Raw genomic sequence first — 461,373 nt, forward strand, 5'->3', positions numbered from 1 at the left:
CAAATTATACATTCATCGAGAAACTCCTTGTAAAAAAGAGCGCCTGAAAGGTGCTCTTTTTTATTATTAGTACATTATGTGATGCACAAAATTACATATGAAAAATAAAATAATGAATTAAAGGTGATATTTGTTTATTTCGAATGTACTAGAAAATTTTAATATAGGTGATGGGAAATGAACCTACGCGATTTAGAATTGACAGGGGCATGGTTTCAAGTAGGAGGAAATCTTATAGCAGCTATTGGAACAACTAGAGGGTTTGCAGGAGAAGAAAAGATTGAGTCGGATCTTGTTATTGTAGGGAGTTCATTACAAGCCCTAGGATATATATTACAAATTATAGCAACTATTGATGTGAAAGATGAAGATAAATGTGAGAAGCAAGATGTAACTATAGATAATAAAAATAAAGCGCTAGCGAAAACGGGGATTGAGTTATTAGCTTTAGGTAATATTTCTAATGTAATAGGAACGTATTTTAATCTAAATGAACAAATAAAAGAAAATGATTTCCTTATAATTACTGGAAATAGTTTGCAATCAATTGGAGCTTTTTTAGGAGTAGAAGTAGCATTGAATGAGATAAGTGGAATACAGTGGATTATTGTATTAGGGAATTCAATGCAAAGTTTAGGTGCAGGATTACAAGCATATGAAGGTATTCACAATATATCAAAAGAAGAAAAGGGAAATGAAGACAGTAATATAGATAAAGAAAATCAACGTATAATAGGGCTAATAGGTATTTGGATACAGGCAATAGGTACTGTAATTTCAGCAATTGGATTAACTGAAATAGTAGAGGAACAACGATTGGAATCTAAGAAAAGGCAATGAAATACTCATTTAAATGAAGTTTGGAGTATTTCAATTTTAGAAATAGGACAAGATTGATGTGATAATTCTTTTTGTAGGCTGTTTCATATAGGTGTAGAATATACATATAAACGAACAGGTGAAAATAGCTTGTTAACGTTAGTGAGAGGCTCCTCATTTAGTTATACTATTATATGTGATTTTTGTAATGATGAGTTCTTACATACGCTTTTAGAAATAACATGATTTCATAGGTTTGATAGTGTAGGAGATGAATAGGTAAGAATTGAAAAATAAACAGTAAGGAGTTTTTCAGACATGATGTACTTATTAGCAATTTTACTTCCGCCAGTAGCTGTATTATTTTGCGGAAAGCCGTTTCAAGCGATTATTAATTTCATTTTAACCTTAATTTTTTGGGTTCCAGGAGCGATACACGCAGTTCTTGTCGTACATGACAAAAAAGCCGACAGGCGACTTAAAAGACAAATTCAAGCGTACGATGAAATTAATAAAAGAAGATAGAAGGTAAATTACGAGTGAAAGCATACAAAAAAGAAAGGGAATTTGATTCGCCTTTCTTTTTTTGTATGTCAATCAAGTTTAAATTTTAGTATAGCGGTAAGAATTTTTAATATAAGTATTATGATAATAACTTTTAGAGTGTGCGTTTAATAAACCGGTGTAAATGCTTTCTGGTACATTAAAGAAATCATACATACCATTCTTTAATTGAATACGTAAAATCATCGAAAAAGGATTATAGCCAACAGCAACTATATTTTTTGAGATAACGGGAGAGAGTTTCATCAATACGCAACTCCTTACTTTTCATTTTAGATGGTTTCTTGTAGATAAGGGGATTGTCATGTTGAAATCCTAATAATTAAAGAGGTATTATATTTATATGCAATATATCAAATGTTCTTTATACGTAATTATAAGGAAGTTCACACGAAGTACATATCGTTGTGCTATTTTTATTTCACCTTTGATTTATAAATAAGAAAATATTGACCATTTGAAAAAAAGGTATATTATTTATACGAGGTATTAAAAATTCACTTCTTACATTCTATGCTTTAAGGGGCAGCATTATTAGAAAAAATAGAAGTGAAAATAGTTTGTATAAGAAGTATTCTAAAATTTATAATCTGTGAATTGGGAAAATATTGAATGCTCCAGGTTAATATACTTTCTTGACTAAATGTATTTGTGAAAGTGACCTCAATATTTTTAAGTAAATCAACGGGAGAATTGAAAGGCAGGAGAAAGTAACATGTCAGAAAATTATCGTTCTCGAGAGGAGCGAAGACAAGTTCAAAAGAAAAAACAGCCAGCTTCTAAAAAACAAAAACCAAAAGGTAAAACATCGTTTTTCCGTAAATTTTTAATTAGCTGTTTACTACTTGGTATTGTAGGTTTAGTGGCAGGGGTGGCTACCTTTTTCGTTATGATAAAGGACGCGCCGAAACTTGAGAAAACAAAACTTGTTAATCCGTTATCCTCAAAAATTTATGATAAAGACGGGAATTTGGTATATGAATATGGGAAAGAAAAGCGGACGAATGTTACGTATGATCAAATTCCTAAATTGGTAGAAAATGCATTTTTAGCAACAGAAGATGCACGTTTTTATGAGCATAGCGGAGTAGACTTCAAAGGGACTACACGTGCAGTTTTAGTTAGTCTTAAAGGAGATTATGGCTCTCAAGGTGGAAGTACGATAACGCAGCAAGTTATTAAAAACTACTTCTTATCGATGGAAAAAACGTCAAAGCGTAAGGTTCAGGAAATATATTTAGCGTATAAGCTAGAACAACAGTATTCAAAACATGAAATATTAGAGATGTATTTAAATAAAATTAATTTAGGTAACCGTTCATATGGAATCGCAACAGCAGCACAAAACTACTACGGTAAAGAATTGAATGAGTTAACATTACCAGAAGTTGCGATGCTTGCCGGTTTACCGAAAGCGCCGAATAACTATGACCCAACGAAAAAAGAAAATGTTCAAAGGGCAACAGAAAGAAGAAATACTGTACTAGGGTTAATGAATCGACATGGCTATATAACAAAACAAGAAATGGAAGAAGCATCGAAAGTTGACGTAGAAAAGGGACTTAAGCCTGCAACAGAACTACAAGCGATGCCATATCCTGCATTTATGGATGCGGTTGTGAAAGAAGTAGAAAAAGAACTACCAGATGCTAATATAGGTTCTGACGGTTTAGAAATTTATACAACATTGGATCCTAAAGCACAGAAATTGGCTGATAATATTTTAAATACAAATATTATTAATTATCCAAATGAGAGCTTCCAAGGTGCTTTCACATTTATGGATACGAAAACAGGAGAAGTTCGTGCTATAGGCAGTGGTCGTGGTGAAAATAAAGCTGTATTTAAAGGACATAATATGGCAATTGAATTAGATCGTGCAGCTGGCTCGACAATGAAGCCAATTTTTGACTATGCTCCTGCAATTGAATATTTAAAATGGGCTACTTACCATCAAATTGATGACTCTCCATTTAAGTATTCAACGGGGCAAGAAGTTCGAAATGCAGACAGAAGTTATTCAGGCCCAATTTCAATGCGTGAAGCATTAAAAATGTCGCGTAATATTCCGGCAATTAAAACTGCAAAAGAAGTGGGAATTAGTAAATCGAAAGACTTCTCTGAGAAATTAGGTATTACATTTAATACAGCACCGACAGAATCTACAGCGATTGGTACAAACGAAGTATCACCAACTGAAATAGCGGGTGCTTATGCGGCATTTGGTAATGATGGTAAGTATACGAAGCCGCATTTTGTTAAGAAAGTAGTTTATCCAGATGGCAAGTCACAAAGTTTTGGACAAAAACCAAAACCAGTTATGGCGGATTCTACAGCATATATGATTACTGATATGCTTCGTTCTGTAGTTACATCAGGTACTGGTACATCGGCAAATGTGGCCTCTTTAGATGTAGCTGGTAAAACAGGTACAACAAACTATTCTTCAAAACAAATAGCGCAATATAAACTACCAGAAAGTGCAACTCGTGATAGTTGGTTTGCAGGATATACACCGCAATATACGATGGCAGTATGGACTGGATATATGAAAGATGGAAAAGACGAGTATATTAGTAGTAAAAATACGAAAATTGCACAGTTGATTTTTAAAGAAATGATGAGCGAGATGGCTACAGATAAATCACGCTTTAAAATGCCAAGTAGTGTTATTCAAGAAGGTAGTGAGTTACGTATAAAAGGTGCAAAACGTGATTCATCTCCAAATACGAGCGTGCCGGATACAACTGAACAACCGAAGCAAGATCAACAGCAAAAAACTGAAGAAGAGAAAAAGCAAGAAGAATTAAAGAAACAGGAAGAGCAAAAGAAACAAGAAGAGCAAAAGAAGCAAGATGAACTTAAGAAGCAAGAAGAGCAAAAGAAACAAGATGAACAGAATAAGCAAAATGAACAAAACAATGGAAATGGTCAAGGAACTCCAAATCCACCGAACAATGGAAATGGTCAAGGAACTCCAAATCCACCGAACAACGGAAATGGTCAAGGAACTCCAAATCCACCAACCACTGGAGGTGGCCAAGGAACTCCAAATCCACCAACCACTGGAGTTCCAAATCCGCCAACCACTGGAGGTGGCCAAGAAACTCCAAATCCACCAACCACTGGAGGTGGCCAAGAAACTCCAAATCCACCAACCACTGGAGGTGGCCAAGAGACTCCTGCTCCACCAACTACTGGCGGGAACGCAGGAGAAGTCCCTGCCAATAATGGACAATAAATAATGTATTTGAAGAGCACGTAAGGAATCGCAAAAAGCGCTTCCTTACGTGCTTTTTGTATTTAAAAAGGTCGTGATTTCTTACGATTTTTTTAAATATTAAAAGTACCATAGAAATTTTGAAAGTAAATTGATGGGAAATGATAAAAAATTTGAGTCGGAGGTATTGGATAGCTAGGGCTATAAAAAGTAGTACTACTAGGATGTGTGCCATGGTGCCAATATGAAGGGGTGACTTGGCCGGGCAATTGATATTGTTGCCATGCAGCAGGAAGTTCGATACCAACATCAGAACTTGCTGTATGAACGGCAGGAACATGTATTGAGGGAACTGACGGGACGGCAACGGTTATTCTTGGTGATACCCACATGAAAACAATCACTCCTAAGTTTTAATGATAAAGTAGTATATTCTTTTAACAGCTATAAAGGTACATATGGATAAGACTTTAGAATGAAACATACGTATAAAGTCGTAAGACCAATTTAAATTGATGGTAGACCATTTAGTATGAAAAGATACGTCTATTAGCGGAGGGCAAGGGAACATGAAAAATATACAATTGATGTGTTGATTGCAATATTTTACGTGTTTATGGAGGAATTTTAATGGAACGATTATGGACGAAATCATTTATTCAAATGACTATCGCGATGTTATTTTTATTTACAGGGTTTTATTTACTAGTTCCAACGCTACCGCTCTTTATTAAAGAGATTGGTGGAAATGAATCACAAGTTGGACTGATGATGGGAATGTTTACAATAGCGGCAGTTGTAATACGACCGATTATTGGAGGAATGTTAGATCAATATGGTAGAAGATCTTTTATTATTTTCGGACTCATATTTTTTGGGCTAACGATGTATTCGTATAATTTAGCATCGACTATTGTCCTTTTAGCTGTTTTGCGCGTTATTCACGGAGTGACGTGGGCTGTTTCTACAACAGCAGTTGGAACAGCGATAACTGATATTATTCCAGATTCACGTCGTGGTGAAGGAATGGGCTGGTATGGCATGGCGATGACAATCGCGATGGCAATTGGCCCGATGATTGGATTATGGGTTGTACAAAATTATTCATTTCATGGCCTATTCTTATTAGCAACTCTTTTATCCTTTATGGCAGTCGTATTATCGTTAATAACGAAAATGCCATTTACGCCACAAAAAGAAAAAGGGAAAATCCAGCTATTTGAAAAATCTGTTTTATCAATTACAATTGTTATTTTCTTTTTATCGTTTGCATACGGAGGCATAACAACATTTTTACCGTTATTTGCGTCATCAATTGATGTGAATCCTGGGACGTTCTTTCTTGTATATGCAATTGCTTTAACAATTGTACGTCCGATTTCAGGAAAACTATTAGATAAATACGGAGAAGTATTTATCATACTCCCGGCACTATGTATTACCATTTTAGCTATAGTTGTATTAACTATTTCAAATAGTTTAATGGGTATAATTATCGCAGCGGTATTATACGGTGTTGGATTCGGTTCAGCACAGCCCGCTTTACAAGCAGCGATGCTGACAATTGTTGATCCTAGTAGAAGAGGAGTTGCTAACGCTTCATTCTTTACCGCATTTGATTTAGGTATTGGATTAGGTGCGATTTTACTTGGAGTTGTTTCACAAATGTTTGGTTACCGTATTTTATTTGCTGGTAGTGCAATTTCTGGATTAATAGCTTTAATTCTTTTCGTTGTTTTTGTAAAACAACGATTAGGCAAAAAAGATTTTTCGTAAACAGGAAGAGCGAAGATGAAAATTTCAATTGAACATGATGCTCTACGATGGTTTAAGGAAGAATTGCGTATAAAGTATGATGAATCGATTTGATTTATCCCGCTATTTGTGGGCAGTAAGACTCCCACCTCAAAATTCGGCTGGAGCAAAGAAGTTAGGTAGGAGCCCTGCTGCCCGTAAACGCCCGATTGGTGTGGGCTAATAATCAGTGGGGGATGAAAAAACCCCCCACTGATTAAAGTTTCACTTTATTGTAAGGTACGGAGGAAATAGCGCAATTCATCCAGGATATTCTTTAGGAATTGTTTCTGAGAAACCATTTCGGGAAATAGTGTCAGTTGAGAAAGACGGTATTTTATTTTTATAGATTTTGATAATCTTTGGTACTTTCAAAACTATGATTTAGTTGTAAGTTATCGTAAAGGAACGGAAGAAATTTAATTTAATTATGTAAAATAATAATTTTATTAAAAATAAATAAATTTTATATAAGAATTATATTTTTGGGAATATGAAATAAATATTATAAAAAACGAGCTGTGCATGAATGCAGCTCGTTTTTTTATATTTGTTAAAGAAAAAGAGATTAAAGGTGTATTTAATGGGATTATATGGATAATTGCTATATTTCGTTTTAGAAAATTGTAAAAGGATGTCTGTCCTTTCTTTATAAAAGATGAAAGTTATTTTTGAAAAATTGTATTATTACATCGGTAAAAGTATAGGAAACTTATCATTATAAAATAAATTGAAATCTTCTAAAAACTCTGATACATTGAAATAGAGAAATGTAGTTTCATAGTATTGTAAAGGCTTACAGTTATGTGCACGAAGATCTATTAGGATTGGAGGAAATAATGATGAAAGCTGAAGAAAAATTTTCCCCGGGATTAGATGGTGTAGTAGCAGCGGAGACGAAAATTTCGTTTCTTGACACAGTAAAAGGTGAAATTGTAATTCAAGGGTATGATTTAATCGAACTCTCAAAAACAAAAGAGTATTTAGACATTGTGCATCTTTTATTAGAAGAACAGCTACCGAATGAGGATGAAAAAGCAACAATTGAAAAGAAATTAAAAGAAGAATATGCAGTGCCGGAAGGTGTATTTAATGTGCTAAAGGCATTGCCTAAAGAAACGCATCCTATGGATGGGTTACGTACAGGTGTGTCAGCATTAGCTGGTTACGATAGTGATATCGAAAACCGCTCGTTAGAAGTGAATAAAAGTCGAGGGTACAAGCTTTTAAGTAAAGTGCCAAATATCGTAGCGAATAGCTATCATATTTTAAATAACGAGGAGCCAATTCAGCCCCTTCAGGAATTGTCATATAGTGCGAATTTCTTCTATATGTTAACTGGTAAAAAACCAACTGAACTTGAGGAAAAGATCTTTGATCGTTCCCTTGTATTATATAGTGAACATGAAATGCCAAACTCTACATTTACAGCTCGCGTAATTGCATCAACACAATCGGATTTATACGGCGCTCTAACAGGTGCAGTTGCATCTTTAAAAGGAAGTTTACATGGTGGTGCAAATGAAGCGGTTATGTACATGCTTTTAGAAGCTGGCAATGTTGAGAAATTTGAAGAACTATTACAGAAGAAACTTTATAACAAAGAAAAAATCATGGGCTTTGGACATCGCGTATATATGAAGAAGATAGATCCAAGAGCACTTATGATGAAGGAAGCTTTAAAACAGCTTTGTGATGTAAAAGGCGATTATACACTATATGAAATGTGTGAAGCTGGAGAGAAGATTATGGAGAAGGAAAAAGGCATTTATCCGAATCTTGATTACTATGCTGCTCCAGTATATTGGATGCTTGGTATTCCAATTCAACTTTACACACCAATCTTCTTTAGTTCTAGAACAGTAGGGTTATGTGCACACGTAATTGAGCAACATGCGAACAATCGTTTGTTCCGTCCACGTGTAAATTATATTGGCGAGCGACATGCATTTAGTAAATAAAAACAACTGGGGAGTTGTTAGCGCCGCCCGCCAGATGGGTGTTTGACCGACACCCATCATTAATAATAACGAATTTTCGACAGAAAGGGAAGAATAGTATGATTAAAACAAATGAAATTAAACAAAAAGATGCATTATTAGAAGAAATTACGGATTATGTATTAAATAAAGAGGTTACAAGTGCAGAAGCATTCAGCACTGCTCGCTACGTATTACTTGATACACTTGGATGCGGAATTTTAGCGCTACAATATCCAGAGTGTACAAAATTATTAGGACCAGTTGTACCAGGAACAATCGTGCCAAATGGTACACGCGTACCAGGTACGTCATATGTACTTGATCCAGTAAAAGGCGCATTTAATATCGGATGTATGATCCGTTGGTTAGACTATAACGATACTTGGCTTGCAGCAGAATGGGGACATCCATCTGATAACTTAGGCGGAATTTTAGCAGTAGCAGATTATATTAGCCGTGTTCGTATTTCAGAAGGAAAAGAACCATTAAAAGTACGTGAAGTACTAGAAATGATGATTAAAGCACATGAAATTCAAGGTGTACTTGCTTTAGAAAACAGCTTAAACCGTGTTGGTCTTGACCATGTATTATACGTAAAAGTAGCAACAACTGCGGTAGTTACGAAAATGCTTGGCGGAACGCGTGAAGAAATCTTTAATGCATTATCACATGCGTGGATTGATAATTCTAGTCTTCGTACATATCGTCATGCTCCAAATACTGGTTCACGTAAATCATGGGCAGCAGGAGATGCGACGAGCCGCGGTGTTCATCTTGCAATGACTGCTCTAAAAGGTGAAATGGGTTACCCAACAGCATTATCTGCGCCAGGATGGGGATTCCAAGATGTATTATTTAATAAGCAGGAATTAAAATTAGCAAGACCACTAGAATCGTATGTAATGGAAAATGTATTATTCAAAGTGTCATTCCCAGCAGAGTTCCATGCACAAACAGCTGCAGAATGTGCTGTGAAATTATATCCTGAAATTAAAGAAAGATTAGAAGAAATTGATCGTATTACAATTACAACTCATGAATCAGCAATTCGTATTATCGATAAAGAGGGACCATTAAATAACCCAGCTGATCGCGATCATTGCTTACAATACATTACGGCAATTGGTTTATTAAAAGGAGATATCGTTGCGGATGATTATGAGGATGTAGCAGCGAATGATCCACGTGTAGATGAATTACGTAATAAGATGGTTGTTGTTGAAAACAAACAGTACAGTTTAGATTACCTTGATCCGAACAAGCGCTCAATCGCCAACGCTGTTCAAGTTCATTTTAAAGATGGTACTGTAACAGAAAATGTGGAATGTGAATACCCACTTGGCCACCGTTTCCGTAGAGACGAAGCGATTCCAAAAGTTGTTCAAAAATTCACTGCAAATATGGCAGGTCATTATTCTAGTAAGCAACAAGAAAAAATTCATGAAGTTTGTCTAAATGAAGAAAAACTAGAAAATATGAATGTAAACGAATTTGTAGATCTATTCTTAATTTAATAATAGGGGGAATTTAGAATGGCTTGGGTTGTGAATAAACAGTCAACACAAGAGGAGCTTGCGAATCGCTTCCGAGCTTTAGTAGAAGCAAATGAAATTTTACAAATTCCAGGTGCTCATGATGCAATGGCGGCTCTTGTTGCGAAAAATACAGGTTTTTCAGCTCTTTATTTATCGGGAGCTGCTTATACTGCAAGTAAAGGGCTACCAGATTTAGGAATCGTGACGTCTACTGAAGTAGCAGAGAGAGCAAGGGATCTAGTAAGAGCTACAGATTTACCAGTTCTTGTTGACATTGATACAGGATTTGGTGGAGTACTAAACGTAGCGAGAACAGCTGTAGAAATGGTGGAAGCGAAAGTTGCGGCTGTTCAGATTGAAGATCAACAATTACCAAAGAAATGTGGACATTTAAATGGTAAGAAACTTGTTACTACAGAAGAATTAGTTCAAAAAATTAAAGCGATTAAAGAAGTTGAGCCAAGTTTATATATTGTAGCACGCACAGATGCTCGCGGCGTGGAAGGATTAGATGCAGCGATTGAAAGAGCGAACGCATATGTAAAAGCAGGGGCAGATGCAATATTCCCAGAAGCGCTTCAATCGGAAGAAGAATTCCGTTTATTTACTAGCAAAGTGAATGCACCTTTACTAGCAAATATGACTGAGTTCGGGAAAACACCATATTATAGTGCAGAGGAATTTGCGAATATGGGCTTCCAAATGGTAATTTATCCTGTAACTTCACTTCGTGTTGCTGCAAAAGCATATGAGAATGTGTTTACGCTAATTAAAGAGACAGGTTCTCAAAAAGATGCACTTTCTAATATGCAAACGAGAAGTGAGTTATATGAAACAATTTCATATCATGACTTTGAAGACTTAGATACTGGAATTGCAAAAACAGTATTATCTGAAGATCAATAGGTAGAAGGACTTAGGCGATGAGAATACATCTTTGGCAAAACGAACTGCTTGATGTGAAAAATCATCGCCTTCTGTTTTCAATAGTAAGATATTCCACTCATCGTAGACGAGCATATGTAAAAAGCAATGAAGGCCGAAATGATAGGGGGATTCAGATGGAGAAAACGAAGTTAACATGGGATGAATTTTTTTCACTCAATAAAGATGTGAATAATACTTTCTTTACACCAGAAGATTTTTCAGGGGATGAAGATTTAATTGCAAAAACGACAGAACAATTCGTTAAACAAGAAATTGTCCCACAAATGGAGAATATTGAACAACATAACTATAAAGTTTCTCGTCAATTATTTGAGAAAGCTGGGGAACTTGGATTATTAGGCATTGAGGTACCAGAAGATTATGGTGGATTCGAGTTAGGAAAGGCTGTCTCAGGTCTTGTAGCAGAGAAAATGGGTTACGCTGGTGCATTTAGCGTTTCTTTTAATATACACGCCGGTGTAGGTACATTGCCTTACATATATTACGGAACGAAAGAACAGAAAGAAAAATATTTACCGAAAATCGCATCGGGAGAATGGATTGGGGCTTATGCTTTAACTGAGCCAAATGCTGGTTCTGATGCATTAAGTGCAAAAACGAGTGCAGTATTAAATGAAGATGGTACAGCTTGGAAGTTGAATGGTGAGAAGCAGTGGATTACAAATGCTCATATGGCAGATGTATACGTTGTTTTTGCGAAGACAAATAAAGGAATGACAGCGTTTATTGTCGAAAGAACATGTGAAGGTGTATCAATAGGATTAGAAGAAAAGAAGATGGGGATTAAAGGTTCTTCAACAGCGACGCTTATTTTAGAAGATGTTGTCATCCCCGCTGAAAATGTTTTAGGGGAAGTTGGGAAAGGGCATCACGTAGCTCTTAATATTCTTAACTTCGCGAGACTAAAACTTGCTTTTGGAAATATTGGAACAGCAAAACAAGCAATTGGTTTGTCAGTTCAATATGGAAAGGAACGAAAGCAGTTCCAAACAGAATTAGTAGATTTTACGATGATTCAAGAGAAAATTGCAAATATGATTATTTCTACATATGGAGCAGAAAGTGCAGCTTACCGTACAGCGGGTGTAATTGATGAAGCAATTCATGAGAGTGATGAAGATCTTATGAAAAAAATGTCCCAATTTGCAATTGAATGTGCACTTAATAAAGTAAATGCTTCTGAAACACTTGGCAATATTGTAGATGAGGCTGTACAAATTCATGGTGGATACGGTTATATGCAAGAATACGAAGTAGAACGTTTATATCGTGATGCTAGAATTAGCCGTATTTTTGAAGGAACGAACGAAATTAATAGATTAACAGTTGCTAAAATGTTAATGAAACAATTTGAGCAAATTGAAGATCATGTAGTAGAAAGTGATATATCAAATGTAGAAAGAAACCATCGTTACATTTTATTATCGAAAAAATTGTTGAAACAATCTTTGAAAACGCTCTCTAAAACTCCGGACTTAAAAATTGATCAGGAGCAAGAATATTCACGTGTACTATCAAATATGTTGACGGACGTGTACGTCATGGAATCAGCATTTTTACGTACGAGGAAAGCAGTTAGTAAAAATGGTGAGGAAAAAGAGCGTACGAAGCAAATGATAACAGATGTTATTTGTGAAGAAGGATATCGTAAAGTAGAAGAAGCTTCGATTTCCATTCTTTCAGCAGCTGTCACAGAAGAACAAAATAGACAAGAAATATTAGCTGAAATCCGTCAATTATTAGTGCCTTTATACTCGAACTTATTTACGAAAAAGAGAGACATTGCGAAAGTTATTATAAATCGCGGGAAATATATTGTGTAAATAGGAGGAAAGCGATATGAAAAAGATTGGTTTTATCGGTTTAGGTAACATGGGTCTTCCAATGTCTAAAAATTTAGTTAAATCGGGCTACACAGTATATGGAGTGGACTTGAATAAAGAGGCTGAAGCTTCCTTTGAAAAAGAAGGAGGAATTATCGGCTTATCAATCTCAAAACTAGCAGAGACATGCGATGTGATTTTTACAAGTTTACCTTCACCTCGTGCTGTGGAAGCGGTATATTTTGGGGAAGAAGGATTATTTGAAAATAGCCACTCGAATGTAGCTTTAATTGATACAAGTACAGTATCTCCACAATTAAACAAACAATTAGAGGAATCGGCGAAGGAAAAGAAAGTAGACTTTTTAGCAGCACCTGTTAGTGGCGGGGTAATTGGTGCAGAAAACCGTACATTAACGTTTATGGTTGGTGGATCGAAAGAAGTATATGAGAAAACTGAATCTATCATGGAAGTACTTGGAGCGAATGTTTTCCATGTTAGTGAGCAGATTGATAGCGGTACAACTGTTAAATTAATTAACAATCTATTAATTGGTTTTTATACAGCTGGTGTGAGTGAAGCTTTAACATTAGCGAAAAAGAACAATATGGATTTAGATAAAATGTTTGATATTTTAAATGTAAGTTACGGTCAAAGTAGAATTTATGAGCGTAATTATAAAAGTTTTATTGCATCAGAAAATTATGAGCCTGGCTTTACTGTAAATTTATTGAAGAAAGATTTAGGATTTGCGGTAGAGTTAGCTAAAGAAAGTGAACTTCACTTACCAGTAAGTGAGATGCTATTAAACGTATATGAAGAAGCGAGTGAGGCAGGATATGGTGAAAACGATATGGCTGCTTTATATAAGAAAGTTAGCGAACAATTAATTTCTAATCAAAAATAGTGCACATATAAAAACCATGATAAAAAAGGAGAGAATATAATGATTACAACTGAAATTAAACGAGTGAAAAATCATATTAATGGCGAATGGGTAGAATCTACTGGTACGGAAGTAGAAGCGGTTCCGAATCCGGCAACTGGAAAAATCATCGCTTACGTTCCACTTTCTCCAAAAGAAGATGTTGAAAAAGCTGTTGAAGCGGCAAAAGCGGCATATAAAACATGGTCTAAAGTGCCAGTTCCAAATCGTTCAAGACAACTATACAAATATCTACAACTGTTACAAGAAAATAAAGATGAGCTTGCAAAAATCATTACGCTAGAAAACGGTAAAACGCTAACGGATGCAACTGGTGAAGTACAGCGTGGTATTGAAGCGGTAGAACTTGCAACATCAGCACCAAATTTAATGATGGGACAAGCCCTTCCGAATATTGCTAGTGGAATTGATGGATCGATTTGGCGCTACCCAATCGGAGTTGTTGCTGGTATTACACCGTTTAACTTCCCGATGATGATTCCGTTATGGATGTTCCCACTTGCAATTGCTTGCGGTAATACATTCGTATTAAAAACATCTGAAAGAACACCACTTTTAGCTGAGCGACTTGTAGAGTTATTCTATGAAGCTGGTTTTCCAAAAGGGGTATTAAATTTAGTACAAGGCGGAAAAGATGTTGTAAATAGTATTTTAGAAAATAAAGATATTCAAGCAGTTTCGTTTGTTGGCTCTGAGCCAGTGGCACGCTACGTATATGAAACTGGTACAAAAAATGGTAAACGTGTACAAGCGTTAGCAGGTGCGAAAAACCATGCGGTTGTTATGCCAGATTGCAACCTTGAGAAAACAGTACAAGGTGTAATTGGGTCTGCGTTTGCAAGTAGTGGAGAGCGCTGCATGGCATGTTCAGTAGTAGCAGTAGTTGATGAAATTGCTGATGAATTCATTGATGTATTAGTAGCAGAAACGAAGAAGTTAAAAGTAGGTGACGGTTTCAACGAAGATAATTATGTTGGACCATTAATCCGTGAATCTCATAAAGAACGTGTTTTAGGCTATATTAATAGTGGTGTAGCAGATGGAGCAACTTTACTAGTAGATGGCCGTAAAATCAATGAAGAAGTTGGAGAAGGTTACTTTGTTGGTGCAACAATCTTTGATGGCGTAAATCAAGAAATGAAAATTTGGCAAGATGAAATTTTCGCTCCGGTATTAAGTATTGTAAGAGTAAAAGATTTAGAAGAAGGTATTAAGCTGACAAATCAATCGAAATTTGCGAATGGTGCTGTTATTTATACATCAAATGGTAAACACGCACAAACATTCCGAGACAATATTGATGCTGGTATGATTGGTGTAAACGTTAATGTTCCAGCACCAATGGCATTCTTCGCATTTGCAGGAAACAAAGCTTCATTCTTTGGAGATCTTGGTACAAATGGTACGGATGGCGTTCAATTTTATACACGTAAAAAAGTTGTAACTGAGCGCTGGTTTTAATAAAGTGAAATGATAATGAGTGGGGTGCATTCCCACTCATTATAAAAATAATGCAAACGAAAATACACTACTCATAATGGAGTAGTGTATTTTCGTTTGCATTGTGTTAACTATTTCTTTCAAAGGCTAATTTAATACCAAACCCAATTAAGACGATTCCTGTAATCCCTTGAATATAACGCTGTGTCTTCGGCTTTTTCATAAAAGCACTAATTTTATCAATTAAAAATATATAAAAAGCAAACCAAATGACTGTTAAAATGAGATAAGTAAGTCCCATAACGAGAAGTTGTATAAATGTATTATGATTTGGATTTAAAAACTGCGGTAAAAAAGTTAAAAAGAAGACTGCAACCTTAGGGTTTAGTAAATTTGTAAGAAAACCTTGGCGAAAGCAAGAAGTATGTTTATTGTCATTATTTATTGGAACGTCATTTGTATTTAAGTCTTCTGTGTTTCTTACTGCTAAAAGGGCTTTAATACCAATATAGACTAAATATACAGCACCAACATATTTAAAAATAGAAAATAAAAGAGCAGACTTTACAATAAGTGCTGAAAGACCAATTACAGCAGCTAAAGTGTGAATTAAAAGCGCAACACAAGTACCAAAAACAGTTTTTACGCCGCCGATTTTGCCAGCAACCAATGTGTTTTTCGTAGCCATTGCTGTATCAGGACCGGGTAGAATAATAAGACATATAGACATAATAATAAACAGAAAAAAATTTTCCATAATGTTATCCGCCTTCCTTTGTTGTTTTTAGAAAATTCGATTAACGTTAGTTTAACATACATTTTAGTTAAATAAAATTAAATTATATTTAAAATTATTTAACTAAAAAGAAGAGGCCATATAGAGTAGCTGAGAGTGAGCTACAATATATGCCCTCTTTGTTTAGGCGTTAAGTAAGTTAAAGAATCGATTTACATCTTCTTCTGAAACATCACTTAAGTGTTTATATTTATAATTTGGATTTTGGTCTTTATCAACTACAACGGAGCGTACTCCTTCAAAGAAATCTTCATGTCGCATGAAATTTTTAGCGAGTATAAGATCTGTCGCAAAACATTCTTCAACTGACTTTTCTTGGCCATCGATAAACTGTTTTAATGTTACCTTTAATGAAACAGGGGATTTTGATAATAACTGTTCTTTCGTTGTTTGGGCAAATGGACTTTGATTTTTCTCTAAAGATTGAATGATTCCTTCAATTGTATCGAATGCAAAATGCGAATTAATTTCTTCTAATAAAGAAGAAAGATTGCCATCTAAGTTTGGAGCGGTCGCAAATGTACGAATAACTTCTTTTAAATGAGTATGTACATCTTCTTTTTTCCAATTTACATTTTCAAGTTTGGTAAGGAAATTTGGTAATGAATCTGATGTCATAAAGTAATCAGCAGCGTTAATGTATAATACATCAGGAGCTTTTAAAATGGATGCTGTTAAAGCAACATATCGACCAGTATATCCAGGTGCTTTATTTAAGAAATAAGCAGCACCGACATCAGGGAAGAAACCGATGTTCATTTCAGGCATTGCCCACTTCGTACGCTCTGTTACAATTCGATACGTAGCTCCATTTGTCAGACCGACACCACCGCCCATTACGATTCCATCTAAACAAGCGATAATTGGTTTTTTGTATTGATAAATAAATGTATCAATTTCATATTCTTCTTCAAAAAACTGCTCTGCATGTTGTAATGCAACTTCGTTAGAACGTGCTTCGTATAGCGTTTTAATATCACCACCTGCACAAAAACCTTTCGTCCCAGCTCCTTTTAAAACGATGAGTTCAATACGCTCATCTTGCTCCCATTCTTTAAGTTTTTGCCCAATTGGCTGTAACATGTCATAGGATAAAGAATTGAGTGCTTTTGGACGGTTTAAAGTAATTGATGCAACGCCGTTTTCGCTAACAGAAAATAAAACGTGTTCAGTCATTATAAATCCTCCCTTACTTATCTTCTTATTCTTATTTCTTGATACATGCTGAAATGTCCTCTATAATTTTTGTCTAAATTAGGTGCTTAATGTTATTATTTATTGCATATTTTGACGAGTTATATTTGCAGGATTTCAGAGAATGAAGAGGAATATTACAACATTACTGTAAGTGCTATTATTTGAAAACGTCGTGTTGAAGGCGCTATTATATGTATAACTTAAATTGAGTTAGTATACGTGGTGTAACAATACATTAAAGAGTGGATGTAGAAAAGATTAAAAGGCTGAATTATCTAACTTTTAAAGAGTGTGGGGTTTGTATATAATTAGAAATAGAGAAAGGAGAGATCGGAATGCCAGGACCTTTACTATTGTCGGTTATTATTTTGTCATCTCTTATGGTAGGAATTACACAGTATTTTCATCATACAGATACGACAGAAGAAGTGAAGGATAAGGTACGTCTCGTGTTTCCGATTTTTATAATATCTATTTCCATATGTTTGTTATTAAATAAAGATGGGTATGTTGTGGCCGTATTCGCGTTTTTTGTAGCGATTGTCTTAATAACTGTATTGTACTACGTTATGAAAGAGTACTTACAAAAATAAGGATGCCTGAAAGGGCATTTTTATTTTTGTAGATTGATAATTTCACATACCGTATTTTATACAAAAAAACATAAAATATTTATAATTAAAAAAGTATGTACATCGTGGTGTATTTACTTGTCAATCTTGCATGACCACTATACTATTAAAATGTAGAGATTAGAAAAAAAGGGGTTGTATCGAGCATGAAATTTGAGATGCACACAAAAATTATTTCAAATGAAAAAGAAGTAAGATTACATATAGAAGATAATTTATTTCAATTAATTTTAGATGGTTATCATCTATTTACTATTCAAGAAATATTACCTTTATATAAATCAAACGAAGAAAGAATCGGTAGTGCAATTGTCCAAAAGTTAGAATGGGAGAACGGAAAAACTACACTAAACTATCAGCTTGTTTCACTACAATCAGTAAACTAAAAGGAGAAGGGTAATATGAAGTTTTTTCATACAGCGGATTGGCATTTAGGTAAGCTTGTTCATGGTGTATATATGACTGAAGATCAAAAAATTGTGTTAGATCAGTTTGTACAAGCTGTTGAAGAGGAAAAACCGGATGCTGTAATTATTGCAGGAGATTTATATGACCGAGCAATTCCACCTACAGAAGCAGTAGACTTATTAAATGATATATTACAAAAGATAGTTATTGATTTACAAACACCAGTAATCGCAGTTGCAGGAAACCACGATAGTCCGGACCGCATACATTTTGGTAGTAATTTAATGAAAAAACAAGGATTACATATTGTTGGACAATTCCAGTTTCCATACAATCCTGTTGTTTTAAATGATGAATACGGAGAGGTTCATTTCCATCTCGTTCCGTATGCAGATCCAAGTATTGTTAGACATATATTGAAAAATGAAGATGTTCGTTCTCATGATGATGCGATGCGTATTTTTATGAACGAACTCTCTGAAACGATGGATAAAGAAGCGAGACACATATTTGTAGGACATGCATTTATAACTTCTTCAGGAGAGGCAGAGGAAAATACGAGTGATGCGGAACGACCACTTTCAATTGGTGGTGCTGAATATGTAAATAGCCATTATTTTGATAAGTTTCATTACACTGCGCTTGGCCATTTACATCAAGCGCATTTTGTACGTAATGAGACAATTCGTTATTCAGGTTCGCCACTTGCATATTCTATTTCTGAAGAAAAGCATAAAAAAGGATATTATATTGTGGAACTGGATGAAAAAGGTGAAACAACAATTGAAAAACGTTTACTTACACCGCGTCGTAAAATGCGTACAGTAGAAGCCAAAATAGACGATTTATTGCTTCATCCAGTAAATGAAGATTATGTATTTGTGAAATTATTAGATGAAAATCCTGTCTTGCAGCCAATGGAAAAAATACGTTCTGTATACCCAAATGCAATGCATGTTGAAAGATCTATTCAAAGACGAGAGTTCACAGATGAAAATGAAGTAACTGTTTCAAGACATAAAACGGATGATTTATCTCTTTTAAAAGCATTTTATAAAGAAATGAAAGGGCTAGATTTATCAGAAGAGAAAGAACGTCTATTTTTAGATGTTTTGCAAACAGTGCAAGAACGGGAAGGTGAACGAGGATGAGACCGATTCAGCTTATAATGACCGCATTTGGTCCATATAAACAGAAAGAAGTAATCGATTTTAAAGATCTTGGTGAGCATCGTATTTTCGCTATTTCTGGAAATACAGGAGCCGGAAAGACAACGATTTTTGATGCGATTTGTTATGTATTATATGGAGAGGCTAGTGGAGAAGAGCGCAGTGATACAAACATGCTTCGTAGCCAATTTGCTGATGATAATGTTTATACAAGTGTGGAATTAACTTTTCAATTAAAAGGGAAAAGTTATGAAATAAAACGACAACTGGGCCATAAAAAACAAGGGAATAAAACAATTACAGGACATGCAGTTGAATTATATGAAGTAATTGATGAGGAAAAATTTCCATGCGTCGATCGTTTTCATGTAACAGATGTAAATAAAAAAGTTGAAGATTTAATTGGATTAAGTAAACATCAATTTAGCCAAATTGTCATGTTACCGCAAGGAGAGTTCCGAAAATTATTAACATCTGAAACGGAAAATAAAGAAGAAATACTACGCCGCATTTTTAAAACAGATCGTTATAAATTAATGCGTGAGATATTAGATCAAAAGCGTAAACAATGGAAAGACGTCTTACAAGAAAAACAAAAAGAACGTGAGCTATATTTCCGTAATGTATTTAAATTACCAATACGTAATGGGGCATTATTAGAGACACTAGTGGAGCAAGAGCATGTAAATACACATCAAGTAGTAGAGGCATTAGAACAAGAAACAATTTGGTACAATGCAGAGGTTGAGCAATTACACTTAGAACAAAATGACAAAACGAAACAATTAAAAGAAGCAGAGGCACGTTTTCATGCAGCAAAAGCTGTAAATGAGAAATTCAAAGATTTAGAACAAAAGAATGAGAAGTACAGTACTTTACAAGAAAACCGTGCCGTAATCGAAATGAAAGAAAAATCTTTTAAACATGCGGAACAGGCGAAGCGATTATTACCATTTGAGCAATGGTATGAGGAAGCGATGCAACATGAACAGCAGTCTGAAAGTTTGTTAAAACAGATAATCGCAAAAAAAGAACATATAATGAACAGTTTTGCACTTGCTCAGGAGAAATATGAAGCATTAAAGAATAAGGCATCCGAGCGAGAAAATGCTAAAAAACAAGTTCAAAGACTAGAAGAGTTACAACCAATTATTGCATCATTAGCTGAGAAAAAGTTAAATTTGCAAAATGCTGAGATTCAAATAGGAAAATTAAAAGAAGGTATGCAAAAGTTAGATGAGCAACTAGAAGCGCATACAAATGAAAAACAAAGAATGTCTGGCGAATTACAGCAATTAGAAGTAGCGCTTGAACAATATGTAGCTAAAGTAGAAGAACTAACGAATATGCGAGAAGATGCAAAAGTATTAAAGCAGGCATATGATGTATGGCAAGAAAAACAAAAATACGAGCAAGAAAAAGAAATTGCATTTCATAAGATGCAACTGGCAGTTAGTGCGTATGAAGATATGGAACGCCGCTGGTTAAGTGAGCAAGCTGGTATATTAGCTCTTCATTTACATGATGGTGAATCTTGTCCAGTATGTGGTAGTATGGATCACCCGAAAAAAGCTACAGAGCAAAGTAATGCCATTGATGAAAAAGAGTTAAATGGGCTAAGAGAAAAGAAAAACGTTGCGGAAAAATCACATGTTCAATTAGAAGAAAAGTGGAATTTCTATCGAGTTCAATATGAACAAGTGATAGAAGAAGTGCTAAAGCGAGGGTATCGCGCAGAAGAATTAGTAGAAACATATAGGGCGCTCGTTCAAAAAGGAAAGCAATTAGCAGCAGATGTTAATGCGTTAAAAGCAAGTGAAGAAACGCGTAAGCAAATTGCTGTGAATATAAAAAGCGTAGAAGAAAAAGTAGAAGAACTCCAGAAACAAAAGCGTGAAGTAGAAACAATGCAGCACCGTACTGAAATGGAGTGTATGCAGCTTCGTACGTCATATGAACATGATAAGCAAAATATTCCGGAAAGCTTGCAAACGGTACAAGCTTGGAAAGTACAGTTTGACCAAGCTCTGCAAGAACTCAGGTTCATGGAAGATGAATGGGAGAAAGTACAAGAAGCGTATCAACATTGGCAAAATGAAAATATACGTATTCAAGCAGAACATGATAGTGCTTCTAATCAATTTAATGGTGCAAAAGAGAAGAAAGAAGAGACTTTCACACGCTTTATGAAAGAGCTAGAACAAAGCGGATTTACAGATCAATTAACATATACAGAATCCAAATTAAATGATGCTGAGATGGATAAGTTACAACAAGAAATCCGAAGTTATTACTCATCTCTAGAAGTACTTACAAAACAAATTGAAGAATTAAAGGCAGAATTAAAAGATAAAGAGTATATGGACATTTCTTCATTAGATGAGCAAGTGAAAGAATTGGAAATTCACCTTGATATTATTAAAGAAAAACGACAACGTGCTCAAAATGCCGTATCATATATTACGGATTTACATGAAAATATTAAACGAATTGATGAACAAATTCATGAGGAAGAAAAAGCATTCCAAGAACTTGTTGATTTATATGAAGTAATGAAAGGGGATAACGATAGTCGTATATCCTTTGAACGTTACATCTTAATTGAGTATTTAGAACAAATTGTTCAAATTGCGAACGAACGACTACGTAAATTATCAAATGGACAATTTTATTTAAAACGAAGCGAACGAGTTGAAAAGAGGAATCGACAAAGTGGATTAGGCTTAGATGTATACGATGCATATACAGGTCAAACCCGAGATGTAAAAACATTATCTGGCGGTGAAAAATTTAACGCATCACTTTGCTTAGCGCTTGGAATGGCAGATGTAATTCAAGCGTATGAGGGTGGTATTTCCATCGAAACGATGTTTATCGATGAAGGATTCGGCTCATTAGATGAAGAGTCATTAACGAAAGCAGTTGACGCCCTAATCGACTTGCAAAAATCAGGCCGATTTATCGGCGTAATTTCACACGTTCAAGAACTGAAAAACGCAATGCCAGCTGTATTAGAAGTAACGAAGCAGAAGGATGGCTGTAGTCAGACGCGGTTTGTGGTGAAATAAGCTTGTCAAATTGAAAGTATCTATCATTATTTTGAACATTGTACCAAATCGGTATAACGTTTTTTCAATAAAGTTCAAATGAATTTAATAATGTTTTTATATAAAGCCGTCTCTATAGTAGAGGCGGCATTTGTATTATATAAAGGAATGAACGATGCAATTATGAATCATTTGAAGAAGGTGGCGTATTTGCCAAACGGTTATAACTTTTAAAGGCTGAAATTGCAGATATAACACCACCTGTTAAAAATAAAGCTGAACCACCAACTAAAATAATACGACTGACGTACGTTTCACGAGCTTCTTCAACTTGTTCTTGTGACGGTGTTGGCATATAAATTCCCCCTCAATAATAATGTGTTTTGCAATAGTATATACAAATGCCTAACATGTGTTAAAAAAGCTGGATAGTTATAGGTAGAATCATCTAGTTGTTTTTAGTTTTGTAATAAAAAGTTATAGAAAGTTAAATGAATTCTATAGTATCCAAAAGCGTTTCAATTATTTGAAAAATCTTCATCCTAAATTTACGCTAACTTCACATGCAGCACAAATTGAAATTGTATTATGTATATGTACCAAATAAATAAAATTGTATAGCATTGCTGTTTTTAAATAATTAAAATCCTATTATTTCTATATAAGGGTCTTAATTGTATGTTAGAGATTACATTTTATTTAGAAGCAGATTTTAATAAAAAGGAATTCAAACAAAAGGGGAATGTCTTATGACAACATATACGAGCGAGATAAAAAAAGGTTTAGTTACTGAAGAAGATGTGGACATTTTAAAAATAATGGCGCATCCAATACGATTACAAATTGTAAATGAATTAAGTGTACGCAAAACTTGTAATGTAACGCAATTAACAGAAATATTAAATATTCCTCAATCGACTGTTTCGCAGCATTTATCAAAAATGAAAGGTAAAGTGCTAAGAGCTGAAAGAAGAGGATTAGAAATTTATTATTACATTAATAATTTAAAAGCAAGTAAGATTGTTAGTGTTTTAGGATATGTAAATTAATGAAGTGTTATTATACAAAATAGCCTCCGCTGTTAAGCGGGGGCTATTTTGTATTGTTTTATTTATTTGCATTTAAAATTTTATAGTTTTTATGATTTACAATTGTTCGGTCAAATTCAAAAGTACCACCGCTTACATCTGTAACTTCAACTAAGACTGATTCAGTGTATAGTTTTAGTACAGATGCTGTGATCTTTAAGTTATTTCGTTGAAATAGTATAGTATCGCCTACGTTTGCTTTCATAGTACCTCCTTATAAAAGTCAGAAATGTTTGTTTATTATATATATTAAACCACGTATAGATATATTAGTGAATGTTTAGTTTTTATTTATCAATAAAATATTTGTTGTTTAATAAAAATTAAAGTGCAACATTATGTAAATGAATTATATATTTTCTATGTTTATGTAGAAAATTGTAAAAAAACGTTGTAATTCTGTATGTTTCGTTAGGAAAACAAGATATACGGAAGTGGAAATGTATAAATGATGGAATTTTTGATTACAAGCATTGTAATGAGAAGCCAGATTACAAGACTATTAAATGATTTGTATCAAGAAATACAGACGCAACATGTTATAAACGTTGAAGAGTTAAATAGGAATAGGATAAGCAAAATATTGAAGTCCAGCTATGGATAATTCGATATTTTTTTGGGTAAAAGAGGATGTGAAAGCCTCGTAAGTCGTATTGATGCAAAACATTATAAAAGCTGCTACGTATTTAACAAACAGTTTTTTTGTATTTCACCCTTCGTTTTATGTAACTGGTTCCATATATTTGACGCTCCGCCTTGTAAGTGCTTACATAACAGGTAATATCCTATACAATGAAGTTGTTAAATCGAATGAGGTGGCGAAAATGAAAATGAAAAAAGCATATTTAGCGAATAGCATTGAAATAGAAAGAGGAGGAGAGATGGTATGAAAAAATCATCGGTTAATCCATGGCTTGTTGTCCTTGGAACAGTCATAGTACAAATGGGGCTTGGAACGATATATACATGGAGTTTATTCAATCAGCCCTTAGTGAGTAAATACGGTTGGAGTCTTAACGCTGTTGCTATAACTTTCTCAATTACTAGCCTTTCTTTAGCGTTTTCAACTTTGTTTGCGAGTAAATTGCAAGAAAAATGGGGACTTCGTAAACTTATTATGATAGCTGGACTAGCGTTAGGACTTGGATTAATACTTAGTTCACAAGCTTCCTCATTATTAATGCTTTATGTACTAGCAGGAGTTGTTGTAGGTTACGCAGATGGTACAGCATATATCACTTCACTATCCAATTTAATAAAGTGGTTTCCAGAGCGTAAAGGTTTAATCGCCGGTATATCTGTCTCTGCATATGGTACAGGTAGCCTAATATTTAAATACATAAACGCAATGTTGATTGATTCAGTTGGTGTATCGCAAGCGTTTATATACTGGGGTTTAATTGTTACAGCTATGATCGTGATTGGCGCTTGTTTAATCCATCAAGCTGCTGATCAAGGTGCAGTTCAGGAAACAAAAACTAAAGAATATACAACAAAAGAAATGTTAGGCACAAAACAAGTATACTTATTATTTATTATGTTATTTACATCATGTATGAGTGGCTTATACTTAATTGGCATGGTAAAAGACATCGGTGTTCAACTTGTAGGGCTTAGCGCAGCAACAGCAGCTAATGCGGTGGCTATGGTTGCAATCTTCAATACATTGGGTCGTATCATTCTAGGACCGTTATCAGATAAAATCGGCCGTTTAAAAATCGTTACTGGTACTTTTGTTGCTATGGCGACTTCAGTCTTGGTTCTAAGTTTCGTAGATTTAAATTATGGTATCTACTTCGTCTGTGTAGCAAGTGTAGCGTTTTGCTTTGGTGGAAATATCACTATTTTCCCAGCTATTGTTGGTGATTTCTTCGGTATGAAAAACCATAGTAAGAACTACGGAATTGTGTATCAAGGATTTGGATTTGGAGCGCTTGCAGGTTCCTTTATCGGTGCACTTCTAGGTGGATTCAAACCAACCTTTATGGTGATCGGCGTATTATGTGTCGTGTCATTCATTATCTCAATTTTAATTCAAGCACCTAATCAGAAAAAAGAAAAAGAAGAAGAGTATCGCAGCGTAGCGTAAATATTTAAATTATCTATAACACTATGATAACTAAAAAGTCCCCTATTAAATAGGGGACTTTTTTCTGATACATAATAAAATTAGGAAAGGAAAGTGGATAACGAACCACTTTCTTTTTTTCTTCATGCACTATTTTTAATTGTTTTTCTCTACTCAGCCTTTATGATTTACATAATTTTACTAATGGAAAGGCCAGTGAAGCACCTAATTGGATTATATTGGAATACTATTGAGTGATGCATAATATATGAGAATCTTTGATTATATATAGGATATTCATTGAGAAATGCAAGATGAAAAATAAAATATTTTCAGAAAAATGTTGAGAAAAGAAAAACTTAAATTTTTGATAAAGTATTGTAGGTGAAGAAATCTACAGGTTCTCTTTTGGAATTTCAAAAAAGATGATAAGAAATTATAGATTAAATTTTTATTTAAAGTACTATGTAATGCTTAAAGATGAAGCATTACATGGAAACGTAAAAAAATTTTATCTGAAAAATAAAAAAAGATTGACAAGTATATTGAGAAACATTATCATTTCGATGTAGATACAGAAAATGAAAATCATTATCAATAGATTGGTTTTGTTTCCTTTTCTATAATTAAGTAATAGAAAACACACTTGACCAATTAGTTTAGTAAGTGTATTATTTTTTACAACATAATTGATAATGAAAATCATTATCGTTTATGTTGTTTAATGAGATTAATTTTTATATGAGAGGATAGAGGAAATGAACTTAGGGGAATTTGATGGAAAAACCGTTTTAGTAACAGGTGCCGCTCAAGGTATAGGTAGTGTTGTAGCAAAAATGTTTTTAGAAAGAGGAGCTACAGTTATTGCGGTTGATCAAAATGCAGAAGGGCTTAATATGTTTTTAAATCATTATGCATCAAATGAAAGTCGTATTAAGACGTTTCATTTAGATGTGAGTGATAGTGTCGCTGTTGAAGAGGTAGTAGAACGAATTGAAAATGATATAGCGCCAATAGATATATTAGTAAATGTTGCAGGGGTTCTACGTATGGGAGGGATTCATTCTTTAAGTGACGAAGAATGGAATAAAACATTCTCTGTAAATACTACAGGAGTTTTCTATATGTCCCGAGCAGTAAGTAAACATATGATGTTAAGGAAGTCAGGGGGAATTGTTACAGTTGGTTCAAATGCGGCAAATACTCCGAGAATGGAGATGGCTGCGTATGCTGCATCAAAAGCTGCAACGACGATGTTCATGAAGTGTTTAGGATTAGAACTTGCAGCATACAATATTCGTTGTAACTTAGTTTCTCCGGGTTCTACTGAAACTGAAATGCAAAGATTACTATGGGCTGATGAGAATGGAGCTAAAAATATAATTGCTGGTTCTCAAAATACATATAGACTCGGAATTCCTTTACAAAAAATTGCACAACCTTCAGAAATTGCTGAAGCAGTATTGTTTTTAGCTTCAGATAAAGCAAGTCATATTACAATGCACAATTTATGTGTAGATGGCGGAGCTACATTAGGAGCTTAATAAAAAATTCAGGAGGTTATTATACTATGAATGAACTTACAGCCGTAAAGGAACTGTCAGAAAAACTTTTAGAAGATTATAAGACTGAATCTTCATTCTTTTTTGCTTCACCAAATCGAACGATATTGGCAGAAGGAGAGTTTACTACAGTAAAACATAGTGAAATCGAAAGTTTTCCAGAGCTTGTAAAGGCGGTATTAAGTAATGCCAAACAGGATGGAAATCCAAATCCTATCGTTGTAGGAGCTTTGCCATTTGATCGTAGAAAAGAAGTTCAACTTATTGTACCAGAATATTGCAGAATTACTGAGCGTTTACAGTTAGAAAAAACAAATGAGATAAAACAAAATGAGAAACTGGCATTTGAAATGACACCAGTTCCAGAGCCTGAAGTTTACATGAATGGTGTGAAGCAAGGAATAGCAAAAATTCAGGAAGGAGCTTTAAAGAAAATCGTTCTATCTAGATCGTTGGATGTTAAGTCTTCAGGGATAATTGATAAACAAAAGCTTCTTCGTGAATTAGCAGAGCATAATAAGCACGGCTACACATTTGCTGTTAATTTACCGAAAGATGAAAATGAGAAAAGTAAGACGTTAATTGGAGCAAGCCCTGAATTACTTGTTTCACGTAGTGGTATGCAAGTCATTTCTAATCCGTTAGCTGGTTCAAGACCACGAAGCGAGGATCCAGTAGAAGATAAAAGAAGAGCAGAAGAATTACTTTCTTCACCAAAAGATTTACACGAACATGCGGTAGTAGTTGAAGCGGTTGCCGCTGCACTTCTTCCGTATTGTCATACATTACATGTTCCGGAAAAACCATCAGTTATTCATAGTGAAGCAATGTGGCATTTGTCTACAGAAGTGAAAGGTGAACTTAAGGATCCAAATACTTCTTCTTTAGAATTAGCAATTGCTCTTCATCCTACGCCAGCAGTTTGCGGAACTCCAATGGAAGAAGCGAGAGAGGCTATTCAACAAATTGAGCCATTTGACCGTGAATTCTTTACAGGAATGTTAGGGTGGAGCGATCTAAATGGAGATGGCGAATGGATTGTTACAATTCGATGTGCTGAAGTGCAAGAGAATACACTTCGATTATTTGCAGGAGCTGGAGTTGTTGCTGAATCAAAACCAGAAGAGGAGTTAGCGGAGACATCAGCTAAATTTCAAACAATGTTAAAAGCTTTAGGGTTAAGTGATAATTCATTGAATGAAAAGTAGGGGGAAGAAAGAATGTTAACAGGTTATACGGAATGGCCAAAAGAATTAGTAGACCGTTATCGAGAAGAAGGTTGTTGGCTTGGAGAGACATTTGGTGCGATGTTAAGAGAACGCGCTGAAAAGCATGGAGATGAAATTGCGATTGTAAGTAGTAATACACATATAACGTATAGTGAACTTGATAAAAAGGTAGATCGCTTAGCTGCAGGTTTATTGAATTTAGGAATAAAGCAAGAGGACCGAGTTGTTCTTCAGCTACCCAATGTTATAGAGTTTTTCGAAATATGTTTTTCACTATTTCGAATTGGAGCGCTTCCTGTTTTTGCGCTACCTTCACATCGAAGCAGTGAAATTAGTTATTTTTGTGAGTTTGGTGAGGCGAGCGCTTACGTTATTTCAGATAAGGCACTCGGATTTGATTATCGAAAACTAGCAAGAGAAGTGAAAGAGAAAGTTCCAACCTTACAACATGTAATCGTAGTGGGGGAAGAAGAAGAATTTGTGAACATAAATAATCTTTATATGGATCCGGTTCCATTACCAGAAGTTCAGCCAAGTGATGTTGCGTTTCTCCAATTATCAGGAGGGACAACAGGGCTTTCTAAATTAATTCCTAGAACACATGATGACTATATTTATAGTTTACGTGTTAGCGCTGAAATTTGTAATTTGAATGCAGAAAGCGTCTATATGGCAGTGCTTCCAGTAGCACACAATTACCCGATGAGTTCTCCAGGAACTTTTGGAACGTTCTACGCGGGTGGAAAAGTAGTGTTGGCAACTGGAGGTAGTCCAGACGAGGCATTCGATCTTATAGAAAAAGAAAAGGTTACGATTACAGCTCTAGTTCCACCATTAGCAATGATATGGCTTGATGCTGTAGATTCCCGTAACAAAGATTTATCGAGCCTACAAGTACTTCAAGTAGGAGGTGCGAAGTTTAGCGCTGAAGTGGCGAAACGTATACACCCAACATTCGGTTGTACTTTGCAGCAAGTGTTCGGTATGGCAGAAGGGTTAGTAAATTACACAAGATTAAATGATCCTGAAGAAATCATTATTCATACACAAGGTAGACCGATGTCTACATTCGATGAAGTAAGAGTTGTTGATGAAAATGATAATGATGTTAAGTCTGGTGAAGTAGGCAGTTTATTAACGCGAGGGCCATATACAATTCGTGGCTATTATAAAGCAGCAGAGCATAATGCAAGATCATTTACAGAAGATGGTTTTTATCGCACAGGTGATCTTGTGAAAGTGAATGAACAAGGTTACATCATTGTAGAAGGAAGAGATAAAGATCAAATTAACCGTGGTGGTGAGAAAGTTGCTGCGGAGGAAGTTGAAAATCATCTTTTAGCACACGATGCAGTACATGATGTAGCAATTGTATCTATGCCTGACGATTATTTAGGAGAACGTACTTGTGCTTTTGTTATAGCTCGTGGACAAACTCCAACAGTAAGTGAATTAAAAATATTTTTAAGAGAACGTGGTATAGCGGCGTATAAGATTCCAGATCGAATCGAATTTATTGAATCATTCCCGCAAACAGGTGTTGGAAAAGTAAGCAAAAAAGAATTACGTAAAGTCATTGCTGCAAAACTTATTACAGTAAAACGATAAAAAACTATTAGAATCGGAAGGAAGTGATTAGATGGCTATCCCATCTATTTCAGTATATAAAATGCCAATTGAATCAGAACTACCAAAAAATCAAGTGAATTGGACGCCAGATCCGAAACGTGCGGTTCTTCTAATCCATGACATGCAAGAATATTTTCTTGATGCATATAGCGATAAAGAATCGCCAAAAGTAGAACTAATTTCAAATATTAAGGTGATAAGAGAAAGATGTAAGGAACTAGGTATACCAGTTGTTTATACAGCACAACCTGGTGGACAAACGTTGGAACAACGAGGGTTATTACAAGACTTTTGGGGTGACGGTATTCCTGCTGGACCAGATAAAAAGAAAATTGTCGATGAACTTACTCCAGATGAGGATGATATATTCCTAACAAAATGGAGATATAGTGCATTTAAAAAGACGAATCTATTAGAAATTTTAAATGAACAAGGAAGAGATCAACTTATTATTTGCGGTATTTATGCGCATATTGGCTGCCTTTTAACAGCTTGTGAAGCATTTATGGATGGTATAGAGCCATTTTTTGTAGCAGATGCAGTTGCTGATTTTTCACTAGAGCATCATAAACAAGCATTGCAGTATGCATCTAATAGATGTGCAGTAACGACATCAACCAACTTACTGTTAAAAGATTTACAAAGTTTAAAAGGTGATGACGGTGAAGGGATCACTTTACAGGAAGTGCATGAACTAATTGCACAACTACTCCGTGAGCCAATAGAGAGTATTGAAATTGATGAAGATTTATTAAATAGAGGACTTGATTCGGTCAGAATTATGAGTTTAGTAGAGAAGTGGCGTCGCGAAGGGAAAGAAATCACTTTTGCAGATTTAGCAGAACGTCCAACTGTTGATGATTGGTACCGTTTACTATCTTCACAAACAGCACAGGTGCTGTAACAAATAGACTACATAATAAAGGGGTAGTAAAGAATGCCTAACAGTCAAAAGATTCGTCATTCGTTATCATCTGCGCAGTTTGGTATGTGGTTTGCGCAACAATTAGATCCGCTTAGTCCGATTTATAATACTGGGGAATATATAGAAATAAACGGAAATATTAATCAAGAAATTTTCGAGTTAGCTGTACGTAAAGTTGTAACAGCAGCAGAAGCACTTCATGTTCGTTTCGAAGAGGATGAAATTGGCCCATGGCAAGTTATTGAGGAATCGTCAAAGTTTCATATGCATTTTATTGACGTTCGTAAAGAGGAAAATCCTGAAGAAGCTGCTAAGGTATGGATGAAAAATGATTTATCTATGCCCGTGGATTTAACAGAGGATAAATTATTTACTGAAGCACTTATTCAAATTGAAAATAATCGTTTCTTTTGGTATCAGCGCATCCATCACATAGTGATGGATGGCTATGGATTTTCACTTCTTAGCCAAAAGGTAGCGAATGAGTATACATCACTTATAGAAGAAACAAACAAGAATGAAAAGCCATTTGGCTCTCTTGCAAAAATTGTACAAGAAGATAATGAGTATCGTGAATCTAAACAATTTCAGGAAGATCGTAATTTTTGGTTAGAGAAGTTTGCAGATGAACCGGAAGTTGTAAGTTTAGCAGAACGAGCGCCGAGAACATCAAATGGATTTTCACGAGAAACTGCTTATTTATCAAATTCTAGTACGAAAACATTACTAGAAGGTATCAATATTTCGTTAACGAGTTGGCCCGAATTTGTTGTAGCCGTAACAAGTATTTATATGCATAAATTAACAGGTGCAAATGATATTGTTTTAGGTTTACCGATGATGGGGCGTCTTGGTTCTGTATCTATTTATACACCAAGCATGGTAATGAATTTAGTTCCACTGCGTCTCACTGTAACTCCAAATATAACTCTTGCGGAATTAATACAGCAAGTTTCTAAAGAAATTCGAGACGTACGTCGTCATCATAAATACCGTCATGAGGAATTAAGAAGAGACTTAAAATTACTAGGTGAAAATCAAAGGTTGTTTGGGCCGTTAGTGAATGTTATGCCTTTTGATTACGGGCTTAACTTTGCTGGAAATCGTGGTATTACACATAATTTATCAGCAGGACCCGTCGATGATTTATCGATAAATGTATATAAACGTTTCGATGAAAATGAGTTAATGATTCATTTTGATGCGAATCCGGAAGTATATAGCGATACGGAACTAGCATTGCATAAAGAAAGATTTATGAATCTATTAGAATTAGTGATAAATAATTATCACAAAGACGAGCCGATTGGAAAAATAAACATTACTCTTCCTGAAGAAAATCATAAAGTTTTATTGGAATGGAATGAAACTAAGAAAGCTGAAGAGCTAATTAATCTACCTATATTATTTGAAAAACAAGTACAAAAAAATCCAAATAAAATAGCGGTTATTTGTAACGGGATAAAACTTACGTATAAAGAGCTGAATGAACGAGCGAATGAACTTGCAAACTATTTATTAGAAGAAGGAATACAATCAAATCAGTTTGTAGCCTTAGCATTTCCAAGATCAATAGAAATGGTAGTTAGTATGTTAGCAGTTCTAAAGGCAGGTGCAGCATATTTACCAATAGATCCAGAATACCCAGACGAGCGAATTACTTATATAGTAAATGATGCAAATCCAGTTTGTATCATAACACATTCAGCTGTTTCATCCTCTTTAGTGATAGAAAATGATATTAAAAAAATCGTATTAAATAGCGAAGAAACGAAAATAGCGTTAAAAACATATTCTCATATGAATATACCATTCAGAAATGATGAATCACTTTTAAACCCAGCTTATACAATTTACACTTCAGGATCAACAGGGAAGCCAAAAGGTGTAATTGTTCCTATGAAAGGTTTAAGTAACTTCTTATTATCTATGAAACATACGTTTTCATTAAATGAAAACGATCATTTATTAGCAGTTACAACGTTTGCGTTTGATATTTCTGCTTTAGAAATTTATTTACCTCTTATTAGTGGTGCAAGTATAACAATTGCTCAGAAAGAGGTAATCCAAGAGCCTTCTGCGTTAACGACACTTTTACAAGAAGAAAGAGCGACAATTATGCAAGCTACACCGACGCTCTGGCAGGCGTTAGTAACTGAATATCCAGAGAGGCTACAAGGGCTAAACGTGCTCGTTGGTGGTGAAGCTCTTCCGGCACATTTAGCAAATAAATTAAAAGAATTAGGTTGCTCTATAACAAATTTATATGGACCAACTGAAACGACAATTTGGTCTACCTTCATGAACATTGATGAAATTGAAAGTGGTATACCTCCTATTGGAAAGCCAATTTGGAATACTGAAGTGTATGTGTTAGATGCAGGGTTACAACCAGTTCCACCTGAAGTTATTGGTGAATTATATATTGCGGGTGAAGGACTTGCGAACGGATATTTAGGAAAACCTGAGTTAACAGCTGAACGGTTTGTTGCAAACCCTTATGGAAAAGCTGGAGCACGTATGTACCGCACAGGTGATCTTATGAAATGGCGTACCGATGGTGTGTTAGAGTACATTAGTCGCGCAGATCATCAAATTAAAATTCGTGGTTTCCGAATTGAATTAGCTGAAATTGAAACGGTGTTACAAGGGCATCAAAGTATTCGACAAGCGGTAGTAATAGTACGAGAAGATCATCCAAATGATAAACGAATCATTGCGTATCTCGTTGCAGAAGAGAAGGAACCAATTAAACCTTCAGAAATTCGTGCTTATATTTCAGAAAGTTTAGCGAATTATATGGTACCATCGGCATTTGTTGTGCTAGAAGAATTACCATTAACACCAAATGGTAAGGTTGATAGAAAGAAATTACCTGCTCCTGATTTTAATGGAATGAATAATGAGAGAGTTGCTAGAAATCCGAAAGAAGAAATACTATGTGATTTATTTGCAGAAGTACTTAGTATTTCGCGAATTAGCATTGATGATAATTTCTTTGAAATGGGTGGCCATTCGCTTCTTGCATCTCGTTTAATGGCAAGAATTCGTGAAACGTTAAATGTCGAATTAGGAATCGGGAAACTATTTGAATCACCAACTGTTGCTGAATTAGCGAAACAATTGGATCGTGCAAAAAGCGCGAGACCAGCTATTAAGAAAGTAAGTAGACCAAATGAAATTCCACTTTCATTTGCACAGCGCAGGTTATGGTTCTTAAATTGTTTAGAAGGTCCAAGTCCTACTTATAATATTCCGTTAGTTATTCGTATGTCTGGAAAATTGAATGAGGAAGCATTACAAGGTGCCTTTTATGATGTAGTTGAGAAACATGAAACACTTAGAACAATTTTCCCGAATTCACTTGGCAGTTCATATCAAAGAATTCTAGAAATGGATAAATTGAATTTAAAAATGATTATAACAAATACATGTAAGGATGAATTAGAAAGTACACTGTCTGAAGCTGTAAGATATAGTTTTAATCTTGATATCGAACCAGCAATTCGTTTGCAACTTTTTAAAGTAAGTGAAAACGAACATGTATTACTAATTCTCTTGCACCATATTATAGGAGATGGTTGGTCATTACAACCATTAACGAGAGATTTTACAGCGGCCTATAAAGCACGACATCAAGGGGATAGTGTTAAATTAGAAATACTTCCAGTCCAATATGCAGATTATTCACTATGGCAACAACAGCTACTAGGTGATGAAACGACACCAGATAGTCTTATTTCAACACAATTAGATTTTTGGAAAGAGGAACTAAAAGGTTTACCAGATCAAATGGAGTTACCTACAGATTACCAGCGCCCAATTGAAACTAGTTATCGCGGGGAAACAATTTATTTTCATATAGATGAAGGTATGCATAGTAGGTTAGTAGAGCTCGCTCGTAAAAATGGAGTTAGTTTGTTTATGGTGTTGCAAGCAGGACTAAGTGCGCTATTTACAAGATTAGGTGCTGGTACTGATATACCAATTGGTAGTCCGATTGCTGGAAGAAACGACGATGCACTCTCGGGTATAGTCGGTTTATTTGTAAATACATTAGTGTTACGTACGGATACATCGGGAGATCCAATCTTTAAAGAGTTATTGAATAGAGTGAAGCAGGCAAATCTAGCAGCTTATGAAAATCAAGATGTTCCATTTGAACGACTCGTTGAAGTGTTAAACCCAGTACGTACTCGAAATAGTCACCCGCTGTTTCAAGTTATGTTAGCTTTTCAAAATACGCCAGAAGCAACGTTTGATGTTCCAGATTTAGAAGCGAGCCTTGAAATTCAAAGTGTTGGCTCTGCAAAATTTGATTTAACATTTGAAATTAGCGAGAGTAACGGAGTTGATGGTACTCCAAACGGCTTACACGGATTGTTAGAGTTTAGTACCGATTTATATAAACGTGAAACGGTTCAAAAACTAATAGAACGATTCATTCTGTTATTAGATGATGCGGCAAGACATCCGGATCAATCAATTGGTAGATTAGAAATATTAACTTTAGCAGAGCGAAATACAGTTTTAGAAAAGTGGAATGGTGGTTTTCAAATTGTACCTGAAATGACATTGCCACAATTATTTGAAAAGCAGGCTTATGTAAGTCCAAATTCTATTGCTGTCGTCTTTGAAGATGAAAAGCTAACTTATGAAGAGCTAAATAGAAAAGCGAATAGAATAGCTCGTTTGTTAATAGCGAAAGGAATCGGTCCTGATCAACTCGTTGCTTTAGCGATGCCGAGATCTTTAAATATGGTTGTAAGCTTACTTGCTGTTCTTAAAGCTGGTGCGGGATACCTTCCGTTAGATCCGGATTATCCGTCAGATCGTATCTCATTTATGCTACACGATGCGAAACCATCATGTGTTTTAACAAATTCAGATGTGGAAATTGAATGTGATGAAGCACTAAAGATTTTAGTTGATGATGTGAACGTAATAGAAGAAATTGAGAAATATAGTGAAGACAATATTGATGAAATGGAGCGCATTAAGCCGTTATCTCCTTCACATATTGCTTATGTTATTTATACGTCAGGATCAACAGGTAGACCGAAAGGCGTTATGATACCTCATCAAAATGTAGTAAGACTTTTAGGAGCAACTGATCATTGGTTCCAATTTGACGCAGACGATGTGTGGACGATGTTCCATTCATACGCTTTTGATTTCTCAGTTTGGGAAATTTGGGGACCTTTATTATATGGAGGGCGTCTAGTTGTAGTACCACATACTGTAAGTCGCTCGCCGAAAGAATTTTTACAACTGCTTGTTAAGGAAAAGGTGACTGTTTTAAACCAAACTCCATCAGCGTTCTATCAACTGATGCAAGCAGATCGTGAAAATGAAGAGATTGGTCAAAAATTATCTTTACGATATGTTGTTTTTGGTGGAGAAGCACTTGAACTAAGTCGATTAGAAGATTGGTATAGTCGTCATCCTTATAACGCACCGAAGCTTATTAATATGTACGGAATAACGGAGACGACGGTACATGTTAGTTATATTGAATTAGATGAAAGTATCGTATCTTTACGAGCAAATAGTTTAATCGGGTGCAGTATACCGGATCTTAAAGTATACGTATTAGATAACTATTTACAACCGATGCCACCTGGAGTAGTTGGAGAAATGTATGTTGCAGGTGCAGGGCTCGCTCGTGGATATTTAGGAAGAGCAGGATTAACTGCTGAACGTTTTATTGCAGATCCATTTGGTAAGCCAGGTACAAGAATGTATCGTACAGGAGACTTAGCACGTTGGCGTCAAGATGGGACGTTAGATTATATAGGACGTGCAGATCATCAAATTAAAATTCGTGGATTCCGAATTGAATTAGGGGAAATAGAAGCGGTAATAATGAAACATCCTAAAGTTGAACAAGTAGCTGTTATTGTACGAGAAGATCAACCAGGGGATAAACGATTAGTTTCTTATATCGTCGCATCAAATAATGAAACGATTGATACGAATGAAATGCGTCAGCATGCGGGAGGTAGTTTACCAGATTACATGGTTCCATACGCTTTTGTAGTAGTAAATGAGTTACCTTTAACGCCAAACGGTAAATTAGATAGAAAGGCATTGCCAGCTCCAGAATTTATTGCATCATCTTCTAGCCGCGGACCAAGAACACCGCAAGAAGAAATATTATGTGACTTGTTTACAGAAGTTTTAAGTGTGTCTCAAATTGGAATTGATGATGGATTCTTTGATCTTGGTGGTCATTCACTTCTTGCAGTGCAGCTGATGAGTCGCATTAAAGAGGCACTTGGAGTTGAACTAAATATCGGAACTTTATTTGCAGCACCTACTGTTGCAGGGCTTGCTGAAAGACTTGAAATGGGGAATGGTCAAAGTGCACTTGATGTGTTGCTTCCATTACGAGCAAGCGGAGATCAATTACCACTATTTTGTGTACATCCAGCAGGTGGATTAAGTTGGTGCTATGCAGGACTTATGAAATCTTTAGGAACAGATTATCCAATCTATGGTGTACAAGCACGTGGTATCGCTAAAAATGAAGAACTTCCAAAAAGCTTAGAGGAGATGGCGGCGGATTATTTAAAACACGTTCGTGAAGTACAGCCTCACGGACCGTATCGTTTACTCGGTTGGTCGCTTGGAGGAAATGTTGTTCATGCAATGGCGGCGCAACTACAAAATGAAGGGGAAGAAGTAGAATTACTCGTTATGCTTGATTCTTATCCTGGTCATTTCTTACCAAATACGGAAGCACCTACTGAAGAAGAAGCGTTAATCGCATTACTTGCTTTAGGTGGATATGATCCAGATAACATGGATGGTAAACCACTTACTATGGAAAGTGCGGTTGCAATACTTCGCAAAGATGGAAGTGCATTAGCAAGTCTTGAAGAAGAGACTATTTTGAACTTGAAAGAAACTTATGTAAATTCGGTAGGGTTGTTAGGGAAATACGTACCGAAAGTTTATAACGGGGATATTTTATTCTTTAGATCTACTGTTATACCAGACTGGTTTGATCCTATTTCTCCAAATACGTGGCTAAATTATTTAGACGGGGAAATCGTGCAGCATGATATTGATTGTAGACATAAAGATTTATGTCAACCAGGTCCACTTACAGAAATTGGACAAGTATTAGCGGAATATTTGCAGAATAAGAAAGGGGTAAGTAAAGTATGACGAATCCATTTGAAAATGATAATTACACATATAAAGTATTAATGAATGAGGAGGGCCAGTATTCTCTCTGGCCTGCCTTTCTCGATGTACCTATTGGATGGAATGTTGTACATGAAGAGGCTAGCAGACAAGTTTGCTTAGAATATGTTGAAGTTAACTGGAACGATTTAGATCCGAAAAAAAATCAAATTAGCGAGAAAATATTAGTAGGAAAACAATAATGAAAGCAAACATAAATCCAAAAGTAGTTGTAAGCATCGTTTATATAACAGCGATGTTTATGGCTGCGATGGATGCAACGATTGTGAATGTAGCACTGCAAACGATAAGTAAAGAACTACAAGTACCTCCTTCTGCAATGGGGACAGTAAATATTGGGTATTTAGTTAGCTTGGCTGTTTTTCTTCCGATTTCTGGTTGGTTAGGAGATCGCTTTGGTACGAAAAAAGTATTTTTAACTGCCCTTTTCGTTTTTACAATTGCATCTGCATTATGTGGAATTGCTAATGATATTACTTCATTAAACATTTTTCGTATCATTCAAGGTGCTGGTGGCGGACTTTTAACACCAGTCGGGATGGCGATGTTATTCCGAACATTTTCACCAGAGGAAAGACCAAAAATTTCTCGATTTATTGTACTTCCAATTGCTGTAGCACCAGCGATCGGACCAATTATTGGTGGTTTCTTTGTAGATCAAATGTCTTGGCGCTGGGCATTTTATATTAATCTGCCGTTTGGTATCATTGCGTTGCTATTTGGACTTCTATTTTTAGCAGAGCATATTGAAAAATCGGCTGGTTGTTTTGATTCTATCGGTTTTGTTCTTTCAGCACCAGGTTTTGCGATGCTCATCTATGCACTCAGTCAAGGCCCGTCAAAAGGTTGGATTTCTCCAGAAATAATAAGTACTGGAATAGCTGGGATTGTATTCATTACATTGTTTATAATTGTAGAACTGAAAGTAAAGCAACCGATGTTAGATTTACGCTTATTAAAAGAACCGGTCTTTAGAAAAATGAGTCTTATTTCGTTGTTTTCATCAGCTGGTTTACTAGGAATGTTATTTATTTTTCCGCTTATGTATCAAAATGTAATAGGAGTTTCCGCGCTGGAATCAGGTCTTACGACATTCCCAGAGGCGATTGGATTAATGATTTCTTCACAGTTTGTACCATGGTCGTATAAGAAATTAGGAGCTCGAAAGGTAATCTCTATTGGATTAATAAGTACAGCGGTTATATTTGTTTTATTAAGTTTTGTAAATCATGATACGAATCCATGGCAAATACGGGCACTATTGTTTGGCGTAGGTATTTTCTTAGGTCAATCTGTCGGTGCAGTTCAATTTTCTGCTTTTAACAATATTGCACCATCTTCTATGGGTAGAGCAACTACTATATTCAATGTGCAAAATCGATTAGGATCTGCCATAGGAGTTGCTGTTTTAGCTAGTATACTATCTGGTTTTGGAAGTAATAACGTACAGAATAATGTACAATCAGATTTCTTACCATATCAAGCTGCATTAATTGGATCAGCAATATTTTTACTGGTAGCATTACTATTTTCTTTACGTATTTCCGATAAAGAGGTAATGTCAAAGAAGAATAAAAAGCCGGTATCTGTATTACAAAAAAAGAAAGAAGTCGTAAATGAATGAGTTGCAGCATGCTAATACTCTTTTGAAATAAAGTGATATTGGTATTTAAAAGGAGAGAGTTTACATGATAGAGAGTAAAGTTGTAGATTCTGTACCAACTCTTAATGAGAATAGTTGTCAAATATGGTGGGCGAGAATTTCAGATTTACAATCATGGCATTACAATTTACTAAATGATGTAGAGCGAGAGAAAGCAAATTCATATCATCATTCGGCAGATCGTGCACGTTTTATAATAGGTTGTGTAATTAGTAGGTTAGTTCTTGGAAAGATACTTTCTATGTCGCCAGTTCAAGTACCGATTGATCGAATGTGCCCGGTATGTAAGTTAAAACACGGTAGACCTCAATTACCAGAAGGTATGCCGCAAATATCCGTTTCCCATTCGGGTGAGTGGGTTGTCGTGGCATTTACAGAATCTGCACCTGTTGGTGTTGATGTTGAACAAATGAATCCAAATATAGATGTTATGAAAATGGCAGAGGGCGTATTAACAGACATTGAAATAGCACAAGTTATGAAATTACCTGATGAGCAGCGACTAGAAGGATTTTTAACATATTGGACTCGAAAAGAAGCAGTGCTGAAAGCGACAGGTGAAGGACTATTGATTCCACCAGTAGAAATTACAGTATCAGCTCCAAATGACCCTCCCGAATTGTTAATTTTTAAGGATAGACAAGAGTTAGCAGAAAATACAGTGATGGAAGATGTAAGACCTAGTTTAGATTATATGGCTTCCATTGCAATATTTAGTAAAGAAGTAACTGAAATTACGCAGTTAGAAGCGGTATCGCTATTAAATTATAAATCAATTTAATAAAATATTTTATAGAAGAGGTGTTCCTCATGTTAGTGGCGGAAAATAGAAAAAGCGAATTAATTTATAATGTACAAGCAATTAAAAATATTTTATTTTCTGGAGATAAATCATCTATTCTTGCTTTAGAAAAGCTTTTGAATGATACAGTTCAATTTGATGTTCTAGAACAAGAGGTAATTGATAGACAGTACATTCCGAAAGAAGCAAAAAATTTCTTTGATAAAAACGGAACATTTCTTTACCGCGTATCTAATGTTAGTTATAAAGGTAAGGTGTTATCTGAAAATCTAATTTTTGCAGACACTTCGTTTTTACCACATACTATAAAGCAAGAATTAGAGGATGGAAATATTCCAGTTGAAAAACTTATAGAAAAGATGGAAGTAAGAAGAAACGTATTATATGAAGGATATCAGCCATCTGGAAATATTATTGAATTGTTTGATGGATGTTCTGTTTCAGCGAATGTTTATCCAACTAGAAAATATCAAATTGTAAGGAACTGCAAATGTATATTTTATATTTGTGAAGTGTATCATGCAGAGAATATACAGGAACTGCTTAAATAAGAAATAAACAAGAAACCAGCCTATAAAATGGCTGGTTTCTTGTTTATTTTACAGCTTCTTTTAATTCTTTACCTGCTTTAAATGCTGGAACTTTACCAGCAGCAATCTGAATTTCTTCTCCAGTTTGCGGATTACGCCCTGTACGAGCAGATCTTTCACGCACTTCAAAAGTTCCAAAGCCGATTAGTTGAACTTTATCGCCAGATTGTAATGCAGTAGCAATTGTGTCAAATACGGATTGTACAGCTGCAGAAGCATCCTTTTGAGAAATATCAGCTGATTGTGCCACGTTTTTAATTAATTCTGTTTTGTTCATGTTTTCACCTCATAAAAAATTTTTTAGAATGAATGTTTTAGTATAATGGTTAGTAAAGATAAAGCTAACTTTGTGATTAGAAAGAATGCTGTATATTTATGTTAATTTCGTTGAAAGAAACTGAATCCCTGCAAATTAAAGGGATTTATTAAGAATTGATGCATACGACAAGCTATAATATGAAAATGAGGGGGGAGTATACGGATGATTTTTCGTGAAAAGAATGAGAAAGAAAGTATATTAATTCGTCAACATGATCATGGTTTTTTAGCTGGTGAGATTGCAAGCCATATAAAAGAAGATATTTTTGAAGATAAAACATACTTAAAAGAGACAATTGATGCAATATACGAACATGATAGAGGATGGATAGAGCTTGATAAAGTACCAATTTTGAATGATGCTAAAAATAATCCATATACATTTATGGATTGTCCAAGTTCATTACGCTTTGTTTTTTATACGATTGGTTTGAATGCAATTGAAGAGTCAAATCCATACGGGGCGTTACTTTGTAGTAAACATTTTTTATCGTTTCCATTAAATGAGGAAGACGAAGAGATGATGTCATTTTATACAGGGGAATTGGAACGACAAAAAAGAATATTGAAAACGTTAACAAAAGAACAATTTGCGATGTTCGATAAACATTATAGATTATTAAAGTTTTGTGATGAACTTTCTTTATATGTATGCATGAATAAGCCTGGTGTAAAAAAGAAAAATGAAATTGATTTGTTTAAAGATGGTTTTGAAGGAACAGAAATCTTTAATAGTAAGGATGAGAAACCTATTCGAGCTGATTGGGTGGATGAAGAAACAATTCGAATTACACCGTTTCCATTTAAAACGGAATTTCATACGTACGTAAAATATAAAACTATAAATAAACATGAAATTAATGAAAAAGGGATTGTAAAAGCTGATAGAGAATCGGAAATGAAGAAACAAAACATTCGTTTCATACAATAAGGAGGCGATGTAAATTGAAAGATTACATGTTAAAACAGTTTGATTATCATGTATGGGCTAATACACGCTTATTCAATCGATTAAAAGAGCTACCAAATTATGAGATAATCTTCAACGAAAAGGTTCAGAGTGTATTTCCATCAATTAAGGATACTTTTGCACATATTTATATTACTGATCACGTATGGTTACACATATTACATGGTAAAAGTATGAGTGAGGCAATACAAGATCGTGAAAAACTACAAAAACAAGTCGAAGCAAAGTCGTTACATGAATTAGAAAAAATGTTTATAAATATGGCCAATCAGTATAAAGAATTTCTAAGTACACTAAAAGAAGTAAATGCTGTATTTGTTATTGAGAACCCTTATGTAGGGAAATTAGAAACTTCAATTTTAGAGCTAGTACAACACGTTGTAAATCATGGTACATATCATAGAGGGAATATAACAGCGATGATTCGTCAACTTGGTCATTCCTCGACTATGATGGATTTTGTACTTTATTTACATATGGTTCAGAAGGATGGGGAATAATATAGTTTGAAAAAGGAATGCTCATTATATATGAGTCATTCTTTTTTTGATAGATTAACTGTGGCTTTAAAATAAAGTTATACTGTTTAAAGAAAGCGTTATTTATGTTAATCATGAAGGCATATTCTTAAACTAACAGTTGTGTTTGTTTAAGTGGATAATAATTAAAACCCACATATTTTGAACAATCATGTTTCAAAATGTGTGGGTTTATTCTATATACAATCGATATTTGTAATGAAATTTGAACTGACTTTATTTCAAGCAAACATTAACTTGCCTGTTTTTTATTGCTTTTTTTTAATTTCTCTGCTTGTAAAAACCGATTTGTTTCAGCGACAACTACACCACTTAATCCAATTAGACCAATTAAGTTTGGTATCGCCATAAGTCCATTCGCAATATCGGCAAATGTCCATACAACACCTAATTTTAAATTAGCGCCAATAGCAATCATAACGATAAAGATTGCTTTATAATATCGTACAGCACCTTGTCCAAATAAATAAGCAACACACTTCTCTCCGTAATACGACCAACCTAAAATAGTAGAGTAGGCGAATAATATAATGGCGATACCGAGAATCATACTACCAGCAGTACCGAATACGGATTGGAATGCTAATGTTGTAGCTTCAACACCAGTTTTACCTGATTTCCATGCGCCTGTAGTAATTAATACTAGCCCCGTAATTGTACATACAATAAATGTATCTAGAAAAGTACCAGTCATAGAAACTAAAGCTTGTTTTGCAGGTGAATCTGTTTTGGCAGCAGCCGCAGCAATAGGAGCACTTCCTAAACCAGCCTCGTTCGCAAATACACCACGTGCCATTCCTATTTGAATAGCTGATGCAACTGTTGCTCCGATAAAACCACCAGCAGCTGCAGTACCATTAAATGCACCAGAAAAAATAAGTGAAAATGCTTCTGGAATTTGATCATAGTGATAGAAAATAATAATAAGACCAGCAATTATATAAAAGAAAGCTTTAATAGGAACGATAAATCCCGTCACTTTCCCGATTTTTTTTACACCGCCTAAAATGACAATAGCGATTAAAAAGGACATTAATATACCAGTTAAAGCAGGGGGGAAAGAGAAATTAATTCGCATTGCCTCTGCAACTGAGTTAGATTGCACCATATTACCGATACCGAAAGAAGCAGTTGTACCGAATATAGCGAATAAAACAGCAAGCCATTTCTTACCTAAGCCACGCTCTAAATAATACATTGGTCCACCTGAGTATTCACCATTTTCATTACTAACACGGTATTTCACCGCAAGAATTGCCTCGGCATACTTTGTTGCCATACCGAACAAAGCAGTAATCCACATCCAAAAGATTGCACCAGGACCACCAATAGTAACAGCTGTTGCAACACCTGCTATATTTCCCATACCAATCGTTGCAGCCATAGCTGTCATGAGCGCCTGGAAGTGACTAATATCTCCAGAAGATGATGTATCCTCTGATTTTTTAAATGCTAGTTTGTGAGCGTATATTAGTTTACTAAACTGTAAACCTTTTAAGCGCACTGTGAGAATGATACCAGTTCCGACTAGTAGCAATAAAGTCGGTAATCCCCACACATAATGATTCATTTGTTCTAATACTTTACTTACTGTCTCCATCTTTATTCTCCTTTTTTTAGAAAAAATAAAAACCACTTCAAGGAAATGAAATGGTCTCTGGAGAAACAAGGGATAGAAAAATAAACCGATACAAATCGGCATTTTCTTTCGCTTGTCTCTGTCCTTTTACCTGAGAGATTATCCGCTAGATTAGCGGATTTGCTCCTTCGGTGCTCGTTTTCCTCCGCGCTATACAAAAGCGAGAGGGAGTCTCTCCAGAGATTCGTCCCCATGCAGTTCTACTTGTAACCAAGACCTGAGAGTTTCAAAGTTCGTTTAACAACTTCTTGCCCCGTCGGTAGATCAATAGATCTTCTCCTGAATGGTTCATCCGAATTATAAAATTCAAAACTTAAAAGCATTGATTGTGTATAGAATCAATAAAAACATTATAGATATACAATTAGTGAAATGCAATCATTTTTTATTTTGAAATAGTAAATATGTAAGTGAGTTAAGAGTGAGATGTAATCCGTATAGGATTACACCCCCTTTAAATTCCGAATTATTTGAAATAAAATCAATTTAGTGGTTTGATAGATTTAGAGTGACTAAAAATGGTTATTTGTGTATTGAGTATAACAGCAGATACAATTTGTTTACATAATTTTATTATGTAAACAAATTGTTACAAGAAGGAAATGAACCGTATCATAAGGGGGATTAGAAATGCTATTAAAAACAATATTTTGCAAGGTGGAAGAAGAGAAAAGGGAATTGTTTTCTGATGCACAAGAAAAATGGCGTGATTTACAGTATTTAGACGGATTCCATGGACAATTTGGTGGGTGGAATGAAGAAGAAGCGTGTGTATATACTTTATGGGAAGATAGAAATGCATATCAATCATTCATGAATGATGCTCATGATACAATTTTTTTAAATAGTAATCAAGAAGGCACATATATTTCCTGTAATATTGAAATGTTTCAAACGTTGTATGATATAACAGAAACTCCTTTGAAAGACGTAATTGCACAAGGGTCATTTGTAAGAGTTGCAATTTGCGATGTGAAAGAAGGAAAAGAAAAGCATTTTTTACATACGCAAGAAACAATTTGGAATAAAGGAATGGAAAATGCGAAAGGGATATTAGGTGGAGTTGTTGGGAAGTCTTTAAAGAATGAAAATCGTTACATAGTATTAACGTATTGGCAAGATGAAATAGTACATGAACGTTATATGAACGAAATTTTTCCTGAGTTATATAAGTTAGCAAATGTAAATGAGTATGTTGAAAATATAAATGGAAAGAAAGTTATTAGGAAGGAAGAATGGTCTGTTGCCGCTTCGAAATAAAGTTAGAACTTGTTAAAGTAGCTGGTTTAGATAAAGTTGAAACGGAACGTTTGTTCTTGTATAATTGTTTTGTACAAGAACAAGAGGGGGTATTTAAATGAGTAAAGTTTTAAGATTTGAATTGCAAGTTCCAAACCCTGAAGAAGCTATTCAATTTTATACAAATAGTTTTGGATGGAAGTTTGAAAAAATGCTTGGGCCACATGACTATTGGTTCATAATTACAGGTGAGAGTGATAGACCTGGTATCGATGGTGGATTAATGAAATCACCTGATGGTGCTACTAGGACGACTAATTTGATTGAAGTACCTTCAGTTGATGAGTACATAAATAAAGTTACTGAAAATGGTGGGCAAGTAGTTGTACCTAAAACTGCTATTCCTAATATGGGTTACTTTGCTTATTGTATAGATAATCAAGGGCTTCTTTTTGGAGTATGTGAAGAAAATATTGAAGCATAAAAAATTAGGGGCTTTTGAGATTACTTTGTTTGTTGAACGATATTGAATGATGTTTTCAATTAAAGGTTATAATTATTAAAAACCCTTTTGTATAAAAACTAGTATTATTTTAGCTGAAGAAGGATCCATTTTGATTATTTTCAAAAGGATTCTTTTTTGTTTTTCACATATTGTGAGTTATTTAGGCATTATTAATCAAACTTATATCGGTATATTATCTATGAAAAAAGTAAATAAATGATGTTATATTCAAGGGTTAATCTATTGACTGCTAAACAGTTTGAGGTGAAAAGGAAAAGAGGACCAATTATTTTCGTGTAAACATGTAATTAAGTGAAGACGTCATATACCCTTTCATGTTAATATATTTAAGTTATAATAGGAGGCTTACCCTTTTGTATTGTACGGTAGAAGCAGTGTGAGCTTGAAATTTTTTATGAAAAGGATGTGCCTAACTTGCGTATCAATAAATTTATTAGTGAAGCTGGAAAAGCGTCTCGACGTGGAGCAGATAAGTTAATTAACGAGAGAAAAGTAATTATTAACGGTAAGGTTGCAAAAATTGGTGACCAAGTAAATCCAGGTGATGACGTACGAGTAAATGGAGAGCAACTTCGTATTGCTCGAGACCATGTGTATATCGCTTTAAATAAACCAGTAGGTATTACATGTACAAGTGAAAAAGCAGTAAAAGGTAATATTATCGATTTAGTGAATCATCCTTTACGAATCAATCACATCGGACGTCTCGATAAAGACTCAGACGGTTTAATTTTGTTAACGAATGATGGCGATATCGTTAATGAGATTTTACGTGCTGAAAACAAGCATGAGAAAGAATATATCGTTTCAGTAGATAAGCCGATTACACCGGAGTTTTTAGAGAAAATGGCAGCAGGTGTTAAAATTTTAGATACAAAAACTCTTCCTTGTGAGATTACACAGTTATCAAAATATGAGTTCCAAATTATTTTAACACAAGGATTGAATCGTCAAATTCGCCGTATGTGTGAAACTTTAGGTTATCAAGTATACACGTTAAAACGTACGAGAATTATGAATATTGAGTTGAATAATTTACCAGTCGGACAGTGGAGAGATTTATCGAAAAAAGAGAAAAAACGACTATTTTCAGACTTAAATTACGAACCACAAGATTGGTAAAATAGAGAAAAAGAAACCAAAAAATGTTTTTGGTTTCTTTTTTATTCAACAAAAAATATATTTTTAACACTTGTAAAAACGAATTGAATAGGATATATTAAGTAACAATAAATGGATTTATTATAAAAGCAAAGAAAAGGACACGAGTTATTTTAAACGGTTATACAGAGAAGGAAGTAGAGCTGAGAACTTCCTAACGCAGAAAAATAACTTACCACCTTAGAGCTGCACTGGGGAAATCAAGTATCTAGTGCCGTGTAAGCGACGTTATCGCAAAAGAAGCCATTATGTTTTTTGTGATGGGAATCTGGGTGGAACCACGAATATAAGCATATTCGTCCCTATTTACTAGGGATGAATATGCTTTTTTATATTTTATTTCATAATAAGCGAAGAAAAGGACATGAGTTATTTTAAACGGTTATACAGAGAAGGAAGGAAAGCTGAGAACTTCCTAACGCAGAAAAATAACTTACCACCTTAGAGCTGCACTGGGGAAATCAAGTATCTAGTGCCGTGTAAACGACGTTACCGTAAAAGAAGCCATTACATTTTTGTGATGGGAATCTGGGTGGAACCACGGGTAAAAGCACACTCGTCCCTATTTTAGGGATGAGTGTGCTTTTTATTATGAAATGGAGAGATGAAAAATGAAAGAACAGATGATTGAAATTAAATTTCCAGATGGTAGCGTTAAAGAATTTGTGAAAGGCATTACTTTAGAAGAAATTGCTGGTTCGATTAGTAGTAGCTTGAAAAAGAAAGCAGTCGCAGGAAAAGTTAATGAGCAGTCTTTTGATTTACGACGAAACATTAAAGAGAATGCAGAAGTAGAAATTATTACTATTGACTCAAATGAAGGTGTAGAAATTGCAAGACACTCTGCGGCACATATATTAGCGCAAGCTGTGAAAAGAATTTATGGTGATGCGAAGCTTGGAGTAGGGCCAGTTATTGAGAATGGATTTTATTATGATATGGATCTTCAAAGTAGTGTAAACGTAGAAGATTTACCGAAAATAGAAAAAGAAATGAAAAATATTATAAATGAAAATGTAAAGATAGAACGAGTTGAAATCTCTCGAGAAGAAGCAAAAAAACTGTTTCAAGAAATGAATGATAGTTTGAAATTAGAGCTTTTAGAAGCAATTCCTAATGAGGAAAGTGTAACACTTTATAAACAAGGTGAATTTGTAGATTTATGTAGAGGACCACATTTGCCATCTACTGGTTATCTGAAAGCATTTCAATTAACTCATGTTTCTGGTGCATATTGGCGAGGTGATAGTAACAATCAAGTGCTTCAGCGTATATACGGTGTGGCATTTGCTTCACAAAAAGAATTAGAAAATTATTTGCATTTTGTTGAAGAGGCTGCGAAGAGAAATCATCGGAAATTAGGTAGTGAACTTGAATTGTTTATGTTTTCGGAAGAGGCTCCGGGAATGCCGTTTTACTTGCCAAAAGGACAGATTATTCGCAATGAATTAGAAGCATTTTTAAGAAAAATTCAAAATGAGTACAATTATCAAGAAGTGCGTACTCCATTTATGATGAATCAAGAATTATGGGAGAAGTCAGGACACTGGGGACATTACAAAGACAATATGTATTTCTCAGAAGTGGATAATAAAAGTTTTGCATTAAAACCGATGAACTGCCCAGGCCATATGCTTATGTTTAAAAATAAATTACATTCTTATCGTGAATTACCGATTCGTATGTGTGAGTTCGGTCAAGTGCATCGACATGAATTTAGTGGCGCTTTAAACGGATTATTAAGAGTTCGTACTTTCTGCCAAGATGATGCTCATTTATTTGTAACACCAGAACAAATTGAAGATGAAATCAAATCAGTAATGGCGCAAATTGATTACGTATATAAAACTTTTGGGTTTGAGTATGAAGTAGAGCTTTCTACTCGTCCAGAAGATTCAATGGGTGATGATAAATTATGGGAGCAAGCAGAAGCAGCATTAGCAAATGTATTACAATCATTAAATTATAAATATAGATTAAATGAAGGTGATGGTGCATTTTACGGACCGAAAATTGATTTCCATATTAAAGATGCTTTAAATAGAAGTCATCAGTGCGGAACAATCCAGCTTGATTTCCAAATGCCAGAGAAATTTGATTTAAATTATATAGATGAGAATAATGAAAAGAGAAGACCAGTTGTCATTCACCGAGCAGTTTTAGGATCTTTAGATCGTTTCTTAGCAATATTAATTGAGCACTTTGGAGGCGCGTTCCCAGCGTGGGTGGCACCGGTTCAAGTGAAAGTAATTCCAGTTTCAAATGCAGTGCATGAACAATACGCAAATAGGATTGCAGATAAATTAGCACAAGCTGGAATTCGTGTCGAACGAGATATACGAGATGAAAAGTTAGGATATAAAATTAGAGAAGCGCAAATGCAAAAAGTTCCTTATGTCCTTGTTATTGGGGATAAGGAAATGGAAAGCGAAGCTGTAAATGTACGGAAATATGGTGAAGAGAAGTCAGAAGTTGTTGAACTAGATGCGTTTGTGGAAAGTATGAAAGAGGAAATAAAAAATAGGAAATAGAGATTGATAATAAAACACACCATTAATTATGTAATACTGAAGTTAAAGTAATTAAAGATATATTAAATAACAATAATAAACGCAGAGAAGGGATAGCTTAATTGCTATCCCTTCATTTTAATTTCACTATTTAATCCCATTGGTTGAAGAAAGTTGTTGTCTGTATTTATTGAGTGAATTCGTCGCTTTTGTACTCCAAAATATCACCTGGTTGACAATCTAAAGTCCTACATATCGCTTCTAATGTTGAAAAACGAACCGCTTTTGCTTTTCCATTTTTCAGAATGGAAAGATTCGCCATTGTAATCCCAACCCTCTCCGAAAGCTCCGTTACGCTCATTTTTCGTTTTGCTAACATCACATCAATATTAATAATAATTTTCATATCCTCCACCTCAGACCGTTAAATCATTTTCTGATTTTATATTAATAGCTTCTTGTAAAAGCCTTTGGAGAACAGCAGCAAAAACGGCGATCGCCATAGAGGCGAAAATGATGGTCAATCCGATTGGTATGAAACTTGGAGGATCAATTTTTTTCGCCATGAGATAGTAGAGTGGCATACCTAGCAAGTACAAAGTACTGATCGTGATGGCACAGTATTTTATATTTTTTAAAGCCTTTACTGATAATACCGAGAACGCTTTGTTCTTATCAATATAACTTAAAAGTTTAAAAGCTTGATACAGAGCAAAGTAAAAAGGTATCGCTGCCGCGTACATATCGATTAAAACGAGAGATTTCATATAAGCAATATCTGGATACAATTCCCCAGCAAAATTCCCAATCTTAGGCACCAAAAATATGCACAATGCAAGAACTGGGAATCCTATAAAAATAATAGCTAGCTTTAAAAAGAGTGTCGTAACTTGTTTCATAAAAAGCACCTCGCTTATGTAATAACAACATGATTTTACCATTCGTTTTATCGTTTTGCAATAAAGTTGTATTGTTTTTTATTGTATTATTATTGTTATTGAAATATTTTTTTGATTTTGATGAAAATAAAAAGCATTTCTCATTCCAAAGAAATGCTCTTATGAGGTGGTGTGTTTTATTTTACCTTACAAAAATGTAAGGTAAATGTAAGGTAAATCGAATGAACTGATTTTAGAAAAATGAGAATATTAAGTAGAGAAATCGTTCGTAATTCTTATGTATCTCAATTTGTGTTTGAAAAATTTAAAAATTCTTAAGAATTTTTATGAGAAAAATATAAGAAATATATGGAAAATTAATACTATACAAAAGGGATGGAGTGAATGAGATGTCAACAAATGTAGTTACTGTAGAAAGTGTAGAAAAAACGTATGGGAAAAGAAATGAGAATCAGTCAAAAGCATTAAGGGGTGTTTCGTTAAGTATTAAAGAAGGAGAGTTTGTAGGGATTATGGGTCCTTCTGGATCTGGTAAAACGACATTACTAAATGTGATTAGTACACTTGATCAAGCGACAGGTGGCAGTGTAACAATAGCTGGCACAAATATTACTTCTATGAAGGGGAATGCATTATCAGATTTTCGTTCTCAAAAATTAGGATTTATTTTTCAAGACTTTAATCTACTAGAAAATTTATCAATTTATGAAAATATCGCTTTACCACTTTCCCTGCAAGGCGTACCGTCAAGTGAGATTACTGGAAAAGTAAATGAAGTAGCAAAGAAATTAGGGATTACTGAAATTTTAACAAAATATCCGACTGCTGTTTCTGGTGGACAAAAACAAAGAACAGCGGCAGCACGAGCTTTAGTACATAATCCGGCAATCGTATTAGCAGATGAACCGACAGGAGCACTTGATAGTAAAAATGCAAAAAGTTTATTAGAAGCGATGCAAGATTTACATGAAAATCACAATGTCAGTATTTTGATGGTAACACACGATGCATTTAGTGCGAGTTACTGTGAGCGTATTTTATTTATTCAAGATGGTCTACTTTATAAAGAGTTAAATCGTCAAGGAACACGAGAAAATTTCTATCAAGACATTTTAGGTGTGCTTGCCCAAATGGGCTCAGCAACTGAGTCGAAGTAAGGGGGCGAGACTATGTTATTCAAATTATCACGTCATAGTATGAAAAAAATGTTAAAGGATTATATGGTTTTACTTATTGGTCTAGTCATTAGTATTAGTATTTTTTACATGTTCCAAACGATGGCGATGAATAGTGAATTTACAAAAGATAATAGTCTCATTAGTAGTATTAGGCTCGTCTTCTGGGTTGGTGCAATATTGCTCTCATTCATTACAGTTTTTTACATCATTTATGCCAATTCTTTTTTACTTACATTAAGAAGAAAAGAACTCGGTATGTACATGATGCTTGGAGCGAAAAAGAAAAAAGTAGCGCAATTATTATTTATTGAGACTTTTGGTATGGGTATTGTCAGTATTATTATCGGTATTTTAGTAGGAATCATACTAGCTAGTGTAGCAGGAAATTTTTTAATGAATGGAATGGAAATTTCAGCAAAAGGTAATTACGCATCTGTATACACACCAGCTATATTAGTTACATCTATTTTCTTCTTAATATTATTTTTCATTACTGGTGTAATGAATAGTTTCCGATTATTACGTAAAACAGAATTAGAGTTAATACGTGAAGACGAAACGCAAGATGAAGTGAAGAAAAGTAAAACTCGCACAGTTATTATGACAGTACTAGGTGTATTGCTAGTAAGTACAGGATACTATTTTATGGTAAATATAAAAATGTTTGCTGAACTAGGATTTATAATAGCGACAATTGTTACGACATTAGGAACGTATTTCATTTTTAGCTCGTTACTCCCACTTTTTGTAATGAAAATTAAGGGGAATAAAAAACGAAATGAAACGGGATTAAATAGTTTTACTTATGCACAGTTACGTTTTCGAGTAACTAGTTTATCGAGAGTACTAGGAACTGTAGCGATGTTAATTGCATTAGGTGCAGGTGCGATGACAGCAGGTATGGCGTTTCAAAAGAATGTAGGCATTATGACAGACTTCTCACGTGTATATGATGTCGTAATTCATGATCCAAATGAACAAGATAAAGCAGCATTAAAAGAAATGGAAATTGTTGAAGAAAGCAAGTATAAGTATAAAGTAGATGGAGAAGCGGTTTATTATTTACGTAACGACTTAACTGAAAAACCACCACTTATTTCAGATCATTTTGATACAAAAACTTTAAAAGAACCTGCTCGTAAACGCGTGGCTGAACCTTTAACTGAACCTGTCTATTCTGCTTTGGAAGCTCCTGAAGTAGTGAATAAGCTTCCTCGTATGCCAAAAGATTGGGAGGATGCGGTTGTAAGAGAGATACAAATTACACATAATCAATTTAACGGAAAACCTGTAAGAATTGCAGATGAAGAGTATTATAAAGGAATTCAAGGAACAGAACATACTGTAACATTAGCAAAAGTAGATGATATGAAAAAATATAAACCATTGTTGCTCGATATAGATAAGAGACAAAAAGAATTAATTGAAAAAACAACAGGCGCAAAAGTAGAACTATATACGAAAATGACAATTTATCAGTTCATGAACAGTTTCATGAGCGGAACAATGTTTATGGGGTTTTTCCTTGGAATTGCGTTTTTAGCAATGATGGCGAGTTCTCTTATGTTCAAAATATTAACAGGCGCTTCTCGTGATGTACGCCGTTATGAAATGCTACGAAAAATCGGTGTGAGACGTAGTATGTTAACAAAAAGTATATATAAAGAAATCTCATATTTATTTATATTCCCAGCAATTATTGGAATTTCCCACGTGTTAGTAGGGCTTAACTTATTCAGCTTTATATTAGTTGACCCGTTTGTAAAAGTGTGGATGCCAATAGGAATCTTCATAGTAATTTATTTCATTTATTATTGGATTACTGTCCAACTTTATAAAGGTATGGTAATGCCGAAAGAAGAGATAGCGAAATAGGAAAACAATTGAGTCCTTGTTATGAAAACAAGGGCTTTTTTCTGTGCTTGTGATACATAAATACGTGTATGCGAGATGTTTTCAAGTCTTTCTGTAATGAATATATAGAAAATTAAGGAAATGTTAAGGGTTTATGTAGTGGAAAGTTAAGAAGTGTATGGGAGACTAATAATGTACAAACAAATTTAGATGGAATTGATATTTTTATAAATTTAAAGGAAAGGAAACGTTGTATGAGGAAGATAAAAAAATTAATAAAACTTATCGGAGTCATTACTATACTATTACTAATCATAGCGTTGGTATTTCCTACATGGACCTCACAAATAAAGGTCAAAAACAGTATAAGTACATTAGAACAAGTAGAGATAAATGGAACTGGTCATGAAATTATGATACGAGGCAAAGATAAGAGTAATCCAGTTATTATCTTTGTTCATGGTGGACCAGGTTCTTCGGAAATACCATATGCTCAAAAATACCAAGACTTATTGGAAGAGAAATTCACGGTTGTCAATTACGATCAAAGAGCAAGTGGAAAATCGTATCATTTCTTTGAAGACTATTCTAACCTTTCATCAGATCTACTCGTGGAGGATTTATTAGCTATGACGGATTACGTTTCAAAACGTCTAGGCAAAGAAAAAGTAATTTTAATAGGCCATTCTTATGGTACATATATTGGAATACAGGCTGCCAACAAAGCTCCTGAAAAATATGAAGCATATATTGGTATTGGACAGATGAGTGATACAGTAGAAAGTGAGATGGATAGTTTAAACTATGTTATTGAACAGGCACAAAATGCTGGGAATGCGGATGAGGTTTCACATTTAAAAGGGTTAACTGAACAAATTAAAAATGGCGATACATACACCCCGCGAAATTATGTTGCGAAATACGGTGGAACTTCAAGACTTATTGAAAATCCAGATGGTGATAACATAGGGATGTTATTCAGTAATGAATATAACTTGTTTGACGTAATTCGTTATAACTATGGATTATCCTATTCTCAAACAGTTTTATTAGAAAAAGATTTAAAGAATCCATTACCTACTAAAGTAACTAAGCTGAATCTACCGTTTTATTTTCTTATGGGAAAATACGATTATAATACTTCATTTCTTGCAGCAAGAAAATATTTTGATATGATTGAAGCGGATAAAAAAGAATTTATTACTTTTGAGAAATCAGCTCATTATCCGCAATTTGAAGAGAAGGAAAAGTTTTATAAATGGATGTGCGAAACATTCGTCAAGTAAATCAAATGTATCCGAACTTTAGGAAATTAAAAAAATTGAGAGATTAAGTAGGTATTAGCGAGAATTTTAAAGATTTTAGATAAATATCCACGACAAATTCGTGAAGCGAAGAAAAATGTAAAGACTCTTGTATTTATGAACAAGGGTCTTTTTTTTAGCTTGTTTTTTATAAAGAAGGAAAAGATTGGATAATGGTCGAAAAATATAACAAGACTTCCGATAAATGACTGAAATAATAATATTTTGTCGAGAGAAAGGATATTGAGTATGAAAGAAATGCTACAGTTATTTCGAAAGAAAGTGTATGCACGCTTTTTTCTAGCAAATATTTTAGAGCGACTCGGTTCTATGATTGCCGGAATTTCTTTAATGTTTTACTTGTTAGATCAATACGGTGCAGCAACAGGTATTAATCCAAATGGTAAATAGTTTGTATGCTCTATTTGGTTTATTATTATCTGTTACGTGCCTTTATCAAGCTATATTACCTAGTGGGCAAAAGAGAGTGCAGGGTATAGCTGAAGAGATGTAATATGTCTAGCTTTTTATTTCTGAATATTCTATTAAATGTTAAGGGGAATAGTTATGTTGATGCGAACTGCTAAGTGGTGTGGAATTACTTGTTTACAATTATTTGCTGCAATCTTATGTATAATCTGTCTAGGTGCGCTCCCTCGGTTATTTAAGGGGTTGCAAATTGATTTAATCGGTTTTTGGAATGCAATCATAAATGTAGGAGAGAAATTACTTCATCCAACTGAAATTACATATGGGTTTCAGGTACCGAAAAAATTGTTTCCGCAAATTTGGATTCATTATATTGAAACGATGATAGTATTTCTTTCAGCTTTTTTACTTTCTTTATGTATAGCATATGTACTTGTTGTTTTTGTGCTGCAGCGTTCTCATATGAAACAAAGAATTTGGAATGGGATTTTTCTAACCCTTGAGAGCATACCAGATATTTTACTTATTTTATTATCGCAACTTCTTGTCATACTTATTTTTCAAAAAACAGGATTTATGCCAATCAAACTTGCTGGATTAGGGGAAGAAAGAGTACGTTTGTTACCTATTATATGTCTTACAATACCAACAACGTTATTGTTTATTAAACTTTTGTTATTAAGGTTCAGAGAAGAATTAGAGAAAGATTATAGTATGTTTGCCAAGAGTAAAGGGTTAAGCTTACGACATATTTTGACACATCATATTTCAAGAAATGTTTTATTGACGACAGTTTATTATGCGAAAACAAATATTTTATTTATGCTATCCAATTTATATATTATTGAATGGATTTTTAACACATATGGAATGTTTGTATTCGTAAAAGAACATTCAAGTACAGAAATTTTCACAGTAAGTTTAATTATATTATATGTACCGATCTTTATCTTATTTCGTTTATTACATACGCTTTTACAAAATGTTATAAAGGAGCGTGTATAATATGTGGCAAGTTGTTAAAAGAGATGCAAGATTTTGGTTTGGTGTAACCTTTTTAAGTGTCCTTATGATTGTTAGTATTGGGAATACGTTGTTTTTCGATGGGAATATTCGTGAACTAACGATGATGTATAACGCAAAAGGAGAATTAGAGGTTGCTCCGTTTTCACCATCGAGTAAATTTTGGTTCGGAAGTGATGCGAAAGGCCGCGATCTTTTTCAACTAATAATAGAGGGAGCGAAATGGACGGTTGGTGCGAGTTTAATTATAGCGATTTTACGAGTAATTATTGGAGGGGGCATAGGCTTACTTCTCGGTATGTATAGTCGGCGTTCTTTTCCAATTATTTCGTCCTTTTTTGACCCATTCAGCATTGTACCAATGGTTATGATTTCCTATTTTATATTAAGGGGAGTTTTAATGTTCGACAGTGGAGAGGCAGCTGCTCCGTTTCATTTGCGAGTTGCGTTTCAAATTATAGTTCTTGCATGTCTTGCAGTACCGACAGTTATGTTGTATGTAGCACAAGAAGTCAAGCGTATTAAGAAAGAAGAATTTATGTTGGCGGCAACAGTGCTTGGAGGAAGTAAGTGGCAAAGACTGAAGCGTCATGTATGGCCGCATATGTTACCATCATTTCTTTTATTAGTAGCCCAGCAATTTGTAAGTACTTTATTACTCCTCTTGCATCTTGGTTTGTTGGAATTATTTTTTGGCGGAACAATAATTTTTGGCGGTATAGATGCAGATAGTGTAACAAAAGAATGGACAGGGTTAATTGGTCAAAACTTCCGTCACTTAACTACTCATACATGGATTGTACTTATTCCGATTGCTTTTTATAGTATGACAATTTTGTCAGGAAATCTGATTAGTAATAGTATGCAAGATGCGATTAAGCTAGGAAATGTTAGAAGAGCGAATCGGAAGAAGGAAGAAGTGAAAGTAGAGAAACAAATACAGCCTACCATGAATGATTTTTCATTTCATAGTGAGGTGCAAAAATAAAAAAAGATAGCTGAAGACAAATTGTTTTCAGCTATCTTTTTTGTTTAAAGTGGTGGTAAATCAATCTTACCTTCTTCAAATAATTCTTTTATCATATGTTTCGTATAACCAGCTGCTTGACCAAATGTGATTTTTGCTGGCATTGGTGCTTCATTTACATCTACAACTACATCAATAATGCATGGTTTACTTTGTTTTACCGCATTTTCAAAGGCAGGAAGTAAGTCATCTAACTGTTCGACGCGGTATCCAATACCACCGCACGCCTCAGCATATTTTGCGAAATCAGGATTCGTTAAGTCTGTACCAAATTCAATATTTCCCATAACTTCTTGTTCAAATTTAATCATAGCAATTTTATTATTGTTTAATACAACGACAACGATTGGTAGTTTATATTTAACAGCTGTTACGAAGTCATTCATTGTCATTCCGAATCCGCCGTCACCACAAACTGCAAACACTTGTTTATCCGGGAAAGCAATTTGTCCAGCCAGTGCACCAGGTAAACCGCAGCCAAGTGTTGCAAGCCAACTAGAAATGATAAATTGCTGATTCGTCATACGGAAGTGCCTTGCTGTCCATACTGTTACATTTCCAACATCGACTGAAAGAATTGCGTCATCTTCTGTTACTTGTTGCAGTGCATGCATAACTCGCTGTGGTTTAATTGGAGTAGAAGAATCTTCTTCTTGATTGTGTAATTTTTCTTCCCACTTTTTCATCATTTCTTGATGATGTTCTAAGAAGGAATGGTCCTCGTGTTTTTCTACATTTTCAATTAACCATTTTAATGTTTTATCAGCATCACCAGCTAAGCCGATATCTGTCGTATAACGTTTCCCGATTTGTGCGGGGTCTGTATCAATATGAAGTGTTTTTGCTTTTTCGGGTAAGAAACCAGTGAACGGATAAGAAGTACCAACCATAATTAAAGTATCTGCATGCTTCATTGCTTCATAAGAAGGTTTCGTCCCGATTAATCCTAATCCACCGATACAAAGAGGGTGTTCATCAGGAACAATCCCTTTAGCGGGTAATGTAAGTACGATTGGAGCACCGATATGTTCTGCAAATGCAAGTAAAGACTCTCTCGCATGTTTCGCGCCTTTCCCGGCTAAAATAACAGGTTTTTTCGCTTCATTAAGTGCGAGTTTCGCTACAGTTAAATCTTCTTCTTGCGGAAATATTTCAGGTAATGTAAAGGAAGAGTTCGTAATACGTGCACCATTTTTCACTTCAAATTTCGGAACATCATCTGGAATGGTTAGAACCGATACACCTTTTTTCGTATATGCCATTCGAATCGCTTGATTCACTACAGCAGGTAGTTGTTCAGCTGACATTATTCGTTGGTTATAAACCGCAACGTCATCAAACATTCTTTCTAAGTTTACTTCTTGGAAAAAATCCGTCCCGAGTAAATCGGTTTCTACTTGTCCTGAAATTGCTAATACAGGAGCTTGATCGAGTTTTGCATCGTATAAACCATTTAATAAATGAATAGCTCCAGGTCCTGCAATAGCCATACAAACACCAAGTTTCCCTGTTAATTTCGCATATGCCGCCGCTGCTAACGCGCCAGCTTCTTCATGGCGAACTTGAATAAATTTAATTTTATCTTGTTTTTTTCTTAAAGCTTCAATTATAGAATTGATGGAATCTCCTGGCATACCATATATGTGTTCTACACCCCAGTCAATTAAAAGATCCACTAATGCTTCACCGGCTGTTTTCCCAAACATAATCGTTCCTCCTTATAATAGGTATATACTATTATGTTTTGGAGAAAAAGGAAAAATATACAAATGATATAACTTATTTGTTTTAATGATGTCCAGTGAAAAGAGTGAAGACTATTATTAGTAAAAATCCACTTATAGACCACGATAGAAACGGAAGGAAAGGTAGCTGTTTTTTTGCTTTCCAAAGCATTTCGTGAATTGTGACATAGCCAAGAGAACCAATTGCGCTTCCCATAATAAGCCCTTGTAAATGGAGAGCTTTTCCGTCCATCATAATGCCAAAAACAGTACCGGTACCTAGGATGAGAGAAAGTAATAAAGTTGTTAATAAAAATGAAATATATTTATGTTTTGTAAAAAGAAATGGAATAATTAAAGCTAACCCTTCTGGAATATGGTGAATGACAATCGCAAGTAAGAAAGGAATGGCAGAGTCGTTATGATTCGTAAATGCTGTACCTAAAGCAAACCCACTCGGCATATTATGAATGAATATAGCGAAAGAAAGAAAAAGGAAGGTTTGCCATGCTTGTTGATCTTTCTTATGTATAATCGGATGATGGCAATAGTTATCTAATAAGCTCATAACTAAAATACCGATAGCTATCCCAAGTATAGGACCTATTATTTCATAGCTTGAAAATGTTTCAGGAATAATTTCAAGTGATAATAATCCAAGTAAAATCCCACCACATAATGCGTATAAGCGATGCATCTTTTCTTCAATTAGTTGGCGTGTTGCTACTCCAACAGCACCTCCTAATAGTAATCCACCGAACGAAAAAAACGTAACGATTATTGGAATCCATAGACGTTCCATATTATCACACTCCGATTCTATACCCTTAATTTCAGCTTACTAATGGGGGAGGGAGATTAGTCCAAATAATTATGTTTGATTATAGAGAAAAATCTATCAACTCGTTACACCATTTGGTTAAAAAGGTATCTAGATGAAAGAAATAATGAGGAGCCTTGTTTGTTTATTACGGAAAGAAGGCCAAAAAGACGTATGAGTATTGATAACCTAAGATTTATTATCAAACGTATATCGAATCGTGCCGGGATTAAAAAGAGTATTCATCCTCATCAATTACGTCACAGCTATGCTACACATATGATTAACAACGGTGCGTCACTTGAAGTAATACAAAGCTTACTTGGTCATGAGAAGAGTGAAACCACGAGAATATATGCTCAGCTGAGCGGAAAGCTGAGACGCGATTTTTATATTGAATATTTTTGAAAGCTACTGAAATTAATCTTTAATCAAAATCGAGGCCCGCATATATAAAGACGTATCTTTTTGAATTGGGCCACTTAATGGAATATGCAGGAATTTCTTGAAAAGGTTTCGAAGTAGTTATTATACTGACGTTATTCAAAGGAGCAGGAAAATGCAAGAAAATATATCAATTCTTTTAAGTAATGTAAAATTTAAATAGTTGAGAAAGAGAAAGAAATATCAAAAATACAGAGGTGGCTTGCTTGCTAAGAGAAGAATTAAAGAAACGTGCAATATCGATGGTCAAAATTCCTAGTCATTTTCAACCTCTCATAGAGGAGTATGTTGAGCGAGAGAATGGAGAAGGGGAGGCTATTTTTTCATGGACAAACGAAGAACAAGATGAGGGTATTACTGTTAACCTAGATTTATCTGGTAATTTGACTGGTTTAACAATTGATAATAACGATAAAAATTCAGATGTGATTCCTTTAAATATAGAGGAAAAAAGAGAATATGCCGAACAATTCTTACTTAGCAATTATCCTGAAGCATTAAAAGATTTAACATACTATAAAACAAAAAAAATTACTTGTGCAGACCGTTTTTACTATGAACAAATCGTTATGGACTTACCGTTAGAACATGCTGGTTGTTATATTGATATAGACCTCGCGGGGAATATTGTTAACTTTACATATAAAGGTGTGAAAAGGATTCTTGTTATTCCAAAAATGTTGATTTCAAAAGAAAAACTGGTTGAACACGTACAAAATAGACTTAATTTTCAACTGACAATTGCAAAGTTGTCTACTGCTACTCATGATGTAGCAGTAGATGGACTCCGTCTTGTGTACGAACTTGAGCAATTTTTTATGAAATATAAAGCTGACGTTTTGAAACCAACGTTAACGATTATACATGACGAAGACGCTCCGCAAACATATGTCTTGCTTACTCCTCCTTCGAGTACGACCGTACGAAAAGATTTATCTATTGAAGATATCATTGGTATTACCGAGAGGATGGAAGTCATTCGTGAAGTAGATATGGGAGAAGAAACGGGCATAGTGTGGCGTAATCGGGACTGGGAGATGAAGGAAGGGGATTTATCTATAAATGACTTTTTCAAAAGACAGTCAGAAGATACAGTTAAAGCCTTCATTTCAAAGAAAACTGGTAAAATCAGAAGCTTTATGTGGTTTAATGAACGAAGTGGCGATCTTAGACTTAGTCGTGAGGCATGTTATCAAAAAGCCATTGCGTTTTTACAAATGATTGTTCCAGATTATTATGGGTATTTACAACTGATTGTTCGAGAAAACGAGGAAGAAGAGGATGATTCTTCAATGAAAGAATCATTTACATTCCATATGCATAACGGTCATGGTATACCAATTCAACTTGAATTAGTTATGATTGTTGTTAATCGTCAAACAGGACAGGTTGATCATTATAGTGGACCGCGTTTTGATATGGAACAATTGAGCCAAATCCCTGTTGAACCGGTTATTTCTAAAAAAGAAGCAAGTGAAATATTTATCAATCATTTGGATTTTGAATTAGCTTGGAACAAAAATTATGATAGTGAAACAGAATCCTATATCCTTGTTTATCGAGCGTGTGATCGTCATTCCAGGACCTCCATCCAGTACATTGATGCCATGACTGGAGCAGTTATTTCCAATATAGATAAATAACATGTGATGACGTCAAATTGCACAGGTTCAAAGGGACAAAATTAACTAACCAAACTACAACTATGTTTTCTTATTAAACTAAATCTATAGTTAATTAAGAATTAAGTGATTTTAAGATAGTTATTCCATTAAAGGGCGCGATTGTTGAACAATACAGACAGAAAATGATCAAACTTTTTTATAAAAGCTAAATAATTAATCTCAAAAGTTGAATCCATTTTGATCAATCTTGAACAGCTCCCACCCCAAGGAATGGGTAGGAAATGGACAAATGAGTAGGGGGAGATAAATGGCGGTTAGGCAAAAGCCTAAAGGGTCTTCTTGTTGAAGAATTAGTATAAGGTATCGTAATCAGTTCGTTCTTATAGAAAGAAAATGCTGCGGCTCCGAAGCGTTCTTACATCTACGGAATTGTTCCATTGTAAAAGTTTTATCACCAATGAAAAGTGAAAAATATAGAAAAGATAAAAACTAACACGGTAGCCGAAACTACCGTGTTAGTTTTTATCTTATTATTTGTTCCGTAATAAACGCATACTGTTAAGGATTACAATAAGTGCAGCGCCTGTATCACTTAGGACAGCCATCCAAAGAGTAAGCCAACCTGGGAAGATAAAGGCAAGGGCGATAAATTTAATAATCAATGAGAACCAAATATTTTGTTTTATGATGTGCAATGCTTTCCGACTTAGTTTCATTGTATAAGGAAGTTTTTCAAGATTATCTGCCATTAATACAATATCTGCCGTTTCCATTGCGGTATCAGTTCCTGCACCGCCCATTGCAATCCCTAGGTTTGCAGTAGCGAGGGCAGGGGCATCATTTATGCCGTCCCCAATCATAGCCACTGTTTTTCCTTCAGATTGAAGTTGTTTGACAGAATGAACCTTATCTTCTGGAAGTAAGTTAGCAAAATAGCGATCTACTTTTGCTTTCTGTGCAATGTGTTCTGCGGTTCCTTCATTGTCTCCTGTTAACATAACAGTTTCCCGAATACCTGATTGTTTTAATTCTTGAATTGTTCCATAAGTAGTAGAACGAATGGAATCTGCTACTGAAATCATTCCTAAAATGACTTTGTTCGTTCCAACAAGTATCACGGTTTGACCAATTCTTTGCATCTCCTGAATCGGTTCGTTCCACATTTGAAGTGAAACTCCAAAACCTTCATATAATGCTTTATTTCCAGCGTAGTATGTTTCGCCATCTATAGTTACTTGCGCACCTTTTCCTACAATGGTGCGGAAGTCTGTTCCGCTTTGGATAGAAGTTTGATGCTCTTTCGCATATGCTGTAATTGCTTTGGCAATGGGATGATTAGAGTATTCTTCAATTGTTGCTGCGATGGATAATAACGCATCTTCAGTACAATCTACGCTGCGTACATGCATTACTTTTGGTTTTCCTTCAGTCAATGTTCCTGTTTTATCAAACGCAATAGCATTTAATGAACCTGCGATTTCTAGAGCAGTACCACCTTTAATGAGTACACCGTTTCTTGCTGCATTTCCAATTGCAGATACAATAGCAACAGGAGTTGAGATAACTAAAGCACAAGGACACGCAACAACAAGAAGTTCTAATCCTTTATAAAACCATTCCATCCATTCGCCCATACCAAGAAGGGGAGGGATAATCATGACACCAATTGCTAATACAAAAACGATAGGTGTATAGATTTTTGCAAAACGATCAACAAATGCTTCTGTCGGTGCTTTATTTTCCTGTGCTTCCTCTACAAGGTGAATAATTCGAGATAACGTAGTATCCTCAACAAGTTTAGTGACTGTAATCTCAAGAGAACCTTCATCATTAATCGTTCCTGCATATACGGAATCACCAATTTGTTTATCAATTGGGATAGATTCACCAGTTATCGGCGCTTGGTTTACAGTAGAAGTGCCTCCTATAACTGTGCCGTCTAATGGGATTTTTTCACCTGGCTTTACAACAATCGTTGTATTTACTGCAATATCATCAACGGATTTTTTTATAAGTTCAGTTCCAATTTTTATCCAAGCTTCTGATGGTGCTAAATCAATTAATCCACGAATAGATTCTCGTGTACGTTCAATTGATTTATTTTGTAGCGTTGCCCCTAATGCAAATAACCAAACAACTGTTGCGCCTTCTAGCCATTGACCAATTAATGCAGCGCCAATAGCGGCTGATATCATGAGAACGTTCATATCGAGCGATTTACTTCTAATTGCATAAAAGGCACTTTTAGCAGGTTTATAACCACTAATACCAATGCTCATAGCATAGAGAAGTGTAATAAGAAGAGGGGATATGATTGTAAAACTTCCTCCAAATCCTAAAGCTAAAAATAAACCTGAGAGAATCAAAGTTGTATTTTTTGATTTTGAAACAGGTGTTGCCCCTCTAAGAGCTCCAGCTAGAGACGCTTCAAATCCTGCGTTAGACACTTCTTTTATAATGTCATCCACATTCCGGTCATGACGAATATGCATTTTTCCAGTAGCGAAGTTTACTCGAACTTCTTCCACGCCAGAAACGTTGTGTAGATGCTTTTCGATTGTTAAAGCACATGCTCCACAATCCATACCTTCTACAAGATAAGTTTGTACGCCATCTCCTGATATTTTTTGAGTATTAAGAAGAGGTGATGGGTCACTACAGCAAGAAGATTTTGATGTCACTGGTTCTTTGGGTAGGTCTAATTCAGATGAACAACAGGTTTCAGTTTTAATAGAATTGTTACTACTACAGCAAGAGATTTCCTTAGTAATAGGGATAATTGGAATCTCTTTTTTTGAAGAACAACACGATGCTGTTTCATCTGTAGTTTCTTCGTTTTCAGTTTTAGTTTCACCATTACAACAAGAAGTGTTTTTAGCAACTGGAACAATAGGAATCTCTTTTTTTGAAGAGCAACACGATGAAGTTTCCGTTGCTAATTCTTCTTTTGTGGATGCTATGGAAGAATCTTGACAGCAATTCGCTTGTTTTCCGCTCATCTTTTTATCTGTCATGTCAGTTCTCTCCTTTTTGAGATAAACAACCATCGTTTTTGTCACATGATGCTACTTCATTTTGTACCTCATGAAAGACAACATCGAACATTGTAAGTAACTGTTCAATTTGTGTACTGCGTAAGGAATAGTAGACATATTTTCCTTCTTGTCTACCTAGGATAATGCCGCAGCCCTTTAAACAGTTTAGGTGTTGTGAGATATTTGACTGATTTCCTTTAGTGATTTCTACAATTTCGGATACCGTTTTTTCACCATCTAACATACATTGAAGAATCTGAAGTCTTGTTTTATCAGCAAAGCCTCGAATAAATTTGGCTTTAATATCTAAGTCATTTGAGTTGCACAATCGTATTCACTCCAATCGTATTAGTCATTACTAATGTGTTTATTCTTCATTCATATTAGCATTGGCTAATATGTGTGTCAAAATGTTTTCGAAAAGTCTGATAAAAATTACTGAGCTTTGTTTTTTGCTGTGAGAAGGAATGTAAATAATGAATAAAAAATAATATAGTTAGTGGAAGCGAAGGGTATGTTATAGTTTTTGGTGCACGCATTAAGAGATTTTATGTAACAGGGAAGAGAAGCTTTTTGTTTAAATTTCAGGGTATGCAAAATGTAAACGTTGACTGGGATTTATTTCTCATGCTAACATATAGATAATTTAATCAAGGCGGTGGAAATGTATTGGACTCAGATGTTGACTCGGATAGGTGGCTAAATGACCTCGATTTTCTCAAAGTACCTCTCATCATTTTGAGAATGTAGATTGTATACAATCTCATGTTAATGTGTATGAAATTATAGGTATGGAAAGAGAAAATATATCAGGAGGTGAATCCTTTAGTTTCAAGAAAGCTAAGGGAATTAGTTGGACATATTTAATTTAATCATGGTAGCGGTTTTAATCGCATGTACTGCATTTTTCGTGGCAATTGAGTTTGCTATTGTAAAAGTAAGAGGTTCAAAGATTGATCAATTTGTATTAGAAGGAAAGAAGGGTGCGCTGGCAGCTAAGAAAGTGACATCAAACTTGGATGAATATTTGTCAGCTTGTCAATTAGGGATTACAGTTACAGCAATGGGACTTGGAGCACTAGGTGAACCAACGATTGAGAGACTTTTACATCCTTTATTTGATAAGTGGAACATCAATCCTTCCATTGCAGGTGTATTATCTTTAGGAATTGCTTTTACTATAATGACGTACTTACATGTTGTAGTTGGTGAATTAGCACCAAAAACATTCGCGATTCAAAAGGCTGAGAAGGTTACTTTATTACTTTCGGCTCCGCTTATCTGGTTCTACAAAATCATGTATCCGTTTATTCGCTTGTTAAATGGCTCTGCAAGGATGATAACCGGAATGTTCGGCTTAAAACCTGCATCAGAGCATGATGTAGCACATACAGAAGAAGAATTACGATTGATTCTTTCTGAAAGTTATGAACGTGGAGAAATTAATCAAGCTGAATACAAATATGTAAATAATATTTTTGAATTTGATAATCGTATCGCGAAAGAAATCATGGTCCCTCGTACAGAAATTATAGGGCTACATGTAGATAATTCTTTAGCAGACCATATGAAAATAATCCGTGATGAAAAGTACACACGTTACCCAGTATTTGGGGAAGATAAAGATGAAATCATTGGTATGGTGAATGTGAAAGATTTCTTTATCCGTTATATGAATAAGGAAGCAAAAGAATTCAGTTCTATTCAATCGTATACGCGTCCAGTAATTGAAGTAATTGAGACCATACCGATACATAATCTTTTACTACAAATGCAAAAGAAACGTATTCCGTTGGCTGTATTATATGATGAATACGGCGGTACGGCTGGTATTGTAACCATTGAGGATATTCTGGAAGAGATTGTAGGAGAAATACGTGATGAATACGATGAAGATGAGCGTCCTCCCATCCAACAAATGAAGGAAGGTCATGTTGTCGTAGAAGGTAAAGTATTAATTAGTGAATTAAATGATTTACTAGGATTACATATGAATGATAGTGATGTTGACACGATTGGTGGTTGGATTCTGATGCAGAATTATGATATCCAGGAAGGGCAAACAATAAATAGCGAAGGATATGCATTTAAAATTCTTTCTAAAGACCCTCACCAAATCAAACGTGTTGAAATACAAAAAGAAATGTTGGAAGCAGCAACTGTATAGTTGCTGCTTTTATTCAGCTGATAACATGGTAGCCTTCGTCATTAAATTCATTGATTGATCAACTTTTTATCTGTTAACACATTACCGAAATAGGGAATGATTGTTTCCTTTGCATTCACGGTTCAGCACTCCTTCGATATTGTAAAATGTATCTCATTTATACAAATTGTAATATAATTTAAAGGCAAGTTCGTAGCGTAAAATAGATTAAAGGTAACAAATATCGAGAAAGGATTACCTGTCAAAATTATCATTAGTATTTGTATTTCACTAGATAATAAAAAATGTAGAATGATTTCATTTCTGACATTGTTATTTACTAGTAATCAAAATAAAGAATAAAGAAATTTCTCGGCTGGGAATTTTTACACAGTCATAAAATGGAGGCAATAGTTATGCAGCAAATTAAAAAAATAGGAAACGCATTTTGGTATATGACACCCGTTTCCGAGACTGATAGACCTATCTTAGGAATGGTAGTTGGAAAAGAAAAGACTTTGATGATAGATGCAGGTAATTCAGAAGCACATACACAATTGTTTTTAGAAATGCTAAAAGAGCAAAATATCTCAAATCCTGATTTTGTAGCATTAACGCATTGGCACTGGGATCATATTTTTGGATTGCCTGTATTACAAAATGCATTGTCTATCGCACATTTTGAAACAAAAAAAGAGATGCAGACACTAGTTTCTTATGAGTGGTCGGATGAGGCATTGGACGCACGAGTGAAAGAAGGTACAGAAATTGAATTTTGTGCGGACTGTATAAAAAAAGAGTTCAGTGAACAACCAAGAAATATTCAAATTATTCCGCCGACCTTAACCTTTCAGAAGCAACTTGAATTAGACCTTGGTGATGTGACATGTGTGTTAAAGCATGTGGGAGGAGACCATTCACATGACTCTGTTGTCATTTATATTAAAGAAGAAAAGATATTGTTTTTAGGAGATTGTATTTATGCAGATATTTTTTCTTCTAAGCGGAACTATACGACGAAACGAACGTTTAAATTGATACAAGAATTAGAGGGATTTGATGCTGAGACATATATTCTTTCTCATGGGACAGCTATAAATCGGGATGAGTTTTTACAAGAAATTCATTTGCTAAAAACAGTAGGAGCTTATACGGAAACTCATAAAGGCAATGAAGAGAAGATAAAGGCAGCGTATAAACAAGAACTAGATAGAGAATTAAATGAAGATGAGCTAGAAACGATAGAGTATTTTGTAAATGGTTATGAAATGGTTAATCTGTAAAACCTAACTCTAATTAAATGGATGCTTATTCTGACCAAATGCAATTTAACTGCACAAAAAGAGTATTGAAAATTAATTCAATACTCTTTTTAATAATTAAATATCTAGTCCCAACCAATTTCTAAATTTTTTTGCTGGCTCATCACCTGGGTTTATACGGCTTTCAACACTGGTTGTGATTAGCAGCTTTTTTAGCTAATTCAGTAATATATTCAAAGAATGCATCACGTTTCACATCATAAATGACATTTACTGGTCGCCCATCATTAGTTTCCACTGTACGCCCTTGGCTTGGTCCGTAAGTATGGACAATACTAGTAATCGTTAGAGTTTTTGAAAGGTTAGTGTTTCCGACAAACGCAGTAGTTAGTACATCCCATAAATAGTAAGTAGAGTTCGTTGAAAAGTGAACGAGAGGGGGGACCATTGCATAGCATTGACCAAGGAAATCAACACCAATATATTTACGCTCTTTTGCCCACTGTTCACGTATGTCTATTGTTAACGGAACTTGGTTTGTACTTTCTAGTGTCACTAAGTCGATTTCAATTTTTGCCTCCCATACACGAGCTACTGCTTCAGGGTCCCAAAACGAATTCCACTCAGCCGTTCCATCATGTTCTGGTTCATGTACATTGCCTGCACTACGAAATGTCCCTCCCATCCAAATAAGGCGCTCAATTTTCCCCTCGATTACAGGTGCTTCATATAGTGCACGGGCTAAATCCGTAAGAGGACCTGTAAATAATAATGTTGTTTTCTCTTCAGTTTGTAGTAGGGTTTCAATTAAATGATGATGCGCAGGTTTGGCTGCTGCAGGTGTTACAACTTTTCCAGACTCATTTAAAATTGGTAAAGCATCTACATAAAATGCATGCATCCGCCAGTCTTTTGGAAATGGATTTTTCCCACGAGAGTTTGACGCTGCTACTTCAATATTACTTTTGCCGAGGCGATCGATAATTTTACGACTTGCAGACATTGCGGGTTCTAAATAGCAATCTGCAGGGATAACCGAAACACCTGTAAGTTTGACGTTGTCCATCTGAAGTAATAAAAATAATGAAATTAAATCATCTACACCACCATCATGATTGAAGTACACTTTTTTCATCATTTTAATCTCCATCCTATATTAATTAAATATGAATTGAGGAAAAATCATCAATAATTTCTACCACTTCAATTTTCCCATTAATTAATAGCTCAGGAAGTTCATTTCTAACGTTTCCTTTCCAATACTCTCTAGCCTGTTCAATTTTTTGAGCGAAAGGAATACCATCTTCTTTCGGTAAAAGATTTCCGTCACCTTCAAAAGAACTACCGATCACTCGTAGTTTAACAATCTGCAAAACTTTTCGATTGTAAGAATCAAATAGCGCTTTCCATTTCAAAGCATCTTCATAGCTTTTGGAAGCATATAAGCAAGACAACCTTGAGGGATATTCAGGGAATTCTTGCAGTCTAACCATTTCTACAATCGTTTCTCTAACCGCTCTAATTGTTTGATCTATATAATTTATAACTACTTTAGCACTTTCATTATTTATATGTAATTCCTCATTGAGATAATGACTTTTTAAAATTTGAATGGAGTCTTCATCATTAGAATTTAATTGTTCTCTTTCAAAAAAGAAGTGATAGAGGGTATTAGTTTGATTTTTGTCAAAGTGAATGATTTGTCCGATACTCATTGTTTTCCTTGTAACGATGTGATATGCGTAAAATTCTGCTTTATTCATAGTTATCCTCCTAGTAGTAATTATCATATAATTCAATATTAAATTTAATAATTCAACATTAAAATATATAAAACCTTTGTAAGTAAAAAGTTATAAAGTGGGAGGATTGAAGTGAAGAGTGGAAGAAATGCACGTAAACGCTTTAAAAATGTTCACAAAATTTTCACTTACGAAGGAGTTTCCAATATCGATATAATGACAAAGACTCAAAGAGAAGGGATGATGAAAATTGCCAACAACAAGAAAGGAAAACCTCCAATTTGGTATGATGATGTGCCTCGGGATGGTTATAGTTATGACGTTTTACAATTTAGTAATGAATGGAGCAGGAGGGCCAATTCATATTAAGGAGATCGCATTAGAACTAATAATTGGATTTATTATTGCGCTATTAATTGAAATATGTATCGTTGGACCGTGTGCGAAAAAGATTGTATTTGCATTACCATTTGATAAATCAAAAAAAGTAAAGATGATTATTGCGATGGCAACAACAATGGTAATCGGAATGGTATTCTTTATGTCATTTTACGGAATGGCTATGATGTATTTACATAATGGGTTACATGGTGACTCATTCGTTTCAATTTATTTTTCGGTCTTTATTAAAAATTTTATTATGGCGTATCCATTGCAATTAATTATTATGGGACCACTTGTACGTTTCTTATTTGGAAAGTTTGTTTTGAAGAATAAAGCTGTTAATGTAGTGTAGTTTTAATTGTTATAACATTATATATTGATAAAACATTATAAACACATCTCACATATTTTGAGATGTGTTTTTTCGTGTACATTACTAATTATTTTCATATCGATGTGACATTTGTCCTTTTGTTGTTGTAGTATTGTAGCTTTTAATTAAATCATAGATAGAAGATTAGGAGATGATTTTTTGAAAGGTATTTTATTTGCAGTTTTTGGAGGAGTATTCATTACACTTCAAGGTACGTTTAATGCGAAACTTAGTTCAGATATCGGTATATGGTCGACGAGTATTATGACGCATTTAATTGGGTTTCTTATTGCAACAACTATATTTTTGTTAAAGAAAGAAGAGAAAGTAACGGATTTAAAGGGTGTGAAAAAAGTATATTTAGCAGCTGGCGCACTTGGTGGGTTGATTATTTGTGCGGAAACAATGGCGATATATTCAATGGGAGTTACATTAACAGCTGGAACACTTATGGTTGCTCAATTATTAACAGCTACTGTTATTGAAATGAAAGGATTATTTCATATAAAAAAGAGACAAATGGAGAGATACCATATTGTGGGAACAATAGTAATGATTTTAGGTGTTTTTGTGTTTAATATGTAAGGAAAGAAGGGACTGTAAGTGGATAATAAATCAGACTTAATTATTCAATATTTGAAAGCTTATAATATAATTGAAATTTTTTCAGGAATAAGTACTGACAATTTTCAAGTAAATCATTTTGAAAAAGGCAAGCTTATTTGCGATAAAGATGATGAAATTCATCGTTTATATTTTGTTATTAAAGGAAAAGTAAAAGTTTACACGATTACACCAGAAGGAAAGAAACTGATTCTTCGCTTTATAAATCCGTTGGCGATTGTTGGTGATATTGAACTAATACAAAATAGTAAAGCACATAACGTTGCTGAAGCTTGTTCAGATGTAGTAGCTATCTCCATTTCTAATACGGTTATTAGAAACAAGTTATTACATGATCCTATATTTATGAAATTTTTGCTTGAAAACATTGCGAACACGTTAAAAATATCGACTCGTTTTACAGCTCTAAATTTACTTTATCCGGTAGAAGTACGTGTAGCTAGTTATTTACTTTCAATTTCAACGGATAGTAATGGGAATATGTATAAAGAGGATTTGAATTCAACTTCTGTATCAAGTATTGCAGATTTTATAGGTGTAAGTTATAGGCATGTAATTCGAGTTTTACAAAAATTTTATAATGAAAAATTAATTGAAAAGAATAATGGAGTTATTGTAATTAAAGATTTTTCTAGAATGAAGGAAGTTGCTAAAGATAATATATATGAATAATGAAAGGGAGAGAAGGATTATGATTGGATTTAGTTTAGCTATATTAGCTGGAATATTAATTAGCTTACAATCTGTTTTTAATACGAAAGTGAATGAAAATGTAGGACAGTGGTTAACAACTGCATGCGTTCTTGGAATAGGTCTCATGAGTTCTGTTCTATTTTATATCATAACAGAGAAAAGTATTAGCATTAATTTTTATACTACAAATTATTTGTCTTATATAAGCGGATTGTTTGGCATTGGATTAATTATTTGTATAATGGGTGCAATAAAGAGTTTAGGTCCAGCGTATACGGTGTTAATTAGCCTTATTACTCAATTAGTTGTTGCATTATGTATCGATACATTCGGATTGTTTGGAATGGAGAGCGTTCCAATACAAATAAATAAATTAGTTGGAATAGGTCTATTAATTGTAGGAGTAGGAATTTTTAAAAATCTATTTTCGAATAAGAAAGCTATTCATATAAACAAGGATAGGGTCTAAAGAATTTAAAGGAAAAAGGTGTTAATAATTAGAACATATACATGTAGTTGGTAGTAAATGAGCGATAAGGAGAGAAAATAAGTGATTCAGTACATGTTGGAAGATGGTGTACATTATTGGAAAATCGATGGGATTCAGCATTGGTGTAAAATTGCAGGGACAGCTCATAATACAGTTCCTCTCATTATTGTACATGGAGGTCCAGGTGGTAATCATTATGTATTTGAAAGAACACTTGGAGTGAAGTTAGAGGAATATATAACTGTAGTTTATTATGAACAAAGAGGATGTGGGCGAAGTGATGCACCACAAGATGACGATGAATATTCAATAAATATTCTAGTGGAAGATCTAGAGAAATTAAGAAAGAGATTAAATGTAAAGAAAGTAAATTTGTTAGGTTATTCATTTGGTGGACAACTCTGTTTAGAATATGCTTTGAAATATCCAGAGAATATTAAACAAATGGTATTACAAGCGCCATCGTTAGATGAATATGATGATATGTATAATGTGCAGATAGAAGGTTTTTTACAGGTGACAGAAGGAAACATGAATGAACAAATCTCAATAATAAGTAAGTCAGAAGTTTCTTTAAAAGAAAAATATAATCAAGTTTGGAGTGTAGTTGATACCAAAACTATAGATCGACTATTATTTATAAATGAAGAATTTGCAAAGCTAAATCGAAGTCTTTGGGAGGAAAGTAAGTTAAACAATACAGGGAAGATGAGTAAAGTTATTTTAGAAACAAAATCAGCTTTACCACTTATTGAGCGCATTAAAGATTTAGAAACTGATACGTGTGTCATAGTCGGGGCGCATGACTATAACACGGGTGTGGGAATGAGTAGTAGAATAACGAGACAAGTAAAAAATAGTAAACTTGTTATATTTGAAAATAGTGCACATTTTCCAGATATTGAAGAGACGGATAAAGTATGTGAAACGATTATTGAGTTTTTGGAGATGTAGGGAGGATAGTAAGGTCGAACTATACAAGTATGCTCGTTTATTGGATGATACGAAACGTAAAGAGTTTTAGAAGGTTGTTAAACAAGGTGTTTTAATGGTCAAATCCATCAGGTATCAGAATGTGCGGAAGTTCCGAAAGATATTATGGATATGATGTGTATATTCAAATTGGTGGAGATGAAACAAATCATTTTGCTGCGGCAAGATCTTCTTTTGTAAATCCAGTACCTTTTGCTTTTTCTCCCCCATCCGCTTCAATTACTAGTCGTTTTGTAAAAAATGCTGCAAATACTAAATTATCTATCCCACCCAAAAAATATCTTCTTAAATAATCAGCACTATTTTTACGGACTCGACTAATTTTTTTGATAAGACTTGATTATATAAACGGAAAATCCATTTAGAAAATCTGAAAGAACTTTTTCTATGTTACTAGATACAGTGACTTCTGATAACGAGATTTATGTAAATAAGCCGCCCATATGGACAGCTCATTTACATAATTAGTGTTATATGAAGTTAGCTTTTAATTTAAATTGTTGGAGATGGAAATCTTGTTGCTTCAAAGTGTGTACTGCTAGGATCTGAATCGATTGAACCAGCTATGGTACTTGTTACAAATATTTGTACTTGATCTCCAGCATTTAATTGAATATTAGTAGAAACAGATGCAATATTGTTATTTCCAAGTCTAGTATTAAAAAAATCATTATCAATAGCTACTGCAATATTATTTACGAGGATAGATATTAATACTCTATAATCAGTAGGAGTAGTAGGAGGAGGAGTAACAATAAATTCAACACTTGCAATAATAGAATATATACCTTTTGTTGCTGGAATAAATGTGGAGGTAAGAGTATTATATTCATTTCTTAGATCGTATTGTTCATTTGGATATAAAACCTGTATAGAAGTATTTGCAGGAATAGTTATATTAGGATTAGTTGCATTTCTAACAGCTCTGAATGCTGATTGTATTTCAGGTTTTGGTGGTTCTGGAATAGGAAACGCACAAGGCATCCAACAATGATTGGGGTGTTTGCTAAATTTTGACGACATAAACAATCAAACTCCTTTATTTTTAGCATACTTATTATATGTAATGGAAAATGAGTATGTTTTGCTTGTACGTCTGTCCATGTTGGTTTCATTATTGGTAGTAAAAAACAAAGCTCACTTATTACATTTCATTTTATTTTATAGTTTTCTTTTTAAGTAGGTTGGTTTTGAACAATAAGAAGGGCTCTTATTTACAAATTTATAAAATAAAAAAGCACTCAAAATGAGTGCTTTTTTATTTTAAACTTGTACTTGTTGTACTTGTAAAACTTTTAAAGTAAGATCTAGTACAATTTTTTCACGAAGAGTCTCAAATGGTTCGTTTAGGTCTGTTGGACAAGGTGAAAAGTCTAATTCGAAAAATTGAGCGCTGACTAATTCGCAATACGGTTGTTCATTATAAAAAACTGTATTTTCGAAGAAGTATTTGTCTAAACGTGGTAGATCACCATTTTTAGGATTAATAAAGTGAGAAGTAGTATCTGAGGAAGCCGCTACTAAAGCTTGTGATAGAAAATCTGCTGCTGTTAAATCTGCAAAACCAGAAAATGGAACATTTGCAATACGATCATATAGCACTCCATTACACTCATCATTTGCATATTCGATATTTTTACGAATATATCCTTGTACAAATAATTTTGCTCTTGTAACTCGGCGGTAATTTGTACCTGGTACTGGAGTAAATGCTACAGGAACTAACTTACATTGTGTTAAAAATGCATTTTTTAAGATACGTTTAATTTCAACTGCTGGAGGATCTAATGAAATATCAGATTCTACAACAATTTGAATCGTTCTTTCTGCTAATACAACTGGTATTTTTACAATCGGTGCTCCCGGAGTAAGAATTGGTGTTGCTGCTGCATCACTTAATGGTGTTTGAGTTTGTCCGTCTACCTGACATGGTACATTAATTGGACATTGTTCGCTCATATTATCTAATCTCCTTTTTGAAATTACTTTAGATTTTTAAAACTATTCAATGTCAATATATTCGTTTTTTTTATTTATGTATGAGCATGTACAATAGTTTTTGAAATTTATTTATTAAAGTGTATTAATAAAATACCGACAATAGCCTATAATCATTAGTATTTTATTAATAGGAAATGTTTTTATAAGGTATATCCCTCTATTACATTTGATTATCCTTATATAGAAACTGAAAGAAGTTTTGTGCTAATAAGGTTTATAGAAAGAGAAATATGAGTCTTTCGATTTCTTTTATGATGAAATTAAATCCTAGTATATCTTTGTTATTTTGCAGCGTTTTCAAGTGCAATGAAACTACGATCTTGTTGACGTCCATCGTGCTGCTCAAAAGCCCGTTAGATAGCGTTACCAAATGTAAAATTTCTTACCAATTGTAAAAAAAAAATATTACTAAACATATATAACTAATGAATGCAATGTCTTTTTCAGTTATTATGTTGAAAATCATTTTATGATAAAATCTATTACATAATGAAATAAAGGGGTAGTATTCTATGGGTTATTTCTCAAATAGTTTATTAGTTTTGTTTGTTCTTATCGTATGTAGCTGTATGATTTTTGGTTGATAATATAATGATAGTCTTATATAAAAGAAGTTAACTCAGGTGAGGTAACTTCTTTTTATTTTATGTTGAGAAGGAATTCTATTTTTCTTATTGAAGTTTGTACTAGTTATTTTCACGTCGATCAGAATTTTTTTATAAAGGGTAGTTTTATGAAATATAAACAAGCCAGAGAATAGGGAGTATTACATGGAAAATAGTATACGCTACACAAGTGAACATCCTACAGATTTTAATGAATTATTAGCCTTATACGAATCTTTAGGATGGAATTCTCTTAAATTAACAGTTAATGAATTGGAACAAATGTGTAAACAAAGTTGGTATGCAATATATGCTTTTAAAGAGCAACAATTAATAGGTATGGGGCGCGTTATATCCGATGGTGTAATAACGGGGGTTATTTGCGGTGTATGTGTATTGCCAGAATATCAGTCCATTGGCATTGGAAAAGAAATAGTGGAACGATTAATCCAGCACTGTGAACAAAACAAAGTTATTCCCCAACTTATGTGTGTAGAAAATCTGCAATCTTACTATGAATCTATAGGGTTTGAGGCATTCTCTATTGGGATGACAAAACATATTATAAGATAGCGGCGCTTTATATTTTTGGTGTACTTGTACATATTTTTAAACTTCATTATAAAGGAGAATAAATTTATGGAGATTGCTAAAGGGGTAGAAATGTTACAACTTGAATTTCAAGAATTTATTATTCACCCAATTCTTTTATGGGATGATGAAATGGTAGTATTAATAGATACTGGATTCCCTGGACAAATTGAAGATATACAAGTAGAGATAGAGAGAGTTGGGGTATCTTTTGATAAGCTAAAAGTCGTCATTTTGACGCATCAGGATATAGATCATATAGGTGGTCTTCCAGAGTTGTTGCAGAACCGTGGAAGTAATATTAAAGTTTATGCGCACGAGCTAGATAAGCCATATATTGAAGGGGATTTACCTTTATTGAAAGATGGAAATGTAGAGAATTCACCAAAAGGTAAAGTGAGTGATACTGTGATTGATGGACAAGAACTTCCGTATTGCGGTGGGATACTAATTCTCCATACTCCAGGGCACACTCCGGGTCATATTAGTTTATATTTGAAACAAAGTAAAACTCTTATCGCTGGGGATTCAATGTATAGTGTAAATGGAATGTTAGGAGGAATTCATGCTCCAACTACTTTGGATGTTCAGGAAGCACAACAGTCTTTGAAGAAGTATTTAAATCTAGATATTGAATCCGTAGTTTGTTACCATGGTGGATTAAGTAAGGGGAATATAAATGCACAAATTCAAAAGCTGTAAATAAGAATTTTTTGTTAATCGGTGCTAAAGTATAATCTAATTGCTAGTATATAAATAAAACCCTTAAATTAATAAAGAGCATGTTTGAAGGGATTTCAAACGTGCTCTTTATTAAATATAATCAATTTAATTTTAATGACTTAACCCATTCCAATAAAACGAAACGATTTGTTTTGCTAATTCATCTATATTTGCAAGAGTAGGATTGTGATTCTCATCTTTAAAATTCCCGATTGATAATAAAGCTACGAAAGCATGGGCAGCAAATTTAGGATCTCCTTTAGGTATTTCTCCAAGGGCCGTCGCATTATCGAGTGCTTTTTCCAATACATCATACATGTTATCCTCGGCATTTTTTAATTCCTTCAATTGCTCTTCAGATAAGGATAGTTTTGCATCTTTCATAAAGTTCTTCATATCAATATCCATCGTTGCGTGTAAGTATACTGTAGCAAAGTCCAATAATCTTTCTTCCAAAGTCTTATTTGTAGAGAGGATTTGATCCATATTTTCTCTTATTCGTACCATCATTTGAATCATAGTAGCGGTAAATAAATCCGCTTTTGTTGAATAGTAATAGTAGACGGTTGCTTTTGTAACACCACATTCTTTCGCGACCTCATCCATCGAAACAACTTGATAATTTTGAGTGAGAAATAACCTAGTTGCAACTTCTAAAATGATTGCTTTTGTAGATTTTGTATTTTTATTTTGACGAGGCCTTCCGAGAGGACGTTGTTTTTGATCCAAATACATTCGCTCCTGACATTTATTATTGAGATAATTATAACATAATTTTTTAATCATTCTTGATTAATTAACCGACCAGTATATATAATTAATATTGGTGGGGAAAAGGAAGGTGGGTTTTTATGAAAAAGCACCCGTTAAATATGTTAGGGAAGCTTGTAGCAGGGAAGAATACGCAATGGATAACTTTATCGGTTTGGATTCTTATTACATTGGTACTTTCATTTACGTTGCCACAAGTAAACAGTATGAAAGAACCGAATCCGAAAAATTTACCTGAAACAGCTATGTCACAGCAAGCTGAAGCACTTATGAAAAAAGAATTTCCTAATAATGCAGGAAATCCGTTGTTAGTAGTATGGCATCGAGATGGTGGATTACAGTCAAAGGATTATAAACTCATACAAGATGTTTATAAAGAATTAAAGGCCAGTCCTTTAAAAGAACAATCAACATTACCACCATTTGATACAATTCCAGAGCAAGTATTATCAAAAAGTGCATCAAAAGATGGTACATCATTTGTTACACCAATATTCTTTAATAAATCTGCTGGAACGGATATATTAAAAGGTAATTTAGAAGAGTTACGAAAAATAGTGAATAGTAAAGTGGATGAAGATCCATTCAAACAAAAAATTACCGATTCTGGTTTACATGTTCGATTATCTGGACCGGTAGGTATTCAAACGGATGCGGTAAGTTTATTCAGTCAAGCTGATGTGAAATTATTAGTTGCTACTGTACTTCTCGTATTAGTTTTATTAATTTTACTGTACCGTTCACCAATTTTAGCAATTTTACCTTTAATTGTCGTTGGATTTGCGTACGGTATTACAAGTCCTACACTTGGTTTTTTGGCCGATCATGGATGGATTAAAGTAGATGCACAGGCTATATCGATTATGACTGTTTTACTGTTTGGAGCAGGAACGGATTACTGTTTATTTTTAATTTCAAGATATAGGGAGTATCTGTTAGAAGAAGAAAGTAAATATAAGGCACTGCAACTTGCTATAAAAGCTTCAGGTGGTGCAATTATAATGAGTGCACTAACTGTAGTATTAGGATTAGGAACATTATTGCTTGCACATTATGGAGCCTTTCATCGATTTGCAGTACCATTTAGTGTTGCTGTTTTCATAATGGGAATCGCTGCATTAACAATTCTTCCGGCATTATTATTAATTTTTGGTAGAGTTGCATTCTTCCCATTCATACCGAGAACAACTGCAATGAATGAAGAGTTTGCGAAAAAGAAAGTTTTAAAAGTAAAAACTACAAAGGGGGCCTTTAGTAAAAAGATTGGTGATATTGTTGTACGTAAACCGTGGACAATTATTATGCTAACTGTATTTTTATTAGGAGGATTGGCTTCATTTGTACCACGTATTCAATACACGTACGATTTATTAGAATCATTCCCGAAAGATATGCCATCACGTGAAGGATTTACATTAATCACGGATCATTTTTCAGCTGGAGAATTAGCACCAGTAAAGATTGTAGTTGATTCAAAAGGAAAAGATTTACCTATTAAACAAGAAATAGAGAAATTATCCTTTGTTAATAAAGTGAAAGAACCAATGAGGGGAAAAGAAAATAATCAATTGCAAATGTATGAAGTTTCTTTAGTGGAAAACCCATACTCAATTGAAGCATTAGATCAAATCCCTGAATTGAAAAATAGTGTAAAAAAAGTATTAAAAGACACAGGGATTAGTAATGCAGAAAATCAATTGTGGATTGGCGGAGAAACAGCTTCCTTATATGATACAAAGCAAATTACTGAACGGGATGAAGCGGTTATTATTCCGGTTATGATTAGTATCATCGCTTTACTTTTACTCGTGTATTTACGTTCAATCGTTGCGATGATTTACTTAATTGTAACTGTCGTTTTATCTTTCTTCTCTGCATTAGGAGCAGGCTGGATTTTACTGCATTTCGGTATGGGAGCTCCCGCGATACAAGGTGCGATACCGTTATATGCATTCGTATTTTTAGTTGCTTTAGGAGAGGATTATAATATCTTTATGGTTTCTGAAATATGGAAGAATAAAAAGAAACAAAATCATTTAGAATCAGTTAAAAATGGTGTTATACAAACAGGTAGTGTAATTACATCCGCAGGTTTAATTTTAGCAGGAACATTTGCAGTATTAGGTACATTGCCAATTCAAGTTTTAGTTCAATTCGGTATTGTGACAGCAATCGGTGTATTGCTAGATACATTTATTGTAAGACCACTGCTTGTACCTGCGATTACAGTCGTTTTAGGACGCTTCGCTTTTTGGCCAGGAAAGCTTTGGAAAGAAGAAAAGCAATTACAAAAAGAAGATACTTTATAAAAGAAGGTTGCCGATAAAGTCAGTAAAACTGATTTTTAGGCCACCTTCTTTTTTGTTGGTCTGATATAGAAGTATCATTTTGAATATGCAACGAAAAATATAGATGAAATGTATGATGAAGTTTTCAGTGCATTAAAATTTTTCTTATCAGACATAATAATTCATAAGAAATTCCAATTGAGTGAGGAATTTCTAAAATTATGCATTGTTATAGGATGATAAAAATGTGGGACAAGATTGTTTCGTATGTACCTGAGTGGAAAGTTTTTATACAAGCCTTTATCGTACTATTCATTCCATATATAATTTCAAGATTTTTTAGTTGGATTCGCACATTAGAAAAAGAATAATATAACAAACTATATTCAAGTGAAAACAAATATTGATATGTAAAGAAGAGTGGTATAAGAAGCTTTTTTGGAGAAAGAGTGATGAAGGTGAAAGCGCAGGATTCAATAGTTAATCAAAGCCAAGAACAGGGAAATACATATGAGAATAACGCGACAAAAGTTTCTGAAAACCACTTTACAGGTGATTTCAACTTAGATTTAGAGGTAATAAAAAAAGAGGCTCTTGATAATTCGGACGTTTATTGTCGAGAGTTTAATATCGGCGGGACTAGCATCCGCGCAGTTCTTGTTTTTGTAGAAGGGCTGTCAGATAAAGATCTTATTGATATGCACATTATGAAATCATTAATGTGTAATTTTCCTGATGAGTATAAAGATGAATCATCTAATATGAAAGATAGTGTTTCAAAAGAGTTTATTAAAAACCGAGTTCTTCCTATTAGTGGAGTGGAAGAAGTACAATCTGTGCAAAAAATGATGTCAAAGGTGTTAATGGGTTCAACGGCATTATTAATTGATGGATTATCAGATGTATTAATACTTAATACAAAAAAAGGAAAAACACGTAATATTGAAGAGCCAATATCAGAGGGATCGGTTAGGGGTCCACGGGTAGGTTTCACAGAAGTTTTATCGGACAATACTGCTTTGTTACGGTTACACGGTGAAAATGAAGGATTATCATTAGTGAAATTTCATGTAGGAGAACGGGCTAAGAAAGACTTGGTTGTTGCCTTTATGAAAGAGATTGCTGATCCAGAATTAGTAGAAGAAGTTAAGAAGAGAATTGAGAAAATTAATATTGATAATGTGCCAGAATCAGGTTATATAGAACAACTTATTGAAGATAATTATCTTAGTCCTTTCCCGCAAGTACAGAGTACGGAACGTCCTGATAAAGTTATCGCTGCATTAATGGAAGGAAGGGTTGCAATTTTATTAGATGGAACACCTTTTGTATTAATTGTTCCGGTTACATTTAGTATGATGATGCAATCACCCGAAGATTATTATGAACGCTGGATACCAGGTACGCTGATTCGGTTATTGCGCTTTGGAACGGCTATTATTTCTCTATTTGCTCCCGCTCTGTACATTTCATTTATTTCATTCCATCCTGGATTGATTCCAACTAAGTTAGCCATTTCAATTATAGGAGGGCGAGAAGGCGTCCCGTTTCCTGCAATTATAGAAGGATTATTTATGGAAATTGCAATTGAAATTTTACGAGAAGCAGGGCTACGACTACCTAAGCCTATTGGTTCAGCGATGGGAATTGTAGGAGGATTAATCATTGGGCAATCAGCTGTATCAGCTGGAATTGTGAGTCCAATAATGGTAATTGTTGTGGCGGCCACAGCTATTTCTTCTTTTGCACTTTCTCATTATAGTACAGCAATTCCATTACGTATTCTTCGCTTTGTAGCTATGTTTTTCGCTGCTATATTCGGATTATATGGAGTTATTCTATTTTTCTTATTTATATGCAGTCATATTTCAAGGCTTAAAAGTTTTGGTGTACCTTATGCTAGCCCGGCTGTCTTATATCAATTTACCGATTGGAAGGATTTTATTGTTCGTATGCCAATTCAGATGATGAAGCGACGTCCAAAAATGTTGAATTTAAAAGACTATGTACGGAAAGGAAGTGAAGAGGAATGATTACTAACTCAAAGGATAAAATTCCTACTTCACAAGCAGCTGTTATTCTTATCAATTATATACTTGCTATCGGAATTCTCACTTTACCTAGAACCGCGGCTGAGAAAGTGAATACACCTGATGTTTGGATAACTGTTATTTTAGGTGGATTAATTGCGATGGTTGCGGGTGTAATTATCGTGAAGTTAAGTCAACAATTTCCTGAAAAAACATTTTATCAATATAGCCAAGAACTTGTAGGGAAATGGTTTGGGGTGTTAATTAGTTTATTGATTATCAGTTACTTTTTTACACTTTCGTCATTTGAACTTAGAACGTTGGAAGGTATAACAAGTTTCTTTCTACTAGAAGGTACGCCTGACTGGGCTATTATTATGCCATTCATGTGGATAAGTCTATATTTAAATTTAGGCGGAATAAATGCGATAGCACGTTTATTTGAAATTATTTTTCCAATTACAGTTTTTATTTTCTTAGTGACATCTTTTATGAGTATAGGAATATTTGAACTCGATAATCTTCGTCCTGTATTAGGATTAGGGATTGTTCCGGCATTAAAAGGCCTAAAAACAACAACTATGGCATATTCGGGTGCTGAAATTATGTTGTTACTTTTAGCCTTTATGAAGAAGCCATCTCAAGGTGTAAGGGTTGTAATAATTGGCACTATGATTCCTTTACTTTTTTATGTCATCACAGTTGTAATGGTTATTGGTGCATTTTCTATCGATGGGGTATTGATGAGAACATGGCCTACAATTGATCTTATGAGAAGTTTTGAAATTCAAGGTTTAATTTTTGAACGGTTCGAATCTTTGCTATTAGTGATATGGATTATGCAAATCTTTGCAACATATACAATCTGTTATTATGCAGCTGCTTTAGGGTTAGCACAGCTCTTTAATAAAAATATTCATTCCTTTTTGTATGGATTACTCCCAGTAATTTATATCGTTGCCGCAATTCCGAAAAACATAAATGAGTTATTTGAATTTGGAAATTTGATTAGTAACGCAGCGATAATATTATTTGGTATTCTTCCGATTCTTCTCCTAATGATTTCGAAGGGGAGGAAAAAAAAGCATGAACCAAAATGTTAAAGGTAGAAAAATTATTATAAGAATAACATCAATCGTTTTTCTCTTATTACTTACAGGATGCTGGAGTAGTCATGAAATTGAGGAGTTAGGTTTCGCCGTAGGTATAGCAGTAGATAAAGAAAAAGAAACAAAGATTGAGAAAGAAATTGAAGAAAAGGGCGGCGGATATAAAAAGAAGAATTTAATAACAACCACCTACCAATTTGTTAAAGCACAATCATCATCAGACGGAGGCAAAGGTGGAGTATCACAACAAAAAGCTTATATGAATGTTGCAGAAACAGGAGATTCTCTTCATCAATCAATACGTGAAGTTGCATTAAGAAGGCAAAGGCCTATCATTTTTCATCATACGAAAGTAATAGTTGTTAGTGAAAGTATCGCCCGAACATATAATTTAACGCAGTTATTGGACATCTACGTTCGTGATAATGAGATGAGACCTAGTTGTTTTATTATGGTTAGTAAAGGGCTAGCTAGTGATGCGTTACAATCAAAAGAACCAGGGGAAATTCCAGCATTTCGCTTGATTGATATCGAGGATAATCAATATAGATCCTCACGAATTTTACCACCGATGCCGCTTGCTAAACTACCAGGAAAGGTGAAATCTGGGGCGAGTTTTCTTTTACCAAATGTGATTTCTATAAACGGAGAAGTGAAATATGTAGGTGCTGCTGTAATTAAGGGGCGTACAAAAAAACTTCGTGGTTTTTTAAACGAGAATGAATTAGAAGGCTTAATGTGGATAACTGCAAAAGGGAAAAGTGGCTTGGTGAAAAGTTATGATAAAAAGACAAAAAAATTAGTTATGTATGAAGTGAAATCTATGAAAAGTAAAATTACGCCCCATGTTAAAGGGGATAAAATCTCATTCGATGTCAATGTGCAGTCTGTGGGCCGGTTATCCGAAAACTGGTCTGAGTCAGAGGAAGCTTTTAAAAATACATTTCTCAAAAGGACGGAGCAATCTGCCCAACAAGAAGTGAAGCGATTAGTGAAACATACATTACAAAAAATTCAAAAGGAATATAAAACTGATGTTGCTGGCTTTAATACTCGTTTGAAAATCAAGTATCCAAAAGTATGGAAGAAAGTTGAAAAGGATTGGGATAAAGTATTTAGTAAGACACCAATCAAATATAATGTAAAGCTAACCATTGAAGACTATGGTACGGAAGGTGCATAACGAAGAAACGACAAAAAATATATAAAAGCTCTAAATCGTGGACTTTTATTAATGTTCACGATTTAGAGCTTTTATGTTATGTGGGTCTAATTGTATTGAATCAATTAATAAATAAAGAACATTTTATTTTAATGTTCTTTATTTTATAATTACTTTTAGGCGATATTAAGGGGGATTCGAAATGGCTATGATATTTATTGAAAAAGCTACAATTTTAGATGCTGAAAAGTTAACAGAAATAATGAAAAGGACATTCGATGAAGAAGCAAAACAATGGCTATGTGGCCAAGAGGGTGTAATTGATTATAACATTCAACCACCAGGATATTCTTCAATTGAGATGACTATGTATTCGATTGAAGAATTGGATTCTTTCAAAGTGATAATGGGTGAAGAAATAATTGGTGGAATTATAGTTACGATTACTGGTAAGTCTTACGGTAGAATTGATCGTATATTTGTAGATCCTAAACATCAAGGAATAGGAATTGGAGCACAGGTTATTGATTTTATAGAAGAAGAGTTTCCAAGCGTAAGAATTTGGGATCTTGAGACGTCTAGTAGACAAATTAATAATCACCATTTTTATAAAAAAATGGGCTATGAAACAATTTTTGAAACGGAAGATGAGTATTGTTATGTGAAAAAAATAAAGACAGCTTTAAGCGAAGAAAACTTAGTTAAAAATAAAGATATGAAAAGTGAGCAATACGAAAACTGTAATTTGGCAAATTCAGAGTATTATCAAGTGAATTTAAAAGATAGCTCATTTATTTATAGCAATGTAATGAATATTAATATGAGTAATTGTAATTTAAGTCAATCAAAGTTTAAAAATATAAATTTAAGGAACTCCTCATATGCAGATTTAAATCTTTCGGGCAGTAAATTTAATTTGGTGACTTTAGGTGGAGTTCAATTCAAGAATACAAATCTTGGAGCGGAAAAGGAACCTATTTTATTTGATAGATGTGATTTGGAAGGATGTACAATAAGTAACAGTAATCTTAAAAACGTTGAGATAGAAAATTGTAATATAACTGGTATGAAAATAAACGGTATTCCAGTAGAAGAACTGCTTGAGTTGTATAATCGGGTGAAAAATTAAACAAAAAAACACTTAGTATCTTCTAAGTGTTTTTTTTATTTTGAACGAGAGAATATAAGAGATGATGTTCAAAAAATGAATATTATATCGAAATAATTATATAAAAATAACACAAAGAAATAAGGGTAGGCAGGATTTTAATATTGGATATTAGAATATGATAATTGAATGGAGGGGAGAAAGATGGGGATTAACGTTAGAGCAGTAGAAACACAGGATGCTAGAGCAATTCATCGTATATGCATTCAAGATGATGTTTTACCATATATGGTTTTCCTACCTAGTATGCGTGTAGATGCAATGGAGAATAGAATTCGAAATTTAGCACAGAATCAATTTGAATTTGTAGCAGAATATGATGGAGAAGTTGTTGGATTTGTCGGTTTAACCCAAAGTCCAGGACGAAGATCTCACTCGGGTGATTTATTCATCGGAGTAGATAGTGAATATCACAATAAGGGAATTGGAAAAGCACTTCTTACAAAAATGCTTGATTTAGCTGATAATTGGCTAATGTTAGAGCGAGTGGAGCTTGGTGTATTAGAAACGAATCCTAGAGCCAAAGTATTATATGAAAAATTTGGATTTATCGAAGAGGGTGTAAAGGTTGGGAATTTGAAGGCTCATGGGAAATTTGTTAACGAAATCATGATGAGTCGTTTTAGACCAAATGGTTTGATTGTACATAATAAATAGAGGTGTAAATTGAACGGAAATATCGATTTGTTTTGAAAAAAGTATGGCAAAAGGACGCCATGCTTTTTTAGTTTATTAAAAGTAAAGAGCAATTTTTATTAAACGGATATTTTAACAGATGAAGCATTAGGAATCATCTTGATCCGGAAAGCATATGACTTAATAGAATCTATTTCTATGTGTAAGGGGAATGAACAAAACTTATTAAAGGTGTAGATCAATCTGCGCCAGGCAACAAAAGTATGAGATAGGGAAATGCATATGTGAAAAATTCAAAAACCTTGAAAAAATGATCATAACAATTTATTTATATTTTATTTATTTTCATACATAGCATAATAGCGCATTCAAGGAATAAGGAGTGATTGTAATGTCTACAGACCAGCCTATTCCTGGACATTTTATTATGGACCCACAGCGGGCTATGCTGTTGCCACCGGAATTGAAAGCAGCTCCATCTGAATCATTAACAGAACAATTATTTATTGAACGATCTATAACTGAAAATAGATTTTGGTTACGTATTATGAAAGAGCATGCTTTGTTTCTTGGTGAGGGGTTTAATCGTAACGATAAAAATTTAATTCAGCAGGTAGAGCAATTTTATAATCAGTTTGATAGGCAGCTGCAAAAAGCATTTACTATTCCACAAACTGTTCAAGCGGTAAGGCAATTAAATGAAGAAAGCATTCAGTTAGTGTATGCTTTTCGTAATTATAAAAGAAATTTACTAATTTTAATCATCAATTGTAAAGTGAAAGGGTTTAATTTCCCACTTTTAGTGGATCATGTTGCACGAGAAGCAGAATATTTTATGCGGACACTTCAAAAGTTTAACGAAGGGAAAATGGATCCTATTCAAGATGCGATTATTAGTGAGAATGTTTTCTGGCTGCGTATTATGATGGAACACTCACGTTTTATTGGATCATTACTGGATCAATCGGAAAGAAATCTTGTTCATACAGCGTTGAAATTCGGTGATGATTTCGAAATTCTGCTTAACCAAGCTAGAGATGTTGAATCAATGTTATATCAAAAAGAGCCGACATATCCAATTATAGGGAAAATGAATAAAGATAGTGAAAATGCTACTGTTGAGTTAAGGGATTTTAAAAAGGCAGGATTAGAGTTAATTCAAACATGTCAAATCCGAAATGTCATAAATCCATTGCTTGCTGATCACGTTACAAGAGAAGCAGAGCATTTCCTCTTCATGATTCATGTATTGGAGCAAAGGCTAAAGCAAAAGCAGGTGGAACAATCCCCACAATAATAAATAAACAAGAAAAGCATGGCAAACTAATGCCATGCTTTTCTTGTTTATAAATTGTGATTTGATTGTTTCGGTTGTAATAAAAATAGTGCTAATCCAATGAAAATAAGTAGAATTCCTAGTCCTTGCTGTAAAGAAATTGTTTCATCTAAAATGAAATAGGCTAGCATACAAGTTCCAATTGTTTCTCCCAAAATACTCATCGAGATAACCGTAGCACTCATCCATTTTAATAACCAATTGAAAATTGTTTGTCCTAAAATCGTTGCAATGAATGCAAGACCTATAAAGGACCACCATGTTTGTGCAGTGTAATTGAAGAAAGATGACTGCTGTGTGTAAGCAAATATACCGAGAAAGAGTGAACTACTACCATAACTAATTACCGAGTATGGTATTAGGGATAGGTCTTTACGAACATGTTGACTAATGAAAAAGTAAGCTGTTATGACGCCAGCAGCAATAAAAGCTAAAATATCGCCGTATAAAGCCTCGCCATTAATTTGAAAATCTTGCCACCCAATCACGATACTTCCTGAAATTGCAATAAGGCAGCCTACAATCGCACCTTTCGTAAACCTTTCCTTAAATAAAAAATAACCACCAATCATTGAGAATAAAGGTTGTAACGTTACGATAACTGTAGAGCTTGCTACAGAAGTATATTGTAAGGATTCAAACCATAGTACATAATGAGCTGCTAAAAATAATCCAGATGAGAGTCCAAATCCCCATTGTTTTTTTGATAATGAGCGAAGTTCGCTTCGATTGTTTGTATTAAATATTAGAAATGGTAAAAGAATTGCCGTAGCAAACAATAATCGATAAAAAGCAGTGATTGCTACAGGAGCATCTGCTATTTTTACGAAGATTGCTGAAGTAGATAGGGCGAACACACCGAAAAATAAGGTGAAATATGAAAGAATAGGTGATTTCAAAGTTTGTCCCTCCGTTAGATTGTTTATTATAATAAACTGTATATAATATAATGTACAAAAGTTAGTATATAAGCCTAAGATAAAATAAGGAAGGATTAATTACCACTGTTTAGTATGTCAGTACAAAAGGAACGAAAGATGTATTATGATGGACGAAAGGAAGTTGTAACAATGATTCATTATCGACTAGGTCAAACTGTTTTAAGTTATCGTAAGAAAAATAATATGACAATTCGTGAATTTGCTGATTATGCAGGAATTAGTACTTCACTTATTAGTCAAATTGAAAGAGGATATGCCAACCCTTCTTTAAGTGTATTGGAATTAATAGCGAAAGCATTAAATGTACCGCTATTTACTCTTTTTATTAATGATATTGATACAGACACGCTTATTTCGAAGAAGAAAGATCGGAAAAAAGTATATCGAGAAAATAATGATCATATTGTTTATGATGTGTTAACACCAGACTTTATGAAAGCTCGCATTGAAATGCTAATGATGGATTTAAATGAACACGCAAATACAACAGAAAGTCATTATTCTCACGAAGATAAAGAAGAAATTGCTGTTGTAATGAAGGGTGAAGTGTATGTGGAATTAGAAGGGAATGAATATTTTTTAGAAGAAGGAGATGTTGTGCGTATTCCACCGAATGTGAAGCATAGATTTTTGAATAAGAGTGACGAAATGAATCATATCTTATTTGTGTTAACACCTTCATTAAGCTAAGGTAGTAGCTATCTTAAAATAGAGATACAAACTAAATAAATGGTAACATAATAGAAAATTTGAATTACGTAAAACTTCGCACTTGTAATTAATCAACCTTCCATAAATACATACACATTTGATTTTCACTTTGTACGTTAGAGAAGATAAGAAGTTTGACAAAAGAAAAAAGCAAAAATATGATAGTTCCATGACTATCAAACAAAATGATTTAGGTGAACAAAGAGTGAAAAATTTTAAGGATTTGGCAGAAGTGAAATAAATCGAAATGAATCGTTTCAAGAGTTTTTACCTGGGTTTTTGGCGACTTTGTAGAGGGCGAAAAGCTCTTTTTATTGGGATTTAGAGGAGGGATAGTAATGATTGAAAATATAAGTGTTTTAAAAGATGGACTTTCAATTATCTCTCAATGCAAAAAAGAAACAAATGATATTTGGCATGCGCATTTCGGAGCAGCTGCAATTGCTAGTTATTTTTTTACTAAAAACAATAACATTGATGAAACAACTGCCTGTAACATTTATTCTCAAGCGAAAATGATGCTCCATAAGCAAAGGGTAGGCGAAACAATTGATAATAAACAAGGTGTCAATTATCAAAGTGCTGAAGAAACGATAATCAAATCTTTGGAACAAACGATTGATGAACTCCATTGGGTTGGTCATAATGTAATTTACGCTTCTTTAAGTTTACTAGCCATTAAGGAGTTAAGTCATTGGGGGAGTGAGCAAGATATTAATAATATAGCAAACCTTATATTATCGTTTCAAAAAACAATTCCCGGTAGGTCTTGGATTGGTTTTACAACTAAAGAAGTAAAGCAATTAAGTATAAGTAATGATGAGATTCAAAGTGAAATTAAAAACCCAAAGCAATTATCAAAATTTATTTTAAATGAGTTATCAAAATTTCATGTTATATATAAGGCGGAATCACATCACGATTTAATTGGCCATATGCTTACCTTTTCACATGCGATTAATGTATTATATGACTTAGGGCATATAGAATTATTTCAACGAGGAATAAAACCACTATTAAAGCTAGTTTATGTACTTAGAAAAAGTCGCAATTTAATGCCGAATGCCCAAATAATATTGAATTCTCCTGTAGATCGTTTACCTCTCACAAAAGCAAAACAAGTTGATACACTTCCGCTAGATAATGCATTCTGGCTTAAAGACTACAGTGAATTTAATTGGGATTTTGGGCACATATTTAAATTTTCATATAGTTATTTTGATCACTTAACAAGGGTTCCAGAATATAAAGATAAAACATTTGAGAAATTCTGTTGTATATTAATGAGTAAAAGTCTCTAACTAATAGTAATTGGCACGTATTCATAAGCTTCAGTAACATATTTATAAAAATACGAAAGTTTTTTGTAATAACTTATAATATTTTACGTGAGAGGATGTAGAATATGTTTATTTCTGTTACTAGAATGCGTCTAAAAGGAAAAAGGATGTTACCGTTCTTTTTTATATATACAACGAGAGCTGGATTACAGGCGAATAAAGCGAATGGCTTAATACATTCTTCATTTGCAAAAGAAGGATGGCATACGTTTTGGACGCTAACGGTTTGGGAGAATAAGGAATGTATGAAAGAGTATCGTAGTAATGGAAGCCATTTAAAAGCCATGAAAATAGCAAAAAAGATAGCGAATGAATTAGAATTTACAAATTGGGAAAGTGATACGATTCCAAAGTGGGCTGATTGTAAGGACGTGTTACATAATAAATATGGTAGAAAATTATAATGATCTGTAATAAGGGACTTAGTTTAAGTCTCTTTTTTTGTTAGTAATATATTATTTTTTCAAATATGTAAGATTTTACATTAGTATGAGACTTTTACTTATTATGTAAGTAGGCTATACTAAAGTACATATATTTTAAAATTGGAGCGAATAAAGACGACATGGAGTTAGTAAAGTTAGAAAAAATAATTGAATTGAAAAAAGAAGAATTATTGAATCTAGTCTCAAATTATGGACTTCAACATGAAAAAGTAATAGCACTCAGCCAAGAAATTGACAAATTAATAAACTGGTTTATGTTTTTAAAATAGAAAGAACTATGACGTGAGTTGAATATGTTATAGTTCTTTTTTATTCATATATATTGTCTAATTTCTTACAGAATGCGCAAGCTGCTAGTCGAATATGAGGAATTTTGGGTATAATATAATAGGATTTATTAAATGTATCGGTTAGGAGCGCAGCAAATATGAAAACAGTCGTTGTCATCGGTGGAGGTATTACTGGACTTTCTACTATGTTTTACTTAGAAAAATTAAAGAAGGATTATAATATAGATTTAAATTTAATCCTTATTGAGAAAGAAGAGTATTTAGGTGGTAAAATCCACAGTGTGGAAGAAAATGATTTTATTATGGAATCTGGAGCGGATTCTATCGTAGCTCGTAATGAACATGTTTTGCCGCTTGTAAAAGATTTAAATTTAGAAAATGAAATGGTATATAACGAAACAGGCATTTCTTACATATACTCTGATAATATATTACAACCAATTCCTGCTGACACTATATTTGGGATTCCTATGAGTGTTGAATCATTATTTAGCAGTACGCTAGTCTCAAAAAAAGGGAAAATCGTTGCTTTAAAAGATTTTATTACGAAAAATAAAGAGTTTACACAGGATACATCACTTGCTGTATTTTTAGAAAGCTTTTTAGGGAAAGAGTTAGTGGAAAGACAAATTGCGCCTGTGCTTTCAGGTGTATATTCCGGTAAATTGAATGAGCTTACAATGGCATCTACGTTACCATATTTACTTGAGTATAAAAATAAATACGGAAGTATTATTAAAGGTTTTGAAGAGAATAAAAAACAATTTCAATCAGCAGGAAATAAAAAATTTGTATCATTTAAAAGTGGACTATCTACGATTATTAATCGCTTAGAAGAAGTGCTGACGGAGACTGTAATTAAAAAAGGTGCTGTAACAACATCGATAAGTAAAAAAGGGGATCGGTATGAGGTTTCTTTTGCAAATCATGAGACAATACAAGCTGACTATGTCGTTTTAGCAGCTCCACATGATATCGCACAAGCTTTATTACAGTCTAATGAGTTAAATGAGCAGTTTAATAAGTTTAAAAACTCATCTCTTATTAGTATTTACTTAGGTTTTGACATACTAGATGAACAACTACCGGCTGACGGTACAGGTTTTATCGTAACGGAAAACAGTGATTTACATTGTGATGCTTGCACATGGACAAGCAGGAAGTGGAAACATACATCGGGTAAACAAAAGTTATTAGTAAGAATGTTTTATAAGAGCACTAATCCAGTATATGAAACGATCAAAAGTTATAGTGAAGAGGAATTAGTACGAGTAGCTTTATATGATATTGAAAAGAGTCTTGGAATTCAAGGTGAACCAGAAGTAATTGAAGTTACAAATTGGAAAGATTTAATGCCGAAATATCATTTAGAACATAATCAAGCTGTTCAATCATTACAAGAAAAATTGGCCGCTCTTTATCCTAATGTATACTTAGCTGGAGCTTCATATTACGGTGTAGGAATTGGTGCTTGTATTGGAAACGGAAAGAATACTGCCAATGAAATAATTGCGACATTGAATGAACAGTCAAAATAATAATATTAAATACATATGTAAATAAAGTGTCCCTCCATTATGTTGGAGGGACATTTTATTTGTAATTATTTCACATTAATTGCAATCTTTTTATGAGATGTTTTATTTTCTTTAATAGTTAATATTATTTTTCCAGATTCTTCAAAGGAATACGGTGAGAGTTGATAAAGTTCTTTAATATTATGTTCTTCTTGTAATTTATTTGTAGGTATTATTGTTATATTAGGCTTCCATGTTTTCTGTTTGCCTGAAGGGTAGTCTACTATTATTTCTGGATTATTTAATTGTATTGTTTCCCAAGAGACAAAATACAGTTCAACTTCTGCATCTTTTTTTAGTAATTCTTCTGAGAAATAACCAAACTCACCAACATTACCGAAAACAGTAAAATTTTGATTTTGTAATTTAATATCTAAATATCTAGGTTGATATGTTGCAGCGTGATACATTCCGTATGAAAGAGAGAGTATGGCAGCGATTAATATACCAACTGAAAATGTAGTAAAGCTATTTCCTTTAAAACTAGTCATCATGAATGAGTTTGGTGTGAATTTTTTTGCGAATAAAAAAATGAGTAAAATGAGCAAGAGGGATAAGCCGATGAAAATATACATAGGAATTTTACACCTCCATAATAAAAAAACTTTTTTCTATATTTTAACATGAATGTATGAATTAGGTTGTCGTTTTAGAAGGGAAAGGAGGATATGGTATCGAAATTATAAAATAGCTTAGTACGAGCGGAGTGATAGAAATGAAAAGAATAAAATATATTTTTAAGTGAGGATGAGAAAAGAGTAACAGGAGGGGTGTAATTGTTACAGCCCTTTCCGAACGAGAAAGCCCATTGCCTTTAGGCATGGGATGAAAGTGAGGTTGGATACGGAGTACCATTAAAAATCGCAAGGTTCGTGGTACTTTAAGTATCCAAAGTATAGGTAGTTTCTCTAGGTATTTTTGTTGTGATTTTCTGAGAATAAAAGATATATTGTAACGAGAATAAATGATTATAGAAGAACGGTTCAAAGTGTTTGAGAGAAAAATCTTCTCGTCTCATGCAGTTGCAAAGTTTATGGACACGTTCTCATTTTGTTTCTATTGCAGAAATGTATTAAATGAATGATGTTGAAAATCAAAAAACAAGGGGATGAAACGTATGTCATAGACCCTAACAGTGAAAGTGAAATTGATTCCAACAAAAGAACAAATCCGTTTATTAGAACAAAGTAGTCACGAATATATCAAAGTTATAAATACACTTGTATCGGAAATGGTTAAAGCAAAGAAAAGTACGAAAAAAAGCACAAAAGATATTGAAGCAAATATCCCAAGTGCGGTGAAGAATCAAGCGATTAAAGACGCAAAAAGTTTGTTTGCTACAAAAGTAAAGAAAAGCCATTATAAAATCATTCCGATTCTAAAGAGACCTGTTTGTGTATGGAACAATCAGAATTATTCATTTGACTCTACTCATATTTCAATCCCGTTTAAGAGAAATGGAAAATCGACTCGTGTAAAAATCCGAGCTTTATTAAGCGATAAAAACAATCGCAATCTGAATCTGTTAAAACATAAATTAGGTACACTTCGCATCACAATGAAATCGAATAAGTGGATGGCCCAAATATCTGTCACGCTTCCTACAAATGAAAGGGTAGGAACGAAAATTTTAGGAGTAGACTTAGGTCTTAAGGTCCCCGCGGTAGCAATCACAGATGATGATAAGATTCGTTTTTTTGGAAATGGTAGGCAAAACAAATGTAAGAAGCGTAAGTTTCGGTGTATTCGTAAGAAATTAGGAAAAGCCAAAAAAGTGAATGCGATTCGGCGATTGGATGATAAAGAACAAAGATGGATGCAAGATAAAGATCATAAAATAAGTCGTGAAATCATTAATTTTGCGATTGCAAATCATATTTCTGTCATTCGATTAGAACAATTAACGAATATAAGACAGACGGCAAGAACAAGCCGTAAAAACGAAAAAAACCTACACACTTGGTCATTCTATCGTTTGTCAAAATTTATTGAATATAAAGCGATATTAGCTGATATTCAGGTTGAATATGTGAATCCAGCTTATACAAGTCAAAGCTGTCCGAAATGCGCTGAAAAGAACAGGGCACAAGACAGAAAGTACAAGTGTCAATGTGGGTTTGAGACACACCGTGATATCGTTGGGGCGATGAATATTCGCTACGCAACTGTGATTGATGGTAACAGTCAATCAGCCTAAGCACCTATATGGTCTGGTTTAGGAGGGGCAATGAGATGCCCTCATCTTGAAGGCTGTTCAAAACAGAAATGGACTGCGAACGCTTAGTCATTCAAGAATCCCACCCGTAATTCCGTAAGGATTCGGGCTTGCGACTTTAGTCGTGGGAGTCTCAAGTACTCTTGAAGCGAAAGAAATGATTCAATTAAATAAGAGGCAAAAGATTATTGATATTGGAATTGGAACGGGTGCATTTGCTTCATTAGTAAGTGAAAATGAGGAAAAGCGTCGCTAGAAATGTTTGATTTGTGGGACATTGAGGACTTTCCTAATTATAAATACTTTTTCTGCTATAATAAATTAGTAGAGAGAAAGGAGTGATCCTATGGTTATGGCATTTCCTATATTAGAAACGGAACGCTTGCGCTTAGTTGAAATAGAACAATCTTATTGTCAAAAAATATATGAAATATTCTCATTGGATGAGGTAACGTGTTATTACGGTATGAATTCTTTTACTGAATTTGGACAAGCTTCACGTATGATTGAATCTTTTTCGAAAAATTACTTTGAGAAAAAGGCAATGCGTTGGGGGATTGTATTAAAAGACACAAATACTTTAGTAGGAACAATTGGATTAAATAATTTACAACTTTGGAGTAAACGCTCAGAGATTGGATATGATTTGCATCCTCGTTATTGGGGGAATGGTTATGCTTCTGAAGCTGCTCGAGAAATTATTACGTATGGATTTCGAGATTTAGGTTTATTTAGAATTGGAGCTATTACATATCCTGAAAATATAACTTCGTGTAATATGTTATCTAAATTAGGTTTTCAACAAGAAGGGCTGTTACGCGGATACATTCATCAAGGAAATAAACAACACGATGCATTAATGTATTCTATTGTACGAACAGATGTAGAGGATATTCATTATTAATAAAAAAGCCCCTCTTATTTAAAATAAGAGGGGCTTGTAAAAATTAACCTATTTTAGGTAATAAACGTTCTCCACTTTTCATACTACTTTTACATAAAGGGCATTTAGGCTCTTCTTCAAATGAAAAGTTCTTTCTCATCCATCCTAAACAATCCTCTGATTCACATTCCCAAACAGGGGTTTGTTCTGGTGGTACTTCTGCTACATCGTTCTTTCGATTGCGATACATGTAACCACTCCTTTTATGTAAAAATTTTTAGTTATATATTAAAAAGGTTGTTAACCGAGCTGGTAACAACCTTTTTATTGATTGAATTATAGCTTTACAACGTTTTTAGCTTGAGGTCCACGGTTACCGTCTTCAACTTCGAAGCTAACTTCTTGACCTTCGTCAAGAGATTTGAAGCCGTCGCCAGTGATAGCTGAGAAGTGAACGAACACGTCGCTACCGTCTGCAACTTCGATGAAACCGAAACCTTTTTCGCTGTTAAACCATTTTACTTTACCTGTTAATGTCATGGTAATGCCTCCTAAAATTTAAAAAGATTACAATATGATCGGCCTTATTCGATTGAAAATAAAAGTTCACATATTATCAAAAATCCATAAGGAGTACAAAACATTCCTGATTGATACTTGATAATATGCAAAGAAAGTATAATGTTAAATTGACCTTAATTACTATCTTACAACAAATGGTGGGAAATAGCAAGTGCTGGTAATACCAATAAGTAATATGAGGAGAAATTGGTAAAAGGCACAAAGACATCTCTTTTATTTATATATTATTCCAAATCTGGATTTATTCTAAACCAAGATCATTTATATTAAAAAATAAGTTTAACGGAAAGGCTATATATATTTTAATAATACTGAGGAGTACAATAATTAGGAGGGGATAGAATATTGCAAAATAAACAATTTAAAATAATTGAAGCAGCAAAAGAAGGAAGAAGAAAAGTTCATCCTATTTTAGCTGTACTACTAGCTATTGTATTTTTAACTTTAGGTGAATTTTTTATGTTATTTATGCTGTTTTTACCGAAAGCAGATACATCATTTGTAAAGGCAATTTATAATAATATTGAGATGATATTAGCGTTTGGTGGGGCTATATTTTTTGTTTTTTTATGGATTAGGTTTGTAGAGAAAAGGTTATTTTCATCCATTGGTTTTTGGAAAGTGCAATGGATAAGAAAGTATTTGAGAGGTGCGTTAATAGGATTTGTCTTTATTTCAATACCAGTAATTGTACTTGTGTTAACAGGGATTGTAAAACTACAAATGCAACAAATTACGGCAACCGCCATATTTGGTATTGTAGGATCTTTAATTGCTTTTTTAATACAAGGTGCAACGGAAGAAATTATTGTACGAGGCTGGTTATTTCCAGTTATTTCTGTTAGAAGTCGTATATGGGTTGGGATTATAGTGACGTCCTTTTTATTTGGTTTTCTGCATTTACTTAATCCTGGTATTACAATTCTTTCAATATCGAATATAATATTAGTTGGTGTATTTGCAGCATTTTATGTTTTAAAAGACAGTAGTCTTTGGGGGATATGCGCGTGGCATTCAATTTGGAATTGGGCGCAATATAACGTCTATGGTTTTGCGGTTAGTGGCATGACGATATATTCAACGCCGCTATTTAAACCTGTAACAAATGGGTCAGAAGTACTTCACGGAGGCACATTCGGAATTGAAGGTAGTATTATTACAACAATAATGCTTGCAATTGCTTCAATCGTTTTATGGAAACAGTTATGGGGGCGAAAAGCGAAACAACGAATTATTAGCTAATGAAAGAGGGAGAAAATATGGGGATTATAGCGTTTGAGGGAGCGAGTGCTGTTGGTAAGAGTACAACATGCCGTGAACTAGAAAAAAATTACGGTGCATTTATTATTCCTGAAGTTAACTTTTTATTTGAAAGACCAAAAAAGGCACATAGAACATGGTATTTTGAAAAACAAGTAGAGCGCTGGAATATAGCAGTGCAGAAGTCGCAGCAATATGAGTTAGTAATACTTGATGGCGATATTTATCAGCCACTTAGTTATAATTGGTGTTTCCATTTTGATATATTTAATCAGCCGTTATCTTTAATAGAAAACTTTTATAAAGAAAAGTTGATAAATAGGGAAATTGGTTTTCCTGATCAATATTTTTATTTATACACGGGTGATGAAGAGCTTAGAAAACGGAAAGAATCTGATCAAACGAAAAAAAGAAGAAACTTTGAAAAACATTTACATATATCTAAAGCATTTCAGCGTTATTATGAAAATTTAAATAACGTCACAGACGGGTACTGCAAGTTAATCGGGGCGAAAAATGTAAAGACGAATGAAATGGAGATTATGAAAAGTTTAAAGGATTTGAAAGTGAATGAAGAAATACGGTTTGATGTTTCAAGGTTAGATGCTATAACGTGGTGGTTACAAGAGAATCGTGCATATTAAAAAGAAACGGGTGTCATATAAGGCGCTCGTTTTTTTATTTAAGTGGAATATTTTTTCATCTACTTTATAAGTAGAAATAGTATAAAGTTTCGTAGTTTTAAATGAAATGCTTAGTATATGTAATAAATATTAGAGAAGAAATTTTATAACGTGACAGAATAATCTTTTAATTTATCTGAAAAAGAAATACAATATAAGGAAATGTATGAAAAGTTTTGCTATATAGTTTAAGGAGGAATAGGTGCATCAAAAGTAATGAAAGTATTGATAAATTTATTGAAATAATTCTATTAATGTAAATAATGATAATTTATGAGAGGAGACTTAATTTAAGCATGAAGAAAGTTATTATTTCGGATCTAGATGGGACTCTATTAAGAAGTGATAAAACAATTTCAGAGAAATCTATTGATATTTTGAGGGAATGTAAAAATAAAGGGGATAAATTGATTTTTGCTACGGCAAGACCTCCAAGAGATATAAATTGGTATATTCCCAATGCGTTAAAGAATGACATTATCATTTGTTATAACGGAGCAATTGTTCTTAAAGGTAATGATATTTTATATAAAAAGGAGATTTCTAAGAATAATATTTTAGAAATCATAGAAAAAGCAAAAAAATATAACCTTAATCATATTTGTATTGAAATAAATGATAAGCTGTACTCAAATTTTGATGTTACTGATTACTTTGGTAATGTACATTGTGAAGTTATAGACGTAAAAGAGCTAGAATTCGAAAAAGCTTTTAAAGTGATTATTTGTAATAAGGGTTCAATAGATAAGAATTTAATTAAAGAACCTCCTGTCGAATGTAATGCAGTTATTACGGATGACGGAACATTGTGTCAAATTATGCATGCGGAAGTTTCAAAATGGAATAGTATTCAACATGTTCTTCAGCACATTAATTGTGACGTATCTGACGTAATTGCATTTGGAGATGACTATAATGATATGGAAATGATAGAGAAATGTGGCATTGGTGTTGCAATGAACAATGCTGTTGAGGAATTAAAATCCGTCGCTAAATTTATTGCCAAAAGTAATGATGAGGATGGAGTTGCTACATTTCTGGAAAGTAATAGTTATATTTATGTTAATTAGTATGAAAAAATGAATTGCAGTAAGTTGCGAAAAAAGAGAAGCTACATCTGTTTTTAATAGATAGAAATTATGAAAAGGGCTATGTGGGAGGAAATAGGCGAGATGAAAACATTATTTAAAATAATAGGAATTATAGCTGGTATGGCGGTAATCGGGGTAGGTGTAACGTATGGTATGCTGTATTATCTGAATAATAGTAAACCAGCTGCGAAAAAGGCATCACCAGCCGCTCCAGCAGTAGAAGTGCTAGCTGATAGTAATGTAAAAGCCGAAGATGCAAAGTTGTTAGAAAATGGAAATCATTCATTGCCGAATAGTGGTTTTAATAAAAATTTCAAATGGACAGATGAGAACATACAGACAGCATTACATGAAATGGCACATCAAAAAACAAAAGCTGATCAAAAATGGGGTTATATTTTTATTACACAAGAACGTATTGAAAGTTTACTTGAAATTATAAATAGTAATGATGTTGCACAAAAAAGTACATATGTGGATATTTTAGAACGATGGAAACAAGGAAAATATGAAAAGGTTGATGTGGACCACAACAAGATTTGGAAATTGCAAAGTGGGAATTTAGGAGAAGGGAAAGGAGTAATGTCAGAAAAGGAGCAAAAAGAGTTAATTAATCAAGTTTTTATACAAAAAGGTACATATTCAGGTAGTAAATTAATTGCAGGTGAGGTACAAGCTAATAAATAATATACATATTGATTTTGAAACACCTTTACTGTTATTACTCGCTTACTTTTCTATTCTATTCTCTCTAATAATGTAAGAAACGATTGTAAAACTGGTGATATCCATCTAGATTTATGATAGATTACGTGGCTTTGAATGACGGCTGGAGTTTCGATGGGCTGAAAACAGAGTTGTTCTTTTTGATAACTTTCTTGTACAACGATGTAAGGGAGAATAGAAATTCCTAACTCACACATAACGGATTGTTTAATGACTTCAACATTGGAAGTCTCAAATGTTTTATTAGGATTTCTTCCGCTTTGACGTAAAAAACGATCTACCATTGGTCTATAGCCACAGCTTTGTTCTGTAAATATAAATTGAGTATCTTGTAATAAAAGGAGTGGATCAGTGTTTGAAGGGAAATGAGCAGGGAAAATCCATCCAAATGTTTCATTACATAAATTGCGCGTAATAAAATCATTATGCTCTATACTTTCTCCAATTATGAAGATAACATCGGTTTCTCCTTCATGTAGTTTTTTCAATGCTTGCTCATTGGTATTTGTCTCAAGTACGATATTTACTTTCGAATTTTCCTGTTTGTAAGTACGTAATAATTGTGGTAACCGATACACTGCCAATGATTCATTAGATGTAATAGTCAATGTTCCTTCTAAATGGTCACTGTTTTGAGGGATTTCTTGCGCTTTATCATAAATAGTAAGTAATTCTAATGCGTACGGATGAAATTGATGACCTGCTTTTGTAAGAAGTATTTTTTTTCCTAATCGATCGAATAGAGGAATGTTTAAATCGTTCTCTAATGCTTTAATATGGGCTGTCACAGTAGATTGCGCATAACCTAATGCATGAGCAGCTTTAGAAAAGCTGCCATATTTAACAATGGCACAAAATGTTTTAACATGTCTCATTTCCATAAATGATACCTCTTTTATTATCATGATTTGTGAATGATTATATCATGTATTTCAATTTTTCAAATCATTAAATTTCTTTTGAAATTAAGTTGTGGAGAAATTCATTCAAGTGAAATTGGAGGAGAAAAAATGAGTGAAAAGAGCTATCATGTAGCTGTAGTTGGGGCTACAGGCGCAGTAGGGCAAAAAATCATTGCATTGTTAGAGAGAGTAACGAAATTTAATATAGAAGAAATTACATTACTCTCGTCAAAACGATCTGCTGGTAAGATAGTACAATTTAAAGGACGAGAGATTAAAATACAAGAGGCAAAATCAACTAGTTTTGAAGGTGTAGACATTGCATTTTTTAGTGCTGGAGGAGAAGTTTCTAGACAATATGTAAATCATGCAGTTTCTAGTGGTGCAATCGTAATTGACAACACAAGTGAATACCGAATGGCACACGATGTACCACTCGTTGTTCCAGAAGTAAATGCACATACTTTAAGGGAACATAAAGGGATCATTGCAGTTCCGAATTGCTCAGCACTACAGATGGTAACAGCTCTTCAGCCAATTCGAAAATCATTTGGTTTAGAACGAATTATTGTTTCAACGTATCAAGCCGTATCAGGCTCAGGAATTCATGCGATTCATGAATTAAAAGAACAAGCTAAGTCAATGCTTACAGGTGAAGAAGTGAAGAGTACTATATTACCAGCGAAAAAAGATAAAAAACATTATCCAATTGCATTTAATGTATTGCCGCAAGTGGACATATTTACAGACAATGATTTCACATTCGAAGAAGTAAAGATGATTCAAGAGACGAAGAAAATTTTAGAAGATCCAAATCTAAAAATGGCAGCTACTTGCGTCAGAGTTCCAGTTGTATCGGGGCATTCTGAATCAGTTTATATTGAACTTGAAAAAGAAGCGACCGTTGCAGAAATTAAAGAAGTACTACTGAATGCACCAGGTGTTATTTTACAAGATAATCCTAGTGAACAAATTTATCCAACGCCATTATATGCAGAGGGTAAAAGAGATACATTTGTAGGTAGAATACGTAAAGATCCTGATACATCAAAAGGATTCCATCTTTGGATCGTTTCTGATAATTTATTAAAAGGTGCGGCTTGGAACTCAGTTCAAATCGCAGAGACATTGGTGGAAAAGGGGATTATTTAGTATAAAGTTATATAAATATTGAATATAGAAGGATATTTGGGAAACCGTTAATTATAATGGTTTCCCATTTTTTACTTAATGAGTATTTTACTAACTTCAATTAGAATTTAATTTAAGTTAGTTTTTATAGTGTTTTTATAAATATCAATTTTATCTGCAGAGAATTTTAAAGCTCTAGGTACTCCATTAATTGTGAGATTAATATTAATTGATAAAGGCATTTCGACTTTTTTCACTACATCTTCTATCGCAATATACTCATCTTCTTTTTCGTTATAAAAAACAACGGAACTAATTAATACCTCAGTATTTTCAATATCAATACTACACATCATAGGGAATTTCTCATCATTATGTATTATTAATTCGCCCAGTACTATTGAACCGTTTAACTCTTCTGTAAAATTTATTGTTTCCACTGGTTTTACCCACGTTTCATCGCACTCTTCGTTTTCCTCTTCATCTATTGCCCATTCCCATATTGGGTTTTGTTTCAAGTCTTCAATAGTTAATTCGTCAACTGGTTTGCTTTTATTCATATACAATTTATCCCTTCATTATAATAAATGGATGATTAAAAAATATTCTTTCTTTAACTGAACAATATGGCCATTTGCATCCCTTTGAAATACAACTTTTCGCATTTTCATAATCAGTTGAACGCCAATAAACAGGTTCAATGTAGAGTTTATTCCATTTGATATTATTTTAACTAGTTTCGAAATACTTTACTCATCCTGATAACCTCTCGAATACTTGTTCTTACAGTAATTTTAACAATGTTTTGAGTAGGTATCAAATAGTTATTAACTGACCTGATTGAAAAGAAAAAAGGATTGTTAATGTATGTGGAAAAGAGTGGAAAACATCAAGAATGAACAAAAGGATTTTGGTATGATATGGATATATTCAATGTGAGGGGGAATTTAAGGTGTATCAAATAAAGGGGTATTTTTCGTCACTAAAAGGAAATCATTATGAAATTGGTAAGCAACAAGGGGAATTCGTAAAGAAACACCCGTATCTCATTCCACAATTTATACAGCAAGAAAATTTAATATCGGATAACCATTGGACAGAATCTAGAAATGTACTAAAACAATATTGTCCAGGAATTAATGAAGAAATTGAAGGTTTTTGCGAAGTATTGAAAATTCCTTCAAGGAATATGATGTATTATTATCAGACACTATTAAAAGCAGGTTGTAGTCATTGTGCAGTATTACCTAAAAAAACTGATTTAAAGCATACATATGTATTAAGAAATTTTGATTTATCACCCAAAATAGATGATATGCGTTTTTGTTCGACGCATGTTGAAGGTGCATATGCACATAGTGGCTTTTCTACTCAATATTTTGGCCGAACAGAAGGAGTTAATGAGCATGGGTTATCTATTACATTTTCAGCATGTGGTCAACCTGTAGGGAATATTGAAGGTTTAAGAAAACCGATGGTAAATGGTTTGCAATGTTTTGCTGTAATTCGAGTAATATTGGAGAAATGTAGAAATACGCAGGAAGCTACATCATTAATAAAAGAAATGCCTATAGCAAGTAATATTAATATAATTGTAGCGGATTCTTTAAACGCAGCACATATTGAAATATTTGACGGGCATAAATCAATAACAACAATTAATGAGGAAAGCCAAGCTTTTATCGTATCAACAAACCATGCAGTCAGTTCACCTATTCAGAAATTAAATAATAGGAAATTAGAACAATCTACAAAAAGATATCACATTTTACATGAGCATTTAAATCGAAATGAACAGGTGAGCATGGAATCTTTAAAAGGATTGGTAGAAGAAGAATATCCTATCGGGGTGACGGTGCATAATTATGAAGAGTGGTTTGGGACTTTGCATTCTGTATTATTTGATTTACAGGATCGTACATTGAATATTTGCTTCGGATCGCCACTTTTAAACGAGTGGTACTCATTGAAAGTTGGAGAAATCCTTCCGTTTACCGAAGTGAATGTGAACTTTAAAAATAAAACTTATGCTGACTTTTGGAGAGAAGAGAAAAATGAAATGACTCCTAAAGATTAAAAAGGAATAAGATGGTAAAATGAAGGGGTGGGAATAGACAGGAGGGATTGCCATTGCTACAAGCTATGTTACCAATTGTTCTAATCCTTTTTCTAGTCGCTTCGATGTATATAACTTATCAAAAAAGAAAAAAAGCGGGGATAAAAGGATTAAAAAGTGCATTAACTTCTATTTGTTGCTTTTTAATTGCAATTTTAAATTTGTCTGCATATTGGCTTCATTTTGGCGGTATTTTTACTTGGCTAGTCTCAATCATATTGTTGCTAGTGGGGGCGTATTTTACAAAATATATTCCAATCTCAAAAAAGGTGCACTAAAATTATATGAGTTTATATGTAATGTTTTATTTCAATGTGCTATAGATGCCTTTAAATCAATGCTTTTGAGCATTTCGATATGTGTTTGCAAACATTTTGCAAACATTTTGCAAACACATATCAAAATATACTCTTCGCGAATGTTTTCACTGCATCTTCTTGCATATTGGGTAAGACATGAGAATATACCCTTAAAGTTAAAGAGATATCAAATGCTAATGACAGAATTCATGAAGTTTGTAAAGTGCGAGAACGAAGGTGTTTTTGACATCAAGCAGATGTACAGCGCGGAAAAAGCTTTCAAGAAAATGCAGAACCACCGAAATCTACATTTTGCTTACATGGGTATGCGAGTAAATGTAGCTGGCAAGTGGGGTACGATCGTTGGAAACTGGAAAACTAATTTGTTCGTTTTGTTCGATGGGGAAATAGAAGTGTACAACTGCCACCCTTATTGGGAAATTGCTTAATTCGATGAAGAGGGCAATGTGGTTCATAGCTGTCAAAAGGGAGAGTATGCGATATAAGTAAAAAAGGACGAGCAGTCGTACCTACTGTCCTTTATAGGAGAAAAATTATTCTGGACTAGAACTACGAATAACCAGAAAGCGCGCTTTTAACCAGTGTTGTCAAAGATGTAATAATCTATGCAACAAAAAAGCTTAGTCGGAATTCAAAACACCAAAATGGCTTGCATTGGTAAACAGGCTCAAAAGTAGTATATGCAAAATGGAAAATTCCATACAAAAAGCAGACAACAATTTTGGTTGTCTGCCAGTGAGTCGAATGAGTTAGCTAATTGTGATAAATTGCTTTCCCATTACAAGAAGAGTGAAGCTGCTAGTTCAAACAGCTTGTAGGTAGTCTTTTCGATATTTTAAAAAATATACAGAGAAAGCAGATAAGTGACGAATCTACCTGCTTCTGCTGTAACAAAAGAAAGAAGTATTAGCCGTGGATACGGCGGCTTGAAAATAGTATGTATTGGTTTTGAAAAAATATTCAAGGAGTGAAGGGAAATGGGATCGGGACAAATTTGAGGGCTATTCACTCGAACAGCTTCGTACCCGTCACAGTCGTTATCCTATTGTGACGGGTATCTGACTTATATTATTGAGGGAACGGGACGGAAGGATGCCACTGCAGGAATCCAGACGAACCTGCGCGCTTATCCCAGCATTCGCGAGCTGCGTCACGGCATTCAAGATAGCAGATTTTCTGCCAGATTTGACGGCTACGTTATAGTTCACGACTAGGGGACGAACTGGGTCCTGAGGGGGAAATCGATTGAGAATCGCTTGATGATAGGTTGTTCTTAACGTGACGTTCGCTGTCAGCGTGATACCTTCTATAGTAATGCCAGTCAGCGTTGTCTCGTTAAATGAGGTGAGTTTGACTGTAAGCATGTAACGGTTTTGCATATTTATTTTTCCTTTATTATTAGACTTAATTTATTTTATGCTTGTCTAACAATTTAGTGTAGACACTTGCATCATAATAAGTAGAAAGATATATAAGATTATATTTTGATAAGGCGTGGAGATTAAAAAAAGGCAGTTGAACAAAAACGTTATTTGAATAAAAGCTAGTGGACTAGTTTTTAACACTCACTGAAATTAATACTCATAATATACTTTGTAATAACTTATATGGAAGTGAGTGGAATACTAATGTTTTATTCATATTTTGATACCCGAGATAGAATGCGTCCGTATGGTACGGCGGGTATTACGTATAGCGGAGCACAAAGTACAATTCAAGCTGTTCAACAAGCGTTACAAGCACAGCAGCAAAGGCAACAAATACAGCAAGGCATACAACCGTACTATTCATCTATGGAGTATTATTATCCAATGCATCATATTACACCATACGGAATTTCTGTTTCAACAATTCCATATGGAACTGTATACAACTTATAAAAATATGCGGGGAATAAATTTGAATATTTATATAATGGCGCAAGTACAGAGCGCCCTTATAAGAAATAATTTGTATCTGATGAATTAATATTCAATTAAATGTGTAATTAAGGTTAATATAAAAATTTTATTTTGTATGTATTTGAAACACGAAAAGAGCACTTAATAAAGTGCTCTCATGACGAGATCATTCACTCAAAAGAAAGGAATACACCATATCATACGAAAATCTTTTGAAATGCTCTTGGGTAAATTAATTATTATTTGTAAAAAAAGCAGTTAGCAAAAGCTGACTGCTCATCTCCAAGGGGAATTCGGAGTTTGGTATTTAAATGACGGAATTTTAGATTTTATTCAGAGGGGAAAATAAAAGCTAGGATTTCTCCTAGCACTCAAACATAAGTCATAGGGAAGGGCTTAATGTAGAACGTATGTCGCACTTTTAATATATAACAACTTCGGGATATTTTGAACAACAACGCTAATTTAAACAAAAAAGAACACTGTTTAACAGTGTTCAGTTACTGATATAAATTGTTATATGATACGTGTAATCCATCTTACTCGCTCTGCCTTGTGGCAGGGCTTTTTTATATAATAATATAAATTAAGTAGTTAAAGAGGTGTGTTTAAATGAGCTGGGAAGAATCATATAGAAGAGAGCAACCATGTCCATGTGGTAAGGGAAAATATATTGAAATTATGAAGGTGTATGCAATAGAAGAAATATAAAAAAGTGCTAACACGTATGCGGAATAGACATAAAACATCGCTGATTTGCCATTCATAAAAATAGACTTTTCTTAGCAGAAATCACTAATTATAAATACTTATAAAATTAGCTCTGATATAGCAGATATTGAAGCGAAGAAAAATAAAGATGGGAGTGCATATTGGAAATACGAAGATGACCAAACAAAGTTATGGAATATACGACTATAAAGCTAGAAAATGATGACATAAATCTAGATGTTATTGTTTAAATTTATATTTTATAATTTCCATTTATCCCGCATTAACTGCCCGGAAACGCCAGATTGGTTCAACTAATAATCAGTGGGAAATGAACAAAACCCCTACTGATTAAAGTTTCACTTTATGAAAATATAGTAAAAACAACCTAAAAATAGGCATATGAACAAGGTACATCATCTAGTGATAGGTCATATTTTGTTGGTGTACGTATTGAACTTAGTTTATCCCGCTATTTGCGGGCAGTAAAACTCCCACCTCAAAATTCGACTGGAGCAAAGAAGTTAGGTGGGAGCCCTGCTGCCCGTAGACGCCAGATTGGTTCAACTAATAATCAGTGGGGGATGAACAAAACCCCTACTGATTAAAGTTTCACTTTATAGCGCTATTTCTACTTAGATTTAACGAACAGAAATATAGGAAAGTATCGATGGGGTTGTAGTTTATAAACGGAGGTCATGAAGATGAATAATTTTCAACAAGAACTACAAGCGTTAAGCCTTAATGATTATCAGCCTGGAAATATTGTGTATTGGGACCAGCAAAACCAATATCCATATTACTATATTGAAGATGCTGCTCGTCGTTGTGGTGGTTGTGGTCGCTGTGGTGGTTGTGGCGGTGGTGGTCGTTGTGGTGGATTCCGTTGTTTTGGTTGCTTCGGTTGCTTTAGTTGTTTTGGTTGTGGTGGTTGCTCTAATTGCTCTAATTGTTTTGATGGTTTTAATGGTACTACTGTAACATTTGAATATTGATAAGAGACAAAAGGAATCCATTTTGAAAAAAGATTGATCAAAACGGATTCCTACTTTGTGAAGCATTATACAATTTTTATAAAAAAGTGCTAACAAGTTTTCAAACGAACTTGCTAACACCTATACGAAATAGATATAAAATATCGCTGATATGTCGCTTGATAAAACGATAATAATTAAGCACTTATAATGAATACTAGGTTTTTAGAAAAGAAACCACAAAATGTAATGTTTTATTTCATTATGAAAAGAAATTATTCTAATAGGTCGTTGTGCATCGGCTTCATAGGATAATCTCTTTTATGCTTATTTTTGTAGAGAATGTACTGTTAACTTTAGTTGTTCAATAAATTCTCGGGTAGCAGCGCACATGTATTTATCTTTTCTATAAATAAGTCCTATATCTATTGTTGGAGTGGGGTTTTCAATTTTAATAGATTGAATGTGTTCGCTTTGCAAAAAGTCTATATAAGGTTTTGGTAATACTGTAATTCCCATACCTTTTGAGACCATTTGAATTAAAGATTCCATTGTACTAATCTCTAAAATTGGCTTTGGTTTAAAGTTAAAGTTTTGGCAATGAGATGTAATTAGTTCTGTTAAATGGAAATTTTTAGGTAGAAGAATTAAAGGATAGTCCTGTAATTCTTCAATAGATACATACTTACGTTCAGTTAAAGAATGGCTGGTTGGTACAACTAATGTAAGTTCACTTTTATATAGTGGGATAGAAACAATCTCTTTATCTTGCACTGGGAGAAATGTAATGCCAATATCTAATTCGTTTTGTAATAATTTTTCACGAATTTCTCCTGTACGAAGACCTAATACAGAAAGCTCAATATTAGGATATAAATTATTGAAATTTAAAATGGCTGGTGGTAGTAAATAATTTACGACGGTTAACAATGAGCCGATTGTTAAGGATCCATGCTGTAATCCGTTTAAATCTTGAATGGCAGAACGGGCTTGTTCGACTTCATGAAAGATTGTTTTACTGTGCGATAATAAAACTCTTCCTGCTTCAGTTAAAGATATTTTTTTACCAATTCGATCGAAAAGTGGCATGCCTACTTCATGTTCTAATGCACGTATTTGTTGACTTAGTGAAGGTTGTGAAATGTTTAATTTCTCAGCTGCTTTTGTAAAATGTAACTCTTTCGAAACAGCTAAAAAGTATTCTAGTTGTCGTAATTCGATTGGAATCACCTCAAATTCAATCATAGGATATACCTATCATTATTATATAAATAATTGAATTGAACAATGGTTTTATGAGATTTATAATCACTTTATCAGAAATGGATTGATTATAAAAATTAGATGAGGTGAAGCAGAATTGTTGAAATCGAACGTATTACCAGGAAATTATTCACAAGTACTTCAAAAAAGGTATGAGGCGGCTGTACCGACAGGAATATATCATTTAACGCCTTTATATGTAAAAGAAGCAAGAGGAGCGATAATTACAGATGTAGATGGAAATCAGTTTATTGATTTTGCTGGTGGAATTGGAATGCAAAATGTTGGTCATTGTCATCCGAAAGTTGTAAGAGCGGTACAAAAACAAGCGGAATCATTTATTCACCCATGTTTTCATGTAACTCCATATGAAAATTACATTACTTTAGCAGAGAAAATTAATGAAAAAGTGCCAGGAACAAGTGAGAAAAAAACGATGTTTGCAAATAGTGGTGCGGAAGCGATTGAAAATGCTGTGAAGATCGCACGTAAAGTCACAGGGAGAAGTAAAGTAATCTCGTTTGAACGAGGATTTCATGGGAGAACATTAATGACGATGTCTTTATCGACCAAAGAAAATCCATATAAAGCAGGATTTGGTCCGTTCGTTTCAGACATGCATATATTGCCGTATCCGTACTACTACAGAGCTGAAGAAGGGGCTTCTCCTGAAGAAGTGGATTCTCAAGTCATCTATCAGTTTGACAAGTTTTTAGAAGAAGTATCACCTGAAAAAGTAGCGGCAATCGTAATGGAACCAGTACAAGGAGAAGCTGGATTTATTGTTCCTTCTATTTTATTTGTAAAACGAATCCGGGAGATTTGTGATCAATATGGTATTTTAATGATAATGGATGAGGTGCAAACTGGATTTGGTCGAACTGGGAAATGGTTTGCAACGGAACATTTTCAAATAGAGCCTGACATTATTACATTATCAAAATCAATAGCTGGAGGCTTACCATTAAGTGCAATTGTTGGCCGTGCGGAGTTGATGGATATTCCTGGGAGAGGGCAAATCGGTGGGACCTTTGCGGGAAGTCCATTATCATGTGCAGCCGGTCTTGCTGTATTTGAAATTATGGAAGAAGAAAATCTAGTTGAAAGAGCTCAGCAAGTTGGAAATAGAATAATATCACATTTACATGAAATGCAATTGAAATACGAGGTCATAGGTGATGTTCGCGGAATTGGTGCAATGATTGCAATGGAACTTGTAACGGATCGTATAACAAAAGAACCAGCAAAAGAACTAACATTAAAATTAATTGATGAATTCTGGAAGAATGGGCTTATAAGTATTGGAGCGGGGATATTTGATAATGTACTACGCTTTTTACCACCTCTAGTTATCTCAAACGAAGAAATAGATAGAGGGTTTGAAATAATAAATGAGTCTTTTGAAAAGTTGTGCCGCAAGTAAGAGGAGGGATTTGAATGACTAAAGTATATGAAATCCTATCTTTAAATATAGGATTGCCAAAAGAGGTTATGTATGGTGGGAAGTTAATTCAAACAGGGATAAATAAAAAGCAAGTAAAGGAACCTGTTTTTTTATCATTTTTAAAGTTTAATGGAGATGGACAGGCGGATTTAGTTCATCATGGAGGGGTAGATAAAGCGGTTTGTGTTTATACTGGTGACCACTATCCGTACTGGGAAAAAGAATTGAATCAGGAACTTGTATATGGGGCTTTCGGTGAAAATATAACAGTAAGCGGAATGCGTGAAGAAGATGTTTGTATTGGTGACACGTTTCAACTCGGAGAAGCGATTGTACAAGTAACGCAGCCAAGACAACCTTGTTTTAAATTAGCGAAGAAATATAATATTCCAAAGCTACCATTATATTTTCAAGATACAGGATACACAGGTTTTTATTTTCGAGTATTAAAAGAAGGGTGGATATTACCGGTAGATACTTTGAAATTGTTGAAGCCTGATCCAAAAGGTGTGTCAATTTCGTTTGCGAATCGCATAATGCATAAAGAAAAACAAAACTCTGAAGGATTAAAAAGGATTTTAGAAGTAAATGCACTGTCTACTAGTTGGAGAAAGACGTTTGAAAAGCGTATTAGGGGTGAAGAAATAAGTACGAAGGAGCGACTTGAAGGAACAAAATAATAAGTGAATAATATTTTTATAAATGGTGCATTTCTATTAGTAATAAGTTAATTAGAAAGCACCATTTGTATATAATAAACTTATTAATATTCAAAAATCTTTATATGAGTTTATTTGACTTATTTTTAAATAGTCAAAACAAAAAATAAATTAGACTATTTTTTTATGTTTTATGATAATATATTGATTTGAAAGGCCTATTATTCTAGGAGTAGGTCATATAAGTATATCTAATTTAATGGAATCGACGTATGGAGGGACAATATGGGGAATGTTGATAATTTTGCAAATATTCTATTAGAAGAACCGAAAAGAGAGCAGTTATTTCCTTTATTTGAAGAAGTGTTTGGGATTACAAGTCAAACATTGCATGATTTTTCAGCGAAAGGATATTGGGATTATACATATAAAGCATTATCATTTTTACAAGATGATAAAGCGATTGCAAATGTTGCGGCATTTTCACTTCCGCTTTTAATTAATGGTGAAAAAATAAATGCAGCGGGTATTCAATCAGTAATGACACATCCGAATTATCGTAGACGAGGATTAATGAAACAATTGTTTAGTAAGATGATAGAGGAAATTGATGAGCAATGCGAGTGTGCGGTCTTGTTTACTGAAAATCCGGAACTATATAAACCATTTGGTTTTCAAATTGTGCAAGAATATTTGATGACAGTATCATACGAAAATAAGAGTGATAAAGATTCTCAACTTAAAAAGTTAGATTTTTATAATGAAGAGGATAGACAATTAATACATGAGATTATTGAAAATGGCCAAAGGCTTTCTAATAAATTTTCAACGTTAAATTACCGCTCTTCGTTTTATTTAAATATGTATGATTCAACATGGAATGAAAACCTTTATTATTCAGAGAAATTAGATGCGCTGATTGTTTTTACAGTAGAAAATCAAAAACTAAAATTATTTGGAGTATTTGCGCCGGTAATTCCGATTTTAGATGAATTATGTGAGGAAATCTCTGGGGAATTTACGGAGATTGAATTTTATTTCTACCCAGATCAATTAGGAATTGATGATGTACAATATACAGAATTACAGACTAGTAAGTATTTAATGGTTCGAAGTAATAAAGAATTAGATTTTAAAGGTTATAAATTCCCGGTATTAACTGAGTTTTAAATATTAATTTAAATGCTTTTTTATGGAGGAATTATGAAAACATCATATATACCAAATCATATTGAGCAACTTACTGTAATGAACGCACCTAAATTTTACAAACTTGAAGACAATGATACATTCATTGTCCATTCGAAAGAAGAAACAGATTTTTGGCTGAAAACCCATTATGGTTTTGAAGTAATGAATGGCCATGTATTTTATGATGAGATAATGACAGATTTTCAGGCTGAAGTTCAATTGCGCATGAATCCAAATGCGACATACGATCAAGCGGGTTTATTTGTTATGATTTCTGAGAAGTGTTGGTTAAAAACATCTTTAGAATATATTCCTGAGGGCCCATCACATTTAGGTGCTGTCGTAACGAATAATGGCTATTCTGATTGGTCAACGCAAGACTATCCAAATGAGTTTGCTAAGCAACAATTGAGTTTTCGAATTATTCGAAAACTTGGCGATTATACAATATATGTGAAAACGAGTCAGCGATGGGAACAAATAAGAATCGCTCATTTGATGGAGGACATAGGTAATGAGCCTGTTAAAATTGGTTTTTATACGTGTAGTCCTTCTGAAAATAATGGATTCGAGACCGAGGTTTTCGATTTTAAAATTGAACAAATATAGATGGGAAAACCGCATTCTTACTAAATGAGAATGCGGTTTTTATTAAGTTAAAGAGTATTCACATCAACTGGCAGTGAAAATGCCTGGTAGATTAAAGTTCCATTTTATTGACTAAAAATGATTTAAAACTTATCATTTAATAATGTTAAATATTAATTTACATAATATAATAGGACTAATGAAGAAATTACAGACTATATCACTTAAATAAGGAGGAATATGAATTATTCAATGGTAATTTCATGAAAAAAGGAGATTATGTATGAAATCATTTCGCAAGTTGTTACAGTATTTAAAACCATACATGTTCTTCGCTATTATTGGGCCGTTATTTATGGTACTTGAGGTTGCGATGGACTTAATTCAACCGACAATAATGCAACATATTATTGATGTTGGAATTGCAAACCGGGATTTGAATTATGTAATAAAAATGGGGCTTCTTATGATAGGGGCAGCAGCAATCGGTTTAGTTGGAGGACTTGGTTGTATGATGTATTCTACAAAAGCTGCTGTTAATTTCGCTACAGACATACGAAAAGATGTGTTTGCGAAAATAGAAATATTTTCCAGCAAAAATCGTGATTCATTTGGAACAGGTAAATTATTAACAATCGTGACAAATGATATTACATCTATTCAAGCGGCAATGACGATGACGTTACGTGTACTTGTCCGTGGACCGTTATTATTTATTGGAAGTATCATTATAGTCTTTGTAACAGCGAGAGAACTATTTCCGATTTTACTTGTTGTGGTACCCGTTTTATTAGTTGCAATTGTATGGATTGCAGGTCAAGCGAGCGGTTCATTTAAACGAGTACAAGAAGCATTAGATAAAGTAAACACAAAGCTACAAGAAAATTTATCCGGTGTACGTGTTATAAAAGCATATGTAAGACAAAAATATGAAATCTCACAGTTTGAGAAAGTTAATACAAGTTTAACTGAAATAAATATTCGTGCTATACAAATTATTTCATTGATGATGCCAATTATTATGCTAGTTGTAAATGGCGGGATTGTAGCAACTTTATGGATTGGTGGCGAGAAAGTTTTTAACGGTACACTCCAAGTAGGGGCCATTTTAGCTTTTATTAACTATTTAAATATCATTTTAATGTCACTTATGTCTATTAGTATGGTATTTATTCAAATTGCCCGTGCTTTTCCATCAGCTGATCGTGTACAACAAGTCTTACATACTGAAGTTGATATTACAACTGAAGGCGACGTATATGAACCAAAACAAGTGGGTGGTAATGTAGAGTTTAAAAATGTTAGCTATAGTTATACGAAAAATAATGAATATGTTTTAAAAGATATTTCATTTACTGTACGTAAAGGTGAAAAAATAGGGATGATTGGATCTACTGGGAGTGGTAAATCTACATTAGCAAAACTATTGCCACGACTTTACGATGTTGATCAAGGTGAAGTATGTATAGACGATGTCAATGTGAAAGCATACGATTTACAAAAACTTCGTGCTTCAATTGGCTTCGTTCCACAAAAGGCACTTCTCTTTTCAGGCAGTATAGAAGAGAATTTACGTTATGGTAAAGAAGATGCCACTTATGATGAATTGGAATTAGCATCTTCATCTGCTTGTGCGACTGAGTTTGTAAATAAGCTGGAAGACTCTTATCAATATAACTTAACACAAGGTGCAACCAATCTATCTGGCGGTCAAAAACAACGTATATCTATTGCAAGAGCCCTAGTGAGAAAGCCATCTATTCTTGTATTAGACGATTCTACATCGGCAGTTGATGCGAAGTCAGAAGCTGTAATACAAGAAGCATTAAGGACAAGATATAGTGGCACAACGACATTTTTAATTGCATCAAAAATATCTTCTATTATAGATGCTGATAAAATCCTCGTTTTGAATAACGGTGAATTAGTTGGAAATGGTACGCATGAGGCTTTATTGGCAACTTGTGAAGTGTATCAGGAAATTTATCTTTCCCAAGGTGGTAGCCTGCAGCAAGAAGGAGGGGAAGAGCATGCGTAATTTTCAAGGACAATTTGGAAATAAAGGTGGACGTAACAATCCGAAAACGGGAAAAACAAAGAATACTAAAGGAACTATAATGCGAGTATGGAACTACATGGGGTATCAAAAAGCATCTCTTATGTTCGTTATTATTCTTGTATTTATCACGACATTACTAGGTTTACTTGGGCCATATTATATGGGGGTCATCATTGATGAATACATTGTACCGAAGGATTTAAGCGGGACAGCGAGAATGTGCATGCTGCTCATTGCAATATATGGGATAACCGTATTGTTAACATGGTTACAAACATTTGTAATGATTAATGTTGCATTAAAGACTATACAAAAAATAAGACAAGATATTTTTGAGAAAATCCAAACACTTTCTCTACGATTCTTTGATGTACGTTCTCAAGGTGATTTAATGAGCCGTGTGACAAATGATATTGATAACTTAAATCAAGCTTTGACACAAAGTGTTGTACAAATTATTTCATCAGCGTTAACATTTATAGGTGTAACAATTGCGATGTTTTCATTAGATTGGATTTTAGCAATTGTAACTTTAATTACAGTACCTATTATGTTTTTCGTTACAAAAAAACTAGTTGCTTATAGTGGCAAAAACTTTGCGAAGCGTCAAAAGGATTTAGGGGAATTAAATGGATTTATCGAGGAAGCTATTACAGGTGCAGACGTAACTACGTTATACGGAAAAGAAAAAGAAACCGTACATAACTTTAATGAAATTAACGAACAGCTAAGAATTTCAGCAACGAAGGCTGAAACGTTTTCAGCATTTATTTTTCCAAGTATGAACTTTATTAATAACTTAGGAATGGGGCTTGTAATTGGAACTGGATCGGTAATGGTATTAAACGGAATGACAACAGTAGGTGTCATTGCAGCTTTTATTAATTATTCTCGACAATTTTCAAGACCACTTAGTCAATTTGCAACTTTAATGAATACGATTCAAGCGGCAGTTGCTGGAGGAGAACGTGTTTTTGAAATTATGGATGAAGTACCAGAAATTCAAAATAAAAAAGATGCAGTACTTGTACAAAATTTACAAGGACATGTTAGGCTTGAGAAAGTTTCATTTGGATACGCACAGGACAACATGATTTTAAAAGATGTGAGTCTCGAGGCAAATCCTGGGGAGACCATCGCTTTAGTCGGTCCAACTGGATCAGGAAAAACAACAATTATTAATTTGTTAACTCGCTTTTATGACATTCAAAAAGGGCAAATTAACATTGATGAAAAAGATATAAAGGATTATGATATTAATTCTTTGCGGAGTAAAATAGGGGTTGTTTTACAGGATACGTATTTATTTGCTGGGACGATTATGGATAATATTCGGTATGGGCGTTTGGATGCAAGTGATGAAGAAGTAATGGCCGCTGCTAAAGCTGCATCAGCACATTCTTTTATTAAGCATTTACCGAATCAATATGAAACAGAAATCGCTTCAGAAGGTTCGAATTTAAGTCAGGGACAAAAACAACTTCTTGCGATTGCACGAGCAATTTTAGCAGATGCAGATATATTAATTCTCGACGAAGCCACATCTAATATTGATACGAGAACAGAATTACAAATTCAAGCCGGATTAAATAATTTAATGAGAGGGCGAACGAGCTTTGTAATTGCTCATCGGCTGAAAACGATTGAAAAAGCAGATCAAATACTTGTAATAAAAGATGGAAGTGTTTTAGAGAGAGGAAATCATGAAACTCTCATGGAAGATGGAGGGTTTTACTTTGATTTGTATACGAGTCAGTTTAAAATTTAACAAAAACATTGATGTGGTGAGGTTTCTCTAGAAAAGAGAAACCTCATTTTTTATATTTGCAAACATTACCATCCGAATAGTCTCTCACTAAATGTTTTAACAGCATTCTCTTGCAATCCTGGTAAAACATGCGAATAGCGATTTAAAGTTATGAAAACGTCCGTATGACCCAATCGTTCGCTTACAATATTTGGATGCACTCCTTGTTTTAAAAGAAGCGTTGCATGTGTATGGCGTAAATCATGAAATCTAATGTTGTTTAATTCTGTTTTTTTCAAATAGGCTTTAAATGTATCATGAAAGCCACTTTTGTCTTCTTTTTCCGGTCTCTGGATCAGCTCCGATATCGACAATAATACACCACTTTGTTCCTCTTTTTCGAATATGTCCTTTCACTTAAAACATTCCTTCATTGATTTTTTGAATCATGTTGTATAAGTCTAGTTGTAATTTTACTTCTATGAAAATTACATGTTTGGACATATTAGCGATGGATATATTTTACCATATATAAATTAAATCATTTTGGAGTCTTCTATTTAGTAAATAAATTAAAATTATAAGAAATATGATTTTTAGTATATTTTTATCTGTTGGTGTATATATGTTGTTTTTATTATTTTTGGATTTCAAAAGAAATTTCTTTAGCCGCTTCTAAAGCTATTTTTTTTGCTTCTGTTTTAAAATAGGACGCTGCTAAAACGTATCCATATCGATGTCCCATTGATGTAGGTGGTTTTAGAAAAGTTCCTTTTTTAGGTTTTATATAAACTTTCTCTACACCAGGATATCTAGAACTACGATTTTTCCCTGTAACTCGAATTAGTTTTCCTATAGATTTAACTGTTAGGTAATGAGCATACACATATTTATAATGTTTTTTATTTAGTGAAGGTTTATTTCCTAACATTAATTGAATAGTTTCTTGTACTAAGTTGATTCCATGTCCAATTTCAATTATGTCATTCATTGCTCCACCTGATATTCTGGGGTTTATCTCAATTAATTTCCAAACATCATTTATTCTCCGGAGTTCTAGATGACAAGCTCCATTTTTCATATTAAAAGCCTGAATAACAGAATTAACTGCATTGAAAAGACTATTATATAGTCTTTTGTCTACCTGTCCTAGTAAAGAATAACCAGTAACAATAAAGCGTTCAAAAAGTGTAATTTCTTGTTCAATTACTGCTATAATATGGACTTTTCCATTTTGAACTAAAACTTCGACTAAGTACTGAGGTCCATCTATATATTCTTCAAGTAGAATTTCTTCATTAGGTAGTTTTTTTAAAAGACTTTTCATAGATAAAATTAATTGATCTTTATTTTTTATTAATAATACATCTTTTGAACCTGTGGATTTGGGGGATTTTACAATAAGAGGAAAATTCATATTTTTAGTTTTTTTAAGGAAAGATGATAATGATTCTGTTGGTTTATAAGTTAAATATTTGAGTGAGATTGGTAAATCTTTAAGTACATTACGAGTTAATATTTTGTTTTCCATATGATAGATTGCTTTAGTAGATACAATATTTGAACAGAAATTTTCTGATAAACGTGCAGCTACATAAACAAAAGGATCAATAAAACTAAAGATTCCTTTTATGTTTTTCCCTGATTTTATTATTTTTTCGATTATTGTAATTATATTTTCATAGTCGTTTATATCAGTAAGAATCATTTGATGTACATCGGGGAATATATTTCGTTCTTCAATAAATTTTGTTTTGTTAGTTAACAAAACAGTAAAGAAATTAAGTTTTTCGGCTGCTTTGATTGCTTCCCTACTTGATCCAGATTTATTTGTTTCAATGAAAATAATAGTATCCATTTTATGTCACCTTAACCTTAATCATTTTTTAAAACCTCAGATTTATTATTTCTATAGGTAGAATATTAAAATGAGGTTAAGCTTGTTCTGGATTTTTCGAAAAATGGTTGAATGAGGGAAAACATGAATATATATATAATGAATTTGATATTTGATTTGAAAACAATCTTTAAAAAGAGGAGGAGAGGAACCGATATGACTATAATTGGGATGCTTCATCATAGGAAAGATCCGAATATGGTAAATAGAGCATATGCTTATGCTGCTGTAGCAAAAGCTGAAGGTGTAAATTTTTTTTATTTTACTTTAGGGAAAGTAAATATAGAAACGGAGAAGATTTTAGGTAAAACTTATGAAAATGGTAATTGGGTTGAACAAGAATTTTCTTTTCCTGATGTTATTTATAATGCAAGTGTTCATGTTAGTGATAAAAATCAGCAAATTTTTGATTATCTATATGATAAAGTTCCGTTCACAAGTCATTCAATTGGAGATAAATTAAGTGTATATAACAGAATAAAAAAAGCAGAAAAATTCAAACAATATCTTATTCCTTTTTATGAATTAAATGATGTCAATAAGTTTTTTAGCATGATTAATCGTTATGAGAAAATTATTATTAAACCAATTTCTGGACATCAAGGTAGGGGTATTGTTTTTGTTGAAAAACATGGGATGAATTACAGTATGAATGAGTCAGAACAAATTTCATTTCTTAATAAAAAACAATTACGGAGCTTTATATCTGATAAGATTCAAGAGCAAGGTTACATAGTTCAACAGTTTATTTCATGTCAAATGAAATCTGGTCATGTTTATGATTTTCGATTACATGTTCAAAGAAATGGAGAAGGAAAGTGGGTTATTACTTCAATATTTCCGAGAATAGGTCCATTAGGAAGTGTTGTATCAAATATGGCTAGTGGTGGTTATAGTACTTATTTAGATGTTTTTTTAAAAACGGAGTTTGATAACGAGTGGTATAATATTCAAAGGTATTTAGAGCGATTTGCGGTAAGTTTTTCTAACCATTTTAATTCTTTATATGAGGATGTATTATTTGATGAGTTAGGAATTGATGTTGGGCTTGATAAGGATCAAAAATTGTGGTTATTTGAGGTGAATTGGAGACCAGGGGTACCTAATATATTTAATCTTGAATTAGATGTAGCTAGAAATTTAGTTCACTATGCTAGATATTTGGCTGATAAATATAAATAAGAAAAGGAAAATATAATGAAACCTAGAAACCTTTATATACCAATGTTTCTACTAACCTCTCTTTCTATATCTCCTATAAGGCTTTTCTCCATGCATTCCGAAATTCGTCGGATGCTGGACTGTCGCCAAGCCGACGTACCTAATACGAGGAAAATACCGGAACCTGGTAATACACCCTTCATTGTGGGCGGGGCACATATTTATAAAAAAAATACGCTTGTCCAATCCATTATCATTCTCCAGTCATTTAATACTACAAAGGGGGGAGAACACGGAAAACAATGAAAAAATCACGTTTCGATTTGTGAAAAAAGATGGAGAAGAAATTAATTTGGGAAATCTTGCTGATAAACGAAAAATTGTCATTGTCATTAATAATCAGATTACATTTGCACCGAATACAACACAAATTGCCAGTGGAGCCGGACAAAATAGTGCAGCAGGAAGTAATGCAGCAATCGATTCATCGAATACCCGACAGCAAGAAACGGTGGGCGCTGGAGGCGAAGCCATAAATAAAGGAATTAGTGGGGACCAGATTGAGCCGCATAAAATGAAAAAAGAAACTTCGGATGAAGAGGCAGAATTTGTACTTATCATCAATAATCAAATTAATAAAACCCGTGAGGAACAGGCTGGTGCTACTCAAGTGGCAAGTGGTGGTGGAGAAGACAGTGCAGCGGGAACCAACGCTGCCATCGAAAGTTCTAATACCAAACAGCAACATGCAGTGGGAGGCGGAACGGATAGTTCGGCAGAAAATGCAGGTGAAGAAGGCGACCAAATAGAAAAATGCGATTAAAGAAAAGAGGCTGTAATTATTTCGCAGCCTCTTTTTCTTATTATGGATTAATTGGTCTATTACTTACCCAACCAAATTTGGAATATATTAAATGTCTTGATGCATCATATACTGTCCATAATCCTATCCATTGAGAAGCATTTGGATTTTTATATACTGCGATTGTTCCATAAGATTTTCTATGACTAGCTAAAGTATTGTCAATATATACTGCAAGGTCATAAGGCTGAAGTTGTATTTAATAAAAAGTTGTAGCTTCCGATTTTGATGATGCGAAAAATCAAATTCGTCAACTCGAATTGTCTTTTGCCATAGAAGCATGTGCGTCTATTTTTGAAGAGCTATTAGTATTTGTACGATTTCTAGTAATAAGTTTTGGATTATGCATTCAAAAATAGAAAAAATATATCCAGCTTTATTTAGCAATGAAGCTTAGTAAGAAGCGTGTGGATGTAAAAATTGTTATTGAATAAAAAATCAAAAGAGCACGCCTATAAACGTACTCTTAGAAAGGTAAGAATCTTATGAGTGGAGGGGATCTCCATATAATAACATATGCTTGTCTAGTTTAAATGTGTAAAATTTATAAACAAAAATGCTATTTTATTAAGAAATGAGAAATGAGAAATGATAGATAAGTAAATACATAAATTAACAATCATAATCATTGTCTGCATGGTTACATTCATCGCAAGGGTTGTTCTGGTCATCACAGCAAATACAAAATGTTTTATTAATAAATATATCAATAAAATCAAATGTGTCGGAATTGTTTGTGAGAGTAAGGTTTTGGAAATCTTCTACTTGAAAAATCCTTGTTTCATTAGGAACTAAAGTTGCATTAATTGGTGTGTTAGAAATCCTTGTTCGAATAATTACTTCAATGGGACCGGAATCGTTAGGAACAGATATTTGAAGTAATGTTTTGTTGTGATTAATAGTAAGATCTTCAAATACGGTTCTTGAAGTGTTAGGGGGTACGATAATATCTAGAGGCACATTTCCAGTTGAGGAAGTTCCCGAACCGGCTATGGTATGAGTCTCAATAAAACAGTTACTCTTTTGGTTAAGAGAATGTGATTGTTCTGCATAATAATCATTTTGGTCATCACAGCAGATGCAAAACGTTTTTTGGATAAAAACACCAATGTTGCTACTTGTATTATTATTATTTGTGAGAGTGAGGCTTTCAAAATTTTCCACTTGAAGAATTCTTGTTTCACCTGAAGCGATTGTAGCTGTAATCGGTCTACGAGAATTTCTTGTACGAATAGTTACAACAATTGGTGCAGAAGTACCAGGAACATGAAACTGCAGTAATGTTTTATTGTGATTATTAGTAGCATCTTCAAAAACTATTCTTGAAGTGTTAGCTGGTACAATAATATCTAACGGTATATTTGAGCCAGCAATCGTATGCGTTTTAGTGAAACAGTTCTCTTTTTTATTGTGAGAATATGAATAGTTTTTATAGTACTTTTTACCATGTTTATAAAAATAATCAGCCATTCTTTAATCTCCTATCTTTTATTTGTCTATATATTATATTTAATGAGGATAAGAACTGCTTGTACAAGGTAGAAAAAAGTTCTATTTAGGAGAATAGTAGAAAAAGCTTAAGAAATACGAACTGTAGCGTTTGGTTCAGTTAAACAAAATATAAGAATTAGAATGAGTATAGAACTAGTTAATAATAATTGAAATGGCGCTAAACACTAATAAAACTGCCATAATAATGTTAAATATTCGGTTGTGTTTTAATAAAAGTTTTTGAAACATCGATCCGAATAGACACCAACTAAACGTACTCATTAAACCGACTATGCCTAAAAACAATGAAAAGAAAAGGTAACTAGAATATGAATGGTAGTAAGGGAGAATAAAAGTTGATACTACAGTCAGTGCGAATAAAATTCCCTTCGGGTTAACAAATTGAAGCATAATTCCTACTAAAAATAAGTTTTTATTACTTTTTTCATTTGTATCTGTATTGCCTTTACTAGTGAGTATTTTAAAAGCTAAATACAGCATATAAGCTACACCTAAAATTTTTAAAGGGAATTCAATTAATGGCAGAATATTTATAAGTACAATATTAAAGAAACTACATAATGAAGTGATAATAAAAAAACCGAAAGCCACACCTAGGCAAAATGTAATGCTTCTTTTTAATCCATATTGCTTGGCGTATGTCATAGCTAAAAAATTGTTAGGGCCTGGTGTGAAGCTACTAACAAAGACAAATAATAAAAAAGAAAATATAGGCATTTCAAAAACCTCCTCTTATTCGTGTGTTATAATGACCGAAAAGAACAATATAACGTGTGCTTTTTATTATACATAATGGTCGTTATATTGTATAGGAGTGTTTTTTATGGAGGAAATTCAAATTATCCTTGCAAAAAATTTAAAAGCTATTCGTAAGAAAGAAAAACTGAGTTTGGAAAAGGTTTCACAATTAACAGGTGTGAGTAAAACAATGATTGGACAAATTGAAAGAGGGGAATCTAGTCCTACGATTACAACAATTTGGAAAATCGCTAATGGACTAAAGGTTTCCTTTACTTCTTTAATAAATAATCCACAACCAGATACGACTATAGTTTTACGGAATGATATCCAAATATTGTCTGAGGATAATGGGAGGTATAGAGTATTTCCTTCATTTTCGTTCCAAGAAAATAGACAGTTTGAAATTTATATGATTGAAATTGAAGAAAAGGGAAGTTTGAGTGCGGAAGCTCATAAAGAAGGAACGGAAGAATTTATAACAGTGTTTGATGGAGAATTAACAATTGAAGTAAATGGGTGTAAATATAATTTAAAAAGTGGTGATTCCATTAGATTTAAGGCGGATAGACCACATGTTTATTACAATTTAGGAGAAACATTAACAAGAGTGAGTATGACAATTTATTATCCTGTTTCTTAATATATTATGAAAAAGCTATCTATAATTAGATAGCTTTTTTCGTATAAAAAAGACACATAGTTGAGTGTCAAAGCAGTATTGCATATAGGATTGGAGAATGATTACCTTACGTATTGAGATGGAATAGCAAGGGGGTATTTTCTGTAAATTTAGATTAATGTTGATCCTGTAAGTTATGGAGTTGTTATATTAATTTGATAAGAAATATAATAACGTTCATTAACAGGAGTTGTAAATGTAAATTCGTTTTTTAACATTTAAAAGAAATATACATTTAATAATTATTAAGTGAAAGGGGGTGGTAAATTGAAGAACTATAATGAAACATCAATTTTTGAAAATATTGGACCTACATTTCCACCACTTCCAGTTATTCGAATTCCAACCGGAGCAACAGGTGTAACCGGAACAACAGGTGTAACCGGAGCAACAGGTGTAACCGGAACAACAGGTGTAACCGGAACAACAGGAGCAACCGGAGCAACAGGTGTAACCGGAACAACAGGTGTAACCGGAACAACAGGTGTAACCGGAACAACCGGAACAAGGGGAGAAACGGGAGAAACCGGAACAACCGGAGAAACGGGAGCAACAGGTGTAACCGGAGCAACAGGTGTAACCGGAGCAACCGGAATAACAGGAACAACGGGAGAAACGGGAGCAACAGGTGTAACCGGAGCAACCGGAATAACAGGAACAACCGGAGAAACGGGAGCAACAGGTGTAACCGGAGCAACGGGAACAACCGGAGAAACGGGAGCAACAGGTGTAACCGGAACAACCGGAGAAAACGGAGCAACAGGTGTAACCGGAACAACCGGAGAAAACGGAGCAACAGGTGTAACCGGAGCAACCGGAATAACAGGAACAACGGGAGAAACGGGAGCAACAGGTGTAACCGGAACAACTGGAGAAACGGGAGCAACTGGTCCTATTGGTAATATACAAACATCAAATATACTATATTTTACTTTTTCAGATGGAGAAAAGCTTATTTATACAAATGCTGATGGGATACCTGAATATGGTACAACACAAATACTCTCTCCAGATGACGTTTCATATATTAATTTGTTTATAAATGGAATTCTTCAGCCACAGCCTTTTTACAAAGTTACTGCTGGTCAGTTGATTTTAGTAGATTCTGAACCGCCTTTACTAGGTTCATCAATTATTTTACAATTTATTACTATTCATTAAAAAAGACAGATTCTCATATTTGAGTAATCTGTCTGACTGAAAAAATAGATATTAAGTGATGATAAATTCAACTGTAATCGGAATTCCAGGATCTAATGCATCTCCACCTGGAATGGTAATTGCGCCAGTAGGTCCTGTAGTGACAGTTGAGTTTACACTAGGTTGAATGACTCCGTTGACATAAAGATTGTAGTATGTGTAAGTGGGAAATGCTGTTGCAGTAGTACCAGAGTCGTTTAAGCATGCTGTAGCAGCAATTGCGAAAGCCGCGCCAGTACCAGTACCAGCACCTAAAGTGGACGTGAATCTTCTGGATGCCATAAAAGGTTGAATAATAGGCATGTAATATTTCACCTCTATTTTAAATTTATGGGGCTAGCTAAGATAAAGCTTGTCACATGTTTTATTTTATGAGAATTTTCCTATTAGAGACGCGGCTATATACTTATATAGTCAATATGATTTTTTATGTATTTATTACGTCTCTTATTAATTGTTTAGTTTTGAGAATGGGGTGATGTATTTAAAAGGACATGTGGAACTTTAAAATGTGTTACTGAGTTTAGGTATATAATCTAATCATTAAGTTTTTAGGGGCATATAATTAATATGAGAGTCGTGAAGATAATTAAAACAGCGTTTTTTTTTGTTTAATTATTAGTAGCGCTTTCTTTTCTAAGAGGAAATTATTACTCAAAGCTAATAAAATATAACTATATATTCAATAACTCTTAGAATAAAAAGGTACTCGGAAAATAAATAAGTAAGGAGGAAAAATATGAAACATAATGATTGCTCTGATAATAATCACTGTGATTCAATTATTATTACAGGTGGTTGTTGTGAGCCGAAGGTAGTTTGTCCTAGCAATTCACAATTAAATGAATTGATTAGTTTACTAAATGCTTTAATAATAGCTATACCAACGTTTTTTGCTACTCCAAATGCTGAAAATAAATTGATACTAATCAATTTGTTTAACCAACTCTTAGATTTACTAAATTTATTACTACCAACTACAGAAGGAGATTATTTAAAACAGTTAGTTCAAAGTATTTTAAATGAATTACAATCTCCTAATACAGACTTGGGGCAATTGTCTGTACTATTACAACAATTTTACAGCGCTCTTGCAGATTTCTTCTTCTCTATACAGACTTGTTTTGCTCCATCAACTTTACGACTTTTATTTAATCTATTAACACAATTAATTAGTCTTACTCCAATTCCGCCAGGGGCAACAGGGGCAACAGGAGCAACCGGAGCAACAGGAGCAACCGGAGCAACAGGAGCAACAGGAGCAACAGGAGCAACAGGAGCGACAGGAGCAACAGGAGCGACAGGAGCAACAGGAGCAACAGGACCGTCAGGAGGTCCACCAGGTCCAACAGGAGCAACAGGGGCGACAGGAGCAACAGGAGCGACAGGAGCAACAGGAGCAACAGGAGCAACAGGAGCGACAGGAGCAACAGGAGCGACAGGAGCAACAGGAGCAACAGGAGCAACAGGAGCGACAGGGGCAACAGGAGCAACAGGAGCAACAGGAGCGACAGGAGCAACAGGAGCAACAGGAGCAACAGGAGCAACAGGAGCGACAGGAGCGACAGGAGCAACAGGAGCAACAGGAGCAACAGGAGCAACAGGAGCGACAGGAGCGACAGGAGCAACTGGCGAGGGAGCTATTATTTCATATGCGTCGGGGCTACCGGTTAATTTAACGTCGGCTCTAGATGGTGCAGCTGCCATTGGTGGACTTATCGGATTTGGGAATTCCGCGCCTACTGTATCTGTACTTGGTGGTGGATCAATTGATTTAACAGGTGCATCTGGATTACTTCTTAATATGGCTTTTTCTGTACCACGTAATGGGGAAATTAATTCTATTGCGGCATATTTTAGTACAACGGTTGGATTGAATATTGGATTAGGAACCATAACCATTACGGCGCAGCTATACCAATCTATAGCACCTAATAACAACTTCACGCCGATACCAGGTGCTTTTGTAACGCTTCCACCTATAACGGGTCTTTTTAACGTTGGTACGATTCGCAATGGTATTACAACTGGATTAACGATACCAGTAACTCCACAGACACGTTTGTTAATGGTTTACTCTATAACAACCTCAGGTCCGTCGCTAGGGGCTTCTTTAGAAGGTTATGCGAGTGCAGGGGTAACTATTCTTTAGATACAAAAGGATGTTAGTATGTTGTAAAAAAGGAAAGACGTAATCTCAATGATTGCGTCTTTTCTGTTAAATAAGTGTACTTGGGTACCTACTGGAATTAGATGTAGTAAGGCAGGGCTATATTTTTAGAATATAGATCTAGCATCTAAACAATTTGTACGAAATGAGCATATAAAAAGGAATACTCTTTTTAAAGAGTATTCCTTTTTATATAGCTAAATATAGAATTTTGTAAAGATCTTATTTATTTTTATTACAATTACACCCTTTTTTCTTTACATAACCTTGTTGAGCTAAATCTTTTTGCGATTGAGTATTGGAAGATTGAGAAGAAGTTGAAGAACTACTATTTTTGTTATTAGAATTGTTTTTTCGATAGTTACTATAATTACTCATAGTATCATCACCTCCAATTAAATATATAATTATTATATGTACTAACTCTATTAATCGTTACGATAATGAATAGGAAATTAAGATGCTGATATTAAAAAAATCTCCAAGGAGTTTTCCAAGGAGATGAATTATAGTTTTCTAATAGAAATGACTTAAATCAGTAGCCCCAATATGGAGGGAAATAGTATGAATCTTGGTAATATAAATTTTGTTGTTGAGGTGGGGATTGAGTTGATTGATTCATTGTTCCGCGGTTTTGATTACAGTTTGCTGGAGGACCAATCACTGTAGTGGATTGAATCGGAGATATTGCTTGTTTCCATTGTTGTTCATCGAGACAATAAGTATGAGCCATCATATTGGCTGGAGTCAATCTTAAAATATCAGAACCAAAAATGACTTCTGGGGTTGGGGCATCAAAAATGGCTAATAAATGAGTATTATCTGCTGTAGCAATTTCGTAATGCCACCACGCTTGTGGAATATTAGCAACTTGCCCTGGTTTAATCGGTAAGTTTAATATTTGATTCGTAAATGGATTAAGTAAAGAAACAACAGCGGATCCTGAAATACAGTAAACAAGTTCAGCTGCATTTTGATGAATATGTGGTTCTACAACATTACCTGTGCTTAAATATATATCTAATAAAGAAGTGTTTTCTAATGTGTTTAATTGTTTGATGCCAAGTACGTTTATATAATTTTGAGCATCTTTCTTAAAAAAATTACTTTTATTTAAATCATGAGTGAAATTAGTTGAGGGGGAAGTGTAGTCGATATTAGAAGTCATTTGTATTACCCGCCTTTCTATTAGTAAGTAAGGTTACAAAATTAGGATATGTGTCTAGTGTTTGTTATGTGCAGTTGTCGGTATCATAATAAATTTACCTATTCCATAAAGAACGTAGGTTGTATTTCGTATTTATAATAATGTTAATATGAATATCTATATAAATGACATAATTAAAGTCGGAATTATTGATGTTAGGTTAGGATTGAAAATATAGAAATCTATTTCGTATAATAACAGACCAATACTTTTTAGAGAGGTATTGGTCTGTTATTTAAGATAGTTTTTGATGGATAATTAATTGTGCTTTAGCAGTATTAGCGTAATTTAGCCACTCTAATTCCAAGTTTTGTTTTAAATCAAAATGGATTTCAATGACGTCAAAATGAGATACCTTTGTTTTAAGTGGAACGGGAATGCCATTTACTTTTGCTTTTTTCATGTTATGTACAATTTTTGGGAATGCAGAGAAAGAAAAATCAATAATTGTAGCACCATCTGGTAAATAAATAGGTTGTAAATCTGAAGTATAAGCCGTAATGGTATTTTCGAATAGTTCATACGATACTAGATTATGGAAAGCGATTGGATCTGTAGTTAATAAATTGTTATTCATAATTGTATCATTCATTATTTTATAAGAGATTGCTTGAACATCTACAGTTTTATTATTCAATAAAGAAAAAATACCATTATCTTTTAATGTTTTTGCTGATTGTGTTTGAATGATAATTGTTTGTTCAATATCATTCATATTGACTTTAGTTTTTAAATTGTTATTAAAATGGCTATTTTCAAGTGCTATATTGTCTTCGAAATAGTTTATAGTTGGTTTGTATAATTGATGTATCATTCCTAGAATTTTATAGCAATCTAGTACACTCGTAGTTGTTATACATATTTGTGAAATCCCTGATACGTTTTGTACTTCTTGTAGTTGTGAGTAAGCAGTATAAATTGGAGGGAACTCGTAGCTTATTTCAAATGAAAGGTTAGTATCATAAAAAGAATGTATTCCTTTTCTTAAATCAGTTATATTTTTTTGAAGATGTGGCACATATCCCGTTAAAAATTTAAGTACCTTATTATATCTTTCTTTATGTAGATATTGAAAAGCAAGATTTTCTAATTCATGCTGGATTGTATATAATCCTAATCGCTTTGCAAGTGGCGCAAAAAGTGTTAACGTTTCATTCGCATAAGCTACTTGTTTTGCGGGTTTTTTAACACTTAATGTTTTTATATTATGAAATCGATCTATAACTTTAATAATGCCAACACGTATATTTTGTTGAGAGGCTAATAGCAACTTTTTAAAATTAATTGCTTCGTATAATACTTTCTTTTGATCTTGTTGTTTTTTTTCTTTTGTTAGTCCATTTACAATATATCGAATAGTCGCACCAAAATACGATTCAATTTCTTCTAAAGAATGTTCTGTATCTTCTACAACATCGTGTAATAACGCAGCAATCAATGTTGTAATGTCAGCTTTATAATTTAGTAGTATTTCTGTAATCGCGAAAGGATGAATAATATATGGTTCTCCAGTTTGACGGTATTGTCCATCATGCGCTTGCTCTGCAAATTGTATAGCTTTTTTCAAAAGTTTTAATTCATCAGATTGTAGATAATTTGCCTTTTGTAATAATACCTTGCTCATATAAATCCATCCCTTAAAATTATTTTTAATAATAATTCTATATAGTAGAATAAATACCCTTTGAAACTGTTTTAAATATGTAAAAAAATAAAGGTGTTAAGATTAAACTATATTCGTATCCCCGTTCATACTTTGGATTGATGGAAAAAAGTAATGAAAGTGTTAATTTAAAATTACATCAATCATTTATAAGGAGTGAATGTTCATGTCATATAGTGAAATGATTAGAAATGAAGTGCTCAGCTGGGAAGGTGTTTCTGAAAAAACGCATCGATTTGGTGGTATTGAAATAAATTATGGTAGGAAGGAACTTGGCCATCTCCATGGTGATAAGTTAGTTGATTTACCATTTCCGAAGTTAAAGCGAGATGAATTAGTGAACCAAGGATTAGTGAAACCACATCACGTATTACCTGAATCAGGATGGATAAGTTATTATATAAAGAGTGAAGAGGATATTCCATTTGCAATCGAGTTATTTCGTATGCAATATGATCGAATAAAAAAATAATGAAATAAAGTAGATAAATAAAAATTTATTTTCCTGTCACATCCCTCCTAAATCGTTCGTCTTGTATGTAGAACGATAAGGAGGGATTTTATTATGAATACATTTGATGTAGCAATTGTTGGTGGTGGGCTTGCTGGGTTAACAGCATCTATATATTTAGCGAAGGCGGGAAGAAAAGTGATTGTGTTAGAGAAGTCCAGTCGTTTTGGTGGTCGAGGGATGACTATAAATAAAAATGGTATTTGCATGAACCTTGGTGCACATGCTTTATACAGAGGAGGAGCAGCTTTTTTAACTTTTAATGAGCTAGGTATGAATCTTCCAGGTGGTATCCCATCAACAAAAGCACATGGAATATGGAAAGGTGATATATTCAGTATTCCAACAGATTTTCGCTCCATTTTATCAACACCGTTACTTTCGTGGTCTGCAAAAGTACAATTCTCTCGTCTTATGATTCGTTTAGGGAATTTAAATGTAGGAGAAGTTCCAAAAATGAGTCTCTCTACATGGGCAGAAAATGAAATAAAAGATCCAATGGTTCGTAACATATTTTATGCGCTATGCCGAACAACAACATATACGTTTGCTCCTACAATACAATTAGCATCTTCAGTACTAAAGCAAATACAGTTATCTATGAAAGAAGGGGTACTTTATGTAGATGGTGGTTGGGAGACGATAATAACAAAATTAAGAGATATCGCGAATAATGTTGGTGTGCAATTCTTAGATAATAGGCATGTTTTGGAAATAGAGCATTACGAAGATAAACAAAGAATACATTGTTTTGACGAAGAGGTATTTGAAGCAGGTAAAGTCATCGTGACAACACCACCGAAAGAAGCTTGTAAAATAATAAAAGGCGCAGAAGGAACAAGTTTGTATAGATGGAGTGAACAATCGGTACCGGTTACCGTTGCTGCATTAGATATTGGCTTGAGACGATTACCTAATCCTACACATCAATTTGCATTAGGATTAGATCAACCTATATTTTTCACGAATCAATCAAGAGGAGCTAAATTAAGCGAAGAAGAAGCAAGTGTAGTGAGTTTAATTAAGTACCATAATCCTGTGCTAGAGGTAAATCATTTTCATGATGATAAAGAACAGTTAGAAAATATGATGGAGTTGTTACATCCCAATTGGAAAAATGAAGTTGTTGCACAGCAATATTTACCGAAAATAACAGTAGTATATGATTTTCCTCATATTGACCGAGTTGAAATCCCAGGTCCTAATATCCCAGAAATGTCAGGTGTTTACATTGCAGGTGATTGGACTGGGCATGATGAATTATTAGCTGATGCTGCGGTAGCAAGTGGGAAACGCGCAGCGTTACACATTATAAAGCAATTAGAAAGTGAGGCTGTTCATCATGGAAACGGAGCAATTATATGAAACGTATCAACCATTATTATTTTCATTAGCATATAGAATCCTTGGGAGTGTTATGGACGCTGAGGATATCGTTCATGACGTATTTATTTCGCTGAATAATATAGAAGATGTTCAGTCTATTGAAAATATGAAAGCATATTTGTGTAAAATGGCGACAAATCGCTCAATTGATAAATTACGTTCGGCAGCACATAAACGTAACGTATATGTAGGGATGTGGTTACCAGAGCCACTTGTAGAAGAGAGTGATGAGCCATCAGAGTCATTTGTAATGAAAGAATCCCTTTCCACAGCATATTTATTACTTTTACAACAACTGTCCGAGGTAGAAAGGATTGTTTTCATATTAAGAGAGGTTTTCAGCTATGACTACGAGGAAATCGCTTCAATTATTGATAAGAGTAGTGTGAATTGCCGGAAGATCTTTCAACGCGCACGAAAAAGTATTTTGGAGAAACCAAAGCAATCAAAATTAAGTACGAAGAAAATGGCTGCTTATGTTGAAAAGTTTGTATCATCATTACAGTGTGGGGATGCGCAAGGCATGTTAGAAGTATTAAAAACAGATGCGATATTCAAAGCAGATGGTGGCGGTAAAGTTACAACTGCTATTAATCCGATTTATTCTGCGGATAAAATTATACGTTTGTTCTTTGGAATTGCAAAACGATTGTCAGAAGAGTATATTGTTGATTTCAAAAAGGTAAATGGTGCACCAGGGGTTATAGTTTCAATAAATAATAAAGTGACTTATGTACTTTCATTTGCATTTGAGGATGAGAAAATTTCAAATATTTATATGATGGTTAATCCTGAAAAACTTATGCATTTAAATGTAAAAATATAAAATAAAGACGCATTTCAATAGAAATACGTCTTTATTTTATTACTTTTCTAACATTTCAAGAGGTACATCTTTTTCACCAGCTACCTCGAATTTAATTTCCCCGTCTTCTTCATAAATACGTTTAATAATCGGTATAGTAATCATTAATTTTTTATGCTGTTTTCGCTTTCTAGCAGCATCTAAGCTAATCACGTTCATTTGTAAGCATCCTTTCTTCTAGAAATATATAAACAAAAGAAAATGCGTCCGAAAAGGGCACTTAATTGAATTTGAAATACCGATTCATTTAAATGGGGTTTATATTATTTTATAATTGAAAACTGGTTGTAAAATAATGTGAATGGAATAATTGCACGTAGAAATTAACTTTACCAAAAAACGAAACAATATGCTATAAAAAAATTTAAAACTTTGTCATATAACGAGAAAAAGGTTTTCGTTTCGCATATAATGAAAAGTAGACGGGCAGCAAGAGCTTTTTCATCATATTGCTTTGGAAAGGCGATGAAAAGAATGGATACTTTAGATTCATTATTATCTCAACTTGAACAATATGGAGAAGAGCATGATCGACATAAAAAAACGCGGGAAGAAAAATTACGGAATATTTCTCGTGAGATGGGACAATTTTTATCAATTTTAGTAAAAGGATGTAATGTAAAAAAAATTTTAGAAATTGGAACTTCAAATGGTTATTCTACATTGTGGCTAGCAAATGCGGTAGAAGAAACAAATGGAAATGTTACAACGGTAGAACTTTCTTCAGAACGGGTGGGAGAGGCACTTGGGAATTTTAGGAAGGTAAATTTTACACAGCGAATCGATATTCACAATCAAGAAGCTGGAGCATTTTTAGATTCGCAATTAGATCATTCATTTGATTTTATTTTCCTAGATTCAGAACGAACGCAATATATGTGGTGGTGGGAACATATAAAACGTATTTTAGAGCCAAAAGGATTTCTTGTTATTGATAATGCAACTTCTCATGCGGAGGAATTAGCAGAATTTATAAAGATGATTGAAGAAGATGATACGTTTGAAACGGTGTTATTAGCTTTTCAAAAGGGAGCATTTGTTGCGCGGAAGAATAATTAGAAGTGGGCTTAATGTAATTATCACATTGAAAGATAGTATATGTCAAAAGATAGAGCATTGTATGAATTTAAGAAGGTAACTAAATGGAATTTCAAATTAATATTCAGTGGTGATAAGTAAGGTAATTCGTAAAGAATCCGTCTTCAGCATGTTGTTCTCTAGGTCTTAAGTCTGAGGAAAATAATGACGAGAACAGGTATACTTATACTATGAAACAGGGAATGACTGCATAAGCAGGTATTTCTTGAAAAATCGATTTCAAGCAAGCAAAAATGTATATGAAATACGATATATTAGATGAAATATAGTGCACATAAATTCGCACATATAAATAAAGGAGCGATTTTGTTGACTGAACTCGAGAAAAAAGAACCTGTATCGATTGTGAAAGATAATAATGTAGAAGTAGTAGTGGATACAGTAATAAAAGATGCAGAACTTGAAGAACTGAATAAAGAAGCAGATCTTTATGTACAAAAGTTAAATAGCGAGCAAAATACAGATTTATCAAAAGTATTGTCGCAGCTTGGAGACTTAGGGGATAAAGAGCAGCAAGCGGCAGGACAAACGCTATCAGCTTTAAAACGTCCTGTGACAGCGATGATGAATGGAAAGAATGAAGAAATTCCAAATACATTGTTAGAATTACGAAAAGTGGTATCAGAACTTGATCCAAACTCATTAAAAGCAACTGGTATGAAGAAACTTATGTTTAAAGTGTTTAAGAAAAATCCGCTTGAAAATTACGTGCATAAATATCAATCTATAGATAAGCAAATCGAGGAGATTATAAGATCACTTCTCATTGGCCGTGATAACTTGCAAGAGGATACGGTTGGTCTTGAAATGTTAAAAGAGCAATCACACGATAAAATTCACGCTCTTGATAAACAAGTATACTTAGGAAGAAAACTTGCTGGTATGCTTGAAGCTGAGAAACAAAATCCAGAACGTCAAAGGGATATTCCGTTAATAAATGATGCATTAGAAAAGATACTTGTGCGTACTCGTAATATGCAACAAGCAAAAAGTGTATTATTACAATCTATCGCATCTGTAGACATCATTAAGAAAAATAATGAAAAGCTATCAGAGGCAATTCGTAATGCAATTACGATGACGCAAAACGTTATAACGGTTTCAGCTGCAATTCAGCTCGCATTAACAAATCAACGTAAAACAATTGATGCAGTTAATGCGACAAATGAAGCGATTGAATCAATGGTATTAAGCAATTCTCAAGCATTAAAACAAAATACAGAAGAAACAACAAAACTCCTAGAAAATCCTGCAATTAGCATGGATAAATTACGTGAATCATTCCAAAATGTATTCGCTGCTATTGAAGCATCTGAGAAATCGTCAGAGCGTATTATTGAGTCTAGTAAGAAGTTTGTAATTGAACTTGACACATTTAATGATGAGATGAAGCAGAAACTCATTCAGCGTCCAAGGAAATAACAGACTTTTAGAGGAGGTGAAAAAATGAGTTTCATTCAAGGAGTATTATTACTATTAGGGTCATTACTTTTAATCGCATTTACTGTCGTTGTTTTAGTTGTATACTTCGGACGTAAACTTTATTTTTCATGGACGAAACCATATAAGAGAGCGCAAGATTCTATTGAAAAATTATCGAACAAATCAACACCGTTTTTACAAGAATTTACGCAGCACCCACTCTTTTATCGCTGGATTCGTACAGAAGGGAAAAAAGAACAAAATACATTAAATACACTTTTCTGTTCATCGGGCCAACGTACGAGAGAGCAAGTTTTCTCAATGTTACCGAAAGAAAAGCAGAAAAAAGTGCATGTGATGGCAAAAACAACGAAAAAGCTTACGAATGAAGATATTGATATTGCAACAATGAAAGTGAAAGATTTCTTGAGACAAGAATCACAGCAAACTGTTAAACCGACAGACTTATCGTTTTATAAATTGTATTTCTATGATCGATATCCAGATGCATTAAATACAATTCAAGCATATAAACGCTCGATTAATCCTTCACTACAAAGAACGGTTGATGACATTACAATTTCAGTATTAAATGCACTTCCGTACTATCAAGAACAACGCATGTTTGAACAACAACATAAACTTGAAACGTTCTTAATGAAAGATTTAACAGCGATGTTATCATTAGTGGTACAATTACCACCATCACAACGTCCTGAAAAAGAAGAAGAACTAAAAATATACTTGCAAAATTTCCAAAAGGAAATGGAAGTAGTAGAGCGTGATATTCGTGACTCCATTGATCATGATTTGAATGTGAAGATGAGAGCAGCGACAGAGAAGTTTAAGAACAAATAGAAAAAACCGCCTTAAAAGTTGAATGTTTCGGCTTTAAGGCGGTTTTTTTAATATAAGGGATTCTATTATTATTTTGCTTTAATAGTTGCTTTACTAGAAGAAATACTCTCATTATGAAGTCGATCTAAAGCTGTCACCACATACGTATAAGTCTCCTCAGATAAAGCTGTTTTATCCACAAAAATTTCTGCCCATTGTGTCTTCCTTACAGTAGTAAGTAAATTCTTCGGATCTTGAATATCAACTACATTCTTTCCATTCACACGGTATATCGCATAATAAGCAGAGTCATTATCTCTATCATCAATTATGCCTAAAGCAATACCTTCATCTCTTGGAATGGCACCTTTTAAAGTAGGTTGTTTTGGCGGATCATGATCAAGCCAAGGCATGGGTGGGATTAATGCAGGATGTTTATATATGTCTTTTGAGAGTCTGTTTTTAACTCCTAGTGGATTGTTATTAATATCTTTTAAGCTAAAATGCATACTTCCTTTTATTTCAGGATATTGACGATTTAATGCGATTTGTTTTGGATATTCTTCAGGATCAGACCAAGCAGAGACAGAGTTGTTATTTATTTTATAAGCCGCTTGACCGATGTATAGGTGAATCGGTTTGTTATTTGTTTCTTTTACCCACCAATCTACTAATATGTCATATGCAGCAGGTGTGAAACCAATATTCCAATATATTTGCGGTGTGATGTAGTCAATATAGCCTTTTTGTATCCATTCTCTTGTGTCTGCATATAAATCATCATAGTTTCTTTGTCCGGCAGTTGTGTTAGAGCCGGTGGAATCGTCAGCAATATTTCTCCAAACACCAAATGGACTTATACCAAGCTTTACATATGATTTTTCTTGTTTAATAGCAATGTTTAATCCCCTTACAAGCTCATTTACATTGTTACGTCGCCAATCTTCTATGTTTGAAAACTGACCATTATTATACGTTTTATATGTTTTTTGATCAGGGAATTCTTCGCCAACGACTTTATAAGGATAAAAATAATCATCCATATGAAGGCCGTCAATGTCGTAATTTTGGACGATTTCCAAAGCACCTTCCGTTATAAAGGTTTTTACCTCTGGAATACCAGGATTGTAATATAGCTTTCCACCATAAGGAACAATCCAATCTGGATGCTGCCTTGCAGGATGGGTTTCTGCTAATCGGTTTATATCAGTGTGATTCATTGTAATTCGGTATGGATTAATCCATGCATGAAACTCCAGATTTCTTTTATGGGATTCTTCAATCATAAAAGCGAGTGGATCGTATCCAGGGTCTTTTCCTTGTGTACCTGTAATGTATTCAGACCAAGGACCATATTTGGAAGGATAAAAAGAATCAGCAGTTGGTTTAATTTGTACGACAACTGCGTTCATACCGATGTTTTTAACATCATCTAATAGTTTCGTAAATTCTTGTTTTTGTTTTTCGATAGGTAAGTTAGTTTTTGAGGGCCAATCAATGTTGAGAACAGATGCTATCCATACAGCGCGTAATTCATGTTTTTTGTAAGTAATATTTACTTCAGCATAAGTAGAGTGAGGGGAAATGAAAGAGAAAGGAGTAAACAAGATGACGATACAGCACATCATTACTAAACGTTTCATAATCATTTATACGCCTCCCTATTATACGATTATTTAAAATAATATATGATGTTAGGTTGGCCCTGCAATTGAGAAAAATAAATATTGAAACATTAATTTAATAGGAAAAATATTTTTAGTGAAATTTACTTTCAGTATAACTAAATCGTTTCATTTCTTCATATACTTGTTAGTAAAGTGAAACTTTCTTTCATTTGAAAGAAACAATTTATAAGTATAGGAGGATTCAATAATGAAAGTTTTATTCGTTTGTTCTGGAGGAATGTCCAGCGCAATTGTTGTAAGCGCTTTAAAAAAAGAAGCAGAGAAAAAAGGTATGAACATGGAAGTGCATGCTATTGGAACAAGTGAGGTGGAGGAAGAAGTAAAGAATGGTTGGGATGTTGTAATGGTTGCACCTCAAGTTAGACATCGATTTGACGCTGTAAAAAAACTTACAGAACAAGAATCTATTCCGTGCGGTATTATTCCGCCGCAAGCATACACGCCGCTTGGTGGACCGACTTTATTAAAAACTGTAAATGAATTAATTAGTTAGGGGGAAGCGTTATGAATAAGTTTGTCACGTTTCTTGATAAAAACTTATCTGGACCGATGGCAAGGCTTTCTGAACAGAGGCATTTACAAGCAATCCGTGATGGAGTTATTTCGGCGTTACCATTTATTATCGTAGGGAGTTTCTTTTTAATAGTAGCATTTCCACCATTACCGAAAGATAGTTTCATATCAGTTTGGGCATTGAAAAATCAAACAAGTATATTAATACCATATCGTTTAACGATGTTTATTATGTCTTTATATATAGCATTTGGTATAGGATACAATTTAGCGAAAAGTTATAAGTTAGATGCTTTATCAGGGGCACAGTTAGCAGTATGCTCACTACTTTTAACATTGACGCCCGAATTAATCGATAAAAAAGGATTTATGCTTCCGATGACAAATCTCGGGGGGCATGGATTATTCGTAACGATGATCGTATCTATTTTATCAGTAGAGATTTTAAGATTTTGTAAGACGAAAAATGTAATGATTAAAATGCCAGAACAAGTACCGTCGTCTGTTTCACGTTCGTTTGAAGCACTTATACCTGCTGCATTCGTAATTATTTTAATGAGTTTAGTAACTGTCGTTTTTAGTATTGATTTCCACCATGTTGTTGATAAATTAGCAGCACCGTTAGTAAAAGCTGGTGATAGTTATTTTGGTGTAATCATTCCAGTGTTTTTAATTACATTTTTTTGGTCATTCGGAATCCATGGTGTGTCGGTTGTTGGAACTGTTGCTCGGCCATTATGGGAAGTATACTTAGGGAAAAATGGTGAAGCAGTTGCTAGTGGAGCAAATCAGTTGCCATTCATTTCACCAGAACCATTATACCAATGGTTTATATGGATTGGTGGTTCTGGTGCGACGTTAGGACTTGTATTAGCTATGATTGTATTTGGTCGATCAAAATATTCGAAGGCATTATCAAGAACTTGTATTGTGCCTGGTATCTTTAATATTAATGAACCTGTTATTTTTGGATTGCCAATTGTACTAAACCCAATTTTAATTATCCCATTTATCATTACACCACTAGTAACAGCAACTATTGCATACTCAGCAACTGCGATGGGGTTTGTTACACCAACACATATAATGCCTCCATGGACATTACCAGCTCCAATTGGCGCGTATTTAGCCACAGGTGGAGATTGGCGTGCAGTAGTATTAGTTTTTATAAATATAGCAATATCATTCCTTATTTACCTACCATTCTTTAAAATGTACGACAAAAACATGCTTGAAATTGAGAAAAATGGTGATGGGGAATCTGTTAATCCGTAAGTTTTATATTTTATTTTTGAGTGATAGGCATTTTGTCTATCACTTCTTTCACATTAAGTCCAGAGAGGGTGAAATAGAATGAATATAAAATTTAGCTATAAAGGTGTATTTTTATTGTTATTTGGAGTGATATGTGCAAATTTACTTTTCGTACCTTTATTAAGAATGCTAAATCTATCACAAATGCATAGTATATGGCTCGTTACAAGCTTTGCGGCAAGTATTTTGCTTACGGTAGTTGTTTCTTTCATTGATGGATCGTTTGCATCGAAAGCACAGTTGTTTTTTAGATTTATATTGTGTTCTGTAGGTTGTACGTTGTTTACTTACATAATTGTTTTTTAGTGAATAGGGGGCATGCATATTATGTATATTGCAGGGATAATGTCCGGTACATCGTTAGACGGAATAGATGTAGCGCTCGTTCATGTAGAAGGAAACGGTGTAGATTCTAAAGTCGAACTCATTCATTTTACTACTGTTCCATTTTGTAAGGATATAAAAAATGAGATACTGCAGGCTTTATCAATTGATACATCTAATGTTCAATTGATATGCAGTTTGAACTTTAAGCTTGGTTTATGTTTTGCCAACGCTGTAAAGGAAGTTTGTAAAGAGTCAAATATTTCATTGGAAAAATTAGATTTAATAGGTTCTCACGGACAAACGATTTATCATCAGCCAAAGCAAGCTGCTAATATGATTCCCTCAACATTACAAATTGGAGAGCCAGCAGTTATAGCATATGAAACGAACACTACGGTTATCTCTAATTTTCGAACGATGGATATGGCAGCAGGGGGACAAGGTGCACCACTTGTGCCATATTCAGAGGTCATTTTGTATCGTCATCAAACTAAAAATAGATTACTACAAAATATTGGCGGGATCGGTAATGTTACAGTAATACCAAGTCATCTAAGTGATAAGAGCGTTATTGCTTTTGATACTGGCCCAGGAAATATGGTAATCGATGATGTATGTCAAAGATTATTTCAGTTGCCATATGATCAAAATGGTAGGATTGCAAAACAAGGAGTAGTTGTAGATGAAATTTTGACATATTGTATGAACCATCCATTTTTGAAAATGAATCCACCGAAATCAACTGGTAGAGAACAGTTTGGAGAAGAGTTTGTAAGTGAATTATTGAAGTGGTTTGAAAAGCATGGTAAAGAAAATCTTTTGACGACTGTCACGATGTTTACAGCAAGTTCAATTGTTCATCATTATAAGAAGTTTATTCTGCCGTATTATGAAATCGATGAAGTAATTTTAGGTGGTGGGGGCAGTTATAATCGTACACTTGTTGAAATGATACGAAATGGATTGAAGGAAGAAAAGTGCGCGATATTCATTCAAGAAGATATAGGCTATTCTTCAGAGGCGAAAGAAGCAATCGCCTTTGCGATTTTAGCAAACGAAACGCATCATCGTAATCCGAGTAATGTGCCAAGCGCAACAGGTGCAAAGCAATCTGTAGTTTTAGGGAATATAACATTCCCTCCAATAAGATGATGAAAATGAGGCGAACATATGAAGTATATGATTGGAGTAGATGGTGGGGGCACGAAGACAGAAGCAATTGCATTTGATCAAGACGGAAACGAAGTTGTAAGAGGTACGAGTGGGTTTGGAAATATATTAATAGATTATGAAAAAGCAGTTTCGCATATTATGGAGGCGATCGATCAATGCAAGAAAGCTTTAATAGATGGGCACTGCGTTTGTATTTGTTTAGGGTTAGCGGGTATAAGTGGAGCGAATACAAATGAATTAACATTACGATTAATAAAGAAATATGAAACGAAAATTGAAGTTTTTAATGACGCAATGATTGCACATGCAGCTGCTTTAAAAGGTAAGAATGGAATATTAACTATAGGTGGTACAGGCGCAATTTGTATAGGAAAGAAAGACGAAGTGTACGAGTATAGCGGTGGATGGGGACATATTTTAGGGGATGAGGGAAGCGGTTATTGGATTACGTTACAAGGTTTAAAGAGAATGGCAAATCAATTTGATCAAGGAGTTAGACTTTGTCCATTAAGCTTAAGGATTCAAGACGAGTTTCGACTTTTAACATCATCTCATATAAAAAGACTAGTATATAGTTCTTCAAAAGATAAAGTTGCAGCAATTGCACCATTAATTATAGAGGAAGCGAGGAATGGGAATGATGATGCACATAAAATTATTCTGCAAGCGGCTAAGGAATTAACGATAATTACGGTGAATATTTACAACAAGATGCAGTTTGATTTATCACCTTTAATTGCAGTTAGTGGTAGTATATTGTGTTCAGTACCTGAAATATATGCTGAATTTAAGAAATGCTGTGAGAAAAGTATGGGAGAAGTTATATTCGTATCACCATCAGAAATGGCAGTGAAAGGAACATATCATTTAATGAAGGGTGTATATTTTATAAAATAGAAGTATGAGAATTTTTGTATGATTTGTAAAAATATGATGTTAAAATATACAAAGGGATGTAAAGCAAGAAAAAGTACAATATACATAGTCATTGAATATTGTATAAGTACTCCCATGTAGAAAGTGAATGATTACATGATTAATAGTATGCAATTTTTGTATTTGGTGGCTTCTTATTTATTTGGAAACATATTGACCGCTTATATAGTAACGAAATGGAAACATAATGTTGATATTCGTGAAGAAGGAAGTGGTAATCCTGGCGCAAGAAATATGGGGCGCGTATATGGAAAAGGGTATTTCGTCGCTACATTTTTAGGTGATGCGATCAAAGGGGCAATCGTAGTTTCTATTGCAAAATACCTTTTCGAAGATTCTACATTTGTAATGTTAGCTTTACTGGCTGTTATACTTGGACATATTTACCCAATTTTATTTAAAGGCAAGGGCGGAAAAGGCATTTCAACATTTATTGGAGGGTTAATTGCATTTGATTATTTGATAGCGCTTACTCTTATTGCTGTTTTCATTATATTTTATTTAATCTTTAAAGGATTTACTAAGCCCGGACTAATTACAATCGCTTGTTTACCAGTTTGCATGATTTTGTATTCTTACTCTATTGTTACGACTATTTTAAGTGCACTTATCATTGTACTTATTTTATATGTAAATCGAGAATGAAATGAACTTTTAATAAGTGGAGTTAATCTCCACTTATAATTTTTATTAAATACATAAAGGAGATACAACATGGGGTTAATTTATAAAGTTGCTGATCAAGCTTGGGAATTTGAAAGTATACATAAATTGAATTATAAAACATTTGTAGAAGAAATTCCGCAACATGAAGAAACGAAAGATCGTGTTCGTATAGATCGTTTCCATGAAGAAAATACATATTTAATTTGTTTAGATGACGATAAGTTAGTAGGTATGGTTGCATTGCGAGGAAAACGACCATTCTCGTTAGATTATAAAATTCCAAATCTAGATTTTTATTTGCAAGAACATGGAGAAAATGTATATGAAATTCGTTTACTTTCAGTAGAACGTGAATATCGAAATGGAAGAGCATTGTTAGGTTTAATTCGCTTTTTACATCGTTATTTGCTTCTAAATGGATATGAATTGGCACTCATTTCTGCTACAACACGTGAACTACCTTTATATGAGCAAATGGGATTCAAATCTTTCCATACGTTAGTTGGTACTGAAGAAGCAGCCTTCCAGCCAATGTATGTTACCCCAGCTATGTTTGAAGAGTCGAGTGTTGGGGGTATTATGACGAAAGAATATACGTTTTTACCTGGTCCAGTGGATATTGAAGAAAATGTTCGAAAGGCATTTTCTACTAAGCCTATTTCGCATCGTTCTAAGTCATTTCAAGTGACAATGGAAAATGTAAAAAAACGTTTACTGCAAATGACAAAAGCAAAACGTGTGCAAATAATGTTAGGAACAGGGACGTTAGCGAATGATGCCATTGCTTTACAGTTGAATTCTTTAAAAGGGAAAGGACTAGTTTTAACAAATGGGGAATTTGGGAATAGGTTAGTGGGACATGCAACACGTGCGCAATTACATTATGATACGCATAAAAAAGAAATGGCAGAGCCGTTTCTTTATACAGAATTAGAAAAAATAATGGCAACTGGAAATTATGAATGGCTTTGGTTTGTTCACCATGAAACATCAACTGGAATGTTAAATAATTTAGAAGAACTAAACATTCTTTGTAAAAAATATCAAATGAAACTATGTGTAGATTGTATAAGCTCAATTGGAGCAATACCAATAAATTTGAAGGATGTATATTTTGCAAGTGGTGTTAGCGGAAAAGCGATTAAATCATATACAGGATTATCTTTCGTTTTTCATAACCACATTGTAAAAGTAAACGAGGCAGTACCTGCTTATATGGACATTGGTATGTACGAAGAAAATGAAAGTATCCCATACTCCCATTCATGGAATTTAATTTATGCATTGCAAGAAGCATTAAAAATATTTGAAGATGAAATGGTATTTGAAAAAATAAAAGAGACGTATACATATATTGAACAAGCTATTACTAATATGGGTTTAAATCTTGTTTCACCTAAAGAACATGCCGCGCCAATTATAGTTACCATTCAATTAAATGAAGATCAGTCTTCTAAGGCGCTAGGTGATGCGTTAGCGTTACAAGGATATATTGTTCATTATGAATCAGCGTATTTACAAAAGAATAACTGGATCCAAATTGCATGCCTGAATCATTACAAAGAACGTGATATGAAAAGGATGTTGAATTGTTTACACAGATGTACATTAAAGAATGGCGTACATATATGAGCAATGATTTTTGAACATAGTTGGTTGCGTATAAAGGGATTATTACTTACGAAAACTTAAAAATGAGACAAACAGTAGATTATAAATTATTAGAAGAGGTGTTAGCATGATAACTAAAAAACTACCATTACATATAACAGACATTAAAAAAGCTCAAAACATTTTAGACAGAAATGTTCGTAAAACTCCTTTAGTAAAATCATTTTATTTGACTAGTAAAACAGGCGGAGAAATTCACTTGAAATTAGAAAATATGCAATTAACGGGTTCTTTTAAATTTCGTGGTGCGTTTAATAAAATGTCACAGTTGACAGATCAAGAAAAAGAGCGAGGTGTAATTGCTTGTTCCGCTGGTAATCATGCGCAAGGAGTTGCTTTATCTGCTCATTTACTTGGTATTAAGAGTAAAATTGTGATGCCGATTTCTGCACCGAAGGCGAAAGTTGAAGCAACTAGAGGATACGGATCAGAAGTGATTTTATATGGTGAAACTTTTGATGATGCGAAGGCAAAATGTGAGGAGATTATTAGGAAAACAGGTGAAACATACTTACATCCATATGATGATGTAGAGGTAATGGCTGGTCAAGGTACAATTGGTTTGGACATTCTTGATGATATGTGGGATGTTGATACGGTCATTGTACCAATTGGCGGAGGTGGAATTATTTCTGGAATTGCTGTTGCATTAAAATCTTTTAATCCATCCATTAATATAATTGGTGTACAAGCAGAAAATGTTCATGGGATGAAGGCATCTTATGACAAAGGCACGATTGTAGAACATTATGAGGCACCTACTATAGCAGATGGTTGCGCAGTTAAAATACCAGGCGATCTAACCTTTGAAGTTGTAAAAGAATTAGTAGATGATATTGTAACAGTGTCAGAAGGTGAATTAGAAGTAGCGATGAAAGACTTATTACAGCGTGGTAAAGCCGTTGTAGAAGGTGCAGGTGCATTAGCTACTGCTGCTCTACTTGCAGGGAAAGTGGATACATATATAAAAGGGAAAAAAGTAGTAGCGGTTATATCTGGTGGGAACGTAGACTTGCAACGCATTTCGAGTGTTTGTGAGCAATTTTTTGTAGCTAATGAAGTGAAATAATCTTTAAAAAACATAAATTTTATGAAAGCAGAGCTAAGAAAACTAATCTTAGCTCTGCTTTTTGTCTACTGTATAGTACAAGTTGTAATACACATGCTGTATTTTCCGTATAGTGAATTATTTTATTTAAGCGTCTATTTTCATAGATAACTCAAATAATTATATCAATATTGTCGAAACAGAAACAGAAATTTAATATAATGGTTTTAATGTATGAATGAGCTGTTAGGAGGATAGGCCATGAATAAGGAAGAACAGGTCATGAACGGTTTCAGGGAATTATATAATAAGATGGTTTGGCTAAATAAGGATAAGATGGAAGCAGGTCTGAAGGGTTTTAAGTCTTCTGAAGTACATTGCATTGAATATATTGAAAACAATACAGATTCTAACGTGACACAACTTGCAGAGGCTTTTTATGTGACTCGCGGTGCAATAAGTAGAATGACTAAGAAGCTCATAAAAAAAGGCCTTATCGAAAGTTACCAGAAATCAGAGAATAAAAAAGAGATCTATTTTAGGCTTACTGAACAAGGGAAAGAAATATATAAAATTCACGAAGAGTTGCACAATGAGTTTCAAGAGCGGGATAAAGCTGTATTTGAGCAAGTAACCGAGGAAGAATTCGACAGTATAATTAACTTCGTGGAAAAGTATAGTAGGCATTTGGATGCAGAAATAAAGAAACAAGGTATACATATTAAGTCATAATAAAGTTGAAGCATTCGGGCTTTTATGGATAGTTAATCCCGAAAACTAACTTATTTTCCCGTTCATGCGGGATACATTTAAATAATAAAAAGGTAGCCTGTTCATAGTAAGGCTACCTTTTTATTATTGTATTTTTGTTGACTAATCAACAAAACGGAGTTATCATTTTGTTGACTAAGCAACAAAATGTTTTAAGGGGAGAAGTTAAATGTCTATTTTTAGATCACAAAATGAAAGCGAAACTGAAAAAAACATAGATAAACATGCTTTAATATTCGGCCTTATTTCTGTATTTCTTTGTGGAATAGGTTTCAGTATCATTATGCCTGTAGTGCCATTCTTAGTGCAGCCTTATATAAGTAGTCCGAAAGAACAGGCTCTAGTTGTTACGCTACTGACCTCTGTTTATGCGGTTTGCGTGTTTTTTGCTGCTCCTGCACTCGGGGCTTTGAGCGATAAATATGGCCGTCGTCCATTACTTTTAATATGCCTTTTCGGTTCCGCAATCGGGTACTTAGTTTTTGGTATAGGAGGGGCTTTATGGGTACTATTTGCTGGACGCATAATAGAAGGAATAACAGGCGGGAGTATAAGTACAATTTTTGCATATTTTGCAGATATCATTCCTCCAGAACAGAGAACGAAGTACTTTGGATGGGTGAGTGCAGTGGTAGGTGCAGGAACCATTATTGGACCAACACTTGGGGGATTACTTGCCAAGTTTGGTCATTCTGTACCTTTATATTTTGGAGCGTTCATAACTTTATTAAATGTCTTATATGGGATGAAATATATGCCTGAGAGTCTTGACAAAAATAATAGGTTAAAAGAGATTACTTTTGTAAGGTTAAATCCTTTTGTACAACTTGCAAACATACTTTCCATGAAAAACTTAAAATGGTTACTTGTCTCAGCGTTTTTACTTTGGATGCCTAACGGATCTTTACAAGCAATTTTCACACAATTTACGATGGATACTTTTAGCTGGAAGCCTGCACTAATCGGACTTATGTTTTCAATTATGGGCTTTCAAGACATCATTTCACAAGCTTTTATAATGCCAAAGCTTTTGATCAAGCTTAGTGATAAACAAATAGCTATACTTGGAATGGTTTCGGAGATTATTGGCTACAGTTTTATTGCAGCATCTGCTTTGTTTTCCCTATATCCTCTTCTAATCGTTGGGATGTTACTGTTTGGTTTTGGTGACTCGATTTTCGGACCTTCATTCAATGGGATGCTTTCAAAGTCTGTCGATTCTAGTGAACAAGGGAGGATTCAAGGTGGTAGCCAATCTATTCAAGCTTTGGCAAGAATGATTGGTCCAATTATTGGAGGACAAATCTATGTATCACTTGGTCATGCAGCTCCTGCTTTTATGGGGATGATTCTTATAGTAGTGGCAATAGCAGTTTTGTATAAAGGGACGCATGTAACTGTATAAACTATCTGCACTATTATGGTCTTTCTTTATATAAGGATGTCTCTACGGGAATCTTTCCTGAATGAATTGTATAACAGATAAATATAAGAACAAATAATAGGGTGTCAGAACTTAGGAACAAGTACTGGCCCCTATTTGTTTACAGTTTGAGAGCTAAGAAAAATTAAGAATTTATTCTGTAATGCTCTCATGGTGAAGGTTAAATAGAACTATCAATAATTAAAGTTAGCTTTTTTGAAAGTAAAAAGCTATGTAAATGACTAGATAGTTTAATTATGCTTGTGCTGAAGTAAATAATGACTCCATTTTTACTTTGCTCTTTTCTCGAATTTCACTGTCCGCATGGCGCATTACAAATTTATGCGCTATAGCGATTGCTAAAACATCATCTAATAAGCCGATCCCAATAATAGCAGCTATATCTGGAATGAAGTCGATTGCTAATACGTAATAAGATAAAGCAGCTAATATTATGAATTTCGCTTTAGTAGGTAACCCTTTTTTTCTCATTGTGTAGTATAAAATAATACTTTCATATACGCTTGATTTCCCGAGGTTTGCTGAGCTTTTTTTGAATTTTTTCCAAAGTGTCTGTTTCTCCATATAAACACTCCTTTTACAAAAACATAGATTTTTTAAAAGGATGGACAAAGAAGCGAAAGAATAATCAATTTTATTGTTTTTTCTTATTGTATATTTCGATATTTATAAGCGGATACCTGTTCAAAATAAAACAATGCTTGTTAAGCGGATACGAATATGGAGATGGATGAAGAGAATATCTGTTTTGGAAAGCAAATAAGTTTCCGATAGAGGTTTCAATGAATTATTTGCGTTCTGCAACGAAGGCAGAAAAAACTTTTGATTTCTTAATACCAGCTATCTTGACAATAATTATTAGATTGTTTATAGCGTATATGAATCCGAATACAACAATAATATTGAAAGGAATTAAGGATATAAATAATCAATCACTTACATTCATTCCAATTTTAGCTGGTTTTAATATAGCTAATTACCTCGTTCCTTATGATTCTAGTACTTGCTGGTTCATTTGCTACAAGTATTTTTGCTGATAGAACGTTTTTTATCCCTAATTTACCAAAACAACCATATCGTTTTGGCGTAGGTGTTTATGAGGGCGTAGTAGCTCATAGTACAGCGACTTCTGAAATATTCAAAAGTATGAATCTCGTACATGAAGAAACGCATTTGTTCAATATGCTGTTGATTGAGATGAAACAATCCAAATCGCTAATATAAAATACATTGCATATGGCGGTGGACCTGCTGCTAATAAACGATTTGTACATGTAGAGTTATGTGAAACAGCAGACCATACAAAGCTCGAGCGTTCATATGAAAAATACGTAAAACTTTTAGCGGAAATCTTAAAAGATAACAAGTTATCTGTAGGAAAAGGATTGTGGATTCACTACGATGTGATTAAATATCTTGGCGGTACAGATCATGAAGATCAACTTGATTATTTAAAATCTCATGGGGGATCAGGAGCTCAATCCCGTGCTGATGTACAACGCGCATACAATAATTCTAGTGTGGATGTTTCTGTACCTGAAAGCCACCTAAACCAACAGAAGTACCAACAGCTGTAACCGATGGTATAGCTTATATTGAAGGCTACAACGTTAATTTACGTAAAGGACCAGACACAAGCTATTCTAAGATTCGTCAACTAAATAAATCAGAAGCTTATGTTGAATGGGGCGAAAAGCCTGGTTGGTTAAACCTTGGTGGAGAGCAATGGATTAAGAACAATCCATCCTATGTGAAGTTTAGTAAGAAAAGTACAGTAGATTCTTCTATTGTAGGAAAGCGTGTTGTTTCTAAAGTTAACATTCTACGTTTCTATGATGCTCGATCTTGGCAGGATAAAGACGTGGATGGTTTTGTAGATGTAGGTGAGGTATTTACAATTTTTAGGAAGTTAAATGTGGAAGGTTCAGTACAATTTAAGGTGCACAATAGTATAGGGAAAACATATTATATTACGATCAATGAAGTTTATGTATTTGTAACTGTATTACTACAGTATAGTACACTCATAGGAGGTAGTTATGTGTTTGATAAAAATGAAATACAAAAGATAAATGGGATACTTCAAGCTAATGCATTAAATCCAAATCTAATTGGCCCTACACTTCCCCCAATCCCACCATTTACTTTACCAACAGGTCCAACAGGAGGGACAGGTCCAACGGGAGTAACGGGTCCAACAGGAGTAACGGGTCCAACGGGAGTAACGGGTCCAACAGGAGTAACGGGTCCAACAGGAGTAACGGGTCCAACGGGGGGAACGGGTCCAACAGGAGTAACGGGTCCAACGGGAGTAACGGGTCCAACAGGAGTAACGGGTCCAACAGGAGAGACAGGCCCAACAGGAGGAACTGAAGGTTGTCTTTGTGATTGCTGTGTTTTACCTATGCAAAGCGTTTTACAACAACTTATTGGAGAAACTGTTATTCTTGGCACTATTGCAGACACACCCAACACGCCCCCGCTTTTCTTTCTATTTACTATCACTTCTGTGAATGATTTTTTAGTTACAGTTACAGATGGCACCACAACCTTTGTGGTCAATATATCTGATGTAACAGGGGTAGGTTTTTTACCACCAGGACCACCTATTACATTACTTCCACCTACCGATGTAGGATGTGAGTGTGAATGTCGTGAACGACCAATTAGACAATTACTGGATGCGTTTATCGGATCTACAGTAAGTCTTTTAGCAAGTAATGGTTCTATTGCAGCAGATTTTAGCGTGGAACAAACAGGACTTGGGATAGTACTAGGGACATTACCTATAAATCCAACTACAACCGTTAGGTTTGCAATTTCAACTTGTAAAATTACAGCTGTGAATATAACCCCTATTACGATGTAGTTTATTTCTTTCAGAAGTATCTGTTGCTACTCGATAAGAAAAGCACAGTTTATTTGTCCACCTTGAAAACGTATTGTTTTCAAAGTGGACAATCTACGTTTCTAGGATGCTCCATCTTGGAAATATAAAGATGGAGCTGGTTCTGTAGATGCAGGGATTTATGATTGATGCAAAAGTGAGTGTCAATGGTTCGCCACAGTACAAAGCACACAGCAGTAAAGGGAAAACATACTATGTTATTGCAAATGAAGCCTATTTATTCATCTAACGCACTATACCTTCATGAGTAATTAACCATGCCCCCTTACTCTTTCTATATCCTTCATTTGTAAATTTCTTACTACTATATTATTGGCGTACAATATATGGCTAAATGTATCTAAATGGTTTTCTAAACGCACAAAATTCCCAAATTGATATGGTAAGGCTATAAAAATTATAATGAAAAATAATAAATATCTCTAATGCACTATTAGGATTTTCCCATTTTATATTGCAAACCATCTTTCTGAAAGATAAGCTCATATGCTAAATCAAAATGAAGGTTATATAATGCTTTCGTATTACATATTAAATTGTAGAACTTAGTTCCTTGATGTACATATTGGTGTAATTTATTTTGAATTGGTGAAACAATGATTTTTAAAATTACGTTAATATCTTCATTAAAGAAGTTATAGGAGGGAATAACTTGGGCTCATTATTTGATGTAATAGCAGATGTTATTTTATTTTATCCTCGAAATGACATGAAATTAAAACATTATATCGCAAAATTAAGTGAATTAGAGTGGTTTCGAAATCTACATGAAGATCCGAAGTATACAAGTTTAATTTGGAGTAATAGAAAAATTAAAAAGTATATTTTGACTTCTGCAAATATGGAAGCATTAATAAAATCCGAGAAAAAACAAAAAGAATTTGTTCATCTAGTACAGGATGAATATAAAAAAAGAAGATAAGAATTTTTTTATTTTTCATATTTGGCGAAACAAATGGTACAATGAAAGCTAATGTGAAAAATAAGGAAAAGAAGTGGTCTATTTGAAAAACTTTTTAGAATTAGGAATTAGTGAAACTTTTAATCATACATTACGTGAAAATGGAATTACAGAAGCAACACCGATTCAGGAGAAGGCAATTCCTGTTATTATGTCAGGTAAAGATATTATTGGGCAGGCGAAAACAGGAACGGGTAAAACGTTAGCATTCGTGTTACCGATTTTAGAAAAAATCGATCCAGAGTCTAGTGATGTTCAGGCTTTAATTGTTGCACCAACAAGGGAACTAGCACTGCAAATTACAACTGAAATTAAAAAAATGCTTGTTCAAAGAGAAGATATTAATGTACTAGCGATATATGGCGGACAAGATGTAGCACAACAATTGAGAAAATTAAAAGGTAATACACATATTGTTGTAGCGACACCAGGACGATTATTAGATCATATACGACGTGAAACAATTGATTTAAGTAATCTTTCAACGATTGTACTAGATGAAGCAGATCAAATGCTTTACTTCGGATTCTTATATGATATTGAAGATATTTTAGATGAGACACCTGATAGTAAACAAACGATGTTATTCTCAGCAACGATGCCAAAAGATATTAAAAAATTGGCGAAACGTTATATGGAAGAGCCGCAAATGATTCAAGTACAAAGTGAAGAAGTAACGGTAGATACAATTGAGCAGCGTGTCATTGAGACGACAGATCGTGCAAAGCCAGATGCACTTCGTTTTGTTATGGATCGTGACCAGCCATTTTTAGCAGTTATTTTCTGTCGTACAAAGGTTAGAGTAAGTAAGCTGTATGATAATTTAAAAGGACTAGGTTATAATTGTGCTGAACTTCATGGTGATATACCTCAAGCGAAACGTGAAAGAGTCATGAAGAGTTTCCGCGAAGCTAAAATTCAGTACTTAATTGCGACTGATGTAGCAGCTCGTGGACTTGATGTAGATGGTGTAACGCACGTATTTAATTTTGATATCCCTGAAGATGTAGAAAGTTATATTCACCGCATTGGCCGAACAGGACGTGCAGGTGGATCAGGTCTTGCAATTACGTTCGTTGCAGCGAAAGATGAAAAACATTTAGAAGAAATTGAAAAAACGCTTGGTGCACCAATACAAAGAGAAATAATCGAACAACCGATGATAAAAAATGTAGATGAAAATGGAAAACCGGTACAAAAGCCGGCTCCAAAGAAATCAGGTCAATATCGTCAAAGAGATAGCCGTGAAGGTTCAAGAAGTGATTCAAAAGGTGGACCAAGAAACGATTCAAGAAATAGTTCGAGAAATGATAACAATCGATCATTTAATAAGCCAAGTAATAAGAAAAGTAGTACAAAACAAGGTCAGCAAAGACGTGGCCGTTAAATAGTTATTATTCAAAAAGAGTCGCAAAGTGTTGCGGCTCTTTTTTGTTTTTATACAACGAAGTCGATATAAGTACAAGGGTGATTGCATAGAAACAACCTTTAAAATTTCATTTACCGTATTAAATAATTTAAAATTCATAAAGGAAATATAAAGTAGGTTGTTGTATATATACGATAACAGGAAACTTTTTACATACTAAACATATACTTTAAATAAACCGACAGTCGGTCCGTAGGAAGGAGTACATGAATGAGGATCGTAAAAGAATATGGGGAGCGTAGAAATGAAATTTTAGAAACTGCTGAACGTTTGTTTGTTACAAAAGGGTATACGAAAACTACAGTAAATGACGTTTTAAAAGAGATTGGTATAGCAAAGGGGACGTTTTATCATTATTTTAAGTCGAAAGAAGAAGTAATGGATGAAATTATTATGAGGATTATTAAAGCAGATGTTGCTAAAGCGAAGGCAATTGTCTCTAATCCTAATATCCCAGTTTTAGATAAGTTATTTCGAGTTTTAATGGAACAATCACCAAAATCAGGAGATGTAAAAGATAAAATGATTGAACAATTTCATCAGCCAAATAATGCGGAAATGCATCAAAAAAGTATAGTACAATCAATTATTCATTTATCTCCTGTTTTAGCAGAGATTTTAGAACAAGGAATCGCTGAAGGCATATTTTCTACTCCATACCCACAAGAAACGATTGAATTATTACTCTCTTCAGCACAGGTCATATTTGATGAGGGTTTATTCCAGTGGAAGCCGGAAGAAATGATGAGGAGAGCTAAAGCTTATATCAAAATGATGGAAGCATCTGTTGGAGCGAAAGAGGGAGCCTTTGATTACATGGTGGAGGTTTTAATCAAACAGAAATAGTAATTTTCTGTTTGGATATTATCGACCGACAGTCGGTCTAAATCGAATGAAAGGTGTGATAAGGATGTCAGCTAGTATAAGGTCTTCGATGAAAGATTTTCACTTAATGGTGAGTGGACAAATTATTACTATTTTAGGTTCAACACTTTTACGTTTTGCCCTGTCATTATATGTGCTAGATATAACAGGGCGTGCTGATATATTCGCAGGGTTATATGCGGTAACGAGTATTCCGTTTTTGCTAGCCCCTCTTGGCGGAGCGATAGCAGATCGTTTCAATCGCCGTAATTTAATGGTTATTTTTGACTTTATCAACGCTGCGATTGTATTAAGCTTTATAGTTTTGTTATTTACTGGACCTGTATCTATTATATTGATTGGAACAATTATGTTTTTACTAGCAGTCGTTAGTGCAATGTATTCACCTGTTGTAATGGCGAGTATTCCGCAATTAGTTCCAGAGAATAAGTTAGAGCAAGCGAACGGTATCGTAAATGGTGTGCAAGCATTGTCAAATATAGTTGCTCCTGTATTAGGAGGAATATTGTACGGCATAATTGGTTTGAAAATGCTCGTAATAATAAGTTGTCTTGCTTTCTTTTTATCTGCGATTTTAGAAATATTTATTAAAATACCTTTTATAAAAAGAGCACGAGAAAGCCATATAATACCGACAATTGTAAAGGATATGAAAGAAGGATTTATATATGTTTTAAAACAACCATTTATTTTGAAATCTATGCTTTTAGCTGCATTACTAAATTTAATACTGACACCGCTATTTGTTGTTGGTGCTCCAATTATTATACGAGTAACAATGGAAAGTAGCGACACATTATACGGAATTGGAATGGGATTGATCGATTTTGCTACTATTTTAGGTGCATTATTAATAGGTTTTTTTGCGAAAAAGCTACAGATGAAAACATTGTATTACTGGATGCTTTTAATAGCTTTATTAGTAATACCAATGGCACTTTCAGTTATGCCGGTTATTCTTAATTTAGGATACTATCCACCATTTATCCTCTTTATACTTTCTTCTATTCTAATTGCAATGATCATGACAATTGTATCCATCTATGTGATTACTGTAGTCCAAAAGAAAACACCAAATGAAAACCTAGGGAAAGTAATGGCAATTATAACAGCGGTATCTCAATGTATGGCACCAATTGGGCAAGTCATTTATGGTTTTATGTTTGAAGGATTCAGTATGAAAATTTATTTACCTATATTAGTTATTAGTTTCATAATGATAATAATAGCTATAGTGACGAAGAAAATATTATGGAATGAAGGGAACTAGCTCCATATGATTAGGAGAATGTTAAAAAGAGATTTCTCTCAAAATAAAATGATAATTACCATTCTATTTATGTTTATCATGTTATCCAGTCTTTTAATGGCAAGTGCTTCAAGTAACGTTATAAATCTATTGAACTCAATGGATCAATTGTTTAAAGTATCAAACGCACCGCACTTCGTACAAATGCATGCCGGAGAAATAAACCAAAAGTCAATTGATTCATTTGTAGCGCAAACTCCTTTTGTAAAAAAACAACAAACAGCAGAGATGGTTCAAATAGGCGGATCTAACATTTTTATAAAGAAGAAAAATCAAGCGGAACATAATAGTGTAATGGACATTAGCTTCGTTAAGCAAAATACTATTTTTGACTTTTTATTAGATTTAAATAATGAAGTGATCGATGTTAGGAAAGGGGAAATAGGTGTACCAATTTATTATATGCAAAAATATAATTTGCGTATTGGAGATAAAATATGGGTTGTGAAAAATAATAATGAGCTAGAATTTACTATTTCGGCATTTGTTCGTGATGTTCAAATGAACCCATCACTTGTTAGTTCAAAACGATTTGTAATAAGCGATGAAGACTTCGAAAGAATAAAGGGGAATTTTGGAGAAAGTGAATATCTTATTGAATTCCAGCTAACAGATTTAGATAAAATAAATGAATTTGAAACTTTATACCAGTCATCAAACTTACCTCAAAAAGGTCCCTCTATTACGTATTCACTCTTTAAAACACTCAATTCATTAACAGATGGAATAATAGCTGCAGTACTTATCATAATAAGTGCATTATTAATGCTAATCGCGATTTTATGTATTAGATTTACGATTATGACTTCAATGGAAGAAGATTATCGGGAAATTGGTGTTATGAAAGCTATCGGCATTCAAAGTAAAGATATTCAAAAACTATATGTAACAAAATATGTTGTTATTTCCGCTATCGGATGTATATGTGGATATATCCTTTCGTTATTTGTTACAAAAATATTTATCTCTAACATCGCACTTTATATGGGGACAGCTAATAAAAGTATTTTATATTATGTTGTGCCATTGATAGTCACAACATTGTTATTTCTAGCCGTTATCCTTTTTTGCCGCATCATTTTGCGGAATTTCAGGAGAATTACAGCAATAGACGCTTTACGATCAAGAGATAAACTAGGAAAAAGAAAGATTAGAAGATTTTTTTCTCTCTCTCAAACTAAAATTACAAATATAAATATATTTATTGGTATACAAGATGTAGTAAAACGCTTTAAGTTATATCGCGTATTAAGTATCGTTTTAATCATAGCCGTGTTCATGATTGTTGTACCTGTTAACTTTTTGTATACGATTCAGTCACCGAAGTTTGTAAATTACATGGGAACAGGAAAAAGTGATATTCGAATAGATTTACAGCAATCTGAAAATATAGAGAAACGATTTAAGGACGTAATTTCATATATACGAAATGATGAAGAAGTAGAAAAATATGCAGCATTTGTAACGAGTACATTTAAAATGGTGAAAGCTGATGGTACACATGAAAACTTAAATGTAGAAGTAGGAGATTTCACTCGATTTCCAATAGAATATGTTAAAGGTATGGCACCAAAAAATGAAAATGAGATCGCTCTCTCTTATATGAACGCAAATGAATTAAAAAAGAATGTAAGGGATGAGATCGTTTTATTTGTAGAAGGAAAAGAGAAAGTGCTAATTATTACTGGTATATATCAAGATGTAACAAATGGTGGCAAAACAGCTAAAGCGAGCTTTTCTTATAATAAAGAAAATATATTATGGTACGTAGTAAATGTAGATATGAAACCCAAAATGAATCTGCAAGAAAAAGTGAAGGAGTATAAACAAAATTTTAATTCTGCAAAAATAACAGATACGGATAATTATTTATCTCAAACTTTAGGAGAGACAATTAAACAATTAAGACTCGTGACACAAGTGGCAATTTTGATTGCTATATTGATATCGGTTTTAATAACTGCGATGTTTTTTAAAATGTTATTAGTAAAAGATTCTTCGCAAATATTAATTATGAAAAGTATCGGCTTTTCCTACAAAGATATTCGTATACAATATGTTACTCGTTCTATTGCTATAGTATTAGTAGGTATTTTAACAGGGACATTTATAGCTGCTACGTTTGGAGAAACACTAATAAGCTGGTTAGGTTCATTTATGGGAGCAGCTCACATAAAGTTTGTTGTTAATCCGATCATTTCTTATGTAATATGTCCAGCTATTTTATTTATATCTGTGACCGTAGCAACACTTTGCAGTAGTTTTACAGTGAAACAAACAAATGATTTAAAGCTAAATGGGGAGTAGGAGGTGTGTAATTTGAAAAAAATTTTAGAAGTAAAACAATTAAATAAAAAATACGCAATGGATGGAAATAAAACTTACCATATGTTAAAAAATATAAATTTAGAGATTTATGAGGGAGAGTTTATATCGGTCATGGGACCTTCTGGTTCAGGGAAATCGACGTTACTATATAATATTAGCGGAATGGATCAAATGTCATCAGGAAGTGTGAAAGTTGATAGTAAAGAAATAACATGTATGAAAGAAGAGGTGTTAGCAAAATTACGACTCAGCGAAATGGGATTTATTTTTCAACAGAGCAATCTTCTTAGAAATTTGAATCTTTTTGATAATATAGTTTTGCCTGCGTATTTAGCAAAAGTTGAGAGCAGGAAAATAATAAATAAACGTGCACTTGAATTGATGAAGAAAACGGGAATTAGTCAAATTGCAACTAATAATATAACTGAAGCATCAGGAGGAGAATTACAAAGGGTATCTATTTGTAGAGCACTCATAAATAAACCTAATATTATTTTTGCTGACGAACCAACGGGTGCTTTGAATTTAAAAGCGACAGAAGAGGTAATGGATATTTTAGCAAATATAAACCGTATGGGAACTACAATTATGCTAGTTACTCATGACGTAAAGGTAGCAGCTAAAACAGAAAGAGTTCTTTTTATGGTGGACGGAGAAATTGTTAGCGAAACACAGATGGGTAAGTATAGAAACGATGATTTGAAAGTGCGAGAAGAGAAGTTGTTAAAATGGTTAACCGTACTTGGATTTTAAAGAGATAATATTTTTGACTCCTATTGAATATAGGAGTTTTTTCTTTGTTTGAAAGTTCAAAAAGAGATATAATAATTTTCTGACTATTGATTATGGAGGGGTATAAATGAAAAATGAAACGCTACGTACACAAGAAGATATATTAAAAATGCTTGATTCATTATTAAGATCTGCAGAACCATTTTGGAATGAATTTTATGTGAATAGAGAAAAAGATGTTCCGTTTTTTGAAAATGTTCCAGATGAGAATCTAGTTTCGTATATACAAAAAGAGAGTGTTTCAAAAGGGAAAGTATTAGAACTTGGATGTGGTCCAGGAAGAAATGCAATTTATTTAGCAAATGAGGGATTTGATGTAACAGCAGTAGATTTATCTATAGAAGGTATTAATTGGGCGAAAGAGAGGGCATTAGAAAAAGGAATAGAAATTCACTTTATTTGTGATTCAATTTTTAATTTAGGTGCTCAAAATGAATTTGATTTTGTATACGATTCGGGCTGTTTGCATCACATTCCACCGCATAGAAGAATGAATTATGTCGATTTAATTAAAAACTCATTGAAATCTGGTGGTTATTTCGGATTAACATGTTTTGCAGCTGGCGATTTAGATGAGAGGAATGGATCAGAAATAACGGATTGGGACGTATATAGAGGTTGGAGTTTACAAGGTGGTCTTGCCTATTCGGAAGAAAAATTAAGGGGAATATTTAAAGAGTTTGAAGTGATTGAAATTAGGAAGATGAAACAAATTGAACAACCAAATAATATGTTTGGAGAATCATTTCTTTGGACAGCATTATTTAAGAAGAAATAAAACATAGATAATTGACAAACTCATCGTTTTTATAGACAATACACTTATAAGAATGTACGTTCGGCTTTATTGTCCGATGTATGTTTTGCATAAATACATAACAAGGGGATGTCTCTAAATGAGTAATACAAATCAAAAAATCACTACGTTTTTAATGTTTGAGGGAAAAGCTGAAGAAGCGATGAATTTTTACACGTCGCTATTTGATCAATCAGAAATTGTAAACATCTCTCGTTACGATGAAAAGGGACCTGGTAAAGAGGGAACTGTAATACATGCAACATTCACGTTAAATGGCCAAGAATTCATGTGTATCGATAGTTATGTAAAGCATGATTTTACATTCACTCCATCTATGTCTCTTTATGTAACTTGTGATACGGAAGAGGAAATCGAAACAGTTTTTAATAAACTAGCACAAGATGGAAAAGTTCTTATGCCTTTAGGTTCATATCCGTTTAGTAAAAAGTTTGGCTGGTTAAATGATAAGTATGGCGTATCTTGGCAGTTAACTCTTGCTGGAGATGAATAATTAAAATAATATGGTGACATTAACGTCATAACAAAAGGGATGATTCAAGACTAATATGTATCATCCCTTTTATTTTTTGTTTTACAAACGTCACTGGTTTTTAAAGAACGTTTCATTATTATAACTAAAGAAGAAAGACCATCGTTATTCAATAAGATTAAAATAGATTTAGCTACCCGTTGTATTTATAACAACTTTAGGTTTTTATATAATATAAAACTGCTAATTTAATTTTTCAGCTTATCTAGTAATTGAATTCATTAACTGGAAGAAGTATTCAGGTTTATAAGTCTTATTTAGGTTATACCATGAATGTAACGTATCTGGTGCAAATACATCAATTTTTTTCAATACTTCCATTGCAAATTCCAGAGGAGCTACTCCTGATGCAGTAATCAAATTTTCATCACATACTGCAGGTTCCATCTTATAAAGTTGTTCTCCTTTATAATTAGGACAAACCATTTTAATATATTCTAAATCATTGCTTGTATGTTTTCTAGAATCTAGGTATCCAAAGTTCGCTAACCCCTCAGTTGCACCACAAATGGCAGCAACAATAGTGCCGAGTTTTAACGCTTCACCAATTTTTTTTAAGATAGGGTGATGAATGCTTTCTCCCCAAGTAGTCCCTCCAGGTAAAACTAAAAGATCGTTACTCTCAAGAGTACATGTATCAAGAGAAATATCTGGCTTTATGCTCAGTCCTCCCATCGTAGTAATAATTTCATTATTAGCTCCTACTGTAACTACCTTTAAAGGGGCTAACTCTTTTTTGAAATATCTTCCTGAGTTTAATTCTGCAATTAAATGTCCATATTCCCAGTCTGACATCGTATTAAATACATAAAGATAAACTTTTTTTGTTTGCATACAATAACACTCCAATCACAATTGAGTTTTTCAAAAAAATATTAATAAATAAATTTTACAATATTTATCATTTGAATTTAACCTATTTCTTTAAGAATTCTTTAAAAAGTAATTTGGATACTTTATTTGAAGGTATAGTTTAAGAATTAAACAGCCTTCAAAAAATATAATAGTTGAAATTTGTTGGTTTTAGAATGAAGAAATTAGGCTCAATATACCAACTTAATTATTCATAATTGAGTTGTGGTATAATTTACATACAGGGGGAAAGTAGATGACACAACATAAAGAAGAGCAAATGAATGAGGCATTAGCATTATTTTACTTTGCATATAAAACTTTCACAGAAAAACCAGATGAAATAATAAAAGAATATAGTATACAGCGTGTACATCATAGAATTTTGTTTTTTATCGCTCGTTTTCCAGGGCTTAGTGTAAATGAGTTGCTATCACTTTTAGAAATAAGTAAACAAGCTCTTCACGGACCGTTGCGCCAACTGTTAGATAAAGGACTTATTGAGAGTAATGAAGCTGCACATGATCGTCGTGTGAAACAGCTGTCTTTAACAGAAGAAGGAACAGACTTAGAGAAAAAACTGAGCGATGTTCAAAGAGAGCAAATGGGAGCTATTTTTGAACAGTTTGGCGAATCATGTGAAGAAAATTGGCATCAAGTTATGAATGAAATGGCAAATAGCCGTTCAGGATTTGATGCATGGACGGCTAAGCGTGAAATACCAGTAGAATAAAAGATAGAAATAGTATCTTGTTTTGTAGTTTGAAAAATCATAAATTTTCATCTGTATATTTGGCAACTATGGATAAAAAATTCACATTACCAAAAACTTTATATGTGTACGTATTGAAATTTTAAAATTCATATTTCCGAGAGGGGAATTATAATGATAAAACTTGTACTCATTCGTCACGGACAAAGTTTGTGGAATCTTGAAAATCGATTTACAGGATGGACAGATGTAGATTTATCAAAGAATGGATTAAGTGAAGCGAGAGAAGCAGGAACAATATTAAAAAAGAATGGATATACGTTTGATATTGCCTATACATCAGTATTAAAACGAGCAATTCGTACATTATGGATTGTACTTCATGAAATGGATCTCACTTGGGTCCCTATACATAACTCATGGAAGTTGAATGAACGCCATTATGGTGCACTACAAGGATTGAATAAAGACGAAACTGCAAAAAAATATGGAGATGAAAAAGTTCATATTTGGAGAAGAAGTATAGATGTGAGACCGCCTGCACTTACTGAAGATGATCCCCGATATGAAGCGAATAATCCGAGATACAAAACGTTAAAAAAAGGCGAGTTCCCATTAACTGAATGTTTAGAGGATACGGAGAAAAGAGTACTTGATTATTGGCATGCAAAAATCGCACCGGCATTAAAAAATGGTGAAAAAGTAATTATTTCATCACACGGCAATACGATTCGTTCACTTGTGAAATACTTAGACAATCTCTCAAATGATGGTGTAGTAACATTAAATATACCGACTAGCATTCCGCTTGTTTATGAATTGGACGAAAATTTACATCCGATTCGTCATTATTACTTAAGTATGGACGGGGAAGTACCTGAAGGGGAAATTCCGAAACATATTTATTTTTAACGTGAAAATTTGAAACGCATGCTTGTCTACATATACAATGTAGATTCATGATAAAAGACGTGGCCTGCTTCTAATGTATATGCGATGTAGCTAACTTTAGAAGGTTGTCCACGTCTTTTGTCATAAAGATGGCTCTTTGCGCATGTAATGGTATCGTGAGTAGTTTTGGAATGGAGGGTGATGTGATTGACGATCTCTAACATTCGAATCGGCTTATTTATTTTAGCAATCGTCTTTATTGTTCTTGTTTTCTTTTATTGGAAAAATGAAGAATTGTATGAGGAGAAGAAACAGCGAATTCGAAAAACGTGGTACGGTTTGTTCATAACATCAGTCACAGTTTATTTCACGATAAAAGGAATAGATTTAACCCTCTGGAAAAATCTTTTAATGTTTACTGCGATGGTAATTTTCGTTGATATTGCATTCATTTTGACACCTAACATTTCAGAAATATGGGGTGCAAAATTCAGTGATATCGGAAAGACGGTCCAATCAATTAAACGGTCATTAATTGCTTCAAAAGCAAGAGGAGAAATATATACGACAATTATTCAAAATGTAAATCCAGCAGCATTTGGGACAATGGAATGGCACACGGAAGAAGAATATACAAAAAGTTTAAACGCATTTCTTGATTCGTATGGTGAAAAAGTAGGTGCGAAAATTGTTGTATTTGAAGCAGCGAACGAATTAAATACGAATTTCCGTGGTATTCGCTCTCAATTTAGTATTACAGTACCTCTAGAACATATAGAGCAATGGAATGGCCAGCAAGCGGTTCAAGTAGAAAATGTCGGAATTATACCAGCAAAAATAGTGAATGATGTTTTTATTGTTATTGATGGGAAGAAGAATAACCTTCAAGATCGAGATTTTGAAAATGTATATAATTTAACAATACATCATAGTTATTTTTGTAAGTAGGACAGAATCTTTTTCTGTCCTTTTCATCTATACATAATGTTTAAAAAAATTCGGACACAGTTGTATAAAATAGGACAATCATTCCTACACTAGCACGTAGAGGTGATTGCAGTGATAAAAGAATATGACAATGATTTTTTTAAAGAAGAAAATGAAGATGCAACAGATTTTTCTTTAATAAAAGGAGATACTTTGCAGCAAGTAGAAGAGTTAGAAGAAGAATTAAAAAGAAAGTGATAAGTGTACACGCTGTCTATATTTACTATATAATATAAATAAAAGATTGTATCTTTTGTAAAAGGGGGAGAAGGTATGGCAGAATTAAATGTACAAAAGTCTTCGTTTTTTAAAGATAAAAAGGAAGAATCAAATACAGATTTCTCTCTTGTGAAAGGTGCATTAACGGAAAAAATAGATCACTTAGAGAAACTGATTGATGGGAAAACATCTAAATATATACAACATAAGAAATTGAAGGAGAATACATAAATGTGTTCTCCTTTAATTTTTTGTTTCGTTATTGGTAGGGAATTATTCAGTATAAAAGTAAAATGGTGAATCATGATATAATAGAAGGTGATTTAAGTTATTTACATATGGATTGTATTTGAGAGAGGAGCTTGAAAAATGTATTCTACTTTAGAACAATTAACAAAGCACCCTGTATTTTATCATTTTGCAGAAATTTCAAAGATTCCTAGAGGATCAGGTAATGAAAAAGAAATTAGTGATTACTTAGTGAGTTTCGCAAAGGAACGTAATTTAGAAGTTATTCAAGACGAAGCGTTAAATGTCATTATAAAAAAAGAAGCTACTTCTGGTTATGAGAATGTTCCAGCTATTATCATTCAGGGGCACTCTGATATGGTGTGCGAAAAAAACCAAGCGACAGTTCATGATTTTGAGAAAGATCCAATTGAATTAAGAATTATTGGTGATATGTTATATGCAAGCGAAACTACATTAGGTGCTGATAATGGTATTGCCGTTGCATATGCATTAGCATTATTAGATTCAACAGACATTCCGCATCCAGCTTTAGAAGTTGTTATTACAACTGAAGAAGAAACGACAATGGGCGGTGCATTCGCTGTCGATTCAAATAATTTTGACGGAAAAATATTTATTAATATTGATTCTGAAGAAGATCATAAATTACTAGTGAGTAGCGCAGGTGGTGCGAAAGCAGTTGAAACAATTCCAGTAATTTGGGATGAGGCACCAGTTGATATGGATACATACCGTCTATATGTTGGTGGACTTAAGGGCGGACATTCTGGTATGGAAATTGATAAACAACGTGGGAATGCGAACAAAGTACTAGGACGAGTTTTACGTGATTTATCAATAAATATTCAATTTGATATAAGTGATGCTCACGGCGGATTAAAAACGAATGCAATTCCACGTGAAAGTGTAGCTACAATTTTATTACGTCAAGAAGATGTAGAGCAAGTTGAAGAAAAATTAAAATCATGGACACGAGTATTACAAGAAGAAATGCGTGCTGTTGATCCGGATGTTCATGTTACACTTACAAAATTAGATGAGAAAGTAGAAAAAGTATTTGCTAAAGAAACACAAAAACAGCTTATTTCTTCATTATTCTTAATTCCGAACGGCATTCAAAGTATGAGCATGGATATTAAAGGTCTAGTAGAAAGCTCAACAAATTTAGGCGTTATTGAAACGTTGCAAGATGAAATTAAATTACGTAACGAAGTGAGAAGTTCTGTAAGTAGTTTAAAACAACATGTTGCAGATGAAATTAAATGTATTGCCGAATTAGTTGGTGCAACATTTGAAATAGAGTCAGAGTATCCAGAATGGCCATACAATCCTAATTCGCCTATCCGTAATTTATTCGAAAAAGTGCACCAAGAAAAATACAGCAAAGATGCTGAAATCTTCGCAGTACATGCAGGGATTGAGTGCAGCGTATTTGTTCAAAAAATGCCTGAATTAGATGCAATTTCATTCGGTCCAGATATCTTTAATGTTCACACACCAGATGAGCATATTAGTATTTCTTCTGTTGTGAATAACTGGGGATTCTTTGTTGATGTAATGAAGGGAACGAAAGAATTAGCCTAAGTAATAACCGATGCATTTAAGTGCAGCCCATAAAAATTTATAGGCTGCTTTTTTGTATTGAATTTTTTATAAGTTTTGAGTATGGAAAATATACTGAACTTACATTACGTATATGAAGTAGAAATTTCATATACCGTATTTTATATAAAATATAAATAGTTTCAAAAGAAATAAAGTATAACAAATCCGTATTTATAAAAACAGCTTTATTATACTTTTCTCTATTTGACTTGTATAATTTATTACGTTATGATTTTTCATTATAACTGAAAGGCTTGAAGATAATGATTCGTCGTTTGAAAAAGTTTAAAAATGTCGCTGTCGTATTAAGCTTCTAAGTAAATTGCAAAAATCTACAATACTTAGAAGCGAGGAATATAGTTATGAAGCATCCATTATTTAATCATTGGTCTGAAACAAAGTATTTAAAAGATATAGTAACAAATCCACTTATTGAAGTAGGAGAGTACTCCTATTATTCAGGGTATTATGGAAATCAAAATTTTGAAGATGGTTGTGTAAGGTATTTATGGGGCGATGCTAAGTCCCAAGCACTTTTCAATCCAATTGAACAGATGGGTTGGCACCTTGATAAACTCATTATTGGAAATTATGTTTGTATTGCAAGTGGAGTTGTCATTTTAATGGGTGGGAATCATAACCATCACCCTGAATGGATTACAGTGTATCCATTCGTTGAGCAAATAGAGCAATCATATGAACCGAAGGGTGATACAGTCATTAAAAGCGATGCCTGGATTGGTATGAATGCTATTATAATGCCTGGCGTTACTATTGGTGAAGGTGCAATTATTGCAGCTGGATCTGTCGTATGTAAAGATGTTCCGCCGTATACAATAGTAGGTGGTAATCCTGCTAAAGAAATAAAGAAACGGTTCACTAATATAGAAATTAATATGCTAATGGAAATGCGTTGGTTTGATTGGGATAGAGAATTGATTAAGAAGGCAATTCCTCTTTTATCTAGTCCAGCCATTGAACCATTATTTGCTTTTTATAAAAATGAAGTGAAAAATAAATAAATCAGCTAGAAAAACTACATTCAATATAGGATGTAGTTTTTTTATTACAAAAAACTGTTACCAGTGTGTTTCGATATTCAATCGGGGCACACTGGTTTTATTTTTTATAAATGTGGAACAAATGTATTACTTAGATTGTCTATTAAGTGTAATCCTAGAAAATATGAAAGTACGGATCATTTTGAAAAATACAAGGGTATTAAAAATAGGGATGTGTGTGGGAATACTAAGTGTCAGTGCGCCTAAAAGGGTGGGATGAGATGGTCTATATGAAAGCGATCCTAATGTCTTATGTGTATACAAAATTTGATAACACTGTCTATTTTTGGGGGATTATGTTAGAAAAACGTTTTTTTGAGTACAAAGTTATTGGAGGTAACAGAAGTGAAAGGTATGTTTTGCAAGAGATTCATTGCAATAGTAACAGTGCTTACACTATTTTGTAGCATAGTTGTTACATCTGGGAGTGCATCAGCGGAAACAGTCCCTGCTTTAGACGTAGAAGCAGGATCAGCAATTTTAGTAGAAGCAAATTCCGGAAAAATTTTATATCAAAAAAATGCAGATGAATTATTAGCAATTGCTAGTATGACAAAAATGATGAGTGAATACTTAGTCCATGAAGCGGTGGATAAAGGAAAACTTAAATGGGATCAAAAAGTTAAAATTTCTGAATATGCATATAAGATTTCGCAAGATCGCTCATTATCAAACGTTCCATTAGAAAATGGTGGCTCTTATACGGTCAAAGAGTTATATGAGGCAATGGTAATTTATTCTGCAAACGGTGCAACAATTGCTTTAGCTGAAGAGATTGCTGGAAAAGAAGTCAATTTCGTAAAAATGATGAACGATAAGTCAAAAGAGTTTGGAATGAAAAATTATAAATTTGTAAACTCTACAGGTTTAACAAACCAAGATTTAAAAGGACATCACCCAGAAGGGACAACTCTAGACGAGAAAAATAAAATGTCTGCAAGAGATTGCGCAATTTTAGCACAACGTCTTATTCAAGATTTCCCGAAAATATTAGATACAGCAAAAATCCCTAAAAAAACATTCCAAAAGGGTGGCAAGTATCCGATTGATATGACGAACTTTAACTGGATGTTAAAAGGTTTAATTAAGCAATACGAAGGTGTAGATGGGTTAAAAACAGGAACTACTCCAGAAGCCGGAGATTGTTTTACTGGTACAGTAGAAAGAAACGGTATGCGTCTAATCTCTGTAGTGATAAAAGCAAACTCTCATACAGCACGTTTTGATGAAACAAAGAAATTGTATGATTATGGATTTGCGAATTTTGAAGTGAAGAAGGTCTATGGAAAAGATTCAGTAGTAAAAGGGCATGAAACAGTGCAAGTAGCAAATGCAAAAGACAAAGATGTAGTTGTTCAAACGAAGCAAGCTGTTTTACTTCCAATGCCGAAGGGCAACAAAGACGTATATAAAAAAGAATTTAAAGTATCGAATAAAGAACAAGAAGCGCCTATTAAAAAAGGTGTAACAATTAGTCAAATGATTATATCGCCTAAAGATATTACAGATCCTGGATTTTTATCAGATAAATCATTACAAGTAGACCTTGTAACAAAATCTGATGTAGAACAAGCAAATTGGTTTACACGTTTTATGCGCGAAATCGGATCATTCTTTAGCTGTATGTGGGATAGTGCGGTTGATATAGTAAAAAGCTAACTTTATAGGATAAAACTAAATATTAATCTGAAATAAAAGATTTCAAAGTATTATAGATTCTTATGTGGATAGCTTGGAATGGAAGATTGCATTAATTCTCAAATTTGGTTCTTCGGAACTTTTCGTATTGCTATCAAGCTAAACTAAATTTGTACCTATATGATCAAAAAACGCTATTCTTTTTGTAGAAATATAAAGAAAGGATGGCGTTTATTATGAATATTTCGATTCAAAGGGTTCTGGTGCAAGGTTAGTTTAATAAAGTTACATGATGAAAAAACATATATTATTCCATCAAGTGACAATAAAAATTGATATCTGGTACTTATTTCTGTTATTAAATTTTATAAAAATTTAATAAAATCTTTTCTTTCTATTAAATATTTTATTTTAAATTAATTATATAAAGAAATGGAGGCCAGAAAATGAATTTTTAAATAAATTTAAGTATCTTTTTATAGTGTTTATCCGTATGTATATAGTTATTCTTTAATTTCAATCGAATAACAAACAAAATATTCGAGAAAAAAGTACGATTTTTATGGATGGTACAAACTTTCTCTCTTACAAAAAATGTACTGAAATTGATAAAAGTGAATGTTACATGGAGAGAACCCCTAATAATTTCACCTAAAAATCGGTAATTAATGAAACAAAGAATAATAAAATGATACACGATTACGAGTTGATCTCCCAAAAACATATGATTACTAGTGAAAATCTTTAATACTGACAAGTGAGGTGACGTTGGTGAGAGGGATATTAATAAAAATCGGAGTATTTATTTTGGTTTTTACAGTAGGGCTATATCTTACAAAATACGCATATGACCATCATATTAACCGAGCTAAAGTAAGGGACACAATTCAACAAATATCAATAGAGCACGGTATGCCACCATGGATTCCTTTATCTATTGCATTCCATGAAAGTAAGTTTGATCAAAATGCAGTCGGAGATCAGGGCACATCATTTGGACTGTTTCAGCTCCATCGAGGTGGACTAGCACCTAAAGATTTAACAAACGAAGATTTGAAAAATGTAGAAACGAATACCCGAATTGCAATATCTAATATGACAAATGCATATAACCGTGGTTTACAGCAGAATTTAAAAGGAGCAGAGCTATTAAAACATGTTGCAAATACCTCAGGGTGGCCTGGAAATAAGGGCGTTCAATGGACGGATAAACAGACAGACTATAACAAGGGTTTAGAAAATAGTTTTAAAATGTTTTCTAAACGACAATACGATTTTATAGAATGAGATTTCTTTTTTCTTTCTATTATTATATAACTTATGCCTAAATATGAAAGTTCCCTAAAACAGATACATAGATTGACTTTGTACTGCTTATATTAGGAATTTAAAGAAACAATATGTACAATTCTCCCACTACACTAGTATAGTGGCCTTTATTAACAGCAAAATCTACAATTTACAAGGAGAACATTTTATGAGTAAGAGAATAAAAGAATTAGATTCCATACGAGGGTTAGCGGCACTTACAGTGGTATTTGGACATTTTTGTTTAATGCTACCATCGTTGCCTAATTCTATTAAATTTTCCCCGCTTAGGTTTTTATGGGCGGGTGGAGAAGCTGTAATCGTTTTTTATGTACTAAGTGGTTTTGTGTTATCTATGGCACTTTATCATTCAAAAACAAATTATTGGGGATATTTAATTAAGCGATTTGTACGAATCTATATCCCTTATTATTTTTGGATAATCATTACCTTTGCTTTATTTATTTTGTTTTCGCCATATGAAGTGGCAGGACTACGGGATTGGTTCTATGATAGATGGCAAGGGTCGATAACAACATTAGATATTATAAACCACTTTGTGCTTCTTAATAACTTTTTTACGGAAAATTATAATCCAGTTATCTGGTCATTGGCTCAAGAAATGCGTATATCTATTGTGTTTCCTTTGTTATTCCTTCTTTTTTATAAACTGAGTTGGAAGAAAACGATACTATTTGCTTTGAGCCTTTCTTTAATTAGTGTTTTCCTTAATATGTTGCATATTGGGAAAGCTGAGGGATTTTATAATGGTTATGCCGATACACTGCATTTCACATCGATGTTTATGGTTGGAATGTTACTTTTTAAGCATCAGGAAAAGCTTATCTACTTATATAGGAATATGAAAAAAATTAATAAAGGATTTCTTATTGCATTAGGGATTATTCTATATTTATATTCCATTTTAATTTATGGTTTGTCCCGTAATGATACTACTTTCTTATTAAAAGATTGGGGTGTCGTAATCGGTGTTAGTATATTTATTATAATGGCCATGAGTAACCTAAAAGTAAAAGCATTTTTAAATAAGAGTGTATTTGTATACTTAGGAGAAATTTCATACAGTATCTATTTGTGTCATTTTCCAATCATGATGGTACTATTTAAACTTTTATATACAAAGATACCTATCTTCTTCCTTCTTACTTTATGTATGACAATGACAATACTTTTTTCGATAGTTTCGTACCATTTAATTGAAAAGAAATGTATCAACTGGGCAAAACAAAGAACAACAAAATTCCCAAAAAAAGCGTAATACATGAAGGAATCTTATTTCTTTAGTAAATATACGAATATTACCGGTTCCTAAGTATATTAGGAATCGGTCAATTTTGGATTCTAAATATAAACATACTAAAATTGAACAAATTTTTAATTTTATACTTAACTCCCAAAATCCTCTTACTAAAGAGAATCTTCGTAACGTTTTATCCAAACATAGCCGAAAGTACAATTAGTAAAACGCTAGTTTCCTTGTAGCCGCTTGGTCATATAAAGTTAGTTTCAAGAGGAAGAAATGCTCAATGGATACAGGTTTAATTCTGTATTAATAATTATTAGGGGTAACAACACATCGCTATCTATATCTAGAATGTTATATAAAACTATTGAATATTTTATTCGTAAAAACAGAGGTGTAAAATGAATTTTATTTCCGAACTACTTGTTACCGTTGTAATTCCTACAATACAACTCACATTCTTGTTACTACTCATTTTTGTTTTTAGCTACTTTGTAGTATACAAAAAGGTATGTAAAGGAGGAAAAAAATTTACGGTACAACAAATTATATTGTTTATATTAATAATAGGATATTATTCCCTCGCATTATCAGCTACTTCATTTGGTCGTTCAGATGATATAACCTTTGCAAGAACAATTGACTTTGATGTACTTAGTGTTTATAAAAAAGCATGGAATACCTTTTCATTTTCTTCTTTTTTCCATATCATTGTGAATATAGGTATGCTTTTTCCGTTAGGAATTTTATTCCCTTTATTTAGTAATGTTTTTCAAAAAATAAAATGGATGTTAATCAGCTCAATTATAGCAAGTTTATGGATTGAAATCCTTGAATTTATAATGCAACGTGGAAGTATGGAACTAGCCGATTTACTTCATAATACTTTAGGAATGATGCTAGGATATTCTATGTTAAATATAGTTCTTATATTGTTGAAGAAAAAAGAAACGGATACACAAATGATCAAATATTTATTTCTTCCGATTACAGTAAGTTTTGTTGCACTTGGAATAATGATTTCGTATCAAATGAAGGAATTTGGGAATACGCCTTTAGATCCCATTACAAAAATAGACATGACTGATGTCACTATAAAAACATCAATAGAGTTAAAAGACGAAGGTAAAAAAATGCCTGTTTACAAAGAGGAAATTCCAAACATGCCTGATGACAATGAGCCAGTTACAAAAAAATCACATATTCGAGATGTTGAAATTCTGTCTCCTAAAGAAGCATTTCAAAAACTAAAACAAGGATCCTTTGATCCTATAATATCTTTCAAAGCAGGTGATACATTAGTCATTACAGATTATAATATAGATTACTACGCTGATACAAAAGGCTTTTCTCAACCTATTTATGTTTTTCAAGTACGAATAAATGATAATGACAAAAATAGTTGGTCTCAACCTATTTCCGCGAGAAAATAACGTGGATTTTCTTATTTTGTTCATGTGAAATAGTTTAATCTATTTGTACTTGTTCATTTTAAAAATCTCCTATGGAATTTAATTGAAATCGAAAAACATTTAGAAAGAACAATTACGTTGTGGACTATTGTATAGTGTAGATATAAATAACAAAAAAGGGGGACTAGATATGTGGAAGCGATTTGTAGCGATTGGTGATAGTTTTACAGAGGGGATAGGGGATGAAGTTGAGGGAATAGCATTAAAAAGCTGGGTAGATCATTTTGTTCAACTGTGTGTAAACGATATAGAATATGCTAATTTTGCAAAGCGTGGGTTAGTAACTAAAGAAATTCGCTCGCAGCAATTGGGAAAAGCATTAACTTTTAATCCAGATTTGGTTAGTCTAATTGCAGGTGCAAACGATGTTTTAAAAGGACGTTGGAATCATCATGCATATAAGAACGATATGGAATTTATGATCGATACATTAAGTAAAACAGGTGCTGATATTATTATAGCAAACCTTCCAGATTTTACAGTTAGGCTTCCTTTTTCTTCTGAAAAAAAACAAGTATTAAAAGAACAACTATTAGAGGCAAATGAAGTTATACTTTCACTGAGTAGAGAGTATAAGTTTCATCATGTTGACTTTTGGAATCATCATTTAGTTAATGACAATACGCTTTGGTCTACGGATTTAATTCATCCAAACTCAAAAGGATATGTAAAAGTTGCTGAATTGATTTTTAGTAGTTTGTCTGTACAGAAGTTAGAATAATAGTTCACGATTTAACAAATATGATATGATTTGTATTAAGAGATGTTTTTAAGGAATTCCATCAAGTTCTATATTGGTATCTTTTAGACAAGAAATCGAAAAAACCCTCAAGTATATAATTCATGCTTGAGGTTTTTTATAATAAACAAGAAAAGACACCCTAGGGTGCCTTCCTCTGACTTGAACCATCTTAATTTTAATAATATTGTTCATTGAGAAATAGGATTCAAATCTATATTTTGTTGTAATCCAAAGTAGACTTCTGAATCTTAAGCATCATTGCTACGTCTTTGCCAATTTATACGGATTGAGAGCTGTCGGTTTTATATGTCATAACATGATTTTTTGATTTCAGTGAACTCTTGTATTCCCACCTTTTTTGGGTAGTTGTCTAGAATCTATATTATAAAATTGAGCACATTAATTAAGGATTGTAAAAAAAGAGGTCATCCTATGCCTAAATTGCGGTTAGTACCTTCTGATTTGAAACATATTTCTAGAAGAGAACATGAAATCCCTGAAGGTGTAAAAATGATTAAGGCGCCAAATTTTTGGGAGCACGGGAGTGAAGTTAGAGCAAATTTGAACTTTGTACAAAGGTGGGAAAGAAGAATCTCACTAATTGATGTTAAAAGAGAAGATCTAAATGGCATATAAAAACGGGCCATAACCTAGATTTATCATCCATAAAATGTCCCGTTTAACTGTTTGTCCAAATAGTTAGTTAAGAATTAAGGTTCTGGTGCAAAGATAAAATAATAGAGAATATAGCGCATATATTTCGAGCGGAATTGTATTTTATGCTGTTAGTCCAAACACTTGAATAGGTTTTACTTTTCCATACTGATCACGTCCTTTTTTAGAGTACTAGTATCAGTATGTCCAAGTTTCAGAGATTAGTTACAAATGAATAGCATAAAACATTCTAGTACAAAAAAGATTGAGGAATATTGGATATAAAATATGATAAATACGAGTTATTAGAAATATTCGAGGATGGACCAGAAGATTATTATATTCCAGGTGCGAGTGCGTATAGATATAGCAAAATCGATAAACTTGGATTTGAATTGGTAATGATTATGTTCTATTATGATGCAACTGTTGAATTAAAAATGCTTTATGAAGACAAACGTATCATTGAAACCAAGATGGAGTCGGTGAAACAAATTTATACGCGTAATGACTCGCTATACATTCAAGGGGCAGAAGCAAAGAAAAGAATCGAAGTGAAATTCAAGCCACATTTTACAGTTGAAATAGAAGAATTCTAAAAGCTGAAATATAAGAAAACGATTAAATGATGATACTAAGATTAAACTTGATAAGTGGATAGGGAGACAAGAGGTAGTGAATTTATTATAAATTTACTACCTCTTGTAACATCATATATTTTCACCGTATCTTGATATAATTACATGAGAAAGAAATATACTTTTGTTATGTTAACAAGGAATACTAATAGAAAAGCGTGTTCCTTTTCCTTCTTTACTCTCTATGTCTATATCTCCGTTTAATTCTTTAATAGTACTGTAGGCAATCATGGTACCAAGTCCAGTGCCTTTTTCAGTTGTTGAATAAAATGGTAAGGCAATTCGTTTTAGTTGTTCGGAGGACATTCCAATTCCTGAATCAATAATATCAATAACAACATTCCCTTTAATTTTTTGTATATTAATTTGCAATACTCCACCATCTATCATAGCCTCGATACCGTTTTGTATGATGTTAGTTAAACACAGTTTTAATTTTTCAGGATCAGCATTTATAAAAAGGGAGTCTGTAATATTCAGTTTTAATTTAACATTGTACGATAGAGCGATTGGTGAAATAGCATCTTTCACCTGATTTAAAATGTGATTAATATCTAGTTTCTCTTTTATAATGTTTTGTGGTTTGGTTAAAGATAAATAGTTATTTATAGTAGATTGTATTTGCTGCATTTCAAGTAACATAATTTCTAAGTACTTATCTTGAGACATCTTAGTGTTCTCATTTTCATTTAATAATTGAGTGAATCCATGTACCGTGGTCAGTGGATTATGAATTTCATGCGCAATAGATGCAGCTAGTTCACTAGCTATATAAAATTTTTCTGCTCTTTGCATTCTTTCTTTCATTTTAAATTTCTCAATCATTCCCTCTATTAAATAAACGGATAATAATACTGTAAAAATATTAATGACTATATAATTTAATAAAAATTCAATGAGAGTAGAGCCAATTTTACCACCTGTGTTTATTTGAGTTATAATACCGAAGATAGAAAGTGAAGTTGTACATATCAAAACAAGTAGTATGCTTAATAATATCTTTTTTTCCTTGAAATAAATGGGTAACAAGTAACGAAACATTATTGTAATACCAGTAATAATAGTAAAGATAATAAATGATGGGAAAACTCCGCTTCCGCCTAAGTAAAATCTATAAGAAAGATATAAAATTCCTATAGAAATAATGCTCTTTGTATTTCCATATAGAAAAACTAATATTATTGGAATAAAACGTAAATCATAAATAAACCCAGCATGTAAATGAAAAGGAAAAGTCATACAAAAAATAATTGCAATGGAGGAAAGAACAGAAATTAATATATTATTACATGCTATTTTTTCTTTATGTTCTAGCCAAAATACTTGATAGCTAAGGATACAAATAATAATAATAAAGGTATTTAATAATAGTGTAGAAATTCCCATAGTTTATGCCTCTCTGTTAGTTTGTATGTAGTATTATGAATGAATTTAATTTAGATTTTGGTTTTATTAGATTTTCTATCTTTAAAAAGAAAGGGAAGGGTATTTGAAAAGTGATCTTTTACTATATATATATTAGAACCGATGAGGAAGATAGAAAAATTATCTATTAAAAAAGCTATTTTTAGTTATGTGCATTACAAATTGAAAGTAGCCCTTGTATAGGTAACAGATGATGCAAATTTTAGAATAATTACGCTTTTTGAGGAGTGAATATTCCGAAAAATAAGTATGGATGGCGACAGATATTTCATAGCCTTCGCTATATTAACATGAAATTTATCGAATTACAAATTGAAAATTAAAAATTTTTATTAGTTTATTTTATTTGAAAACGAAAAAGTATTCAACAGAATGTCACGATTTCATTGTAATTGTTCATTACAAACAGCTTAAAAAGAAAAAACGATTGCCTCTTAGGATCCAAGCAATCGTTTTTTTATTTTTTTCGGAGATGAAATTTGTGTTTTTGTACTCTCTCTCCATCAAGTTAAAAAAATGTTTGTTCCCCAGTAATGAAAAAAATGAATTTAATTCTCATAAATAACTGTAAAGTGGTAAAAATTTCGTTTTGGGGGTAATTCAAAATCTTAAGTTAATGGGCATGGGTTGGAACCCTTTCTTTGTTTAGACCGGATATCCGCCTGTTGGCGGTGGCCAAGCACTAAATAATCTGTGAATCAGCACAATTTCTCCTAAATGGTAGGAGTTGTGAGATGCAATATTGCGTAGAACACCGCCCGGGGTTTCACCAGGCCATTCCTCCAATGTTTTGTCCAATTGAACGGTTTGGGCAATCGCGCATGCCTGTTCAATCCCCTGAAGAAAATACTGAATAATCTGTTGCCACTCTTCCTCACTGCCAGGACATTTTTCTTCAGGCCAGCTCTCTTTTACATGGGCAGGCAATGCAGGCTTCTTCCCCTGAGCGGATAATAAGAGAAAATCTTGCCAGTAGGTCATGTGTTTCACTAATTGATAAATAGAATAAGGCAGTTCCTCTCTGCGTTTTCCCGCAAGCGCCACGTCTATATCCGACAAAGCATTCTTGATGGGAAGATGTCCTCGTTCTCCTCTTAACGATTTTACTAATGCCTCGCTAAACGCTTTATTTGATTGTTCCATAATAACTGACTCCCATCCTGTTTTATTTTCTAATTTGCTGATTTTATGGTTCCGTCTCTTTTATATGCACTAAATATATTATAGAAGATTTACGACTATTAAGAGAAAACAAAATAAGGCAAAAATAACAAGAATTACTGACTTCTTAACGTACAATTGTAGTAACAGATAAATCGAAAGTTCGAATAACAACATCCAGGTCTGCGTTAATGTCAGCCACTTTTGATTTTAGCTTTTCCGGTCCCTCCTGAATTTTATCCAATTGATTTTATCGTGAATGAACTATGAGTCGATTATAATGGTTAGAGTGAACTCTAAGTCAAGAAAAAAATAATAAAAGGATAGTTAGTCCATTATGAGGGCTAACTATCCTTTTCATTTACTAAAGTAAACCTTGATGAATGAAATAAATCTCGATGTAAACTATTAAATATCAGTTCACATTTGAAACCTTTATATTATTGAATTTATCGCAATTTACCCATTTTCTTCGAAAGCTTAAATTGTACCGCAGGTACTATCTTACTGTTAATAAGATTAGTCCAGGCTGATAATGTACTTGATTACGTCCTTTTTTAGAGTACTAGTATCAGTATGTCCAAGTTTAGAAGGTTACTTACAAACGTTGTGGAGTGTTTGCACCAGAACCCTTTTTTTTGTGAAAATACTTTGGATGAGATCGAACCATTATGATCAAAAATACTACCTCTTTCAACTAAAGAAGTAGTATTAGTAACTGAAATGAAATTGTCAAAACAACACTAATAATGATAACGTTCGCTAAATATATTCGCTTCTTTCGTTTGTAAGAATCTTAAAATCTTCCCTTTTTGAATGCAGCTTAACCATAAATTTAATTTTTTTTGTAAATGTGGAACTATTTCATTACTTACACTGTCTATTAAGCGTTAAAACATTTTTTATTTAATATATTTAGAAAGGAATAATCATTTTTAACTAAGGGAGAAGATTGAATTGAAAAAAATATGGATGCTGCTTTTCTTTTGTTTTGGAGTTATGTTGGTAGGATGCAATAAAGATGAGCCGCCAAAACAAGCATTTGAAGAATATATCAATTTATGGAATGATAAAAAATTTACAAATATGTATGATCATTTATCAGAACATGCAAAAAAAACGATTTCTAAAAAGGAGTTCACAGAGAAATATCAAAAAATTTATGAGGGTATTGGAGTTAAGAATTTAAAAGTTAAAACGAAAGGAGAGAATACTAAAGATAAAGAACTTTTTCTTTTTGAAGTTAATATGGATACGGATGGAGGAACAGTTTCATTCATCCATGAAGCAAAACTCGTGAAAGATAAGGAATCTTGGAAAATAGATTGGACACCAGACTTCATTTTCCCAGGTATGAAAAAAGATTACAAAGTACGTATGCAAATTGAGCAAGGAAAACGTGGAGAAATATATGATCGAAATGGAAAAGGGCTTGCAACGAATGGTAAAGCGACTGAGGTTGGAATTATTCCAGAGAAACTAGGCGAAACGGCAGCGCAAACAAAAGAAATAGTAGCACAATTACTTGATATGTCTACAGAAGAGGTCGATCAGAAGCTCGCAGCGAAATGGATAAAACCAGATTCCCTTGTACCAATTGGTATTTTAAAAGAGGGAACCAGACAGAATGATTATATTGAATTAGAAGGAGTTTCATCTCGCCCAGTAAATATTCGTACGTATCCATTAGGAGAAGCAGCGGCACACTTAACGGGATATATAGGAAAAGTGAATGCAGAGGAGTTAAAATCGCTTCAAAGAAAAGGTTATCAAGCAGATGATTTAGTAGGTAAGACAGGTTTAGAGAAAGTACTAGAGAATAAATTGCGTGGTGAAAAGGGTGGACGCGTATTTATAGAAGATGAGAACGGGAAAGAGATTAAAAACGTAGCAAAAAAAGAAGCAAAAGAAGGGGAAAATGTTACGTTAACAATTGATGCTGCAATTCAAGAAAAAATCTTTAATGAGATGAAAAATGAAGCAGGATCTAGTGCAGCGGTCAATCCTAAAACGGGTGAAACAATCGCACTTGTAAGTAGCCCTGCTTATAATCCAAATACAATAGTTAGAGGAGCATCAAAAGCCCAACGAGAAGCATGGAATAACGACGCGAAACTACCAATGATGAATCGCTTCACACAAGCGTTTGTACCAGGTTCCGTATTTAAAACGATTACAGGTGCAATTGGTTTGGAAACAAACACAATAAATCCTAAGGAAGAATTTAAAATTCAAGGATTAAAGTGGACAAAAGATTCATCTTGGGGAAATTATTATGTAACACGTGTGAAGGATGCGAGTCCAATTGATTTTGATAAGGCAATGAAGTACTCTGATAATATTTATTTTGCTCAACAAGCTTTGAAAATGGGAAAAGATCAGTATGTAAATGAATTTAAGAAATACGGATTTCATGAAAAATTACCAATCGAATACGAATTTCCTATTTCAATAATTGCAAAAGAGGGGATAAAAAACGATATTCAACTAGCAGATACGGGATATGGACAAGGACAAGTATTAATGACACCACTTCATTTAGCATTAACATATGCACCGATTGTCAATGAAGGGAATATTCCGTCGCCTCATCTGTTAAAAGAAGCAAAAGTAGCGGGAAATTGGAAAGAAAACGTGGTTTCTAAAAAGAATCAAGAAATATTAAAGAGTGCATTAATAAAAGTCATTAATGACCCTGATGGTGCGGGGAGAATTGCTAAGGTTGATGGTGTAACTCTTGCTGGTAAAACGGGTACAGCAGAACTGAAAGAGTCGAAGGAAGCAGACGGAAAAGAACTTGGATGGTTTGCAGCTTTTGATGCAAATGCGCCAGACATGATTGTTACCATGATGATCGAAGATGTAAAAGGAAGAGGGGGGAGTAATGTTCCGAGCGAAAAAGTAAAACATGTTTTTCAGAAATAATACTTAATTATAAGGTGAAATCTGCTACTAAATTCATTATATGTTTGCTTAGCTCAAAGGTATAAATTGGACAAAACAAAGAACAATTAAGTTTCAAAAAAAGCATTCTTCCTAATCGAGAATGCTTTTTTGTTGTGGCTCTAGAAAGTTGATACCTCATCTTTATTTTCATTTCTGAAAGGTTGGCATTGCTAATAGTAAATATAAGAGTAGAACAAATTGAAATGGATAAGTGAGGGTAATTTTAAAATTTAACAAAACAGTTATTTAGTAAAAAATAAATAGAGCACACAAATAAGTATGCTCTTAGAAAAAATAGGTGATACAAATGGAGTGTTGCGTGAAATTTTAAAAATCATAATCAGATTTTTACGAGTAAATTTTTAACATTGTATGCATTACTTGTTTTTGGGAGCCTGTCATTGAAGAGAATGTATAAGTACATATCTAATGAAATATATTGCTCACCTTTACATTTTTAAGGAGGATTCTTCTATCGAAAAAAAGATAAACAATGGAACAAATGAAACTTGTATCATGTCTATATATTGAAACCATATTAAAAGTGAGGGCAGCTTTATGTTTATTCAAATAAGTTTGAGGTGTGGAAATGGAACAGAAGTTTATTGAAAAATGTAATCATGATGAGCTTGACTATGTTATAAAAGACTATTGGCAAGATGTATGGAATTATTCATTTATTATTACGAAAAATCCACACTTATCAGATGACATCACACAAGATGTATTTATTAAGGTTTTTAAACATTGGAATTCGTTTCGAAAGGAGTCATCTATTAAAACGTGGATATTAAAAATTACAAGAAATACGGCAATAAACTATTTGAAATCCTCTTATTTTAAAAGGATATCTTTAGTGGGATTTTTTAGTGACGATAAGCAATCTCCATCGGCAGAACAAGAATTTTTTAATCAAGAGGAAATGAATGATGTGTGGGATGTTGTATTAAAACTACCTAAAAAACACCGCGAAATACTAATATTGGACGCGAAATATGAATTGTCTTATGAAGAAATGGCTGAAACATTAGGTGTATCAATTGGAACAGTCAAATCTAGATTAAGCCGAGCGAGAAGTAAGGTTTCAAAACTAATAGGGGAGGGTAGAAGTGATGAACAGTAAAAAAAATCCTGACTGGTATAGCAAATTAAAAAATGGACCAATGGAGCGTCGTAAAGATGAAGAAGCATTTATTTATAAAATAAAGCAATCGATATACCAAAATAGTGAAGTAGACTCTGTACCATACAAAAGACCATTTCGTAAAAAAGCATTGCCTATTGTAGTTGTTTTGGTTTGTACAATGTTATTTTTTATTGTTCAACAACCTTGGCTTGATGATAATAAATCACCGGTACAAAGTAGTACTCAAATTAAGCCTAAAACAAAAGATGAGTCTGCTCAAGATCCATCATTAAAACAATTTATGAATGAGTTATATCGAAGTACAAATTCAAAAAATGAAAATGACCTGTATAGAGCGTTAAATGATGAAGTTCTATTTAAAGGGGAAATTTATAAGAAGGATGAATTGAAGTTTGATGAGGATATTTTTCATGAGTTGCAAGTCGCTCTTACAATGGGGGGAGAATTTGCAAATGATACAAAGAAAGTATACAAAGTACCAAGTGGATTGACAGAAAGTAACCAACCAAAGCAATCGCATTTTATATATGCAACTGTTACTGGAAATAAAACGAAAATTTTAGCTGAACCAAAACGAGAATCACAAGTTTTATATGAAGTATCTAATGAAATGGTAAAAGCTTTGATTCCAGAAAAAGCGCAGAATGATGGATATATAAAAATATCGACAATTAACGGTTATACTGGATATGTACAAAAAGAGTATGTTTTAACTGATATTAAATATTCTTTCATATTTGAAAAGAATGATGAAGGTATATGGGAAATAATAAATATAGATTCTATATGGTAAAAGAGGAAGGTTCACTTTAATGAACCTTCCTCTTTGTTTTTATTTTCTTTTTGAAGAGTATTCCAGGAATCTAAAATTTCTGATGTAACGAGAGCTGCAATATTTTTTTCTGAATTACTACCAGGAATAACGACAGAAATAGCAATTTGTGGATCTTCGGTAGGAGCATATGCAATGAAAAGAGAATGATTTATCATTCTTTCTTGCTCGTTTGGAGAGCCTGTTATACCTGTTTTACCTGCGACATGAAAGGGCAAGTTTTTAATTTCTTGTATATTTTGACTCATCCCACCTTGCACGACACTCCAGAATTTCATAGGATAACGATTTGAACTTTCTAAGATTGGTTTAAACTTTTTTGTTTCCTTACCGTCCTGACCAATAATAGTACTTACGATTTGAGGTTTATATTTATCACCTTTACTTGCCAAAATTGCTGTATATTGAGCGAGTTGAAGAGGAGTATGCACTTCATTTCCTCCCCAAGAGGCATTTAATAAAGCGGAGATACCATTTTCAAACTTATTAGATGGATGAAATTCATATTGTCCGTCTTCTTCAAAGGGTAAATCAATCCCAGTTTTAGAACGAAGGCCGAATTGCATTAAATAATCTGTCCATATATTTGCCACCTTTTCTATATTCCCATTATTTTGGTTGAATAAGGGAAGAGCTACTTTTGCTGTCATAAATGTATTAGATGAATTAATGATAGCCTGACTCGGCGTAATTTCACCTGTTGGCGTTCCAGGTGCATTAGTAATGTTATTTTGATTATCATACTGAAAAGTACCTTTATCTAAATAAGTATCTTCGGGTTGAAAAAGCTTTTCGTTTAATCCAATTAAAATAGTAAGTGGCTTTATAGTAGAGGCCATATTTACATAAGACTCACCATACTTTAATTTTTGAATTGCTTTATTTTGCGAAAGTGATTTAATGTTTTCTTTTTTAGATGATACATGTGTATGTAATATATTTGGATCAAAAACTGCCGAATTGGCCATAGTTAAAATTGCACCAGTTTTTACATCGGTTACTACAACATAACCAGCATTAGCATCACGTATTTTCTTAATTTGAGATCTTAATGCTTCCTCTGTTTTTTGCTGCAACTTAGAGTCTAAAGCTAGCCTGACATCTTTTCCTTTTTGTACTTTTTGAATGTTCCATAAGAACTTTTTATTATTCATTTTAAAAATAAGAGTTTTTCCTGGTTTTCCTTTTAAATCGTTTTCATATTGAAGCTCAATCCCACTTTTTCCAACAGGTCCATACTTAGAATTAAGGTCATTTTCTACATACCCAATTACCTGGGAACCAATTTCGTGTTTAGGATAATATCGAATCAATTCATCTTTGATTATTACATTATTGGGTCTGTTCTTGTTTATGAATGTAAGTTCATTCTCATTTATGTCAGAGTATAACGGTATATCATTCATAGTCTGCTTTTTACAAGATTGTTGTAATTGCGATTTTATGTCCTCCGCAGAAATGTCATGTTGAAACTCGCTTGAAAATTGATTGAAAAAAGCTAATGTGTTTGATGTATCTTGATTCGATAGCTTTTCATCATTAGAAGTGCAATATAGAGATTTAACTTTCTTATTTGTAGCTAGTATTACACCATTTTGATCAAAAATTTTTCCTCTTTCAGCTGAAGAAGTTGCGATAGTAATTGAAATGAAGTTGATTTTTAATAAAATTAGTAAAATCAAACCTACAATAGAAAGAACCGCAAAAAATCTCCATCTTTTCGTATGTAACATATAACCCTCCCTTATGTAGCCTATTTCATCTTATAGTTAATTATTTTTTTTGTAAATGTGGAACAACTTTATTACTTAGGTTGTCTATTAAGTATTACAGCATGAAGAAAGGAATAATTAGTATGAAAAGTTACTAGCAAGTCTATGTGTAAGTTTAATATGAATCATTATACAGTTCAGCATTTTTAATGCAAGCGACAAAAAAATAGAGAGAAAAACAGGAAGGGAGATTTATCAATTACGCGGCTAAACCAAAAGGAATTGGTGCTTACAAGGATTTAGAAAAAAAGATAAGACACTATTTATAACTGAATGGTGGTTTCTAATATATAGGAAACGTATTTAGTATATTTCTTTACTAAGTATTAGTGAGGAGTTCCGGAAGAATTATATGGAGGATTTATGAAAAAACAAAAAGGAAAGAAGCAGAAGACATATATATCTATTCGATTAAATATAATGTTCCTTTGCATATTTTTACTATTTTCAGCAATTATTATTCAACTAGGAAAAGTACAAATCGTTGAGGGAGAGGCTTATAAAAACCAAGTGGAAAGTGGTCAAAATGCAACAACTAGTATACCAGTTCCACGTGGACAAATTCTAGATCGAGAAGGGAAAACGGTCGTTAATAATAAATCTCTTCGCGCAATTACGTATACAAGGGTGAAGGGGATTACGAGTGAAGATATTTTAAAAACAGCAAAAGAATTGGCGAAAGTACTTGAAATGCCTGAACAAGATATAAATAAGTTAACCGATATCGATAAAAAAGATTTCTGGATGCAATTGAATACGAAACGTGCGGAATCAAAGATTACTAAAAAAGACATAGGAAAGTTTAAAGAAAAGGGAATAGAGGGAAAAGAACTAGACAAAAAAATTCAAGACTTAAGACGAAGTCGCGTTATAGAAGTAGAATTGGCAGAATTATCAGCACAAGATTTAAAGGTGTTAGCTATTAAAAGTAAAATGAGTTCAGGTTATCAACTGACACCACAAATTATTAAAAAAGATGTGACAGATCAAGAATATGCGCGGATAAGTGAAAACCTTGCGGAGTTTCCAGGAGTAGATACAACAGTTGATTGGGAACGTAATTATGTAAATGGTAATTTATTTCGTTCCGTGTTAGGTAATATTACAAGTAGTGAAGAAGGACTACCGAAAGAAAACTTAGATTCTTATTTGGTACGTGGATATAACCGTAATGATCGTGTAGGAAAAAGTTATATTGAACAACGATATGAAGATGTATTACACGGCACAAAAGAAGAAGTGAAAAACATTACTGATAAATCAGGAAACATTATAAACACAGAAATAATCTCTAAAGGAAAAAGTGGTAGTAGTTTAACATTAACGATTGATATGGAATTACAAAAGAAAGTGGAAGAAAGTATAGAGAAAAATTTGAGAGCTTTTAAGAGTTCAGAGCCACTGTTGGACCGAGCGTTTGTCGTCATGACAAATCCAAATAACGGACAGATTTTATCTATGGCAGGCAAAAAGATTGTAGAAAAAGAAGGGAAAATAGAGATTGAGGATTTGGCATTAGGTAACATGACAACTTCGTATGAGCTAGGGTCAGCTGTAAAAGGCGCAACGTTATTAACTGGATATGAGACAGGGGCAATACAGCCAGGAGATCAATTTTATGATGCACCGATGAAATTTAAAGGTACACAAGCCAAGAAATCATGGAATGTATCCGGATTTGGTAATATTAATGATTTACGAGCTTTACAAGTATCTTCGAATGTATACATGTTCCAGACAGCTTTAAAAATTGCGGGAGTTAATTACGTACCGAATGGTTCATTGGATATTAAACAAGAAGCATTTGATAAGATGCGTTATTATTTTAAACAATTTGGTTTAGGGGTACCAACAGGTATTGATTTACCGAATGAAATAATTGGGCAAACTAGAAAAGTAGATAGTCAACCTGGGTTTTTACTAGATTTTTCTATCGGTCAGTATGATACTTATACGCCATTGCAATTGGCACAATATATTTCAACTATTGCTAACGGTGGATATAGAATGCAACCCCAAATTGTACAAGAAATAAGAGAACAATCAATAAAAGAAGAGGAAGTTGGCAAAGTTATACGCTCTATAGAGCCTGTCGTATTAAATCGAGTTGATATGAAGAAAGAACATATTGATCGGATAAAAGAAGGATTTAGATGGGTATTCCAAGAAGGTGATGGAACTGGCGTGAAGTATTTCAAAAATGCGCCATATAAACCAGCAGGAAAGACAGGGACAGCTCAAACTGTATATGGTGGAGATGATCCAATTGGTAGAAATGCAAAAGGAGAACGTATGGAATGTTACAACTTAACACTAGTTGGATATGCTCCATATGATAATCCAGAAGTAGCATTTTCTGTAGTAGTCCCATGGCTTCATGATGATAAAAATGGAATTAATTCTATAATTGGAAAGGAAATTTTAGATGTATACTTTGATTTAAAAAAGCAACGTATACATGGTGAAGCTGCTAGTACAGATAGTTCGAATCAAAATTAGTAAAATTTGTGCACTTTTCTCAGGGGAAGAGACCCTGTTTATATAAAAGCCTTTATAAGTTAAAGAAAAAGGAAGATTTGAAATAAGAGATAGCAGCTATCATAGTTGCTATCTCTTACTTTTGTTAATACCTCTGCTACTAGTTAAAAAGGTTTTAAATTTATGGAACAAACTTGTTTCTTAGATAGTCTATTATGTGTACGTATAAAAACAGGTGTTCAAATAGGATACAGTGTATTGAATTTACTACTTGTTTTCAGTATTGAAAATTTGAAAGGAATGATGATTTTGAAAAACAAGAGGATGCTAAAAATAGGTATATGCGTTGGTATATTAGGTTTAAGTCTTACAAGTCTAGAAGCTTTTACAGGAGGGGCATTGCAAGTTGAAGCGAAAGAAAAGACCGAACCAGTTAAACATAAAAATCATGCGACGTATAAAGAATTCTCTCAACTTGAGAAAAAATTTGATGCTCGATTAGGTGTGTATGCTATTGATACTGGTACAAATCGAACAATTGCTTATCGACCTAACGAAAGATTTGCCTTTGCATCAACCTACAAGGCATTAGCGGCAGGAGTATTGCTACAGCAAAACTCAATTGAGAAATTAAATGAAGTTATCACTTATACGAAAGACGACTTAGTGGAATATTCACCTGTTACTGAGAAACATGTAGATACCGGAATGGCACTAGGAGAAATTGCTGAGGCTGCTGTTCGTTCCAGTGATAATACTGCAGGGAACATTTTATTTCATAAAATAGGCGGACCTAAGGGATATGAAAAAGCGCTTAGACAGATGGGTGATCGGGTTACTATGGCTGATCGCTTTGAGACAGAGTTAAACGAGGCTATTCCAGGAGACATTCGTGATACTAGTACAGCAAAAGCAATTGCTACCAATCTTAAGGCTTTTACGGTCGGAAATGCACTTCCAGCTGATAAACGTAAAATTCTTACAGAGTGGATGAAAGGAAATGCTACAGGAGACAAACTTATTCGTGCAGGCGTACCAACTGACTGGGTAGTTGGAGATAAATCAGGAGCTGGAAGTTATGGGACACGAAATGATATTGCTATCGTTTGGCCGCCGAATAGAGCACCAATTATCATCGCAATTTTATCTAGTAAAGATGAGAAAGAGGCTACCTATGATAATCAACTAATTGCAGAGGCAGCTGAAGTTGTAATCAATGCTCTTAAGTCATAATCTCTCAGCTTTCATATTTCTTTACATGAGGTTATCCAAAGTATAAGAATACAAAAACGATTCTTTTTCGTGTGAAAAGAATAGTTTTTGTATTTTTATAATTAAAAGGATCAAAGTAAAAATATAACGAACATATATTACGTATCCAGAATTAAAATTTCATGTACTGCATTATTTTATTAAGATAAACAATTTCAAAAAAGTATAATATAATTTAGTTAACATATATAAGTGTTTTATGAAAATAAAAAGGAGAAACTATGAAAAAAAATATTAATAGAGTCATTTTGATTATTAGTACAATAGTTGGTATTAGTATATTTTCATATTTGCAAAACAATTTAATAAGTATAAGTGAAATTAATATAACATCTAGTAAAATTCCGTCCTCTTTTAAAGGGTTTAAAATCCTCCAACTTTCAGATTTACATAATAAAAAATTTGGTGAAAATCAAAACGTTTTAATTAAAAAAGTAAAAAACTTGAATCCTGATATCATTGTTATTACCGGTGATTTAATTGACAGTAAATCATATGATGCAGAAATTAGTTTGCAAGTACTACGAGAAATTGTGACGGAGTATCCAGTATATTTTGTGACAGGGAATCATGAGCAGTGGTCAGGGAAATATAATAGTTTAGAGAAAGAATTGAAGAAATACAATGTTACTGTTTTAAGAAATGAGCATGTAAGCATTCAAAAAGATGGGCAAGAAATAAACTTGCTAGGTATTGATGACCCAGAATTTACTAGTGGAAATCGTGATGAAGAACATATTGTTAAAAGTGAGATTAGGAAAGCTAAAGATGGAATAAATTCAGACGGTTTTAAGGTATTGCTATCTCATAGGCCTGAATTTTTTGAAGAGTATGTTGACGAGAAAGTAGATTTAGTTTTATCGGGTCATGCACATGGGGGACAAGTTCGGTTACCTTTTATCGGGGGATTAGTTGCTCCTAATCAAGGAATACTGCCTAAATATACAGCGGGTTTATATGAAAAACAAAATACGTCTATGATAGTTAGTAGAGGATTAGGCAATAGTATCATTCCGCAAAGAGTTTTTAATAGACCTGAGATTGTAGTCGTGCAGTTAAATTAATCTGTACGGCTTTTTTGTTCATGGGAATAATTTAAAGGTAGTTTTTCTTCAGTACAAGTTTCCATTACAATTTTGTTAAAATTTTTCAACGTTACATAAAGTAACAAAATTTGACCTATTGAGTTTGTTATAGTGTAAATAATCAAAAAACTTAAAAATTAGTCGAGTTAAAATAGTTATTATTAAACGATATTAAAAATATAAAGGGGTGTACAAATGCATAAAGAATTTGAAATTGAAGAATATACGGCGATTGAGGAGCAAATTCATTATTATAGTACGTCTTTATTAGTAAGTCATCCTGAGCAAATTGTAAAGTATTTAGAAAAACGGTTAGAAAAGTATGCAGAAACGTTACAATATGCACATTTATATCCGGAAACGGTTATATTACCAATACAGCAAATAGTTATCGAATATTCTTTAGATGTTGCTAGAATTAGAAGGTATTTAAATTTAAAAACATAACTAAAATCGAATAATTTATAATGAAACAGAGTCGACTTTAAGAAAAGATATTCTAATGTCGACTCTGTTTCATTGTTTTAGTAAATAACAGAAAAAATATTTATTTGTAAAGTTTGACATATAATAGTTCGAGAGTAAAATAAAAGTGAGTACTCACTCATTTTAAAGAAAAGGGGGATTTTTAGTGCAACAACCTTCAATTATTTTACGAGATGTATCAAAAAAATTTGGAAAAAAAGAAGTTTTGCATAACCTTTCGTTGCAAATAGAAAAAGCAGAAATTTTTGGATTGGTTGGACCTTCCGGGTCAGGGAAAACAACACTCATTAAAATGATTGCAGGTATTAATGAGTCAACTACAGGGGATGTAATTGTTTTTAATACAAACATGCCTAATCTAAATGAAATGAAAAGAATTGGTTATATGGCTCAGGCTGATGCATTATACGAAGAACTATCGGCATATGAAAATGCAGATTTCATTGCAACGATGTATGGGTTAAACGGTAAGCGTAAGAAAGAGAGAATCGGAGAAGTTTTTGAACTTGTACAATTATCAGAGCATATGAAAAAGCAAGTACAGCATTTTTCAGGTGGAATGAAAAAACGTTTATCATTGGCGATAGCACTCCTTCATGAACCTGAAATATTGATTTTAGATGAGCCAACAGTTGGGATAGATCCTCTTCTTCGAAAATCGATTTGGGAGAAGTTTTATGATCTTAAAAAGAAAGGCACTACTATTATTGTAACAACGCACATTATGGATGAAGCAGAGTTTTGCGAACGTCTAGGGCTAATTAGAGAAGGAAATTTAGTTGCGATTGGCACACCGGAGGAATTGAAAAAACAAACGTCATCCGGACGAATTGAAGATGTCTTTATGTTAGAAGGAGTGATTGAATCATGAGAGTTAATGGTGTAGTCATCCGTATCATTCGTCAATTTTTTCGAGATAAGCGTTCTTTAGCAATGATGTTTGGGGCACCAATGTTATTACTTTGGTTATTGTCGCTAGTATTTACACAAAAAGACTATATACCGCATATTGCTGTAGTCGATGTGCCTGCTCCTATAGTAAAAGCAATGAAAAATCAAGAAGCATCAATTTATGAATATAGTAAAGACAAAGCAGTTTCGGAGTTAGAAAAGCAAAAGGTAGATGCAGTAATTCATTTAGAGAATGGAAAAATGAATCTTCTATTAGAAGGCAGTGATTCATCAAAAAATCGTGCGGTACTTCAAGTATTGCAAAAGAGTACAGAGAAGAGTGATGTATCAATGATGAAGCCTGAAGTGGATTATTTACATGGCTCTAAAGACATTACGATGTTTGATGGACTTGGTCCCGTATTAATTGGTTTCTTTACATTTTTCTTTGTATTTATATTGTCCGGAGTTTCTTTCGTAAGAGAACGTTTAAGTGGTACATTAGAGAGATTATTGTCCACACCAGTGAGAAGATGGGAAATAGTTGTAGGATATATTATTGGTTTTGGAATCTTTGCATTTATACAATCTATTATAATTGTAAGTTTTTCAGTTTATATTTTAGATTTATATGTAGCTGGCTCAATATGGCTAACGTTACTTATAACATGTATGCTTTCTTTAACTGCACTAACATTAGGCACATTTTTATCGACATACGCAAATAATGAATTTCAAATGATTCAATTTATACCGCTTGTTATCGTGCCACAAGTCTTCTTTTCTGGGTTGTTTCCAATGGAATCCATGAATCCATGGTTACAAATGTTAGGTAAATTATTTCCACTCACATATGGTGCTGACGCTATGAGACAAGTAATGATTCGGAATCAAGGGTTTACAGAGATTGCATTAGATCTTACTGTATTACTACTTTTTTCACTATTATTTGCAGTAGGAAATGTATTTGCTTTAAAGAAACATCGCAAAATATAATGACGATAAAAAGGAGCTTTATAAATGAAGAAGGATTGGCTGGAAGAATTAGTTGCCGCAACGAATACTGATAAACGTAATGAACGTCAAATGCGTATATTAGAGGCAGCTGTTGATATGTTTGGAGAAAAAGGGTACGCCTCAACTTCAACAAGTGAGATTGCAAAAAGAGCTGGTGTAGCGGAAGGAACAATCTTCCGCTACTATAAAACGAAAAAAGATTTATTGTTTGCAGTCGTGATGCCGACCTTAACAAAGTTTGCTGCACCATTTTTCGTACAAGCCTTTGCAAAAGAAATATTTAAAACAGATTATGAATCGTATGAAGTGCTTTTAAGAGTAATAATTCAAAATAGATTTGAATTTGCTAAAAAGCACTTTCCAATGATAAAAATATTAATTCAAGAAGTACCATTTCAGCCTGAACTAAAAAGTGAAATACAACAATTAATAGAAACAGAACTGCTTGTACATTTTAAAAAGTTGATTGCAAAGTTTCAAGAAGAAGGGACAATTATTGAAATACCACCATCTTCTGTATTACGACTGACGTTATCAGCTGTATTAGGATTACTCTTAACGAGGTTCTTATTATTGCCTGAAGAGAAATGGGACGATGAAGTGGAAATTGAAAATACGATTCAATTTATATTGTATGGACTAACGCCACGGAGGTAATGAAATAAATTATGCGAAATTCGCCGATTGTTCAAGTTACATAAAGGAACGAATTGCTGTTGAGACCGGCTAAATACCTATCGTTAATTCTGCTAGAAAATCTGAATTCAAACGCTGATATAACGATAACGACTCTTTAGCCATCTGATCACGCTGGAGTAGTGGTGAATCTAGTTGTTTAATACAGACTTTTAATAAGACATTATAATATGTATAAGAACTACAAAAGATACACGAAATTCAAAGCAATCGATATAAAATCGATTGCTTTTTTTATTTCAGAAGAGAAGCGTAACATAATATTGGCTAAGTTAAACGAGCTAAGACAAAAAAACAACAATAGGCCACAGGATGAATTAACGTAAGAACTCGATGTGAATCGGACAACGCTTTGGAGTGACGTGAAAAGTAGTGGACTTTATGGACTTCCAAAACGAAATCATTGATAGTTTGCTAGCAGAAAAGCAGGAGTAAGTATACGCATAGTTTATGAATTTAATTGGATTGATTTTAAGATAATAGTCGAATGGATAAAGGTACTTTTACACGACGTGAAATGAAATCAAAAAAAATCGATTAAATTAAACGTTAAAATTAGGTGATTTAGAAAGTGGATTGTCGAATTTTATTATTAGGGAACATTTCTTTAAAAGTTCTTTAACAATCGCACATTTTAAAACGTTACAAATTAATTGAAATATGAATGCCATTTAAATTTATAACTTGATTAAAGATTTTTATTTAGGGCATATAGCCAGGTGAAGGATAAAAAATTAGGATGTAATGTTACCAACGCGAAAGGTAGTATTTGGAAATCGAGAGAAGATCTTTTATTAGTTATTAATGCATACGCCGCTCTATTTATCAAATTGAAGTTAGAGATTATAAAACAAAAAAATACATATTTCGACACAAAGTACCCTATGTTGTTGTAGAACAATGTAGGAATTTTTTTGTGCATTGGTACAGAATCTGTTTTAAAATTAAGTTATGACAGAATTATAGCAATTGTCTAACTAATATTCGTGTCTTTTAAGAAGTAATGTTTGTAGTAGAAACTCGTACGCTGTCGAAACTCAATATTCGATAAGGGGTGTGTAGCGGAATGGAATTTACTCTAACTCGCGAAAAACAAATGATTAAAGAAATGGTACGTGACTTTGCTGAAAAGGAAATCGCACCGAAAGCTGTGTATTATGACAAAACTGCAGAGTTTCCATATGAAACATTTCAAAAAATGGGCGAACTAGGATTATTAGGCATCCCATTCCCAGAAGAGTATGGAGGTTCAGGTGGCGATACATTATCGTACGCGTTAGCAGTTGAAGAAATTGGTCGTGCTTGTGGTGGTACTGGTTTAAGCTATGCTGCAACAATTTCATTAGGTGCTTCTCCAATTTATTATTTCGGTACAGAAGAACAAAAACAAAAATATTTAGTTCCAATGGCGTCAGGGAAAACATTAGGTGCTTTCGGATTAACAGAGCCAAACGCTGGATCTGATGCAGGGGGCACACAAACGAAAGCAATATTAGATGGCGATGAATATGTTATTAGCGGCGAAAAGTGTTGGATCACAAATGCAGAGTATGCAAATACAATTATTGTAACCGCTATCAACGGTGTTGAAGACAATGGTAGAAAACGTATTTCTGCATTTATCGTACCGACTACTAGTGAAGGATTAACGATTTCAAGCCCTTACGATAAGATGGGTGTTCGTGCTTCTAATACTTGTGAAATCGTACTTGATGGTGTGCGTGTACCGAAAGAAAATATACTTGGTGATGTAAATAAAGGATTTAAACAATTCTTATATACACTTGATGGAGGACGTATTTCAATCGCAGCATTAGCAGTAGGTATTGCACAATCTGCATTTGAACGTGCATTGCAATATGCGAAAGAACGTCAACAATTTGGAAAAACGATTTCTAATTTCCAAGCGATTCAATTTAAATTAGCTGATATGGCGACTGAAGTGGAATTAGCTCGTAATTTAGTACATAAAGCAGCTTGGTTAAAAGATAACGATAAACCTTTCGGTAAAGAAGCGGCTATGGCAAAATTGTTTGCATCTGAAGCAGCGAGTCGTATTGCGAATCATGCAGTACAAATTCATGGTGGATATGGCTATATGCGTGAATATGAAGTTGAACGATATATTCGTGATGCAAAACTTTTAGAAATTGGTGAAGGAACTTCTGAAATTCAACGTCTCGTAATTGCAAGACATTTAGGATGTAGATAAAAAGGAGGAGTCACTATGTTTCAAAAAATATTAATTGCTAATCGCGGGGAAATCGCAGTTCGCATTATGAAAACTTGTCAAAAACTTGGCATTTGTACCGTTGCTATTTATTCTGAGGCTGATGAAAATGCCCTTCATGTAAAATTGGCAAATGAAGCTTACTTAGTAGGCGGTCCACGTGTCCAAGAAAGCTATTTAAACCTTGAAAAAATTATTGAAATAGCTAAGAAGACAAATGCTGAAGCAATCCATCCGGGGTACGGATTATTATCAGAGAATCCATCTTTTCCGATTCGCTGTAAAGAAGAAGGAATCGTATTTATCGGTCCTTCAGAAGAAATCATTACTAAGATGGGAAGTAAAATTGAGTCACGTATAGCGATGCAAGCAGCAGATGTGCCAGTAGTTCCAGGCATTACTACAAATATTGAAACTGCTGAAGAAGCAATTGAAATTGCAAAACAAATTGGTTATCCATTAATGCTTAAGGCATCCGCGGGCGGCGGAGGCATTGGAATGCAGTTGATGGAAACTGAGCAAACGCTCACCAAAGCATTTGAAAGTAATAAAACAAGAGCGCAAAATTTCTTTGGTAACGGAGAAATGTATTTAGAGCGCTATATAGCAGATGCACACCATATTGAAATTCAGCTTTTAGCAGATACACATGGTAATACAGTGTATTTATGGGAACGTGAATGTTCAGTGCAGCGCCGAAATCAAAAAGTAATTGAAGAAGCGCCTTCACCATTTTTAGATGAAGGTACACGAAAGGCTATGGGAGAAGTTGCTGTACAAGCTGCTAAAGCTCTTGGTTATACAAATGCTGGCACAGTGGAGTTTCTTGTAGATGATCAAAAGAACTTTTATTTCTTAGAGATGAATACGAGATTACAAGTAGAACATCCAGTTACAGAAGAAATTACTGGGTTAGATCTAGTTGAACAACAACTACTTATCGCGTATGGTGAGAAGCTATCATTTACACAAGATGATGTAAAACGTAGTGGTCATGCCATCGAGGCTCGTATTTATGCAGAAGATCCGAAAACATTCTTCCCATCACCTGGGAAAATTACAGATCTAACGTTACCGACAAATATACGTATTGATCACTTTTTGGAGAATCAAGTAACGATTACACCTTTCTATGATCCAATGATTGCGAAAGTAATCGCTCATGGCGAAACTCGTGAAGAAGCGATTTCAAAATTACAGGATGCGCTGCAAGAGTTAAAAGTAGAAGGTATTAAAACGAATACACCAATGCTACTACAAGTATTGGAAGATGATGTGTTCAAAAGTGGTATTTATACAACGGGTTTTGTAACGAAACAACTTGTTAAAAAATAAGATTTATGAATATTAAGGGGGAAAAAATGATGACGAAAGTATATGCATCGATGGCAGGAAATGTTTGGAAGATTGTTGTAGGAGTAGGAGACACAGTAGAGGAAGAGCAGGATGTCGTCATTTTGGAATCTATGAAAATGGAAATTCCAATCGTTTCAGAAGAAGCCGGAACTGTTATGAAAATTAACGTACAAGAAGGCGATTTTGTAAATGAAGGAGATGTATTACTAGAAATTGAATAGGGAGATATAGGGGGAAGCGAATTGAAACTACCTAATTTTGCTGTCATTAAAGAAGTCGGGCCACGTGATGGCTTACAGAATGAAAAAAAGATTGTTGGCACAAAAGATAAAGTAAAATGGATTCAACTACTTACAGAAGCGGGATTGTCGTACGTTGAAGTTTCCTCATTCGTTCACCCTAAATGGGTTCCTGCATTAGCAGATGCAAGTGATGTATTTTCTGAGCTAAAAAGGGATCCAAATGTTACATATGCAGCGCTTGTTCCAAATCAAAATGGTTTGGAACGAGCTTTTTTGCAAAATGTAGATGAGGTGAATGTTTTTTTATCAGCAAGTGAATCTCATAATAAAAGTAACATTAATAAACCAATTAAAGAAGCATTAGGTGTAATTGAAGATATAACAAAACAGGCAACATTCGAAGGGAAAAAGGTAAGAGGCTATGTTTCTACTGTATTTGGATGTCCTTATGAAGGGGATATAAGTGTTGAAGCAGTTGACGAAATATGTAATCAACTATTCTCATACGGCATTTATGAAATCTCTCTTGGTGACACGATCGGTGTAGCAAATCCATTACAAGTAGAGCAAGTATTAGAGCATTTATTAAAGAAGTATGATGCTTCGCAGTTTGCAATGCATTTTCATAATACGTATGGAATGGCACTGGCAAATGTAGTTAAGTCTTTAGAACATGGTATTACAACGTTTGATAGTTCTTGTGGTGGACTTGGAGGGTGTCCTTATGCACCAGGAGCATCGGGTAATGTTGCTACTGATGACTTAGTACATATGCTCCATAAGTTAGGTGTCCAAACAAATATAGACGAAGAAAAGTTATTGAGAGCTAGTCATTTTATTCAAAGTAAGTTAAATATCCAATTACCGAGTCATGTGTATAGAGCGCTTCAACATAAAACGATAAGTAGGTGAGAAGATGCTACAATTACAAAACATTTCCGTTGACTATGTTACACCGCATGTTGTAAAGATTTCGTTAAATCGTGAAAGACAAGCTAACTCATTATCTTTGGCATTATTAGAAGAATTACAAACTATATTAACTCAAATAAACGAAGAATCAAATACGCGCGTTGTTATTTTAACAGGGGCTGGCGAAAAAGCGTTTTGCGCTGGTGCTGATTTAAAAGAGCGTGCCAACATGAATGAAGAACAAGTTCGCCATGCTGTGGGTATGATTCGTTCTACTATGGAGATGGTTGAACAATTACCACAACCAGTTATTGCTGCAATAAATGGAATCGCACTTGGTGGAGGTACTGAATTAAGCTTAGCTTGTGATTTTAGAATTGCTTCTGACACTGCAAGTCTAGGTCTCACTGAAACTTCCCTTGCAATAATACCTGGAGCGGGTGGTACGCAGCGATTACCTAGATTAATTGGAGTTGGTAGAGCGAAAGAATTAATTTATACAGGAAGACGTATTTCGGCGCAAGAAGCGAAAGAGTATGGTTTAGTAGAATTCGTAGTACCAGCTGATTTACTAGAAGAGAAAGCAATTGAAATTGCAGATCGAATTGCTAATAATGGTCCAATTGCCGTTCGATTAGCAAAAGAAGCAATTTCAAATGGTATTCAAGTAGATTTACATACCGGCTTACAAATGGAAAAACAGGCGTATGAGGGCGTAATCCATACGAAAGATAGATTAGAAGGATTACAGGCATTCAAGGAAAAACGCAAACCAATGTATAAGGGGGAGTAAATATGTTAGATCAAAAACAACAATCTAATTCATTTGAAGAACGAGTTGAAACAATTAAGCAAGGCGGGGCACCGAAATATCATGAACAAAACAAAGCAAAAGGGAAACTTTTTGTTCGAGATCGTTTGGCTCTTTTATTCGATAATGGTGAATATGTGGAAGATGCATTATTTGCAAATTGTGAACAAACTGGATTACCAGCTGATGGTGTTGTAACTGCGACTGGTAAAATACATGGTCGTACTGCGTGCGTAATGGCAAATGATTCGACTGTAAAAGCTGGATCATGGGGAGCACGTACAGTTGAAAAAATTCTACGTATTCAAGAAACAGCAGAAAAATTACGTGTACCGTTATTTTATTTAGTTGATTCTGCTGGAGCGCGTATTACAGATCAAGTTGAAATGTTCCCTGGACGCCGCGGTGCAGGAAGAATCTTTTATAACCAAGTGAAATTATCTGGTAAAGTGCCACAAATTTGTTTATTATTTGGACCTTCAGCGGCTGGTGGTGCGTATATTCCAGCATTTTGTGACGTTGTTATGATGGTTGAAGGAAATGCTTCTATGTATTTAGGGTCTCCGCGTATGGCTGAAATGGTTATCGGTGAGAAGGTAACTTTAGAAGAAATGGGCGGAGCACGTATGCATTGCTCAGTATCAGGATGCGGAGATGTTTTATGTAAAACAGAAGAAGATGCAATTACGCAAGCAAGACAATATATTTCTTATTTTCCAAGTAACTATTTAGAAAAGACTCCTTTGATTACACCTCAAGAACCGAAACAGTTCGATAAAACGTTAGAAGAAATCATTCCAGAAAATCAAAATGCTCCTTTCAATATGAAAGATCTCATTAACAGAATTATTGATGAAGGTTCTTTCTTTGAAGTAAAAAAATTATTTGCTCAAGAACTAATTACAGGTTTAGCACGCATTGATGGTAAGCCAATTGGCATTATTGCAAATCAGCCACGTATGAAGGGCGGCGTATTATTCCACGATTCAGCTGATAAAGCAGCGAAGTTTATAAATTTATGCGATGCATACCATATTCCATTATTATTCCTTGCAGATGTACCTGGATTTATGATTGGTACAAAAGTAGAACGTGCCGGAATTATTCGTCACGGTGCAAAAATGATCTCTGCAATGAGTGAAGCAACTGTACCGAAAATTTCTATCGTCGTTCGAAAAGCATATGGAGCTGGCTTATATGCAATGGCAGGTCCAGCGTTTGAACCAGATTGCTGCTTAGCATTACCAACAGCTTCTATTGCAGTAATGGGTCCAGAAGCAGCGGTCAATGCTGTATATGCAAATAAGATTGCAGCTTTACCAGAAGAAGAGCGTGCAAGCTTTATTGCTGAAAAACGAGAAGAGTATAAGAAAGATATTGATATTTACCGTTTAGCATCTGAGATGGTGATTGATGGTATTGTTCATCCAAACAATTTACGTGAAGAGTTAAAAGGACGATTCGAAATGTATATGAGTAAATATCAAGTATTCACGGATCGTAAACATCCTGTATATCCAGTTTAAAAGCCCTATTTAGGGCTTTCTTGCTCAAAAAGTCAAGGAGGGGAAAACATGAAACAAGCAGTTTGGTTTCCAACAGAAGAATATAAAGAAAAAACGCGTTTATTTGGTTGGATGAAATCATTAGGCTATGAAGATTACGAAGCTTTTTATAATAAGTCAATTGAAGAAACAGCTTGTTTTTGGGGAGAAGCTGAGAGAGCAGTTGGCTATCAGTGGATGAAACCATATACAGAAGTGTTAGATTTAGAAAATGGTACACCGTTTGCACAGTGGTATACTGAGGGAACTTGTAACGTTGTAGAATCTGCTTTATCTCGCTGGCTTGCAGACGATAAAACGAAAACACAAGCAGCACTTATGTATGAAGGGGAAAACGGAACTTCGAAATCATTTACATATGAAGAGCTTGACAGCTGGGTAAGCCGTGTTGCCAACGGTTTGAAACATGCTGGTATTGAAAAAGGTGATCGTGTAACAATTTACATGCCAATGATTCCTGAAACAGTTGTTGCTATGTTAGCGGTAATGAAAATTGGAGCGATTATTTCACCAATATTCTCAGGTTTTGCTGCGGATGCAGTAATGACACGTGTACAAGCAGCGGGTTCAAAAATGATTATTACCGCAGATGGCTTTTCACGCCGTGGGAAAATTGTTTCATTAAAAGATGAAGTAGATAAAGCTTGTGCACATTGTCCAACTGTGGAAAAGGTGGTAATTGTTCGTCATGCAGGAAATGATTTTACACCGCATAATTATGATTTTTCATGGAGTACGTTAGAAAAAGAAAAACCATTTATACATGCTGAAGAAATGAACAGTGATGATCCATTAATGCTTATATATACATCTGGAACGACTGGTAAGCCGAAAGGGACAGTACACACACATGCTGGTTTCCCGCTAAAATCTGCATTTGATGCAGGATTTGGAATGAATATAAAACAAGGCGACCGCGTATTATGGGTAACTGATATGGGCTGGATGATGGGACCATTTTTACTATTCGGCTCTTTAATTAATGGCGCAACAATGGTTATGTACGAAGGTGTTCCAGACTTCCCAGAAGCAGATCGCTTATGGGAGACAGTTGATAAATATGAAATTACTCATCTCGGTATTTCGCCAACGTTAATCCGTGCATTAATGGCAAAAGGTGATGAGTATGTAAATAAACATTCTTTAAAGAGTTTAGAAGTATTCGCATCAACAGGAGAACCTTGGAATCCAGATCCGTGGATGTGGCTGTTTGAAACAGTTGGAAAAGGAAAGGTCCCGATCTGTAACTACTCAGGTGGAACTGAAATTTCTGGTGGGATTTTCGGTAATGTTCTTATAAAGCCAATTGCACCGATTAGTTTTAACGCATCTTTACCAGGAATGGCAGCAGTTGTACTTGATAATCAAGGTAAACCGATTCGTGATGAAGTCGGAGAATTATGTTTAGAAAAACCGTGGGTTGGTATGACGAAAAGTTTCTGGGAAGATGATGAGCGTTATGTGAACACATACTGGTCACGTTTTGAAAATAAATGGGTTCATGGTGACTGGGTCATTTATGACGGTGAGCAATATATCATTACAGGACGTTCAGATGATACGTTAAACATTGCTGGAAAACGTATTGGGCCTGCTGAATATGAATCTATTCTTGTGAAACATAATGATGTAATAGAAGCAGCGGCAGTTGGTGTACCGGATGATGTAAAAGGTGAAGTTTGTCATTGTTTTGTTGTATTAAGAGACGGTGTAATATTCTCTGGAGAGTTAAAGAAAGAATTAATGAGTTTAGTAAACTCTCATATTGGTAAAGCTTTATGTCCAAAAGACATCCACGTTGTAGAAGATTTACCAAAAACAAGAAATTCTAAAGTAATGCGACGTGTTATTAAAGCAGCTTACTTAGGAAAAGAGTTAGGAGATTTATCGTCACTTGTAAATCCTGAAGTAGTTCCGTTTATTCAGGGGTTACAGTCTAGCAAACTATAAAATTACGAATGAGCTCTATGTAAATAGAGCTCATTTTTAATGTTGACAAAAAGATAAGAGAGAAAAAGTAAATTTGAAGTTAAAAAATCTACTATTAGTGTTAAGTATGTCTGTTTGTTTTTAGTTTTTATCAAAATAGGATACTGTGGCTGTCTATTCAATGGAGTGATTGAATTTTGTTAAGAATGAAAATTTAGTGAAGAAAAAAGGAATGAATAAAAGGAGAAATCCCTGGGGGACAGGGATTCAATAAGGGAGATATTATTGTCGTTCAATGTCGAAATTTGGCGTATCCGACAAATTAATATTATCACGAATTTTCAGGAGATTGCGATAGTGGATGTGTCAAAAATGTGTACGGGTTTCATATAAAAGTGTTATTTAAATAGGAAAAGGGAAAAGAATTAAGTTCACTGGTTCTTAAGATTTTTTCCCTTTTAAATTTACTGTTTGTTCGTTGTTCTATATACATCTGAAATTGGTAAATCTTCGCCATGTAAAGCTTGAGTACTGTCTTTTTTGTTTGAATCATGTGCCTTCTGAGATGTTTCTTGCATTTGCTCTTGGGCTTTACTAGGAGTATTCAGCGCATCCGATGACACATAATCAAGTTGTTGACTTAATAGATTTTTTTTATCCATGTTATGTAGCTCCTTTTTGAACTTAGATATAAAAACGAAGTATTTTTAAATAGTTACGTGGATATTATGTATCTTTGAATGGAATTATATACACAAACTATATTGAGAATTTAACTAATTATAAAAATTACTTGTGATGACAAGCTTAAGAAATATAAAAATCATTAGTTCTTAATAAAAGCGTTATTTTAGTAGGGTGTCACGAAATTTCATTTGAAAGGAACATCCCAATGATAAAAAAGAGCACTGTAAATCAGTGATCATCTTATCAAAAATTACTTAGTACTTAAAAATAAAACCATTACGGACAATTCACAATGGTAATAGTGACGCTAGCCATTGTTCCAGGAGAATCAAGAAGTGAAGCAGTAACGGTTACTGTTCCAGGCCCATTAGCGGCTAGAAATACAGCGGTAAAGTTACCTAAAGCATTGGTAATGACAGCAAGAGGAACCATGAAAGCAAGAGAAGGGTTACTAAATGAAAAACTGACCACTACTCCTGGAGTAGGAGTACCGTTTACTAATACTTGACCCGAAAAAAATAAAGTATTATTTCCTTGAGTGGATACACATGCTGTGTTTTCGTTAGAAGTCAAGGTAATAGATGCAGGCCCAGCAGGAAGATTAAATCCAGTTGAACCAGTAACTCCTGTAGAACCGGTGGGACCAGTAGGGAATTGAAAGGGTTGAACAGGTGGAAGTGTAGGTCCAATAGAACCCGGATTAAGTGCAGCAAAATATAAAAACTCGTCCATTATTTATCACCTCTAAAAATCGTATTACTAATAGTAAATGTAATGATAGAGCAATGTGAAATGGACAAGCTGTTGTATTTTAATAAATTAAACAAAATAGTTATTTGATAGAAAAAGAAATTAGTATGTTTACTTTAGAAATTAAATATAAAAAGGCGATTATCGTCAAATCGCCTTTTGGGTAATGCAGTGTAATTTTATTCAGTTATTTGAAATATAGTTTCATTCGGTTTGGAAAATCCATACAGTTTCCTTGCGAATTTTAAAATTTCTTCTTCACTACCTGTTAAAGCTTTAACATCATTTTTAAGGGAATGACCATCCTTCTTTAAAGAAGATAATTTTTGTTGCTCCGTATTAAGCGTGATTTGTTTTTCTTTAATCATTTCTTGTTGGTTATTAAGAGAATATTGAAGGACAAAAATTACAGATAATATAAAAGCCAAAGTAGTTATAATACGGCGTCTTGTTTTTTTATTATTACCTTGTTGGGTGTTAGGGTTCACTTGCTGTGAGGGTATCTTAGGATTTGATTGTTGTGATGATATTTTTGGGATGTTTCCCATTAAAATGCCTCCATTACTGATTGTAGAATTTAAACCGTTTAAAAGTATTATAAATGTTCAATGGGAATTTTAGAAGATAGTTTAATATAGGTGAGTTTTGTAAAGTTTAAACAAAATCCTTATTTAAATAAAAGGAACCCCGATTGTCTGCGGGGCTCCTAAGGGTAATCGTCAAGTAATGACGTACTCGACTAGTTAACGATATCATGAATTTTTTGGTAAATATACTGGTAAATGCGTCCAAATTAATGAGAGCATTATTTGAAACAAAAACGCTATTTTAATAGGGAGGGGAATAATGATGATTCCATGGGACAAGCGAGTATACATTGTATCAAGGTGATCATTTTATTACAGAGGGGACAATTTTAGAGGTTAGTGAAAAGGCGAATAAATCATTATATTGGCTTTGGTGCATGTTAGCTCCAAGCTATGAAAAAGTGTGCGGTAATAGTACAAAGCGACTTCGGTTGATTCGGATAGATGATGACGAAGAATGATATAAAAATTTCATTTTGTAGAGAAATGAGGTGATTAAGGATGGGCATAGAATATGCCATGTTTGTATTAAAAAAGAGCAGAATTTAGCCTATATATAAAGATGTTGGAATTGTTCTAAAGGGGGGAATATCTGAAATATAAATAATTGAGGGGAGTGAACTAATAATGGAAACTAGTACTTTTTTAGGATTGTTTTGGGGATGGATAACGGTTATCGTATCGGGAATACTTTTCGTACGTCCATCGGTACTACGTGAATTGAAAAAATTAGTGGTTGAAGACAGAGGATTTGGTATTATGTATGGTTTTCTATCGATTTTCCTAGGGTTAGGTAGTGTAATCCTACATAATGTATGGGTATTCAACTGGCAGGGGTTCCTAACGGTTATTGCATGGCTTGCATTATTAAAGGGAATCTACATAATTGCATATCCTGAACCCTCCAAGAAAACAGACTTTGAATTAAGGGTACTATCTACACGTATAGCGCTCGCTATCATTGGCGCCTTGGCTTTATGGATGCTTATAGTAATCTATATAAAATAATCCTTTTCTAATAAGAACTATATTACATTCTAGTATTTATCGGTCACAAAAGACATGTTCTCTCTTTTAAGTTGATATTGAAAATATTACCAATTTTTTCTTTTACAATGACAACAAATAAAGAAACATTTACAACGACACTTATTTCGTTTAGAACTCCAATCATTATCACAATGATTCTTTTCTTTAGATTTCCACCAATCATCATTACAATGCTTTTCCTTAGAACTCCAATCATCATCACAATGATTCTTTTCTTTAGATTTCCACCAGTCATCACAACAATGCTTTTTCTTAGAACTCCAGCAATCATTTTTCCAGGAAATTCTTTTATACCTCCCTTCAATAGGATTCATACTATTCTATGTTTTAGTAAAAGAATGGCTTGTTTATTAACCTATTATTTTACCTTTATATGATAGAGTGCTTTCTACTAGATATAGAATTCATACAAACTATGCTAATTTTCAAGAGATAGTTGAGAGAACTACTGGTTATGATATTAATCAACAAACACTTGTTGAAGGAAACGTTAAGATTTTAAATAATATCATATTTTGAAGTACGCTTTTCTGAATGTATATTTCACAATATTAAAGGAAAAATATACCATATCACTGCAAACAAAGCCTATGTATATGTGAAGTAATAGGAAAAGGTGGTCCCTATTCAAGGAGCCGGCTTATTAAAAGTATAAATAAGAAGGTTTAGTACAAGTGTTTGTTTTTTTGTTTCTATGCTTTTGTCTCGTACACTTTTAAGCTATTGGACATACTTTACTAGTAGAAAGGATTAGTGGGTGAGGTTTTGGGTTCTCGATTTAATAATTGTAGAAAGAAATGTACGTGTAAGCATGATGATTGTTGGGACATTTTTGAAGAGTGTAAAAAGGAAAAGAATGAGAAATGTGACAGCTCTTGTGTACAAGGAATTAGAGATGAGCTTAAAAAATTAATTAATAAAACAGTGCGAATTAACACTGAAGGACGTACTTATATAGGTACTGTTTTTTCGGTAACTTGCGATGTTGTTAAGCTAGCTGCTATTCCTGGTTCAATTGCAGCAATTATATCTCTTTGTAAAATTGAAGCAATTTTACCACCTGCTACAACTGTTGCTGATGAGTTTGATTTTAACGGTGTTGACGTAGCAAATAAAGATTAATTATGCTTTATTGATGCTAAGCCATTCTTATGAATGGCTTTTTATTTTGTTTAAAAGGGAATATATTTTTCATATAGAAATAAATTTGAAGGTGTATAAAAGGTTGTGTGAAAGGAGAATGAGAGTGATCAAGCTGAAACAATTTACAAGAACTGATTTCAAACAATTAATTAATTGGATCGATTCCGAAGAATTTTTAATACAATGGTCGGGAAATGCATTTACATATCCTTTAAATGAACAGCAATTAGAGAAATATGCAGAAAGTGCAAACACACTGGCATTCAAAATAATAGATGAAGAGACTAAAGCAGTTATTGGTCATATTTCTCTTGGACAAATAGATAATATAAATAAGTCTGCTAGAATTGGAAAAGTGCTAGTTGGTAATACGAAAATGAGAGGGCGTTCTATAGGGAAACATATGATGAAAGCCGTACTTCGTATTGCTTTTGAAGAATTAAAACTACATAGAGTAACTCTTGGTGTTTATGACTTTAATAAGTCAGCTATTTCTTGTTACGAAAAAATAGGATTTGTAAAAGAAGGTTTATTAAGAGAGGCAAAAAAAGTAGGAGAAACGTATTGGAACTTATGGGAAATGAGTATGTTAGAATATGAATGGAACAATAACTAACAACAGTTCTTTATAATTATGTTATGTTAACTAAAGGGTTTGGTGGGAAATCATGAATAAAAAAACAAAAATAATTTCAATTGCAGCCGTTTCAGGAGGGGGGAAAACTACAATTACAGAAAGTTTAACGCATGAGCTAACGAATTCAAAGGCTCTATACTTTGATAGTTATAAATTTGATAACTGTCCTGCTGATATTTGTAAATGGATTGATGATGGGGCGAATTATGATGAGTGGGTACTAACACCATTAATTACTGATATTCAGCATCTGCTACAAAATAGTAATTTAGACTATATTATAGTAGATTATCCCTTTGCCTACTTAAATAGTGAAATGCGCGAATTAATAGATGTAACTATATTTATCGATACGCCTTTAGATATTGCGATGGCTAGGAGGATTTTGCGTGACTTTAAAGAAGGTACAATCAGTGAAATACATAATGATCTAAAACATTATATAACACATGCGAGAAAAGCTTATTTAGAGGCAATTTATACTGTTAAGCCGAATTCAGATATCGTTTTGGATGGATCTTTATCTGTAAGTGAAATAGTTGTGCAAATAGTAGAGGAACTCAGTAGAAGAAATGTGATTTTGCATAGTTAATTGGAAAATGAAGCATATACGAATGAAACATTTCTGGCTATATAAAAAAGTGGGGGTGCTCCAATTTGAAAACGCTATTTTATTACAATTGGCAAGTAAGAGATGATTGGTTTAAGCGGTGTGAAAAGCTTACAGAGGAAGAATTGCTTCGCAAACGTGTTGGGGGGAGTGGGGAGTATTTTAGAAACACTCTTCCATATTGTAGATGTAGAGTACAGCTGGATTAGTGCGCTTCAAGAAAAAGAAGATAACGAACCACAGTTTAAAGATTATCAATCAATCAAAAAAGTGAAAGCGTTATCTGATTTATATAGGCGAGAATTAGAAAGCTTTTTGCAATTATGGTCTGGCGACTTCGAATCAAGAATATTAAAAGCTTCATGGACAGATAAAACATATAAATACGGTGAAGTTTTAAGGCATGTAATTGTACATGAAATTCATCACATTGGTCAGCTATCAATATGGTCGAGAGAATTAAATCTTCAACCTGTTTCAGCAAATTTAATTGGAAGAGGATTATAGACTTAGAAACCGACTTGTATTGCACAAATACAAGTCGGTTTTTATATATAAGAGGATTTCTTAGTTGAAATCCTCGGATTTTTTCTGATGTATATGTAAAAACATTAAGAGGGTAATGATTAAAAAGATCATAATCGTTTGTATGATTAAATTTTTAAACTGAAGCAAAATGGTCCAAGATGTAATAGCGTCTTTGAAAGCTTGGAGTGCAGAATATGAGGTAGGTTCAAAACCGTATTGAAGTAACTTTTTTGTTTCAACAAAAGCCGTGTTTTCTTCATTGGCGTCTAATACTACAGAAATAAACCTTGTATCTCCTTGTTTTGCTGTACCAACAAAACTATAATTACCGTTAGTTGACAAACTAGTTTGCAAGCCATCAACACCTTTTAGTTTAATGTTTTTATCAAGAGAATAAATCATTTTATTTGTGTTGAGAACTTGAAAATCTTTGAAGGTAAATGGGTAAGAGGTTAGTTTTGTTATATTTAATATATCTGGATAGTCTTTTATTAATTGTGCAGCTATTTCAGCTGCGTCTATTGCTGTTGTAATCGATTGTTTATTCTTCTCGCTATTTATTCCAGTGGAATTTAAAAATGGAGATTGTTGTGATAACTTTAGTTGTTTTGCTTTTTCATTCATTAACGATGTGAAATTATCTTCATTTCCAGCAATGTGTTCTGCTAGTTCAAGTGCAGAACGATTATTTCCGGTTAAAAGCAATGTATTTAGTAAATCACGAACGGTTGTTTTATCATTCGATGTTACATGTATAGGACTCGTTTCGGTTTGAAAAACGTCGTTACTTATTTTTACAGATTCATCTAATTGTATTTTGCCATCATGAAGTTGTTCCATCACAATATACTCTGTCATTAATTTAGATAAAGTGGCCGACTGAATGGGAGTACTTTCATTTTTTTTATAAACAATCTCACCAGAATTAGTATCTATTAAAATAGCTGATTTAGCTTGAATAATTGGACCATTTACATAAAGGTAAAAATATAAAACGATAAGTGCAGTAATGAGAAAAGATAATAATAAAACTGTTATTTTTTTCAAGAATTGCATAAGCGATCCTCCTACTATTACATCAATAATATTATTGTAAAAAGGAATGCTTAATTAGGAAGAAAGAAAAGGTAAAGAATTTCTAAAGAATTATAAAGGATTATTAAATTTTGGATATTGATGGAATATAAAAGGTTCAATTTCTTATATGATAAAAAATTGAACCTATAAATATGTGGTATTAAGCTTTATAAGGGAGTAGTTTTACAGTGAAAGTTGTTTTTTTATCATCGCTATATACTTCAATTGTTCCTTTATGCAATTCAACAATACTTTTTGCAATTGCTAATCCGAGTCCAGATCCACCAGTGTTTGTTGAACGTGATTTTTCAACACGATAAAAACGTTCAAAAATATGAGGTAAATCAGTACTAGGGATAGGTTGTCCGTAATTTGTTATATCAATTGTAATCATGTTATTGCTTTCGTAAGCGGTAATATCAATATGATCTCCATCATTTCCATAAGTAATAGCGTTTATGATTAGATTTTCAAACACACGTACTAATTTATCCCCATCAGCTAGTACCATTAGCTTTTGAGATGGGAAAGAAGGGCGACATTCAATATTAGCTTCTTGAAGCTGTATCCGAAATTGGACAGTTAATTGTCCAATCAATTCTACAATATCAATGGGAGCAGAATATAAACTTAACTCTTTATTTTGAACGCGTGTATATTCAAACAAGTCATTCATTAATGCATTAAGACGAGTTACTTTATCGTAAATGACTTGAATATAGTATCGTAATTCTACTTCATCTCTATAATTATCATGATGGATTAAATTTACGTATCCAACTATAGATGTAAGAGGGGTTCGTAAGTCATGTGATACATTTGTAATAAGTTCGCTTTTTGCTTGTTCTGCCTGTCTTTCTTCATCAATCGAAACTTTTAATTGCTCAATAATTTGATTGACCCCAGTTGCCAGTTCTTCTAAATAATTATGGTGTACGATGGAAACTTTATGATTAAAGTTTCCACTTGCAATATACCGAATCTCTTCAATCATTTTTTTTATACAAGTTTCATAGTAAACCTTTCTTTCATGACGATAAAAAATGTATAAATAGGATGAGAAAATAGAAAATAAAAACAAATAAGATACAATCATCATCCATAAAGACTCTTTTAATCCAATATATTTTTCATGGCCAAAAATTCTAATGAATTCTTTTCCTAGTTCACTTAAAGTAAGTGAACTCTCAATTACACTAGTAACGAGGCGATAAATAATTAATTCAGTAATAGGGGTTAGTGTGATAGCTAATAAGAGCCAAAAAATAATTTTCCATTTTGGGATATCTTTTAATATGTCAAAAGCTTCATTTCTCAATTTTATAGCCTACTCCCCAAACAGTATGAATAAACTTTTCTCCATTCATTACTGTTTCAAGTTTATCCCGCAAATTACTAATATGAACCATCACAGTTTTATTTGAACCATAACCATCTTCATTCCAAACGCGTTCAAAAATTTCTTCGGAACTAAAGACTCTTCCTGTATTACTCGCAAGTAAATATAAAATATCAAATTCAATAGATGTGAGTTTAATATATTCTCCATTTACTTTAACAGTATGATTATGTTTATGTATTTCAACTGTACGAATGCGAATGATACCATCTTCATTCTTTGGTGTAGCAGCGTTTTGGAAAGAGGATCTTCGTAATAAAGCTTTCACTCTAGCCACTAATTCTAGTGGATTAAACGGTTTAATCATATAATCATCTGCGCCGGTCATAAGTCCTAAAATTTTATCCATATCTTCAGCCTTTGCACTAAGCATAAGGATAGGTACAGTATTATTTTCACGCACTTCTTGACAAACTTCCAATCCGTTTCGTTTGGGCATCATAATATCCAAAATCATAAGGTCAACTTCATATGTAGATATCATTTGTAATGCTTCATCACCATCATAAGCTTTATAAATGTTATAGCCTTCATTTCGTAAATAAACAGCCAGTAATTCTACAATATCTTTATCATCATCAATAATTAATATGTTTTTATTCATTTTATAGTTAGTTCCTTTCCTTACAATTAATCAACATTACTATAATATCAAACATTTATGTATTTTGTAGTAATGTTTCTACATAAAATTTCATGTATCGTATTAAAAAGGAATTAAAACATTCATAACGAATATAAAATAAGAAGGATATTTAAACTCCACATTATACTGAAAGGTAGTTATAAGGGGGACTTGCTATGTTATATAATGATATATATATTCATTTACTCCAACTGGAAAAATAGAAAATGATATTAAAGCTTTTCTATTAAAATACAATAAAGAAGTTACATATAAACATTCAATTCGTGTGGCAAATGAGGCGAGAAAAATTGCGGGAATATTTTATGAAGATGAAGAAAAAGCAGCGATTGCAGGATGTTTACATGATATTAGTGCGATCTTTCCGAACCAGGAGCGGGTTGCAGTTGCTGAAAAATTTGGAATAGAAATATTACAAGAAGAACGAGAGTTTCCAATGATTATTCATCAAAAATTATCGAGTGTAATTGCAAAAGAGATATTTAAAATAGAAGACGAAGAAGTTTTAAATGCAATCAGTTGCCACACTACTTTGCGTAAACATGCAACGAAGATGGATTTAGTATTATTTGTTTCTGATAAATTAGAATGGGATCAAATAGGGACACCATCATATTTAATTGAGGTAAAAAAGGGATTGGAAAAATCTTTGGAACATGCTGCTTTTGTATATATTTCATATTTGTGGGAAAGAAAAGATACATTAAAAGTCATACATCCGTGGCTAGAAGAAGCATATTGGTATTTAAAAGGAATTGTAGAGTAGAAAGGGTATAAAAATGCAGTTTAAAGAATATATGAATCAAACATTTCCAGGAGTTACGTTAGTACCGTACATATACTCTCAGTGGGAAAATCATCTACATTTTGATTTTGGGAAAGATAAATATCAATATCAATATCAATTTAAAGAAGATGGTAACACTTATAATATGGAATATTTCACACAACTATATAGTTATAATAAAAATCTATTTAAAGATATATTTTCAAAAGAAGATACCGTCTTTTTAGTCACAAATGTTTATCGATTTAAACAGGAAAATATAAAAAATCTACAGAAAATAAATGTATATAATAGATTTATTAAAAAGAGCGGTTTAAAGTTTCATATTAGACAAGAAACATTACCTTTTCTATTTGAAGATGAAGAAGCTGACTTATATTGTACATATCAATTTTCTTTAAAATGTCTTGCTGAAGATGTTAAATATGAACCGCTTATTCAAGCAGCTAATCATGAAGATTTCCCTGACCTACGTCCACGTCTAGGGCGAAAAAAAGAAATTTCATATCCAGATGTATTTTTTATAAATGTAACAAAGGATATTATCATGTTTATTTATGATGATAGAGGATGTGAAGTAATTGCGAAGAATAAAGAAAAGATACGGGATTTATATGAGAAGTATAAAGAGTGGATACCAGAATATGAACGAGAGAGTATAGATGACTTATTTACATGAAAATAGGAGGAAGTGAAGTGTGTAATGAAAAGGATCGCAATTGTATCTGCATGGGAACCAGAGCTTACGTATTTGCATCAACATTATCCAAGTGAGCGTGTAGAAAAAATAGCAGCTTGGGAATTTCATTTTCATTCTATTAATGAATTAGAAGTTATTTCAGTTGTAACTGGTGTCGGTAAAGTAAGTTGTGCTAGTTGTGTACAACTATTAATAAGTGAATTCCAGCCAGACCAGTTATTTATGACAGGAATTTGCGGGAGTTTATCAGATAAGGTGAAAAATGGACACATCGTTGTAGCTCTTAATACTTTGCAGCATGATGTTACAGCGGCTGGATCAGGAGAAGATAGTTTTAATCTATATGATGGTAGAACAGCACCTATTGAAACAACTAAATCACTCGTAAAACGAATGAAGAAATTACGTTCGTATGACCCGGTCCATTTTGGTACATTTCTATCTGGAGATCAACGTATTCGAAGTTCAGAAATGAGGTATTTACTTCATACTGTATACGGTGCTTTAGCCGTTGATCAAGAAGTGGCAGCATTCGCTTATGTGTGTCATGTAAATAGAAAACCCTTTTTATGTTTAAAAGCTGCTTCAGATCAAGCGAATGATAAAACGAAAGAAGAACAAAAGATTTTTAAAATGTTAGCATGTGAACGAGCATGTGAGCATTTAATTACTTTTTTACGTGTTTATGAGATTACTGTAGTTAACAATAGATAACAAGAGGGGAATATCCCACTCATTTCAAATTAAGAGGTGAATTACAATTGCATACGTATTATGGAGAACTTTGTACAAAGATGTATGGTTATGGATTTTCCTATAAGACTATATGATTTAAAAGAATTTGAAAATATACTTATTGCTAATGGATTTAGTCAAATTGTTGTTCATGAAATAAAAGATGGATATGGTGTAGGGAATTCATTTCATGTATTTGAATGTAGTATATAGCAAGCTAAAGTGGAGGATTATACTTATATGATTCAATATAAAAGATGTAGTGAAGTAAGTATAGATTTAGTGTATGAAGTTTTTAAGGATGGATTTTCAGATTACATTATTAAAATGGAAGTTTCAAAAGAAGATTTTATCAAAAGATTTTTTGGACCAGAAGGGAATATGCTAGAATACTCCTTTCTTGCTTTAGATGGTAATCAATCTGTTGGTGTAATACTTGGTGGTATAAAGGTTTATGAAAGTATAAAAACAATGCGCTGCGGAACTTTAGCTGTTCATCCGGATTATCGCGGCATTGGTGTAAGTCAAAAGTTATTTGGGCTACATAAAGAAGAGGCGATTCAAAATGGATGCAAGCAACTTTTTCTTGAAGTAATTGTAGGTAATGACCGAGCGATTCATTTTTATAATAAATTTGGTTATGAAAAAGTATATGAACTTTCTTATTATAATTTAAATGATGTAACTAAAATAATTAATAAGGATTTTAAAGGTATTGAAGTAAAACAAATAGAATTTCAACCATTTAAATTTGGAATTCAGAAATGGCTTAACTTCCATATAAATTGGCAAAATGATATGGATTATATCGGAAAAACAAATAATACATTTTATGGTGCATATGTTGATAATGATTTAAAAGGCTCTATATGTGTAAATGAACAAGGGAAAATTAGCTTTATATTTGTAGACAAAGACTATAGAAATATTGGTATTGCGACGCAATTATTACAAGTAGCAAGTAAAGAATTGAAATTATCAAGATTATCAATTGGGTTTCCTAATAATAGTTTACTTGAGGGATTTTTAAAGAAATGTGGGTTTGAAAAGAATGCATTAGAACAATATGAAATGTACATTTTATTATAAAAGCAGAAGATATCATTCTTTCTGCTTTTTATTTTTGTAATGAAAATAAGGAGGAGATAGTTAGCTTGTGCATAAAATGGGGGCTAATTAGTCGATAATCCCCCGTCGTGCCAATTGTTGGCGTATACAAAAAAATTGCCATTTTCTTTTTGTCCTTGGCAAGAACCCACCGCATTGTAGCGATTATGATTGTCTTATCCATACCAACGTCAAGGCTTGGTTTTCGCTCTTTTGGTATGATGGCGAGTGATTGAAGATTTTACGGAACGAACCTTTTCTCGTACCAACCTCATATCTTCAGTTTTCAAAGAACAATCTGTATGAAATAATCATAGCGAATAGTTAGACAATAACAAAGCCCTTTATTGTAAAAACACCGTAAAAATTATGTTAATTGAGATTTATTTTTTTCGTAAAATCAAGTAAAATAATGAAAGGGAACATATATTCTATCCAAGATAGAAGGAGTGTTATGAATAATGATAGCTATAATAGAGAAGCAAAATAATGAATACTTCGTACAATTGGATCGTCATCTTCCATTTACAATAGAAGAAGTTTGGTCTGTGTTAACAGATAATAATAAACTAAAAAAGTGGATGTCTAACTTACAAATAGAAGACCTTAAGGCAGGTGGTATTATAAAGTTTGATATGATGGATGGTACATTTATAAATATTGATATCTTAGAATGTCAAATGAATTCAGTTTTAGAATTCACATGGGATAAAGATCGTGTCCGATTTGAAATACATAAAAAAGAAAATGGATCCCTATTATTACTTAAAGAATTCATTCATAAATTAACAGATCATACTCCGAAAGATATAGCAGGTTGGCATATTTGTTTAGATCTTTTTTCTTCAGTTTTAGAAGGGGAGGAAAAAGAATTTTCAAAAGATGAGTGGAAATATTGGTTTGACAAATATAAGATTAAGACCGATGAGTTGAAAGGATATTAATTATATAATCGATATTTATTGTGTAATTATTATCTTATAAAAACGTTTTTTAAAAACAATAAGAATAGAGGTTAATATGAAAGTAAATCAATTAATTGCGAACAATATAAATAAATTAGATGCAGAAATACCGGTAAATAAATCATTTGGAATTGCTGGATTGTCTGGATCTGGTAAAACAACTTTTTGTCAAACAATTGGTGAAGAATCCAAGAAGCGCCTTGTTTCCTTATTACCAAAGGCTGAATATCAGTATTTATTTCCTAATATTATGGAAACTAATTTCAGTGCTATTAAGATGGAAGAAATGCCTTTAGTACTTTTTCTAGGGAAATCGTCTATTTCTTCTAATCCACGTTCAACGATTGGTACTCATACAGGTGTTTTTAAAGAGATACGTGAAAAGCTTGCTGAAAAATATAATCTTTCTCCTGAGGTCTTTTCATTTAATAATCAGTTAGGTTGGTGTCCTGGTTGTAAAGGACGCGGCACTACTAAAAATATTGAGTGTAAAAAATGCGAAGGAAGAAGATATAGTAAAGAAATTGAACAATATACAATTGAATTATTTGATAAACCACATACAATTTCAGATATTAATGATTTAAGTGTAGAATGTATTCTTTCATTAGCCGCAGTTTTAAATATTAGTGAAGCGAAACAACATATTCTTCAAAACATTGTTAATATGAATATTGGTTATTTAACATTAAATCGGATTATGGGTACATTGTCAGGTGGAGAAATTACACGACTGTACTTGGCAGAATTTATGGCAGTAAGTGAAAATACTGTAATTATTATTGATGAAATTTCAGTAGGGCTTGATCATAAAACACTATTGAAAATTTTAGAAGAGATTAAACAATTAGGATGTAAGAATCAAATTTGGCTTATTGATCATTCAGACACAGTGCTTGATACAACTGATGAGCAATTGTTCTTTGGGCCAGGTAGCGGGAAATATGGCGGAACAATTGTTGAAGAATCACCAAGGCCAGAGCCAATAATTTGGGGAATAAATCATGAAATACCAACAGAATATTATGCATTCCGTGATTTATATTGCCGTAACATCCAAATGACTGAATTTCAGATTCCTAAAAATAGACTTGTAACGGTTACAGGTGAATCAGGATGTGGTAAATCAACACTTGTTAATGAATGTATATCTAAAGATTTCCTGAAACGATATCCAAAAGATAAACTAGTAATGGTAGGACAAGATCGAAACCAATCAATTACAAGTCGGTCAACCGTTGCGACTTTTCTTGATATTAAAAAGAAACTTACTAAATATGGTGAAGATATAGATGATATTTTTGAACGCTCCATTGAGGATATCATTGATGAACTTCCTAATGAAGATATCGCTTATAAACGCTTGAGCCTATTAATCAAACTTGGACTTGGCTATTTGACATTAGAACGGAAAACACAAACATTATCAACTGGTGAGTTTCAATGCGTTCATTTAGTTTCGGAGCTGTTTGCAAAATCAAGAAATCCACATACACTATTTATTTTTGACGAGCCTTCAAAAGGTTTATCACAAAATATATTAAATCAATTTATCGATAGTGTCAGAGGGATTTTACAAGATGAATCAGTCTCTATCGTAATGATTGAACATAATGCCTATATGTTAGAAAACTCTGATTATATCGTTGATTTTGGAAAAAGACAACTTGCATCAGTGGAACATCTTGATGTTGTGAATCATGATGTGTATTATCGTCAAAAAAATGATATAGATAAAGTTACTCCATTACAAATTTCTTCAACATTGAATCAACAAAATGGAATTAACTACTTAGAAGAAAATTATATTGATTATTTTAAAAACGCAGAAAACATCTACAAGGGTGGTATATTAAAAAGCTTATCATCAATGGCTCGTTTAATTTACGGTGAATACGAATCTGATACAATTGCACCTGTTGTTGCTATTGATCTTGAAAGACATTTGTATAGTCAATATAGTTTCTTATATGAAATTGGTGGATTGATCAATCATATTGTAGCTGCTCATCCGACTAATAAAGATACGAGAAGTTTCGATTTCTATTCTCAGGATAATCATTGCCCATCATGTTCAGGACGTCTTAAGATAGAAATCTTTGATAAGGAAATTGTAATTCAAGATAAAAATATTCCATTTTGGGATGGTCTATTCTATCCGGAAATCATGAAAGTATTAAATTTTTATCAATATGAAAAAATAGAATTTCTATTTGAAGAAATTAAAAATGAGCTAGGTCACGATTTGACGAAGAGCTATAATGATATGTCTCAGGAAGAGAAACATACATTTTGGTACGGCTATTTTGATAAGTCCTTTTATGATAAGAAAGGAAAGACACGTAGAACATGGGTAGGATTTAATACGATTATTGGCGGGTATATTGTTATTTCCAAAGCAGCTATTAAAGAAGATATTAAAACTTCTAAAGAAATGATGACATGTCCAATTTGTGAGGGGACTGTATTAAACCACCATAAATCGCTTAAGTTTGGAGATAAAGATATTCGTGAAATTATCAATCAACCGCTTGAAGAAGTATTAAAAATAGTAGGTGATTTCCCTGCACTCGTTAAATTAAAATCCATTTTAGGTGACGAGATGATTCTAACAGAAGACGTTTCGTTACTACCTAGAGAAACACAAGTTGCACTGAAAATGTTTGAACTAGAACAAGCAAGCTTTTCAAACTATGAAATGGTTTTACAAAATGTCTTACCATTCTGGGGCGAAATTAAAGGTAATATCGAATCAATCAGCAATAATAATAAGGTGACTATTTGTGATTTCCAAAATATCAATGAAACAAGAGAAACTATCATAGATAAGTATTTCACAAATGGAAAATATAAAAAACTAACATATGTATATGAAGCATTTGGTTATAAAAAATTAGTTACTCAAATTAATAAAATTAAAAAAAGTAACCCATGTCCATTCTGTAACGGAAAGAAAGTAATAACAGAAGATAACCTGCATGACGGCGTGTTCAAATTAACAATTCCGTGTGTAACTTGTAATGCAAGTGGTATTAACGATGAAGGACGTAAAGAAATCGTCGATGACATAGATGTAGAAACATGGTTGACTGGAAAAATTAGTGATGTTGTGGATGAAAGCTTACGAACTGAGGATGTTGCAGACATTCTAATATTTAATCGAATTCGTGAGTTGAATAAGCGAGAAATGATGGCAGTTTATGAATGTCTTGAGCAGAATAATTAAACCAGAAAAAATTTAAAAAGCTAGTTGTCAGTTAGTACTTAAAAACTCATTTGCAATAATCTGCAAATGAGTTTTTGTTTTGGAGAAGAACTTGTTGGTTTTAAAATGTTAATCTAGCTAGACAAAAGGTAAAAAAATTATTCGTAAATTAACAATTGATAAGCTGAAAGGTATAGCAGGTTGATATAACTGATTAAATCATTTTTTCTAAGTCTTAGTAGTACACCGGTGTGTGAATCGGTGTAATTAAGTGTTAATGTTTTAATAATCATTATTTATTGTGTAATTATTATTGTATAAAAATGATTATTTGTCATGATAAATAATCATTTTGGTACTGAATATTAAAGGGTGAAAAGAATTCGGGAAATTATTTGGAGTAAATCATATTGAAATTTTGCTGATTTTTCAATTAAAAAAATCGTTATTTTCTTTATTTTTAAATTTAACAGAAATATATACTTGAATGAAGTATATATTTCTGTTAAATTTATCCTATGGATAGAACAAGTTTAATTAAGGGTCATTTGGAAATGTGTGTATTGTCTATTTTGTCTGCAAAGAAAAGTTATGGTTATGAAATTATGAAAGAACTTGAAGGACATAATTTGAAATTGAAAGGAGTAGGAAGTATTTATCCGATTTTAACTAAACTGAAAAATCAAGAGTGGGTTAATACTTATCAAGAAGTAACGGATAGTGGTAAAGTTAGGATTTATTACGAAATTAATGAAAATGGAAAAATACGTCTTGAGAAGAAAATTAATGAGTGGTTAGAGTTGCAATTTGATATTAAAACATTATTAAAGAGTGGTTTGAAAGGAGACCTTCTGAAATGAGGAATGAATTAAACGATAAAGAACAGCAATTTTTAACTGGCGTACTTAAGGATTTAAAGCAATACGATATAAGTTTAGAAGAAAGGGGAAATATTAAACAACAAATTTTAGAACATATTCAAGAATGTCGTGAACATGGTGAAGAAAGTATAAATGATTTAGGAATGCCTCAGTTATTTGTTCAAGATTTTTTGGGAATAAATGAAATTGATCTGCGAGTAAAAATGAAACAACTTCGAAACGTAAATAAAAAATCTAGTACATTAATCATAGGTGGAATATTCATCTCTTTGATTACTTACCTCATCTCACAAACTACACTTTCAATATTTTTAACTGAATCATTTAGTCCAAACAATAGTAATAATACATTTAATTATAATATTTTATATCGAATAACAGAAAATCAATGGTGGAACTCTTTATTAATAATGATTAGTTTTACAATCTCCGTTTTAGTATTTATAAGCTTAGTAAGTTATAAAAAAAGAAAGTTATCTGAAATAAATTAAGATGAAGACATTTAAATATAAATTGTTTCTAATTTGTATATTTTATAATGTGTTAATGTTATGTAGTATACATCCAAAAGTTTACGCTCAGCAAAATATTAAAGTTACTTTAGACAAGTATATTGAAAAGTTTTTAAAGGAACAAAATATTCCAGGAGCTTCTATAGCAATTGTACATAATAAAGATGTATTCTTCAAAGAATCATGGGGGAATACCGGGGAGTCTGAAAAAAAGGTAACCAGTAAAACACCATTTGCAATTGGATCAATAAGTAAATCATTAACTGGCCTAGCTATAGTGAAGTTAATAGAAGATAAAAAAATTAATTTAGAGGATTCAGTTCAACAACATCTTCCTTGGTTTAAAGTAAAAGACAACCAATTCGCCTCAAACATAACAATAAAACACCTTTTAAATCACACTAGTGGCATAAGTACTTATACAGGATTAACCTTATCAGATCAGCAATCTAAAAACACTACAGCTATAAAAGAAAATGTGAAAAAACTTTCAAATGTAGAATTAACTGCTTCCTCCGGAAAAAAATATCAATATAGTGATGCGAATTATCTAATTCTTGGTGCACTTATTGAGGAAGTTTCAAAAGAGACATACTCTACTTATATGGAGAAGGAAATTTTTCAGCCATTAAAAATGAATGGTACAGCAGCAAATAGTGAGGATTCTTATAAAAATGGTTATTTAACAGGTTACCAATCATGGTTTGGAATACCAAGAAAAAGTACGGTGTCGTATGATAATGGTGGGTCACCATATGGCTATATTACAGCAAATCTAGAAGATATGATTCAATTCATTAAGTTTTTGAATCACAAAGAGCATACGCAATTTTTAAATAAAGATAGTATGGATCTTTATTTATCACCACTATATAAAGTAGATTCAGAAAAACATTATGGATTTGGACTGAGGACAACAAATATAAATGGAAACGAAAAGATGGTTTGGCATTCAGGGTCAACTCCGGATTCACATGCAGAAATATTTATTTTAAATGAAACTGGCTGGGGTGGTGTGATTTTAACGAATAAAAATCATATTTTAGAAGAAACAGCACTGCCAGCATTGAAAAAAGGTATTATTAATATTTTAAATGGTGAAGAACCTATTGGTATACCCCGAAATATACCAATAGTTCAACTTGTTATGTCAATAGTAATTTTCACACTTTTCATTACAGCAATTATGCAAATAATAAAGTATAAACGTAAGAAAATCCGTAAAAAAATGATCTGGTTTTTTCTAGGGAGTTTGTTTCTAATATTATCTATTATTTTAATTCCACTTCTTATTTATAGTACAAATTCACCGTGGCAGACAATTAAAATGTTTGCTGCAGATGTAGCTTTACTCACTAGTATTATAGTTATGTTATTGACCGTAAATGGATTAATATCAATATGTATTGCATTGAAAAGTAAATTGGTAAATGAATCATAAGGGTTTTTAATTATGTAAATATAATATATTAAATAATCACTTAAACCGTTATAAATAGTTGACTCTCACACAATGTCATTGTTTAAGCTTAAGTTGAGCTTCAAATAATAGTAATAAATAGGAGGAGATAATGTTCAAAATAGGGGATTTTTCAAAACTTTCTTCCATTAGCATACGTATGTTGAGACATTACGATAAAGTGGAATTATTGCAGCTAGAAAAAGTAGATGAGCAGAGTGGCTATCGATATTATTTAGCAGCCCAATTAAAGAAATAGTAGAGAGTGAAAATATTGAAGTAATAAAATCACAATTTGAAAATCGTAGTGCTCAAATAAAAAAAGGAATAGATGATCTCCAAAAACAATTACGTCTCCTCGAAGACTCAATGAAAACGATGAGAGAGGATGTTATTGAAATGAACTATCATGTTTCATTAAAAGAAATTCCAGAAAGAAATGTAGCAAGCGTTAGAAAGGTTATTCCATCTTATAATTGTGAAGGAGATTTATGGAGTATTTTAATGCAAGAAACTAATGTTAAAAATATTAGTATAGCTAATCCAAGTTATAGTATTGCTGTCTTCCATGATCAAGAATACAAGGGAAATGATGTAGATGTAGAAATACAGCTACATATTTTAGGGGAGCATGAAAATACAAAAGATGTGTATTTTAAAAAGATAGAGCGATCCCACGTTGCTTCTATAACAGTAAACGGAAGTTATGAACAAATGACAGACGTAAATGAAGCAGCGGCAATATGGATTGAGGCGGAAGGTTATGAATTAACGGGGTCGATGTTTAATATTTATCATGTTAGCCCCGCGATGGAATCGGATCCTAATAAGTGGGTTACAGAGGTTTGTTATCCAATTAAATAATGATAAAGAAAAATGGCATTATTGATATGCCTTTTTTCTTTAGGCTCTTTTCGTAAATAATGTTGCTTTATTGCGTAAGAATTTTATCCTTATTGATTTCATGAGATTTTTACGCATAATTGTAACTAAGGGAGATGATTCCAAGTTGAGTAAACAGAATATCAGCACAACAGTTTCAGGAGATTTAATTGTTACCCATCTAATTGGCAAGATTAAAACAGATGATGTTTATGAATGGTTTAATGGCTTCGAGCAGGTTTGTCAGCAATTTATTTCTGAGGGTCGGAAATTCAAATTGTTGGTGGATAGAAAAGGATACACACCAGATCATTTTTCTGTTCAAAAAGTATGGAAAGATAAGTTCTTCAATGAAACCATTTTGAATCACAGTAAGGCAATTGCGTTTCTCCTTGAAGAAGGGGAGATAATGAATTATTTACAACAATCCAATACAAAAGAATCTGTGAAATTCTTTGATGATTATGAACAAGCATTAATTTGGTTGAATGAATATCCAATATAAAACCTTTATTGAACCAGTTGCTCTCAATCAACTGGTTTTTTATGCCCGTAATGTTGCCGTTGTCATAAAATTCACTTGCCTACAAGCTTCCAACACTATTGTTTTTCTTCGCAGATTGAAGATCCTACATTATTAGATCACTTTCTAAATTAATAATACTAGCCTCCTCAATACTAGTTAATCTAAGGAGGTGTTAAATTTTTACAAATTAATGATATGTGTATCCTCCATCAGGAAACAATACATTACCTGTAGTAAAACTATTCTGCATTAAATACAGGACGGTATGTGCAATTTCATCATTATGTCCAGGTCTCTGTACAAGAGAAAGAGATTTATAATCTTCATAAGCAGCTAGTCTTTTCTCATTTTGTTCATTCTCTCTTTGTATCGTTCCAGGAGAAACAACATTAACTCTAATCGGTGCTAATTCAACAGCTAAAGCTTTCCCTAAACTTTCAATAGCCCCATTACAAGCACCATAAGCAGGCGCACCTTTAAGTGGCCTTTGACTAAATGCACCAGACATTAACACAATGGATCCATAGTTTGAAAGAAAAGGAATTGCATATTTTACGGCATAATATTGAGGCCAAAACTTTCCGGTAAAGCTACTTTCCGCAATTTCATCCGTAGCAGTTATTGGCCTAAGTGTATAAGAGGCACCCGGTGTGAACAAATGATCAAAATTACCAACTTTCTTGAAAAAATCTTGTAACTGTTTCTTATTTTGATTATCCACTATATAAGTTTGAAGGTTGTTGTTATTTATTAATTCTCGAGCAGCCTTTAACTTTACTTCTGAGCGCCCTGCAATAATAACATGTGCTCCTTGTTCAATTGCTTGTTTCGCCGTAGCTAATCCAATACTAGAACTCCCACCAATGATAACGATATGTTTATCTTTTAATACAGTAATAGACATGGTTAAACATCTCCCTTAATATAAGATTTAAAATGAAATTGTGTTGTTTTTATTATTCGTTAAAAAATGACTATTGAAAAGTACGCACTTTATATGTACTTAGTCGCAAATTTCATACTAATCGCTTGTTGTACGGATAAATAATATAAAAAATTACTCATTATATTTTATGATTTGAGGGGAGTGATGAGGAAAATGAATTTAGAGGAACCAAAATTAAAAGGGGTAATAGCGACATTACAAATAATCGGTGGGAAATGGAAGCCGCTCATTTTATTTATTTTACTAACAGATGGAACGAAACGTTTTGGTGAATTAAAGCGATTAATACCAGACATATCTCAAGGGACATTAGCGAAACAGCTTCGTGAATTAGAGCAAGATCAACTAATAAAACGTGAAATTTATCAAGAAATACCACCTAAAGTGGAATATAGCTTATCTGAACATGGCAAAACAGTCAGTACTGTTTAAGATAGTATGTGTGGTTGGCGAAGAGTACATTTAGAATATATCGATAAAGGTGAACTATAAAATTATTATGTAAATTAAATAGAGTATATGGGAATTTATTGTTTAAAAATTTGTATTTTATAATATATAATTAAATAGTGTTAGAGATTATTAAACATATAATCTTCCAAATGAGGTGAAATTGATGAAGCTCCCTATTGTTCGAAGTAACTAGTTGTTTTGGGATGAAAAATGCGTACCAGATATCAAAAGAGACGTAAGCCCATTTACGAATATATCACCTTTGAGTCTATTTCGAGAATTATCAAAATTAGATATTTAATGCTTTTCTGCAAAGGGGAAATAATAAAATGAATGAATTAGATTATAAGAATTTTTATAATAAAGTGGGACGAGCAAACGGGTGGGACTTCAGTAAGCTGAAATGTGAAACTGTAGGTGACACTTGGGATTTTTATGGCGAAGTGAAAGAAAGATGCAAACCATCACACATTCTACTTGATGTTGGTACAGGTGGAGGAGAAAATGTACTTAACATAGCATCTTCAGCCAAATTATTAATTGGAATAGATAATTCTAATGGCATGATTGAAACAGCACATTCCAACTTAAAAAAAGCAGGTGTACAAAATGTTGAGTTTCTCCAAATGGGTTCTGAAGCTTTAACGTTTCCGCATGCTTATTTTGATATTGCTTCTAGTTGTCATGCACCGTTTATAGCATCTGAATTGGCAAAAGTAATGAAAAAGGGTGCTTTTTTCTTAACTCAACAAGTTTGCGAACATGATAAATTAAATCTCAAAGAAGCATTTGGCAGAGGGCAATGCTTAGGCCAAAGAGATGGCATTTTAAAAGAAAAATATATGGATGAACTTATTAGTGCAGGATTTGAGCTCGTGCAAGTACGTGAATACGATGTTATCGATTATTACAGTACACCTGAAGATCTCATTTTCTTATTAAAACATACGCCTATTATTCCTAGATTTGGAGAAGAGGAAGAGGATTTTAATATTTTACAAAAGTTTATTGACGCTAATAGTTCTGAAAAAGGGATTCGTACGAATTCAAAAAGGTTTATGATTATTGCTGTTAAATCATAATGTATTTTAGCGTAAAAGCCGATTTTCTTTTAAAGAAAATCGGCTTTTTTGTGTGGAAAAGAATGCAGGGAAAACTTTAAAAAAATAGAAATAAGTTAAGTGTTAATCCAAAAATCAAAATATGGAGGATAATTATTATGAAACGTTACTTTATTAACAATGACCGGATAAATGTACATATTACTGAATGGAGGAATAATGACAAGCCGGTTATCTTTTGTTTACATGGGTTAGGTAGTACGAGTTTAAGTTTTATAGAAATTGCAGAGGAGTTAAAGGAAGAGTATAGAATCATCTCCATTGATGCACCTGGGCATGGTAAAACACCGCCCTTTGAAAGAACAGAAGATTATGAGATGCAGAATTTAGCAAATTGGTTAAATGAAATAATAAATGAACTGAAAATTGAACATTTCTATTTCCTATCACATTCTTGGGGAAGTTTTGTAGCGCTATTTTATTTATTAAATAATCCAGAAAAGGTATTAGGGAGTATGCTCATTGATGGAGGGTATCAAACGAAAAGGCTTCAAGAAGAAACTTTGGAAGAAGAAATCGCTTATTATGAAAAGGACTTTGAAGAGTATGTATTTAATAGTTGGGATGATTTCTTTAAAAGTGAAAAAGAAGTTTATACAAGGTGGTCTCCATTATTAGAACTTGCAGTTAAGGATCTTGGTATAGAAATAAATAATAAAGTATGTTGGCATGCGAGAGGTACAACAGCTGGTAATATCGTAAGAGGCATGCACAAGGATGAAACCATGGATATATATGAGGAGTTACCATCTAATATAATATTACTTCGTGCTACAGTACCCGAAATTTGGGATGAATATAGAGGGAAAACAGCGAGCATTTTTAGTGAGAGAACAAGAGCGACAGTAAAACTAATCCCAAATTCTACCCATCTGTTACATTGGGATTACCCGGAAGTTATAGTAGAAGAAATAAAAAACCATTGGTAATGTCTTTATACAATATAACTTAAAAAGGTTGATTCTTGTAATGTATAAGAATCAACCTTTTTGAAGCGTATGTAATAAAGAAATAACGTATAGAGAGTAAGTAAGATGTTTACTTAAAGTGTTATTTTTTAGCCGGTGTATTTCCCATCGCAATAGAAATTCTATTCCAACTATTAATTTGATTAATAATCAAGACAAGGTCAATATATTGTTTTTCATCATAATGTTCGCATACGCGTTTATATAAGGATTCAGGAACTCTTTTAGTAGGAATAAGTGTAATATGCTCAGCTAGTTCAATAGCGACTTTTTCTTCTGGTGTATAAAAAGTACATTCATCCCAAGTACTTAAGCAATAAATTCTTTGTTCAGTCTCTCCCATTTTTCGCGCATCAGATGTATGTAAATCTATGCAGTAAGCACAGCCATTGATCTGAGAAACTCTAATTTTAATAAGCTCTCTAGTCGTTCGATTAATCGTTGATTGCTTTGTGTATTTTTCCATGTCCATCATAATTTTCATAGCATCAGGTGCAGCATCATAGTAAGTAATTCTTTGAGTCACAATACAACACTCCTTTAGCTTAAGATATTATTCATTATATCTTGATGTGGTCGTTCATACCAATTATTTGTACTAAAACGCAAACTGCTTGAAGTTAAGATTTTATTGTATTAGCCTATAATGTTAACTTAACTGTTCTAATACAAAAGTAGTAGTTTATTAATTAAAGTTTCAATCTCCAGATGGATTTTTCCTGTTAGTTTTTGAAATACAATACTAATAAATATAATGAATTTGGAGGTTTATTACAATGATTACACACATTTCAGATATTAAACTACAAACTGTTTCTATAGAAGGAGTAAAACAAGTATACGGAGATATACTATCTTTTCCAATAAAAAAAGAAACAGCATCATTTATTCAATTTGAAGTAACACCATACACAACAATTAGCTTTCAAGAAGTGTATGAACCAATTGCACCTGCGCATTTCGCCTTTGAGATTCCATATTCAAAATTTTATGAAACAGTAAGATGGCTTGAAGGGTCTGGATTACTCATTGCGAAATGGAAAGATGGTCATATAATTGGTGAGGAGAGCGGTCTTTTCAATTTATACTTTAGAGATGGTGATGGAAATCTTCTTGAAATTATCGCACATAATTATATTAATGAAGAGGTATTAGTTCCACATTCACCATTAAACATTTTATATGTGAGGGAAATTGGTCTTCCTGTTAAAAGTGTACCTGTGTTTACCGAATGGTTGAAATCAAATCTAGATATGAAAACGATGGAAGATGGGGATATTTTCAACTTTGTTATTGGTGGAACAGCATATATCGTTGCAACTTGGTGGCAACGACCTTGGATTCCAATTGCGATGAAAGCTTTACCACCGAAAGTACGTGTTTCATTCGGAACACCGGATCGTGTATTTTTGCAAGAAATCCAAAATAACTTTAAGAAAAATGGTGTCCCATTTGAATGTAAACATAATGAAGTATCATTTATTCAACAGGGATATTCATTTACTGTCTTGCATACACCAGAGTTCCATTCCGATATTCCCAGAAAATTAAACTTACCACTTTCTATTTAAGGATAGAGAGTGGTAAGTTTTTTGTATATTTGTGAAAAAGGTTTTCGTTATGATTACAGTGAATTTATAGAGAAGTGTAAGGTGTTATTCTAATTTACTGTAAGGAGAGAAATGAATTGAATCTAGGAAATCCGATAGCCAAAGGAAATACGGCTGAAATTTATCTTTGTGATAATAAAGTTGTGAAATTGTTTAAAGAATACCTCCCTAATACAGAATCTCTATACGAAGCACAAAAACAAAAGTATGCATATTCATGTGGTTTACACGTTCCTAAAGTATTTGAAGTTACAGAGATACAAGGTAGACAAGCTATTATTATGGAATATGTAGAAGGTGAAAGTGTTGGTGAGCTTTTGCTTAATAATTTGAGTAAAGCGGAGCATTTCATAAGTATTTGTGTAAGTATACAACAAAAAATTCATGCTATATCTGTGAGCTCGGATGAAATAGAACCGATGGAAGAAAGGCTTTATCGTCAAATTAACTCCGTACATGATCTGGATGAAAAACAAAAGGGAAATATATTAAAAAAGTTAGATTCAATCACATTTGAACCTAGATTATGTCATGGTGATTTTCATCCGTTTAATTTAATTATGAGTAATGGTGATGTGAATATTATAGATTGGGTTGATGCTAGTTCAGGTGATATTCGTGCAGATGTGTTTCGGACATACTTATTGTATTCACAGAATTCAGTGGAATTAGCTGAAATGTATTTACATATATATTGCAAAAAAACAGGTCTATTAAGAGATGAAATTTTCCAGTGGGCTCCTATTATTAGCGCAGCTAGATTGGCAGAGAGTACACCTCTGTAAATAAAAGATGTTTTCAAGTATTTATTTTGATCCCTATTAAAATAGTGAATCATTTATTTTTTTACTCATTGATTCTCTCCGTTATTTTTCTTGCTAATTCTTTTCGGTTTGTCATATACTAAAAAGAGACCAAATGTTTTCTTTTAGGAGGACACTATGCGTAAAGGTGAATTAACAAAAAGAATGATTCTTGATCGTTCCTCTGCTCTGTTTAATGTAAAGGGGTATAGTGGTTCTTCAATTTCTGATATTATGCGAGAGACTGGGCTAGAGAAGGGTGGTATTTATCGTCACTTCAAAAATAAAGATGACTTGGCTGTTCAAGCCTTTCAGCACGCAACTTCACAAATGGGAGTGCGTTATGCCGAAGAGATAAAAAAAGAATCCAATACGTTGGATAAGTTAAAAACTTTTATTTCAGTTTTTACATCTCTCGTTCATAATGATCCTCTTCCAGGAGGCTGTCCAATCATGAATGTAACGTTAGAAGCAGATGATTCCCACCCACTTATGGCAGAACAAGCACAGATAGCGATGAATCAATTACTTGGAATGATTGAAAAGATTATTACGAATGGCATTGAGCAAGGGGAGTTAAGATCAGATACTCAAGCAAAGCAGATTGCTATCATCTGGATTTCTTCTCTTGAAGGAGCACTTGCCTTGTCACGCTTATACCAAGATACAGTCTATATTGATACAATATCGTCACGACTTTTAGATGAATTGGAAAAACAAATTACGGCCAAGTAAGCCGTAATTTTTATCACTAAAAAGAGACTGTTCGGTTTCTTTTTTGGGGGTGATCACTTAATAGAAATTCCATAACGGAACTATGAAAAAACGGATGAGAGAAGAATGGTACTAATACAAAATAGTAAATTGAAAAATGTGTAGAGTATGAACGATTTCGGCCTACCTGTTTCTAATTTTTGGAGGAGTGTGAAAAAGGATATGAGAGAAATAGAAACAATCGTAATTGGCTCTGGACCTGGAGGATATGTTGCTGCAATAAGAGCTTCACAATTAGGGAAACAAGTGGCAATTATAGAAAGAGAGAATCTTGGTGGCGTATGTGCTAACGTCGGCTGCATTCCATCTAAGGCACTTATTTCTGTAGGTCATCGTTTTGAGGAAACAAAGCATTCAGAAAATATGGGTATTTTTTCTTCTGGTGTAAATGTTGATTTTGCAAAAGTACAAGAATTTAAAAACAACGTTGTAAAGAAATTAGTAGGTGGTGTAGAAGGGTTATTAAAAAGCAATAAAGTAGAAGTGATAAAAGGTGAAGCTTATTTCATGGATGCTAACACTATACGAGTAACCAATAAAGATGCAGCTCAAACATATACATTTAAAAATGCAATTATAGCTACTGGATCACGCCCAGTTGAAATTCCAACATTTAAATTTACAAAACGTGTGATTAACTCTACAGGTGTACTTAGTTTAACTGAAGTTCCAAGTAAATTGGTTGTAATCGGTGGTGGTTACATTGGTACTGAATTGGGCTCTGCTTACGCTTCCCTCGGTTCTATAGTAACAATTATTGAAGGAGGTAAAGATATTTTAACTGGCTTCGATAAACAAATGACTCAAATTGTGAAAGAAGACCTTATAAACAAAGGTGTTACAGTAATAGTAGATGCATCCGCTAAAGGTGTTGAAGAAGTTGAAAATGGTGTAATTGTTACCTACGAAATTGGTGGTGAAGAAAAGAAAGTTGACGCTGATTACGTATTAGTAACGGTTGGCCGTCGTCCTAATACTGAAAATATGGGTTTTGAAAAAATCGGTATTGAGTTTTCTGACCGCGGTTTATTAAAAGTTGATCAACAATGCCGTACTAACCTTCCGAACATTTTTGCTATCGGTGATATTATTGCTGGTCCACAGCTTGCACATAAAGCATTTTACGAAGGAAAAGTAGCTGCTGAAGCTATTTCTGGTGAACTATCATTTGTTGATTACTTGGCAATTCCAGCAGTTTGCTTCACCAATCCTGAGTTAGCAACAGTTGGTTATTCTGAAGAGCGAGCAAAGGCAGAAGGCATGGAAGTAAAAGTGATTCAATCCCCATTTTCAGCAAACGGTCGTGCACTTGTATCAAATGAAGGAAAAGGGTTCTTGAGGCTATTGGTGCGTAAAGAAGATGGTGTATTAGTAGGTGCTCAAATCGTGGGTAATGGTGCATCAGAAATAATTGCCGAAATGGGTTTAGCAATTGAATCAGGCATGACAGTTGAAGATATTGCATTAACACCACATGCTCAACTAACTTTAAGTGAGATTGTGATGGAAGCTGCTGAGACCTTAATTTACAATTTTAAATAAATATTAATTAATAAAAATTGGATTGCTTCGTTTTTTAGAAATTCTAAATAAAATAAATGTAGAGATAAATATGTAAAAAACAATCTTTACTAATAAATTTCTTAATAACATATTATGGCTAATTGAGCCGTTTTTTTACCGTAAAAAAGAGACTATTCGGTTTCTTTTTGTGAGAGGATTTATTCATTTATTAGAGAATAAAAAGTAAAATTACGGAAAATAAATATGAGAGGAGAATACAAATGAGTCAATTTGTTAATTCAACAATGGAAGGTAAAAATTTTAGTGCTGTTCAAGTAGGAAAGTGGGAGGATCTGCTTCAATATAAAAATGGAAATCCATTTAAAGCTCCTGGAAAGGTATTTCTTAAAGATGACTTACAATGTACAGGGATGGAAGTTTCACTAAATGTTTTCCCTCCAGGCATTTCAATGCCCTTTTATCATAAGCATAGAGAAAATGAAGAGCTGTATATCTTCGTCAAAGGACAAGGGGAATTCAAGATTGATGATGAAATCCTTGAAATCAAAGAGGGTACTGTCATAAGGGTGGCACAAGAGGGGGAAAGAATTTGGCGTAACAATTCAAGTGAACCTCTCTATTTTATTTGTATTCAAGCTAGGGCAAATACTTTGGAAGAAAGTAATATCGAGGATGGTATTAAGCTAGATAAATCCATTGAATGGATTGAAAAATAGGTGCCACTGTACGATTAAATATCGTTTCGCTCCTTGTATTTTGTCTTTGGAAGAAAACTTAGCTATAGAAAAGTACACCCAATTGTTAAACTGAATGTAACAATTGGGTGTACTTCATAGGAAACCAACTGTGTTTAAAGAATGGCTTTTTTCAATCTTTATTCTATAAAGGTTCATTATCCGTACTTGTTCCTCAGTTAACTCTTCTTTATTCCAATACATATGCATTAAACTATATTCGAATATTTCCTTTAATTTAATAAACAATGGAAGCTGCTCTATCATTTCTGTAGGTAGATCATTTTCCTCCTGGTATCCGTCGATTATTGCTTTTGTAATAGAATTCTCATAGTCGACTATGTTGCCATTCCCAACGAAAGAATATTCTATCGCGCTAAAGACTGGAACAGCTAAATCGAATATGTAAAAATGTTTTTCACAGTCTTGAAAATCAATCATTGTTAAATTTAAATCATTGTCCACTAATATGTTTTCTAACCATAAATCTCCATGAATTAAGCCGTAATTTGAAGTGGACTTTGGCAGCTCCTTTATAGAAGTTAAAACGTCAGATGCAATTTCTCTTATAGTAGTCTCTTCTTTTGGGATATAGTTAAGAAAATTATACTCTTCATTTTCATACCAGTCGTTTATATGTTTTACTGGTTCAATACTTTCAAAATTTTTAGATGCACGATGTAATTTACCAATTTGTTGACCAAGCTTTTTAAATACATTAGAATTCCATTCGTTTCTTGGTAAATGTATACCAGGAGCAGCTTTATATAATACAGCAAAAACTTCTTTGTCTAATGTTATTTTCTCTACTAAATTCCCCTTTAAAGAAGGTATTATGGGAGGGACTCCTAAGCCCTTTTGATATAAAAAGTTCGTATATGTAACTTCTTCTAATTGCTCTTCATATGTTTTATAGTTTGTAATTCTAACGAAGTAAGTACCTTGTGCTGTGAGACATTGATACATTTCATTTGTTATTGGTTTCATTTCAATAAAATCCAATGGATATAGTTTATTAATTAGTTTAAGTATCTCTTTTTCTATATTATTCATTTTAACTTCCTTTCCAAACATAAATTTTCCACTCACAAAACTACTAGTTCCTTAAATTACAAATTTCGTGTTTTATTTGGTAGAATCCTTTAAAAAAGATTTATCCCGTAAAAGTCCGATTAGTATGGGATAATAATCAGTGGGGAGGAACAAACTCCCCACTGATTAAAGTTTCACTTTATTGGAAAGTTAAGTAAATGTATGACAAAATAAGATAGCTGAAAAAATATGAAATGAGTAATTACATATGATATTTAAAGGTTCTAGAGGGTGGTTAATGTTATAAACCACAAGAAATATCAAAAGAAAGAAGTGGATACTTCTTATAATATTTAGTGAGGAGGGAGATAAATAAATGAATGAACATATACAGCTAATGATTGAATGGATTGAGGGCAATTTAAAAAAGGAGTTTTCATTAGATAAATTATCTGATTATATGGGGTATTCTCCTTACTTCTGTTCGTTTAAATTTCATCAAGTAACAGGGATAAGTATTAGACGATATATTCTTCTTAGAAGATTGTATTTATCAACGGAAGATTTGACGAATGATAGAAAGATAATTGATATCGCATTTGATTACGATTACTCTTCGCAAGAGGCTTATAGTAGAGCATTTAAAACTGTTTTTGGTATAACCCCAGGAAAATTCCAACTTAACAAAATACCGGTTCAATCATTTATTAAACTCTCAATCAATGATGGAAAGGAGTGGGATAGAATGAATTTTTCTAGAAAAATTGAAGTTAATCAGTTACGAAATGCGAAGAGTGAGCTGTTTGATAAAGCTGTACTAAACATATTAAATGGTCAATTTATGTATGAAGAATTTAAAAGTGAAAGACTAATGGGAGAGTCTGATTACGCTCCATTTAATGAAGCTATGTGTGTAAATGCGACTACTGCACAGATTTTTGATGATGAGTTTATTAAAACAAGGGCAGAAGGACATCAAGGTACTGTAGAAAATTATATGAAAAAGGTTATTCATCCTTTAGAGAATCTTTTTAAGAAAGAGTATAAATATATCGTTTTATGGTTTGGTGAGGATATGTTTTGCCAAATGAATCTACTTACCGTACTTTCTTACCTTGAACAGTCTGATTATAAGGGAAAAGTATACTTAAATAGCTTCAGAGAGGATGAATTTAAAGTAAGTCAAATTGAACTTGAATTAGGGAACTATTTTTCTGTTTACAATGAAGTTCTAGTAAATCATAAAAAGCCATCTCATGAGATACTACCTGTAATGTATCAGGCGATAGATTTATATTTAGAGATGCTAAAAGAAAATAATGTAGTAGTAAAGTATATCTCCAAAAATAAAGATTTACCAACACAAGAGTTACTAAAAAGGTTGTTTAATCTTTTTCCAACAATAGGATATGGGGACCTACAATATATAGAGCTTATTAATAAAGCGAGATAAAGATTCAATTTGTATTGAATAAAAAACAATAAAAAATGCACCTATAAGGACAGATGCATTTTTTAATTTATATTTGTTTAAGTAATTCCAATTCCTCTTCTACAAATGCCATTAATTCTTTTATTGTCTCACTAGAAAAATCAAAACGAATTCCAGCTGCTTCATATACCTCTGGTAAGGATTCAGAGCTACCTAGAGATAATGCTTTTTTGTAATTTTGTAGTGCTTGTTTAGGATTCTCTTTGTATTGTTTATACATTTGCAATGCACCAAGTTGCGCGATTGCATATTCAATATAATAGAAGGGTATTTCGAATATGTGTAGTACAGGTAACCAGCCAGTTGCTATCCAGTTTTCATAACCTTCAATATTTACCACATTCGATTGGTAAGTGTTATGTAATTCTAAATATTTTTCATTTCTTTCTTTAGCAGTATGATTTGGATTTTCATACATCCAATGTTGGAATTGATCAACGATAAGCATTTGTGGTAAATACTTAACAATATCTTTAAAGAAATCTAATTTTGCTTTTATAAATTCTTCTGTATTCTCATAAAATGTATCCCAATACTCCATCGAAAACAATTCCATTGTCATGCTGGCTAGCTCAGCTGATTCTGAAGGGATTTCTAAATATTTTTGTAGCTTTAGCTGCTTCATACATTCATTATGAATACTATGGCCCATTTCATGGAGGAAAGTAGTAACATCATAATGTGTATGATTGAGATTCATAAAAATAAAAGATAATTGAGAAGCAGGTAAGTGTTCGCAAAATCCTCCAGGTGCTTTTCCTTTACGACTTTCTAAATCTAAGCAATCATTTTTATGCATACGGCTCAATAATGCAGAAAATTCTGGGTCTAGTTTTTGTAAAATATGAGAACTTTTTTCGATTAAATCACTCTCGTCTTCAATGGGTTTTAATACTTTTTGATTTGGTGCGGCTGCTTTTAGATCCCACGGACGAAGTGTATCTACTTGAAGTTCAGCTTTTTTCTCATTAAATATATTATCAATAAGTGGCACAACGTATTTACGAACGGATTCTGCAAGTTCATAGCAATCATCAGCCGTATAATCAAAGCGTTCATATTTTTTAAACATATAATCACGATAATTATTTAATTGAATGTTTTTTGCCTTTTGGTGACGGATTGCAATTAATTCATTTAAAATATGTTGTAAATTATTTTCAACAGATAAGAATTTTTCAGAAATGAGCGTTTTTGCTTTTTTTCGTATATCACGATTCGGATTTTGTAAGTAAGACTGTAGTTCAGTAATTGTTTTTTCTTCGCCATCCCATAGTGCAGTTAAACTGCCTGTGATTTCGAAGTACTCGGTTACTAATTTGTCTTCTTTTACTTCTAAATCAATGTTCTTCTCACAAAATAATGTTTGTGCATTCTTTATTTTTTTATCAAGTATGCTATAAGTTTTTGGATCTAGTTGCATTCGGAATGGTGATTCTAAATATGTATTATCAAATGAATTTTGATAACGTTTCAAAAGAGGCCTTACATATTGTTGATCATATTCAAACGTATCTTTTATTTCTTTGTTATCTGTATTACATTGAAAAGCAATATAGTGTGATCTTAATTGTTCTTCGATTTCAGATATTAATTTCGACTGAGCTTTTAGCCAGTTTTCTAAATCTTCTCCAGAAGAAATAGACGTATTTAATAAAGTAGACAATTCTTTTTCAAGCTCATGTAAATTACGAATATCAATCGTATTAGAGTTCTGCATTATATATCCCTCACTTTTTATTTATTCATAGAGATATTCTTCTTTTTCGTTATAATTCCTTTTTTACCAAAAAAATTTGTGCCTATTACGCCAAGAACAATCATAAGTGTACCGATAATATGATAGTAGGCAATTTGCTCGTGTAAGAATACAACACCTGCAATTATAGTAATAAGTGTAGATAAGTTGCTAAAAACACTTATTTTAGCTGCTTCAATATAAGATAATGAATAGTTTAATAATAAGGCCGTTAGTAAGGATGATAGTAATCCTAAATATAAAATGGATATAAGAAATGTACCGTTTGTAAATGGCTTAAAGTACATAGTTATTGTGCCTTTATTTATATGATCAGCGATAGCGATTAAATTAAAACTAATAAAACCGATTGCTGTCATTGTGTAGGTTAAATCCATTAGCTTGAATTTCTTTGTCATTTTTCGAGCTAATACATTGTAGCAAGCAGATGATAATGCCGATAACAGGATGAGAATAACTCCGATGAAGCTAGTTTCATGGGCACCGATACCATTCATGATAAATATATAAATGACACCGATGACAGAAACGAGTACAGATGTTTTTTGCCATATATTTGTATACTCTTTTAAAAAATAGGAAGCTAGTATCATCGTAAATATAGGGATAGCAGCCTGTATAATTCCAGCTTCAGATGAACTTGTATATACTAGACCAAATGCTTGGAAAGCAAAGAACAGTGCTGGATAAAATATTGCAAGTGGTAAAAGGGCAAGTATGTTTTTGAATGATATATTTAACTTTACAAAACCGAAAATAACCGGAATGCTTGCTGCTATGAAAGCAACTGTAAAACGGTGAGCAAGGGTATCAAGAGGGCTCGTAATGGTTAGTGCTAGTTTCACAAACATAAATGAAAATCCAATAATAAATGAATAGAGTAATGCTGATATATATGCTTTTGTTGTATTTTTCATAATTTCACCTCATAGTAGTTGATTTCTTACTGGCCAGTATACGTATATAGTAATCTTTCTGATCTAGTGCTACAATGTGAACAAATACAAACTGTACCGGTACAACTTAAATATTGGGGTGGTAATGATGTATAAGTATTTACATATTTTAAACGATTTAGAAAGTGTGATTCAAAATGGTGAGATAAAAGAAGGAAAGAAATTACCGTCTATACGGTCACTCGTCACGCAATATGAATGTAATAAGGCGACTGTAATACGAGCGCTGCATGAATTAGAAAAGCGTCATATTATTTATTCTGTACCTCAAAGTGGATACTACGTTGTTAAGAAATCTGGGAGTTACATAGAAAATAACGAGATGATTGATTTTGCTTCCTCAGCACCAGATCCAGATGTTTTTCCATACTTAGATTTTCAACATTGTATTAATAAGGCAATTGATACATATAAAAATGATTTGTTTGTATACGGAACACCGAAAGGTTTACCATCTTTAATTCCAGTTATTCAAAAACAGCTGGCAAATTATCAAGTCTTTACAAAAGAAGCAAATATCTTTATCACATCAGGTGTGCAGCAGGCGCTTGCAATACTAACTTCTATACCATTTCCGAATGAAAACGAAACGATATTAATTGAACAGCCAACATATCATTTATATATTGAATATCTAGAAATAAATGAAATTCCTGTAATCGGCATTAAACGTACGAATGAAGGCATCGACTTGAATGAATTAGAACGTATATTTCGAACAGGAAAAATAAAATTCTTTTATACGATACCGAGATATCATCATCCACTTGGAACGTCTTATTCTAAAGATGAGAAAGAAAAAATCGTGCTATTGGCCAAGAAGTATAATGTATTTATAGTGGAAGATGATTATTTAGCAGATTTAGAAACAGATTCAAAAGCAGATCCGTTATATAGCTTACATAATTGTAATCATGTCATATATTTGAAAAGTTACTCGAAGATTATTTTTCCAGGTTTACGAGTCGGTGTGGCGGTTATTCCACCAGCTATTGCAAATGCTTTCCATAAATATAAAAAGATTTTAGACATCGATAGTCCAATGATATCTCAAGCTGCTTTAGAAATTTATATAAAGAGTGGCATGTTCGAACGCCATAAAAATAAAATTAAATCCTCCTATAATAATAGATCAAAAAAACTAGCAGAAACATTAGAAAAAGTGCATAATGAAAACCCACTTTTATTTAAATATAAAAAGTATAATACAATAGGAATCCATACTTGTTTAGAAATAGATAAAACCAGTATTTTGGAAATGTTTTTACAAAAATTGAGTGATATTCAAATAAATATTGATACTATTGATAAAAATTATCTAAGGGATTTTCCTAAAGAAAGACTGTTAAAGTTAAATGTATCGAATGTAAAAGAAAATCAGATAGAAGAAGGTATACGCAAAGTAATTGAGGAAATCAAACAATCAGAACGTCTAAATTTTCAATTTAAAAAAGAATAATACGAATAAGGAGGTTTGTTGTGAGACACAAATTAATAACCTTGTTTATATGTATTACTATAGTAATTGGAGCGATGGTAGTTACTAAATATTATATAGAAGATGATCAATGCATAGCAGTTGGTATGTATTCAAGAGGTATAATCGTAGATCAAAATAACGAACCTATATCAAATGTGAAAATTTATGAGGATTCAATTGAAAGTAAGGAACGTAGTATTTCAAATGAACAAGGTGAATTTGAAATTGCAAATGGCGTTTGTGGTGACATTACGTTACAATTAGTTACTCCAAATAGCGAAATCTATACGAGGAAGTATGAAAGAAAGCATATACCCCAAGTTATAAAGTTGAATTATAAAAATGAAGGTGAATAAAATGAAACCATTACAAGGTAAAGTAGCAGTTGTGGCCGGAGCAACAAGAGGTGCTGGAAGAGGTATTGCGATGATGCTTGGAGAAGCTGGAGCAACTGTATATGTAACAGGAAGAAGTACAAAAGGGAATCTATCCTGTATGGGAAGAACAGAAACGATTGAAGAAACGGCAGAGCTTGTAACAAAGCAAGGCGAAATCGGAATCGCAGTTCGTGTTGACCATACAATAGAAAAAGATATTAAAGTTTTATTTACAAAGATTCAAGAAGAACAAAATGGACAGCTTGATATTTTAGTAAATGATGTTTGGGGCGGCGATCCTTTAACAGAATGGGAGAAACCTTTCTGGGAACACAACTTACATAACGGACTACTCATGCAACAAAGAGCTGTTCATTCTCATATAATGACAAGCCATTACGGTGTACCATTAATGGTACATAATAAAAAGGGACTTGTAATTGAAATTACAGATGGTGTCGATTATCAATACCGAGGCAATTTATACTATAGTTTAGCAAAAGTCTCAACAATTCATTTAGCAGAAGCAATGGCGAAAGATTTAGAACAACACAATATTACAGCGGTTGCAGTTAGTCCAGGATTCCTTCGTTCAGAAGCGATGTTAGATATATTTGGTGTAACAGAGGAAAATTGGGGAGACGGAGCAAAACAAGATCCTCATTTTATCGCATCTGAAACGCCTTTCTTCGTTGGGAGAGCAGTCGCAGCTTTAGCCAGCGATCCAAATATTCATGAAAAAACGGGACGAGCGTTAAGTTCATGGGAATTAGGAAGAGAGTATGGATTTACAGATATGGATGGAAGGCGACCAGACTGGGGAAAATATTTTGAAGAAAATGTTTTAAATCAAAATTAATATTTTTAGAGCACTCAATAGCTGAGTGCTCTTTTTCTTTATACTGTAAATAAATAATAAAGTCCTCTTAAAAATAAAATGGTTATTTAAGCATTGGTATAAATGAAATAATGTCAAAAATAAGGTGACAAATCCAACTTATCCAAATACTTTTTGAATTTTTCCATATATAATTTAGTGCTAATCTAACTGGGATTATAGTTATGAATAACTGCATTGGCACAAAACCATAAGATGGAATATGCCATAAAGCGAACAACACACTACATATTAATGATGCCGTGCCAAATTTCAATCCTAATTTTTGTAATGCAATAATTATATTAGTACATAGCAACTCTTCGCCCATTAACATAAAGGGAACACGATATAAAATCATAGAAATACTTATGACTCCAGCAACAGAATTTTTAGTTGCAGGTTCAAAAATGTAGCTGAATATTAAGCTGGAACCCATACCCACGATTATAGTTAAAGGCACACCCCAAAGTAATGTCTTAAACTTAAAATGTTTAAATTGATCTAACGATATTTTCCCTAAAAAATAGTATCCTATAATTCCACATAATGCAACATTCCATAAAGCTTCAAGAATCATTCCTAATACTTCGGGCATATTATCCCCTAAAAATGCGAAGAGTTGATATACAATCCCAGAAATAATTAATAAACCTAAAGCCAAAAGAGATTTTGAATCAATTTTCTTCTCTGTTCCCATAATCCTTGTTTCCACAACAAGCCCTTCTTTCTTATTTTTTGTTAATTATGAATATATAATAGCACATTATTTTCCGGAATAATGGTAATTGAGATGGGCATAATAATTTTATTTTTTTAAATCAGTAAGTCCAAGATTAGGAGATTCCTTGCAAGAGTCATTTACATCAAAACCTATTATTAATATCGTGATTAAATTAAAACATTTTGAAAATGGTATGAAGTAAAGCAATTATTTTTAAAAAAATAATAATCGCCCATCAAATTTATGAGTAGGCGATTATTGTATTTATAAATAAAACATTTTTAAAATTTTATTGAATAAATGGAAAAGCATTACCAAACTAATGATATCCTTAAAGTATAGTTTATATTTTGTATAGGAGGGTGATGGAGTCAATGGCGGTACGTATAGTCGATGATTTACAACAATTATCTTTATTACTTATGTTTTTGAGTACATTAATATTTTACAGATACTTAAAGAAGATTAAACGAGAGAGAAAACTGACTTCTTTCGAATGGACAATGTATTTTGTCACTCAATTCGCGACTTCCATTTGGGCAATTACTTATTTTATTAAATTTTTGTCTGAATCGTAAGTTACATTAAATCATTTTAGTTTATTAGGTTATTGTTATCTATTAGGGATATAAATATAGTCCGTGTCTAAATCAATGACGACATTGCACGTAATGTTTTCTTGTAATGACTTTGGAATGTTTTCAAAATGATATCGTGCACAAAATAAACTTACAAGATTCTCATTAGATAACTCTTCATTTTTCACGTTTAAATACATTACTATTAACTCGTTAATAGAACAGTTAGGGCCAATAGCATACTCATTAATTCCATATCCATCAAATTCAATTATCATGTTATCACTGTTGAGTGCTAGCCAACATTATAGCTTTAATTTTGGATGAATCTTTCATATTGATTATTATAGCTTGAAGTTTAGTGTGAATATATTTTTATAAAGTGAGAGGATTTCAATGGAACAATATAAATTAGTTTTAGAAGGATCTAAACAGTTAAAGTGGGAAACGGGTGAAATTAGGCCCATACAGGATGATGAAATTATCGTTAAAACAATCGCAGGTGCAATAAGTATTGGGGCAGAGTTACCACAGTATAAAGAATCGGACATTTCAGATGTTAATCCTTTATATCCGAGAGAAACTGGATATGAAAGTTATGGTGAAGTTATTCAAGTTGGTAGTAAAGTAACAAATTTAAGCGTAGGCGATAAAGTAGTTTCTTTTTATGGGCATCAAACGATAGGAATAGTTAAGGGACATAAAGTAACTCGAGTACCTAGTTATATAAAGCCTAAATTTGCCTTATTATCCATTCTGTCATGTGATGCTGCTAAAGGAGTATTAAAATTAAACCCACTACAGAATAAAAAAGTACTAATAACTGGCATGGGGGTTATGGGTTTACTCACATGTTATTTCTTAAAATATTATGTAGGTGTTGATCATGTGGATGTTGTTGAACCTAATAGAAATAGGAGAGAATTTGCAAAGAAATTTGGTGCAAAAAACATATATGATTCAGAAGAGAAAATAATAGAAACATATAGTTACGGTTTCGAATGTTCAGCTACAAATAGCGGATTCCGTACATTGCAAAAAGCACTTAACAGTAATGGTGTAATATGTATACTTTCTGATGGTAATAAAGTAGAACTAACATTAACCGCCGACTTTTATCGGAAAGAATTGCAAATCATTGGGTCAAGTGACGGATACGATTATCAAAAACATGCAGATTGGTTTTTTAGAAAAATAGAACAAACACCATTTATAGAAGAAATTTTTCAACATGAAATACATTATACTGCACTCATACAATGTTTTGAGGAATTGGGGCAAGGGATAATTAATCCTTTAAAAGTATACGTTTCATATGAATAATGAAAAAACTAACTAAATATTTGTCACATACCTTATATATTTTTTTCTCAATTATAATATTCAAAATAAGAAGGAACACATATGAAAATTTTTGTAGCAGGTGCAACTGGTGTAATAGGACGTTCTTTATTGCTAATGTTAATAAGAGAAGGTCATACGGTGTTTGCAATGATTCGTAATGAATCGCAAGTAGAAGCAATAAAGAAAGTTGGTGCTATACCAGTAATAGCCGGGATAGAAGTGCTTCAAATAATAAAACACGTAAAGAGTATGGATGGATACCTTTACATCCTTCATGGTCTGAAGAGTGTGTGAAATATCATAAAAATCCTTTAATGGGAATACTAGTAACATTCACTATTAAAGGATTGGGCTGTAATGAATATACTTTTTGAAAGTATTATTTTAATCCTCACTGGGATTATTGTTTTAAAATTGACAGGTAGTAAATCTGTTAGCCAAATGACGAGAGCTGAAATTATTATTGTTGTTTCTATAGGTCGTATTATTGTAGAACCTATATTAAGTAGGAAAGTAGTCCCATCTATTTTTGCTGCGTTTATTTTTGCGGGTGTTTTACTTATCATTCATTTTATTGAATTGAAATCACGAAAAGTAGAAAAGTTTCTAAATGGAACTAGCATTATTGTTATAGAAAACGGAGAAATCTTAAAAAAGAATTTATTATGTGCAAAAATGTCAGAACAACAATTATTTATGCATCTGAGAGAAAAAGGCATACATGAAATCAAGAATTTACAACAAGCAACCGTAGAAACAAATGGACGGATTGGGTATCAACTAACTACTAAGGCACAACCAGTTACTTTGGAAATGCTAGAGAAGCTTTTAGAGCAATACAATTTTAAAAAATAGTTGTAGACTGAAAAGCGCTTCTTGTACTTTTCGCAAACATGTAAAAGTCCCTTCAGTATTACTGAAGGGACTTTCGTGTTATTTAATGTATCTATCAATTTGATTTGTGTCTGTTAAGATTGGAAGGTATGATTTTTAACGGTCTCATCATATCATGGTCTTCATGCTCTAAACGATGACAATGCCATACATAATCTCCAGAATAGGGCTCAAACTTCATTATGATTCGAACGGTTTGTTCACCTGCTACAAGCACGGTATCTTTTAAACCGAAATCAGCTGGGAGAGGATCTAACAAGTTTCCATTCAAATCATGACGATCAAGAACTCGAAAATTAACTAGATGTATATGAATAGGATGAATCCCAACGGTCAAATTTACAGTTTTTCCTGAACAAGAAAGCCCATTGCCTTTAGGCATGGGATGAAAGTGAGGTTGGATACGGAGTACCACTAAAAATCGCAAGGTTTGTGGTACTTTAAGTATCCAAAGTATAGGTACTTTCTTCGGGTGTTTTTGTTGGAATCTTTCGAAAGTAAATGATATAACTAGAATAAATGATGATAGAAGAATGTTTCAAAGTGTTTGAGAGGAAAACCTCCTCGTTTCATGCAGTTGTAAAGTTTATAAACACGTTCTGATTTTGTTATGATTGCTAGAAATGTATCAAATGAACACGATGTTGAAAATCAAAAAACAAGGGGATGAAACGTATGTCACAGACCCTAACAGTGAAAGTGAAATTGATTCCAACAAAAGGACAAATCTGTTTATTGGAACAAAGCAGTCACGAATATATCAAAGTTATAAATACACTTATATCTGAAATGGTTGAAACAAAGGAAAGTACGAAAAAAAGTACGAAAGATATTGAAGCGAATATACCAAGTGCGGTGAAGAATCAAGCAATTAAAGACGCGAAAGGCTTATTTGCTACAAAAGTAAAGAAAAGCAAGTATAAAATCATTCCGATTTTAAAGAGACCTGTTTGTGTATGGAACAATCAAAATTATTCATTTGACTCCACTCATATTTCAATCCCGTTTAAGGTAAAAGGAAAGTCAACTCGTTTAAAGGTCCGTGCTTTATTAATCGATAAAAAAAATCGCAATTTGGATTTGTTAAAACATAAGTTAGGTACACTTCGTATCACAAAGAAATCGAATAAGTGGATGGCCCAAATATCTGTCACACTTCCTACAAATGAAAGAGCAGGGACGAAAATTTTAGGAGTAGACCTAGGTCTCAAAGTCCCTGCGGTAGCAATCACAGATGATGATAAGGTCAGTTTCTTTGGGAATGGTAGGCACAATAAATATAAGAAGCGTAAGTTTCGTAGTGTTCGTAAGAAGTTAGGAAAAGACAAAAAAATGAATGCCATTCGGCGAATGGATGATAAAGAGCAAAGATGGATGCAAGATAAAGATCACAAAATAAGTCGTGCAATTATTAATTTTGCGATTGCAAATCGTATTTCTGTCATTCGATTAGAACAACTAACGAATATAAGACAGACGGCAAGAACAAGCCGTAAAAACGAAAAAAATCTACACACTTGGTCATTCTATCGTTTGGCACAATGTATTGCCTATAAAGCAACGATAGCTGGTATTCAGATTGAATATGTGAATCCAGCTTATACAAGTCAAAGTTGTCCGAAATGTGCTGAAAAGAATAAGGCTCGAGATAGAAAATACAAGTGTCCATGTGGGTTTAAGACACATCGTGATATCGTTGGAGCGATGAATATTCGCTACGCAACTGTGATTGATGGTAACAGTCAATCAGCCTAAGCACCTTTATGGTCTGGTTTAGGAGGGGCAATGAGATGCCCTTATCTTGAAGGCTGTTCAAAACAGAAATGGATTGCGAACGCTTAGTCATTCAAGAATCCCACCCGTAAATCCGTAAGGATTCGGGCTTGCGACTTTAGTCGTGGGAGTCTCAATAACTCCCATATTTCAACAGAATTAAATAAAGGTGTTTCTGTCACTGGATCGGCCCATTCTTTATTATCTAATAAAAGCATGAGACGATCAAATTCATCCTCTGAGTCATTTAATGTTAATCGTCTTACTTTTTTTACGTTTACTTTTTCTAATGGAATAAAGTCAATGTTACTTAAAATGCATGGGATTTTACTTTTATCTGGGCAGGATAATGGTTTCGTTACTTGGAACTCCATAATCTCACCAGTTGGATTATCTAAATCACTTCCATTTTGTAATACTACTTTTTTTCCTACAAACCTTGAAAAATCAATAATAATGTCAATACGTTCTGCTGGTGAAACATCTAAACTTTGTACTTTAATCGGCCGTTTAAGAAGGCCGCCATCAGTTCCTATTAAAAAGAATGAACTTAATTGGAACTTGTATGTGCTTGTATTTTACCAAGGGTGATGACGATCAATATTACGATTAACATAAAGTTCATAAAAATAAACAGAATGAATAATTGACAAAAAATGAGAATAGTAGTAATCTAACGTAAAACATACGCTGCCGTATTTTACTGGAGAGATGATATGCAAGTAACGAGGGAAGACTGGATAAAAGTAGGATTACAACAATTAGCTAATGAAGGTATACATAAAGTTCGCATTGAAGCACTTGCTCGATTGCTAAAAATAAGCAAAGGAAGCTTCTATCACTATTTTCGTGACCATCAAGAGCTTTTAGATTCTATGCTCGACTTTTGGGAAGTACATGCAACAAAGCTGATTGTTCAAAGTATGGAGCAACAAGATGCCTCTTTAGAACAGCTATTACAGATTAGTTTTAATCGAGATAAAAAAATTGAGAATGGTATTTATACTTGGGCTAAATATGATCCTGTTGTGGCAGCACGTTTAGTAGATATAGAAGAACAAAGAATTTCTTGTGTTGCAAAATTGTATCAAAAAATGGGCATAGACGAAACTGAATCAATTGATCGGGCGAGACTTGCCTATTTAACGTATGTAGGGTGGATGACAAGGTTTGAAGCAAATCCTAATTTTGATATTGATAAAATGGTTGAGCTTTTAACTTCTTTCAGCGGGTGTCCAAACATCCACTGAAAGAAGTTAAAGCCTCCGGCGGATGTCACGGAATTATGCTGAGGCATAATTGATTATTCGATAATAAATGTCCCTAATATGGTTATAAAACCTGAAGGGACAAAATTTTCACTGTAACATACGGTAGTGTATGTTATCTTTGAAGTTACGAAATTGGGGGCGAATAAATGAAATTACTATTAATAGTAGTAGCTGTAGGGCTTCTGTGGTTTATCAGTTTTTTGCATATTTATTGGGCTTTTGGAGGTCGATGGGGTTCTGCCGCTGTTCTCCCAGTAAAAGAGGGAGAACATAAGCCTGCTTTTACTCCGAGAATAGGGGGAACATTATCCGTAGCCATTCTTATTCTATTAGCTAGTGTCATTATTGTTGTTCAAGTAGGTTATTTGCAGGGGTTCCAAGCAAATAGTTTATCTAAAATTGGAAGTATTGTCTGTGCTTTAGTTTTCATTATTAGGGCAATTGGTGATTTTAAGTTCGTTGGATTTTTCAAGAAAATTAAACATTCTCAGTTTGCTAGATACGACACTTGGTTCTATAGTCCATTATGTTTATTCTTTGGCTTTGTCTATATCATGTTGTTGTTTTAATAAGTATAATGAATTCCCTATAAAATAAATTTTATAGGGGAAGAAAACATCTTAAAATGGTGGGATTTTAAATTCTGTATATACTATATGTATTTCTTGTAATATGCATATCTAACTGTAACTTTAACGAATTTACCGAAAGAATTCTCCTTCCTCAAGCGTGTGAAGGGCGATCTATGATTAGTCATTTGTGGTTAAAAAGAGGATAGATAGGGCGAAGTTATTCAAGCTCTTCTATCCTTTTAATTTCTATACATATAATGTATGACATTAGATAAGAATTCACTATTAATAATAGGTTCAGCTTATATCTTGACTTTTAATAAAATTTAAAAGTGTTGGTTTTTAATTGTGTGAATAAGAGGTTAGTTGTTGTTTTGGAATTTAAAACATTGATTTAAACTTGGCAATTGTATCATATAATTTTTCTAATCCAATCAACATATCTTTATCATTTAACATTGAATAACTAATTCGTAAATGATTATATTGATTTTCATGGTTTAATAGACAAGCTGTTCCAGGTAAAAAAGAAACATCTACTTCATTTGCTTTTTGTAATAATGTAAAAGGGTCGATTGACTGTGGAAGTGTAACCCATAAGTTAAATCCACCATTAGGTATTTCAAATTCTAATTCTTTTAATGGAGATAATATATCAATTGTTAAATCACGTCTAATTTGTAAAGCTGTACGTAATTTTTCTAAATGATTTTTCATTCGTTCCGCCCGTAAAAAAGGAAGTAGTGCTTTCTGCGTTAATAAAGGGCTACCAATATCCATAGAAGCTTTCACTGCATATAACCATTCAAAAATAGGACCTTCAGCTGCAAGCGCCGCGATGCGAAGGCCTGGTGCTAACGTTTTACTAAATCCTTTTAAATATATAACATGACCATTTGTATCAAAGCTTTTTATGGTGGGAGGTACTATAGCATCCTCAAAATAAATTTCTCCGAAAGAGTCATCCTCAATAATGAAGAAGTTATATAACTCTGCTAGTTCTACAAGCTCTATTCTTCGTTCTTTACTCATCAAAGTACCTGTTGGATTCTGAAAAGTAGGATTCACATATAACAAGACAGGATTTTTCCTTTGACAAATATCATCGATTAAGTCTGAGCGAATTCCGTTGTTATCAAGACTAACAGGGATAATTTGAACTCCTTTATTAACAAATACATCAAGCGCCGCTCCATAACATGGACTTTCTACTAACACTAAGTCTCCGGGCTTTAATAATGTTTGAGCGATTAAATCAATTCCTTGCTGGGCACCACTTGTAATTAATAATTGAGATGGATCTATAACTAATTGTTGGTGTTCTTTTAAGTAGTTCGTTATTTCCACTCTAAGTTCTTTATCGCCTTGAACAGGTCCGTAAGTTGCTAATATCATTTGATCCTTATTAAGTAATTTGTGCATTTCATCTGAAAGAAACGGATTTGGTAATAAACGTGGATACAGGATCGCTTGTGAAAAATCGAAATATTTACGGTGTTGGTTCATTACATATTGAGAACGCATAACATTAATGGATTTCGTTTGTTGCCATTGATACGGAATTGGTTTGAAATCTTTATTCACACGTTTATGTATATAGGCACCTTTTCCTTGTTCAATTCGTATATAACCTTTCGTTTCTAACTGTTTATAAGCTTTACGAACAGTTAATAAACTAATTTGCAAATCATCGGCCATAGAACGTAAAGAAGGGAGGTAATCGCCATGTGAAAGCATCCCGCTTTGAATTCTCTCAACAATTTGCATATATATTTGTTGGTAATATGGTATGTTGGATTCTTTACGCAGTACTATCTTCATAGAATCACCTGTTTTTCTTTTTAATTCAATTAAAGCGAAAAACATGGAGGGAATCAACTATATTTTTATTCAACTGTTATATGCGTTGATACACTGTTATACACCATATCCTCTATACTCATTTCAAGAGTAAAAAGGAGGAAGAAAAATGGTCATTTTAAATTATATTTTAGTATGTATTATTTTTGGAACGACATTTTTAACGATAAAAATTGGAATAGAAGCGGGCGCACCACCATTATTTTCAGCTGGAATTCGTTTCTTTTTGGCGGGCCTTATTCTCATTATTATTTTTAAATTAAAGAGAAAGGATATTATACCTTACTTATTATCAAAACGTATTATATATGCTGGTTTTTGTTTAACATTTATGACATTCGCGACCCTTTACTGGGCAGAACAATATATTTCTTCTGGATTAGCTGCAGTTCTATCTGCAACAGGTCCAATGATGATCTTGCTATTACAATCAAGGCGAAACAAAACAAAATTGCAAAAAGAACAACTTGTTGCTTTAGTTATAGCACTTATAGGCGTTTTTTGTATTTCTTTACCTGGAATGCATCAAGAACTTACATTCATATGGAGTATCGCTTGCCTTGTTATATTAGTAGGAGAGTTGTTTTATGGAATAGGTTCTATTCGTTCAAAAGAAATACTTTCAGATTTACCTGATGTATCACCATTTCTCATTAACGGTATTCAAATGTTTTATGGAGGAATGTTGCTGTTAATTGTATCTATCGTAATGGAACAGCCAAATCTAACAATCTTAACATCTTGGAATGTACAAGGGCCAATTTTATATCTTATATTTGTAGGGTCTATCGGTGGACACGGTTTATATTACTGGCTTTTATCAAAAACAAATCCTGTATTCCCATCAACGTGGTTATATGTATCTCCGTTAATCGCTGTTATTGTAGGGTATTTTGTATTAGGAGAACCATTAAATCCTACAATGGGAATTGGTGCTTGTTTAATCTTGATTGGTGTGTTTTTAGCAAATCGTACTACACTTGGAGTGTATTTCAAGCAAGGAAGGTTGTTAAAAAAAGAGATGTAGTTAAAGTTTAATGATGTGGAAAACAGCGGAAAACGTATTCAAACTTTAGAAGAAAATGATTAGCACATTAGAATACAGATTAGAGATAGTCAAATCAAAAACACAGTGGGGGAAATAACCAACTGTGTTTTTATATAGGGTATATTTAATTTTACACTTAACTAAATCGATCGCATATTGTTTGGTGGAAGAATGTTATTTTTTTATTACGGTATTGCCCATCGCAATAGAAATTCGATTCCAACTGTTTATTTGATTAATGATTAACACAAGATCAACATATTGTTTTTCGTCAAAGTATTCACGTACTCGGTTGTATAGATTTTCAGGAACTCTTTTAGTAGGAATGAGAGTAATATGCTCCGATAGTTCCAGAGCAACTTTTTCTTCAGGAGTATAAAAATCACAATCATTCCAAGCATTTAAGCAATAAATTCTTTGCTCGGTTTCACCTAATTTTCGGGCGTCAGAAGTATGCATATCGATACAATAAGCACAACCATTAATTTGAGAGACTCTAATTTTTATAAGCTCTCTAATAGCACGATTAATTGAGGATTTTTTCGTGTATTTCTCCATATCCATCATAATTTTCATACCATCAGGTGAAATATCATAGTAGGCAATTCTTTGACTCATAAGACAAAACCTCCATTATTATAAGTTTTTATAATAAAAACACACTAGGTCGCTATTGGGACTTCTAGTGTGTTTTCGTAATTAATTTACTTTTTTAATAAAACCTTTATAATGACGTTTCACAAGCTGACTTTCAAGCGTCTTCATCGTTTCTAATGCTACACCTACGATGATAAGTAAGCTTGTGCCACCGATTTGGGCAGAAGGTGGTAATGTTGCGATTTTCGTGAATACGAGCGGTAATATTGAAATTGCGCCTAAGAAAATGGCACCGATAAATGTTAAGCGATATAAAATTTTTGTTACATACTGTTCTGTAGATTTACCTGGACGAATACCAGGTACGTATCCATTTTGCTTTTTCAAATTCTCAGCCATTTGTTCAGGGTTCACTTGAATGAATGCATAGAAATATGTGAAAGCAACGATAAGACCTACATAAAGTGTCATTCCAAATGGATGTGCAAAATCAAGATTCGCAATTATCCATTTAGATACGCTTGAATCAGGGAAGAGCTGCGCAATTGTACGCGGCGTCATTAAAAAGGCAGAAGCAAAGATAACAGGAATTACACCTGCACTATTTACTTTAAGAGGTAAATGAGTGTTTTTTGCTTCTTGATATTGATTGTTTCCTGAAACAGCTTTTGCATATTGAATCGGTATTTTTCGAACTGCTTGCTGGATGTAAATAACACCAACAACAATCGCTAAAATAACAAGTCCAATTAAGACCATTTTTATAATGTGCATAAATAATTGATCGCCTGCGTTTTGGAATTGTTGTAAATAAATTTGATTTGCAACATTTGGAATCGCCGCAACAAGTCCTGCGAAGATAATCATTGAGATTCCATTCCCAACGCCATTAGCGGTGATTTGTTCACCTAACCAAAGTAAAAATGCAGTACCAGCAGTTAATACTGTCGCAATAAATAAGTATGTAGTCCAGCTTGGATCTGTTATTAATTGTCCGCCTGCTATATTATTAAAGCCATAAGACATCCCGATGGATTGTATGAATGCGAGAATGATTGTAAAGTATCGAGTAAATTGAGCTGACTTCTTACGGCCCATTTCTCCTTGCTTTGCCCATTCTGTAAATTTAGGTACAACGTCCATTTGTAGTAATTGTACAATGATAGAAGCTGTAATATATGGTGTGATACCTACAGCAAAGATTGAGAAGTGTTGCAGTGCTCCCCCGCCAAATACGTTCAGCATGCCTAAAACGTTGGCTTGATCTTGTACTTTTAATACCTCTGCGTTAGTATGAGGAACTGGAATAAACGTGCCAATTCGAAAAACAATTAGCATCGCTAGTGTAAAAAGAATTTTGTTTCTTATCTCAGCTACTCTCATGAAATTTGAAATCGTACGAAACATTATGTCGCCTCCTATATTTTTATCAGTTCAAAACTGATTATTATATCCCGATGAAGTAACCACAAACCTCCTTCCGCATTAAATTCATTTGACAAATGGAATTTTATACATTTTGTAGTTTTCACGGATATAAAAATATAAGGTGTTATACAAGCGATTTATTAACTTTTCGTAATCATTCAATACCCATAATATAACTAATAAATTAACAAATGTACATACATAAGCATTAAAAATGAATGAATAGGGTGATTTTTTACATTTATTTAATGCTAGATTGATAATTAGGAACGTTTTATGTAGTTATATTGAAAGGATTCCGTGGAAAGTATTATGATGTAGCTGTAGCGCATGATAACCTCAAGGAAATCTTCAAGGATGTTGAGAGAACTCATACATTTCAGCATGAATTAGAGAACCTACTAAAGAAAGTAAAGATTGGATTGGAATAATAGTGAAGGAAAATCTTTTTTCCATAGAGAATATTTCTAGCGTAGGAATCTAAGTATGTAGGTTCTAATGAAAGGAGAATTCACATGAATACATTTGTAAATGACAAGTTTTATGAAACTAGAAATCAATTATTTGAGGAAATTACTTTGTTAAGTGATGCTCAATTTAATAGGAAACCAGATAAGGACAAATGGAGTATAGCACAAGTTTGTCATCACTTAGTTTTATTAGATGAGAGAGTTATAACAGTTATTTCATCGGGATTAAAAAAGATGGATAGTATCTTAAATGAGCGTAAAGAAATTCACACTATTTTATTAGATAGATCGATAAAATTTATAGCCCCAGAAATGATTGAACCAAGTATAGAACCATTTGAAGTGCAGCAAATGGTTGATTTGTTAAACGACTCTAGAAAAGAATTGATGTGTTTCCTGAGTACAATAGAAGATGAATCTATATTAGCGAAAAAATCAGTGACGCATCCAGCTCTTGGAGAATTACTTCTTGATCAGTGGATAGAACTGATCTATTTGCATGAACAGCGTCATATAGAACAAATCAAAGAGATAAAATTGCTTTGTGAAGTTGAAAAGTAAAAATCATTGTCTATTTTTTAAGCGATTTGGGATAGCATCAAGGTTTCGAGTGATAAAATAGAAGTCCTGATTAAAATTATGATGAATTTAGTTGAAAGCAACCAATAATCAGAAGAAAATACGAAACTAGCAGATTTTACTCTTGAAGAGGAAACGAACATTCGAAAAAATGCTGAATCCGATATGCTGTATAAGTGTAACCCCGTCTTAAGTGGAGAGCGGGGTTATTATTTTTGGAAGTACATATACATCTACCGTTGGTTTGGCACTCTTCACACGTTTGAGGAAGAAGTATTTTGTCAGAAAACGATAAAATACAATTCTGTTAGGGGATATATGCATTTTATTCTCTTTATTTTTGCAGTTGAATTTTTTCGAATAATAAGTTACATTTTTAAAGTTCAAGCAACTTTATGACAGTACAAAAAGGGGAGAAATATTGTTATTATGCAAAAAATGAAATGGAAGAACTATGTATGCTATTTTATTATTCTTATGCTTCTTGTAACAGCAGTAACAGTCAAACCAGCTATTTCTAAGGCTGAGGAATCTAATGTTAATATTACATTGTTAGGTACTGCAGATATTCATGGTAGATTTATGCCTTGGGATTATGCGCTTGATGGAGCAAATATGAGTGGAAGTTTGACGCAGCTTTATACGGTTATAAAGAAGGTACGTCAAGAAAATCCAAATACCATATTAGTAGATGCCGGGGATACAATTCAAGGAAACTCAGTAGAATTATTCAACGATAAGCCACAATCGCCAATGATGGTAGCGATGAATACAATGGGATATGACGCCTGGGCATTTGGAAATCATGAATTCAACTTTGGATTAGATACATTGAAAAAAGTTAGTGAGCAATATAAGGGAAAGACGTTAGCAGGAAATATTTATAAGGAAAATGGAGAGCGTTTTCTTCCTGCATATACGATTGTTGAAAAAGGTGGAATTAAAGTCGGGATTATTGGCATGAATACACCAATGATTAGTGATTTTGAAAAAGGGACAGATCATTTGGATGGTTTAGTAGTGAAAAATCCAGTAGAAGAGACAAAAAAGGCAATTAAAGAATTAGAAGGTAAAGTAGATGTAATGGTAGGGGTTATGCATATGGGACTAGAAAATGAGAATGGAATCCCAGGTACTGGTGTTCAAGATATTGCGAATGCTTGTCCGGAACTAAGCGCTATTTTTGCGGCTCATATGCATAAACTTGTAAAAAAAGAAGTTGTAAATGGCGTAATTATTACAGAACCAGATAAATATGGAACGCATATTTCACGTATTGACCTTACTTTTACAAAGCAAGATGGAAAGCTTGTTTTAAAAGATAAAACTGCTACCGCTATACCTGTAAAAAATGCTGATGGAACAACAGTATTATCTGATTCTACACTTGAAGAAACACTAACACCTTTTCATGAGTATGCGAGAGGAGATGCAAATGTTGTAGTCGCTCAATTAAAGGGTAGAAACCTTGTTCCTGAAAATGAAATAAAGGGTATTCCAAGTGTGCAGATTCAAGAGACACCTTTATCAGATTTCTTTCATGAAGTCATGCTCTATTACAGTAAAGCGGATGTAGTAGCCCATCAAATTGATAATGATTATGCCCGTTTGGATATTGGTCCTATAAAGAAGAAAGATATTGCGTATAATTATCAATATGCTTTGGGAGAAATTACAGTATATAAGATAACTGGAAAAGATTTAAAAGACTATATGGAATGGGCAGCAGGATATTTTAACTCATCTCGTGCCGGAGATGTAACAGTTAGTTTTGATAAAAACCGTCGTGCGTCTAAATACAGTACGAACGATTTCTTTGGAGGCGTAAAATACGAAATTGACTTAACAAAACCATATGGAAATAGAATTACAAATTTACGCTCTATTCGTACAAATAAGCCAATCAAAATGAGCGATGTTATGACGCTAGGAATGAATGCGTATAGAATGGAGGCTCTTCAGGCAAAAGGGGGAGCTTTAGAGGGACGTAAATTTGAACAAACTTGGTCATCTAAACAAGAGAATGCATTCGGAGAAACAGGCGGAACCATTCGTAACCTTGCTATTACATATTTAAAAGAGGTAAAGAACGGTGTATACACGCCAAAAGTTATGCATAATTGGAAAATTACTGGTGTAGATACACATTCTTCAGAGCATAAGGCTGTAGTTGATCTTGTAAATAAAGAGATTTTAGAAATCCCAAAAACAGAAGATGGAAAATATACAAATATAGCATCTATAAATACTAAAGATTCAATTACAAAAGAAGAGATTGTAGCACTCTCACAAAAAGCTAATATTAATCCAAATCAGTTTAATCATGTAAAAAGAAAAGGTGAATTTTACAAAAAACTTAGTAGGATAATTAAATAAATATAAAAAAGATGGCTCTCGTGCAAAAAACTATTAAACTTGGACATACCATTATCCTAAAAAAGTTTGTGATCGGTATGGAAATATAGAGAATCATCGGTAAAAAATCCCCTGGATTGCTTTAAAAATTCAGGGGATTTTTCATTTGAATAATTATTGTTTCATTTCTCACTATGTATATTTATAATATGCTTTAAAAGAACATACCTTAAGTTAATAACATGCAATAGATGTGTCCTTTTCTATATTTAAATGCGGAGATAAATTTATCTTTAAAAGATATTTTTGACAAAATAAAAAAGCCTGAAACTCATATAAGACTTCAGCTATCTCATAACGTTACAATCCAGGCAACTATGGACATAAATAACAAAATTATATTGAAAAATATAAATTGTAGATGCGTTGCCTTACTAAAGTATTTATCTACTATATACATCATAATACAAAACACGCACTTTCTTTTTCTTGTTTATCAAGGTCATCAGTATTCATTTGATCCAACTTTATTCTAAATCAACTTCATGTCCGAAATATAAGTTTAAATAATTAATATAAATTATAAGGTGTCCTATAATAATTGTTATTTTAATAGCATTAAACCTACTCTTAAAATAGTAAAGAGTGGGTTTTTATGTTGTTATTTAGATGTAAGTGTACTTTGATTAGAATGAATATAGATAATTAACAACTAACCAATTGGATGAGCACCTAAAAGGGCTCATTTTTTATTTTATCGACCACATATATGTAATTTTGCATAATTTTACATAAATTCTGCATTTTCTCTTTTTTTCGACAAGATTAGACAGTATACTTTGTACAAGCTTTCTATTTCAAAAATTATACGGGGTGAAAAAATGAAAAACACAAAGACATTAACTAAGGTAGCATTAACAACAGGATTAGCTTTAACAGCTGTAGTACCATATGGAGTAGGTCATGCAGAGGAAACCGATCAACTACAAGTTCAAATTCAAGAGGATTCGTTCCGTACAGGTGAACTTACACAACCGTCACAAAAGGCACCAGAGAATGTAGTGAAAGATGCTCTTAAGGAGAAAACAGAACAAGCCTTGTCTCCAAAACAAGTAAATGGAGAAACTGGAGTGGATTATAAAGTTCTTCAAAAACGTGGTTCGTATGATGGAACTACACTTGTACGTATACAACAAACATATGAGGGGAAAGAAGTATATGGGCATCAATTAACTGCACATGTAGATAAAAAGGGTGTTATTAAAAGTGTTTCAGGAGATAGCGCGCAAAATTTAAACCAAGAAAATTTTAAAAAACCTAGTAATCTATCAGAAGAAGCAGCGAAACAATATATTTATACGAAGTATGGGAGCGATATCAATTATATTTCTGAGCCAGAAGTAAAGGAAGTTATTTTTGTTGATGAAAATAATGGACAAGCTAACAATGCATACCAAGTTACATTTGCGGCAGCAACACCAAACTATGTATCTGGAACATATCTAGTAAATGCACAGAATGGGGATATGTTAAAAAATATGGTTCAAGAATCCAACTTAAAAGCAAGTGAAAAGCTTGTTGGAGCCTTAAAGGAAAGTAAAAAAAGCAATCTTACATCATTAACTGGAACAGGAAAAGATGATTTAGGTATATCTCGTACATTTGGCATTTCTAAACAAAGTAATGGAAAATATGCACTTGCTGATTACACAAAAGGGCAAGGAATTGAAACATATGATGTAAATTACAGAGATATTACTAAAGAAGAAAGCTATTATCCTGGTACACTAGCAACCAGCACTTCAACAACATTTAACGATCCAAAAGCAGTAAGTGCTCATTACTTAGCAACAAAAGTATTTGATTTTTATAAAGATAAATACAAGCGTAATAGTTTTGATAATAAGGGACAAAAGGTAGTTTCAGTTGTACACGCTTGGGATTCTGAAGATACGAACGATCCGAAAAATTGGCAGAATGCATTAAGTGCTAATAATGGAAGTATGCTTGTATATGGAGATCCTATCGTCAAGGCTTATGACGTAGCTGGACATGAATTTACACATGCGGTTACTTCTAGCGAATCCAATCTTGAATATTACGGAGAATCTGGTGCAATTAATGAAGCGTTATCTGATATTATGGGAACATCTATTGAGAAATACGTAAATAATGGAACATTTAACTGGACGATGGGAGAACAAACTGGATCTGTTTTCCGTGATATGGAAAACCCAGCTTCCGTTCCATCTTCACTTGGAGTACCTTATCCAGATGATTACAGTGAATTTAATGATTTTAATGGATGGGATCAAGGCGGCGTTCATTTTAATTCTAGTATTATTAATAAAGTTGCGTATCTCATTGCAAACGGTGGAACACATAACGGAGTAACTGTCAAAGGAATTGGGGAGGATAAAATGTTTGATATTTTCTATTATGCAAATACAGATGAATTAAACATGACTTCTAATTTCAAAGAATTAAAATCAGCATGCATTCGAGTGGCAACAAATAAATATGGGGCGAATACAGCTGAAGTACAAGCAGTTCAAAAGGCATTTGATGCAGCAAAAATTAAGTAAGTTAGAAATATAGTTTTCATTCATATATTAATACGTTACAAAAACCAGCTAATATCTTGATATGATATTAGCTGGTTTTTGTGTAACGTATGAAAGCATTAGCGGAAATAAACTTATTTTGTCTAGAGGGTAAGATTGTTCTCAAATTCAAACAATATTCACGCTATCTATTTTCAATAAGTTGCGACTTTAAACATATATAAGATTTGAAGTTTGTAAAAACAGAAAATTAATAATATATTGACGACCTAATAATAAGTGCTATAAAATGAAAGCGATAACAAACGTTTTCTTTAAAATGATTTCCCTGATCTTTTAGTATTTACAAATATAAGATGGAAGAAACAAATCTATTTTTTTGAGTTTTAATGCAAACGTTTTCGTAAGAAGTGGTTCCATCTTATGTTTGATTTTCGTATTAAAAGATCGTCGAAATACATACGTAAAAATAGCCAATATGGAGGTGAAGGAAAAGAGATTCCTAGATTAAATTAAACCATGTTACGTAGCATGAGCATAATAAGTTGTTCGTAATATTTAAAGAAAGGGTGTATGTGGTGCAAATTACAAAAAGATTAATTAACAAATCGTTTTTATTACTTACCATAATCATTATGTTATCATCTGTTTTTTCTTTTCAGAGTGTGAAGGCAGTTTCGAATTCGAAAACAACTGAAATTACCATTCATTACAAAGAGAAGGCTGGAAATACAAAAGACTGGAATCTTTGGGTATGGGGCGAGAATTCAAATGGTAAATCGTATGATTTTACTGGGGAAGATGAGTTTGGAAAATATGCTAAGGTGAAAATAGAAGGTGACTATAATCGTGTAGGATTTATAGTTCGTACGAATGAATGGGAAAAAGATGGCGGTGATCACTGGGTTGAAAATATAAGGGATGGTCGTGCTGAAGTATGGATCCTTTCGGGTGATGAAAAAGTATATGATTCTAAGCCTTCTTCTGATCTCTCTATTCAAAAAGCTACTATTGATAGTTTTAATGAAATCACTATAAATACTAATATTCCGTTTAATATTAAGGAACAGAAAATTGAAATTGAAGGCGTTAAAATTAAGGGAATTAGTCCTTATGATACAAATAGTGGAGATATTACTAATAAGGTTAAAATAATTACGGAACAGAAAATTGATTTAAAACAAACATACAAAGTTAAAATAGCAAACTTAGCTGATGCGAATATTGAAATCGGTAAAGTCATTCGTAGCGAAGAATTTGATAATCTATTTTATTATAGTGGTAATGATTTAGGAAATGTATATACTCCACAACATACAAAGTTCCGCTTATGGGCTCCTACTGCGAGTGAAGCGAAGTTAGTTTCATATAAAAATTGGAGCGATAAAATAGGTACTGAAATAAACATGCAACAAGGTGAAAAGGGAACATGGATAGCAGAACTTAAAGGGAACCAAAAAGGTCTCTTTTATACGTATAAAGTAAAAATTGGTGATAAGTGGACTGAAGCGGTTGATCCGTATGTGCGTGCTGCTTCCGTAAATGGAGATAAAGGTGTAGTCGTTGATTTAAAAGAAACAAATCCGAAAAAATGGAAAGCAAACAAAAAACCTAAATTTAAAAATCCGGAAGATGCCATTATTTATGAATTGCATGTACGCGATCTTTCCATTCAACCTGAAAGTGGTATTAAGCAAAAAGGAAAATATTTAGGTGTAACAGAAAAAGGAACAAAAGGGCCTGAAGGTATAAAAACAGGACTTGATCATATGAAAGATCTTGGTGTTACTCACGTTCAGTTTTTACCGATATTTGATTATGCTTCAGTAAATGAAGAAACTTTAAATGAACCACAATATAACTGGGGATATGACCCGAAAAATTTCAACGTCCCAGAGGGCTCCTATTCTACAAATCCTTATGAGCCAACTGTTCGAATAACTGAATTAAAGCAAATGATTCAAACACTGCATGATAATAATCTTCGTGTTGTAATGGACGTAGTATATAACCATATGTATAATGCCGCTGAATCTAATTTTCATAAGTTAGTTCCAGGTTATTATTATCGTTACAATGAAGATGGAACACTTGCAAATGGAACTGGTGTAGGAAATGATACCGCTTCAGAACGAAAAATGATGAGGAAATTTATGGTGGATTCCGTCACGTACTGGGCAAAAGAATATAATTTAGATGGATTCCGTTTTGATTTAATGGGTATTCATGATTATGAAACGATGAATGAAATACGTAAAGGTGTTAATCAAATTGATCCTTCTATTATTCTGCATGGAGAAGGCTGGGATTTAAATACACCTCTTGCAGCTGAGTTGAAAGCAAATCAAAAAAATGCGGAGAAAATGAAAGGAATTGCTCATTTTAACGATAATATACGTGATGGATTGAAAGGCAGTGTATTTGAGGATAAAGATAATGGTTTTGTAAATGGAAAGCAAAACATGGAAGACCGTATTAAAAAAGGTATTACGGCAGGTATTGACTACGATACAAATTCGTCTACCTATCAAGATCCAGAGCAGGTGTTAACTTATGTGGAAGCACATGATAATCATACATTATGGGATAAACTTGAGCTAACTAATCCAGGTGAAAGTGAAGAAGTGCGAAAACAAATGCACAAATTGTCTTCTTCTATTTTATTAACATCACAAGGTATTCCATTCTTACATGCAGGACAAGAGTTTATGCGCACAAAATATGGTGATCATAACAGTTACAAATCTCCTGATTCAATTAACCAGATGGACTGGTTACGCCGTGCAGCATTTAATAATGAAGTAGATTATATGAAGGGCTTAATAGATTTACGCAAAAAGTACTCAGCTCTTCGAATGACATCTGCAGAGCAAATTAAAAAGCATGTATCTTTTATTGATGCTCCAAAAAATGTTGTAGCTTATACAATAGATGGGAAAGGCAATGGGAATAAAAGCGAATACTTTATGGTGGTTCACAATGCAAATAGAGAAGACGTTGACATAACGCTTCCATCGAAAGGTCCTTGGAAAGTACTAGTAGACGGTAAGCAGGCGGGAAGTAAAACACTTTATGTAGTCCATGACAATAAAATCAAGGTTCCTGCATTAAATTCATTTGTTTTAAAAACAGAAAAGCCAATTAAATAAAAGCAAATAATGTGAAAGTATATACTGAGTTGAGCAAATTGAATAAGGATTACAAATATAAAAAGCGAAGTGAAGGTTGTTTTCACTTCGCTTTTAAAGTTAATGTAATATAATTTCACATACTGTAATTATATTACAATTTAATAAGGGAAATAAACAAGAAATTATTGCTATTGTAACAGTATGGGGAGGGAATATCTTTGCATTTATTTATAAAATTATCTGAAATACATTCTTAATTTATATAATTTTTATTATACATTCGAACATTTAACGAGCTAGATGTTCGAATGTATTAATTCCTACAAATCGTTTAAAAAATAGAAAAGGCGTAAAAGTATATGGAATTAAAATAAAGAAAAGACACCTTAAATGGTGTCTTTTCTTTATTTTAAATACGATATGTTAGTAACTCACTTGTATGTAATAGTATGTTACATTTTTACACTAACTTCTAAAGAAAAATTTTATCGCTATAACAAATAAAACTTTCTCAATATTATTTTGTTTAATAACTATATCCATCTGCTTTCCAATCCATTACAATAATTTCACATTGGGAATACACGAATATTCTTAATGTTCTAAATGGTTTATACCTTATAGGATTACTATGGGAAAGGATGTGAAATATCTAATTAAAAATCATTTTTTATAATGAAATAAAAAATTTTAATGAAGAAAAAGTTATTTCATTATTCTCAAGTCTCGTTGAAATACATGTATTTATAATCACTATGAGACAAGGGGCAGAATCTAAAAATTATTTTTTGTAGATTAGAAAACTGTATTTTAAAAATAAGTTAAACGTTTATGGAGGGTTATATGAGCGAGCAAATTTATTACTGGTCTCCTATTAAGCATTGGGAGAAGTTCCATAATGAAGTTTTGATAGGGGAAACGAGATTTACAGGCGTTCTGTCTGAGTGGTTTCCTGAGTTTTATTTTTTAACTCAAAAAGGTGTGAAAATTAGTGAACTAGTAGAGCGCTTTTCGTTAGGAAATGTAGAAGAGACACAAAAAACAATAGAGCTTATGATAAAAAATCGTGTGTTAGTAAGTAACATATTACACCCAAGAGAAGTATTTTCCACACAAGAAAAGATTTTTCCGAATCCATATAGCAACCAGATTCGCTTTTCTAAAGAAGATTTAGATAAGTATATGAGTGAACAATTGAATCGAACGCACCATGCTGTGCGGTCAACCGAAATTCAACTTGAAACAACAAATGAGCTACCCACTATAATCAAGGAGCGTAGGTCTTGTCGCCAATTTGATATGAAAAAACATATTAGTTTTTTAGAATTTTCCCAATTCACATCAACTCTAAAACAGGTTGGGGAAGAAAAAATATACTATCATTACGCAAGTGCAGGCGGACTCTACCCTATTGATATCTTTGTTTATATAAAACCAAAACGTATAGAAGGTATGAAAGCTGGTTTTTATTATTATAACCCATCAAAAAATAGTCTTGTGGTTGTAAACAATATTGATCAAGTAATCAAAAGTGATCATGAGTTAATTAACCAGGATTTATTTACTCAGTCTGCCTTTTCAGTTTATTTAGTCTATAATGCGAACGCTTCCATCCCGAAATACGGTTCAGATGGATATTTATTTGCTTGTATTGAGTCAGGCATCATCACTGCTACTTTAAATATGGTGGCTGAGACATTAAATTTAGGAGTTTGTTCGGTTGGTCATATGAAATTTGAAGAGATTGAGCGTTTTTTAAGTTTGGATAACCATCAAGTATTTCTCCATGGAATTGAAGTTGGCTTGAAAATTAACGAATAGATGAAATGAATATTAGGGGGATAAAGATAAAAATGCACATTAAAGATCGAAGTTCGATTCATGAAAATAAAGGGGTAGAGGCGTTTTGGAAGGAGCAATTATCTTCCGAGGTTCTCGATTTTTCTGTATTTAATAGCGATTACCAACTAAATAAAGAAAATCCTTGCGAGCACGTTCAAGTCATAATGAATGTAGAGTTTAGTAAAAGTATACAAAAAGTAAGTAAGTCTCAAGATTTATTATTATTTAGCTGGTTACAGGCCGCGTTAAGGATTTGTTTGGCACACTATACAGATCAAGAAAGGATTACTATTGGTATTCCTGTAATTGAAAAGAATCTTGAACAAAGCGAGAATCTTAATAAATTGATTCCTTTAGGAAGTGAAATCCATCCGCATCACAGCTTTAAACAACTAGTAAATCAGATTGAACAAACGACTTTATTCGGGTATGACAATCAGGAGTATCCACTTTCTGAATTATTAGCGAAACACCATTTAACTCCTTTTCAAATTGTTATTGGGATGGAAGGATTACATAATAAAAATTCGATAGAAGAATATGAAGAGAATAATTTAGCCATCTGGATACAAAGAAAATGGAATGAAATACATAATGAATTTGAAATTCAAATTTCTTTTAAGTCTCATTCATTCTCTTCTTTGCAACAGTTTGCAAATTCGTACCTTTATGTTTTAAAGCAAGTGTCAAGAAATTCGAATTTGGCTGTGAAAGATATTTGTATCATTTCAGAAGAAGAGAAAGAGTTGCTAGAAGAATTGGATCAAGATCAGACGGACATAGAATTTTCTCAAACATTTCAAGATTTGTTTGAAGAACAAGTGTTAAAAACCCCAGATCAAATTGCTGTTGTTTGTAATGATCAATCTTTGACATATAGAGAATTGAATAAGAAAGCAAATCAATTAGCTTCTATTCTTCAAAGTAAAGGTGTATCGAAAGAAAGTATTATTGGGGTTATGGTAGATCGGTCATTGGAAATGATCATTGGCATGATGGGAATTTTAAAAGCAGGAGCAGCGTATTTACCAATCGATCCTAACTATCCAAATGAACGAATTGAATATATGTTACAAGATAGTCAAGCAAAATGTTTACTGAGCAAGCGAACAGAAGTAGAATTGCCGCAATTTGCGGGTGAAGTACTGTATCTTGATGAGGAACATCTCTTCCAAGGTGAAGAAAGTAATTTAGTTCGACAAGGTGAGCCTAATGATTTGGCTTATGTTATTTACACATCAGGATCAACAGGAAATCCAAAAGGAGTAATGGTGGAACAGAAATCTCTTGTCCATTTTTTAAGCGTTATGAGAGAAAAAGTAAAAGATAATCAGTCGTTCTTGTTTCTTGCTAGTGTATCTTTTGATATTTCCTTGTTAGAAATATGTCTTCCTTTAACGCAAGGTTCGAAAGTAGTCATTGCTACAGAGGACCAGTTTGCAACAAAAGAATTGGCTCATTTGGTCAAAGTACATAAGGTGGATTTATGGGAATCAACCCCATCGCGAATGGAAGTGATTTTAAGTGATCCAGAAGGGGCAAATTTTCTAAAAGATTTAAAATCTATTTTGTTAGCAGGAGAAGCATTTTCCATTGATTTAGTTGAAAAAATTCGATGCATCAGTGAAGCGACAATTTTAAATATTTATGGTCCTACAGAAACAACCATTTGTGCAACAGTAAAGGATTTGAGCTCTGCCAAAGAAGTTACGATTGGAAGTCCCAACCCGAATTATCATTCCTATATATTGAATAAGTATGGTCAATTAAAACCATTTGGAATTCCGGGTGAACTCTGCATTGGTGGCGTGGCGGTAGCACGAGGGTATCTTGGGAAATCTAAACTGACAGATGAAAAGTTTGTACCGAGTCCTTTTACGGCAGGAGAAATGATGTATCATACGGGTGATCTCGTTCGTTGGTTGCCTAATGGAGAACTTGAATATCTAGGTCGAATGGATCATCAAGTAAAAATTCGGGGATATCGGATTGAATTAAGAGAAATCGAAAGCCAGTTAAGGGAATATCCAGAAATAAACCAAGCTATCGTTGTTGATCAAGTATATGGAAATAGGAAATTATTAGCTGCGTACTATGTATCGGATAATAAGGTCTCTTTTGATGAAATCAGAAAATATTTCAGTGATAAATTACCTGAGTTTATGATTCCTGAAAAAATGATTCAGGTGGAAGAGATTCCGTTGAATCCAAATGGGAAAGTAGATAGGAAAAGGTTATTAGATATAACACAAACGGATTATGTATCAATTCCATACGTTGCCCCGCGCAATGAAATTGAACAAAAATTGGTGCATGCATGGGAAAAAGTTATGGAGATTGAGGGAATTGGTATTCATGATAATTTTTTTGCTTTAAAAGGAGAATCGATTAAAGCACTTCAGGTAATTAATTTATTAAGAAAAGACTGCTTAAAAATAAGTACAACAGATTTTTTTAAGCATCCTACGATTGCTCAACTTAGTTCTTGTGTAGAGGTAGAGCATAAAGAGAAAAACTTTGAAAATAGACCAACTCATGTTAAAGATTTGTCTAAGTCATTTCCCTTAACAGAGGTTCAGACAGCGTACATGTTAGGAAGGAATTCACAGTTTGAATTAAGTGGTATTTCACCTCAAACATATTTTGAATATGAAACAAAATTGGATATCAATCGTCTTTCAAAAAGTTTTCAAAAGGTAATTCATCGTCATCCAATGTTGCGAGCTGTAATTTTACCAGAGGGAAAACAGCAAATATTACACAGCGTTCCTGATTACGAGATTGAAATAGTGAGTCTCATAGATTTAGATGATAGGAAACAAAATGCTCGCTTACAAGAAGAACGTTCTCGAATGACTAACCATGTATTCCCTTTGGGGCAATGGCCTTTGTTTGAATTAAAAGCCTTTCTTTTAAAAGAAGACACGTATTTATTATGTTTTCGATACGATGCTTTATTAATGGACGGAGCAAGTATGAACATTGTTGGACAGGATTTGTTTCATTATTATTATAAACCAGAGCAAAGGTTAGAACCTCTATCTTTTGATTTTCAAGATTACATGTTTATCTATGATGAACTGGAACAAAGCACAGAATATAAAACAGCAAAAGATTATTGGACAAGTAAGCTTCCTGACTTTCCGTTTGCGCCTTCTTTGCTGTTAAAAAAGGATCCGGCAGAGATTGCTACTCCTAAGTTCCAATCACTTACTAAGATCCTGGACAATGAAATATGGACAAAGCTACGAAAGTTAGCACAAGAGAAAGAAGTAACTCCTTCGGCTCTGCTTTGTACAATATATGGTGATGTGTTGGCATATTGGAGTAATCAACGTCGATTGGCAATTAATTTGACTGTATTTAACCGTTATCCTGTTCATGAAGAAGTAGAGCAAATTGTGGGAGATTTCACTTCACTCATCTTGTTGGATGTTGATGTGAATCCAGATCAATCTTTCTTTACTAGAGTAAAAGAAACGCAATCTACTTTATTAGATGGCCTCGAACATCGCCATTACGATGGAGTTAATTTTATTCGAGATTTTACTCGATATCATCAAATGACGCCAAAAGCAGTTATGCCAATTGTTTTCACCTCGATGCTAGCAGGTGCGGGGGCTTTTGCTTGGGAACAGCTTGGTTCACTTCGCCATATTCATGCTCGGACTCCACAAGTGTATTTGGATAATGTGGTAATTGAAAAAAATGGAGAGTTATTAATTAGCTGGAACTATGTTGAAGAATTATTTGATGTTGATGTGATAGAAGCGATGTTTCACCAATTTGTTGACTTATTGGAACAATTAGTGAAACAAATTGGTGAAACATCTTTGCAGATGAAAGAGTCAGACCATGCTTTAATTGAGCAATACAATGAGACAACAGAAAAAATACCGTCGACTACTTTATATCAATTATTTACAGACCAAGTAAAACGTACACCGGATGAAGTAGCAGTAGTTTTTGAACAAGACTACTTAACATACTCGGAGCTTCATAAGCGCTCCAATCAAGTTGCGCACTTTTTAAAAGAACAAGGAATTTGTCTAGGTGACAAAGTTGGTCTTTTAGCACAAAGACGAGTTGACACAATTGCTAATATGATAGGTATTTTAAAAGCAGGTGCCGCTTATGTTCCGATTGATCCCGACCATCCTTCAGATCGCCAAACATATATTTTAGAAAATAGCTCATGCAAACTTTTATTAGAACCTAGTCTTTATGAAGAAAACCACTTGTCATTATATACAACAGAAGATATGCCTGCTATTGCTGGTCCGGAAGATCTTGCCTATATTATCTACACTTCAGGAAGTACAGGAAAACCGAAAGGAGTAATTATTACTCACCAAGCGGTTGCAAATACCATTCAAGATATTAATCAAAAATATCAGGTAAACGAAGATGATCGTATTATTGGTATTTCTTCTATGTGTTTTGACTTATCGGTATACGATATTTTCGGAACGTTAAGCACAGGTGCAATGTTGGTAATGATTCGTGACCCAAGAGACATGCAAGAATTAATCCGTACCGTCGAACGTAGAGGAATTACAATTTGGAATACAGTACCTGCAATTATGGATTTGGCATTAGATCAAGTAGGTTCTCATTTTGAACATTCTTCCTTGCGTTTAGTTTTACATAGTGGAGATTGGATTCCACTTTCTTTACCAGAAAAAATAAAAAGACATTTTCCGATTGCGGAAGTAGTTTCACTCGGAGGGGCAACAGAAGCATCGATTTGGTCAATTTATTATCCGGTCAAACAGGTGGAATCGCATTGGAAGAGTATTCCATACGGGATACCTTTGGCAAACCAAGCGTATTATGTGTTGAACTATGAAAAGAAAATGTGCCCTGTTGGTGTAATTGGAGATTTATATATCGGGGGAGTGGGACTTGCTAAAGGATATTTAAATGATAGACAGAAAACGAATGAAGCATTTGTGTCACATCCTGATTTTGGTCTTATATACAAGACAGGAGACTGTGGAAAAATGCACCCTGAGGGATATATTGAATTTTTAGGACGCCAAGATTATCAAGTCAAAATTCAAGGATATCGAGTAGAGTTAGAAGAAATCTCCCATTGTCTTCTCACTTACAAACAAGTCGAACACGCTGTAGTGATTGATCAGACAGATGAGAATGGAATGAAATTTTTAGTCGCATATGTGGTAACTGAACAAAATATTAGCACAACAGAACTACGAAAGCATTTGCGAGACCACTTGCCAGATTACATGATTCCTTCTTATTTTGTTTATTTGGAACAACTGCCATTGACTCCAAACGGGAAATTAGATAGAAAAGCGCTCCCTGCTCCAGAGAAACAAAAGAATGAAGTATTTATTGCTCCAAAAACTGAAATGGAAAAAATATTAACTAGTGTATGGCAAGAAGTACTCAAAGTAGATCGGGTTGGAGTAAATGATCATTTCTTTGCCTTAGGTGGAGATTCGATAAAAGCGATTCAAGTTTCCGTCAGACTGTATAGACAAGGATTTGAGCTAGAGCCAAAAAATCTATTTTCATTTCCTATATTAGGAGACATGGCTCAATTTGTTAAAAAGCTAGAGCATCTTTCAAATTCACAATCAAGTGATGTAAACAAAATGAACGATAATCATTTTACATCACTAAATGTTAAAGATAAACAACTTAATCAACATACACTTATCAAAATACAAGAAAAAATGCCGGATATAAAAATAGAACGAATTTATCCATTGGCACCTTTCCAAGAAGTTATTTATGAGCATGCTGCGACTGAACCTGATACAAATGCATATTTTGAACAAACAATTTGGGCACTTGAGGGGGAGCTGGATATTAATCTCTTTACTCAGTGTTTCCAACAATTAGTTGATCGTCATGATTCTTTAAGAACGATAATTGTGCAAGATGAACAAGCACAACCTTGGCAAGCTGTTCTACATGATGTTCAAATGATTTCAGAGATAAAAAACTTGATTGAGATGACGAAACAAGAACAGCAAGAATTCCTAGACCAGTGGATGAATGAAAATATAAGTCGAGGATTTAAAAATGATGAACTCATGACCCGTCTCTGTATATTCCAACTAGGTAATAACGAGCATAAGGTGGTTTGGAGTTCCCATCATCTATTATGTGATGGTTGGAGTGTCAGCATTTTGATAGACGAATTATTCCAGCTCTATGAAACAATAAATGCGAGAACTACGGCGGAGTTACCTATGGTAAAACCTTTTGAAACATTCATAGAATGGACTTTAGCACAAGATCATGAGAAAGCACGTCATTTTTGGCGGGATTATTTATCAGGATACAATCGAAAAATTAGTATTCCTAAAAAGAAAATACCAACGCAAAGTGAAGGGTTAAACTTCACATTTATGGATTTAACATTAGACAAGGATTTGACTAATCAGTTACAGATATTTGTAACTAAAAACAATATAACTATGAATACGGCATTACTAGCTGTATGGGGAATATTGCTTGGTAAATACAACGGAATAAAAGAAGTAGTATTACCTAATCTAGTATCAGTCAGACCTCCCGAAGTAGAAGGAATTGAAAATATGTTCGGTCTGTTCACAAATGTTTTGCCTATCCGACTAGCATGGACAGAAACGCAATCTTTTGTGGACTTCCTGAAAAAAGTACAACTAGAAACATTGAAATGTAATGAGTATGCATACTATTCATTTGTTGATATACAAAAGCAAAGTGAATTAAAAAATCAGTTGACTGATCATCTGTGGGTTTTTGAAAACTATCCAACTAACCAAGCTATCTTTTCTTCAAATGAAAACAGAAATTTTGCCATCGCAGATTACGAAGTTGTTGATGAGCCGCATGTAAAGTATGGAATTATGTGCTTCCCTGAAGAAAAACTTACAATAAAGTTTGGATATGATCAAACTTTATACGAAGCGGAGAAAATACAGGAAATATTGAATCACTTCCATCAGTTAATCAACATGATTCTTCAAAATCCAATACAGGTGATCGGTAATTTCAAATTATAAAAAATGAAAAGGCGGGCAAGAACTCGCCTTTTTAAATAGAATAGGAGTAAACCAAATGACGAAAAACTTGCAGTTATCAGTCGAAGAGATGCGTCAGTTAGGATATCAAGCGGTTGACTTGATTGTTGATCATATGAATCATTTAAAAAGTAAACCAGTTTCGGAAACGATTGATAGTAATATTTTTAGAGACAAGCTAATTGAAACGATTCCAGAAAACGGATCCAATCCAAAAGAGTTACTTCATTTTCTTAATAACAATGTGTTTAATCAAATTACTCATGTGGATCATCCTCATTTTATGGCTTTTGTGCCAGGTCCTAATAATTATGTTGGTGTAGTAGCAGATTTTTTAGCAAGTGGGTTTAATGTATTTCCTACAGCTTGGATAGTAGGTGCAGGTGCTGAACAAATTGAATTAACGACAATCAACTGGTTAAAATCAATGCTAGGATTCCCTGATTCAGCTGAAGGGCTATTTGTCAGTGGCGGTTCCATGGCTAATTTGACTGCACTTACTGTAGCGAGACAGGTCAAGCTGAATAATGACATAGAAAATGCGGTTGTGTATTTTTCTAACCAAACTCATTTTTCTGTAGATCGAGCACTTAAAGTATTAGGGTTTAAACATCATCAAATTTGCCGAATTGAAACAGATGAAGATTTAAGAATTTCAGTTAGTACTTTAAAAAAGCAAATAAAAGAAGATCGATTAAAAGGGAAAAAACCATTCTGTGTTATCGCTAATGCAGGGACAACGAATTGCGGGGCGGTTGATTCCCTCGATGAATTGGCTGATCTTTGTAATGATGAAGACATATGGCTGCACGCGGATGGGGCTTATGGGGCTGCAGCCATTCTCAGTGAAAAAGGAAGTGTGTTGTTAAGCGGAATTCATCGTGTTGATTCTTTGACGTTAGACCCGCACAAATGGCTTTTTCAGCCTTATGATGTTGGATGTGTACTCATTCGAAACAGCCAATATTTAAGTGAAACGTTCCGTATGATCCCAGAGTATATTAAGGATACGGAAACTAATATAGAAGAAAAAGTGAATTTTGGGGAGCGTGGAATTGAACTTTCTCGTAGATTTAGAGCATTAAAGGTATGGCTTTCTTTTAAAGTATTTGGAGTCACAGCTTTTCGTGAGGCAATTGATCATGGCATTATGTTGGCTGAACAAGTTGAAGAGTTTTTAAGGAAAGAAAAAGATTGGGAAGTGGTAACACCTGCTCAGTTAGGGATTGTTACTTTTCGTTATATTCCTTGTGAGCTAACATCTACAGATACAATTCATGAAATAAACAAAAAACTGGTGGAAGAAATTAATCAAAGAGGATTTGCTATGCTAAGTACGACTAAATTAAAAGAAAAAGTAGTAATTCGACTTTGCTCTATCAACCCAAGGACAACAACAGAAGAAATACTTCAAATCATGATGAACATAAAAGCATTGGCAGAGGAAATAAACACATCTCCTAAACATCTTATATCTGTTTCTCAACCTTGATATATTAGGTGAATTTTACATATTAATAGCCGATTCTAAATGAGAATCGGCTATTATACTATTTACGAGTGTTTTTCTTGTAAAGGGATTAAGCCTCAACCTTAGAGACTCTTTTGAAACCAGTCTTTACTGCTTGTACCATTTCGTTTACAGCGTAAATAGATACATCGGTATTTTGATTTAACCCTTCAAACCAGTGATAGGCATTTGGGTATAAATGAAACTCGACATCAACACCAGCTTGCGCTAGTTTGCTTACATAGGTTAATGTTTCACTGCGGAATGGATCTAATTGACCAACAAATGTGTAAGTATATGGTAAGTCACTATAATCCTCAGCTCGGGAAGGCGCTGCATAGGCAGGGATTTTATCCGTTCCATACATTTCTCCTAAATACATTTTCCACCCAGCTTCATTTGCTTTTTGGTTCCAAACAAATCCCTCTTTAATTTCATTCGCTGAAGGTGTATTATTTCGGTCATCAATCATTGGATATAGTGGCATTTGTAAACAAATTGAAGGATATTTTCGATCTCGGGCTAATAATGATAATGCTGCTGTTAGTCCACCGCCAGCACTTACTCCTGCAACCCCAATTCGATTCGAATCAATGTTTAATGACTTTGCATTATCAGCAATCCATTTTAAAGCTGAATAACAATCCTCAATTGGTGCTGGATAAGGATGTTCAGGAGCTAAGCGGTAGTCTACAGATACGACCACACAGTCAGCTTCTTTTGCAAACCTCATACAAGTATCATCGTTATCATCTATAGACCCTAAGATATAACCGCCACCATGTATCCATAATAAGACAGGTAAAAATTCGTGATTTGATTTTGGACGATAAATTCTTAATGGTAACGGATTATCATCTGGTCCAACAATGACTTCATCTGTTAACGAAAGGGATTCATCAACAACTGTAGGTGGTCTCACTTGAGCTATTCCTTCTCTGATTGCTTGCAAGTTTTCCGGGCGTAAATCGAGATCTGGAAACATCTCTAACCCTTGTAATAACTCTGGATTTACTCTTGTTTTCATTTTAGCACCTCTATTTGTAATTGTTTTCAAATAAATGAAGTGTATTCTAAGTAGTTTAATTGTGAAAAAACATCACAATTAAATTGTAAATTGGATATGCCTTAGTAGTCAACAGAATATTCGGAAATTAAAACCTTTCTCAAGAAGGAGTTTCATGCAACCAGTAATACAAGTGATTGATTTAGGAGTAAAGTGTTTTCATGTCGTTGTAGTTATTTACAAGTAGTTTTCTAATTGAACCAAGAGGTGATCCGTTTTATTTTAATGGCATATTGCAACGGATACATGTTCGAATTCATACTCGGAAAGGATTAATACATTTGCATTCCTTAATGTATAATTCAGGGAAATACTCATGGGCAGGCATTAATATAGGAGAACAGTACAAATTAAAATAACTGTTTAAAAAAATTCCTTTTATTTGGCTAGAAAAGGAGTAGATTCTTTTTTCCTTATATAGACTCATGAAGAAGTATGAAAATCAGAATTTATAATTCAAAAGCCAGCTTAAAGTAATTGCAATAATTACTTTGGATAGTAATCTTAAAAAAATAAAAAAAGAGAAGAACTCACCAAGGTTCTTCTCTTTTTTATGTGTAATTAGGGTATCCATAACTGTAGATATGGATAGTGTAAATTAATGGATGAATAATTTACTCTTAAAATTATAACAGAACAAATAAAGCATTTTATATGTAATATTGCATAAGAAGGATAAACAATAATAATTTCTGGTGAATAAGTAGCGCTTTTCCATATGGCGAGTTTATTTCAGAGTTACTTCCTAAATTCTATATCATTTTCCAATCATGTAAGGTTAAGGGAGAAAACAGAAGAAAGGAAGATTTAAAAGTGAGCTTAGTATAAAATGAAACATTGCAAGTATAAGATTCCGTACTTAGTAATTTCTCGTTTTAAGGCATCACATTGGGAAAGTGTGGGGAGTTCAATCGATTCTGAATAAAATTGATAGTATCAGTTGCAATTTTTTTACGTTTAAGAACAATCCCGGCATGTCCACATGTATAAATATATCTCGTAGGTCTTTCCCAGGATTCCCACAAATAGTCCGTATCCTCAGAGTGCACATATAGATCGTGCTTACCTGAAATTAATAAAATATTTTCTTTTTTTACTTTTGGTAACGCTTGACTCGGTTCAGTGATTTTCCAATAATCTATTAATTCATCATACGTTACACCATGGTGTTCCAAGTCTCCTCTAATAAATCTACCTGGATTTGTCTTCCAAATTGAATAAGAAAGTCGATTTGCGTAGAAAATGGATGCTAATACATCAATTTCTGGTTCAACAAGAGCTGTTAGGTTAGTAATAACCCCACCTAAACTGATTCCTATTAGAATCAGGGGACCATTTTTATTTGTTTTAATCCATTTGATCAAAGTTCGTAAATCAGCTACCGCTTGTCTGGTTGCTTGTACAGTTCGTTCAATATTGGCACTTACCATGTACTCTCCACTAAATAAGGATTGGTTGGGTTTTCTTTCAAAATGATAGGGTAGAGTGAAATAATACATATTCCACTTCAAGTTAGTCATATCATCGTGAAATATTTTTTTAACACGTTCGTTAGAATCTATTCTCCAACCATGAACAAAGATGACTTGAGGTGCATCTTCATTTTTATGTAAGAATAATTCTCCAGTTACAGAGTCGTTGCGTGAATCACCAGATTGAACCGAGCTTTTATATTTGAATTGTCCAACCATGTAATCCTTTTCCTGTTTTGAATGCTTAATGTTAAAATGAATATCAGATGGTTTTACTTTATAAAAAAATTCTATGTCCTTTATATCTAGTGAGGTGTTAGAAAGAGAAGCATACTGAAACTCTACACTTCTTTTTTTGTGCAAATCATACAAGGCGTATCGATCAATGAGTTTTGAAAAAATCAAATTAACCTCCTCCAAAATACATATTGAAAACATGGTGTAAATTAATTATAAAATATTCTTTTTTCCTAATATTAGGTGCTTGGATTGTAAAAACAGGTGATAAATTTGTATATTATAAAGCTAGTAATAAAATAAAACCATAAATAATTTATACTAAAATCTAAAAAGCAAGTTAATATTCTCATTAATATAAGAGAACATTAACCTGCTTATTTTCGTATCAAAAGGTACACCATAAGGTTATACTTATTTTGAGTTTTAATTAAGTTATTATTTTTATAAAATTTCCCATCTATGAAAAAGACCACACAGTTCACCCCTGGTGGTCTTTTTTCTTGCTTTATTTATATTCCTCTACCAAATTCCACCCTCGTTAATTACAAACAATTTCTGTGCTACATTACGTTGTTCGTAATTAAAAGGGGTGTTTTCATTAGAAGATGATATATATATTAAAATATTGGATGATCGCTAATTTTTCCTTTCCAGGTCTAGGAAAAATTCGAGTTGAAAAAAGATGAGAGAAGGTGTAAAATTACACTAAATGATACATAAGTTACTTTTTAAAGGGGAAGAGAAAGTGAATAAGGATATTATAACTGAACTCATTTCAACGAAAATAAAGTTAATTCGTACTGAAAAAGGGTATACGCAGGATAAAATGGCTGAAGTTCTCGGCATTTCAAAGAAAACACTTGTTCAAATCGAGAAGGGAAGATCTAATACGGGTTGGACCAATACCGTTGCTATTTGTGCATTATTTAGGGATAGTGAGGTTTTACAGTCCACTCTAGGAGATGATCCGTTAGTAGTAATCGAAACAATAGCCCATAAAAGTATTAACAACTTCAAAGAAAAAACATTGGGAGGAAAAGTCTGGTGGAAACAAATTCAAGAAAAAGGGGACTTTCGCTTACAACAAAATCTGATTAGTAAGCATTATCGTATTTTAGACAAACATGATTACCGTTGGTTTAATTCGTTTGATTTAGAAAAAGCACTAGGTCAACTTGATAAATTAACAGGGGATCCGGAAAATTAAATAATTTCTTAAAACTGAAGAAAGGGGAATATATACCTACATTAGAAGGGTTCTCCTTTTCTTTGGGCTTACAGTAATGATTACACATAGAATAAATTTGTTACTCAATTAATTTGCTGTACGTTGGAATGTGTGGAAACACCACTCATGTTCTTAAACGGACTATGTTATGCAATTAAAAAGTCTTATTGTTCCTATGAAGTAGGATGCATAGCTTTTTTCTATTCTTATGTATCATTTCACAATTGTTGAAATACAACTTATCAACTAGGAGAAAATTATATATGATCATCTTGAGCTTTCTTTGGATTTACTTTATGCCCATTTTCTGGTTATGTGGATTTATTGGTGGGATTTATTTAATTATTGCAGGGATTGAAAATCGTAAATTACTCGTAAGTGTAATGGGATTACTTAGTCTTTCCCTTGTCGTACTACCTTTTGTGTGTTGGGGTATGGGGATTGATGCAGAATATCTTCTTTCACCCGTCCCATACTTTACCCTATTCCCTTTAAGTGGGTTATTAGCAGGATTCAATGGACTACAAGCAAAAATTAAGAGCATACGCAATATGGGATTTATTATTTTTATTACTGGAATATTAGGGGCTTTTTTCTATTATTTAATGTCTGTACCTGATTCAGTTTATATCTATTAGTTATTTTGGTTACGAAAACTCAATAAGTGTTTTTCAAACTATGAAACTATATTATTAATAAGTTAAGGAATCTATTTATAATGAAAATAATAAAAAAGATGTTAAAAAGTTATACATTTTTATCTTTAGTAATCGGTTTATTACTCTGTAATTTTCGCATAAAAAGAACAAAAATAACATATAGCATGATGTTTAGTTTATTGCTATTAACATCATGTGATATATCACATGATGAAATTGAACAAAAATCACAAAATTATACAAAATCGGAATATGGTTTTTCTGTTAAACTAAACCAAGTTGAAATACCTGACCAAGGTAAGGATTTTTCAGGCCCAGACACACGAATAGCTTTTGTGCAGCAAGTAGATGAACCATATTTGCAATTTCAATTATATTTCGATGGACGAATCTCTCCAAAAGTAAATAATGATAACTATAAAATAAAAAAAGAAGCGAATGATTTACAAGAAAAATTCAATACGTATTATGAAGGAAAAGGGAATAGCAATATATTTACGCTTGATCAAATGCAGACGGGAGAAGTTGTTTTCGATAAAAAGTATGAGAAAGAAATAGTAAAGAAACATCCTAAGTTTTATGCTACAGCAGTTTTTAGAAGTAATATTTTTTTGGATTTAAACAATCCTGCACATATGAAAAAATTAGCGGAGCTTGCAAGAAGTATTCAGGAATTTAATAAAACAATTGAAAATAATAAGAGTAGTGTGGAAGACATAACGATTCAGCTGCCAAATGCTAATAAGAGTTTATTACAAAATATTGCAGTAGATTATGTATTAACGGCTGAAGAGGCAAAAAGGGCCTTTGAGAAAAAGGATGATTATATGAAAGCTTTACAGCTTACAAAGTGAAAAAGGAAATCATTTTGATTTCCTTTTTTATATTCTATTCATATACAAGGAGATCATTGATAAATGAATTGGGTTTTTATATCTCAAAAGGTGCACCTTTTGAAGTGACGTGATTTCTATGAAAGACAATGTGTCAATTTGTATATCTTATACAGTGATAGTTACCATAATTTTCGAAGCCGATAGTCAATTAACCTTACAATATGCGTCTTTCTGGTATATAAATAGCTATATTCATTAGAGAAAGAGTTTTAATCCTTCATGAGAATCTTTAAACCCTAATTTCTTATAAAATTGCAAAGCTTCTTGTCGTTCTTTATCTGTTGTTAACTGTACTAAATGACACCCCCGTAATTTAGCACGTTGAATAGCCCATTTAATAAGTTTACTTCCTATACCTTTACCACGTTTTGATGAGGCTGTCCGTACACCCTCAATTGTAGCTCTCCAACCCCCTTGACGTGTAATGTAAGGCGTAAATGTAATTTGTTGAAGACCAATAATCTCTGTCCCATCACATGCTACAATCAACTCGTTATTTGGATCACAATCAATAGCATGAAATGCTCTTATATAACTATCAGGAAGTGGTGTTTCATAGCGTTCTCTTTTATTTCCTAAAACATCATCAGCAAGCATTTTTACAATTTCATCTAAATCATCTGCTGTTGCAATCCTAAATATTAAAGTTTCTGTCATTATCAAAAACCCTCCTTAATGTAAGCACTTGTTACTTTTATTTTACTTGTTTAAATACAATAGGTTAAATTATAAAATATTATGAGTCTCTATAACTTTTTCTTATAGATAGCATAAAAGCCTAACTTATAAAATTATAAGTTAGGCTTTTTAACACAATATTATTATTAGAAAATCCGACCAACTTCAATAAAACTCCATATTCATTAATGGATGTTCATATTTAACAAACACACAACATATAACCATTCAAATAGGGTGTTTTTTATTTGTTGTATAGAAATTATATAATAAACATAGATTTGTATGCACTCATTCAATGAATCTTAACCATTATATGGACTACCTCCTTACCAATATTCTTGACCAAGTCATTGAATAACTACACATAAACTCCTTATATCTCTAGTTAAACTACCGATTAGCTCCATATAGACTCTAGATAACCTATATAGAATATAAGTTATCAAGGAGGTAAGAAAAAATGAATTTTATGAAACGCGCAATTCTCAGTATGAAAAAAAGAGTAGGAACATCATTAATTTTGATGGCAGTCTTCCTAATTGTTACAAATTTAGTGTTGGCAGGATTCACAATCCAAAATGCATCAAAAAAAGCTGCTGATGCAGCAAGAAAAAAACTAGGTGCAGATGTTACTTTAGGTCTTGATTTTGACAAATTAGGTCAACAAGCTAGGGAAACTGGAGAGATGCCTAAGTCGCCGCAGCTCAACACAAAAGAAGCAGATCAATTAGCGAAGTCAAAGTATGTAAAAGACTATAATTACATAACCAATACTTTCGGAATTTCTGATGGACTTAAACTAGTAGGAGCTTCAGAAGGAGAAGAAGAAGGAAAAGATAAAGTGGGAATGGCGGCTGTACGAGGCGGTTCAAGCTCCGGTACAGAAATAGATATGAATTCTTCTTTTATGATTGAGGGAGTTCGCAAAACTGCATTACAAGAAAGCTTTAAGAATGGAAAAAGTAAAATCATTGATGGGAAACCAATTACAGAACAGATGAAAGATCAGAATGTAGCTTTAATGGAAAAACGTTTAGCGGAATTAAACAATTTGAAAGTAGGAGACAAAGTTAAAGTGCAATCAGGGGATAAGAAGGAAACCCTGGAGGTTGAAATTATCGGTATTTACGAAACGAATGAGCAAGCCATGGGTCAACAGGCCCCTCCTATAATGGATCCAGCTAATAAACTATATATGCCGCATTCAACTATGAAAAAATTAGAAGTAGATCAAGGTATAAGTAGCATTCAAGTCGTGTATTTCTTGAAAGATCCACAAAACATTGAAGCATTTAAAAAAGAAGCAAAAAAATCTGATATTGATTTTAATTATTATAAATTAGATGCACATGACTCGTTGTACAAACAAATGATTGGTCCTATCGACAATATCTCTTCTACTTCTCAAATGATTATTTATATTGTATCGATTGCAGGGGCGATTATATTAGGGTTAATCATTATGTTATCGATTAAAGCACGTCGTAAGGAAATGGGGATTCTATTGTCCATTGGAGAGAAAAAGTGGAAACTGATGGCGCAGTTCGTAGTAGAAGTAGTATGTATCGCTATTTTAGCATTTGGATTATCCATAACAACAGGAGCTAAAGTTTCTCAATATATAGGGGATAATTTACTTTCGAGTGAAATTGCTACAGCAAGCGAAGAAACAGACACCCCACAAAATGGTACTGTAATGATGTCTGGACCTGGTGGTACTCTACAAAACCAAAAAGAAGATCCAATTGATAAAATTGATGTAAGTGTAACAGGAGAAGATGTAGGGAAAATGGGGGGGATCGGACTAGCTATTGCTATATTAGCAACGCTTCTTCCAGCATTATCTATTCTACGCCTGAATCCAAAACAAATTCTTTTAAAAGATGAATAAGGAGGCTCGATATGGAAACGATTTTACAATTTAAAAACTTAGATTATTATTATGAAAGTAACGGAAAAAAAGTAGCGATACTAGACAATGTTAACTTTTCTTTTCAAAAAGGACATTTCTACACGATTCTAGGACCATCTGGATCTGGTAAAACCACTACTCTTAGCTTAGGCTGTGGGCTAGATATACCTAAAAATGGTTATGTACTGTTTAATGGAAAGGATATTCGAAAAATTGGTTTAGATCGGTACCGTAATCAAAATGTATCGGTAATTTTCCAATCTTATAATTTGATTACCTATATGACTGCTCTTCAAAATGTCCTAACAGCAATGGAAATTACAGGTGTTAAAGTGCAAAATAAAACGGCAAGGGCATTAGAATTATTAGAGAAGGTAGGACTCACAGAAGTAGAAGCGAAACGAAACGTCCTGCAACTAAGTGGTGGGCAACAACAGCGTGTAGCAATTGCTCGAGCGTTATCTTGTAATGTTGATTTACTGATTGCGGATGAGCCGACAGGAAACCTCGACGAAGAAACGGCAATGGATATAATAGAACTGTTTCAAGAACTTGCACATAAAGAAAATAAATGCATTATTGTTGTGACGCACTCACAGGAAGTTGCTAAAAAATCAGATCGTGCAGTTTATTTAAGTAAGAAGAAGTTGGTAGTAAACGAAATCTAATATAAACATCCTAGCTTTTTAATTCACATAATTTTCGAAAATCAGTTTCTTCAAATGTTTTTATTTGATATATAATAAAGCCAAGCCATAATCAAAATGGTCTCCCTGCTTTGAATGTTAAGATAGTTTGTTGTTCCCTTTTTAACAATATTTGAAAAAGAACTTGTAGCATATTCTACAAGTTCTTTTTGTTATGATCGGTTAAATATATCATTGAGGAATTACATATGAAAAACGGGACATTACCTAGATGTAAGATCTAAATACTGTCCCGTTTAACTGTTTATCTGTATAGTTATTGAAGAATCAAACCTACAATCATAATTAAACTAAATACTATCATCCAACCAAACGCACAATAGCCAAAAATTCTAATCCATTTAGGTAATTGATTCATGTTAACTTTATTTGTGGGAACTCCTTGCATAGAAAACATCATTTTTTGATCTCTATCCCTATTATTTTGTTGTTCATACATAATATCATCACCCTTCTAGAACGATTGTGTATAGATCAGCCTGAAGATAACTAAGCATAGAATATTCGACAATTATAGTGAGTTAATCTGTTTTCCAGTGCTGCATACTAAATTTCAAAAAACTAAAATTTGATTACTCAAAAGCTATATATACTAAAGTATTTGCTCATTTAAAACATAGTAAACCTTTTAACAAGAGATGCTTATTATTTGGTATTGAATAATTTAAATACATTCAATAATACTTCTTAGCGTATAGATACGTATATGTCTTTCAAACTATATGTGCCGTAAAGTAGGAGCAGCTTACATTCATGACTATTATTATTTATTCGTTACTTTTAAAGCATCTAACACTATTTTAGTTGCGTCTGCAATAAGTTTATCATCGTATTTCGCATCCTCTTTATCATGATTAGAAAGTATCGCAAGAACAATTGGCTTTTTATTTGGTGGCCAAATGATTGCGATATCATTCCTTGTTCCATAAGACCCAGAGCCAGTCTTATCGGCTACTTCCCATTCTTCTGGAACTCCAGAACGAATTAAGTTGTCCCCCGTAGTATTCTTTTTCATCAAATCTATTAAAAAGTTCCGTTTCTCAACTGAAAGTATATCGCCTAGCGCGTAAGCTTTAAGACTAGTAACTAATGCCTTTGGGGTACTAGTATCACGAGTATCTCCTGGCTGCACTTCGTTTAATTCTGGTTCAAAACGTTCAGGATTTGTGACAGTATCTCCTATTTCTCTCAGTGATTTTTTGAATTCACTTGGCCCACCTAATTGTTTAAGAATAAGATTTTGTGCAGTATTATCGCTATATCGAATGGAAGCATCCGCAAGCTCTTTCAGAGTCATACCTGTATCTACATATTTTTCAGTAATTGGATTGTAATTCACAAGATCTTTGCTAGTATATTTAATTCTTTGATCTAAATCTTCTATTGATTTCTTTTGTAACAGTGCTCCAACAGCAAGGGCTTTGTGGGTAGATGCGTATGCAAACCGTTCATCTGAACGATAAGTAACGGTTTGATTCGTACCTGTGTCCAATGCATAAATACCAAACTTAGCATCATAATCTTTTTCAAGCTTAACAAAAGATTGATTACTTATATGTTCTTGTTTGGTTTGTTTAGGGGATTCAGATTGAATATTACTATTGGAACAGCCTATAAGCGTTGCACATGAAAGTAATACTACAGGGAGCATCTTTTTATAATGTGCGATGTGAAAAAACTTCTTTGAAACTATCATACATTTTCAACCTCTTTCAAGAATATATGGATTTTGTTTAGGTATTTTACATACCGATACAATTAACAAATGTACCAGATAGCACTCCTCATGTGTTTCTTGCATTACAAAATGAGAGAACTACCAAAAACACCTTTTTTATACGTAATAGACAATCTAAGTAACACATTTGTTCCATTTATGATTAAGGTTTTGAATACATCCATTAATTTTATTTATAAGAATCACAAAATCCACCTTTTTTGCACACCACTTAATTTAATGTGGATTTAGATTGAGTTTACCTCGTAATGGGAATTTCAATTGGATTGCACATATATAACAACCTCGTTTCGGATAGAATAAGTAATAACAACTACTGATTTCATTTTAAGTGAGGTGTTATACGATACATACGACAAAACAAAAAAGACTTGTGGTGCAAAGTATAACTACATTTAGTCTACTAATAACGACTATCTTCACACCCATGCTTATTTACATTGTTTATGGATTACAGATTTCGAAAGGCTTTGAGGGATACTGGCCGTCAATCTTGTTTTATACAACTTATATGACGGGTGTGTTTATCTGGATACCTATTGTGAATAAGGCTGGGATTCACCGCTCCTTATATTGGGCTGTTTCTATTCTGATAGTATCATTACTTAGTGTTACTTTCTTTGGATGGAGTTCAAGATGGCTAGAAATAAGTGCGTTAGTTTCTGGTTTTGCAGTTAGTACAATTTCTACCATGACGAGTACTTTATTGTTTCTACATGTGGAAGGCGGGGGAAAGGTTTATAATAAAAATCAACAAGCGATTATTATTGGTATCGTTTTTCTTTTATTAATAATCGTATTGTTAGCGATTAGTTTTCTATCGCCGCCGCTGATAACATGCATATATGGGATTTGTTTAATCAGTATCCTTTTTGCTATAAAAAAGATGCCGAGAACCGAGTTAGCCAAAGGGTTTTTACCTATCTCCATCGTATCGGTAGTAGGAAAGTTTCTTTTTGTTTCAATGCTTATTCTTTTGATACGAACAAGTCGTAACATAAATAATGAACAATATATTTTCTGTTTTTTTCTACTCTCTTTAGCGCTTATTTGTTTCATGTTTTTGAGTTTGTTGAAAGGAAAGTTCTTTCATAAACTTTCATCTTCTTTACCAATTCGATTAAAGGCAGAATCATTTTTACTTGGATTAGGAAATGGATATTTATTTTTGATAGGTATTTTTTATAGTTTTACTTTCTATAACATGTTAACCTGTATTTTCATTGTAGTTGGCCCATACCTATTAGGGATTTTGATGTCTATATTTTTAGATATCAAAGCTGCTAAAAAAGTTAATCCAATCCATTTGTTTTTAGTAAGTACCTTAATCATGATATTCGGGTTTTATTCTCCACTATTTATAGTCCTTAGCGTTACATTTGGGAGCTATGCCATTAATAGTATTTCTTCTCAAAATAATATGAAAGTATATATGGTGAATGCTACACATAGAGAACTTTCTTTACTCATTTACACAACATGGAGAAATATGGGGAATATATTTTTACAATTTTTTATATTGATTGTGATTGTGGGAGTAGGGGTGTTTTATGATGTCGAATGGTCGCAACTTTTCCAAACAATTGTTGGGAAGGGTCAAATGCAGATTGAAGGGTTATCCGTACAACGATTGATGTTTATGTTAGCAATTTGCTGTTGGCTTGGCATGGTGGGCTTAGGTATGTGGATTGGTAAAAAAGCTAATCCCAATATTGCTTAAAACGTAACTCGAAAAATATCAATACTAAAACTACAAAAAACAAGCAAACTCGTCCTACTAAGAGGGGAGTTTGTTTGTTTTTTGTTTAGATAATGGAATGTTCATGCAAAATTGTACACTATGTTCCATATTTTTTATAGAATATTTTATATCTAGCGTTTCAAAAATTTGTTTAACAATATATAAACCTAAACCACTTCCTCCAGTATTTCGATTCCTTGATTTTTCAATTCGATAAAATGGTTTGAAAATTTGTTGTATATCCTCTTCTTTAATATTGACACCTGTATTCATAATTTGCATTTTGATTTGACCTTGTTTAGAATCCTCACTTAACTTTATATAGACTTTTTCATTATGTGGTGAATACATAACTGCATTATGGATAATATTTTTACATGCTTTTTCTAAAAGAGCACAATCTGTATAAACAGAAAGGTCAGAATCAATTTCTTTTATTATTCGGATGCTTTTTTGAGAAGCAAAAAATTCGAGATCTTTTGTGATTGTATCTATTAACTTCGAAAGATTAACTTCTTCTACTTTTAGTTTAAAGGTGTGTTGTTCTAATTTCGACATGCTTAAAATTTCACGAACTAATTGTTCCATACTTTCAATAATTTGATGATTTTTCTTTAAATATTGATCACGATTTTGATAAGGGCCAATATTGTATATCATCCCTTCTAAGTATCCTTTCATTACAGTAAGAGGGGTCTTTAATTCATGTGCTACAATCGCAAAAAACTCTCTGCGTTTTGTTTCTATTTCTCGTTCTTTTTCAATATCATTTTTTAATTGTTGATTTGCTTTTTTTAAATCAAACATAGCTTGTTGTAAGTTAATAGACATGTCATTCAAACTATTAGATAATTCTCCTAACTCATCTGTAGAGCGAACCTCAATTTTTTCGGAGAAATCTAAATTTGCCATCTTTTGTGCACCCTCATTAATATAAATAAGTGGTTTTGTAATAAACCTGGAATAGAAATAAGCACTCCCTACACCGATTACGAGTACAATGATACTAATATAGGGGAGAAAGCGTACTAAAACCTGTGAAGCTTCATCAATTGGTTGAAATGTAGCAAAGACTATAAGCGTTAAACTACCATCTTGGAATTGAATTGGTTTCGTAACGTTATATGAATTGCTAAGGGTACCTCCATTCTCGAACCGTGTCGCTCTAGTAACTACTGTTGTTTGCGAACCACTTTGAGTAAAAGAAAATGAAGGAGAGTATTTAATTATTCCCTCATTATTTTGAAGATAAAGCATCGCATTATTTTTCTTTGCGTATTCATCAAAAAGTGGTATCGCATCTTGAAACGTAAGATCTTTAGACTTATCAATTATTTCTTTTATCCCTGTTTGAAGTTGATCTGTTTTGTATTGCTCATAAAACGTAGGGAGAAAGAAGTATAAAGTTAAATAAATTAATACTGCAAAGGATAACAAAATGAGAGATGTAGTCATAAAGAGTTTATAAGTAATTTGCTTCATCTTCATGATTTTTACAATTCTACTCATCAATTTTATAACCAATACCCTTTATTGTTTTAATGTAAGGAATAGCTAACTTTTTACGTAGGTTTTTAATATGTGTATCAATTATTCGTGTTTCTCCAAAATAATCGTATCCCCAAACTTTTTCAACGATATTTTCTCTTGTGAGTACTTTTCTCTCATTTTGAAATAGTAGTTGTAGAATTTCAAACTCTTTTGTCGTTAATAAAATTTCAACGTCATTTACATATACTCTATATGCATCAACATCGACACGCACTTCTTTAAAAACCAAATGATTATTTACATTTTTATCATAGCTTCTTCTCAGTACGGCTTCGACTCGTCTAATCAAAACATGAAACGAAAAGGGTTTTGTTATATAATCATCGATTCCAAGATCAAATCCTTTCATTTGATCTTCTTCTTCTTCTAACGCAGTTAGCATAATAATTGGTATATTTGACTGACTCCGAATCATCTTGGAAACTTCAAATCCATTAAGATTGGGCATCATTACATCTAGAAGAATTAAATCAAAGGATTGCTTATTAAACTGCGTCATACCCTCTAATCCATCTGATGCAACTACAACTGTATACTGTTGTGTCATTAAAAATTGTTTAATTAATTCCTGAATTTCTTGATCGTCCTCTACCACGAGAATATGATAGCTCCTCATAATATCACCTCTGGTAGTCATTATAGCCTTACTATCTGGAGTTTATGTGGAGATGAATAGGACGTATATCTTGTTAGCTTTACGTTCAAGATTGTGTGTTATCAACTAACAAGTATTAATAGCCACATTACTTTTTTACGGATAAATAATTGTATGCTAAAAAAAATACTCGTCGTATAAAAAGATGAACGATTAATATTTACAAAAAACTAATGTATAATAATGTAAAATGCATGTAATTTCTTAAATTGTATGAAAATATATTTTCGCTTCTTTACCAGAAGGGGAAATAGGAAATGAATTTCAATAAAAAAGCTACCGAAATAGTAGAGCGTAGAGCGCGTACCACAAACTTTGGAGTTTTTTTATCTAGTTTCTGTTTAATCGTTAATCACCTACATAACAATTCTCCGGCTAAACCAAAAGTTTAAAGTGGGGGTATTTATATAATGTGAGAAAGGTTGTGAAATGATTTGAGGGGTTATAAAGCAATGCTATTTGATTTAGATGATACGTTACTTGATAGGGATATGGCAGTAGATAAATTGTTCTCCATTATTTTAGAGAAGTTTTATGAGGATGTTAAGCAACATGCAGTAAAAAACATTATGTTACAGAAATTCAAAGAATATGATAAAAAAAGCTATGGTCACAGTGATAAAGTAATGGTTTTGGAATCATTTTTTAATGAATTCCCACCGAAATATAGATTGCCACGCAATAGCATTCAAGATTTTTGGAATAATAATTTTCCTAAATGTTTTTCTATAAACCAAAGTACTATTAATATTATAAATACTATAAAGTTGCATGTTAAAGTTGGAATTATAACAAATGGATCAACTCAGAGACAAAAAGCTAAAATAATTAACACGAATTTGAATCGTCATTTTGATACAATCATTATTTCTGAAGAAACGGGATTTAGTAAACCTGACAAACGCATATTTGAATTAGCATTAAAGAAGCTAAATGTACAACCAGAAGATGTACTATTTGTTGGAGATGACTTAGAAAAGGATATTGCTGGTTGTCAAAATATAAATATAAAGGGTATATGGTTCAATCCTAATATGATTAAGAATAACACCGACACAAAACCGTATGCTGAGATTACTTCTTTTGATAGTTTACTAAGTTTTTGTGGAGAAGTACATTTTCAACAATAGTGATAGATCACCTTTAATTTCATTGACCGTATAGTAAGAGTAAAAATAATATTCATTTACAACAGCATAAGAGAAATATTGAGTCCCATTTATGTGTGTTAATCTAGCGCTACAAAGCATGTTTAATATATGCCTTATACATTATAGAGGAGTGAGACTATGGAATTAGAGAAAATAGTAACCGGCGGAATAAATATTGCTGTCGTAAGAAACGATACGTTAGTAATATCTGATGTTCAATCTGCATTAGATCTTTTGGCAACAGTTCAATATGAAGTAGATTCAAAGCGTATTATTATCCACAAATCTTTAATAAGTGAAAGTTTCTTTGATTTAAAAACACGTCTTGCGGGTGAAATCCTTCAAAAGTTTATAAACTACAGGGTAAAGATTGCTATCGTTGGGGATTTTTCTATGTATGCTAGTGAAAGCTTAAAAGACTTCATTTATGAATGTAATAATGGAAATGATATTTTTTATTTAGCAACTGAACAACAAGCAATTGAAAAGTTAAGCTCATTGAAGTAAATGATATAAAGTGTATTTCGAAAGAGGCATCCGTTATGGTGTCTCTTATTTGTATTCTGATACAAAGATGTTTTCAAAATTTGTACCGGTACAGTAATTGTAAATGTACATGGATACAGTACCTCATAAAATTTACAATCAGCATATATTAGTTTAACTTATAATTTTTAAGGGGTGCTGAATATGACAAGTTTACAACATCAACTTTTTACAAGATTGAACCTTGAAAAACGTACTGAAGTAAAATTTGAAGAATTAAGTACAATACTCTTTGCATTTGCGCATACAATACCGTTTGAGAATTTAGATGTTATAGTAGGTAATACAAATGAAATTTCAAAAGAGAACTTACAGAAGAAAATATTAACAAGTTCGCGTGGCGGGCTTTGTTATGAATTAAATACTCTTTTCTACTATTTTTTAAAAGACTGTGGTTTTAATGCTCAGCTAGCATTAGGAACAGTTTATAAAAATGATATTAATGCATGGGCACTTGAGGACGGACATATTACTATTATTATAAATTTTGATAATGAAACATATTTAATTGATGTAGGGATTGCTTCGTTGGTACCTCTTGTTCCAGTTCCGTTTTCTGGGCAACCGGTTTCTTCTAAAAACGGCATGTACCGTGTGAGACGGAAAGATACAAGCAAAGGAAACTATGTTTTAGAAAGAATGGATGTTGATGAAGAGTGGAAAGTCTGTCATGCTTTTTATAATCATGTTATTGATGAGTCAATTGTAAATGAGGTTCAAAAAAAGGTGATAGAAGATGAGAAGTCTATTTTCAATAAAGGGCCGATTGCAGTAAAGTTGACGGATTCTGGTCATGTTTCCTTAACGAATACTAGTTTAACTGAAATTATTTACGGAGCAAAAAGTAAGCGTGAAATTACAGGGAATCAATATAGAGAACTATTACATTCACTTTTTAATATTGAACTATGAAAAAGTGAATAGCCGACTCCTATTTGGAATCGGCTATTTTGTTATTTCGAGCCAAGTAGATTCCGTTCTCAATTTAAAGTTTGATTTTCTTAATAGATATAATACACTAGAACAGTATAAAAAATATATAAAATGAATATTGAATGTAAAGGAAGATTATCATGTCAGTTATCGATAAATTAAAACTTAATAAGTATACGAATATGGTGGTTATTAACGAACCGAATGATTATGAAGTATTTGGAGATAAGCCAACTACATTTTCTAAAGAGCATGATGCTGTTTTTATTTTTGTAGAAACGCTTGATGAGATGGTAGAGCATACAAATTTCATTATTAAAAATGAAGCGTTGTTACTTGAGAAAGGTTATGTGTTTTTTGCTTATCCGAAAAAAGGTAATGCTCGTTACAGTACTTTTATTCATCGTGATGAAATGTTTCCAGCGTTAAATGTTGGAGAAGATGGATATGTAGGAAATAGTGATATTAAATTTGCGCGAATGGTAAGTATGGATGACGTTTTCACTGTTGTTGGTTTAAAACGTGAAAAGAAAAAAGTGAAGAAAACGCCTGCTGCAAGTCAATGTGTTGCTGATTATGCAGATCGTATTCAAGATGTGGAAGCATTATTGGCTAATCATCCGACTGAACTTAAATTTTATCAAAGTTTAACTCCTGGCTATCAAAAAGATTGGGCACGAAATTTATTTTCTGTAAAACAAGAAAAAACACGTGAAAAACGTCTTGAGAAAATGATTGAAATCCTTTCACAAGGCTATAAAACAATTGAATTATTCCGTCAGAAGAAAAAATAACGATTAGGAACGTCACAATGATGCAACAATTAATTGGGATGAGTACATTGAAAAAAGGAATCCTTACATTATACTAAAGGATGTTCTTATATTTTTATATTATGCAAAAGAGAAAAGGTGTTTGAAATGAAATCGTATATTGTTGTTGGATCTGGAATTTTAGGGGCATCTACTGCCTATCATCTTGCTAAGGCCGGTGCAAATGTAACAATTGTTGATCGTCAAGAGTTAGGGCAAGCAACCGATGCAGCAGCAGGTATTGTCTGTCCGTGGCTGTCGCAACGTCGTAATAAAGCATGGTATAAAATCGTTAAAGGCGGTGCACGTTACTATTCTTCGTTAATTCAGCAATTAGAAGAAGACGGTGAAACGGATACAGGTTACAACCGTGTAGGTGCAATTAGTTTACATACTGATGAGAAAAAACTAGATCAAATGGAAGAGAGAGCGTATAAACGCCGTGAAGATGCACCGGAGATTGGTGAAATCACTCGCTTATCAGCTGAAGAAACGAAAAAATTATTCCCAGCATTATCGGAAGAATATAGTTCTGTTCATATTAGCGGAGCTGCTAGAGTAAATGGAAGATTATTACGCAACGCATTAATAAGCGCTGCGAAAAAACATGGTGCAACTTTCATAAAAGGTGATGCAGTATTAGTCCGTGAAGGGAATCATATTACGGGAGTTAAAGTAAACGAGGAAACAATTGTAGCGGAAAAGGTAATGGTAACTGCAGGCGCATGGGCGAACGAAATCTTGAACCCATTAGGAATTAATTTCTTAGTTACGTTCCAAAAAGGACAAATTGTTCATTTACAAATGGAAAATACAGCAACAGAAAATATGCCAGTTGTTATGCCGCCGAACGATCAATATATTTTAACATTTGACAATGGCCATGTCGTAATTGGTGCAACGCATGAGAATGATACTGGTTTCGATCACCGTGTAACAGCTGGTGGTTTAAATGAAGTATTCCATAAAGCGTTAACAGTAGCGCCTGGTTTAGAAGATGGTACAATGGTTGAAACAAGAGTTGGCTTTAGACCGTTTACACCAGGGTTCTTACCTGTTATTGGACCACTACCTAATTTTGAAGGCATACTCATTGCGAACGGATTAGGTGCTTCAGGATTAACAGCAGGTCCATACTTAGGATCAGAACTTGCTAAACTTGCGTTAGGGCAACCGATTGAATTAGATTTAAATGATTATGATGTTGCTGGGGCAATGGAATAGTAATAAACAAAAAGATTAGGAGTGATTTCCTAATCTTTTTGTCATGTTATTTGGGAGTAACTAAGTATTTGGGGAGGTAGGAGTTCTTTTAAACAGGTACCACCACATCGCTATCAAGCTAAGAAAATAGATAACCCACAAAACGAAAAATTTTTGCCTTTTATAGCAACGAAGTGCATTTTTATCGTTTGAGGTATTAGAGAAGAAAGACGGATTTGTTCAATATAGAGGCGAAAATACATATCAGAAATATTAACAATAGCCTCAAAAACTGGAGGCTATTCAATTTCACAATCTATTATGAGCAATTACAATAGGTAAGCTCTTTAAAGTCTGTCCCATCGCTGTATTCGTAAAATGATGAATAACATCAAAACCCTCAACTTGTTGGATATTAGCGAACCTTTTCACAAATGAAATTAAAGCGATAGGCGGGATCCGAATTAAAGTTTTTTAAACCTAATTGGACTTACCATTAAGAGAGCGAGGATTAATGTAATCCATGCATTGCTATATGAAAACAATCCCATACCAGCCAATGGTAATCCAGCAGCTGGAATAGGTAATCCCTTAAAATATCCAATGGTTGGTTTTACACTAAATTTAGCTAATCTTAAAGCACCCATCGTTGGAAAAAGGATAAATGCCAAAGAAGTTAAAATAGATGGTGTTGCTATCGAATGAAATAAAAGTGCAGGAGCAACTCCGAAACTAACAATATCAGCTAAGGAATCCAATTGTACACCAAACTCACTGTTCACTTTTAATTTTCTCGCAATTCTTCCATCAAGGAGATCTAAAACAGCTGAAAAGAAAATAAAAAGGGAGGCTACTTCCAAATAGTCACTCATATTCATGGTAATTGAAAAAACACCGCACAATAAATTTCCAATCGTAAATAAATTGGGTACAGCTTTTACTATCTGATTGAACAAGGTTGTCCCCCCTAAGTTGATCAAACTTCACATTTATGTAGCATTTTCTATATATTCTTCCGTTATTCTTGAAAATATATGACCACTATATGCGAAGTAAATTTCGACAAGAGAAAAGCCGATTTCCTGTACGTTATGTTGGTTTATAAACATGTTTGATCAAAGGTAAGTCTATTACTGCTGATTTAGCTAATATAAAAAGCCCGTTTTTGAAAAAAAGAGTTATCAAAATATGTTTAGAGCCTATTTTCGGTACGCGTTGTTGAACATTAGCACCCGATAGTTGAAGTGCCGAGTAGTCAAGCATTTCCCTTCGGTTGGTGGATAAGACCAACCACTTCTATTTTGGGATTTAAGTCCTATAAAACAACATCTACACCCTAAAAGTTGCATCATATCTTCATATAGTCATAAAATTAATCTGTGGTCAAAAATACGTAAAGAGCTGCTGGAATGAATTACTGAGAATACGAAGAATAAAGGAGAGAAACGGAGTAAAAACTAAAAAAATTAGATAAGGAAAATGGAGAGATGAATTAAATGTTAAAGATCATTAAACATTTAAAACCATTTGTTGCTTCCATCATTGCAGTTGTATGTCTTTTAACTGTGCAGGCAGTATGTGATCTATCACTGCCAGACTATATGTCTAACATTGTCAATGTAGGGATTCAACAAAAAGGTGTAGAAAATGCAGTACCTGAGGTTATTCGTAAAAGTGAACTGGATAAACTTACGCTCTTTATGAATGAAAATGAGAAGAAAAAAGTAGCTGACAACTATGTGCTTTTAGATAAGAACAACCTCTCTCAAAGTGAATTGAAAAATGACTTAAAAGATTATCCACAGCTTGATAAAGAGCCACTTTATAAGCTACATACAGAAGATAAAAATATAATTAATGAACTTAACAATATCTTTGGGAAACCAATGTTAATTACACAAGGAATCGAAAAAGGCGGCCCATCTGCTTTTCCTCCTGCTGCGACAGGTGACAACAACACACCAGCGAAGCTGCCGCCAAATACAGATCCTTTTGCAATCATTGCAAAACTTCCTCAAGATCAAATCAATGCAATGAAAGAAAAGGCAGATGAAAAGTTTAAGAATATGCCAGGCAGCATGGTAACACAATCAGCCGTTTCATTCATTGAGAATGAGTATAAAAAGATCGGTATCAATATAGATAAGCTTCAATCTAATTTCATTCTTACTTCCGGCGGGAAAATGCTGCTTTTATCCTTAGTAAGTATGGCAGCTACCGTTATCGTGAGTTTACTTGCTGCAAAAGTAGCTGCTGGACTCGGCAGAGACCTTAGAAAGAAAGTATTCCGGAAAGTTACAAACTTCTCGAATGCGGAGTTTGATAAGTTTTCCACTGCATCTCTAATCACAAGAAGTACAAATGATATCCAGCAAGTTCAAACACTTATGGTTATGATGCTTCGCATTGTATTCTATGCACCAATTTTAGGTATAGGCGGTATTATTAAAGTACTTACTACAGACCTTTCAATGGGATGGATTATTGCAGTTGCAGTAATCGCGATTTTAAGCTTAGTCATTGGTTTATTTAGCATCGCGATTCCTAAGTTTAAGAGTATCCAAAAGTTAGTAGATAAAATTAACTTAATCACTCGTGAATCTTTAACAGGTATGCTCGTTATTCGTGCTTTTAATAATCAAAAACATGAAGAAAAGAAATTTGAAAAAGGAAATCAAGATTTAACAAAAACAAATTTATTTGTAAGCCGTTTAATGTCATTTATGATGCCAATGATGATGTTTATCATGAATGCTGTTACTGTACTTATTATTTGGGTTGGATCACACCAAGTGGATATGGGACATATGCAAGTTGGTGATTTGATGGCATTTATGCAATATACGATGCAAATCATCATGGCCTTCTTAATGATTTCAATGGTATCTATTATGGTTCCACGTGCTTCAGTTTCCGCACAACGTATCGCAGAAGTTTTAGATACTGACGTTACCATTAGTGATGTAAAAGAGCCGAAAACATTCGCTGCAGACAAGAAAGGTTACGTTGAATTTAAAAATGTCGGCTTTAGATATCCAGGTGCAGAAGAAGATGTGCTTTCCAATATCACCTTTACTGCAAAACCTGGTGAAACGACAGCTTTCATCGGAAGTACAGGTAGTGGTAAATCAACATTAATCAACTTAATTCCACGATTTTACGATGTCACAAGCGGCCAAATATTAATAGATGGCACGGATATTAGAGAAGTATCTCAGAAGGAATTAAGAGAAAAAATTGGTTATGTACCGCAAAAAGGAGTTCTATTCTCAGGTACAATCGAGAGTAATTTGAAATACGGTAAGAAAGAAGCAACTGAAGAAGAACTCGCAAAAGCGGCAGAAATCGCGCAAGCTATGGAGTTTATTAACGAAAAACCTGAAAGCTTCCGTACAGAAATATCACAAGGTGGTACGAACGTTTCCGGTGGTCAAAAACAAAGACTTTCTATTGCACGTGCTCTTACGAAAAAATCGGAAATCTTCATATTCGATGATAGTTTCTCAGCTCTTGACTTTAAGACAGACGCAGCATTGCGCAGAGCTTTAAACAATGAGATTACAGGAAGTACTGTTTTACTTATTGCCCAAAGAATCAGCACAATCATGAATGCCGATAAGATCATTGTACTTGACGAAGGAAAAATAGTTGGAACTGGTACTCATGAAGAGCTTATGGAAAACTGTGAAGTTTATAAGCAAATTGCTTTATCACAACTTTCAAGAGAGGAGTTGTCATCATGAGTGATAAAAAAATAGAAAATAGAAAACAAGGCGGTCCTGGTCCTGGCGGTGGCGGTCCTATGGGCGGCGGCATGAGAAAGATTGAGAAGGCAAAAAACTTCAAAGGAACGATGAATAAACTCCTTCAATACTTGAAGCCCTATAAATTATCAATCTTAGTCGTTATCCTTTTCGCAATCGGTAGTGCAGCCTTTACAATCGTTGGTCCAAAAATTTTAGGAAATGCGACAACAAAACTTTTCGAAGGACTCGTAAGCAAAGTATCAGGAGCACCCGGTGCGGCCATTGACTTTACCTATATCGGAAACATTGTCATTTTACTTCTTGGATTATATATACTGAGCACTGTGTTTGGTATTATCCAGGGGTACATTATTTCTGGAGTAGCTCAAAAAGTATCTTATAACTTCAGGAAAGAAATCGACGAAAAAATTAATCGTATGCCGCTGAATTACTTTGATAAAACAACGCACGGCGAAGTATTATCGAAAATTACAAATGACGTAGATACGGTGAGCCAAACGTTAAATCAAAGTATGTCGCAAATCATCACATCCGTTATTACAATCATCGGTGTACTTATCATGATGTTATCAATCAGCTGGCAAATGACATTAGTGGCGCTTTTAATATTGCCAGTATCTATGATTCTCATCATGGCAGTCGTAAAACGATCACAAAAATACTTCAAATCCCAGCAAGAATATTTAGGACACGTAAACGGTCAGGTCGAAGAAATTTATAGTGGTCACAATATCGTAAAAGCCTTTAACAAAGAAGAAGAAGAAGTGAAAAAATTCGAAAAGGTAAATGATACCCTTTACCACTCCGCATGGAAATCTCAATTTTTATCTGGAATGATGATGCCGATTATGACATTTATCGGTAATATCGGTTACGTCGCTGTATCTATTTTAGGCGGATGGCTTGCGGTAAAGAGAACCATCGCTGTTGGAGATATTTTAGCCTTCGTACAATATGTAAGAAGCTTTACACAACCAATCGCTCAAGTAGCGCAAATCGCGAACGTACTTCAATCCACTGCAGCTGCTGCAGAAAGAGTCTTCGAATTTTTAGAAGAAGAAGAGGAAGTGCCAGAAGCAGAAAATCCAGTGAAGCTGCAAAAAGTTCAAGGAGAAGTTACCTTCCAAGATGTTCAATTTGGATACAATCCAGATAAGATCATCATCAATAATTTCTCATCTAACATTAAACCTGGACAAAAAGTAGCAATCGTCGGACCAACCGGAGCTGGTAAAACAACGATTGTAAAACTGTTAATGCGTTTCTATGACATAAACAGCGGTGCAATATGTATCGACGGTCACGATATAAAAGACTTCACGCGAGAAAACCTGCGCAACATGTTTGGTATGGTACTTCAAGACACTTGGCTATTTAACGGCTCCATCATGGAAAATATACGTTACGGTAGACTCGATGCTACAGACGAAGAAGTAATTGAAGCAGCGAAAGCAGCTCACGTTCACAGTTTCGTAAAAACATTACCAAATAAATATCAAATGGAACTAAACGAAGAAGCAAGCAACGTATCCCAAGGACAAAAGCAACTACTAACAATTGCACGCGCCCTTCTAGCGGATCCGAAAATATTAATACTCGATGAAGCAACAAGCTCCATTGACACTCGTACAGAAGTACTGATTCAAAAAGCGATGGAAAACCTTATGGAAGGTAGAACAAGCTTCATTATCGCTCATAGATTATCAACAATACGTGATGCAGATTTAATCCTTGTCATGAAGGATGGGGATATTGTAGAACAAGGTAATCATGAAGAGTTATTGAAAGCTGATGGTTTCTATGCTTCGCTTTATAATAGTCAGTTTGAAGGTGCGGATGCTTCTTGAGTTAGGTGTCCCGAAAGTCCATTTAAATAACTAAAACCCACGGTGAAAATTCATTTTCTTCGTGGGTTTTTATCATTTTTAAGGTATCGTAAATTCTGTAATGTTTTAGTGTTTCTCCTCCTTCTCCTGTTTTATTACTTTCTCCAGAGATAAGGAGCATTTCTTCCCCATTAATTGTTGCACAAGGGATAACCGGTTTAATTAAAGGGAATTATCAAAAAGGGTACTATTAAACAGAACAAGCCCAAGAAATAGATAAGGAGTGAGCAAGCGATGGACAACATGATTAATACGGGCAACTTTGGTTTACAAAGGGGACCTGCTCAAAAAACGGTTGGCCAGTATTTGTTCGATTGCCTGAAACTGGAGGGTATTACCGAAATTTTTGGTGTCGCAGGGGACTATAATTTTACACTTCTTGATACTTTGGAGTGTTATAACGGCATCCGTTTTATAGAAGGACGAAACGAACTAAATTCGGGCTACGCTGCAGATGGTTATGCAAGAATCAAAGGAATATCGGCTCTTATTACGACCTTCGGGGTCGGGGAGCTCAGCGCCTGCAATGCGATAGCGGGAGCTAACAGCGAGCATGTACCAATAATACACATTGTGGGTGCGCCTCCTGAGAAGGATCAAAAAGAGCATAAGCTGATGCATCACACCTTAATGGATGGAAATTTTGACGTCTTTCGCAAGGTATATGAGCAGATTACGGCATATACCGCGGTGCTTACGCCGGAAAATGCCAAGATTGAAATTCAGACTGCGATTCGCATTGCTCAGGAAAAGAAAAAGCCGGTATACCTGGTTGTGGCTAATGATTTAGTGACCAAGCCGATTAAAGTCTGGACAGAGCCAGTACCACCACGTTCAGCATCCAACCCGAATACTCTTCAGGCTGCAGTGAATCATGTCCGTACGCTTTTGGAACGTGCCCACCGACCGGTTATCTTGGTGGATATGAAAACGATGCGTTTCGGCCTTCAGACAGCAACTCGGCAGCTAGCCGATGCAATGAATGTGCCTGTTGTAACGATGATGTACGGGAAGGGGGGATTCGACGAGACCCATCCAAATTATATCGGAATGTATCTAGGCTCTTTCGGAGGTTCTGAAGTCCAAAGTACGGTGGAGAATGCAGATTGTATCATTGCAATCGGCATGGTATTGGCGGACACTAACACGGCGAAATTTACCGCAAAACTGAACCCGCTAATAACTGTCAATATTCAACCAGACATGGTTAAAATCGCTGAGGCGGAATATCCGAATGTTCTTGCAGCCGACATGCTACTTGCCGTGCAGAAGGTGGGTTATAAGGGAAAAGGTTTGACAGAAAAAATTTCATTCCCTTACGATCAATTAACAACTAATGTCGACGGATCTCTATTGGCGGAACGCTATTATCCACGTTTGCAGTGCATGCTGAAAGAGGACGATATTGTGATCGCCGAGACCGGGACATTTTATAATGGAATGGCGGAGGTGAGACTGCCGAGCAATGTAACGTATATCGGCCAAGGTGGATGGCAGTCTATCGGTTACGCAATCCCCTCGGCGTTCGGTGCTATTATGGCCGCGCCGGAACGCCGAGTATTGGTGTTTACAGGTGACGGCGCCCTGCAGCTAACAGCACAGGAAATCAGTTCTATGCTCTATTACGGTTGCAAGCCCATAATCTTTATATTGAACAACGATGGTTATACAATTGAGAAATATTTAAATGTCAAAACAGAGGATCAAAAGTACAACCAAATCCCTCGATGGTCTTACACCAAGCTGGCCGAAGCTTTTGGAGGTAACGCGTTTACCGTTGCGGTCCGGACCTATGGAGAGCTTGATCAGGCTATAATCCATGCTGAAAAGGAAAGCGCCGAAAGACTCTGTATAATTGAAATGATCGCAGGGAATCCGATGGACGCACCTGAATATATGCGACGGATGCGTAGTTATATGGAGAAGCAGGAAATGCAGCGCAGTCAGAAATAATATCCAATTCCCTAGTCTCTAATTGGATACTATTTGAACCGTTCTAATCATATTCTTTTAATAAAATGCAATTAAAGGGGTGTAAAGTAAGTTGACAAAAGTTAAGGTTAGTTTACGACCCATTGCAAGTAAGTTCAATTTACCTACTGTTTTGAAAACAACTATACTACCAGGTGACTCAATTGAAAGGTTATTCATTGCCACCCAGGTAGGAGAAATCTTTTACATAGGAGACGGAGTTATAAGGACTTTTTTAGATATTCGCCCGCGAATCATAAAATTAGGCACATCTGAAGAAGGGGTTTCTAGTAGTGGTTACGATGAACGAGGATTGCTAGGACTAGCGTTTCATCCACAATTTTATCAAAATGGTTTATTTTACCTTCATTATTCAGTAGCTGGCACTCAAGGTCCGGGTGCCCTTTCTGAACCTTTTAAACCTGATCCATGTGATCCGAAAACTTTAAACTTAAAGTGGGTAAATAGAGATAATCAATATGATCATATTGATACGGTTGAGGAATGGATTTTACAATCACATGGTCAATCTCAAAAACGACGGACATTACTTAACATAAGAAGGCCCTTTTTTAATCATAACGGAGTCAATAGTTTAAACTTTTCACCTGAGACTGGAAAACTTGTTTTTACAAATGGAGATGGTGGATCGGGTTATGATCCATTTAATTTAAGCCAGGATGATTTAGAAATAGCGGGTAAAATAATTGAAATCGATGTAAGTAAAAATACATTCATAAATAACCCTCCAGTAGTTACGCGATTTAATGAGTTTCCTTTATCTATACAAGAAACACTTACAGTAATTGCGAAAGGAGTTCGTAATATAACAGGTATTTCATTTCAAAGGTTTTATAATCAGTATATCAAATATGCTGGAAATGTCGGGCAGGATATTGTAGAGTCTATTTTTTCGTTTGTTCATTATAAACCCATACCGGTTACCGAACTTGTTCAAACGCATTTAATGAGATCCACTCCCATTCAAGATGGATTTATTAATTTTGGTTGGCGAGGATGGGAAGGAGAATTACCTACTTCTTTTATAAGGCACTGTTCTGAGAACCCTACTTTGGATGAGAGAACAATGGCTTATTATAATGAAACAATTCAAACGTCAGTGAGACGTATTCAGCCTCTAATTAGTTATTTTCATAAAGATTCCAGACCGGATAAGTTTGGAGGAACTTCACTTACAGGAGTTCAGCCTTATATGGGAACTGCAATACCAAATTTAACTGGTAGCGTCGTGTTTACCGATCTTGCCAAAAAAGAAGAATCTCGGTCTCCAGTTAAAGGTGTTTTAGCATATACTAGGGCAAGTATAGACGATAAACGTAATGATTTTCATGTTATTGAAACCAATTATGATTTTGGTGCTCAAGCAGCTTATTATGTTAGTTTAGGAACAAACTTAGATCAAACTAGATTATATTTAGGAGTTTACGGTTCTATGAAAGTAACTGATTTTAACAAAGGTACTATTTATGAAATTGTTCCATGATACGATATAAACTCTAAGTCTAAAAATATAAGAAATTCATTATTCTTCAAAATGCACGACCTGTTGTCCCTCTAAAAAACTTCTATGTATAAACGATTAGTAGAAAGTTAACTCGTAAACCATAAGTGTATGAATAATTATAGTAAGTGATGAATTAGGTATCTTTAGGAGGTATTTTGATGAATCGCTTTAGATGCTATTGGTATCAATGGATGATAGAGCAGGATGCGAATTTTGTTCATAAAAGAAAGGTGACTCCTGCAAGTAGGTTAGTCATTACAGCGTTACTCGGTTCATTTGCTGCTATTTTTCAATCTGCGGGGAACTTAATCCCTGGAATTGGGTTATTTATTAGTCCTTTCGCGACGCTACCGATTTTTCTGGCTATTTGTTATTCTATTCGTGAGGGAGTACTTTCTTATATTCTTACTATTTTCCTATTATTCATTATTGAGCCAAGTGAACTAATTGTCTTTCCCTTTACTACAGGATTATTAGGTATAGCGTTAGGAGTATCCTTTTTACAATTCAAGAGGAGGATTTGGGTAATTTCCTTTTCAGCGATATGTCTACTTATAGGAATTATGATCATTCTCGATATCTTCCGTTTTCCTGTACTTGGTCCTACTATTCATACAACTATGGATATAAAAGTTATTACATTAATATTTATACTGAGTTTTCTATACTGCTGGATCTATGCAGAGCTATGTAGAATAATAATGAATAGAGTATATAAAGTATGGTCTTAACAATTGTATAAAATCTTTTTGAACGAATACACTTTCTCATATATTTTCAAAGATTGGAGATTTAAGTCATGTATAACGTTGAAATTAGAAGGCCGAATTCGGATGATATTGATGAACTAAATTTGTTTTTTCGTATAGTTATTACGAATACTTATAAAAACGAAGGGTTATCACAACTATTAGATGACATAGAAAATGAAATTAATTCGAAAAAGCAATATTTGAAAAATGATTTTGATAGTAATGGAGAAAGTCGTTACTTTTTATTAGCAATAGATACAAGTAACAATAAAATCATTGGAACGATTGAAATCGGTCCAGCAAGTACATTAATTAATAGTTGTACAGGCGGTGTACTTAAGGATTTGTATGAAATAGGAACTGTATTTATACTTCCGGAGTATCAAAGAAAAGGTATAGGGAGTTTACTACTAAATACAATGTATCTTACCTTACTTAGCAGAGGAATAACCGAATACTGTTTAGATAGTGGATACAAAAAAGCACAAAGTATATGGACGAAAAAGTTTGGGAAACCTAGTTATGTGCTGAAGGATTATTGGGGCGAATCAAGTGATCATATGATTTGGAAAAAAAGTTTACATGATATACCTATAATATTTGAATTATAAAATGAAATATTTCTCTGAATATAGCTTTTCTTACATACTTATGCTATTATTTATCTTTATAATAAAAGAGGACGTGAATGAACTTGATTAAAATTAATATTCCTGAAACTGATGTTTCAATTACTGAACGTAAACAAGTTATTAAAGGAGACGAGCCATTAATTACTCCAATTAACGGTTTTATCGATTTCCACTTGTTCCCTAGAGATAAAGGCGGCATTTTTATGTTTTACAATATTAATGACGAACTTCTTTTCGTAGGTAAAGCTCGTAAAATTAGACAACGTATTAAAAAGCATTTTGAAGATAATGTTTCGCCAATCAAAAATAATCGTGATGAAGTATACCGTATCGATGCATGTATCGTAGAAGATCCAACAGAAAGAGAAATTTACGAAACTTACATCATTAATAAATACAAAGCGAAATATAACGTTGATAAAGTGTTTTATAAATAAACAACATTAGCGAAATGAAACAATCCTAGTACATACACTAGGATTGTTTTTATTTATATAGCTTTGTAATTTTTGTCCGTAATGATTTTCCTCGCATTTGTTCCTCCTTATAAGGGAATATATTATTTAATCGGCAGAATTTTTTCGTATTTTAAAGTAATGAGCGACAACTAAACAAAGTACCCCTATAAATAATATAATAATTCCAAGAGTTTTATGCTTTCCTTCGAAGAAAGGTATGTCTGTAATTACATTTGTCATACATAAGCCTAAGAATACAAGAATAGGTCCAATCCAAAGTAATACGTTGCCTAATTTTGTGTGTTTCTCCATATAAACCCTCCTTTATTTTTACATATATATCCATCAATATTGCAATCCATAACTTCTAAATAAAAGTTAAAGTAAATCCCCAAGAGAAATATATTTTCTTTCATAACAAAAATTAAAGCATCATATATTGGTACAAGCAAATGAGAAAGGAGATCATCATGAATGGGCTAGAAGCTTTTATTTTAGGAATTATTCAAGGGTTGACAGAGTTTTTACCTATAAGTAGTACAGGTCACCTATATTTAGGGCGGCATATTTTTCAGTTAGATGAGGCAGGTTTGTTTTTAGATACGATGCTGCATATCGGAACTTTGCTTGCAGTGTTTATTTATTATAGAAAAGAATTTATTTATTTAATAAAAAATCCATTTTCAAAGCTTATGATATTACTTATCGTTGGGACGGTACCTGCTGTCGTAATTGGCTTACTATTTAAAGACTTTTTTGAAGATATTTCAAAAACAGGTATAACAATAGGTTGGGAGTTTTTAGTGACGGGCTTATTTCTTTATATGGCCGATAAACAAAAGAATGGTCGTAAAAAAATGAATGATATTACATATAAAGATGCATTCATAATTGGTTCATTTCAAGCAGTAGCTATATTTCCAGCAATTTCTCGTTCGGGAATGACAATTGTCGCTGCATTATGGAGAAAGTTAGACCGCGAAACAGCGGCGTACTTTTCATTTTTATTATCAACACCAGCTATTGTCGGAGCTATCATCTTGCAATTTGCAGATGTTTTTCAAGGGAAAGCAGAATCTATTTCTAGTACATCATTAATTGTCGGAACATTATCAGCAGCGTTCTTTGGTTACATAGCAGTTTCATGGATGATTCAATATTTAAAACGTCATTCTTTAAAAGTATTCGCGTATTACGTATGGGGATTAGGTATTTTAATTTTAACGTTGCAATTCACACAGGTGTTTTAAATATAATTATTAAGGAATTATTAGTTAAGATCCTGTTCCATTCATACACGACAGGATCTCTTTTCATTAAGGGGGAAAAAATGTTTACTAAGGCTATTGTTATCGGTGGAAGTATAGCAGGGAAACTCACAGCAAAGGCTTTATCTAATGATTTTGAAGAAGTACTCATTTTAGAAGCCGGAGAAAAATGGGATGGAAAATGTCCGCGAAAAAGAGTTCCGCAAAGTAATCATCCGCATGTGTTATTAAAAGGCGGCGAAGAAGCACTTGAGGAGTTGTTTCCTAACATTACTAATGAATTAATTGAAGCAGGTAGCATCGTAAATAACTTTACTCGCGATTTAAAATGGCATCAATTCGGCCTATGGAAGCAGCCTTTCAAAGGCGAAATAAATATGATTCAACAAAGTCGTCTTCTGTTAGAATCACATATTCAAAAACGAATTGAACAAGTTTCAAATGTTACTACGAAGTATGAAATGTTGGTAGAAGGATTACTAGTAGATAACAAGCTTAATAAAGTCTATGGAATAAGAGCTAAATGTTTGAAAACAGGAATGAAAGAAGAATTTCATGCAGATCTTGTTGTTGATGCAAGTGGATTTGGTTCGAAAAGTATAGATTGGTTACAAGAATACAATTTCAAAGTACAAGAAGAGAAAGTAAGAATTGATTTGTTTTACGCAACTAGAATGTTTAGGCTCAAAGAAAAAGAGAAATTAGACTGTTGTAATATGCTTATGTCTCCAAGTTTTCCTGAGAATCCTTATGGTGTTCTAATTCAAACGATTGAAGATGATCGTTATTTTGTTACTTTTAGTGGATATGCAAATGAAAAAGCACCGCAAACTGATGATGAATTTTATGATTTTGCTGAAAATCTATCAATCCCTAATGTTACAGAGTTTCTAAACAAATCTGAGGCGATTACCGATATAAAAACGTACAAAATTCCAGATCAAGTACGCAGGCGATTTGATCTAGTTAATAATTTACCTGAAAGATTGTTAGTAGTTGGAGATGCGCATTGTCGTTTTGATCCAGTTTTCGGACAAGGTGTTTCAGTTGCAGCTATGGAAGCTCGCCAATTGCAGTTATTTCTTAAAGGAATAAATAATTTGGATAAAACGTTCACTCAAACGTTTTATAAGCATGTTTCTAAGATTATCAAAACACCTTGGGAAATGACGACAACGGAGATAGCACGTCATCCTAAGTTACAGAAAGAATTAACTATGAAACAAAAATTTCAGCAATGGTATACGAAACAAATATATCAGCTTTCTGCAAGTGATTCTGATATTTATATTCGGTTAGTCAGAGTTATGAACTTAATTCGAAGTCCTTTTCATCTATTTCATCCTAGAGTATTACTTACTGTATTACTCAGACGAAAGAAATAGCAGGAAAATTATCGTTTAAAAAAGAATGTATAACAGTTAGTAAATCAAGAAGGGGTAAACGGGATGGAAATATACATAGAACAATTAAAGAATCAAGATGCTGAAGATTTATTTAATTTTGAACTCACGAACAAATCATTTTTTGAAACAATGGTACCAAGTCGTGGCTCTAATTATTACGTGTATGAATACTTTCAAAAGCAACTTGACGAACTATTAAAAGAACAAACGGAGGGGATTTCTTATTTTCATCTCATACGTAATACAGAAAAAGAAATTGTAGGACGTATCAATCTAGTTGATGTAGATAAGGAAAAACGAATTGGGTCGTTAGGCTACCGAGTTGGAGAGAAGTTTACAAAAAAAGGAGTTGCAGCATCATCTGTAAAATTGATTTTGGCTCAAGCAAGAGTCTATGAAATTAATAAAATACATGCTATGACAACAACAAATAACATAGCTTCACAAATTGTATTAGAAAAGAGCGGATTTTCTCGTGAAAAGGAAGCGGATACAACTACTGTAGATTTAAACGGGGAAAACGTAAATTTCGTACATTATATTTGGAGGAATACTAAGAATTAAAAATAATAGGGGGACATGTACATGAAGGATTTACGTTATCCAATAGGTCAATTTACTTATGTAGGCACTATTACAGAAGAAATAATTGATAAATGGATTCAAGAAATAGAGGATTTACCTAATGAACTAGCAAGAGCGATAAAAGATTTAGATCAGAAGCAGTTAGATACACCGTATCGCGTTGGTGGATGGACTGTTCGTCAAGTCGTTCATCACGTTGTTGATAGTCATATGAATAGCTATATACGCTTTAAATTAGCACTGACAGAAAAGAATCCAACTATTAAACCGTACAAAGAAGAAAAATGGGCAGAGCTACCTGACTCAAAATTACCAGTAGATGTTTCACTTGTAATGCTAGATTCATTACATAAAAGATGGGTTAACTTATTATATTCTTTAGAACCGGCAGATTTAGAAAAGACATTTAATCATCCTGAATCAGGAGAAAAAAAACTTGCTGCTGCAATTGGACTATATGCATGGCACGGTCGTCATCATACAGCTCACATTACTTCTTTAAGAGAGCGTTTAAATTGGTAACCTTAGAGAAGGCAACAGAAATTGATGCAGAGATTATATTTCGAATGCAAGTAGAATCATTTAGTTCATTATTAGAAAAGTATAAGGACTATGAAACAAGTCCAGCAAATGAACTTATTGAAAGAACAATTTCAAGAATAAATAATCTGGACGGTGGATTTTATAAAATTTTCGTAAATACGAATCTTGTCGGAGCGATATGTATATCACGTAAAGAAGAAGCATCTAAATTTTGGATCAGCCCGATGTTTATTATTCCAAACTATCAAGGGAACGGAATTGCTCAAAAAGTATTAATTTTAATCGAGGAGATGTTTCCGGAAATAACGACTTGGGAGCTTGCTACAATTTTAGAAGAAGAACGAAATTGTTTTCTATACGAAAAGATGGGATATATAAGAACGGAATTTAAAAAGAAATTAAATGATAAAGCAACATTAATTTATTATAAAAAAGAAAGGTAAAGCACATTTCAAATGCTTTACCTTTTTGTATCATTTTAGATTAAATATACAAATTTAATGTATATTCTTCCAAAAAGTTCGGGTTAGTAATTTCTAATGTGAATAAATATACAAAAATGAACTATTTCGTCGTATATGTTACTAACGCTTTTTGAATACTTAAAATGCTATCATCGCCTTTAAATTCTTTCGTAATTGGCGCGCTCAAACTAGACACCCATATTTTAAGCTCTGCATCTAAATCAAAATGCCCAGCTGTTTCAATACTAAATTGTGTAATACTTTTATAAGGGATAGAATGGTATTCTGTTTTTTTACCAGTTACTCCTTGTTTGTCTACTAAAATAAGACGGCGATTTGTAAATACGATTAAATCACGAATTAATTTATAAGCATGCTCAACTTTCTCATCATCTAGCATAATCTTTTCTAAATCACGTTCAACGCTTTCTGTACTCGCACTTGATGCATTTCCTAAAATACCACTAAATAAACCCATATGAAATTCCTCCTTTATAATATGTGGAATGAGTTTCTTATATTGTACCATGCTATTGGATAAGACATTATGACATAAGTTCAATAGTTTTTCGTTATTGTTGCAATTAATTTATATAACCTCATCCTAAAATCTTGTGCTAACATGTAATTAAGAAAATAGAAGCAGAGGGATTGAGCATGAAGAATATCGGTTTAGTATTAGAAGGCGGCGGAATGAAAGGGTTATATACTGCAGGAGTACTCGAATATTTTATGGAAAGGGGCTTATTCTTTCCGTATGTAGTCGGTGTATCCGCTGGAGCGTGTATGGGAGCAACATATTTGTCACGTCAAAAAGGAAGAAATAAGAAAGTAAATACAGAGCTAGTAGCAGATCACAGGTATATATCTTATCGAAACTTAATTCGAAAACGTGAATTATTTGGAATGGATTTTTTATTTGATGAAGTACCAAACAAAATTGTACCGTTTGATTTTCAAACCTTCCTAAATTCAAATGAACAGTTTGTAATCGGAACGACTGATTGCGAATCAGGACAGGCAGTTTATTATAATAAAATAGAACATGGAAATGATATTTTGAAAATCATTCGTGCTTCAAGCTCTGTGCCATTTATTGCACCTGCTGTAGAATATGATAATCGAAAACTGTTAGATGGAGGGATTATAGATCCTATTCCAGTTTTCAAAGCACAGAATGATGGTTATAAAAAGAACGTTGTTATTATGACAAAGCCAGAAGGATACGAGAAGCAGCGGAATAAATTTTCTGGACTGTCTAAAATTTTATATAGAAGATATCCGAAAATCGCAGAACTTTTAGTAGAACATTATCGTTTTTATAATGAAACTGTATCTTATATGAATCACAACGAACAAAAAGATAATTTTTATGTAATTCAGCCAAGTATACAACTTCCTATAAGCGGTATAGAGAGAAATAAAGAAAAGCTCGTTAATTTATATAATCTTGGGTATAAGGATGCTCAATATCATTATGAAAACTTATTGAATTGGATGGAGAAATAAAGGGGTGGAACGTTGCTATTAGGAAAAAAGGTTATTTTTAATGAATTACAGAAAATGCATAGTCCTCTGCATAAGCCATTTCCCTATCGTGACACACGAAAATTGCAGAAAGACTATAAAAATACATTTACAGAAGATGACTGTATTAATGCCGATTTAAATTATTATTGGATGCATACAGCAGGACCTTTAAGTTATGTACTTAATAAAAACGAAGAGAAAATTACATTTCAACAATTAAGATGGCTACGAATATCATTTTTCGAATGGTTTCCACAATATCTCGTTTTCTAGAAACAGAAATTGTGAAGTATCCTATTTTGCATAGAGATTTTATGAATTATGAGAAGGCTCGGAAACTGTTACTTTACTACCTTACTGAATAAAGACGAAAACGCACAGGTTAAATAGCTTGTGTGTTTTTTTAGTTCATAAAATATACAATATTAGCAACTTGTTTATATAGGAATTCTAATGAGAAGAAAGAAGTACTTATAAAATACTGCAGAGGAGGGAAGAGGATTTTAGTTTTGCGGTCGTTTTCCTTTAAATCATTATTCATCATGTAAATGTTAAGTGACAAAAAAGGTTTTTAATTCTTATTGGACTATCAGGCAGGTTAGTTGACTTGTGTTCAACAATTGTGTCGGATTCTTGAGAATTACTTTCAAATATTGTTAGTTATTTATGTTAAAATATTCCGAGTGAAATCAAGTTCTTATCGATGTTATAAAGTATCAAGCAAAATAATTCAGAATCGAAGAAGGGACAGCACTAAAATGGAAAACGTATCAAATGTAGATAAATTGGAATCAATAAAATCTTTACAATCAACAATCAATAAATTAGAAAATGCTTTGTCGCAGATGACTCAAAAAGGCGCAAATACTACTTTAGTAAAGAAACGACTGAAAGCTGTTTGTATCGGCTTAGCAATGCTAGAAAACGTTTGGAATCAAAGAACCCCTCATTACACCCTGAAAGAGTTAGCAGAAGCTCGTAATGTTATTACTGGTTTGCTGCCATCAATCGAGAAATTTTATGATAAGTCAAAGGCTGGTAGTCCCCAAAGAACACTTTTAGAAAGAAGAATAAAAGCGTTGGAACAAGCTATTCAAGCAATTGATAATTTTTCTAATAAATAACCGATTTAAAAGGATGCGTTAGTGCAATAAGAATTAAACAAATTTAAAGAGCCTTATTACAAATAAAATGTAGCAAGGCTCTAATTACAGTAAGTTTGAAATATATTCTTTCTATATTTCAATTTTAAATACTACACGTAAGATTCATCTTTATACACCACATGATTATTCTCGCACTTCACACCTTCAAGGACTTCTTATTACATCGGCTAATCAGTATACATTTCATCTTCAATTTCATATAACAGCAGGATATCTTGAAAACGAACCTCTTTAAACGGCAAATAGACGTCTCTATAAAGATTTAAAAGAAAAAAGATACAAAACCATTTATGAAGAGTTTAAAGGCGGTCACGATGGCATTTGGTGGCGTAAAAAGCTACCGGATGGATGGAGAGCATTAAAACATTCGAAAACAACACTATAAAAATAAAATAAAAAGGAGAGAGAATCTATGAATCATGATGAGCTAGATAAAAAACTTAAAAAACAAGAAATTTTAGTTAAAGATGAAAAAGTTTGGTCGTTCACGTATGAGAATCATATTAGTTCTATCGTTAAACAGGCAGAAAAGACAGGAGTGTTTAATGATTTACCTGGGAAAGGGAAACCTCTTAATCTTGATAAAGATCTTTCGTATAATCCTGACAAGCAACTTTATAGGACTTTGAAAAATAATCATGTTTTGCCTAGGTGGATTGAGCTTTCAAAGGAAATTGATAATTTAAAAGAAAAGCAAAAAGAGGCAACAGATGCAGAAGAAGCAGCTAAACTAATTCAAATTATTAATAAAAAGGTTTCAGAACATAATTTACTTTGTCCGCCAAGTGCACAAAAAATGAGAATGAAAACGGATTTTTAGCTATTTTTAATGAAAGCACTTTTTACTCTATAATAGAGGTAGGCATTTATGAATTATCTTTAAAGGGAGGCAAGAGAAATGAAGGATACGTATCAGCTTAATATACCGAAAGAACTCGAGCAGTATCGAAGTATTTTAGAAGAAAGTGTAAAACCGTATATTAAAGTGTCTGGAACGCAAGCAGAGACAACTCTTTTTGAAAGCAAGTTTGGCGGGTATCCGTATGTACCTATAAATCAGGAACATCCTAAAGACTCAAACGGACAGCCTATGATGCTACTTGCGCAGTTAAACTTTGAAGAAATGCCGTATATTGAACCCATGCCTCAAAATGGACTGTTACAATTTTTCGTAAGTGCTGATGATGAACTTTTTGGAATAGATTTTGATCATCCAACTAACCAAAAAGACTTTCGAATCATTTATCATTCTACAATAACGGAAGATTTAACTAAGGTTATTACTGATTTTAGTTATTTAAACACTTTAGATTTAGAGCATTTTATCATACCTGAAGCAGCTAAACTAAAGTTTGAATTGGATTATCAACCAGTAACATCAAGAGATTATCGATTCGAAAAGATTTTTAATGATAACATTGATTGGGAAGAAATTGTTGATAAAGAAAACAATACAGAATTAGGCGAACTGTATGATGATTTATGCGAAGATCAAGGACATAAAATTGGTGGTTATCCATTTTTCACACAGACAGATCCGAGGGAATGGGAAGAAAAATACAAACAACACGATATATTATTGATGCAAATTGATACAGACAATTCATTAAATATTATGTGGGGAGATTCTGGTGTTGCTAATTTCTTTATACGCAAGGAAGATTTATTAAACCTAGATTTTTCCAATGTTATTTACAATTGGGATTGCTATTAAAATAACAATTTAGAGCATTACTTATGTTTAAATAGGGAAAAGGACCCGATTTATTGGTGTATATATGTTTAAGTGCTAAAAAATCATCCTAACAGTTAGGATGATTTTTGTTTTGATAATATTTAATTATGTTAACTAAATAAAAGTCAAGCGATGATATGAAATAAATAAAAATAATGTAACATGTAGCAAATCATATATGTAGCTAAAAATGATAAATCAATCAGTGGGAAATTTATTAGTAATAAAAACACTTTAATCGATTTTAAATTTTTGTTTTAAATATATTGTTACGTAAAATTTTTTTGTGTTTGTAAATAGAACGATTCATGAATTTTAAGTTCGGATTTGCTATGAACGGATTAAATATAAATTAAGTGATAAAAACGTAAAAAAGCATTTAAGTTCGATTTAGTATAAATCTCATTAAAAATCTCCCTTTCATCTCATTAAGTATAGTTTACTTGGTTTTTGATACAGAGAAACACTTACTCTATACAACTTTGTATAATATATATTATGTTAACTAGAAAAAAGTAATAAACTTATCATATGTTAATTATGATTGTTAGGCTCCCCTTTTTAATTGGGTTAATAATCTGTTATAGATTGTGTGGTTATTTGTTATTTTAAGTTGTTCATGTTGTGTTATTGATAAGAATGTTTCCGTGTATAATTTATATTTTAGTTAATAAAAAATGCAATTCTTTTAAAGTGAACGAATTGCGTTGATATGATTAAGAATAAGTTTTTTTAAATTAGTTTGCTACAGCGATTGCTTCGATTTCGATTAATAATTTATCGTTAATCAATTTGTTAACTTCTACAGCTGAACTTGCTGGTGGATTGTTTGTGTTGATGTATTGATCTCGAATATCTCTAACAATGGCCATTTGAGAAATGTCCGTCAAGAAAAATGTTAATTTTACTACATCATTAAAATTTAATTCTGAAGCTTCTAATGCTACTTTAATATTTTCAAATACTTGGCGCGTTTGTGTACCTAAATCTCCATTCCCGACTATATGACCATCAGCATTAATCGCTACTTGTCCAGAGATGTAAATTGTCCGTTTAGCGTTACTAACTTCGACTATATAATTGTCCGTTTAGCGTTACTAACTTCGACTATATGTGAGTAACCCAAAGTTGCTGGTAAAGTTTCCGGATTGATAAATTTCTTCTGCAATGTACTTCTCTTCTTTTAATATCGTATTTTCTTTATATATTAATTCTGATTAGTTTCTGAACTATTATCTGTTCACAAATGATCTATTTTGTTGTATTCACTTATTTTCCATTGTTCTTGATGGTAATAGATGCTACTGATACAAGCAGTAAAAAGTTTTGTTTTTCCTGAGCCTATTTCATTATTGGATATAAGAGCAAGAATTGTGTTTATGACGGCGCTATGAGTAACTAAAATAATTTTACTATTTGGGTGTTGTTTCTGTATTATATTCAAACCGGTTATAATTCTTGTTTTTAGAAATCTTCTTGGTTCTTGATTTATATAATTACGATTTGGAAACATTTGCGTTCGCTCTTCTGTCGTTAATCCTGAAGCCATACCATAATCGCGTTCTATAAAATTCTCCATTTCAATAAGGTTTACTGGTATTAACATGTATGTATTTATGATTTCAGCTGTTTGCTTTGCTCTTGATAAAGGACTAGAAATAATAATGTCCCATTGTTTTTCACGTAAATATAGACCGCATTTTTCAGCTTGTTGTTTACCATGTTTATTTAGCTTAATGTTCTCGCGACCTTGGAGCTTTCCAATAGCATTCCACTCCGTTTCCCCGTGCCTAACTAAGCATATAACAGCCATACACGTATCCTCCTGCTACAATGTGAAGTTAAATTCTATACATACAGTTTAAAGAGTTATATATGTTTGATTCCCTCGAGAGCTGCTTTTAATTACGTCTTGTTTTATTAATTCATCAGTTACTTTTGTATAGAAAAAGTGATACCACCATATAAAAAATTCTTCATAGGTTATTTCCATTGAGTATCTGCTGCTTACGTAATATTCTTTAAGAGGTTGATCATTTTCCTTTAACAATAAGATTAATTCTTCACTAATTGTGTTAGCGATTTCGCTAAGAATAGATAAGTCGGTTGTTTTAAAAACTGGAATAATAGGCTGTGCATTTTGATTTAAGCCTAGTTTTTCGTAAAATACATTTAAATTTAAGTCTATTTGACTATCTACTGCTACAAAATTTTTTACTAATTGCTTTTTCGCGTAATTAATATCAGTAATAGCATCGTGAAAATGTTCTTCAAGTATTTCCTTATTCGCTGTTATTAAATTTAAGGTTGAATATCGCGTGTTTCCATAAAGGCCAATTTGAATTTCTCCTAAATCAAAATACGTATTACCATACATCCCGAATGCCCCTATGTCTGTTTGTGCCTGTTCTTGGATCGCATAATAATATCTTTTCTCATTTCTCAAAGGTCGTTCCGTTTCTAAATAGTTTTCTTCAATATTATCTATTTGTCCAAAATCTAGTAACACACCACTATAAAGTAATAGACTATACGATTCTTTAGGTAAATGATTAAATGTTTCAATTCTTTTAGAAATAATATCAATTTGATTAGAATAAGACCTTCAGGAAATTGATGCGATTATCATTTCGCATAATCACTATGACCATTTAAATTACAAAAGTATTATGCAGTTAAAAGATCGTGCAAAGCACTTTTATGTTCCGACTGGAGTTGCGCGTTATCTTATTAAATGGGGTGTTTCACCTAGTAAAATTAGTGAGCATAATTGGTGGGATGAAATTACGTTTGATAATATTAAATTAGTTTGTACACCTGCAAGGCATTTTTCTGGACGAAGTATGACAGATAGAGATAGTTCGTTATGGTGTTCATGGGTTATCCTTGGTCAAGAAACGAAAGTCTTCTTTAGTGGTGATAGTGGATATGCTCCGCACTTTAAGGAGATTGGTAGTAAATACGGTCCGTTTGATCTTACTTTAATGGAATGCGGGCAATACGATACGAGATGGTCTGCAATTCATATGTTGCCAGAAGAAACAGTGCAAGCTCATATTGACGTTAAAGGAAAATTGCTTGTTCCTATTCATTGGGGTGCTTTTACGTTAGCATTACATGAATGGAGTGATCCAATTGAGCGAGTTACGAAAGAAGCAAATCGTTTAGGCGTTAATATTGCAACACCGCAAATAGGTGAAGCTATTACGTTAAAATCTAAAGAGTATCCTACGTCAGCTTGGTGGCGAGAGGTATAATTATAATAAAAAGCGAACCGATTTAATATTGATGGTTCGCTTTTTATTCATTTATGACTCATCTATTGAAATTCTCTGTTTTATCTACTGGAATTGCATTTTTCATCTTTTCTTTAGTCCAATATTCTGTAGAGTCTTCTATACTATTTAAATCTTGAATGGAAGATGGAATATTTGGGGCCTTTTTTAGTTGAGTAAGAGTATCTTTTTCGCTAGAGGCTACCAATGCTAAATAAATGATTAAGGGTATTATAATACTACTAGTTATATATACCCAAAATAAGCGATTTTCTTTTTTCATGAGCCCCTCCTTCTATTCCATATTAATCGCCCCTAATTACTACTTTACTATATTTGCTTTCCCGCTATCTAAAACTCTACTTGTCGGCACGGAGGTAATATCAATGACTGTATTCATGCTCTTATCAGTTAGTTCAATGAGTTCGTTTTCGTGATTAATTTTATTTAAATCCCACACCATTCCATTGAACTCGTTATGCTGTCCACTCACCCTTAAAATATTTTTTGTTTTACTTGAAGGTTGTATTTGTAGATTTGTAAATTGATTCCCGCTAATCTCATTTGGCGTAGTTAAATTACTATCCATATAAATCATATTTACACAATCCTCTAGAGAGAAGTTCATAAAACGGTTGGCATTTATCCAGGAATGTCCAGCTTTCGGTTTTTTCGCTACTAATTTTAGCCCTGTTTCCATTCCTGCTACTTTAATGTTTTCGAAGTTAACAAACGAAATCTCATTTTCTTTGCCACCGGAGTATAAAGAAATCCCTGTACCTTTGTTCGTTTCCGTCCAATTGATAATGTTAATATCTTTTACTTGTGTTTTGTTCCAAGTGTTATAGTACTTATTTTTGCCGTCTAAATATATAACTTCAGAATTAAATTTAGGATCGTCAATAGCTATATAAGCTCCTTCAATAGAAGCATTTTTTTCTAGTTCCAGAACCCTAAAGTTGCCCTCTACAACAAATTGTGTTCCATAACCGAATAATAGTTTTACACCTTGTTTAACGATAATTGGTGAAGTGATTTTATACTTTTTATCATCGAGCAAAACCGTTTTAATTTTACTTGATTCTGCTTTATTAATAGTTGCTTGAATTTTATTTGAATCATTTTTACCTTTAAAGTCTTCAACAAACAGTTTATCATTTTGAACTAAACTTTCTTTATTGTAATGAAAAAAAGCAAAAGTAATTAGAACAATACCTAAGAGTAAAGCGATTATTTTCTTCATAATACTCACCCTCACGTTAAAATTTATCTTTAGTTACATTTCGATTACACTAACTATTTTCTGTTCATGCTTGCACTAATTTATGTATTGAATCTATTGGGCTGGGCTGGTTTGCTTAGCTTAGCTAATTCTTTATTCTCATAATCTACTAATTTATGATTTGATAAAACGCAAGAGTGCTCTAATATTAATTCATTATAAAGTACTTCAGTTAAAAATTTAGGTATCATCTCTCCTACGCCGTAATTATAGTCACTTAGAATCCAAGATACCTCTTTCCAATCTAGAATTCCTTCTGAGACTTTTTTTGGAGTGTGATATGTAAATTCATTAAGTAGCTCTACTAAATAGACATACATGCCACCAGAATATGAGGAATCCTCCCATTTAATAATGCCTTTAAATTGAATTTGATTTTGTTCAACATCTATATTTGTTTCTCCTTTTTCTATCTTCCCTCCTACCCCATTCCATAATCCTTTTACAGGGTCATATTCTCTATTTAACATAAGTATCTCTTCATTTCTTTTTATAAAACATAAAGTATGCTTGTACATAATTTAATTCCTTCTTTTGTTCTTAATAAGTTCTAACAGGCGATATTAAATATACTGCTGCAGATTGTTCACCTGCTTCAATTAATATCGGTCTCATGGAACCGCCAAAACTTAAAGTAACTCTATCTTCTTTTATTGCTTTTAAAGTATCGACCATATATCGTCCATCGAAAGATATATTTAATTGCTTTTCACCTTGAATAGCATCTATTTGTTGTGTCTCGGATATTTTACCAATCTGAGAAGCGTTAGAAGAGATTTGTATTGTGGATGCGTCAATGATTTCTAAGTTAACGTTGTTGTTTGCCCATTCACTAGCTAATAAACTTGACCGATCTACACCTTGTAAAATCTGTTTTCTATCTATATTAATAACCGTTTGGGATTCATTTGGAATTAGGCCGGATATATTAGGATATTTCCCTTCAATAAGCCTTGAATACAATGTATTTGTACCGAATTTAAAGATAATGTGACTCTCTGAAAGATATATGTATACTAAATTTGAATTACTGTTCATTAATTTTAGTAATTCACTAATAGTGGAACTTGGTACAACGCAATTCAATTTCGCATGTGAAGAAATGGTTATTTCACGTAAAGCCAGTCTGTGCGAATCAGTAGCAGCACAAATTAATTTGTTATGATCAATAACGAAATGTACGCCAGTAAGAACGGGTCTAGATTCATTTTTAGCTGCTGCAAAGACAGTTTGTTTAAATACTTCAATCAATTGCTCTGTTTCTACTTGTATTTCTGTATGATTGTCTATAAGTGGTACATTCGGAAACTCATTTGCCGAGAGTCCATTTAAGTGTAAAGTAATTTCATCTGATTGAATTGTAATCAATTGCTCATTCATACTTTTTATTAAAATCTCACTTGGCATTTTCTTAATAACTTCAATGAAATACTTTGCAGGTACAACAATACTCCCTGCTTTTAAAATAGTTGCAATTTGTTCGTCTTCAATTGAAATAGGTATGAATTTTTCAATGAAAATATTCGAATTACTTGCGATTAAAGTAATTCCAGATTGATCTGCTGTTATTTTTATACTGGATAATATAGGAATTAAATTTTTTGCTGAGATAGCTTTACTTACTTCTGAAAGAGCTTGTGTAGATTGTTTGTGATTAACGATAAACTCCATTTTTCCCCCGCCTTAAATGAAATACTATCTTTATGAAGATTGATGAATAATAGTTCCATTAAAAATATAAGGAACTGTTTCTTTCTTTTGTAAAAGGCTTTTTAAGTGTTCTGGTATACGTAAATAAGGTTCTGCTGAATCCAATTCCATCCAGGTAATCTCTTCAATCTCTTTTGGCCGTGATATACAGATTTTCCCTCCGATTATTTCTCCTAAAAAATTAAAGAAGATTGCATGATGTCCTCTCTCCTCAAAAAAGGCTTCACTAATGGAACAAACCCCTTTTACGGATATATCTAGCCCTGTTTCTTCTTTTACTTCACGAATTGCTGCCTCTTCTAACGTTTCCCCGAATTTAACTGCTCCACCTGGTAAAGTGTAATAAGAACCATTTTTCCCTTTGTTTTTAACCATTAATAGCTTTTCATGAGTTTCATCATATAGAAGTGCGTATGTAACATTTACTTTTTTCATATGTAACCCCCTTGAATGGTAAAAATTTTCTGTCTTTATTTTATTCTATCATTAAATTGTTTGGATTCATAAAAAGTAATTTGAGTAAATAACTAATACGAAACGATATCGTGTTCATAGACACACAAAAGAAAAGAGCATATTTTGAAAAAGATTAATCATAATACACTCTTTAATGATTCATTTATAACCTTTTTTCTAAATAGTAATGATTATGTCCTTTAGGATGATCTTCACTTACCCCTATCACTTTATACCCATGCTTCTTATAAAAATTAGGGGCTTGGAAACTAAAAGTATCTAATTTGATTAGCCTACATTCTTTTTTAATTGCAAATTCTTCAATAAGATTCATTAAATTGCTTCCGTAACCTTCGTGCCTGTATTCTTCAGAAACCCATAGAAAGTCAACATGTACATGGTGCCAAAATGTGATTGCCGTTATCCCTCCTACTATTTCTTCTTTTTCATTTTTTACTATAAAACTAATCTTTTCTGAAGGTGTTTTTTCTTCATTTGAAAGTTGTTTTTGGTTATATTCAATTACTTTTTCTCTTATGTAATCACTATCTTCTTGTACCCATTGCTTTACTATTTGCATTTTAACTATCACGCCCCTTTACATTATTTATTCAATTTAATAATCGGAATGTCCTATCTTCTTTAATGTTAGATTATGAAATAAGTACAAGGATAAAATTAGATTTTTTGAATGTCATCCATTATTTATACATTTTTTTGTAAAGCAAAAGAGCCCTAGTATAAGGACTCTTTCTTAGCATTAAGCTATTTTTCGATTTAACGATTTGATTTCCTTCTCCTTTTCTGCATTTGGAGGGCGGATTACTATAGAGATAACGAAAGATATAACACATAGAACACCGATTGTAATGAAGGTTGGTTGAAATCCACCAAGTAGTGCCCCAATGAATGATCCTGCAAGTGCACCAAATCCGAAACCTTGGTAAACAATCCCGTAGTTTGTACTATGGTTTTTTAATCCGAAGAAGTCTCCCACAATTGCTGGGAAGATGGTGATGTTACCACCAAAGCAAAAGGCAACACTTGCTACACAAGCAAAATAAATCCCGTAATTTAGTGGAATGAAACTTAAAGTGAAGACGGACAATCCAATAATAATAAATGTAGCAGAGACGATTTTTAACCGACCTATTTTATCTGATAACGTTCCAAGAATAATTCTACCTATTGTATTAAAGATTGCAATCATTGCGACGGCATTAGCGGCAGTCGCTGCACTAAGACCAACGAGCTGCACCCCAATGTCTTTTACCATACCGATTAAATATAAACCACCCATACAGGAAGTAAATAGCATGAAAAACAAGAAATATACTTGTTTAGTTCGCATCATTTCACGCGGAGTATAGTCATTGTGTAATGTTTCAGTTGCGGTGTTACTTACAATTGCTTCACGTAAGAAGAACGATCCGATTAATACTAAAAGTAAGACGATAATACCCCAATATAAAAATGCTTGTGATACACCAAGACTATCGATAAGATTTCCGTTTACATATCTAAAAATTAAGCTACCCATTCCATATGCTGAAACAGATATACCAGAAATAAGCCCTTTACGGTTTGGAAACCATTTAATTAAATTAGATAGTGATGTAATATATGCTGTTCCATCAGCATATCCAACGACAACACCGGCTAATAAATAAAGTAATGGTAATGAGGAAACTTGTGAACTAAGTATTAAACCGAGTCCTAAAACAATTCCAGCTGTAGCGATCAGTTTACGAAGTCCAAATTTTTGTTGTAGCTTTCCTGCAAATAGAGTTGAGAATGATAAAGAAAAACTCGTAATTGAGAAAGTGATCGCGACTGAATTGAGGTTCCATCCAAACTTACTTACAAGGGGTTGATTAAATAAACTCCATGTGTAAATTGTTCCTAGGCCAATTTGAACAATGATTGTACCTAGAACAATTAACAACGGATTTATAGATGTTTGTTTCATACTAACTGTCCCCTTCTTTTATCATGACATGAATTTTCACAGTTAGTATATCCATGATAAATTGCAAGATACTGTACGGAAAATGGAAATTAAGTTAGCTTACACAAAAAGACACTTCGTCAAGAAGTGTCTTTTTGTAGGTTATATACAGCATTTAAAGAAAGCTTTGTTAAGATAAGACATTTTCGAATGCTTATGTACATATGTTATCAAATAATTTGCTGAAAGTGATGAGACTTAAGACGTATTTTTCTTTCATAAATAAGTCGGAGAGAAAATTAATATTCAATTTCCTCGAAGTCTTTCGGTTGCGGAACAGTTTGCATATTAGCTGCATCTTTCGGATCGCTATAAATCGCGTTTTGTTCTGTGTTTACATCCTTTATATTTTGCTTTTTATTTTTATTCACTTCATTTTTCATTAAAATTCACTCCTTTTTATTATAGGAGTAGTTATGCCCTAACCATATTATTTTTACTGCTGCTAAATGTATCAGCGACTAAATTGCTAAATTCACGTAAATAATATAAATAATTATCTCCACCATAGTTGTATCTTTTATTGTACATTTTAGCAACGACGACATTATATTCTGGAATGACTAATATCGTTGGTCCTGTAATTCCTAATATTTGATAAGAATCTTTCGGAACTCGCTCACCAAGTTCGCTAAATAAAGCAGGTTCATTTTGGACGAACCAAAACAACCCGTTTTGAGGTAGTTCTTTATTTGTATACTCTGGACTTTGTAAGCTCGTAGCAAGTGCTATAACTTCTTTTGGGACAATTTGTTTACCATTTAAAAACCCGTTATTTAAATGCAGGTTCCCCCAGTATGCAAATTCTCTCGCAGAGACAAACAAATTTTTCTCGGAGCCGTCATCTACTGTACCAACACTATTTATGGCATCTTCATTTGGATTTACAACAACCTTAACTAAATTATCATCTTGCTTTATTCTCCATCCAGTTTCTTTGAAATCAGCAGGTATGAATACACGCTCCTTTAATAGTTCAGGAAAACTCTTATTATACAGCTGATAAATAAGCTGCGTGACCATTCTTACATTAATATCTCTGTACGCCCAAGCTTGTCCCGGCTCAAACTCACGAAAAACTGTCCCATCATTAGTTTCATTTAAACCGTGTGAATGAGTTACTAAATGTCTTATCGTTGTTTTACCGAGTAATGAAGGATCAGGTTTTTCAAAAGAATTTACTGCCTCGTCATCAAGTGATTTTATTTTCCCCTCATAAACTGCATAAGCTACCATTAATCCTAAATAGCTTTTTCTTGCGGAAGCGACATTGAACTGTGAAGATATGTTTACTTTTTTACTAGTAGAAATATTTGAATGCGTTCCACTATAATGCTCGAGCACAATCTTATTATCTTTAATAATACAAAGTGCTGCCGCAGAACTTTGATTTGTCTCTTTAATGTTTTCTACCCATGAAATTAATTTTTCATATTTGTACAAATAAATATCCCCCTAAAACATATAAAAATGACAGCATGAAAGAAAAGTTTCAATACATTATAACTTTGCATCTGCACTTTTCTTTCATGTGAAATATTATAGATTTATAATACTTAAATAATCCACCAGTTCCAGCAATTAGAACAGCTGAAACAACCAACGCAGCCTACACAACCTACACAACCGCCGCAACGTCCGCCGCCACAACCACCACAGCGACCACCACAACCGCCACCGCCACAACGTCCGCCGCCACCGCATCCGCCACAACGACGTGCATCGTCTTGAATGTAGTAATATGGATATTGATTTTGTTGCTGATCCCAATACACAACATTACCAGGTTGATAAGCATTAAGGTTTAACGCTTGTAGTTCTTGTTGAAACTCATTCATTATGAAACCCTCCATTTACAAATGTAAATTCCGTCCAAATTTTCGAGTTTATTTACTTTTAAAAATAAAGTAGAAATAAGGCTATAGACTAAATGCGTACATCAACAAAATATGACTTTACACTAGGTGATGTACCTTGTTTATGAGCCTATTTTCTTTATATTCTTTTAGTGGACGGAATTAATATAAATAGAGACAATTAAAAGTTACTAATCCAGCAAGTTAATAGTTCATCACTTAATTTTATTTCTAGTAATTCTTTTACTGAAGGTGTCGGCATTATTGTATAGGAATTTATATTTTCTTTATTAAAATCAATCCAGTGAAATGCTAAATGGGACTCTTTAGATATTGGAGTGAAATCGGATTTTAACTCATTTGAATCTATTTCAAAAATGTGGTTAATTTCATGGTGGAGGGTTTCTTTGGCTTGCCATTGATTTTCTATGACGCCTAAAAATTGTTTTACACTGCAAGTTACTCCAAGTTCTTCTCGCAACTCTCTTAGTAGTGCATTCTCTGCTGATTCTCCAATTTCAACATGGCCACCGGGTAAAAAATAGTGATGTCCTATGTATTCAGCAACTAGTAATTTTTCATCTTTTATCATGATAGCTCGTACAATATGATGGAATTTACTTTTCATTTTGTATTCCTCCTAATCATTCACTTTATACTTGCTCGAAAATTGTCATTTAAAAGCGAGATAATATAAATCATAGGTGTTTCATATGGATGAACATTATTAATAACTGCAAGAGAACATTGTACATGTTTTCGTTTATAATTTAATTAAAACTAATAATTTTGATACATGATTCTAAAAAAGAGTATGTTTATGAAAAAAATTATCAAAACATACTCTTAATATTTTTAGTTGATTCATTCTTTTACAATAAGGTTTGATTAGCCCTATTCTTTGCGGCCTCAAAATCGAAGCCGTAGCTAAAGTATGCAATCACTACTTTTCCCTAAGCAAATCTATTCTCTATTTCAAATTTACCTGCCTGTACAAATTTTAGACTCTTAACGAACCACGAAAGCCTCTTGCGGCATAGTAAGATTCTGCCCCATTGTGATACACAAAGACGTGTCCAAAGCGATAATCGCAAAAAAGGGCACCGCCAAGTTCTCTAATGTCAGAAGGTGTTTGCACCCAACTCGACGTCTTCATATCGAAATTTTCAAGATTATGCAACGCACGATATTCTTCTTCCGTTAATAGTTCAATGCCCATAGCAGTTGCCATATCAATAGCGTTATTTTCTGGTTTATGTTTCTTTCTTGATTCTAGCGCTTCAAGGTCATAACAAACACTTCTACGACCTTTAGGACTTTCTGCTGAACAATCATAAAAAATGTATTCGCCTTTTTCTTTATCAAAATCAACAACATCAGGTTCGCCACCAGTTCTTTCCATTTCATTGAGTGACCACAATTTTTCAGTATTAGCATCCAGCTTTTCTTGAACATTAGTCCATTCTAGGTCGTTATGGCGGTTCATATGATTCTCAAAACGATCTTTCAATGTTTGTAGTAATTCTTCACGTTGCTCTAGTGACAACTCCTTTTTATTACTTTCTTTCATATTAGTTCCTCCCATGATGTTTTTATTAATGATAGTTTAAGTATATATAAATACTGTTTTATAATAAAATGTTTAAATAATTGTGTGAATTCTGCTTGCAATAATTTATATAACTTAGTAACACCACTTCTCCGCAATTTGGATCTAAAACAGAACAACTTATTGTTTCTAAGCAGTTTCTTAATCGATCTTTCAATTCTAGATGTTCTTTTCTTTTTCACCATAAATACAAGATATAACTCTATTCAAAATAGTACATCTTTATTTCAACAACAATAAGCGATATATTTCCTCACCGTCGTATACATTTCCTAATGGTTTAAAACCATAATATTTATATAGTTTTTTTGCAGAAATATTATCTTTATGGACAGTTAATCTAATTTCCTCACACTCTTTAAAGTTATTTTTCATTAAGTTAATGATTTCCTTTAATGCTGCTTTTCCATATCCTTTTCCTTGCTCTTTTTCATCAACGATAAATCCGTTAATCCAATACATATTTGTTGATTCTCGTACATAAGCGTGCATAATAAAACCAACTATAAGGTCGCCATCATATATAGCGAATGGAACATATTCGACATTTTCACCATCTGGTTTTATGTATACTTTAGCAAGTGATACTGCCACTGCCGGAACAAATTGCATTTGATTTTCTTTAACTTGTAATTTCAATGCGTCTTCCCAATTTTCTCTCGTAACAATTTTTAATTGGACGTTCACTATTTTAAGCTCCTTTAAAAAAGAATTTATCTTTTATATTCAACGGAGTGAAATGATTCCCTTTTTCGACAGCACCTTATAGCATTATTTTTATAAAGTCTCGAATAAATTCTTTTTCATCTAATTCTAATGCTATTTATTATAGATATTTTCCGCTCTCGATTTGTTTATAATTATCTTTTTTAAATGTTAAATGAGTAATTATAACCCCTAATATAGTAATTACCCCTCCAACTATCGAAACAAAAGTTGGCACCTCACCTAACCATATCCAAGCGATAATACATGCAGCTACTGGTGTTAAATATAAAGAACTTGTTGCTTCAGAAGCACTGGAATGAGATGTAATATATGCTAATGCAATATATGGAAGTACTGTCGGGAACACACCTAAATATATAATACTCAAAGTAACTTCTATATGACTATGGATCAAGTTCTTTATCTCAAAGAGTTGCTGCAGAATGGTTAATCAAAGTTTTTTATGAGGAGCACGTAGCAAACGTAAGGATTCACCTAAAAGAGCGAAGACGAATAATGATACAAGCCTTAAATAAGTATTGTGCAGATATTGCCACGTGGGATATTCTTAGCGGCGGATTTTTTATATGGCTAAGGGTGATACCTAACATTCCGATGAAAAAACTGTTTTCAGAAGCATTATCAAAGGGAATTCTTTTAAATCCGGGACGAATTTATGAAGAGAAATCAGATCAGTACATTCGTTTATCGTATGGCTATGCTTCTCCTGAACAATTTACTCAAGGTATTTATATATTAAGTGAATTGATTAGTGAGTTGATGGAATAACAAAAATCCTCTTTAATGTAAAGAGGATTTTTGTTATATCTTATTTACCACAATCTCATCTCGTGTCCTAATAAAATGAGTTCTTTATAAGAATCACCGTCAATCTTTAGCGCTTGCACAAAAGATACCCTTATTTCAATATATTAAGTCGAACTAACAATGTTATTCAACTTTTCTCCTATACTGCAATACTATAAAAATAAAAAGGAGGAATTATTATGAGCATTTTCAATATTCTTTTGACCATTCACATATTATTTGGAACCATATGTTTAATTACGGGAATTGTAGCTATGCTTGCTCAAAAAAAGAAAGGGAAACATACGGAATGGGGCGAAATATATCATGCATCCTATGTTGTAATAACTCTTACTGCAATTATATTGTCTATTATAAATTGGGATAAAATCGCATATTTATTTTATGTAGCAATTTTCTCTTATTCATTTGCGATTTATGGCTATCTTGCAGGAAAAAAGCGTTGGAAAAATTGGATTCATCACCATATTAGAGGTATGTTAGGCTCCTATATCGGTGCCGTTACCGCACTTTTAGTAAACATCGGAATTCATATTCCCATTATTAATTTACTGCCGCCTATATGGTTTTGGTTTTTACCGACGTTAATCGGTATTCCTCTCGTAGTCAGTGTATCAAAAAAATATAAAAAACAAAGGAAAAATTAATTGCATTTTGGTTAGTTTCTAATTTATTTTGATATTCTATGTAGTGAATTGAATATTTTGTTTTTGCACTAAGGACATGGAATGGAAGAAAAATAAAAGGAATCCAAGCTTTTGGATTCCTTTTATTTCTGTTTCTTTAAGGCATAAGTGTATCCAAACGATCTGGATAATTAGTAAACATCCCGTCGACGCCCCAAGAAATTAACTTTTTCATATCTTTTTCATTATCTACTGTAAATGGATGAACTTCTAATCCATAATTCTTTATTTTTTTTACGTAGGCTGCATCAATATATTTGTAATTCATACCAAGACCTATGCAGTATGTTTTATACTTTTCTATTTCTGATTCTGTTAATTGAACTGCTTTTTTATATGATAATAATTGTACTAGCGGTATATTGGCATTTAAATTATGAACCTTTCGCAGACTTTCTTCACTAAATGATTGAATAATAACTTTATCATTTATTTGGTAGTGATTAATAATTTCTAATAGTTTTTCTTCCATTCTAGGATATTCATCTGGCGATTTTGTTTCGATATAATAGTTAGCATTATGTCCAAACGTTTCAATAATTTCTTCTAGTGTTGGAACTTTAGCACCTTCAAATTCTTCCTTTGCTAAATTGGAATTCTTTTTATTGAAAAAAGATCCTGCATTTAGTTTCTTTATTTCTTCTAATGTATGTTCTTTAACTAATCCCATACCGTTTGTTGTACGGTGTAATGTTTCATCATGCATAGCTATTAAATGTCCATCTTTTGTCATTTGGAGATTTATTTCTATATAGTCACCTTTTAATTGTTGTCCTAATGTATAAGCCACTATTGTATGTTCTGGTGCATATGCAGAAGCACCTCTATGCGCAATGTTTTTTATATAATTTGATTGATTAGTAGCTTTTATATAATTATGTTCATTTACTTGTTGAAAAACAAAGATGCTTATTACTGTGAAGAAACAAATGATTGTAATTATAGATGTTTTTTTCATAACGGTATGTTAACTCCTATATTTAAAACAATTTGACTTGGATGATTTACTCAAATAAATGCCGATTTTCAAAAACAGTCATTTGTCCTACAACTTGAAAGCCGGATTTTTTATAAATATTTATTCCATCAGGTGAAGCTTGTAATACGCAATACGTATTTTTTAGTTGTTTAGCTTCTTGCAGTAAGAAATTAAACATAGTAGAGCCGAATCCTTGTCCTCTCATTTCTTCTTTAGTCGCAATATCATAAATACCGACACTATCTTTCGTACATACTAAAGAGCCAACAGATACTACCTCACCTTTATAAAGACCTAAGTATAGTTTCATGTCATCGCTATTCCATAAATCTAAAGAAGAAATTTGATTATAGTATGATTGAACATTAGAGCCTTCCGCTGATGTACCGAATAAAGCCGCTAATGTTTCGACAAATTTTTGTATTTGTACCGGCGAAGTTGCTTTTTGTATTGTAAAACCTGCTGGTATGTCTATTGTAGGAAGAATTGTTTGTAAATCTGCAACCATTGCAATATTATTTTCTGCTTCTATTAATCTAAGTTTTAGTAACTCGTTCTTAAGTGTATTCTCTCGCTTTGCATCCCAACACCAAACACTCATGGGGAACCCTTTTTGATTAAAGTATTCTATCTCCGCACATAATTCCTCGTTTCCTTCCGTTAAGTTGTTGTTTAATAAAGTAATAATATTAAATGTATCTGTAGGTAAACCACAGTTAACGGCAATATAATCCTTCGTTTTCTTTACACTCATTCCTTGCACATGTCGAGCAACATATGTAGTTTTATATGTAAAATTATCTATAAGTAACTTTTGATAATTCATCAATCGTGCTCCTTTCATAGAAAGTAATAATTTAATAACTCCTATATTAAATATAACATATAAGAAATTTCACTTAATCAATGATATCCCCCTTTTTAACCCCTTTATATCACACGATGTAGCATAATAAGAATTAAAAATGATATAACATTGTCGGAATGAAAAAAGTGGTATATAATAAATATTAACATTACTAGTAATTATTTTAGGTATTCCTAGAATAAAGGAGCGATACATATGAAAATTACTATTTATTTCGGAAGTCATGAAGATCAAGATGTTCGTACTATGGACTGTCATTTAGATGTAGAAGATACAGAAGAGATTGTTTCTGTATCATAATATAAATAATCGGGATGAACCCTATTCCCTACAGCGTTTAAGACACCTTTTACAGGTGTCTTTTTTATTGTTTTTTCATCAAAAACCCTTTACTTTAGAGCGTTTTAATAGTAAAATATAAATATACGAACAAACGTTCTTTTTGATTTATTTGTACATGAAGGGATGATTTTAACAATGGCTCAAGCAAAGCGCAGAGGAAGAAAAAAGCAAACACCTATTATTTCAAATACAGGCTTTATCGGCTCTGTCTTTATTGATACATTGGAGTTACAAAAGAAATCCTATTATTTCGCTCGTAAAAAACTTCAAATTGTTCATCACGTACTAGATGGTCTATCTGGGGCAACGAGTGCATTATTTAAAGAACATAATATCTCCGCATACATGTCATGTGTGTATTTACATAAACAAAAGAAAATCGGCTTTGTTCTTTCAACAAAACCGTTTGAACAAAGTGATGGGTTTGCTTACTTTATAAATTATTTAATCGAAAAGAATTTTTACGGTAACGAAGAAGTAGAATATCAAGAAGTATTTAATACAGGTTTTATTGGTGTAGTATTCGCGGATTTATCTAGTATAGATCGCTTTAATTTTGAGTTTGAAATGGGTATGTTAACGAAATTAATGAAAGATATGATTATTCCGGTTAAAGAGCTCTTTTTACGCCACAATGTACCGGCTTACATCTCCACTTCTCATTTAGAGGAGCAAAATAAATTAGGTTTCGTTCTATCTGTAAAACCATATGATGAACGTGCAGAAGCAGATTTATACTTCGAAACATATTTAAAAGAGCGCGGGTTATTTATTGGTGATGAAGAAGATGATATTGATAAGATTGTTATTAGAAAGACAGCTGAATTACGATAGAAAAGCACAGGATAATGATCCTGTGCTTTTTAAACATTTAACAATATCATTTAGTTACGTTAAACACTATAATCTGTTGAATGAATTTCTAAATTCAACTTATTTGAGTAAGCCTTATTCAAAATAAGAAATACTATCCCTCCTGCAATTGGAAGCATGTAGGCTGGAATATAATTTAATAATAGACCTGATAATGCCAGTGCTATTGGCTGCATCATTTTACCTATACTTAATCCAATACTGAGCACTCTTCCCCTATATTCATCGGGAATCTCTTTTTGCATGAAATAAGTTAAAGGAATATCAATTAGTGCTATCATTAGTCCTAAAAAGAACATAATAATGCAATACATAGTAACGTATACAAAATTATCTACTTCAATACTGTTGAATAAAACTGGAATCCCTGAAATTATCATGAAAATTGCCAACATAAAACTTGATTTTTTCAAAAGATAGGAATAAGAAAAACAATCAGTTATCTTTTTTACTAATATTGCACCAACTATCATTCCTACTGGAAAAGTCCCATGAATTATGCCAAATTGCTTCGAACTAAGATTGAGAACTGTGTTTATTATGTACGGTAATGGAACGATTACAGCAAAACCTAAGAAGAAATTAAGTGAAGTTAAAATACGAAACGTATTTTTTAAGCTTTCCCTTTCAATTAAGTAAGAAAATCCCTCCTTTATATCTTTAATAAAATTAATTTCTCTTTTTGAACATTCCTCATTTAGGTTGTACTCGAACAATTTAAAGTGAATAAACAATATGGATATGCCCGAAAGAATAAATGAAATACCATTTATAATTATAAAAGTTGTTATATCTAATACAGCAAAAACGATGCCCCCTAACATAGGACCGAGAATTAAAGATACAGAATCGATAATTTTACTTATAGAGTTAATACTCATTAATCTCTCTTTAGACACGATATTTGGTTTTGCTGCTTCTAACCCTATTCCAAAGAATGTTGTAAATACCGACATAAGAAAGGTAATAGCATAAATAATGAATAAGTTTAATCCATAATTGCTGCTTACTATATAAGTAACAATTAATAAACCTCCACTTAGTAAATCCATGCAAACGACCAGTTTCTTTTTATCAACTTTATCTGCAATTACACCGGCAAATGGATTCATAACAATCATTGGAATCGTTCCTAAAATGAGTGTAATTGCGAAACTTAATGCTGATCCGGTTATTTGTAAAACATATAATCCTAATGCGAAACTATAAATAGAGCTACCAAATATTGATATTGTTTTCCCAATTACATAGAGACAAATATTTTTTAGTTCTTGGTTGCTTTTTTCATTTTGTAACTGTATTCGTAAACTCTCCATAACTTTTCCCTCCCGCTTAACTTTGTATTACGTACAGTGTAAGTTCTCGGGTCAACCCAATATCAATATGCTAGTATTAAAAACTTTTAAAAGAAAAATTAAAAAAGATGGGGTTAACCCCATCTTTTTCCAAAAAATGAATATGTATAAATTTCTTCTCCTTGAACAAAGAAATCCTCGTATTTTCCTCCTCGTTCTATATATTCTGAAGTTCTTTCATCTATGGAATTAAACTGTAGCTTTTGGATTTCTCTCTTCACTTTTGAAGACGTAAAATTATCTCGAAATCTAGTTGTAATTTGGCTATTTATGCTGAAATTTTTAAATAAAATAAATGAACTTAATAAATAACAATCAGGTTTTAAAAGGGAATTTAATTCATGCAGCAAAAAGATTTCATTCTCAAAACTGTAATTACTTGTACCAGACTGATCAATTACAATATCAACAGAATGGTTCTGAATAGGTATACTTAAAAAATCAGCGCAAATAAAAAGAATGTTTCTTGTGGAGTTTCTTCTTTCAATTACATCTTTTAAAAATAGAAGTTTATTCAAATCTCGATCAACAGCAATATATAAGCAATCTTCTGGCAGCTCTTCATAAATATTTCGTAAAAAGAATCCAAAACCCGATCCTATATCAAGCAGTACCTTGTCATTTAAATCTAGTTGTTTTAGTTTCTTTTTCGCCCATTCTCCTGCTCTATGTATATTCTCCAAATAAGAAGAATCAGTTTCATGGATATAATCTGAAATAGGATCTTCAAAAGAAGCCCTGTCAGACGTTTCAAACGATTTACCTGCTGTTAAAATCCCTGAAGTAATAACATACTCTTCGCCGCAATTACAAGTTAATTTTCCCTCCATAATTTGATTGCTATTAATAATTCCATCTTGAAGAATTAAATTTTCGCTACACTTAAAACATGTAAGAAAATTCAGTACCCTTAAATCTATCCCTAAAATTGAATTAGAAATCTCCGTTGTTATAGATAAATCATTTAACGCTGCCTTTAATTTATCTCTTCTTTCCTTTAAAATTTTTATTTCATGTTCCATCTTTTCATATTTCAATTTAAATAAAGATTGGTAAAAAGTATCTTTTTCGTAATTCATAGATTTTGCTAAACTTTTATAAAGAAAAAGTTCTTTAATTTCATTCAAACTAAATCCTAGCCATTTGTACTCTAATATAAGCTCTATATCTTTTTGACAATACTCATCAAAAAAATAATGGCCCCCCTTCTTTTCGGGGATAATTAGCCCGAGATCCATATAATGTCTAATCGTATCTATACTTAAATTATTTTTTTCTCCAAATTTACCGATTTTCATAATATCACTACCATTTTAATATTTGTTTATAAATACTTCTTTTCTAATCATAGAAAATCCTTTTATCTATCTATACATAATTATCTTTAGTATGGGGTAGATTCAATGAATACTTTATATTTGTTATAGAAAAAAATAAAAAACCCGCGAATTATTCACGGGTTTTACTCTTAATAACTAATTGCTATTGTTCCTTCACCTGCATGAACAGCAAATGAAATTGGCAATGGATACAGTTTGAAATCCATTTCAGGGAATGCTTGTTTAATATCTGAAATCCATTCTTCAGCTCCATTTTTATCGTTAGCATAGAACATATGAAGTACTTTAGGTAATTCTTTTTCAAGCTCATTTTTAATGTATTCTCTACATTTTTGGATTTTACGCACTTTCTTTTCAAGTAAAAGTTCTCCGCCTTTTACTTCTAAGATTAAGTTGACACTTAATAAACTTCCAAGTAAAAATTGAACTCCCTTTACTCGACCACTTGCATATAAACCTTTTAGGCTTTTTGGAAATACATAAAAGGGCCTTCTTTTTTCATCTACTAATGTTTTATGTATATCTTGTAAAGTCATACCATCATTGTATAACGTTTTAGCTTTTCTCAAAAGTTCATCCATTGGATAACTTGTCGTTTCACTATCTAATACAGTTAAAGGGAAACCTGCCATATCAGCAGCTAACTTCATATTTTGATAGGTCCCACTTACTTTTCCGCTAATAGCAACTGCAAAGCCTTCTTCATATTCTTCTTTGCATTTAGTAAATAATTCTACCATTTCCCCTATGTTAGGTTGCGAAGTAGTAACGGTTCTTCCATCATTTAACGCTTCATAAAGACGTTTATGAACTCCTTCTTCACAATCCTTATAAGACACTCCATCAATAATAACTTCAATTGGGATAACAAAGTTATCACCATCTGTTGTAAAACTCGCAGTTGTACTATCAGTAAACCAAGCAACACGCTTCATGTTGTTCCTCCCTTATTCTGTTCCTCTTTTCTGACTTTTCTATATATTTATCTTACGAAAAGAGAATATCCCCTGTAATAGTAACAGGACTTTATTATTTTGGCTATAGTAGATGGATAATAAATGTGAATGTTTTTTGTCTATTTATCAAAAAAAAAGAAAACCACAAAATTTTCCGGCCTTCTTTTAACATTACATTACTTAAATGTTTCGTTATCTAAAATAACAACATAATCATTCGTCATTCGCCCCGCTTCTTTCGTATAACTGACGAGACGCTGGATGTTATCACAGCAAATTTTTGCTCCCCATACGAGTAACGGTACACCAATAAAATCAATATGAAATCTTCTAGAAAACAAACCGCCTAAAGTCATTGGCAATGGAACTGTTGGTGATGTATTAGAAAAAATAATCTTATCATTGTTTTGATAATGTTTTTGCAGAATCTCTCCTAAATGCTTCATGGCAGGTACAACGACCTTTGATGCCCCACATCCAATTGTATATACAGGATTCCCATATTCATCTTGTCCATGAAAAATAATTTTCCCCATATCTTCTGTTTTCAATTTATTAAAGTACTCTACATTTAAAATTTCTTCTTTCGTTAACTTCCGATCAGTTGGTAATTTATTTAAATGATAAGCTGCAGCTAGCGAGGTTGTATGCGTTCCGCCGAAATCCGTGTAAATGAATATCATATTATCATCCCTTGTTGTAAAAGTTCAATATTATTTAGTATTACCGTTCACAGCGTTGTTAAACAAGGGACGAATGTATTTACGCTTTTTGTGTTAATTCATTATATTTTTTCCAAATATAATAGCGTCTACTAATTACGGTACCTAATGTGATACATAAAAAGGCATTCGTTACAACCATTAATGTGTGGTGAGTACTGCCAGGAAACATACTTTGCTTAATCAAAACCTTTGCACCTAAAATAACAAGGAGAATAATTGTACTTAACCAATTTCCTTTTCGTAATACATGACCTGTTTCACTATCTAATCGAAATGTTAAAGCTTTTCCTCTAATAACTCCAAGACCCAATCCAATTCCGAGCATTGCAACGAATAATAGTACGTGCAATATATTTAATTGTCCCATATGAATAATGGACTGGATTGTTACAAAGCACAGCAAAGCCGGAATGAGCCAAATACGATTAATATTCACTTTGTATTCCTTACCTTGCATTAATACAATTATTAGAATAACAAGTAGAATAACAAATAGAATATCCATTTAGAGTCCTCCTATATACTTGTTTACCTTTGAAAATTATATTCGCCTCTGTTCATACCATACATGAAATACGATAGCTACTTTAATTTGTAAAATACGGAATGTGATTTTCCATCAGCCTTAAGCATTATTTATAAAAGTAAAAAGACGTACTTTCTACTCGTACGTCTTTAGTAGCTTTATTAGTACATTCCTAAACTGGTTTAAACTTTTATTTATCAATAAATTCTACACCTTTAAAGTTAGTTTTATCTAATACTTGAATGTTAAATGTAGCAGCTAATTTTAAAGTGATTTTATAAATGGAATATCCAATTATAGAACCTAGAACGTTACAGATTACATCATCAATATCGGTAATACGTCCCCAGCCACTAACTAATGACTCGATTAATTGTAACAATTCTATACTAACCGATATGATAAAACCTAATAAAATAGTATTTTCAACTTTTTTGAATTTATTCCATATAAGTGGTGCTAAAAACCCTAAAGGCATTAATAATAAAACATTCCCGCCTACATTTCTTACGATTAGACCAATCATAAATAGGACATCACCATCATAAGCACTCCCTATTTGACCGATATCTTTAATAATTGATGCAAAAGGAATAATATTGACTGACCGATTAAGATTTTCAACACTAGAAGGAAACCCGATTGGTAAAGGGAATAAGGTTACTGCAACAACCATACAAATGTATACTGCAAATAGAAAACTAATTAACTCTTTCCACCAATTCACATGCTTTTTATTTTTGAACCCAATTAATATACTTCGGACAAATAAATAACAGATAACCCCAAAAATAATAAATAAACTACCGTTAATCATATGCAAATCGCTAACACATCCCTTTATCTTAATTATTCTATAGGACTTTTCGCAGGATGGTTTTGTCATACGGAATAATGTATCTTTATATTATTGTAAATTCATTAAAGAGAAACCTTCATTTGCGGGATTTTCATATTTTTCTTTCCCTCTAAGTACATTGTCATAATATGCTGTATCTAAAAAAGATAACGAACGGCAACGTACCCAGCCTATTTCGTCTTCTTTTTTATACGCTCTAATTTTTATATCCATGTAATTAAAAAACTCCTTCTATTTCTACCATGAATTTTTCGGGTCCTGTCCCTTTATTTGATGGAATAACTAATGTAATTCCTAAGTCCGGGTATACGGCCGAGCGGAAACTCACGCCTGGATCATATCCCATTACATGATATTTAAAAATATTTCCTTGTCTTTTCTCAATCCATATTCCATAGCCGTAAGACTGGCTATTATTCACCAAAATATGAGGAGTTAAAAGTAACTTCGTATATTCGTGGCTTAATATTTCGTTGTTAAATAGAGCTTCCCAAAATTTCACCATGTCTGGTGCAGTAATATAAGCACCACCATCAGAACCTCCTTTTATGGGTATAGAGTATGCATTTGTTCTCCATTTTTGACTATTTACATCCTTTATATATCCGAGAGCTGTATGTTTTGGTAAATTATCTAAAGAAAAATAGCCTGAATCATTCATGCCAACTGGAACAAATATGTTTCTTTCTATATATTCCGTAAATTCAAGTCCTGTCTGCTGTTCTATAATTAATCCAAGTATAATAAAACCTGCATTGTTATAGTAAAACTTACTTCCTGGTGTAAACATCATATTACTGTTTTGGAATAATGGTAAAAAGTCTTTTAAACTTTTTAAAAGATACATAGGGGTTTGTTTCCAAAGATCTTCAAAGTTATCCATGATACTTTCATCAAAATAATCTGGAATACCCGAACTATGCGTTAAAAGTTGATGCACTGTAATATCTTCATTAAAGTTTGGGAATTTAATATGTAGACAATCTTTTAACTTTGTATGAAAAGTAATTACACCTCTTTCAACAAGTTGACAGATACTGATAGCAGTGAATAATTTACATCCTGAGGCAATTCCAAATCTTGTTTGTAGTGTATTGTTTATACATTCACTTCTGTTAGCATATCCAAATGAATTTTCATAGATAATATCATCATCTTTTTTTATTAAGACTACCCCAGAAAAATCTATATTCTGATGTATTTCTTTTACAATTTTCTCTATTTGATCTTTTGTTTTTATCATAATAACCACCCTTGTTTATCAGTATTGTTCTTTCCCCTTATTATTTTTCCATATATAGGGGAAAGAAACCTCCTATTCACCCCCCTTAAGTTTTAAATAAAAACCAAGGGAACTATTTCGATTTTATTGATTCAGCGGAATATACCTTAGACTGCGATGGTAATAAAGTAAACACGCATAATAGGATAGTAATAAGTAGCATTACCAATACTCCTACAATGACTGCAATTTGTATAGAAGTGAATTGAGTTGCAATGCCGAACAGAATCGTTATAAAAATTGTTAAAACAGCTATAACGAGCCCGTATATACTCCCGATTCGTCCCATCATATGAACCGGAACGTTATTTTGATAAAATGTGTAAAATCCTGTATTTGCATATGCCATAGAGAAAGATAGAATAAAGAATCCGATAGCAGCTATTAAAAACTCACTTGAAAAAGCATAAATCAAATATCCGATTGCAATGAATAATGATCCTATCCCAATTAGAAATGAAGGTGCTAATTTTTTTGATAAAATTGTATTTGTTATGGCTCCTAAAATAAAACCCGCTCCAGCGATACTAACTAGGAAGCCATACTCACTATCTGTTAACAATAAAACTTCTTTTGCAAACGATAGTTCAAGCGAATCAATAGCGGTAGCTAAGACCATCATCCCTTGAAATAAGAAGTAAACACAAACAATATACATAGATTTTTTACTAAAATTTAAAACTATGTTCCAATCTTTCTTTAATACAGTTAGCGACAATTTATCATTGGATGTATTAGAATCGTCTTTTTTATCAAGATTAGGTAAAAGTAATGTAATGAACCCTGATAGCAGAAATGCTATAGCATTCATATATATTGCAAACTCTGGTGTGCCAATTATTAATAATATCCCCGCTACCGCTGGACCAATTAAAAATGCACCAGATCCTATTAAACTACGTAGTGAGTTGAAACGTTGTCTTTGCTCTACTGGAATTAATTTCGTCATATATGTCATAGCAGTTGGCTCATAAATCGCACTAGCCATGTTAATAAAGAATACTAAAAGATAGATAATCCAAAGAGATGGAAGCAAAGGTAAAATGACGATAAATACTGCGCGGTATATATCAAGGTGAATCATTAACTTCCGTTTGTTTAAACGATCTATCATACTTCCCGACCAAGCGTTTGTAAATAAAGCAGCTAATGGTTTAATCACATATAAAGCAGCAACCGCTAAAGCTGAGCCGCCCATATTATAGACAAGTACATTAAGTGCTATTAAGTAAATCCATGCACCTAAATTTGCAATACCGACTCCGGACAGTAGTAATAAAGGATATTCCCAATCTTTAAGTGATTTTTTCAATTTAGGCACCCGCTTTCTAAATTGTTTTAAACCAATAAAAAAAATCCCACCCCCAAGACTTAAAGTCTTAGGGACGAGATTTATCATCGCGGTGCCACCCTAGTTTATTAATATGTCGCCATATTAAACTTATCAAGTACTGCATTTAAAAATGCTTATACTTTAGCTCTATAACGGGAGCTCCCGTCACACCACCCCCTTATTAAAGGTTCCGATGTGCTGCTCAGAGGCTTGATTCAATAAAGAATTTTTGCTCCTTTTCAGCTAAATAGAGCTCTCTGTGAAAAATTCATTTTATTTACTCTTCTCATCATCGCATGTAATTTTATCCATATTATCATATAGGTTGTATATTGTAAATAATTAAAAAGAATAATCAGTTTTTTTAAGAAAGTGAACATCCTTTATAATTTTGTAACTTGATTTTTTATTTATTAAAAGAATACGGTGCGTGAAATTGCTTGTAACTCTAACAAAAAGAGCCTATTATACTATAGACTCTTACAAAATTCGATATTAATTTGTACTCGCTTCTGCTAATGGTTCTAGAGGCGGTTCCAAATCTAGTTTTAAAGTATCACCTTCTTGTATATATTGTCCCTTTTCAATGCTTTGACTCGTTACATACCCTGTACCTGTTGTTTTTACATCTAATTTCAGCAACTTAGAGAAATACATAACATCACGCATTGACCAACCTTTTAGGTTAGGCATTTTCACATTACTTCCTAATAGAAATATGCGATCTCCTTCACTCATTACCTCGCCAGTTTGTGGATATTGTTTTATTATCTTTCCTTCTCCTAATAATACCGGCTGAAATTTCTCTTTTTCTGCAATGTTTTTTACAGTATCCATCGTTTGATTTACATAATTTTGTACTTTTATTTCAGATTGCTTTGTTGCATCTTCCATTTGTTTTTCTGTATATGGTTTCACTTTTAAATATTCTAGACTATTTTTCATAACTGGTTTAAAAATTTCAGCAAGAGGCTGAGCACCGTATTCATTCCCCTTTAATTTAGGTTGCTTAATGGCTAAATATACGACTAATTGCGGATCATCAATTGGAGCCATTCCCAAGAATGAAAAAATATAATTATCTTTCCCTTCCATATATCGTCCATTTTCAGGATTCGGAATTTGCGCTGTCCCTGTTTTACCACCAATCGGATAACCATCAATTTTATACATCGTTCCCGTTCCTTTTGATGAAGTAATAACCCGCTCCATTAAGTTCCTTACCTTATCTGCAGTTTCTTTTTTAATCGGATTCCCTATTTCTTTAGGTTGATTTTCCATAATAACTTGTTTATTTGTTGGATTTACAACCTTATCAACAATATAAGGTTGCATCATTTTTCCATCATTTGCTATAGCTGTGGCCGCTTGTACGATTTGAATAGGAGTTACAGTTGAGCCTTGGCCGAAAGAAGTAGTAACTTGTTGAATTTGAGTATTTAACAATAATGTATTTTTACTTTCTCCAGGCAAATCTATCCCTGTTTTTTGATTGAAACCAAATTTATTCATATATTGCTTGAATTTATTTGGTTTCAGTAACTGGTCTTCTAAAATAGAAAAAGCAACGTTAGATGACCGTTCAAACCCTTCATCAAATGTAATTGAGCCCCATCCATATCCGCCATTATGATCTTTAATTTCTGCTGAACCAACTGTGTATTTTCCTGATTGGAAATATTCTTTCCCGTTATATACACCTTCATTAATTGCAGCAGCTAATGTAAAAACTTTCATTGTAGACCCTGGTTCGAATGCGTTCGCAATTGGATCATTTAAAAAATATTCAATGTCTCCCTTATTAGGATTATAACTAGGCTTACTAGACATTGCTAAAACTTTACCTGTTTTTGGATCTGCAATGATTCCTACTAACATAGAAGGATCATAGTGTTGCTCCGCTTTGTTCATCGCATCTTCTAAAAAACTATTAATTTGTTTATCAAGCGTAAGATATACGTTATTTCCATTTTTAGCAGGTTCTATTTTTCCTATATCATTTGTAAGTGGGATACCTCTTCGTGAACCTACATATTCTACATTTCCGTTTTTAGAGCGTAAATATTTATCCAAACTTTCTTCAAGCCCAAACTTCCCCTCCGCATTACCTTTATCATCTGGTCTTGCAAAACCAAGTATATACGAGGCGAAGTCTTCATTTGGGTATACTCTAGCTTTTTCTGTTGTAAACGATACACCTGGTATTTTCAAATTATTAATTTCTTCCTTCGCTTCTCTAGATAAGTTACGTCCAATTTTACCAATTTCAACTTGCGTACGTCCTTCATGAAAATTTTTCATGATCTCCTCTTTATCAACTTCAAGTGCATCTGCTAAACGTTGTGCAGTATCTTCTTTATCTTTTAATTTATCTTTTCCTTTTAAGTTTACAACGATGCGATATGTCGTTGAGTCTTGGACTAATACTTTCCCGTTTTGATCATAAATTGTCCCGCGATTTGCCTCTAAAACTCCATTTTTATTTTGTTGTTCCTTCGCAAGATCTTTTACATTAACATTATGCACGACTCCTACTGCTTGAATATAAAATATACGTAAAAGCATAGTAAGAAACAAAACAATAAAAGCAATCATCATATATCGAGCGCCTTTATTCGTTTGAAGTTTATGCATACTAATCTCCTTTCCTTTACAATGCATTAATGCGAAGATGCGCTACTAAATATGTTCTTTAATATAGTAGATACTATATTTTTCGAAGTTTTTTTACTAATTCCTCTATAATAATAAGAAAACCAGTTCTGTTGCTATTTGTTTTTTTATTAATTTTGTAATTTTTAATATAAAATACGGTAAGTGAAATTTAAGAATCTTCAAAAAAAGAACCTACTTTTTGTAGGTTCTTAAGATTAAGCTATATGGTTATATTTCGCTAAAAATGGCACTCGTTTTGCTACTAGTGCATACATTTTGAAAATAAAACTTGCTAACGGTTCAAATATACGTGCGCTTTGCATCACTAATCCACTTGTAATAAATGTTAAGAACGCAGCACCAAGTATATCTAGAGGATAATGAACACCTACGTACATGCGTGATACACCGACTAATATTGCCCATATAAGCGCAATATATTTAAGTTTTTCTCCTCTTAGAATAAATACGAAAGCAATAGAAAATACAAGTACAGAATGATCACTTACAAATGATGAATCTGCTGCATGCGGTACTAATTGATTTACATGATGTGTAATAAAAGGACGCGGATGATAATATACCGCATGTATAAGAACATTTACTAATAATGCAATACTAACTGAAAGTGTCGTGTATAACACCGTATATTGTTTTCGGATTGCATTTTCTTTCTTTCCATTATTGAACCATAGGATAAGCATAAATAGAATAGCTACATATGCAGCACTATTTGTAATAGCAATCATTAGCGTATCTAATAGCTTGGATGATCCAGCAAAATTATTAATCCATTGAAATACTGTGTAATTCATATTACTCTCTCCTTATTTTTTCTCATTGTACTTTAAATAAAGATACAAGTGTTCTTGATTTACACAGTATACAACATCAAAATGAAAATGGGCTTAAACTTTTCTCATCTAATTCTCATTTTGCTACTATTCATTTGACATTCGTGTAACTATTTACAAGAGCTAAATATGTATAAAGGCTATAAAACATTTAAAATAGTATGGTAATCGCTCTATGCATGAACAGAATACTTAACATGTTCATTTCAATATACTGTCAACGAAATCATATTTTCATTCCATACGAAGGGCAATATTACCGAATTGTTCTCCTTGCTGCATTCGATTTAAAGCTTGAATTGCTTCTTCTAATGGATATACTTTATCAATGATTGGTTTAATATTATGTTCCTCTATAAAATGAATCATCTCATTAAATTCCTCACTGCTCCCCATTGATGTTCCCATAATATCGATTTGATTATAAAATAATGCTCGTAACGGTAATTCAATTTTATCTCCTGAACTTGCACCAAAATTAACAATTCTTCCGTTTGGTTTTAATACATCAAAATATTTCAAGAAAGTCGCCGGACCTATACTATCTATAATTAAATCTACTTTTTCTCCATGTAAGCACTCTTCCCAAATACCAGAACTATTAAATGAAAAGTCTGCGCCATAGTTTTCTGCAGTCTTTCTTTTACTCTCTATCCTTGAAGTAACACTTACCTTTGCTCCAATTGCTTTAGCAAATAACATAGCATAAGTAGCTACACCACCGCCAATTCCCGGAATTAGAACATGTTCTTCAGATTTCAATCTACCTTTTGTAAAAAGCGCTCTATATGCAGTTAATGCCGATAAAGATAAAACACCAGATTCTTCCCATGTAAGATATGGTGGCTTTTTTACTATATTTTCAGCTGGTACAATAACATATTCGGTAAACGTACCATTTGCTGGTCCACCTAATACTTCAGGTAACTCTGGTATTTCGTGAATATTATTCCACCCAATACTAGGATTTATAATAACCTCTGTATGTAGTGTGATATTTGAAACACCGTCTCCTAATTCAGTAACAATACCTGCACCATCTGAACCTAAAATTAAAGGTAATTCGATTTCTTTTCTATTATTCATTATAAATAAATCACGATGATTTAAACCTGCTGCTTTTAATTTCACTTTAACCTCTCCAATGTTAGGAGTTATCTCAGGTGATAATTTATATTCTAAACCGTCTAATCCTTTTTTATGTTGATGTACAATAGCGTTCATTAATAATCCCCCTTAGTAATTTTAATGTACTAAAAATATCGAAATAAATAAAATAATCTGATTGTAACAACTAAAAAATAATAAAAATCATTATGATGAAAAAACAAAATCCTCCCCACACTTTTTTGTAGGAAGGACTTTAATTGATACTACTTATACTTTGTTAATACTCTTTTTGGCCAATGTTAATATATTTCGAATAAACGGATCTTTCGCATTTGTATATGAAACACGATCAAAAGGATATGTAGCAGCAAGTTTCTCTTTTAATTCACTATATTCTTTTCGTGCCCATTCATTATTTATGAGAAAATCTCTAAATAAGAGGTTGTTCTTCCATTCCTCACTATTATAAATATACACATGTAAGTGATGACTACCCGCTCTCCATTTCCCTTTTCTAAAAAAACGCCAATTAAGTGTTTCTTTTGGAACATATTCATAGCCAATTTCCGCTAGGGGTTCCCTCCAATTTTCGGTAATTTGTAAATTTGTTACGCCAATCATCATATCAATAAGCGGTTTAGCCCCTAATCCTTCTACGGCCGTGCTTCCTATATGTTCAATAGCAATAATTTCTTCATTTAGTAACGGCACAATTTTATTTTTTTCATTTAAAAACTCTGTATGCCAATAATGTTCGTACGGTTTAATTAAGATTTTCCCATCCATTTTCTTTCCTCCTTATAACTATACATCATTATATTTATAAAATTTAATTGTATTAACATAGGGATTTTACAAAATATGTCGAATATTATAATAGACAACTTAATTATACTAAATATGAGGTGAATCATGAAAGATATTCCAGTTGAAATTCAATTAAATACTGTCACATTCCAACTAAAAAAACATCATAATTTTGATTGGCTTACGAAACTAGGAACAGTATTTGCAGTTTTTGACCAACAAGATTCCGGTAATATAAGTTTCGGTGTTGAAAAGAATGGGAAAAAGAAGTTTATTAAATACGCAGGGGCACAAACACTCGCATATAATGCTTCTACAAATGAAGCTATAAAAAGATTAAAAAACTCAGTTACTATATACAATGAATTAAAACACGTTTCTCTTATAAATTTAATTGATCACTACCCTTTACAACATGGATATGTTTTAATTTTTGATTGGTTTGACGGTGAATGTCTTCACCCGCACTGGAGTTTCCCACCCCCAGCAAAATACAATGATCCTAATTCACCATTTTATAAATATAAGAAATTATCCGTTAAAGACAGACTGATTTCATTAAATTCTATTTTTAATTTCCATACTTACGTTGAACACAAACACTATGTAGCTATTGATTTTTATGACGGTAGTATTTTATACAACTTTAAAACTAATGAAACAAAAATTTGTGATATTGATTTATACAGTAACACACCGTATGTAAATAAGATGGGGCGACTGTGGGGATCATCTCGTTTTATGTCACCTGAAGAGTTTCAACTTAACTCTATAATAGATGGAAAAACAAACGTATTTAATATGGGGGCTATAGCTTTTGCACTTTTAGGTGGCGGGCAAGATCGTTCCTTTATAAAATGGGAAGCTGGCGAAGGATTATATGAAGTAGCATACCGTGCTGTAAATGAAAATCGTAGTAAGCGCTATGCGTCAATGGAAGAGTTTAATAATGCATGGTTAAAAGTCTATAACACTGAAAAGTTATAAAAACTACATACATTATAAAAGTACATGTAAAACTTGTACTTTTATAATGTATAATACATATGGGATTGAAATTCAGGATAACGGGGCATGTATTATGAACTTTGTTTATATTAATCAAAATGTTTTAAATAATCTTCTTTATATTTTAAGCAGTATATTTATTTTTTATTTTATTTATGATAGTGGGTACTTCGGGAAGAAATATAAAAAACTACTTATCATTCTTTGTACGAGTATCCCACTAATTTTATGTATGCGGTATCCCATCTATATGGATGAAAATTATATTCACGATTTAAGACAAATCCCCTTTTTAATTGGTACACTTTATGGTGGATTTCCTGTCGGTATTGCATTACTCATGATTTTATTAATAATACGTTTTATATTTTATGGTTTTAGCCTGTTAACAATCATTGTTTATGGAACGATGTTAATAATTACAGCATTCGCATCATCAAAATTTAATACATACAATAGGAAAATAAAAGTAGCTTCATCTATGTTTTTAACTTTTTTCCTTGCAATATTTACAACAGTAATTGTTTTAACTCTATCAGATTTTGAAGTGAATAATTTGTACATTATTTATTTCATTCTATTACCAACTATTTTAATATTATTTATGGTCTATTTTAATGAGGTTTTAAAAGATGCAATATTCATGCGATCAAAATTAATAAAAGTTGAAAAAATGGAGATTGTCAGCCAACTCGCTGCAAGTATTTCACATGAAGTAAGGAATCCATTGACTGTTGTAAAAGGATTTACACAACTTTTAAAAACACCCAATATAACTCAACAATCCAAAGATGAGTATATTGAACTTATTCTTGAAGAGTTAAATCGTGCACAAGCAATTATTGATGATTACTTAACTTTTGCCAAACCGGCTTCAGAAAGACTAGATCATATTTCAGTGGGGCACGAGTTAAATCGAGTTATTAATATGATGTTGCCTTTTTGTAACATGAATACTATTAATATTACAAAAGAGTTCTCCGGTGGAACAATTATTGGTAATACACAGCACTTCCATCAATGTTTTTTAAACTTAATTAAAAACAGTATTGAAGCAATGCCGAATGGCGGTGATCTTATTATTTCTGCATCTGTTAGTAATAATAAAGTCATGATACGAATTCAAGATAGTGGAATTGGAATGTCTCAAGAGCAAATTAATCGATTTGGCGAACCGTATTTTAGTACAAAAACGAAAGGTACTGGTTTAGGTACGATGGTTGCTGTAAAAATTATCGAAACGATGCGAGGCACATTGAAAATCCGAAGTGTTATAAATAAAGGAACTACTTTAACTATCACATTACCTAAATACAGTAATGAAGAGATTTCGTATAATAAATGAAAAAGGAGCTTAATAGCTCCTTTTTCATTTATTTCGATACAAAAGGTATCTGCTATGTTTTTTAAAGTTTACATTTTGTAGAGATTAATTAGAAATTAGTAACCTTAGCTCCAACAGCTACATCCAACAATAATTAATAAAATAAATAACACAACTAATAATGCGAAACCTCCACCAAAACCACAAGAACCGCCGAAACTCATATTTTTTCCTCCTTTTGGTTTGAAAACTAATAGGTAGTTGATCATTTTAACTGGTTCGTATTATACAGTATGTGTATCTCCCTTTTTTGAGCATGTCTTCATAAAATTAGTAAAAGCACTCTATTGAGAGTGCTTTAAAATGGGTACCAGAAACTCTTGAATACATTTACTTTTAAGTACACTGCAATAATTAAAATGATAATACCAACAAAAAGAGTGATGTAATCTACTTTTTGAGCATTCTTTGCATAGTACCACGTACGTTTGTCTTTCTTTCCAAACCCTCTTAAATCCATTGCATTTGAAACCGTATCAATTCTTTCTAAAGAATGAATAATAAGTGGCCAAAAAATCAAAATACGATTTTTCATACGAATCCATAAACTTGCTTCTCCCTTTTCAAAAGGTACGCCTCTTGTCTCCTGTGCATGTTTAATGATTATATATTCAGATTGAATGTTTGGTATATAACGCAGTGCAATATTTATTGCATATGTAATTTTATAAGGAATGGTAAATTTATTTAAGCTGCTGACAAATTCACTTGGATGAGTTGTATAAATAAAAAGAAGTGTAAATGGTAATAACGTAAAATATTTTAATGAAAGTGTAGCAGCAAAAAATAATGTTTCGTATGTAATTGTTGCATAACCTATATGAAAAAAAGATGTGTATGTTCCTGTTAATTCTGATCCATATGCTGGAGTAATAACAAGAATCATAATAGAATTTAATAAACTAAATGTAAATATAACACTGAAAACAAAAATAATTTTACGAAACTGAATTTTAGCGATTAAGAGGCCGATACATCCAATAATAAATAAAATTAGCAACATACGAAAATCAAAAAATAAAAAAGTAAGAGTCATACAAAATATAAATAAAGATAACTTAATTGCACCATCCATACGATGAAAATATGTATTATGCATACTCCTCCCTCCTATTAACCTCTATATAAAGTTTCACAAACATTTCTGGAGATGGAATTCCGCTTAATTTAGCAAGCTTTATTAATGAAATCTCCCGTAGATTGGTTCTTTGTAACGTTTCTTGATCTCCTAATACAGCAGATACAGTATTGTTCGCAATGATTTTCCCTTCATGCAGAACTACCGCTCGATTTGCGTATTCTAAAGCAAGATTCATATCGTGTGTGATAAAAATAAAGGATATGCCCTTTTCAGCCAATGTTCTTATAAACGACATAAACTGTTTGTAATGGTAGTAATCTTGCCCAGCTGTCGGCTCATCTAATATAATAAGTTTTGGGTTTGTTGTAAGTACAGAAGCAATAGTTAGTCTCTTTTTTTGCCCGTAGCTTAATGCCTGAATTGGCCAATTACGAAATGGGTATAATCCACAAATTTTCAAAACAACTTCCACTCTACTACTAATTTCTTCTTTAGAAACCTTTTTTAATTTTAATGTGAATGAAACCTCCTCTAAAACAGTACGTTGTGTAATCATATGATTTGGGTTTTGCATAACATACGAAATAACTTCGCCACGTTTACGGATAGACCACGTATTTATGTTTTCTCCAGCGAATGTAATTCTCCCATTTTTTGTTTTATTTATTCCTATTAGACTATGAGCTAATGTCGATTTACCTGCTCCATTATGACCCAATAATGCTACTATTTCACCTTCTCTTATTGAAAGGTTTATATCTTCTAATGCTGTATGTTTATTATTATACGAAAATGATAAATTTTCTATTTGACATACTTCTCTATTTTTATGTGTGTCTTCAAATGAAACTTGTTTCTGCATCCAATTCTTCATTACGCTATTAACTTTTTCATTACAAAGATTTTCAATTGGGAACAACAGGTTATTGTTATTGACAAAATTTAATTTCTTTAGCGCCTCTATATAAATAGGTTCTCTTAGCCCGATATTTGGTAATATATTAGATGCTAATATTTTATCCGGTGAACCCATCGCAACAATTTCTCCTTCATCGATTAAAATAATTTTGTCTAAATCAAGGTTTAAAATTTCTTCTATTCGATGTTCAATAATTACAATTGTTTTATTATATTTCTCATGAATATCTTTAATGAGTTCTATAGTATTCAAACTACTTGCTGGATCTAAGTTAGCTAACGGTTCATCAAATAATAATATATCTGCATTTGTCGTTAGCAGACCTGCAAGAGAGACTGTCTGTTTTTGACCTCCTGATAATTCATGAGGACTTTGTGCATGAAAATTCTGCATGTTTACTTTTTTTAAAGAATCATTAACAATTTTTTTCATTTCATTTTGATTTACACATTCGTTTTCTAATGAAAATGCTACATCTTCTTCGACAGTAAGACCAATAAATTGTGAATCTTGATCTTGTAATATTGTTCCTACATGTTTACTCTGTTCAAAAATACTTCCCTCTCTCGGATCCTTTCCAGCTATTAAAATATTACCAGTACTAATCCCTTCGTAAGAAAATGGGATTAGCCCATTAATACAATGAGCTAATGTTGACTTACCTGAACCACTTCTTCCAGCTAGTAGTACCTTTTCCCCTGGATATATATGAAATGTAATTTCTTTTAAAGTAGGCTGTGCGGCATGCCCATATTGAAAGGTAAATTGTTCAAAAGATATAATTGGTTGCATGTATACATCCCTACTTTTCAATTTTTAAATGTGTATGTTTCTTATTTGCTTTAGCTAGACCAATCGTGATTGGTAATCCAAGAACTAAAAATACGATAATGTCTGAAATGGTTGCTCCTAGTACTTGTATAACGATTTTGTCAAACGGTTCTCCCATCACAATAATATCGAATGCACCAGCAAATATAATGGCAATGACAATTCCAACTAACCCCGCTATTGCAAAATAAGAAATATCACGGTTATTATACGCTCCATTTTTCACACTGAAACCAGTTCTTTTTTGTATAAGACCCATTGAAAATCCGATAATCCCCGAACTAAACACCCATCCCCACCAAATACCCCAACCAGCGATTGTATCTGTAACGGTATGACCAATAAGCCCTATTAATAGTCCTGCTACTGGGCCAAATAACGCACCAAAAACTGTTAAAATAGCCAATGCTGGTTTAATAAATGTATTGGGTGCGATAGAAAATCCCCAAAGCCCTAATACCCCGTATAAAGCTGCTCCAATTCCGATTGCTACTACTAGTTTTGTCGTTAATTTGTTCATTACAATTCTCCTCTCCTATTATCCTGCTTTTAATACTCTATATTTATTTTGAAAATGAATTATGCATCGACACTTCCTTTCTATACAACAAAAAATGACCCCTTAAATTAAGAGGCCATTTTCTTTCACGTACAAGAATCCTCTTATCTTTCAAAAGACATATAAATGTCCTCTGCGGAATTAGCACCTTCCTATGCATTTACATAGGGGTTGCTGAGGCTTCGTAGGGCCGTTCCCTCTACCTCTCTGGATAAGTATGTATTTGTAATCTGTATTATGGCACTAACAATTAAAAAATTCAACACTTTTCTTAATGTTTTTATTTTTCTATAAATAGTTCATTTAAATCATTGTATTCTTATAGGAATTATGAAATAATGAATTCAAAATTGTTACGGGAGGAATACATGATGAAAGTTATTGGCCTAATTGGCGGACTAAGTTGGGAATCAACATCGTTATACTATAAACATATAAATACACTAACCCTCTCTCAATGTAATCAAAATGCGAAGCTTGTTTTATATAGCATGGACTTTGGTGAGGTAACTACATTATTACAAAATCATCAATATGAAGAAGTGAAAAATGAATTAGTCACAGTAGCCAAAAAGGTAGAAAACTCTGGAGCTGAATGTTTACTAATGTGTTCAAATACGGTCCATTTATTTGCTGAGGAAGTAGAACAAGCAATATCAATCCCACTTCTTCATATCGGTGATGTAAGTGCTAAAGAAATGGTAGAACAGAATATAAAACGTATCGGACTATTAGGAACAAAACAAACGATGGAACAAGATTTCTATACATCACGACTAGCAAAATATAACATTGAGACAATTATCCCAAATGACGAAGAAAGAACTTTTATCCATCACGTCATATTAAACGAATTAAGTAGAGGCATTATTTCAGAAACTTCAAGGGAGAAACTAATACAAATTACCAATTCATTAATTCAAAACGGTGCGGAAGGTATATTACTAGGCTGTACTGAAATACCATTGCTTATTTCCCAAAATGACCTTACTGTTCCTGTTTTTGATACTGCTTTTTTACATGCAAATACTGCTGTACAATTTGCTGGATAATAATATAAAAGCATAAAGGTAGATCCTCTATGCTTTTATATTGTCCGAACTATTTATTTAAAAGAGCATCAATAACTGCAATGGCTCTTTCGGAACCACCACACTCTAAAAAACTTTCATTCAGTTTTCGAATGCCATGTTTATACTTTTTATTTGAAAGAACGTCTGTTACCGCCTCTTTTAAAGTTTGCACATTAACATGCTCTTTCAATAATCTATGTGCTGCCTCAAGCTCAGTTAATCTTTGCGCTATCATAGGTTGATCTTTATCATGCGGTATTATCACAAATGGGACATTGTAATAAATTGCATCGTGCACACTATTCATTCCACCATGTGTAATAAAAACATCTGCTTCACTTAATATTTCTGATTGAGGTACGTAAGGGGCTATAATAAAGTTATCTGGCGCTTGCTTAATTTTTGAAATATCATTTCTATCACCGATCGCCATTACTACAATCCCTTCGAAATTTGAAAAAGCATCAATACAAGTATTAAAAAATGGTTCGAGCCCTTCAAGAAGTGTTCCCATTGAAATATAAATAACTTTCTTTTTTGAAAGCAATTCAAGTGGAAACTTTGCATTTGTTTTGCGCTTTATAATACTCGGTCCAATAAAAACATTGTTTTCTCCGAACGAATCGCTATTAGGTTGAAAATAACGACTTGTATACACGAGACTAATATCTCCCTTATTATGCATAAATTGAAGATTATTTTTGGGCTTTACTCCAAATTCATGTTCCATTTGATACAGTAACTTTTCAGAGAGTTCATCGGGTTGGAATTGTATTTCTGCATTTGGATGAAAAGGCAAGGTTTCCAATAATTCTGGTGGAATTAAAAATATAGGAGAGGAAACTATGCCTGGAACTTGTAAATATTCCTTTACTAACTCTCCGGCACCAAATATATCATAAACTACGAAATCAAAATTTATGCTTTTACATAATTCTTTCGTAATTTCTAATATATATAAAGAAGTTTGAACATGTACATGAAAGAAAGATTTTAATCCATATGAAGTTTCATTATCAATAGAAATCTCCTTTAATAAATCCGGATGAGTATGTACAATAGCCCCCAAAACTTCAAGCCTTTCCTTAAAGTTTTCCGTTGTAATATAGTGTACGTTATCTCCTCTTTCAGTAAAGGCCTTTACTAAACTTAATGTAGGATTTACATGTCCCTCTGCAGGAAAATTAACTATTAAAATATTCAACACGTATTTCTCACTCCTTACAATTCAATGTTCTTATTAATCGTACTGTTATTATTACAAGCAATCTTCCTCTAATAGTCCCAATATGCTTACTACTTTAGGTTGATAAATAATTATCAGTCATCGGAAAAGGCATCTACATAAGTAGATGCCTAACTGTGATAAGGAGTGTTCTGTGAGGTTAGGATAAGCTTTTCTGCTTGTCCTATGCTATCAATATATGAATTATTTTATAAAACGTGAATAGTTAATAGAATTATTTTAACCATTTTATTTGATCAAATGGATAATATACCATTTTCACTTTACCTATTACATGTGACTCATCGATAAGTCCAAGTGTATTCCTACTATCTTTACTATGATTTCGATTATCACCTAATACAAATAATTTATGCGAGGGAACTTTCATTTCTCTAAAGTTTGAAAAACGATTTGATACTTGTGACATATCTAACTGTATATACAACTCATCTCGCTTTTTACCGTTAATATATACCACATCGTTTCTTAATTGTATGTTATCCCCTGGTAATCCAATAATTCGTTTCACGTAGTATGTAGGCTCGTCTTCTTTTTTTATTATTACAACATCACCATGATGAAAAGAAGAAAAATAGACACTAGCCTTATTAACTAGTATGCGATTATTTTCATTCAAAGTAGGTTGCATCGAAATTCCTTCTACCATACAAAATAAAAATGACTTATTAATAATAATAATTCCTATTATAATTAAAATATAGCTACATATTTTTCTCCAATCTTTTAGAATCAATTGCTTCATATATACCTCATTTCTAATCTATTCGTATGTAAAAACGTCTCTAGTTCATATAAATGCTAGAGACATTTCGTATATTTTAATTCTCTTTAGAGTCATCTATTTTTGGTGCTTCGCCAGTTAATCGCTTATTTTTTAAATCAAAATAAGCATCTAAAACTTCTTTTCCAATATCAGAGTTAATACCAGACTTATCATTTATAACCCATGGTACTACAACGGAAAATGCTACTTCTGGATCATCATAAGGCGCATATCCCGCTAATGTTAAATTATAGCATTCTCTACGTTCACCTTTATCATTTCTGCCAATATTACTTTCTCCACCATATACAGTCTGTGCGGTTCCTGTTTTACCAGCAGGTTTATATGATGCTTTTTGAAACGCCCTTACTCCCGTTCCATCCCCTTCTTGGAAAACTCTTCTAAACCCTTCTTTTACTTGATTTATATAATCTTCTTTCATATCCACTCTATTTAAAACAACTGGTTCTATTGATTGCACCACTTTGCCGATTTCATCTTTCTGCACGGTTTGTTCTCTAATCTCTTGAACAATTTGTGGTTTCATACGATACCCACCATTTGCAATAGTAGAAATGTACTGTGCAAGCTGAAGTGGTGTATACGTATCGTACTGGCCAATAGAAAAATCTAATAAGAAACCTGGTTGATTATCTTTTCTCCCTATTTGTCCAGCTGTTTCATTCGGTAAATCAATGCCCGTTGGAACACCTAAACCAAATTGTCTGAAATAATATCTCATTTTATCAAAGTATTCTTGTTTAATATCTAGTGAACTATTTTTTACATAATCCACACCTGCAATTTTTAATGCTGTATTAAACATATAGACGTTAGAAGAAACTTGTAAAGCTCTTAGATCATCAATATTTCCGAATTCTTTCCAAGACTTTTTCTCCTTAGTTCCTTTGAATTTCATAGGTGCGTCATAAAAGTATGTACCTGGTGTTATAGCTTTTGTTTCAAACCCTGTTAACACTGTCGCACCTTTCACAGTTGATCCAAGCTCATATGAACTTGTCATCGTGCCTAAAGCGTAATCTTCAACTTCAGTTTTCCCGTCTTTTTCTACTAACTTTTTCCCAGCCATTGATAATACTTGACCGTTTTTCGGATTTATCATTACAACGAAAGCACGGTCCAACATCGATTCTGAACCTTTATAGGCCTTTAATATTTTTTCTATGCTCTCTTCTACTTTTTTTTGTAATTCCATATCTATTGTTAAAGTTAAATTCTTGCCGCTTTTCCCTTCAGAAACGGTTTCCGTTCTAATTGTATTACCTTGTTTATCAGCAAGACTTCTTACTTCTTTCTTCGTACCATGAAGTACATCTTCATATTGTTGTTCGATGTAACTTTTCCCGACCCTGTCATTCCGGCTATAATCACGCACTAAATAATAATCTAATCGTTCACGTGGTAATCCTTCATCAGCATTCGAAACATTTCCAAGTACCGAGCGGAATAAACCATCATTAACATAGAAACGCTCCCAATCAACTGATGCATCTATCCCTGGGAGGTTTGCTAAGTTTTCACTAATCACAGTATATTCCTTTTCACTAACATCTTTTTTAATAATTTGAGGTGCCATTTGATAACCCGAAGTCATTTTACTTTTAATAGCCAACACTTCTATATCTTGAGCTGTTAATTCTTGAAGGTTTTTATCTGAAACTCGTTTTCTCTTTAACTCTTCAGTTTTTTTATCTAGCTCTTTTCCGGCAATATCATTTTCTCTAAACTTATCTATTTCTTTTTTAGATACTAAATTTTGAGCAACCTTTGGATTTAATTGCATCCAAAAATCTTTCTTATCTGTCTCGGTTAACTTATCTATATCTTCTTGCGGCATTTCAATTATTTCTGCAAGTTGTCTCGCAGTTTTTAACATATTTTCCGACTTTACACCTTTCATCTTCGTATATGTAATTGTACGTAAAGATTTATTATCAACAACTGGCTTACCTTCACGATCATAAATTTTCCCGCGTGGTACTGTAAGATTAACTGTTGTATTTTCCCTCTTCTCTACTTCATTTTTATATGTTTCTCCATCGAAAATTTGCACTTTACCTAACTGGATTATAATTCCAGAAAATAATAAAAATACACAAAAGAATAAAATATTTAACCGTATTGGTATTGGCCAACCGTTCTTCTTTTTTTGCTTTTTCACCTTGTTATAATCTCCTCCCTACATCACTTTCGTTTCATTCCTTACTATATGTAGTCTCCGTATAGTAAGGAATGTTATTTTTTAAACATTACGTTGTATGAATATTAATATAATGTTTAAAACTTAATAGAAATTTAAGCAATGGTAAAGAAAAGGTAAAGTTTACTAAATAAAATTTAAAAATACGCAATAACAAAGGGCTTAGTGAAAACTAAGCCCTTTGTTATTGCGTATTTAATTATTTACGAGTTATATAGAGCGTATTGTTACGGATCTATCTTCACTCTTTGATATGGACGGTTCATTTTGAAATTTTGGTAAGTAAATTGTTACAGTTGTCCCGACACCAACATCACTCATAATACTAATAGTCCCATGGTGACTTTCAATGATTTTATAACTTAGCATCAATCCGATTCCTGTTCCTTTTTCTTTCGTACTATAAAAAGGTTCACCCAATCTCTTAATTCTTTCTTCTGGTATCCCTATTCCTTCGTCTACTACATCTATTATGATACCACCTTCATTCATTTCTTTAATATGAATTGAAATCTTCCCACCATCTGGCATCGCTTCAATTGAATTTTGCAAAATATTAATAAATACTTGTTTTAATTGATTTTCAGAGCATTCAATAATCATCTCTTTGGAATCTGTAAATAACTCAACTTGAATGTTTGTCATAATTGCTTTTGTGTTAATTAACGACACAACATTTTTGAATATTTGACAAATATTTTTCTTCTCAGTAGGGATTTCATCTGTTTTAGCAATCGACAAAAATTCCTGAAGGATTGCTTCAATTCTCTCGATTTCAGAAAGCATAAGATTAAAATATTTTTCTTGATCCTCTTTGTTAATTTGGAATAATTGTATAAATCCTTTTATTACAGTTAAAGGGTTCCTCACTTCATGTGCTACACCGGCTGCTAATTGACCAATTGCCGCAAGTGTATCTGATTTATTTAGCAATTCTTCTGCCTTTTTCCGCTCTGTAATATCGCGGACAACAATCATAATTTTATCTTGTAATAATGGTAAACATCTAGCTTCAAAGAAATCGATACTTTCATTAATTGTTAGAGGGTATTCTACAATTACATTCTTTCCTTCTTCTTTCAATTGGCGAATTGCTTCTTGAAATTGCTGTGCTACTGGAGACGGTAATATTTCGTAAAACTTTTTTCCCATAAAAGCTTCTGCGGGTACGTAAAATTTTGTAGGAGATCCTGCTTTATAATCTATAATTGTCCCATCGTCTTCTGTTAAAAAACATAAATCTGGTAAAGCTTTAAAAATTAATTCTAATTCAGAGGTTTGTTGTTTTAATTGCCCTTCTATCGCTTTTAAATGTGTAATATCTACCCCAACAGCCCAGTAACTAAATCCTGTTACAGGAAACTGCTCAGATATATTGGACCACATTATCGTTTTAATTTCACCATTTTTACATGTTAAACTCATTTCCCAATCTCTAAAATTTTTTCCACGAGTCAAAAATTTATTTTGTATTTGATGGCGATAATTATGGTCAGGATACAGTAATTGAAGAGCGTTTGGATTCCCAATTATTTCTTCAGCAGTATAACCTGTTACAATCTCGCATTCTCGATTCCACAAAACAAAATCTCCATTATAGTCAAGCGCATCAACCATAACAGGCATATTTTGTAAGATCGTATGTAGTTCTTCCTCTTTTCGAGAAAGTAACGATGTATTTTTACTTTGAACTGCTTTTTTCACCCCAGCTATAATGAGGTTAGAAAGCATTTCAAAATATTTTTGGCAATTGAAAATTTCGCTTCGTTTGGACCATACAACAAAAGATCCTAAATATTGATTGTATAAGAAAAGGGGGATTTCAATTTTGGGAAGTTTACATACTTTCATTTCATTAATTCCAAATGAAAATATACATTCGTTTTCAGCATCAAGAAGTTGATGTGATATGTTGGTTAATTTATAAAATTGTTCTGCCATGGTTTCTATTGTACTCACATCAATAAGTTCCATTAGCCGCGCATTCATTCCTTTTTCACCTCGATATGTAAAATTTATACAAATTCAAAATTCATACTTCTTCATTATACGAAGAAAGTGCTCCTAGGTATATAGCTGTAGAATAATTATTCGAACAAATTCTATTTTTCAATTAAAAAAAGAAAATAATATGGGAGTGTTACGCGCTGCTAGTAGCAGTATAAAAATACAATAAACGTAGAATTCACAAAAAATTCACAACTTTCATGAAAAATATAAACATTTATTCCAATATATTCTATATAATGAGGTGTAATAAGGCTTCTATGAATCTCATAGAATACCTTACCCCTAATAAAAAGAAAAAAAGAATCTATTTGGATTCTTTTTTTCTTTTTTTATTACATTACATATTTATATAAAGCATGTGCGACACCATGTTCTTCATTTGTTAACGTTTCGTATTGACACATCGCTTTTATTTCTTCAACTGCATTTCCCATTGCAATTGATATATTTGCTTTCTCCATCATAGAAACATCGTTTAAGCCATCGCCTATTGCTACAGTGTTTTCAACTGGAATATTAAGATGTTCTGCTAAAGTATATAATCCATTTCCTTTTTGAGCATCTCGATGATTAATCTCTAAATTATGCCAATAGGAAGATGTAATAGCTAAATCCGTATTATGCAGAAACGTTTCTTTTAATTTTTTTAATTTCTCTATGTCATAAGAAAACGGTAAAAGTTTATGCACATGTATATCCATTTCTACAATTGGTTTACAGCTTTCTGTACTATGAAATGCTGCATGCTCAAGGTATAATGCAGCAATCGTTTCTAACTCTTTCAAATCGGAATTTTCTTTTGCATTCTTCACATACTCGATTTCATTACGTACACTCTCTACTCCATAATCCGGTACATACACACCTTTATTAGTATAAAGCTGATAATACAAGCCATTCTCTTCAAGATATTCTACAATCTCAAGTGCCTGCATATTTTGAATTGGATATCTCTTCATCATTTTTTTATCTTTATATATAAGTGCACCATTTTCCGCAATAATCGGACACTCCAAATCAACTTCTAACAAAAGTCGTTCAATATCCACAATAGAACGTCCTGTACAAATTGCTACAACATGGCCAGCTTCTTGACATTTTCGAATTGCTTCTGCATTCTCTTTACTAATCATTTTATTCCCTGAAAGAAGAGTTCCATCTAAATCAATTGCGATTAATTTCATTATTTCTTCACCACTTTCTATAAATACACGAGTTTTTATTAAATAAAAGGTATCGTTTTCATACGAATCTCGTGAAGTACTCCTTATTTATAATTTATGAAAAGCGTTTCAGGTCAAGAAATAATTAAAAATAAAATCCAAAGCTGTTCTTTTTAAAGAAAAACTTTGGATTTTATGCTATGAATTATAACTAATATATTTTGTCTCACACATGTATACGTTTTTTTCTTCTGTTGGGATATATACGGAAAACTTTTCTAAACGTTTTCCGTATATATGAATAGTGATTACGCTTTCATTTTTGGCTATTTCTAGAATATGACAATCAGCTGGTGGAATTACTTTATCTGTTTCGCCTTCTCCCAAATAAAGATTTCCTGTATGTGTTAAATAAGAAAGTGAATTTCCAAGCTGCTTCGTTTGAACAAAGTTCTGCACCATTATCCTTCCTGAAAAAACGCCTTCTACTCCCCATGTGCCATCATGATCATGTAATGGTGTAGATTGTCCATCTTTCCATACGAGAGCTAATACTTCAAAACGTTTTAATGGATCTTCATACAGTAAGTGTCGTGCATATTGAGCCGAATTCGCCTTCTGTTTATCTAACGGAAGCCATGTTTTCTTTTCTAAAAGTTCTTCTAATAATGTTTCAATTTCACACACGATTTGTTCTTCCAATAAATCACCATCTATTAAATCAGTTACAGCTTTAATAAATGTTTGAAACGTTTTACTCCCATTGCACGTTAACATAAGCATCCTCCTCTACTCTTTTTTCACACACCTCCATACTATAAAACACACTAAAATTTTACAATTGAGAAATAAAAAACAAGGTACAATACAATGTACCTTGTTGAACGTTTTATTGAGTTTTTAAGCGAATAGGTAAGTATTTTAAGGTTTGTTCATTTTCCAATATACATGTTTCTAAATTGAAAGATGGAGATAACTCTATTTTTTCGAAAGCATTTATAAATGTATTTAATGCAATCTCAGCTTCTAAACGTGCAAGCGGTGCCCCTAAGCAAAAGTGAGGACCTTGTACGTATCGCGCTCTTCGAAAAACTTGATTACGAGGCTAGAAAAGAAATTTTGACTACGCGCCAAAACGTGCTTCAAGAACAACTTACAGCCATCCAATCCCTTGACGTTGTCTCACCTTTTATTACAGAAGTTGTTGAATTTACTAAATCACGTATTGAACATGAATTACATTGGATTATATCTCTTATGAAGAAAATATAAAAAATAACAAGAAAAGTAAAAAATAATGAATGAAAATGAGATTTATTATCAATACTATAATTAATAAAAGGGCAACCTCGATTTGGCTACCCTTCAAAAATTTATACTTCTGGATCAAAAGTTTTGCAATCTGTTTCTTCAGTTGTAGATGCATGTTTACCTTTATGACTTACTACATAAATTGCATCTGCACTACATTTATTGCCGTTAGCCCAAAATTTACAGTTGTTTACTTCACATAAAACGTCTTGTGCCATAGTATCACACCTCCTTGTTCTATTATCATTAACAAAATTCGGAGGTATGATACTCTTTGTCATGCATTTTTTATTCCCTTTTTAACTTTCTTAATGGTTCAATATCTCCTTGTACAATAGCATCTATATTTTCGGTTATTTTTTCAATGTCAAAATGCCACCATTGAATTTGCAATAATTCTTCTATTATTGTATTTGTGAATCGTTCCTTTATTTTATTTGCAGGGTTTCCGCCAACAATTGTATATGGTACGACATCTCTAGTCACAACAGATTTAGCTGCAATGATTGCACCATCCCCTATTTTTATTCCGGGCATAATAGTTGTGTCCATACCAACCCAAACGTCATTTCCAATCACTGTATCTCCTTTATAGGGCAGATCAGATAACTGTGGTGTGAATTTCTCCCAGCCATTCCTAAAAATATTAAATGGATATGCCGAAAATCCATCCATTCGATGATTCGCTCCGTTCATAATAAAGGTAACTCCAGACGCAATACAACAAAATTTACCAATAACGAGACGATCCCCGATAAATTCATAATGATATAATACTTGATCTTCAAATGTTTCCCCATGCTTCGCATCATAGTAAGAATAATCACCAACGATTATATTAGATTTCATTATTGTGTTTTTTATAAAATGAACGTTTTGATTTCCTTCAATTGGGTATTTAACGTTTGGATTAGGATTCATGTTGCACAGCACTTCCTTTACCATTCATTTCACTTTCTACTGCTATAACTGGCTTTAGATTATATATAGGTAAAATAAACAATAATCCAATTATAAATAGTAGAGCCGTTCCCTCATACATCGTGCTTAATGAGAACATCTCTTTTAATGAACCAGCTATACTCATCGTTACTACCATTGAACCGGTGAACAGTGGACTTAAAATGCCATTTACTCTACCAATAAAATCCGTATCACTATTTTGTATAATAAGTGTATTAATACCTATTTGAATACACGGTAGAGCTAACCCACTAAAAAGTTGCGCCGTAAGTGTCACCCATAAATTTGTGGAGTAACCAATTATACCAATTCCAATAGCCTGGCCTAGCATACCTACGATTAACATTTTTTGCGGCGCAACGTTTTTCGCAAATACCATCGCTAAAGCTCCACCAACAATCATCCCTGCGCCATTTACTGTTAGTAACCATTGTAAACTCTCTTTTGATAACCCTAACTGCTCAGTCACAATAAATATACCTAGTGGCTGAATTAAGCCTATACCTAGTCCTGCTGCCATAAAACATAGACCAAGTAAGGTTAATGCTTTTTTCTTTTTGACGTACTTAATACCATCCTTCATTTCCTGTAACAAAGTGATATCTTTCTTTTCTGCTTCGTTTTCAAGATCTTTCGGAAGAAATAACAATACACCTGCGGCAAGTAAAAATGCGATACCAGTAATTATTATTGAAATGTAGATTCCAAAACTGTGAAAGATAAATGTTCCAAGAATCGGTCCTAACACCATAAATATTGCAAATATCGTTTGATATATAGACATTGCTAATTGAATTTGTTCCGTTGATAAATGTTGTTTAAATAATTTCATTCCAGATGGTTGGGAAAACTGTGAAAGGATTGCCGAAATGAGCGTAACAAAAAACACGATTTTCCACGTACCAAACATAAGAGTAATTAATACTACGAACACAGATAAAGAGCTTAACGTTTCGCACCATATCATTGTCTTCTTCGGCTTCCATCTATCCGCAAAGGTCCCACCAATAAAGGAGAAGATAAAAATCGGTGCAAATTCGGCAACTGAAATCATCGAAATTGCAAAAGCATCACCTTTCGTCATTTCCATAACATAAAGTAATACTGCAAAGTTCCGAACCCATATTCCAATTTGTAAAAATAATGCTGAAGCAAGAATTCCTTGCACAAATCGATTTTTTAATACTTGTGATACCCCCTGATTTTGATTCGTTTCTGCAGTCGTCGACATAAAAAAGCCTCCTATTTCGTGTTCTAAATAGGAGGCAGCACAAATCATATGAAAAGACTATATATTCGCAGCGCGAAACACATCCCTTTTCTATACATGTACATACTAATCCTATTCAGAAGAATATTTCGTTTTTTAACGAAGATCTCTTGCAAATAGAATTAGTTGATCATTGGGATGTTTTCACCCTTCCGTTTCGAATTTAAATAACACATACATACTCTATGTAAAACATTTTCAATGTATGCATGTCTCATTTTAACTATTCTAGAAAGTCAAAGGCAATTCCTCTAAAGAACGCATTAAATAGTTTCCTTGCCATTTAATATCTTCACGATCGCCTTTTATTTGTAGTTCAGGCATCCGTTTAAACATAGTAGTAATAGCAATCTTTGCTTCCAACCTAGCAAGTGGTGCTCCTAGGCAGAAATGACTACCATGCCCAAAGGCAATATGACGGTTATTTTCTCGTGTAATATCAAATACTTCTGGGTTTTCAAATACTGTTTCATCACGGTTTGCTGAAGCTAATGCGATAATAACCATATCTCCTTTTTGGATTGTTTGTTCGTGAATTTGAAACGGCTCAGCCGCCCATCTTGCAGTTGTCACCTCAACTGGAGAATAATAACGCAATCCTTCCTCAATAGCTGAATCAATTAATTTCGAATTATCTTTTAATAACTGTAATTGCTTCGGATTTTCCAGAAGTGCTAATACCGTATTTGTTATTAAATTCACTGTCGTCTCGTGTCCGGCTACAATTAATAACATGATCATTGAATATAGCTCTCGAGCACTAAGTTTATGCCCTTCATTTTCTGCAAGTATTAACGCACTAACCAAATCTTCTTTTGGATTTTTCCGTTTTACATCAACTATATATTGAAGATATGTAATAAACTCAGATAGTTGTTTTTCGGTTTCTTTTATTTCTTCAGGTGTTTCTGGCGATGCAATGACAGCATGAGACCAAATTCTAAATTTCGCTTGATCCTCTTTTGGAATTCCAAGCATCTCACTTATTACAATAATCGGTAATGGGAATGAATAATCATCCACAAGATTTAATGTACCTTTTCGCTCTATCTCATTTATTAAATCATCCGCTACTCTCTGAATTCTTCCGTCTAATTGTGAAATCATCTTTGGTGTAAAAGCTTTTTGAACTAAAGATCGTAAACGACTGTGGTTAGGTGGATCCGAATTTAACATATGCGTTGTTAAATGATCACTATTGTCAACAGAAAGAAACATGTTCATTGTATCTTTAGAAAACACATTATTTGGATCTTTTTTTAAGCGATTATCTTTTAAAAGTGGCAAGGCATCTTCATATCTTGTAATGAGCCATTCTGTACCAATCTCGACTTTATTAACAAATAAAATAGGTTGCACTTTTCGCGATTCTTTATAAATCTCATAAGCGTCTTCTTTAAACTGAGCAGAAGCTAAATTAATGCCATCCTCTATTTTTCGGCCAACCTTATTTTTTATTGACATTGCATTCCCTCACTCTCAATTATTTGTGTAAATCAACCCAACATTTGAATTATACTTCAATAAAAACTAGAAAATTGTAAATTTTTAATTAAAATCTTACTTCGTATATTGAAAAATAAAAAAGTGAGAGAGTAAAATTATTCTACTCTCTCACTTTCTATTATGCGAAGCACATAAAATTACTAATTTGTTGATATCGATAACTTACTTTGCGGCGGCGACCAGCTTGCCAAGTGTAGCCGGATACCCCACTTCTTCTTACTTCTGTCGGAAAAAACCATAAGTCTCTTCCGAATGGACCAGGACGATGTAAACGTAAATATCCCCATCTTCCTAAACAGTTACACATCCATGATTTCATATTGCCCGCTTGTGCAGGAGAAGCAAATGTGGATGGTAAAGACGGAGCTTGTGACGGTGGTGGTGACGTAGGAGCATCTTCCGCATCATCTGGTCTATAATCTTCTAGTTCAACCTCTCTAACTTCGATATCAGGTTCATATCCGTATTGTTGTGGATTATAATACATCGTTTGATCATATGGATAATTTTGTTGGTTATACATATTAACAAATCACCTTCTTTTCATTCATTACCTTTAACATTCATATGTGATATAACACCTATCGGAAGCTTATGTATAGCCCAAATTAAACTAAAAAAATAAAGCTCGTATCTTTTTTTCAAAAATACGAGCTTTTTTATAAACTGAATATATTATTATTTTTTCAACTTCACACTATAAAAACGCATTTCTTCTAATAAACCTTCAAATTCAAATACCTCTTGTTTAATTAATACTTTCAAGCGATACTCTAAGAAAGTATCCCCAACTAATTGCTCTACAAGACCAAGCGCTTCACCAATTACTCTCGGAGCTTTAAGGAAGTCTTTATCAGCACCTACTTTTTTCGCACACTCAATAATGAATTGGTCAAAATATTCTTCTTGCACAGAATGCACTTCATCGTCTTTCCAAACTCTTAAAAACTCCATGCTTTGCGATAATCTATTCCACTCATGTGCAAACTTCATTCGCTTCTCTTCAGTTAAATACGGAAATTGCACAAAACTTTTTTGGAAAAGAGCTAAACTTTCAGGAGATAATTCTCCAGTTCCACGAATATCATAATCTTGTTTTAATATTTCTCTACTCGCTTCAGAAGTATTCATAACACGAATATTTTTCTTATCTTTTAATTGCGCAATTGTAAAACAAATCCCTACATGCTCATGGGCATTATCCGCCTTCCAAATGGTAATCGGTGTTTCATTAGGAATAGAATGTAGTTCTTCTAAAGTTTCCATAAATCTTGGTAAATATTCTTCTTCAAAATAACTATCATAAGAAGTTAAGTTGTTTAATAACCATTGCTGCCTTGCGAGTTGCCCTTTATTCGTATGTAATTGATTAATCGGTCCAATTGAAAAGAATTCAGAGAATGCAACAACACACTCCTCAAATAGTTCTTCTTGACTTAACATATATTTTAAACACCCAGCTGTTGAATCATCAAAAGCGATATGAATGTGTGTACTTTCTTTTACATTTCTTTTATAAGATGTATTATTCGTCAGTTGCTTAGGTATACTCATCAAGTGTTTAATCGTATCTTCACTATAGTTTTCTTCTAATAAATCTAATTGTATAAGAATGCTTTGCAGTAAATGTTTTGCTTCATCTTCGTACATATCCTCTACAGCATTTTTGATTTTATCTATCACGCAAATCCCTCTATTCATTTCTAAAATAACGTAGATTATAGTGTATCATTTTAGTATAGATGTTTAAAAGTCTTTTTAAAATCAAATCGTTTATTACACAGATTGCTGCAGCCATCTAAGTTTTTAACAAAAGCTTTCTCTATATTCCTCTCAATCTATAGATTTATAATATTTTTTGCTTCCTCCTTATCTATCTCCCAAAATCACATTAGTTGCTAAATAATTTTTAAACACTTTGTAAATCTTTTTATTTAAATGTATAATTATATAGAAAATAAAAACTACAGGAGCAATATTAATGGCGAAAGTACTTACTAATTATAAACATTATTTAAAAAATTGGAGATTTATATTTATTTGTATATTACCTGCTGTCGCTTTATTGTATACATTCGATGTCATCTTTGAACTACTGTTTCACCAAAATTTCTATTTGTCTAATTTAATTGTTGCTATCATATTAATCTTAATATTTATTAACGTTAAAGATAAGTTTAATATCAAAGGTTAAAGAAAACTATAATTGAAACGAAACCGTTGTGAAGCTACATTTTTCATAAAAAATTAGAGCACCCTGCTATTGGATGCCCTAATGTGATTAGAGGTTTTTTCTGAGTATTTAGTAGGACACGAAGATCTTGTCCTATTACATAATATATGCTTGTACTTATTACATTGTGCATTAAAAAGTACAATGTCCAGATGCCAAATAGATACATACACATTGGAGTAACTAACACGCTAGAAAAGACCTTCCTATATCCATTCATTCTTAATAGCCTACATTATTACTAATAAAATCTGCTCATACTTTCATTGTACAATTGCTTTATTTATAAACAAAAAACATCCCCATGGATGTTTTTTATCTAATTATCTTTAAACTTCCGATAGTTATCTTTTATTTATAACTACTTTATAAGCTTCTGCTAATTACTCTTTTTAGTATATTATCATGAAGACTAGAGCAAGCATGCCTTGTCATATATTAGATAAGGGATGTGATAACATTGGGTAACGATAACAATCAATTTGTTTTTCATGTAGTAAAAAGTTCGGCAATTAAAAGATTTATAATTATCGATATAATTGCTGGAACAGGAATTTATTGGACCGTAAATTTCATTTCTTCAAATGCATTACTCGCAATTATTAGTTGTATTTTGGGGACAAAAAAAATGAAGAAAATGCATCATTCATAGAAGCAATAACTAAATCCCAATTCATTTCTTTCAAATTTGTTGCCTTTACTCTTCTTGAAGTGGGAAAGCAATTTTTCACAGTTGGCTAATTCATCCGACTTTCTGGCAGACAATACTTTTGATTGTCTGCTTTTTGTATGAGATTTTTCGTTTTACATATACTACTTTTGAACCTGTATACCAATGCAAGCCATTTTGGTGTTTGGGATTTCCCTTCCTGAGATAAGTATTTTGTACTTATCCCTTTTTTGTATAGGTATGTATATTTGGGATAAAACTAATTACAAGCAGATTTTCTGTTTATTCGTAGTTCTTAACCAAAAGACTTTTCTCCTTTAAAGGACAGTAGGTACGACTGCTTGTCCTTTTTTATTAATATTTCACACACTATTTTTTGATCCCTTCTAAGCATTCAATTACAGCTCCCAAATAGCCGATGTTTATATTCATACAAAATAAGCAGTTGCTGATACTTTCCTTTTTGAGTTACACAACACAATAAACATGTGTAACTATAGATTTGAATCCATGTCCCTCCTATCTCAAAAGCTCTCCTAAGTAACTAAAAAAAGAACACTTGTGGGTGTCCTTTTTTCTTTATGTAAGAGAACATACAGATAACATTAATCCTCCCAATGTCACTGTTCCTAGTAACCCAATACAACTCCTGTTAAACAAACACAATCAGCAAGAAAAATTGAAGATTGCGATAATGGAACAAATGACCTACTTGTGCTTGATCCATAATGTTTTATTTTTTCATAATTTATATCCAACATTAAATGTAGACATGATACACAACCCTCAATAGTTTGAAGAGATTCATTTTCTAACCGCTCCAATAACTTGTTATTTAAAGCAAATGGTAGAGGGTACTGCTTATCTAATTTTATATTTTGATAAATTAATTGTAAACGAGATAGCATACTATTTTTCTTTTTTTCAGATGCAGCTGTACATTTCATATTATTAAATTCATTTAATAACAGCGTCAATTCATCTCTGTTGCCGTATAAATCCCTAGCTATTCTTCTCTTTAGTTTGTACGAATGGATAATAGATTTAATTTCAATCATTTAATTACACTTCCTAATTAAATATTATTTCCCCTTATACATAATCAGTACTTTTAAACCCTATTAACAATACACTCAAACATCTTAATTTACTATCGATTATCATTAAATTAACCTTACATAGTTGTAATAATTTCTTTAACTACTTACCAACTAGAGGCAATCCATCCTCATAATTAATATTGTATATATCTCTATAGAAAGTGAAATCATAAATAAAAATAACTTGACTTTATTTGCTGGATTAACTCTTCTCTTTACTTTGTAATAAAGTATTAAAATAATACTGGTTATATGTTCACGTTATTATAGCTAATAAGAAGGATAAGGATAAAAATGCACAAAGCGGTACATATAAAACAGTATCCATTCTGGCAAACTGCGTATCTTTTTTTCGTTTAAAGATACCAAAATAATGAAACCCACCAATTACTCTTATGAAAAAAACAACTATACAAACCCAGGATCCCATTTGAACAAAAACATTGGGAAGTGCGAAATGAACAATATTTGCTTGTTGTAATAAAATCATTGCTGCCATACTTAATAATAACGCAATGAACAATGTCATTCCTGTACCTGGTGTAAACGCCTTTTCTCCAGCTTTAGTTGGAATGACACTATTTGTCGCCCACTTACCTCCGAAAGCCCAATAAACATGTAAAAAACTAACTAAGAATAATATGCAAACAGAAATATATGTAATAATAAGCATTTTGTCCGCCCATTATTTTATTTAAATCCTTACCTTTAAAATATGCTATGAATCCTTCATACGCAACCTATATTTAATTACATAAAAAACCCCTTAATGATTTATCAATTTTACGATAAATCATTAAGGGGTTAGTGAAATTTATTATGCATTATACCTATTTTTTCGACGTTCCATCCTAGTTTGTCCTTGAACAGTACTTTCTTTATATTGATCTATTTGCTCTGCCATTTCATATGTTACAACTGGTTCTTCGTTATTATGCTCATGCATTATTTCTGACGTTTTACGTTTAGAACCTTTTCCACCAAACTTAAATAATTTCATCTTAAATTTCGGTAATCTTGGAAAGCGGATCTTAAATGATAGCCTTTTACGTTTCTTTTTTTGTTTAAATAGATTTGTATTTTCTTTATTATTATCTTTCTCTTTTCGATGAATTAACGTCGCAAGTAATCCACCTAATATAAGTCCTCCAACCAAGAGTAAAAGATATACGTAATTGCTTGTCATTAAACTCGTCATACGCTCAAGTATGACTAACGACTGTACTTCTTTTATATCCCATAATAAAGCGGCCCATAATGAGAATAAACCTAAAGTAAGCCCGTATGTACGAAAGCGGAATATACAAGGTATTAAAGCGATACAAGCGGCAATTTTGGCATTTGCTATTATAGCACTTGTTGAAATATCCTGATTCCAAATAACTAACAGTAGTGTTATAAATGGTGCATATGCTATCCAGCTACATATACGTGAATATATCTTTTTCGCAAAGTAACTACCGAAACTAGTAAAAAATAAAAGTCCTCCAATATATAAAGATTGTTCAAGAGGGATTTGCTTTAACATTCCTGCAATTGGAAAGAGGCCGCTCAGTAGCATTAATAATACATCTAATTTCTTCACAATTCCCCATTCCTTTCAAATTTTCTTTTCAATTAATAAAAATCGCTTTTCCATATGATGTAGTTTTTGTATTTCTAAAAAACATCTTAATCCTGTATGTAAATAAAGTAAATACGTAAAAGAAAAGATACATGACAAAGGATAGCCTTATTTACATGAAAAAATGACAAATCCTGCTCATTATTACTAGCAGGATTTGTATACTGTTATTTATATTAATATCAATGCATCTTCTTTTTCTAAAATTATTACATCTGCATCTAATTCGTCACTGAATTCTTTAAACTCCCTTGAATCAATATCTGTAGTATAATTTTTAATTAATTTAACCATATGCATTACATGCGTATTATGAATATTTTGTTCCGAGAGCAAGGTTGATTTACAGCACATGTAATGTATCATTTTGGCGATTTCTTCTCTTTCCTCAGATTTTACACCAAACGGGATAACTTCGAGTATGTGCTGCTGTACTATCTCATTGCAATTTAATTCGTATGCAGCCGTGCTATAGTAAATTCCCATTTGATCTACAAATAATCTCGTTTCATCCATAACATATTCTTGGTCTCTAACAATATAGTTCGGTACATCTGAGTTAGTATTAATTCTAATTATGTTTATATCCTCTTTAAAATTTGGAATTATTTCAGGTGAAACCTTGATATTAACGCTTTCATTTTGCAATTTCTCTATCCAATATTTCCTCATATTTGCATCTACAATAAAATAAACTTCTTTATTTTGTTTATGTGCATCTTGTGAAATTTCAACTAATGTTTCTGACATAAATTGTTTAAAACTGACTCCTATATCATTCCTTTTTGATGGTTGTGGTAAAAACACTTTATTATTACCTATATTTAATAACGTATGATCAATTGTGCCCCATTCTTCTTGCCCATATAATTTATATACTATTTCTCTCCCATTTATTTTTGAAAAAATAGGTAAGAAATCATATTTAGACATTTTCTCAATTGATAAATTTACAATTATCCCCGGTAATTTTATCTTATTCCAACTACGCTTTAAGAATCCCTTTTGTTCTAACAAACTAAGAATGGCATTAATAATTTCTTTTTTAGATACACTTTGTCCAATAAATAAATTAATAAATGCTGAAATACGTTCCGTTCGAGCGAATCCTTCCCGAATGATTTGCTTTGGATTAATTTTTTCGCGACCATCACAATTTTTCATTGCAATTAATGCTAATTTCATTTCATTTTGCTCACCTGCCGTAACATGTACAGCTTTTACGACATCGTCTACAAGTTTCTTTTTGTTTTTATGGCTATATTGCATTCTATATGGATTTTGTAATAATTTTTCAATGTTGTATCTTTCAATTTTTAACAGCACCGGATTATCTGCATTTAATACATAGGATGAATCTTCATTTTGAGCTAAAACTATTTTGCTATCTAATAACGCTTGTTCTATCTCTATTATTATGTCATCTGACCATACTTCTAACGTAATTGTGTCTAATCCCTTTGGAGCAAATAAAGGTAATAACTCATTCTCATTATCAGTTAATACTTTTCCACATTCTGGAAGTGATGTAAAATATGGGAAGCTTAGTTGGAATTCATTAAAAAGTTCCTCTTTTTCTCTTACTTTTATACCAAATTTTATTTTTGTTCCTTGAACTTTATATATATTTTCGTTATATGGAAGAAGCACTCTTACATTAGTTCCTCTAATATACTCTTTCGGACATTGGAGAATGTCCTCTAATTTAACTTCTCCACCTATCCTATACTCATCTTTTAAATTTCTAAAACGTTTAATCCATTTTATTCCTTTTTCAGCTTGTTGCACTTTTAACTTTATAAACCTTTGCTTTTTATTATTTAATTCAAATTCAGGAGTTGAAATCAGTATTTGGCTCCGCTTCCGCCCTAAAAGTATAGGAATATCTTTATGATTATATTGTTGATAAAACCGCCTAATCCCTACGGATACTTTTAATAGTGGAATATTCTCACCTCCACGAGTTACGTATTCAAACCGATATACATAAGCGAAATAATCATGTGTTTCTTCATCTTTAATTGGCTCAGACATCGCTTCAAAAACATCTTGTGATCGCAGTGGCGAAAAATATATTTCTTCCTCGTTTTTATTTTCCATACGTAAAGGCTGTTCGCAAAAAATATGAGTAATTAAAGCTGGTACCCATTTAGAAAACGTTTTTTTATCATGTAATACTGGTAAATTACTAATTAAATCATACTGCCATTCTAAATGTGGTGGATCTATTAATTTATTCGGTTTCCAATCATGAATAACCTCATACCAGCTTTGGAAAATATAGTCTAACTGTTCTTGTCTCATTGGTTCTTTTGCTACAATCCAAGGTGTATCTTCCTTTAATACATATGGATCATGCTGAATGAACAATATATCAGAAAACATATCATACAATCTTTCATTTACAAGTTTTAATTTGCTCGTTAATAAAAATGTTCTATAATGTATCTCTACAATCTCAAGCCATTCAATAGGAAAGTAAATATACGATACTTTCTCATTATAGAGGGGTTCTACTATATTTTTAAATGTTAATAACCGTAATTTTTCCATATTATTAATACTTCCTCTCTTAATATATATTGATCATAAATAATACTAGAAAAGATACCAATTTTTTTAAGCATAAACGAATCAAATTTAAACCAAGCATAGTTTAGGAAAAAATAAATTTAATTATAAGAATAATACAGTATAAAAACTAAATTAATAAAAAGTTACTATTACCATATAACTACCTCCTTATTTCACTCTACATATTATAAAAACATTATAATTCATTATTGTATTTTATATCTGTAATTTACAAAATATTTACATAAATTAAACATAATAAAAGGTAACGCCTCTTTATATAGCGATACCTTTTATATACTCTTTATTAAATAACACCTTTAACTTCTTCATTCACCGGCCATTTTTCTAATGTATATGCCATTTCCCAAAATGAATATTCATATTGACTACTAAAAATAAAATGTTGTCTCATACGATTACGGTCTGCCTCTGTTACTTTTTCAGCAATCGTATCTAATCGTGTAATTTGCTCTTCTACTAGAGTACGGAACCAATCCGAACCATATGCAGAAATCCATTCTTGATAAATTGGTTCTTCTGGTTGACATTCTTTTAATCGTTCACCAATTTCATAATATAACCAATAACAAGGTAAAATAGCCGCAATAATATCTCCTAAATGCCCTTCATAAGCTGCACGATACATATGAGATGTATATGCATATGCAGTTGGCGCAGGAATAAAATTATCTTTTTCTTCTTTCGTAATCCCTAATTTCTTTGCGAAATTCTCATGTAAAGATAACTCAGCTTCATACGTATTTTGTGCATGATGCGCCATACGAGCCGTCGTTTCTAATTCAAGAGCCTTTGCAGCACCTAACGTTTGTACTCTAGCAAAATGACTTAAATAATATGAATCTTGAAGCACATAATAACGGAAACTAGCTAAATCTAACGTTCCTTCGCCAAGCTTTTTTACAAAAGGGTGATTGAAACTCGCTTCCCAAATTGAATCTACTTCTTTACGTAATGATTGTGAAAAAGTCATTTAAATCCCTCCAATAATTTATAAAATATAAGTATTTATCCCCTTTATTAAAGCTGTAAAATAAAAAAACTTTCTTTACAGGCGTAAAGAAAGTGAAATAGACAATATTAATTTATGCATTAAATACCATGTCTTCCCCACTTTCCTACGCTGGCATTAACCAGATCAGGTACTAAGAGTCTCAAAATTACATTTGATCTCAGCCTATAAAAGGCCCCTCTAGTGGATAAATATTTAGTTGTCGTATTGTAATTATCATAGCATACTTCGTGGAACTATCAAAAATTTTAATTGTACAAGTATCTTAAAAACCTTCTTCTTTCCTTACTTTTAATGAAGTTTCAATGATCATATCTAATAGCTTACTATAGCTAATTCCCGCTGCTTCTGCACTTTTCGGCAGTAAACTTGATTGTGTCATCCCTGGTAATGTATTAACCTCCATTACATATGGAATTCCGTCCTTCACCATCATATCAACCCTTGCATAAACACTACATTTTAATGCTTTATAACAAGCCATTGACGCTTTATTTACACGTTCCTTAATTTCAGTTGGAAGTTCAATAACTTCTTCAATTGTACTAACATCATCGTATTTTGCATTGTAGTCAAAAAACTCAGCCGCATGTCGAATCGAAATGATAGGTAACTGTTTACCATCAAAAATTGAACATGTAATCTCGTCACCTTTTATATACTTCTCAATTACTACTTCAGAATCCCATTCGAATACAGTTTCCAGCATTGAGATTAATTCATTTTTATCATTGACGATCTTTACTCCAACACTTGAGCCACCAGAGTTAGGTTTTACCACTAACGGAAATCCTATCTTATCTAACTCTTCAAGCTTTAGCTCATCCATTTTTGTAAGTTCAATCCAATCTGGTGTTTCTACTCCTTCATAACGCAAAATCTTTTTCGAAATATTTTTGTCCATACATATACCGCTAGATAACATATTGCTACCGCTATAAGGAATACCTAAACTCTCAAGCGTCCCTTGAACTGTACCATCTTCTCCGTATTTTCCGTGTAATGCTAGCAATGCAAAATCAATGTCTTTCGCTTTTTCAATTAAATCCATTTTTTCATTTAATGTAATTGGAACTATTTCATACTTACTCTTATCTAAATGTGCAATCATTTCATTACCAGTCATAATTGATACTTGTTTTTCAGAGGATACTCCTCCCATAATAACGCCAATTCTCATTTTCTCAACTCCAAGTTTCATTTTTTAATGTTTCACCAATTATTTGAATCCCGCTAACAATTTCCTTTTCTTTCAAACGTGAAAAACCTAATCGGAATGTGTTCGCTCCTCCTCCATCAGAGTAAAAAACATCTCCAGGAGAAAACGTAACTCCTTTCTCATAACACTTTTGTAAAAGTGTGCGGGCTTGAATTTTTTCTTCCAACTCTATAAACAAATGAAGTCCACCATCTCCAGTCATTCTTTTAAACGGAATGTACTGATTACACGCCCCAACAGCTAACTCATATTTTTTCTTATAAACAGATCTTGCTTTTTTTAAATATTTTTCAAAATATCCTTCATGTAAATATTGAAACAGAACAGCTTGATCTAACGTTGATGTGTGAATGGTTCTTGCTCTTTTAACACTTTCTAAATAATGTATCAGTTCTTTATCTGCAATAATCCACCCTACACGTAAACCAGGGAAAAGTACCTTCGAAAAGCTACTAATATAAATCACATTATTACCAGCCCCAGCAAAAGTTAATAACGGCGATAAATGTGAACCTGAATAACGTAATTCTTCATTAAATCCGTCCTCTATAATAGGAACCTTATATTTCGAAAATAACCTCATCAATTCCGTTCTTTTCTCCGAACTCGTAACAATACCGGTTGGATTATGATAAGAAGGAATTAAATACGCAAAATCAAAATCCTTTTCACGCAAACTTTTTTCTACTTCAGTCGTATCAATACCATCATCATTCATATCTATCCCATGAACTTCAAGTCCATGTAAGCGAAAAAGTTTCAATGCAGCATGGTGAGTTGGATTCTCACAAATAACACGCCCTGATTTTTTTGATAAGGAAGAAAGTACAATATCTAATCCTTCTGTAAATCCATTTGTAATTAAAATATCTTTGTTCGAAATATCTACACCTTTCATTTCCATGTAATGAAGTAAATAATTCATTAACGGTCGATAACCTTTTGCATATCCGTAGTTCAATACGATATCCCCTTCAATGGACATACGAGTAAGAAAAGCTCTTTTGAAATTTTCAACATCAAATAGCTTTTCGTCCGGGGCTATACTATTAAAAACAATCATTCCTTTTTCCCAGCGAACACCATGTTTCATTAAATCTAATTCATCCGCTAATGCGGTAACTGTATTGAGTTTATTTTTCCAATCTATTTCAACAGACGAAGTGTTACTTATATCCACTTTCGCGACAAAGTTCCCTTTTCCTTTAACTGCATAAATGAGCCCTTCTTGTTCTAAATCCGCATATGCAGAGAGTACTGTATTCCTGCTCACTGATAGTAATTCACTCAGTTCCCTTGTTGATGGGATTTTTTGGTTCCCTAACAAATGCCCTTTCATAATCATCTTTTTCAAATAATCCTTTAATTGAATATAAACGGGACGATCTTTTACAACTTTAAAATCCTTAAACAATTCCTTACCCCCTGCAATTATTTTTGCACATTTATTTCATTCTCAAAAGGTCCACCACATATGTATTTTTTATGAATAGCGGTACGGTTATAAAGCCTATAAATCCTTTCGATATAGATTGATTACATCTTTCAAAGCGGCTGCGGCTGCCCCACGTGGGTTTGAGGCCCCTCCAAGCGTTGTCACTTGTCCCATTGAATCCGTAAAGAATGTAATTCCTTTTTCGGTACTATTTATATTTGCTAATGGATGTTCTTTCTCTAAATTACAAGGTTTTACACTAAGATTTACTTTTCCATTATCATCTTTATATGCTGATGCAATCAATTTAATAGATTTATTTTGTTCCTTTGCATTTTGAATTTGTTGCGTTGTAACGTGCTCTATTCCGTTTATTTGTATATCTTTGAGTGAATAATCTGTCCCCATTAAACTATTCGTCAAAAGTAATAATTTACAAGCGCTATCCATCCCGCTTATATCTAATAACGGGTTAGTCTCCGCAATTCCTTTATTTTGTGCTTCTTGCAACGCTTCTTCAAACGTCTTATCTTCTTCATGCATCTTTGTAAGAATATAATTTGTTGTCCCGTTCAATATTCCTTCTATTTTTTCAATATGGCAACCTGCTAAACTTAGTTGTCCAATGTCTAATGTCGGTAACGCAGCCGCAGTTGCACCGCTATATCGAATACGTACATTTGCCATTTTTGCTGCTTCCTTTATTTCTCTCCAGTTTGTAACGAGTGCACCTTTAGAAATCGCGACTATATCCATATGTTTCTCAATCGCTTGTTTTATATATTGTTTTCCTGGATTTCCATCCTTTAGATTTGTAACAGTTGATTCTACCAATACAGTGCCACTTATCCCACTTGTTCCACGTTCCTCCGGATGATGTTCTATATATTTTTCAATCGCAGCAGTACCGCCACCATACATTAATAAATGATGAATAGATAACCCTCCCTCATTACGTATTGCAACATTTCTACCTAATACGCCACTTACCACTAAATTTATTCCATATGTTTCATTTATATATAAATATTTTTCATTTAATAATTTTATAAACTCTCTTCCTACTGTTCCATATCCAGATAGTACAATGTGAATTTTCATAATATCCCTCCATATTTTTCTACCAAATCCCTCTTTCAATATAATATAAAGCGCCCCCGAATTCCATCGAGAGCGCTTTATTATTAACTATTGCGGTAGCCATGATAACTTTTCTGCAATTGTTCTATAAAATTCTTGAATATTAGAAAAACCTAACGTGTCTGAAACACTTAATCCTACCATATCGAGATGATCCCAATTTACTTTCGTTTCAATATGATTCCATTTTCCAACCTGTAAAGACTCATTATTATTTACGGCAATATTAGACGAAGGCGCAATCATAGAATTTGTATTTACTACACCGTCATTTTGCCACCAAGATGTATCAATTAATGGGCGATTTTCTTCATATCTTGCATAGGAACCTAAGAAAAATGCATTACCCATTAACACTTTGTTCATCGTAATATGAGGTAATTGTAAACCTGTTATAGGTGCTGCTTGCGATGCATGTCCACTATACGATAAGTAATATACATCCGATTGCGTCTTTACCCAATTATTTAACTCTTTTGCACCATCAGTACTTAAATCCCATTGACTTATATCTTTTGTATTTTTCCAAATTGAACTATTTAAAATACGATCAGTATATTGGAAAAAGGACTCTTCACCATTCTTTTTCATACCCCATTGATCCAATTTAAAATCATATAATGATAAATTATTGTTTCCTCCTAAACTTGCAGCAGTAATGAGTAAATCTTTAACGAACGGCAACAAGAGACTTCCATCGGCAAGTGTTGTCCCATTATGCGGAGTTGCTAACGTTGTAACACTATGAACATATGATTTACCACCCTCAAATAGTGGTGATATCTTTGCGTTTGGATAGTTTTTCACATAATTCTTTTCTTCAAAACTCCCTTCCTTTAATAGCTGCACTAATGTTCTGGTCGTTTGTCCACCCATACTATGCCCAACTAAATGTACTTTATTTGTTTCACTCCAATTCGGTGCAAATCCACTATAAGTTCTACCAAAACGATTATGTCCATGTTTCTCAGCGTGCGCCGCACCATAATCTACTGTTCCACCGTTAATTTGCGCATATAATTCACATGCACGGTCCCAATTACTAGAAACAGGGCCAACAGCAGCCGTATGAACTGTATAACCATTTCTTTTTAAATCTTCCTGTATATCATGAACACCACCCCAATATTTTACCCCTAGCATTTCTTCCCTACCCCATCCAGCAAATCCATTCACTAAAATGATAGGATAATTATTTTGTTGCCTCTCTTCAGCGTAAGTTGTTTTCGCTACAAATGAACAAACAGTCACTAATGCAAAAAAACATATTTTTAAAAATAGCTTCCCCATACTCCCCCCCCTAATAAGACGTTTACATTTTTCCGTGAAAAAGATTTACACAATTCGTTTTTAACTTAAACATAATGTAAAGTATTTTATATACGTTGTATATATAGAAAACATACACAAATGTTGATAAATATTTACTTTTTATAATAAAACTTTTAAATCTGATTATTTGAATTTATAATCGAATGTAGTTTCCTCATGTTAAATGGATTTAATATTCATAAGAAAACTAATTTTATTGCTTGAAAAGGAGGAAAAAAGCATGCAAATCGGATCAAACATTCATACATTATCTCAACCTACTAAAATAACTCCATCTAATCTTGAGCATAATACTATCTCTTCTACTAAACTTGAAGATAAGAAATCAAATTTGATATTCGTTCATCTGAAAAAGAAATGAAACGACTTGAGCATAAATTTAGCGAATTAGATTTATGGAAGATGTTGAAAGATAAAGGTGTTCCTTTATGGATCATACTTGAAATGCTACAAAAAGTACGTAAAGAAAAAGAAGCTCAAAATAATTCAGTTCAAAATTCAAATACGATTGAAGAAACGAGTGAGACTCGATTAAATGAAGTAATGTAAAGCATAATATTTGATTGGTCTATAAACTAAAAAGAGTTCAAGACTGATAAAGTTTTTATCAACCTTGAACTCTTTTTTAAGATTTTTCTCCAATCGTTACAAACTGAAAAGATACTTCTCCTTCCAAACCTTTAATTAGCCTTGTTACTTTGACATTTTCATTAACCAATGTATTATCTGTCGACATTTTAGGTTTTTCATCTCCTAAAGATTTTTTCAGATGAAGAAGGTGCATTTTCGTTTCATTTGCCTTTATTTCTTTATACACACTATTTTGTGCTACAATCACATACCATTGCGTTGGATATGTACGAGTGTTACCTATCCAAGCGTCACTATCGTATGAAACTGGAATCTCTTTTCCTTCTAATTCAATACTTTTCATATTCTTTTCGTCTTCATGTGTAAACAACAGCGAACCTTCTTTTGGGAATTTCGGTAACGTATCTATAATATAATTGGAGCCATTATCTCGTTTACGAAAAACTTTTTCTTTAATCAATGCTTGTGCTGTAGATTCATTTAAAATTAATACCTGTCCATTTCCAACTTTACCTTTTTTCACAGAAAACACTTCATTTTCTTTCGTAATTTCTTGATAACGATTAATAATTGGTGAAATTTTATTTTCATCTCCAATGATTAATAAACCGTTTGCAGGAAATGGATTTTCCTTTTTAGAGCATGCACTAAAACTTATTAAAAGTAGTATCGTTAACATAAAAATAGTTAAAGTTCTTTTCATCGCGTTTCCTTTCATCATACAGTTCATTTTTTCACATACTTTTGTGTAGTCTTACAAGCTAATATACTCTATTGCTCCATAACTTTATAAAGCTTTTGTAGGTAACGCCAACGAGTTATAAAGAAATATAAAACTTGTATACATATAAATGAAATTAAAATAACGATCGAGCTATTTAAAATAGAAAAATCGACTAATTGTTGCAGTGCCGTATACGCAACTACAGTATGAATCACTGCAATGATAATCGGTAAGAAGAACATTAATACTAACTGTCTCGTTACAACTTTTTTTAACTCTCGTTTACTTAATCCCATTTTCGAAATCATTTTATATTGTTGTTGATCACGGTCCAAATCAGTATATAATCGGAAATAAATAAAACTAGCAGCAAATGTAAAGAAAACGATTCCGACTAAAACACTTGCCATAAGTAATAAACCATTCTTTTGCTTTGCCTCCAACAAGTTTAATGTTAAAGCTTCAAAGTAGAAATCGCTGTCCCTAAGATCTTTATCGAATACATTCTTTAATTGATTTGAAATCTCTTTCGTTTTTATCCAATCATCTACAACAAATCCGTAAGTACGATGTTGAATATTTTCATCTTTTGGATTACTCGTATGAGGAATTTCATCATACACATGATCTTGAACAGCAATATAAATACTACTAGGATCATGTGGTAAAACTAAATTTCCCACAGTTTTTTTCACACGAAATGTCTTTGTCCAATCTCCTTGAATGACTTCAATATTTTTTTTATAGTCACCATTTTTAAATTCTTGTTTTTGTGACACCCTCCCAGGGATTAGTAAAATTTCATCTTCTTTTTCAATCGTTTCTTGTTGGTATCCGAGTGCTCTCGTAAGTTCGTTATATTCACTTAATTTCAATACATTTACGTTACTTTCTGTAAATTTATTTGAAGATGAAGCCATTCGGTACGGAATATTTGCATCCGCAAGATGTTTTTTTATAATAGAGAGATGTTTATCTACCAATTTGTTGTTTTCAGAGCTTTCATACAGAAATGTATATGGGTTTGTCATCCATACTAAATTCCTATTACCAAGAGCAGCTGTTGTACCGATTGCTGTAAATGCAACTGCTGAAATAATAGATACAATGAAAAACATCGTTGCGTTATCTTTCATACGGTAAATTAATTCTGAAAATGTTAATATATTTGTTCGCTTTAAAAAGAATGATTCACTCCTTTTAGCAAGATACAATATATACACGCTACACTGTGTATATAAAAAGTACGTTCCTATAATGACTAGAAGTACACCCATTCCGAGCGTAATAAAATTAGTACTTGGGATAAAGCGAAATACTGAAATATATCCATAGCCTATACTAATTAAAGAAAGTAGCGATAATAGAATAGAAGCTTTCGGTTCAGGCTTTGGCTTTTCCTCTGCTTGAATAAGTTCCACAAGTTCCGTTACTTTTATCATTTTAAAAGTAACAAGCGAAACAATTAAAAATAATAAAAGAAATGTGATGACTGTTAATAATACCGCCTGCACTGGTATATAAAAAGGTAAACCATTACTAATCATTAATACACTTGCACTTATCAATAAAACTAGTTTAGAAAATATGAGTCCAATAAGAATTCCTATACAAATTGAGCCAAATCCAATCAACATATTTTCAATTAATAATAATTTCTTAAGCTGTCTCATTGACATACCTTGCATCATTAATATGCCAAATTCTTTCTTACGCGTTTTTAAAAACGAACTAACTGAATATAAAATAAAGAAAAATGAAAATACAAAAATCAATCCTTGCGAAACTGTAAATCCCAATGTACCGAATGCACTTATTGTTGCACTTGTCGATTTTAATTCTCCTTGTAAATCAGGATGAAATAATAAAAGAGCATACGTAAAGAAAATCATAATAGAAAATGCACTACTTAAAAAATGGGCAGCATATGTACGCTTATTACGAAAAATATTATTAAATGCGAACTGACGAAAAGTCATGTCTTTTCCCCCCTAACAAAGAAAGGACATCCATAATCTTTTGATAAAATGCTTGCCTGCTTTCACCACAATAAATTTCGTTATATAGTTGACCATCTTTAATAAATATAACTCTGCTGCAAAAACTCGCTGCATACGGATCATGTGTAACTAACATCATCGTTGCCTTTTCTTCCTTATTAAGAGCATCTAGCATCTCCATTACATCATTTGAAGATTTAGAATCCAAGTTCCCTGTTGGTTCATCTGCAAGTAATAATTGCGGCTTATGAACGATAGCACGAGCGATTGCTGTTCTTTGAGCTTGTCCCCCTGAAATTTCAAAAGTTCTTTTACTCAATATATCTGTAATGTTTAATTTCTCTGCAATTTCTTCCACTCGTGTGTTCATTTCTTGTACAGAAACACCATCTAATGTCATCGGCAATACGATATTTTCCTTTACCGTAAGTGTGCTAAGTAGATTAAATGATTGAAAAACAAATCCTAATTGTTTTCTACGGAATAATGCTAAATTATCTGATGTTAACTGGAAAGGATTTGTGCCATTTATTAATATTTCTCCCGATGTTGGAGAATCGATAGTAGATACCATATTTAATAACGTTGTCTTCCCGCTTCCTGACGGCCCCATAATCCCTATAAATTCACCTTCTTGAATTGATAAATCAATATCTACCAATGCTTTAAAAGGTATTTTCCCTTTATATACTTTACTAATACTTTTTGCATGTAAAATTTCCATTTATATTCTCCCTTCATTTGTACTGCTCACTATAAAGTGTAAAGGAATTGTCTTACAGCTCATATTGATTCATCTTTCATTTATCTTACACGCTTGTAAGATTTCTAAAAAAACTGATAACAAAACTGTTTTTAAACTAAAATTAACGTATAACTATCTTATAATAATTGTATAGTGGCATGAAATACAATGCTGTTTATATCAAATCTTTATTATATAAATGAGAAAAGACCGATTGTTTTATCGGTCTTTTACTTTCAAAAATTATATTTTTAACTTATGCCTTTAGTTGAAACATTTTTGAGTTACCCTTTTAATACTAGTTCACTTTATAATAACCTCTGCAAAAAACTGAGTTCTTCGGTTTAATGGCAATTAAAAATGAATTGTAGATATCTGAGGAGGAAATTAATGTGTTTATCCAACATACAAATAATATGATTGATTTGATATTTCCTGATACATAAAACGACATAACGGCAGGGACTACCGATAATACAATAATGGGCAAGCTCATAAAGACCCAAAATCTCGTTTTGGATAGGATTGCATTTGTATTTAGCCAAAAAAATATTCCACTAAATGTTAAGCTAATATCACCTTTGTTACTTATGACCAAAATGTGTAGACATTCGTGAATGATGAAGACAAAGATACCTATTATGATGAGATAAAATATATTAATATGAGTGAAACTTGTTTCAAAGAAATAGGGTATCAGAAAAATGATTATCTGAAGTAGATATACAAACTTCAGATAATGTTTTCGATACCAATTATTCTTAATAAAAGGAGTCCATTCTGCGAAATCCATACTTATCTGTGGCAAATGGCGAAACCAAGTTATGATATGCGTTCCCCTCCCTCATTTAAACTATTTCATAGCTTAAAACATTTAATCCACTAACACTCAACCGTTAGTTTTATATGCAAACCTTCGCTCGCCTTCACTTTTACCGTGTGTTCTTCTACTTGAGTTTGAAGTGATTCAATTTTAGGATTATTCGAGTGAGAAAGTGGTGTTTTCATAGATACATAAATTCGACAAAATTATCCAAATTCCTTTTCATATATGATTTTTATAAAATGGTTCTCGCATGTACAGCTTAATGGACTTGTTTTGCTAAAAAACAAGTCCATTAAGAAGCCATCCCAATTGCCTCTTTAATATGGTTAACTGGTACACTTGAATGTAAAAAAGCTCAGAATTTTAGCTCTAAGCTTTTTTGTAATCACTTCAATATAGCTCCTTTTAAAGAGCTATATTTTTTATCCATTCTGATTTACTTAATAGATAATGATTATATAGTTGGTTTTCTATCGTCTGTTGACTCAGATAAGTAAATCCACATTTTTCAATAACTTTATTTGATGGTACGTTGTTAATTAAAGCAACTGCGTTAAGAACATCTACATTTGTATTTTTAAACAAATAATCAATCAACCCTTTAGTCGCTTTCGTAGCGTAACCATTATTATGATACTCGCTTGAAATAGCATACATGATTTCTCTATTTGGTGAAGGGAGTTCTTCTTTAATGCTTGTGCAGCACCATCCAATAAATTCATTTGTATCTTTATTAAATATTCCTAGCTTTAATATATGATCATCTATGTTGCATGTATTTTTCACCGCATCAAGAAATGCTTTATTTGCTGGTATTTCATAATTTGCAACCCAATTTACTCGTTGTTCTTTCGTTGATTTCCAGTCTGGCAAAAACCTTTCTATTTCCGGCTGATTCGATATTTTATAAATACTCTCCGCATCTTGAATGGTAAACTCTTGTAAGTAAATATCACCACAGTCTATTCTAAATAACCTAGTCAAATTTTCTTCTCTCATGATACTCCCCCTTAATCCCGTATGAAAATCAGTAATTATGGGAAACTCCTAGCTAGAAGGTTCCCATAATCACATTAAAGCGCCTTTATCTGCTTCGTAAGTTCTATAAATCGTTCATCAAGTTCTTTATATTCTTTATCGTTAAAAGTTAAAAAGCTTAGTTTACCTAATACTTCTTGTCTCTCTGTTTCTAACGTTAAACGTAGCTCTTCAATATCATCTCTTGTTTTAGTAGGTTCCTCTAGCTGCTTTTGTATCATATGATTTGAAAACACAAGTTTCGTGTTAGTTGTTTTCTCTAGAAAATATCGATCGTGAGAAACTATAACTAATGTTCCATTATACTCAGCCAATGTATTTTCAAGTTGTTCCCTTGAAGGTAAGTCTAGATGATTTGTCGGTTCATCTAAAATAAGTACATCTTTTTCCTCTAAAATATAGGTCATTAGCTTACACTTCACTCGTTCTCCCATGCTCATTTGCTCAATCGGCTCTTTCCATTGAGAAGCCTGGAACCCTAAATGTTTCATTAAATTTTGGACTTTTCCTCTTTCTTCAAATGTCTCTTTAAAAAATAAATCTTCTGGTGTTTTATCAAGTGGTAAATCAAATACTTCTTGTGTTAAATAACCGATGTTTGCTGATGGTGAAATCCATACTTCTCCTTGAACAGTCTCCGTGCCCATAATCATCTTCAGTAATGTTGTTTTCCCGCTTCCGTTTGGTCCAATAATCGCAAGCTTCTCACCGTGTTGGATTGTAAAATTAACGTTTTCGAATAATGTTCGTCCATCAAATTCTTTCCTCAATTGTTTCACTTCTAAAAAGCGTTTTCCTACTTTTTTATTCGCTTGAATAGAGAACTCAACTGAATACTCTTCTTTAACACGTTCTACTTTCGTTTTCTCAAGCTCTTTTTCGAGACGTTTCCGTTTCGACTTCACTTGCGCATCCATTCGCTTCGCTTTCACACGATAAAATTCTTTAACGCCTTCTTGTTTTGTAGACTGTGCATGTGCCTTTTGTGACCATGAACTTAATTCGTTTATTTGTGATTCTACTTGTTCTATCTTTTTTTGCTGTTTTTCATATTCACGCTGCTGCGTCATTCTTTTTTGCTCACGTGCTTTCATATAACTCGTATAATTACCACTATGGTCAATTAATTTTTTATCCTCAATTGACCATATTTTTGTTGCGACAACATCTAAAAAATATCGATCATGCGATACGACGATAACTGTACCTCTCATATTTTTTATTTGTTTAATGAGAAATTCCGTACTCGTCTCATCTAAATGATTTGTCGGTTCGTCTAATATTAATAAATTAGGATTTTCGGAAAACCCTTTTGCTAATCGAACTTTCAGCTTTTCACCACCACTTAAAGTAAGAAAATCGTTCGTTGGCACGCCCCATTTCGCAAGAAGTTCTGCTTCTTTTGCAATCACATCATTACTAATAAAGGATTCTGTTTCTTGTTCAACATATGCCGTTGTCACATTCATTTGCTGCCATTCAACAGTACCTTTTGATGGCTCAATCTTCCCATTAATTAATTGAAGTAACGTTGATTTACCAGCACCATTTTTACCAATTAATCCGATAACATCCCCTTGTTTTACTGTAACATTCATTTTCTCTAATAAAGTATTTTCTATTATTTCAACATAAACATCATTTAATTTTAAAAGTTCTTTCATATTACCGATCCCTTTCATTAAGGGAGAACAAAAAAATCCTCCCAAATTAATTTGGCAGGATTAGTCATTAAAATATTTATACCCAAATAAGCTATTAAGCAAAATAAATAGCAATACTATTGTATGGAAATCGGGCAGACTAATCCTATTTTTTATAAATTGAAATTTATTTAATTTCAACATTTAAAAATAAGATTAGTTAATCATCGTCCACCCATCATTCCTTTCCGTCGTTAGTAACCATATTGTACCATAGTAGTACTGTATGAGTAAATGTAATTATATGTGCCGTTAAAAAGGATTGCTTTCTTTTAGGTCTATTTATCATTTCTACACTTCAGATTGATCAAGCACAAACAACATTTGTTGTACTTCTTGCTTTATATTTCCCTACCAGTAAACTTCTAAGCACTCCCTCTTATATATTTTTTATATAACTCTCCAATAAATTATATATTATACATATTAAATTTCAGTTCTTATAATGAAGATATCATTTTAAAAGGAGGATACTACAATGGAGTTTAGCAAACTAGGAAACAGTGGATTAACAGTAAGCAAGATTGCATATGGGAACTGGATAAACCATGGTGGAAAAGTAGATGAGGATACTGCAAAGGATTGTGTGAAAGTCGCACTAGATGTCGGAATTACAACGTTCGATACTGCCGATGTTTATTCAGACACTATAGCTGAAGAAGTACTTGGCCGGGCTTTGCAAGGTATACGCCGAGAAAGTATAGAACTATGTACAAAAGTATGCCATCCGACTGGACCCGGAAAAAATGATCGAGGCTTATCACGAAAGCATATTTTAGAAAATTGTAATGCATCTTTACACAGGTTACAGACAGACTACATTGATGTCTATTATGCACATAGATTTGATACAACAACTCCTCTTGAAGAAACGATGTTAGCTTTCTCAGATCTTGTAAGGCAAGGAAAAGTCCATTATATTGGTGTAAGTGAGTGGACATCGGAACAAATTACCCGCGGTGCAGCACTTGCACGAGAATTGAAAATTCCACTCATCGCTAGCCAACCTCAATACTCGATGTTGTGGCGAGTTATCGAAACTGATGTAATACCAACATGTCAACGTGAGGGACTTGGCCAAATTGTATGGTCCCCCCTTGCACAAGGTATTCTCACAGGAAAATATCAACCTGGTAAGCCATTACCGACTCAATCACGCGCTAACTCAGATGCTGGCAAACCATTTTTCCACAAACTCGTGCAACGTTGGATGAGTGATGATGTACTCACTGCAATTCAGAAACTCAATCCCATCGCGCAAGAAACTAATCTTACCCTATCTCAACTCGCAGTTGCTTGGGTACTACAAAATCCATCTGTTTCCTCTGCAATTATTGGTGCTTCAAATCCGGAGCAAATAAGAGAAAATACAGTTGCTTCTAGTGTTAAATTACACCCTGAAATAATGGATCAGATTGATAGTGTACTAAAAGGTTTCATTGAGTACGATCCGAGCAAAACAGGTTGAAACATCAGTGAATTACTTTTTAAAAACCACAAAATACCTTGTAGTCTAACTTTAAAATAAAAATAGAAGTTTCACTTTCCAATTTCTCACTGCCCATCCTATCAAGATGGGCTTTTACTCTTTAAATTCAAATTGTGAAGTCGCATAAACCTCTCTAACAACTGTTAAAAAGTTCTCTAACACGACAGACTTTTCATCTTGTCTCCATCCAACATATAAATTTATTTTCGGTGTATTTTCTTGAATGTCTTTATATATGACACCCGATTTTTTATAACTTTCCACCGATGATGGAACGACAGAAATCCCCATTCCTGCTGCAACTAAATTTACAATCGTTTGCATTTGGATCGCTTCTTGAACAATATTTAAACTTACTCCATGTTCCCAAAAGTAACTAATAATTAAATCATAAAAGTTAGTACCGAAATGACGAGGAAATAAAACAAATGGTTCGTCCACTAGTTCTTTAATAGAAATATTAGGTAACGAAACTAAGGGATGATCTTGATGTAATACCAATTTTAAACGTTCCTCAGAACAAATTTCGGAAGACAATATTTCATTATTCTGCTTAGAACGAATAAATCCAATATGAATTTGTTTTTCATAGAGTGCTTTTATTTGCTGGTCTGTTGTCATCTCGCGTAATATGAGCTGTATTTTAGGAAAACGTTCTCGGAATTTTTTTAATATCTCTATAACGGTTTCTGTAGAATCGACAAAACCAATTATTAAATGTCCTATCTTCCCTTCATCCGCAAGCTGTGTTTCTTTAATGGTTCTATCTACTTGAAGCAACGTTTGCCGTGCACCTTCTAAAAAGATTTTCCCCGCATCGGTAAGTTCAACCATTCTTTTTGTCCGGTGAAAAAGTTGAACTCCTAATTCTTCTTCCAATTTTCGAATTTCTTGGCTTAAAGGCGGTTGTGCCATCATAAGGCGTTTTGCTGCACGACTAAAGTTTAATTCTTCTGCCACCGTTATGAAATACCTCATTTTCCGAATATCCATTTCAATCCCCCTATCATAAACAAATAATAAACACTTCGCTTTTACTTCTCTAAGGTAAATAATTTTTTATTTTCAAGTGGTACAAAACAAGGCTAAAAAACTTATCTCCAAAGTTCTTTAGCCTTAATCACTTGTTACACATTAAAAAATATTATTCGTATAACGGTACCTTTATCAACTTCTGAATGGATCTCTACACTATGTCCCAATTGTTTTGTAATTTCATATACAAGATATAACCCCATTCCAGTTGATTCTTTAAAATCTCTACCATTTTCTCCTGTAAAGAACGGTTTAAATACTCTTGGTAAATCTTGCTTCGGTATCCCGACGCCACTATCGGCAATTTCAAGTACAACTGTATTACCTTCCCTACATGCTTTCACTTTAATCTTTTCTCTACTACCTGATGAGTATTTAATCGCATTCGATATAATTTGTCCAATTAAAAATTGCAACCATTTCGCATCACTTTCTACAGTAATACCTTTATCAATTTCAAGCTCTGGATATACAAAACTCCGGATAAAGAAGCGTTTATGTTCATGCACGGAATCATTTACTACTTTATGTAGTTGTACTCTTTCTACATAAAAATCTTGTGTGAATGCTTCTAAACGCGCGACATATAATGCCATCTCTAATCCCTTTTTTAACCGATCTGTTTCCTCATTAATACTTTCAAAACGCGAATCCACTTCATCCTGTGTAATTAATTCTATTACAGATAGAGGTGTTTTCATTTGATGAATCCACTGATTCATAAAGGTTAAATGATCATTATTTTTTCTCTCTTGTAATTGCAGCTGATTTTGATAATGACGATATTGTGCATCAAGCAAATCTTGGAGTGCGGTAGATAAAACTGCAAAATCAGATTTTTGAACGGATTCATCCAAAGATTGCAATGGATTTGCTAAACGTTCATAAAAAGAACGATGTGTAAAATAACGAAATAATAAATAACTTATCATAAAAAAAGCACCTAAAAACATTGCATATAATGCCGTTGAAATATGATTATGCCCATCAAACCAATAAACTAGGAATATGGCTAGTAGTTGGATCGCTGTAAAACAAATAAGCGGTATATGATCACGAATAAACAACCTTATCATTTTTCCATACCATTATCCCAAGTAATATGTAATCTATATCCAACACTACGAATTGTTTCAATTGCTCCTTCAATATGTAACGTTTTTAACTTTTTACGCACACGTGTTGTATTTACACTTAATGTATTATCATCAACGTAAGATTCACTATCCCATAATTTATTAAGTAACACTTCTCTACTCACAACACGCGGGTAATTTTTCATTAGCGTCTCTAATAAAATAGCTTCGTTTCTCGTTATATCAATCTCTTGCCCCCTAAGTTTTAACACAAGTCTTTCTGGATATAAACAAAGACCTTGTTGCTCAATCATTCGTTCTTCTAGTTTCGGTGCATAGTCTCCGTAAGCACGTCTTAAATGACTACGAATTTTTGCCATTACAACTTCATAATGAAAAGGCTTCGGAATAAAATCATCGCCACCATTTTCTAACGCCATAACTTGATCCATCGTACCTTCACGGGCCGAGATAAATAAAATTGGACATGTGGAAACCGCACGAATTTGACGACACCAATAGTAACCGTCAAAGCTTGGTAAATTAATATCTAATAAAACTAACTCTGGTTGTTCTTCTAAAAATATGTCTAACACATTTTGAAAATCCGATATAACAATTCCTTGGTAACCGTATTTCGCAACATAAGTTGATAATAGCTCCGCAATTTTCATATCATCTTCTACAATCATAATTTTAACCATTCTTAAACTCCTTTTAATTCACAATCTCAAATATACTTACACAAAATAAATACTACCTCTTTTTATTTAATCCGTAAATTAAAAAAGGATACTTTTATAAAACAGCATCCTTCTTCTATTATTCTTATTTAATATTAAATTTACTCCAATTAAAACCCAGCTTCTCCACATAGTCCATTCTTAGTTCCATCCGCGTCGTTTTTAGTGGATCCACAACTTGACAAACTTTTAAATTACCTGCTGCTGATAATAAAAGGGTTGCATCAGCTTTAGACATTTCTAATTCCTCATGTAAAAATGTCACCATATTATGTACAGCACGATTCGCTGCATCGTCTAACAATTTCTCTGAAGCAATCGTCATTATTTTTTCTTTTTGGATAACCATTGGTAATGGCCATTTCTTTTCTTTTATAATTTGAACAGTTACAGTTACCTCTCCAGCAACTTCCACTCCACTAACACCAATTTCACCATCACCCATTGCGGCGTGTAAATCCCCTAATGCTAAAAGAGCACCAGAAACATTTACAGGTAATAGTAATGTTGTTCCTTCTTTTATCTCTTTACAATCCATATTCCCGCCGTGATCATGCGGCGTACCACATGAAATACTGTCTTCTTTAGGGGCCGTGCCAATGACACCAATCATCGGATTAATTGGAATCTGTATTTCATTTGAAAATATAACATGTTCATTGTGTATTGGGACAATTTTCACTGTATTTTCATTTAGCTCATCCCCCATTACACCAAGGTTCGCACCTGTTGTTAAAACACCCTGCTCTGAAATTTTAATCTTTTCAATCATTACGACTAATATATCACCAGGTTCTGCTCCTTTAATATATACAGGGCCAGTCGCTGGATTAATTCGATTCCAATCTAGTTCTTGAAATACGACATTTTCCGAATCAATTTGATTTTCAAAGCAGTCGTACGTTTCAAATACAATCCGACTCCCAGTGTCTACTTCTATACATGGCTCATTATTTGGTGACATTGCATAAATAATATGTTCTTTATGAATACGATACATACTACCTCTCCCTTTTCAATATTATCTTCTATAACTAATTAGCTCTAATTCATACAAGCTCCTTGTTAAAATTAAAAGTTATTTTCAGATTACAAAAGCACTTAGCTCATTTTGAAACATACACTCTTTACTATAACAAGTAAAGAAAGGTGGTATTACAATGCCCCTTATTCCATACAACGAAAGTGACGTTGATTTACTAGCACGTTTAATCCGTGCTGAAGCTGAGGGCGAAGGACGACAAGGTGAACAACTTGTCGGATGTGTTGTAGTAAACCGTGTATTTTGCGATTGCTTAGATTTTAAACAACTCCGTACCGTACCTGATGCTGTATATCAAAGCCCTGGCGGATTCGAAGCGGTTCAATACGGATACTTTTATCAACGTGCCCGTGAATCAGAAAAAGAAATCGCAAGAAAAGTTTTACAAGGTGAATGGCGCTGGCCGGCAAGGTGGGCTCTTTGGTATTTCCGTCCAGTTGGAGCTTGTCCACCTGAATGGTATAATCAGCCGTTTGCAGGGCAATTTAAAAGCCATTGTTTTTACGAACCACGTGGTGATGAATGTCCAAAAATGTATTCACGATAGCAAAAATTAAGCAACGCAAGTACTTATTCTTTTGAGTACTTGTGTTATTTTTTAATGTACTTTAGAAATCTAATAATGTGACGAATTTTCTGGCGCCTACCACATGTATTAATAAAGGTATACGTGGACCACTTGATTGATTCATAATGAGCCTATATATAATGGTAAATAATTGTTTTTGATTTTCTTTCATTATTTTTTTATTTTCATGATGACAAATCGGATACAATTGTTCCATTAAGTTAGAATAATCTTTATTAGAACGTAATATTTTACAAACTTCCACTAGCCATTTTTTCTGCCTTTCATCTAATGTGTTATAAAACTCCGTATTTTTCTCTTGATTTACCTCAATTAATTTTTCAGATTGAAAGTTTCTTATCCAATGCTCTGCACGATTACTTATCGCTACCATTTCAAATAATCCATAGCTCCTATCTATTTTCTCTAATATATCTTGTAAAATAGATGAATCAAAATTTAATAACGGTAAAGTTCCTGCTACTTGATTAAACTTTGGATACTCTTTAAATCGGCTATCATGTCTAGAAAGTTTAATTGCATCAAATAAATCTTCATTTTTGAGTGTTTTATTTTCATAACTGTCCTTCAATCGTTCATACTCTGTATAATTACGTATCACATCTTCATCAAGTCCAATATGAAAAGCTGCATCAGGCTTATATTTTGCAAACATAAAAAGAATTACTTCTGGTAAATACACTTTTAATAAGTCGCTAGGTGTAATACTATTCCCTGAAGAACTGGACATTTTTTCATGATGCCCTTTAATTCCAATGAAATCATAAGCAACGTATTGAGGGGCTTCACAATTGAATATTTTCCTTGCAATTTCTTTTGATACATTATAACTACCTGTTTCCGATGAATGATCTCTTCCGCCCGGTTCGAAAATAACATCCTCTATCCTCCATCTCATCGGCCAATCGATTTTCCAATTCATTTTCATTTGATTTGTATTTAATACGGATAATTTATTTTGATTTCCACATTCACAATCATACCGAACTGTTTTTAATACTTCATCAAAATGTGTAATAGTTGTTGCATCTTTCCCGCAGCTCTCACAATATAACGTAACGGGATAAAAGTTTTCTCTATCTTCTTCTCGGTGTATTCCTGTTTTAAAACCCATTAAAATATCATATATTTCTTTTCTTTTATACAAAGACTCTAATATGTTTTCGTTATACCTTCCGCTTCTATATTCAGCATGTTGATAAATAAATTCTACTTCAATTCCAAATGCTTGGAGCGATTCCTCAAACTCTTTTTCAAAATGCTCTGCATACGAGTCATGACATCCATACGGATCTGGAATATCAGAGTATGGCATACCAATATACCTTGCAAAAGATGGATCAATATTTTGGGGAACTTTTCTAAACCTGTCATAATCATCCCATGAAAATATGAAACGAGTCTTTTTCCCTAAATTTTGAAGCGCCCTTACAACGAAATAAGTCGTTATTATTTCACGAAAGTTTCCAATGTGAACAGAACCAGATGGACTTATTCCAGATGCGCAAACAAAAGTTTCTTTGTTTGGATGCTTTCTAATTAATTCATGTGCTACTTCATACGCCCAATGCATATGTTACTCACCTCAATTGTATTTTTGTTTTCACATTTTCAGTTTTATGCAATAAAAAAACTCCCACCCCCAAGATTATTCATCTTGAGGACGAGAGTTATTAGCTTCGCGGTACCACCTCAGTTTGTTAATACGTCACCATATTAACCTCTTCAGGTACGGCAAAATATGCTTATACCCTATCTCTATAACGGGAGAACCCGTCGCACCATCCCTAAACAAATTAGTTCCTTGCGCAGCTCCAAGTCTTTTTTCATTAAGATGTATACCGCTCTTTCTCAGCTACCAGAGCTCTCTGTATGTATTCATTCTTAACTACTCTTCTCTTCAACGCCAAATTATATATTAGTTTTTTACATATGATAATTTATAACATATGTATTGTCAAATTTTTCTGAACAGAAATTAATAACACATATTTTCCCTATCTAAAAAATATATTCATTCAAGTTGAATGTTGTGACTACACCATCACAACATTATGTCACTTTCGGTTTCTCTTTAAATCGCTTATACTTTTCACTCCTTTTATATACTCGCAATACATTTTCACATGAAACATCCTATAGCTCTTCCTCCTCATAGTTATATGCTATTTTCGAGTTACGTGAGAAGGCCTTCGTTTTTTCACAGTACATCTTTTTTATTCCAATCCGACAAAAGGTTTACCTACATTTTTATCGAACTTTATATGTATCTCTAATGAATTGAGGTGAAACAGATTGCTCAGAAATATAGAATTAGTCGTTGATGCTAAGGCGAATTTAGGGGAAGGTCCTTGCTGGGATGAGAAAAGACAAATATTATATTGGGTTGATATTATGGAGAAGAAATTATGCCTCTACAATCCTGCTAGTAATATGAACCAAGTGATTACTCTCGACCAACAAATCGGTTGTGTCGTTCCATATCTAGATGATGTAATACTTTTAGCTCTAGAAAAAGGGTTTTATTCTTTTAATCTAAATACAGAAGAGCTTACACATATTTATGATCCTGAACCACATTTAATAGAAAATCGTTTTAATGACGGGAAATGCGATCCAGCTGGACGCTTTTGGGCAGGCACTACTGATTTATATGGTATAAGTGGCGCGGGTTCCTTGTATTCTTTAAATAATAATCTCCAAGTAGAGAAAAAGGTATCACATGTAAATACTTCAAACGGCATAGCATGGTCTCCTGACGATACATACCTTTATTTTATTGATACACCTACAAAAAAAGTAGTCCGTTTTCATTATGATATACATACTGGTGTAATTAGCAATCCAACAGATGTTATCATCTTCCCTGAAAATGAAGGTATACCCGATGGTATGACAATTGATGTAGAAGGTTGTTTATGGATTGCACATTGGGGAGGCTCGAAGATTACTAGATGGAATCCCTTTACTGGAAAACAGATTTTAAGTATTCCGATTCCTGCTTTATATGTAACGTCGTGTACATTTGGAGGACCTAATTTGACCGATTTATATATCACAACAGCCAGAACAAGAATGACGGATGAGGAATTAAAACAGTACCCACATGCTGGTGGTATATTTCGAATTCAAATGAATGTTAAAGGTTGTCCAACCTATTCATTTCGCCATGAAACTATTGGAGCTGAAACACTATGAACAGAATCGATTACATAAGACAAGAAGAGAAAAAGTATCACGATCTTTGCTATGAACAATACAAATTATTCGAAGCAGGATCTTGGCTGTATAAACCTGTTAAAATAGTTATGGACATGCTGAACTATTTTGAAGGACAGAAAGACCTACACATACTTGACCTTGGCTCTGGTGTCGGTAGAAACAGTATTCCGATTGCACAAAAAATCATGAATAGTGGCGGAACCGTTACTTGTGTTGATCTACTTGATTCGGCTTTAACGAAGTTACAAGTTTATAGCAAAGAACATGGTGTATTTGAATACATAAAAACAGAACAATCAGCACTTGAAGACTACTATATTTCCTCTAATTCTTATAACTACATCATTGCAGTATCAAGTTTAGAGCATGTCAAATCGATAGAAGATTTTAAAAAAGTGCTTCACTCTATGAAAAACGGAACAAAGAGTAACGGTATCAACTGTTTAATAGTCAACTCTAACATTCAAGAAATTGACTTGGAAACGAATCAAGAATTAGATGCTTTAATTGAAATTAACATTTCTATGGAAGAAATGATACGTATACTAAAAGACGTTTATTCCGAATGGCAAGAAGTAAAAGTTGAAATGAAAAATTTAACGTATGATATTGTACGAAACGGTACACACATTCAATTAAATACGAATGCGATTACTTTTGTCGTGCAAAAATTATAGTATATATGAGTGGTGACTATTTTCATTTCATATAGTCACCACTCATATATTTATGTAACCATCATCCCATTGTAATTACAATTTTCCCTCTAGTATGCTGACTTTCACTCAAAATATGAGCTTCTCTAACTCCTTTTTCATTAAACGGAACAACCTTGCTAATGATTGGTTTAATTTTTTCAGCTTGGATCAAACTAGTTAATTCGTCTAATTGCTTCCCACTTGGTTTCAACCATAAAAACCCTGATTTTATGCCCTTTACTTCATGCAGTGGTTCATGAACGATAGAAACTAGAACACCACCAGATTTAATAATTCGAAAACTTTTTTCTTGTACTTCTCCGCCGATTGTATCTAACACAATATCATAATCTGATAGTAACTCTTCAAATTTATCTTTTTTATAATCAATAACAAGGTCAGCCCCTAAACACTTTAAAAACTCTTCATTTTTACTACTTGCAGTTGTTGCGACAAAGGCCCCAAATGATTTTGCGATTTGAATTGCAAAACTCCCTACTCCGCCCGCTCCAGCATGAATGAATACTCGGTCATTTTCTTTTATTTGTGCATAATCAACAAGACTTTGCCAAGCTGTTAGTCCTGCAAGAGGTATAGATGCTGCTTCTTCAAAATTAAGATTATTTGGCATTTGCGCTACTAAATTTGATTTCACTGTAATGTATTCAGAATAAGAACCTTTCCCTATATTTTCGGGTTTCGTAAATACTTTATCTCCTATTTTAAAATGATTCACATCTTCTCCAACTTCTTCAACTACTCCAGCAACATCTAATCCTAATGTAATTGGAAATGAAAATCGCAACTTTTTTTGTAAGTCTCCCTTTCTTATTTTCCAATCAACAGGATTGACAGATGTTGCGTGTATGCGTATTAATACTTCATTACATTTAACAACCGGCTTTGGAACTTGTCTTTCTTGTAATTCTTCAACACTACCATATTGATTAATAACAATTGCTTTCATTTCCTCGCCCCCTTGCTGTTTATTTTAATAACAAACAATTATTTTTCAAAATTTTTCGCCTTGTATGAAAATAAATATGTTTGGAGGTGATATTTATGCTACTCTACTAATTAAGCATCATGAGTGCAAAAAACATTTATTTCACTTAAATACAATCTAATTTACGCTTAAGAAACACCCAAAGTTATATTTCTCTTTATTTATTAATGACCTTTAAATGAAACGGAGAGTGTGCTATGAGTGAACAAGTTTTCAAAGTAAACGGTATTGATATATGTACAGAAGGCTTTGGAAATCCTAATAACCCAGCAATATTATTAATTATGGGAGCTACGTGTTCAATGGTTTATTGGGATGAAGAATTTTGTGAAAGGTTGGCTAGCACAGGAAGGTTTGTCATTCGCTATGATAACCGTGATGTTGGGCGTTCTGTTACATATGAACCTGGGACTTCCAATTACACTGTAGCAGATATGGCTGAAGATGCAATCGGAGTACTCGATGCGTATCATATTGACAAGGCACACCTTTTTGGCATGTCATTAGGAGGTATGATTGCTCAAATTGCTGCAGTAAAACACCCAGAAAGAATTTTGACCTTAACATTACTAGCAACAAGCGTTATTGGATCTGATAACAATACTCGTGATTTGCCTCCAATGGATGAAAGAATTTTGACACATCATGCTAATGGTGCAAATTTAGATTGGACAAATAAAGATGTTATAGCGAAATATTTAATTACAGGATCACGTCTACTCTGTGGATCAAAGCGTATATTTGATAAAGCAAGAACTTTAAAACAAGTAAAGCAAGAAATAGAACGTGCTAACAATCTATTAAGTATGTTTAATCACGCCCTCCTTACAGGTGATGATTCTTATGAAGATATACTTAAATCATTACTAGTACCTACTTTAGTAATTCATGGTACAGACGATACGGCTCTTCCACTTGAACATGGACTCGCACTTATTGATGAAATTCCGAACTCAAAGCTATTATCCCTTGAAGGTACAGGGCACGAGATTCATCCCGATGACTGGGATAAAATTATTAAAGCAGTTTCAGAACATATATCCCGTATAAGATAAGAACAACTATTAGAAGGGGCACAAATTATTTTGCCCCTTCTATTTATAAAGATTACGATACAATATCAAAAACCCATCACTGCATTCGTATGTATAGTGATGGGCTCTACCTATATTTTTCTATGCTTAAAAAAATGGACAATCTAACTGGTCAACAGATTCCCACGATTTTTTTTTTACATTTTCGGTGGATTTACTATTTTCTAGTGGTACGTTTTTAAATGGATTCATTTCAACTTTTAATAGAGATGATGGTTCTATATATAAAGAAAAAACATGGCTACTTGGCAAAGTTTTTGATACATCAATATCTCCTACTTGTTTAAATAATTGCTGCGCTGCAAAGAAAAAGAAATTAGTTGGATTAGTTTGTTTATTAAGCCATGCAATCATTTCAGGTGATACCGATTTATTAATATTTATTTTCACTCGATCACCACGTTTAAATCGCCTAGATCGCATACTTCCACCAACTAACTTATCGTTAAGTTTGTGAATCCTAACTCTTTTTGCTTATGCTCTCTATATTTTGGCGAACATGTATATACTAAAAGACCACGAGCATTGGTGAATAACGGGTTATCTACAAAAATTACATTTTTCAAGCGTCCTTTTTGTTTCAAAATCATTTTTAAGCTATTTTTAATAATAACTGCGCCCCCACCATAAATAAATACATATGGATCGTCTTTCATATCATCAATTTTGTTAATAATATCCGTTGCAACGCGTGCTGCTAAACCTAAAAACGCTGGCTGCGATTCCTCAACTAACAATGCATTTCTTGGATGCTTTTCATTTAAATAAATTTGGTTGAATTCTGTAATACTATCAATTGTTTTCGTAGGATATTTCCGATTCCATCTCGTAATAATTTGTAGTAACGTTTCTTTTACACCGTACGATAATCCTTTACTTAATTGCGGACGGAAATTTACTCCTAATGAAACAACTTCTTCCGTTGTCCCCGCGCCAATATCAAAAGACAATAAAGTTTTATCTACAAAATCAATTTCTGAAACTTGATTTTGTTCACATTCTATTTTATGTTTCACAACATTTCCTTCCTCATCATATACAATCCCCCACGTCCCAGAAGCGCCTTCAGGTAGACATTTACAAAACTCAATAGAAACATTAATCGTAACATCGCGTCCATTTGGATAATGGAATATGACCTTGTGATTACCCATATACCGTTTCGAATTTTCAGCAGCGATTTCCTGTGTAATAAGTTGCATTGGAAGAGCAACAGATAAATCATAACGAATATTAATATGACTTGAAGTTGGACTTTGACGCATAGCACTTATCGCTAAACCTGAAAGGATTGTAATAACCATTAACTCATCAGTAGATTTATTTGATTTCTTCTCCACTTCAGTACCTTTTAATTGATCTTGAATCACTTTTTCTCCAACGATGTATCGTACATTATTTAACATTAGCGATGGAGAACTAATGGTCACATCAATGTGATTCTCTAATTCTGACGATGAAACTTCACCCTCATCTAACAACCCCGTAGGCTCACCTATATATAAGGAATAAATACTCGGAATAAAAATGGGTTCCTGCCCTTTCACCATTAACTTCAAACCATTATTTCCTGCATCTGCACCAGCTTTTAAAAGAATAGACATAACTACCCCCTAATTTAATCTGACATCCCTTCCAAATATATGCGAGCCCATTCTTTTACATTCAAATGTAATGTAATTTTTTCTTCATCCTTTAAACAAAATATCACAAATATTCATTTATCGTGTAAAAAGTATTTGACATAAAACTTTTCCAATTTTATACTATGGTTGTAAAGATTTTTTGACAATGGTGGAGGTGCAATTATATATTGAATACTAAAAAGATTATTTTTGTAATCATTGTTTTATCGTTAATCGCGATACTCGGACATGGCGCATACAAATACGCAACTGAAGGTTCAATTTTGGGTGGAACGATTTTCGCTGCTTCTTTAATACTTAGTAATTTAATTAATCATATTACATGGGGAGATCCAAACGGAGTATCGAAAGAAAGTCAAGATGAGATGGGACAACAAATTACATATAAAAGCTTTAAAATCGCGTATTTTGTGCTTGTAGGTGTTATGTTCCTTATATTACTCTGCTCGGAAGGATTTTCTATGGGTTCCAATTTGGATGGTGTAAAAAACCTTCCACTCTTTATTGCACTCTGTTCTTCCTTTCTTATTTTCCCTATCGTTGAACTCATTGTCGCCAAACAATATAAATAAAAAAGTGGTTTTCTGTAAATAGAAAACCACTTTTTTATTTAAATCTCTTCTGCTATTGCTTTCAGCTTATTCACAGTCCGCCAGTTCCTTACTGTAGCTGGCGTATGTAATTTTTGAAACTGGTTCATTAGTTTAGAATTCCGAATGCTTTTTTTGAAAAATAAATACACTACCCTTCCTTCAATATGACAACCTTCTATTTCGCTTTTAATCGTAAGCAATTGATTACTGTCTTCTTCAGAAAGTGCATTGGCTAAAAAGGCAACATGTATGCTTTCTCCTTCTAACAATAAATCGGCTTCATAAGGACACGTTTTTATAATATTTATAAATTCATCTTTTGTTCTTAACATAACTGGAACATCGAAATCAAAAACATTCTTAATTTCACATTCAATTCGTTCCTTTAAAAAACTTATCTCTTCTTCTGACTCAAACACTACATTTCCACTTTGAATATATGTTTTCATTTTTTTTAACCCTATTGATTCAAAGACTTTTTTCAAATCCGCCATTTTGATTACTTTATGCCCACCTACATTTATTCCCCGTAGTAATGCAATATAAATTGTCATATGATTACCCCTCGCGTATTTACATGCTTAGCAATCGAATTGTTTTGCACCTTCATACTTCTCGAATACTTACCTTAATGCCTCTAACATATCATGTTTGGAAAATATCTCAAATGAAAAAACTTACTACATGATTTTTTTCAAGAGTAAGCTTTGTTATCTTATTATCTCGTTATAGGTAAATGTAATATGAATTGTTGTCCAATTGGTCCCATTCTTCTAAATCCTCTATCTTGAAATCCAACTTTCTCATATAACTGTTGTGCCGGAATATTTTTTTCATTTACAGCAAGAATTACTTCATTTTTTATTGGATAATAATATTTTACAAAGTCTTGTAATAACGCCAATGATTTTTTAGCATATCCTTTTCCTTGTTTATTATGATTAACAGAAAAAGAAGTTAAAAGTATGGCATCCTTATTTTCTGTAAACTCCTGTACTCTATCACCTGTTTGTAATATAAATACACCGACAGGTACTCCGTTATAGTCTAAAATAACAACTACATTTTTCGTTCGATCATTTTTCGCTTTCTCCAGTAATTCACCTGGATTCGCCGTAAATTGAACTTGTTCACTTGGTAAAGTAAATGATTGTATTATCTCTTTATACTGCTCCTTATACGGAACTAATTGTATTTCCACTGTATGTATGTTCATGCTTAACTCTCCCACTCCTTCAAGTTATTAACTTAAACCTTGCTGTGTTTTAGAATGCACTTTTCCATCCAAAAATGTCATTTCAGCAAATGATTTTGGATCGTTGCCTTTCCAAGCAAAAATTTGTTTAATTCGTGTAGAATGTTCTTCCCCTTCTTCTATGAGTAAATCCCCTTCAAAACCGATTAAATCTTTCACTTCTAAATATGTCATTCCTTCATTAATATTTGAGAAATGATTTACATTAATGGATTTTTGATTTTTATTTTCCGTTATAGTAGAAGATGTAGCAGTTTTCTTCTTCACTTCTTTCTTCTGGTCACACGCTGTCATACTAAAACCTATGCATAAACTACACAATATGAGTGTGCTTTTTTTCATCATAACGGTTGTCCCTCCCCTCATTATTAAACCATATTTTCCCTTAAAAATAAACTGAATATTTAATTTTATAAAAAATCCCGTACAATTTAGTACGGGATTTCCACTATTTTTTCAAATGATTGTTGGACTGATCATCTTGTTCTTTTCGAAGTTCTTGTTCTTCATCTTTTGGTAATTGTTTATCATTATCTTTAATCGGGTTTGTTTCTCTATTTTCAATCATATCATTTGGAACTTGCGGCATTACACGGCCAACAATTGCTGCTAATTCATCAAGTATGCCTTCACCAGTTTTACCTTTTTTAATTTGCTTACCTATTTGTTTTAGTCTTTCATACGTATCAACATCTGCTACAACGACTGCATTCGCACCATTTGGGTCATTCTTCAAACTTTCTGCAACAGAATACTTAATTGACTCAACGCGAGTTCGATCAAGTTTCGCTTTTACATCAATACCTACCACAGCATATTTCCCAACTACCACTGCTGTCGCATCGTTTACACCAGGTATACTTGCAGCTAAAGATGCCAGATGATCAGCTGCCTTTTCATTTGGTTTATTTGATTTATTTGTATACGTAACATTTTTCATCGAGACATTTTTTTGTTCTGGCTTTTCATTAGGATTGTCTTTTTTTCCAATACTACATCCAGTAATAACGAAACAAAACATTAACATATATATAATGATTTTCATTATTTTCACCACTTTATCATTGATGTTTAATCATAAATTTTTTCAACCGCTTGCATCTTCTTCACTTTTTCTTCTGCCCCGCTATTTGCGTTAATGAAAATTTGGTACGTATCTTTCCCTAAAGTACCAATATATTCATAACAAAGTACTTCATTATGCAAGTCATTTACTACTACAGCTTTACGTTCTTCCATAACTTTTACATCGGGATTAATTTTCTTTCTCGCCTCAGCAGCAGTTAGCTTCGCACTCGGAATTGTTCGTTTTTGATGCGATGCTAAATATTCCTTTGCCGAAAAACCAACAATCGATCCATCATCTAAAGCAATTTTCATTTGAATTGCTTCTGGATAAATACGCACTCCATTTTCATTTACAACGTACGTAAACACACCGATATTATCATATTGAGAACTATCAAATAGCTCCATATTTGTAAACTTGTGATCCTTTAAAAACGTTAATCCTTTACTTCCTGCATCATTTAAACTAATTTTTTGTTCTTTAATTTCTCGATTATTCATTACCCAAATTGGGTATCCACCTTTTCCGGTAATATCCATGTAATATTCGTTGTTTGTTGCTGGATCTTTAATTTTCACACTGTAGAAAGATTCTTTTGCACCTTTTCCACTTTTCTCAACATCCACTTTTTCATTTCCTTTTAAATTCAAAAATGATTTTGCAATTTTTCCTGCCTCATCTTCTGAAATTGCTTTTCCTTCTGCTTCAAACCCACCTTTTTTGTTCTTTTGTGCACTTGTAAAAGTAGGTCCGAAATTAGTAGACGAGTACGACGTTACATTCTTTTCAACTGTTTTTAATCCATCAATAATTGTGTTATCTGCTGGATCTCGGTTTGATGCAAGTGCCATTTCAACGTCCATCCAGCGCAAGTTGTTTTTCAACACAAGGTGTTGCACTTTTCTTAGTTCATCTTGTATATTTCCTGCATTTGAATATAACGTTTGCAGTGTTTTATACTCTTGATCATTTAGCGGTTCTTTTTCTAAATCACGAATCGCTGCACGATAGCTAAAATCACCGATATTCGCTAAAAATTCTTCCGTTTTATTAAATGGCATTAATGTTAATGGTAGTTGACCTACATCAGAACGAGCTTCAGATGTTAAACGCCACACATCTGCTAATGCTGGCGATAGAGACGCGCGTGAATTCATCGCAAGTGTTGTCCCAATTTTATCGTGTAATAAGTCAACCTCATACGCTAAATCATGAAACGCGCGCTGATAACTATTTTCCGCTCTAATTAATACTGCATTTTTTTCTTGATGCTCTTTATAGCCCCAATATCCTGTTCCGACTACACCTATTGTTAATAGTACAATGATAATACCTCTTAACATGTTTCCACCTCCGCTCTATTTACAGAAAATGTGTTTACCGATTTTTTTAATTTGTGGACGAGTCCAAATCCATTTGCTTGTCGCAGTATCTGGATTGAAATAATATAGTGCATTCCCTGTTGGATCCCATCCATTGATTGCATCTAATACGGCTTTTTTCGCATTTTCATTTGGCGTTAAATATATTTGTCCATCTGCTACTGCTGTAAAGGCTCTCGGTTCAAAGATTACACCTGAAACGGTATTTGGAAACGATGCACTTGTGACACGATTTAAAATTACCGCAGCCACTGCAACTTGTCCTAAATAAGGCTCACCACGTGACTCTCCATATACAGCGTTTGCCATTAGCTGAATGTCATTTTGAGAATAACCATTTGGAACATTTGTCCCTTTACTTTGTGGTGGTTTATTTTCTTGCGCAGTACCACCGCTGTTCCCTTTATTAGTTGTTGTACCTTTATTAGCGGTCGACTTATCATACTTTGTTGCCTTTACAAGCATTTGCTTCGTTTTAGCACCCGCTAAACCATCAACTGGCAATCCGAATTTTTGCTGAAAGTTTCGAAGCGCCCAATATGTACCCCATCCGAAAACACCATCAACTTTTCCCGTATAAAATCCGTTATATTTCAAACGAGTTTGCAGTTCAATGACATCTTCTCCAGATGCTCCCCTTTGAATTACTTGATTAGAAAAGGCTTCTACATTTTTGGTTTGTATACTACTTACCATTAAAGATAAGCCAATAAAGGTAAGTAAAACTGCTAGCTTCAAAAAACCTTTTTGACGCATATGTTTCCCTCCTTAAATACAGAATGAATTCATGGTTATGTTTTGTAAATGTGAAGCTTTTATGTAAAGAAGACAAAAAAAGCCAAGCTTATATGCTTGAAGATATATGCACACAATATAAAAAAGAGTAAAAGGAGCTTATTATGAAGTATTTCTTCACACGTATAGCATTCGCGATTTTTTTACTAACAGCATGTTCAAATATATATACTGGTCCATCTATAGTTCACGCACAGCCACCCTATGCAAAATGGGGTAAACTAGCCGTTGAAAAAACGAAAGAACAATATCCGAAAGCTGAGATTATCGATTACCTTCATATAGGTAGAAAACCAAAAACTGTTCAAATAACAGTTGAACAGTTTAAATTATGGCTACGTGAGGGTGGAAAAGAGTATGGTGTTTTTGTGGATATAGAGTTTGATACGAAAACAGAGAAATTTTTAAAGATGTCCTTTCAGAAGACAAATCGGTAAAACAAAGAAACCTCCGTCTTTACATACAGACAGAGGTTTTTTTATGTACTTCTTCCTTAATAAGGATTATTTTTTATATGTAAAGATCGATTTCCTAACATTTTTACTAATCCGCAAATAGCTCCAATTACAACCGCTATTCCGATACTATATAAAAGCACTCTCCCATATCCACCTATTCTCGGATCGAGAAACGGATATGGGTACCAATTCACGAATGGACCGCGGATTAAGCTATATACAACATATAAAAGCGGGAAAACAAGCCAACTCGCAGCCTGTTTCCATGTAACGGCCTTCGTAGGTGGATTTTTAACCCAATCTAAAATCATCGCTAATGGCATGATGTAATGAAGCACAGTATTTACCCACGGTATCGCTGTTTGAAGTGACTCTTCTAATCCCCTTAATAACAAAAAATAAATAAGTCCTGTTGTCAGTATGTATACTGTAGCTGCGCCGCGAAGAACTCCAAACTGCTCGGAACGTCCGAATGTGGCTGTCACCAAGCTACTTAATAGTAGAATTACCGCCACTAAAATATTACTTTCAATTGTGAAGAAACTAAAAAAGTTAACTGGATTGAACGGTTTCACTTGTGCCCTTGTAACAAATTGAGTAATAAGTGCACTAAACGCTAGAAGACTTAATAACATTCTATAAATCGCTATCATTTTTGCACTTCTCATAAAACACCTCATTTCTCTTCTTATTTATGATTGGAATTCTCTTTTATATGCTCTATAAATAACTTTAATGGTACGAGGCCACGTTTCGGCATGTGACTACTAATAACCGCTACGAGCTCTAACTGCGGAATGATAATAATGTATTGCCCTCCGTATCCCATAGCAAAATACATACAATACGGTATGTGAAATCTTTTGTTATGTAATACCCACCAGTGATATCCATATGCTCCGACATGTTCATACGTTTCGAATAGAGCTGTATTTGATTTTTCTAACCATTTCGATGATACAATATCATTTCCCTTCCAATAGCCATTGTTCAAACATACTTTTCCTAACTTTAATAAATCTATAGATTTCATTTTCATACCAAATCCGCCAACATATATACCTTGCGGGTCTTGTTGCCACTCATACTCCGTAATGTTTAACGGCTCAAATAAATACTTTTTCGCGAATTGCTCCGTCGACATTCCAGTTGCTTCTTGAATAATGTAACTAAGTAAATGAGAAGAGCCTGAATTATAATTCATTTTCGTACCCATTTCTTCAATGAGCGGCTTTTCTAAAATATATTGCACCCAATTGTCTGATTCCACAAAATCATTTGGGAAAACAACCCCATTTCCGAACTCTTGCCAATCTTCTCCTGTTGTCATCGTTAATAAATGATACAGCGTTAATTCCCTCTTTTTCTCCGGTACATTTGGAATCCATGTTGTGATTTGTGTATGTATATCATTTATAAATCCTTTATCAATTGCGATACCAATTAATATAGATACGATACTTTTTGTAATCGAATTAATTTTAAATAAGTCATTTGCACAGTCTATCGTTTTATAGTACGCAGTCGTTAATTCCCCTTTTTGATAAACAAGAAATGTATTAACTTTTTTCTTTTCAAATTTATTTTGTAATTGCTCAAAGTTCAAGAAATCTTCCTCCATCTAAATGATTATGTAATATTTGTTGTTCATCTCGTTCTCTCTATTAAATCATATTTGTTTTTAAAACAAAAAAATAAACTTGCCAGCATTTAATAGCTGACAAGTTTATTTTATAATTTCGTTCGAACATTCCAAAGCTCTGGGAAGAAGCATTGATCAAGCACTCGCTTTAAATAAGATACGCCAGAAGAGCCACCTGTTCCCATTTTATGACCAATAATTCGTTCTACCGTTTTCATATGACGGAAACGCCATTGTTGTAGCCAGTCTTCAATATCGATTAATTTCTCTGCAAGCTGATATAAATCCCAATATTTCTGCACGTCCGCATATACTTCTATCCAAGCCGCTTCTACAGTTGCATCCTCTTCGTAAGGCTGCGTAATATCACGGTTTAACACATCTTCATGAATTGGGAATCCTTCTTTAACAAGCGCTTGTATCGCCACATCATACAAACTTGGTGCATGAAGTGCTTTATGAAGACGAGCATGTAATTCTGGGTCCTTTTCATAAATCTTTAATGCATGTGGTGTTTTATAACCAAGTGCATACTCAATCATTCGATATTGATACGATTGAAAACCAGAAGCCTGACCAAGTGAATCACGGAACTCAATATATTCTGATGGCGTTAATGTCGCAAGAATATCCCAAGATTGAATAATTTGCGACTGAATTTTTGATACACGTGCTAACATTTTAAAAGCTGGTGGTAATTTATCTTGTTTAATAGATTCAATTGCTGCATTCAGTTCATGTAAAATTAGTTTCATCCAAAGCTCACTCGCTTGGTGAATAACGATAAATAACATTTCATCATGATGATCTGATAATCTTTGTTGACTAGATAATAAGCTATCTAGCTGTAAATACTCTCCGTACGTCATATTTTCCTTAAAATCAGTGTGAATCCCTTTTTCCATAATTACCTTTTCGTTTTCTTTCATATTAATCAAACGCCCCTTTTATATATTTCTGTTTATATTGGTCTAATAACAGCGCGAACTGGGCTCCCATCTGCATCTGTTAATGCGAGTGGTAAGGCAATAAGTTCGTAATCGCCGTCTGCTACGTGATCGAGTACGACATTTTCTAAAATGTGAATTCCGTGTTTAAATAATTGATGATGTGCTTCTAGTTCTTTATCATCTAAAGGATCAACAGAAGGTACATCTACCCCAATTAAACGAATGCCCTTACTAGATAGAAAATCTGCAATATCAGCACGTAAATACGGGATTTTTTCTGGGAATTCTTGCGCTTTACCATGTGAAGATGTACGTAATAATAATCGCTCTACACCTTCTAATTTAAAACGTTCTAATTCCTTTTTACCGATACTCTCCAGCCCTGACACATCGATAACTCGTGCTGCGCCTACATATACGTGTATATCTAAATCTAACACCTTCTTACCGTCATTATCGAAATGAAATGGTGCATCAATATGAGTACCTGTATGGATACTCATCGTTAACTTTCCGACATTTACTGAACCACTGTCTTCTTTTGACCATGAAACTTCATACGAGAACGGTGTATCCCCTGGCCACGTCGCGATATCATTATTTAGCGGTTGTGAAATATCAATCCACTGCGATGTTTTCATGCTTATGCCACAACCTCTCGCTTATTTTCAAAGTTTTTATATTCTTCATTTTTCATAATTTTCTTTAAGATTTGTACAGAGTTCCATACTTCCTCATACGTATTGTATAAAGCAACAGGCGCAAGTCTAACTCCATTTGGAGCTCTAAAGTCTGGAATCACTCCATTTGCTTTTAACGCTTTACATATACGTGCCGCCTCAGCATGTTCTAAATAAATATGCCCGCCTCGTTTTTCATCCTCTAGCGGATTTCCGATTGTAAATCCCATATCATTTAACTCCAATTGAATTAAATCGAGCATATATCTTGTTATATGTAATGACTTTTCACGTAATCTTTCAATACGGGCATCTTTAAAAATTTCAAGAGAACCGATTAATGGTGCAATACTTAATACGTGAGGTGTCCCTATTTGATAGGCTCCAGCATGATCAGCCGCAGTTAATGAATGTTCCATATCAAACTGCTTATCCTTTCTAGAGCTAAACCAACCAGATAATCCTGGAAGTCTATCTAAATGTTTTTTATTCACATATAAACCTGCAACACCACCAGGACCTGCATTTAAATATTTATAATTACACCATACAGCGAAATCTACATCCCATTCGTTAAAATGATGCGGAATAGAACCGATTGAATGACATAAGTCAAAACCGATATGAATACCACGTTTATGAGCTTCAGCTGTTAATCGCTTCATATCGAGAATTTGTCCGCTTCTATATAGTACAGAAGGCAATAAAATTAAAGCGATATCATCTGTCATTGCCTGAATAATATCATCTTCAGAAAGTGTTCTTCCATCTCGACTTTTCACTCGTACTAAATGCTCATCTGGATCTAAGCCTTTTAAACGAATTTGACTTTGAAGCGCATAAATATCTGACGGAAATGTTAATTCATCCGCAAGAATTTTTGTACGTATTCCTTTCGGCTCATAAAACGTCGCAATAACTTGATGTATATTCGCAGTCGTGGAACCGGTTACAATTGTTTCTTCCGGCAAAGCTCCAATAAGAGGTGCTGTCAATTCACCTAATTTCTCCGAAAGGAAAAACCACGGATGCTCACCTTCAGTCCATCCATCAATTCCAAACTCTTTCCATGAATCTAGCAAAGTAAGTAACGATTTCTCTGCTCTTTTTGAAAGCAAACCTAAAGAGTTACCATCTAAATATATTGTTCCTTCTTTTTTATAAAATTCAGTTTGAAAATCTTTCAGTTCATCATGTTTATCACATTCAAGCGCATACTCATAAGTTGGTTGAAATGGTTCTTTATACATGGTGTCACCTTCTTTTAATTTTCTTTTTATTCTAACTAATTGAAATATATCACTTAAATTGATATAACGTCAATGATATTATGTCAGTTGACTTTATATACGAACTTCTTTTACAATACAATTATATTTTCAGATATTTCAGTATAAAGAGGTGATTCCTTGAAAAACACTACTCTTTCAACAAGAAAACACCGCTCCTTAGAAACGAAAAAGAAACTATTACATTCCGGTTATACTATTTTTATAAAAAACGGATTTCAGAAAACTACAATCACGCAAATTATTAAACATGCAGAAACTGGTTATGGAACAGCATATGTATACTTTAAAAACAAAGATGCTCTCCTCGTCGTTTTGATGGAAGGTGTGATGAATCGCTTTTATGATATTGCTGATCGCTCTTTTTCCCCTCAAACAAAGGCCGAAGCACGAGATATGATTCAGAATCAAGTGCGCGCTTTTTTACAGTTAGCACAAGAAGAAAGAGCTATATTACAAGTTGTTGAAGAAGCAATAAGAACCTCAAAAGAAATACGTCAAAAATGGGATGAAATTCGCGAACGCTTTGTAACACGGATTATACAAGACATTACTCATTCCCTGGAAAATGAATTAGTACGAACTAAGTTAAATAAAGAGATTGTCGCATGCGGCTGGTTCTCTATGAATGAAATGTTCCTTTGGACAATCGTTCAAAATGATAAAAAAATTGATGTAGAAGAAATAGTGTATACATTGACGGAAATGTATACGACGGGGTTATATAAATAGCACATTATAACCTCAAATAAACCGTTACTAAGTATATTGAGTAACGGTTTATTTAAAATATTTTATTAACGATACAAAAATACAAAATAGCGATGCAAGTAAGAGAATAATCCCCAGATTTTTATTCTCTTTTTCATCTTTCTTAAAATTTTGTACCCCCATACCAGCTAACATAAATCCTAGAAGCAATTGTAGAATAAGCATACTTTGTTTCGAACCATCATTCCAACTATAGATGGAATAGACCATTACAATAATTGCGAGTATGAATGTGGTAATTCTAATCATAAGAACACCCCCTGTTTGATTCTATTGTTTTAACCTACTCACCATTCCAACAATAAACTTATACTCAGCTCTACTTTTTCTTACTTTCTTAAAGCCCTCTCTCGTATCAAAAATAAAACACGTTTTCCACAACCAAATTCGTACATATAAAGACTCAAAATAAATAGGTTTTATAATGCCGCGTTCCTCAAATTCAGTTCCGTCTTTATTTTCAGTTTCTGTTCGAACGAACCACCTATTCCCGATTCCAATTTCAATATACTTCACATGTTAACCCCCTTCAGGAAATCTTCTTTCTAACTATTCTATTATTTCCCCGGTAAGCGCACATTCCGACAGAACGTGAGCCCACAAAGAAAAAGCAGATTACAAAAATCTACTTTTATAGCCTAAATTTTTGCATTCGTTTATAAAATGTACTGCGTGGCACAGCAAATAATTTTGCAGCTAATGAAACATTTCCGGTTGTCTTTTCTAGCGCTTCAATCATGCTATAACACTGTAGTTTTCCGTGAAAATTCAGCGTATGTTTTTCTTTATTTCCATTTTGTAACTCAATTTGTTTTTGATTTCCCATCACCTTCTGTAATAAAATGACATTTACGTTCCGCATATTTCCCGTCCATTTATATTTTGAACATTGATTACAAATAACAACTTGTTCATCACTATCAATTACATCTAAAAAGCGGTGAATTACATGTAGTTCGTTTTGATGTATTTGAATGCTACATTCACTTTCAATCACATGAGCAATTGAAGTTAACATACCGAGCATATACCGATGTGAAAACTCAATCGAACAGGAAAAATAGCGTTTTCAACACAATTAGAAAGGCGACACAAATATGTTGATAATTTGAATATCTTAATGAATTTCTTTATGTTTTTTTAACAACACTATATTTTGTATAATGGAACCTACTAAAATACATAACCAAAACCACTTTATCGGATTGTCATTTAAAAAGAATATTGCCACCGCTATTGCGAATAAAATAGTGGATGCTAAACTAATATATAATTTCGTTCTCATCCCCATTTGGCTTCACTCCTCTATCATTTTACAGTACATAGTAACTTTTCATTTTTCATCTCTATTATGTACTCTCGTAAAACATATTCTTTCCCGCCATATTTTTCATACCAGTCATATATTCTTTTAACGTGCATTTTATCACTTCTAATTTTCGTTTCAATTTCTTCATAATCTTCATAACTATCATATTCCCATATTGCAAATACTTCAGTCGTACCATCATTATTATCTTTCATCCAGCGTCCTATTAAACGAGAACCATATTTTAATTGATTAGGTAAATTAGTATCATTGAAATGATTATTAAATATTTCTATGAATTCATTTTTTACTACATAGTACTTCCTTCTGTAAAACATACTTCTTCACCTCTTTTATGAAAAGTATCAGTAAACCTTCCCATTACTACCGTATTATAATACTTACCATCCGACAGCTTTTTATCATTTTTCAGAATACCTTCTACCCCAAAACCTAAATTTTTATAAAGCTGAATGGCTTTCTCATTTGTCTCTAGCACTTGTAATGCTATCTTTTTCACTGCATTTTCATCAGCCCAATTAATAGATTGTTGTAATAGGCACTTACCCATTCCATATCCCCAAAACTCTTTTAAAATACAAACTCCGAATTCTACTTTATGAGATAATCTCGTTAAATCAGATCCTTCACATCTCGAAAATCCAACGACACGGTTATGAACTTCCGCAACTAAAAAGAGATTTCTTGTTTTTTTACTATCCGTTTTTATTATTTCCTGGAATCCCTTCGTATCTATAAATCCCTCTCCAACTTCTCTATCCATATTTTCAGTTTCTCCATCGATCTGAACTCGTATTTTCGATAACTGCTCTGCATCTGTCTCAGCTGCAGAACGAATTGTATAAGTTAATCCATTTATATGAAACTCTTGTCCTTTTATAATCATTTCAAACTCCTTTTAAATGCAGTCTATTGGCGCTATTACAATTTGTTTACCTTGTTTCTCAAATTCTTGAATAGTTTCTTTACTAGCCTCTTCATCTGTTATTATAAGGTCAATTTCTTTAAGTGACTCTCCTTTTATAAAGCAGTCTATTCCGAGTTTATTATGAGGAGCTAAACAAATATTTCTTCGAGCGATTTTGCTTACTGTTTTTCCAAAATGAGCAACTTCCGGTGTTGCAGTACTTATACCATGTAATGAAACTCCACCACCTGTAGAAAAATAAAGATCAATAGTAAAACTACTAATCAATTCCGAGGCAAGTGTATCAGTAATATTTCCTGAAGGTTTTACCTTACCACCAATTAAATACACTTCTATGCTTTTATATTCTCGTAACGAACTAGCTATCTCTATAGAATTCGTAATAACTGTAAATGATGTTTCGGGTAAAAATTTTAACATGGCACAATGAATTGAAGCCCCACCAATAAAAACGGAATCTCCTTCTTGTATATAAGAAGCTGCGATTTTTGCAATTGCATCCTCATGTTTAGAGCCATTACTATAACGTTTAGATGGCTCTGCGGCTAAGTTCCTCACTCGGGCAAACTCTATTGCACCTCCATGAGTTCTTTTTAAAAAACCATCCTTCTCCATAATAGATAGATCTCTTCTTATAGAATCAATAGACATATCAAATATTTCTGCAAGATCTTTTGCGATTACTCTTCCGTCTTTTTTAAGTAGCTCTAAAATTTTCTCTCTACGCTCTTCAGTGAACATGTTCTCACCACCTTTATTGAAGATTCTGAAATTTAAACTTCATGTTAATTATATGCACGTTTCTTCCGTTTTACAATATTTTCAATTCTTATTTCCCCAGCTTTATGCGAGTTTTTTCTCTCTTTCTATTTCATTAATTTTAATACCAAATACATGCATATTTGCATATTCCACAAAAATACTTCCATTTATTTTCCTGCCGATGTAAAATTATTCCTATGTTTTACTTTTTAATACAGAAAGGAATTACTATGAAATCTTTAATTAAAGTAACTTGTACAGCATTAATATTTACAGGAATAATGGCAGGATGTAATAGCAGTGCTACACCAAAACAAGAAAAGAGCGCTCTCGAAAAGAATGCAATGCATTATGGGGAAATATTTAAAAACGGATACTATAGAGCAACAGTTGAAAATGCAAAATTTGAAAAAATAGACAAAGAGTGGCGTCTTACAGCTCGTGTTACAATTAATAATGCTCGTGCTGACGGACAAACAATAGATCTTACAGAAATAAAATATTTCATAAAAGATGAAAAAACTGGTGAAAAATATGAAGGTGAATTTATACAAAATGAGAATGCTGAAAAGGTTCCATCTGATTTCTCTTTAACTACTGACATTGTATTTAATATGAAAAATTCACCAAAAGATTTAAATAATATGTATTTGTACATAGATAGTAAAGTTGCTCCATTAATAAATACATATTGGAAGCTTGATAATCTAGTATCTAAATAAAAAGACCAGTCTTAAATGACTGGTCTTTTTACATTCAAGTATTCAACTTCCAATAACATTTATATTGATTTTCTAATAACAACTTGAATAACATGAGCTAAGCCAGTATGTCCTTTCCCTTCAATTCGCTCTTGTTCTCCATTAAAGAAATGAATAACCTCATGCCCTTCACACCAAGTAAGAATATCAATTGGATCATACAGCATATCAATATCTTTTTGCCCACCAGTACCATAATTTAATTGTTTTTTCGAATAAACTTCAAACATTATTAATCCACCAGGCCTAATCGTATAAATCATTTTATTCAATACCATTTTTTGATTGTCAGCATGAAAATGTCCAAATGCCATAATTGCCGCATCGAATTCATTATCTGGCAAACTATCAGTTAATAAATCTACCTTTTTTGTATGCACGTTTACGTCATACTTCTCGGCTAACTTTTTTGTTTTTTCTAATCCACTCTCAGAGTAGTCAATAGCAGTCACTTCGTGGCCTTTTCTTGCTAGAAAAACAGCATTTCTACCTTCTCCCTCTGCGAAAGCTATTACTTTATTATAATTTGCCAAACGAAATGCTTGTTCTTGAATAAACGTATTAGGTTCTTCCCCATAATAATATTCATCCGATTTAAATTGATCATCCCACATGTTATTCATCTTCTTCTCCTCCTTCTAAATGCTAGTTAGAACCGCTCATCTGTAATATCACTATTAATAGCAATCGCCGCTTTATTTCCCTGTGATGCAGCAATAATTAATGACGATGGCCCTTGAGTCGTTGTTTCTCCTGCTACGTAAATATTTTTTTCTGAAGTACGACCAAAATCATCTATTACAAAAGTTTCATTACTTTGCAGTTCACAACTAAGTTGTTCTAAAAGTTGATTTGGCCTAAAAAAAGTAGGTACTATAAATCCACCGGCTCTTTCAATGTGCAAACCTGAATGAAACTCTACTCGCTTTAAATAACCCTCTTCACCTTGTAGTGAACGAATAGGCTCTGTAATAACTCTTATATTTTTATTACACAGTTCATCCATGAAAGGCTTACTTAACTCATTACCATTTGTTGCGATTACTAAATCCGTAGACCAGTTATAAACTAATTTTGTCATATGCAACGTATAATCTTCGTTTTCAGAAATAATAATAAGAGGTTGGTCTTTTAATTCCCATCCATCACAATACGGACAACTAAATAAACTTTTTCCATAGAATTCCCGTACTTCAGGAATGGATGGAAATTCTTCCTGTATACCCGTTGCTAATAAAACTCTTTCCGCCAAATATTTTGTATGATCCGATGTCACAATCTCAAATAAACCAGTGGATTGCTTCGTTATCGTTAAAACTGTTTTTTCATAATAATGAATCGATGAATACTTCTTCAAATCATTTAATCCTAATTCCTTAAACTCTTCTGGTTTAATCCCGTCACGTGTAATAAATCCGTGAGACTTTTGCGTTACACGATTCCTATTCGTTTTATTATCAAATAACGCTATTTGTTTACGAGCTCTCCCTAAAACTAAACTTGCATTAAGCCCTGCTGGACCAGCACCTATAACAGCACAATCAATAAATTTCATAAATAAAAACCCTCCAATAATTAACATTTATATTAAAGGTATTAAAGAGCTCTATTATCTTTAATACCTTTAAAAAATAAAAGCAGATCAAAAATCCACCGTTATTTTCTTCGTAAGATCTGCTATTTTTTGATTTTTTAGCTCTTCTTCCATTTTCCCCTCTGCTTCAAGCATTACTTCATTTATTACACATCCAGGTTCATGATGCAAACAACATTCAAATAATGATGTTTTCCCTTCAATAGCATGTATAATATCTAAAAAAGAGATATCTTCCCAATTACTGCTAAGTGAATAACCACCTTTAGGTCCTGAGGATGAATGAATCATGCCTTCCTTAGTCAACTTTGTTAATATTTTTGACAAGTACGTAGGTGAAACTTTTTGCATTTCTGCTAATTGATGAACACTAACGAGTTTATTTGGTGTAGCCTTTGCAAGAAAAAGCATTGTATGAAGAGCATAATTTGTAGCTTTAGAATATTTCATATTGTAGACTCCTATTGTAGACTTCGTGTATCTACAATAACTTTATTTTTTTATCGTGTCAAACATTTGTGATGCACCTACAGGGTTATCCCTTTTCGATTTGTACATCCTCTGCACAAATTATCACCTCTTTAAATGGACAATCAAATAAAACACCCAATTCAAAACCATCTTCAGTAAGCTCTATTTCATGATAAAGCCACCAAGCACCTTCAAAATTCTCCCGCATAGAACATTTCGTCACACCTGTAAAAGTTACTTGAAGTTTATCGAAATCACTAAAAGTACCACTACAATCCAAAAATATAGTTAGTGTATCTTTTGATGTTCTCTCTGTTGAGAGAACCACACTATCATGTAGAGAGAACTCATGAAGTTGAATGACATTTGACGGAAGATTTTTCTTAATAAAATTAAAGTGTTCTATATAGGATTGATCTAAATGAGTTATTCTTTTCTCGTAATCCTCGTTCCACTCCAGCAAAAATTTCTTTAATTTATCGGGCGGACATTCTGAATTAATTGTGTTGTTATGAATATACGGATGCAGTGACTCAGGAAGAAACTTTAATAATTCTTCTTTCCTTTCTTCCACCTCTTCTTTCAAACTTTGTTTATACTCTTTCTCCATCTCTTCCCATTCTTCTATCGACTCTATGAATTTTACAAATCCTGAAATTTGCATTTCTTTATACCAATCTCTTGTGAAATATTTCAATGACATCTCTCCTAAAATATTTTAACATCCAAGAAAAGCAATATATTTATTTATTATATCATTCCAATAACCATTTTTTCTAAAGAAAAAATGTAAAACTGCAAATATTCCGCCTATTATTTCTAAAACTTCAGAATATTTACAAAATTATAAAACTAGATTACATTTTACTAGTACAAGATTTTCCTGTACAAAAATCTAAACAAAAAAAGGGATGGTTATATGTTGAAGAAATTAGTAGCAGGGACATTAGTAGCAGGTTTTGCATTAACTGGAGGATTAGGAGTAGTAAGTGCTGCAGAAAAAGATAATACAATTAAATCATTTGATTATTTAAAAGTTGATGAAAAGAATGTTAATTCATTCACAAAACTAAGCGATCAATCAAAAAAAGACATCCAAATTACTATGGTACTACCTAAGCAAAATGAAAATGGAGATTGGTTAGCTTATGGCTTTACTAGCAGAGAAACATTGAATGCTTTTATTGAAAAGGATAAAAAGGCACTTAAAAATCAAATTAACCCCTTAGGTAGTGGTGCTGGTAGTACCGATTTTTATGAGCATCAAAATAAAGGTGGACAGTATATTTATTGGAGCAGCGGCTTTAAAAACCTACCTTCTAGCTGGAACGACAGAATTTCTTCTGTAAGTACAGCTTCACCTTCTGCAAGTTATTCAACAACGCTATGGGAACATTCTTCAACTCAAGGATATGGAAAAGGTGTCTCCTTTAGACACTCTGATTGGTATGGTCAAACTGCTAATTTAGCTGCGGATTGGAACGATATTACTTCAGCAATTGAAATCAAATAGCAACAGGGCATTTCAATTGAATAGTTGGAACTACATTTTTATAGTTTCACACAAATTGCTACTTAAATATTATTAGATAGTAGAAAGACCAGTCATTTTAGACTGGTCTTTCTACCTTCAAGCGTGCACAGCATGTCTTACGGCCTACAATAATGCTTCATGAATTGCTTCAGATAAATTAGAGAACCATTACACTATTCACTATCAAAACTCTTCTGTAATTTCCGAATGTAAATAATTTGACCAATATGATACGCATTATGAGTTGTTACATTAGCTAATACTTCCCACCACTTCGCAGATACAGGAAATCCAATTACATCACTTTCAACCTTGTCTTCATTTATGAGATTTTGCCATTGTAACAGTTTCTCTAATAGTTTTTCTCTTAACTCTTCAAATGTTTGATTATCTGATAGCATAAAACTTTTGTTATTATCACCAATAGCGGGCACGGCATTAACATTTGATTCTTTATACCTTGTTTGCCACGTCGAGTTCCAATACAGTAAATGTTGTACAATTTCAGCTATACTATTACTCTCTTCATTCGGTTTCCAGAAAGCTTCTCTCTCAGATAAATCCTTAACTGCATCTGAAAACGGAATATACCAACTAGGATCATTCGCATTTGCTAATAACTGATCTGCTAAAACATCTTTAACATGAAACATTTTACTTCCCCCCGTTAAAAAGATTCATTTCAAGACAATACTCACTTCTCTATATACGCTGAGTTTGCAAAATCCCCTCTTTTTAGCCTCAATCCCAAACATATGCACATAAAGAAACCGAAAGCACCTAATCCATAAGCTGTTGTATAACCACTTTCCCCGATAATCCATCCTGCAAGTCCTGGTCCAATCATTTGACCAACTGCATAGAAAACGGATATAAAACTAATTGCCATTGAGACATATTTCGGAGATACTTGCTTTGAGGCAGCAACTTGAATTAATAAAAGGATACCTCCGAGGCTGGAACCCCAAATAATTGCCGACATGATAAAGCCAATGATATGTCCAAATATAATTGGAATCATATCACCTATTACAGCTAATAAAAGTGAAATACATAACGTCTTCTTTATACCAATCCGATCCGAAATCAATCCCCAGACAGGAGCTCCTACGATTGAAAACATACCTGCAATCGCATAAACAGTTCCCGAAATTGATGCCGAAATACCATTATCAATCATAAAACTAGTTTGATATAAATTTGGAATTAAATAAACAACTCCAACAATAAAATACATCCATGCAATGATGTATAGCTCTTTCGTTTTCCATAAAAACGACTTATTATTCCTTTCCCCCTCATCTTCAGTAACTTCTGGATTTTTCAAAACAATTGAGGAAACGAATACAACAATACATGTAATAACGCCAAACAAAAGCCATGAACCACGCCAACTATACTCTGGAAATGTACGTACTATATAAGGAACAATTATTCCACTAAATAGCATGCCTATGCCAGCACCGCTTAATAACAGCCCCATTGCAGTTCCTCTTTTTTCTGGAAACCATCCTACTGTTATTGACATGAGTGGTGTATATACAAGAGCACTTCCAGCTCCAGCACATAGCATAAAAATAGCAGCTATCCAAACTGAAGGAACAAATGCTAATCCTATTAAACTTACAACGACGAGCCAACTCCCTATTAATAAAACTGATTTTGCTCCAAAATGAATGGTGAGTATTCCAGATGTTCCGACTGTTAATAAATAGCCTAAAAAGAGTATCGTTCCTAGCATACCTGATTGAGCTGTAGATAAATGGAGTCCTTCTTGCATAAACGGCAATATAATTCCATATGCCATACGTGCAAAACCCGTCGTTGTTATAATAAGAAACATTCCTGTTAATACAAATATCCAAAAATGACGCTCCTTCTGCTCTTTCATTTAAATCCCTCCATAAAAAGTTATTTCCAATTGGATGTTGATTGTAATTATAATGACCATTACAAACAGCAACTACCAAATGACGGAGGAGTTTACGGTATAGCGGATTATTCCTGTTTTACGTTAATAAATAAGTAAAAATTTTGATGGATTCATTCCATACTTTTTACGAAATAACTCTGAAAAATGACTGACATTATTGTATCCAACTGCAAATGCCGTTTCGGTCACATTACTATTTCCCGAACGCAGTAAATCTATCGCATGTTCCATACGTTTTTCTCGTAAATATGCAAATGTGGACATCCCAAATAATTCTTTAAACCCAATTTTTAATTTATAATCATTTAATTCTACTATTTTGGCCAATTCTAATAATGATGGGGGTGATTCCATTCGTTGAAGTAAAATTTCTTCAGCTTGTTTTATTTTATTCAAATCCTTTTTTGATAATTGACTCCTTTTATTGGCGTCACAATCATTAAGCAACACTCTCCCAAAATGTATAGAAAGCAATTCGAGCGCTTTACTTTCTATTTCTAGTTGATTAATACGATCCTTTTGGGGATGCTCTATCATTCTCTTAATAATATTAGATGTTATAGAATCAATTGGATTTTGAAACTTTTTAAAAGGTTGATTTCCTAATATAGAATGAAAATCAAGACTTTTTTCAATAGCATTATTCATCATGAAATGATTAAACAATTGTACAGGAATCCCAATCGCTAATGAATATAGAGGCGTTTCTTTTTCATATTCAAATAATACATCAAAATCATTCATAAAATATAAATAGCTATTTCCAGTCATTAATTCATACGAAGAATGACCAACTTGCACTTCTCCGAACCCTTGTAAACAAAAATTAAGCTCCACCATTGCTGCATCAGATGCAAACTGGATGCGATGATTTTTATGAAATTGATAATTTGATAACACAATTTCCATTCCTGAAAACGAAGTCCATCTTCGTATTTCACCCTTACCTATTGTTTTGGGCATATTCATATGTCTTTCCTCTACAACTTGTAAACCATGAAAATATTTATGAAAAATATCATGAAAACCGTTAGTCTCCATGAAATCCACCCTCCTTTTATGTAAAAACTAAAATTAATTGATAATCATTTTCAATTATAACAAATATCTTTATACAATAAATAGATTTTATCCCCATAACTCGTTATGATAAAAGAAAAAGAAAGCGAGCGACCAATGAATAAAAAAATCGCGGTTATTACAGGGGCATCAAGTGGATTCGGACTATTAACGACACTTGAACTTGCGAAAAAAGACTATTTAGTCATTGCTACAATGCGAAATCTTGAAAAACAAGTAGACTTAATATCTCAAGCTACTAAACTCAACTTACAGCAAAACATAAAAGTTCAACAATTAGATGTAACAGATCAAAGTTCTATACATAACTTTCAATTATTTTTAAAAGACATGAATAGAGTAGACCTTCTCATTAATAATGCAGGATATGCAACTGGAGGCTTTGTAGAAGAAATTCCAGTAGAGGAATACCGTAAACAATTTGAAACGAACCTTTTTGGAGCTATTTCAACCACTCAACTTGTCTTACCATATATGAGAAAGCAGAAAAGTGGAAAAATCATTAATATAGGCAGTATTAGTGGCCAAGTTGGATTTCCTGGTTTATCCCCTTATGTATCTTCAAAATATGCATTAGAAGGCTGGAGTGAATCGCTTCGCTTAGAAGTAAAACCTTTCGGAATAGACGTTGCCATACTTGAACCTGGTTCTTATAACACGAACATATGGGAAGTTGGTAAACAATTAGCTGAAAACCAATCTGATACAAACTCTCCTTACAAAGAATATATGGATAAAATACAAAAACATATTAATAGCGGCAGCAATACATTTGGTAATCCGATAGATGTTGCCAATAAAATCGTTGAAATTGCCGAAGCGAAACGTACTACATTAAGATATCCAATTGGAAAAGGTGTCAAATTTATGATCTTTGCGAAGAGAATTCTTCCATGGAGATTGTGGGAGTTTCTTGTTTTGAGGAGTTTTAAGAAGATGTAACTTTAACACGAATAGTAACCATTTATCATCTTTCAGATAAATGGTTACTATTTACTTTATGATCTCAACATTTGTACCATCAATACCTATTATTATAAGTGATTGCTCTTTATATTTTTCACGAATCCATTTTAAAATTACGGTAAAATCCAAAATAATCCATCCTCTTATATCTCTCGCATCAATATTTTTTTATTATGTAGCTGGTGGAACGAAGTAAAATAGCATCGAAGTCATAAAAATAAATGCAAATAATCCAATTATCGAAAAAATATATTCTTTCGATTCTCTATCATACTTCCATTCCATCCATGTCCTTAGGATCCACGTAACCCCTAAATAAGTGAAAATGATAAACCAAATATTAGTGCTTTCGAATTTAAAGATGTAAATAAAACTAATTATTAAATATACAAAAAGCAGTCCTATTTCCAATTTTTTATGTAAGCTATTTACATATTTATTATATCCCCAAAACCCGCTCTTTGGCATATTCAATTTTTTTCTTAAAAATCGATCCAAAAAGTAGCCCGCTATACAAAAAACAAAAATTATAATCCAAAATGTATAGGTTCTCAATATCATCCCTCCTATTACTTCATTGAATTGTTTAAAATAAAGTGGACTATATTAACGGTTATTGAACGAGTATTCTTGAATGATCTTCATTAAAAATGATCGCCTCTGCACATAATAAAGGTCTTTTCATTTCTTCTCTCCTTCTTGCTTTAAATTCATACTATATTAAAGGAAGAAATATAGTATGAACCCTGTTATTATTAATGCTGCAACTCCTAATAATGAAATCAAAAACTCACGCGATTCCTTATCATATTTCCACTCCATATATGATTGAAATCCATATAACGTAATAAAAAATAAAAGAGGTACATAGCCCATAAATATACGATTTGGAAGAAAAGTGCTTATAGTAATAACAACTATATAAGAGAAAATGATAATTCTATTTCCCCACTTATGTGTATCATTCACATATTGGTTATTCCATCCTTTTTGTTTCGGTATATTTAACTGTCTTCTCGCTATTCTTTCAAAAACCAATAAAGATAGCACCCATAAAATTAATAAAGCTATTTTTGTAATTGACAGAAAATCCTTCCTTTTTATTTTTTTACTTTAATTTTCTCCGGCTGATCACTCGGATACGTAGCATATGCATCATTTTCATAATCCCAACTAATAATGGTAGCACTATCTCGTCCTAATTGATGATGAACGTGTTCTAACACATTATGAATATTTTCTTTTAGCCCAATATTATTTCCATTCATATCATTATAAAGATTTAATGGTGTTTCATAACAGCGTTCCCCGCATTCTAATACCCCATCTGTCACCATTACAATTCGATTCTTTCCAGTACGTAATTCACGAATTCCTGAAGAATAGCAAGGAACGAGTAAATCAAATGTGTTTACATTTCCAATCCATTCGTAAAAGTGGCGTTGATTCAATGCATATTGTCCTAATTTATGTAATTCTTCATGAAATACATAAACCAAGCAATCACCTATGGAAAGCCACCATATGTAATTTTCTTTTCTTACGCATATTAAGCAAGCAGTTTCACCTTTTACTTTTTCGCACTTTTCTTTAAATGAGCGGGATTGAAAAATCGCAAGTATATAATTTTCAACAGATCGAAATACGGTTTCAAGTGATTCTTTCATAATCACTTTTATATTTTCATATTCTTTTTGAATTGTATTTACTACTAAATCTACACTTTCTGCACTATTATGTCCGTCTAATATAACGGCGAATTCCCAATCACCATTCGACAAAACTAATGCACCGTCTTCATTCTTTTTTGCTCCGGCACTTATATTCCCGCCGTATTTACCAAGTACGATATCACCATATTGCTTTACTGAAACTTCGTCTAAACACATTTCCCTACTTCCAACCCATGAATATTGTGTATTATTTGTTGTATGCATACTCATTTACCATATACTTTCGTATTCTTTCGCATAGTTTTTTGATTTTCTCTGAGTCACCATATGGTGCGCCAGTCCATTTCGCTACTTCAGTTGGTGACCAAAACTCTTTTGGTGTATTCGGATAACGCGGAATAATGTGCATATGCAAATGTGGCACACCATTACCTGAAACGAAACTGTAAATATGTTCTGCACCTTCGCTTTCTTTAAGTGCTTTACTTACTCTACTAGTTATAAGTCCGAACGCTTTCGCTTCTTCATCTGTTAGTTCAGCGAGACCAGGTACATGTCTTTTTATATCAATCATTACATAACCAAGATATATTTCTTCTTTATCCCAATGGACATGTCCAACGTATATGAGAGAATCTTCATAAATAGCACCACCTGGAACTATAATGTTTCCTTTATGTTTTTCGCAAATAAAGCAGTTTTGTTCTGCTTGATTGTTTATTGGCATATCCATCACCATCCTTTTCATATATAATATCATAAAAAAAGGAAAAATAGGTTTTATATTCCGAAAATTCAATCTCTTAAAGTGATAATTTTCACATTAAAATAATTTACAACTCATTGTTTCTTCAAAAGCGTAATCCCCATTCCAACTGCAATCCCAATCGCTATTCCGATTGCTATATTATCAGTAAATACACCAGGAATTACACCAATTACAACACCTATAGCGACACCAATTGTCATAGCATCATTTCTTTTTTTATTTTCAGACAAAATTGCATCTCCTCCCATCATTTCTCCCTATATAATATCTATTTACATAAACGTGGTAATATCCTAATATATTCGCTATTCCACTTGAATATTTACAAAAATGTACTTTAAATATATTACTTTTCCATTTTCCATACATACTCCTCTTATTATGAAAAAATTTTCGAGTAACCATTAAATATACATAGGCATTTACTATAAGAAAGATTCGTAATTCATTTAAGGAGGAACGATTCAAATGCATCCTCATTGGAATCCAAATTTAAATCAACAATATGTTTACTCACCCCATACCCCAAGGAATACACTGCATTATGATTCGCAATACATGATGCAGCGCATCGCAAGCCTTGAAAGCCAATTAGCTAAATTGATCTCTTTAATCGAAGAAAATAATCATTTAATAAAATCAATGGAACAACAGCAAAACCAAGTTTGTGCACCAGCTGGAGGTTCTGTTATTGTTCGGATGTAATTCGAATTCAAAAAAACACACTTTGTTGTATAAAGTGTGTTTTTTGAATTATTTTCTTTTTGTATGAAACCCTTGCGTAATTCGGTCTAATATAATCGCAATCACGACGATAGCTAGTCCCGCTTCAAATCCCATTCCGATATTTACTTGTGTTACAGAGCGATATACATCAACGCCGAGACCTGGCGCTCCTACAAGTGAAGCTGTTACAACCATCGATAACGAAAGCATAATACTTTGATTCACTCCAGCCATGATCGTTCCGGTTGCGAGTGGTAATTGTACTTTAAATAATTTTTGTGATGTGGTAGAGCCAAACGCATTCGCAGCTTCAATTAAATCTTCTGGAACTTGTCTAATTCCTAAGTCTGTAAATCTGATTGTCGGTGGCATAGCAAAAATAACGGAGGCGATAATGCCTGGTACGACGCCTACCCCAAAAAATGTTATCGCGGGAATGAGATAGACAAATGCTGGCATTGTTTGCATAAAATCTAATGTCGGTTTTAAAAATTTTGAAAAGCGCTCGTTTTGAGATGCTAAAATGCCAATTGGAATTCCGACTATAATTGAAATAATAACTGAAGTAAGTACCAGCGCTAATGTTTGCATCGTTTGTGCCCAGTAGTTAATATTTAAAATAAATAATAATCCGATGAGCGTAAAAATGACTAAAGATAATTTTCTCGTTGTGTACCAAATGAGGAAACATAAGATAATAATCATCAATATAGCTGGTATTATTATTAAAAAATTAGTGAGTAAATCAACGAATCCACCGATAATATAAGAAAACCCTCGGAACAAGCCTTCAAAGTTCTCATATAAACTTGCAACAAATGAGTCGACCCATTCCCCTAATGGAATACGCGGTATACTATTCATCGTCTTTCACCTCTTCCTCAATGTTACCTGCAAGAGCCTGAATGACACTTTCACGTTTAATAATTCCTCTTAGCCTTTTCTTCTCATCAATTACGGGTAACGGATATTTCATCTCCGCCATTTTTGCATACGTTTCTTCAAGTAAAGTATCTAAATACACATGCGGAATATCGTTAAGTAATAAATCAGCAATCGGCCACTGTTTTTGTACTGCTTTACTTGCATCATCCGCAGTTAATATACCTAAAAACTCATACTTTTTGTTTACAACATATACGGTAGAAACACCTGCATTCCTCATAATTTGAAGTGCTACACGTGGTCCACGATCAATTAATAAAGTCTCCGGTCGTTTTAATATAGATTCCGCCGTAATTACTTTTCCTAAATTCACGTCCGCCACGAATTTCTCTACAAATTCATTGGCAGGACTCATCATAATTTCTTCCGGCGTTCCAATTTGAACGATTTCTCCATCTTTCATTAATGCGATACGATCTCCAATGCGAAGCGCTTCATCTAAATCGTGTGTAATAAATATAATTGTTTTTTCCATTTTATCTTGTAACTCTAACAATTCATCTTGCATTTCTTTTCGAATTAGTGGATCTAATGCACTAAATGACTCGTCCATTAGTAATACATCTGGATTATTCGTTAGTGCCCTTGCGATTCCAACACGCTGCTGCATACCACCACTAAGTTGACTTGGGTAATTATCTTTATGATGATCTAGCCCTACTAACTGTAGCGATTCTAACGCCTTATTTTCTCTTTCCTCTACTGGAACTCCTTGAATTTCTAACCCGTACGCAACGTTTTGTATCACTGTACGGTGCGGAAATAAAGCGAACTTTTGAAACACCATGCTCATCTTCGTTCTTCTTACTCTTCGCAACTCTTCTTTTCCCATCGTTGCGATATCTTCACCATCTATGTATATATGCCCCGCTGTCGGTTTAATTAATTGATTTAGCATTCGAACCAATGTAGATTTCCCACTACCAGATAAACCCATAATAACGAAAATTTCTCCAGTGTATACTTCAAACGTTGCCTTTTTCACACCAACGTTCATTCCTGTCTCCTTTAAAATTTCGGATTTGCTTTTTCCTTCTTTTAATAAGGTAAGCGCTCGTTGCGGATGTTTCCCAAATACTTTTGTTACATTTTCAACACGTACCTTTGTATTATCCATGTCACTACTCCTTTTCTGCCCATCTATTTACATAGTGTTGCGATTTTGCAAAGAAATATTACATAAAAATGACATTCATAAGCTTTCTTTAAAATTCTCGTTTCCGTTCATAATAAGAATGCTTACTTATACATTTATTTAAAAAGGCAAACGTTTCTTAGGAGGGTTTCGATGAAAAAGAAAATATGGCTTATATGCCTTGCATTATTTATTACTATGATTTTCACTTCATGTAATGCAACAAATGCAAATTCGAAAGGGAAAATTAAAATAGGTGTAACAAGTTGGAAAGAAAATATCGCAACCGCAAACATGTGGAAAGTTTTATTAGAAGAAAAAGGCTACAAAGTTGAGCTCATGTATTTAGAAAAAGCTGCGATTTGGACTGGAGTCGCACGTGGTGATGTCGATGCAAATTTAGAAGTATGGCTTCCAGTTACTGATCAACCATTAAATGATCGTTATAAAGATGACATTGTCTTAAAATCAAAATGGTATGAAGGTACTGGACTTGGTTTAGTCGTCCCTTCTTATGTGAAAAACATAAACAGCATCGAAGATTTAAACGCTCATAAAGATGAGCTAGATAATAAAATCGTCGGGATTGAACCTGGCAGTAGCCTTATGAATTTAACGAATAAAGCAATGAAAGAATATGATATAAAACTCAAACTTGTCCAATCTTCAGAAGCTGCGATGATGAGTGAATTAAAAAAGGCATATACGAAAAAGAAACCAATCGCTGTTACGCTTTGGAATCCGCATTGGGGCTTTTCAGAATTTGACCTAAAATATTTAAAAGACCCTAAGAAAGTATATGGTGAAAAAGATGACATTTATTACTCAGTTCGCAAAGGTTTTGAAAAAGATCATCCGGATATTGTGAAATACTTTGATCAATGGAAAATGAACGATGAACAACTAGGTACTTTAATGGTCATGCTAAATAAAACGAAAGATCCGGAAGAAGCCGCGCGAAAATGGATTAAAAAGAATCAAGCTTTAGTTGATGAATGGATAAAAGAATAAAGAATGACAAAAACAGGCTAGAGAATTTAGTATATTCTCTAGCCTGTTTTATGTTATTTTTTCTCAATAACTGCATCGACAATTCCATATTCCTTCGCTTCTTCTGCCGTCATAAAATAATCTCTTTCTGTATCATGTGCTACTTTTTCAACTGGTTGCCCTGTTCGCTCTGCGATAATTTTATTTATATCGTGTTTTAACTTTAAAATTCTTTTTGCTGTAATTTCAATCTCCGTCGCTTGCCCTTTTACACCGCCAAGCGGTTGATGAATCATGATTTCACTATTAGGGAGCGCAAATCTTTTCCCCTTTGCACCAGCTAATAGTAAAAGCGCACCAAATGATGCCGCAAAGCCCATACAAAGTGTTTGCACATCTGGTTTAATAAGGTTCATCGTATCTAATATTGCAAATCCCGCTGTCGTTGAACCGCCCGGACTATTGATATACAGGAATATATCTTTTTCTGCATCTTCCGCTTCTAAAAATAATAATTGTGCTACTACACTGCTTGCAACTTGATCATTAATTTCTGAACCAATCATAATAATTCGGTCTTTTAATAATCTTGAATATATATCATAGGAGCGTTCTCCTAATTTCGTTTGTTCTACTACGTAAGGAATTGCGTTCATATTAAATCCCTCCATCTATTTTATGCCGCACTAAGCATACAACTGTAAGAAGAAGGTTTTTTCATACTGAATAATAACACCGGTTGTATTGATGGTAACTTAGTGAAGTCTATTGTTGGGAGAAGCTTCGTCAACAATTCAGGTCTTTCTTCACGAATAGAAGTTACAACGATTTCAACATCATCCGTGTACTCCACTATTTCAATCCCTTCTTCACTTACCGTTTTCAGCCTATTTCTACTCCTAAATAACGATGCTTTCACTGCACCTTCTGATACCGAACATACTTTAGCAATATCCGCGATACTATATTGAAAAACATCCTTTAATAATAAAATTACGGATTGTTGCACATTTAACGAAGATAATACTTTCCCTACCATTTCATGCAAATCTGCAATTCTTTCATGTGGTTCTTCAAATGTATTTTGCTGTTCTAACTTTTCTTGAACGGATTTTGATTTCATTTGATCTAACCATTGATTTCGAGCAATTTTATACAGAAGCGTTATACAAATTTTCTTCTCACTATACTTTTGAAGAACTTTGCAAATTGCTTCTTGGGCAAGGTCTTCCCCATCCCATTTATTCTTCGTCAAAAACGTACAGTACCTTTTTACCTCTGCATAATGTTCAATTAATAAATTTATATTTGAATGATTCATATCGATATGATCCTTTAAAACCTGAGTTACTTTTGTGCACAAAATAACCACTCCTTTTCAGCGCTTACTTATTAAACGATTGAACAAATAAAAAAGTTACGGGGCTTATAATAAATTTTATGTTTATGTTCATGAATACGGGTCATAAATATGTTATATAGCATTTTACATGAGGAGGAATCAATTTGCCAAAATTAACAGTTGAAGGTACCGGAACTTTTGATGTTGAGGAAGGAACGAAATTAGTATTAGCACTTGAAGATAACGGTGTACACATTCTTCATCGTTGCGGTGGCAAAGCAAGATGTACAACTTGCCGAGTTGAGGTCATTGCAGGTGATTTTTGTGAGGCTACAAATGATGAAAAACAAGCTATTACGGAAAAAGGAATTGAAGACCACTTACGATTATCGTGCCAAATGCGTGTACATAAAGATATTACTGTTCGCCCTATACTTACAGTTGAAAATTCCGGTTTAGATGCTGGACCACGTCCGGCGGAGTAAAATGATGAATTTAAAACAGCTAGCCGGTGAATATGCCGCTGGCTTTGTAAAAGATGGAATGAAGGTTGGACTTGGTACGGGTTCAACTGTATATTGGACAATACAAAAGTTAGGGAAACGTGTACAAGAAGGGTTATCTATTCAAGCTGTACCGACATCAAAAGAAACTGAAGCATTAGCAAAGCAACTATCTATTCCGTTAATCTCTTTAAATGAAACCGGCATACTCGATCTTACAATCGATGGTGCAGATGAAATCAATAATGATTTACAATTAATAAAAGGTGGCGGTGGTGCATTACTTCGCGAAAAAATTGTTGCCGCCTCCTCTAAAGAACTTATTATTATTGCAGATGAATCCAAATTCGTTTCACACTTAGGTGCCTTTCCACTTCCTATTGAAATCACCCCCTTCTCTTGGAAGCAAACTGAAAAGAGAATTCAATCTTTAGGATGCGAAACACGTTTACGTATGAAAGATGGCGGACCATTTATAACTGATAACGGCAATTTAATTATTGATTGTATTTTTCCAAACAAAATACTGAATCCAAATGACACACATACAGAGTTAAAGATGATTACCGGTGTAGTTGAAACAGGATTATTTATCAATATGACGAACAAAGCGATCATCGGAACAAAAAACGGGATAAAAGAATATTAACCATTTTAAAGGCTGACTTTTGCAAGTCAGTTTTTTATTTTTCATAGTATAACATTACAGTATGATATACTATGAAAACACATTCATATCACACTAGAAAGGGCTGAACAATTTGCAATCCAAACTCATAACAGAACTTACTGATTTAGAAACTGCCTTTTACATTCGAAAAGAAGTATTCGTAAAAGAGCAAGGTGTCCCTCTTGAGGATGAATTCGATACATATGACCAAATTGACGAGACATGCAAACATATATTAGTTTATTATAATGAACTTCCTGTAGGAACTGGCCGTATACGATTCATTGACGGAATGGGTAAACTAGAACGAATTTGTATTTTAAAAGACTATCGCAAATACGGATTAGGAAAAGTAATAATCCAGGCACTAGAAGAGATTGCTCGTAACAAAGAAGCAAATAAAGTGAAACTACACGGTCAAACACAAGCTGAAGGATTTTATGAAAAATTAGGCTATCAAACTTCTTCTGATGTATTTATGGAAGATGGAATTGCGCATATTCTTATGACGAAAGTGTTATCATAAGAAAAAGGTGTAATATAAATCTGCATTATTGGTTTATATTACACCTTTTCTGTATCCTATTCTAATTCTTCTATTTCATAAAACTTATCATATTCTTCTCTGTATTGAAGTTTAAATTTTTCTATTAAACTTGCATCTGCTAAAATAATATCAATTACATCTGAATTTATATATAACAAATAAGTATCGTTATAAAAAGAAATATACGCTTGCTGACCACCATTTACGATATACTTGCAATACTTATATACTTCATCTTTATGTACACCTTTAATCGTAGTAAATATTATTGTACTTTTAAGATCATCATCGTCTACTTGCGTTTCTGTCCAATTTTTAATCTTCATGAATCTTCCAATTTTTGTTTTCTCATTTATTCTCTTACTTCTACCATATGTTATATAACCGGAAGTAAATGAAATATCAATTGCATCAGGACTTTTAAAAAGTTCAGTCAAAATCCCTCTTAATTTTCTCAAATTACCCTCAAATAATTCAGTGTCAAATCTAATTCTATTTTTCGCCTCCACTTAGAAAAAGGGTGTGGCTCTCATATCATCAAAATTCACATTTAGTATTTTCATTCTTTCCATATAATCCATTCCTCGCTTCATATAGACACTTTTCACATGTATATTTTTAATACCGACTTGTAAATTTAATAATTTCATCAACAGCTTTTTTATACCCACCTGATTTTCGGAAAGACTCCTTCATATTCAAAGCAGTTTCTTTGAATGAAGAGTTATTTAATAATAGATCTACACTTTCACGTAGTTGATCCTCAGTTAATTCTTTCATATGTAACTTAATTCCTGCCCCAAGATTCTCCACTTGCTTTGCGATTACTGGCTGATCCGCACTTTGCGGAATTACAATTAGTGGCACCCCATTATAAAGTCCTTCATGTGTACTATTCATTCCACCGTGTGTAATAAATAATTTTGTATATGTAAGTACCTCAATTTGTGGAACATAATTTTTCACAATGAAGTTTTTAGGAATCTCACCTAAATCACTTATTTTAGTCTTTTCACCGATAGACATAACAATAGTATAATTGGTATTCTCAAACGCTTTAAAACAAAGTTTATAGAAAGTAATGGACTCGTTAAAAACCGTACCTAGTGAAATATAAATGAGACTTTTCCCTTCGATTGTAGTAAAATCGAAGTTTTCTTTTCTTAATTGTGTAGAAATAGATGGTCCTACAAATTTATATGATTCATCAAAAGTTTCTCCAAAAGGTTGGAACTCCCTCGTTGTATAAACAATTGTAAGTGGTGCAGGATTACAGAAAACTTCATAAGGTGATTTAATTTCAACACCATATTTTTCTTTAATTCCTATTGTTAAGTTTTGATAATCATTTTTAATTTTTTCAATAGATTCATCTCGGATATTTTTTGAAAGATGTTCTAACATTATTGTGAATGATTTTTCATCCTGCGCAAAAGATGTACATGAATTAATTGCTGGCAGCTTAAGAATTTGAGCAATTAGATGTCCACAGCCAAACATAGAATCGTGAATGATGTAATCAAAATGTTCTCCTTCAATTTGTTCAAGAACACTCGGTATAATAACATCTGCTGTATGTAAAAGACCATTTATTCTTTCTGGTAAATAATTTCGACCACCGGAAAGAAAAGCTTTTATAAACTTTTGGTCGTCAATTGTTCGTACAGTAGCCCCTGTTTTTTCAATACGCTCTCTGAAAGCTTCTATTGAAAAATAAACTACCTCTTCACCGCGGGAAATTAGTTCTTCTACAACTTGTACTGTTGGATTTATATGTCCTTCTGATCCAGCGTTAATGAATAAAACACGTGCCAATGTAAACACTCCTTAGGTTAAATGATTTCTATGTTGTCATTAGGAGTACAGACACTTTCCGTACTCCTATCTTTTATTCTCCTTCTAAATGGACCTAGCAAGCCTAAAACCAAGATCATCTATATGAAATGTAGGATGGCTACGGCGGCGACAAGTAGCACCGCACCCTCTCGCTCCTTCAGCCCAGCTACCACCCCGGAAAATTCGGTACGATCCATACACCTTTTCATCATACAAATCGTAACACCATTCCCAAACGTTCCCTAACATATCATATAATCCCCATGCATTCGGTTCTTTTCCCCCGACCTCATGAATATGTCCATCTGAATTTTCATTATACCAAGCAATCTCTTTAAGCTCTCCATATATGTATCCAGTAGTTCCTGCCTTACACGCATATTGCCACTCTGCTTCAGAAGGTAATCGGTAGCCATTGGAACCTAAATTACAACTAACAATTTGACCGCTATCACTAATAGAATAATACTCTTTTAATCCCGCTTTTTTTGAAAGTAAATTACAAAACACAATCGCATCATTCCATGAGATACTTACAACTGGTCTATTATTATATTTGAATATATTTGGTGTATTATTCGTAATAGCATCATATAATTCCATCGTTACAGCATATTTTGCAAGAAGAAATGGTTTAACTTGAACTTTCCATTCTTTTTTTATTCGATCATCTCTTAATACTACCTCTCCTGTTGGAACTTTTACCATATAAGAATCAGTCGAGCGAATGATTTCATTCAATATTATCCCTCCAATTCAAAATGGAACATAATTTAATTCTTTTAATGCACCAATTTATACTTACCGTACTTCCTTTAAGAATCGTTGAACCTCACTTGGTGTTTTTAAAATAATAACTCTTTTATCCTTATTTAATTGATCGAGTCTTTTTACAATTGCAGGTCTTTTCGTCTTAGGATATTCCCATATCCATTTGAAAAATTGCAAGTCAAACCTTTCTTCACATCCAGCACCCATATCCGGTCTTGTTTTATTCCGATATTGCACAATTCTTTTAAAAGCACGATAAACACATATTGTTCTATGAATATCAAGAAAGATAATTGTATCCGCTGCGTTAATTCTTATGTCCATTGTCCCGCCATAATTCCCATCAATAATCCACTTTTCTTCTTTAATTAAGTCATTTTGAACTGTTCTTTGTTCCTCCCTTGGAACACCTACCCAATTCGGTTTCCAAAATAATGCATCAAGATGATACACCTGTATTTTTAGTTTATTTCCTAACTGCTTTGCTAATGTAGATTTTCCTGAACCACCAGAACCAATCAATATTATTTTTTTCATATTAGTATGACTCTTTCTATAGATTCTTCAATAGCTTCTTTATTAGCAAAAATCCATAAAAACATCTCTTCATTTAACTTTAGTAAATCTTTTAACTGAACAAAATAAGTAATAAAAATAATTTGTATAGAAAGCATAACATACCATATAGACTGTATTTCCTCTCTTGTTAAAGGATTTTGCTTATTATATCCTTCAAAGATCTTTCCAACTATACGTAGCCATTTCCCTCTTAATATTTCATCAATATATAACTCACTCAAAATGCTCGTACAACAATAGCATAAATCGAATACCCTTACATTACTTTCTAAAAGTTCAAAATCTATAAACCCTTGAAATTCATTCCCTTTAAAGATTACATTCGATAAGTGCATATCGCGATGAATAATTTGTTTTGGTAATGAGTGAACCGTTTCCTTGAAAGCTGTATGTATTTGACCCATTTTTTGAATTACATTCCGATGAACATGCTCATTCTTTTCTAAAATTGGTAAAGCCCATCTGTATACTACTTTATACAAATCTCTTTTTATTAACCCGCTTGTACTGTTCACTGAATCTAGTGCTTGATGTAGATTCGCTATTTCATCTCCAATAGTGCTCCCTAGCTTTATCAGCTTTTCTGTATCTTTTATTTCTAGCACACTTCCAGTAACATATTCGTACAAACAATAATACTTCTCTTTATAAAATACGTACCTTTCATCATTTCTCGTTTTTACTAATTTTTGTACTTTAATAACTTTCTCATCAAACTGTTCTAATACATTTAATTCATTTAGAAGCTGCTTCATCGATCCCTTTCCCTTTAAAATATACACTTTATTATTACAATGAATTTTCGTTACGTTTGGTTGAATTTCAGTAGCTGCAACATCTTTATATTGAAACCAAAACTTTGCAATTTCTAATATATCCTCCATATACAAATACCCCTTTTAAAATTCACTTATTTCTTCCGTAGCATAAACTCACCAAGCATTCCTACTCCCACACCAATTGTGTAAGCCACTAAATCACTCCATAAAAATCCGTACCCTAATACGAGTCCACCTAAAGTCGTTGCGCGAATGCTATCTATCCAAGTCTCATGGTACAATTGGCTAATTTCAATCCCGTAGCAAAATATCAAACTAATAAAAGCTAATTTCCTCGTTTCTATTTTAGGAAACAAAAATCCAAATCCAGTGAAAATCATTAATGCCCATAATGCATCACCTAAGTAGTCATTTAATAGATCTGGCAATACAAAAGCAAACTTTCTGGAACTAAGACCTAAAATAACAACAACTATAGTAAACAGTGCATATAGTAATCTGTTTCGTTTCGTATTCATTTCAAAATCTCCTAATATATAATCTAAAACTGCAAATAGCTAGTAAAATATAATCATTTTACTAGCTATTTATGGTCGACTTCACTTTGTATTTAATCCAATAACTCTTGCTGCTTTTTCTTTGAAAATGATTGTAGTACTAAATCATACGACCAATCAATCATTTTATTAATTTGTTCTTGTTCTACACCCTTATGTATATAAACTGTATTCCAATGTTTTTTATTCATATGATATCCAGGAATAATTGTTTCCGGATAATCTTCTCTTATTCGCAAGGCAAGTTCTGGATCACATTTTAATGTAATCGCAGCTTTTTCACCTTCTTCATGATTCACTATCGCAAATATTTTATTATTGATCCTCATACATGTTGCACTCCAGCCATCTGGAGAATCTGCTGTCGCTTTTCTTTTCGATAAACAATATGCTCTTGTTGCATTCATTCTAATTGGCACCTATTATTCTTTCACTATTTGATTACGATGCATCACAATTTGCTTCGTCGCTTGAAACTGCTGTTCACCATAAAACTTTATTAGTTTCTCTCCGCAAAATAGACTAACAATATCAATATGAGATATCTCTTTCAGTAACATTGTTAGCATCTTCTCACCAATACCTTTATTTCTTACACTTTCATGTACGACAACATCTTCAATATACGCCCGAAAAACACCGTCAGTAACAACTCTAGCAAATCCAATTAATTCGTTTTCTTCCCATACTCCAATTGCTATACTATTCTTTAACATTTTTTCAATATCAATTACTTTTCTTTCTGGCCACCAGCCAACAGAATCGTAAAGTTTCTTTATTTTTTCTACACAGATTGGTTGTTCATGTTGTAATTTATACGTGTACATTTTTTTCTCCCATCAACTAGTATACATAATATTATTATAATCTCTTTTCTAAAAAGTGTTGACTATGCCCTTTAGGATGATTTTCAACAACACCATATTCTCGGTATCCGTGCTTTTTATAAAATTCTGGTGCTTGGAAACTAAATGAATCTAGTAAAATGAGTCTACATCCTTTTTCCTTCGCAATTTCTTCTATTGTATGTAACAATTGACTACCATAACCATCATGGCGAACTGATTCATCAACCCATAAAAAATCGATGTGTAGATGATAAAAATACATCATTCCTGTTACCCCACCAAAGATTTTACCTTCCTCATCTTTCACTACGAAACTTACTTGTTCCATTGGCTGTTTTACTTCATCTGACAGCGCAGACATGTTATATTGAATTAATTTATTTTTAATGTATTCTCCTTCAGTGCGTGTACCGTTCTCTATACGTTTCATATATTTCATCCTTTCAATTCTTATAATATTTACATATTTTTATTGCATCATTTCAATAGACTAATCAATACAAATCTACCATATGTAACAAAACATGAAAAACCAATTAATCCCGGCATTGATACATGCCCTGTTCTTGCATAACTTATGACGATAAAACTAGCAATTAATGGAATAGGTTTATATCTGTGACATAAGGGCATATGCTTATTTTTATTTTTAAGGGCTTTTTCCTTATACTTGTGTATTAACTAATTCATAAGTTGTAGAGTGTAAGTTGGTAAATGATAAGGATGGTGTGAAAATGAGTAAATTTAATAAGAAATTTCATATTCCATGCGAATGTTTCGGTCCCCCTATACCTCCACCTCAAATTGGGCCTACTGGGCCTACTGGACCAACCGGACCAACCGGAGCAACTGGTTCAACTGGAGCAGGAGCTACTGGGCCAACGGGGCCAACCGGACCACCAGGAGGACCGTCAGGACCGACTGGGGCAACTGGACCGACTGGACCAACCGGAGCTACTGGGGCAACTGGAGCTACTGGAGCTACTGGAGCTACTGGAGCTACTGGAGCAGCTCAGATGGTAATTTATTTAGCTACTGATCAGCCAATTGCTAATAATCAATTTTTTGGTTTAGGTACTGCACAAGCAGGTTTCGTAAGAAATAATGTGGTTATACCACAAACAGCAACAATTACTGGTATAGTTTTTAGTATTCGAGATGAGAATTTAGTTGCAGGAGCTACTGTATCTGCTGAAATTGTTGTAAGTGATACATGCGCTACAACATCAATAAATACAGGTATTATAGCAACTGTAGTGGGTACGGGTTCTCCTACTAATTGTTGTGCAGTTGGTACTGGTAGTTTTCTGGTTGAGCAATGCGATTTATTATCAGTAAGGGTTACAATAACAGGAAGTGGAGCATTAATGCGTGGTGCTGCTGCCACTATTCTATTTGCTAACTAACCATATTTTTTATCTACCTTTATCTCCTGTATAAATAGGCGATTTAGTTCCAGGTTGGAATCAAGTTAGGGATGTTGAAGAAGTAGGTGTTCCAAACGTTCATAGTGGTCGTATTTCAGCTTACTGGTGGACCTTGTACTTCATGTGCACAGAATTTCTAATGTATTGATATACTTGAAGCTTTTCGTTTTGCTGGTAGGTCCCATAACTATTAAAGAGAGCCTTCTGGCTCTCTTTTCATATTAGGAATCACCATACACTCCCATATGCTGAGCGCATTCCTTTATAGTCCCGATACATATGAGCGATTCACTTTTGTAAACGGTATACTCCTTTAGGTGCACTATTCCCCTCCCTGCTATTAAAATAACGTTTTTATTCAATTATCGGTTACAACGTTTGTTTGACTTGTCATCTTATATTCTTTATATAAGCACTTCAAAGCTTCTAGAATTGTTTCATCAACCTCTTTATTATCAAATCGATTAGGTAAATTTCTTCCCCCAATTACATAAAGGAACGGAAATTCATGAAACATCCCTATTATACCAATATTTATTGTAGCGGTGGATAAACCACCTGTCACATGCGCTAAATGATAATACGGTATCCCTTCATAATTACCTTGTTGCCTTACCATTCCACTAATAATGGGTTCCCATAATTCTGGTTCTGCTTTATACCCTTGAAAAATATGTACTAAAAGTGAAAGAACTTGATTTAACTCTCCGACATTTTGCTCATCTCTAGGGTTTTCCTGTATATGAATCTTTGAAAAGTACGTTAAAACATTTTCTCTGACAGTTTCCCATCCTCCGCAGTGCATTACAACCGAGTGAGCAATATAACTGTCGTGGCAAGCTATCATTACTTCAACCGCTTTACTAAGTGTTAATGTAGTTCTTCCTTGTAAATGAGGATATAACTGCACACTATCCTCATTTGGATTAAACTTAATGTGATGAAGTGTATCATTCCAATTAATTTGTTTGTCCTTTACCATCCTCGCTACTGCAAATCCAATTGCCACTTTTGCTGCTGATGCTAATGGAATATAAAGATTATTATTATAGGAGGCAACTATATTTTCATATTTTGTAGAGTAAACAGATACTCCAACTTGACCAGATTGTATTTCTTTTATTTTTCGTATGACAGTTTCCATATTCATCCCTCTTTTTATATTGTTTTATCACCTCCTGAAAATTCGATATAAAATGTCAAAACCCTCCTTTGTTAAATTATATTGGTGAATACAAAAAAGATAGCATGAGATTTCTTCATACTATCTTTTGAAATATACACAATTTCTTTTTAAAATTATTTTTACAGTAATAGATACAGCTATTCTTCAGTAGGATTTTTAGGACCATTAAGCTCCAATTGATAAAAAGCTAAATCTAGCCATCGATTGAACTTATAACCGGCTTTTTTTATTGTCCCTGTATGAACAAATCCATAGTTTTGATGCAGGGCAATACTTTTCTCATTTTCTGCGTCAATTCCAGCAATTAAGGTCATATATTCTCTTTCTTTCGCAATAGCTATTAGTTCTTTCATTAAAGACTTCCCAATTCCATTTTTTCTATATTCCTTATCAACGTATATGGAGTGTTCAATTGAATATTTATAGGCAGGCCACGCTCTAAATGGACCAAATGTTGCAAATCCAACCACTTTTTCATCTTGTTCACAAACTAATATCGGATAACCTTCATCAATCTTTTGTTCATACCAACTTTGTCTATCTTCAAGTGTTACGGATTTATAAGCATATACAGCAGTAGAATTTAGAATGGCATCATTATAAATATCTAAAATATACGTTAAATCTTTTTTAGTTGCTTCTCTAATCATTTTCCCCTTCCTTTCAAAGTGATTTTCCTCTTTAACTTTCTATCAAGAGATCTTTCAATTGAAATTTTGAGTTTATTTATCTGAACGAACTCTAGCTTTTCGAAAACCATCAATTATATTTAGTACCGCAGATAAAATAAAGAAAAATAAACTTCCACCAATTAGCCACGATTTAAATTCAGTAGAGGATATGGTAAATATATTCGCCACATACGTAACGAAATCTTCGTTTAACAAATTCGGGTTTATGACTATTACAATGAACGCTATCGTTGCAGCTAACTGTAGGATTGCATTCCAAGTTGCCATTTTGTTCGTCCATTGACCTTGTATAAATTTATATAGTGACATCGCTATTTCTAAAACGATCATAATAACAACGATTGGCCAGTACTGAAGTAAAACATCTTGATTGAAAGTTGGCGCGACAAAATTCAGTCCATTTTCAGTACCTTCATATACGCCTACAAGATGATTGGCATAAAAATAAAGCGTTGCCCATACTGCCGTCCACATCAGCCCTCCAAAAACTTCAAACTTTGAAATCGCCTTTTTCTTCGGGATATACGAGATGCTTTTCAAATCATCTGGTGTCCATTTTTTAAAACTTGTTGTTAATGGGTGCGCATCTTTTTCCTTATCCGTTCTTTCTAAAATAGCAAAAACAATTGTTACCCAGAAAAATACTTGGAGACCTACTTCCAATGTCCTTCCAATGCCTTCACCTATCATTTTTAAAATTACATTTAATACCGCCTGATCACCACTATAGCCAATAAAATTTTCTGCAACCATTGAAATAAGCGCAATAACAACCGCAATCGGTATAATCATTTTTAATAAAGTCATATATACATCAAAATAACGTGGTCCAATTAAATGCATCGGTCTATCCAAGTACCCATTAGCCAATGAGACTGGACTCCCTAATTTTTCAAGAACACTTTTTTCATCGTCTTCATTATAATCATCAGGTAACATATCCTCGATTGTTGACCGTAGTTCAAGTATAATATCTTCACGATTTTTTTCAGGTAATCTCTTCGCAACTTCCTCGACGTAGATATCAATCAAACTCATTCTTGTCCTCCTCCTTTAATAAGTTATAAAGTTCTTTCGAATCCTTTATCCATTCCTTTTTCAACTGCAAAAATATATCTAATCCATATTCACTTAAAACATAATACTTACGAGGTCTACTCTCAGTTTTATCCCAACTACTCGTCACTAGCTCCTGCTTTTCTAATCGGCGAAGTAGTGGATATAAAGTACTTTGATCTATCATGATTCCTGATTGCTCCAATAATTGGACAAGCGAATATCCATACTGCGGCGTTCTTAGTTGACTTAAAACCGCTAATGTCAATGTCCCTCTCCTTAGCTCAGTAATTAATGAATTTAATAAAGTATCCATTCATCCACCTCATTTCCATTACTATATGTCATACAGTATGTGTTTTATACTATGTATCGTACAGTATTAGTGTGACAAAAACAATGATTTTTCAAAAAAATATACAATAAAAAGCACAAACGATATGATTTGTGCTTTTCTAGCTAACTTAAATGCCTATATAACACGCTTAACTTTGTACCTCTGGTAATATAAACTCTCCTTTTTCTTTTGGAAATGGGACAACATCTACAATTGCATCTACGTTGATTACTCCGTATACATGCGGATATTTTTGACCGTTAGAAGCAAGTTCATATTTTATTTCTGCTTTTAACAGGGATGGATCAATTGTAAGTAATAAAACATCTTCTTCATGACTAAAATGTTTTTGAGCAACTTTTAAAGCTTGGTTTAATAATGAACAATGAATAAACCCCTCTTTTATAAGTGATTCTTCATTAATTTCTCCCGTTGTTTTCGCGATTTCCCAATTTCTTTTTGATATTATTTTTGTAATCATAGCTATTCCCCCTTTTTAATATATGTAATGATATAATAATACTAAAATTTCCAACACATGATTAATAGATTGGAGACTTATAATGGATAAAAAATTAGAAGAGATAATTGTAAACTCCTTTTTTACTAAGCGACTTCAAAATAGGATCATGTTTGAACTTTCTTCAACTAAGAAACGTAAAGATGCCATAGGTCGCCTTTGCCATAATTACAGAACTACGCTACGTGAAGAATATATGATTGAAATCCCTAAACCTAATTCGTGTCCAATTGATATAGGTCGTCTGTTAAAAAAACATGGGGCCGATGATTCTTGCTACGCCATATCATGGGACACTAAAATCGATGGGAAAATACTCCCTTTGCTGGACGCATTAGAGGCTGCTGTTGGAATGGGAATGCCTTCTATTCTATACTCAATTACAAATCAAGTTGCGTATTTTGAAGCAGAACAAGAAACACTTCCATCACCAAGATTTATACTTAAACGCACATATTAAATCATATAACTCCAGTGAATTTTTTCTATATGCTTACGTTATTCAATTAAAATAGCATTTTATCGGGATGGAGATACATAACTAATGAGTAAAAATCACACTGCACTACAAGCCATTATTATACATATGAATACAAATGAGAACTGGCATGATTTTATTTCTTACTGTCAGCAGCTCGAAGTAGGACTACGAAAATTAGCTTTTAAGCATTTAGATATATTTATTACAAATGCAAAGAAATGGGAATCCAAAGATCAACAAGAGTTTGCTATTACGCTTTTTACTATTTTAGATACATCCAACGAGAAAAATGAAGTATTAACTTTCCCGTTAAATTGTTTTCTAATAGACATTCTATATCAATGGTTAGAAAAGGATCCATCTGATTCAAGACCTTTTAGATGGATGGGACTTTATATGGGTTCCGGAAATACTGATGAGGATTTGGAACAACTTCTCCAAAAAGCCATTGAATTAGGTGGCGATACCGAACAAGAGGCAATGATACATCTTGTTTCTTACTATATAAATAGCTTAGAGTTTTGTACGCATGAATTTCCATCAGGTTATTGCGGAGATTTAAACGAATGTAAAGAAAAACTTCCCTATATGATTCAATTAATTGAGAGAATTCAGGATGAGAACATAAAAGAACAAATATTGTGGCAAATACAAGAGCAACTAGACTTAATTCTAGATTGGTTAAAGAATGCACAAAATCCGGTAGATGCTGTTCGTCTATGGGAAAAAGAGCAAATTAAAGAATTTGAGAATATGATATTTTATCATTTAAACAACAGCTCAGGGTGTTAATTTACATACCTTTCAAGTATAAAAAAGAGGATTTTCATGAACTGCTAGAAAATCCTCTTTTTTATTTATTTTAATCCCTTAATTAAAGGCGATGCTTCCCCACTATAGAAAATCCATAAATCATGAAGTGATCTCGTACATCCGACATACAATAATTTCGCATCATGTTTTGTATTTTTGTAATGTTCTTCATCAACGTCGATTAGAAGTACAGCATCAAATTCTAACCCTTTCGCCAAGTATACTGGTACTACCGAAATACCACCTTCATACTTACTTTGATCTGCTTCAATGAAGTTAACAGTCAATCCAGCATTTGTTAACTTCTCATATATATCACGGCACTCATCATCTGTTCTTCCTATTACCGCAATTGTTTTCACATCTTCATTTTGTAGATGTTGTAATGTCTTCACAATTTCAATAAATTGGTCCTCTACCCGAATTATTTTCACGTCTTCACCGCTACGGAAAACTGGTGTAGCAAGCCCTACTGGAATCTCTGCATTTTTTATTATTTCATTAGCAAATTCAATAATTTCTTTTGTAGAGCGATAACTTCTCGTCAATTCATAATAGCCTGTTTCTTGGAATACTTCCTTAAAAGCATTCCAGTCTTCAATTCCTTGATAATCATAAATCGCTTGAGATAAATCACCTAATATAGTGAAAGAATTACCTAGTGTAATTTCTTTTAATACATAAACTTGGAAAGGCGAGAAATCCTGAGCTTCATCAATAACGACGTGATGGAACTTCTGTCCGATTTCAATTCCTGTTATGCGATGATGTATGTAAATTAAAGCTGGTAAGTCTTCTACATATACTTCTTTTTTACGAGAATTCTTTTCTGTTTCTTGAACAAGCTCTTCAGGTAATACTTCGAGTATTTCTTTACTCTTCAACATTGAACTATACAGTGAAAGTGGGCTCATTTTCGGCCAAAAATTCATATATGTGCTCAATCTCTTTGTCGCTTCTTTTTTTAGTAACTTTTTCTCGTTTGTTTCTCCAAACTTTTTCAGTTCAATTTCAATCCAGCGCTTCATTCTGCCAACTAAACGTTCTCGTCTTTTCTTTAATGGATAGTGTTTATATTCAACCTGCATCCATTTTTTAACGTCTTCCACTGGAATAACTGCTTTATCCCATGCCTCAAAATCTTTTGTCGGTACTAATTCTTTTTCAAATTGAATCATTCTTTCTTCAATAAACGACTTGAATTCCAACGTGCCTTTTAATTTACCGAGCATAACTTTTTTTTCATCGCGATTAATTGAAAAAGCTTCTTTCATTTTTTCTTCTGTCTGCTTCAGTTTCACCGAACCATCTAACGTACGTAATGCCCAATCTGGAAACGTTGTTTGACTAATATTTCCTACCCCTAACTCAGGAAGTACACTCGAAATATAATCTAAAAACAAACTGTTTGGAGCGAATACGATCATTCTCTCCGCTTCAAGTTGTTCACGATATTCATAAATTAAAAAAGCAAGGCGATGTAAAGCGATTGTTGTTTTTCCGCTCCCTGCAACCCCTTGAATTAATAATGGTAAGTTTCTTTCCGCACGAATAATATCATTTTGCTCCGATTGTATAGTCGAAACGATATCTTTCAATTTATTATCTTTATTCTCACCTAATCGATATAGAAGAAAATCATCAGCATGCGAGACATCTTCATTTCCTTTTACATATGTATCAACAACACGTTCTAGTTCTCTTTTTCGAATGGAAATGTTTCGCTTTAAATAAACATCACCTTCTACTAATCCGTCTGGTGAATGATAAAATGCTAATTCATCACCACCGGTAAATGAATAAAACATACTCGCGACAGGTGCTCGCCAATCAATTACAATTGGTTTCATCGTATCTTTATCTGAAACACCTACTTTACCAATGTAAATCGGCATTACGTCTTCCTTGCCATCCTCCTGAAAATCTAATCTTCCAAAGTACGGCTCATGTACACCAATACGTAAGCTTTGTCTATTAGACTCCCTCATACTTTCAAGAATTTGCTCTTTAAAATCTTCTCCATAATAAACCGGAATTTTTTCAAGCTGTTCTAATTGATCATCCATCGTACTTAAAGTATCTTTCATTTTTTGTAACTCTGCGTCAAAAATGTTGTTCATTTGATGATTCCCTCCTGTCCGTTCCAATTTTTTTAGTCAAGACATAATTGTATTAAAAATCCATCCATAAAGTCAATAGTTAGATTGAGAATTTTCCGAAATAAAGAAAAATACAAAAAACATGCCTCTTTATCTAAGATTTTGAAGTATCCTTAAAACAAAATTTTCTCTCTCTTTATTTTCTTCCCTTCATAGATTGCTTACAAACAATCTAGATGGCACTGTATGTGAAAATAATCATTCTATTTATCCGAATCATTCCACTGACGACTTATTTCTAGGCCATAATCCATATCGTAAACTTCTTTTATAGCTTTAACTTTTTCAAGACTTGCATCGCTAAATACAGGTTTATTTTCAAAAGAATGTAGAACGATTCTTTCAAGAAGAACGCCTAGCGAAATATCATGATATTCTGCCATTGCTTTCAAAACTTTTACCATTCTTTTTTCCATCCTAATACCAGTTTGCACACGTTCAACTTTAATTTTTGTATTTTTTTCATTTATTTGTTCATTATTTTGTTTCATAACTTCACATCCTTAATGTAAAAAACGATATTTTGTTACCACGATAACAATGTATCATTATAACATTGATGTATATTTTGTCAATTGTGTCATTTTATTATTGGTTAAACATAATAGATTCTCGCCCTATTACTATTATCAAAATAATGTAAATTTGTATCCATATAACGAAAAAAACGCTATTCTTTTTATAGAAATATACAAAAAGGATGGCGTTTTTAATATAAATTTATCGATTTTTAATGAACTAGTATTAGTTTTCAAATAATCACAACGATATATGCTGCCTAATAATTTGGAGTGATTAGTTAAAAAGATCTGATTCGTTTAACCAACAATGTATATCAACTATTTTCGTTGCATTTATTTATTAGATTCTACAAATTTAAAATTCCCCTCATATACATAAACTTATCTTAATGTGTATGAGGGATAAGCCCTACCTTTTCTTTATTTCTTTTTTACGATAAGATAAGCAATCATATAGTGAAGCTTGCTCTTTATATCGCGATTGTTCAAAATCAAATGCTCCGCCTGGGAAGAATCCTACTATACTTAAACCTGCTTCATCACATAGATGGCTAATCTCTTCTATTGTATAGCAACGTAAAGACTGTGTCACAATATCATTTGGATAATTAGGATTCCACCAATGATCTAACATTCTTTCATTTATACTATCATATTCATATTTTCGCATAGCTGAACTTAATGACATTTCTTGGCCACTTATCTTTTTCCAATACAATGGTTGATAAATATCAATAAGTGCACATCCTTCATCCTTCATCCAATCTTTAATCCTTTTTAGTAGAAACAATTGCTCATCATCTGTTCCTACACCAAATCCATCTAAATAACTTACTACATCAAATTCTTCCGAAATGTCAATTTGATAGAAATCACCATGGTGAATCGTAATATCCTTACTTGAATGATCCCTTGCAAATTCAACTAATTCTGTTACAAGTTCAACTGTAGTCATTTTTACATTTAACTTAGACATCGCCCTTGCGAATCCACCATTTCCTGCACCAAGTTCTAACATCGTTTGAAATGGATGACCAACTTGTTCTTGAACTTCTTTAGCAACCTGCTCTAGCCAGTTTTCTGTATTTATATCATAATTCGACAGTTCAAATTGTTTTTTGTAAAATTCCTTCACATTTAATTCGTTCATTATTATTCTCCTCCCGCCATAGATTTTTCTACTACAGGTGAGAAACTAAATTTCTGATACCCATGAAAAATCCCCCTTATTATTTCCCTATATTCACAATTTATCAAAAAATAAGAATTTTAAAAGTATAAATTCAAAAAGCAGATAATGGATTATTCCACTATCTGCTTTCACATCATTCTATAGCTGCTTTTATTTCCCTTTTTGATACTCCACCCAATCACCAGAAATGATAACTTTCTTTAACATTTCTCTATCTTGAGCAACATACACATATGCATGTGTTTCTATATCCCAAAAATAAATAGTTTGGGTGATCCGGTCATATAAATCACTCTCGGGATTACCTGTATATTCTTCAAGTTCATCTAATTTTTGCAGAACATCACTATTTACTTCATAAACTTCCCCATATACTTTTTCCTTGTTTGAACAAACCATTGCAGGATACCCTTCGTTTGTATCAAATAATTTGCCATACGTCCATGCTCCGTCTGCGATGCATGTTGCACCTTGCATATAATGAGCATTCGTTTGCTCTTTTCTTAACGTGCCATACACGAAAACATGATGCATATGTCCCTATCCCCTTTTTATTGCTCTCTACTTTCTAATTTGTAAATATGCACGAATCATAAAGTAACTCACTTCACCTGGAAGCTGTTCTTTAATAGATTTCAAACCACCTTCTGCATTTTGTACGGCGGTTTCAATAAGAGCTTCATACTCTGTTGGAACAAAGCTTTGCCACTCTACTTCCATACCATCTTCATGGCAACGGATTAAGTGGTTTTCAATCGTTTGTCTTGATAGACCTCTATCTTTCGCAATCTCATTTAAATCAATGCCTTGTTTATACATTTCATACGTTTCTATATGAGAATTCGCTGACGCTTTTCCTGATTTTTTACTCTCTGAAACAACTTCAGTCTTAATTGTTTCCGCATAGTTTGGGTTATCCTCAATAAAGTGCTGAACTGCTTGTAAGAAGTGAGACCCGTACTTCACAAGTTTGTGTTCTCCGATTCCTTTTACGGTTAGGAGTTCGGAGTCACTTTGTGGCATTTTCGCACACATATCTTTTAACGTTTGGTCAGAGAAAATAACGAACGGTGGTACACCTTCTCCTTGCGCAATTTCTTTACGCACTTCACGAAGCACTTCAAATAAAGGATGGTCTTGAACAATTTGTCTCGTTTCTACTCGTTCTTTGCGTAAAACATTCTCTTTACCAAGTAATACTTCTTTTCCTTTTTCCGTTACTTTTAATGTCGGATACGTACCATGTTCAACTGCAATTAACTCATCTGAAATTAAAAACTCAATAAACTCACTGACTTCTTTTACACTACGGTTTGACAAAAGACCGTATGTTGGCAAAGTATGAAAATTAAATTCAATGACTTTCTTATTTTTAGATCCAGTTAATACTTGTGCAATCATTTGCTTTCCGAATCGTTGGTTCGTTCGAATCATACAAGATAGTACCATTTGTGATTCTCTCGTCACATCGATACTTTCACGGTCGTCCGTACAATTACCACAGCGGCCACAATCTTCCTTAGGCTCTTCTCCGAAGTATTGCAAAATAAATGATTGTAAACATTGTTCTGTATGACAGTAATCGGTCATATTTTGGAGTTTTTCAAGTTCGTTTGAAAAACGTGATTCTCCAGTTGATTGATCGATTAAAAAGCGTTGTACTTGCACATCTTGAGAAGAATATAACAAAATACATTCACTATCTAATCCGTCACGACCAGCACGTCCTGCTTCTTGATAGTAACTTTCCATATTTTTTGGCAGTTGATAATGAATAACGTAACGAATATTCGATTTATCAATCCCCATTCCAAACGCTGATGTCGCTACCATAACGCTGATTTCATCTCGTAAAAAGAGTTCTTGCTGTTCATTTCGATCGTGATCGCTCATACCAGCATGATATTTCGATACCGAAACTCCTGCTTTCCCTAAATCTTCATATAACTGATCGACTACTTTTCTTGTAGCTGCATAAATAATCCCAGATTCCTTCTGATTTTGACGAATATAATCTGCTAAATACGCATTACGATCCTGTCCTTTAATTACTGAAAACGATAAGTTCTCGCGCTCGAACGTTGTCATAATTGTATTTTCTTGATTAATTTCAAGCGTGTTACAAATATCATCACGCACTTGTGGTGTCGCTGTTGCTGTTAATGCTAAAACGAGTGGTTTTTCTGGAAGATAATCTAATATGCGATGTATATGTAAATAACTCGGGCGGAAATCATGACCCCACTGCGAAATACAGTGCGCCTCATCAATCGCTATCATCGGGATTTTCATATCGATAAGTTGATCAACAAACTCCATAGAATCAAGACGCTCAGGCGCCACGTAAAGCAACTTGTAATGCCCTTGTTTCGCCAATTGAATTCGTTGATTCGCTTCTGTAATAGAAATAGAACTATTAATATATGTAGCGGAAATACCGTTTTGTATTAATGTATCTACTTGATCTTTCATAAGTGAAATCAAAGGTGAGATAACTAATGTCGTTCCTTCGAATACTAATGCGGGAATTTGATAACAAATTGACTTACCACCGCCCGTAGGCATAATACAAACTGTATCTTTCCCATCTAATACATTTTTAATTGTTTCATCTTGTCCTCTTCGGAATGACGAATAACCGAAATAAGACGCTAAAAGTTCTTTTGCTTTTGTAAACAAAAAAGAGTCACCTGCTTTTCTATATCTTTCATCTATTCCTATTATATCATCACTTATGCGTCATGAAAGTGCTGAATGAAAGAGTTATATAATCTGTCATCAAATTGATTCTCGCCACTTTGAATTTTATAAGTATTTGAGTTCTAGTTGCTTCCTACGTTTTACAATATAAAAAACACAAATCTAGTACATAAGAAGAAAAAATTTCAATATAAATATTCATTTTATTCCCCTTCCTAGAATACTACTAATCGTATACATATGAATTTGAGGAGGTTAAATTATGAAACGTAGTTACAATAGTTCCATCAAGCCTAAAGAATCAAATAAACAACTCCAATTCTCTAATAATGATGCGTGGAAATATGAATCATTTTATAAGTATCAGCCCTTATTTTCTTATAGCAAGCTTATGAATTTCCTTTCTCAACTTTTTAAACGTTAATACATGTGCCAAATATATATCATTCAAACAAATTTTCTCAACATATAACTTATAGACTTACTACAATACAGTTGTTACCATATATAATAATCTGTTAGATAAACCCCTTATGTTGACCTGCTTAAAATTAGCAGGTCTTTTTTATCCTTACATATTGCAATGTATGATATCCTGGCTGAAAAGTCTTTTCTCCATTTTAGAACCCTATTCCACTCTCCACAAATGATTATAATTCCAAAAAGCAAAATATAAATCCGCTACATTCATACAAGCAATTCATTTTTTCTCAATACACAAAGTAAATTTCATTTGTTATTATGAAGATACTCTAGATGAGTCTTTGCTCATCAACATTATCTAGTTAAAGGGGTCTGCCGCGGGAAGCAGATCCCTTTAACTTTATTAAAAATTATCCTTTTCATTTGGACGCATTTACCAGGTTATTTCGAAAGAATTTTATGCTAATATTACGTAGTCGAGTCCGACATCTCGGCAATACCCTTTTGAGGTCCTGCAATTTCCCTTGCAGGACCTCTATTATTTTAAAATTCTTTTGATTCATATATATCATAAGTGTGTTTTTCATTCCCCTTCAACTTTCTCCTTTTCCAACTCTCAAAAAAACTCTTGGACACGTAACTTAAAAATAACGTTTATCATATTGTGAGATATACATGTTCAAAGGAGTGTAACTATTTATGTATACTTATTGGCAATCGTATTACTCCCCTTATCATATCACTAATGGAAACTTCGATTCATTTGTACGAAATTACCGAGTTAGTAAAAACGAAAACTTTTTAAAAGGATATATGCGTTCTTTATGGGAACAACACGTCACTTGGACGCGATTAGCCATTATAGGCATCATCTTTAACTTGCCAGACGTAAACGTTACTGTTGGACGTCTTCTACAAAATGCAACACATATGGGGCTTTCACTTGAACCATTCTACGGAGAAAATGCAGTAAAAAAATATAGTGCATTAATTAAAGACCACTTAGTAATTGCTGCTGATCTTGTTAAAGCCGCAAAAGCTGGCGATCAAAACGCAGCAGCCGCTATAGAAAAGAAGTGGTACGCTAATGGTGATGAAATTGTTGAGTTTCTAACCAGTATCAACCCATATATAGAAAAAGAAGAATTTAGAAAAATGTTTTATGAGCATTTAGCGTTAACGAAAGCGGAAGCACTCGCCTTCCTAAATAAAGATTATGATGCCAGTGTAAAACTATACGATAAAATTGAAAAAGAAGCATTAGAAATGGCTGATACTATAACAGATGCAATCGTAAAACAATTTCCGCAAGTATTTCAATAAAAATAAGCCGATTTGAAAAAACAAATCGGCTTATTTAGTTTTCTATCAATGATATTTCACCACTCCTCTTTACATTTAACGTATATCGATATATTTTATTAATATCCGTTTTTTATAGGAGGAAATAGTTTGATTAACGCCATTGGTCTCGTATTTATCCTCACAAATAAACACGAGAAAAAGAAGAAAGTTTATCTGAATGAAAAATTCGCATTAATAGACATTATTGATTCTAAGGAAGTATTTGATGATGGAGGTAACTCATTAGTAGAACTAACATGTAAATACAGTATATATTTAGATGAAAAATACTACTGTAAATCTCTCGATGATTATACCGGACAAGTATTCCCCTTCTTAAGCGCTAAAATAGGAAAAGGACTTCTTAGAAACTTAAATTATTACTTTTCTTACGTTGATGCCTATGATAAAAAACCACCTGTTAAGGAAATAAGACCTCTTATGAAACAAGTAACTAATAGATAGCGCTAATTGCCAAAAAGAAAGTATCTAACTTCGGATGCTTTCTTTTTGAATCACTTGACCGCTAACTTTCACCCTCTTCTAAATATATGTATCCAAGCATACTTTAAAATAAAAACATTGGAGGATTAGACTGAATGAAATACTCAGAAACAATTGTTAGTAAACGGCTTCGAACACTAAAAATGTCTGGTATGTTTTTCATGCTAGTTTTAATAGCATGGCTTGGATATACAAAATTACTTTATGAAAACGGATTTCTTCAAGAAAAGAAAAATTCAGTTGAAGTAATGAATACTAGCATTACAGGAGAAATTGAAAACACTTTTCATGTAAACTTACAAGGTTATCGTAAAACGAGCCTTGATATCGTAATAGATGCTAGTAAAACCGATCCTAGCGAACTATCCTTAATTGAACTTATCAACACATCTTGTTCTAAAGATTGTACAAGTGAACCTTCAACTTACGTTAAGTCCAACCACGGATATATCTTTTATACAGAATCTAATGGTACGAATGTAGCTCTAAAAATTAAAAAGCAAGATTCATGGGAAATAGAAAAGAAATACGTTCAAAATGGAATTTAAACATGCATTTAATATAAACTACCGTTAGCTTTTCACTATAGAAATAGCTCCTATCCCTTTAGGGGTTAAATTTGTTTGATGAGTCTATTTATCATTTTTACCAACCTTCATGTTTACAATGACATTTTTCACACTTACATTTCGGTTTTTCTTTACAATCACACTCTTCACACTTACATTTTGGTTTTTCCTTACAACAACACTCTTTACAATCACATTTCGGTTTTTCCTTGCAACAACATTCATCACAATCTCTACGTTTGCATCTACATCTTCCAAACATTAAATCATCCCAAAAACTATTACAATTATTTCTCATGTGAATATGATTCCTCCTCTATAGACTTCATCATATTCTATGTTTAAAAGTGTAAAATGGCTTGTTTGCTAGTCTAGTTTTTACGCTTTAGAGTAGTTTAACTCATATGTGATGAATACTAATCTTACTAATAATAAACCTGTTTTTAAAATTTTTGTAAAATATTTCCTTTTAATCTGTTATACTATAAACCGAAAATATATTTTATACATATAGGAGGATAAATTTTGAAGAAAATTCTATTATCGGTTCTTTGTGGAGCTGTCCTTTTAGGTGGAGCATGCTCTAAAGATACAGACTCTAAAGATTCAACATCAAAGAAAACTACTAAGGATACAAGTGAATCAACACAGGTATTATCAAAAGAAGAGTTTGAAAAGATGCACTCTAATCCTAAAGAATATAAAGGAAAAAAGGTTGATTTTTATGCACAAATCTTTGTCGAACCTGAACGTGATAAAGATGGTACATACCTTCAAGCCTGGGCTGATAAAGAGCATAGCAAAAATACCATCATTGCTTTCAAAGATCCTAAATTAGATGTAAAACGTGAAGATTATATTCATGTAAAGGGAACTATTAAAGACGTCTTTGAAGGTGAAAATGCTTTTGGCGGAAAAGTAAAAGGTCCTACTATCGTCGCAACAAGTGTTGAAAAAACTGATTATGCAACTGCCTTTGATCCTGCAAAAAAAACAATTGAAGTTAATCAAGAACTAGACCATAAAGGTTATAAAATGATCGTTAAAAAGATTGAAATCGCCGATAAAGAAACGCGAGTTTACTTTACAGCAAAGAATGATGCAACTGCAGCATTTAATTTTTATGATTTCAACTCCAAATTAATCGTAAATGGTCAACAACTAGAATACCAAGATAATTATGAAGCAAAATACCCTAAAATCCCACAAGGTATGATGCCTGGCGTAACTAGTGATGCTGTGTTAACATTCCCTAAACTCCCAATCGAGCAAGGTGAATTACAACTGATACTAGAAGGTTCAAGTGAAAATTATGATTTAAAGCCTGAACCATTTAACTATAAAATTACGTTTTAAATAATAAAATCGACTCTTTTTTAGAGTCGATTTTATTTAATATTATAGAAGCAATAAATAGTTTACTAATTATATTTCCTTTCCTTCCTCCACAGTCCACTTCAACCTCTGCAACATATATCCAATCCCTCTACATCCCTCTACATCCCTCTAACGGATATGTAATGATTTCTTCTGGATATAACTTCGTCACTACTTTTTTATGTTTCTTGCCTGCAAGTAAGACAATTTCATCAAACTGAAGTAAGTCTTTTTCAATCATCTGTTTTTGTAATTGTTCTATACTAATAATCTCATTACTCTTTGAATCAAATGCAAGATCATAGTTTTCCTTTACAATATCATTTGGTCTTAAAAATCCATGCTTTGCTGATAATATAACCCAGCTCTCGAAAAACTCAGTTGCATACGCCTGACATGCTTTTCCGAATGGACTAATATATACATCTTTTGCCTCTGCCTCTCCAGAATATGGATACTTATCCCAAATCTTCTTCTTTCCGCATGGAATTATGCATAACCTTTTCATCGTTATTTCTTACCCCGCTTCTATATTTCTTATGAAACATCAATTTTTTAGTACATTTTTTTACAGAATACTATATACTAATCTTGAAAGATAAAATTACATTATCTTCTATATTTGGTTTAATTTCTTTTAGAACAGTCTATTAAGCATATGTATTATTACATAAACACACCGTACTAAAGTCACTTTCATACAGCATGCATACACCTCATCCTTTAGTGAATTTGTAAAGATTTCGTAAAATCAAGTACACTTAATCTCCCAATCGCTATTCAATAGTACAATATATAAATGTATTATAAAAAGGAGGTGAACAACTATGAAAAATATACTCCCAGCATTATTAGCTTATATTATTGTTTGTATCATCGCGATTATCATTCCAGCATCTGACGGCTATAATACTGTAGGTTGGAAATTCTTTGTTGGGCAAGCGTACGCAATACCTATTTTCATTATTGCTGCTATTATTACATTTTATATAAATAAGAAACGATCTTATGAATAAACGATAAGTAGGATAGCTATTGCTATCCTTTTTTATTTCCCATCTGTAATTTTATAATAAAAAAGGACAAGCAGCCACTCCGGCTACTTGTCCTTTCTGTTTATCCATACTCAATAATATTAAGCTTGGAATGTTTCTGTTAATACAGGAACGATTTGTTTTTTACGAGATACAACACCTTTTAAAGTAGCTGTGTTATTTTGTAATGTTACGTTGTATGCTTTCTCAACAACGTCTGTTGCTTTACCGATCGCAAGGCCAACAGAATCGTTAGTTAAGATGTCAGTTACAACGAATAAGAATAGGTCTAAACCTTTTTCTTCTACTACTGCAGAAATAACTTTTTCAAGTTCCGCTTGGTGTACAAGAACGTCGTTGGTATCAACAGCGTTTACTTGTGCGATTTCAACTTTCGCGTTACCCATTTGGAATTCTTTAGCGTCAAGGGAGATTAATTGCTCCATTGTTTTTCCGCTTAAGTCAGCACCAGCTTTTAACATTTCTAAGCCGTAGCTATCTGCATCTACACCAGCGATTTCCGCTAATTCACGAGCTGCTGCTACGTCTTGTTCTGTGCAAGTTGGAGATTTGAATAGTAAAGAATCTGAAATAATTGCAGATAACATTAAACCTGCAACTTCTTTACGAATTGCAACACCATTTTCTTTGTACATTTTGTTTAAGATTGTAGCTGTACAACCAACTGGCTCACAACGGTAGTATATAGGATCGCTTGTCTCAAAGTTAGCAATACGGTGATGGTCAATAACTTCTAACACACGAACAGATTCGATATCGTTAGCACTTTGTTGGCGTTCGTTATGGTCAACTAAAATAACGTTGTCCACTTCGTTTGCTACTGTCTCAACAAAACGCGGTCCTTCTACTTTAAAAGAGTCTAACGCAAATTGAGTTTCACCGCTGATTTCGCCTAAACGTACAGGCTCAGCATTCATTCCTAATTCTTTTTTCAATTCTGCATAAGCAATCGCAGAACAAATTGCATCTGTATCTGGGTTTTTATGCCCGAAAACTAGTACTTTTTCCATGTTTTCCACCTCTTCATGAAAAGGATATCTTAAAGAAGCAAATATGACAATATTTAAAGCGTATTTTTTTATAAATAATTGCAGTTTCTTCTATATTTTTCATCGTTTTCACAAAAAAAGACCATCTAAAATATTTTAGATGGTCAAAGGTTATCTTTTCGTTAAAATAAAGATGGAACTTGCACTACGTTATTAACTGCGAAATTGGCAAAGGCAGTCTAATTATCGAATAGCCCTCTTCCTCTCAGATTTGCGGAAACAGGCTCCTTTCCTATTTCACGTGCCCATATAGATAACTGGCCGATATGGTGGATTTCGTGGACAATGTGACATGACGTATTATCTCTCCGTGTGTACATTCAATGACTCGGCGCCTAATTGGTGCGTCTCTAGAGCTAATCGGTTCTTCATTGAAATCAGTTTCTGAAAGTTTCCGAGAATCCATTTCATTTGTCCAAGATGTCACAAATTGCTTCACTTTCTCATGGTATTGAGCTGAAAGATTTTTCACTTTTTGCAAGCTGGCATACTCTTCAAACAACGGCTCCTCAAGCACTGGTTCACCTCGCAAACCTAAGATCCACATATATTCCACATCTACAATGTGAAATAAGGTATGTAGGATACTGCCGAACCCACCGACCCGTTTCTTTAATAGTTCTTCATCCGGCATGTCTTCGCACAATGTAAACCACTCATCACGAACTTGCCAATTATATTGAAACAGTTTCAACATCACAGCAACCTCCATCTTTTAGATTAACATTTAATATTCACCAAAAGACTTCAAAATCCCTATTTAAATAATAACTCTAAAAAACCTATTAAAACCTTCTACAAACTGGCTCTTTAATTGAACATTCCAGATAAAGTTAAAGGGTCAAAAGAAAAACACTATTGTACAGGGTTTTATCAAACTTTATTTTAAATTATCAATCTTTTTTACAAATCAATACACAGACATAATAACAAATATGTCGTTTGAAATTATCTCCCTTTTCAAATAAAAAACTAAATCATTTTATAATAAATAACCGTTGCATCTAACTCACCATTCGGAGAAATTGCATACCCCGGTATTCTGCCGGATTCTTGATAATCTAATGACTTATACAATCTATTAGAAGCGTCTCCTTCTCTAGTATCTAAAACTAAAAGAGACCTATTTTCTTGCTTTGCTCGTTCCTCTGCTTTTTGCATAAGTGAACGTCCAATACCGTTACGCCTAAAGTTTGGATGAGTCATTAACTTACAAATTTCGGCTCTATGGATCCCGTTCGGCTTTGTAATTAAATGTAGTTGAACACTGCCCGCCACTTTATTGTTTATTTTAGCAACATATAATATCACTTCTGGTGCTAATACGGTTTGCCAATACTTTGTCGCTTCTTCTCGTTCCAGTGGCGGTAGAAATCCTATTGAAGCTCCATCATCTACTACAGTTTTCAACAGTTCAGAAAATACTTCAATGTCTTCATCAAGTCGTTTAATCTCTTCTATTACTACACTTTGCATTCCTTTTCCCCCTTTTGTTTTTATTTTAACAATTTTTAAAGCAGGAATAATGAAATTCTAAGATGAAATTATTTAAAATATGATTTTTTAGAGAAAGGATCACTATATGAAATATATATTAGAAAGGAAATACGCAAGAGAATTACTGGATTGGGCATATGAACAAAACCCAGGTCCTTGGTTCGAACATTCAATTAATGTTGCCAATGCAACTGAAAAAATAATTGTAGAACTTATAAAAAATGGGTATGACTTAGATGTTGACATAGCATACAATGCCGCTCTCCTGCATGATATAGGAAGATATAAAGGTTTTACTAAATCTGTTATTCATTCCTATGATGGTTACATGTATATGAATGATTTAGGGTATACAGGAAACGCCGTTATATGTGTGACGCATTCATTTCCTTGCAAAAATGAGCATATAGATATCGCAGCAGAGTGGAGCCTTGTTCCCGATTATATGGAAAGCCGGTTAATTGAAATATTGAATGAAAATAGTGACAATGACTTATACAATAAAGTAATTAATCTTTGCGACGCTCTCGCTGATGCGGATGGTTTTATTACGCTTGAAAGAAGATTGGTTTCTGTTGGTTTACGTCATGGCACAACCTCTCATACCTCTTTACATTCGAAAGGATTCTATAAAATTAAGAATGAATTAGAATCTTTAATTGGGAAGAGCATATACACCCTTCTCCCTGATGTAGAGAAATCAATTTATAAGGATACAGAATATTAAAACAAGCACAACTTAAAAACGATACAATTTGTATGTATGATTCTAAAAAACTCATTTAAAAGTGGAGGGATTACTTATTAGTAAAATAGGATTTGACTTAATAAATCATGAAGGTAACTTAAATATTGGATATGAAAATATAGTTCTTATCTCTAGGAAATGTAAATTTTCTAACTGTTCGCATACAAATGAACCACACTGCGCGGTTAAAAAAGCCATCTCTGACGGTACACTTTCTGAAGAAGTAGTTAATAGTTATTATAGAGATGTAAATGAGGCACAATATGTTTTTAAACAGAGGAATAAAACAAAAGCTCTCGATTATATGAAACAATTAAAACTCTTTCAAAAAAATTAGGCTAAAATAAAAAGCTCTCCTTACAAACTTATTTTAAGGAGAGCTTTCTCATGTTTAATGAATTTGATTTTTCAATTCCACCATACACTCTTGCACTAAAATCATCGCTTAGCACATTTCAGTTCTCCTGAAATTGCAGCTAAAACACAACAAGCTTCTAAAATCACTTTACTAAGATCCGCCTTTTGTTTAAGAACAAACAAGGACAATATATAACTCTGAAAAAGATTTAATTTTCAGTTTTTTAATACTAGAAATTTGCATGTTTAAAATTTAACACTATCATCCGCCGATACTTTTTCTTTAGAATTTTTCCTTTCAACCTCTTTACTCCGCTCTTCCCAAATCGTTAAACCTTCAATTCCTACTTTTTTAGGATCAAAAACAGGATCTTTCCCTTCTTTTTTCTGCATTTCATAATCTTTTAACACTTTTAATGCAGTTTTACTTAACAATAGGATTGCTATAAGGTTTAACCATGCCATACTACCAATTCCTAAATCTCCGAGGTTCCATAAAAACGAAGCTGATTCTACACTACCGATGTATACCATAATTAAAAATCCAATTTTTAATACTGGTTTTAACCAGCTATATTTGAGCCCACCATCTAAATAAGTAAGCGTCGTTTCAGCGATATAGTAGTAAGCGAGTAAAGTTGTAAATGCGAAGAAGAAGATTGCGATTGAAATAAATATTGGACCAAATCCAGTCATAACAGTTTCAACTGCTTGTTGTGTATAAATTGGACCTGCTTCCACATTTCCTATATTCCGTACAATTGCGCTTTTCCCTTCAGGTATAACATTATACATACCTGTTATTAAAATCATGAGAGCTGTTGCTGTACATACTACAATTGTATCGATATATACAGAAAACGCTTGAACTAACCCTTGTTTTGCAGGATGTGATACTTCAGCAGCTGCAGAACTATATGTTGCTTCTCCTACACCCGCAACGTTTGAAAATACTGCACGCTTTACTCCCCATGCAATAGCTGCCCCAACGATTCCTCCAAACATTTCATTTACACCAAATGCACTTGAGAAAATTAAAGCAAACATACTTGGAATTTCCGTTACATTCGCAATTAATACGATACATGTAACAATTACATACCCAATTGCCATAAATGGAACTAACATTTGTGAAACGCCTGCAATTCTCTTTACTCCACCAAAAATAATCGCTGCCAATAATACAACTAAAAATATACCAGTTATATATTTACTAATGCCAGAAGAGTTTTCAAATCCAACCGCGATACTACTTGATTGAATCCCTGGTAATAAAACGCCATATGAAAGTGTTACAACCACTGCTACAATGACCGCAAACCATTTCATTTTCAAACCTTTTTCAATGAAATATGGTGTACCACCGCGGTATTCATTTCCTACTTTACTTTTATATACTTGTGCTAATGTTGATTCAATAAATGCACTAGCCGCTCCTAATAGAGCCATCATCCACATCCAAAATACAGCTCCAGGTCCGCCAAAAGCGATAGCTGTCGCGACCCCTGCGATATTCCCTATTCCAACCCTACCTGATAACGCCAAACAAAATGCTTGAAAGGATGATATCCCAGTCTCTGAGCTCTTTCCTTCAAATAATAGTTTAATCATCTCTTTAAAATAACGAATTTGTAAAAAACGAGTTGCAATTGTAAAATACACTCCTGCTCCTAATGCAAAAACAACTAAACCAATACTCCATACTTGCCCTACTAACCATTCTACTAATTTCTCCATCCAAATCCCCCTTATAATTCTTTTGAAAAAGCAATTTTATATATAAGAAAAAGGACAACCTTTATCCTACCTACCAGTTGTCCGCATCTCTTACTATATTTCATCATTCTTTTATCCCGCTATTTGTGGGTAGTATGATTCCCACCTCATGCGTTGAACACAAAGGAAGTAAGGTGGAAAATCACCTACCCGTAAATGCCTGATTGGTTCAACTACTATTCAGCAGGGATGAAAAGACTCCCGACTGAATAGAGTATCACTTAATATTTACCCAAACACTTTTCACTTCTGTATAGTTATCAAGGGCGTATGAACCTAATTCCCGTCCAACACCAGATTGCTTATATCCACCAAATGGTGCAGCAGCATTTTCTAAGTTATAATCATTAATCCACACTGTTCCTGCCTTTAATTTATTGGCAACTTGATGCCCTGTTTTAATATTTTGTGTCCATACACCCGCAGCAAGCCCATATGAAGAGCGATTCGCTCTTTCAATTACTTCTTCTGTCGAATCAAATGGAAGTACAACGACAACTGGTCCAAAGATTTCTTCCTTAACAATTGTCATATCATCAGTAACATTTGTGAATACGGTTGGCTGTACAAAATAACCTTTTTCAAATGCACGTTCACCGCCAGCTGCAACAGTAGCACCTTCAGCTTTTCCTTGTTCAATGTAATTTAGCACACGCTCTTGTTGTTTTTTAGATACGAGCGGTCCCATTTCAGTTTCCGCCTCCATACCTGCCCCAAGCTTCACTTCATTTGCCATTTTTACAAGTTCATTTACGACTGTTTCATAGTGCTTTCGATGAACGAAAACTCGAGATCCTGCGCTACAATTTTGACCATGATTATACATAATTCCTTGGAACGCACCGTTAATCGCTTCTTCTAAGTCAGCATCTTCTAAAATGATGTTTGGTGACTTACCACCAAGTTCTAGTGTTACATGTTTAATTGTTTCTGCAGATTGACGCATAATATATTTCCCTGTAACTGTTGAACCTGTGAAAGCTACTTTATCAATATCATGATGGTTTACAATTGCAGCTCCTGCTTCTTGGCCGAAACCTGGTACAAAGTTTACAACACCGTTTGGAAAACCAGCTTCTTTAAAAAGCTTCGCTGTATATAGTAAAGATAAAGGTGTTTGCTCTGCTGGTTTTAATACAATCGTACAACCTGTCGCAAGAGCGGCTCCCATTTTCCAAGAAGACATAACGAGCGGAAAATTCCATGGAATAATTTGACCTACAACACCAACCGGTTCATGGCGTGTGTAATTTAAATAATCTTTTGAAATCGGAATTGTTTGCCCGATAATTTTTGTAGCCCATCCCGCGTAATAACGATAATTTTCTACAGTTGCTGAAATATCATCATCCAGTGCTACTTGATATGGTTTTCCATTGTCTAAAGCTTCTAGCTGTGCTAATTCTTCTCTATGCTCTTCAATTAAATCTGCTAATTTATAAATAAGATGTGCTCTTTCAGCAGTAGTCATCTCTGCCCACGGGCCTGATTCAAAAGCAAATCTCGCCGCTTTTACTGCGATATCAATATCTTCTTCTTGCGCTTCACATACGACGGCTAGCACATCTTCTGTCGCTGGATTGTATGTTTCAAATGTCTTTCCACTAATAGAAGGAACAAATTCGCCATTAATAAACATTTTAATTTCTTCATTTAAAAACGCTTTCACTTTTGGTTTCAACTCAATGTTTGTCGTTAACATATATGCTCTCCTCCTTGTTTAAACAGCTGCATGAGCTGCAATTTTTGATAAAATCGTTTGAAGCTTTTGATCTTCCTCTTCAGTTAATCCTAATCTCGGATAACGAGAAGGTCCGCCAACTTGCCCGTGTAGTTCCATTGAACGTTTAACGATTTGTACATATTTCCCTGATCCTTCAAGAAACTCGCAAAGTGGTAAAATAGCATCGTTCATTTCCCACGCTTTTTCTAATTCACCATTTTGAAAATGCTCATACATTTTCGTAACGAGACCTGGAACGATATTTCCTGCTACCGAAACCCATCCTGAGGCACCAACTAAATAAGATTCCATAACTAAATCTTCAGACCCACAGAAGACTTGAAAAGCACCTTCGCCTTGTCTTACTAAATCTCTCGCTTTTCGAATATCTCCACTAGATTCTTTAATATGTGTAACATTTTCACATTCTTTTCCAATACGGAGCATTAGCTCTGTACTCATATCAACACCAGAAGTAAATGGGTTATTATATAGCATAATTGGTATATTTACAGCGTTTGAGATTTCTTTAAAATAAAAATAGATTTCCTCTTCTTTCGGTTTACAATAATACGAGTTTATAATTAATGCACAATCTGCTCCGTGCGCTTCTGCATGTTTCGTATATTCAATCGTTTCTTTCGTCGTCTCCGCAGCAGTTCCAACAATAACTGGAATACGGCCATCAACTTCTTTCAATACAGTTTCTACCATGTTAAATCGTTCTTCTTTTGATAAACTAACAAATTCCCCCGTACTTCCATTAATAATAATTCCAGCTACCTTTTGCTCAATAAAGTAGTTTACGTTTTGTTTTACGCCTTTCCAATCAATCTCTTGAAATTCATCCATCGGTGTTATTAATACTGGAAATGCCCCTTTAATTTTTTGCATCTTTATCTCTCCCTTTAACATATTATTTTAATAAGAAACCTGTTGGAAACGGATCAGTAGGATCTAATATAAATGTTTGCATACCTGTAATAAACCCTCTACTTTCAAATCGAAAAATGTATCCGAGTTCTTCTTTCTTCACTTTTTCTACTGTTATAAAGCTATTAAAAATACTTTCATTTCTAAAAGGTTTATCCGCTATATAATCATTTTTAAATAATGTATGAACATAAGACACAATAGTAGAAACAAAACCCGGCGAACGTACTATAAAGTTATCTTCATGAAATGTAATCGACTTTATATGGTTCTTTTCTTTTTGCATAGAATCTACTAAAATAAGTCTTTTTATTAATGACTGTTTTTGTATAGATTGAAGTGTAGCTTCACCCCATTTTTTTAATTTAGAGATGTTTTCAATACTGATTTCTGGCGAATACGTATCCTTTTCTACAACTGCATATACTTTATCTGCCTGTATGAGAGAGTAACTTATATTACCAACCTTTAAATTTTTCTCAATCATATAACATAGTTTGCTTTCAAACGAAACAGATACAACTTCATCATTCTCTACATATGCATCCACTGAAAATATTCCAGATAGCGTTTCGATTTTGTATTGATTAGACTCTCTCTTTTTTAAATACCCGCTTTCTAGTAACATCGTTATTACTGCGACAATACCTCCGTAATGAAGAGGAATAGATCCTTCATGATTAAAAAACAATACAGCTGCATCCACTTCATTATGAATAGAAGGAACGACAATACATCCATTTAAACCGATAAAACCACGTGGTTCATTTAATAAAAGCTTCATTTCTTCTGCTAATTCACCTGAAAATTGTTCGTTTAATTGCTCCAAACTGTAGTAGTATTTGCATGGTACGTCTTTCATTACACGAAATGCCTCGCCATTTACGTGTACGTCTACTGCTGTATACATTTTTTGAATGTTCATTTTACATCCTCCGTTTCATGTTCCATCGGCGGAATTAGCAAAAAGCCTTCTTTAAGTGGATCCTTTTCATTGTAAAAAAATCTATGCATACCCATAAGCCAAGCGGATCCCGTAATTTTCGTTACTACAGCTTCAATATTTTCGACATATGTTGTATTCATGACACACCCTTTAAATAGAGAACCTACAATACTCTCATGAACGAATTCTTCATCAATGTCGATTTTTTTATGAGCGTATAATACAGCTAACTTCGCTGATGTTCCTGTACCACATGGAGATCGATCAATTCCCCCTGGTGGAACAACAACTGTATTTTTCACATGCGCACTTTCATGAGTAGGATCTGTATAAAATTCAACATGTGTTAATCCTCTTATAAACGAATACTGCGGATGAATGATTTCAAACTTCTCATTAATTGTATTTCTAATATGAATCGCCTTATCAATGATTGTAGATGCGTTTTCTGGTACTAACTCTAGACCTACTGACTTCGCATCGATAATGGCATAAAAATTCCCTCCATACGCAATATCAGCCTCTACAGTTCCAACTTCTTCGACGTGTACAGAAATATTTTTCAGTAAAAAAGCTGGTATGTTACAGAAGGAGACTTCTTTCGCTTTCCCATCTTGAACAGAAATATCTACTTCAACTAAGCCAGCTGGCGTGTCTAACTTTAAAGAAGTGACCGGTTCAACTACTGGAATTAAACCTGATTCAACTAAAGCTGTACATACACCAATTGTATCGTGGCCACACATCGGCAAATATCCACCTGTCTCTATGTATATAACACCTATATCAGCTTCAGGATGACACGGATCTGTTAATAGTGCTCCTGACATTACATCATGACCACGTGGCTCATTCATTAACAATTTCCGAATCCAGTCATACTCCTTTTTCATATGTAACATCTTCTCTGCCATCGTCTCTCCAATTAACTTAGGAAGTCCGCTAATTAATGTCCTCGTTGGATTCCCGCCCGTATGTGTATCAATCGTCGTAAAAACTCTTTGTGACCTCATCCGTTTAACACCCTTTCTGTAAAACGACTCAAACGAAGTGGTTCAATAGGAATGATTGTTTCTTTTTCATTTAATAACTCTTCAATCACTTTCCCAGTAACTG

At 33.2% G+C, this 461,373-nt stretch carries 435 protein-coding genes, 32 pseudogenes, 3 riboswitches and 4 other annotated features (1 of these 474 cut by a window edge); of the genes and pseudogenes, 255 read left to right on the top strand and 212 right to left on the bottom strand.

Going from position 1 to position 461,373, the window contains the following annotated elements; all coding sequences use genetic code 11:
• Positions 1–177 precede the first annotated feature (177 nt).
• Both MHB76_RS11220 and MHB76_RS11225 read left to right on the top strand, forming a co-directional pair.
• Positions 178–840, top strand: coding sequence for a DUF6944 family repetitive protein (locus tag MHB76_RS11220; RefSeq protein ID WP_002157943.1), 663 nt, complete (start codon positions 178–180; stop codon positions 838–840).
• 297 nt (positions 841–1,137) lie between these two features.
• On the top strand, positions 1,138–1,344 hold the full coding sequence (locus MHB76_RS11225; protein ID WP_000990221.1) for a YqaE/Pmp3 family membrane protein: 207 nt from the start codon (positions 1,138–1,140) through the stop codon (positions 1,342–1,344).
• Positions 1,345–1,422: 78 nt separating this feature from the next.
• Here the strand turns inward: MHB76_RS11225 and MHB76_RS11230 are convergent, their stop codons facing one another.
• Positions 1,423–1,629: a KTSC domain-containing protein gene (locus MHB76_RS11230; protein ID WP_000777813.1), complete on the bottom strand. Its 207-nt coding sequence runs from the start codon at positions 1,627–1,629 to the stop codon at positions 1,423–1,425.
• Between the two features lie 469 nt (positions 1,630–2,098).
• On the opposite strand from MHB76_RS11230, the gene MHB76_RS11235 reads away from it, so the two are divergent.
• On the top strand, positions 2,099–4,624 hold the full coding sequence (locus MHB76_RS11235; protein WP_078174216.1) for a PBP1A family penicillin-binding protein: 2,526 nt from the start codon (positions 2,099–2,101) through the stop codon (positions 4,622–4,624).
• A gap of 92 nt (positions 4,625–4,716) precedes the next feature.
• Here MHB76_RS11235 and MHB76_RS11240 read toward each other — a convergent pair whose 3' ends face one another.
• On the bottom strand, positions 4,717–4,995 hold the full coding sequence (locus MHB76_RS11240) for a hypothetical protein (RefSeq protein ID WP_016104776.1): 279 nt from the start codon (positions 4,993–4,995) through the stop codon (positions 4,717–4,719).
• Positions 4,996–5,233: 238 nt separating this feature from the next.
• On the opposite strand from MHB76_RS11240, the gene MHB76_RS11245 reads away from it, so the two are divergent.
• The 8 genes and pseudogenes from MHB76_RS11245 (at position 5,234) to MHB76_RS11285 (ending at position 15,092) form a co-directional block, all read left to right on the top strand.
• On the top strand, positions 5,234–6,379 hold the full coding sequence (locus MHB76_RS11245) for an MFS transporter (protein WP_078174215.1): 1,146 nt from the start codon (positions 5,234–5,236) through the stop codon (positions 6,377–6,379).
• A 247-nt stretch (positions 6,380–6,626) separates the two neighbouring features.
• A pseudogene (locus tag MHB76_RS11255) lies at positions 6,627–6,820 on the top strand (HesB/YadR/YfhF family protein); the annotation flags it as partial.
• Between the two features lie 416 nt (positions 6,821–7,236).
• A complete protein-coding gene (gene mmgD / locus MHB76_RS11260) occupies positions 7,237–8,358 on the top strand; it encodes a citrate synthase (RefSeq protein ID WP_002202097.1) in 1,122 nt (373 codons plus the stop codon).
• 98 nt (positions 8,359–8,456) lie between these two features.
• Positions 8,457–9,893, top strand: a complete 1,437-nt coding sequence (gene prpD / locus MHB76_RS11265; protein WP_340986489.1) for a 2-methylcitrate dehydratase — start codon at positions 8,457–8,459, stop codon at positions 9,891–9,893.
• A gap of 18 nt (positions 9,894–9,911) precedes the next feature.
• Complete coding sequence (gene prpB, locus MHB76_RS11270; protein WP_002157933.1) at positions 9,912–10,820, top strand: methylisocitrate lyase; 909 nt, start codon at positions 9,912–9,914, stop codon at positions 10,818–10,820.
• A 155-nt stretch (positions 10,821–10,975) separates the two neighbouring features.
• Entirely contained in the window at positions 10,976–12,685 is a 1,710-nt protein-coding gene (locus MHB76_RS11275; protein ID WP_199709543.1) for an acyl-CoA dehydrogenase family protein, read from the top strand.
• A 16-nt stretch (positions 12,686–12,701) separates the two neighbouring features.
• Positions 12,702–13,592, top strand: coding sequence for an NAD(P)-binding domain-containing protein (locus MHB76_RS11280; RefSeq protein WP_199709542.1), 891 nt, complete (start codon positions 12,702–12,704; stop codon positions 13,590–13,592).
• 39 nt (positions 13,593–13,631) lie between these two features.
• Positions 13,632–15,092, top strand: coding sequence for a CoA-acylating methylmalonate-semialdehyde dehydrogenase (locus tag MHB76_RS11285; protein ID WP_002127280.1), 1,461 nt, complete (start codon positions 13,632–13,634; stop codon positions 15,090–15,092).
• A gap of 106 nt (positions 15,093–15,198) precedes the next feature.
• Here MHB76_RS11285 and MHB76_RS11290 read toward each other — a convergent pair whose 3' ends face one another.
• Together MHB76_RS11290 and MHB76_RS11295 are read right to left on the bottom strand one after the other, a co-directional pair.
• Entirely contained in the window at positions 15,199–15,831 is a 633-nt protein-coding gene (locus MHB76_RS11290) for a LysE family translocator (RefSeq protein WP_087947231.1), read from the bottom strand.
• Positions 15,832–15,990: 159 nt separating this feature from the next.
• Complete coding sequence (locus MHB76_RS11295; RefSeq protein WP_199709541.1) at positions 15,991–17,043, bottom strand: 3-hydroxyisobutyryl-CoA hydrolase; 1,053 nt, start codon at positions 17,041–17,043, stop codon at positions 15,991–15,993.
• Positions 17,044–17,399: 356 nt separating this feature from the next.
• Between MHB76_RS11295 and MHB76_RS11300 the strand changes: the two genes are divergently transcribed.
• The 4 genes from MHB76_RS11300 (at position 17,400) to MHB76_RS11315 (ending at position 22,341) form a co-directional block, all read left to right on the top strand.
• Entirely contained in the window at positions 17,400–17,657 is a 258-nt protein-coding gene (locus MHB76_RS11300; protein ID WP_002200574.1) for a hypothetical protein, read from the top strand.
• 185 nt (positions 17,658–17,842) lie between these two features.
• Positions 17,843–18,082 (top strand): DUF2584 family protein, encoded by a 240-nt coding sequence (locus tag MHB76_RS11305; RefSeq protein ID WP_002085739.1) that lies wholly within the window; start codon positions 17,843–17,845, stop codon positions 18,080–18,082.
• A gap of 15 nt (positions 18,083–18,097) precedes the next feature.
• Positions 18,098–19,255, top strand: a complete 1,158-nt coding sequence (locus MHB76_RS11310; RefSeq protein ID WP_199709540.1) for an exonuclease SbcCD subunit D C-terminal domain-containing protein — start codon at positions 18,098–18,100, stop codon at positions 19,253–19,255.
• Positions 19,252–22,341 (top strand): AAA family ATPase, encoded by a 3,090-nt coding sequence (locus MHB76_RS11315; RefSeq protein ID WP_199709539.1) that lies wholly within the window; start codon positions 19,252–19,254, stop codon positions 22,339–22,341. Before MHB76_RS11310 ends, MHB76_RS11315 begins: the two co-directional genes overlap by 4 nt.
• Before the next feature lie 160 nt (positions 22,342–22,501).
• Here the strand turns inward: MHB76_RS11315 and MHB76_RS11320 are convergent, their stop codons facing one another.
• Positions 22,502–22,675 (bottom strand): hypothetical protein, encoded by a 174-nt coding sequence (locus MHB76_RS11320; RefSeq protein WP_002157923.1) that lies wholly within the window; start codon positions 22,673–22,675, stop codon positions 22,502–22,504.
• 394 nt (positions 22,676–23,069) lie between these two features.
• Between MHB76_RS11320 and MHB76_RS11325 the strand changes: the two genes are divergently transcribed.
• Complete coding sequence (locus MHB76_RS11325; protein ID WP_002157922.1) at positions 23,070–23,369, top strand: ArsR/SmtB family transcription factor; 300 nt, start codon at positions 23,070–23,072, stop codon at positions 23,367–23,369.
• A 58-nt stretch (positions 23,370–23,427) separates the two neighbouring features.
• Here the strand turns inward: MHB76_RS11325 and MHB76_RS11330 are convergent, their stop codons facing one another.
• Complete coding sequence (locus MHB76_RS11330; protein ID WP_002012762.1) at positions 23,428–23,613, bottom strand: YkvS family protein; 186 nt, start codon at positions 23,611–23,613, stop codon at positions 23,428–23,430.
• A 451-nt stretch (positions 23,614–24,064) separates the two neighbouring features.
• Here MHB76_RS11330 and MHB76_RS11335 point away from each other — a divergent pair, with 451 nt between their 5' ends.
• The 11 genes from MHB76_RS11335 to MHB76_RS11385 all read left to right on the top strand — a co-directional run bounded on the left by MHB76_RS11335 (position 24,065) and on the right by MHB76_RS11385 (position 41,049).
• Positions 24,065–24,298, top strand: coding sequence for a hypothetical protein (locus MHB76_RS11335; RefSeq protein ID WP_199709556.1), 234 nt, complete (start codon positions 24,065–24,067; stop codon positions 24,296–24,298).
• On the top strand, positions 24,295–25,497 hold the full coding sequence (locus tag MHB76_RS11340; protein ID WP_078174211.1) for an L-lactate MFS transporter: 1,203 nt from the start codon (positions 24,295–24,297) through the stop codon (positions 25,495–25,497). Before MHB76_RS11335 ends, MHB76_RS11340 begins: the two co-directional genes overlap by 4 nt.
• Before the next feature lie 737 nt (positions 25,498–26,234).
• Positions 26,235–27,020, top strand: a complete 786-nt coding sequence (gene dhbA, locus MHB76_RS11345) for a 2,3-dihydro-2,3-dihydroxybenzoate dehydrogenase (protein WP_340986495.1) — start codon at positions 26,235–26,237, stop codon at positions 27,018–27,020.
• Positions 27,021–27,046: 26 nt separating this feature from the next.
• Positions 27,047–28,246, top strand: coding sequence for an isochorismate synthase DhbC (gene dhbC / locus MHB76_RS11350; protein WP_078174210.1), 1,200 nt, complete (start codon positions 27,047–27,049; stop codon positions 28,244–28,246).
• 12 nt (positions 28,247–28,258) lie between these two features.
• Positions 28,259–29,875: a (2,3-dihydroxybenzoyl)adenylate synthase gene (locus MHB76_RS11355; RefSeq protein WP_078174209.1), complete on the top strand. Its 1,617-nt coding sequence runs from the start codon at positions 28,259–28,261 to the stop codon at positions 29,873–29,875.
• Between the two features lie 31 nt (positions 29,876–29,906).
• Complete coding sequence (locus MHB76_RS11360) at positions 29,907–30,800, top strand: isochorismatase family protein (RefSeq protein WP_340986497.1); 894 nt, start codon at positions 29,907–29,909, stop codon at positions 30,798–30,800.
• Between the two features lie 33 nt (positions 30,801–30,833).
• Positions 30,834–37,994 (top strand): amino acid adenylation domain-containing protein, encoded by a 7,161-nt coding sequence (locus MHB76_RS11365; RefSeq protein ID WP_199709537.1) that lies wholly within the window; start codon positions 30,834–30,836, stop codon positions 37,992–37,994.
• Positions 37,991–38,215: an MbtH family protein gene (locus MHB76_RS11370; protein ID WP_002157915.1), complete on the top strand. Its 225-nt coding sequence runs from the start codon at positions 37,991–37,993 to the stop codon at positions 38,213–38,215. The genes MHB76_RS11365 and MHB76_RS11370 overlap by 4 nt, the downstream gene beginning before the upstream one ends.
• Positions 38,215–39,657 (top strand): MDR family MFS transporter, encoded by a 1,443-nt coding sequence (locus MHB76_RS11375; protein WP_078174206.1) that lies wholly within the window; start codon positions 38,215–38,217, stop codon positions 39,655–39,657. The genes MHB76_RS11370 and MHB76_RS11375 overlap by 1 nt, the downstream gene beginning before the upstream one ends.
• A 64-nt stretch (positions 39,658–39,721) precedes the next feature.
• Positions 39,722–40,477, top strand: a complete 756-nt coding sequence (sfp, locus tag MHB76_RS11380) for a 4'-phosphopantetheinyl transferase Sfp (protein ID WP_199709536.1) — start codon at positions 39,722–39,724, stop codon at positions 40,475–40,477.
• Positions 40,478–40,506: 29 nt separating this feature from the next.
• Positions 40,507–41,049 (top strand): chorismate pyruvate-lyase family protein, encoded by a 543-nt coding sequence (locus MHB76_RS11385; RefSeq protein ID WP_199709535.1) that lies wholly within the window; start codon positions 40,507–40,509, stop codon positions 41,047–41,049.
• Positions 41,050–41,092: 43 nt separating this feature from the next.
• Here the strand turns inward: MHB76_RS11385 and MHB76_RS11390 are convergent, their stop codons facing one another.
• Positions 41,093–41,365, bottom strand: coding sequence for an HU family DNA-binding protein (locus MHB76_RS11390; protein ID WP_001043907.1), 273 nt, complete (start codon positions 41,363–41,365; stop codon positions 41,093–41,095).
• A 204-nt stretch (positions 41,366–41,569) separates the two neighbouring features.
• Between MHB76_RS11390 and MHB76_RS11395 the strand changes: the two genes are divergently transcribed.
• A complete protein-coding gene (locus MHB76_RS11395; RefSeq protein ID WP_002202080.1) occupies positions 41,570–42,337 on the top strand; it encodes a DUF3891 family protein in 768 nt (255 codons plus the stop codon).
• A gap of 14 nt (positions 42,338–42,351) precedes the next feature.
• A complete protein-coding gene (locus MHB76_RS11400) occupies positions 42,352–42,876 on the top strand; it encodes a DinB family protein (RefSeq protein WP_002157908.1) in 525 nt (174 codons plus the stop codon).
• Positions 42,877–43,147: 271 nt separating this feature from the next.
• Here the strand turns inward: MHB76_RS11400 and MHB76_RS11405 are convergent, their stop codons facing one another.
• Complete coding sequence (locus MHB76_RS11405; RefSeq protein ID WP_078174204.1) at positions 43,148–44,515, bottom strand: alanine/glycine:cation symporter family protein; 1,368 nt, start codon at positions 44,513–44,515, stop codon at positions 43,148–43,150.
• Positions 44,516–44,623: 108 nt separating this feature from the next.
• A riboswitch (glycine riboswitch) is annotated at positions 44,624–44,744 on the bottom strand.
• A 440-nt stretch (positions 44,745–45,184) separates the two neighbouring features.
• On the opposite strand from MHB76_RS11405, the gene MHB76_RS11410 reads away from it, so the two are divergent.
• From MHB76_RS11410 to thrS, 4 genes are all read left to right on the top strand, one after another.
• Complete coding sequence (locus tag MHB76_RS11410) at positions 45,185–45,814, top strand: DUF4937 domain-containing protein (protein ID WP_078174203.1); 630 nt, start codon at positions 45,185–45,187, stop codon at positions 45,812–45,814.
• A gap of 97 nt (positions 45,815–45,911) precedes the next feature.
• On the top strand, positions 45,912–46,277 hold the full coding sequence (locus MHB76_RS11415) for a VOC family protein (RefSeq protein ID WP_002157901.1): 366 nt from the start codon (positions 45,912–45,914) through the stop codon (positions 46,275–46,277).
• Positions 46,278–46,733: 456 nt separating this feature from the next.
• The gene (locus MHB76_RS11420; RefSeq protein ID WP_078174202.1) at positions 46,734–47,441 is read left to right on the top strand and encodes a pseudouridine synthase; all 708 of its coding nucleotides are present in this window, start codon (positions 46,734–46,736) and stop codon (positions 47,439–47,441) included.
• A 122-nt stretch (positions 47,442–47,563) separates the two neighbouring features.
• Positions 47,564–47,787 (top strand) — a binding site (T-box leader).
• 37 nt (positions 47,788–47,824) lie between these two features.
• Positions 47,825–48,047 (top strand) — a binding site (T-box leader).
• Between the two features lie 44 nt (positions 48,048–48,091).
• Positions 48,092–50,011, top strand: a complete 1,920-nt coding sequence (thrS, locus tag MHB76_RS11425; RefSeq protein WP_199709534.1) for a threonine--tRNA ligase — start codon at positions 48,092–48,094, stop codon at positions 50,009–50,011.
• A 166-nt stretch (positions 50,012–50,177) separates the two neighbouring features.
• On the opposite strand, the gene MHB76_RS11430 is transcribed toward thrS, so the two are convergent.
• Both MHB76_RS11430 and MHB76_RS11435 read right to left on the bottom strand, forming a co-directional pair.
• Entirely contained in the window at positions 50,178–50,396 is a 219-nt protein-coding gene (locus MHB76_RS11430) for a helix-turn-helix domain-containing protein (RefSeq protein WP_078174200.1), read from the bottom strand.
• Between the two features lie 10 nt (positions 50,397–50,406).
• A complete protein-coding gene (locus MHB76_RS11435) occupies positions 50,407–50,889 on the bottom strand; it encodes a DUF2975 domain-containing protein (RefSeq protein ID WP_078174199.1) in 483 nt (160 codons plus the stop codon).
• Positions 50,890–51,269: 380 nt separating this feature from the next.
• Between MHB76_RS11435 and MHB76_RS11440 the strand changes: the two genes are divergently transcribed.
• The 6 genes and pseudogenes from MHB76_RS11440 (at position 51,270) to MHB76_RS11465 (ending at position 57,665) form a co-directional block, all read left to right on the top strand.
• Positions 51,270–52,046, top strand: a complete 777-nt coding sequence (locus MHB76_RS11440; RefSeq protein WP_078174198.1) for an ABC transporter ATP-binding protein — start codon at positions 51,270–51,272, stop codon at positions 52,044–52,046.
• 12 nt (positions 52,047–52,058) lie between these two features.
• On the top strand, positions 52,059–53,942 hold the full coding sequence (locus tag MHB76_RS11445) for an ABC transporter permease (protein WP_078174197.1): 1,884 nt from the start codon (positions 52,059–52,061) through the stop codon (positions 53,940–53,942).
• A 233-nt stretch (positions 53,943–54,175) separates the two neighbouring features.
• A complete protein-coding gene (locus tag MHB76_RS11450) occupies positions 54,176–55,207 on the top strand; it encodes an alpha/beta hydrolase (RefSeq protein ID WP_002165863.1) in 1,032 nt (343 codons plus the stop codon).
• A gap of 267 nt (positions 55,208–55,474) precedes the next feature.
• Positions 55,475–55,603: pseudogene (locus MHB76_RS11455) on the top strand (MFS transporter); the annotation flags it as partial.
• Positions 55,604–55,792: 189 nt separating this feature from the next.
• The gene (locus MHB76_RS11460) at positions 55,793–56,659 is read left to right on the top strand and encodes an ABC transporter permease subunit (protein WP_340986512.1); all 867 of its coding nucleotides are present in this window, start codon (positions 55,793–55,795) and stop codon (positions 56,657–56,659) included.
• 1 nt (position 56,660) lies between these two features.
• Complete coding sequence (locus MHB76_RS11465; protein WP_078174196.1) at positions 56,661–57,665, top strand: ABC transporter permease subunit; 1,005 nt, start codon at positions 56,661–56,663, stop codon at positions 57,663–57,665.
• Positions 57,666–57,709: 44 nt separating this feature from the next.
• On the opposite strand, the gene MHB76_RS11470 is transcribed toward MHB76_RS11465, so the two are convergent.
• Both MHB76_RS11470 and MHB76_RS11475 read right to left on the bottom strand, forming a co-directional pair.
• The gene (locus MHB76_RS11470) at positions 57,710–59,410 is read right to left on the bottom strand and encodes a pyruvate oxidase (RefSeq protein WP_078174195.1); all 1,701 of its coding nucleotides are present in this window, start codon (positions 59,408–59,410) and stop codon (positions 57,710–57,712) included.
• A gap of 82 nt (positions 59,411–59,492) precedes the next feature.
• Entirely contained in the window at positions 59,493–60,230 is a 738-nt protein-coding gene (locus MHB76_RS11475) for a ZIP family metal transporter (RefSeq protein WP_078174194.1), read from the bottom strand.
• 99 nt (positions 60,231–60,329) lie between these two features.
• On the opposite strand from MHB76_RS11475, the pseudogene MHB76_RS11480 reads away from it, so the two are divergent.
• Positions 60,330–60,656: pseudogene (locus MHB76_RS11480) on the top strand (tyrosine-type recombinase/integrase); the annotation flags it as partial.
• Between the two features lie 242 nt (positions 60,657–60,898).
• A complete protein-coding gene (locus MHB76_RS11485) occupies positions 60,899–62,335 on the top strand; it encodes a YcdB/YcdC domain-containing protein (protein WP_340986516.1) in 1,437 nt (478 codons plus the stop codon).
• Between the two features lie 512 nt (positions 62,336–62,847).
• Here MHB76_RS11485 and MHB76_RS11490 read toward each other — a convergent pair.
• Positions 62,848–65,331, bottom strand: coding sequence for a heavy metal translocating P-type ATPase (locus MHB76_RS11490; RefSeq protein ID WP_340986518.1), 2,484 nt, complete (start codon positions 65,329–65,331; stop codon positions 62,848–62,850).
• Between the two features lies 1 nt (position 65,332).
• Complete coding sequence (locus MHB76_RS11495; RefSeq protein ID WP_002109853.1) at positions 65,333–65,680, bottom strand: ArsR/SmtB family transcription factor; 348 nt, start codon at positions 65,678–65,680, stop codon at positions 65,333–65,335.
• Between the two features lie 525 nt (positions 65,681–66,205).
• On the opposite strand from MHB76_RS11495, the gene MHB76_RS11500 reads away from it, so the two are divergent.
• Together MHB76_RS11500 and MHB76_RS11505 are read left to right on the top strand one after the other, a co-directional pair.
• Entirely contained in the window at positions 66,206–67,519 is a 1,314-nt protein-coding gene (locus MHB76_RS11500; RefSeq protein ID WP_078174191.1) for a hemolysin family protein, read from the top strand.
• Between the two features lie 380 nt (positions 67,520–67,899).
• Positions 67,900–68,781, top strand: a complete 882-nt coding sequence (locus MHB76_RS11505; protein WP_078174190.1) for an MBL fold metallo-hydrolase — start codon at positions 67,900–67,902, stop codon at positions 68,779–68,781.
• Between the two features lie 163 nt (positions 68,782–68,944).
• On the opposite strand, the gene MHB76_RS11515 is transcribed toward MHB76_RS11505, so the two are convergent.
• Entirely contained in the window at positions 68,945–69,898 is a 954-nt protein-coding gene (locus MHB76_RS11515) for a nucleoside hydrolase (protein WP_340986521.1), read from the bottom strand.
• Between the two features lie 22 nt (positions 69,899–69,920).
• Complete coding sequence (locus tag MHB76_RS11520) at positions 69,921–70,523, bottom strand: DUF2441 domain-containing protein (RefSeq protein ID WP_199709533.1); 603 nt, start codon at positions 70,521–70,523, stop codon at positions 69,921–69,923.
• Positions 70,524–70,634: 111 nt separating this feature from the next.
• Here MHB76_RS11520 and MHB76_RS11525 point away from each other — a divergent pair, with 111 nt between their 5' ends.
• The 6 genes from MHB76_RS11525 to MHB76_RS11550 all read left to right on the top strand — a co-directional run bounded on the left by MHB76_RS11525 (position 70,635) and on the right by MHB76_RS11550 (position 74,020).
• The gene (locus tag MHB76_RS11525; protein ID WP_236735527.1) at positions 70,635–70,871 is read left to right on the top strand and encodes a hypothetical protein; all 237 of its coding nucleotides are present in this window, start codon (positions 70,635–70,637) and stop codon (positions 70,869–70,871) included.
• Positions 70,789–71,238: a DUF2798 domain-containing protein gene (locus tag MHB76_RS11530; protein WP_236735526.1), complete on the top strand. Its 450-nt coding sequence runs from the start codon at positions 70,789–70,791 to the stop codon at positions 71,236–71,238. The genes MHB76_RS11525 and MHB76_RS11530 overlap by 83 nt, the downstream gene beginning before the upstream one ends.
• Positions 71,239–71,418: 180 nt before the next feature.
• A complete protein-coding gene (locus MHB76_RS11535) occupies positions 71,419–71,844 on the top strand; it encodes a DMT family transporter (RefSeq protein ID WP_340986523.1) in 426 nt (141 codons plus the stop codon).
• 18 nt (positions 71,845–71,862) lie between these two features.
• Entirely contained in the window at positions 71,863–72,555 is a 693-nt protein-coding gene (locus MHB76_RS11540; RefSeq protein ID WP_078174188.1) for a Crp/Fnr family transcriptional regulator, read from the top strand.
• A gap of 19 nt (positions 72,556–72,574) precedes the next feature.
• On the top strand, positions 72,575–73,045 hold the full coding sequence (locus MHB76_RS11545) for a DMT family transporter (protein ID WP_340986526.1): 471 nt from the start codon (positions 72,575–72,577) through the stop codon (positions 73,043–73,045).
• An 81-nt stretch (positions 73,046–73,126) separates the two neighbouring features.
• A complete protein-coding gene (locus MHB76_RS11550) occupies positions 73,127–74,020 on the top strand; it encodes an alpha/beta fold hydrolase (protein ID WP_308033387.1) in 894 nt (297 codons plus the stop codon).
• A gap of 187 nt (positions 74,021–74,207) precedes the next feature.
• On the opposite strand, the gene MHB76_RS11555 is transcribed toward MHB76_RS11550, so the two are convergent.
• The 3 genes from MHB76_RS11555 to MHB76_RS11565 form a co-directional block, all read right to left on the bottom strand.
• Entirely contained in the window at positions 74,208–74,333 is a 126-nt protein-coding gene (locus MHB76_RS11555; RefSeq protein WP_275958401.1) for a hypothetical protein, read from the bottom strand.
• Positions 74,334–74,551: 218 nt separating this feature from the next.
• Complete coding sequence (locus tag MHB76_RS11560; RefSeq protein ID WP_078174186.1) at positions 74,552–75,082, bottom strand: hypothetical protein; 531 nt, start codon at positions 75,080–75,082, stop codon at positions 74,552–74,554.
• A gap of 240 nt (positions 75,083–75,322) precedes the next feature.
• Positions 75,323–76,018, bottom strand: a complete 696-nt coding sequence (locus MHB76_RS11565; protein ID WP_199709531.1) for a CsxC family protein — start codon at positions 76,016–76,018, stop codon at positions 75,323–75,325.
• Between the two features lie 812 nt (positions 76,019–76,830).
• Here MHB76_RS11565 and MHB76_RS11570 point away from each other — a divergent pair.
• A complete protein-coding gene (locus tag MHB76_RS11570) occupies positions 76,831–77,238 on the top strand; it encodes a GNAT family N-acetyltransferase (RefSeq protein ID WP_002109867.1) in 408 nt (135 codons plus the stop codon).
• A 66-nt stretch (positions 77,239–77,304) separates the two neighbouring features.
• Complete coding sequence (locus MHB76_RS11575; RefSeq protein ID WP_078174334.1) at positions 77,305–77,958, top strand: MBL fold metallo-hydrolase; 654 nt, start codon at positions 77,305–77,307, stop codon at positions 77,956–77,958.
• Between the two features lie 132 nt (positions 77,959–78,090).
• Here the strand turns inward: MHB76_RS11575 and MHB76_RS11580 are convergent, their stop codons facing one another.
• Positions 78,091–78,708, bottom strand: coding sequence for a TetR/AcrR family transcriptional regulator (locus tag MHB76_RS11580; protein WP_078174335.1), 618 nt, complete (start codon positions 78,706–78,708; stop codon positions 78,091–78,093).
• A 122-nt stretch (positions 78,709–78,830) separates the two neighbouring features.
• On the opposite strand from MHB76_RS11580, the gene MHB76_RS11585 reads away from it, so the two are divergent.
• The 7 genes from MHB76_RS11585 to MHB76_RS11615 all read left to right on the top strand — a co-directional run bounded on the left by MHB76_RS11585 (position 78,831) and on the right by MHB76_RS11615 (position 88,440).
• Positions 78,831–81,059, top strand: coding sequence for an MMPL family transporter (locus tag MHB76_RS11585; RefSeq protein WP_340986536.1), 2,229 nt, complete (start codon positions 78,831–78,833; stop codon positions 81,057–81,059).
• 431 nt (positions 81,060–81,490) lie between these two features.
• The gene (locus MHB76_RS11590; RefSeq protein WP_078174337.1) at positions 81,491–83,071 is read left to right on the top strand and encodes a spore germination protein; all 1,581 of its coding nucleotides are present in this window, start codon (positions 81,491–81,493) and stop codon (positions 83,069–83,071) included.
• Positions 83,068–84,171 (top strand): spore germination protein, encoded by a 1,104-nt coding sequence (locus tag MHB76_RS11595; RefSeq protein ID WP_078174338.1) that lies wholly within the window; start codon positions 83,068–83,070, stop codon positions 84,169–84,171. The genes MHB76_RS11590 and MHB76_RS11595 overlap by 4 nt, the downstream gene beginning before the upstream one ends.
• Positions 84,155–85,360, top strand: a complete 1,206-nt coding sequence (locus tag MHB76_RS11600; RefSeq protein WP_016104825.1) for a Ger(x)C family spore germination protein — start codon at positions 84,155–84,157, stop codon at positions 85,358–85,360. The genes MHB76_RS11595 and MHB76_RS11600 overlap by 17 nt, the downstream gene beginning before the upstream one ends.
• A gap of 181 nt (positions 85,361–85,541) precedes the next feature.
• Entirely contained in the window at positions 85,542–86,468 is a 927-nt protein-coding gene (locus MHB76_RS11605; RefSeq protein ID WP_078174339.1) for a GNAT family N-acetyltransferase, read from the top strand.
• A gap of 183 nt (positions 86,469–86,651) precedes the next feature.
• Positions 86,652–87,164, top strand: a complete 513-nt coding sequence (locus tag MHB76_RS11610; RefSeq protein ID WP_002157865.1) for a GNAT family N-acetyltransferase — start codon at positions 86,652–86,654, stop codon at positions 87,162–87,164.
• 370 nt (positions 87,165–87,534) lie between these two features.
• On the top strand, positions 87,535–88,440 hold the full coding sequence (locus MHB76_RS11615; protein ID WP_002141730.1) for a DUF2935 domain-containing protein: 906 nt from the start codon (positions 87,535–87,537) through the stop codon (positions 88,438–88,440).
• A gap of 47 nt (positions 88,441–88,487) precedes the next feature.
• Here the strand turns inward: MHB76_RS11615 and MHB76_RS11620 are convergent, their stop codons facing one another.
• Positions 88,488–89,378 carry a DMT family transporter gene (locus MHB76_RS11620; RefSeq protein WP_078174340.1) on the bottom strand — a complete coding sequence of 297 codons (891 nt, stop codon included), beginning with the start codon at positions 89,376–89,378 and terminating at the stop codon, positions 88,488–88,490.
• 114 nt (positions 89,379–89,492) lie between these two features.
• On the opposite strand from MHB76_RS11620, the gene MHB76_RS11625 reads away from it, so the two are divergent.
• From MHB76_RS11625 to MHB76_RS11645, 5 genes are all read left to right on the top strand, one after another.
• A complete protein-coding gene (locus MHB76_RS11625) occupies positions 89,493–90,110 on the top strand; it encodes a helix-turn-helix domain-containing protein (RefSeq protein ID WP_078174341.1) in 618 nt (205 codons plus the stop codon).
• Between the two features lie 362 nt (positions 90,111–90,472).
• The gene (locus tag MHB76_RS11630) at positions 90,473–91,432 is read left to right on the top strand and encodes a hypothetical protein (protein WP_078174406.1); all 960 of its coding nucleotides are present in this window, start codon (positions 90,473–90,475) and stop codon (positions 91,430–91,432) included.
• Positions 91,433–91,536: 104 nt separating this feature from the next.
• A complete protein-coding gene (locus tag MHB76_RS11635; RefSeq protein WP_078174342.1) occupies positions 91,537–91,875 on the top strand; it encodes a hypothetical protein in 339 nt (112 codons plus the stop codon).
• Positions 91,876–92,036: 161 nt separating this feature from the next.
• Positions 92,037–92,186 carry an aspartyl-phosphate phosphatase Spo0E family protein gene (locus MHB76_RS11640; RefSeq protein ID WP_002012842.1) on the top strand — a complete coding sequence of 50 codons (150 nt, stop codon included), beginning with the start codon at positions 92,037–92,039 and terminating at the stop codon, positions 92,184–92,186.
• Positions 92,187–92,344: 158 nt separating this feature from the next.
• Complete coding sequence (locus MHB76_RS11645) at positions 92,345–93,745, top strand: protoporphyrinogen oxidase (RefSeq protein ID WP_340986541.1); 1,401 nt, start codon at positions 92,345–92,347, stop codon at positions 93,743–93,745.
• Between the two features lie 65 nt (positions 93,746–93,810).
• On the opposite strand, the gene MHB76_RS11650 is transcribed toward MHB76_RS11645, so the two are convergent.
• Positions 93,811–94,359 carry a hypothetical protein gene (locus MHB76_RS11650; RefSeq protein ID WP_340986543.1) on the bottom strand — a complete coding sequence of 183 codons (549 nt, stop codon included), beginning with the start codon at positions 94,357–94,359 and terminating at the stop codon, positions 93,811–93,813.
• Positions 94,360–94,919: 560 nt separating this feature from the next.
• On the opposite strand from MHB76_RS11650, the gene MHB76_RS11655 reads away from it, so the two are divergent.
• Both MHB76_RS11655 and MHB76_RS11660 read left to right on the top strand, forming a co-directional pair.
• A complete protein-coding gene (locus tag MHB76_RS11655) occupies positions 94,920–95,981 on the top strand; it encodes a transposase (protein WP_340986545.1) in 1,062 nt (353 codons plus the stop codon).
• A 370-nt stretch (positions 95,982–96,351) separates the two neighbouring features.
• Positions 96,352–96,903, top strand: a complete 552-nt coding sequence (locus MHB76_RS11660; protein WP_033710605.1) for a GNAT family N-acetyltransferase — start codon at positions 96,352–96,354, stop codon at positions 96,901–96,903.
• A 43-nt stretch (positions 96,904–96,946) separates the two neighbouring features.
• Here the strand turns inward: MHB76_RS11660 and MHB76_RS11665 are convergent, their stop codons facing one another.
• Both MHB76_RS11665 and cspD read right to left on the bottom strand, forming a co-directional pair.
• Positions 96,947–97,132, bottom strand: coding sequence for a cold-shock protein (locus MHB76_RS11665; protein ID WP_000286202.1), 186 nt, complete (start codon positions 97,130–97,132; stop codon positions 96,947–96,949).
• Between the two features lie 86 nt (positions 97,133–97,218).
• On the bottom strand, positions 97,219–97,422 hold the full coding sequence (gene cspD, locus MHB76_RS11670; RefSeq protein WP_002012849.1) for a cold-shock protein CspD: 204 nt from the start codon (positions 97,420–97,422) through the stop codon (positions 97,219–97,221).
• A gap of 387 nt (positions 97,423–97,809) precedes the next feature.
• Here cspD and MHB76_RS11675 point away from each other — a divergent pair, with 387 nt between their 5' ends.
• The 4 genes from MHB76_RS11675 to MHB76_RS11690 all read left to right on the top strand — a co-directional run bounded on the left by MHB76_RS11675 (position 97,810) and on the right by MHB76_RS11690 (position 101,185).
• The gene (locus tag MHB76_RS11675) at positions 97,810–98,706 is read left to right on the top strand and encodes a CPBP family intramembrane glutamic endopeptidase (RefSeq protein ID WP_002157855.1); all 897 of its coding nucleotides are present in this window, start codon (positions 97,810–97,812) and stop codon (positions 98,704–98,706) included.
• Positions 98,706–99,368, top strand: a complete 663-nt coding sequence (locus tag MHB76_RS11680; RefSeq protein WP_078174344.1) for an AAA family ATPase — start codon at positions 98,706–98,708, stop codon at positions 99,366–99,368. Before MHB76_RS11675 ends, MHB76_RS11680 begins: the two co-directional genes overlap by 1 nt.
• A gap of 335 nt (positions 99,369–99,703) precedes the next feature.
• Positions 99,704–100,477 carry a Cof-type HAD-IIB family hydrolase gene (locus MHB76_RS11685; RefSeq protein WP_078174345.1) on the top strand — a complete coding sequence of 258 codons (774 nt, stop codon included), beginning with the start codon at positions 99,704–99,706 and terminating at the stop codon, positions 100,475–100,477.
• Between the two features lie 102 nt (positions 100,478–100,579).
• A complete protein-coding gene (locus MHB76_RS11690; protein WP_002085644.1) occupies positions 100,580–101,185 on the top strand; it encodes a PRK06770 family protein in 606 nt (201 codons plus the stop codon).
• Between the two features lie 50 nt (positions 101,186–101,235).
• Here the strand turns inward: MHB76_RS11690 and MHB76_RS11695 are convergent, their stop codons facing one another.
• Entirely contained in the window at positions 101,236–102,105 is an 870-nt protein-coding gene (locus MHB76_RS11695) for a LysR family transcriptional regulator (protein ID WP_070139283.1), read from the bottom strand.
• A gap of 129 nt (positions 102,106–102,234) precedes the next feature.
• Between MHB76_RS11695 and MHB76_RS11700 the strand changes: the two genes are divergently transcribed.
• Entirely contained in the window at positions 102,235–103,278 is a 1,044-nt protein-coding gene (locus MHB76_RS11700; RefSeq protein WP_071151258.1) for an aspartate-semialdehyde dehydrogenase, read from the top strand.
• Between the two features lie 107 nt (positions 103,279–103,385).
• Here the strand turns inward: MHB76_RS11700 and MHB76_RS11705 are convergent, their stop codons facing one another.
• Positions 103,386–103,817, bottom strand: a complete 432-nt coding sequence (locus MHB76_RS11705; RefSeq protein WP_071151259.1) for a hypothetical protein — start codon at positions 103,815–103,817, stop codon at positions 103,386–103,388.
• A 392-nt stretch (positions 103,818–104,209) separates the two neighbouring features.
• Here MHB76_RS11705 and MHB76_RS11710 point away from each other — a divergent pair, with 392 nt between their 5' ends.
• Both MHB76_RS11710 and MHB76_RS11715 read left to right on the top strand, forming a co-directional pair.
• The gene (locus tag MHB76_RS11710; RefSeq protein ID WP_071151260.1) at positions 104,210–105,334 is read left to right on the top strand and encodes a C45 family autoproteolytic acyltransferase/hydolase; all 1,125 of its coding nucleotides are present in this window, start codon (positions 104,210–104,212) and stop codon (positions 105,332–105,334) included.
• A 53-nt stretch (positions 105,335–105,387) separates the two neighbouring features.
• Entirely contained in the window at positions 105,388–105,651 is a 264-nt protein-coding gene (locus MHB76_RS11715) for a hypothetical protein (protein WP_071151261.1), read from the top strand.
• Positions 105,652–105,771: 120 nt separating this feature from the next.
• Here the strand turns inward: MHB76_RS11715 and MHB76_RS26305 are convergent.
• Positions 105,772–105,861: pseudogene (locus MHB76_RS26305) on the bottom strand (tyrosine-type recombinase/integrase); the annotation flags it as partial.
• A 2-nt stretch (positions 105,862–105,863) separates the two neighbouring features.
• Between MHB76_RS26305 and MHB76_RS26310 the strand changes: the two are divergent.
• From MHB76_RS26310 to MHB76_RS11730, 3 genes are all read left to right on the top strand, one after another.
• Complete coding sequence (locus MHB76_RS26310) at positions 105,864–106,121, top strand: hypothetical protein (RefSeq protein WP_016104842.1); 258 nt, start codon at positions 105,864–105,866, stop codon at positions 106,119–106,121.
• A 1,200-nt stretch (positions 106,122–107,321) separates the two neighbouring features.
• Positions 107,322–107,573, top strand: coding sequence for a DUF3947 family protein (locus MHB76_RS11725; RefSeq protein ID WP_071151262.1), 252 nt, complete (start codon positions 107,322–107,324; stop codon positions 107,571–107,573).
• Positions 107,574–109,009: 1,436 nt separating this feature from the next.
• Positions 109,010–109,300: a heterocycloanthracin/sonorensin family bacteriocin gene (locus MHB76_RS11730; RefSeq protein WP_002157848.1), complete on the top strand. Its 291-nt coding sequence runs from the start codon at positions 109,010–109,012 to the stop codon at positions 109,298–109,300.
• A 306-nt stretch (positions 109,301–109,606) separates the two neighbouring features.
• Here MHB76_RS11730 and MHB76_RS11735 read toward each other — a convergent pair whose 3' ends face one another.
• Positions 109,607–110,509: a LysR family transcriptional regulator gene (locus MHB76_RS11735; protein WP_088079225.1), complete on the bottom strand. Its 903-nt coding sequence runs from the start codon at positions 110,507–110,509 to the stop codon at positions 109,607–109,609.
• Between the two features lie 130 nt (positions 110,510–110,639).
• Here MHB76_RS11735 and gabT point away from each other — a divergent pair, with 130 nt between their 5' ends.
• From gabT to MHB76_RS11765, 6 genes are all read left to right on the top strand, one after another.
• Entirely contained in the window at positions 110,640–111,965 is a 1,326-nt protein-coding gene (gabT, locus tag MHB76_RS11740; RefSeq protein WP_002200502.1) for a 4-aminobutyrate--2-oxoglutarate transaminase, read from the top strand.
• Positions 111,966–111,979: 14 nt separating this feature from the next.
• Positions 111,980–112,666, top strand: a complete 687-nt coding sequence (locus tag MHB76_RS11745) for an MOSC domain-containing protein (protein ID WP_340986562.1) — start codon at positions 111,980–111,982, stop codon at positions 112,664–112,666.
• 264 nt (positions 112,667–112,930) lie between these two features.
• Complete coding sequence (locus MHB76_RS11750; protein WP_078174349.1) at positions 112,931–113,815, top strand: GNAT family N-acetyltransferase; 885 nt, start codon at positions 112,931–112,933, stop codon at positions 113,813–113,815.
• Positions 113,816–113,848: 33 nt separating this feature from the next.
• Complete coding sequence (locus tag MHB76_RS11755; protein WP_002085622.1) at positions 113,849–114,445, top strand: DUF1349 domain-containing protein; 597 nt, start codon at positions 113,849–113,851, stop codon at positions 114,443–114,445.
• 262 nt (positions 114,446–114,707) lie between these two features.
• The gene (locus MHB76_RS11760; protein ID WP_340986570.1) at positions 114,708–116,462 is read left to right on the top strand and encodes an ABC transporter ATP-binding protein; all 1,755 of its coding nucleotides are present in this window, start codon (positions 114,708–114,710) and stop codon (positions 116,460–116,462) included.
• Entirely contained in the window at positions 116,455–118,251 is a 1,797-nt protein-coding gene (locus MHB76_RS11765) for an ABC transporter ATP-binding protein (RefSeq protein ID WP_340986572.1), read from the top strand. Before MHB76_RS11760 ends, MHB76_RS11765 begins: the two co-directional genes overlap by 8 nt.
• Positions 118,252–118,316: 65 nt before the next feature.
• Here MHB76_RS11765 and MHB76_RS11770 read toward each other — a convergent pair.
• The 3 genes and pseudogenes from MHB76_RS11770 to MHB76_RS11775 form a co-directional block, all read right to left on the bottom strand.
• A pseudogene (locus MHB76_RS11770) lies at positions 118,317–118,529 on the bottom strand (tyrosine-type recombinase/integrase); the annotation flags it as partial.
• Positions 118,530–118,545: 16 nt separating this feature from the next.
• On the bottom strand, positions 118,546–118,647 hold the full coding sequence (locus MHB76_RS26315) for an Arm DNA-binding domain-containing protein (protein WP_429708702.1): 102 nt from the start codon (positions 118,645–118,647) through the stop codon (positions 118,546–118,548).
• 220 nt (positions 118,648–118,867) lie between these two features.
• A complete protein-coding gene (locus MHB76_RS11775) occupies positions 118,868–120,088 on the bottom strand; it encodes an ATP-grasp domain-containing protein (protein ID WP_078174352.1) in 1,221 nt (406 codons plus the stop codon).
• A 123-nt stretch (positions 120,089–120,211) separates the two neighbouring features.
• Between MHB76_RS11775 and MHB76_RS11780 the strand changes: the two genes are divergently transcribed.
• Positions 120,212–121,309: a YheC/YheD family endospore coat-associated protein gene (locus tag MHB76_RS11780; protein ID WP_078174353.1), complete on the top strand. Its 1,098-nt coding sequence runs from the start codon at positions 120,212–120,214 to the stop codon at positions 121,307–121,309.
• Between the two features lie 250 nt (positions 121,310–121,559).
• Complete coding sequence (locus tag MHB76_RS11785) at positions 121,560–122,111, top strand: hypothetical protein (RefSeq protein ID WP_078174408.1); 552 nt, start codon at positions 121,560–121,562, stop codon at positions 122,109–122,111.
• 651 nt (positions 122,112–122,762) lie between these two features.
• Here MHB76_RS11785 and MHB76_RS11790 read toward each other — a convergent pair.
• On the bottom strand, positions 122,763–123,620 hold the full coding sequence (locus MHB76_RS11790; protein ID WP_078174354.1) for an exosporium protein D: 858 nt from the start codon (positions 123,618–123,620) through the stop codon (positions 122,763–122,765).
• A gap of 174 nt (positions 123,621–123,794) precedes the next feature.
• Positions 123,795–124,379: a LysE family translocator gene (locus MHB76_RS11795; protein WP_078174355.1), complete on the bottom strand. Its 585-nt coding sequence runs from the start codon at positions 124,377–124,379 to the stop codon at positions 123,795–123,797.
• Between the two features lie 106 nt (positions 124,380–124,485).
• On the opposite strand from MHB76_RS11795, the gene MHB76_RS11800 reads away from it, so the two are divergent.
• Both MHB76_RS11800 and MHB76_RS11805 read left to right on the top strand, forming a co-directional pair.
• Positions 124,486–125,043: a helix-turn-helix domain-containing protein gene (locus tag MHB76_RS11800; protein WP_002109916.1), complete on the top strand. Its 558-nt coding sequence runs from the start codon at positions 124,486–124,488 to the stop codon at positions 125,041–125,043.
• Between the two features lie 306 nt (positions 125,044–125,349).
• Positions 125,350–126,243 (top strand): DUF4183 domain-containing protein, encoded by an 894-nt coding sequence (locus MHB76_RS11805; protein WP_445661352.1) that lies wholly within the window; start codon positions 125,350–125,352, stop codon positions 126,241–126,243.
• Between the two features lie 51 nt (positions 126,244–126,294).
• Here the strand turns inward: MHB76_RS11805 and MHB76_RS11810 are convergent, their stop codons facing one another.
• Positions 126,295–126,585, bottom strand: coding sequence for a DUF4183 domain-containing protein (locus MHB76_RS11810; RefSeq protein ID WP_002109919.1), 291 nt, complete (start codon positions 126,583–126,585; stop codon positions 126,295–126,297).
• A gap of 436 nt (positions 126,586–127,021) precedes the next feature.
• Between MHB76_RS11810 and MHB76_RS11815 the strand changes: the two genes are divergently transcribed.
• Positions 127,022–128,434 carry an exosporium glycoprotein BclB-related protein gene (locus MHB76_RS11815; protein WP_340986577.1) on the top strand — a complete coding sequence of 471 codons (1,413 nt, stop codon included), beginning with the start codon at positions 127,022–127,024 and terminating at the stop codon, positions 128,432–128,434.
• Positions 128,435–128,674: 240 nt separating this feature from the next.
• On the opposite strand, the gene MHB76_RS11820 is transcribed toward MHB76_RS11815, so the two are convergent.
• The 3 genes from MHB76_RS11820 to MHB76_RS11830 all read right to left on the bottom strand — a co-directional run bounded on the left by MHB76_RS11820 (position 128,675) and on the right by MHB76_RS11830 (position 131,283).
• On the bottom strand, positions 128,675–128,830 hold the full coding sequence (locus MHB76_RS11820; RefSeq protein WP_165763952.1) for a hypothetical protein: 156 nt from the start codon (positions 128,828–128,830) through the stop codon (positions 128,675–128,677).
• 157 nt (positions 128,831–128,987) lie between these two features.
• Positions 128,988–129,620: a cupin domain-containing protein gene (locus tag MHB76_RS11825; protein ID WP_078174358.1), complete on the bottom strand. Its 633-nt coding sequence runs from the start codon at positions 129,618–129,620 to the stop codon at positions 128,988–128,990.
• A 274-nt stretch (positions 129,621–129,894) separates the two neighbouring features.
• The gene (locus MHB76_RS11830; protein WP_340986582.1) at positions 129,895–131,283 is read right to left on the bottom strand and encodes an HD domain-containing protein; all 1,389 of its coding nucleotides are present in this window, start codon (positions 131,281–131,283) and stop codon (positions 129,895–129,897) included.
• Between the two features lie 205 nt (positions 131,284–131,488).
• On the opposite strand from MHB76_RS11830, the gene MHB76_RS11835 reads away from it, so the two are divergent.
• The 3 genes from MHB76_RS11835 to MHB76_RS11845 all read left to right on the top strand — a co-directional run bounded on the left by MHB76_RS11835 (position 131,489) and on the right by MHB76_RS11845 (position 134,045).
• Positions 131,489–131,794 carry a luciferase domain-containing protein gene (locus tag MHB76_RS11835; RefSeq protein WP_070128379.1) on the top strand — a complete coding sequence of 102 codons (306 nt, stop codon included), beginning with the start codon at positions 131,489–131,491 and terminating at the stop codon, positions 131,792–131,794.
• A gap of 93 nt (positions 131,795–131,887) precedes the next feature.
• Positions 131,888–133,198, top strand: a complete 1,311-nt coding sequence (locus MHB76_RS11840) for a phytoene desaturase family protein (protein WP_078174360.1) — start codon at positions 131,888–131,890, stop codon at positions 133,196–133,198.
• Complete coding sequence (locus MHB76_RS11845; RefSeq protein ID WP_340986585.1) at positions 133,176–134,045, top strand: sigma-70 family RNA polymerase sigma factor; 870 nt, start codon at positions 133,176–133,178, stop codon at positions 134,043–134,045. Before MHB76_RS11840 ends, MHB76_RS11845 begins: the two co-directional genes overlap by 23 nt.
• 39 nt (positions 134,046–134,084) lie before the next feature.
• Here MHB76_RS11845 and MHB76_RS11850 read toward each other — a convergent pair whose 3' ends face one another.
• Positions 134,085–134,243, bottom strand: coding sequence for a hypothetical protein (locus MHB76_RS11850; protein ID WP_002157830.1), 159 nt, complete (start codon positions 134,241–134,243; stop codon positions 134,085–134,087).
• 306 nt (positions 134,244–134,549) lie between these two features.
• Here MHB76_RS11850 and MHB76_RS11855 point away from each other — a divergent pair, with 306 nt between their 5' ends.
• The 3 genes from MHB76_RS11855 to MHB76_RS11865 all read left to right on the top strand — a co-directional run bounded on the left by MHB76_RS11855 (position 134,550) and on the right by MHB76_RS11865 (position 137,462).
• On the top strand, positions 134,550–135,143 hold the full coding sequence (locus MHB76_RS11855; RefSeq protein ID WP_078181928.1) for an O-methyltransferase: 594 nt from the start codon (positions 134,550–134,552) through the stop codon (positions 135,141–135,143).
• Between the two features lie 348 nt (positions 135,144–135,491).
• Positions 135,492–136,604: a toxic anion resistance protein gene (locus MHB76_RS11860; RefSeq protein ID WP_002085564.1), complete on the top strand. Its 1,113-nt coding sequence runs from the start codon at positions 135,492–135,494 to the stop codon at positions 136,602–136,604.
• Between the two features lie 24 nt (positions 136,605–136,628).
• Entirely contained in the window at positions 136,629–137,462 is an 834-nt protein-coding gene (locus MHB76_RS11865) for a DUF3974 domain-containing protein (protein ID WP_002085563.1), read from the top strand.
• Positions 137,463–137,530: 68 nt separating this feature from the next.
• Here the strand turns inward: MHB76_RS11865 and MHB76_RS11870 are convergent, their stop codons facing one another.
• Positions 137,531–139,090 (bottom strand): glycoside hydrolase family 10 protein, encoded by a 1,560-nt coding sequence (locus tag MHB76_RS11870; protein ID WP_078174363.1) that lies wholly within the window; start codon positions 139,088–139,090, stop codon positions 137,531–137,533.
• A gap of 226 nt (positions 139,091–139,316) precedes the next feature.
• Between MHB76_RS11870 and MHB76_RS11875 the strand changes: the two genes are divergently transcribed.
• The 10 genes from MHB76_RS11875 (at position 139,317) to MHB76_RS11920 (ending at position 148,953) form a co-directional block, all read left to right on the top strand.
• Positions 139,317–139,622, top strand: coding sequence for a PTS sugar transporter subunit IIB (locus MHB76_RS11875; protein ID WP_078174364.1), 306 nt, complete (start codon positions 139,317–139,319; stop codon positions 139,620–139,622).
• A gap of 11 nt (positions 139,623–139,633) precedes the next feature.
• Positions 139,634–140,917 (top strand): PTS sugar transporter subunit IIC, encoded by a 1,284-nt coding sequence (locus MHB76_RS11880; RefSeq protein ID WP_078174365.1) that lies wholly within the window; start codon positions 139,634–139,636, stop codon positions 140,915–140,917.
• Between the two features lie 78 nt (positions 140,918–140,995).
• A complete protein-coding gene (locus MHB76_RS11885) occupies positions 140,996–141,262 on the top strand; it encodes a hypothetical protein (RefSeq protein WP_078174366.1) in 267 nt (88 codons plus the stop codon).
• 21 nt (positions 141,263–141,283) lie between these two features.
• Complete coding sequence (gene anmK, locus MHB76_RS11890; protein WP_078174367.1) at positions 141,284–142,435, top strand: anhydro-N-acetylmuramic acid kinase AnmK; 1,152 nt, start codon at positions 141,284–141,286, stop codon at positions 142,433–142,435.
• Between the two features lie 18 nt (positions 142,436–142,453).
• Positions 142,454–143,353 carry a BadF/BadG/BcrA/BcrD ATPase family protein gene (locus tag MHB76_RS11895; protein WP_340986589.1) on the top strand — a complete coding sequence of 300 codons (900 nt, stop codon included), beginning with the start codon at positions 142,454–142,456 and terminating at the stop codon, positions 143,351–143,353.
• 135 nt (positions 143,354–143,488) lie between these two features.
• Positions 143,489–144,037, top strand: coding sequence for a glycerol-3-phosphate 1-O-acyltransferase PlsY (plsY, locus tag MHB76_RS11900; RefSeq protein ID WP_002085555.1), 549 nt, complete (start codon positions 143,489–143,491; stop codon positions 144,035–144,037).
• A 69-nt stretch (positions 144,038–144,106) separates the two neighbouring features.
• Positions 144,107–145,690 carry an aminotransferase class V-fold PLP-dependent enzyme gene (locus MHB76_RS11905; RefSeq protein WP_078174368.1) on the top strand — a complete coding sequence of 528 codons (1,584 nt, stop codon included), beginning with the start codon at positions 144,107–144,109 and terminating at the stop codon, positions 145,688–145,690.
• 106 nt (positions 145,691–145,796) lie between these two features.
• The gene (tdcB, locus tag MHB76_RS11910; protein WP_078174369.1) at positions 145,797–146,798 is read left to right on the top strand and encodes a bifunctional threonine ammonia-lyase/L-serine ammonia-lyase TdcB; all 1,002 of its coding nucleotides are present in this window, start codon (positions 145,797–145,799) and stop codon (positions 146,796–146,798) included.
• 240 nt (positions 146,799–147,038) lie between these two features.
• Positions 147,039–147,509: a MarR family transcriptional regulator gene (locus MHB76_RS11915; protein ID WP_078174370.1), complete on the top strand. Its 471-nt coding sequence runs from the start codon at positions 147,039–147,041 to the stop codon at positions 147,507–147,509.
• A 208-nt stretch (positions 147,510–147,717) separates the two neighbouring features.
• Positions 147,718–148,953: an MFS transporter gene (locus MHB76_RS11920; RefSeq protein ID WP_078174371.1), complete on the top strand. Its 1,236-nt coding sequence runs from the start codon at positions 147,718–147,720 to the stop codon at positions 148,951–148,953.
• 273 nt (positions 148,954–149,226) lie between these two features.
• Here MHB76_RS11920 and MHB76_RS11925 read toward each other — a convergent pair whose 3' ends face one another.
• Entirely contained in the window at positions 149,227–149,556 is a 330-nt protein-coding gene (locus tag MHB76_RS11925; protein ID WP_078174372.1) for a YkvA family protein, read from the bottom strand.
• A 218-nt stretch (positions 149,557–149,774) separates the two neighbouring features.
• Between MHB76_RS11925 and MHB76_RS11930 the strand changes: the two genes are divergently transcribed.
• The 4 genes and pseudogenes from MHB76_RS11930 to MHB76_RS11945 form a co-directional block, all read left to right on the top strand.
• Positions 149,775–150,029, top strand: a complete 255-nt coding sequence (locus MHB76_RS11930; RefSeq protein ID WP_002085542.1) for a hypothetical protein — start codon at positions 149,775–149,777, stop codon at positions 150,027–150,029.
• Positions 149,983–150,991 (top strand): annotated as a pseudogene (locus MHB76_RS11935) (N-acetylmuramoyl-L-alanine amidase); the annotation flags it as partial. The gene MHB76_RS11930 and the pseudogene MHB76_RS11935, both read left to right, overlap by 47 nt.
• A 42-nt stretch (positions 150,992–151,033) precedes the next feature.
• A complete protein-coding gene (locus MHB76_RS11940; RefSeq protein WP_340988168.1) occupies positions 151,034–151,861 on the top strand; it encodes an exosporium leader peptide-containing protein in 828 nt (275 codons plus the stop codon).
• A 66-nt stretch (positions 151,862–151,927) separates the two neighbouring features.
• Positions 151,928–152,129, top strand: a pseudogene (locus MHB76_RS11945) (N-acetylmuramoyl-L-alanine amidase); the annotation flags it as partial.
• Positions 152,130–152,345: 216 nt separating this feature from the next.
• Here MHB76_RS11945 and MHB76_RS11950 read toward each other — a convergent pair.
• Positions 152,346–152,534, bottom strand: a pseudogene (locus tag MHB76_RS11950) (hypothetical protein); the annotation flags it as partial.
• A gap of 18 nt (positions 152,535–152,552) precedes the next feature.
• On the opposite strand from MHB76_RS11950, the gene MHB76_RS11955 reads away from it, so the two are divergent.
• The 8 genes from MHB76_RS11955 to MHB76_RS11990 all read left to right on the top strand — a co-directional run bounded on the left by MHB76_RS11955 (position 152,553) and on the right by MHB76_RS11990 (position 160,914).
• A complete protein-coding gene (locus MHB76_RS11955; protein WP_078174373.1) occupies positions 152,553–152,822 on the top strand; it encodes a hypothetical protein in 270 nt (89 codons plus the stop codon).
• 73 nt (positions 152,823–152,895) lie between these two features.
• Positions 152,896–154,248, top strand: a complete 1,353-nt coding sequence (locus tag MHB76_RS11960) for a DEAD/DEAH box helicase (RefSeq protein WP_078174374.1) — start codon at positions 152,896–152,898, stop codon at positions 154,246–154,248.
• A 252-nt stretch (positions 154,249–154,500) separates the two neighbouring features.
• Positions 154,501–155,136, top strand: coding sequence for a TetR/AcrR family transcriptional regulator (locus MHB76_RS11965; RefSeq protein ID WP_078174375.1), 636 nt, complete (start codon positions 154,501–154,503; stop codon positions 155,134–155,136).
• A 46-nt stretch (positions 155,137–155,182) separates the two neighbouring features.
• The gene (locus tag MHB76_RS11970; RefSeq protein WP_254866017.1) at positions 155,183–156,445 is read left to right on the top strand and encodes an MFS transporter; all 1,263 of its coding nucleotides are present in this window, start codon (positions 155,183–155,185) and stop codon (positions 156,443–156,445) included.
• Positions 156,446–156,451: 6 nt separating this feature from the next.
• Positions 156,452–158,791, top strand: a complete 2,340-nt coding sequence (locus MHB76_RS11975; protein WP_340986599.1) for an ABC transporter permease — start codon at positions 156,452–156,454, stop codon at positions 158,789–158,791.
• Between the two features lie 12 nt (positions 158,792–158,803).
• Positions 158,804–159,565, top strand: coding sequence for an ABC transporter ATP-binding protein (locus MHB76_RS11980; RefSeq protein WP_340986600.1), 762 nt, complete (start codon positions 158,804–158,806; stop codon positions 159,563–159,565).
• Positions 159,566–159,671: 106 nt separating this feature from the next.
• Positions 159,672–160,382 carry a class I SAM-dependent methyltransferase gene (locus tag MHB76_RS11985; RefSeq protein ID WP_078174378.1) on the top strand — a complete coding sequence of 237 codons (711 nt, stop codon included), beginning with the start codon at positions 159,672–159,674 and terminating at the stop codon, positions 160,380–160,382.
• Between the two features lie 118 nt (positions 160,383–160,500).
• Entirely contained in the window at positions 160,501–160,914 is a 414-nt protein-coding gene (locus tag MHB76_RS11990) for a VOC family protein (protein WP_016104868.1), read from the top strand.
• A 240-nt stretch (positions 160,915–161,154) separates the two neighbouring features.
• Here the strand turns inward: MHB76_RS11990 and MHB76_RS11995 are convergent, their stop codons facing one another.
• Complete coding sequence (locus tag MHB76_RS11995) at positions 161,155–161,787, bottom strand: DJ-1/PfpI family protein (RefSeq protein ID WP_199709932.1); 633 nt, start codon at positions 161,785–161,787, stop codon at positions 161,155–161,157.
• 274 nt (positions 161,788–162,061) lie between these two features.
• On the opposite strand from MHB76_RS11995, the gene MHB76_RS12000 reads away from it, so the two are divergent.
• The 14 genes from MHB76_RS12000 (at position 162,062) to MHB76_RS12065 (ending at position 175,209) form a co-directional block, all read left to right on the top strand.
• Positions 162,062–162,538, top strand: coding sequence for a MarR family winged helix-turn-helix transcriptional regulator (locus tag MHB76_RS12000; protein ID WP_002161788.1), 477 nt, complete (start codon positions 162,062–162,064; stop codon positions 162,536–162,538).
• A gap of 153 nt (positions 162,539–162,691) precedes the next feature.
• On the top strand, positions 162,692–163,429 hold the full coding sequence (gpmA, locus tag MHB76_RS12005) for a 2,3-diphosphoglycerate-dependent phosphoglycerate mutase (protein ID WP_199709931.1): 738 nt from the start codon (positions 162,692–162,694) through the stop codon (positions 163,427–163,429).
• A 186-nt stretch (positions 163,430–163,615) separates the two neighbouring features.
• Entirely contained in the window at positions 163,616–164,356 is a 741-nt protein-coding gene (locus tag MHB76_RS12010) for a type II toxin-antitoxin system SpoIISA family toxin (protein WP_016104871.1), read from the top strand.
• A gap of 111 nt (positions 164,357–164,467) precedes the next feature.
• Positions 164,468–164,593, top strand: coding sequence for a hypothetical protein (locus tag MHB76_RS12015; RefSeq protein ID WP_002109948.1), 126 nt, complete (start codon positions 164,468–164,470; stop codon positions 164,591–164,593).
• Positions 164,594–164,668: 75 nt separating this feature from the next.
• The gene (locus MHB76_RS12020) at positions 164,669–164,845 is read left to right on the top strand and encodes a hypothetical protein (RefSeq protein WP_002109949.1); all 177 of its coding nucleotides are present in this window, start codon (positions 164,669–164,671) and stop codon (positions 164,843–164,845) included.
• A gap of 138 nt (positions 164,846–164,983) precedes the next feature.
• Positions 164,984–166,450: a beta-Ala-His dipeptidase gene (gene pepD / locus MHB76_RS12025; protein WP_199709930.1), complete on the top strand. Its 1,467-nt coding sequence runs from the start codon at positions 164,984–164,986 to the stop codon at positions 166,448–166,450.
• Positions 166,451–166,833: 383 nt separating this feature from the next.
• Positions 166,834–167,493, top strand: coding sequence for a CatB-related O-acetyltransferase (locus tag MHB76_RS12030; RefSeq protein WP_199709929.1), 660 nt, complete (start codon positions 166,834–166,836; stop codon positions 167,491–167,493).
• Between the two features lie 384 nt (positions 167,494–167,877).
• A complete protein-coding gene (locus MHB76_RS12035) occupies positions 167,878–169,191 on the top strand; it encodes a D-alanyl-D-alanine carboxypeptidase family protein (RefSeq protein WP_307831293.1) in 1,314 nt (437 codons plus the stop codon).
• 750 nt (positions 169,192–169,941) lie between these two features.
• Complete coding sequence (locus MHB76_RS12040) at positions 169,942–170,457, top strand: transglycosylase SLT domain-containing protein (RefSeq protein WP_088099090.1); 516 nt, start codon at positions 169,942–169,944, stop codon at positions 170,455–170,457.
• A 190-nt stretch (positions 170,458–170,647) separates the two neighbouring features.
• Complete coding sequence (locus MHB76_RS12045) at positions 170,648–171,757, top strand: acyltransferase family protein (RefSeq protein WP_340986609.1); 1,110 nt, start codon at positions 170,648–170,650, stop codon at positions 171,755–171,757.
• A gap of 386 nt (positions 171,758–172,143) precedes the next feature.
• Positions 172,144–173,175: a VanZ family protein gene (locus tag MHB76_RS12050; RefSeq protein WP_340986611.1), complete on the top strand. Its 1,032-nt coding sequence runs from the start codon at positions 172,144–172,146 to the stop codon at positions 173,173–173,175.
• Positions 173,176–173,317: 142 nt separating this feature from the next.
• On the top strand, positions 173,318–173,935 hold the full coding sequence (locus MHB76_RS12055; protein WP_199709951.1) for an SGNH/GDSL hydrolase family protein: 618 nt from the start codon (positions 173,318–173,320) through the stop codon (positions 173,933–173,935).
• Between the two features lie 453 nt (positions 173,936–174,388).
• Positions 174,389–174,592, top strand: a complete 204-nt coding sequence (locus MHB76_RS12060; RefSeq protein WP_088099094.1) for a hypothetical protein — start codon at positions 174,389–174,391, stop codon at positions 174,590–174,592.
• A gap of 293 nt (positions 174,593–174,885) precedes the next feature.
• Complete coding sequence (locus MHB76_RS12065; protein ID WP_088099095.1) at positions 174,886–175,209, top strand: hypothetical protein; 324 nt, start codon at positions 174,886–174,888, stop codon at positions 175,207–175,209.
• A 171-nt stretch (positions 175,210–175,380) separates the two neighbouring features.
• On the opposite strand, the gene MHB76_RS12070 is transcribed toward MHB76_RS12065, so the two are convergent.
• The 3 genes and pseudogenes from MHB76_RS12070 to MHB76_RS12080 form a co-directional block, all read right to left on the bottom strand.
• Entirely contained in the window at positions 175,381–176,634 is a 1,254-nt protein-coding gene (locus MHB76_RS12070) for an ATP-binding protein (protein ID WP_002109975.1), read from the bottom strand.
• Between the two features lie 684 nt (positions 176,635–177,318).
• Positions 177,319–177,816 carry a DinB family protein gene (locus MHB76_RS12075; RefSeq protein ID WP_340986614.1) on the bottom strand — a complete coding sequence of 166 codons (498 nt, stop codon included), beginning with the start codon at positions 177,814–177,816 and terminating at the stop codon, positions 177,319–177,321.
• 151 nt (positions 177,817–177,967) lie between these two features.
• Positions 177,968–178,054, bottom strand: a pseudogene (locus tag MHB76_RS12080) (SDR family NAD(P)-dependent oxidoreductase); the annotation flags it as partial.
• Positions 178,055–178,791: 737 nt separating this feature from the next.
• On the opposite strand from MHB76_RS12080, the gene MHB76_RS12085 reads away from it, so the two are divergent.
• From MHB76_RS12085 to MHB76_RS12095, 3 genes are all read left to right on the top strand, one after another.
• Positions 178,792–180,759, top strand: a complete 1,968-nt coding sequence (locus MHB76_RS12085) for a penicillin-binding transpeptidase domain-containing protein (protein WP_340986615.1) — start codon at positions 178,792–178,794, stop codon at positions 180,757–180,759.
• 610 nt (positions 180,760–181,369) lie between these two features.
• Positions 181,370–181,903 carry an RNA polymerase sigma factor gene (locus MHB76_RS12090; RefSeq protein WP_340986616.1) on the top strand — a complete coding sequence of 178 codons (534 nt, stop codon included), beginning with the start codon at positions 181,370–181,372 and terminating at the stop codon, positions 181,901–181,903.
• Positions 181,893–182,720: an SH3 domain-containing protein gene (locus MHB76_RS12095; RefSeq protein WP_078174391.1), complete on the top strand. Its 828-nt coding sequence runs from the start codon at positions 181,893–181,895 to the stop codon at positions 182,718–182,720. The genes MHB76_RS12090 and MHB76_RS12095 overlap by 11 nt, the downstream gene beginning before the upstream one ends.
• A gap of 11 nt (positions 182,721–182,731) precedes the next feature.
• Here MHB76_RS12095 and MHB76_RS12100 read toward each other — a convergent pair whose 3' ends face one another.
• Complete coding sequence (locus tag MHB76_RS12100; protein WP_340986618.1) at positions 182,732–184,492, bottom strand: peptidoglycan D,D-transpeptidase FtsI family protein; 1,761 nt, start codon at positions 184,490–184,492, stop codon at positions 182,732–182,734.
• Between the two features lie 402 nt (positions 184,493–184,894).
• Between MHB76_RS12100 and MHB76_RS12105 the strand changes: the two genes are divergently transcribed.
• From MHB76_RS12105 to MHB76_RS12170, 14 genes are all read left to right on the top strand, one after another.
• Positions 184,895–187,030: a peptidoglycan D,D-transpeptidase FtsI family protein gene (locus MHB76_RS12105; protein WP_340986621.1), complete on the top strand. Its 2,136-nt coding sequence runs from the start codon at positions 184,895–184,897 to the stop codon at positions 187,028–187,030.
• Between the two features lie 282 nt (positions 187,031–187,312).
• Positions 187,313–188,242, top strand: a complete 930-nt coding sequence (gene bla / locus MHB76_RS12110) for a class A beta-lactamase Bla1 (RefSeq protein WP_445661358.1) — start codon at positions 187,313–187,315, stop codon at positions 188,240–188,242.
• Positions 188,243–188,502: 260 nt separating this feature from the next.
• Positions 188,503–189,345, top strand: coding sequence for a metallophosphoesterase (locus MHB76_RS12115; protein WP_340986623.1), 843 nt, complete (start codon positions 188,503–188,505; stop codon positions 189,343–189,345).
• A 216-nt stretch (positions 189,346–189,561) separates the two neighbouring features.
• Positions 189,562–189,813 (top strand): hypothetical protein, encoded by a 252-nt coding sequence (locus MHB76_RS12120; RefSeq protein ID WP_002017002.1) that lies wholly within the window; start codon positions 189,562–189,564, stop codon positions 189,811–189,813.
• A gap of 184 nt (positions 189,814–189,997) precedes the next feature.
• Complete coding sequence (locus tag MHB76_RS12125; protein WP_340986625.1) at positions 189,998–190,723, top strand: ABC transporter ATP-binding protein; 726 nt, start codon at positions 189,998–190,000, stop codon at positions 190,721–190,723.
• A complete protein-coding gene (locus MHB76_RS12130) occupies positions 190,720–191,739 on the top strand; it encodes an ABC transporter permease (protein WP_340986627.1) in 1,020 nt (339 codons plus the stop codon). Before MHB76_RS12125 ends, MHB76_RS12130 begins: the two co-directional genes overlap by 4 nt.
• 24 nt (positions 191,740–191,763) lie before the next feature.
• On the top strand, positions 191,764–192,417 hold the full coding sequence (locus MHB76_RS12135; RefSeq protein WP_002109999.1) for a TetR/AcrR family transcriptional regulator: 654 nt from the start codon (positions 191,764–191,766) through the stop codon (positions 192,415–192,417).
• 1,105 nt (positions 192,418–193,522) lie between these two features.
• Positions 193,523–194,668 (top strand): acyl-CoA dehydrogenase, encoded by a 1,146-nt coding sequence (locus MHB76_RS12140; protein ID WP_016104901.1) that lies wholly within the window; start codon positions 193,523–193,525, stop codon positions 194,666–194,668.
• Positions 194,669–194,683: 15 nt separating this feature from the next.
• The gene (locus tag MHB76_RS12145; RefSeq protein ID WP_340986629.1) at positions 194,684–196,021 is read left to right on the top strand and encodes an acetyl-CoA carboxylase biotin carboxylase subunit; all 1,338 of its coding nucleotides are present in this window, start codon (positions 194,684–194,686) and stop codon (positions 196,019–196,021) included.
• Between the two features lie 26 nt (positions 196,022–196,047).
• On the top strand, positions 196,048–196,263 hold the full coding sequence (locus MHB76_RS12150; RefSeq protein ID WP_001985297.1) for an acetyl-CoA carboxylase biotin carboxyl carrier protein subunit: 216 nt from the start codon (positions 196,048–196,050) through the stop codon (positions 196,261–196,263).
• A 21-nt stretch (positions 196,264–196,284) separates the two neighbouring features.
• Positions 196,285–197,196, top strand: coding sequence for a hydroxymethylglutaryl-CoA lyase (mvaB, locus tag MHB76_RS12155; RefSeq protein WP_215581775.1), 912 nt, complete (start codon positions 196,285–196,287; stop codon positions 197,194–197,196).
• A 4-nt stretch (positions 197,197–197,200) separates the two neighbouring features.
• Positions 197,201–197,989 (top strand): enoyl-CoA hydratase, encoded by a 789-nt coding sequence (locus tag MHB76_RS12160; protein WP_002161717.1) that lies wholly within the window; start codon positions 197,201–197,203, stop codon positions 197,987–197,989.
• 2 nt (positions 197,990–197,991) lie between these two features.
• Positions 197,992–199,533, top strand: coding sequence for an acyl-CoA carboxylase subunit beta (locus tag MHB76_RS12165; protein ID WP_002017014.1), 1,542 nt, complete (start codon positions 197,992–197,994; stop codon positions 199,531–199,533).
• A 48-nt stretch (positions 199,534–199,581) separates the two neighbouring features.
• Positions 199,582–201,522 carry an AMP-binding protein gene (locus MHB76_RS12170; RefSeq protein ID WP_340986631.1) on the top strand — a complete coding sequence of 647 codons (1,941 nt, stop codon included), beginning with the start codon at positions 199,582–199,584 and terminating at the stop codon, positions 201,520–201,522.
• A 443-nt stretch (positions 201,523–201,965) separates the two neighbouring features.
• On the opposite strand, the gene MHB76_RS12175 is transcribed toward MHB76_RS12170, so the two are convergent.
• The 3 genes from MHB76_RS12175 to MHB76_RS12185 form a co-directional block, all read right to left on the bottom strand.
• Entirely contained in the window at positions 201,966–202,163 is a 198-nt protein-coding gene (locus tag MHB76_RS12175; RefSeq protein ID WP_078181590.1) for a hypothetical protein, read from the bottom strand.
• A 301-nt stretch (positions 202,164–202,464) separates the two neighbouring features.
• Positions 202,465–202,920: an exosporium leader peptide-containing protein gene (locus MHB76_RS12180; protein WP_340986634.1), complete on the bottom strand. Its 456-nt coding sequence runs from the start codon at positions 202,918–202,920 to the stop codon at positions 202,465–202,467.
• A 197-nt stretch (positions 202,921–203,117) separates the two neighbouring features.
• Positions 203,118–203,486 carry an FtsB family cell division protein gene (locus MHB76_RS12185; protein ID WP_002200443.1) on the bottom strand — a complete coding sequence of 123 codons (369 nt, stop codon included), beginning with the start codon at positions 203,484–203,486 and terminating at the stop codon, positions 203,118–203,120.
• Positions 203,487–203,815: 329 nt separating this feature from the next.
• Between MHB76_RS12185 and MHB76_RS12190 the strand changes: the two genes are divergently transcribed.
• Both MHB76_RS12190 and MHB76_RS12195 read left to right on the top strand, forming a co-directional pair.
• Positions 203,816–203,986, top strand: coding sequence for a hypothetical protein (locus MHB76_RS12190; RefSeq protein ID WP_002065532.1), 171 nt, complete (start codon positions 203,816–203,818; stop codon positions 203,984–203,986).
• Positions 203,987–204,152: 166 nt separating this feature from the next.
• Entirely contained in the window at positions 204,153–204,533 is a 381-nt protein-coding gene (locus MHB76_RS12195) for a hypothetical protein (RefSeq protein WP_002127497.1), read from the top strand.
• A gap of 43 nt (positions 204,534–204,576) precedes the next feature.
• Here the strand turns inward: MHB76_RS12195 and MHB76_RS12200 are convergent, their stop codons facing one another.
• Positions 204,577–204,879, bottom strand: coding sequence for a hypothetical protein (locus tag MHB76_RS12200; RefSeq protein WP_340986638.1), 303 nt, complete (start codon positions 204,877–204,879; stop codon positions 204,577–204,579).
• Between the two features lie 461 nt (positions 204,880–205,340).
• Here MHB76_RS12200 and MHB76_RS12205 point away from each other — a divergent pair, with 461 nt between their 5' ends.
• The 4 genes and pseudogenes from MHB76_RS12205 (at position 205,341) to MHB76_RS12220 (ending at position 207,472) form a co-directional block, all read left to right on the top strand.
• The gene (locus MHB76_RS12205) at positions 205,341–205,697 is read left to right on the top strand and encodes a hypothetical protein (protein WP_340986640.1); all 357 of its coding nucleotides are present in this window, start codon (positions 205,341–205,343) and stop codon (positions 205,695–205,697) included.
• 124 nt (positions 205,698–205,821) lie between these two features.
• Positions 205,822–206,334, top strand: coding sequence for a GNAT family N-acetyltransferase (locus MHB76_RS12210; RefSeq protein ID WP_340986642.1), 513 nt, complete (start codon positions 205,822–205,824; stop codon positions 206,332–206,334).
• Positions 206,335–206,386: 52 nt separating this feature from the next.
• Complete coding sequence (locus MHB76_RS12215) at positions 206,387–206,947, top strand: hypothetical protein (protein WP_340823911.1); 561 nt, start codon at positions 206,387–206,389, stop codon at positions 206,945–206,947.
• Positions 206,948–207,012: 65 nt separating this feature from the next.
• Positions 207,013–207,472 (top strand): annotated as a pseudogene (locus MHB76_RS12220) (DinB family protein).
• Between the two features lie 60 nt (positions 207,473–207,532).
• On the opposite strand, the gene MHB76_RS12225 reads toward MHB76_RS12220, so the two are convergent.
• From MHB76_RS12225 to MHB76_RS12235, 3 genes are all read right to left on the bottom strand, one after another.
• Positions 207,533–208,549 carry a D-alanyl-D-alanine carboxypeptidase family protein gene (locus tag MHB76_RS12225; RefSeq protein WP_340986644.1) on the bottom strand — a complete coding sequence of 339 codons (1,017 nt, stop codon included), beginning with the start codon at positions 208,547–208,549 and terminating at the stop codon, positions 207,533–207,535.
• Positions 208,550–208,730: 181 nt separating this feature from the next.
• Complete coding sequence (locus MHB76_RS12230) at positions 208,731–209,888, bottom strand: sensor histidine kinase (protein ID WP_002110024.1); 1,158 nt, start codon at positions 209,886–209,888, stop codon at positions 208,731–208,733.
• A complete protein-coding gene (locus MHB76_RS12235; protein ID WP_340986646.1) occupies positions 209,878–210,573 on the bottom strand; it encodes a response regulator transcription factor in 696 nt (231 codons plus the stop codon). Before MHB76_RS12235 ends, MHB76_RS12230 begins: the two co-directional genes overlap by 11 nt.
• Positions 210,574–210,770: 197 nt before the next feature.
• Between MHB76_RS12235 and yqeK the strand changes: the two are divergent.
• The 12 genes and pseudogenes from yqeK to MHB76_RS12295 all read left to right on the top strand — a co-directional run bounded on the left by yqeK (position 210,771) and on the right by MHB76_RS12295 (position 222,353).
• Positions 210,771–211,381 (top strand): annotated as a pseudogene (yqeK, locus tag MHB76_RS12240) (bis(5'-nucleosyl)-tetraphosphatase (symmetrical) YqeK).
• A gap of 13 nt (positions 211,382–211,394) precedes the next feature.
• Positions 211,395–212,081: a DUF3885 domain-containing protein gene (locus tag MHB76_RS12245; protein WP_340986648.1), complete on the top strand. Its 687-nt coding sequence runs from the start codon at positions 211,395–211,397 to the stop codon at positions 212,079–212,081.
• A 24-nt stretch (positions 212,082–212,105) separates the two neighbouring features.
• Positions 212,106–212,816: a 5'-methylthioadenosine/S-adenosylhomocysteine nucleosidase gene (gene mtnN / locus MHB76_RS12250; protein WP_002161705.1), complete on the top strand. Its 711-nt coding sequence runs from the start codon at positions 212,106–212,108 to the stop codon at positions 212,814–212,816.
• 87 nt (positions 212,817–212,903) lie between these two features.
• Positions 212,904–213,050 (top strand): annotated as a pseudogene (locus MHB76_RS12255) (SAM-dependent methyltransferase); the annotation flags it as partial.
• A 27-nt stretch (positions 213,051–213,077) separates the two neighbouring features.
• Positions 213,078–213,926, top strand: a complete 849-nt coding sequence (locus MHB76_RS12260) for a GNAT family N-acetyltransferase (RefSeq protein WP_340986651.1) — start codon at positions 213,078–213,080, stop codon at positions 213,924–213,926.
• A gap of 479 nt (positions 213,927–214,405) precedes the next feature.
• Positions 214,406–214,888, top strand: coding sequence for an SRPBCC family protein (locus MHB76_RS12265; protein ID WP_340986653.1), 483 nt, complete (start codon positions 214,406–214,408; stop codon positions 214,886–214,888).
• 76 nt (positions 214,889–214,964) lie between these two features.
• Entirely contained in the window at positions 214,965–218,135 is a 3,171-nt protein-coding gene (locus MHB76_RS12270; RefSeq protein ID WP_340986655.1) for an ATP-binding cassette domain-containing protein, read from the top strand.
• 497 nt (positions 218,136–218,632) lie between these two features.
• Positions 218,633–218,974 carry a PadR family transcriptional regulator gene (locus tag MHB76_RS12275; RefSeq protein WP_033710985.1) on the top strand — a complete coding sequence of 114 codons (342 nt, stop codon included), beginning with the start codon at positions 218,633–218,635 and terminating at the stop codon, positions 218,972–218,974.
• On the top strand, positions 218,971–219,486 hold the full coding sequence (locus MHB76_RS12280) for a hypothetical protein (protein WP_340986658.1): 516 nt from the start codon (positions 218,971–218,973) through the stop codon (positions 219,484–219,486). Before MHB76_RS12275 ends, MHB76_RS12280 begins: the two co-directional genes overlap by 4 nt.
• Before the next feature lies 1 nt (position 219,487).
• The gene (locus MHB76_RS12285; RefSeq protein WP_340986660.1) at positions 219,488–220,948 is read left to right on the top strand and encodes a serine hydrolase domain-containing protein; all 1,461 of its coding nucleotides are present in this window, start codon (positions 219,488–219,490) and stop codon (positions 220,946–220,948) included.
• 130 nt (positions 220,949–221,078) lie between these two features.
• Positions 221,079–221,830: pseudogene (locus MHB76_RS12290) on the top strand (MerR family transcriptional regulator).
• 100 nt (positions 221,831–221,930) lie between these two features.
• Positions 221,931–222,353, top strand: a complete 423-nt coding sequence (locus MHB76_RS12295) for an STAS/SEC14 domain-containing protein (protein WP_098988656.1) — start codon at positions 221,931–221,933, stop codon at positions 222,351–222,353.
• Positions 222,354–222,561: 208 nt separating this feature from the next.
• On the opposite strand, the gene MHB76_RS12300 is transcribed toward MHB76_RS12295, so the two are convergent.
• The gene (locus MHB76_RS12300) at positions 222,562–223,278 is read right to left on the bottom strand and encodes an SDR family oxidoreductase (RefSeq protein WP_340986662.1); all 717 of its coding nucleotides are present in this window, start codon (positions 223,276–223,278) and stop codon (positions 222,562–222,564) included.
• A gap of 195 nt (positions 223,279–223,473) precedes the next feature.
• Between MHB76_RS12300 and MHB76_RS12305 the strand changes: the two genes are divergently transcribed.
• The 3 genes from MHB76_RS12305 to MHB76_RS12315 all read left to right on the top strand — a co-directional run bounded on the left by MHB76_RS12305 (position 223,474) and on the right by MHB76_RS12315 (position 225,823).
• Entirely contained in the window at positions 223,474–223,752 is a 279-nt protein-coding gene (locus MHB76_RS12305; protein WP_340986663.1) for a winged helix-turn-helix transcriptional regulator, read from the top strand.
• A gap of 350 nt (positions 223,753–224,102) precedes the next feature.
• A complete protein-coding gene (locus MHB76_RS12310) occupies positions 224,103–224,855 on the top strand; it encodes a class I SAM-dependent methyltransferase (RefSeq protein ID WP_002161694.1) in 753 nt (250 codons plus the stop codon).
• A 137-nt stretch (positions 224,856–224,992) separates the two neighbouring features.
• Positions 224,993–225,823, top strand: coding sequence for an alpha/beta hydrolase (locus MHB76_RS12315; protein WP_340986666.1), 831 nt, complete (start codon positions 224,993–224,995; stop codon positions 225,821–225,823).
• 121 nt (positions 225,824–225,944) lie between these two features.
• Here the strand turns inward: MHB76_RS12315 and MHB76_RS12320 are convergent, their stop codons facing one another.
• A complete protein-coding gene (locus MHB76_RS12320; protein WP_002161692.1) occupies positions 225,945–226,388 on the bottom strand; it encodes a carboxymuconolactone decarboxylase family protein in 444 nt (147 codons plus the stop codon).
• A 250-nt stretch (positions 226,389–226,638) separates the two neighbouring features.
• On the opposite strand from MHB76_RS12320, the gene MHB76_RS12325 reads away from it, so the two are divergent.
• From MHB76_RS12325 to MHB76_RS12345, 5 genes are all read left to right on the top strand, one after another.
• Positions 226,639–227,433, top strand: coding sequence for a VOC family protein (locus tag MHB76_RS12325; protein ID WP_340986668.1), 795 nt, complete (start codon positions 226,639–226,641; stop codon positions 227,431–227,433).
• A 116-nt stretch (positions 227,434–227,549) separates the two neighbouring features.
• Positions 227,550–228,257: a phosphotransferase family protein gene (locus MHB76_RS12330; RefSeq protein WP_078175007.1), complete on the top strand. Its 708-nt coding sequence runs from the start codon at positions 227,550–227,552 to the stop codon at positions 228,255–228,257.
• Positions 228,258–228,413: 156 nt separating this feature from the next.
• On the top strand, positions 228,414–229,010 hold the full coding sequence (locus tag MHB76_RS12335) for a TetR/AcrR family transcriptional regulator (protein WP_016101946.1): 597 nt from the start codon (positions 228,414–228,416) through the stop codon (positions 229,008–229,010).
• Between the two features lie 201 nt (positions 229,011–229,211).
• On the top strand, positions 229,212–230,591 hold the full coding sequence (lpdA, locus tag MHB76_RS12340) for a dihydrolipoyl dehydrogenase (RefSeq protein WP_078175031.1): 1,380 nt from the start codon (positions 229,212–229,214) through the stop codon (positions 230,589–230,591).
• A 242-nt stretch (positions 230,592–230,833) separates the two neighbouring features.
• Entirely contained in the window at positions 230,834–231,289 is a 456-nt protein-coding gene (locus MHB76_RS12345) for a cupin domain-containing protein (protein ID WP_078175008.1), read from the top strand.
• A 114-nt stretch (positions 231,290–231,403) separates the two neighbouring features.
• On the opposite strand, the gene MHB76_RS12350 is transcribed toward MHB76_RS12345, so the two are convergent.
• Entirely contained in the window at positions 231,404–232,381 is a 978-nt protein-coding gene (locus tag MHB76_RS12350) for a phosphotransferase enzyme family protein (RefSeq protein WP_340986672.1), read from the bottom strand.
• A gap of 334 nt (positions 232,382–232,715) precedes the next feature.
• On the opposite strand from MHB76_RS12350, the gene MHB76_RS12355 reads away from it, so the two are divergent.
• On the top strand, positions 232,716–233,792 hold the full coding sequence (locus tag MHB76_RS12355; protein ID WP_078175010.1) for a helix-turn-helix domain-containing protein: 1,077 nt from the start codon (positions 232,716–232,718) through the stop codon (positions 233,790–233,792).
• Between the two features lie 67 nt (positions 233,793–233,859).
• On the opposite strand, the gene MHB76_RS12360 is transcribed toward MHB76_RS12355, so the two are convergent.
• Together MHB76_RS12360 and MHB76_RS12365 are read right to left on the bottom strand one after the other, a co-directional pair.
• Complete coding sequence (locus tag MHB76_RS12360; protein WP_078175011.1) at positions 233,860–235,551, bottom strand: M3 family oligoendopeptidase; 1,692 nt, start codon at positions 235,549–235,551, stop codon at positions 233,860–233,862.
• A 17-nt stretch (positions 235,552–235,568) separates the two neighbouring features.
• The gene (locus tag MHB76_RS12365; RefSeq protein WP_078175012.1) at positions 235,569–236,507 is read right to left on the bottom strand and encodes a DMT family transporter; all 939 of its coding nucleotides are present in this window, start codon (positions 236,505–236,507) and stop codon (positions 235,569–235,571) included.
• 127 nt (positions 236,508–236,634) lie between these two features.
• Here MHB76_RS12365 and MHB76_RS12370 point away from each other — a divergent pair, with 127 nt between their 5' ends.
• Genes MHB76_RS12370 through MHB76_RS12380 form a run of 3 tightly spaced genes read left to right on the top strand, consistent with a single transcriptional unit; the run spans position 236,635 to position 239,262 of the window.
• Positions 236,635–238,005, top strand: coding sequence for an aminotransferase-like domain-containing protein (locus MHB76_RS12370; protein WP_078175013.1), 1,371 nt, complete (start codon positions 236,635–236,637; stop codon positions 238,003–238,005).
• Between the two features lie 20 nt (positions 238,006–238,025).
• A complete protein-coding gene (locus MHB76_RS12375) occupies positions 238,026–238,382 on the top strand; it encodes a carboxypeptidase regulatory-like domain-containing protein (RefSeq protein WP_002085386.1) in 357 nt (118 codons plus the stop codon).
• Between the two features lies 1 nt (position 238,383).
• On the top strand, positions 238,384–239,262 hold the full coding sequence (locus MHB76_RS12380) for an SDR family oxidoreductase (RefSeq protein ID WP_340986676.1): 879 nt from the start codon (positions 238,384–238,386) through the stop codon (positions 239,260–239,262).
• An 82-nt stretch (positions 239,263–239,344) separates the two neighbouring features.
• Here MHB76_RS12380 and MHB76_RS12385 read toward each other — a convergent pair whose 3' ends face one another.
• Positions 239,345–239,995, bottom strand: a complete 651-nt coding sequence (locus tag MHB76_RS12385) for a CPBP family intramembrane glutamic endopeptidase (RefSeq protein WP_078175015.1) — start codon at positions 239,993–239,995, stop codon at positions 239,345–239,347.
• Positions 239,996–240,378: 383 nt separating this feature from the next.
• Here MHB76_RS12385 and MHB76_RS12390 point away from each other — a divergent pair, with 383 nt between their 5' ends.
• Positions 240,379–240,582, top strand: a complete 204-nt coding sequence (locus MHB76_RS12390; RefSeq protein ID WP_016104930.1) for a hypothetical protein — start codon at positions 240,379–240,381, stop codon at positions 240,580–240,582.
• Between the two features lie 35 nt (positions 240,583–240,617).
• On the opposite strand, the gene MHB76_RS12395 is transcribed toward MHB76_RS12390, so the two are convergent.
• A complete protein-coding gene (locus MHB76_RS12395) occupies positions 240,618–240,860 on the bottom strand; it encodes a hypothetical protein (protein ID WP_016104931.1) in 243 nt (80 codons plus the stop codon).
• A gap of 118 nt (positions 240,861–240,978) precedes the next feature.
• Between MHB76_RS12395 and MHB76_RS12400 the strand changes: the two genes are divergently transcribed.
• The 3 genes and pseudogenes from MHB76_RS12400 (at position 240,979) to MHB76_RS12410 (ending at position 242,781) form a co-directional block, all read left to right on the top strand.
• Positions 240,979–241,905, top strand: coding sequence for a zinc-binding dehydrogenase (locus tag MHB76_RS12400; RefSeq protein WP_078175017.1), 927 nt, complete (start codon positions 240,979–240,981; stop codon positions 241,903–241,905).
• Between the two features lie 81 nt (positions 241,906–241,986).
• Positions 241,987–242,140 (top strand): annotated as a pseudogene (locus tag MHB76_RS12405) (NmrA family NAD(P)-binding protein); the annotation flags it as partial.
• A gap of 143 nt (positions 242,141–242,283) precedes the next feature.
• The gene (locus MHB76_RS12410) at positions 242,284–242,781 is read left to right on the top strand and encodes a DUF421 domain-containing protein (RefSeq protein ID WP_078175018.1); all 498 of its coding nucleotides are present in this window, start codon (positions 242,284–242,286) and stop codon (positions 242,779–242,781) included.
• A gap of 94 nt (positions 242,782–242,875) precedes the next feature.
• Here the strand turns inward: MHB76_RS12410 and MHB76_RS12415 are convergent.
• Positions 242,876–243,163, bottom strand: a pseudogene (locus MHB76_RS12415) (multicopper oxidase domain-containing protein); the annotation flags it as partial.
• Between the two features lie 332 nt (positions 243,164–243,495).
• On the opposite strand from MHB76_RS12415, the gene MHB76_RS12420 reads away from it, so the two are divergent.
• Positions 243,496–244,575 (top strand): RNA-guided endonuclease InsQ/TnpB family protein, encoded by a 1,080-nt coding sequence (locus MHB76_RS12420; protein ID WP_016104935.1) that lies wholly within the window; start codon positions 243,496–243,498, stop codon positions 244,573–244,575.
• A gap of 146 nt (positions 244,576–244,721) precedes the next feature.
• On the opposite strand, the pseudogene MHB76_RS12425 reads toward MHB76_RS12420, so the two are convergent.
• Positions 244,722–245,171, bottom strand: a pseudogene (locus tag MHB76_RS12425) (multicopper oxidase family protein); the annotation flags it as partial.
• A 138-nt stretch (positions 245,172–245,309) separates the two neighbouring features.
• Between MHB76_RS12425 and MHB76_RS12430 the strand changes: the two are divergent.
• Together MHB76_RS12430 and MHB76_RS12435 are read left to right on the top strand one after the other, a co-directional pair.
• Positions 245,310–245,843: a TetR/AcrR family transcriptional regulator gene (locus MHB76_RS12430; protein ID WP_002110077.1), complete on the top strand. Its 534-nt coding sequence runs from the start codon at positions 245,310–245,312 to the stop codon at positions 245,841–245,843.
• Between the two features lie 167 nt (positions 245,844–246,010).
• Positions 246,011–246,433, top strand: a complete 423-nt coding sequence (locus MHB76_RS12435) for a DUF3995 domain-containing protein (RefSeq protein ID WP_078175022.1) — start codon at positions 246,011–246,013, stop codon at positions 246,431–246,433.
• A 384-nt stretch (positions 246,434–246,817) separates the two neighbouring features.
• Here the strand turns inward: MHB76_RS12435 and pdxR (MHB76_RS12440) are convergent, their stop codons facing one another.
• Positions 246,818–248,257 (bottom strand): MocR-like pyridoxine biosynthesis transcription factor PdxR, encoded by a 1,440-nt coding sequence (gene pdxR, locus MHB76_RS12440; RefSeq protein WP_078175033.1) that lies wholly within the window; start codon positions 248,255–248,257, stop codon positions 246,818–246,820.
• A 148-nt stretch (positions 248,258–248,405) separates the two neighbouring features.
• Between pdxR (MHB76_RS12440) and MHB76_RS12445 the strand changes: the two genes are divergently transcribed.
• Entirely contained in the window at positions 248,406–249,323 is a 918-nt protein-coding gene (locus MHB76_RS12445; RefSeq protein WP_078175024.1) for a DMT family transporter, read from the top strand.
• Positions 249,324–249,518: 195 nt separating this feature from the next.
• Here MHB76_RS12445 and MHB76_RS12450 read toward each other — a convergent pair whose 3' ends face one another.
• Together MHB76_RS12450 and secY are read right to left on the bottom strand one after the other, a co-directional pair.
• Positions 249,519–249,962 carry a carboxymuconolactone decarboxylase family protein gene (locus MHB76_RS12450; RefSeq protein ID WP_078175025.1) on the bottom strand — a complete coding sequence of 148 codons (444 nt, stop codon included), beginning with the start codon at positions 249,960–249,962 and terminating at the stop codon, positions 249,519–249,521.
• A gap of 81 nt (positions 249,963–250,043) precedes the next feature.
• Positions 250,044–251,348 carry a preprotein translocase subunit SecY gene (gene secY, locus MHB76_RS12455; protein WP_340986685.1) on the bottom strand — a complete coding sequence of 435 codons (1,305 nt, stop codon included), beginning with the start codon at positions 251,346–251,348 and terminating at the stop codon, positions 250,044–250,046.
• Positions 251,349–251,884: 536 nt separating this feature from the next.
• On the opposite strand from secY, the gene MHB76_RS12460 reads away from it, so the two are divergent.
• From MHB76_RS12460 to MHB76_RS12490, 7 genes are all read left to right on the top strand, one after another.
• Complete coding sequence (locus MHB76_RS12460; protein WP_078175026.1) at positions 251,885–252,400, top strand: DinB family protein; 516 nt, start codon at positions 251,885–251,887, stop codon at positions 252,398–252,400.
• Positions 252,401–252,847: 447 nt separating this feature from the next.
• On the top strand, positions 252,848–254,794 hold the full coding sequence (locus MHB76_RS12465; RefSeq protein ID WP_078175027.1) for a bifunctional metallophosphatase/5'-nucleotidase: 1,947 nt from the start codon (positions 252,848–252,850) through the stop codon (positions 254,792–254,794).
• Positions 254,795–255,654: 860 nt separating this feature from the next.
• Positions 255,655–257,358, top strand: a complete 1,704-nt coding sequence (locus MHB76_RS12470) for a M4 family metallopeptidase (RefSeq protein WP_078175029.1) — start codon at positions 255,655–255,657, stop codon at positions 257,356–257,358.
• A 557-nt stretch (positions 257,359–257,915) separates the two neighbouring features.
• The gene (gene pulA, locus MHB76_RS12475; protein ID WP_078175030.1) at positions 257,916–260,486 is read left to right on the top strand and encodes a type I pullulanase; all 2,571 of its coding nucleotides are present in this window, start codon (positions 257,916–257,918) and stop codon (positions 260,484–260,486) included.
• A gap of 825 nt (positions 260,487–261,311) precedes the next feature.
• On the top strand, positions 261,312–262,289 hold the full coding sequence (locus MHB76_RS12480) for a SagB/ThcOx family dehydrogenase (protein ID WP_078175200.1): 978 nt from the start codon (positions 261,312–261,314) through the stop codon (positions 262,287–262,289).
• Positions 262,290–262,321: 32 nt separating this feature from the next.
• Positions 262,322–269,332, top strand: a complete 7,011-nt coding sequence (locus tag MHB76_RS12485; protein WP_340986690.1) for an amino acid adenylation domain-containing protein — start codon at positions 262,322–262,324, stop codon at positions 269,330–269,332.
• 55 nt (positions 269,333–269,387) lie between these two features.
• The gene (locus MHB76_RS12490) at positions 269,388–270,842 is read left to right on the top strand and encodes a pyridoxal phosphate-dependent decarboxylase family protein (protein ID WP_078175202.1); all 1,455 of its coding nucleotides are present in this window, start codon (positions 269,388–269,390) and stop codon (positions 270,840–270,842) included.
• Between the two features lie 88 nt (positions 270,843–270,930).
• On the opposite strand, the gene MHB76_RS12495 is transcribed toward MHB76_RS12490, so the two are convergent.
• Positions 270,931–271,887 carry an alpha/beta hydrolase gene (locus MHB76_RS12495; protein WP_078175203.1) on the bottom strand — a complete coding sequence of 319 codons (957 nt, stop codon included), beginning with the start codon at positions 271,885–271,887 and terminating at the stop codon, positions 270,931–270,933.
• A 914-nt stretch (positions 271,888–272,801) separates the two neighbouring features.
• Positions 272,802–273,803, bottom strand: a complete 1,002-nt coding sequence (locus tag MHB76_RS12500; RefSeq protein ID WP_078175204.1) for an alpha/beta hydrolase — start codon at positions 273,801–273,803, stop codon at positions 272,802–272,804.
• A gap of 544 nt (positions 273,804–274,347) precedes the next feature.
• Between MHB76_RS12500 and MHB76_RS12505 the strand changes: the two genes are divergently transcribed.
• From MHB76_RS12505 to MHB76_RS12515, 3 genes are all read left to right on the top strand, one after another.
• Positions 274,348–274,845 carry a helix-turn-helix transcriptional regulator gene (locus MHB76_RS12505; protein ID WP_445661353.1) on the top strand — a complete coding sequence of 166 codons (498 nt, stop codon included), beginning with the start codon at positions 274,348–274,350 and terminating at the stop codon, positions 274,843–274,845.
• A gap of 284 nt (positions 274,846–275,129) precedes the next feature.
• Positions 275,130–275,504, top strand: a complete 375-nt coding sequence (locus tag MHB76_RS12510) for a hypothetical protein (protein WP_002110102.1) — start codon at positions 275,130–275,132, stop codon at positions 275,502–275,504.
• A 158-nt stretch (positions 275,505–275,662) separates the two neighbouring features.
• Entirely contained in the window at positions 275,663–276,379 is a 717-nt protein-coding gene (locus MHB76_RS12515; protein ID WP_340988177.1) for a hypothetical protein, read from the top strand.
• Between the two features lie 237 nt (positions 276,380–276,616).
• On the opposite strand, the gene MHB76_RS12520 is transcribed toward MHB76_RS12515, so the two are convergent.
• On the bottom strand, positions 276,617–277,078 hold the full coding sequence (locus MHB76_RS12520; RefSeq protein WP_078173669.1) for a GNAT family N-acetyltransferase: 462 nt from the start codon (positions 277,076–277,078) through the stop codon (positions 276,617–276,619).
• A 484-nt stretch (positions 277,079–277,562) separates the two neighbouring features.
• Here MHB76_RS12520 and MHB76_RS12525 point away from each other — a divergent pair, with 484 nt between their 5' ends.
• Both MHB76_RS12525 and MHB76_RS12530 read left to right on the top strand, forming a co-directional pair.
• Positions 277,563–278,993 carry an ABC transporter permease gene (locus tag MHB76_RS12525; protein ID WP_340986693.1) on the top strand — a complete coding sequence of 477 codons (1,431 nt, stop codon included), beginning with the start codon at positions 277,563–277,565 and terminating at the stop codon, positions 278,991–278,993.
• A gap of 11 nt (positions 278,994–279,004) precedes the next feature.
• Positions 279,005–279,682: an ABC transporter ATP-binding protein gene (locus MHB76_RS12530; protein WP_002200387.1), complete on the top strand. Its 678-nt coding sequence runs from the start codon at positions 279,005–279,007 to the stop codon at positions 279,680–279,682.
• 295 nt (positions 279,683–279,977) lie between these two features.
• On the opposite strand, the gene MHB76_RS12535 is transcribed toward MHB76_RS12530, so the two are convergent.
• Positions 279,978–280,160 carry a hypothetical protein gene (locus tag MHB76_RS12535; protein WP_002172101.1) on the bottom strand — a complete coding sequence of 61 codons (183 nt, stop codon included), beginning with the start codon at positions 280,158–280,160 and terminating at the stop codon, positions 279,978–279,980.
• Positions 280,161–280,484: 324 nt separating this feature from the next.
• The gene (bla, locus tag MHB76_RS12540) at positions 280,485–281,417 is read right to left on the bottom strand and encodes a class A beta-lactamase (protein WP_340986696.1); all 933 of its coding nucleotides are present in this window, start codon (positions 281,415–281,417) and stop codon (positions 280,485–280,487) included.
• 469 nt (positions 281,418–281,886) lie between these two features.
• Here bla (MHB76_RS12540) and MHB76_RS12545 point away from each other — a divergent pair, with 469 nt between their 5' ends.
• Entirely contained in the window at positions 281,887–283,179 is a 1,293-nt protein-coding gene (locus MHB76_RS12545; protein ID WP_078173679.1) for a hypothetical protein, read from the top strand.
• A gap of 57 nt (positions 283,180–283,236) precedes the next feature.
• Here MHB76_RS12545 and MHB76_RS12550 read toward each other — a convergent pair whose 3' ends face one another.
• Both MHB76_RS12550 and MHB76_RS12555 read right to left on the bottom strand, forming a co-directional pair.
• Positions 283,237–284,709: a sensor histidine kinase gene (locus MHB76_RS12550; protein ID WP_078173666.1), complete on the bottom strand. Its 1,473-nt coding sequence runs from the start codon at positions 284,707–284,709 to the stop codon at positions 283,237–283,239.
• A complete protein-coding gene (locus MHB76_RS12555) occupies positions 284,702–285,367 on the bottom strand; it encodes a response regulator transcription factor (protein WP_078173665.1) in 666 nt (221 codons plus the stop codon). The genes MHB76_RS12550 and MHB76_RS12555 overlap by 8 nt, the downstream gene beginning before the upstream one ends.
• A 491-nt stretch (positions 285,368–285,858) precedes the next feature.
• Between MHB76_RS12555 and MHB76_RS12560 the strand changes: the two genes are divergently transcribed.
• The 5 genes from MHB76_RS12560 to MHB76_RS12580 all read left to right on the top strand — a co-directional run bounded on the left by MHB76_RS12560 (position 285,859) and on the right by MHB76_RS12580 (position 290,072).
• Positions 285,859–286,536 (top strand): HAD family hydrolase, encoded by a 678-nt coding sequence (locus MHB76_RS12560; RefSeq protein WP_078173664.1) that lies wholly within the window; start codon positions 285,859–285,861, stop codon positions 286,534–286,536.
• Positions 286,537–286,695: 159 nt separating this feature from the next.
• Positions 286,696–287,064 carry a DUF4180 domain-containing protein gene (locus MHB76_RS12565; protein ID WP_078173663.1) on the top strand — a complete coding sequence of 123 codons (369 nt, stop codon included), beginning with the start codon at positions 286,696–286,698 and terminating at the stop codon, positions 287,062–287,064.
• Between the two features lie 183 nt (positions 287,065–287,247).
• Positions 287,248–288,015: an arylamine N-acetyltransferase family protein gene (locus MHB76_RS12570; RefSeq protein ID WP_078173662.1), complete on the top strand. Its 768-nt coding sequence runs from the start codon at positions 287,248–287,250 to the stop codon at positions 288,013–288,015.
• A gap of 161 nt (positions 288,016–288,176) precedes the next feature.
• The gene (locus MHB76_RS12575) at positions 288,177–288,830 is read left to right on the top strand and encodes a YdeI/OmpD-associated family protein (RefSeq protein ID WP_078173661.1); all 654 of its coding nucleotides are present in this window, start codon (positions 288,177–288,179) and stop codon (positions 288,828–288,830) included.
• A gap of 126 nt (positions 288,831–288,956) precedes the next feature.
• Positions 288,957–290,072 carry an NAD(P)/FAD-dependent oxidoreductase gene (locus MHB76_RS12580; RefSeq protein ID WP_078173678.1) on the top strand — a complete coding sequence of 372 codons (1,116 nt, stop codon included), beginning with the start codon at positions 288,957–288,959 and terminating at the stop codon, positions 290,070–290,072.
• 443 nt (positions 290,073–290,515) lie between these two features.
• On the opposite strand, the gene pssA is transcribed toward MHB76_RS12580, so the two are convergent.
• Positions 290,516–291,007 carry a CDP-diacylglycerol--serine O-phosphatidyltransferase gene (gene pssA, locus MHB76_RS12585; RefSeq protein WP_002161647.1) on the bottom strand — a complete coding sequence of 164 codons (492 nt, stop codon included), beginning with the start codon at positions 291,005–291,007 and terminating at the stop codon, positions 290,516–290,518.
• 540 nt (positions 291,008–291,547) lie between these two features.
• Here pssA and MHB76_RS12590 point away from each other — a divergent pair.
• The 7 genes from MHB76_RS12590 to MHB76_RS12620 all read left to right on the top strand — a co-directional run bounded on the left by MHB76_RS12590 (position 291,548) and on the right by MHB76_RS12620 (position 301,021).
• On the top strand, positions 291,548–293,794 hold the full coding sequence (locus MHB76_RS12590; RefSeq protein WP_002161646.1) for an ABC transporter ATP-binding protein: 2,247 nt from the start codon (positions 291,548–291,550) through the stop codon (positions 293,792–293,794).
• Positions 293,791–295,665 (top strand): ABC transporter ATP-binding protein, encoded by a 1,875-nt coding sequence (locus tag MHB76_RS12595; protein ID WP_340986704.1) that lies wholly within the window; start codon positions 293,791–293,793, stop codon positions 295,663–295,665. Before MHB76_RS12590 ends, MHB76_RS12595 begins: the two co-directional genes overlap by 4 nt.
• 273 nt (positions 295,666–295,938) lie before the next feature.
• Positions 295,939–297,657 (top strand): alpha-keto acid decarboxylase family protein, encoded by a 1,719-nt coding sequence (locus tag MHB76_RS12600; RefSeq protein ID WP_340986706.1) that lies wholly within the window; start codon positions 295,939–295,941, stop codon positions 297,655–297,657.
• A gap of 91 nt (positions 297,658–297,748) precedes the next feature.
• The gene (locus MHB76_RS12605) at positions 297,749–299,179 is read left to right on the top strand and encodes a PQQ-dependent sugar dehydrogenase (protein ID WP_016104962.1); all 1,431 of its coding nucleotides are present in this window, start codon (positions 297,749–297,751) and stop codon (positions 299,177–299,179) included.
• Between the two features lie 179 nt (positions 299,180–299,358).
• Positions 299,359–299,931: a hypothetical protein gene (locus MHB76_RS12610; RefSeq protein WP_002161642.1), complete on the top strand. Its 573-nt coding sequence runs from the start codon at positions 299,359–299,361 to the stop codon at positions 299,929–299,931.
• Between the two features lie 68 nt (positions 299,932–299,999).
• Entirely contained in the window at positions 300,000–300,563 is a 564-nt protein-coding gene (locus MHB76_RS12615; RefSeq protein ID WP_078173657.1) for a GNAT family N-acetyltransferase, read from the top strand.
• A gap of 77 nt (positions 300,564–300,640) precedes the next feature.
• Positions 300,641–301,021 (top strand): nucleotide excision repair endonuclease, encoded by a 381-nt coding sequence (locus tag MHB76_RS12620; RefSeq protein ID WP_071151297.1) that lies wholly within the window; start codon positions 300,641–300,643, stop codon positions 301,019–301,021.
• 126 nt (positions 301,022–301,147) lie between these two features.
• Here the strand turns inward: MHB76_RS12620 and MHB76_RS12625 are convergent, their stop codons facing one another.
• Positions 301,148–301,354: a hypothetical protein gene (locus MHB76_RS12625; RefSeq protein WP_078173656.1), complete on the bottom strand. Its 207-nt coding sequence runs from the start codon at positions 301,352–301,354 to the stop codon at positions 301,148–301,150.
• 158 nt (positions 301,355–301,512) lie between these two features.
• Between MHB76_RS12625 and MHB76_RS12630 the strand changes: the two genes are divergently transcribed.
• The 5 genes from MHB76_RS12630 to MHB76_RS12650 all read left to right on the top strand — a co-directional run bounded on the left by MHB76_RS12630 (position 301,513) and on the right by MHB76_RS12650 (position 305,287).
• Complete coding sequence (locus tag MHB76_RS12630) at positions 301,513–302,292, top strand: undecaprenyl-diphosphate phosphatase (protein WP_340986712.1); 780 nt, start codon at positions 301,513–301,515, stop codon at positions 302,290–302,292.
• 80 nt (positions 302,293–302,372) lie between these two features.
• Positions 302,373–303,695 (top strand): FAD-dependent monooxygenase, encoded by a 1,323-nt coding sequence (locus MHB76_RS12635; RefSeq protein WP_078173654.1) that lies wholly within the window; start codon positions 302,373–302,375, stop codon positions 303,693–303,695.
• 63 nt (positions 303,696–303,758) lie between these two features.
• On the top strand, positions 303,759–304,280 hold the full coding sequence (locus MHB76_RS12640) for a GNAT family N-acetyltransferase (RefSeq protein ID WP_078173653.1): 522 nt from the start codon (positions 303,759–303,761) through the stop codon (positions 304,278–304,280).
• A gap of 21 nt (positions 304,281–304,301) precedes the next feature.
• The gene (locus MHB76_RS12645) at positions 304,302–304,823 is read left to right on the top strand and encodes a YfiT family bacillithiol transferase (RefSeq protein WP_002119716.1); all 522 of its coding nucleotides are present in this window, start codon (positions 304,302–304,304) and stop codon (positions 304,821–304,823) included.
• The gene (locus MHB76_RS12650) at positions 304,763–305,287 is read left to right on the top strand and encodes a GNAT family N-acetyltransferase (protein ID WP_078173652.1); all 525 of its coding nucleotides are present in this window, start codon (positions 304,763–304,765) and stop codon (positions 305,285–305,287) included. Before MHB76_RS12645 ends, MHB76_RS12650 begins: the two co-directional genes overlap by 61 nt.
• A gap of 121 nt (positions 305,288–305,408) precedes the next feature.
• Here MHB76_RS12650 and MHB76_RS12655 read toward each other — a convergent pair whose 3' ends face one another.
• Complete coding sequence (locus MHB76_RS12655; RefSeq protein WP_002110143.1) at positions 305,409–305,786, bottom strand: PH domain-containing protein; 378 nt, start codon at positions 305,784–305,786, stop codon at positions 305,409–305,411.
• 179 nt (positions 305,787–305,965) lie between these two features.
• Here MHB76_RS12655 and MHB76_RS12660 point away from each other — a divergent pair, with 179 nt between their 5' ends.
• The 5 genes and pseudogenes from MHB76_RS12660 (at position 305,966) to MHB76_RS12680 (ending at position 309,718) form a co-directional block, all read left to right on the top strand.
• Positions 305,966–306,817: a patatin-like phospholipase family protein gene (locus tag MHB76_RS12660; protein WP_002110144.1), complete on the top strand. Its 852-nt coding sequence runs from the start codon at positions 305,966–305,968 to the stop codon at positions 306,815–306,817.
• A 12-nt stretch (positions 306,818–306,829) separates the two neighbouring features.
• Positions 306,830–307,203, top strand: a pseudogene (locus MHB76_RS12665) (YxiJ-like family protein).
• A 393-nt stretch (positions 307,204–307,596) separates the two neighbouring features.
• Positions 307,597–307,962 carry a hypothetical protein gene (locus MHB76_RS12670; protein WP_078173651.1) on the top strand — a complete coding sequence of 122 codons (366 nt, stop codon included), beginning with the start codon at positions 307,597–307,599 and terminating at the stop codon, positions 307,960–307,962.
• A gap of 91 nt (positions 307,963–308,053) precedes the next feature.
• A pseudogene (locus tag MHB76_RS12675) lies at positions 308,054–308,824 on the top strand (DnaJ family domain-containing protein); the annotation flags it as partial.
• Positions 308,825–308,902: 78 nt separating this feature from the next.
• A complete protein-coding gene (locus tag MHB76_RS12680) occupies positions 308,903–309,718 on the top strand; it encodes a YwqG family protein (RefSeq protein WP_340986718.1) in 816 nt (271 codons plus the stop codon).
• A gap of 758 nt (positions 309,719–310,476) precedes the next feature.
• On the opposite strand, the pseudogene MHB76_RS12685 reads toward MHB76_RS12680, so the two are convergent.
• The 3 genes and pseudogenes from MHB76_RS12685 to MHB76_RS12695 form a co-directional block, all read right to left on the bottom strand.
• A pseudogene (locus MHB76_RS12685) lies at positions 310,477–310,907 on the bottom strand (RidA family protein).
• A gap of 72 nt (positions 310,908–310,979) precedes the next feature.
• Positions 310,980–311,552: a histidine phosphatase family protein gene (locus MHB76_RS12690; protein ID WP_078173647.1), complete on the bottom strand. Its 573-nt coding sequence runs from the start codon at positions 311,550–311,552 to the stop codon at positions 310,980–310,982.
• Positions 311,553–311,600: 48 nt separating this feature from the next.
• Positions 311,601–312,338 (bottom strand): annotated as a pseudogene (locus MHB76_RS12695) (hypothetical protein); the annotation flags it as partial.
• Position 312,339: 1 nt separating this feature from the next.
• Between MHB76_RS12695 and MHB76_RS12700 the strand changes: the two are divergent.
• Positions 312,340–312,996: pseudogene (locus MHB76_RS12700) on the top strand (MBL fold metallo-hydrolase); the annotation flags it as partial.
• A 58-nt stretch (positions 312,997–313,054) separates the two neighbouring features.
• Here the strand turns inward: MHB76_RS12700 and MHB76_RS12705 are convergent.
• The 14 genes and pseudogenes from MHB76_RS12705 to MHB76_RS12770 all read right to left on the bottom strand — a co-directional run.
• The gene (locus tag MHB76_RS12705; protein ID WP_199709850.1) at positions 313,055–313,297 is read right to left on the bottom strand and encodes a hypothetical protein; all 243 of its coding nucleotides are present in this window, start codon (positions 313,295–313,297) and stop codon (positions 313,055–313,057) included.
• 39 nt (positions 313,298–313,336) lie between these two features.
• Complete coding sequence (locus MHB76_RS12710; protein ID WP_078173645.1) at positions 313,337–314,257, bottom strand: hypothetical protein; 921 nt, start codon at positions 314,255–314,257, stop codon at positions 313,337–313,339.
• 80 nt (positions 314,258–314,337) lie between these two features.
• Positions 314,338–314,814, bottom strand: coding sequence for an NUDIX hydrolase (locus MHB76_RS12715; protein WP_078173644.1), 477 nt, complete (start codon positions 314,812–314,814; stop codon positions 314,338–314,340).
• 22 nt (positions 314,815–314,836) lie between these two features.
• On the bottom strand, positions 314,837–315,967 hold the full coding sequence (dnaN, locus tag MHB76_RS12720; RefSeq protein WP_340986722.1) for a DNA polymerase III subunit beta: 1,131 nt from the start codon (positions 315,965–315,967) through the stop codon (positions 314,837–314,839).
• A 30-nt stretch (positions 315,968–315,997) separates the two neighbouring features.
• Complete coding sequence (locus MHB76_RS12725; protein WP_078173642.1) at positions 315,998–316,441, bottom strand: NUDIX hydrolase; 444 nt, start codon at positions 316,439–316,441, stop codon at positions 315,998–316,000.
• Positions 316,442–316,625: 184 nt separating this feature from the next.
• Positions 316,626–317,042 carry a GNAT family N-acetyltransferase gene (locus tag MHB76_RS12730; RefSeq protein WP_016104977.1) on the bottom strand — a complete coding sequence of 139 codons (417 nt, stop codon included), beginning with the start codon at positions 317,040–317,042 and terminating at the stop codon, positions 316,626–316,628.
• A gap of 180 nt (positions 317,043–317,222) precedes the next feature.
• Positions 317,223–318,431 carry an L-lactate MFS transporter gene (locus MHB76_RS12735; protein ID WP_002161621.1) on the bottom strand — a complete coding sequence of 403 codons (1,209 nt, stop codon included), beginning with the start codon at positions 318,429–318,431 and terminating at the stop codon, positions 317,223–317,225.
• 278 nt (positions 318,432–318,709) lie between these two features.
• Positions 318,710–318,853: a hypothetical protein gene (locus MHB76_RS12740; protein ID WP_002013225.1), complete on the bottom strand. Its 144-nt coding sequence runs from the start codon at positions 318,851–318,853 to the stop codon at positions 318,710–318,712.
• Positions 318,854–318,884: 31 nt separating this feature from the next.
• Complete coding sequence (locus MHB76_RS12745) at positions 318,885–319,913, bottom strand: serine hydrolase domain-containing protein (RefSeq protein ID WP_078173641.1); 1,029 nt, start codon at positions 319,911–319,913, stop codon at positions 318,885–318,887.
• A gap of 113 nt (positions 319,914–320,026) precedes the next feature.
• Positions 320,027–320,308 carry a heterocycloanthracin/sonorensin family bacteriocin gene (locus MHB76_RS12750; protein ID WP_002065695.1) on the bottom strand — a complete coding sequence of 94 codons (282 nt, stop codon included), beginning with the start codon at positions 320,306–320,308 and terminating at the stop codon, positions 320,027–320,029.
• A gap of 199 nt (positions 320,309–320,507) precedes the next feature.
• Complete coding sequence (locus MHB76_RS12755; RefSeq protein WP_199709847.1) at positions 320,508–320,954, bottom strand: NUDIX domain-containing protein; 447 nt, start codon at positions 320,952–320,954, stop codon at positions 320,508–320,510.
• 372 nt (positions 320,955–321,326) lie between these two features.
• Positions 321,327–321,896 carry a DUF4256 domain-containing protein gene (locus MHB76_RS12760; protein ID WP_176107980.1) on the bottom strand — a complete coding sequence of 190 codons (570 nt, stop codon included), beginning with the start codon at positions 321,894–321,896 and terminating at the stop codon, positions 321,327–321,329.
• Between the two features lie 261 nt (positions 321,897–322,157).
• Positions 322,158–322,622: a GNAT family N-acetyltransferase gene (locus tag MHB76_RS12765; RefSeq protein ID WP_340986724.1), complete on the bottom strand. Its 465-nt coding sequence runs from the start codon at positions 322,620–322,622 to the stop codon at positions 322,158–322,160.
• A gap of 139 nt (positions 322,623–322,761) precedes the next feature.
• A pseudogene (locus MHB76_RS12770) lies at positions 322,762–323,043 on the bottom strand (EamA family transporter); the annotation flags it as partial.
• A gap of 2 nt (positions 323,044–323,045) precedes the next feature.
• Here MHB76_RS12770 and MHB76_RS12775 point away from each other — a divergent pair.
• Positions 323,046–323,432, top strand: a pseudogene (locus MHB76_RS12775) (aminotransferase class I/II-fold pyridoxal phosphate-dependent enzyme); the annotation flags it as partial.
• A gap of 44 nt (positions 323,433–323,476) precedes the next feature.
• Here the strand turns inward: MHB76_RS12775 and MHB76_RS12780 are convergent.
• A pseudogene (locus MHB76_RS12780) lies at positions 323,477–323,554 on the bottom strand (DUF4269 domain-containing protein); the annotation flags it as partial.
• Positions 323,555–323,650: 96 nt separating this feature from the next.
• Between MHB76_RS12780 and MHB76_RS12785 the strand changes: the two are divergent.
• Positions 323,651–324,118 carry a DUF2306 domain-containing protein gene (locus tag MHB76_RS12785; RefSeq protein WP_002161613.1) on the top strand — a complete coding sequence of 156 codons (468 nt, stop codon included), beginning with the start codon at positions 323,651–323,653 and terminating at the stop codon, positions 324,116–324,118.
• A 136-nt stretch (positions 324,119–324,254) separates the two neighbouring features.
• On the opposite strand, the gene MHB76_RS12790 is transcribed toward MHB76_RS12785, so the two are convergent.
• Both MHB76_RS12790 and MHB76_RS12795 read right to left on the bottom strand, forming a co-directional pair.
• Positions 324,255–325,115 (bottom strand): glycerophosphodiester phosphodiesterase, encoded by an 861-nt coding sequence (locus tag MHB76_RS12790; protein WP_340986725.1) that lies wholly within the window; start codon positions 325,113–325,115, stop codon positions 324,255–324,257.
• 46 nt (positions 325,116–325,161) lie between these two features.
• Complete coding sequence (locus MHB76_RS12795) at positions 325,162–325,962, bottom strand: GNAT family N-acetyltransferase (RefSeq protein ID WP_340986729.1); 801 nt, start codon at positions 325,960–325,962, stop codon at positions 325,162–325,164.
• Positions 325,963–326,481: 519 nt separating this feature from the next.
• Here MHB76_RS12795 and MHB76_RS12800 point away from each other — a divergent pair.
• Positions 326,482–327,180, top strand: coding sequence for a hypothetical protein (locus MHB76_RS12800; RefSeq protein WP_016104985.1), 699 nt, complete (start codon positions 326,482–326,484; stop codon positions 327,178–327,180).
• Between the two features lie 59 nt (positions 327,181–327,239).
• Here MHB76_RS12800 and MHB76_RS12805 read toward each other — a convergent pair whose 3' ends face one another.
• From MHB76_RS12805 to MHB76_RS12865, 13 genes are all read right to left on the bottom strand, one after another.
• Complete coding sequence (locus MHB76_RS12805; protein WP_078173635.1) at positions 327,240–328,535, bottom strand: MFS transporter; 1,296 nt, start codon at positions 328,533–328,535, stop codon at positions 327,240–327,242.
• A 113-nt stretch (positions 328,536–328,648) separates the two neighbouring features.
• Entirely contained in the window at positions 328,649–329,872 is a 1,224-nt protein-coding gene (locus MHB76_RS12810) for a methyltransferase domain-containing protein (protein ID WP_078173634.1), read from the bottom strand.
• Positions 329,873–330,042: 170 nt separating this feature from the next.
• The gene (locus MHB76_RS12815) at positions 330,043–330,849 is read right to left on the bottom strand and encodes a DegV family protein (RefSeq protein ID WP_002013192.1); all 807 of its coding nucleotides are present in this window, start codon (positions 330,847–330,849) and stop codon (positions 330,043–330,045) included.
• 197 nt (positions 330,850–331,046) lie between these two features.
• Positions 331,047–331,553: a DUF3189 family protein gene (locus MHB76_RS12820; RefSeq protein WP_002110178.1), complete on the bottom strand. Its 507-nt coding sequence runs from the start codon at positions 331,551–331,553 to the stop codon at positions 331,047–331,049.
• A 79-nt stretch (positions 331,554–331,632) separates the two neighbouring features.
• Positions 331,633–332,100, bottom strand: a complete 468-nt coding sequence (locus MHB76_RS12825) for a DUF1453 family protein (RefSeq protein WP_002110179.1) — start codon at positions 332,098–332,100, stop codon at positions 331,633–331,635.
• 211 nt (positions 332,101–332,311) lie between these two features.
• Positions 332,312–332,944 (bottom strand): VanZ family protein, encoded by a 633-nt coding sequence (locus MHB76_RS12830; RefSeq protein ID WP_078173633.1) that lies wholly within the window; start codon positions 332,942–332,944, stop codon positions 332,312–332,314.
• Positions 332,945–333,028: 84 nt separating this feature from the next.
• The gene (locus MHB76_RS12835) at positions 333,029–333,193 is read right to left on the bottom strand and encodes a hypothetical protein (RefSeq protein WP_002161602.1); all 165 of its coding nucleotides are present in this window, start codon (positions 333,191–333,193) and stop codon (positions 333,029–333,031) included.
• Positions 333,194–333,197: 4 nt separating this feature from the next.
• Complete coding sequence (locus tag MHB76_RS12840; RefSeq protein ID WP_078173632.1) at positions 333,198–334,223, bottom strand: serine hydrolase domain-containing protein; 1,026 nt, start codon at positions 334,221–334,223, stop codon at positions 333,198–333,200.
• 112 nt (positions 334,224–334,335) lie between these two features.
• The gene (locus tag MHB76_RS12845) at positions 334,336–335,574 is read right to left on the bottom strand and encodes an MFS transporter (RefSeq protein ID WP_078173677.1); all 1,239 of its coding nucleotides are present in this window, start codon (positions 335,572–335,574) and stop codon (positions 334,336–334,338) included.
• Between the two features lie 66 nt (positions 335,575–335,640).
• Positions 335,641–335,897 (bottom strand) — a binding site (T-box leader).
• Positions 335,898–336,090: 193 nt separating this feature from the next.
• Positions 336,091–338,229 carry a penicillin-binding protein gene (locus MHB76_RS12850; protein WP_078173631.1) on the bottom strand — a complete coding sequence of 713 codons (2,139 nt, stop codon included), beginning with the start codon at positions 338,227–338,229 and terminating at the stop codon, positions 336,091–336,093.
• A 236-nt stretch (positions 338,230–338,465) separates the two neighbouring features.
• Entirely contained in the window at positions 338,466–339,065 is a 600-nt protein-coding gene (locus MHB76_RS12855) for an undecaprenyl-diphosphatase (RefSeq protein ID WP_002141978.1), read from the bottom strand.
• A gap of 273 nt (positions 339,066–339,338) precedes the next feature.
• The gene (locus MHB76_RS12860) at positions 339,339–340,328 is read right to left on the bottom strand and encodes a zinc-binding dehydrogenase (RefSeq protein ID WP_078173630.1); all 990 of its coding nucleotides are present in this window, start codon (positions 340,326–340,328) and stop codon (positions 339,339–339,341) included.
• Positions 340,329–340,481: 153 nt separating this feature from the next.
• Positions 340,482–341,000: a GrpB family protein gene (locus MHB76_RS12865; protein ID WP_078173629.1), complete on the bottom strand. Its 519-nt coding sequence runs from the start codon at positions 340,998–341,000 to the stop codon at positions 340,482–340,484.
• A gap of 126 nt (positions 341,001–341,126) precedes the next feature.
• Here MHB76_RS12865 and MHB76_RS12870 point away from each other — a divergent pair, with 126 nt between their 5' ends.
• Positions 341,127–342,008, top strand: coding sequence for a protein kinase (locus MHB76_RS12870; RefSeq protein ID WP_002200324.1), 882 nt, complete (start codon positions 341,127–341,129; stop codon positions 342,006–342,008).
• 46 nt (positions 342,009–342,054) lie between these two features.
• Positions 342,055–343,374, top strand: coding sequence for a HAMP domain-containing sensor histidine kinase (locus MHB76_RS12875; RefSeq protein WP_340986740.1), 1,320 nt, complete (start codon positions 342,055–342,057; stop codon positions 343,372–343,374).
• Positions 343,375–343,478: 104 nt separating this feature from the next.
• On the opposite strand, the gene MHB76_RS12880 is transcribed toward MHB76_RS12875, so the two are convergent.
• The 4 genes from MHB76_RS12880 to MHB76_RS12895 form a co-directional block, all read right to left on the bottom strand.
• A complete protein-coding gene (locus MHB76_RS12880; RefSeq protein ID WP_000007808.1) occupies positions 343,479–343,577 on the bottom strand; it encodes a YjcZ family sporulation protein in 99 nt (32 codons plus the stop codon).
• Between the two features lie 134 nt (positions 343,578–343,711).
• Entirely contained in the window at positions 343,712–344,512 is an 801-nt protein-coding gene (locus MHB76_RS12885) for an energy-coupling factor transporter transmembrane component T family protein (protein WP_340986742.1), read from the bottom strand.
• Positions 344,505–346,205, bottom strand: a complete 1,701-nt coding sequence (locus MHB76_RS12890) for a DUF3744 domain-containing protein (protein WP_340986744.1) — start codon at positions 346,203–346,205, stop codon at positions 344,505–344,507. The genes MHB76_RS12885 and MHB76_RS12890 overlap by 8 nt, the downstream gene beginning before the upstream one ends.
• A gap of 10 nt (positions 346,206–346,215) precedes the next feature.
• A complete protein-coding gene (locus MHB76_RS12895) occupies positions 346,216–346,764 on the bottom strand; it encodes an ECF-type riboflavin transporter substrate-binding protein (RefSeq protein WP_002110194.1) in 549 nt (182 codons plus the stop codon).
• A 140-nt stretch (positions 346,765–346,904) separates the two neighbouring features.
• A riboswitch (SAM riboswitch) is annotated at positions 346,905–347,021 on the bottom strand.
• Between the two features lie 150 nt (positions 347,022–347,171).
• Here MHB76_RS12895 and MHB76_RS12900 point away from each other — a divergent pair.
• Positions 347,172–347,855 carry an aspartate/glutamate racemase family protein gene (locus MHB76_RS12900; protein WP_016105002.1) on the top strand — a complete coding sequence of 228 codons (684 nt, stop codon included), beginning with the start codon at positions 347,172–347,174 and terminating at the stop codon, positions 347,853–347,855.
• A gap of 49 nt (positions 347,856–347,904) precedes the next feature.
• Here MHB76_RS12900 and MHB76_RS12905 read toward each other — a convergent pair whose 3' ends face one another.
• From MHB76_RS12905 to MHB76_RS12935, 7 genes and pseudogenes are all read right to left on the bottom strand, one after another.
• Positions 347,905–349,083: a macrolide family glycosyltransferase gene (locus tag MHB76_RS12905; protein WP_078173624.1), complete on the bottom strand. Its 1,179-nt coding sequence runs from the start codon at positions 349,081–349,083 to the stop codon at positions 347,905–347,907.
• Between the two features lie 253 nt (positions 349,084–349,336).
• Positions 349,337–349,867: a signal peptidase I gene (gene lepB, locus MHB76_RS12910; protein WP_002161590.1), complete on the bottom strand. Its 531-nt coding sequence runs from the start codon at positions 349,865–349,867 to the stop codon at positions 349,337–349,339.
• Positions 349,868–349,943: 76 nt separating this feature from the next.
• Positions 349,944–352,070: a peptidoglycan D,D-transpeptidase FtsI family protein gene (locus MHB76_RS12915; protein ID WP_078173623.1), complete on the bottom strand. Its 2,127-nt coding sequence runs from the start codon at positions 352,068–352,070 to the stop codon at positions 349,944–349,946.
• A 249-nt stretch (positions 352,071–352,319) separates the two neighbouring features.
• Complete coding sequence (locus MHB76_RS12920; protein WP_002161588.1) at positions 352,320–354,098, bottom strand: ATP-binding protein; 1,779 nt, start codon at positions 354,096–354,098, stop codon at positions 352,320–352,322.
• A 353-nt stretch (positions 354,099–354,451) separates the two neighbouring features.
• Positions 354,452–355,303, bottom strand: coding sequence for a Cof-type HAD-IIB family hydrolase (locus MHB76_RS12925; RefSeq protein ID WP_078173622.1), 852 nt, complete (start codon positions 355,301–355,303; stop codon positions 354,452–354,454).
• A 177-nt stretch (positions 355,304–355,480) separates the two neighbouring features.
• Positions 355,481–356,059, bottom strand: coding sequence for a cysteine dioxygenase family protein (locus MHB76_RS12930; protein ID WP_002110202.1), 579 nt, complete (start codon positions 356,057–356,059; stop codon positions 355,481–355,483).
• A 112-nt stretch (positions 356,060–356,171) separates the two neighbouring features.
• Positions 356,172–356,351 (bottom strand): annotated as a pseudogene (locus tag MHB76_RS12935) (cytochrome P450); the annotation flags it as partial.
• Between MHB76_RS12935 and MHB76_RS12940 the strand changes: the two are divergent.
• Positions 356,333–356,554: pseudogene (locus MHB76_RS12940) on the top strand (PadR family transcriptional regulator); the annotation flags it as partial. The pseudogenes MHB76_RS12935 and MHB76_RS12940 sit on opposite strands and share 19 nt — an antisense overlap.
• 101 nt (positions 356,555–356,655) lie before the next feature.
• Here MHB76_RS12940 and MHB76_RS12945 read toward each other — a convergent pair.
• From MHB76_RS12945 to MHB76_RS12970, 6 genes are all read right to left on the bottom strand, one after another.
• Positions 356,656–356,811, bottom strand: coding sequence for a DUF1540 domain-containing protein (locus MHB76_RS12945; protein ID WP_000046089.1), 156 nt, complete (start codon positions 356,809–356,811; stop codon positions 356,656–356,658).
• 70 nt (positions 356,812–356,881) lie between these two features.
• The gene (locus MHB76_RS12950; protein ID WP_078173620.1) at positions 356,882–357,514 is read right to left on the bottom strand and encodes a Vat family streptogramin A O-acetyltransferase; all 633 of its coding nucleotides are present in this window, start codon (positions 357,512–357,514) and stop codon (positions 356,882–356,884) included.
• Positions 357,504–358,787 carry an MFS transporter gene (locus tag MHB76_RS12955; RefSeq protein WP_078173619.1) on the bottom strand — a complete coding sequence of 428 codons (1,284 nt, stop codon included), beginning with the start codon at positions 358,785–358,787 and terminating at the stop codon, positions 357,504–357,506. Before MHB76_RS12955 ends, MHB76_RS12950 begins: the two co-directional genes overlap by 11 nt.
• Positions 358,788–359,054: 267 nt before the next feature.
• Positions 359,055–360,290 carry a cytochrome P450 family protein gene (locus MHB76_RS12960; RefSeq protein ID WP_016105012.1) on the bottom strand — a complete coding sequence of 412 codons (1,236 nt, stop codon included), beginning with the start codon at positions 360,288–360,290 and terminating at the stop codon, positions 359,055–359,057.
• Positions 360,291–360,450: 160 nt separating this feature from the next.
• Entirely contained in the window at positions 360,451–360,855 is a 405-nt protein-coding gene (locus MHB76_RS12965; protein ID WP_002110206.1) for a hypothetical protein, read from the bottom strand.
• 155 nt (positions 360,856–361,010) lie between these two features.
• Positions 361,011–362,015: a DUF1835 domain-containing protein gene (locus MHB76_RS12970; RefSeq protein WP_078173618.1), complete on the bottom strand. Its 1,005-nt coding sequence runs from the start codon at positions 362,013–362,015 to the stop codon at positions 361,011–361,013.
• Between the two features lie 298 nt (positions 362,016–362,313).
• Between MHB76_RS12970 and MHB76_RS12975 the strand changes: the two genes are divergently transcribed.
• Both MHB76_RS12975 and MHB76_RS12980 read left to right on the top strand, forming a co-directional pair.
• Entirely contained in the window at positions 362,314–362,526 is a 213-nt protein-coding gene (locus tag MHB76_RS12975) for a hypothetical protein (protein ID WP_002161580.1), read from the top strand.
• A 499-nt stretch (positions 362,527–363,025) separates the two neighbouring features.
• Positions 363,026–363,217: a hypothetical protein gene (locus MHB76_RS12980; protein ID WP_033710969.1), complete on the top strand. Its 192-nt coding sequence runs from the start codon at positions 363,026–363,028 to the stop codon at positions 363,215–363,217.
• Positions 363,218–363,814: 597 nt separating this feature from the next.
• On the opposite strand, the pseudogene MHB76_RS12985 reads toward MHB76_RS12980, so the two are convergent.
• The 9 genes and pseudogenes from MHB76_RS12985 to MHB76_RS13025 form a co-directional block, all read right to left on the bottom strand.
• Positions 363,815–364,293: pseudogene (locus tag MHB76_RS12985) on the bottom strand (homoserine dehydrogenase).
• Between the two features lie 298 nt (positions 364,294–364,591).
• Positions 364,592–365,008: a DUF3995 domain-containing protein gene (locus MHB76_RS12990; RefSeq protein WP_078173617.1), complete on the bottom strand. Its 417-nt coding sequence runs from the start codon at positions 365,006–365,008 to the stop codon at positions 364,592–364,594.
• A 144-nt stretch (positions 365,009–365,152) separates the two neighbouring features.
• Complete coding sequence (locus tag MHB76_RS12995; RefSeq protein WP_078173616.1) at positions 365,153–365,920, bottom strand: DUF3959 family protein; 768 nt, start codon at positions 365,918–365,920, stop codon at positions 365,153–365,155.
• Between the two features lie 210 nt (positions 365,921–366,130).
• Positions 366,131–368,512, bottom strand: coding sequence for a pPIWI_RE module domain-containing protein (locus MHB76_RS13000; protein WP_340986755.1), 2,382 nt, complete (start codon positions 368,510–368,512; stop codon positions 366,131–366,133).
• A gap of 328 nt (positions 368,513–368,840) precedes the next feature.
• Positions 368,841–369,527, bottom strand: coding sequence for a thiaminase II (gene tenA, locus MHB76_RS13005; RefSeq protein WP_002032475.1), 687 nt, complete (start codon positions 369,525–369,527; stop codon positions 368,841–368,843).
• A gap of 125 nt (positions 369,528–369,652) precedes the next feature.
• Positions 369,653–369,758, bottom strand: a riboswitch (TPP riboswitch).
• Positions 369,759–369,831: 73 nt separating this feature from the next.
• Entirely contained in the window at positions 369,832–370,746 is a 915-nt protein-coding gene (locus MHB76_RS13010; protein WP_078173676.1) for a D-alanine--D-alanine ligase, read from the bottom strand.
• A 4-nt stretch (positions 370,747–370,750) separates the two neighbouring features.
• Entirely contained in the window at positions 370,751–372,199 is a 1,449-nt protein-coding gene (pdxR, locus tag MHB76_RS13015; RefSeq protein ID WP_078173614.1) for a MocR-like pyridoxine biosynthesis transcription factor PdxR, read from the bottom strand.
• Positions 372,200–372,295: 96 nt separating this feature from the next.
• Positions 372,296–373,321: a homoserine dehydrogenase gene (locus MHB76_RS13020; protein ID WP_078173613.1), complete on the bottom strand. Its 1,026-nt coding sequence runs from the start codon at positions 373,319–373,321 to the stop codon at positions 372,296–372,298.
• A gap of 87 nt (positions 373,322–373,408) precedes the next feature.
• The gene (locus MHB76_RS13025; protein ID WP_199709839.1) at positions 373,409–374,650 is read right to left on the bottom strand and encodes a lipase-like domain-containing protein; all 1,242 of its coding nucleotides are present in this window, start codon (positions 374,648–374,650) and stop codon (positions 373,409–373,411) included.
• Between the two features lie 262 nt (positions 374,651–374,912).
• On the opposite strand from MHB76_RS13025, the pseudogene MHB76_RS13030 reads away from it, so the two are divergent.
• Positions 374,913–375,241, top strand: a pseudogene (locus tag MHB76_RS13030) (DUF3914 domain-containing protein).
• Positions 375,242–375,317: 76 nt separating this feature from the next.
• On the opposite strand, the gene MHB76_RS13035 reads toward MHB76_RS13030, so the two are convergent.
• From MHB76_RS13035 to abc-f, 6 genes are all read right to left on the bottom strand, one after another.
• Positions 375,318–376,001 (bottom strand): lipoprotein BA_5634 family protein, encoded by a 684-nt coding sequence (locus MHB76_RS13035; RefSeq protein ID WP_078173675.1) that lies wholly within the window; start codon positions 375,999–376,001, stop codon positions 375,318–375,320.
• A 53-nt stretch (positions 376,002–376,054) separates the two neighbouring features.
• Complete coding sequence (locus tag MHB76_RS13040; protein WP_078173611.1) at positions 376,055–377,986, bottom strand: ABC transporter permease; 1,932 nt, start codon at positions 377,984–377,986, stop codon at positions 376,055–376,057.
• On the bottom strand, positions 377,961–378,731 hold the full coding sequence (locus MHB76_RS13045) for an ABC transporter ATP-binding protein (RefSeq protein WP_078173610.1): 771 nt from the start codon (positions 378,729–378,731) through the stop codon (positions 377,961–377,963). The genes MHB76_RS13040 and MHB76_RS13045 overlap by 26 nt, the downstream gene beginning before the upstream one ends.
• A 319-nt stretch (positions 378,732–379,050) precedes the next feature.
• Positions 379,051–379,545, bottom strand: a complete 495-nt coding sequence (locus MHB76_RS13050) for a DUF3267 domain-containing protein (RefSeq protein WP_078173674.1) — start codon at positions 379,543–379,545, stop codon at positions 379,051–379,053.
• A 438-nt stretch (positions 379,546–379,983) separates the two neighbouring features.
• Positions 379,984–380,577, bottom strand: coding sequence for a GNAT family N-acetyltransferase (locus MHB76_RS13055; protein ID WP_078173609.1), 594 nt, complete (start codon positions 380,575–380,577; stop codon positions 379,984–379,986).
• A 74-nt stretch (positions 380,578–380,651) separates the two neighbouring features.
• A complete protein-coding gene (gene abc-f / locus MHB76_RS13060) occupies positions 380,652–382,280 on the bottom strand; it encodes a ribosomal protection-like ABC-F family protein (protein WP_078173673.1) in 1,629 nt (542 codons plus the stop codon).
• A 517-nt stretch (positions 382,281–382,797) separates the two neighbouring features.
• Here abc-f and MHB76_RS13065 point away from each other — a divergent pair.
• Positions 382,798–383,787, top strand: coding sequence for an aldo/keto reductase family protein (locus MHB76_RS13065; protein WP_078173608.1), 990 nt, complete (start codon positions 382,798–382,800; stop codon positions 383,785–383,787).
• Positions 383,788–383,901: 114 nt separating this feature from the next.
• Here MHB76_RS13065 and MHB76_RS13070 read toward each other — a convergent pair whose 3' ends face one another.
• From MHB76_RS13070 to MHB76_RS13085, 4 genes are all read right to left on the bottom strand, one after another.
• Positions 383,902–384,801: a LysR substrate-binding domain-containing protein gene (locus MHB76_RS13070; RefSeq protein WP_078173607.1), complete on the bottom strand. Its 900-nt coding sequence runs from the start codon at positions 384,799–384,801 to the stop codon at positions 383,902–383,904.
• 134 nt (positions 384,802–384,935) lie between these two features.
• Positions 384,936–385,919 carry a sensor histidine kinase gene (locus MHB76_RS13075; RefSeq protein ID WP_078173606.1) on the bottom strand — a complete coding sequence of 328 codons (984 nt, stop codon included), beginning with the start codon at positions 385,917–385,919 and terminating at the stop codon, positions 384,936–384,938.
• Positions 385,916–386,623 (bottom strand): response regulator transcription factor, encoded by a 708-nt coding sequence (locus MHB76_RS13080; RefSeq protein WP_002161557.1) that lies wholly within the window; start codon positions 386,621–386,623, stop codon positions 385,916–385,918. The genes MHB76_RS13075 and MHB76_RS13080 overlap by 4 nt, the downstream gene beginning before the upstream one ends.
• A 124-nt stretch (positions 386,624–386,747) precedes the next feature.
• Positions 386,748–387,662, bottom strand: coding sequence for an acetamidase/formamidase family protein (locus MHB76_RS13085; RefSeq protein ID WP_002161556.1), 915 nt, complete (start codon positions 387,660–387,662; stop codon positions 386,748–386,750).
• A gap of 160 nt (positions 387,663–387,822) precedes the next feature.
• On the opposite strand from MHB76_RS13085, the gene MHB76_RS13090 reads away from it, so the two are divergent.
• A complete protein-coding gene (locus MHB76_RS13090; protein WP_002119861.1) occupies positions 387,823–388,251 on the top strand; it encodes a cell wall hydrolase in 429 nt (142 codons plus the stop codon).
• 61 nt (positions 388,252–388,312) lie between these two features.
• On the opposite strand, the gene lysS is transcribed toward MHB76_RS13090, so the two are convergent.
• Complete coding sequence (gene lysS, locus MHB76_RS13095) at positions 388,313–389,866, bottom strand: lysine--tRNA ligase (protein WP_078173605.1); 1,554 nt, start codon at positions 389,864–389,866, stop codon at positions 388,313–388,315.
• Between the two features lie 83 nt (positions 389,867–389,949).
• Positions 389,950–390,206: a binding site (T-box leader), on the bottom strand.
• Positions 390,207–390,588: 382 nt separating this feature from the next.
• On the opposite strand from lysS, the gene MHB76_RS13100 reads away from it, so the two are divergent.
• Both MHB76_RS13100 and MHB76_RS13105 read left to right on the top strand, forming a co-directional pair.
• Positions 390,589–391,491 (top strand): SMP-30/gluconolactonase/LRE family protein, encoded by a 903-nt coding sequence (locus tag MHB76_RS13100; RefSeq protein ID WP_078173604.1) that lies wholly within the window; start codon positions 390,589–390,591, stop codon positions 391,489–391,491.
• Entirely contained in the window at positions 391,488–392,192 is a 705-nt protein-coding gene (locus MHB76_RS13105) for a class I SAM-dependent methyltransferase (RefSeq protein ID WP_078173603.1), read from the top strand. The genes MHB76_RS13100 and MHB76_RS13105 overlap by 4 nt, the downstream gene beginning before the upstream one ends.
• 61 nt (positions 392,193–392,253) lie before the next feature.
• Here MHB76_RS13105 and MHB76_RS13110 read toward each other — a convergent pair whose 3' ends face one another.
• Positions 392,254–393,180 carry an NADP-dependent oxidoreductase gene (locus tag MHB76_RS13110; RefSeq protein WP_078173602.1) on the bottom strand — a complete coding sequence of 309 codons (927 nt, stop codon included), beginning with the start codon at positions 393,178–393,180 and terminating at the stop codon, positions 392,254–392,256.
• A gap of 236 nt (positions 393,181–393,416) precedes the next feature.
• On the opposite strand from MHB76_RS13110, the gene MHB76_RS13115 reads away from it, so the two are divergent.
• Complete coding sequence (locus MHB76_RS13115; RefSeq protein WP_078173601.1) at positions 393,417–394,274, top strand: alpha/beta fold hydrolase; 858 nt, start codon at positions 393,417–393,419, stop codon at positions 394,272–394,274.
• A gap of 126 nt (positions 394,275–394,400) precedes the next feature.
• Here the strand turns inward: MHB76_RS13115 and MHB76_RS13120 are convergent, their stop codons facing one another.
• Positions 394,401–394,736 carry a hypothetical protein gene (locus MHB76_RS13120; RefSeq protein WP_078173600.1) on the bottom strand — a complete coding sequence of 112 codons (336 nt, stop codon included), beginning with the start codon at positions 394,734–394,736 and terminating at the stop codon, positions 394,401–394,403.
• An 11-nt stretch (positions 394,737–394,747) separates the two neighbouring features.
• Complete coding sequence (locus MHB76_RS13125) at positions 394,748–395,917, bottom strand: ParM/StbA family protein (protein ID WP_002161548.1); 1,170 nt, start codon at positions 395,915–395,917, stop codon at positions 394,748–394,750.
• 209 nt (positions 395,918–396,126) lie between these two features.
• Between MHB76_RS13125 and MHB76_RS13130 the strand changes: the two genes are divergently transcribed.
• Positions 396,127–396,531 carry a hypothetical protein gene (locus MHB76_RS13130; RefSeq protein ID WP_002110239.1) on the top strand — a complete coding sequence of 135 codons (405 nt, stop codon included), beginning with the start codon at positions 396,127–396,129 and terminating at the stop codon, positions 396,529–396,531.
• Positions 396,532–396,569: 38 nt separating this feature from the next.
• Here MHB76_RS13130 and MHB76_RS13135 read toward each other — a convergent pair whose 3' ends face one another.
• From MHB76_RS13135 to sleB, 6 genes are all read right to left on the bottom strand, one after another.
• Positions 396,570–397,106, bottom strand: a complete 537-nt coding sequence (locus tag MHB76_RS13135; protein ID WP_340986767.1) for a DUF1697 domain-containing protein — start codon at positions 397,104–397,106, stop codon at positions 396,570–396,572.
• 164 nt (positions 397,107–397,270) lie between these two features.
• Positions 397,271–397,768, bottom strand: a complete 498-nt coding sequence (locus MHB76_RS13140) for a GNAT family N-acetyltransferase (protein WP_199709128.1) — start codon at positions 397,766–397,768, stop codon at positions 397,271–397,273.
• A gap of 27 nt (positions 397,769–397,795) precedes the next feature.
• Complete coding sequence (locus MHB76_RS13145) at positions 397,796–398,152, bottom strand: hypothetical protein (protein WP_340986770.1); 357 nt, start codon at positions 398,150–398,152, stop codon at positions 397,796–397,798.
• Between the two features lie 103 nt (positions 398,153–398,255).
• The gene (locus tag MHB76_RS13150; RefSeq protein ID WP_016105042.1) at positions 398,256–398,852 is read right to left on the bottom strand and encodes a YhcN/YlaJ family sporulation lipoprotein; all 597 of its coding nucleotides are present in this window, start codon (positions 398,850–398,852) and stop codon (positions 398,256–398,258) included.
• Between the two features lie 26 nt (positions 398,853–398,878).
• Entirely contained in the window at positions 398,879–400,219 is a 1,341-nt protein-coding gene (gene ypeB / locus MHB76_RS13155) for a germination protein YpeB (protein ID WP_078173598.1), read from the bottom strand.
• Between the two features lie 15 nt (positions 400,220–400,234).
• Positions 400,235–401,014, bottom strand: coding sequence for a spore cortex-lytic enzyme (sleB, locus tag MHB76_RS13160; RefSeq protein WP_002161543.1), 780 nt, complete (start codon positions 401,012–401,014; stop codon positions 400,235–400,237).
• Between the two features lie 143 nt (positions 401,015–401,157).
• Between sleB and MHB76_RS13165 the strand changes: the two genes are divergently transcribed.
• Positions 401,158–401,490, top strand: a complete 333-nt coding sequence (locus MHB76_RS13165; RefSeq protein ID WP_002161542.1) for a YqzG/YhdC family protein — start codon at positions 401,158–401,160, stop codon at positions 401,488–401,490.
• 56 nt (positions 401,491–401,546) lie between these two features.
• Here MHB76_RS13165 and MHB76_RS13170 read toward each other — a convergent pair whose 3' ends face one another.
• From MHB76_RS13170 to kynU, 5 genes are all read right to left on the bottom strand, one after another.
• Positions 401,547–402,179: a Pr6Pr family membrane protein gene (locus MHB76_RS13170; RefSeq protein ID WP_078173597.1), complete on the bottom strand. Its 633-nt coding sequence runs from the start codon at positions 402,177–402,179 to the stop codon at positions 401,547–401,549.
• 20 nt (positions 402,180–402,199) lie between these two features.
• The gene (locus MHB76_RS13175; RefSeq protein WP_078173596.1) at positions 402,200–403,117 is read right to left on the bottom strand and encodes a serine hydrolase domain-containing protein; all 918 of its coding nucleotides are present in this window, start codon (positions 403,115–403,117) and stop codon (positions 402,200–402,202) included.
• A 125-nt stretch (positions 403,118–403,242) separates the two neighbouring features.
• Complete coding sequence (gene kynA / locus MHB76_RS13180) at positions 403,243–404,082, bottom strand: tryptophan 2,3-dioxygenase (protein WP_002110249.1); 840 nt, start codon at positions 404,080–404,082, stop codon at positions 403,243–403,245.
• Positions 404,083–404,114: 32 nt separating this feature from the next.
• Positions 404,115–404,744: an arylformamidase gene (kynB, locus tag MHB76_RS13185; RefSeq protein ID WP_078173595.1), complete on the bottom strand. Its 630-nt coding sequence runs from the start codon at positions 404,742–404,744 to the stop codon at positions 404,115–404,117.
• Between the two features lie 2 nt (positions 404,745–404,746).
• On the bottom strand, positions 404,747–406,033 hold the full coding sequence (kynU, locus tag MHB76_RS13190) for a kynureninase (RefSeq protein ID WP_070139384.1): 1,287 nt from the start codon (positions 406,031–406,033) through the stop codon (positions 404,747–404,749).
• 159 nt (positions 406,034–406,192) lie between these two features.
• On the opposite strand from kynU, the gene MHB76_RS13195 reads away from it, so the two are divergent.
• Positions 406,193–406,804, top strand: coding sequence for a TetR/AcrR family transcriptional regulator (locus MHB76_RS13195; protein WP_002110252.1), 612 nt, complete (start codon positions 406,193–406,195; stop codon positions 406,802–406,804).
• A gap of 48 nt (positions 406,805–406,852) precedes the next feature.
• On the opposite strand, the gene MHB76_RS13200 is transcribed toward MHB76_RS13195, so the two are convergent.
• The 7 genes and pseudogenes from MHB76_RS13200 to MHB76_RS13230 all read right to left on the bottom strand — a co-directional run bounded on the left by MHB76_RS13200 (position 406,853) and on the right by MHB76_RS13230 (position 409,842).
• Positions 406,853–407,092, bottom strand: a complete 240-nt coding sequence (locus tag MHB76_RS13200) for a YczI family protein (RefSeq protein ID WP_078173594.1) — start codon at positions 407,090–407,092, stop codon at positions 406,853–406,855.
• A gap of 21 nt (positions 407,093–407,113) precedes the next feature.
• On the bottom strand, positions 407,114–407,359 hold the full coding sequence (locus tag MHB76_RS13205; protein WP_002110254.1) for a DUF3977 family protein: 246 nt from the start codon (positions 407,357–407,359) through the stop codon (positions 407,114–407,116).
• A gap of 115 nt (positions 407,360–407,474) precedes the next feature.
• A pseudogene (locus tag MHB76_RS13210) lies at positions 407,475–407,744 on the bottom strand (helix-turn-helix domain-containing protein); the annotation flags it as partial.
• Between the two features lie 216 nt (positions 407,745–407,960).
• Positions 407,961–408,134, bottom strand: coding sequence for a hypothetical protein (locus MHB76_RS13215; RefSeq protein ID WP_002161534.1), 174 nt, complete (start codon positions 408,132–408,134; stop codon positions 407,961–407,963).
• Positions 408,135–408,151: 17 nt separating this feature from the next.
• Positions 408,152–408,490: an NIPSNAP family protein gene (locus MHB76_RS13220; RefSeq protein WP_002161533.1), complete on the bottom strand. Its 339-nt coding sequence runs from the start codon at positions 408,488–408,490 to the stop codon at positions 408,152–408,154.
• Positions 408,463–409,059 carry a GNAT family N-acetyltransferase gene (locus tag MHB76_RS13225; RefSeq protein WP_002200272.1) on the bottom strand — a complete coding sequence of 199 codons (597 nt, stop codon included), beginning with the start codon at positions 409,057–409,059 and terminating at the stop codon, positions 408,463–408,465. The genes MHB76_RS13220 and MHB76_RS13225 overlap by 28 nt, the downstream gene beginning before the upstream one ends.
• Before the next feature lie 12 nt (positions 409,060–409,071).
• Complete coding sequence (locus MHB76_RS13230) at positions 409,072–409,842, bottom strand: DeoR/GlpR family DNA-binding transcription regulator (RefSeq protein ID WP_078173591.1); 771 nt, start codon at positions 409,840–409,842, stop codon at positions 409,072–409,074.
• 251 nt (positions 409,843–410,093) lie between these two features.
• Here MHB76_RS13230 and MHB76_RS13235 point away from each other — a divergent pair, with 251 nt between their 5' ends.
• Positions 410,094–410,585, top strand: coding sequence for a hypothetical protein (locus MHB76_RS13235; RefSeq protein ID WP_002032698.1), 492 nt, complete (start codon positions 410,094–410,096; stop codon positions 410,583–410,585).
• 59 nt (positions 410,586–410,644) lie between these two features.
• On the opposite strand, the gene MHB76_RS13240 is transcribed toward MHB76_RS13235, so the two are convergent.
• The 4 genes from MHB76_RS13240 to MHB76_RS13255 all read right to left on the bottom strand — a co-directional run bounded on the left by MHB76_RS13240 (position 410,645) and on the right by MHB76_RS13255 (position 413,386).
• Positions 410,645–411,247: a class I SAM-dependent methyltransferase gene (locus MHB76_RS13240; protein WP_340986779.1), complete on the bottom strand. Its 603-nt coding sequence runs from the start codon at positions 411,245–411,247 to the stop codon at positions 410,645–410,647.
• Positions 411,248–411,273: 26 nt separating this feature from the next.
• Positions 411,274–412,179, bottom strand: a complete 906-nt coding sequence (locus MHB76_RS13245; protein ID WP_078174713.1) for an NAD(P)/FAD-dependent oxidoreductase — start codon at positions 412,177–412,179, stop codon at positions 411,274–411,276.
• Positions 412,180–412,266: 87 nt separating this feature from the next.
• A complete protein-coding gene (locus MHB76_RS13250) occupies positions 412,267–412,668 on the bottom strand; it encodes an Rrf2 family transcriptional regulator (protein ID WP_078174712.1) in 402 nt (133 codons plus the stop codon).
• 85 nt (positions 412,669–412,753) lie between these two features.
• The gene (locus MHB76_RS13255) at positions 412,754–413,386 is read right to left on the bottom strand and encodes a DUF4085 family protein (RefSeq protein ID WP_078174711.1); all 633 of its coding nucleotides are present in this window, start codon (positions 413,384–413,386) and stop codon (positions 412,754–412,756) included.
• A gap of 222 nt (positions 413,387–413,608) precedes the next feature.
• Here MHB76_RS13255 and MHB76_RS13260 point away from each other — a divergent pair, with 222 nt between their 5' ends.
• Positions 413,609–414,202: a hypothetical protein gene (locus tag MHB76_RS13260; protein ID WP_000914462.1), complete on the top strand. Its 594-nt coding sequence runs from the start codon at positions 413,609–413,611 to the stop codon at positions 414,200–414,202.
• Between the two features lie 194 nt (positions 414,203–414,396).
• Here the strand turns inward: MHB76_RS13260 and MHB76_RS13265 are convergent, their stop codons facing one another.
• The 3 genes from MHB76_RS13265 to MHB76_RS13275 form a co-directional block, all read right to left on the bottom strand.
• Positions 414,397–414,876 (bottom strand): DinB family protein, encoded by a 480-nt coding sequence (locus MHB76_RS13265; protein WP_002110268.1) that lies wholly within the window; start codon positions 414,874–414,876, stop codon positions 414,397–414,399.
• Positions 414,877–414,917: 41 nt separating this feature from the next.
• Positions 414,918–416,114 (bottom strand): MFS transporter, encoded by a 1,197-nt coding sequence (locus MHB76_RS13270; RefSeq protein ID WP_002161527.1) that lies wholly within the window; start codon positions 416,112–416,114, stop codon positions 414,918–414,920.
• Between the two features lie 123 nt (positions 416,115–416,237).
• The gene (locus tag MHB76_RS13275; protein ID WP_340986783.1) at positions 416,238–417,197 is read right to left on the bottom strand and encodes a helix-turn-helix transcriptional regulator; all 960 of its coding nucleotides are present in this window, start codon (positions 417,195–417,197) and stop codon (positions 416,238–416,240) included.
• A 135-nt stretch (positions 417,198–417,332) separates the two neighbouring features.
• Here MHB76_RS13275 and MHB76_RS13280 point away from each other — a divergent pair, with 135 nt between their 5' ends.
• Positions 417,333–418,178 carry an oxidoreductase gene (locus MHB76_RS13280; protein WP_206775087.1) on the top strand — a complete coding sequence of 282 codons (846 nt, stop codon included), beginning with the start codon at positions 417,333–417,335 and terminating at the stop codon, positions 418,176–418,178.
• A gap of 195 nt (positions 418,179–418,373) precedes the next feature.
• Here MHB76_RS13280 and MHB76_RS13285 read toward each other — a convergent pair whose 3' ends face one another.
• The 5 genes from MHB76_RS13285 to MHB76_RS13305 form a co-directional block, all read right to left on the bottom strand.
• Positions 418,374–418,757 (bottom strand): DUF4181 domain-containing protein, encoded by a 384-nt coding sequence (locus MHB76_RS13285; RefSeq protein WP_001261511.1) that lies wholly within the window; start codon positions 418,755–418,757, stop codon positions 418,374–418,376.
• A 165-nt stretch (positions 418,758–418,922) separates the two neighbouring features.
• Positions 418,923–419,240 (bottom strand): DUF4181 domain-containing protein, encoded by a 318-nt coding sequence (locus MHB76_RS13290; RefSeq protein ID WP_078174708.1) that lies wholly within the window; start codon positions 419,238–419,240, stop codon positions 418,923–418,925.
• 62 nt (positions 419,241–419,302) lie between these two features.
• A complete protein-coding gene (locus MHB76_RS13295; RefSeq protein WP_176108027.1) occupies positions 419,303–420,139 on the bottom strand; it encodes a PP2C family serine/threonine-protein phosphatase in 837 nt (278 codons plus the stop codon).
• A complete protein-coding gene (locus MHB76_RS13300) occupies positions 420,123–420,623 on the bottom strand; it encodes an HIT family protein (RefSeq protein ID WP_078174707.1) in 501 nt (166 codons plus the stop codon). The genes MHB76_RS13295 and MHB76_RS13300 overlap by 17 nt, the downstream gene beginning before the upstream one ends.
• A 92-nt stretch (positions 420,624–420,715) precedes the next feature.
• Entirely contained in the window at positions 420,716–420,892 is a 177-nt protein-coding gene (locus MHB76_RS13305; protein ID WP_078174706.1) for a septum formation initiator, read from the bottom strand.
• A gap of 220 nt (positions 420,893–421,112) precedes the next feature.
• Between MHB76_RS13305 and MHB76_RS13310 the strand changes: the two genes are divergently transcribed.
• Entirely contained in the window at positions 421,113–421,349 is a 237-nt protein-coding gene (locus MHB76_RS13310) for a hypothetical protein (protein ID WP_016105064.1), read from the top strand.
• A 48-nt stretch (positions 421,350–421,397) separates the two neighbouring features.
• Here the strand turns inward: MHB76_RS13310 and MHB76_RS13315 are convergent, their stop codons facing one another.
• Together MHB76_RS13315 and MHB76_RS13320 are read right to left on the bottom strand one after the other, a co-directional pair.
• Positions 421,398–422,234 (bottom strand): ABC transporter permease, encoded by an 837-nt coding sequence (locus MHB76_RS13315; RefSeq protein ID WP_016105065.1) that lies wholly within the window; start codon positions 422,232–422,234, stop codon positions 421,398–421,400.
• Positions 422,227–423,432, bottom strand: coding sequence for a quaternary amine ABC transporter ATP-binding protein (locus MHB76_RS13320; protein ID WP_000370622.1), 1,206 nt, complete (start codon positions 423,430–423,432; stop codon positions 422,227–422,229). The genes MHB76_RS13315 and MHB76_RS13320 overlap by 8 nt, the downstream gene beginning before the upstream one ends.
• Before the next feature lie 171 nt (positions 423,433–423,603).
• On the opposite strand from MHB76_RS13320, the gene MHB76_RS13325 reads away from it, so the two are divergent.
• Positions 423,604–424,461: a glycine betaine ABC transporter substrate-binding protein gene (locus MHB76_RS13325; protein ID WP_070146573.1), complete on the top strand. Its 858-nt coding sequence runs from the start codon at positions 423,604–423,606 to the stop codon at positions 424,459–424,461.
• Positions 424,462–424,514: 53 nt separating this feature from the next.
• Here the strand turns inward: MHB76_RS13325 and clpP are convergent, their stop codons facing one another.
• Together clpP and MHB76_RS13335 are read right to left on the bottom strand one after the other, a co-directional pair.
• Complete coding sequence (clpP, locus tag MHB76_RS13330) at positions 424,515–425,096, bottom strand: ATP-dependent Clp endopeptidase proteolytic subunit ClpP (protein ID WP_070128426.1); 582 nt, start codon at positions 425,094–425,096, stop codon at positions 424,515–424,517.
• Between the two features lie 20 nt (positions 425,097–425,116).
• Positions 425,117–425,803 (bottom strand): RNA polymerase subunit sigma-70, encoded by a 687-nt coding sequence (locus MHB76_RS13335; protein ID WP_078174705.1) that lies wholly within the window; start codon positions 425,801–425,803, stop codon positions 425,117–425,119.
• A gap of 143 nt (positions 425,804–425,946) precedes the next feature.
• Here MHB76_RS13335 and MHB76_RS13340 point away from each other — a divergent pair, with 143 nt between their 5' ends.
• The 3 genes from MHB76_RS13340 (at position 425,947) to MHB76_RS13350 (ending at position 427,481) form a co-directional block, all read left to right on the top strand.
• Positions 425,947–426,267: a 2Fe-2S iron-sulfur cluster-binding protein gene (locus MHB76_RS13340; protein WP_002110280.1), complete on the top strand. Its 321-nt coding sequence runs from the start codon at positions 425,947–425,949 to the stop codon at positions 426,265–426,267.
• A 4-nt stretch (positions 426,268–426,271) separates the two neighbouring features.
• Positions 426,272–426,934, top strand: a complete 663-nt coding sequence (gene rpiA / locus MHB76_RS13345; protein WP_078174717.1) for a ribose 5-phosphate isomerase A — start codon at positions 426,272–426,274, stop codon at positions 426,932–426,934.
• Positions 426,935–427,046: 112 nt separating this feature from the next.
• A complete protein-coding gene (locus tag MHB76_RS13350) occupies positions 427,047–427,481 on the top strand; it encodes a GNAT family N-acetyltransferase (protein WP_078174704.1) in 435 nt (144 codons plus the stop codon).
• 56 nt (positions 427,482–427,537) lie between these two features.
• On the opposite strand, the pseudogene MHB76_RS13355 reads toward MHB76_RS13350, so the two are convergent.
• From MHB76_RS13355 to MHB76_RS13395, 9 genes and pseudogenes are all read right to left on the bottom strand, one after another.
• Positions 427,538–428,074: pseudogene (locus MHB76_RS13355) on the bottom strand (phosphatase).
• Between the two features lie 46 nt (positions 428,075–428,120).
• Entirely contained in the window at positions 428,121–429,317 is a 1,197-nt protein-coding gene (locus MHB76_RS13360; RefSeq protein WP_078174703.1) for a macrolide family glycosyltransferase, read from the bottom strand.
• A gap of 84 nt (positions 429,318–429,401) precedes the next feature.
• The gene (locus MHB76_RS13365; RefSeq protein ID WP_078174702.1) at positions 429,402–430,079 is read right to left on the bottom strand and encodes a formylglycine-generating enzyme family protein; all 678 of its coding nucleotides are present in this window, start codon (positions 430,077–430,079) and stop codon (positions 429,402–429,404) included.
• A gap of 60 nt (positions 430,080–430,139) precedes the next feature.
• Complete coding sequence (locus MHB76_RS13370) at positions 430,140–430,646, bottom strand: DNA topology modulation protein (RefSeq protein ID WP_199709126.1); 507 nt, start codon at positions 430,644–430,646, stop codon at positions 430,140–430,142.
• A complete protein-coding gene (locus MHB76_RS13375; protein ID WP_078174700.1) occupies positions 430,643–431,572 on the bottom strand; it encodes a phosphotransferase enzyme family protein in 930 nt (309 codons plus the stop codon). The genes MHB76_RS13370 and MHB76_RS13375 overlap by 4 nt, the downstream gene beginning before the upstream one ends.
• Before the next feature lie 26 nt (positions 431,573–431,598).
• Positions 431,599–431,985 (bottom strand): ribosomal maturation YjgA family protein, encoded by a 387-nt coding sequence (locus MHB76_RS13380; protein ID WP_078174699.1) that lies wholly within the window; start codon positions 431,983–431,985, stop codon positions 431,599–431,601.
• Positions 431,986–432,077: 92 nt separating this feature from the next.
• Positions 432,078–432,431, bottom strand: coding sequence for an MmcQ/YjbR family DNA-binding protein (locus MHB76_RS13385; protein ID WP_002161512.1), 354 nt, complete (start codon positions 432,429–432,431; stop codon positions 432,078–432,080).
• A gap of 15 nt (positions 432,432–432,446) precedes the next feature.
• Positions 432,447–432,851 (bottom strand): GNAT family N-acetyltransferase, encoded by a 405-nt coding sequence (locus MHB76_RS13390; protein ID WP_016105075.1) that lies wholly within the window; start codon positions 432,849–432,851, stop codon positions 432,447–432,449.
• Positions 432,852–432,885: 34 nt separating this feature from the next.
• Entirely contained in the window at positions 432,886–433,302 is a 417-nt protein-coding gene (locus tag MHB76_RS13395) for a GNAT family N-acetyltransferase (RefSeq protein WP_002110291.1), read from the bottom strand.
• Positions 433,303–433,606: 304 nt separating this feature from the next.
• Between MHB76_RS13395 and MHB76_RS13400 the strand changes: the two genes are divergently transcribed.
• On the top strand, positions 433,607–434,278 hold the full coding sequence (locus MHB76_RS13400; protein ID WP_340986800.1) for a hypothetical protein: 672 nt from the start codon (positions 433,607–433,609) through the stop codon (positions 434,276–434,278).
• Positions 434,279–434,657: 379 nt separating this feature from the next.
• On the opposite strand, the gene MHB76_RS13410 is transcribed toward MHB76_RS13400, so the two are convergent.
• From MHB76_RS13410 to MHB76_RS13430, 5 genes are all read right to left on the bottom strand, one after another.
• The gene (locus MHB76_RS13410) at positions 434,658–435,443 is read right to left on the bottom strand and encodes a serine hydrolase (RefSeq protein WP_078174697.1); all 786 of its coding nucleotides are present in this window, start codon (positions 435,441–435,443) and stop codon (positions 434,658–434,660) included.
• A gap of 179 nt (positions 435,444–435,622) precedes the next feature.
• Positions 435,623–436,135 carry a GNAT family N-acetyltransferase gene (locus MHB76_RS13415; protein ID WP_078174696.1) on the bottom strand — a complete coding sequence of 171 codons (513 nt, stop codon included), beginning with the start codon at positions 436,133–436,135 and terminating at the stop codon, positions 435,623–435,625.
• 72 nt (positions 436,136–436,207) lie between these two features.
• On the bottom strand, positions 436,208–437,215 hold the full coding sequence (locus tag MHB76_RS13420) for an HAAS signaling domain-containing protein (protein ID WP_078174695.1): 1,008 nt from the start codon (positions 437,213–437,215) through the stop codon (positions 436,208–436,210).
• Positions 437,202–437,549 (bottom strand): PadR family transcriptional regulator, encoded by a 348-nt coding sequence (locus MHB76_RS13425; protein WP_002110296.1) that lies wholly within the window; start codon positions 437,547–437,549, stop codon positions 437,202–437,204. The genes MHB76_RS13420 and MHB76_RS13425 overlap by 14 nt, the downstream gene beginning before the upstream one ends.
• 169 nt (positions 437,550–437,718) lie before the next feature.
• On the bottom strand, positions 437,719–438,051 hold the full coding sequence (locus tag MHB76_RS13430) for a DUF952 domain-containing protein (protein ID WP_078174694.1): 333 nt from the start codon (positions 438,049–438,051) through the stop codon (positions 437,719–437,721).
• A gap of 82 nt (positions 438,052–438,133) precedes the next feature.
• Here MHB76_RS13430 and MHB76_RS13435 point away from each other — a divergent pair, with 82 nt between their 5' ends.
• Positions 438,134–438,550 carry a hypothetical protein gene (locus MHB76_RS13435; RefSeq protein ID WP_078174693.1) on the top strand — a complete coding sequence of 139 codons (417 nt, stop codon included), beginning with the start codon at positions 438,134–438,136 and terminating at the stop codon, positions 438,548–438,550.
• Between the two features lie 84 nt (positions 438,551–438,634).
• Positions 438,635–439,363: a hypothetical protein gene (locus MHB76_RS13440; protein WP_078174692.1), complete on the top strand. Its 729-nt coding sequence runs from the start codon at positions 438,635–438,637 to the stop codon at positions 439,361–439,363.
• Positions 439,364–439,428: 65 nt separating this feature from the next.
• On the opposite strand, the gene MHB76_RS13445 is transcribed toward MHB76_RS13440, so the two are convergent.
• The 5 genes from MHB76_RS13445 to recQ all read right to left on the bottom strand — a co-directional run bounded on the left by MHB76_RS13445 (position 439,429) and on the right by recQ (position 445,935).
• Positions 439,429–441,504, bottom strand: a complete 2,076-nt coding sequence (locus MHB76_RS13445; RefSeq protein WP_078174691.1) for a HelD family protein — start codon at positions 441,502–441,504, stop codon at positions 439,429–439,431.
• Between the two features lie 242 nt (positions 441,505–441,746).
• A complete protein-coding gene (locus tag MHB76_RS13450) occupies positions 441,747–442,034 on the bottom strand; it encodes a hypothetical protein (RefSeq protein ID WP_002110300.1) in 288 nt (95 codons plus the stop codon).
• Positions 442,035–442,473: 439 nt separating this feature from the next.
• Positions 442,474–443,214 (bottom strand): class I SAM-dependent methyltransferase, encoded by a 741-nt coding sequence (locus MHB76_RS13455; protein WP_078174690.1) that lies wholly within the window; start codon positions 443,212–443,214, stop codon positions 442,474–442,476.
• Between the two features lie 192 nt (positions 443,215–443,406).
• On the bottom strand, positions 443,407–443,790 hold the full coding sequence (locus MHB76_RS13460; RefSeq protein WP_078174689.1) for a gamma-glutamylcyclotransferase family protein: 384 nt from the start codon (positions 443,788–443,790) through the stop codon (positions 443,407–443,409).
• A gap of 27 nt (positions 443,791–443,817) precedes the next feature.
• Complete coding sequence (recQ, locus tag MHB76_RS13465; RefSeq protein WP_078174688.1) at positions 443,818–445,935, bottom strand: DNA helicase RecQ; 2,118 nt, start codon at positions 445,933–445,935, stop codon at positions 443,818–443,820.
• A 1,143-nt stretch (positions 445,936–447,078) separates the two neighbouring features.
• Between recQ and MHB76_RS13470 the strand changes: the two genes are divergently transcribed.
• The 3 genes from MHB76_RS13470 to MHB76_RS13480 all read left to right on the top strand — a co-directional run bounded on the left by MHB76_RS13470 (position 447,079) and on the right by MHB76_RS13480 (position 448,775).
• Complete coding sequence (locus MHB76_RS13470; RefSeq protein ID WP_088078706.1) at positions 447,079–447,702, top strand: acetylglutamate kinase; 624 nt, start codon at positions 447,079–447,081, stop codon at positions 447,700–447,702.
• A gap of 129 nt (positions 447,703–447,831) precedes the next feature.
• The gene (locus tag MHB76_RS13475) at positions 447,832–448,188 is read left to right on the top strand and encodes a cytoplasmic protein (RefSeq protein WP_078174686.1); all 357 of its coding nucleotides are present in this window, start codon (positions 447,832–447,834) and stop codon (positions 448,186–448,188) included.
• Between the two features lie 134 nt (positions 448,189–448,322).
• Positions 448,323–448,775 carry a hypothetical protein gene (locus MHB76_RS13480; protein ID WP_078174685.1) on the top strand — a complete coding sequence of 151 codons (453 nt, stop codon included), beginning with the start codon at positions 448,323–448,325 and terminating at the stop codon, positions 448,773–448,775.
• An 84-nt stretch (positions 448,776–448,859) separates the two neighbouring features.
• Here the strand turns inward: MHB76_RS13480 and MHB76_RS13485 are convergent, their stop codons facing one another.
• A complete protein-coding gene (locus MHB76_RS13485; RefSeq protein ID WP_016105088.1) occupies positions 448,860–449,054 on the bottom strand; it encodes a hypothetical protein in 195 nt (64 codons plus the stop codon).
• Positions 449,055–449,321: 267 nt separating this feature from the next.
• On the opposite strand from MHB76_RS13485, the gene MHB76_RS13490 reads away from it, so the two are divergent.
• Positions 449,322–450,152, top strand: a complete 831-nt coding sequence (locus tag MHB76_RS13490) for a hypothetical protein (RefSeq protein ID WP_016105089.1) — start codon at positions 449,322–449,324, stop codon at positions 450,150–450,152.
• A gap of 69 nt (positions 450,153–450,221) precedes the next feature.
• Here MHB76_RS13490 and MHB76_RS13495 read toward each other — a convergent pair.
• Positions 450,222–450,681: pseudogene (locus tag MHB76_RS13495) on the bottom strand (DUF6884 domain-containing protein).
• Between the two features lie 319 nt (positions 450,682–451,000).
• Here MHB76_RS13495 and MHB76_RS13500 point away from each other — a divergent pair.
• Positions 451,001–451,189 (top strand): DUF4017 family protein, encoded by a 189-nt coding sequence (locus MHB76_RS13500; RefSeq protein WP_000789863.1) that lies wholly within the window; start codon positions 451,001–451,003, stop codon positions 451,187–451,189.
• 119 nt (positions 451,190–451,308) lie between these two features.
• Here the strand turns inward: MHB76_RS13500 and ppaC are convergent, their stop codons facing one another.
• The 3 genes and pseudogenes from ppaC to MHB76_RS13515 form a co-directional block, all read right to left on the bottom strand.
• Complete coding sequence (gene ppaC, locus MHB76_RS13505) at positions 451,309–452,238, bottom strand: manganese-dependent inorganic pyrophosphatase (RefSeq protein WP_002110312.1); 930 nt, start codon at positions 452,236–452,238, stop codon at positions 451,309–451,311.
• Positions 452,239–452,456: 218 nt separating this feature from the next.
• Positions 452,457–452,974 (bottom strand): annotated as a pseudogene (locus tag MHB76_RS13510) (DinB family protein).
• 275 nt (positions 452,975–453,249) lie between these two features.
• Positions 453,250–453,753 (bottom strand): GNAT family N-acetyltransferase, encoded by a 504-nt coding sequence (locus MHB76_RS13515; RefSeq protein WP_078174682.1) that lies wholly within the window; start codon positions 453,751–453,753, stop codon positions 453,250–453,252.
• A 106-nt stretch (positions 453,754–453,859) separates the two neighbouring features.
• On the opposite strand from MHB76_RS13515, the gene MHB76_RS13520 reads away from it, so the two are divergent.
• Together MHB76_RS13520 and MHB76_RS13525 are read left to right on the top strand one after the other, a co-directional pair.
• The gene (locus MHB76_RS13520; protein ID WP_340986815.1) at positions 453,860–454,501 is read left to right on the top strand and encodes an HD domain-containing protein; all 642 of its coding nucleotides are present in this window, start codon (positions 453,860–453,862) and stop codon (positions 454,499–454,501) included.
• Between the two features lie 61 nt (positions 454,502–454,562).
• A complete protein-coding gene (locus MHB76_RS13525; RefSeq protein WP_078174680.1) occupies positions 454,563–454,859 on the top strand; it encodes a hypothetical protein in 297 nt (98 codons plus the stop codon).
• Positions 454,860–455,125: 266 nt separating this feature from the next.
• Here the strand turns inward: MHB76_RS13525 and MHB76_RS13530 are convergent, their stop codons facing one another.
• The 6 genes from MHB76_RS13530 to MHB76_RS13555 all read right to left on the bottom strand — a co-directional run.
• Positions 455,126–456,616, bottom strand: a complete 1,491-nt coding sequence (locus tag MHB76_RS13530; protein ID WP_078174679.1) for an alanine/glycine:cation symporter family protein — start codon at positions 456,614–456,616, stop codon at positions 455,126–455,128.
• A 256-nt stretch (positions 456,617–456,872) separates the two neighbouring features.
• The gene (locus tag MHB76_RS13535) at positions 456,873–458,357 is read right to left on the bottom strand and encodes an aldehyde dehydrogenase family protein (protein WP_002110322.1); all 1,485 of its coding nucleotides are present in this window, start codon (positions 458,355–458,357) and stop codon (positions 456,873–456,875) included.
• Between the two features lie 18 nt (positions 458,358–458,375).
• Entirely contained in the window at positions 458,376–459,272 is an 897-nt protein-coding gene (gene dapA / locus MHB76_RS13540) for a 4-hydroxy-tetrahydrodipicolinate synthase (RefSeq protein WP_340986817.1), read from the bottom strand.
• 22 nt (positions 459,273–459,294) lie between these two features.
• Positions 459,295–460,236, bottom strand: a complete 942-nt coding sequence (locus tag MHB76_RS13545; protein WP_002161489.1) for a proline racemase family protein — start codon at positions 460,234–460,236, stop codon at positions 459,295–459,297.
• The gene (locus MHB76_RS13550; RefSeq protein WP_002161488.1) at positions 460,233–461,270 is read right to left on the bottom strand and encodes a proline racemase family protein; all 1,038 of its coding nucleotides are present in this window, start codon (positions 461,268–461,270) and stop codon (positions 460,233–460,235) included. The genes MHB76_RS13545 and MHB76_RS13550 overlap by 4 nt, the downstream gene beginning before the upstream one ends.
• On the bottom strand, positions 461,267–461,373 hold the 3' portion of the coding sequence (locus tag MHB76_RS13555; protein ID WP_078174676.1) for an NAD(P)/FAD-dependent oxidoreductase. 1,069 nt of this gene lie beyond the right edge of the window; the window shows 107 of its 1,176 coding nt (coding positions 1,070–1,176); the start codon falls outside the window, past its right edge; its stop codon occupies positions 461,267–461,269. The genes MHB76_RS13550 and MHB76_RS13555 overlap by 4 nt, the downstream gene beginning before the upstream one ends.

The sequence above is a fragment of the Bacillus sp. FSL M7-1345 genome (assembly GCF_038006985.1).
Classification (GTDB): Bacteria; Bacillota; Bacilli; order Bacillales; family Bacillaceae_G; genus Bacillus_A; species Bacillus_A cereus_U.

Excerpts from the sequence above, each read along its gene's own strand:
- MHB76_RS12545 (WP_078173679.1), top strand. The coding sequence starts at position 281,887 with ATGCTTATTTACATTGTTTATGGATTACAGATTTCGAAAGGCTTTGAG.
- MHB76_RS11340 (WP_078174211.1), top strand. The coding sequence starts at position 24,295 with ATGAAAAAATCATCGGTTAATCCATGGCTTGTTGTCCTTGGAACAGTC.
- MHB76_RS11330 (WP_002012762.1), bottom strand. The coding sequence starts at position 23,613 with ATGAAAGCAAACGTAGGCGATACTATACTATTTCAACGAAATAACTTA.
- MHB76_RS11320 (WP_002157923.1), bottom strand. The coding sequence starts at position 22,675 with ATGCCAACACCGTCACAAGAACAAGTTGAAGAAGCTCGTGAAACGTAC.
- MHB76_RS12100 (WP_340986618.1), bottom strand. The coding sequence starts at position 184,492 with ATGTTACATACGAAAAGATGGAGATTTTTTGCGGTTCTTTCTATTGTA.
- MHB76_RS13430 (WP_078174694.1), bottom strand. The coding sequence starts at position 438,051 with ATGATTACAAAAATAATATCAAAAAGAAATTGGGAAATCGCGAAAACA.
- MHB76_RS13275 (WP_340986783.1), bottom strand. The coding sequence starts at position 417,197 with ATGGAGACTAACGGTTTTCATGATATTTTTCATAAATATTTTCATGGT.
- MHB76_RS12560 (WP_078173664.1), top strand. The coding sequence starts at position 285,859 with ATGCTATTTGATTTAGATGATACGTTACTTGATAGGGATATGGCAGTA.
- MHB76_RS13370 (WP_199709126.1), bottom strand. The coding sequence starts at position 430,646 with ATGAAAAAAATAATATTGATTGGTTCTGGTGGTTCAGGAAAATCTACA.
- MHB76_RS12370 (WP_078175013.1), top strand. The coding sequence starts at position 236,635 with ATGTATAAGTATTTACATATTTTAAACGATTTAGAAAGTGTGATTCAA.
- MHB76_RS11885 (WP_078174366.1), top strand. The coding sequence starts at position 140,996 with ATGAATATAAAATTTAGCTATAAAGGTGTATTTTTATTGTTATTTGGA.
- MHB76_RS13390 (WP_016105075.1), bottom strand. The coding sequence starts at position 432,851 with ATGTACACGTATAAATTACAACATGAACAACCAATCTGTGTAGAAAAA.
- MHB76_RS12335 (WP_016101946.1), top strand. The coding sequence starts at position 228,414 with ATGCGTAAAGGTGAATTAACAAAAAGAATGATTCTTGATCGTTCCTCT.
- MHB76_RS12650 (WP_078173652.1), top strand. The coding sequence starts at position 304,763 with ATGGCACGGTCGTCATCATACAGCTCACATTACTTCTTTAAGAGAGCG.
- MHB76_RS12090 (WP_340986616.1), top strand. The coding sequence starts at position 181,370 with ATGGAACAGAAGTTTATTGAAAAATGTAATCATGATGAGCTTGACTAT.
- MHB76_RS11795 (WP_078174355.1), bottom strand. The coding sequence starts at position 124,379 with ATGCCTATATTTTCTTTTTTATTATTTGTCTTTGTTAGTAGCTTCACA.
- MHB76_RS13450 (WP_002110300.1), bottom strand. The coding sequence starts at position 442,034 with ATGAAACAAAATAATGAACAAATAAATGAAAAAAATACAAAAATTAAA.
- MHB76_RS11375 (WP_078174206.1), top strand. The coding sequence starts at position 38,215 with ATGAAAGCAAACATAAATCCAAAAGTAGTTGTAAGCATCGTTTATATA.
- MHB76_RS13480 (WP_078174685.1), top strand. The coding sequence starts at position 448,323 with ATGAAATACTCAGAAACAATTGTTAGTAAACGGCTTCGAACACTAAAA.
- ypeB (WP_078173598.1), bottom strand. The coding sequence starts at position 400,219 with ATGTTAAGAGGTATTATCATTGTACTATTAACAATAGGTGTAGTCGGA.
- MHB76_RS11880 (WP_078174365.1), top strand. The coding sequence starts at position 139,634 with ATGAATAAGTTTGTCACGTTTCTTGATAAAAACTTATCTGGACCGATG.
- bla (WP_445661358.1), top strand. The coding sequence starts at position 187,313 with ATGATTTTGAAAAACAAGAGGATGCTAAAAATAGGTATATGCGTTGGT.
- MHB76_RS11990 (WP_016104868.1), top strand. The coding sequence starts at position 160,501 with ATGAGTAATACAAATCAAAAAATCACTACGTTTTTAATGTTTGAGGGA.
- MHB76_RS11815 (WP_340986577.1), top strand. The coding sequence starts at position 127,022 with ATGAAACATAATGATTGCTCTGATAATAATCACTGTGATTCAATTATT.
- MHB76_RS12165 (WP_002017014.1), top strand. The coding sequence starts at position 197,992 with ATGTTAGATCAAAAACAACAATCTAATTCATTTGAAGAACGAGTTGAA.
- MHB76_RS12260 (WP_340986651.1), top strand. The coding sequence starts at position 213,078 with ATGATTCAATATAAAAGATGTAGTGAAGTAAGTATAGATTTAGTGTAT.
- MHB76_RS12000 (WP_002161788.1), top strand. The coding sequence starts at position 162,062 with ATGACACAACATAAAGAAGAGCAAATGAATGAGGCATTAGCATTATTT.
- MHB76_RS11460 (WP_340986512.1), top strand. The coding sequence starts at position 55,793 with ATGTTGATGCGAACTGCTAAGTGGTGTGGAATTACTTGTTTACAATTA.
- prpB (WP_002157933.1), top strand. The coding sequence starts at position 9,912 with ATGGCTTGGGTTGTGAATAAACAGTCAACACAAGAGGAGCTTGCGAAT.
- MHB76_RS13105 (WP_078173603.1), top strand. The coding sequence starts at position 391,488 with ATGAACAGAATCGATTACATAAGACAAGAAGAGAAAAAGTATCACGAT.
- MHB76_RS11865 (WP_002085563.1), top strand. The coding sequence starts at position 136,629 with ATGAGTTTCATTCAAGGAGTATTATTACTATTAGGGTCATTACTTTTA.
- MHB76_RS11240 (WP_016104776.1), bottom strand. The coding sequence starts at position 4,995 with ATGTGGGTATCACCAAGAATAACCGTTGCCGTCCCGTCAGTTCCCTCA.
- MHB76_RS13295 (WP_176108027.1), bottom strand. The coding sequence starts at position 420,139 with ATGCATACAACAAATAATACACAATATTCATGGGTTGGAAGTAGGGAA.
- MHB76_RS13250 (WP_078174712.1), bottom strand. The coding sequence starts at position 412,668 with ATGAAATATTCTAAAGCTACAAATTATGCTCTTCATACAATGCTTTTT.
- MHB76_RS12510 (WP_002110102.1), top strand. The coding sequence starts at position 275,130 with ATGATCATCTTGAGCTTTCTTTGGATTTACTTTATGCCCATTTTCTGG.
- MHB76_RS13315 (WP_016105065.1), bottom strand. The coding sequence starts at position 422,234 with ATGAATAGTATACCGCGTATTCCATTAGGGGAATGGGTCGACTCATTT.
- MHB76_RS11275 (WP_199709543.1), top strand. The coding sequence starts at position 10,976 with ATGGAGAAAACGAAGTTAACATGGGATGAATTTTTTTCACTCAATAAA.
- MHB76_RS12960 (WP_016105012.1), bottom strand. The coding sequence starts at position 360,290 with ATGTCAATAAAAAATAAGGTTGGCCGAAAAATAGAGGATGGCATTAAT.
- MHB76_RS12815 (WP_002013192.1), bottom strand. The coding sequence starts at position 330,849 with ATGAAGCGTGTTGCTTGGTTTACTGATAGTACAACTGCGAGTTTTACA.
- MHB76_RS12395 (WP_016104931.1), bottom strand. The coding sequence starts at position 240,860 with ATGATAATTGAATTTGATGGATATGGAATTAATGAGTATGCTATTGGC.
- MHB76_RS11975 (WP_340986599.1), top strand. The coding sequence starts at position 156,452 with ATGATTAGGAGAATGTTAAAAAGAGATTTCTCTCAAAATAAAATGATA.
- MHB76_RS11660 (WP_033710605.1), top strand. The coding sequence starts at position 96,352 with ATGGCATTTCCTATATTAGAAACGGAACGCTTGCGCTTAGTTGAAATA.
- MHB76_RS13115 (WP_078173601.1), top strand. The coding sequence starts at position 393,417 with ATGAGTGAACAAGTTTTCAAAGTAAACGGTATTGATATATGTACAGAA.
- MHB76_RS11755 (WP_002085622.1), top strand. The coding sequence starts at position 113,849 with ATGAAAACATCATATATACCAAATCATATTGAGCAACTTACTGTAATG.
- MHB76_RS11465 (WP_078174196.1), top strand. The coding sequence starts at position 56,661 with ATGTGGCAAGTTGTTAAAAGAGATGCAAGATTTTGGTTTGGTGTAACC.
- MHB76_RS12790 (WP_340986725.1), bottom strand. The coding sequence starts at position 325,115 with ATGAAAAAAACATCTATAATTACAATCATTTGTTTCTTCACAGTAATA.
- MHB76_RS12265 (WP_340986653.1), top strand. The coding sequence starts at position 214,406 with ATGATAGCTATAATAGAGAAGCAAAATAATGAATACTTCGTACAATTG.
- MHB76_RS12930 (WP_002110202.1), bottom strand. The coding sequence starts at position 356,059 with ATGTTAACGTGCAATGGGAGTAAAACGTTTCAAACATTTATTAAAGCT.
- MHB76_RS11390 (WP_001043907.1), bottom strand. The coding sequence starts at position 41,365 with ATGAACAAAACAGAATTAATTAAAAACGTGGCACAATCAGCTGATATT.
- clpP (WP_070128426.1), bottom strand. The coding sequence starts at position 425,096 with ATGAACGCAATTCCTTACGTAGTAGAACAAACGAAATTAGGAGAACGC.
- lpdA (WP_078175031.1), top strand. The coding sequence starts at position 229,212 with ATGAGAGAAATAGAAACAATCGTAATTGGCTCTGGACCTGGAGGATAT.
- MHB76_RS11230 (WP_000777813.1), bottom strand. The coding sequence starts at position 1,629 with ATGAAACTCTCTCCCGTTATCTCAAAAAATATAGTTGCTGTTGGCTAT.
- MHB76_RS11810 (WP_002109919.1), bottom strand. The coding sequence starts at position 126,585 with ATGCCTATTATTCAACCTTTTATGGCATCCAGAAGATTCACGTCCACT.
- MHB76_RS11895 (WP_340986589.1), top strand. The coding sequence starts at position 142,454 with ATGAAGTATATGATTGGAGTAGATGGTGGGGGCACGAAGACAGAAGCA.
- MHB76_RS11705 (WP_071151259.1), bottom strand. The coding sequence starts at position 103,817 with ATGAATAAAAGCAAACCAGTTGACGAATTAACTATTGAAGACTTGAAA.
- mtnN (WP_002161705.1), top strand. The coding sequence starts at position 212,106 with ATGAAAAGGATCGCAATTGTATCTGCATGGGAACCAGAGCTTACGTAT.
- MHB76_RS12470 (WP_078175029.1), top strand. The coding sequence starts at position 255,655 with ATGAAAAACACAAAGACATTAACTAAGGTAGCATTAACAACAGGATTA.
- MHB76_RS11790 (WP_078174354.1), bottom strand. The coding sequence starts at position 123,620 with ATGGCTGATTATTTTTATAAACATGGTAAAAAGTACTATAAAAACTAT.
- tdcB (WP_078174369.1), top strand. The coding sequence starts at position 145,797 with ATGATAACTAAAAAACTACCATTACATATAACAGACATTAAAAAAGCT.
- MHB76_RS13460 (WP_078174689.1), bottom strand. The coding sequence starts at position 443,790 with ATGCATCATGTTTTCGTGTATGGCACGTTAAGAAAAGAGCAAACGAAT.
- MHB76_RS11570 (WP_002109867.1), top strand. The coding sequence starts at position 76,831 with ATGGAAAATAGTATACGCTACACAAGTGAACATCCTACAGATTTTAAT.
- MHB76_RS11560 (WP_078174186.1), bottom strand. The coding sequence starts at position 75,082 with ATGTCGTCAAAATTTAGCAAACACCCCAATCATTGTTGGATGCCTTGT.
- MHB76_RS12725 (WP_078173642.1), bottom strand. The coding sequence starts at position 316,441 with ATGAAAAAAGTAAATGTTACATACGCACTTCTATATGATGAAACTCAT.
- MHB76_RS11605 (WP_078174339.1), top strand. The coding sequence starts at position 85,542 with ATGGCTATGATATTTATTGAAAAAGCTACAATTTTAGATGCTGAAAAG.
- MHB76_RS11870 (WP_078174363.1), bottom strand. The coding sequence starts at position 139,090 with ATGATTATGAAACGTTTAGTAATGATGTGCTGTATCGTCATCTTGTTT.
- MHB76_RS11595 (WP_078174338.1), top strand. The coding sequence starts at position 83,068 with ATGATTACTAACTCAAAGGATAAAATTCCTACTTCACAAGCAGCTGTT.
- MHB76_RS13050 (WP_078173674.1), bottom strand. The coding sequence starts at position 379,545 with ATGGATTTCGCAGAATGGACTCCTTTTATTAAGAATAATTGGTATCGA.
- MHB76_RS13125 (WP_002161548.1), bottom strand. The coding sequence starts at position 395,917 with ATGTCTATTCTTTTAAAAGCTGGTGCAGATGCAGGAAATAATGGTTTG.
- MHB76_RS11315 (WP_199709539.1), top strand. The coding sequence starts at position 19,252 with ATGAGACCGATTCAGCTTATAATGACCGCATTTGGTCCATATAAACAG.
- MHB76_RS12420 (WP_016104935.1), top strand. The coding sequence starts at position 243,496 with ATGTCACAGACCCTAACAGTGAAAGTGAAATTGATTCCAACAAAAGGA.
- MHB76_RS12975 (WP_002161580.1), top strand. The coding sequence starts at position 362,314 with ATGGCGAAAGTACTTACTAATTATAAACATTATTTAAAAAATTGGAGA.
- kynU (WP_070139384.1), bottom strand. The coding sequence starts at position 406,033 with ATGTATAAAGAACCATTTCAACCAACTTATGAGTATGCGCTTGAATGT.
- MHB76_RS12130 (WP_340986627.1), top strand. The coding sequence starts at position 190,720 with ATGAGAGTTAATGGTGTAGTCATCCGTATCATTCGTCAATTTTTTCGA.
- MHB76_RS12235 (WP_340986646.1), bottom strand. The coding sequence starts at position 210,573 with ATGAATAAAAACATATTAATTATTGATGATGATAAAGATATTGTAGAA.
- MHB76_RS13020 (WP_078173613.1), bottom strand. The coding sequence starts at position 373,321 with ATGAAAATTCACATTGTACTATCTGGATATGGAACAGTAGGAAGAGAG.
- MHB76_RS12070 (WP_002109975.1), bottom strand. The coding sequence starts at position 176,634 with ATGGGAATTTCTACACTATTATTAAATACCTTTATTATTATTATTTGT.
- MHB76_RS13045 (WP_078173610.1), bottom strand. The coding sequence starts at position 378,731 with ATGGAAATTTTACATGCAAAAAGTATTAGTAAAGTATATAAAGGGAAA.
- MHB76_RS12965 (WP_002110206.1), bottom strand. The coding sequence starts at position 360,855 with ATGTATAACCAACAAAATTATCCATATGATCAAACGATGTATTATAAT.
- MHB76_RS11245 (WP_078174215.1), top strand. The coding sequence starts at position 5,234 with ATGGAACGATTATGGACGAAATCATTTATTCAAATGACTATCGCGATG.
- MHB76_RS12150 (WP_001985297.1), top strand. The coding sequence starts at position 196,048 with ATGATGACGAAAGTATATGCATCGATGGCAGGAAATGTTTGGAAGATT.
- MHB76_RS13235 (WP_002032698.1), top strand. The coding sequence starts at position 410,094 with ATGAAATCTTTAATTAAAGTAACTTGTACAGCATTAATATTTACAGGA.
- MHB76_RS11930 (WP_002085542.1), top strand. The coding sequence starts at position 149,775 with ATGAATTATTTGCGTTCTGCAACGAAGGCAGAAAAAACTTTTGATTTC.
- MHB76_RS13120 (WP_078173600.1), bottom strand. The coding sequence starts at position 394,736 with ATGCGATCTAGGCGATTTAAACGTGGTGATCGAGTGAAAATAAATATT.
- MHB76_RS12595 (WP_340986704.1), top strand. The coding sequence starts at position 293,791 with ATGAGTGATAAAAAAATAGAAAATAGAAAACAAGGCGGTCCTGGTCCT.
- MHB76_RS12430 (WP_002110077.1), top strand. The coding sequence starts at position 245,310 with ATGCAAGTAACGAGGGAAGACTGGATAAAAGTAGGATTACAACAATTA.
- MHB76_RS12900 (WP_016105002.1), top strand. The coding sequence starts at position 347,172 with ATGATGAAAGTTATTGGCCTAATTGGCGGACTAAGTTGGGAATCAACA.
- MHB76_RS11530 (WP_236735526.1), top strand. The coding sequence starts at position 70,789 with ATGATGATGTGCCTCGGGATGGTTATAGTTATGACGTTTTACAATTTA.
- MHB76_RS12950 (WP_078173620.1), bottom strand. The coding sequence starts at position 357,514 with ATGAATCCTAATCCAAACGTTAAATACCCAATTGAAGGAAATCAAAAC.
- MHB76_RS13025 (WP_199709839.1), bottom strand. The coding sequence starts at position 374,650 with ATGGGGAAGCTATTTTTAAAAATATGTTTTTTTGCATTAGTGACTGTT.
- MHB76_RS11600 (WP_016104825.1), top strand. The coding sequence starts at position 84,155 with ATGAACCAAAATGTTAAAGGTAGAAAAATTATTATAAGAATAACATCA.
- MHB76_RS11995 (WP_199709932.1), bottom strand. The coding sequence starts at position 161,787 with ATGCAAACAAAAAAAGTTTATCTTTATGTATTTAATACGATGTCAGAC.
- MHB76_RS12670 (WP_078173651.1), top strand. The coding sequence starts at position 307,597 with ATGGAAAACGTATCAAATGTAGATAAATTGGAATCAATAAAATCTTTA.
- MHB76_RS26310 (WP_016104842.1), top strand. The coding sequence starts at position 105,864 with ATGCTAATGACAGAATTCATGAAGTTTGTAAAGTGCGAGAACGAAGGT.
- MHB76_RS13035 (WP_078173675.1), bottom strand. The coding sequence starts at position 376,001 with ATGAAAGGAAACGCGATGAAAAGAACTTTAACTATTTTTATGTTAACG.
- MHB76_RS12530 (WP_002200387.1), top strand. The coding sequence starts at position 279,005 with ATGGAAACGATTTTACAATTTAAAAACTTAGATTATTATTATGAAAGT.
- MHB76_RS12625 (WP_078173656.1), bottom strand. The coding sequence starts at position 301,354 with ATGGAGAAACACACAAAATTAGGCAACGTATTACTTTGGATTGGACCT.
- MHB76_RS13065 (WP_078173608.1), top strand. The coding sequence starts at position 382,798 with ATGGAGTTTAGCAAACTAGGAAACAGTGGATTAACAGTAAGCAAGATT.
- MHB76_RS11395 (WP_002202080.1), top strand. The coding sequence starts at position 41,570 with ATGATTTTTCGTGAAAAGAATGAGAAAGAAAGTATATTAATTCGTCAA.
- MHB76_RS12410 (WP_078175018.1), top strand. The coding sequence starts at position 242,284 with ATGAATATACTTTTTGAAAGTATTATTTTAATCCTCACTGGGATTATT.
- MHB76_RS12450 (WP_078175025.1), bottom strand. The coding sequence starts at position 249,962 with ATGAGTCAAAGAATTGCCTACTATGATATTTCACCTGATGGTATGAAA.
- MHB76_RS11585 (WP_340986536.1), top strand. The coding sequence starts at position 78,831 with ATGAAAAAGCACCCGTTAAATATGTTAGGGAAGCTTGTAGCAGGGAAG.
- MHB76_RS12620 (WP_071151297.1), top strand. The coding sequence starts at position 300,641 with ATGAACTTGATTAAAATTAATATTCCTGAAACTGATGTTTCAATTACT.
- MHB76_RS11430 (WP_078174200.1), bottom strand. The coding sequence starts at position 50,396 with ATGAAAATTATTATTAATATTGATGTGATGTTAGCAAAACGAAAAATG.
- MHB76_RS13425 (WP_002110296.1), bottom strand. The coding sequence starts at position 437,549 with ATGGATACTTTATTAAATTCATTAATTACTGAGCTAAGGAGAGGGACA.
- MHB76_RS11640 (WP_002012842.1), top strand. The coding sequence starts at position 92,037 with ATGGAGTTAGTAAAGTTAGAAAAAATAATTGAATTGAAAAAAGAAGAA.
- MHB76_RS13320 (WP_000370622.1), bottom strand. The coding sequence starts at position 423,432 with ATGGATAATACAAAGGTACGTGTTGAAAATGTAACAAAAGTATTTGGG.
- MHB76_RS11490 (WP_340986518.1), bottom strand. The coding sequence starts at position 65,331 with ATGACAGATAAAAAGATGAGCGGAAAACAAGCGAATTGCTGTCAAGAT.
- MHB76_RS11985 (WP_078174378.1), top strand. The coding sequence starts at position 159,672 with ATGAAAAATGAAACGCTACGTACACAAGAAGATATATTAAAAATGCTT.
- MHB76_RS13230 (WP_078173591.1), bottom strand. The coding sequence starts at position 409,842 with ATGTTCACTGAAGAGCGTAGAGAGAAAATTTTAGAGCTACTTAAAAAA.
- MHB76_RS12195 (WP_002127497.1), top strand. The coding sequence starts at position 204,153 with ATGGAAACTAGTACTTTTTTAGGATTGTTTTGGGGATGGATAACGGTT.
- pepD (WP_199709930.1), top strand. The coding sequence starts at position 164,984 with ATGTATTCTACTTTAGAACAATTAACAAAGCACCCTGTATTTTATCAT.
- MHB76_RS13300 (WP_078174707.1), bottom strand. The coding sequence starts at position 420,623 with ATGAAAAGGATGGTGATGGATATGCCAATAAACAATCAAGCAGAACAA.
- MHB76_RS13165 (WP_002161542.1), top strand. The coding sequence starts at position 401,158 with ATGAAGTATTTCTTCACACGTATAGCATTCGCGATTTTTTTACTAACA.
- MHB76_RS11505 (WP_078174190.1), top strand. The coding sequence starts at position 67,900 with ATGGAGGCAATAGTTATGCAGCAAATTAAAAAAATAGGAAACGCATTT.
- MHB76_RS12550 (WP_078173666.1), bottom strand. The coding sequence starts at position 284,709 with ATGAGTAGAATTGTAAAAATCATGAAGATGAAGCAAATTACTTATAAA.
- MHB76_RS11365 (WP_199709537.1), top strand. The coding sequence starts at position 30,834 with ATGCCTAACAGTCAAAAGATTCGTCATTCGTTATCATCTGCGCAGTTT.
- MHB76_RS12360 (WP_078175011.1), bottom strand. The coding sequence starts at position 235,551 with ATGCAGAACTCTAATACGATTGATATTCGTAATTTACATGAGCTTGAA.
- MHB76_RS12570 (WP_078173662.1), top strand. The coding sequence starts at position 287,248 with ATGACAAGTTTACAACATCAACTTTTTACAAGATTGAACCTTGAAAAA.
- MHB76_RS11355 (WP_078174209.1), top strand. The coding sequence starts at position 28,259 with ATGTTAACAGGTTATACGGAATGGCCAAAAGAATTAGTAGACCGTTAT.
- MHB76_RS11925 (WP_078174372.1), bottom strand. The coding sequence starts at position 149,556 with ATGGAGAAACAGACACTTTGGAAAAAATTCAAAAAAAGCTCAGCAAAC.
- MHB76_RS12310 (WP_002161694.1), top strand. The coding sequence starts at position 224,103 with ATGAATGAATTAGATTATAAGAATTTTTATAATAAAGTGGGACGAGCA.
- MHB76_RS12655 (WP_002110143.1), bottom strand. The coding sequence starts at position 305,786 with ATGGGTTTATTTAGTGGTATTTTAGGAAATGCATCAAGTGCGAGTACA.
- MHB76_RS13270 (WP_002161527.1), bottom strand. The coding sequence starts at position 416,114 with ATGAAAGAGCAGAAGGAGCGTCATTTTTGGATATTTGTATTAACAGGA.
- thrS (WP_199709534.1), top strand. The coding sequence starts at position 48,092 with ATGAAAGAACAGATGATTGAAATTAAATTTCCAGATGGTAGCGTTAAA.
- sleB (WP_002161543.1), bottom strand. The coding sequence starts at position 401,014 with ATGCGTCAAAAAGGTTTTTTGAAGCTAGCAGTTTTACTTACCTTTATT.
- MHB76_RS12390 (WP_016104930.1), top strand. The coding sequence starts at position 240,379 with ATGGCGGTACGTATAGTCGATGATTTACAACAATTATCTTTATTACTT.
- MHB76_RS12805 (WP_078173635.1), bottom strand. The coding sequence starts at position 328,535 with ATGGAGAGTTTACGAATACAGTTACAAAATGAAAAAAGCAACCAAGAA.
- MHB76_RS12640 (WP_078173653.1), top strand. The coding sequence starts at position 303,759 with ATGGAAATATACATAGAACAATTAAAGAATCAAGATGCTGAAGATTTA.
- MHB76_RS13445 (WP_078174691.1), bottom strand. The coding sequence starts at position 441,504 with ATGAACAACATTTTTGACGCAGAGTTACAAAAAATGAAAGATACTTTA.
- MHB76_RS13410 (WP_078174697.1), bottom strand. The coding sequence starts at position 435,443 with ATGGAAACTGTCATACGAAAAATAAAAGAAATACAATCTGGTCAAGTT.
- MHB76_RS13200 (WP_078173594.1), bottom strand. The coding sequence starts at position 407,092 with ATGATTAGAATTACCACATTCATACTCGCAATTATTGTAATGGTCTAT.
- MHB76_RS12865 (WP_078173629.1), bottom strand. The coding sequence starts at position 341,000 with ATGGATGGGAAAATCTTAATTAAACCGTACGAACATTATTGGCATACA.
- MHB76_RS11855 (WP_078181928.1), top strand. The coding sequence starts at position 134,550 with ATGAAAAGAATGGATACTTTAGATTCATTATTATCTCAACTTGAACAA.
- MHB76_RS12630 (WP_340986712.1), top strand. The coding sequence starts at position 301,513 with ATGAATGGGCTAGAAGCTTTTATTTTAGGAATTATTCAAGGGTTGACA.
- MHB76_RS11730 (WP_002157848.1), top strand. The coding sequence starts at position 109,010 with ATGAATAATTTTCAACAAGAACTACAAGCGTTAAGCCTTAATGATTAT.
- MHB76_RS13375 (WP_078174700.1), bottom strand. The coding sequence starts at position 431,572 with ATGGAGGATATATTAGAAATTGCAAAGTTTTGGTTTCAATATAAAGAT.
- MHB76_RS13220 (WP_002161533.1), bottom strand. The coding sequence starts at position 408,490 with ATGTTTTACAGAAGGAAGTACTATGTAGTAAAAAATGAATTCATAGAA.
- MHB76_RS12555 (WP_078173665.1), bottom strand. The coding sequence starts at position 285,367 with ATGAGGAGCTATCATATTCTCGTGGTAGAGGACGATCAAGAAATTCAG.
- MHB76_RS13075 (WP_078173606.1), bottom strand. The coding sequence starts at position 385,919 with ATGATAAGGTTGTTTATTCGTGATCATATACCGCTTATTTGTTTTACA.
- MHB76_RS13500 (WP_000789863.1), top strand. The coding sequence starts at position 451,001 with ATGAAAAATATACTCCCAGCATTATTAGCTTATATTATTGTTTGTATC.
- MHB76_RS13455 (WP_078174690.1), bottom strand. The coding sequence starts at position 443,214 with ATGAACGAATTAAATGTGAAGGAATTTTACAAAAAACAATTTGAACTG.
- MHB76_RS11475 (WP_078174194.1), bottom strand. The coding sequence starts at position 60,230 with ATGGAACGTCTATGGATTCCAATAATCGTTACGTTTTTTTCGTTCGGT.
- MHB76_RS12875 (WP_340986740.1), top strand. The coding sequence starts at position 342,055 with ATGTATAATACATATGGGATTGAAATTCAGGATAACGGGGCATGTATT.
- MHB76_RS11435 (WP_078174199.1), bottom strand. The coding sequence starts at position 50,889 with ATGAAACAAGTTACGACACTCTTTTTAAAGCTAGCTATTATTTTTATA.
- pdxR (WP_078175033.1), bottom strand. The coding sequence starts at position 248,257 with ATGAAGATAGTACTGCGTAAAGAATCCAACATACCATATTACCAACAA.
- MHB76_RS12705 (WP_199709850.1), bottom strand. The coding sequence starts at position 313,297 with ATGAAAAAAGAAAATCGCTTATTTTGGGTATATATAACTAGTAGTATT.
- MHB76_RS12850 (WP_078173631.1), bottom strand. The coding sequence starts at position 338,229 with ATGCATAAACTTCAAACGAATAAAGGCGCTCGATATATGATGATTGCT.
- MHB76_RS12880 (WP_000007808.1), bottom strand. The coding sequence starts at position 343,577 with ATGAGTTTCGGCGGTTCTTGTGGTTTTGGTGGAGGTTTCGCATTATTA.
- MHB76_RS11385 (WP_199709535.1), top strand. The coding sequence starts at position 40,507 with ATGTTAGTGGCGGAAAATAGAAAAAGCGAATTAATTTATAATGTACAA.
- MHB76_RS11295 (WP_199709541.1), bottom strand. The coding sequence starts at position 17,043 with ATGACTGAACACGTTTTATTTTCTGTTAGCGAAAACGGCGTTGCATCA.
- plsY (WP_002085555.1), top strand. The coding sequence starts at position 143,489 with ATGATTAATAGTATGCAATTTTTGTATTTGGTGGCTTCTTATTTATTT.
- MHB76_RS11685 (WP_078174345.1), top strand. The coding sequence starts at position 99,704 with ATGAAGAAAGTTATTATTTCGGATCTAGATGGGACTCTATTAAGAAGT.
- MHB76_RS13245 (WP_078174713.1), bottom strand. The coding sequence starts at position 412,179 with ATGAAATTTATTGATTGTGCTGTTATAGGTGCTGGTCCAGCAGGGCTT.
- MHB76_RS12305 (WP_340986663.1), top strand. The coding sequence starts at position 223,474 with ATGAATTTAGAGGAACCAAAATTAAAAGGGGTAATAGCGACATTACAA.
- lysS (WP_078173605.1), bottom strand. The coding sequence starts at position 389,866 with ATGCATTGGGCGTATGAAGTAGCACATGAATTAATTAGAAAGCATCCA.
- mmgD (WP_002202097.1), top strand. The coding sequence starts at position 7,237 with ATGATGAAAGCTGAAGAAAAATTTTCCCCGGGATTAGATGGTGTAGTA.
- MHB76_RS12295 (WP_098988656.1), top strand. The coding sequence starts at position 221,931 with ATGAGATTTTTACGCATAATTGTAACTAAGGGAGATGATTCCAAGTTG.
- MHB76_RS13380 (WP_078174699.1), bottom strand. The coding sequence starts at position 431,985 with ATGAATACGAAACGAAACAGATTACTATATGCACTGTTTACTATAGTT.
- MHB76_RS12285 (WP_340986660.1), top strand. The coding sequence starts at position 219,488 with ATGAAGACATTTAAATATAAATTGTTTCTAATTTGTATATTTTATAAT.
- MHB76_RS12400 (WP_078175017.1), top strand. The coding sequence starts at position 240,979 with ATGGAACAATATAAATTAGTTTTAGAAGGATCTAAACAGTTAAAGTGG.
- MHB76_RS12810 (WP_078173634.1), bottom strand. The coding sequence starts at position 329,872 with ATGAAAATCGGTAAATTTGGAGAAAAAAATAATTTAAGTATAGATACG.
- MHB76_RS12505 (WP_445661353.1), top strand. The coding sequence starts at position 274,348 with ATGATACATAAGTTACTTTTTAAAGGGGAAGAGAAAGTGAATAAGGAT.
- MHB76_RS12365 (WP_078175012.1), bottom strand. The coding sequence starts at position 236,507 with ATGAAAAATACAACAAAAGCATATATATCAGCATTACTCTATTCATTT.
- MHB76_RS12325 (WP_340986668.1), top strand. The coding sequence starts at position 226,639 with ATGATTACACACATTTCAGATATTAAACTACAAACTGTTTCTATAGAA.
- MHB76_RS13280 (WP_206775087.1), top strand. The coding sequence starts at position 417,333 with ATGAATAAAAAAATCGCGGTTATTACAGGGGCATCAAGTGGATTCGGA.
- MHB76_RS13305 (WP_078174706.1), bottom strand. The coding sequence starts at position 420,892 with ATGGGAGGAGATGCAATTTTGTCTGAAAATAAAAAAAGAAATGATGCT.
- MHB76_RS12760 (WP_176107980.1), bottom strand. The coding sequence starts at position 321,896 with ATGAAAGAAAGTAATAAAAAGGAGTTGTCACTAGAGCAACGTGAAGAA.
- MHB76_RS12525 (WP_340986693.1), top strand. The coding sequence starts at position 277,563 with ATGAATTTTATGAAACGCGCAATTCTCAGTATGAAAAAAAGAGTAGGA.
- MHB76_RS11750 (WP_078174349.1), top strand. The coding sequence starts at position 112,931 with ATGGGGAATGTTGATAATTTTGCAAATATTCTATTAGAAGAACCGAAA.
- MHB76_RS13110 (WP_078173602.1), bottom strand. The coding sequence starts at position 393,180 with ATGAAAGCAATTGTTATTAATCAATATGGTAGTGTTGAAGAATTACAA.
- MHB76_RS11700 (WP_071151258.1), top strand. The coding sequence starts at position 102,235 with ATGAGTGAAAAGAGCTATCATGTAGCTGTAGTTGGGGCTACAGGCGCA.
- MHB76_RS11665 (WP_000286202.1), bottom strand. The coding sequence starts at position 97,132 with ATGTATCGCAATCGAAAGAACGATGTAGCAGAAGTACCACCAGAACAA.
- MHB76_RS13240 (WP_340986779.1), bottom strand. The coding sequence starts at position 411,247 with ATGAATAACATGTGGGATGATCAATTTAAATCGGATGAATATTATTAT.
- MHB76_RS12590 (WP_002161646.1), top strand. The coding sequence starts at position 291,548 with ATGTTAAAGATCATTAAACATTTAAAACCATTTGTTGCTTCCATCATT.
- MHB76_RS13085 (WP_002161556.1), bottom strand. The coding sequence starts at position 387,662 with ATGTATCGTATTCATAAAGAACATATTATTTATGCAATGTCACCAAAT.
- MHB76_RS12575 (WP_078173661.1), top strand. The coding sequence starts at position 288,177 with ATGTCAGTTATCGATAAATTAAAACTTAATAAGTATACGAATATGGTG.
- MHB76_RS11650 (WP_340986543.1), bottom strand. The coding sequence starts at position 94,359 with ATGTATATTTTCATCGGCTTATCCCTCTTGCTCATTTTACTCATTTTT.
- MHB76_RS11765 (WP_340986572.1), top strand. The coding sequence starts at position 116,455 with ATGCGTAATTTTCAAGGACAATTTGGAAATAAAGGTGGACGTAACAAT.
- MHB76_RS13325 (WP_070146573.1), top strand. The coding sequence starts at position 423,604 with ATGAAAAAGAAAATATGGCTTATATGCCTTGCATTATTTATTACTATG.
- MHB76_RS11625 (WP_078174341.1), top strand. The coding sequence starts at position 89,493 with ATGTCAGTACAAAAGGAACGAAAGATGTATTATGATGGACGAAAGGAA.
- MHB76_RS13090 (WP_002119861.1), top strand. The coding sequence starts at position 387,823 with ATGCCCCTTATTCCATACAACGAAAGTGACGTTGATTTACTAGCACGT.
- MHB76_RS12345 (WP_078175008.1), top strand. The coding sequence starts at position 230,834 with ATGAGTCAATTTGTTAATTCAACAATGGAAGGTAAAAATTTTAGTGCT.
- tenA (WP_002032475.1), bottom strand. The coding sequence starts at position 369,527 with ATGACTTTTTCACAATCATTACGTAAAGAAGTAGATTCAATTTGGGAA.
- kynB (WP_078173595.1), bottom strand. The coding sequence starts at position 404,744 with ATGAAAACATCGCAGTGGATTGATATTTCACAACCGCTAAATAATGAT.
- MHB76_RS13415 (WP_078174696.1), bottom strand. The coding sequence starts at position 436,135 with ATGATTAGAGAAGCAACTAAAAAAGATTTAACGTATATTTTAGATATT.
- MHB76_RS12535 (WP_002172101.1), bottom strand. The coding sequence starts at position 280,160 with ATGTATGAACAACAAAATAATAGGGATAGAGATCAAAAAATGATGTTT.
- MHB76_RS12075 (WP_340986614.1), bottom strand. The coding sequence starts at position 177,816 with ATGGAACAATCAAATAAAGCGTTTAGCGAGGCATTAGTAAAATCGTTA.
- MHB76_RS11820 (WP_165763952.1), bottom strand. The coding sequence starts at position 128,830 with ATGAGTAATTATAGTAACTATCGAAAAAACAATTCTAATAACAAAAAT.
- MHB76_RS12890 (WP_340986744.1), bottom strand. The coding sequence starts at position 346,205 with ATGCAACCAATTATATCTTTTGAACAATTTACCTTTCAATATGGGCAT.
- MHB76_RS13150 (WP_016105042.1), bottom strand. The coding sequence starts at position 398,852 with ATGAAAATCATTATATATATGTTAATGTTTTGTTTCGTTATTACTGGA.
- MHB76_RS12920 (WP_002161588.1), bottom strand. The coding sequence starts at position 354,098 with ATGAATGCGCGGCTAATGGAACTTATTGATGTGAGTACAATAGAAACC.
- MHB76_RS11780 (WP_078174353.1), top strand. The coding sequence starts at position 120,212 with ATGAATATATATATAATGAATTTGATATTTGATTTGAAAACAATCTTT.
- MHB76_RS11775 (WP_078174352.1), bottom strand. The coding sequence starts at position 120,088 with ATGGATACTATTATTTTCATTGAAACAAATAAATCTGGATCAAGTAGG.
- MHB76_RS12145 (WP_340986629.1), top strand. The coding sequence starts at position 194,684 with ATGTTTCAAAAAATATTAATTGCTAATCGCGGGGAAATCGCAGTTCGC.
- MHB76_RS11965 (WP_078174375.1), top strand. The coding sequence starts at position 154,501 with ATGAGGATCGTAAAAGAATATGGGGAGCGTAGAAATGAAATTTTAGAA.
- MHB76_RS12315 (WP_340986666.1), top strand. The coding sequence starts at position 224,993 with ATGAAACGTTACTTTATTAACAATGACCGGATAAATGTACATATTACT.
- kynA (WP_002110249.1), bottom strand. The coding sequence starts at position 404,082 with ATGAAAGAAAACGAAAAGGTAATTATGGAAAAAGGGATTCACACTGAT.
- MHB76_RS11830 (WP_340986582.1), bottom strand. The coding sequence starts at position 131,283 with ATGAGCAAGGTATTATTACAAAAGGCAAATTATCTACAATCTGATGAA.
- MHB76_RS13520 (WP_340986815.1), top strand. The coding sequence starts at position 453,860 with ATGAAATATATATTAGAAAGGAAATACGCAAGAGAATTACTGGATTGG.
- MHB76_RS12600 (WP_340986706.1), top strand. The coding sequence starts at position 295,939 with ATGGACAACATGATTAATACGGGCAACTTTGGTTTACAAAGGGGACCT.
- MHB76_RS13010 (WP_078173676.1), bottom strand. The coding sequence starts at position 370,746 with ATGAGAATTGGCGTTATTATGGGAGGAGTATCCTCTGAAAAACAAGTA.
- MHB76_RS13470 (WP_088078706.1), top strand. The coding sequence starts at position 447,079 with ATGTATACTTATTGGCAATCGTATTACTCCCCTTATCATATCACTAAT.
- MHB76_RS11875 (WP_078174364.1), top strand. The coding sequence starts at position 139,317 with ATGAAAGTTTTATTCGTTTGTTCTGGAGGAATGTCCAGCGCAATTGTT.
- MHB76_RS12175 (WP_078181590.1), bottom strand. The coding sequence starts at position 202,163 with ATGGATAAAAAAAATCTATTAAGTCAACAACTTGATTATGTGTCATCG.
- MHB76_RS12485 (WP_340986690.1), top strand. The coding sequence starts at position 262,322 with ATGCACATTAAAGATCGAAGTTCGATTCATGAAAATAAAGGGGTAGAG.
- abc-f (WP_078173673.1), bottom strand. The coding sequence starts at position 382,280 with ATGAAAGAACTTTTAAAATTAAATGATGTTTATGTTGAAATAATAGAA.
- MHB76_RS13265 (WP_002110268.1), bottom strand. The coding sequence starts at position 414,876 with ATGTTTCATGTTAAAGATGTTTTAGCAGATCAGTTATTAGCAAATGCG.
- MHB76_RS11680 (WP_078174344.1), top strand. The coding sequence starts at position 98,706 with ATGAAAGAGGGAGAAAATATGGGGATTATAGCGTTTGAGGGAGCGAGT.
- MHB76_RS11745 (WP_340986562.1), top strand. The coding sequence starts at position 111,980 with ATGACTAAAGTATATGAAATCCTATCTTTAAATATAGGATTGCCAAAA.
- MHB76_RS11445 (WP_078174197.1), top strand. The coding sequence starts at position 52,059 with ATGTTATTCAAATTATCACGTCATAGTATGAAAAAAATGTTAAAGGAT.
- MHB76_RS12465 (WP_078175027.1), top strand. The coding sequence starts at position 252,848 with ATGCAAAAAATGAAATGGAAGAACTATGTATGCTATTTTATTATTCTT.
- MHB76_RS13515 (WP_078174682.1), bottom strand. The coding sequence starts at position 453,753 with ATGCAAAGTGTAGTAATAGAAGAGATTAAACGACTTGATGAAGACATT.
- MHB76_RS13145 (WP_340986770.1), bottom strand. The coding sequence starts at position 398,152 with ATGATGAAAAAAAGCACACTCATATTGTGTAGTTTATGCATAGGTTTT.
- MHB76_RS13170 (WP_078173597.1), bottom strand. The coding sequence starts at position 402,179 with ATGAGAAGTGCAAAAATGATAGCGATTTATAGAATGTTATTAAGTCTT.
- MHB76_RS12445 (WP_078175024.1), top strand. The coding sequence starts at position 248,406 with ATGGTCATTTTAAATTATATTTTAGTATGTATTATTTTTGGAACGACA.
- MHB76_RS13440 (WP_078174692.1), top strand. The coding sequence starts at position 438,635 with ATGAGTAAAAATCACACTGCACTACAAGCCATTATTATACATATGAAT.
- MHB76_RS12050 (WP_340986611.1), top strand. The coding sequence starts at position 172,144 with ATGAATTTTATTTCCGAACTACTTGTTACCGTTGTAATTCCTACAATA.
- MHB76_RS12020 (WP_002109949.1), top strand. The coding sequence starts at position 164,669 with ATGGCAGAATTAAATGTACAAAAGTCTTCGTTTTTTAAAGATAAAAAG.
- MHB76_RS12060 (WP_088099094.1), top strand. The coding sequence starts at position 174,389 with ATGCCTAAATTGCGGTTAGTACCTTCTGATTTGAAACATATTTCTAGA.
- MHB76_RS13225 (WP_002200272.1), bottom strand. The coding sequence starts at position 409,059 with ATGATTATAAAAGGACAAGAGTTTCATATAAATGGATTAACTTATACA.
- MHB76_RS12135 (WP_002109999.1), top strand. The coding sequence starts at position 191,764 with ATGAAGAAGGATTGGCTGGAAGAATTAGTTGCCGCAACGAATACTGAT.
- MHB76_RS12115 (WP_340986623.1), top strand. The coding sequence starts at position 188,503 with ATGAAAAAAAATATTAATAGAGTCATTTTGATTATTAGTACAATAGTT.
- MHB76_RS12785 (WP_002161613.1), top strand. The coding sequence starts at position 323,651 with ATGAGCATTTTCAATATTCTTTTGACCATTCACATATTATTTGGAACC.
- sfp (WP_199709536.1), top strand. The coding sequence starts at position 39,722 with ATGATAGAGAGTAAAGTTGTAGATTCTGTACCAACTCTTAATGAGAAT.
- MHB76_RS12855 (WP_002141978.1), bottom strand. The coding sequence starts at position 339,065 with ATGAATTACACAGTATTTCAATGGATTAATAATTTTGCTGGATCATCC.
- MHB76_RS12215 (WP_340823911.1), top strand. The coding sequence starts at position 206,387 with ATGAATAAAAAAACAAAAATAATTTCAATTGCAGCCGTTTCAGGAGGG.
- MHB76_RS13310 (WP_016105064.1), top strand. The coding sequence starts at position 421,113 with ATGCATCCTCATTGGAATCCAAATTTAAATCAACAATATGTTTACTCA.
- MHB76_RS11635 (WP_078174342.1), top strand. The coding sequence starts at position 91,537 with ATGTTTATTTCTGTTACTAGAATGCGTCTAAAAGGAAAAAGGATGTTA.
- MHB76_RS12225 (WP_340986644.1), bottom strand. The coding sequence starts at position 208,549 with ATGCAATTCTTGAAAAAAATAACAGTTTTATTATTATCTTTTCTCATT.
- MHB76_RS12160 (WP_002161717.1), top strand. The coding sequence starts at position 197,201 with ATGCTACAATTACAAAACATTTCCGTTGACTATGTTACACCGCATGTT.
- MHB76_RS12120 (WP_002017002.1), top strand. The coding sequence starts at position 189,562 with ATGCATAAAGAATTTGAAATTGAAGAATATACGGCGATTGAGGAGCAA.
- MHB76_RS12680 (WP_340986718.1), top strand. The coding sequence starts at position 308,903 with ATGAAGGATACGTATCAGCTTAATATACCGAAAGAACTCGAGCAGTAT.
- MHB76_RS12835 (WP_002161602.1), bottom strand. The coding sequence starts at position 333,193 with ATGGATATAAAAATTAGAGCGTATAAAAAAGAAGACGAAATAGGCTGG.
- MHB76_RS12355 (WP_078175010.1), top strand. The coding sequence starts at position 232,716 with ATGAATGAACATATACAGCTAATGATTGAATGGATTGAGGGCAATTTA.
- MHB76_RS12710 (WP_078173645.1), bottom strand. The coding sequence starts at position 314,257 with ATGAAGAAAATAATCGCTTTACTCTTAGGTATTGTTCTAATTACTTTT.
- MHB76_RS12870 (WP_002200324.1), top strand. The coding sequence starts at position 341,127 with ATGAAAGATATTCCAGTTGAAATTCAATTAAATACTGTCACATTCCAA.
- prpD (WP_340986489.1), top strand. The coding sequence starts at position 8,457 with ATGATTAAAACAAATGAAATTAAACAAAAAGATGCATTATTAGAAGAA.
- MHB76_RS11915 (WP_078174370.1), top strand. The coding sequence starts at position 147,039 with ATGAATAAGGAAGAACAGGTCATGAACGGTTTCAGGGAATTATATAAT.
- MHB76_RS12840 (WP_078173632.1), bottom strand. The coding sequence starts at position 334,223 with ATGATAAAAACAAAAGATCAAATAGAGAAAATTGTAAAAGAAATACAT.
- MHB76_RS12140 (WP_016104901.1), top strand. The coding sequence starts at position 193,523 with ATGGAATTTACTCTAACTCGCGAAAAACAAATGATTAAAGAAATGGTA.
- MHB76_RS12635 (WP_078173654.1), top strand. The coding sequence starts at position 302,373 with ATGTTTACTAAGGCTATTGTTATCGGTGGAAGTATAGCAGGGAAACTC.
- MHB76_RS11645 (WP_340986541.1), top strand. The coding sequence starts at position 92,345 with ATGAAAACAGTCGTTGTCATCGGTGGAGGTATTACTGGACTTTCTACT.
- MHB76_RS12520 (WP_078173669.1), bottom strand. The coding sequence starts at position 277,078 with ATGACAGAAACTTTAATATTTAGGATTGCAACAGCAGATGATTTAGAT.
- MHB76_RS12755 (WP_199709847.1), bottom strand. The coding sequence starts at position 320,954 with ATGAAAAGTAAATTCCATCATATTGTACGAGCTATCATGATAAAAGAT.
- MHB76_RS13070 (WP_078173607.1), bottom strand. The coding sequence starts at position 384,801 with ATGGATATTCGGAAAATGAGGTATTTCATAACGGTGGCAGAAGAATTA.
- MHB76_RS12275 (WP_033710985.1), top strand. The coding sequence starts at position 218,633 with ATGGATAGAACAAGTTTAATTAAGGGTCATTTGGAAATGTGTGTATTG.
- MHB76_RS11520 (WP_199709533.1), bottom strand. The coding sequence starts at position 70,523 with ATGAATAAAGCAGAATTTTACGCATATCACATCGTTACAAGGAAAACA.
- MHB76_RS11310 (WP_199709540.1), top strand. The coding sequence starts at position 18,098 with ATGAAGTTTTTTCATACAGCGGATTGGCATTTAGGTAAGCTTGTTCAT.
- MHB76_RS13530 (WP_078174679.1), bottom strand. The coding sequence starts at position 456,616 with ATGGAGAAATTAGTAGAATGGTTAGTAGGGCAAGTATGGAGTATTGGT.
- MHB76_RS13135 (WP_340986767.1), bottom strand. The coding sequence starts at position 397,106 with ATGACAATTTATATTGCATTACTACGGGGAATAAATGTAGGTGGGCAT.
- dapA (WP_340986817.1), bottom strand. The coding sequence starts at position 459,272 with ATGCAAAAAATTAAAGGGGCATTTCCAGTATTAATAACACCGATGGAT.
- dnaN (WP_340986722.1), bottom strand. The coding sequence starts at position 315,967 with ATGGAGTTTATCGTTAATCACAAACAATCTACACAAGCTCTTTCAGAA.
- MHB76_RS11825 (WP_078174358.1), bottom strand. The coding sequence starts at position 129,620 with ATGACTTCTAATATCGACTACACTTCCCCCTCAACTAATTTCACTCAT.
- MHB76_RS13055 (WP_078173609.1), bottom strand. The coding sequence starts at position 380,577 with ATGAGAGAAGAAAATTTGACTAGGTTATTTAGAATAGACTGTGGTGAT.
- MHB76_RS11305 (WP_002085739.1), top strand. The coding sequence starts at position 17,843 with ATGAAATTTGAGATGCACACAAAAATTATTTCAAATGAAAAAGAAGTA.
- MHB76_RS13545 (WP_002161489.1), bottom strand. The coding sequence starts at position 460,236 with ATGAACATTCAAAAAATGTATACAGCAGTAGACGTACACGTAAATGGC.
- MHB76_RS12030 (WP_199709929.1), top strand. The coding sequence starts at position 166,834 with ATGAAGCATCCATTATTTAATCATTGGTCTGAAACAAAGTATTTAAAA.
- MHB76_RS12490 (WP_078175202.1), top strand. The coding sequence starts at position 269,388 with ATGACGAAAAACTTGCAGTTATCAGTCGAAGAGATGCGTCAGTTAGGA.
- MHB76_RS12280 (WP_340986658.1), top strand. The coding sequence starts at position 218,971 with ATGAGGAATGAATTAAACGATAAAGAACAGCAATTTTTAACTGGCGTA.
- MHB76_RS13535 (WP_002110322.1), bottom strand. The coding sequence starts at position 458,357 with ATGTTAACGACAAACATTGAGTTGAAACCAAAAGTGAAAGCGTTTTTA.
- MHB76_RS13000 (WP_340986755.1), bottom strand. The coding sequence starts at position 368,512 with ATGGAAAAATTACGGTTATTAACATTTAAAAATATAGTAGAACCCCTC.
- MHB76_RS12300 (WP_340986662.1), bottom strand. The coding sequence starts at position 223,278 with ATGTCTATTACTGTATTAAAAGATAAACATATCGTTATCATTGGTGGG.
- MHB76_RS12730 (WP_016104977.1), bottom strand. The coding sequence starts at position 317,042 with ATGCAAATAGTAAAGCAATGGGTACAAGAAGATAGTGATTACATAAGA.
- MHB76_RS13420 (WP_078174695.1), bottom strand. The coding sequence starts at position 437,215 with ATGAGTTTGATTGATATCTACGTCGAGGAAGTTGCGAAGAGATTACCT.
- MHB76_RS12170 (WP_340986631.1), top strand. The coding sequence starts at position 199,582 with ATGAAACAAGCAGTTTGGTTTCCAACAGAAGAATATAAAGAAAAAACG.
- MHB76_RS12270 (WP_340986655.1), top strand. The coding sequence starts at position 214,965 with ATGAAAGTAAATCAATTAATTGCGAACAATATAAATAAATTAGATGCA.
- MHB76_RS13385 (WP_002161512.1), bottom strand. The coding sequence starts at position 432,431 with ATGAATGCAACAAGAGCATATTGTTTATCGAAAAGAAAAGCGACAGCA.
- MHB76_RS12825 (WP_002110179.1), bottom strand. The coding sequence starts at position 332,100 with ATGGATATTCTATTTGTTATTCTACTTGTTATTCTAATAATTGTATTA.
- MHB76_RS11845 (WP_340986585.1), top strand. The coding sequence starts at position 133,176 with ATGGAAACGGAGCAATTATATGAAACGTATCAACCATTATTATTTTCA.
- MHB76_RS11360 (WP_340986497.1), top strand. The coding sequence starts at position 29,907 with ATGGCTATCCCATCTATTTCAGTATATAAAATGCCAATTGAATCAGAA.
- MHB76_RS12750 (WP_002065695.1), bottom strand. The coding sequence starts at position 320,308 with ATGAATGAGTTTCAACAAGAACTACAAGCGTTAAACCTTAATGCTTAT.
- MHB76_RS12580 (WP_078173678.1), top strand. The coding sequence starts at position 288,957 with ATGAAATCGTATATTGTTGTTGGATCTGGAATTTTAGGGGCATCTACT.
- MHB76_RS12180 (WP_340986634.1), bottom strand. The coding sequence starts at position 202,920 with ATGGACGAGTTTTTATATTTTGCTGCACTTAATCCGGGTTCTATTGGA.
- ppaC (WP_002110312.1), bottom strand. The coding sequence starts at position 452,238 with ATGGAAAAAGTACTAGTTTTCGGGCATAAAAACCCAGATACAGATGCA.
- MHB76_RS11760 (WP_340986570.1), top strand. The coding sequence starts at position 114,708 with ATGAAATCATTTCGCAAGTTGTTACAGTATTTAAAACCATACATGTTC.
- MHB76_RS11405 (WP_078174204.1), bottom strand. The coding sequence starts at position 44,515 with ATGGAGACAGTAAGTAAAGTATTAGAACAAATGAATCATTATGTGTGG.
- MHB76_RS13395 (WP_002110291.1), bottom strand. The coding sequence starts at position 433,302 with ATGAAACGTATAGAGAACGGTACACGCACTGAAGGAGAATACATTAAA.
- lepB (WP_002161590.1), bottom strand. The coding sequence starts at position 349,867 with ATGAAGCAATTGATTCTAAAAGATTGGAGAAAAATATGTAGCTATATT.
- MHB76_RS12820 (WP_002110178.1), bottom strand. The coding sequence starts at position 331,553 with ATGATATTCATTTACACGGATTTCGGCGGAACGCATACAACCTCGCTA.
- MHB76_RS11280 (WP_199709542.1), top strand. The coding sequence starts at position 12,702 with ATGAAAAAGATTGGTTTTATCGGTTTAGGTAACATGGGTCTTCCAATG.
- MHB76_RS11575 (WP_078174334.1), top strand. The coding sequence starts at position 77,305 with ATGGAGATTGCTAAAGGGGTAGAAATGTTACAACTTGAATTTCAAGAA.
- MHB76_RS12495 (WP_078175203.1), bottom strand. The coding sequence starts at position 271,887 with ATGAAAACAAGAGTAAATCCAGAGTTATTACAAGGGTTAGAGATGTTT.
- MHB76_RS12565 (WP_078173663.1), top strand. The coding sequence starts at position 286,696 with ATGGAATTAGAGAAAATAGTAACCGGCGGAATAAATATTGCTGTCGTA.
- MHB76_RS11515 (WP_340986521.1), bottom strand. The coding sequence starts at position 69,898 with ATGATGAAAAAAGTGTACTTCAATCATGATGGTGGTGTAGATGATTTA.
- MHB76_RS12740 (WP_002013225.1), bottom strand. The coding sequence starts at position 318,853 with ATGAAAAATGAAGTGAATAAAAATAAAAAGCAAAATATAAAGGATGTA.
- MHB76_RS12795 (WP_340986729.1), bottom strand. The coding sequence starts at position 325,962 with ATGAATTATCAAAAGTTACTTATAGATAATTTTACATATAAAACTACA.
- MHB76_RS11370 (WP_002157915.1), top strand. The coding sequence starts at position 37,991 with ATGACGAATCCATTTGAAAATGATAATTACACATATAAAGTATTAATG.
- MHB76_RS11970 (WP_254866017.1), top strand. The coding sequence starts at position 155,183 with ATGAAAGGTGTGATAAGGATGTCAGCTAGTATAAGGTCTTCGATGAAA.
- MHB76_RS12690 (WP_078173647.1), bottom strand. The coding sequence starts at position 311,552 with ATGGCTGTTATATGCTTAGTTAGGCACGGGGAAACGGAGTGGAATGCT.
- MHB76_RS13215 (WP_002161534.1), bottom strand. The coding sequence starts at position 408,134 with ATGGGGATGAGAACGAAATTATATATTAGTTTAGCATCCACTATTTTA.
- MHB76_RS12735 (WP_002161621.1), bottom strand. The coding sequence starts at position 318,431 with ATGAAACAAACATCTATAAATCCGTTGTTAATTGTTCTAGGTACAATC.
- MHB76_RS11545 (WP_340986526.1), top strand. The coding sequence starts at position 72,575 with ATGATTGGATTTAGTTTAGCTATATTAGCTGGAATATTAATTAGCTTA.
- MHB76_RS11415 (WP_002157901.1), top strand. The coding sequence starts at position 45,912 with ATGAGTAAAGTTTTAAGATTTGAATTGCAAGTTCCAAACCCTGAAGAA.
- MHB76_RS11850 (WP_002157830.1), bottom strand. The coding sequence starts at position 134,243 with ATGAACGTGATTAGCTTAGATGCTGCTAGAAAGCGAAAACAGCATAAA.
- MHB76_RS11225 (WP_000990221.1), top strand. The coding sequence starts at position 1,138 with ATGATGTACTTATTAGCAATTTTACTTCCGCCAGTAGCTGTATTATTT.
- MHB76_RS11800 (WP_002109916.1), top strand. The coding sequence starts at position 124,486 with ATGGAGGAAATTCAAATTATCCTTGCAAAAAATTTAAAAGCTATTCGT.
- MHB76_RS11450 (WP_002165863.1), top strand. The coding sequence starts at position 54,176 with ATGAGGAAGATAAAAAAATTAATAAAACTTATCGGAGTCATTACTATA.
- MHB76_RS13040 (WP_078173611.1), bottom strand. The coding sequence starts at position 377,986 with ATGACTTTTCGTCAGTTCGCATTTAATAATATTTTTCGTAATAAGCGT.
- MHB76_RS12715 (WP_078173644.1), bottom strand. The coding sequence starts at position 314,814 with ATGTACAAGCATACTTTATGTTTTATAAAAAGAAATGAAGAGATACTT.
- MHB76_RS12645 (WP_002119716.1), top strand. The coding sequence starts at position 304,302 with ATGAAGGATTTACGTTATCCAATAGGTCAATTTACTTATGTAGGCACT.
- MHB76_RS13400 (WP_340986800.1), top strand. The coding sequence starts at position 433,607 with ATGAGTAAATTTAATAAGAAATTTCATATTCCATGCGAATGTTTCGGT.
- MHB76_RS11235 (WP_078174216.1), top strand. The coding sequence starts at position 2,099 with ATGTCAGAAAATTATCGTTCTCGAGAGGAGCGAAGACAAGTTCAAAAG.
- MHB76_RS12860 (WP_078173630.1), bottom strand. The coding sequence starts at position 340,328 with ATGAACGCTATTGTACATCAACATAAAAAAGGATTAGACGGTTTAGAA.
- MHB76_RS11920 (WP_078174371.1), top strand. The coding sequence starts at position 147,718 with ATGTCTATTTTTAGATCACAAAATGAAAGCGAAACTGAAAAAAACATA.
- MHB76_RS12105 (WP_340986621.1), top strand. The coding sequence starts at position 184,895 with ATGAAAAAACAAAAAGGAAAGAAGCAGAAGACATATATATCTATTCGA.
- MHB76_RS12045 (WP_340986609.1), top strand. The coding sequence starts at position 170,648 with ATGAGTAAGAGAATAAAAGAATTAGATTCCATACGAGGGTTAGCGGCA.
- MHB76_RS12615 (WP_078173657.1), top strand. The coding sequence starts at position 300,000 with ATGTATAACGTTGAAATTAGAAGGCCGAATTCGGATGATATTGATGAA.
- MHB76_RS11285 (WP_002127280.1), top strand. The coding sequence starts at position 13,632 with ATGATTACAACTGAAATTAAACGAGTGAAAAATCATATTAATGGCGAA.
- MHB76_RS12990 (WP_078173617.1), bottom strand. The coding sequence starts at position 365,008 with ATGCTTATTATTACATATATTTCTGTTTGCATATTATTCTTAGTTAGT.
- MHB76_RS12660 (WP_002110144.1), top strand. The coding sequence starts at position 305,966 with ATGAAGAATATCGGTTTAGTATTAGAAGGCGGCGGAATGAAAGGGTTA.
- MHB76_RS11565 (WP_199709531.1), bottom strand. The coding sequence starts at position 76,018 with ATGAGCGAACAATGTCCAATTAATGTACCATGTCAGGTAGACGGACAA.
- MHB76_RS13260 (WP_000914462.1), top strand. The coding sequence starts at position 413,609 with ATGTTGAAGAAATTAGTAGCAGGGACATTAGTAGCAGGTTTTGCATTA.
- bla (WP_340986696.1), bottom strand. The coding sequence starts at position 281,417 with ATGATAGTTTCAAAGAAGTTTTTTCACATCGCACATTATAAAAAGATG.
- MHB76_RS12350 (WP_340986672.1), bottom strand. The coding sequence starts at position 232,381 with ATGTTTGGAAAGGAAGTTAAAATGAATAATATAGAAAAAGAGATACTT.
- MHB76_RS11470 (WP_078174195.1), bottom strand. The coding sequence starts at position 59,410 with ATGTTTGGGAAAACAGCCGGTGAAGCATTAGTGGATCTTTTAATTGAC.
- cspD (WP_002012849.1), bottom strand. The coding sequence starts at position 97,422 with ATGACATTAACAGGTAAAGTAAAATGGTTTAACAGCGAAAAAGGTTTC.
- MHB76_RS12945 (WP_000046089.1), bottom strand. The coding sequence starts at position 356,811 with ATGGCACAAGACGTTTTATGTGAAGTAAACAACTGTAAATTTTGGGCT.
- MHB76_RS12925 (WP_078173622.1), bottom strand. The coding sequence starts at position 355,303 with ATGAAATTAATCGCAATTGATTTAGATGGAACTCTTCTTTCAGGGAAT.
- MHB76_RS11300 (WP_002200574.1), top strand. The coding sequence starts at position 17,400 with ATGCCAGGACCTTTACTATTGTCGGTTATTATTTTGTCATCTCTTATG.
- MHB76_RS11325 (WP_002157922.1), top strand. The coding sequence starts at position 23,070 with ATGACAACATATACGAGCGAGATAAAAAAAGGTTTAGTTACTGAAGAA.
- MHB76_RS12435 (WP_078175022.1), top strand. The coding sequence starts at position 246,011 with ATGAAATTACTATTAATAGTAGTAGCTGTAGGGCTTCTGTGGTTTATC.
- MHB76_RS12185 (WP_002200443.1), bottom strand. The coding sequence starts at position 203,486 with ATGGGAAACATCCCAAAAATATCATCACAACAATCAAATCCTAAGATA.
- MHB76_RS12885 (WP_340986742.1), bottom strand. The coding sequence starts at position 344,512 with ATGCATAATACATATTTTCATCGTATGGATGGTGCAATTAAGTTATCT.
- MHB76_RS11835 (WP_070128379.1), top strand. The coding sequence starts at position 131,489 with ATGTCATATAGTGAAATGATTAGAAATGAAGTGCTCAGCTGGGAAGGT.
- anmK (WP_078174367.1), top strand. The coding sequence starts at position 141,284 with ATGTATATTGCAGGGATAATGTCCGGTACATCGTTAGACGGAATAGAT.
- MHB76_RS11615 (WP_002141730.1), top strand. The coding sequence starts at position 87,535 with ATGTCTACAGACCAGCCTATTCCTGGACATTTTATTATGGACCCACAG.
- MHB76_RS11695 (WP_070139283.1), bottom strand. The coding sequence starts at position 102,105 with ATGGAAATGAGACATGTTAAAACATTTTGTGCCATTGTTAAATATGGC.
- MHB76_RS11690 (WP_002085644.1), top strand. The coding sequence starts at position 100,580 with ATGAAAACATTATTTAAAATAATAGGAATTATAGCTGGTATGGCGGTA.
- MHB76_RS13080 (WP_002161557.1), bottom strand. The coding sequence starts at position 386,623 with ATGGTTAAAATTATGATTGTAGAAGATGATATGAAAATTGCGGAGCTA.
- MHB76_RS11840 (WP_078174360.1), top strand. The coding sequence starts at position 131,888 with ATGAATACATTTGATGTAGCAATTGTTGGTGGTGGGCTTGCTGGGTTA.
- dhbC (WP_078174210.1), top strand. The coding sequence starts at position 27,047 with ATGAATGAACTTACAGCCGTAAAGGAACTGTCAGAAAAACTTTTAGAA.
- MHB76_RS11220 (WP_002157943.1), top strand. The coding sequence starts at position 178 with ATGAACCTACGCGATTTAGAATTGACAGGGGCATGGTTTCAAGTAGGA.
- gpmA (WP_199709931.1), top strand. The coding sequence starts at position 162,692 with ATGATAAAACTTGTACTCATTCGTCACGGACAAAGTTTGTGGAATCTT.
- MHB76_RS13435 (WP_078174693.1), top strand. The coding sequence starts at position 438,134 with ATGGATAAAAAATTAGAAGAGATAATTGTAAACTCCTTTTTTACTAAG.
- MHB76_RS12245 (WP_340986648.1), top strand. The coding sequence starts at position 211,395 with ATGCAGTTTAAAGAATATATGAATCAAACATTTCCAGGAGTTACGTTA.
- MHB76_RS12610 (WP_002161642.1), top strand. The coding sequence starts at position 299,359 with ATGAATCGCTTTAGATGCTATTGGTATCAATGGATGATAGAGCAGGAT.
- MHB76_RS12095 (WP_078174391.1), top strand. The coding sequence starts at position 181,893 with ATGAACAGTAAAAAAAATCCTGACTGGTATAGCAAATTAAAAAATGGA.
- MHB76_RS12380 (WP_340986676.1), top strand. The coding sequence starts at position 238,384 with ATGAAACCATTACAAGGTAAAGTAGCAGTTGTGGCCGGAGCAACAAGA.
- MHB76_RS12480 (WP_078175200.1), top strand. The coding sequence starts at position 261,312 with ATGAGCGAGCAAATTTATTACTGGTCTCCTATTAAGCATTGGGAGAAG.
- MHB76_RS11410 (WP_078174203.1), top strand. The coding sequence starts at position 45,185 with ATGCTATTAAAAACAATATTTTGCAAGGTGGAAGAAGAGAAAAGGGAA.
- rpiA (WP_078174717.1), top strand. The coding sequence starts at position 426,272 with ATGAATTTAAAACAGCTAGCCGGTGAATATGCCGCTGGCTTTGTAAAA.
- MHB76_RS12800 (WP_016104985.1), top strand. The coding sequence starts at position 326,482 with ATGGCTCAAGCAAAGCGCAGAGGAAGAAAAAAGCAAACACCTATTATT.
- MHB76_RS12460 (WP_078175026.1), top strand. The coding sequence starts at position 251,885 with ATGAATACATTTGTAAATGACAAGTTTTATGAAACTAGAAATCAATTA.
- MHB76_RS12895 (WP_002110194.1), bottom strand. The coding sequence starts at position 346,764 with ATGAACAAATTAACGACAAAACTAGTAGTAGCAATCGGAATTGGAGCA.
- MHB76_RS12955 (WP_078173619.1), bottom strand. The coding sequence starts at position 358,787 with ATGTCGACGACTGCAGAAACGAATCAAAATCAGGGGGTATCACAAGTA.
- MHB76_RS11905 (WP_078174368.1), top strand. The coding sequence starts at position 144,107 with ATGGGGTTAATTTATAAAGTTGCTGATCAAGCTTGGGAATTTGAAAGT.
- MHB76_RS11610 (WP_002157865.1), top strand. The coding sequence starts at position 86,652 with ATGGGGATTAACGTTAGAGCAGTAGAAACACAGGATGCTAGAGCAATT.
- dhbA (WP_340986495.1), top strand. The coding sequence starts at position 26,235 with ATGAACTTAGGGGAATTTGATGGAAAAACCGTTTTAGTAACAGGTGCC.
- MHB76_RS11725 (WP_071151262.1), top strand. The coding sequence starts at position 107,322 with ATGTTTTATTCATATTTTGATACCCGAGATAGAATGCGTCCGTATGGT.
- MHB76_RS11335 (WP_199709556.1), top strand. The coding sequence starts at position 24,065 with ATGCAAAACATTATAAAAGCTGCTACGTATTTAACAAACAGTTTTTTT.
- MHB76_RS13140 (WP_199709128.1), bottom strand. The coding sequence starts at position 397,768 with ATGAACATACATACAGTGGAAATACAATTAGTTCCGTATAAGGAGCAG.
- MHB76_RS13550 (WP_002161488.1), bottom strand. The coding sequence starts at position 461,270 with ATGAGGTCACAAAGAGTTTTTACGACGATTGATACACATACGGGCGGG.
- MHB76_RS11590 (WP_078174337.1), top strand. The coding sequence starts at position 81,491 with ATGAAGGTGAAAGCGCAGGATTCAATAGTTAATCAAAGCCAAGAACAG.
- secY (WP_340986685.1), bottom strand. The coding sequence starts at position 251,348 with ATGTTTCGTACGATTTCAAATTTCATGAGAGTAGCTGAGATAAGAAAC.